435 protein-coding genes, 2 tRNA genes, 1 other RNA gene, 5 pseudogenes and 1 riboswitch (2 of these 444 running past the window's edge) are annotated in these 442,613 nt (G+C 67.9%); of the genes and pseudogenes, 235 read left to right on the top strand and 208 right to left on the bottom strand.

Annotated elements, in window-relative coordinates; translation table 11 throughout:
- From AC1RRR_RS22405 to dapF, 4 genes are all read right to left on the bottom strand, one after another.
- Nucleotides 1–50: the 5' portion of an endonuclease/exonuclease/phosphatase family protein gene (locus tag AC1RRR_RS22405; protein WP_492816229.1), read on the bottom strand. It extends 844 nt beyond the left edge of the window; 50 of the gene's 894 nt are visible here — the first part of the coding sequence; the start codon lies at nt 48–50; its stop codon lies off the left edge, out of view.
- Between the two features lie 89 nt (nt 51–139).
- The gene (gene mtaB, locus AC1RRR_RS22400) at nt 140–1,471 is read right to left on the bottom strand and encodes a tRNA (N(6)-L-threonylcarbamoyladenosine(37)-C(2))-methylthiotransferase MtaB (protein WP_492816227.1); all 1,332 of its coding nucleotides are present in this window, start codon (nt 1,469–1,471) and stop codon (nt 140–142) included.
- A complete protein-coding gene (locus AC1RRR_RS22395) occupies nt 1,468–2,292 on the bottom strand; it encodes an SDR family NAD(P)-dependent oxidoreductase (protein WP_492816225.1) in 825 nt (274 codons plus the stop codon). Before AC1RRR_RS22395 ends, mtaB begins: the two co-directional genes overlap by 4 nt.
- The gene (dapF, locus tag AC1RRR_RS22390) at nt 2,289–3,137 is read right to left on the bottom strand and encodes a diaminopimelate epimerase (RefSeq protein WP_492816223.1); all 849 of its coding nucleotides are present in this window, start codon (nt 3,135–3,137) and stop codon (nt 2,289–2,291) included. The genes AC1RRR_RS22395 and dapF overlap by 4 nt, the downstream gene beginning before the upstream one ends.
- A gap of 59 nt (nt 3,138–3,196) precedes the next feature.
- Here dapF and AC1RRR_RS22385 point away from each other — a divergent pair, with 59 nt between their 5' ends.
- The 5 genes from AC1RRR_RS22385 to AC1RRR_RS22365 all read left to right on the top strand — a co-directional run bounded on the left by AC1RRR_RS22385 (nt 3,197) and on the right by AC1RRR_RS22365 (nt 8,321).
- On the top strand, nt 3,197–3,778 hold the full coding sequence (locus AC1RRR_RS22385; protein ID WP_492816221.1) for a hypothetical protein: 582 nt from the start codon (nt 3,197–3,199) through the stop codon (nt 3,776–3,778).
- Nucleotides 3,771–4,547, top strand: a complete 777-nt coding sequence (locus AC1RRR_RS22380; RefSeq protein ID WP_492816219.1) for a potassium channel family protein — start codon at nt 3,771–3,773, stop codon at nt 4,545–4,547. The genes AC1RRR_RS22385 and AC1RRR_RS22380 overlap by 8 nt, the downstream gene beginning before the upstream one ends.
- Nucleotides 4,548–4,636: 89 nt before the next feature.
- Nucleotides 4,637–6,781 (top strand): prolyl oligopeptidase family serine peptidase, encoded by a 2,145-nt coding sequence (locus AC1RRR_RS22375; protein WP_492816217.1) that lies wholly within the window; start codon nt 4,637–4,639, stop codon nt 6,779–6,781.
- 92 nt (nt 6,782–6,873) lie between these two features.
- On the top strand, nt 6,874–7,959 hold the full coding sequence (locus AC1RRR_RS22370) for a GNAT family N-acetyltransferase (RefSeq protein ID WP_492816215.1): 1,086 nt from the start codon (nt 6,874–6,876) through the stop codon (nt 7,957–7,959).
- Nucleotides 7,960–7,985: 26 nt separating this feature from the next.
- Nucleotides 7,986–8,321 (top strand): hypothetical protein, encoded by a 336-nt coding sequence (locus tag AC1RRR_RS22365; protein ID WP_492816213.1) that lies wholly within the window; start codon nt 7,986–7,988, stop codon nt 8,319–8,321.
- 10 nt (nt 8,322–8,331) lie between these two features.
- Here AC1RRR_RS22365 and AC1RRR_RS22360 read toward each other — a convergent pair whose 3' ends face one another.
- Together AC1RRR_RS22360 and AC1RRR_RS22355 are read right to left on the bottom strand one after the other, a co-directional pair.
- A complete protein-coding gene (locus tag AC1RRR_RS22360) occupies nt 8,332–8,667 on the bottom strand; it encodes a DUF2218 domain-containing protein (protein WP_492816211.1) in 336 nt (111 codons plus the stop codon).
- A gap of 14 nt (nt 8,668–8,681) precedes the next feature.
- Nucleotides 8,682–9,260: a PadR family transcriptional regulator gene (locus AC1RRR_RS22355; RefSeq protein WP_492816209.1), complete on the bottom strand. Its 579-nt coding sequence runs from the start codon at nt 9,258–9,260 to the stop codon at nt 8,682–8,684.
- Nucleotides 9,261–9,521: 261 nt separating this feature from the next.
- On the opposite strand from AC1RRR_RS22355, the gene AC1RRR_RS22350 reads away from it, so the two are divergent.
- Genes AC1RRR_RS22350 through AC1RRR_RS22325 form a run of 6 tightly spaced genes read left to right on the top strand, consistent with a single transcriptional unit; the run spans nt 9,522 to nt 13,640 of the window.
- The gene (locus AC1RRR_RS22350) at nt 9,522–10,403 is read left to right on the top strand and encodes an MlaA family lipoprotein (RefSeq protein ID WP_492816207.1); all 882 of its coding nucleotides are present in this window, start codon (nt 9,522–9,524) and stop codon (nt 10,401–10,403) included.
- Nucleotides 10,400–11,074: an MlaC/ttg2D family ABC transporter substrate-binding protein gene (locus AC1RRR_RS22345; RefSeq protein WP_492816205.1), complete on the top strand. Its 675-nt coding sequence runs from the start codon at nt 10,400–10,402 to the stop codon at nt 11,072–11,074. The genes AC1RRR_RS22350 and AC1RRR_RS22345 overlap by 4 nt, the downstream gene beginning before the upstream one ends.
- A 29-nt stretch (nt 11,075–11,103) precedes the next feature.
- Nucleotides 11,104–11,613, top strand: coding sequence for an outer membrane lipid asymmetry maintenance protein MlaD (gene mlaD, locus AC1RRR_RS22340; protein ID WP_492816203.1), 510 nt, complete (start codon nt 11,104–11,106; stop codon nt 11,611–11,613).
- On the top strand, nt 11,613–12,425 hold the full coding sequence (locus AC1RRR_RS22335) for an MlaE family ABC transporter permease (protein ID WP_492816201.1): 813 nt from the start codon (nt 11,613–11,615) through the stop codon (nt 12,423–12,425). The genes mlaD and AC1RRR_RS22335 overlap by 1 nt, the downstream gene beginning before the upstream one ends.
- Nucleotides 12,422–13,192 (top strand): ABC transporter ATP-binding protein, encoded by a 771-nt coding sequence (locus AC1RRR_RS22330; RefSeq protein ID WP_492816199.1) that lies wholly within the window; start codon nt 12,422–12,424, stop codon nt 13,190–13,192. The genes AC1RRR_RS22335 and AC1RRR_RS22330 overlap by 4 nt, the downstream gene beginning before the upstream one ends.
- Before the next feature lie 22 nt (nt 13,193–13,214).
- Nucleotides 13,215–13,640: a hypothetical protein gene (locus AC1RRR_RS22325; protein ID WP_492816197.1), complete on the top strand. Its 426-nt coding sequence runs from the start codon at nt 13,215–13,217 to the stop codon at nt 13,638–13,640.
- Here AC1RRR_RS22325 and AC1RRR_RS22320 read toward each other — a convergent pair.
- On the bottom strand, nt 13,637–14,539 hold the full coding sequence (locus tag AC1RRR_RS22320) for a hydrogen peroxide-inducible genes activator (RefSeq protein WP_492816195.1): 903 nt from the start codon (nt 14,537–14,539) through the stop codon (nt 13,637–13,639). The two genes, AC1RRR_RS22325 and AC1RRR_RS22320, sit on opposite strands and share 4 nt — an antisense overlap.
- Nucleotides 14,540–14,771: 232 nt before the next feature.
- Between AC1RRR_RS22320 and ahpD the strand changes: the two genes are divergently transcribed.
- Both ahpD and creS read left to right on the top strand, forming a co-directional pair.
- On the top strand, nt 14,772–15,317 hold the full coding sequence (gene ahpD / locus AC1RRR_RS22315) for an alkylhydroperoxidase, AhpD family (protein WP_492816193.1): 546 nt from the start codon (nt 14,772–14,774) through the stop codon (nt 15,315–15,317).
- A gap of 151 nt (nt 15,318–15,468) precedes the next feature.
- A complete protein-coding gene (gene creS / locus AC1RRR_RS22310) occupies nt 15,469–16,842 on the top strand; it encodes a crescentin (protein ID WP_492816191.1) in 1,374 nt (457 codons plus the stop codon).
- 63 nt (nt 16,843–16,905) lie between these two features.
- On the opposite strand, the gene AC1RRR_RS22305 is transcribed toward creS, so the two are convergent.
- From AC1RRR_RS22305 to AC1RRR_RS22290, 4 genes are all read right to left on the bottom strand, one after another.
- Nucleotides 16,906–17,739: a class I SAM-dependent methyltransferase gene (locus AC1RRR_RS22305; RefSeq protein WP_492816189.1), complete on the bottom strand. Its 834-nt coding sequence runs from the start codon at nt 17,737–17,739 to the stop codon at nt 16,906–16,908.
- Nucleotides 17,740–17,837: 98 nt separating this feature from the next.
- The gene (locus AC1RRR_RS22300; RefSeq protein WP_492816187.1) at nt 17,838–18,359 is read right to left on the bottom strand and encodes an SRPBCC family protein; all 522 of its coding nucleotides are present in this window, start codon (nt 18,357–18,359) and stop codon (nt 17,838–17,840) included.
- A gap of 67 nt (nt 18,360–18,426) precedes the next feature.
- Nucleotides 18,427–19,401, bottom strand: coding sequence for a TraB/GumN family protein (locus AC1RRR_RS22295; RefSeq protein ID WP_492816185.1), 975 nt, complete (start codon nt 19,399–19,401; stop codon nt 18,427–18,429).
- A gap of 160 nt (nt 19,402–19,561) precedes the next feature.
- Nucleotides 19,562–21,688: a M3 family metallopeptidase gene (locus AC1RRR_RS22290; RefSeq protein ID WP_492816183.1), complete on the bottom strand. Its 2,127-nt coding sequence runs from the start codon at nt 21,686–21,688 to the stop codon at nt 19,562–19,564.
- Between the two features lie 122 nt (nt 21,689–21,810).
- On the opposite strand from AC1RRR_RS22290, the gene AC1RRR_RS22285 reads away from it, so the two are divergent.
- The 4 genes from AC1RRR_RS22285 to AC1RRR_RS22270 all read left to right on the top strand — a co-directional run bounded on the left by AC1RRR_RS22285 (nt 21,811) and on the right by AC1RRR_RS22270 (nt 27,147).
- Nucleotides 21,811–22,659, top strand: a complete 849-nt coding sequence (locus AC1RRR_RS22285) for a glutamate racemase (protein WP_492816181.1) — start codon at nt 21,811–21,813, stop codon at nt 22,657–22,659.
- Between the two features lie 107 nt (nt 22,660–22,766).
- The gene (locus tag AC1RRR_RS22280; RefSeq protein WP_492816179.1) at nt 22,767–25,247 is read left to right on the top strand and encodes an FtsK/SpoIIIE family DNA translocase; all 2,481 of its coding nucleotides are present in this window, start codon (nt 22,767–22,769) and stop codon (nt 25,245–25,247) included.
- Nucleotides 25,248–25,380: 133 nt separating this feature from the next.
- Nucleotides 25,381–26,022 (top strand): outer-membrane lipoprotein carrier protein LolA, encoded by a 642-nt coding sequence (locus tag AC1RRR_RS22275; protein ID WP_492816178.1) that lies wholly within the window; start codon nt 25,381–25,383, stop codon nt 26,020–26,022.
- Nucleotides 26,023–26,340: 318 nt separating this feature from the next.
- Nucleotides 26,341–27,147, top strand: a complete 807-nt coding sequence (locus tag AC1RRR_RS22270; protein ID WP_492816176.1) for an exodeoxyribonuclease III — start codon at nt 26,341–26,343, stop codon at nt 27,145–27,147.
- A gap of 6 nt (nt 27,148–27,153) precedes the next feature.
- Here the strand turns inward: AC1RRR_RS22270 and AC1RRR_RS22265 are convergent.
- Both AC1RRR_RS22265 and AC1RRR_RS22260 read right to left on the bottom strand, forming a co-directional pair.
- Nucleotides 27,154–27,243 (bottom strand): annotated as a pseudogene (locus AC1RRR_RS22265) (hypothetical protein); the annotation flags it as partial.
- Between the two features lie 15 nt (nt 27,244–27,258).
- On the bottom strand, nt 27,259–28,131 hold the full coding sequence (locus AC1RRR_RS22260) for an SDR family oxidoreductase (RefSeq protein ID WP_492816174.1): 873 nt from the start codon (nt 28,129–28,131) through the stop codon (nt 27,259–27,261).
- A gap of 94 nt (nt 28,132–28,225) precedes the next feature.
- Here AC1RRR_RS22260 and AC1RRR_RS22255 point away from each other — a divergent pair, with 94 nt between their 5' ends.
- Nucleotides 28,226–29,062 carry a helix-turn-helix transcriptional regulator gene (locus AC1RRR_RS22255; RefSeq protein WP_492816172.1) on the top strand — a complete coding sequence of 279 codons (837 nt, stop codon included), beginning with the start codon at nt 28,226–28,228 and terminating at the stop codon, nt 29,060–29,062.
- On the opposite strand, the gene AC1RRR_RS22250 is transcribed toward AC1RRR_RS22255, so the two are convergent.
- The 6 genes from AC1RRR_RS22250 to AC1RRR_RS22225 form a co-directional block, all read right to left on the bottom strand.
- Nucleotides 29,045–29,227 carry a hypothetical protein gene (locus AC1RRR_RS22250; RefSeq protein ID WP_492816170.1) on the bottom strand — a complete coding sequence of 61 codons (183 nt, stop codon included), beginning with the start codon at nt 29,225–29,227 and terminating at the stop codon, nt 29,045–29,047. The genes AC1RRR_RS22255 and AC1RRR_RS22250 overlap by 18 nt on opposite strands.
- Nucleotides 29,228–29,294: 67 nt before the next feature.
- Nucleotides 29,295–30,005, bottom strand: coding sequence for a DNA polymerase III subunit epsilon (dnaQ, locus tag AC1RRR_RS22245; protein ID WP_492816168.1), 711 nt, complete (start codon nt 30,003–30,005; stop codon nt 29,295–29,297).
- Nucleotides 30,006–30,036: 31 nt separating this feature from the next.
- Nucleotides 30,037–30,636, bottom strand: a complete 600-nt coding sequence (coaE, locus tag AC1RRR_RS22240; RefSeq protein ID WP_492816166.1) for a dephospho-CoA kinase — start codon at nt 30,634–30,636, stop codon at nt 30,037–30,039.
- A gap of 3 nt (nt 30,637–30,639) precedes the next feature.
- Complete coding sequence (aroE, locus tag AC1RRR_RS22235; protein WP_492816164.1) at nt 30,640–31,491, bottom strand: shikimate dehydrogenase; 852 nt, start codon at nt 31,489–31,491, stop codon at nt 30,640–30,642.
- A complete protein-coding gene (locus tag AC1RRR_RS22230; protein ID WP_492816162.1) occupies nt 31,488–32,081 on the bottom strand; it encodes a Maf family protein in 594 nt (197 codons plus the stop codon). The genes aroE and AC1RRR_RS22230 overlap by 4 nt, the downstream gene beginning before the upstream one ends.
- Nucleotides 32,078–32,983, bottom strand: coding sequence for a pyruvate, water dikinase regulatory protein (locus AC1RRR_RS22225; protein WP_492816160.1), 906 nt, complete (start codon nt 32,981–32,983; stop codon nt 32,078–32,080). The genes AC1RRR_RS22230 and AC1RRR_RS22225 overlap by 4 nt, the downstream gene beginning before the upstream one ends.
- Before the next feature lie 447 nt (nt 32,984–33,430).
- On the opposite strand from AC1RRR_RS22225, the gene hemE reads away from it, so the two are divergent.
- The 4 genes from hemE (at nt 33,431) to rho (ending at nt 37,760) form a co-directional block, all read left to right on the top strand.
- Nucleotides 33,431–34,474: a uroporphyrinogen decarboxylase gene (hemE, locus tag AC1RRR_RS22220; RefSeq protein WP_492816158.1), complete on the top strand. Its 1,044-nt coding sequence runs from the start codon at nt 33,431–33,433 to the stop codon at nt 34,472–34,474.
- Nucleotides 34,475–35,503, top strand: coding sequence for a ferrochelatase (gene hemH, locus AC1RRR_RS22215; RefSeq protein ID WP_492816156.1), 1,029 nt, complete (start codon nt 34,475–34,477; stop codon nt 35,501–35,503). It begins immediately after the preceding gene.
- Complete coding sequence (locus tag AC1RRR_RS22210; protein WP_492816154.1) at nt 35,500–35,967, top strand: CopD family protein; 468 nt, start codon at nt 35,500–35,502, stop codon at nt 35,965–35,967. Before hemH ends, AC1RRR_RS22210 begins: the two co-directional genes overlap by 4 nt.
- 359 nt (nt 35,968–36,326) lie before the next feature.
- Nucleotides 36,327–37,760 carry a transcription termination factor Rho gene (gene rho, locus AC1RRR_RS22205; RefSeq protein WP_492816152.1) on the top strand — a complete coding sequence of 478 codons (1,434 nt, stop codon included), beginning with the start codon at nt 36,327–36,329 and terminating at the stop codon, nt 37,758–37,760.
- 81 nt (nt 37,761–37,841) lie between these two features.
- Here the strand turns inward: rho and AC1RRR_RS22200 are convergent, their stop codons facing one another.
- Nucleotides 37,842–38,807, bottom strand: a complete 966-nt coding sequence (locus AC1RRR_RS22200) for a quinone oxidoreductase family protein (RefSeq protein WP_492816150.1) — start codon at nt 38,805–38,807, stop codon at nt 37,842–37,844.
- Nucleotides 38,807–39,502, bottom strand: a complete 696-nt coding sequence (locus AC1RRR_RS22195) for a dienelactone hydrolase family protein (protein WP_492816148.1) — start codon at nt 39,500–39,502, stop codon at nt 38,807–38,809. Before AC1RRR_RS22195 ends, AC1RRR_RS22200 begins: the two co-directional genes overlap by 1 nt.
- A 127-nt stretch (nt 39,503–39,629) precedes the next feature.
- On the opposite strand from AC1RRR_RS22195, the gene AC1RRR_RS22190 reads away from it, so the two are divergent.
- The 6 genes from AC1RRR_RS22190 (at nt 39,630) to AC1RRR_RS22165 (ending at nt 45,632) form a co-directional block, all read left to right on the top strand.
- Complete coding sequence (locus tag AC1RRR_RS22190; RefSeq protein WP_492816146.1) at nt 39,630–39,872, top strand: DUF6489 family protein; 243 nt, start codon at nt 39,630–39,632, stop codon at nt 39,870–39,872.
- A gap of 4 nt (nt 39,873–39,876) precedes the next feature.
- The gene (gene mnmE / locus AC1RRR_RS22185) at nt 39,877–41,217 is read left to right on the top strand and encodes a tRNA uridine-5-carboxymethylaminomethyl(34) synthesis GTPase MnmE (protein WP_492816144.1); all 1,341 of its coding nucleotides are present in this window, start codon (nt 39,877–39,879) and stop codon (nt 41,215–41,217) included.
- 168 nt (nt 41,218–41,385) lie between these two features.
- Nucleotides 41,386–43,242: a tRNA uridine-5-carboxymethylaminomethyl(34) synthesis enzyme MnmG gene (mnmG, locus tag AC1RRR_RS22180; protein WP_492816142.1), complete on the top strand. Its 1,857-nt coding sequence runs from the start codon at nt 41,386–41,388 to the stop codon at nt 43,240–43,242.
- Nucleotides 43,232–43,885 carry a 16S rRNA (guanine(527)-N(7))-methyltransferase RsmG gene (gene rsmG / locus AC1RRR_RS22175; protein ID WP_492816140.1) on the top strand — a complete coding sequence of 218 codons (654 nt, stop codon included), beginning with the start codon at nt 43,232–43,234 and terminating at the stop codon, nt 43,883–43,885. The genes mnmG and rsmG overlap by 11 nt, the downstream gene beginning before the upstream one ends.
- A complete protein-coding gene (locus AC1RRR_RS22170) occupies nt 43,875–44,678 on the top strand; it encodes a ParA family protein (RefSeq protein WP_492816138.1) in 804 nt (267 codons plus the stop codon). The genes rsmG and AC1RRR_RS22170 overlap by 11 nt, the downstream gene beginning before the upstream one ends.
- 42 nt (nt 44,679–44,720) lie before the next feature.
- A complete protein-coding gene (locus tag AC1RRR_RS22165) occupies nt 44,721–45,632 on the top strand; it encodes a ParB/RepB/Spo0J family partition protein (protein ID WP_454718560.1) in 912 nt (303 codons plus the stop codon).
- Between the two features lie 229 nt (nt 45,633–45,861).
- Here the strand turns inward: AC1RRR_RS22165 and holA are convergent, their stop codons facing one another.
- From holA to AC1RRR_RS22145, 4 genes are all read right to left on the bottom strand, one after another.
- On the bottom strand, nt 45,862–46,914 hold the full coding sequence (gene holA / locus AC1RRR_RS22160) for a DNA polymerase III subunit delta (RefSeq protein ID WP_492816136.1): 1,053 nt from the start codon (nt 46,912–46,914) through the stop codon (nt 45,862–45,864).
- Between the two features lie 11 nt (nt 46,915–46,925).
- Nucleotides 46,926–47,432 carry an LPS assembly lipoprotein LptE gene (gene lptE, locus AC1RRR_RS22155; RefSeq protein ID WP_492816134.1) on the bottom strand — a complete coding sequence of 169 codons (507 nt, stop codon included), beginning with the start codon at nt 47,430–47,432 and terminating at the stop codon, nt 46,926–46,928.
- 5 nt (nt 47,433–47,437) lie between these two features.
- Nucleotides 47,438–50,023 carry a leucine--tRNA ligase gene (leuS, locus tag AC1RRR_RS22150; protein WP_492816132.1) on the bottom strand — a complete coding sequence of 862 codons (2,586 nt, stop codon included), beginning with the start codon at nt 50,021–50,023 and terminating at the stop codon, nt 47,438–47,440.
- A gap of 136 nt (nt 50,024–50,159) precedes the next feature.
- Entirely contained in the window at nt 50,160–50,687 is a 528-nt protein-coding gene (locus AC1RRR_RS22145; protein WP_492816130.1) for a DUF3576 domain-containing protein, read from the bottom strand.
- 237 nt (nt 50,688–50,924) lie between these two features.
- Here AC1RRR_RS22145 and AC1RRR_RS22140 point away from each other — a divergent pair, with 237 nt between their 5' ends.
- Entirely contained in the window at nt 50,925–51,335 is a 411-nt protein-coding gene (locus AC1RRR_RS22140; protein ID WP_492816128.1) for an NtrZ family periplasmic regulatory protein, read from the top strand.
- 5 nt (nt 51,336–51,340) lie between these two features.
- Here AC1RRR_RS22140 and AC1RRR_RS22135 read toward each other — a convergent pair whose 3' ends face one another.
- On the bottom strand, nt 51,341–51,964 hold the full coding sequence (locus AC1RRR_RS22135; protein WP_492816126.1) for a thiamine phosphate synthase: 624 nt from the start codon (nt 51,962–51,964) through the stop codon (nt 51,341–51,343).
- A gap of 14 nt (nt 51,965–51,978) precedes the next feature.
- Between AC1RRR_RS22135 and AC1RRR_RS22130 the strand changes: the two genes are divergently transcribed.
- Nucleotides 51,979–52,632, top strand: coding sequence for a YggS family pyridoxal phosphate-dependent enzyme (locus tag AC1RRR_RS22130; protein WP_492816124.1), 654 nt, complete (start codon nt 51,979–51,981; stop codon nt 52,630–52,632).
- On the opposite strand, the gene AC1RRR_RS22125 is transcribed toward AC1RRR_RS22130, so the two are convergent.
- Entirely contained in the window at nt 52,629–53,135 is a 507-nt protein-coding gene (locus AC1RRR_RS22125) for a L,D-transpeptidase family protein (RefSeq protein ID WP_492816122.1), read from the bottom strand. The two genes, AC1RRR_RS22130 and AC1RRR_RS22125, sit on opposite strands and share 4 nt — an antisense overlap.
- A gap of 75 nt (nt 53,136–53,210) precedes the next feature.
- Between AC1RRR_RS22125 and AC1RRR_RS22120 the strand changes: the two genes are divergently transcribed.
- Nucleotides 53,211–53,897 carry a response regulator transcription factor gene (locus AC1RRR_RS22120; RefSeq protein ID WP_454718745.1) on the top strand — a complete coding sequence of 229 codons (687 nt, stop codon included), beginning with the start codon at nt 53,211–53,213 and terminating at the stop codon, nt 53,895–53,897.
- Nucleotides 53,898–53,957: 60 nt separating this feature from the next.
- On the opposite strand, the gene secB is transcribed toward AC1RRR_RS22120, so the two are convergent.
- The gene (gene secB / locus AC1RRR_RS22115) at nt 53,958–54,446 is read right to left on the bottom strand and encodes a protein-export chaperone SecB (protein ID WP_492816120.1); all 489 of its coding nucleotides are present in this window, start codon (nt 54,444–54,446) and stop codon (nt 53,958–53,960) included.
- A 126-nt stretch (nt 54,447–54,572) separates the two neighbouring features.
- On the opposite strand from secB, the gene timA reads away from it, so the two are divergent.
- From timA to AC1RRR_RS22095, 4 genes are read left to right on the top strand one after another with little or no spacing between them, the layout of a single operon-like run.
- Nucleotides 54,573–55,202 (top strand): TIM44-related membrane protein TimA, encoded by a 630-nt coding sequence (gene timA / locus AC1RRR_RS22110; RefSeq protein ID WP_492816592.1) that lies wholly within the window; start codon nt 54,573–54,575, stop codon nt 55,200–55,202.
- Entirely contained in the window at nt 55,202–56,368 is a 1,167-nt protein-coding gene (mltA, locus tag AC1RRR_RS22105) for a murein transglycosylase A (RefSeq protein ID WP_492816118.1), read from the top strand. Before timA ends, mltA begins: the two co-directional genes overlap by 1 nt.
- A 1-nt stretch (nt 56,369) precedes the next feature.
- Complete coding sequence (locus tag AC1RRR_RS22100; protein ID WP_492816116.1) at nt 56,370–56,945, top strand: Smr/MutS family protein; 576 nt, start codon at nt 56,370–56,372, stop codon at nt 56,943–56,945.
- Complete coding sequence (locus tag AC1RRR_RS22095) at nt 56,942–57,256, top strand: hypothetical protein (protein ID WP_492816114.1); 315 nt, start codon at nt 56,942–56,944, stop codon at nt 57,254–57,256. The genes AC1RRR_RS22100 and AC1RRR_RS22095 overlap by 4 nt, the downstream gene beginning before the upstream one ends.
- A 4-nt stretch (nt 57,257–57,260) precedes the next feature.
- Here the strand turns inward: AC1RRR_RS22095 and AC1RRR_RS22090 are convergent, their stop codons facing one another.
- Genes AC1RRR_RS22090 through AC1RRR_RS22065 form a run of 6 tightly spaced genes read right to left on the bottom strand, consistent with a single transcriptional unit; the run spans nt 57,261 to nt 61,347 of the window.
- Nucleotides 57,261–57,596, bottom strand: coding sequence for a phosphoribosyl-ATP diphosphatase (locus AC1RRR_RS22090; RefSeq protein WP_492816112.1), 336 nt, complete (start codon nt 57,594–57,596; stop codon nt 57,261–57,263).
- A complete protein-coding gene (gene hisF, locus AC1RRR_RS22085; protein ID WP_454718573.1) occupies nt 57,593–58,369 on the bottom strand; it encodes an imidazole glycerol phosphate synthase subunit HisF in 777 nt (258 codons plus the stop codon). Before hisF ends, AC1RRR_RS22090 begins: the two co-directional genes overlap by 4 nt.
- Nucleotides 58,369–59,103: a 1-(5-phosphoribosyl)-5-[(5-phosphoribosylamino)methylideneamino]imidazole-4-carboxamide isomerase gene (gene hisA / locus AC1RRR_RS22080; protein WP_492816110.1), complete on the bottom strand. Its 735-nt coding sequence runs from the start codon at nt 59,101–59,103 to the stop codon at nt 58,369–58,371. Before hisA ends, hisF begins: the two co-directional genes overlap by 1 nt.
- Nucleotides 59,091–59,732, bottom strand: a complete 642-nt coding sequence (gene hisH / locus AC1RRR_RS22075; protein ID WP_492816108.1) for an imidazole glycerol phosphate synthase subunit HisH — start codon at nt 59,730–59,732, stop codon at nt 59,091–59,093. The genes hisA and hisH overlap by 13 nt, the downstream gene beginning before the upstream one ends.
- A 9-nt stretch (nt 59,733–59,741) precedes the next feature.
- Complete coding sequence (gene hisB / locus AC1RRR_RS22070) at nt 59,742–60,332, bottom strand: imidazoleglycerol-phosphate dehydratase HisB (RefSeq protein WP_492816106.1); 591 nt, start codon at nt 60,330–60,332, stop codon at nt 59,742–59,744.
- Between the two features lie 25 nt (nt 60,333–60,357).
- Nucleotides 60,358–61,347 carry an adenosine kinase gene (locus AC1RRR_RS22065; RefSeq protein ID WP_454718576.1) on the bottom strand — a complete coding sequence of 330 codons (990 nt, stop codon included), beginning with the start codon at nt 61,345–61,347 and terminating at the stop codon, nt 60,358–60,360.
- 146 nt (nt 61,348–61,493) lie between these two features.
- Here AC1RRR_RS22065 and AC1RRR_RS22060 point away from each other — a divergent pair, with 146 nt between their 5' ends.
- Nucleotides 61,494–62,354 carry an ATP-grasp domain-containing protein gene (locus tag AC1RRR_RS22060; RefSeq protein ID WP_492816104.1) on the top strand — a complete coding sequence of 287 codons (861 nt, stop codon included), beginning with the start codon at nt 61,494–61,496 and terminating at the stop codon, nt 62,352–62,354.
- 132 nt (nt 62,355–62,486) lie between these two features.
- Here the strand turns inward: AC1RRR_RS22060 and nth are convergent, their stop codons facing one another.
- Nucleotides 62,487–63,194, bottom strand: coding sequence for an endonuclease III (gene nth / locus AC1RRR_RS22055; RefSeq protein WP_492816102.1), 708 nt, complete (start codon nt 63,192–63,194; stop codon nt 62,487–62,489).
- A gap of 116 nt (nt 63,195–63,310) precedes the next feature.
- On the opposite strand from nth, the gene AC1RRR_RS22050 reads away from it, so the two are divergent.
- Entirely contained in the window at nt 63,311–64,216 is a 906-nt protein-coding gene (locus AC1RRR_RS22050; RefSeq protein ID WP_492816100.1) for a methylated-DNA--[protein]-cysteine S-methyltransferase, read from the top strand.
- Between the two features lie 6 nt (nt 64,217–64,222).
- Here the strand turns inward: AC1RRR_RS22050 and hslU are convergent, their stop codons facing one another.
- The 3 genes from hslU to hslV all read right to left on the bottom strand — a co-directional run bounded on the left by hslU (nt 64,223) and on the right by hslV (nt 66,997).
- On the bottom strand, nt 64,223–65,518 hold the full coding sequence (hslU, locus tag AC1RRR_RS22045) for an ATP-dependent protease ATPase subunit HslU (RefSeq protein WP_492816098.1): 1,296 nt from the start codon (nt 65,516–65,518) through the stop codon (nt 64,223–64,225).
- Nucleotides 65,515–66,327: a DUF4440 domain-containing protein gene (locus AC1RRR_RS22040; protein ID WP_492816096.1), complete on the bottom strand. Its 813-nt coding sequence runs from the start codon at nt 66,325–66,327 to the stop codon at nt 65,515–65,517. Before AC1RRR_RS22040 ends, hslU begins: the two co-directional genes overlap by 4 nt.
- Nucleotides 66,328–66,397: 70 nt before the next feature.
- On the bottom strand, nt 66,398–66,997 hold the full coding sequence (hslV, locus tag AC1RRR_RS22035) for an ATP-dependent protease subunit HslV (RefSeq protein ID WP_492816094.1): 600 nt from the start codon (nt 66,995–66,997) through the stop codon (nt 66,398–66,400).
- Between the two features lie 5 nt (nt 66,998–67,002).
- Here hslV and AC1RRR_RS22030 point away from each other — a divergent pair, with 5 nt between their 5' ends.
- Together AC1RRR_RS22030 and AC1RRR_RS22025 are read left to right on the top strand one after the other, a co-directional pair.
- Nucleotides 67,003–67,740: a HesA/MoeB/ThiF family protein gene (locus AC1RRR_RS22030; RefSeq protein WP_492816092.1), complete on the top strand. Its 738-nt coding sequence runs from the start codon at nt 67,003–67,005 to the stop codon at nt 67,738–67,740.
- Nucleotides 67,741–67,799: 59 nt separating this feature from the next.
- Nucleotides 67,800–68,753: an alpha/beta fold hydrolase gene (locus AC1RRR_RS22025; protein WP_492816090.1), complete on the top strand. Its 954-nt coding sequence runs from the start codon at nt 67,800–67,802 to the stop codon at nt 68,751–68,753.
- Between the two features lie 3 nt (nt 68,754–68,756).
- On the opposite strand, the gene AC1RRR_RS22020 is transcribed toward AC1RRR_RS22025, so the two are convergent.
- Nucleotides 68,757–69,743, bottom strand: coding sequence for a 2-hydroxyacid dehydrogenase (locus tag AC1RRR_RS22020; RefSeq protein ID WP_492816088.1), 987 nt, complete (start codon nt 69,741–69,743; stop codon nt 68,757–68,759).
- Between the two features lie 72 nt (nt 69,744–69,815).
- Between AC1RRR_RS22020 and AC1RRR_RS22015 the strand changes: the two genes are divergently transcribed.
- From AC1RRR_RS22015 to AC1RRR_RS21990, 6 genes are all read left to right on the top strand, one after another.
- Nucleotides 69,816–70,340 (top strand): SH3 domain-containing protein, encoded by a 525-nt coding sequence (locus tag AC1RRR_RS22015; protein ID WP_492816086.1) that lies wholly within the window; start codon nt 69,816–69,818, stop codon nt 70,338–70,340.
- A gap of 60 nt (nt 70,341–70,400) precedes the next feature.
- Entirely contained in the window at nt 70,401–70,916 is a 516-nt protein-coding gene (gene fabA / locus AC1RRR_RS22010; RefSeq protein ID WP_291876404.1) for a 3-hydroxyacyl-[acyl-carrier-protein] dehydratase FabA, read from the top strand.
- A 72-nt stretch (nt 70,917–70,988) separates the two neighbouring features.
- The gene (gene fabB / locus AC1RRR_RS22005) at nt 70,989–72,200 is read left to right on the top strand and encodes a beta-ketoacyl-ACP synthase I (protein ID WP_492816084.1); all 1,212 of its coding nucleotides are present in this window, start codon (nt 70,989–70,991) and stop codon (nt 72,198–72,200) included.
- A gap of 14 nt (nt 72,201–72,214) precedes the next feature.
- Nucleotides 72,215–74,017 carry an O-linked N-acetylglucosamine transferase, SPINDLY family protein gene (locus tag AC1RRR_RS22000; protein ID WP_492816082.1) on the top strand — a complete coding sequence of 601 codons (1,803 nt, stop codon included), beginning with the start codon at nt 72,215–72,217 and terminating at the stop codon, nt 74,015–74,017.
- 57 nt (nt 74,018–74,074) lie between these two features.
- Nucleotides 74,075–74,977 carry a phytanoyl-CoA dioxygenase family protein gene (locus AC1RRR_RS21995; protein ID WP_492816080.1) on the top strand — a complete coding sequence of 301 codons (903 nt, stop codon included), beginning with the start codon at nt 74,075–74,077 and terminating at the stop codon, nt 74,975–74,977.
- Nucleotides 74,978–75,050: 73 nt separating this feature from the next.
- A complete protein-coding gene (locus AC1RRR_RS21990; protein WP_492816078.1) occupies nt 75,051–75,866 on the top strand; it encodes an enoyl-ACP reductase FabI in 816 nt (271 codons plus the stop codon).
- 113 nt (nt 75,867–75,979) lie between these two features.
- Here AC1RRR_RS21990 and AC1RRR_RS21985 read toward each other — a convergent pair whose 3' ends face one another.
- The 4 genes from AC1RRR_RS21985 to AC1RRR_RS21970 form a co-directional block, all read right to left on the bottom strand.
- Nucleotides 75,980–76,588, bottom strand: a complete 609-nt coding sequence (locus tag AC1RRR_RS21985; RefSeq protein ID WP_492816076.1) for a TetR/AcrR family transcriptional regulator — start codon at nt 76,586–76,588, stop codon at nt 75,980–75,982.
- On the bottom strand, nt 76,588–78,162 hold the full coding sequence (locus AC1RRR_RS21980) for a DHA2 family efflux MFS transporter permease subunit (RefSeq protein ID WP_492816074.1): 1,575 nt from the start codon (nt 78,160–78,162) through the stop codon (nt 76,588–76,590). The genes AC1RRR_RS21985 and AC1RRR_RS21980 overlap by 1 nt, the downstream gene beginning before the upstream one ends.
- Before the next feature lie 12 nt (nt 78,163–78,174).
- Nucleotides 78,175–79,278 carry an HlyD family secretion protein gene (locus tag AC1RRR_RS21975; protein ID WP_492816072.1) on the bottom strand — a complete coding sequence of 368 codons (1,104 nt, stop codon included), beginning with the start codon at nt 79,276–79,278 and terminating at the stop codon, nt 78,175–78,177.
- A 119-nt stretch (nt 79,279–79,397) separates the two neighbouring features.
- Entirely contained in the window at nt 79,398–81,188 is a 1,791-nt protein-coding gene (locus AC1RRR_RS21970) for a methyl-accepting chemotaxis protein (protein ID WP_492816070.1), read from the bottom strand.
- A gap of 394 nt (nt 81,189–81,582) precedes the next feature.
- Here AC1RRR_RS21970 and AC1RRR_RS21965 point away from each other — a divergent pair, with 394 nt between their 5' ends.
- Nucleotides 81,583–81,717, top strand: coding sequence for a hypothetical protein (locus tag AC1RRR_RS21965; protein WP_492816068.1), 135 nt, complete (start codon nt 81,583–81,585; stop codon nt 81,715–81,717).
- Here AC1RRR_RS21965 and dut read toward each other — a convergent pair whose 3' ends face one another.
- A complete protein-coding gene (dut, locus tag AC1RRR_RS21960) occupies nt 81,718–82,188 on the bottom strand; it encodes a dUTP diphosphatase (protein ID WP_492816066.1) in 471 nt (156 codons plus the stop codon).
- A gap of 48 nt (nt 82,189–82,236) precedes the next feature.
- Nucleotides 82,237–83,454 carry a bifunctional phosphopantothenoylcysteine decarboxylase/phosphopantothenate--cysteine ligase CoaBC gene (gene coaBC, locus AC1RRR_RS21955; RefSeq protein WP_492816064.1) on the bottom strand — a complete coding sequence of 406 codons (1,218 nt, stop codon included), beginning with the start codon at nt 83,452–83,454 and terminating at the stop codon, nt 82,237–82,239.
- 120 nt (nt 83,455–83,574) lie between these two features.
- On the opposite strand from coaBC, the gene AC1RRR_RS21950 reads away from it, so the two are divergent.
- Nucleotides 83,575–84,138, top strand: coding sequence for a hypothetical protein (locus tag AC1RRR_RS21950; protein WP_492816062.1), 564 nt, complete (start codon nt 83,575–83,577; stop codon nt 84,136–84,138).
- Here the strand turns inward: AC1RRR_RS21950 and ubiB are convergent.
- Nucleotides 84,135–85,652, bottom strand: coding sequence for a 2-polyprenylphenol 6-hydroxylase (gene ubiB, locus AC1RRR_RS21945; protein WP_492816060.1), 1,518 nt, complete (start codon nt 85,650–85,652; stop codon nt 84,135–84,137). The two genes, AC1RRR_RS21950 and ubiB, sit on opposite strands and share 4 nt — an antisense overlap.
- Before the next feature lie 4 nt (nt 85,653–85,656).
- Nucleotides 85,657–86,415: a class I SAM-dependent methyltransferase gene (locus tag AC1RRR_RS21940; protein WP_492816058.1), complete on the bottom strand. Its 759-nt coding sequence runs from the start codon at nt 86,413–86,415 to the stop codon at nt 85,657–85,659.
- A gap of 81 nt (nt 86,416–86,496) precedes the next feature.
- Here AC1RRR_RS21940 and mutM point away from each other — a divergent pair, with 81 nt between their 5' ends.
- Nucleotides 86,497–87,360, top strand: coding sequence for a bifunctional DNA-formamidopyrimidine glycosylase/DNA-(apurinic or apyrimidinic site) lyase (gene mutM / locus AC1RRR_RS21935; protein WP_492816056.1), 864 nt, complete (start codon nt 86,497–86,499; stop codon nt 87,358–87,360).
- Here the strand turns inward: mutM and AC1RRR_RS21930 are convergent.
- Nucleotides 87,357–87,893: a hypothetical protein gene (locus AC1RRR_RS21930; RefSeq protein ID WP_492816054.1), complete on the bottom strand. Its 537-nt coding sequence runs from the start codon at nt 87,891–87,893 to the stop codon at nt 87,357–87,359. The genes mutM and AC1RRR_RS21930 overlap by 4 nt on opposite strands.
- Nucleotides 87,890–89,059 carry a hypothetical protein gene (locus AC1RRR_RS21925; protein WP_492816052.1) on the bottom strand — a complete coding sequence of 390 codons (1,170 nt, stop codon included), beginning with the start codon at nt 89,057–89,059 and terminating at the stop codon, nt 87,890–87,892. The genes AC1RRR_RS21930 and AC1RRR_RS21925 overlap by 4 nt, the downstream gene beginning before the upstream one ends.
- A gap of 119 nt (nt 89,060–89,178) precedes the next feature.
- Here AC1RRR_RS21925 and AC1RRR_RS21920 point away from each other — a divergent pair, with 119 nt between their 5' ends.
- From AC1RRR_RS21920 to AC1RRR_RS21905, 4 genes are all read left to right on the top strand, one after another.
- Nucleotides 89,179–89,967 carry an enoyl-CoA hydratase gene (locus AC1RRR_RS21920; RefSeq protein WP_492816050.1) on the top strand — a complete coding sequence of 263 codons (789 nt, stop codon included), beginning with the start codon at nt 89,179–89,181 and terminating at the stop codon, nt 89,965–89,967.
- A gap of 146 nt (nt 89,968–90,113) precedes the next feature.
- The gene (gene rpsT / locus AC1RRR_RS21915; protein WP_454718605.1) at nt 90,114–90,389 is read left to right on the top strand and encodes a 30S ribosomal protein S20; all 276 of its coding nucleotides are present in this window, start codon (nt 90,114–90,116) and stop codon (nt 90,387–90,389) included.
- Between the two features lie 407 nt (nt 90,390–90,796).
- On the top strand, nt 90,797–92,269 hold the full coding sequence (dnaA, locus tag AC1RRR_RS21910; RefSeq protein WP_492816048.1) for a chromosomal replication initiator protein DnaA: 1,473 nt from the start codon (nt 90,797–90,799) through the stop codon (nt 92,267–92,269).
- Between the two features lie 117 nt (nt 92,270–92,386).
- The gene (locus tag AC1RRR_RS21905) at nt 92,387–93,568 is read left to right on the top strand and encodes a tetratricopeptide repeat protein (protein ID WP_492816046.1); all 1,182 of its coding nucleotides are present in this window, start codon (nt 92,387–92,389) and stop codon (nt 93,566–93,568) included.
- On the opposite strand, the gene AC1RRR_RS21900 is transcribed toward AC1RRR_RS21905, so the two are convergent.
- Nucleotides 93,565–94,182 (bottom strand): alpha-ketoglutarate-dependent dioxygenase AlkB, encoded by a 618-nt coding sequence (locus AC1RRR_RS21900; protein WP_492816044.1) that lies wholly within the window; start codon nt 94,180–94,182, stop codon nt 93,565–93,567. The two genes, AC1RRR_RS21905 and AC1RRR_RS21900, sit on opposite strands and share 4 nt — an antisense overlap.
- A 93-nt stretch (nt 94,183–94,275) precedes the next feature.
- Between AC1RRR_RS21900 and AC1RRR_RS21895 the strand changes: the two genes are divergently transcribed.
- The 3 genes from AC1RRR_RS21895 to dnaJ all read left to right on the top strand — a co-directional run bounded on the left by AC1RRR_RS21895 (nt 94,276) and on the right by dnaJ (nt 100,479).
- Nucleotides 94,276–96,930: a M1 family metallopeptidase gene (locus AC1RRR_RS21895; protein ID WP_492816042.1), complete on the top strand. Its 2,655-nt coding sequence runs from the start codon at nt 94,276–94,278 to the stop codon at nt 96,928–96,930.
- Between the two features lie 329 nt (nt 96,931–97,259).
- Nucleotides 97,260–99,161, top strand: a complete 1,902-nt coding sequence (gene dnaK, locus AC1RRR_RS21890; RefSeq protein ID WP_492816040.1) for a molecular chaperone DnaK — start codon at nt 97,260–97,262, stop codon at nt 99,159–99,161.
- 160 nt (nt 99,162–99,321) lie between these two features.
- Nucleotides 99,322–100,479, top strand: a complete 1,158-nt coding sequence (gene dnaJ / locus AC1RRR_RS21885; protein ID WP_454713480.1) for a molecular chaperone DnaJ — start codon at nt 99,322–99,324, stop codon at nt 100,477–100,479.
- On the opposite strand, the gene AC1RRR_RS21880 is transcribed toward dnaJ, so the two are convergent.
- Entirely contained in the window at nt 100,476–100,952 is a 477-nt protein-coding gene (locus AC1RRR_RS21880) for a TonB family protein (RefSeq protein WP_492816038.1), read from the bottom strand. The genes dnaJ and AC1RRR_RS21880 overlap by 4 nt on opposite strands.
- A 130-nt stretch (nt 100,953–101,082) precedes the next feature.
- Between AC1RRR_RS21880 and mutS the strand changes: the two genes are divergently transcribed.
- The 7 genes from mutS to AC1RRR_RS21845 all read left to right on the top strand — a co-directional run bounded on the left by mutS (nt 101,083) and on the right by AC1RRR_RS21845 (nt 112,336).
- Complete coding sequence (mutS, locus tag AC1RRR_RS21875; protein ID WP_492816036.1) at nt 101,083–103,794, top strand: DNA mismatch repair protein MutS; 2,712 nt, start codon at nt 101,083–101,085, stop codon at nt 103,792–103,794.
- Nucleotides 103,795–103,814: 20 nt separating this feature from the next.
- Nucleotides 103,815–106,637 carry a [protein-PII] uridylyltransferase gene (locus tag AC1RRR_RS21870; protein WP_492816034.1) on the top strand — a complete coding sequence of 941 codons (2,823 nt, stop codon included), beginning with the start codon at nt 103,815–103,817 and terminating at the stop codon, nt 106,635–106,637.
- A gap of 65 nt (nt 106,638–106,702) precedes the next feature.
- On the top strand, nt 106,703–106,873 hold the full coding sequence (locus AC1RRR_RS21865; RefSeq protein ID WP_454758188.1) for a hypothetical protein: 171 nt from the start codon (nt 106,703–106,705) through the stop codon (nt 106,871–106,873).
- Nucleotides 106,874–106,979: 106 nt separating this feature from the next.
- On the top strand, nt 106,980–108,929 hold the full coding sequence (locus AC1RRR_RS21860; RefSeq protein ID WP_492816032.1) for a DNA/RNA non-specific endonuclease: 1,950 nt from the start codon (nt 106,980–106,982) through the stop codon (nt 108,927–108,929).
- A 45-nt stretch (nt 108,930–108,974) separates the two neighbouring features.
- Entirely contained in the window at nt 108,975–110,609 is a 1,635-nt protein-coding gene (gene murJ / locus AC1RRR_RS21855; protein ID WP_492816030.1) for a murein biosynthesis integral membrane protein MurJ, read from the top strand.
- 160 nt (nt 110,610–110,769) lie between these two features.
- Nucleotides 110,770–111,816: a tryptophan--tRNA ligase gene (gene trpS / locus AC1RRR_RS21850; protein WP_492816028.1), complete on the top strand. Its 1,047-nt coding sequence runs from the start codon at nt 110,770–110,772 to the stop codon at nt 111,814–111,816.
- A gap of 31 nt (nt 111,817–111,847) precedes the next feature.
- Complete coding sequence (locus AC1RRR_RS21845) at nt 111,848–112,336, top strand: universal stress protein (protein ID WP_492816026.1); 489 nt, start codon at nt 111,848–111,850, stop codon at nt 112,334–112,336.
- Between the two features lie 164 nt (nt 112,337–112,500).
- Here AC1RRR_RS21845 and AC1RRR_RS21840 read toward each other — a convergent pair whose 3' ends face one another.
- Nucleotides 112,501–113,769: a cytochrome P450 gene (locus AC1RRR_RS21840; protein ID WP_492816024.1), complete on the bottom strand. Its 1,269-nt coding sequence runs from the start codon at nt 113,767–113,769 to the stop codon at nt 112,501–112,503.
- 144 nt (nt 113,770–113,913) lie between these two features.
- Between AC1RRR_RS21840 and AC1RRR_RS21835 the strand changes: the two genes are divergently transcribed.
- The 14 genes from AC1RRR_RS21835 (at nt 113,914) to trmB (ending at nt 125,292) form a co-directional block, all read left to right on the top strand.
- Nucleotides 113,914–114,492 (top strand): NifU family protein, encoded by a 579-nt coding sequence (locus tag AC1RRR_RS21835; protein WP_492816022.1) that lies wholly within the window; start codon nt 113,914–113,916, stop codon nt 114,490–114,492.
- 74 nt (nt 114,493–114,566) lie between these two features.
- Nucleotides 114,567–115,154: a malonic semialdehyde reductase gene (locus tag AC1RRR_RS21830; protein WP_492816020.1), complete on the top strand. Its 588-nt coding sequence runs from the start codon at nt 114,567–114,569 to the stop codon at nt 115,152–115,154.
- A gap of 39 nt (nt 115,155–115,193) precedes the next feature.
- The gene (locus AC1RRR_RS21825) at nt 115,194–115,829 is read left to right on the top strand and encodes a DUF1131 family protein (protein WP_492816018.1); all 636 of its coding nucleotides are present in this window, start codon (nt 115,194–115,196) and stop codon (nt 115,827–115,829) included.
- A gap of 3 nt (nt 115,830–115,832) precedes the next feature.
- The gene (tsaB, locus tag AC1RRR_RS21820) at nt 115,833–116,468 is read left to right on the top strand and encodes a tRNA (adenosine(37)-N6)-threonylcarbamoyltransferase complex dimerization subunit type 1 TsaB (RefSeq protein ID WP_492816016.1); all 636 of its coding nucleotides are present in this window, start codon (nt 115,833–115,835) and stop codon (nt 116,466–116,468) included.
- A complete protein-coding gene (gene rimI, locus AC1RRR_RS21815) occupies nt 116,465–116,917 on the top strand; it encodes a ribosomal protein S18-alanine N-acetyltransferase (protein WP_492816014.1) in 453 nt (150 codons plus the stop codon). Before tsaB ends, rimI begins: the two co-directional genes overlap by 4 nt.
- A gap of 45 nt (nt 116,918–116,962) precedes the next feature.
- Complete coding sequence (locus tag AC1RRR_RS21810; protein ID WP_492816012.1) at nt 116,963–117,370, top strand: Fur family transcriptional regulator; 408 nt, start codon at nt 116,963–116,965, stop codon at nt 117,368–117,370.
- A 63-nt stretch (nt 117,371–117,433) separates the two neighbouring features.
- Entirely contained in the window at nt 117,434–118,780 is a 1,347-nt protein-coding gene (miaB, locus tag AC1RRR_RS21805; RefSeq protein WP_492816010.1) for a tRNA (N6-isopentenyl adenosine(37)-C2)-methylthiotransferase MiaB, read from the top strand.
- On the top strand, nt 118,777–119,721 hold the full coding sequence (locus tag AC1RRR_RS21800) for a PhoH family protein (protein WP_492816008.1): 945 nt from the start codon (nt 118,777–118,779) through the stop codon (nt 119,719–119,721). The genes miaB and AC1RRR_RS21800 overlap by 4 nt, the downstream gene beginning before the upstream one ends.
- Nucleotides 119,722–119,741: 20 nt before the next feature.
- Entirely contained in the window at nt 119,742–120,197 is a 456-nt protein-coding gene (gene ybeY / locus AC1RRR_RS21795; RefSeq protein ID WP_291878961.1) for an rRNA maturation RNase YbeY, read from the top strand.
- 8 nt (nt 120,198–120,205) lie between these two features.
- Nucleotides 120,206–121,120, top strand: coding sequence for a hemolysin family protein (locus AC1RRR_RS21790; RefSeq protein ID WP_492816006.1), 915 nt, complete (start codon nt 120,206–120,208; stop codon nt 121,118–121,120).
- On the top strand, nt 121,117–122,709 hold the full coding sequence (gene lnt, locus AC1RRR_RS21785) for an apolipoprotein N-acyltransferase (protein ID WP_492816004.1): 1,593 nt from the start codon (nt 121,117–121,119) through the stop codon (nt 122,707–122,709). The genes AC1RRR_RS21790 and lnt overlap by 4 nt, the downstream gene beginning before the upstream one ends.
- Nucleotides 122,710–122,743: 34 nt before the next feature.
- Complete coding sequence (locus tag AC1RRR_RS21780) at nt 122,744–123,175, top strand: helix-turn-helix domain-containing protein (protein WP_492816002.1); 432 nt, start codon at nt 122,744–122,746, stop codon at nt 123,173–123,175.
- Between the two features lie 120 nt (nt 123,176–123,295).
- Complete coding sequence (gene metK, locus AC1RRR_RS21775) at nt 123,296–124,519, top strand: methionine adenosyltransferase (RefSeq protein ID WP_492816000.1); 1,224 nt, start codon at nt 123,296–123,298, stop codon at nt 124,517–124,519.
- Nucleotides 124,520–124,611: 92 nt separating this feature from the next.
- Nucleotides 124,612–125,292, top strand: a complete 681-nt coding sequence (gene trmB / locus AC1RRR_RS21770) for a tRNA (guanosine(46)-N7)-methyltransferase TrmB (protein WP_492815998.1) — start codon at nt 124,612–124,614, stop codon at nt 125,290–125,292.
- Here the strand turns inward: trmB and AC1RRR_RS21765 are convergent.
- A complete protein-coding gene (locus AC1RRR_RS21765) occupies nt 125,282–126,196 on the bottom strand; it encodes a LysR family transcriptional regulator (RefSeq protein ID WP_492815995.1) in 915 nt (304 codons plus the stop codon). The two genes, trmB and AC1RRR_RS21765, sit on opposite strands and share 11 nt — an antisense overlap.
- 383 nt (nt 126,197–126,579) lie before the next feature.
- Between AC1RRR_RS21765 and AC1RRR_RS21760 the strand changes: the two genes are divergently transcribed.
- On the top strand, nt 126,580–127,152 hold the full coding sequence (locus AC1RRR_RS21760) for a LytTR family DNA-binding domain-containing protein (RefSeq protein ID WP_492815993.1): 573 nt from the start codon (nt 126,580–126,582) through the stop codon (nt 127,150–127,152).
- On the opposite strand, the gene AC1RRR_RS21755 is transcribed toward AC1RRR_RS21760, so the two are convergent.
- A complete protein-coding gene (locus AC1RRR_RS21755; RefSeq protein WP_492815991.1) occupies nt 127,139–127,567 on the bottom strand; it encodes a DUF5990 family protein in 429 nt (142 codons plus the stop codon). The two genes, AC1RRR_RS21760 and AC1RRR_RS21755, sit on opposite strands and share 14 nt — an antisense overlap.
- Before the next feature lie 9 nt (nt 127,568–127,576).
- Nucleotides 127,577–128,110, bottom strand: coding sequence for an inorganic diphosphatase (ppa, locus tag AC1RRR_RS21750; RefSeq protein ID WP_295107376.1), 534 nt, complete (start codon nt 128,108–128,110; stop codon nt 127,577–127,579).
- A 367-nt stretch (nt 128,111–128,477) separates the two neighbouring features.
- Here ppa and rimP point away from each other — a divergent pair, with 367 nt between their 5' ends.
- The 16 genes from rimP to AC1RRR_RS21670 all read left to right on the top strand — a co-directional run bounded on the left by rimP (nt 128,478) and on the right by AC1RRR_RS21670 (nt 143,710).
- Entirely contained in the window at nt 128,478–129,068 is a 591-nt protein-coding gene (gene rimP, locus AC1RRR_RS21745) for a ribosome maturation factor RimP (protein WP_454713520.1), read from the top strand.
- Nucleotides 129,069–129,070: 2 nt separating this feature from the next.
- A complete protein-coding gene (gene nusA / locus AC1RRR_RS21740; RefSeq protein WP_492815988.1) occupies nt 129,071–130,774 on the top strand; it encodes a transcription termination factor NusA in 1,704 nt (567 codons plus the stop codon).
- A gap of 69 nt (nt 130,775–130,843) precedes the next feature.
- Nucleotides 130,844–131,494 (top strand): RNA-binding protein, encoded by a 651-nt coding sequence (locus AC1RRR_RS21735; RefSeq protein WP_492815986.1) that lies wholly within the window; start codon nt 130,844–130,846, stop codon nt 131,492–131,494.
- A 291-nt stretch (nt 131,495–131,785) separates the two neighbouring features.
- Nucleotides 131,786–134,899 carry a translation initiation factor IF-2 gene (gene infB, locus AC1RRR_RS21730; protein ID WP_492815984.1) on the top strand — a complete coding sequence of 1,038 codons (3,114 nt, stop codon included), beginning with the start codon at nt 131,786–131,788 and terminating at the stop codon, nt 134,897–134,899.
- 115 nt (nt 134,900–135,014) lie between these two features.
- Nucleotides 135,015–135,530: a DUF2939 domain-containing protein gene (locus AC1RRR_RS21725; RefSeq protein ID WP_492815982.1), complete on the top strand. Its 516-nt coding sequence runs from the start codon at nt 135,015–135,017 to the stop codon at nt 135,528–135,530.
- The gene (locus AC1RRR_RS21720; RefSeq protein WP_492815980.1) at nt 135,527–136,090 is read left to right on the top strand and encodes a hypothetical protein; all 564 of its coding nucleotides are present in this window, start codon (nt 135,527–135,529) and stop codon (nt 136,088–136,090) included. Before AC1RRR_RS21725 ends, AC1RRR_RS21720 begins: the two co-directional genes overlap by 4 nt.
- Nucleotides 136,091–136,161: 71 nt before the next feature.
- Nucleotides 136,162–136,518: a YciI family protein gene (locus AC1RRR_RS21715; protein WP_492815978.1), complete on the top strand. Its 357-nt coding sequence runs from the start codon at nt 136,162–136,164 to the stop codon at nt 136,516–136,518.
- A gap of 42 nt (nt 136,519–136,560) precedes the next feature.
- Nucleotides 136,561–137,346 (top strand): dienelactone hydrolase family protein, encoded by a 786-nt coding sequence (locus AC1RRR_RS21710; RefSeq protein WP_492815976.1) that lies wholly within the window; start codon nt 136,561–136,563, stop codon nt 137,344–137,346.
- A 238-nt stretch (nt 137,347–137,584) separates the two neighbouring features.
- Complete coding sequence (rbfA, locus tag AC1RRR_RS21705) at nt 137,585–138,052, top strand: 30S ribosome-binding factor RbfA (RefSeq protein WP_492815974.1); 468 nt, start codon at nt 137,585–137,587, stop codon at nt 138,050–138,052.
- A 3-nt stretch (nt 138,053–138,055) separates the two neighbouring features.
- Entirely contained in the window at nt 138,056–138,988 is a 933-nt protein-coding gene (gene truB / locus AC1RRR_RS21700) for a tRNA pseudouridine(55) synthase TruB (protein WP_492815972.1), read from the top strand.
- Nucleotides 138,989–139,001: 13 nt separating this feature from the next.
- A complete protein-coding gene (rpsO, locus tag AC1RRR_RS21695; protein ID WP_454713536.1) occupies nt 139,002–139,271 on the top strand; it encodes a 30S ribosomal protein S15 in 270 nt (89 codons plus the stop codon).
- Between the two features lie 243 nt (nt 139,272–139,514).
- Nucleotides 139,515–141,665: a polyribonucleotide nucleotidyltransferase gene (pnp, locus tag AC1RRR_RS21690; protein WP_492815970.1), complete on the top strand. Its 2,151-nt coding sequence runs from the start codon at nt 139,515–139,517 to the stop codon at nt 141,663–141,665.
- Nucleotides 141,666–141,793: 128 nt separating this feature from the next.
- Nucleotides 141,794–142,045, top strand: coding sequence for a hypothetical protein (locus tag AC1RRR_RS21685; RefSeq protein WP_492815968.1), 252 nt, complete (start codon nt 141,794–141,796; stop codon nt 142,043–142,045).
- Between the two features lie 76 nt (nt 142,046–142,121).
- Nucleotides 142,122–142,361 carry an antitoxin gene (locus AC1RRR_RS21680; RefSeq protein ID WP_492815966.1) on the top strand — a complete coding sequence of 80 codons (240 nt, stop codon included), beginning with the start codon at nt 142,122–142,124 and terminating at the stop codon, nt 142,359–142,361.
- Nucleotides 142,362–142,748 carry a type II toxin-antitoxin system VapC family toxin gene (locus AC1RRR_RS21675; protein ID WP_492815964.1) on the top strand — a complete coding sequence of 129 codons (387 nt, stop codon included), beginning with the start codon at nt 142,362–142,364 and terminating at the stop codon, nt 142,746–142,748. It abuts the gene before it with no gap.
- Nucleotides 142,749–142,873: 125 nt separating this feature from the next.
- The gene (locus AC1RRR_RS21670; protein ID WP_492815962.1) at nt 142,874–143,710 is read left to right on the top strand and encodes an alpha/beta fold hydrolase; all 837 of its coding nucleotides are present in this window, start codon (nt 142,874–142,876) and stop codon (nt 143,708–143,710) included.
- Nucleotides 143,711–143,820: 110 nt separating this feature from the next.
- On the opposite strand, the gene AC1RRR_RS21665 is transcribed toward AC1RRR_RS21670, so the two are convergent.
- Nucleotides 143,821–144,522: a ribonuclease T2 gene (locus AC1RRR_RS21665; RefSeq protein ID WP_492815960.1), complete on the bottom strand. Its 702-nt coding sequence runs from the start codon at nt 144,520–144,522 to the stop codon at nt 143,821–143,823.
- A gap of 60 nt (nt 144,523–144,582) precedes the next feature.
- Complete coding sequence (locus tag AC1RRR_RS21660; RefSeq protein WP_454713546.1) at nt 144,583–145,215, bottom strand: LysE family translocator; 633 nt, start codon at nt 145,213–145,215, stop codon at nt 144,583–144,585.
- Between the two features lie 69 nt (nt 145,216–145,284).
- Between AC1RRR_RS21660 and AC1RRR_RS21655 the strand changes: the two are divergent.
- The 5 genes and pseudogenes from AC1RRR_RS21655 to AC1RRR_RS21635 all read left to right on the top strand — a co-directional run bounded on the left by AC1RRR_RS21655 (nt 145,285) and on the right by AC1RRR_RS21635 (nt 153,722).
- A pseudogene (locus AC1RRR_RS21655) lies at nt 145,285–145,430 on the top strand (hypothetical protein).
- A 629-nt stretch (nt 145,431–146,059) separates the two neighbouring features.
- Nucleotides 146,060–148,411, top strand: coding sequence for a TonB-dependent receptor (locus AC1RRR_RS21650; protein WP_492815957.1), 2,352 nt, complete (start codon nt 146,060–146,062; stop codon nt 148,409–148,411).
- A gap of 139 nt (nt 148,412–148,550) precedes the next feature.
- The gene (locus AC1RRR_RS21645; protein ID WP_492815955.1) at nt 148,551–149,234 is read left to right on the top strand and encodes a Fe2+-dependent dioxygenase; all 684 of its coding nucleotides are present in this window, start codon (nt 148,551–148,553) and stop codon (nt 149,232–149,234) included.
- A gap of 92 nt (nt 149,235–149,326) precedes the next feature.
- Nucleotides 149,327–152,023 carry a PAS domain S-box protein gene (locus AC1RRR_RS21640; RefSeq protein WP_492815953.1) on the top strand — a complete coding sequence of 899 codons (2,697 nt, stop codon included), beginning with the start codon at nt 149,327–149,329 and terminating at the stop codon, nt 152,021–152,023.
- Between the two features lie 58 nt (nt 152,024–152,081).
- Nucleotides 152,082–153,722 (top strand): MFS transporter, encoded by a 1,641-nt coding sequence (locus AC1RRR_RS21635; RefSeq protein ID WP_492815951.1) that lies wholly within the window; start codon nt 152,082–152,084, stop codon nt 153,720–153,722.
- On the opposite strand, the gene AC1RRR_RS21630 is transcribed toward AC1RRR_RS21635, so the two are convergent.
- Nucleotides 153,715–154,605, bottom strand: a complete 891-nt coding sequence (locus tag AC1RRR_RS21630; protein WP_492815949.1) for an NAD(P)-dependent oxidoreductase — start codon at nt 154,603–154,605, stop codon at nt 153,715–153,717. The genes AC1RRR_RS21635 and AC1RRR_RS21630 overlap by 8 nt on opposite strands.
- A 14-nt stretch (nt 154,606–154,619) precedes the next feature.
- Nucleotides 154,620–154,934, bottom strand: a complete 315-nt coding sequence (locus tag AC1RRR_RS21625; protein ID WP_492815947.1) for an MliC family protein — start codon at nt 154,932–154,934, stop codon at nt 154,620–154,622.
- A gap of 189 nt (nt 154,935–155,123) precedes the next feature.
- On the opposite strand from AC1RRR_RS21625, the gene AC1RRR_RS21620 reads away from it, so the two are divergent.
- The 5 genes from AC1RRR_RS21620 (at nt 155,124) to AC1RRR_RS21600 (ending at nt 159,227) form a co-directional block, all read left to right on the top strand.
- The gene (locus AC1RRR_RS21620; protein ID WP_492815945.1) at nt 155,124–155,654 is read left to right on the top strand and encodes a (2Fe-2S)-binding protein; all 531 of its coding nucleotides are present in this window, start codon (nt 155,124–155,126) and stop codon (nt 155,652–155,654) included.
- Nucleotides 155,651–157,831 carry a xanthine dehydrogenase family protein molybdopterin-binding subunit gene (locus AC1RRR_RS21615; protein ID WP_492815943.1) on the top strand — a complete coding sequence of 727 codons (2,181 nt, stop codon included), beginning with the start codon at nt 155,651–155,653 and terminating at the stop codon, nt 157,829–157,831. Before AC1RRR_RS21620 ends, AC1RRR_RS21615 begins: the two co-directional genes overlap by 4 nt.
- 62 nt (nt 157,832–157,893) lie before the next feature.
- The gene (locus AC1RRR_RS21610; protein ID WP_492815941.1) at nt 157,894–158,388 is read left to right on the top strand and encodes a helix-turn-helix domain-containing protein; all 495 of its coding nucleotides are present in this window, start codon (nt 157,894–157,896) and stop codon (nt 158,386–158,388) included.
- 199 nt (nt 158,389–158,587) lie between these two features.
- On the top strand, nt 158,588–159,025 hold the full coding sequence (locus AC1RRR_RS21605) for a hypothetical protein (protein WP_492815939.1): 438 nt from the start codon (nt 158,588–158,590) through the stop codon (nt 159,023–159,025).
- On the top strand, nt 159,003–159,227 hold the full coding sequence (locus tag AC1RRR_RS21600; RefSeq protein ID WP_492815937.1) for a hypothetical protein: 225 nt from the start codon (nt 159,003–159,005) through the stop codon (nt 159,225–159,227). Before AC1RRR_RS21605 ends, AC1RRR_RS21600 begins: the two co-directional genes overlap by 23 nt.
- Nucleotides 159,228–159,251: 24 nt before the next feature.
- On the opposite strand, the gene AC1RRR_RS21595 is transcribed toward AC1RRR_RS21600, so the two are convergent.
- The gene (locus AC1RRR_RS21595; protein ID WP_492815935.1) at nt 159,252–159,872 is read right to left on the bottom strand and encodes a nucleotidyltransferase family protein; all 621 of its coding nucleotides are present in this window, start codon (nt 159,870–159,872) and stop codon (nt 159,252–159,254) included.
- A 29-nt stretch (nt 159,873–159,901) separates the two neighbouring features.
- Here AC1RRR_RS21595 and moaA point away from each other — a divergent pair, with 29 nt between their 5' ends.
- From moaA to moaC, 5 genes are read left to right on the top strand one after another with little or no spacing between them, the layout of a single operon-like run.
- On the top strand, nt 159,902–160,930 hold the full coding sequence (moaA, locus tag AC1RRR_RS21590) for a GTP 3',8-cyclase MoaA (protein WP_492815933.1): 1,029 nt from the start codon (nt 159,902–159,904) through the stop codon (nt 160,928–160,930).
- A 1-nt stretch (nt 160,931) separates the two neighbouring features.
- Nucleotides 160,932–161,162: a MoaD/ThiS family protein gene (locus AC1RRR_RS21585; RefSeq protein ID WP_492815931.1), complete on the top strand. Its 231-nt coding sequence runs from the start codon at nt 160,932–160,934 to the stop codon at nt 161,160–161,162.
- Entirely contained in the window at nt 161,159–161,602 is a 444-nt protein-coding gene (locus AC1RRR_RS21580; protein ID WP_492815929.1) for a molybdenum cofactor biosynthesis protein MoaE, read from the top strand. The genes AC1RRR_RS21585 and AC1RRR_RS21580 overlap by 4 nt, the downstream gene beginning before the upstream one ends.
- An 11-nt stretch (nt 161,603–161,613) precedes the next feature.
- Complete coding sequence (moaB, locus tag AC1RRR_RS21575) at nt 161,614–162,165, top strand: molybdenum cofactor biosynthesis protein B (protein ID WP_492815927.1); 552 nt, start codon at nt 161,614–161,616, stop codon at nt 162,163–162,165.
- A complete protein-coding gene (gene moaC, locus AC1RRR_RS21570) occupies nt 162,162–162,629 on the top strand; it encodes a cyclic pyranopterin monophosphate synthase MoaC (RefSeq protein ID WP_492815925.1) in 468 nt (155 codons plus the stop codon). Before moaB ends, moaC begins: the two co-directional genes overlap by 4 nt.
- Here the strand turns inward: moaC and AC1RRR_RS21565 are convergent.
- The 7 genes from AC1RRR_RS21565 to tsaD all read right to left on the bottom strand — a co-directional run bounded on the left by AC1RRR_RS21565 (nt 162,626) and on the right by tsaD (nt 168,412).
- Nucleotides 162,626–164,425 (bottom strand): methyl-accepting chemotaxis protein, encoded by a 1,800-nt coding sequence (locus AC1RRR_RS21565; RefSeq protein WP_492815923.1) that lies wholly within the window; start codon nt 164,423–164,425, stop codon nt 162,626–162,628. The genes moaC and AC1RRR_RS21565 overlap by 4 nt on opposite strands.
- Before the next feature lie 107 nt (nt 164,426–164,532).
- Complete coding sequence (locus tag AC1RRR_RS21560; protein ID WP_492815921.1) at nt 164,533–165,312, bottom strand: class I SAM-dependent methyltransferase; 780 nt, start codon at nt 165,310–165,312, stop codon at nt 164,533–164,535.
- A gap of 45 nt (nt 165,313–165,357) precedes the next feature.
- The gene (locus tag AC1RRR_RS21555; protein ID WP_492815919.1) at nt 165,358–165,723 is read right to left on the bottom strand and encodes a Rieske (2Fe-2S) protein; all 366 of its coding nucleotides are present in this window, start codon (nt 165,721–165,723) and stop codon (nt 165,358–165,360) included.
- On the bottom strand, nt 165,720–166,010 hold the full coding sequence (locus AC1RRR_RS21550; RefSeq protein WP_492815917.1) for a YciI family protein: 291 nt from the start codon (nt 166,008–166,010) through the stop codon (nt 165,720–165,722). Before AC1RRR_RS21550 ends, AC1RRR_RS21555 begins: the two co-directional genes overlap by 4 nt.
- Before the next feature lie 2 nt (nt 166,011–166,012).
- Nucleotides 166,013–166,297 carry a YciI family protein gene (locus AC1RRR_RS21545; protein WP_492815915.1) on the bottom strand — a complete coding sequence of 95 codons (285 nt, stop codon included), beginning with the start codon at nt 166,295–166,297 and terminating at the stop codon, nt 166,013–166,015.
- Nucleotides 166,298–166,316: 19 nt separating this feature from the next.
- Complete coding sequence (locus AC1RRR_RS21540) at nt 166,317–167,312, bottom strand: NAD(P)H-dependent glycerol-3-phosphate dehydrogenase (protein WP_492815913.1); 996 nt, start codon at nt 167,310–167,312, stop codon at nt 166,317–166,319.
- Complete coding sequence (tsaD, locus tag AC1RRR_RS21535; RefSeq protein WP_492815911.1) at nt 167,309–168,412, bottom strand: tRNA (adenosine(37)-N6)-threonylcarbamoyltransferase complex transferase subunit TsaD; 1,104 nt, start codon at nt 168,410–168,412, stop codon at nt 167,309–167,311. Before tsaD ends, AC1RRR_RS21540 begins: the two co-directional genes overlap by 4 nt.
- Nucleotides 168,413–168,483: 71 nt before the next feature.
- Here tsaD and hemC point away from each other — a divergent pair, with 71 nt between their 5' ends.
- From hemC to AC1RRR_RS21505, 6 genes are all read left to right on the top strand, one after another.
- Nucleotides 168,484–169,452: a hydroxymethylbilane synthase gene (gene hemC, locus AC1RRR_RS21530; protein WP_492815909.1), complete on the top strand. Its 969-nt coding sequence runs from the start codon at nt 168,484–168,486 to the stop codon at nt 169,450–169,452.
- A 4-nt stretch (nt 169,453–169,456) separates the two neighbouring features.
- On the top strand, nt 169,457–170,134 hold the full coding sequence (locus tag AC1RRR_RS21525; RefSeq protein ID WP_492815907.1) for a uroporphyrinogen-III synthase: 678 nt from the start codon (nt 169,457–169,459) through the stop codon (nt 170,132–170,134).
- Between the two features lie 45 nt (nt 170,135–170,179).
- Nucleotides 170,180–171,061, top strand: a complete 882-nt coding sequence (locus AC1RRR_RS21520; RefSeq protein WP_492816589.1) for a COG4223 family protein — start codon at nt 170,180–170,182, stop codon at nt 171,059–171,061.
- A complete protein-coding gene (locus AC1RRR_RS21515) occupies nt 171,058–172,602 on the top strand; it encodes a heme biosynthesis protein HemY (RefSeq protein ID WP_492815906.1) in 1,545 nt (514 codons plus the stop codon). Before AC1RRR_RS21520 ends, AC1RRR_RS21515 begins: the two co-directional genes overlap by 4 nt.
- Nucleotides 172,603–172,641: 39 nt before the next feature.
- Nucleotides 172,642–172,717, top strand: a tRNA-Thr gene (locus AC1RRR_RS21510).
- A 72-nt stretch (nt 172,718–172,789) separates the two neighbouring features.
- Entirely contained in the window at nt 172,790–173,086 is a 297-nt protein-coding gene (locus tag AC1RRR_RS21505) for a hypothetical protein (protein WP_492815905.1), read from the top strand.
- Here the strand turns inward: AC1RRR_RS21505 and AC1RRR_RS21500 are convergent.
- The 7 genes from AC1RRR_RS21500 to AC1RRR_RS21470 all read right to left on the bottom strand — a co-directional run bounded on the left by AC1RRR_RS21500 (nt 173,083) and on the right by AC1RRR_RS21470 (nt 181,235).
- On the bottom strand, nt 173,083–173,718 hold the full coding sequence (locus tag AC1RRR_RS21500) for a hypothetical protein (protein ID WP_492815904.1): 636 nt from the start codon (nt 173,716–173,718) through the stop codon (nt 173,083–173,085). The two genes, AC1RRR_RS21505 and AC1RRR_RS21500, sit on opposite strands and share 4 nt — an antisense overlap.
- 133 nt (nt 173,719–173,851) lie before the next feature.
- Entirely contained in the window at nt 173,852–176,050 is a 2,199-nt protein-coding gene (locus AC1RRR_RS21495; RefSeq protein ID WP_492815903.1) for a 3-hydroxyacyl-CoA dehydrogenase NAD-binding domain-containing protein, read from the bottom strand.
- Between the two features lie 18 nt (nt 176,051–176,068).
- Nucleotides 176,069–177,274: an acetyl-CoA C-acetyltransferase gene (locus AC1RRR_RS21490; protein WP_492815902.1), complete on the bottom strand. Its 1,206-nt coding sequence runs from the start codon at nt 177,272–177,274 to the stop codon at nt 176,069–176,071.
- Between the two features lie 60 nt (nt 177,275–177,334).
- Nucleotides 177,335–177,709 (bottom strand): hypothetical protein, encoded by a 375-nt coding sequence (locus tag AC1RRR_RS21485; RefSeq protein WP_492815901.1) that lies wholly within the window; start codon nt 177,707–177,709, stop codon nt 177,335–177,337.
- Nucleotides 177,706–178,869: an acyl-CoA dehydrogenase family protein gene (locus AC1RRR_RS21480; protein ID WP_492815900.1), complete on the bottom strand. Its 1,164-nt coding sequence runs from the start codon at nt 178,867–178,869 to the stop codon at nt 177,706–177,708. Before AC1RRR_RS21480 ends, AC1RRR_RS21485 begins: the two co-directional genes overlap by 4 nt.
- Before the next feature lie 2 nt (nt 178,870–178,871).
- A complete protein-coding gene (locus tag AC1RRR_RS21475; protein WP_492815899.1) occupies nt 178,872–180,665 on the bottom strand; it encodes an acyl-CoA dehydrogenase C-terminal domain-containing protein in 1,794 nt (597 codons plus the stop codon).
- 90 nt (nt 180,666–180,755) lie between these two features.
- Nucleotides 180,756–181,235 (bottom strand): MerR family transcriptional regulator, encoded by a 480-nt coding sequence (locus tag AC1RRR_RS21470; protein ID WP_291874532.1) that lies wholly within the window; start codon nt 181,233–181,235, stop codon nt 180,756–180,758.
- 194 nt (nt 181,236–181,429) lie between these two features.
- Between AC1RRR_RS21470 and AC1RRR_RS21465 the strand changes: the two genes are divergently transcribed.
- Nucleotides 181,430–182,086, top strand: coding sequence for a S24 family peptidase (locus tag AC1RRR_RS21465; RefSeq protein WP_492815898.1), 657 nt, complete (start codon nt 181,430–181,432; stop codon nt 182,084–182,086).
- A 21-nt stretch (nt 182,087–182,107) separates the two neighbouring features.
- Here the strand turns inward: AC1RRR_RS21465 and AC1RRR_RS21460 are convergent, their stop codons facing one another.
- The 4 genes from AC1RRR_RS21460 to pgm form a co-directional block, all read right to left on the bottom strand.
- Nucleotides 182,108–182,317 (bottom strand): hypothetical protein, encoded by a 210-nt coding sequence (locus AC1RRR_RS21460; protein ID WP_454713591.1) that lies wholly within the window; start codon nt 182,315–182,317, stop codon nt 182,108–182,110.
- A 137-nt stretch (nt 182,318–182,454) separates the two neighbouring features.
- A complete protein-coding gene (locus tag AC1RRR_RS21455; protein ID WP_492815897.1) occupies nt 182,455–183,273 on the bottom strand; it encodes a DUF6624 domain-containing protein in 819 nt (272 codons plus the stop codon).
- 70 nt (nt 183,274–183,343) lie between these two features.
- Nucleotides 183,344–185,002 carry a lysine--tRNA ligase gene (locus tag AC1RRR_RS21450; protein WP_492815896.1) on the bottom strand — a complete coding sequence of 553 codons (1,659 nt, stop codon included), beginning with the start codon at nt 185,000–185,002 and terminating at the stop codon, nt 183,344–183,346.
- A 32-nt stretch (nt 185,003–185,034) separates the two neighbouring features.
- A complete protein-coding gene (gene pgm / locus AC1RRR_RS21445; protein ID WP_492815895.1) occupies nt 185,035–186,675 on the bottom strand; it encodes a phosphoglucomutase (alpha-D-glucose-1,6-bisphosphate-dependent) in 1,641 nt (546 codons plus the stop codon).
- A gap of 246 nt (nt 186,676–186,921) precedes the next feature.
- On the opposite strand from pgm, the gene AC1RRR_RS21440 reads away from it, so the two are divergent.
- Nucleotides 186,922–187,347, top strand: coding sequence for a helix-turn-helix domain-containing protein (locus tag AC1RRR_RS21440; RefSeq protein WP_492815894.1), 426 nt, complete (start codon nt 186,922–186,924; stop codon nt 187,345–187,347).
- Here AC1RRR_RS21440 and AC1RRR_RS21435 read toward each other — a convergent pair whose 3' ends face one another.
- On the bottom strand, nt 187,348–188,226 hold the full coding sequence (locus AC1RRR_RS21435) for an isoaspartyl peptidase/L-asparaginase family protein (RefSeq protein ID WP_492815893.1): 879 nt from the start codon (nt 188,224–188,226) through the stop codon (nt 187,348–187,350).
- 71 nt (nt 188,227–188,297) lie between these two features.
- Between AC1RRR_RS21435 and AC1RRR_RS21430 the strand changes: the two genes are divergently transcribed.
- The 5 genes from AC1RRR_RS21430 (at nt 188,298) to AC1RRR_RS21410 (ending at nt 192,472) form a co-directional block, all read left to right on the top strand.
- Complete coding sequence (locus AC1RRR_RS21430) at nt 188,298–189,296, top strand: NADPH:quinone oxidoreductase family protein (protein ID WP_492815892.1); 999 nt, start codon at nt 188,298–188,300, stop codon at nt 189,294–189,296.
- 106 nt (nt 189,297–189,402) lie between these two features.
- Nucleotides 189,403–190,323: a WecB/TagA/CpsF family glycosyltransferase gene (locus tag AC1RRR_RS21425; RefSeq protein ID WP_492815891.1), complete on the top strand. Its 921-nt coding sequence runs from the start codon at nt 189,403–189,405 to the stop codon at nt 190,321–190,323.
- A 75-nt stretch (nt 190,324–190,398) separates the two neighbouring features.
- Nucleotides 190,399–190,590, top strand: a complete 192-nt coding sequence (locus AC1RRR_RS21420; RefSeq protein ID WP_492815890.1) for a hypothetical protein — start codon at nt 190,399–190,401, stop codon at nt 190,588–190,590.
- A 101-nt stretch (nt 190,591–190,691) separates the two neighbouring features.
- Nucleotides 190,692–191,582: an SDR family NAD(P)-dependent oxidoreductase gene (locus AC1RRR_RS21415; protein WP_492815889.1), complete on the top strand. Its 891-nt coding sequence runs from the start codon at nt 190,692–190,694 to the stop codon at nt 191,580–191,582.
- Nucleotides 191,579–192,472: a DMT family transporter gene (locus tag AC1RRR_RS21410; RefSeq protein WP_492815888.1), complete on the top strand. Its 894-nt coding sequence runs from the start codon at nt 191,579–191,581 to the stop codon at nt 192,470–192,472. Before AC1RRR_RS21415 ends, AC1RRR_RS21410 begins: the two co-directional genes overlap by 4 nt.
- Here the strand turns inward: AC1RRR_RS21410 and AC1RRR_RS21405 are convergent.
- Together AC1RRR_RS21405 and AC1RRR_RS21400 are read right to left on the bottom strand one after the other, a co-directional pair.
- Nucleotides 192,460–193,431: an NAD-dependent epimerase/dehydratase family protein gene (locus AC1RRR_RS21405; RefSeq protein ID WP_492815887.1), complete on the bottom strand. Its 972-nt coding sequence runs from the start codon at nt 193,429–193,431 to the stop codon at nt 192,460–192,462. The genes AC1RRR_RS21410 and AC1RRR_RS21405 overlap by 13 nt on opposite strands.
- A 3-nt stretch (nt 193,432–193,434) precedes the next feature.
- The gene (locus AC1RRR_RS21400) at nt 193,435–194,742 is read right to left on the bottom strand and encodes a UDP-glucose dehydrogenase family protein (protein WP_492815886.1); all 1,308 of its coding nucleotides are present in this window, start codon (nt 194,740–194,742) and stop codon (nt 193,435–193,437) included.
- A 158-nt stretch (nt 194,743–194,900) separates the two neighbouring features.
- Here AC1RRR_RS21400 and galE point away from each other — a divergent pair, with 158 nt between their 5' ends.
- The 3 genes from galE to AC1RRR_RS21385 all read left to right on the top strand — a co-directional run bounded on the left by galE (nt 194,901) and on the right by AC1RRR_RS21385 (nt 200,922).
- Complete coding sequence (gene galE / locus AC1RRR_RS21395; RefSeq protein ID WP_492815885.1) at nt 194,901–195,878, top strand: UDP-glucose 4-epimerase GalE; 978 nt, start codon at nt 194,901–194,903, stop codon at nt 195,876–195,878.
- Nucleotides 195,879–195,978: 100 nt separating this feature from the next.
- On the top strand, nt 195,979–198,441 hold the full coding sequence (locus tag AC1RRR_RS21390; RefSeq protein WP_492815884.1) for a bifunctional diguanylate cyclase/phosphodiesterase: 2,463 nt from the start codon (nt 195,979–195,981) through the stop codon (nt 198,439–198,441).
- Between the two features lie 99 nt (nt 198,442–198,540).
- Nucleotides 198,541–200,922: an ATP-binding protein gene (locus AC1RRR_RS21385; RefSeq protein ID WP_492815883.1), complete on the top strand. Its 2,382-nt coding sequence runs from the start codon at nt 198,541–198,543 to the stop codon at nt 200,920–200,922.
- Here the strand turns inward: AC1RRR_RS21385 and AC1RRR_RS21380 are convergent.
- Nucleotides 200,900–202,444: a helicase HerA-like C-terminal domain-containing protein gene (locus AC1RRR_RS21380; protein ID WP_492815882.1), complete on the bottom strand. Its 1,545-nt coding sequence runs from the start codon at nt 202,442–202,444 to the stop codon at nt 200,900–200,902. The genes AC1RRR_RS21385 and AC1RRR_RS21380 overlap by 23 nt on opposite strands.
- A 100-nt stretch (nt 202,445–202,544) precedes the next feature.
- On the opposite strand from AC1RRR_RS21380, the gene AC1RRR_RS21375 reads away from it, so the two are divergent.
- From AC1RRR_RS21375 to AC1RRR_RS21365, 3 genes are all read left to right on the top strand, one after another.
- Complete coding sequence (locus AC1RRR_RS21375; protein WP_492815881.1) at nt 202,545–203,708, top strand: AI-2E family transporter; 1,164 nt, start codon at nt 202,545–202,547, stop codon at nt 203,706–203,708.
- 297 nt (nt 203,709–204,005) lie between these two features.
- The gene (locus tag AC1RRR_RS21370; protein WP_492815880.1) at nt 204,006–208,832 is read left to right on the top strand and encodes an NAD-glutamate dehydrogenase; all 4,827 of its coding nucleotides are present in this window, start codon (nt 204,006–204,008) and stop codon (nt 208,830–208,832) included.
- A gap of 61 nt (nt 208,833–208,893) precedes the next feature.
- Nucleotides 208,894–210,216 (top strand): MFS transporter, encoded by a 1,323-nt coding sequence (locus tag AC1RRR_RS21365; RefSeq protein WP_492815879.1) that lies wholly within the window; start codon nt 208,894–208,896, stop codon nt 210,214–210,216.
- On the opposite strand, the gene AC1RRR_RS21360 is transcribed toward AC1RRR_RS21365, so the two are convergent.
- From AC1RRR_RS21360 to AC1RRR_RS21320, 9 genes are all read right to left on the bottom strand, one after another.
- Entirely contained in the window at nt 210,188–210,940 is a 753-nt protein-coding gene (locus AC1RRR_RS21360; protein ID WP_492815878.1) for a dienelactone hydrolase family protein, read from the bottom strand. The two genes, AC1RRR_RS21365 and AC1RRR_RS21360, sit on opposite strands and share 29 nt — an antisense overlap.
- 18 nt (nt 210,941–210,958) lie before the next feature.
- Complete coding sequence (purH, locus tag AC1RRR_RS21355) at nt 210,959–212,548, bottom strand: bifunctional phosphoribosylaminoimidazolecarboxamide formyltransferase/IMP cyclohydrolase (protein ID WP_492815877.1); 1,590 nt, start codon at nt 212,546–212,548, stop codon at nt 210,959–210,961.
- A gap of 28 nt (nt 212,549–212,576) precedes the next feature.
- Nucleotides 212,577–212,657: riboswitch (ZMP/ZTP riboswitch) on the bottom strand.
- A gap of 892 nt (nt 212,658–213,549) precedes the next feature.
- Complete coding sequence (locus AC1RRR_RS21350) at nt 213,550–214,113, bottom strand: hypothetical protein (RefSeq protein WP_492815876.1); 564 nt, start codon at nt 214,111–214,113, stop codon at nt 213,550–213,552.
- Nucleotides 214,114–214,146: 33 nt separating this feature from the next.
- Nucleotides 214,147–215,142 (bottom strand): hypothetical protein, encoded by a 996-nt coding sequence (locus AC1RRR_RS21345; RefSeq protein ID WP_492815875.1) that lies wholly within the window; start codon nt 215,140–215,142, stop codon nt 214,147–214,149.
- Nucleotides 215,143–215,263: 121 nt separating this feature from the next.
- Nucleotides 215,264–215,548, bottom strand: a complete 285-nt coding sequence (locus AC1RRR_RS21340) for a hypothetical protein (RefSeq protein ID WP_492815874.1) — start codon at nt 215,546–215,548, stop codon at nt 215,264–215,266.
- Between the two features lie 5 nt (nt 215,549–215,553).
- A complete protein-coding gene (locus tag AC1RRR_RS21335) occupies nt 215,554–217,284 on the bottom strand; it encodes a heparinase II/III family protein (protein ID WP_492815873.1) in 1,731 nt (576 codons plus the stop codon).
- A 9-nt stretch (nt 217,285–217,293) separates the two neighbouring features.
- The gene (rpe, locus tag AC1RRR_RS21330; protein WP_492815872.1) at nt 217,294–217,953 is read right to left on the bottom strand and encodes a ribulose-phosphate 3-epimerase; all 660 of its coding nucleotides are present in this window, start codon (nt 217,951–217,953) and stop codon (nt 217,294–217,296) included.
- Nucleotides 217,954–217,990: 37 nt separating this feature from the next.
- Nucleotides 217,991–219,271, bottom strand: coding sequence for an RsmB/NOP family class I SAM-dependent RNA methyltransferase (locus AC1RRR_RS21325; protein WP_492815871.1), 1,281 nt, complete (start codon nt 219,269–219,271; stop codon nt 217,991–217,993).
- A gap of 49 nt (nt 219,272–219,320) precedes the next feature.
- Complete coding sequence (locus AC1RRR_RS21320) at nt 219,321–219,728, bottom strand: hypothetical protein (RefSeq protein WP_492815870.1); 408 nt, start codon at nt 219,726–219,728, stop codon at nt 219,321–219,323.
- Nucleotides 219,729–219,819: 91 nt separating this feature from the next.
- Here AC1RRR_RS21320 and AC1RRR_RS21315 point away from each other — a divergent pair, with 91 nt between their 5' ends.
- Entirely contained in the window at nt 219,820–220,059 is a 240-nt protein-coding gene (locus tag AC1RRR_RS21315) for a DUF1674 domain-containing protein (RefSeq protein WP_492815869.1), read from the top strand.
- A 207-nt stretch (nt 220,060–220,266) separates the two neighbouring features.
- Here the strand turns inward: AC1RRR_RS21315 and AC1RRR_RS21310 are convergent, their stop codons facing one another.
- The gene (locus AC1RRR_RS21310; protein WP_492815868.1) at nt 220,267–222,360 is read right to left on the bottom strand and encodes an amidohydrolase family protein; all 2,094 of its coding nucleotides are present in this window, start codon (nt 222,358–222,360) and stop codon (nt 220,267–220,269) included.
- 96 nt (nt 222,361–222,456) lie between these two features.
- On the opposite strand from AC1RRR_RS21310, the gene ggt reads away from it, so the two are divergent.
- A complete protein-coding gene (gene ggt, locus AC1RRR_RS21305) occupies nt 222,457–224,217 on the top strand; it encodes a gamma-glutamyltransferase (protein ID WP_492815867.1) in 1,761 nt (586 codons plus the stop codon).
- A gap of 126 nt (nt 224,218–224,343) precedes the next feature.
- Here the strand turns inward: ggt and pyrF are convergent, their stop codons facing one another.
- On the bottom strand, nt 224,344–225,033 hold the full coding sequence (gene pyrF, locus AC1RRR_RS21300) for an orotidine-5'-phosphate decarboxylase (RefSeq protein ID WP_492815866.1): 690 nt from the start codon (nt 225,031–225,033) through the stop codon (nt 224,344–224,346).
- 84 nt (nt 225,034–225,117) lie between these two features.
- Between pyrF and AC1RRR_RS21295 the strand changes: the two genes are divergently transcribed.
- Together AC1RRR_RS21295 and AC1RRR_RS21290 are read left to right on the top strand one after the other, a co-directional pair.
- The gene (locus AC1RRR_RS21295) at nt 225,118–225,813 is read left to right on the top strand and encodes a MarC family protein (RefSeq protein ID WP_295111207.1); all 696 of its coding nucleotides are present in this window, start codon (nt 225,118–225,120) and stop codon (nt 225,811–225,813) included.
- A 2-nt stretch (nt 225,814–225,815) separates the two neighbouring features.
- Nucleotides 225,816–227,057, top strand: coding sequence for a UbiH/UbiF/VisC/COQ6 family ubiquinone biosynthesis hydroxylase (locus tag AC1RRR_RS21290; RefSeq protein WP_492815865.1), 1,242 nt, complete (start codon nt 225,816–225,818; stop codon nt 227,055–227,057).
- On the opposite strand, the gene AC1RRR_RS21285 is transcribed toward AC1RRR_RS21290, so the two are convergent.
- The 4 genes from AC1RRR_RS21285 to AC1RRR_RS21270 form a co-directional block, all read right to left on the bottom strand.
- Nucleotides 227,058–227,255 carry a Trm112 family protein gene (locus tag AC1RRR_RS21285; RefSeq protein WP_454713630.1) on the bottom strand — a complete coding sequence of 66 codons (198 nt, stop codon included), beginning with the start codon at nt 227,253–227,255 and terminating at the stop codon, nt 227,058–227,060. It abuts the gene before it with no gap.
- A 9-nt stretch (nt 227,256–227,264) separates the two neighbouring features.
- Entirely contained in the window at nt 227,265–227,936 is a 672-nt protein-coding gene (locus AC1RRR_RS21280; protein WP_492815864.1) for an LON peptidase substrate-binding domain-containing protein, read from the bottom strand.
- Between the two features lie 8 nt (nt 227,937–227,944).
- A complete protein-coding gene (trxA, locus tag AC1RRR_RS21275; protein ID WP_492815863.1) occupies nt 227,945–228,844 on the bottom strand; it encodes a thioredoxin in 900 nt (299 codons plus the stop codon).
- Nucleotides 228,845–228,930: 86 nt separating this feature from the next.
- Nucleotides 228,931–229,437 carry a prolyl-tRNA synthetase associated domain-containing protein gene (locus AC1RRR_RS21270; RefSeq protein ID WP_492815862.1) on the bottom strand — a complete coding sequence of 169 codons (507 nt, stop codon included), beginning with the start codon at nt 229,435–229,437 and terminating at the stop codon, nt 228,931–228,933.
- Nucleotides 229,438–229,516: 79 nt separating this feature from the next.
- Between AC1RRR_RS21270 and AC1RRR_RS21265 the strand changes: the two genes are divergently transcribed.
- From AC1RRR_RS21265 to AC1RRR_RS21255, 3 genes are all read left to right on the top strand, one after another.
- A complete protein-coding gene (locus AC1RRR_RS21265) occupies nt 229,517–230,263 on the top strand; it encodes a DUF6065 family protein (RefSeq protein ID WP_492815861.1) in 747 nt (248 codons plus the stop codon).
- A gap of 221 nt (nt 230,264–230,484) precedes the next feature.
- The gene (locus tag AC1RRR_RS21260; RefSeq protein ID WP_492815860.1) at nt 230,485–231,051 is read left to right on the top strand and encodes a hypothetical protein; all 567 of its coding nucleotides are present in this window, start codon (nt 230,485–230,487) and stop codon (nt 231,049–231,051) included.
- Between the two features lie 2 nt (nt 231,052–231,053).
- Entirely contained in the window at nt 231,054–231,353 is a 300-nt protein-coding gene (locus AC1RRR_RS21255) for a winged helix-turn-helix domain-containing protein (protein WP_492815859.1), read from the top strand.
- Between the two features lie 104 nt (nt 231,354–231,457).
- Here the strand turns inward: AC1RRR_RS21255 and rhaT are convergent, their stop codons facing one another.
- The 3 genes from rhaT to glmM all read right to left on the bottom strand — a co-directional run bounded on the left by rhaT (nt 231,458) and on the right by glmM (nt 234,386).
- Complete coding sequence (gene rhaT / locus AC1RRR_RS21250; protein ID WP_492815858.1) at nt 231,458–232,525, bottom strand: L-rhamnose/proton symporter RhaT; 1,068 nt, start codon at nt 232,523–232,525, stop codon at nt 231,458–231,460.
- 126 nt (nt 232,526–232,651) lie between these two features.
- Nucleotides 232,652–233,035 (bottom strand): hypothetical protein, encoded by a 384-nt coding sequence (locus AC1RRR_RS21245; RefSeq protein ID WP_492815857.1) that lies wholly within the window; start codon nt 233,033–233,035, stop codon nt 232,652–232,654.
- Nucleotides 233,036–233,039: 4 nt separating this feature from the next.
- Nucleotides 233,040–234,386: a phosphoglucosamine mutase gene (gene glmM, locus AC1RRR_RS21240; RefSeq protein WP_492815856.1), complete on the bottom strand. Its 1,347-nt coding sequence runs from the start codon at nt 234,384–234,386 to the stop codon at nt 233,040–233,042.
- Nucleotides 234,387–234,546: 160 nt separating this feature from the next.
- Here glmM and glmS point away from each other — a divergent pair, with 160 nt between their 5' ends.
- Nucleotides 234,547–236,367, top strand: coding sequence for a glutamine--fructose-6-phosphate transaminase (isomerizing) (glmS, locus tag AC1RRR_RS21235; protein WP_492815855.1), 1,821 nt, complete (start codon nt 234,547–234,549; stop codon nt 236,365–236,367).
- 3 nt (nt 236,368–236,370) lie between these two features.
- Here the strand turns inward: glmS and AC1RRR_RS21230 are convergent, their stop codons facing one another.
- Both AC1RRR_RS21230 and AC1RRR_RS21225 read right to left on the bottom strand, forming a co-directional pair.
- Nucleotides 236,371–237,759 (bottom strand): amino acid permease, encoded by a 1,389-nt coding sequence (locus tag AC1RRR_RS21230; protein ID WP_492815854.1) that lies wholly within the window; start codon nt 237,757–237,759, stop codon nt 236,371–236,373.
- Between the two features lie 70 nt (nt 237,760–237,829).
- Nucleotides 237,830–239,005 (bottom strand): class I SAM-dependent methyltransferase, encoded by a 1,176-nt coding sequence (locus AC1RRR_RS21225; protein ID WP_492815853.1) that lies wholly within the window; start codon nt 239,003–239,005, stop codon nt 237,830–237,832.
- A gap of 63 nt (nt 239,006–239,068) precedes the next feature.
- Here AC1RRR_RS21225 and AC1RRR_RS21220 point away from each other — a divergent pair, with 63 nt between their 5' ends.
- Nucleotides 239,069–239,584 carry a GNAT family N-acetyltransferase gene (locus tag AC1RRR_RS21220; RefSeq protein WP_492816587.1) on the top strand — a complete coding sequence of 172 codons (516 nt, stop codon included), beginning with the start codon at nt 239,069–239,071 and terminating at the stop codon, nt 239,582–239,584.
- Here AC1RRR_RS21220 and AC1RRR_RS21215 read toward each other — a convergent pair.
- From AC1RRR_RS21215 to AC1RRR_RS21205, 3 genes are read right to left on the bottom strand one after another with little or no spacing between them, the layout of a single operon-like run.
- Nucleotides 239,581–240,045, bottom strand: a complete 465-nt coding sequence (locus tag AC1RRR_RS21215; RefSeq protein WP_492815852.1) for a nuclear transport factor 2 family protein — start codon at nt 240,043–240,045, stop codon at nt 239,581–239,583. The two genes, AC1RRR_RS21220 and AC1RRR_RS21215, sit on opposite strands and share 4 nt — an antisense overlap.
- A 17-nt stretch (nt 240,046–240,062) precedes the next feature.
- Nucleotides 240,063–240,698, bottom strand: coding sequence for a lysoplasmalogenase family protein (locus AC1RRR_RS21210; RefSeq protein WP_492815851.1), 636 nt, complete (start codon nt 240,696–240,698; stop codon nt 240,063–240,065).
- Entirely contained in the window at nt 240,688–241,098 is a 411-nt protein-coding gene (locus AC1RRR_RS21205; RefSeq protein WP_492815850.1) for a YkvA family protein, read from the bottom strand. Before AC1RRR_RS21205 ends, AC1RRR_RS21210 begins: the two co-directional genes overlap by 11 nt.
- A gap of 55 nt (nt 241,099–241,153) precedes the next feature.
- Here AC1RRR_RS21205 and AC1RRR_RS21200 point away from each other — a divergent pair, with 55 nt between their 5' ends.
- Nucleotides 241,154–241,936, top strand: a complete 783-nt coding sequence (locus tag AC1RRR_RS21200; RefSeq protein ID WP_492815849.1) for an SDR family NAD(P)-dependent oxidoreductase — start codon at nt 241,154–241,156, stop codon at nt 241,934–241,936.
- Nucleotides 241,937–242,063: 127 nt separating this feature from the next.
- On the opposite strand, the gene AC1RRR_RS21195 is transcribed toward AC1RRR_RS21200, so the two are convergent.
- From AC1RRR_RS21195 to AC1RRR_RS21185, 3 genes are all read right to left on the bottom strand, one after another.
- On the bottom strand, nt 242,064–242,657 hold the full coding sequence (locus AC1RRR_RS21195; RefSeq protein ID WP_492815848.1) for a CC0125/CC1285 family lipoprotein: 594 nt from the start codon (nt 242,655–242,657) through the stop codon (nt 242,064–242,066).
- Between the two features lie 97 nt (nt 242,658–242,754).
- Nucleotides 242,755–243,387, bottom strand: coding sequence for a LysE family translocator (locus tag AC1RRR_RS21190; protein WP_492815847.1), 633 nt, complete (start codon nt 243,385–243,387; stop codon nt 242,755–242,757).
- A gap of 59 nt (nt 243,388–243,446) precedes the next feature.
- A complete protein-coding gene (locus AC1RRR_RS21185) occupies nt 243,447–243,854 on the bottom strand; it encodes an MAPEG family protein (RefSeq protein ID WP_492815846.1) in 408 nt (135 codons plus the stop codon).
- Between the two features lie 150 nt (nt 243,855–244,004).
- Here AC1RRR_RS21185 and AC1RRR_RS21180 point away from each other — a divergent pair, with 150 nt between their 5' ends.
- Nucleotides 244,005–244,205 (top strand): KTSC domain-containing protein, encoded by a 201-nt coding sequence (locus tag AC1RRR_RS21180; protein WP_492816585.1) that lies wholly within the window; start codon nt 244,005–244,007, stop codon nt 244,203–244,205.
- 58 nt (nt 244,206–244,263) lie between these two features.
- Here the strand turns inward: AC1RRR_RS21180 and AC1RRR_RS21175 are convergent, their stop codons facing one another.
- The 3 genes from AC1RRR_RS21175 to AC1RRR_RS21165 all read right to left on the bottom strand — a co-directional run bounded on the left by AC1RRR_RS21175 (nt 244,264) and on the right by AC1RRR_RS21165 (nt 247,927).
- Nucleotides 244,264–245,490 (bottom strand): argininosuccinate synthase, encoded by a 1,227-nt coding sequence (locus AC1RRR_RS21175; protein ID WP_492815845.1) that lies wholly within the window; start codon nt 245,488–245,490, stop codon nt 244,264–244,266.
- 70 nt (nt 245,491–245,560) lie between these two features.
- Nucleotides 245,561–245,923 carry a hypothetical protein gene (locus AC1RRR_RS21170; RefSeq protein WP_492815844.1) on the bottom strand — a complete coding sequence of 121 codons (363 nt, stop codon included), beginning with the start codon at nt 245,921–245,923 and terminating at the stop codon, nt 245,561–245,563.
- Nucleotides 245,924–245,941: 18 nt separating this feature from the next.
- Entirely contained in the window at nt 245,942–247,927 is a 1,986-nt protein-coding gene (locus tag AC1RRR_RS21165; RefSeq protein ID WP_492815843.1) for a potassium transporter Kup, read from the bottom strand.
- Nucleotides 247,928–248,128: 201 nt separating this feature from the next.
- Here AC1RRR_RS21165 and AC1RRR_RS21160 point away from each other — a divergent pair, with 201 nt between their 5' ends.
- Nucleotides 248,129–248,569: an Rrf2 family transcriptional regulator gene (locus AC1RRR_RS21160; RefSeq protein WP_492815842.1), complete on the top strand. Its 441-nt coding sequence runs from the start codon at nt 248,129–248,131 to the stop codon at nt 248,567–248,569.
- A 103-nt stretch (nt 248,570–248,672) separates the two neighbouring features.
- On the opposite strand, the gene AC1RRR_RS21155 is transcribed toward AC1RRR_RS21160, so the two are convergent.
- Nucleotides 248,673–249,863, bottom strand: coding sequence for an MFS transporter (locus AC1RRR_RS21155; RefSeq protein ID WP_492815841.1), 1,191 nt, complete (start codon nt 249,861–249,863; stop codon nt 248,673–248,675).
- A gap of 286 nt (nt 249,864–250,149) precedes the next feature.
- Between AC1RRR_RS21155 and AC1RRR_RS21150 the strand changes: the two genes are divergently transcribed.
- From AC1RRR_RS21150 to rlmN, 3 genes are all read left to right on the top strand, one after another.
- The gene (locus AC1RRR_RS21150; protein WP_492815840.1) at nt 250,150–250,761 is read left to right on the top strand and encodes a flavodoxin family protein; all 612 of its coding nucleotides are present in this window, start codon (nt 250,150–250,152) and stop codon (nt 250,759–250,761) included.
- A 171-nt stretch (nt 250,762–250,932) separates the two neighbouring features.
- Nucleotides 250,933–251,733 (top strand): SDR family NAD(P)-dependent oxidoreductase, encoded by an 801-nt coding sequence (locus AC1RRR_RS21145; protein WP_492815839.1) that lies wholly within the window; start codon nt 250,933–250,935, stop codon nt 251,731–251,733.
- 83 nt (nt 251,734–251,816) lie between these two features.
- Nucleotides 251,817–253,031 (top strand): dual-specificity RNA methyltransferase RlmN, encoded by a 1,215-nt coding sequence (rlmN, locus tag AC1RRR_RS21140; RefSeq protein WP_492816583.1) that lies wholly within the window; start codon nt 251,817–251,819, stop codon nt 253,029–253,031.
- Here the strand turns inward: rlmN and AC1RRR_RS21135 are convergent.
- Complete coding sequence (locus AC1RRR_RS21135) at nt 253,028–253,357, bottom strand: ArsR/SmtB family transcription factor (protein WP_492815838.1); 330 nt, start codon at nt 253,355–253,357, stop codon at nt 253,028–253,030. The two genes, rlmN and AC1RRR_RS21135, sit on opposite strands and share 4 nt — an antisense overlap.
- A 50-nt stretch (nt 253,358–253,407) precedes the next feature.
- Here AC1RRR_RS21135 and AC1RRR_RS21130 point away from each other — a divergent pair, with 50 nt between their 5' ends.
- The 3 genes from AC1RRR_RS21130 (at nt 253,408) to AC1RRR_RS21120 (ending at nt 255,238) form a co-directional block, all read left to right on the top strand.
- Complete coding sequence (locus tag AC1RRR_RS21130) at nt 253,408–253,857, top strand: SRPBCC domain-containing protein (RefSeq protein ID WP_492815837.1); 450 nt, start codon at nt 253,408–253,410, stop codon at nt 253,855–253,857.
- A gap of 93 nt (nt 253,858–253,950) precedes the next feature.
- Entirely contained in the window at nt 253,951–254,379 is a 429-nt protein-coding gene (locus tag AC1RRR_RS21125; protein ID WP_492815836.1) for a DUF350 domain-containing protein, read from the top strand.
- A gap of 25 nt (nt 254,380–254,404) precedes the next feature.
- Nucleotides 254,405–255,238 (top strand): S1 family peptidase, encoded by an 834-nt coding sequence (locus tag AC1RRR_RS21120; RefSeq protein ID WP_492815835.1) that lies wholly within the window; start codon nt 254,405–254,407, stop codon nt 255,236–255,238.
- Nucleotides 255,239–255,371: 133 nt separating this feature from the next.
- Here the strand turns inward: AC1RRR_RS21120 and AC1RRR_RS21115 are convergent, their stop codons facing one another.
- Nucleotides 255,372–257,057, bottom strand: coding sequence for an AmpG family muropeptide MFS transporter (locus tag AC1RRR_RS21115; RefSeq protein ID WP_492815834.1), 1,686 nt, complete (start codon nt 257,055–257,057; stop codon nt 255,372–255,374).
- Between the two features lie 33 nt (nt 257,058–257,090).
- Entirely contained in the window at nt 257,091–258,620 is a 1,530-nt protein-coding gene (locus tag AC1RRR_RS21110) for a response regulator (RefSeq protein ID WP_492815833.1), read from the bottom strand.
- A 213-nt stretch (nt 258,621–258,833) separates the two neighbouring features.
- Between AC1RRR_RS21110 and AC1RRR_RS21105 the strand changes: the two genes are divergently transcribed.
- Entirely contained in the window at nt 258,834–259,406 is a 573-nt protein-coding gene (locus AC1RRR_RS21105) for a hypothetical protein (RefSeq protein ID WP_492815832.1), read from the top strand.
- On the opposite strand, the gene AC1RRR_RS21100 is transcribed toward AC1RRR_RS21105, so the two are convergent.
- From AC1RRR_RS21100 to rdgB, 10 genes are all read right to left on the bottom strand, one after another.
- Complete coding sequence (locus AC1RRR_RS21100) at nt 259,403–260,932, bottom strand: YifB family Mg chelatase-like AAA ATPase (RefSeq protein WP_492815831.1); 1,530 nt, start codon at nt 260,930–260,932, stop codon at nt 259,403–259,405. The two genes, AC1RRR_RS21105 and AC1RRR_RS21100, sit on opposite strands and share 4 nt — an antisense overlap.
- Before the next feature lie 109 nt (nt 260,933–261,041).
- Nucleotides 261,042–261,995 carry a glutathione synthase gene (gene gshB, locus AC1RRR_RS21095; RefSeq protein WP_492815830.1) on the bottom strand — a complete coding sequence of 318 codons (954 nt, stop codon included), beginning with the start codon at nt 261,993–261,995 and terminating at the stop codon, nt 261,042–261,044.
- Between the two features lie 177 nt (nt 261,996–262,172).
- Nucleotides 262,173–263,642 (bottom strand): OprO/OprP family phosphate-selective porin, encoded by a 1,470-nt coding sequence (locus tag AC1RRR_RS21090; RefSeq protein ID WP_492815829.1) that lies wholly within the window; start codon nt 263,640–263,642, stop codon nt 262,173–262,175.
- A 108-nt stretch (nt 263,643–263,750) separates the two neighbouring features.
- Nucleotides 263,751–264,749, bottom strand: coding sequence for an alpha/beta hydrolase (locus AC1RRR_RS21085; RefSeq protein WP_492815828.1), 999 nt, complete (start codon nt 264,747–264,749; stop codon nt 263,751–263,753).
- 42 nt (nt 264,750–264,791) lie between these two features.
- On the bottom strand, nt 264,792–266,612 hold the full coding sequence (locus AC1RRR_RS21080) for a methyl-accepting chemotaxis protein (RefSeq protein WP_492815827.1): 1,821 nt from the start codon (nt 266,610–266,612) through the stop codon (nt 264,792–264,794).
- A gap of 485 nt (nt 266,613–267,097) precedes the next feature.
- On the bottom strand, nt 267,098–267,913 hold the full coding sequence (locus AC1RRR_RS21075) for a SirB1 family protein (protein ID WP_492815826.1): 816 nt from the start codon (nt 267,911–267,913) through the stop codon (nt 267,098–267,100).
- A 2-nt stretch (nt 267,914–267,915) separates the two neighbouring features.
- A complete protein-coding gene (locus AC1RRR_RS21070; RefSeq protein ID WP_492815825.1) occupies nt 267,916–268,293 on the bottom strand; it encodes a YraN family protein in 378 nt (125 codons plus the stop codon).
- A complete protein-coding gene (gene rsmI / locus AC1RRR_RS21065; RefSeq protein ID WP_492815824.1) occupies nt 268,293–269,165 on the bottom strand; it encodes a 16S rRNA (cytidine(1402)-2'-O)-methyltransferase in 873 nt (290 codons plus the stop codon). The genes AC1RRR_RS21070 and rsmI overlap by 1 nt, the downstream gene beginning before the upstream one ends.
- Before the next feature lie 36 nt (nt 269,166–269,201).
- Nucleotides 269,202–270,344 carry a radical SAM family heme chaperone HemW gene (gene hemW / locus AC1RRR_RS21060; RefSeq protein WP_492815823.1) on the bottom strand — a complete coding sequence of 381 codons (1,143 nt, stop codon included), beginning with the start codon at nt 270,342–270,344 and terminating at the stop codon, nt 269,202–269,204.
- On the bottom strand, nt 270,337–270,939 hold the full coding sequence (gene rdgB / locus AC1RRR_RS21055; RefSeq protein WP_492815822.1) for an RdgB/HAM1 family non-canonical purine NTP pyrophosphatase: 603 nt from the start codon (nt 270,937–270,939) through the stop codon (nt 270,337–270,339). Before rdgB ends, hemW begins: the two co-directional genes overlap by 8 nt.
- A gap of 27 nt (nt 270,940–270,966) precedes the next feature.
- Between rdgB and AC1RRR_RS21050 the strand changes: the two genes are divergently transcribed.
- From AC1RRR_RS21050 to AC1RRR_RS21030, 5 genes are all read left to right on the top strand, one after another.
- Entirely contained in the window at nt 270,967–271,572 is a 606-nt protein-coding gene (locus AC1RRR_RS21050; protein ID WP_492815821.1) for a glutathione S-transferase N-terminal domain-containing protein, read from the top strand.
- A gap of 156 nt (nt 271,573–271,728) precedes the next feature.
- A complete protein-coding gene (locus AC1RRR_RS21045) occupies nt 271,729–271,845 on the top strand; it encodes a hypothetical protein (RefSeq protein ID WP_295108901.1) in 117 nt (38 codons plus the stop codon).
- A 94-nt stretch (nt 271,846–271,939) separates the two neighbouring features.
- On the top strand, nt 271,940–272,473 hold the full coding sequence (locus AC1RRR_RS21040) for a DUF2975 domain-containing protein (protein ID WP_291874712.1): 534 nt from the start codon (nt 271,940–271,942) through the stop codon (nt 272,471–272,473).
- 17 nt (nt 272,474–272,490) lie between these two features.
- Complete coding sequence (locus tag AC1RRR_RS21035) at nt 272,491–272,727, top strand: helix-turn-helix domain-containing protein (protein ID WP_492815820.1); 237 nt, start codon at nt 272,491–272,493, stop codon at nt 272,725–272,727.
- 83 nt (nt 272,728–272,810) lie between these two features.
- A complete protein-coding gene (locus AC1RRR_RS21030; protein WP_492815819.1) occupies nt 272,811–273,131 on the top strand; it encodes a hypothetical protein in 321 nt (106 codons plus the stop codon).
- 20 nt (nt 273,132–273,151) lie between these two features.
- Here AC1RRR_RS21030 and AC1RRR_RS21025 read toward each other — a convergent pair whose 3' ends face one another.
- Together AC1RRR_RS21025 and rph are read right to left on the bottom strand one after the other, a co-directional pair.
- Nucleotides 273,152–274,129, bottom strand: coding sequence for a S1C family serine protease (locus AC1RRR_RS21025; RefSeq protein ID WP_492815818.1), 978 nt, complete (start codon nt 274,127–274,129; stop codon nt 273,152–273,154).
- A gap of 68 nt (nt 274,130–274,197) precedes the next feature.
- Nucleotides 274,198–274,914, bottom strand: a complete 717-nt coding sequence (gene rph / locus AC1RRR_RS21020) for a ribonuclease PH (protein ID WP_492815817.1) — start codon at nt 274,912–274,914, stop codon at nt 274,198–274,200.
- A 113-nt stretch (nt 274,915–275,027) separates the two neighbouring features.
- Here rph and hrcA point away from each other — a divergent pair, with 113 nt between their 5' ends.
- The 14 genes and pseudogenes from hrcA (at nt 275,028) to AC1RRR_RS20950 (ending at nt 292,562) form a co-directional block, all read left to right on the top strand.
- Nucleotides 275,028–276,104, top strand: coding sequence for a heat-inducible transcriptional repressor HrcA (gene hrcA / locus AC1RRR_RS21015; protein ID WP_492815816.1), 1,077 nt, complete (start codon nt 275,028–275,030; stop codon nt 276,102–276,104).
- Nucleotides 276,105–276,116: 12 nt separating this feature from the next.
- A complete protein-coding gene (gene grpE / locus AC1RRR_RS21010) occupies nt 276,117–276,743 on the top strand; it encodes a nucleotide exchange factor GrpE (RefSeq protein WP_492815815.1) in 627 nt (208 codons plus the stop codon).
- A gap of 210 nt (nt 276,744–276,953) precedes the next feature.
- A complete protein-coding gene (dnaN, locus tag AC1RRR_RS21005; protein ID WP_492815814.1) occupies nt 276,954–278,072 on the top strand; it encodes a DNA polymerase III subunit beta in 1,119 nt (372 codons plus the stop codon).
- A 65-nt stretch (nt 278,073–278,137) separates the two neighbouring features.
- Nucleotides 278,138–280,072 carry a S9 family peptidase gene (locus AC1RRR_RS21000; RefSeq protein ID WP_492815813.1) on the top strand — a complete coding sequence of 645 codons (1,935 nt, stop codon included), beginning with the start codon at nt 278,138–278,140 and terminating at the stop codon, nt 280,070–280,072.
- A 25-nt stretch (nt 280,073–280,097) separates the two neighbouring features.
- Nucleotides 280,098–280,385, top strand: coding sequence for an ArsR/SmtB family transcription factor (locus AC1RRR_RS20995; RefSeq protein ID WP_454713683.1), 288 nt, complete (start codon nt 280,098–280,100; stop codon nt 280,383–280,385).
- Nucleotides 280,386–280,461: 76 nt separating this feature from the next.
- Complete coding sequence (locus AC1RRR_RS20990; RefSeq protein ID WP_492815812.1) at nt 280,462–280,833, top strand: VOC family protein; 372 nt, start codon at nt 280,462–280,464, stop codon at nt 280,831–280,833.
- An 84-nt stretch (nt 280,834–280,917) separates the two neighbouring features.
- On the top strand, nt 280,918–281,073 hold the full coding sequence (locus tag AC1RRR_RS20985) for a hypothetical protein (protein ID WP_492815811.1): 156 nt from the start codon (nt 280,918–280,920) through the stop codon (nt 281,071–281,073).
- Nucleotides 281,074–281,116: 43 nt separating this feature from the next.
- Nucleotides 281,117–282,280: a DNA replication/repair protein RecF gene (gene recF, locus AC1RRR_RS20980; protein WP_492815810.1), complete on the top strand. Its 1,164-nt coding sequence runs from the start codon at nt 281,117–281,119 to the stop codon at nt 282,278–282,280.
- On the top strand, nt 282,277–284,739 hold the full coding sequence (gene gyrB, locus AC1RRR_RS20975; RefSeq protein ID WP_492815809.1) for a DNA topoisomerase (ATP-hydrolyzing) subunit B: 2,463 nt from the start codon (nt 282,277–282,279) through the stop codon (nt 284,737–284,739). The genes recF and gyrB overlap by 4 nt, the downstream gene beginning before the upstream one ends.
- A 121-nt stretch (nt 284,740–284,860) precedes the next feature.
- Nucleotides 284,861–286,022: pseudogene (locus tag AC1RRR_RS20970) on the top strand (PDC sensor domain-containing protein).
- Nucleotides 286,023–286,395: 373 nt separating this feature from the next.
- A complete protein-coding gene (locus tag AC1RRR_RS20965; protein ID WP_492815808.1) occupies nt 286,396–286,995 on the top strand; it encodes a hypothetical protein in 600 nt (199 codons plus the stop codon).
- Between the two features lie 72 nt (nt 286,996–287,067).
- Complete coding sequence (locus AC1RRR_RS20960) at nt 287,068–288,351, top strand: outer membrane beta-barrel protein (protein WP_492815807.1); 1,284 nt, start codon at nt 287,068–287,070, stop codon at nt 288,349–288,351.
- Nucleotides 288,352–288,409: 58 nt separating this feature from the next.
- The gene (locus AC1RRR_RS20955; protein ID WP_492815806.1) at nt 288,410–290,629 is read left to right on the top strand and encodes a GumC family protein; all 2,220 of its coding nucleotides are present in this window, start codon (nt 288,410–288,412) and stop codon (nt 290,627–290,629) included.
- Nucleotides 290,630–290,681: 52 nt separating this feature from the next.
- A complete protein-coding gene (locus AC1RRR_RS20950) occupies nt 290,682–292,562 on the top strand; it encodes an O-antigen ligase family protein (protein ID WP_492815805.1) in 1,881 nt (626 codons plus the stop codon).
- A 15-nt stretch (nt 292,563–292,577) separates the two neighbouring features.
- On the opposite strand, the gene AC1RRR_RS20945 is transcribed toward AC1RRR_RS20950, so the two are convergent.
- The gene (locus tag AC1RRR_RS20945) at nt 292,578–293,231 is read right to left on the bottom strand and encodes a sugar transferase (RefSeq protein WP_492815804.1); all 654 of its coding nucleotides are present in this window, start codon (nt 293,229–293,231) and stop codon (nt 292,578–292,580) included.
- A gap of 200 nt (nt 293,232–293,431) precedes the next feature.
- On the opposite strand from AC1RRR_RS20945, the gene AC1RRR_RS20940 reads away from it, so the two are divergent.
- Nucleotides 293,432–293,584 (top strand): hypothetical protein, encoded by a 153-nt coding sequence (locus tag AC1RRR_RS20940; RefSeq protein ID WP_492815803.1) that lies wholly within the window; start codon nt 293,432–293,434, stop codon nt 293,582–293,584.
- Nucleotides 293,585–293,785: 201 nt separating this feature from the next.
- Here AC1RRR_RS20940 and AC1RRR_RS20935 read toward each other — a convergent pair whose 3' ends face one another.
- Nucleotides 293,786–294,619 (bottom strand): transglutaminase-like cysteine peptidase, encoded by an 834-nt coding sequence (locus tag AC1RRR_RS20935; protein WP_492815802.1) that lies wholly within the window; start codon nt 294,617–294,619, stop codon nt 293,786–293,788.
- 261 nt (nt 294,620–294,880) lie between these two features.
- Between AC1RRR_RS20935 and AC1RRR_RS20930 the strand changes: the two genes are divergently transcribed.
- Entirely contained in the window at nt 294,881–295,669 is a 789-nt protein-coding gene (locus AC1RRR_RS20930) for a metallophosphoesterase family protein (RefSeq protein ID WP_492815801.1), read from the top strand.
- An 87-nt stretch (nt 295,670–295,756) separates the two neighbouring features.
- A complete protein-coding gene (locus AC1RRR_RS20925; protein ID WP_492815800.1) occupies nt 295,757–296,353 on the top strand; it encodes a polysaccharide biosynthesis/export family protein in 597 nt (198 codons plus the stop codon).
- A 208-nt stretch (nt 296,354–296,561) separates the two neighbouring features.
- Here the strand turns inward: AC1RRR_RS20925 and AC1RRR_RS20920 are convergent, their stop codons facing one another.
- The 5 genes from AC1RRR_RS20920 to AC1RRR_RS20900 form a co-directional block, all read right to left on the bottom strand.
- Entirely contained in the window at nt 296,562–297,218 is a 657-nt protein-coding gene (locus AC1RRR_RS20920; protein WP_492815799.1) for a hypothetical protein, read from the bottom strand.
- Between the two features lie 235 nt (nt 297,219–297,453).
- Nucleotides 297,454–297,530: transfer RNA gene (locus AC1RRR_RS20915), tRNA-Arg, on the bottom strand.
- 81 nt (nt 297,531–297,611) lie between these two features.
- On the bottom strand, nt 297,612–298,934 hold the full coding sequence (locus tag AC1RRR_RS20910) for an NCS2 family permease (protein WP_492815798.1): 1,323 nt from the start codon (nt 298,932–298,934) through the stop codon (nt 297,612–297,614).
- 101 nt (nt 298,935–299,035) lie between these two features.
- Nucleotides 299,036–299,467: a hypothetical protein gene (locus AC1RRR_RS20905; protein WP_492815797.1), complete on the bottom strand. Its 432-nt coding sequence runs from the start codon at nt 299,465–299,467 to the stop codon at nt 299,036–299,038.
- Between the two features lie 2 nt (nt 299,468–299,469).
- On the bottom strand, nt 299,470–300,432 hold the full coding sequence (locus AC1RRR_RS20900; RefSeq protein WP_492815796.1) for an ABC transporter ATP-binding protein: 963 nt from the start codon (nt 300,430–300,432) through the stop codon (nt 299,470–299,472).
- Nucleotides 300,433–300,574: 142 nt separating this feature from the next.
- On the opposite strand from AC1RRR_RS20900, the gene AC1RRR_RS20895 reads away from it, so the two are divergent.
- The 3 genes from AC1RRR_RS20895 (at nt 300,575) to AC1RRR_RS20885 (ending at nt 301,571) form a co-directional block, all read left to right on the top strand.
- Entirely contained in the window at nt 300,575–300,844 is a 270-nt protein-coding gene (locus AC1RRR_RS20895; protein WP_492815795.1) for a zinc-finger domain-containing protein, read from the top strand.
- A complete protein-coding gene (locus AC1RRR_RS20890; RefSeq protein ID WP_492815794.1) occupies nt 300,845–301,282 on the top strand; it encodes an acyl-CoA thioesterase in 438 nt (145 codons plus the stop codon). It abuts the gene before it with no gap.
- A 64-nt stretch (nt 301,283–301,346) separates the two neighbouring features.
- Nucleotides 301,347–301,571 (top strand): hypothetical protein, encoded by a 225-nt coding sequence (locus AC1RRR_RS20885; protein ID WP_492815793.1) that lies wholly within the window; start codon nt 301,347–301,349, stop codon nt 301,569–301,571.
- Nucleotides 301,572–301,583: 12 nt separating this feature from the next.
- Here the strand turns inward: AC1RRR_RS20885 and AC1RRR_RS20880 are convergent, their stop codons facing one another.
- Nucleotides 301,584–302,483 carry a LysR family transcriptional regulator gene (locus tag AC1RRR_RS20880; RefSeq protein WP_492815792.1) on the bottom strand — a complete coding sequence of 300 codons (900 nt, stop codon included), beginning with the start codon at nt 302,481–302,483 and terminating at the stop codon, nt 301,584–301,586.
- Nucleotides 302,484–302,576: 93 nt separating this feature from the next.
- Here AC1RRR_RS20880 and AC1RRR_RS20875 point away from each other — a divergent pair, with 93 nt between their 5' ends.
- The 3 genes from AC1RRR_RS20875 (at nt 302,577) to AC1RRR_RS20865 (ending at nt 304,512) form a co-directional block, all read left to right on the top strand.
- Nucleotides 302,577–303,575 carry an aldo/keto reductase gene (locus AC1RRR_RS20875; RefSeq protein ID WP_492815791.1) on the top strand — a complete coding sequence of 333 codons (999 nt, stop codon included), beginning with the start codon at nt 302,577–302,579 and terminating at the stop codon, nt 303,573–303,575.
- Nucleotides 303,576–303,640: 65 nt separating this feature from the next.
- A complete protein-coding gene (locus AC1RRR_RS20870) occupies nt 303,641–304,036 on the top strand; it encodes an SRPBCC family protein (RefSeq protein WP_492815790.1) in 396 nt (131 codons plus the stop codon).
- Nucleotides 304,033–304,512, top strand: coding sequence for a GNAT family N-acetyltransferase (locus tag AC1RRR_RS20865; RefSeq protein WP_492815789.1), 480 nt, complete (start codon nt 304,033–304,035; stop codon nt 304,510–304,512). Before AC1RRR_RS20870 ends, AC1RRR_RS20865 begins: the two co-directional genes overlap by 4 nt.
- Here the strand turns inward: AC1RRR_RS20865 and AC1RRR_RS20860 are convergent.
- The 7 genes from AC1RRR_RS20860 to AC1RRR_RS20830 all read right to left on the bottom strand — a co-directional run bounded on the left by AC1RRR_RS20860 (nt 304,509) and on the right by AC1RRR_RS20830 (nt 312,729).
- Nucleotides 304,509–306,095, bottom strand: a complete 1,587-nt coding sequence (locus tag AC1RRR_RS20860) for a long-chain fatty acid--CoA ligase (RefSeq protein ID WP_492815788.1) — start codon at nt 306,093–306,095, stop codon at nt 304,509–304,511. The genes AC1RRR_RS20865 and AC1RRR_RS20860 overlap by 4 nt on opposite strands.
- Nucleotides 306,096–306,160: 65 nt before the next feature.
- A complete protein-coding gene (locus tag AC1RRR_RS20855; protein WP_492815787.1) occupies nt 306,161–307,966 on the bottom strand; it encodes a methyl-accepting chemotaxis protein in 1,806 nt (601 codons plus the stop codon).
- A 94-nt stretch (nt 307,967–308,060) separates the two neighbouring features.
- The gene (gene leuB, locus AC1RRR_RS20850) at nt 308,061–309,119 is read right to left on the bottom strand and encodes a 3-isopropylmalate dehydrogenase (protein WP_492815786.1); all 1,059 of its coding nucleotides are present in this window, start codon (nt 309,117–309,119) and stop codon (nt 308,061–308,063) included.
- A 1-nt stretch (nt 309,120) separates the two neighbouring features.
- Nucleotides 309,121–309,423, bottom strand: a complete 303-nt coding sequence (locus tag AC1RRR_RS20845) for a putative quinol monooxygenase (RefSeq protein WP_492815785.1) — start codon at nt 309,421–309,423, stop codon at nt 309,121–309,123.
- A gap of 14 nt (nt 309,424–309,437) precedes the next feature.
- Nucleotides 309,438–310,046, bottom strand: coding sequence for a 3-isopropylmalate dehydratase small subunit (gene leuD, locus AC1RRR_RS20840; protein ID WP_492815784.1), 609 nt, complete (start codon nt 310,044–310,046; stop codon nt 309,438–309,440).
- Nucleotides 310,046–311,482 (bottom strand): 3-isopropylmalate dehydratase large subunit, encoded by a 1,437-nt coding sequence (gene leuC / locus AC1RRR_RS20835; protein WP_492815783.1) that lies wholly within the window; start codon nt 311,480–311,482, stop codon nt 310,046–310,048. The genes leuD and leuC overlap by 1 nt, the downstream gene beginning before the upstream one ends.
- A 284-nt stretch (nt 311,483–311,766) precedes the next feature.
- Complete coding sequence (locus AC1RRR_RS20830) at nt 311,767–312,729, bottom strand: LysR substrate-binding domain-containing protein (RefSeq protein ID WP_492815782.1); 963 nt, start codon at nt 312,727–312,729, stop codon at nt 311,767–311,769.
- Nucleotides 312,730–312,822: 93 nt separating this feature from the next.
- Here AC1RRR_RS20830 and AC1RRR_RS20825 point away from each other — a divergent pair, with 93 nt between their 5' ends.
- Nucleotides 312,823–312,954: a hypothetical protein gene (locus tag AC1RRR_RS20825; protein ID WP_492815781.1), complete on the top strand. Its 132-nt coding sequence runs from the start codon at nt 312,823–312,825 to the stop codon at nt 312,952–312,954.
- Between the two features lie 60 nt (nt 312,955–313,014).
- Entirely contained in the window at nt 313,015–313,968 is a 954-nt protein-coding gene (locus AC1RRR_RS20820; RefSeq protein WP_492815780.1) for a M23 family metallopeptidase, read from the top strand.
- Between the two features lie 64 nt (nt 313,969–314,032).
- Here the strand turns inward: AC1RRR_RS20820 and rplS are convergent, their stop codons facing one another.
- Nucleotides 314,033–314,440: a 50S ribosomal protein L19 gene (gene rplS, locus AC1RRR_RS20815; protein ID WP_492815779.1), complete on the bottom strand. Its 408-nt coding sequence runs from the start codon at nt 314,438–314,440 to the stop codon at nt 314,033–314,035.
- 3 nt (nt 314,441–314,443) lie between these two features.
- Entirely contained in the window at nt 314,444–315,181 is a 738-nt protein-coding gene (trmD, locus tag AC1RRR_RS20810; RefSeq protein ID WP_492815778.1) for a tRNA (guanosine(37)-N1)-methyltransferase TrmD, read from the bottom strand.
- 130 nt (nt 315,182–315,311) lie between these two features.
- Here trmD and AC1RRR_RS20805 point away from each other — a divergent pair, with 130 nt between their 5' ends.
- Nucleotides 315,312–316,943, top strand: coding sequence for a ubiquitin-activating E1 FCCH domain-containing protein (locus AC1RRR_RS20805; protein ID WP_492815777.1), 1,632 nt, complete (start codon nt 315,312–315,314; stop codon nt 316,941–316,943).
- A gap of 1 nt (nt 316,944) precedes the next feature.
- Here the strand turns inward: AC1RRR_RS20805 and AC1RRR_RS20800 are convergent, their stop codons facing one another.
- Both AC1RRR_RS20800 and AC1RRR_RS20795 read right to left on the bottom strand, forming a co-directional pair.
- Nucleotides 316,945–317,448, bottom strand: coding sequence for a DUF805 domain-containing protein (locus AC1RRR_RS20800; RefSeq protein WP_492815776.1), 504 nt, complete (start codon nt 317,446–317,448; stop codon nt 316,945–316,947).
- An 89-nt stretch (nt 317,449–317,537) separates the two neighbouring features.
- A complete protein-coding gene (locus tag AC1RRR_RS20795; RefSeq protein ID WP_492815775.1) occupies nt 317,538–318,473 on the bottom strand; it encodes an isopenicillin N synthase family dioxygenase in 936 nt (311 codons plus the stop codon).
- A 163-nt stretch (nt 318,474–318,636) separates the two neighbouring features.
- Between AC1RRR_RS20795 and AC1RRR_RS20790 the strand changes: the two genes are divergently transcribed.
- The 4 genes from AC1RRR_RS20790 (at nt 318,637) to AC1RRR_RS20775 (ending at nt 322,927) form a co-directional block, all read left to right on the top strand.
- Complete coding sequence (locus AC1RRR_RS20790) at nt 318,637–319,305, top strand: YiaD family glycine zipper/OmpA-like lipoprotein (RefSeq protein WP_492815774.1); 669 nt, start codon at nt 318,637–318,639, stop codon at nt 319,303–319,305.
- 160 nt (nt 319,306–319,465) lie between these two features.
- The gene (gene cerH, locus AC1RRR_RS20785) at nt 319,466–320,518 is read left to right on the top strand and encodes a ceramide hydroxylase CerH (protein WP_492815773.1); all 1,053 of its coding nucleotides are present in this window, start codon (nt 319,466–319,468) and stop codon (nt 320,516–320,518) included.
- A gap of 57 nt (nt 320,519–320,575) precedes the next feature.
- A complete protein-coding gene (locus tag AC1RRR_RS20780; RefSeq protein ID WP_492815772.1) occupies nt 320,576–321,574 on the top strand; it encodes a sterol desaturase family protein in 999 nt (332 codons plus the stop codon).
- Nucleotides 321,575–321,895: 321 nt separating this feature from the next.
- Nucleotides 321,896–322,927 (top strand): helix-turn-helix domain-containing protein, encoded by a 1,032-nt coding sequence (locus tag AC1RRR_RS20775; protein ID WP_492815771.1) that lies wholly within the window; start codon nt 321,896–321,898, stop codon nt 322,925–322,927.
- On the opposite strand, the gene AC1RRR_RS20770 is transcribed toward AC1RRR_RS20775, so the two are convergent.
- The 3 genes from AC1RRR_RS20770 to AC1RRR_RS20760 are packed head-to-tail and all read right to left on the bottom strand — an operon-like array spanning nt 322,924 to nt 325,619.
- The gene (locus tag AC1RRR_RS20770) at nt 322,924–324,828 is read right to left on the bottom strand and encodes a monovalent cation:proton antiporter-2 (CPA2) family protein (protein ID WP_492815770.1); all 1,905 of its coding nucleotides are present in this window, start codon (nt 324,826–324,828) and stop codon (nt 322,924–322,926) included. The two genes, AC1RRR_RS20775 and AC1RRR_RS20770, sit on opposite strands and share 4 nt — an antisense overlap.
- Before the next feature lie 6 nt (nt 324,829–324,834).
- Nucleotides 324,835–325,416: a glutathione-regulated potassium-efflux system oxidoreductase KefF gene (gene kefF, locus AC1RRR_RS20765; RefSeq protein WP_492815769.1), complete on the bottom strand. Its 582-nt coding sequence runs from the start codon at nt 325,414–325,416 to the stop codon at nt 324,835–324,837.
- The gene (locus AC1RRR_RS20760; RefSeq protein ID WP_492815768.1) at nt 325,416–325,619 is read right to left on the bottom strand and encodes a hypothetical protein; all 204 of its coding nucleotides are present in this window, start codon (nt 325,617–325,619) and stop codon (nt 325,416–325,418) included. Before AC1RRR_RS20760 ends, kefF begins: the two co-directional genes overlap by 1 nt.
- Between AC1RRR_RS20760 and AC1RRR_RS20755 the strand changes: the two genes are divergently transcribed.
- Nucleotides 325,522–326,232 carry a CoA transferase subunit A gene (locus AC1RRR_RS20755; RefSeq protein ID WP_492815767.1) on the top strand — a complete coding sequence of 237 codons (711 nt, stop codon included), beginning with the start codon at nt 325,522–325,524 and terminating at the stop codon, nt 326,230–326,232. The genes AC1RRR_RS20760 and AC1RRR_RS20755 overlap by 98 nt on opposite strands.
- The gene (locus AC1RRR_RS20750) at nt 326,232–326,873 is read left to right on the top strand and encodes a 3-oxoacid CoA-transferase subunit B (protein WP_492815766.1); all 642 of its coding nucleotides are present in this window, start codon (nt 326,232–326,234) and stop codon (nt 326,871–326,873) included. The genes AC1RRR_RS20755 and AC1RRR_RS20750 overlap by 1 nt, the downstream gene beginning before the upstream one ends.
- Nucleotides 326,874–326,991: 118 nt before the next feature.
- Here the strand turns inward: AC1RRR_RS20750 and AC1RRR_RS20745 are convergent, their stop codons facing one another.
- Together AC1RRR_RS20745 and AC1RRR_RS20740 are read right to left on the bottom strand one after the other, a co-directional pair.
- Nucleotides 326,992–327,978, bottom strand: coding sequence for a DJ-1/PfpI family protein (locus tag AC1RRR_RS20745; RefSeq protein WP_492815765.1), 987 nt, complete (start codon nt 327,976–327,978; stop codon nt 326,992–326,994).
- Nucleotides 327,979–328,059: 81 nt separating this feature from the next.
- Nucleotides 328,060–329,649, bottom strand: a complete 1,590-nt coding sequence (locus AC1RRR_RS20740) for an ArnT family glycosyltransferase (protein WP_492815764.1) — start codon at nt 329,647–329,649, stop codon at nt 328,060–328,062.
- A 181-nt stretch (nt 329,650–329,830) separates the two neighbouring features.
- On the opposite strand from AC1RRR_RS20740, the gene AC1RRR_RS20735 reads away from it, so the two are divergent.
- The 4 genes from AC1RRR_RS20735 (at nt 329,831) to AC1RRR_RS20720 (ending at nt 335,797) form a co-directional block, all read left to right on the top strand.
- Nucleotides 329,831–333,235 (top strand): TonB-dependent receptor, encoded by a 3,405-nt coding sequence (locus AC1RRR_RS20735; protein ID WP_492815763.1) that lies wholly within the window; start codon nt 329,831–329,833, stop codon nt 333,233–333,235.
- A gap of 152 nt (nt 333,236–333,387) precedes the next feature.
- Nucleotides 333,388–334,395, top strand: a complete 1,008-nt coding sequence (locus AC1RRR_RS20730) for an agmatine deiminase family protein (protein ID WP_492815762.1) — start codon at nt 333,388–333,390, stop codon at nt 334,393–334,395.
- Nucleotides 334,395–335,273 (top strand): N-carbamoylputrescine amidase, encoded by an 879-nt coding sequence (aguB, locus tag AC1RRR_RS20725; protein WP_492815761.1) that lies wholly within the window; start codon nt 334,395–334,397, stop codon nt 335,271–335,273. Before AC1RRR_RS20730 ends, aguB begins: the two co-directional genes overlap by 1 nt.
- Entirely contained in the window at nt 335,270–335,797 is a 528-nt protein-coding gene (locus tag AC1RRR_RS20720; protein ID WP_492815760.1) for a GNAT family N-acetyltransferase, read from the top strand. The genes aguB and AC1RRR_RS20720 overlap by 4 nt, the downstream gene beginning before the upstream one ends.
- On the opposite strand, the gene AC1RRR_RS20715 is transcribed toward AC1RRR_RS20720, so the two are convergent.
- A complete protein-coding gene (locus AC1RRR_RS20715) occupies nt 335,794–336,612 on the bottom strand; it encodes an acid phosphatase (RefSeq protein WP_492815759.1) in 819 nt (272 codons plus the stop codon). The genes AC1RRR_RS20720 and AC1RRR_RS20715 overlap by 4 nt on opposite strands.
- Before the next feature lie 146 nt (nt 336,613–336,758).
- Between AC1RRR_RS20715 and AC1RRR_RS20710 the strand changes: the two genes are divergently transcribed.
- Together AC1RRR_RS20710 and AC1RRR_RS20705 are read left to right on the top strand one after the other, a co-directional pair.
- On the top strand, nt 336,759–338,783 hold the full coding sequence (locus AC1RRR_RS20710) for a TonB-dependent receptor (protein WP_492815758.1): 2,025 nt from the start codon (nt 336,759–336,761) through the stop codon (nt 338,781–338,783).
- A gap of 271 nt (nt 338,784–339,054) precedes the next feature.
- Nucleotides 339,055–339,843: a SapC family protein gene (locus tag AC1RRR_RS20705; protein WP_492815757.1), complete on the top strand. Its 789-nt coding sequence runs from the start codon at nt 339,055–339,057 to the stop codon at nt 339,841–339,843.
- Nucleotides 339,844–339,903: 60 nt separating this feature from the next.
- Here AC1RRR_RS20705 and AC1RRR_RS20700 read toward each other — a convergent pair whose 3' ends face one another.
- A complete protein-coding gene (locus AC1RRR_RS20700; protein WP_492815756.1) occupies nt 339,904–340,296 on the bottom strand; it encodes a hotdog family protein in 393 nt (130 codons plus the stop codon).
- 193 nt (nt 340,297–340,489) lie between these two features.
- Here AC1RRR_RS20700 and AC1RRR_RS20695 point away from each other — a divergent pair, with 193 nt between their 5' ends.
- Nucleotides 340,490–342,634, top strand: coding sequence for a protein-disulfide reductase DsbD family protein (locus AC1RRR_RS20695; RefSeq protein ID WP_492815755.1), 2,145 nt, complete (start codon nt 340,490–340,492; stop codon nt 342,632–342,634).
- Nucleotides 342,635–342,638: 4 nt separating this feature from the next.
- Here AC1RRR_RS20695 and AC1RRR_RS20690 read toward each other — a convergent pair whose 3' ends face one another.
- Nucleotides 342,639–343,370, bottom strand: coding sequence for a DUF1353 domain-containing protein (locus AC1RRR_RS20690; protein ID WP_492815754.1), 732 nt, complete (start codon nt 343,368–343,370; stop codon nt 342,639–342,641).
- 173 nt (nt 343,371–343,543) lie between these two features.
- On the opposite strand from AC1RRR_RS20690, the gene AC1RRR_RS20685 reads away from it, so the two are divergent.
- Nucleotides 343,544–344,146 carry a thioredoxin family protein gene (locus AC1RRR_RS20685; protein ID WP_492815753.1) on the top strand — a complete coding sequence of 201 codons (603 nt, stop codon included), beginning with the start codon at nt 343,544–343,546 and terminating at the stop codon, nt 344,144–344,146.
- On the opposite strand, the gene AC1RRR_RS20680 is transcribed toward AC1RRR_RS20685, so the two are convergent.
- Nucleotides 344,143–344,637 carry a hypothetical protein gene (locus AC1RRR_RS20680; protein WP_492815752.1) on the bottom strand — a complete coding sequence of 165 codons (495 nt, stop codon included), beginning with the start codon at nt 344,635–344,637 and terminating at the stop codon, nt 344,143–344,145. The genes AC1RRR_RS20685 and AC1RRR_RS20680 overlap by 4 nt on opposite strands.
- A gap of 105 nt (nt 344,638–344,742) precedes the next feature.
- On the opposite strand from AC1RRR_RS20680, the gene pgi reads away from it, so the two are divergent.
- Complete coding sequence (pgi, locus tag AC1RRR_RS20675; protein WP_492815751.1) at nt 344,743–346,362, top strand: glucose-6-phosphate isomerase; 1,620 nt, start codon at nt 344,743–344,745, stop codon at nt 346,360–346,362.
- 3 nt (nt 346,363–346,365) lie between these two features.
- Here the strand turns inward: pgi and AC1RRR_RS20670 are convergent, their stop codons facing one another.
- The 4 genes from AC1RRR_RS20670 to darT all read right to left on the bottom strand — a co-directional run bounded on the left by AC1RRR_RS20670 (nt 346,366) and on the right by darT (nt 351,607).
- The gene (locus tag AC1RRR_RS20670; RefSeq protein ID WP_492815750.1) at nt 346,366–348,441 is read right to left on the bottom strand and encodes a TonB-dependent receptor plug domain-containing protein; all 2,076 of its coding nucleotides are present in this window, start codon (nt 348,439–348,441) and stop codon (nt 346,366–346,368) included.
- A gap of 193 nt (nt 348,442–348,634) precedes the next feature.
- Nucleotides 348,635–348,856 carry a hypothetical protein gene (locus AC1RRR_RS20665; protein ID WP_492815749.1) on the bottom strand — a complete coding sequence of 74 codons (222 nt, stop codon included), beginning with the start codon at nt 348,854–348,856 and terminating at the stop codon, nt 348,635–348,637.
- A 1,041-nt stretch (nt 348,857–349,897) separates the two neighbouring features.
- The gene (gene darG, locus AC1RRR_RS20660; protein ID WP_492815748.1) at nt 349,898–350,953 is read right to left on the bottom strand and encodes a type II toxin-antitoxin system antitoxin DNA ADP-ribosyl glycohydrolase DarG; all 1,056 of its coding nucleotides are present in this window, start codon (nt 350,951–350,953) and stop codon (nt 349,898–349,900) included.
- Nucleotides 350,954–350,962: 9 nt separating this feature from the next.
- On the bottom strand, nt 350,963–351,607 hold the full coding sequence (gene darT, locus AC1RRR_RS20655; RefSeq protein WP_492815747.1) for a type II toxin-antitoxin system toxin DNA ADP-ribosyl transferase DarT: 645 nt from the start codon (nt 351,605–351,607) through the stop codon (nt 350,963–350,965).
- A gap of 274 nt (nt 351,608–351,881) precedes the next feature.
- On the opposite strand from darT, the gene hisS reads away from it, so the two are divergent.
- Genes hisS through hisG form a run of 3 tightly spaced genes read left to right on the top strand, consistent with a single transcriptional unit; the run spans nt 351,882 to nt 355,472 of the window.
- On the top strand, nt 351,882–353,369 hold the full coding sequence (gene hisS / locus AC1RRR_RS20650; RefSeq protein WP_492815746.1) for a histidine--tRNA ligase: 1,488 nt from the start codon (nt 351,882–351,884) through the stop codon (nt 353,367–353,369).
- Nucleotides 353,370–353,373: 4 nt separating this feature from the next.
- Entirely contained in the window at nt 353,374–354,504 is a 1,131-nt protein-coding gene (locus AC1RRR_RS20645; protein WP_492815745.1) for an ATP phosphoribosyltransferase regulatory subunit, read from the top strand.
- Nucleotides 354,501–355,472: an ATP phosphoribosyltransferase gene (gene hisG / locus AC1RRR_RS20640; RefSeq protein ID WP_492815744.1), complete on the top strand. Its 972-nt coding sequence runs from the start codon at nt 354,501–354,503 to the stop codon at nt 355,470–355,472. The genes AC1RRR_RS20645 and hisG overlap by 4 nt, the downstream gene beginning before the upstream one ends.
- 382 nt (nt 355,473–355,854) lie before the next feature.
- On the opposite strand, the gene AC1RRR_RS20635 is transcribed toward hisG, so the two are convergent.
- Nucleotides 355,855–356,400, bottom strand: coding sequence for a GNAT family N-acetyltransferase (locus AC1RRR_RS20635; protein ID WP_492815743.1), 546 nt, complete (start codon nt 356,398–356,400; stop codon nt 355,855–355,857).
- Nucleotides 356,400–356,963: a hypothetical protein gene (locus tag AC1RRR_RS20630; RefSeq protein ID WP_492815742.1), complete on the bottom strand. Its 564-nt coding sequence runs from the start codon at nt 356,961–356,963 to the stop codon at nt 356,400–356,402. The genes AC1RRR_RS20635 and AC1RRR_RS20630 overlap by 1 nt, the downstream gene beginning before the upstream one ends.
- A 135-nt stretch (nt 356,964–357,098) precedes the next feature.
- On the opposite strand from AC1RRR_RS20630, the gene AC1RRR_RS20625 reads away from it, so the two are divergent.
- Nucleotides 357,099–357,842 carry a hypothetical protein gene (locus tag AC1RRR_RS20625; protein WP_492815741.1) on the top strand — a complete coding sequence of 248 codons (744 nt, stop codon included), beginning with the start codon at nt 357,099–357,101 and terminating at the stop codon, nt 357,840–357,842.
- Nucleotides 357,843–357,965: 123 nt separating this feature from the next.
- On the opposite strand, the gene AC1RRR_RS20620 is transcribed toward AC1RRR_RS20625, so the two are convergent.
- Nucleotides 357,966–358,163, bottom strand: a complete 198-nt coding sequence (locus AC1RRR_RS20620; RefSeq protein ID WP_492815740.1) for a hypothetical protein — start codon at nt 358,161–358,163, stop codon at nt 357,966–357,968.
- Between the two features lie 71 nt (nt 358,164–358,234).
- Entirely contained in the window at nt 358,235–358,699 is a 465-nt protein-coding gene (locus tag AC1RRR_RS20615) for an alpha/beta fold hydrolase (RefSeq protein ID WP_492815739.1), read from the bottom strand.
- A gap of 126 nt (nt 358,700–358,825) precedes the next feature.
- On the opposite strand from AC1RRR_RS20615, the gene AC1RRR_RS20610 reads away from it, so the two are divergent.
- The gene (locus AC1RRR_RS20610; RefSeq protein ID WP_492815738.1) at nt 358,826–360,280 is read left to right on the top strand and encodes a S41 family peptidase; all 1,455 of its coding nucleotides are present in this window, start codon (nt 358,826–358,828) and stop codon (nt 360,278–360,280) included.
- Between the two features lie 295 nt (nt 360,281–360,575).
- The gene (locus AC1RRR_RS20605) at nt 360,576–362,246 is read left to right on the top strand and encodes a hypothetical protein (protein ID WP_492815737.1); all 1,671 of its coding nucleotides are present in this window, start codon (nt 360,576–360,578) and stop codon (nt 362,244–362,246) included.
- Between the two features lie 127 nt (nt 362,247–362,373).
- Here AC1RRR_RS20605 and AC1RRR_RS20600 read toward each other — a convergent pair whose 3' ends face one another.
- From AC1RRR_RS20600 to AC1RRR_RS20580, 5 genes are all read right to left on the bottom strand, one after another.
- Nucleotides 362,374–364,491, bottom strand: a complete 2,118-nt coding sequence (locus tag AC1RRR_RS20600) for a M13 family metallopeptidase (protein ID WP_492815736.1) — start codon at nt 364,489–364,491, stop codon at nt 362,374–362,376.
- A 97-nt stretch (nt 364,492–364,588) separates the two neighbouring features.
- The gene (locus tag AC1RRR_RS20595) at nt 364,589–365,071 is read right to left on the bottom strand and encodes a copper chaperone PCu(A)C (protein WP_492815735.1); all 483 of its coding nucleotides are present in this window, start codon (nt 365,069–365,071) and stop codon (nt 364,589–364,591) included.
- A gap of 14 nt (nt 365,072–365,085) precedes the next feature.
- Complete coding sequence (locus AC1RRR_RS20590) at nt 365,086–365,577, bottom strand: YcnI family copper-binding membrane protein (protein ID WP_492815734.1); 492 nt, start codon at nt 365,575–365,577, stop codon at nt 365,086–365,088.
- A gap of 12 nt (nt 365,578–365,589) precedes the next feature.
- Entirely contained in the window at nt 365,590–367,638 is a 2,049-nt protein-coding gene (locus tag AC1RRR_RS20585; protein ID WP_492815733.1) for a TonB-dependent receptor family protein, read from the bottom strand.
- A 66-nt stretch (nt 367,639–367,704) separates the two neighbouring features.
- The gene (locus tag AC1RRR_RS20580) at nt 367,705–368,109 is read right to left on the bottom strand and encodes a DUF2946 family protein (RefSeq protein ID WP_492815732.1); all 405 of its coding nucleotides are present in this window, start codon (nt 368,107–368,109) and stop codon (nt 367,705–367,707) included.
- A 336-nt stretch (nt 368,110–368,445) separates the two neighbouring features.
- Between AC1RRR_RS20580 and AC1RRR_RS20575 the strand changes: the two genes are divergently transcribed.
- The 3 genes from AC1RRR_RS20575 (at nt 368,446) to AC1RRR_RS20565 (ending at nt 373,240) form a co-directional block, all read left to right on the top strand.
- Complete coding sequence (locus AC1RRR_RS20575) at nt 368,446–371,112, top strand: TonB-dependent receptor plug domain-containing protein (RefSeq protein WP_492815731.1); 2,667 nt, start codon at nt 368,446–368,448, stop codon at nt 371,110–371,112.
- 113 nt (nt 371,113–371,225) lie between these two features.
- The gene (locus AC1RRR_RS20570; RefSeq protein WP_454718244.1) at nt 371,226–371,900 is read left to right on the top strand and encodes a response regulator transcription factor; all 675 of its coding nucleotides are present in this window, start codon (nt 371,226–371,228) and stop codon (nt 371,898–371,900) included.
- Nucleotides 371,897–373,240, top strand: a complete 1,344-nt coding sequence (locus AC1RRR_RS20565; RefSeq protein WP_492815730.1) for a sensor histidine kinase — start codon at nt 371,897–371,899, stop codon at nt 373,238–373,240. Before AC1RRR_RS20570 ends, AC1RRR_RS20565 begins: the two co-directional genes overlap by 4 nt.
- Here the strand turns inward: AC1RRR_RS20565 and AC1RRR_RS20560 are convergent, their stop codons facing one another.
- The 4 genes from AC1RRR_RS20560 to ybaL all read right to left on the bottom strand — a co-directional run bounded on the left by AC1RRR_RS20560 (nt 373,241) and on the right by ybaL (nt 377,841).
- Nucleotides 373,241–373,465, bottom strand: coding sequence for a CsbD family protein (locus AC1RRR_RS20560; protein ID WP_492815729.1), 225 nt, complete (start codon nt 373,463–373,465; stop codon nt 373,241–373,243). It abuts the gene before it with no gap.
- Between the two features lie 179 nt (nt 373,466–373,644).
- On the bottom strand, nt 373,645–375,498 hold the full coding sequence (locus AC1RRR_RS20555; RefSeq protein ID WP_492815728.1) for a M61 family metallopeptidase: 1,854 nt from the start codon (nt 375,496–375,498) through the stop codon (nt 373,645–373,647).
- Between the two features lie 67 nt (nt 375,499–375,565).
- Nucleotides 375,566–376,021, bottom strand: a complete 456-nt coding sequence (locus AC1RRR_RS20550; RefSeq protein ID WP_492815727.1) for a MaoC family dehydratase — start codon at nt 376,019–376,021, stop codon at nt 375,566–375,568.
- A 155-nt stretch (nt 376,022–376,176) separates the two neighbouring features.
- Nucleotides 376,177–377,841, bottom strand: coding sequence for a YbaL family putative K(+) efflux transporter (ybaL, locus tag AC1RRR_RS20545; protein WP_492815726.1), 1,665 nt, complete (start codon nt 377,839–377,841; stop codon nt 376,177–376,179).
- Nucleotides 377,842–377,912: 71 nt separating this feature from the next.
- On the opposite strand from ybaL, the gene AC1RRR_RS20540 reads away from it, so the two are divergent.
- The 3 genes from AC1RRR_RS20540 to AC1RRR_RS20530 are packed head-to-tail and all read left to right on the top strand — an operon-like array spanning nt 377,913 to nt 380,349.
- A complete protein-coding gene (locus tag AC1RRR_RS20540) occupies nt 377,913–378,161 on the top strand; it encodes a helix-turn-helix domain-containing protein (protein WP_291872164.1) in 249 nt (82 codons plus the stop codon).
- 22 nt (nt 378,162–378,183) lie between these two features.
- Complete coding sequence (locus tag AC1RRR_RS20535) at nt 378,184–379,983, top strand: cation:proton antiporter domain-containing protein (RefSeq protein ID WP_492815725.1); 1,800 nt, start codon at nt 378,184–378,186, stop codon at nt 379,981–379,983.
- A gap of 18 nt (nt 379,984–380,001) precedes the next feature.
- Nucleotides 380,002–380,349 (top strand): RidA family protein, encoded by a 348-nt coding sequence (locus AC1RRR_RS20530; RefSeq protein WP_454761696.1) that lies wholly within the window; start codon nt 380,002–380,004, stop codon nt 380,347–380,349.
- Here the strand turns inward: AC1RRR_RS20530 and AC1RRR_RS20525 are convergent.
- Complete coding sequence (locus AC1RRR_RS20525) at nt 380,346–380,777, bottom strand: MarR family winged helix-turn-helix transcriptional regulator (RefSeq protein WP_492815724.1); 432 nt, start codon at nt 380,775–380,777, stop codon at nt 380,346–380,348. The genes AC1RRR_RS20530 and AC1RRR_RS20525 overlap by 4 nt on opposite strands.
- A gap of 72 nt (nt 380,778–380,849) precedes the next feature.
- Between AC1RRR_RS20525 and AC1RRR_RS20520 the strand changes: the two genes are divergently transcribed.
- The 3 genes from AC1RRR_RS20520 to AC1RRR_RS20510 are packed head-to-tail and all read left to right on the top strand — an operon-like array spanning nt 380,850 to nt 382,247.
- Nucleotides 380,850–381,224, top strand: coding sequence for a nuclear transport factor 2 family protein (locus AC1RRR_RS20520; protein ID WP_492815723.1), 375 nt, complete (start codon nt 380,850–380,852; stop codon nt 381,222–381,224).
- A 25-nt stretch (nt 381,225–381,249) separates the two neighbouring features.
- Nucleotides 381,250–381,900, top strand: a complete 651-nt coding sequence (locus tag AC1RRR_RS20515; RefSeq protein WP_492815722.1) for a glutathione S-transferase family protein — start codon at nt 381,250–381,252, stop codon at nt 381,898–381,900.
- A complete protein-coding gene (locus AC1RRR_RS20510; protein ID WP_492815721.1) occupies nt 381,897–382,247 on the top strand; it encodes a DUF2200 domain-containing protein in 351 nt (116 codons plus the stop codon). The genes AC1RRR_RS20515 and AC1RRR_RS20510 overlap by 4 nt, the downstream gene beginning before the upstream one ends.
- Here AC1RRR_RS20510 and AC1RRR_RS20505 read toward each other — a convergent pair.
- Nucleotides 382,244–383,626, bottom strand: coding sequence for an aminotransferase-like domain-containing protein (locus AC1RRR_RS20505; RefSeq protein WP_492815720.1), 1,383 nt, complete (start codon nt 383,624–383,626; stop codon nt 382,244–382,246). The two genes, AC1RRR_RS20510 and AC1RRR_RS20505, sit on opposite strands and share 4 nt — an antisense overlap.
- 102 nt (nt 383,627–383,728) lie before the next feature.
- Between AC1RRR_RS20505 and AC1RRR_RS20500 the strand changes: the two genes are divergently transcribed.
- Nucleotides 383,729–384,589 carry a DMT family transporter gene (locus tag AC1RRR_RS20500; protein ID WP_492815719.1) on the top strand — a complete coding sequence of 287 codons (861 nt, stop codon included), beginning with the start codon at nt 383,729–383,731 and terminating at the stop codon, nt 384,587–384,589.
- Between the two features lie 11 nt (nt 384,590–384,600).
- Here AC1RRR_RS20500 and AC1RRR_RS20495 read toward each other — a convergent pair whose 3' ends face one another.
- Complete coding sequence (locus tag AC1RRR_RS20495) at nt 384,601–385,008, bottom strand: helix-turn-helix domain-containing protein (protein WP_492815718.1); 408 nt, start codon at nt 385,006–385,008, stop codon at nt 384,601–384,603.
- Nucleotides 385,009–385,080: 72 nt separating this feature from the next.
- Between AC1RRR_RS20495 and AC1RRR_RS20490 the strand changes: the two genes are divergently transcribed.
- The 9 genes from AC1RRR_RS20490 to AC1RRR_RS20450 all read left to right on the top strand — a co-directional run bounded on the left by AC1RRR_RS20490 (nt 385,081) and on the right by AC1RRR_RS20450 (nt 395,192).
- Nucleotides 385,081–385,914 carry a class I SAM-dependent methyltransferase gene (locus AC1RRR_RS20490; RefSeq protein WP_492815717.1) on the top strand — a complete coding sequence of 278 codons (834 nt, stop codon included), beginning with the start codon at nt 385,081–385,083 and terminating at the stop codon, nt 385,912–385,914.
- 81 nt (nt 385,915–385,995) lie between these two features.
- Nucleotides 385,996–386,637, top strand: coding sequence for a TetR/AcrR family transcriptional regulator (locus tag AC1RRR_RS20485; RefSeq protein WP_492815716.1), 642 nt, complete (start codon nt 385,996–385,998; stop codon nt 386,635–386,637).
- Nucleotides 386,634–387,617: an HlyD family secretion protein gene (locus AC1RRR_RS20480; RefSeq protein ID WP_492815715.1), complete on the top strand. Its 984-nt coding sequence runs from the start codon at nt 386,634–386,636 to the stop codon at nt 387,615–387,617. Before AC1RRR_RS20485 ends, AC1RRR_RS20480 begins: the two co-directional genes overlap by 4 nt.
- Nucleotides 387,614–388,534, top strand: coding sequence for an ABC transporter ATP-binding protein (locus tag AC1RRR_RS20475; RefSeq protein WP_492815714.1), 921 nt, complete (start codon nt 387,614–387,616; stop codon nt 388,532–388,534). The genes AC1RRR_RS20480 and AC1RRR_RS20475 overlap by 4 nt, the downstream gene beginning before the upstream one ends.
- Nucleotides 388,531–389,658 (top strand): ABC transporter permease, encoded by a 1,128-nt coding sequence (locus AC1RRR_RS20470; RefSeq protein WP_492815713.1) that lies wholly within the window; start codon nt 388,531–388,533, stop codon nt 389,656–389,658. Before AC1RRR_RS20475 ends, AC1RRR_RS20470 begins: the two co-directional genes overlap by 4 nt.
- A 347-nt stretch (nt 389,659–390,005) precedes the next feature.
- Nucleotides 390,006–391,211, top strand: coding sequence for an OmpA family protein (locus AC1RRR_RS20465; protein WP_492815712.1), 1,206 nt, complete (start codon nt 390,006–390,008; stop codon nt 391,209–391,211).
- 498 nt (nt 391,212–391,709) lie between these two features.
- Entirely contained in the window at nt 391,710–393,593 is a 1,884-nt protein-coding gene (locus tag AC1RRR_RS20460; protein ID WP_492816580.1) for a ribonucleoside-diphosphate reductase subunit alpha, read from the top strand.
- Between the two features lie 182 nt (nt 393,594–393,775).
- A complete protein-coding gene (locus tag AC1RRR_RS20455; RefSeq protein WP_492815711.1) occupies nt 393,776–394,768 on the top strand; it encodes a lipid A-modifier LpxR family protein in 993 nt (330 codons plus the stop codon).
- Between the two features lie 82 nt (nt 394,769–394,850).
- Nucleotides 394,851–395,192 (top strand): hypothetical protein, encoded by a 342-nt coding sequence (locus AC1RRR_RS20450; protein WP_492815710.1) that lies wholly within the window; start codon nt 394,851–394,853, stop codon nt 395,190–395,192.
- 12 nt (nt 395,193–395,204) lie between these two features.
- Here AC1RRR_RS20450 and AC1RRR_RS20445 read toward each other — a convergent pair whose 3' ends face one another.
- From AC1RRR_RS20445 to AC1RRR_RS20425, 5 genes are all read right to left on the bottom strand, one after another.
- Complete coding sequence (locus tag AC1RRR_RS20445; RefSeq protein WP_492815709.1) at nt 395,205–395,399, bottom strand: hypothetical protein; 195 nt, start codon at nt 395,397–395,399, stop codon at nt 395,205–395,207.
- A gap of 112 nt (nt 395,400–395,511) precedes the next feature.
- On the bottom strand, nt 395,512–396,141 hold the full coding sequence (locus AC1RRR_RS20440; RefSeq protein WP_492815708.1) for a DUF2799 domain-containing protein: 630 nt from the start codon (nt 396,139–396,141) through the stop codon (nt 395,512–395,514).
- A gap of 83 nt (nt 396,142–396,224) precedes the next feature.
- Complete coding sequence (locus AC1RRR_RS20435; protein ID WP_492815707.1) at nt 396,225–397,493, bottom strand: patatin-like phospholipase family protein; 1,269 nt, start codon at nt 397,491–397,493, stop codon at nt 396,225–396,227.
- A gap of 10 nt (nt 397,494–397,503) precedes the next feature.
- A complete protein-coding gene (gene trhA / locus AC1RRR_RS20430) occupies nt 397,504–398,193 on the bottom strand; it encodes a PAQR family membrane homeostasis protein TrhA (protein ID WP_492815706.1) in 690 nt (229 codons plus the stop codon).
- Nucleotides 398,194–398,310: 117 nt separating this feature from the next.
- Entirely contained in the window at nt 398,311–399,081 is a 771-nt protein-coding gene (locus AC1RRR_RS20425) for a sulfite exporter TauE/SafE family protein (protein ID WP_492815705.1), read from the bottom strand.
- Nucleotides 399,082–399,222: 141 nt separating this feature from the next.
- Between AC1RRR_RS20425 and AC1RRR_RS20420 the strand changes: the two genes are divergently transcribed.
- Nucleotides 399,223–400,239 carry a cupin-like domain-containing protein gene (locus AC1RRR_RS20420; RefSeq protein WP_492815704.1) on the top strand — a complete coding sequence of 339 codons (1,017 nt, stop codon included), beginning with the start codon at nt 399,223–399,225 and terminating at the stop codon, nt 400,237–400,239.
- Nucleotides 400,235–400,340 (top strand): annotated as a pseudogene (locus tag AC1RRR_RS20415) (hypothetical protein); the annotation flags it as partial. The gene AC1RRR_RS20420 and the pseudogene AC1RRR_RS20415, both read left to right, overlap by 5 nt.
- A 10-nt stretch (nt 400,341–400,350) precedes the next feature.
- On the opposite strand, the gene AC1RRR_RS20410 reads toward AC1RRR_RS20415, so the two are convergent.
- Nucleotides 400,351–401,364, bottom strand: a complete 1,014-nt coding sequence (locus AC1RRR_RS20410; protein ID WP_492815703.1) for an aldo/keto reductase — start codon at nt 401,362–401,364, stop codon at nt 400,351–400,353.
- A gap of 11 nt (nt 401,365–401,375) precedes the next feature.
- Nucleotides 401,376–402,539 (bottom strand): MFS transporter, encoded by a 1,164-nt coding sequence (locus tag AC1RRR_RS20405; protein WP_492815702.1) that lies wholly within the window; start codon nt 402,537–402,539, stop codon nt 401,376–401,378.
- Nucleotides 402,540–402,637: 98 nt separating this feature from the next.
- Here AC1RRR_RS20405 and AC1RRR_RS20400 point away from each other — a divergent pair, with 98 nt between their 5' ends.
- Nucleotides 402,638–403,564, top strand: coding sequence for a LysR family transcriptional regulator (locus AC1RRR_RS20400; protein ID WP_492815701.1), 927 nt, complete (start codon nt 402,638–402,640; stop codon nt 403,562–403,564).
- A gap of 20 nt (nt 403,565–403,584) precedes the next feature.
- Here AC1RRR_RS20400 and AC1RRR_RS20395 read toward each other — a convergent pair whose 3' ends face one another.
- The 4 genes from AC1RRR_RS20395 to AC1RRR_RS20380 all read right to left on the bottom strand — a co-directional run bounded on the left by AC1RRR_RS20395 (nt 403,585) and on the right by AC1RRR_RS20380 (nt 406,632).
- Complete coding sequence (locus AC1RRR_RS20395) at nt 403,585–404,631, bottom strand: aspartate-semialdehyde dehydrogenase (RefSeq protein WP_492815700.1); 1,047 nt, start codon at nt 404,629–404,631, stop codon at nt 403,585–403,587.
- Nucleotides 404,632–404,730: 99 nt separating this feature from the next.
- Nucleotides 404,731–404,808 (bottom strand): hypothetical protein, encoded by a 78-nt coding sequence (locus AC1RRR_RS20390; protein ID WP_492816578.1) that lies wholly within the window; start codon nt 404,806–404,808, stop codon nt 404,731–404,733.
- A gap of 514 nt (nt 404,809–405,322) precedes the next feature.
- Nucleotides 405,323–405,844, bottom strand: a complete 522-nt coding sequence (locus AC1RRR_RS20385; protein ID WP_492815699.1) for a hypothetical protein — start codon at nt 405,842–405,844, stop codon at nt 405,323–405,325.
- A gap of 113 nt (nt 405,845–405,957) precedes the next feature.
- Nucleotides 405,958–406,632 (bottom strand): glutathione S-transferase family protein, encoded by a 675-nt coding sequence (locus tag AC1RRR_RS20380; protein ID WP_492815698.1) that lies wholly within the window; start codon nt 406,630–406,632, stop codon nt 405,958–405,960.
- 138 nt (nt 406,633–406,770) lie between these two features.
- On the opposite strand from AC1RRR_RS20380, the gene AC1RRR_RS20375 reads away from it, so the two are divergent.
- On the top strand, nt 406,771–407,811 hold the full coding sequence (locus tag AC1RRR_RS20375; protein WP_492815697.1) for a ribonucleotide-diphosphate reductase subunit beta: 1,041 nt from the start codon (nt 406,771–406,773) through the stop codon (nt 407,809–407,811).
- A 171-nt stretch (nt 407,812–407,982) separates the two neighbouring features.
- Here AC1RRR_RS20375 and AC1RRR_RS20370 read toward each other — a convergent pair whose 3' ends face one another.
- Nucleotides 407,983–408,309 carry a GIY-YIG nuclease family protein gene (locus AC1RRR_RS20370; RefSeq protein WP_492815696.1) on the bottom strand — a complete coding sequence of 109 codons (327 nt, stop codon included), beginning with the start codon at nt 408,307–408,309 and terminating at the stop codon, nt 407,983–407,985.
- A 271-nt stretch (nt 408,310–408,580) separates the two neighbouring features.
- On the opposite strand from AC1RRR_RS20370, the gene AC1RRR_RS20365 reads away from it, so the two are divergent.
- A complete protein-coding gene (locus AC1RRR_RS20365) occupies nt 408,581–409,453 on the top strand; it encodes a 2-dehydropantoate 2-reductase (RefSeq protein ID WP_492815695.1) in 873 nt (290 codons plus the stop codon).
- Nucleotides 409,454–409,473: 20 nt separating this feature from the next.
- On the opposite strand, the gene AC1RRR_RS20360 is transcribed toward AC1RRR_RS20365, so the two are convergent.
- Nucleotides 409,474–409,899, bottom strand: coding sequence for a DUF6491 family protein (locus AC1RRR_RS20360; RefSeq protein ID WP_492815694.1), 426 nt, complete (start codon nt 409,897–409,899; stop codon nt 409,474–409,476).
- A 151-nt stretch (nt 409,900–410,050) separates the two neighbouring features.
- Complete coding sequence (locus AC1RRR_RS20355; RefSeq protein WP_492815693.1) at nt 410,051–411,310, bottom strand: dicarboxylate/amino acid:cation symporter; 1,260 nt, start codon at nt 411,308–411,310, stop codon at nt 410,051–410,053.
- Nucleotides 411,311–411,619: 309 nt separating this feature from the next.
- Between AC1RRR_RS20355 and AC1RRR_RS20350 the strand changes: the two genes are divergently transcribed.
- Complete coding sequence (locus AC1RRR_RS20350; protein ID WP_492815692.1) at nt 411,620–413,074, top strand: AMP nucleosidase; 1,455 nt, start codon at nt 411,620–411,622, stop codon at nt 413,072–413,074.
- Between the two features lie 138 nt (nt 413,075–413,212).
- On the opposite strand, the gene nudC is transcribed toward AC1RRR_RS20350, so the two are convergent.
- Nucleotides 413,213–414,154: an NAD(+) diphosphatase gene (gene nudC / locus AC1RRR_RS20345; protein ID WP_492815691.1), complete on the bottom strand. Its 942-nt coding sequence runs from the start codon at nt 414,152–414,154 to the stop codon at nt 413,213–413,215.
- A 93-nt stretch (nt 414,155–414,247) separates the two neighbouring features.
- On the opposite strand from nudC, the gene ffs reads away from it, so the two are divergent.
- From ffs to recR, 4 genes are all read left to right on the top strand, one after another.
- Nucleotides 414,248–414,345, top strand: an RNA gene (gene ffs / locus AC1RRR_RS20340) — signal recognition particle sRNA small type.
- 82 nt (nt 414,346–414,427) lie between these two features.
- The gene (locus tag AC1RRR_RS20335) at nt 414,428–416,263 is read left to right on the top strand and encodes a DNA polymerase III subunit gamma/tau (RefSeq protein ID WP_492815690.1); all 1,836 of its coding nucleotides are present in this window, start codon (nt 414,428–414,430) and stop codon (nt 416,261–416,263) included.
- A 30-nt stretch (nt 416,264–416,293) separates the two neighbouring features.
- Nucleotides 416,294–416,623, top strand: a complete 330-nt coding sequence (locus AC1RRR_RS20330; protein ID WP_295114021.1) for a YbaB/EbfC family nucleoid-associated protein — start codon at nt 416,294–416,296, stop codon at nt 416,621–416,623.
- A gap of 4 nt (nt 416,624–416,627) precedes the next feature.
- Nucleotides 416,628–417,230 carry a recombination mediator RecR gene (recR, locus tag AC1RRR_RS20325; protein WP_492815689.1) on the top strand — a complete coding sequence of 201 codons (603 nt, stop codon included), beginning with the start codon at nt 416,628–416,630 and terminating at the stop codon, nt 417,228–417,230.
- 108 nt (nt 417,231–417,338) lie between these two features.
- On the opposite strand, the gene AC1RRR_RS20320 is transcribed toward recR, so the two are convergent.
- A complete protein-coding gene (locus tag AC1RRR_RS20320; protein WP_492815688.1) occupies nt 417,339–418,211 on the bottom strand; it encodes a Rossmann-like and DUF2520 domain-containing protein in 873 nt (290 codons plus the stop codon).
- Nucleotides 418,212–418,361: 150 nt separating this feature from the next.
- Here AC1RRR_RS20320 and AC1RRR_RS20315 point away from each other — a divergent pair, with 150 nt between their 5' ends.
- The 3 genes from AC1RRR_RS20315 to def are packed head-to-tail and all read left to right on the top strand — an operon-like array spanning nt 418,362 to nt 420,367.
- Nucleotides 418,362–418,514 (top strand): hypothetical protein, encoded by a 153-nt coding sequence (locus AC1RRR_RS20315; RefSeq protein ID WP_454718194.1) that lies wholly within the window; start codon nt 418,362–418,364, stop codon nt 418,512–418,514.
- Nucleotides 418,515–418,568: 54 nt separating this feature from the next.
- Nucleotides 418,569–419,837 (top strand): DNA recombination protein RmuC, encoded by a 1,269-nt coding sequence (locus AC1RRR_RS20310; RefSeq protein WP_492815687.1) that lies wholly within the window; start codon nt 418,569–418,571, stop codon nt 419,835–419,837.
- A gap of 8 nt (nt 419,838–419,845) precedes the next feature.
- The gene (gene def, locus AC1RRR_RS20305; protein ID WP_492815686.1) at nt 419,846–420,367 is read left to right on the top strand and encodes a peptide deformylase; all 522 of its coding nucleotides are present in this window, start codon (nt 419,846–419,848) and stop codon (nt 420,365–420,367) included.
- Here the strand turns inward: def and AC1RRR_RS20300 are convergent.
- Nucleotides 420,364–421,191: an APH(6)-I family aminoglycoside O-phosphotransferase gene (locus tag AC1RRR_RS20300; protein ID WP_492815685.1), complete on the bottom strand. Its 828-nt coding sequence runs from the start codon at nt 421,189–421,191 to the stop codon at nt 420,364–420,366. The genes def and AC1RRR_RS20300 overlap by 4 nt on opposite strands.
- Before the next feature lie 40 nt (nt 421,192–421,231).
- Nucleotides 421,232–421,924: an FMN-dependent NADH-azoreductase gene (locus AC1RRR_RS20295; protein ID WP_492815684.1), complete on the bottom strand. Its 693-nt coding sequence runs from the start codon at nt 421,922–421,924 to the stop codon at nt 421,232–421,234.
- An 86-nt stretch (nt 421,925–422,010) separates the two neighbouring features.
- Here AC1RRR_RS20295 and AC1RRR_RS20290 point away from each other — a divergent pair, with 86 nt between their 5' ends.
- Nucleotides 422,011–422,910: a LysR substrate-binding domain-containing protein gene (locus AC1RRR_RS20290; RefSeq protein ID WP_492815683.1), complete on the top strand. Its 900-nt coding sequence runs from the start codon at nt 422,011–422,013 to the stop codon at nt 422,908–422,910.
- On the opposite strand, the gene AC1RRR_RS20285 is transcribed toward AC1RRR_RS20290, so the two are convergent.
- The 3 genes from AC1RRR_RS20285 to AC1RRR_RS20275 are packed head-to-tail and all read right to left on the bottom strand — an operon-like array spanning nt 422,907 to nt 425,458.
- Nucleotides 422,907–423,293 (bottom strand): bleomycin resistance protein, encoded by a 387-nt coding sequence (locus AC1RRR_RS20285; RefSeq protein WP_492815682.1) that lies wholly within the window; start codon nt 423,291–423,293, stop codon nt 422,907–422,909. The two genes, AC1RRR_RS20290 and AC1RRR_RS20285, sit on opposite strands and share 4 nt — an antisense overlap.
- Entirely contained in the window at nt 423,290–423,769 is a 480-nt protein-coding gene (locus AC1RRR_RS20280; protein WP_492815681.1) for a cupin domain-containing protein, read from the bottom strand. Before AC1RRR_RS20280 ends, AC1RRR_RS20285 begins: the two co-directional genes overlap by 4 nt.
- A 45-nt stretch (nt 423,770–423,814) precedes the next feature.
- On the bottom strand, nt 423,815–425,458 hold the full coding sequence (locus tag AC1RRR_RS20275; RefSeq protein ID WP_492815680.1) for a peroxidase family protein: 1,644 nt from the start codon (nt 425,456–425,458) through the stop codon (nt 423,815–423,817).
- A 107-nt stretch (nt 425,459–425,565) separates the two neighbouring features.
- Between AC1RRR_RS20275 and dapE the strand changes: the two genes are divergently transcribed.
- Nucleotides 425,566–426,714, top strand: a complete 1,149-nt coding sequence (gene dapE / locus AC1RRR_RS20270) for a succinyl-diaminopimelate desuccinylase (protein WP_492815679.1) — start codon at nt 425,566–425,568, stop codon at nt 426,712–426,714.
- Between the two features lie 17 nt (nt 426,715–426,731).
- Complete coding sequence (locus tag AC1RRR_RS20265) at nt 426,732–427,652, top strand: glutaminase (RefSeq protein WP_492815678.1); 921 nt, start codon at nt 426,732–426,734, stop codon at nt 427,650–427,652.
- A gap of 131 nt (nt 427,653–427,783) precedes the next feature.
- Here AC1RRR_RS20265 and truA read toward each other — a convergent pair whose 3' ends face one another.
- Together truA and fmt are read right to left on the bottom strand one after the other, a co-directional pair.
- Nucleotides 427,784–428,527, bottom strand: coding sequence for a tRNA pseudouridine(38-40) synthase TruA (gene truA, locus AC1RRR_RS20260; RefSeq protein WP_492815677.1), 744 nt, complete (start codon nt 428,525–428,527; stop codon nt 427,784–427,786).
- Nucleotides 428,527–429,453, bottom strand: a complete 927-nt coding sequence (gene fmt / locus AC1RRR_RS20255) for a methionyl-tRNA formyltransferase (protein WP_492815676.1) — start codon at nt 429,451–429,453, stop codon at nt 428,527–428,529. Before fmt ends, truA begins: the two co-directional genes overlap by 1 nt.
- A gap of 97 nt (nt 429,454–429,550) precedes the next feature.
- On the opposite strand from fmt, the gene AC1RRR_RS20250 reads away from it, so the two are divergent.
- The gene (locus AC1RRR_RS20250) at nt 429,551–429,910 is read left to right on the top strand and encodes a cell surface protein (protein ID WP_492815675.1); all 360 of its coding nucleotides are present in this window, start codon (nt 429,551–429,553) and stop codon (nt 429,908–429,910) included.
- A gap of 37 nt (nt 429,911–429,947) precedes the next feature.
- Here the strand turns inward: AC1RRR_RS20250 and dapD are convergent, their stop codons facing one another.
- From dapD to AC1RRR_RS20200, 10 genes and pseudogenes are all read right to left on the bottom strand, one after another.
- Complete coding sequence (gene dapD, locus AC1RRR_RS20245) at nt 429,948–430,796, bottom strand: 2,3,4,5-tetrahydropyridine-2,6-dicarboxylate N-succinyltransferase (RefSeq protein ID WP_492815674.1); 849 nt, start codon at nt 430,794–430,796, stop codon at nt 429,948–429,950.
- A complete protein-coding gene (locus AC1RRR_RS20240) occupies nt 430,793–431,458 on the bottom strand; it encodes a pyrimidine 5'-nucleotidase (RefSeq protein ID WP_492815673.1) in 666 nt (221 codons plus the stop codon). Before AC1RRR_RS20240 ends, dapD begins: the two co-directional genes overlap by 4 nt.
- Nucleotides 431,455–432,372: an acetylglutamate kinase gene (gene argB, locus AC1RRR_RS20235; RefSeq protein WP_492815672.1), complete on the bottom strand. Its 918-nt coding sequence runs from the start codon at nt 432,370–432,372 to the stop codon at nt 431,455–431,457. The genes AC1RRR_RS20240 and argB overlap by 4 nt, the downstream gene beginning before the upstream one ends.
- A gap of 75 nt (nt 432,373–432,447) precedes the next feature.
- Nucleotides 432,448–432,720, bottom strand: coding sequence for a SemiSWEET family sugar transporter (locus AC1RRR_RS20230; protein ID WP_492815671.1), 273 nt, complete (start codon nt 432,718–432,720; stop codon nt 432,448–432,450).
- Nucleotides 432,720–433,187: a response regulator gene (locus tag AC1RRR_RS20225; protein WP_492815670.1), complete on the bottom strand. Its 468-nt coding sequence runs from the start codon at nt 433,185–433,187 to the stop codon at nt 432,720–432,722. The genes AC1RRR_RS20230 and AC1RRR_RS20225 overlap by 1 nt, the downstream gene beginning before the upstream one ends.
- An 18-nt stretch (nt 433,188–433,205) precedes the next feature.
- Nucleotides 433,206–433,841, bottom strand: a pseudogene (gene lovK / locus AC1RRR_RS20220) (photosensory histidine protein kinase LovK); the annotation flags it as partial.
- 250 nt (nt 433,842–434,091) lie between these two features.
- Nucleotides 434,092–435,141: a sulfate ABC transporter substrate-binding protein gene (locus AC1RRR_RS20215; RefSeq protein WP_492815669.1), complete on the bottom strand. Its 1,050-nt coding sequence runs from the start codon at nt 435,139–435,141 to the stop codon at nt 434,092–434,094.
- Between the two features lie 63 nt (nt 435,142–435,204).
- Nucleotides 435,205–436,254: a sulfate ABC transporter substrate-binding protein gene (locus tag AC1RRR_RS20210; protein ID WP_492815668.1), complete on the bottom strand. Its 1,050-nt coding sequence runs from the start codon at nt 436,252–436,254 to the stop codon at nt 435,205–435,207.
- Between the two features lie 11 nt (nt 436,255–436,265).
- Entirely contained in the window at nt 436,266–437,720 is a 1,455-nt protein-coding gene (locus AC1RRR_RS20205; protein WP_492815667.1) for an OprO/OprP family phosphate-selective porin, read from the bottom strand.
- Nucleotides 437,721–437,981: 261 nt separating this feature from the next.
- Nucleotides 437,982–441,275: an autotransporter outer membrane beta-barrel domain-containing protein gene (locus tag AC1RRR_RS20200; RefSeq protein ID WP_492815666.1), complete on the bottom strand. Its 3,294-nt coding sequence runs from the start codon at nt 441,273–441,275 to the stop codon at nt 437,982–437,984.
- A 163-nt stretch (nt 441,276–441,438) separates the two neighbouring features.
- On the opposite strand from AC1RRR_RS20200, the gene AC1RRR_RS20195 reads away from it, so the two are divergent.
- A protein-coding gene (locus AC1RRR_RS20195) for a sensor histidine kinase (RefSeq protein ID WP_492815665.1) crosses the window boundary here: on the top strand, nt 441,439–442,613 show its 5' portion. 244 nt of this gene lie beyond the right edge of the window; 1,175 of the gene's 1,419 nt are visible here — the first part of the coding sequence; it begins with the start codon at nt 441,439–441,441; the stop codon falls past the right edge of the window.

The following is a 442,613-nucleotide window of genomic DNA, read 5'->3' as shown; positions in this document are numbered from 1 at the left end:
ACCGGCCAGGGCAAGCCCTCGACATTGTAGGTCATGACGCTGAGGGACACGGGCTTTGACCCAACAGGTGCGGGTTCCGCCGCCCGCGCCGGAACGGCGGTCAGCAGGGCCAGGGCCAGCAGGGTCCAGACCGGTCGAATCAGGCGACGCGCTCCGCTAAGACGTGAGCGCCATCGTGGCCGGTAATTGTGAAGGCTACGATCTCGCCCAGCGGCGCGGCGCCCTCGAAGCGGATCTCGGTGAAGTCATCGGCGCGAGCGACGCCCTCGCGCTCGACCAGGCCCGGCAGGGTGCGGCCGACCTGGCGCTGCAGGTGGCGCTCCAGCCCGCGCTGGCCCGCTTCGCGCAGGCGGCGGGCGCGGTCCTTGATCACCGGACCCTTTACGGGCGGCATCCGCGCGGCCGGGGTGCCGGGGCGGGCGCTGTAGGGGAACACGTGCAGGAAGGCCAGACCCGCCTCCTCGACCAGCTTCAGCGTGTTTTCGAACGCCTCTTCGGTCTCGGTCGGGAAGCCGGCGATCAGGTCGGCGCCGAAGGCGGTGTCGGGGCGCACGCGGCGCACCTCGGCCACCAGCTTCAGCGCGTCCTCGCGGCTGTGACGGCGCTTCATGCGCTTGAGGATCATGTTGTCGCCGGCCTGCAGGGACAGATGCAGGTACGGCATCAGCCGGACTTCCGTCTCCAACAGCTTGAAGAGGTCCGGATCGATCTCGGCCGCGTCGATCGACGACAGGCGCAGGCGCGGCAGGTCCGGGACCATGCGCAGGATGCGGCCGACCAGCTGGCCCAACGTGGGCGTACCGGGCAGGTCCGTACCCCAAGAGGTGACGTCGACGCCGGTCAGCACGACCTCGCGATAGCCCTCGGCGGCTAGCTTGCGGACCTGTTCGACGACCTCGCCGGCCGGGGCCGAGCGCGAGTTCCCGCGACCGTAGGGAATGATGCAGAAGGTGCAGCGGTGATCGCAGCCGTTCTGGACCTCGACATAGGCCCGGGCGCGATCCTTGAGGCCATCGATCAGGTGACCCGCGGTCTCCTTGATCGACATGATGTCGTTGACCCGCACACGGGTGGAGGTGTCCATCAGCGCGCCCGGCGCGGCCTTCTCGGCGTTGCCCAGCACGAGGTCGACCTCGGGCATGGCGGCGAAGGCGGCCGGATCGACCTGGGCGGCGCAGCCCGTGACGATGATCCGCGCGCCCGGACGCTCACGACGAGCCTTGCGGATCGCTTGGCGGGCCTGGCGCACGGCCTCGTTGGTCACCGCGCAGGTGTTGAACACCACCGCGTCCGACAGGCCGTCGGCGGCGGCGCGGGCCCGCATGGCCTCGCTCTCATAGGCGTTGAGGCGGCAGCCGAAGGTGACGACGTCGACGCCGTCCGGGCCGGACATCGTCGTCGCCGGACCGCCCTCCTCGCCGACTTCGGGCTTGGGCTTCGGGGCCGCCTTGATGACGGTGTAGGTGGTCACTTGCCCACGAACGCCGCGAAGGCGTCCTTCCAGTCCTTGTGCCAGCGCGACAGGGCCGGGCGGTTCTCGATGATGTCGCCCAGGGCCCAGGCCATGCGCTTTTCATCCAGCGAACGCGGCACGTCGTTGTCGGGGCACAGGATGTAGAAGTCGCCGGCCTCGATGCGGGCCAGCATGAAGTGCACGACCTGCTCGGGCGTCCAGGCGGCGGCGGGCTTATCGCCCGGACCGCGCTTGGTCATGCCGGTGAAGGTGTAGCCGGGGATCAGCAGGTGCGCCGTGACCTGGCAGCCTTCGGTCTCGCGCAGGGTGTGGGCAAGACCCTCGGTCAGCGACTTCACCGCCGACTTGGAGACGTTGTAGGCCGTGTCGCCCGGCGGCTGGGTGATGCCCTGCTTGGAGCCGGTGTTGATGATCAGGCCCGGTTCGCCCGAGGCGGCCATCGCCTCGCCGAACACCTGGACGCCGTTGATCACGCCCCACAGATTGACGTCGAGGATGCGCTTCCAGGCGTCGTCGCCGGCAAAGGCGTCGCCGCCGCCGCCGACCCCGGCGTTGTTCATCAGGATGTCGACGCAGCCATAGGCCTCGAACGCGGCGGCCTTCAGCGCCTCGACGGCGGCGCGGTCGGCGACGTCGGTCGGGACGGCCAGGGCGCCGATGGCTTCAGCTTCTGCCTTAAGCTTGCGGCCGGTGATGTCGGCCATGACGACGTTGAGGCCCAGCTCCCGGAACGTCTTGGCCGCGGCCAGGCCGATGCCGTCGGCGGCGCCGGTGATGACGGCGGTGTTGCCGGCCGCGAGGGCGGGATGGAGGCTCATGCGGCCTCCGGAAGCTTACCGGCGAAGTCCATGCTGACCGGACCGGTCATGATCACGTGGCCGTCGCTCTCGCGCCATTCGATGACCAGCGAGCCGGTCTCGAACTCGACCCGGGCCTTGCGGTCGGTCAGGCCGCGACGCACGGCGGCGACCTGAGCCGCGCAAGCGCCGGTGCCGCAGGCGGCGGTCAGGCCCGCGCCGCGTTCCCAGACCTTCAGCTGGATGTGGTCGCGGCTGGCGATGTGGGCGAAGCCGACATTGACGCCTTCCGGGAACAGCGGGTGGTGCTCGACCAGGCTGCCGGTCTTGGTGGCGAAGTCGTCGGTCACCGGGGCGTCGACGAAGAACACCACGTGCGGATTGCCCATCGAGACGCAGACCGGCGTGTGGACCAGCGGCGCGTCGATCGGACCGACCTGCAGCTCGACCCGCTCGGTGTTCATCTCTTCGGAGAGGGGAATTTGCGTCCAGTCCAGGCCGGGCTGGCCCATATCGACTGTCACCAGCTTCTCGCCGGCCGCGACACCAGACAGACGACCCGCGACCGTGTCGAAGGCCACCGCCTCCTTGCCCGAGGACTGCATCAGCAGCCACGCCACGCAGCGGGTGCCGTTGCCGCAGGCGCCGGTCTCCTCGCCATCCGAATTCCAGAAGCGCACATAGGCCGACGCGCCTTCCGAGCGCGGCGGGTCGATGGCGATAACCTGGTCGCAGCCCACCCCGCCGTCTCCCCGTTTGGCAATCTTGCGGATCTCCTCGGGAGTCGGTTCGAAGCTCTGGGTCTGGGTCTCGATGACGACGAAGTCGTTGCCGAGCCCGTTCATCTTCAGGAAGGTGCGGCTCATGACGCGGCTATATAGTGGAAAGCGGCGCGAAATGCACCGCAGCGAGGCAACGCAGTAGGATGACGACCACGGATGTTCGCGAGCAGCTGGCGCAGGCGATGCGCGAGCGGCTGCTGATGCGTTTCCACCGGCGCTTCGAGGACGGCTGGGTGCGGGGCTACGTCGTCGGGATCGGGCCGGAGTTCCTGATGCTGTGCGAGGTCAGCGATCACCTGCGTTTCAACGGCTTCGGCTGCTACAGCCTGGCCGAGATCAAGAACCTGCAGCCCGCGCCCTATCCCGAGTTCGTGGAGGCGGCGCTGGAAAAGCTGGGCCAGGTCCAGCCCGAAACGCCGGCCGTGGCCCTGAACAGCATCGACGACATCGTCACCACCGCCGGCAACCTGTTCCCCGTCATCACGGCCTATAGCGAGGCGCAGGTCCATATCGGCGCGGTGGTCAGCCTGGACGGCGGGGTGGTCTGGATGCGCGACATCGGCCCCGACGCGGCCTGGGATCCGCAACCCTCGGCCCGGCGGTTGGACGACCTGACGCGGATCGACTTCGGCGGCGCCTACGAGACGGCCCTCGCTTTGGTCGGCGGGCCGCCGCCCGCGCCGGTCGAGGCTCCGGTGCTGCGCCTGGTCGCCGACAATGGCTGAAGAACTCCGTATCCGCGCTCGCCTGAGGGCGCTCTATCACGGGGCCTCGCCGACGGCGGTGGCGTTCCGCTACGCGATCATCCTGATCGATCTGGCGATCATCGCCTTCTTCATCGCCGCGCCGCTGATGCAGCATCACGGCCTGACCTTCTACCTGATCGACTATGGCGTGGCGGCGTTCCTGGGCGCGGACTTGGCCGCGCGAGCCGTGGCGCATGGCGACACCAAGTCGTGGCTGAAGAAGCCGATCGTCTGGCTGGACCTCTTCGTGCTGGCCACCCTGCTGTTCCCGGCCTGGCTGTTCAATTTCGGCTTCCTGCGCGTGCTGCGCCTGTGGACCCTGATCCACAGCGAGTTCTTCTGGCGCACGGTCGGGCGGCGTTATGACGACACGCGGGTCGAGGACATCACCCGCGCGGCCAGTTCGCTGCTGACCTTCATCTTCGTGGTGACGGGCTTCGTCTATACGAGCTTCGTGGGTCGCCACGACGGCATCGGCGGCTATGTCGACGCCCTCTATTTCACCGTCACCAGCCTGACGACAACGGGCTATGGCGACGTCACCCTGCCGGGCGTGTGGGGCAAGCTGCTGTCCATGGCGGTGATGCTAGGCGGGGTGTCGCTGTTCATCGGCCTGATCCAGTCGATCCTGCGACCGCACAAGGTGATCTATCAGTGCCACGACTGCGGCCTGCGCCGGCATGATCCGGACGCCGTGCACTGCAAGGCCTGCGGCGTTCTTCTGAACATTCCCGACGACGGGGTCTGATCGTTCCGGGGAAACTCTAGCGTGAGGGAAATTATCCGCTACCGTCACCGGCTTCGCCGCCCCTATCGCGGCGCCAGCCGGATGCCTAGATGCGTAAGCTCCTCCTCGCCCTCCTCGCCTCCACGAGTCTGATGACCCTGACCCCCGCGATCGCCGCCGACACGAAACCGGCCGAAGCCCGCACCCCGCTGAACGAACTGGGCAAGGACGATCCCTACATCTGGATGGAGGAGATCGAGGGGACCCGCGCCCTGGACTGGGCCAAGGCCCAGAACGCCAGGACCCTGCCGGTCCTGCAGGGCGACACGCGTTATGCGCAGCTGCACGACGACGCCCTGACGATCGTCAACGCCAAGGACCGCATCCCCGGCGTGACCTTCCTGGACGACAACAACCTGCGCAACTACTGGCAGGACGCCGACCACGTGCGCGGCGTCTGGCGCCGCACCACCCTCGACAGCTATCGCACGGCCCAGCCGGTTTGGGAGACCATCCTGGACATGGACGCCCTGGCCAAGGCCGAGGGCAAGAACTGGGTCTTCAAGGGCTCCGACTGCCTGGCGCCCGAGGCCCGCTACTGCCTGCTGTCGCTGTCGAACGGCGGCAAGGACGCCGTGGTTGTGCGCGAGTACGACACTCAGACCAAGACCTTCGTCGCCGGTGGTTTCGAGCTGCCCGAGGGCAAGCACCGCTTCGACTGGATCGACAAGGACACCCTGATCGTCGCCACCGACTGGACGCCGGGCGAGGTGACGACCTCGGGCTATCCCTATGTGGTCAAGCTGGTCAAACGCGGTCAGCCCTTGTCGGCCGCCAAGGAAATCTATCGCGGCGCCAAGGACGACGGCGGCTACGGCGTCAGCCCCGCCGTGCTGCGCGACCATGACGGCGTGGTGCAGGCGGTGTTCGTGCTGCGCCCGCTCGACACCTTCAACGCCGAGACCCACCTGGTCGTCGGCGACAAGACGGTGAAGCTGCCCTTCCCGCTGAAGTCGTCGATCCAGGCGCTGGTCCAAGGCCAACTGGTGTTCAGCGTCGAGCAGGACTGGGCCGCCCAGAACCTGAAGACCGGCGACCTGGCCGCCTTCGACCTGGCCGCCCTGAAGGCCGATGCCGACAAGGCCAAGGCGACGCTGATCCTGCGACCGACCGCTCGCGAGGCGGTGCAGAACGTCAACGCCACCCGCGACCGGCTGGTCGTGGCCGTGACCGAAAACGTCAAGGGCGCGGCCTATGCCTATGAGGTCAAGAACGGCGCCTGGACCCGCAAGAAGCTGGATCTGCCGGCCAACGCGACCGTCACCCTGGGCTCGGCCTCGGACAAGGACGACCGCTTCTTCGTCAGCGTCACCGGCTATCTGACCCCGACCACCTACTGGCTGGCCGACGCGGCCACCGGCAAGCTGGACCAGGTCAAGGCCGCTCCGGCCAAGTTCGACGCCTCGACCCACGTGGTCGAGCAGTTCGAGGCCACCTCGTCGGACGGGGTGAAGGTCCCCTACTTCGTCGTGCGGCCCAAGGGCCAGAAGCCCGACGGCTCGGCCCCCACCCTGCTCTACGCTTACGGTGGCTTCCAGGTGTCGATGACGCCCAGCTATTCGGGCGTGATGGGCAAGCTGTGGCTGGAGCGCGGCGGCACCTATGTGGTGGCCAACATCCGCGGCGGCGGCGAGTTCGGCCCGTCCTGGCACGAGGCGGCGCTGAAGGAGAACCGCCAGAAGGCCTATGACGACTTCTTCGCCGTCTCGCAGGACCTGATCACCCGCAAGATCACCTCGCCGCGTCGGCTGGGGATCATGGGCGGATCGAACGGCGGCCTGCTGATGGGCGTGGCCCTGACCCAGCGGCCGGAGCTCTACAACGCCATCGTGGTGCAGGTGCCGCTGTTCGACATGATCCGCTACAGCCAGATCGGGGCCGGTTCCTCGTGGATGGGCGAGTATGGCGATCCGCAGATCCCGTCCGAGCGGGCGGTGATCGCCAAGTACGACCCCTATTCCAACCTCAAGGCCGGGAAGAAATACCCCGAGGTGTTCATCGAAACCTCGACCAAGGACGACCGCGTCCACCCCGCCCACGCCCGCAAGGCGGCGGCGCGGCTGGAAGAGCTTGGTTACCCGGTGCTGTACTACGAGAACGTCGACGGCGGTCACGCGGCCAGCGCCAACCTGGCCGAAACCGCCCGCCGCCAGGCGCTGGAGTTCATCTACCTGACCCGCAAGCTGATGGACTGAACACTTTGAGATAACGGCGTCTCGTCAACCCTAAGGAAAGTTATCGGCGTCAGGATGCGCCGCGACTCATCCTCCCGTCGGGACGCCGTTCCTTGTCTATCGAAGTCGTCAAAGCCCTGGATCTCACGCCCGCCGACATCGCGCGGTGGGTCGATCTGCAGCGTGGCCAGACGCGACTGGACTCGCCATTCCTCTCGCCCCAGTGGGTCCTGGCCGTGGCCAAGGCCCAAGGTGACAAGGGTTCGGAAGTGAAGGTCGCCATCGAGCGCGGCCCCGACGGCCAGGCCCTGGCCTTCCTGCCGGCGCGCGTTCGGCAAGAGGTGGCCATGCCGGTCGGCGCGCCGATGTGCGACTATCAGGCCCTGGTCTCGGCGCCGGGCGCGGCCATGGATCCGCGCGACCTGCTGACCGCCCTGGGCGCGGTGCGCATCGACTTCTGCCACATGATGGCCGACGACGAGACCCTGGGCCGCCATGCGCGCGGCCGGGCCGACAGCTGGGTCGTCGAGATGCCCGACGGCTACGAGGCCTATGCCGCCGAGCGCAAAGCCGCCAACATCGGCGTGCTCAAGGACATCGACAAGAAACGCCGCAAGGCCGAGCGCGAGGTGGGCCCCTGCCGCTTCACCGCCATGTCCGACAGCCGCGCGGCCTTCGACCAGCTGATCGCCTGGAAGCGCGTGCAGCTCCTGCTGACCCACCAGACCGACCTCTTCAAGGCCCCGTGGGTCAACAAGCTGCTCGACGACCTGTTCGCCATGCGCGACGAAGCGTTCGGCGGCGGACTCTACACCCTGCATCTGGGCGAGCGCCTGGCCGCCGTGCACCTGCACCTGCGCGGCGAGCACACGATCCACGGCTGGCTGATCGCTCACAATCCAGACCTAGAACGTTATTCGCCGGGCCTGATGCTGTTCCAGGACATCCTGAAGAGCATGGACGGCACGGGCTATACGCGCCTGGACCTGGGCACCGGCGACTACCGCTTCAAGCGCGAGCTTTCCAACGCCCGCCAGACCGTGGTGTTCGGCTTCCTGGGCTCGCCCTCGGTCCCGACCCTGGTGCGCCACGCCGTCTATGGCGTGCGCAGCCTCGCCGAGTCCTTGCCGCTGGGCCGCATCTCCGAGATTCCCGGCAAGGCCATGCGCCGCATCGACCTGCTGCGCGGCTTGCACTAAGCGCCCGGCCGCAAGGTCACCTCGTGATGAACGAAAAGCTCGAGCCCACACCCACCCGGCTTGAACGGCTAGGCGCGACGGCAGCGCTTTGCCTGGCGCTCGCGACGGGTCTGGCCGCCCTGGCTCTATTCGTTTGGTGGCTCTACGAGGCCGCCATCCGTCACGCCGTCCGCGGACATCGCGGCGCGTGGGTGGAACTCGCCGACAGCCCCGGCCAGTTCTGGCTCCATGTTGGCTTGATCGCCTTCTGGGCCAGCCTTCTGCTAATCTGCATGACGTGGGTGATCCAGCGCCTGTCGGACAAGGACCGCCGAGCGGCGGCCGTGACACGGATCATTGGAACCTGGCGGCCGAAACGCTGAGAGGGCGTGCTCAATGCACCGCATTGATCCGCATCGCGCGCGGATCCACAGTGCCCGCCGCCCAGGCGCGGGTCCAGCCGTATTGCAGTTCGCCTTCCCGGAACGCGAAGCGGTCCAGGTGCTTGGCGACCACGTCTTCCAGGCGGGCCAGGCCCTCCAGGTCGGCGGCCTCGACGGTGATGTCCAGGCCGTCCGGATGGGCCGTCATCCGGCAGGTGCCGGCCGGCAGCGGGAAGAAGGCCGAGGTCTCGTCATACGTGACCTCGAACTTGTGGCCCCAGTGCTTGGCCAGCTGGATCATGTAGCGCGCCGCCTTTTCGGTGGCGACGCGGGCGTGGCTTTCCATGACCTGGCTTCCTTCTAGATGGCTTCGATCGCCTGGGCGGCGTCGTCCAGGACCTTGGCGACCGCGGCGATCTGCTCAGGCGTCAGTTGGCCGTGCAGTTTCAGCCGCAGCGCCGTCTTGACGTTCTCGCGGGCCCGCAGGATCTGCGGCGAGAAGGCGGCGCTGGCCTGGGCGGCCTCGGCCATGCGCTCGAACAGCGAGCGGACCGGGGCGTCGTTGCTGGTCAGGAAGGCCTCGCCCTCCGCGGTGATCGTGTAGAGCTTCTTGCCGCCGCCGGCGTCGCTGGCGGTGACGTAGCCCAGCTCTTCCAGCAGGGTCAGGGTCGGATAGACCACGCCGGGGCTCGGGCTGTAGGCGCCGCCGGCCGCCGTCTCGATGGCCTTGATCAGTTCGTAGCCGTGGCTGGGCTTCTCGGCGATCAATTTGAGCACCACGAAGCGCAGGTCGCCGTGGTCGAAGAACCGGCCCATGCGGCCGCCCCGGCCACGCGGACCGCCACGGTGATCGCCGTGAAAGCCGAACGGATGCCGGCCGTGATGCTCGTCGCCATGGCCCCAGCGGCCGCGATGATGATGATGGTGTCGTCCAAACATGTGTGTTTTAGATCCTATTCCGTTATATCGAAATGATAGATATATCGGATTGGTCGACCGTCAAGAGCTATTTTCGATATATCTGATTATGTCGCGTTGCTGCTGACGCGTTTCGACGTCACTAGCGTGCAAGACAAAAGCGCCTTAAGGCCGCCACCCCCTTGAGTTGGGTAGCCCGGAAGCGCGACTTCCGTGCAACACGACAGAAGCGTGACTGGAAATAGTCGGTTTCAATCTTGATACGGAAAGCGGCGTGAATACATGCCGCGTAACAGAAGCAGGAGCAGCAGGTTGCGCGAACTGGACCAAAGCCCGCGTTTGACGAACCACGGAGGGCGTTTCATCGCCGCCGGGGCGATCGCGGCCGCCGGTCTGCTGGCGCTCGCGCCGGCCGCCCGCGCCGAGGACCAGATCCCCACCGTGCCTGCTTCGGCCGCCAGTGCGGACTCGACCACCGCAGCCGCCGTCTACGATCCGATCGAAGGCTTCAACCGCGGCTCGTTCAAGCTCGGCATGGGCCTGGACAAGGCCATCTTCTCGCCGATCGCCCATGGCTACATCGCCGTCACGCCCAAGGTCGTACGCACCGGCGTCAGCAACGCGGTCTATAATCTGGGCGAGCCCAACACGATCATGAACCACGTGCTGCAGGGCAAGCCCAAGCGCGCCATGCGGTCGACCACCCGCTTCATCGTCAACTCGACAGTCGGCGTGCTGGGCCTGTTCGACGTGGCCGCCAAGATGCACCTGCCGCCGCGCGGCGCCGACTTCGGCCAGACGTTCGGCGTCTGGGGCGCGGGACCCGGCGCCTATCTCTACGTGCCCGGCATGGGCCCGCTGAACGTCCGCGACGGCGTCGGCCGCGCCCTGGATTTCGTCACCGACCCGGTCTCGCTGTATGTCGGCGGCCTCAGCACCGACTTTGGCAAGGCCCGCACGGGCGTCACCATCGTCGACCTGCGCGCCGACACCGATCCGGCCTTCCATGCGCTGGAAGACGCCGCCGATCCTTATGTCACCACCCGCTCGGCCTACAGCCAGTATCGCGACGCTATTGTCCGCGAAGCCACTGGCAAAGCCGAGGACCTGCCCGATTTCGATGCGCCGCCCCCCTCCCCCCAAACGGCGGCGCCCAAACCATGACCCTTCCCGGTAGTCACATGAAAAACACCCTCACCACCCGGCGCGGCGCCAACGCCGCGCTTTTGGCTTTCTTCGGGGCCGCCAGCTTCGCCGCAGCCAGTCCGGCCCTGGCTCAGAACGCCCGTGACCCGGGCGCCGAGGCCTTTGTCCAGACCAAGGCCCAGCGCGTCATCACCGTCCTGGCCAACAAGGGCATGAGCGACGCGCAGAAGAAGCAGGTCTTCCACCAGGCGGTCGACGAGCTGGCCGACGTGCCGCGCATCACCAACTTCGTGCTGGGCAAGTACGCCCGCACGATCTCGCCGGACCAGCGCGCCCGCTTCACGCCGGTGTTCCGCACCTACGCCGAGAACGTCTACCAGTCGCGCATCGACGACTATCGCGGCGAGCAGCTGAAGGTGACCGGCTCGGTCGTCCGCAAGCCCGGCGACGTGATCGTCAACACCACGATCTCGGGCGGCCAGATCAGCTCGCCGCTGCCGGTCTCGTGGCGCGTGCTGGGCTCGGGCCAGAACTGGAAGGTCGTCGACGTCCAGTTCAAGGGCATCTGGCTGGCCATCACCCAGCAGCAGGACTTCGTGTCGACCATCGACAATGCCGGCGGCAACATCGATGTTCTGATCAATCAACTCCAGAAGAGCGGCTCAGGCTCTTCCGGCGGCAAGCGCTAAAGCGCGGCCGGGGCTAGACGTAAGGGGATATGGCATTGCGCGAACAATGGGCCGAGACGGCCATGGGCGTCGTCGTCCTCGCCCTGGCGGCGGGTTTCTTGACCTATTCGCTGAGCGTGGGCGGCGTCCACATGAAGCGCGGCGACTATGAGATCAGCGCCAAGTTCGGCGAGGCCGGTTCGCTGGCGCCCGGCGCGGCGGTGGCCGTGGCCGGCGTCAAGGTCGGCACCGTGTCGGAGATCACGCTGGAGCCGAAGACCTATCTGGCCGTCGCCAAGCTGAGCATCGACCCGACCGTCAAGCTGCCGGCCGACTCGACCGCCAAGATCACCAGCGACGGCATCCTGGGCGGCGCCCACATCTCGATCGCCCCGGGCGCCTCACTGGAGGACCTGAAGCCGGGCGGCCAGATCGAGAACACCCAAGGCGCGGTCGACCTGTTCGGCCTGATCGGCTCGGTGATCCGCCCGCAAGGCGGTGGTGACGCGGCCGCTCCGGCGGCCCCTGCCCCGGCGACGCAACCGGCCGAGAGCTACTGATGACCGCGGCCGAGGCGGCCAAGAAGGTCGCCAGACACCCGATCCAGGCGCTGGGCCGGTCGGCCCTGTCCGCCGTCCGCATGGTCGGCGGTGTGGGCGTCTTCGCCGTGCGCGGAACCGCCGCCGCCCTCAGCCCGCCGTGGTTCCTGGGCCAGCTGTGGCGCCAGTTCGTGGCGATCGGCTTCTTCTCGCTGCCGGTCGTGGGCCTGACCGCCATCTTCACCGGCGCGGCCCTGGCCTTGAACATCTACACCGGCGGCGGGCGCTTCAACGCCGAGCAGGTGATGCCGCAGATCGTGGCCCTGGGCATTACGCGCGAGCTCGGCCCCGTGCTGGCCGCCCTGATGCTGGCCGGCCGAGTCTCGGCCGCCATCGCCGCCGAGATCGGGGCCATGCGCGCGACCGAGCAGATCGATGCCATGCGCACCCTGTCGACCGATCCGTTCCGCTACCTGGTCGGCCCGCGCCTGCTGGCCGGCGTGCTGATGCTGCCCCTGCTGACCGCCGTGGCCGACACCATCGGCGTCTCGGGCGGCTGGCTGGTCGCCACCCGCGTCCTGGACTTCAGCTCGGCGGTCTATATCCGCAACACCATCGACTTCCTGCAGGGCTGGGACATCCTGTCGGGCCTGATCAAGGCGGCGGTGTTTGGCTTCATCGTGGCGCTGATGGGCTGCTATCACGGCTACAACGCCAAGGGCGGGGCGCGCGGCGTCGGCCGGGCCACCACCCACGCGGTGGTCTCCTCGGCCATCCTGATCTTCGCCTCCGACTACCTCCTGACCACCTTCTTCACCCACGCGGCCAAATGACCGAAGTGATCCCCAAGCTCGCCTGGAAGGGCGTGACCAAGCGCTTCGAGGATCGCACGGTCCTGGACGGCCTGGACCTGTCGGTCGCGCCGGGCAAGTCGCTGGTGATCATCGGCGGCTCGGGCCAGGGCAAGTCGGTGACCATCAAGACCGCGCTGGGCCTGATGCGTCCCGACGCCGGCAAGATCGAGCTGGACGGCAAGAACACCGTCGGCCTGTCGGAAAGCGCCCGCCGCAAGCTGTTCTCGCGCGTCGGCGTGCTGTTCCAGGGCGCGGCCCTGTTCGACAGCCTGACCATCTGGGAAAACGTCGCCTTCCGCCTGATCAACGCCGACGGCGTGCCGCGCAAGGAAGCCAAGGACCGCGCGATCGAGGCCCTGGAGCAGGTGCGCCTGGCCCCGGCCGTCGCCGACCGCTTCCCGTCCGAGCTGTCGGGCGGCATGCAGAAGCGCGCCGGCCTGGCCCGCGCGGTCGTCGCCCAGCCCGAGATCCTGTTCTTCGACGAGCCGACGACGGGCCTGGATCCCATCACGGCGGCGGCGATCAACGAGCTGATCTCCAACCAGGTGCGCCGCCTGGGCTCGACCGCCGTGTCGATCACCCACGATCTGGCCTCGGCCCAGACGATCGGCGACGAGATCGCCATGCTGCACGACGGCAAGATCATCTGGCGCGGCCCGGCCGCCGAGCTGCGCAGAACCGACAATCCCTATGTCAGCCAGTTCGTCCGAGGCAGCGCCGAGGGTCCGATCTCGCATGCGGTCTAGGGCGGCCAGCGCTCTTTTCCTCATGGCGGGCCTGCTTTTCGGAGCGGGCGCACAGGCTCAATCGTTCGTGCGCGGCGACTGCCAGGGCCACCTGGCCCCGGTCGCGCCGCGCTACGACACCGCCAACCACGCGCTCTGGTACAAGCGGTTCTGGACGGGCGGCTGCGATCCGCAGATCCCGCGCTGCATCCCAGGCCAGCCCAACTGGAACAACATGGTCACTGCGCTGCTGAGCCGCGGCCCGGCGGCCCAGCGGCCAGCGGTCTTGGCCAAGGCCTGCCGCGTCGGCGAGTTGATCGGCGTGGAGTGGTCGCGCAGCAAGACGATCCGCAAGATCGACCTGGGTGATCTGCGCGCCTTCAACCACATGCTGGAACACGAAGACGACGTCCTGAAGGGCCTCGACAAGGTCGACCAGGCCGCCCGCGCCAAGCTGGCCGGGCGCTAAGCCGCCACCTGCAGGGTTTCGGCCAGAAGTTTACCCTCAACGCCCCGGCTCGACCCCGCACGCCAGGCCACGACGATCTCGCGGCTGGGATGGGCGGTGGCCAGCGGCCGGATGGTGAGGGCGGTCTTCTCCGTCAGGCCCGCCTGCACCGCCATGGCCGGCAGGAACGACACGCCCAGGCCCGAGCCGATCATCTGCACCAGGGTCGGCAGCGAGGTGGCCGCGAAGGTCTCCTCGTCGCCCACGCCCTTGGGCGGTTCCAGACCGCAGGCGGCCAGGGCGTGGTCGCGCAGGCAGTGGCCGTCTTCCAGCAGGATCAGGTCGTCACCGCGCAGGGTGTCGGGGTCGACCCGGGTCGAGGCCGCCATCGGATGGTTGGCCGGCGCCGCGGCCAGCAGTTCGTCATCCTCAACGTGAGCCCAGTCCAGGCCGGACATGTCGTAGGGCAGGGCGATCAGCGCCGCGTCCAGCGCGCCGGTCTTCAGCGCCGTGATCAGGCGGTTGGTGAGGTCTTCCCGCAGGAACAGCTTCAGCTTGGGGAAGCGGTCGCGCAGCACGGGCAGGGCGCGGGGCAGCAGGTAGGGGGCCACGGTCGGGATCACCCCCAGACGGAAACGGCCCGCCAGCGGCTGGCCGGCGCCGCGTGCAGCCTGCACCAGGTCCTCGGTCCTCGCCAGGATATCCTCGGCCCGGCGAACGGCCTCCTGGCCGGCGGCGGTCAGGATCACGCCCGAGCGGGCCCGATCGACCACCGGCGCGCCCAGGATCTTCTCCAGCTCCTGGATCCCGGCCGACAGGGTGGGCTGGGTGACATAGGCGCTCTCGGCGGCGCGACTGAACGAGCCGTGCTCCGACAGGAGCTTCAGATATTGCAGCTGGCGAAGGGTGGGGAGAAGCATGAAGGCTATATAGGCCGCTTCTATCGAACTTCCAAAAACTATCGATTGGATAAGTTCGGGGCCGAGGCGTATCCCCATCTCACGGTGATGTTCCGGCGTGTCTCCCCCACCCGACGTCGAAATGTCCCCGCCGATCCCGGTTCGCGCCACCCCTCCCCAGCCCAGCTGGCGCGGACCGGGACTAACCCCTTCAGCAGTGATAATCGACGGCTCCCAACCCGGAGCGTCCCCCATGTCGATCGCGTCGATCGAGGTCCTGCGCGCCCAGCTGCCCGCCTACGCCCACGCCATGGCCCGCAACCTGGAAGTCCTGGCCGACGAGACCGTCTTGGACGAGACGGCCAAGTGGAGCTGCTTCGTCGCCAGCGCCTGCGCGGTCGGCGAGCCCGAGACCCTGAAGGCCGTCACCGCCGCCGCGCGCGAGGCGGGCCTGACGCCGGAAGCCTTCGAGGAGGCCAGGACGGCGGCGGCGACCATGGCCATGACCAATGTCTATTTCCGCGCCGTCCACCTGATGACCGCACCGGAATACGAGCACCTGCCCTCGCGCCTGCGCTTCAGCCGTGATCATTCGACGGCCTACGAGCTCTGCTGCATGGCGGTGTCGGCGATCAACGGCTGCGGCGCATGCCTCGACAGCCACGAAGCGGAGCTGCGCCGACGGGGCGTGGGGCCCGTCCAGATCCAGGCCGCCTTGCGAATCGGCGCCGTGGTGAACGCCGCCGCTCGGGTCCTGGCGGCCGAAACTGTGGATCATCCCCCATTTTCGGGCGTTTGAAGGGGGTCCGCGACGCCCGGTCGCGGTGTCCGCCCCTCGACATTCATCTTGTCCGTAAACTAAGTTGTTAACCTCTGGGTAAGAGATTCGCGGTTTCCGCAAGCGTGACTTTCAGGTCGCGGCGGGCTCGCACGGGGCGAAGGTGGGCTAGATGAGACTGCTGTCGAAGAATTCGCGCGAGAACAAGAACGGCAAGCCGATCGTTCTGGGTGAGGACACCCGGACCGAGACCGTGCAGCACCAGATCGAATCCACCCAGGCCATCGGCCAACGCTACGAGACCATCCACGGTGGCCTCGACAGCATCGGCCGGGTCATGGAGCACCTGAAGGCCATCGAGCCGCTGATCGCCGAGATCCGCGGCCCCGTCGGCCAGGAGTTCGAAGCTCGCCGCGCCGAGCACGCCGAGTTGATCGCCCTGCGCGCCAACTACGACCAGGCCCAGCGCGTGGTCGCCCAGATCCAGGCCGAGGAGCGCGACGTCAGCGCCCGCCTGTCCGCCGCCGAGACCGCGCTTGGCGAATCCGACGCTCGCCGCCAGACCCAGGACGCGGCGCTGGAAGACAACGCTCTCGAGATCGACCGCCTGCGCAACGCCCTGCTGCAGTCGGACCTGAAGGTCTCCAGCCTCGACGCATCCTTGCGTGACGCCACCGCCCGCATCGAGCACCTGGTGCAGGACGTCGACGGCCTGCGCACCCAGGCCCAGGACATCGACACCCGTCGCGGCGACGCCGAGGCCGCCCTGGCCCGCGCCAACCAGGACAACGCCCTGCTGGGCGAAGAATCCGCGACCCTGAAGAAGCGCGTCGACCAGGCCGGCCTGGATGTGGCCCGCCTGTCGCGCATCGAGACCGACCTGGAGGCCCAGATCGCCGCCGAGCGCGCGCGCGTCCAGGCGATCGAGAACGCCCTGCACGCCCACCAGACCGACAGCGGCCGCACCATCCGTGGCCTGGAAAGCCAGGTCGAAGCCTCGCGCGCCGAGATCTCGGCGCTGCAGACCCGTCTGGAGACCGCGACCGGTCGCGCCGACAAGCTGGAAGAGATGAACGGCCAGATCTCGGCCCGTCTGGCCGAATCCTCGGCGCATCAGAAGGCCGTCGAGCGCCGCGCCGGCGACCTCAACGTCGCCCTGGAACGCGCCCTGGATCGCATCCGCACGCTGGAAGAAGACTCGGACGGCCTGCGTCAGCGCCACGCCGGCGTCGACACCGCCCGCGCCACCGCGATCGAGCGCGCCGACCAGCTGGCCAAGGGCGCCATCGCCCAGGACAAGGCCATGAAGCGCGCCGAGGAGCGGGCCCAGCAACTGCGGGCGCGCCTGGACAGCATGCAGGAAGCCCAAGACCAGATCCGTCGTGAACACGAGGAGAAGGTCGCCGAGCTGCAGGCCACGATCGAACGCCTCACCTCGGAGGCCGCTCTGGCCGAAGGCGCCCTGGAAGCGGCCCGCCGCGACCGCTCGCGCCTGCAGATGGCCCTGCTGGGCGCCTCGGACGAAGGCGTCGCCGAAAGCGCCTGATCCGTCTCACCGACCTGAACGTAAAGACGCCCGCGAGCTTTCGGTTCGCGGGCGTTCTTGCGTCTAGAGGCCCGGCTTGACCGCCACGAACAGATCCTGGCCGCCGGCATATTGCCGGGGCGGCAGCCAGCCGCCGTGGATGACGCCGGCGGGCAGGTCGAACCCAGCCGCGCGCACCGCCGCCTCGAGCGCTTCCTGCGGATGGGCGATAGCCCGCTCGGGCGAGCGCGGATCCACGACCATGGCTCCGGCCTGCCAGGACTTGAACGCCAGCGCCGACTGGCCCGCCTGGATCGCCGTCACGCGATCGGGCGTCAGGGCGAAGGCGGTGAACATGAACCGGCCGCCCGGCTTGAGGACCCGCCAGGTCTCTTCCAGATAGTGGCGGATCGACTCCAGCCGCATGTGGCTGAAGACCGACATGGCCATGGCGATGTCCGTCGTCCCCGTCGCCGCCGGAAACCGCAGCGCCGTCTCGGCGATGGCGCCGGACGCCCGGTACTCGCAGTTGCGGACATCCACGTGGACGAAGCCAAAGTCCGATCGGTGGAACCGCCGCCGGCAGGTCCGGATCGCCGCGCGCGACACGTCGAAGCCGATATAGCCCGCCTCTGGCTCCAGATAGCTCAGCAGGGGGGCGGCCACCCGACCCGTGCCGCAGCCGATGTCCAGAACCCGCATGGCGGGGGTCAGCCCCGCATGGTCGATCAGGAAGCCGAGGGTTTCCTGCCCCGCACGCTCGAAATCGCCGCCGCCGACATTGTGCAGAGCCTGCCACGGCTCTCGCCAACGGGACGGATCCCGGATCCGGCCGGGCAGGCCGACGACATCGAGATAGGCGCCCGACGCCGCGCGACGCACCGCGGGCGGCAACAGGCTGGCCACGCTCTTCAACATCGTACGCTTACCCAGGATTGAGCGACCACCAAGAGCGATCTATCTCAGCCTGAGCGCGGCCAGCAACCCACCTTTACATTGCGCGAAGAAAGGCCGGGCTAGCGGGTCTCCACTGCCCGTTTCAGGCCCTGGACCTGCTGCCCCAGCACCCCGTCCACCGGTCCGGCGATCTTGTCGATGCCGCCTCGGAAGTAGCCGCCAACGTCGTAGGTGACCGTCACGGTCGTTTGCCCATCCTTCTCGGCCAGCAGGAAGGTCAGCGCCCCGGTCGCGCCGGAGCTCTGCATCGGCCCCAGAGCGCCGGACAGCACGAGCTTCTGGCCTGGCGCGGCATAGATCGTGGTCGCATGGAGCACCGAGCCGCCATTGGGCAGGCGTTCGCAGAAACAGCCGCCCGAGGCCGCGCCCAACGACAGGTTGGCGGCCGAGCCCGACCAGGTGTGCGCCGAGGCCCACCATTTCGACGGCTGCACCAGGGTCGCCCAGACCGCGCTGGCCGGGGCGGCGACCACGACCTCGTGCTTGACCTGGAAGCCGGTCGGGCCGGCGTCGGTCACCTCGGCCCGCGCCGCGCCGGCGGCGGCCAGCAGCGCCAGGGCGGCGATCATCTTGGTCTTCATGGCGTTCTCCCCAGCCTTGTCCGAAGGTGAGGGCAGGGGAGGCGAAGCGTCAATCACGCCTATTGGACTACTCGACCGGCGAACTGACCGTCGCGCCGCCGGCCTTCAGCCGGTCCAGCACGCCGTTGGCCGGGAGCAGGAAGCCCAGGTCCACCACCGCCACGGTGACGCCGGGACGCTTGAGGGCCTCGGTCATGGCGTCGGCGGTCTGGGCCACGCCCTTGTCCAGCAAGGCCGCGCCGCCGGGCGCGCGCAGCAGGCAGCGCTGGGCGGCGCTTTCGCGATAGCGGGCGCGCACCGAGGCGAGGTCGCCCTCGGCCCAGTCGCGGCCGATGGTGGCGGAATGGGCGCCGTCATAGGCGATCTCGTCCAGGGCCACCTTCAGGCAATAGAGCTGGTCGTCGGGCGAGAGCTTGGAAGCGATCGTCGTCACCGCGCTCATCCGGTACTGGCCGACGGCCTTGACCTTCAGCTTGCGGGCCTTGGCCATGCGCTCGATCGTGCTGATCGGCTTGGCTTCCGACAGGCCGGCCGCCTGGCGGAAATCCGACAGCAGCAGGAACCCCGCCACGGCCGGCTTCCAGTTCTTGTAGTCGCCGGCGCTCTTGCGAGCCTGGTTGCGAGACTCGACGAAGCGGGCCTTCAGGTCCGGCGGCAGCTGGTCTTCCAGGTTCTTGCCCATCGGCTGGCGCAGGCCGCCGCCGAACTTGAGGATGAAGCCGGCGATCTGGGTGACGCCGACCGAGGCCTGGGGCGGGACCAGGACGAGGTCGGACTTGGCCAAGGCCTTCTCAAGACGCGGGCTTGACCATTTGAGAGAGTGGGGCAGGGGCTGGGCCGAGCCCAGCACGTACAGCTTGGCGCCGTCCTTCTCGACCAACCAGACAGCCGGGCCGGGCGGCTTGGCCACCACGGTCAGCTCGGCGACCACCGCGCTCTCATCCTGAGCCGGAGCGGCGCCAAGCTCGACGGTCGGCGGGGGTGGGGTGGTTTGACCGGCAAGCAGCAGGGACAGGGCCAAAGCGGCGGACGCGACCATCAAAACTCCTTCAGCCCCCTGAAGTCATCTAGTCCTTCTCCCCTTGTGGGAGAAGGTGTCAGCGGAGCTGACGGATGAGGGGTCGCGCCGGACGCGCCGAGAAACCCCTCACCCGACCACCTTCGGTGGCCACCCTCTCCCACAGGGGGAGAGGGGACATTCATCAAGCCCCCGGCGGAACCGGGAAGCCGCGCTTGCGCATCAGGGCGCCGATCTTGACGTCACGGCCGCGGAAGGCGCGGAACTGGTCGACGGGATCGACGGTGTTGCCCTTGGACATGATGTCGTCGTGCAGGCGCTTGGCGACGGCCTTGTCGTAGAAGCCGCCGGGGGCTTCGGCGAAGGCCTCGGCCGCGTCGGCGGTCAGGGTGTCGGACCACAGATAGCTGTAGTAGCCGGCCGAATAGCCGTCGCCCGAGAACACGTGACCGAACTGCGGCGTACGGTGCCGCATGACGATCTCCTTGGGCATGTTCAGCTTGGCGAGTTCCTCGCGTTCGAACTTGTCCGGATCGATATCGACGTCACCGGCCAGGTGCAGCTTCATGTCGATCAGCGCCGAGGCCAGGTACTCGGTGGTGCCAAAGCCTTCGCCGAACTTGCCGGCGGCCTCGATCTTGTCGACCAGGGCCTGCGGGATCGGCTTGCCGGTCTGATAGTGCAGGGCGAACTGGTTCAGCACTTCCTTGGTCGGCAGCCAGTGCTCGTTCAGCTGGCTGGGGAACTCGACATAGTCGCGCGCCACGTTGGTGCCCGACACCGACGGATAGGTGGCGTTGGCATTCAGGCCGTGGATGGCGTGGCCGAACTCGTGGAACAGGGTGGTGGCGTCGTCCCACGAGATCAGCAGGGGCTCGCCGGGCTTGCCCTTGATGAAGTTGGAGTTGTTCGAGACGATCGTGGTGATCTCGCCCTTGAACCGCTCTTGCGTGCGGTAGGCGTTCATCCAGGCGCCCGAGCGCTTGCCGGGACGGGCATAGGGGTCGAAGTACCACAGGCCGACATGCTTGCCGGCGCGGGTCACCTCATAGACGGTGATGTCCTCGTGATAGACGGGGATGCCTTCCAGCTTCTTGAATTGGAAGCCGTACAGCTGGCCCGAGGCCCAGAACATGCCCTCGCGCAGCTTGTCCAGCTGCAGGTAGGGCTTCACCTCGTTCATATCGAGGGCGTACTTCGCCAGGCGGACCTTCTCGGCATAGAAGCGGTAGTCCCAGGGCTCCAGCTTGAAGCCGCCACTTTCCTTGTCGATGATCGCCTGCATGTCAGCGACGTCGATGGCGACCTGGGCGATCGCCGGCTGCCAGACGGCTTCCATCAGCGCCATGGCGTTTTCGGGCGTCTTGGCCATGGCGTTTTCCAGGCGCCAGTGGGCGTGGGTCTTGTAGCCCAGCAGCTTGGCGCGCTCGACGCGCAGCTTCAGGATCTTGCTGATGATCAGGTTGTTGTCGGTCGCGCCGCCGTTGTCGCCGCGGTTGACGAACGCACGCCAGACCTTCTCGCGGGCGCCGCGCACCGGACTCTCGGTCAGGAACGGGTCGACGCTGGAGCGGGTGTTCACGATCACGAACTTGCCCGGCAGCTTGCGGGCCGTGGCGTTCGAGGCGGCGGCGGCCTTCAGGCCCTCGGGCAGACCGGCCAGGTCGGCGTCGCTGAGCTCAATCCAGGTGTTCTCGTCGGCCAGCAGGTTCTGGCTGAACTTGGTGTACAGGCTGGCCAGCTCGGTGTTGATCGCCCCGACCCGGGTCTTGGCGGCGGGCGAGAGCTTGGCGCCCGAGCGCACGAAGTTGGTGTAGTAGATCCACAGCACGCGCTGCTGCTCGGGCGTCAGCTTGGCCTTGGCCGGCGAGTTATAGACCGCCTCGATGCGGGCGAAGAGCGGGGCGTTCTGGTTGATCTTGTCGCTGTGGGCCGACAGGGCCGGATCCATGACCTCTTCCACGGCCTGGAACTCCGGGGTGCTCATGTTCGAGCCCCAGATGCCGTAGAACGTGCCGATATCGCCCAGCGACCGGCCGGAATCTTCCAGGGCGGCGATGGTGTTCTCGAAGGTCGGCGCGGCCTTGTTGGCGGTGATCGCGTCGATCTCGGCCAGGTTCTTGGCCATGGCCGCTTCCAGGGCCGGCTTGAAGTCGGCGACCTTGACCTTGTCGAAGGCCGGCACGCCGCCATAGGGGCCGGTCCATTTTTGCAGCAGGGGATTAGTGGCTTGGGCCAATGCGAAGCTCGGATTGAGGGCTGCGGCCGCGCCAGTTGCGGCGGCCGAAGCTAGAAACGTACGACGTTGCACGGAGTGTCTCCGGTGGAGGTTTGGACCGACCCTAGGGCAACCCCCTGATCACGTCACATGACAGGACCGTAACCTTTGTCATCACATGGACGACACCCATTTTGGCGGCTACAGCTTTGGTCATGATCGGCGTCTTCGACTCCGGCGTAGGCGGCCTCTCGGTCCACCGCGCCCTCGTGCAGCGTCTGCCGCAGGCGGACTTCACCTATCTGGCCGACCAGGCCAACGCGCCCTATGGCGTGCGGAGCGGCGAGGAGATCGTCGCGCTGACCAAGGCCGGCTGCATTCGCCTGTTCGATCGTGGCGCCAGCCTGGTCGTCCTGGCCTGCAACACCGCCTCGGCCATCGCCCTGCGCCGCCTGCAACAGACCTGGCTGCCCGGCTATCGGAAAGAGATCGGCCGGCCGGTCAACATCCTGGGCATCATCGTGCCGACCATCGAAAAGGCCACGGGCCTGCCGTGGGAGCACGAGGCCGAACGGCGCGGCGAGAAGGTCCAGGCGCTGGACATCCTGGGCGTCTTCGCCACCCAGGCCACGGTGCGCTCGCGCGTCTATGAGATCGAGATCGACAAGCGCAAGCAGGACCTGGCGGTATTCTCCGAGGCCTGCCCGGAGCTGGTGCCGCTGATCGAACATGACGCCAGCGTTGTCGAGCTGGCCAAGGCCGTCGAAGGCCACGTCCAGGCCTTGAAGACCCGCATCGGCCGCTTCCCCGACCGCGTGGTGCTGGGCTGCACCCACTACGAGATCATCGCCGACATCTTCCGCGCCGCCTTGCCGGCCGGGACCCCGCTGATCCAGCAGCCCGAAGCCACCGCCGACGCGCTGGAGCTCTATCTGGAGCGTCATCCGGAGTATGCGACGGGGACGAGCAGCGGGCGCGTGTTCCTCACCACCGGGGCTCCGGGACCGCAGAACGGCTTGGTGCAAGGCTTCTGGGGCGGTCCGGTCAGCTTCGATCCCGCCTGATCCGCGACATTCTGAATCATTTCCTGACGAACGCCGTAAACGCCTCTTAACGCTCTTCGGGCACAACATCGCGGTTCGCCCTGTTTCGGCGGGCCCGGGATACGAAGTTGAGTTCGGAGACTTTCATGGCGCGAGCCGCGCGGCGATCCACGACGGAGCTCCTGTGGGACGCGTTCCGTTACGGCTGGGTCCAGCCCTGGACCGCCCGGTTCCGGGGCGGGGTCGTCACCGTGATCGGGGCCGTCCTGCTGCTGGCCATCGCCACCTACAACGCCACCGATCCCAGCTTCAACGCCGCCACCGGCGAGCCGGCGCGCAATGCGCTGGGCGGCCTGGGCGCAATGATCTCCGACCTCTTGATGCAATCTCTCGGCCTGTCGGCCTGGGGGGTTGCATTGCTGATGCTGGTGTTCGGCGTCACCCGCGTGGCCCAGGCCGACCCGGACGCCGAGCGCAAGGACCTGCGCCAGCGCGCGGTCGTCGGCGCCCTGGGCCTGCTGGCCCTGTCGGCCGTACTGGCCGCTCCCCCGCCGCCGGCGATCTGGCAGCTGGAAAAGGGCCTGGGCGGTTTCTGGGGTGACGCGCTGCTGCACGGGGTGGCCGGCATCCTGGGCTTCGCCCACATTCCCGGCGCCACGGTCATCTCGGCCATCCTGTTCGCCATCGCCGCCATCGTCGCCCTGGGCTTCGCCATCGGCGTGCGCGAGGTCGATCCCGACGCCATCCACACCGCCGTCAGCAACGCCCTACAGCCGCGCGTCCGCGCCGAGCCGGAGCCCGCGCCGGCCCCGGTCGCCAAGCCGGCCCGCGTCCGAAAGGAAAAGGCAGAAGCCGCGCCCAAGCGTGAGCGTCCTGGCCGCCTGCCACCGATCGATGATGACGATGACGCGATCGTCGCCGCGCCGACCGCCATCAGCTCGCCCGAGCGCGCCTACACCCCGCCGCCGGCTCAGGACGACGAGGACGAGTTCGAGGACATGCTCGACGCCCGTCCGATGGCCATCGCCAAGCCCAAGACCGCGCCCAAGGAATCCGGCCGCGAAGCTCGCGAACAGCAGAAGGCCTTCGACTTCGACGAAGACGCCGGCTTCCAGCTGCCCGAGCTGGCCATGCTGGCCAAGGCCAAGCCGCGCTCGTCGGAAGTCGACGCCGGCTCGCTGCGCCAGAACGCCCGCCTGCTGGAAAGCGTGCTGGCCGAGTTCGGCGTCAAGGGCCAGATCGACCAGATCCGCCCCGGCCCCGTGGTCACCATGTACGAACTGGTGCCGGCCCCGGGCGTCAAGACCGCCCGCGTCGTGGCCCTGGCCGACGACATCGCCCGCTCGATGAGCGTGATCTCGTGCCGCGTGGCGGTGGCCCAGGGCCGCAACGCCATCGGCATCGAAATGCCGAACTCCAAGCGCGAGACGGTCTATCTGCGCGACCTGCTGAGCAGCGCCGACTATGAGAAGGCCAGCCAGATCCTGCCCATGGCGCTGGGCGAGACCATCGGCGGCGAGCCCTATATCGCCGACCTGGCCAAGATGCCTCACCTGCTGATCGCCGGTACGACCGGTTCGGGTAAGTCGGTCGGCGTGAACGCGATGATCCTGTCGATCCTGTACAAGCTGCCGCCCGAGAAGTGCCGCTTCATCATGGTCGATCCCAAGATGCTGGAACTGTCGGTCTATGACGGCATCCCGCACCTCCTGGCTCCCGTCGTGACCGATCCCAAGAAGGCCGTCGTGGCCCTGAAGTGGACCGTCCGCGAGATGGAGGACCGCTATCGCCGCATGTCCAAGATCGGCGTGCGCAATATCGGCGGCTATAACGAGAAGGCCAACGAGGCTGCCGCCAAGGGCGAGCACTTCGAGCGCACCGTGCAGACGGGCTTCGACGACGCCGGCCGTCCGATCTACGAGACCGAGCAGATCCGTCCCGAAGCCATGCCCTATCTGGTCGTGGTCATCGACGAGGTGGCCGACCTGATGATGGTGGCCGGCAAGGACATCGAAGGCGCCGTGCAGCGTCTGGCCCAGATGGCCCGCGCCGCCGGCATCCACCTGATCATGGCCACACAGCGCCCGTCGGTCGACGTCATCACCGGCACCATCAAGGCCAACTTCCCGACCCGGATCAGCTTCCAGGTCACCAGCAAGATCGACGCCCGCACCATCCTGGGCGAGCAGGGCGCCGAGCAGCTGCTGGGCCAGGGCGACATGCTCTACATGGCCGGCGGCGGTCGCATCACCCGCCTGCACGGTCCGTTCGTGTCGGACGGCGAAGTCGAGGCCGTGGCCAAGTTCCTGCGCGACCAGGGCATCCCGCAGTACCTGGAAGAAGTCACCGCCGGCGGCGACGAGGAGCAGGAAGAGGCCGTCGAAGGCGCCTTCGCCGGCGAGGGCGGGGCCAACGACCTCTACGACCACGCCGTGGCCGTGGTCACCCGCGACCGCAAGGCCTCGACCAGCTACATCCAGCGCCGCCTGCAGATCGGCTACAACCGCGCCGCCTCGCTGATGGAGCGGATGGAGAAGGAAGGCGTCGTCGGCGCCGCCAACCACGCCGGCAAGCGCGAGATCCTGGCCCCGCCGCCACCGCCGATGTAGGAAACCTTGGCTGTTTGGGCGCGTTCTGACGCTCTAGCAAATGGGCCCAACCTGAACGGCGCTTCATCGGAGCGCCGGAAAATGGCCTCGCGGCGGCCTTCGCGGCGGCCAAGGTTGGCGCTAAGGAGTCCGAATGACCAATCGCCGTTTCCTTCTCGCGGCCGGCCTGGCCGCCGCCATCGCTTCTCCAGCTTTCGCCCAGCAGGCCAAGCCTGTCCCGGCCAAGCTGACCGTCGAGCAGCAAGCCATGCTGGACAAGGCCACCGCCTATATCCAGGGCCTGTCGTCGGCCAAGGGCCGCTTCGTGCAGACCGACGCGCGCGGCACCCAGACCCAGGGCACGCTCTACATGCAGCGTCCGGGCAAGGCGCGGTTCGCCTATGACCCGCCGGCCGGCCTGCTGGTCGTCAGCAACGGCAACAACGTCAACATTTTCGACAGCCGGCTGAAGACCTTCCAGAGCTATCCGCTCAGCAAGACGCCGCTGAACCTGCTGCTGGCCCGCGAGGTCCGCCTGGATCGCGGCGTGATCATCACCGACATCCGCCCGCTGGCCGACGGCTTCACGATCGTAGCTCAGGACGCCCGCCGCCAGGCGCTGGGCCGGATCTCGATCGACTTCTCCAACGCGCCGGTGGCGCTGATGGGCTGGACGGTCACGGACATCAAGGGCGGCACGATCCGCGTGCGCTTGAGCGACTTCGCCGAGACCGGCGAGCTGGATCCCGCGCTGTTCGTGCTGACCGACCCGCGCCGCAAGGTCGGCAAGCCGTAGTTGGTCGGCTCTTTTGTTGTTCAGGCCGCTAAGGCGGCCTGAATGTGACATTACCACAACAGGCAAGAATCAACCCGCTTCGGGGTTGACTAAAAGTTTTGACGTGGCATATTTAACACGCATGGCGATGAGCGACCGACCCGCTCTTCGCGAACCGTGCCGGATCCTATCCCCTCCCGGCGGCGGCATGAGAGACTAGACTTTCGTCCCCGGGCGCTACGAGCGCCCGGGGCGTTTTTCTTTTGGGCGACCGGCCGTTGGCCGGGGGCTCGTCCTGACAGGCTGGCGTTTCCCGTTCCGGAGCTTTAGAGCGGGGCCATGCGCCTCCGTATCGCCACCTGGAACGTCAATTCCGTCCGCCTCCGCGCCGAGCAGGCCGCCCGTTTCGTCGACGAGCAGGCTCCCGACGTCCTGTGCATGCAGGAGATCAAGTGCCAGGAGGGCGAGTTTCCGCGCGAGGCCTTCGAGGCCATGGGCCTGAAGCATCTGAAGATCGCCGGCCAGAAGGGCTGGCACGGGGTGGCCATCGCCTCGCGCCTGCCGTTCGAGGACGTCCCCACCCTGATGAACTGCCGCGAGGGCCATGCCCGCTGCGTGGCGGTCAAGGTGGCCGGCGTCGACATCCAGAACTTCTACATCCCGGCCGGCGGCGACACGCCCGATCGGATCGGCAACCCGAAGTTCGACCACAAGCTCGATTTCTACGAGACCCTGACCGCCGCCCTCAAGAAGCGCGACCCCAAGGCGCCGCTGATCGTCACCGGCGATCTGAACATCGCGCCCGGCGAGAACGACGTCTGGAGCCACCGCCAGATGCTGAAGGTGGTCAGCCACACGCCAACCGAGCTTGAAGCCTTCGACGCCATGATGAAGTCGATGGATCTTCTGGACCTGCCGCGCCTGGCGACGCCCGAGCCGGAGAAGCTTTTCAGCTGGTGGAGCTATCGCGCCGCCGACTTCCGCAAGTCCAACCGCGGCCTGCGCCTGGACCACATCCTGGCCAGCCCCGGCTTGCGCGACGCGGCGATCGTGGACGGCAAGGTGTCCTCGCGCGTCCACGATACGGTCCGGGAATGGGAACGTCCCAGCGACCACGCGCCGGTGACGGCGGACCTGAAGGTCTAGGGACCGAAAACCTCGTCCTTCGACAAGCTCAGGATGAGGTTTTCTACTGAACCGCCGCCAACAATCGTCCTCATCCTGAGCCTGTCGAAGGACGAGGAACGACGCGGTGCGTCAGCCGAAGTACCCCGCTTCCGCGATATCCGCGAGCAGTCCGGCTTCCGTCGGCGCCCAGCCCAGCGTCTCTCGCGTCCAGACGCTGGAGGTTGCCGCGTCCATGCCGGCAAACATCGCGAACCACCCGAAGTCTTCGGCTGGGCGGCTTTCGACGGGTAGGCCAAGACCCTTGCCGATCGCTGCGGCGATCTCCTTGAAGGCCACGCCTTCCTCAGCCACCGCGTGGTAACGCTCGCCGCCGACGCCGCGCTCGATGGCCAGGCGATAGATCTTGGCGGCGTCCAGGCGGTGCACGCCTGACCAGCGGTTCTCGCCCTCGCCGAGATAGGCCGAGACGCCGGTGCGACGGGCGATGTCAATCAGCATCGGCACGAAGCCGTGGTCGCCGGGACCGTGGGTCGACGGCGCCAGGCGCACGGTCGAGGCCTTGACACCCTTGGCGATCAAGCCAGCGGCCGTGGCTTCCGACAGACGCGGATAACCGTCGACGCCCTCGGCCGGAATGTCGGTCTCCAAGGCCAGCCGTCCGGGCGCCAGACGCGCGGTGCCCGAGGTGACCAGAAGCGGCTTGCCAATGCAGCCTTCGCCCAGCGCCTCAATGGCTTGGCGGTCCAGTTGGCAGTTCTCAGCGAAGCGCGAGAAGTCGTGGTTGAAGGCGGTGTGGATCACACCGTCGGCGTCCGAAGCGGCGCGGGTCAGGGTCTCGTTGTCCTCAAGCACGCCGCGCACCACCTCGGCGCCGACTGCCTCGAGCGCCGCCGCGCCGGCGTCCGAGCGGACCAGACCGACGACCTGGTGACCATGAGTCAGCAGCTCGGGAACCACGGCCGAGCCGACGAAGCCGGTGGCGCCGGTAACAAAAATACGCATGGAAGAAGCCTTTCGGGATTTCACGTGGAACATCCTGCGGGCTAAGATCATCCTGTTAAAGTCGTGAGCTTATACGGGTATAAGATCTAACAGGATGAACGCGCCGATTTCGACCGAGAACCCGCTGGGTTCGTTCCTGCGCGATCGCCGGAGCAAGCTGGACGCCGCCGCGCTCGGCTTCTCGAATACGCGTCGCCGCACGCCCGGCCTGCGCCGCGAGGAGGTCGCCCAGCGCGCCCACATCAGCGCCACCTGGTACACCTGGCTGGAACAGGGCCGGGGCGGCGCGGCCTCGGCCGACGTGCTGGACCGCATCGCCCGCGCCCTGATGCTGACCGAGGTCGAGCGCGAGCACCTGTTCCTGCTGGGCCTGGGCCGCGCCCCGGACGTCCGTTACCGCGAGACCCAGGGCGTGACTCCGCGCCTGCAACGGGTGCTGGACGCCCTGTCGCCCAGCCCGGCCCTGATCAAGACCCCGACCTGGGACGTGGTCGCCTGGAACCGCGCCGCGACCCTGGTGCTGGCCAACTATGGCGAGCTGCCGGTCGAGGAGCGCAACATCCTGCGGCGGATTTTCTGCGATCCCCGCGCTCGGGCGATGAACGCAGACTGGGACAGCGTCGCCCGCTTCGTGGTCGCCGCCTTCCGCGCCGACGTCGCACGGGTCGGAGCGGGGAACGAGGCAGGCGTCCAGGCCCTGATCGCCGAACTGACCGCCCGCAGTCCTGAGTTCGCAACCATGTGGGCCGACAACGACGTCCGCCACTACGGCGAGGGCGTCAAACGCCTGCGCCACCCGGTGCTGGGCGCGGTGGCGTTCGAATATTCGGCCTTCAGCGTCGATGGCCGGCCGGACCTGGCGATGATCGTCTACAACCCGGCGACTGCCGAGGACCTGGAACGGGTCCGGTCGTTAGTGGAGAAAGGCTGACGCCGCCATGCAGGCGACCGAGACGATCACGATCGCCGCCAAACCCAGTCGCGCCTGGCGGTGAGCGATGTTCAGGGTCCAGCCCATCATCGGGTTCATCTTCGGAACGATGAGACGTGGATCATGGGGATCGTTGTAGAGGCCCCAGCTGTACTTGTTCCGCATGACGACAAGATCCTTGGATCAGGAAGTCTAGCGCCGTTTCTCAATCGGAAGAAGAGCTCGGGAAACCTCAGCCCTCGGCCGCGACCACGCCCTGGGTGATCCACAGGGCCTTGTCCTTGAGGTTCTTGCGGATCCAGGCGGCGTGGACTTCGCGTTCGGCGTCGGTCGAGCGGAAGGGCAGGGGGCGCGGGCGGGCGCCGTACGAGCCCTGAACCGCGGCCGAGACCGACAGGGCCTCGACATGGGTCAGTTCCAGGGCGCGTTCCTTGCCGCCCTGCAGTTCCAGATAGACCTCGGCGAGCAGGTGCGAGTCGATCAGCGCCCCGTGCTTGTCGCGGCTGTCGAGGCTGATCTTGAACCGCTTACACAGCGCGTCGAGCGAGTTGTACATGCCCGGAAAGCGCTTCTTGGCCATGGCCAGGGTGTCGATCCAGCGTTCCTCGGCGATCGGCGCGCGGCCGCACTTCTCCAGCTCGAAATTGATGAAGCTGCGGTCGAAGGCGGCGTTGTGGGCGACGACGACGCTGTCGCCGACGAACTCCAGGAACTTGTCGGCGACCTCGTGGAACTTTGGCTTGCCGGTCAGGAAGGCCGACGACAGGCCGTGGACCTTCTCGGCCTCGGCCGGCATGTCCCGCAGCGGGTCGCAATATTCGTGGAACGAGCGGCCGGTGGGCATGAACTCGACCACCTCGATGCAGCCGATTTCGACCAGGCGGTCGCCCGTCTTCGGATCGAAGCCGGTGGTTTCGGTGTCGAGGATGATTTCCCGGGCCATGGCCCTTCAATGGAGCCGTTCGACTCCGGCATCAAGCGTCGCCGGGAGTTCTCAACAGAGTCAGAAGGTCGCGGACCTGGGCGCGAGCGTGTTCCAGGCCTTGGCCGGTCTCGATGACGAAGTCGGCGCGGGCGCGCTTTTCGGCGTCGGGCGTCTGGCGGGCCAGGATCGCCTCGAACTTTTCGGGCGTCATCTCGGGGCGGGCCAGGACGCGGGCGCGCTGAACGTCAGCGGGGGCCGAGACCACCACGACCTTGTCGACCTTCTTCTCGCCGCCGGTCTCGAACAGCAGCGGGATGTCGAGGACGACGATCTCATGGCCCTCGGCCTGGGCGGTCTCGAAGAAGCCGATGCGGTGGGCGCCGACCAGCGGGTGGACGATCTGTTCGAGCTTGGCCAGGGCTTCGGAATTGCCGACCACCTGGGCGCTGAGCTTGGCGCGGTCGATCGCGCCGTTCACGACCACGCCGGGGAAGGCCGCCTCGACCGGCGCCACAGCCGCACCACCGGTGGCGTAGAGGGCATGCACGGCCGCATCGGAATCGTAGACCGGCACGCCCTCGGCCTGGAACATCGTCGACGTGGTCGACTTCCCCATGCCGATCGATCCGGTCAGGCCCAGCACCAGCATGACCTACGCCTCGCCCAGCAGCTTGAGGGCCAGGCCCCGCACATCGACCTCAGGGGAGGGCGTCACGCCATAGATCGCCTCGAAGGTCGGGATGGCCTGGCGCAGCAGCATCTCCAGGCCATCGACCGTGCGGCGGCCGGCGGCCTCGGCGCGGCGGAGAAACTCTGTGCGCAGCGGCTTGTAGACCATGTCCATGACCACGGTGTTCTCCGGGGTCAGGGTGAAGTCCGCCGCCGGACCCTCGCCGCCGTTCAGGCCCAGCGAGGTGGCGTTGATGATCAGACCAGCCTCGGAGAGCAGGGCGAGCAGGGCCGCTTCTTCGGCCGCGAACACCTTGGCGCCGAACGCGTCGACCAGTTCCTGGGCGCGGGCCAAAGTGCGGTTGACGATCGTGACCTTGGGCGCGCCGGCTAGCAGCAGAGCCGCCACGGCACCGCGGGCCGCGCCGCCAGCGCCCAGGATCACGACCGGCGCAGCCGTGACGTCGAAGCCGGGAGCCTGGGCGTCGATCGCGCCCAGCAAGCCGGGGCCGTCGGTGTTGTCGGCATGGACCGAGCCGTCTTCGTTGAAGATCAGCAGGTTCGCCGCGCCGGCCATCTTGGCCAGGTCGCTGGCGGTGTCGGCGCAGGCCAGGGCCCGCTCCTTGAAGGGGATGGTGACGTTGACGCCCTTGATCGCCCCGCCGCGCAGGCCGTCGACGAAGGCTTCGAACCGATCAGGCGCCGGCGCGAACGGCACATAGGCCGCGTCGATGGCCGCCGCCTGGATCCAGGCATTGTGCAGGACCGGGCTCATCGAATGCTTGATCGGCGCGCCGCAGACGCCGCCGACGATGGCGGCTCCAGAGATCGTCATGCGGCCAAGGCTCCGTGCAGGCGCAGGAAATCGAGCAGGCCGATCAGCGGCAGGCCCAGGATGGTGAAGTAGTCGCCGTCGACCGCATCGAACAGCTGAACGCCCTCGCTCTCCAGCTCGTAGCAGCCGACCGACCACAGCAGGGCCTCGCCGCGACGCTCTATATAGGCGTCGAGCCAGGCCTCGCTGAACGTGCGCACCGACAGCTTGGCGCTCTCGACGATCCGCCAGATCGGCTGGCCGTCGCGGGCCACAACCACGGCCGAGTGCAGCTTGTGGGTCGTGCCGCGCAGCTCGAGCAGGTGCTCGCGCGCCTGAGCCAGGGTTTCGGCCTTGTCGAACAGCTTGCCCTTGAGGTCGAGCGTCTGGTCGGCGCCGATCACCAGGCCGGGGCGCTTCTTCGAAACCTTGACCGCTTTCATCTCGGCCAGGGCGTCGGCGATGTCTCGAGGGGTGACCTCTTCGGCCAGCAGGCCGGCCTTGGCCGCCTCCTCATCAACGCCGGGGCTAACCGCCTCGAAGGCGACGCCGGCGTTCTTGAGGATCATCTGGCGCGCCGAACTCTTCGACGCGAGGGTAACAGGCGTCATCCCAGGACCTCGACCTTGCCGCGACCGCCCGACAACAGGTTGATGATCGCCGCCGCCGTCTCCTCAACCGAGCGGCGGGTGATGTCGATGGTCGGCCAGTTCATGCGCTCGAAGAGGCGGCGGGCGGCGATGATCTCCTGGCGCACGGCGTCGCTGTCGACATAGTCGCTCTCTCTGTTTTCCTTGAGGGAGAGCAGGCGATTACGGCGGATCTGGATCAGACGATCGGGCGAGGTGATCAGACCGACGATCAGGGTGTTCTTCAGTTCGAACAGCTCGGGCGGCGGCGGGCGGCCCGGCACCAGCGGCACATTGGCGGCGCGCACGCCCCGGTGCGCCAGATAGATGCAGGTCGGAGTTTTCGACGTCCGCGACACGCCGACCAGGATGACATCGGCCTGGGTCAGGTCCTGACCGCCTTGGCCGTCGTCATGAGCGATGGCGTAGTCCAGGGCCTCGATGCGATCGAAATAGTCGTTGGTCAGGGCGTGCTGGGCCCCGACGCGGGTCGAGATCCGCGCACCCAGATAACGCGACATGGCGCTGATCACCGGATCCAGGGCCGCGATGCAGGGCATTTCCAGCTTGCGGCAGCCTTCTTCCAGCGCCGCGCGCAGGTTCGGATCGACGATGGTGTGCATCACCACGCCCGGGGCGCCGCCGATCTCTTCCAACGCCCGGTCAAGTTGCCGTGTGGAACGAACAAGCGCGTAGATGTGTTCGATAGGCAGGATATCGGTGAAACGGGCGCACACCGCGCGCGCCATGGCGTTCAGAGTCTCGCCCGTGGAGTCCGACACCAGGTGGATATGGAAGTAGGTCGCGAAGCGCGGCGGCAGCCGTTCGCCGTCTCCCTGACCCAGACTCTCCTGTGGATCATCCGTTAACGGTTGCTTAACCACTTGCCTCGCCCCTGGGGACGCCTGGGCGCCAAATGGGCCTTTGGACGTCGTGACACGGCGCCGCTGTGATCAACGGTCGCATTGCTCGCGTATCATCCCCAGGCTCGCCCCGCATCCCCCATGAAGTGAATCCCGGCTGTCCAAAGCTGCGGACAGAGTCTCGTGAGGGGTCTTTGTCCCGCCGTCGCGAGTTAAGAATTCATTAAGGTCTTCAAAGCGCTGCCGGACCATCCACATGATTAACAGACCCTTAACCACATGTGGGAAGGCCTGGGGGTAAGGCGGGATGGGCTGTGCGAGTCACTCGCCTGTCAGGCGTTTTCCCCACTTTGCAGTTGCCCTCCAACACCCTCTTTCAAATCTTAAATTCTTATTAAGATATGAAGGGAGGGACTTAAGGGTCTTACGGGCTTGAGCCCAAGCGAGGACCGGGCTTTAACCCGAGCCATGACGTCTCCCACGCAAATCCCTAAATTTCTCTCAACGCTCGCCGGCGAGACGCATGCCCATCCGCCGATCTGGTTCATGCGCCAGGCGGGTCGGTATCTGCCGGAGTACCGCGCGGTGCGGGCCACGGCCCCAGACTTCATCTCGTTCTGCTTCGATCCGGAGAAGGCGGCGGAAGTCACGCTGCAGCCGATGCGGCGGTTTCCGTACGACGCCTCGATCGTGTTCGCCGACATCCTGCTGATCCCCGGCGCCTTGGGCCAGAAGGTCTGGTTCGAGGCCGGCGAAGGTCCCAAGCTGGGCGAGATGCCGTCGATCGAGTCCATGGCCGACAAGGCCGGGAATGCGGGTGAGGCCCTCAAGCTCGTCGGGGAGACGCTGACGAGGGTTCGCTCGGCGCTTGATCCGTCGAAGGCCCTGATCGGCTTCGCCGGCGCGCCGTGGACGGTGGCGACCTACATGATCGAAGGCGGTTCCAGCGATCGCAGCGGCGCGCGGACCTACGCCTACCAGAACGCCGAAAAGCTGGACGCCCTGATCCAGGTGCTGGTCGACTCGACGGTCGACTACCTGGCCATGCAGGTCGACGCCGGGGCCCAGGCCCTGAAGCTGTTCGAGAGCTGGGCCGAGGGCCTGTCCGAGCCGCTGTTCGATCGCCTGGTCACCCAGCCGCACATCAAGATCATCGAAGGCCTGCGGGCGCGGGGCGTGACGGTTCCGATCATCGGTTTCCCGCGTGGGGCCGGGACGCTGGTCGAGGACTATGCGGCCAAGGTCCCGGTGCAGGGCGTGGCGCTGGACACCTCGGCGTCGGCGAAACTGGGCCAATCGATCCAGAAGACCAAGACCATTCAGGGCGCGCTCGATCCGCTGCTGCTGCGGGCCGGCGGCGATGAACTGTTGCGTCGCGTCGACCAGCTGCTGGAACAGTGGAACCAGGGTCCCTACATCTTCAACCTGGGCCACGGCATCCTGCCCGACACGCCGATCGCCAATGTCGAGCTGGTGCTGGAACGGGTGACGGGCGTGAAGGTGGGCGGCTAGGTGGCCAAGAAGCTCGCCGTCGTCTTGTTCAATCTGGGCGGACCGGATGGTCCGTCGGCAGTGCGGCCGTTCCTGTTCAACCTGTTCCGCGATCCGGCGATCATCGGCTTGCCGGCGCTGTTTCGCTATCCGCTGGCGGCGCTGATCTCCACGACCCGCGAGAAGACCGCCAAGGCCAACTACGCGATCATGGGCGGTGGCTCGCCGCTGCTGCCGGAGACGGAAAAGCAGGCGCGGGCGCTGGAAGCGCAGCTTGCCGAGAGCCTGCCGGGCGTCGAGGCCAAGTGCTTCATCGCCATGCGCTACTGGAACCCGCTGACCGGCGAGACGGCCAAGCAGGTCAGTGCGTTCGCACCCGATGAAATCGTGCTGTTGCCGCTCTATCCGCAGTTCTCGGCGACCACGACGGCGTCGTCGCTGAAAGCCTGGCGCGAGACCTACAAGGGCTCGGGCCGCCAGACGACGGTGTGCTGCTACCCGGACGAAGCCGGCCTGGTCGAGGCCCATGCCCGACTGATCCGCGAGACCTGGGAGAAGGCCGGTTCGCCGACGAATGTCCGCCTGCTGTTCTCGGCTCATGGCCTGCCGGAGAAGGTCATCCTGGCCGGCGATCCCTACCAGAAGCAGGTGGAGGCCACGGCCGCCGCGGTCGCCGCCAAGCTGCCGGCCGGTCTGGACTGGACGGTCTGCTACCAGAGCCGGGTCGGGCCGATGAAGTGGATCGGTCCCTCGACCGACGACGAGATCCGCCGGGCCGGCGCGGACGGGAAGGGCGTGATCGTCACCCCGATCGCCTTCGTCTCCGAGCATGTCGAGACCCTGGTCGAGCTGGACCACGAATATGCCGAGCTGGCTCGGGAGGTCGGGGTCGCGCCCTACATCCGCGTGCCGGCCCTGGGTGTCGCGCCGGAGTTCATCTCTGGTCTTGCCGGCATGGTCGCCAAGGCGATGGCCACTGGCGGGGTCATCCCCGGCGGCGATTGGCGCGGACCTGAAAACTGTCCCTGCAATGAGGAAGCCTCGGCGTGATCGATTTCCTGGTGGCCCACTTCAACGTGTTCCGGGGCCTGCACATCCTGTCGGTCATCGCCTTCATGGCGGGGCTGCTCTACCTGCCGCGCCTGTTCGTCTATCACACCGGCGCCGCGCTCGGCTCGGAGATGGACGAGACCTTCAAGGTCATGGAGCGCCGGCTGCTGCGCGGGATCATCAACCCAGCCTCGATCGCGACCTTCGTATTCGGCCTGTGCTTGATCCTGGCCGACAGCGCCATCCGGGGCTGGGGCTTCTTGGCCCAGCCTTGGATGATCACCAAGCTGGTGGCCCTGGTCGGTCTCTATGCCTGGCACGGTTTCCTGTCGGCCTCGCGCAAGAAGTTCGAGCGCGGCGAGAACACCCGCTCGGAAAAGTTCTGGCGGGCCACGAACGAGATCCCGTTCGTGCTGGCGATCATCATCGTCATCTCGGTGACGACGAAGTTCCTGAACCACTGAGGGTCCGTCCTCGCCCTTCGACAGGCTCAGGGTAAGGTCTACTGGTAAGGCCGAGACACTAGAAACCCTCATCCTGAGCTTGTCGAAGGACGAGGGTTTCGGACCCGCCGCTTGACCGGCCGCGTCCCACGTGGTTTGCATCCAAAAGGTTCGTGTTTCGAACCCACCTCTCTACGGACCGGCGCCCGTCCTGGCGCGCCCCGCGAGCGATCCGCTCCAAGGTCCGTCCCCCGAACGATCCGCGTCATCGTCAACCGACGCGCTCGCCTGGTCCGTCCTGATGGGCAAACCAGCGTGACTATCGAAGTCTTACCGGCCGGACTCCGCCCTGGGGTCCGCGCCCACTCTTGAGTCTTGTCATGACCGAAGAAACCGAAAACGAAATCCCGGCCGCTGAAGACGCGACCACCGAAGACTCCTCCGTCGATATCGATACGACGGTCGAGGCCGCTTCCGCCGATGCGGAAGCCGAGGCCGAAGGCGAAGACGACGGCTCCGACATTGCCGCGGCCGTCGCGGCCCTGGGCCTGAAGTCCATGTCCCTGCAGGAGCTGAAGGAGAAATCCCCGGCCGACCTGCTGGCGTTCGCCGAGACCTTCGAGGTCGAGAACGCCAACTCCATGCGCAAGCAGGACATGATGTTCGCGATCCTGAAGACCCTCGCCGAAGAAGGCGTGGAGATCTCGGGCTCGGGCACCATGGAAGTGGTTCAGGACGGCTTCGGCTTCCTGCGCTCGCCGGAAGCCAACTACCTGCCGGGCCCGGACGACATCTACGTCTCGCCCTCGCAGATCCGGAAGTATGGCCTGCGCACCGGCGACAGCGTCGACGGCGCCATCCGCTCGCCGCGCGAAGGCGAGCGCTACTTCGCCCTGACCAATGTCTCGAAGATCAATTTCGAGAGCCCGGACAACGTCCGCCACAAGGTCCACTTCGACAACCTGACGCCGCTCTATCCCGACGAGCGCCTGCACATGGAACTGCCCGATCCGACCATCAAGGATCGTTCGGGCCGGGTCATCGACATCGTCGCCCCGCTCGGCAAGGGCCAGCGCTGCCTGATCGTCGCCCCGCCGCGCGTGGGTAAGACGGTCATGCTGCAGAACATCGCCAAGTCGATCGAGACCAACCACCCCGAGTGCTACCTGATCGTCCTGCTGATCGACGAGCGCCCGGAAGAAGTCACCGACATGCAGCGCACGGTGAAGGGCGAGGTGATCGCCTCAACCTTCGACGAGCCGGCGACCCGCCACGTCCAGGTGGCCGAGATGGTCATCGAAAAGGCCAAGCGCCTGGTCGAGCACAAGCGCGACGTCGTCATCCTGCTGGACTCGGTCACCCGTCTGGGCCGCGCCTACAACACCACCGTCCCGTCGTCGGGCAAGGTGCTGACCGGCGGTGTCGACGCCAACGCCCTGCAGCGCCCGAAGCGCTTCTTCGGCGCGGCGCGGAACGTGGAAGAGGGCGGTTCGCTCTCGATCATCGCCACGGCCCTGATCGACACCGGCAGCCGCATGGACGAAGTGATCTTCGAAGAGTTCAAGGGCACCGGTAACTCGGAAATCGTCCTGGACCGCAAGGTTGCCGACAAGCGCATCTTCCCGGCCATCGACGTGCTCAAGTCGGGCACCCGCAAGGAAGAGCTCATCACGCCGCGCGATCAGCTGACCAAGACCTACGTCCTGCGCCGGATTCTCAACCCGATGGGCGCGTCGGACGCGATCGAGTTCCTGCTCGACAAGCTGCGTCAGTCCAAGACCAACGGCGACTTCTTCCAGTCGATGAACACCTGAGTCCGACCAGACTCACTGCGGATACGAGAAAGGCCCCGGTTCTACCCGGGGCCTTTTTTGTTGGTCCTACCGCGTTCAGTCTTACGGAATGAGCAGGGTAGCCCCGGTCGTCTTCCGGCCTTCCAGCGCTTCATGCGCCGCACGGGCTTCGGCGAGTGGGAAGGTCTGGCCGATGTCGATCTTCACCGCGCCGGACGCCAGGACGGCGAACAGAGCTTCGGCGCTCTCGTCCAGTTCTTCGGTCGTGGCGATGTAGTCGAACAGGCGCGGGCGGGTGACGAAGGCCGACTTGGCCGACAGCTCCAACGGCGCGAACGGCGGGACCGGACCCGAGGCGTTGCCGAAGGTGACCAGCACGCCGCGCTTGGCCAGGCTCTTGAAGCTGGCGTCCCAGGTGTCCTTGCCGACGCCGTCATAGACGACGGCCACGCCCTTACCGCCGGTGATCTCACCGACGCGTGCGGCGACGTCCTCGTGGCCGTAGTCGATCAGATGATCGGCCCCGAGTTCTCGCGCCGTCTCCAGCTTGGCGGTCGAGCCGGCGGTGGCGATCACCGTTGCGCCCAGGGCCTTGCACCACTGCACGAGGATCTGGCCGACGCCGCCGGCGGCCGCGTGGATCAGGACCAGGTCGCCAGGTTTCACGTGGAAACACCGGCGGACCAGGAACTCGGCGGTCATGCCCTTGAGCAGGACGGCGGCGGCGGTCTCCAGGCTGACACCCTCGGGAACCTTCACCGCGCGCTCGGCCGGAACGACGGCCGCCTCGGCATAGGCGCCCATCGTCCCGTTGTAGGCGACGCGGTCGCCGACCTGGAACCGGCTGACGCCATCGCCAACGGCCTCGACGATCCCGGCCGCCTCCAGTCCGATCACCACCGGCATCTTCAGCGGGTAAAGACCCGAGCGATGATAGGTGTCGATATAGTTCAGACCGACGGCCTGATGTCGGATCAGGATCTGGCCGGCGGCGGGCGAAGGGACCTCGAGCTGGACGGCCTCGAGCACGTCGGGGCCGCCGGTGCGGACGGCTTGGATCGCCAGCATTACGCCAGGACCTTCTGGAAGAAGGTCAGGCTGCGACCGTTGGCCTTGGCCGCGTCGGCGGCGTCATAGTGCGCGCCGCCCTCGCGCGCGAAGGCGTGGTCACGGTCGGCATAGGTATGCAGTTCGATCTGCGGGTGATCCTTCAGCGCGGCTAGGATGACCTGTTGGGCTTCCGGCGGGACGAACTGATCCTTCTCGGCGATGTGCATCAGCAGCGGATGGGTCAGCTTCTCGGCCTCGCCCACGTGCTTCTCAATGCCAACGCCATAGTACGAGACCGAGGCGTCGACGTCGGTGCGGGTCGCGGTCAGGAAGGCCAGCAGTCCGCCCAGGCAATAGCCGACCGCGCCGACCTTGCCGTTGAGGCCGGCCAGCGCGCGGGCGGCGGTGATCGTCGCGCCGATATCGGCGACGCCGGTTTCCACGTCGAACGCATTGAACAGTTCGAAGGCCCGCTTCCACTCGGCCTCGGACTTGTCGGTGATGTCGATGCCGGGCTCGATGCGCCAGAACAGGTCGGGCACGATGGCGACATAGCCCTGGGCGGCCAGGCCGTCGGCGATGTCGCGCATCACCTTGTTGACGCCGAAGATCTCCTGGATCACGACGATGGCCGGAGCGTTCTCTGCCTGGGGTCGCGCCACATAGGCCGCGAAGTCGCCGTCGGGCGTGGTGATGGTGAGGGTCTCGCTCATCGGAGCTCTCCGTCCTTTAAGCGTCCCAGAAAAGCGGGACGATGTGACTTTCGACCAAAGCGCTCTAACCTGCGCCGACGGGCTTGCCCCATAACAATATCGTGCCCTGACCGAAGGGAACCACCCGATGAAAATGACCATCGAAATCGACTGCTCGCCCGTCGAGGCGCGGGCCTTTCTAGGCCTCCCCGATGTCAGCGGTTTGAACGAGCACCTCGTCAAGGAGATGCAGAACCGCATGGACGCCAACATAGCCATGCTGGCGCCCGAGGAGCTGATGAAGAACTGGATGGCGTTCGGCACCGGCGCTCAGGAGCAGTTCCGCAAGCTGATGACGGCGGCGGCTGGCGCGGCGGTCGGGAAGCCCTGACGACATGACCGATACGATCTTCGCCCTGGCCACCGCGGCCGGGCGAGCGGCGGTGGCCGTGGTGCGCGTCTCGGGTCCGGCGACCCTGTCGGTCGTCGAGGCGCTCACGGGAAAACCGCCCAAGCCGCGCCTGGCGGCTCTGCGCAAACTGCGCCACCAGGGCGTCGAACTGGACGAGGCCTTGGTCCTGCGATTCGAGGGACCGGCCAGTTATACCGGCGAGGACAGCGCCGAGTTTCACGTGCATGGCGGCCGGGCCGTCGTCGAGGCGCTGCTGTCGGCCCTGGTCGACCTGGGCCTGCGCCTGGCCGAGCCGGGCGAGTTCACCCGCCGGGCCTTCGAGAACGGCAAGCTGGACCTGGCCCAGGCCGAGGGTGTCGGCGATCTGATCGACGCCGAGACCGAAGCTCAGCGCAAGCAGGCGCTTGGACAGGTCGGTGGAGCGCTGAGCCAGCGTTACGACCGCTGGCGGGATCTGCTGGTCCAGTCGCTAGCCATGCTGGAAGCGGCCGTCGACTTCCCGGATGAGGATCTGCCGGAGGAGGTCGCCGAACGGGCGCGTCCAGGACTACGGACCCTGAGCGCCGAACTCGACGCGGCCCTGGCCGATGTTTCCCGTGGACGCCGAGTGCGGGACGGTTTCAGCATCGCCCTGGTAGGTGCGCCGAACGCCGGCAAGAGCACCTTGCTCAACGGACTGGTCGAGCGGGATGCGGCGATCGTCACCGACACGCCCGGCACTACCCGGGACGTGATCGAGGTTCCGCTGGTTCTGGGCGGCTACAAGGTGCTGGTCGCCGATACGGCTGGTATCCGCGAAACGGCCGATGCGATCGAAGCCGAGGGCGTCCGCCGGGCGCGAGCTTGGGCTGAAGATGCTGACCTAAGGCTTTGGGTCGTCGATGGGTTTCACGTGAAACATACAGTGAAGCTTGAGGAGGCGATCCGGCCCGGCGACTGGCTGGTGCTGAACAAAGCCGACATCGCCGATGCCTCGGCGCTGGACGCCGCTGCCGAAAAGTGGACCGGGGAGGGGCTCAGCGTTCTGCGTCTGTCGGCCCGTTCGAGTGACGCGGTGGACGAGGTTCGGGCCGCTCTGGCCGACCATGTCGCTGACGCTCTGTCCGGCGCGGAGTTCCCAGCCGCGACTCGATTGCGCCACGCTGAACGTCTCCGGGAAGCCCGGGACTATCTTGCGCGCGCCCTGTCTGAGGTCGGTCTCGAGGTCGAGCTAGCCGCCGAGGACGTCCGCCTAGCGGCGCGCGCTCTGGAGAAGATCACCGGTCGGGTAGATCCCGAAGACGTGCTTGGCCGCGTCTTTTCGACCTTCTGCATCGGCAAGTGATGTTCCACGTGAAACGTCCCCTATATTATCCACAGCACGCTCACAGCTGTGACGGGGGTGTTTCACGTGAAACGCCAGGGAGTCGCATCGACCCGTTCGCCTGATTGGCGTATAGATCGAGTCCAGCGCCCCCGCCCGTCCGGGGGCGTTCGCATTGAGGCGAAGCTTTTGTCCGATACCTGGGATGTCATTGTCATCGGCGGCGGTCACGCCGGCTGCGAGGCGGCCGCTGCGTCCGCGCGCGCCGGCGTTCGCACCCTGCTGCTGACCCACAAGCTCGAGACCATTGGCGAGATGTCGTGCAACCCGGCCATCGGCGGCTTGGGCAAGGGCCACCTGGTCCGCGAGATCGACGCCCTGGACGGCGTCATGGGCCGCCTGGCCGATAAGGCCGGCATCCAGTTCCGGATGCTGAACCGCTCCAAGGGCCCGGCGGTCCGGGGTCCGCGCTCGCAGATCGACCGCAAGCTCTATCGCGAGGCGATGCAGGCCGAGCTGGCCGCCACGCCGAACCTGGACATCATCGCCGCCGCCGCCGAAGACCTGATCGTCGAGGACGGCAAGGTGGCTGGCGCCGTCGACGGGGCAGGGCGCGTCTACCGCGCTTCACGTGTAATCCTCACGACCGGCACCTTCCTGAAGGGCGTCATCCATCGGGGCGACGATCGTATCCCGGCCGGCCGGGTCGGCGACCAGCCGTCGATCGGCCTGGCGGATCGTCTCTATGGTCTGGACTTCCAGATGGGTCGCCTGAAGACCGGCACGCCCGCGCGCCTGGACGGCAAGACCATCGCCTGGGACCAGCTGGAGAGCCAGGCGGCCGATGAACAGCCGGTCCCGTTCTCGTACTTGACCGACAAGATCGAGGTCCCGCAGATTGCCTGTGGCGTCACCTTCACCACCGAAGAGACCCACCGGATCATTGCTGAGCGCATCGGCGAGTCCCTGGTCTACAGCGGTCGCGCCACGGGGATCGGTCCGCGCTATTGCCCTTCGATCGAGGACAAGGTCGTCCGGTTCGCCGACAAGACCAGCCACCAGATCTTCCTGGAGCCGGAAGGCCTGGACGACGACACGGTCTATCCGAACGGCATTTCCACGTCGGTCTCCGAAGAGACCCAGCTGCTGTTCCTGCGCACGATCCCCGGCCTCGAGAAGGTCGAGGTGATCCGCTACGGCTATGCGATCGAATACGACTATGTCGATCCGCGCGAGCTCTTCGCCACGCTGGAGACCAAGCGTCTGCCGGGCCTGTACCTGGCCGGCCAGATCAACGGCACCACGGGTTATGAAGAGGCCGGAGCCCAAGGCCTGGTCGCTGGCCTGAACGCAGCCTTGGCCGTGCAGGGCAGGGAGCCCGCCGTCTTCGCCCGCGACGAGGCCTATATCGGCGTGATGATCGACGACCTGGTCACCCGGGGCGTCACCGAGCCGTATCGGATGTTCACCAGCCGGGCCGAATTCCGCCTGACCCTGCGCGCCGACAATGCCGACCAGCGCCTGACCGATCGTGGCATCGACTTGGGCGTGGTCAGTGAGACCCGCGCCAAGGCCTGGGCAGAGAAGAGGGATCGCCTGGAGGCGGCCCGCGCCTTCGCCCGTTCGGTCACCCTGACCCCGAACGAGGCGGTGAAGGCCGGCTTCAAGGTCAATAGCGACGGCGTCCGCCGAGACGTCTTCGCCATGCTGGCCTATCCGGATGTGACCCTGGACGACCTGGGCCGTATCTGGCCCGAGGTTTTCACGTGGAACACTGACGTCCGCGAGCAGATCGAGATCGAGGCGGCCTATGCCGGCTATCTGGATCGCCAGCGCGCCGACGCCGAGTCGCTGCGCAAGGACGAAGACCTGCGCCTGCCGGCCGACCTGGACTATGCCGACATCGGCAGTCTGTCGAATGAGGTTCGCGAGAAGCTCCAGCGTGTTCGCCCGCTGACCCTGGGCCAGGCGGCTCGGATCGAAGGTGTGACGCCCGGGGCGCTGACGGCTCTGCTCGCTCACGTGAGGCGCGGCCGTGCAGCCTGATCTCATCGTGACGGCTGAACCCCCGGTGCTGGACGCGGCTGGTTACCAAGCCCTTACCGGCGCGTCCGACGCCCAGATGGCCGAGCTGACCCGGTTCCAGGAACTGCTGGCCGAGTGGAATGCGGTGATGAACCTGGTCGGTCCGCTGACCATCGACACCTATTGGACCCGCCACGCCCTGGACAGCTCGCAGCTGCTGGCGCTGGCGCCCGATGCGGTGACCTGGGCCGACCTTGGCGCCGGCGCGGGTTTGCCCGGCGTGGTGCTGGCCATACTGCTGAAGGGTAGGGCCGAGGCCAAGGTTCACCTGGTCGAGTCGATGGCAAAGCGCTGCCGCTTCCTGGAAGTGGTCGCCAAGGACCTCGACTTGCCGGTCGAGATCCATAATGTCCGAGCCGAAGAGCTGAAGCTGAAGGTCGACGTCGTTACCGCGCGGGCCTGCGCGCCGATGACCAAGCTGCTCAGCTTCGCCGAACCCTATCTGTATCGCGGCGCGACGGGCCTGTTCCTCAAGGGGCAGGACGTCGCTGCGGAACTGACCGAGGCCTCCAAGGCCTGGGCGTTCGCCAGCGAGCTGAGCACCAGTCAGAGCGACCCCCGTGGCCGCATCGTTCAAGTGAAGAGGCTTTCCCGTGTCCGCTAATCCTCTCCGCGTCCTGGCCATCGCCAACCAGAAGGGCGGGGTCGGCAAGACCACGACCGCCATCAACCTGGGCACCGCCCTGGCCGCTTGCGGTGAGCGCGTGCTGCTGATCGACGCCGACCCGCAAGGCAACTGTTCCACGGGGTTGGGCATCACCCGCGTCCAGCGCCGGACCACGCTGTATGACGTGCTGATGGGCGAGTCGCCGGTGGTGGACGCCGCCGTGCGGACCGAACTGCCCGGCCTGGACGTCATCCCGGCCGACGCCGACCTGTCGGGCGTGGAGATCGAACTGGGCCAGACCGCCCGCCGGTCGTACCGCCTGCGCGACGCCCTGGAGTCCATCCGCGTCAACGGCCCCTACACCTATGTGCTGATCGACTGCCCGCCGTCGCTGAACGTGCTGACGGTCAACGCCATGACCGCCGCCGACGCGGTGTTCGTGCCGCTGCAGTGCGAGTTCTTCGCCCTGGAAGGCCTGACCCAGCTGATGCGAACCATCGAGCGCATCCGTGGCAGCCTGAACCCGCGCCTGGAGATCCAGGGCGTGGTGCTAACCATGTATGACCGCCGTAACAGCCTGTCCGAGCAGGTGGCCCGCGACGTGCGGGAGTACTTCGGCGACAAGGTCTATGACGCGGTCATCCCGCGGAATGTCCGCGTCTCGGAGGCCCCGTCCTTCGGTAAGCCCGTGCTGCTGTATGACCTGAAGTGCGCCGGCAGCCAGGCCTACCTGAAGCTGGCCCGCGAGGTGATCAGCCGCGAGCGTGATCGCCAGGCCCAGGCCGCTTAAGCCGATTTCTGAGTAACGACCCGAGTTTGTACGAGAAGAAGAATGGAGTCTGTGGTGGCTGAGGCTGGTGGTTCCGAGGGGCGTCGTGGTCTGGGGCGTGGTCTGTCGGCCCTGTTGGGCGAGGTCGAGAACGCGCCGGCCCAGGCGCCGAGCGACAACACGGCCGGTTCGCGCGAAGCGCCGATCGAGATCCTGAAGCGCAATCCCGACCAGCCGCGCCGCACCTTCCGCGAGGAAGACCTGGAGGACCTGTCCAACTCGATCCGCGAGAAGGGCGTCCTGCAGCCGATCCTGGTGCGTCCCGCGCCCGGTTCGCCCGGCGAATACCAGATCGTCGCCGGCGAACGCCGCTGGCGCGCCGCCCAGCGCGCGGGCCTGCGCACCGTGCCGATCATGGTGCGCGAGCTGGACGACCTGGCGGTGCTGGAAATCGGCATCATCGAGAACGTCCAGCGCGCCGACCTGAACATCCTGGAAGAAGCGCTCTCCTACAAAGTGCTGATGGAGAAGTTCGAGCGCACCCAGGAGAACATCGCCCAAACTATCGGCAAGAGCCGCAGCCACGTGGCAAACACCATGCGCCTGCTGGCCCTACCGGACGAGGTGCAGTCGTACCTGGTCAGCGGCGAGCTGTCGGCTGGTCATGCCCGCGCCATCGCCGCCGCGGCCGACCCGGTCGCCCTGGCCAAGCAGATCATCGAGGGCGGCCTGTCGGTCCGCGAGACCGAGGCCCTGGCCCGCAAGGCGCCGACCGCGACGCCGAACAAGAACAAGGGCGGCCGTCCGCCGCGCGTGAAGGACACCGACACTCAGGCGCTGGAAGCCGACCTGTCGTCGGTCCTGGGCCTGGATGTCTCGATCGACCATCGCGGCGCCGGCGGCGCCTTGACGATCAGCTACGCGACGCTCGAGCAGCTGGACGACTTGTGCAACCGGCTCAGCCGAGGGGTCTGATCAGACGCACGGAATCGCGTGCGTTTGAGCGGTTTTCGGGCTTGAAAACGGCGCTCTAAAATTGCCTCTGTCGCGCACCAAGCGGCGCCTTTCCGTACTCCGGGAGGCGCCGTTTTCGTGAGAGGAGGGCGGCTTGAGTCCGATCAGACTCCAAGCCCTTGTGCTGTAAGGCTTTCCTCGAAACCATCCACAGCGGCGCAAACCGCCTATTTTGGCGGATTCTAGACCCTCACAGCCCTAGCCGCCGCGCGCGACCCGCGATCATCAGCGCCAGGCGCTCTGAGATCAGTTGGTCGGGCGAGCCGGAGGTTTTGCAGGCGCGGTCGGCGGCCAGGACCTCGCCTTGGATCTCGAGGATGGCTTCCAGGTTCCAGGCGCGGGCCTGGCGCAGGAACTCGCGCTCCTGTTTCCAGAAGACGCCGGAGGCCTTGGCGGCCGCCTGTAGGTCGACGCCGTTCTTGTGCAGGGTCAGGACCCGGCGCAGGCGGTTCAGATAGTAGCTGATCGCCCGCACAGCGGCCGGACCGCCTTCGCCCTCGGCGGCGGCGCGGCGTAAGGCCTGCTGGGCGAGACCGGCCTTGCCCCCAAACGCATCGGCGGCGGCGTCGCTGAGCGAGGCCTCGGGTTCCACGCCCAGGAAGTCCGTCAGGTCGGCGGCGGTGGCCGTAATGCCGCTGCCCGGGCCGAGGTACAGCGCCAGGCGCTCGATCTCGGCGCGGGCCACGCCGCGCTCCTTGGGCAGGCGCGAGACGAAGAGGTCCAGGGCCTCGCTGTTGAGGCCCACCTTGTCGTTGGCCAGGGTGTCGCGGGCCAGACGGGCCAGGTCGCCGGCTTCGTCCTCGTAGCAGGGGATGACGGCGCAGCCATTGGCCTTCTCACCGACCTTGCGCAGCAGGGAGTTGCGATCCAGCGCGCCGGCCTCGACCAGGAAGAAGGCGTCGGGGTTCAGCTGGCCCTCGACATGGCGGGTCAGGGCCTCGGAGGCCTGCTTGTCGGGGCCGGCCTTGTCGCCGTTCAGGCGCAGACGCACCAGCCGGCGGCCGCCCATCAACGACATGGCCGACAGCTCGTCTTCCAGCTTGGCCGGATCGGCGTCCAGGTCGCCATCGGTCAGCATGGCGGTGTCGAAGGGGTCGTCCGGGCGCTCGACCACGCGCTTGGCCAGAGCGTTGGCGCGATCGCGCACCACGCCCCGGTCCTTGCCGTAGATGACCACGGCTCGGATGTCCGGGGTCGGCTCCCGCAGGAAGCGTTCGACGTCCGGACGCTTGGAGAGGATCATCGGACGGGCCCTTAAGCCCGCTTCTTCTTGCCGCCCGCCAGCCAGGTGGCCAGATCCAGCTGGATCTTGCGGGCGACCTCGGCCGCCGCGCGCTCCTGGCCGTCGTTCTGGGCCGCGATGGCCGCGTAGGGCTGGTCGGCCGAGTCGTAGGTCACCGAGACGTCGGTGACGCCCTTATAGGCCTCGCCGCCGGTCGCGACCTCGATCAGGCGCCAGGTGACGATCATCTTCAGTTCGTAGCGGTTGGCCGTGTTGTCCAGGCGCACGCCGCGGGCGAAGCGTTGCTCGTTGACCGACAGCAGCAGCTTGTAGGCGGTCGGATCGCCGGCGCGGTGGGCCAGGGCGTCGTCCAGCTGCTCGCGCAGCAGGTAGCCGCCACGGCCCTCGGACGCGACCGTCTCGATGCTGGAAAGTCCGCCCTCGACGCCCGGACGGCCATACAGCGGCGTGAAGCCGGCGCAAGCCGAGAGCGCGAGGGTCGAGAGGGCGAGAGCGGCCGCCGCCAGGGTGCGTTTCATCAGTCTCAGTTGGCCACGATGTTGATGATCCGGTCCTTCACCACGATCACCTTGCGGACCGTGAGGCCCTCAAGGTGGGCCATGACGTTGGGATCCGCCAGAGCGATTTTCTGGACCTCGTCCTCGGGGGCGCCGGCTTTCACCTTCACCTCGCCGCGACGCTTGCCGTTGATCTGGATCGGCAGGACACGCTCGTCGTCCGCGGCCAGGGCCGGGTCGGCCTTGGGCCAGGGCGCGTTCACGACCATGCCTTCGCCGCCGATCGACGCCCAGGCTTCCTCGGCCAGGTGGGGCGTGAAGGGGGCGACCAGGCGGGCCAGGATGTTCAGGGCTTCCTTGCGGGCCGCCAGCACGCCTTGGGAGGCGCCTTCAGCCGGAGCGGCCTTCAGGGCGTTCAGGAACTCGTACAGGCGCGCCACGCCGCTGTTGAAGCGGAAACCCTCGATGCTGTCGGTGACGAAGCCGATCAGCTTGTGGGCCGACTTGCGCAAGGCCACGGCCGCTTCGTCGCTGTCGTCGTGGGCGAAGTCACCGGCCGGCTGGCTGTCGAACTCGTTCCACAGGCGATGCGTGAAGCGCCAGCTGCCTTCGACGCCGGAGTTGGTCCACTGGACGTCGCGCTCGGGCGGGCTGTCGCTCATCACGAACAGGCGGGCCGAGTCGACGCCGTAGGCTTCGAAGATGTCCTCGGGGGCGACGACGTTCTTTTTGGACTTCGACATCTTCTCGACGTCGCCGATGATGATCGGCGCGCCGGTCGTGGCGTGGACCGCCGAGCGGTTGTTGCCCTCGACGGTGATGCGGATGTCCGACGGTTCGACCCACTCGCCGGCCTCGTTCTTGTAGGCCTCGTGGGTAACCATGCCTTGGGTGAACAGGCCCGCGAACGGCTCTTCGACCGACAGCAGATTCTCGTCCTTCAGGGCGCGGGTGATGAAGCGCGCGTACAGCAGGTGCAGGATCGCGTGCTCGACGCCGCCGATATACTGGTCGACGGCCATCCAGTAGTCGGCCGCGTCCTTGCCGACCGGCTCGTCGGCCGTCGGGTCGGCGAAGCGGGCGAAGTACCAGCTCGAGTCGATGAACGTATCCAGCGTGTCGGTCTCGCGCTCGGCGCGGCCGCCGCACGACGGGCAACTGGTGTGACGCCAGGTCGGGTGACGCAGCAGCGGGTTGCCCGGCTTGTCGAAGGTGACGTCGTCGGGCAGGGCGACGGGCAGCTGGTCTTCCGGCACCGGCACGACGCCGCAGTCGGCGCAGTGGATCACCGGGATCGGGCAACCCCAATAGCGCTGGCGCGAGACGCCCCAGTCGCGCAGGCGATAGACGGTCGCGCCCTGGCCCTGGCCGGCGGCTTCGATGCGGGCCACCGCTTCAGCCTTGGCGGCCTCGATATCCAGGCCGTCCAGGAATTCCGAATTGTAGATCTTGCCGGGGCCGACATAGGCCTCCTTACCGACCGTGAAGGTCGCGGCGTCCTCGCCGTTGGGCAGCACCACCGGCAGGACCGGCAGGTTGTACTTGCGGGCGAAGTCCAGGTCGCGCTGGTCGTGGGCCGGGCAGGCGAAGATCGCGCCGGTGCCGTAGTCCATCAGGATGAAGTTGGCGATCCAGACGGGCAGGGTGATCGACGGGTCCAGCGGATGTTGCACGCGCAGGCCGGTGTCGTAGCCCAGCTTCTCCGCGCTCTCGATCTCGGCTTCCGAGGTGCCGCCCTTGCGGCAGTCGGCGATGAACTGCTGGACCTCGGGATTCTCGATGCCCAGGCGCTCGGCCAGCGGATGCTCGGGCGCGATGCCGACGAAGCTGGCGCCGAACAGGGTGTCGGGACGGGTGGTGTAGACCTCCAGCCCGTCGGCCATGCCGTCGGGGGCCTCGCCGTCGAACTGGAACTTGAAGCGCAGGCCCTTGGAGCGGCCGATCCAGTTCTCCTGCATCAGGCGAACCTTGTCGGGCCAGCGGTCCAGGGTCTTCAGGCCCTCGATCAGGTCGTCGGCATATTGGGTGATGCGCAGGAACCACTGGGTCAGCTTACGCTTCTCGACCGTCGCGCCCGAGCGCCAGCCCTTGCCGTCGATGACCTGCTCGTTGGCCAGGACGGTCATGTCGACCGGGTCCCAGTTGACCGAGGCTTCCTTGCGATAGACCAGGCCGCTCTTCAGCAGGCGCAGGAACCAGGCCTGCTGCTTGCCGTAGTATTCCGGGTCGCAGGTGGCGAACTCGCGCGACCAGTCGACCGAAATGCCCAGCGACTTCAGCTGCTCGCGCATGGCGGCGATGTTGTCGTAGGTCCAGCCCTTGGGGTGGACGCCGCGCTCCATGGCCGCATTCTCGGCGGGCATGCCGAAGGCGTCCCAGCCCATCGGGTGCAGGACGTTGAAGCCTTGCGCGCGCTTGTAGCGGGCGACCACGTCGCCCATGGCGTAGTTGCGGACGTGGCCCATGTGGATGCGGCCCGACGGATACGGGAACATCTCGAGCACGTAGTATTTCGGACGGCCGTCGTTGATCTCGCCGGTCTTGAAGACGTCGGCCTTCGCCCAGGCTTCACGCCACTTGGGTTCGGTGTCTTTGGGATTGTAGCGGGCCATCGGAAACCAGGTGTCTAGATGCGGAAAAGCGCCCCGAAGGCGAGTCCGCAACGAACGTAAGCGGTTTCGCGGCCGGAGCGCGCAGAGAAATAGGAGGGCGGGGTCCCTTTCGCTCGGAAAGAGACCCCGAAGAGCCTTAGCCCTTGATGTTCGAAAGTCGGAGCTGACGCGCGCGGGTCAGGATCGCGTTCTCGATGTCGGTGGCGGTCTGGTCGGCGACCGGCGCGTCGACCCAGTTACCGGTGATGTCCTTGGACTGCTTGAACACCGTGACGTTCAGGCCGTCGGCGCGCAGGCGGGTGTCCAGGATGTAGACCGTCGCCTTGAAGCGCTCGGCCGGGGTTTCCGGGTTCACGTACCAGTCGGTGACGATCACGCCGCCGTACGGGTCGGCCGAGGCCAGCGGCATGAAGGCCAGGGTGTCCAGGCTCGCGCGCCACAGATAACCGTTGACGCCGATGCCCGCCTCGCTGGGGGCAGCCTTGTTGCCGCCGCCGAAGCGCTTGAACGGGTTGAGGCCCGGCTCGTCGCTCTGCGTGGAAAACGTCTTGGGGGGCTTGCTGCTGGCGCATGCGGTCATGCCCAGCATCGACAGAGCCAGGACGCCCGCGGCGACGCCGCGCATCACAGACCCACGCTCAAACGCCATAGTACCTCGCTCCAATGTATCGCCGTTCCTGGCGCGCCCCCGCGGCCGGGAGCCGGTCTATAGCATGGCTACGCCGCCTCAAAACAGGAATCGCGTGACCTCATCGACACAGGAGTCGATTGAATCGCTCAATTCAGCCCGAAGTGCGACCAAACCCCGGTTGACCGCGTTCCGGCCAAGCCTTTAATCGCAAATCAAGGGGCTCGATCCTATATGGAGCGAGTGGGGACATTGTATAGGCGGCGAGTAGCGATGGTCGCGAAGCGTTATTTCCTGGCGGGTGCAGCCGCGCTGATCCTTACCGGATCGGCGGCGACGGCGTTTGCCCAGGCCAAGCCGCATGCTGTCGCCCCCGATTTCTCGGTCAAGAACGACTTCACCAGCGCGCCGGTTGGTGTCCAGTACCCGACCGACGACAAGCGCACGCTGAAGTGGGACGCCAAGAAGGGCCGCTGGGGCCTGAAGCTCGACCTGGACCAGCCGTCCAGCCGCGAGATGGAACTGCAGGACGTTCAGGCCGGCGCCTATTTCAAGGTGAGCCCGTCGATCCGCGTCGGCGGCGCCGTCAGCTTGGGCGAGACCAACCCGGCGCTGGCCGCGCGTCGCGCCCAGCAGCCCGATCCGGCGCCCCGCGTGCGCCTGGAAACGGCCTTCAAGTTCTAGAACCGTCAGCCGGCGAGCGCTTCGACCGCCGCCATGCCGACGATTCCGCTGCCGATCAGCTGCGTGACGGTGCGCGCCCGTACGCCGCCCAGCGCGTAGACGGGCAGGGCCGTCGCCCCGACCAGGTCCTTCAGGCCCTCGATGCCCAGCGGCTCGCCCGCCGACGGGCTGTTGCTGGCGAAGACCGGCGAGACCACGACTGCATCGGCGCCCGCGCGCTCAGCCGCTTGAACGGCGAGCACATCATGGGCTGCGGCGGTGATCAGCCAGCGGGCGTGCTCGGCGCGCAGGCGCGGGATCGCGGCGACGCTGGCCTCGGGCAGGTGCAAGCCGTCCGCGCCGATGCCCTCGGCCAGGCTGGCGTGGGCGCCGGCCAGCAGGATCAGGCCGCGTGCGTCGGCGATGGCCCGCAGGCGGCGGCCCTGATCGACCGCGTCCTCGGCTCCAAAGGCCCGGAAGACGATCCCAGCCCCAGCCGGCAGCCGCTCGGCCACGGCTTCGGGGTTCGAAACCCGCGCGGGATCGGTAAAGAACAGCAGGGCCGGCAGCGTCTTGCCGCGCGCGGTCCTTGGCGGAAAGGCCGTCGCCGCACTAGACAGGACTTCCAGTTCGCTCACGTTTCCGTCCAAGGCCACACCCCCCGATGTCGCATGCTCTCGCTATCGTCCAGGCTAGCATTGGAGCCGCCGAAAACCGAGCCGGCCGGAAGGTCGGATCGGTCACTTTGGTGGCGGTGTCCAAGACCCAGCCTTGGGAGAACGTCGCACCGGTGCTCGAGGCGGGCCAACGGGTGTTCGGCGAGAACCGCGTCCAGGAGGCCATGGAACGCTGGGGCGATCGCCGCGAAGGCCTGGAACTGCGCCTGATCGGCCCGCTGCAGACCAACAAGACCCGCGAGGCGGTGAACTTCTTCGACGTCATCGAGACCCTGGACCGCGAAAAGTTGGCCCGCGTGCTGGCCGACGAGATCCAGCGGGCTGGCAAGGCCCCGCGCCTCTATGTCCAGGTCAATATCGGCGAGGAAGACCAGAAGGCGGGCGTCGCCCCCGCCGACGCCGACGCCTTCATCGCCGCCTGCCGGGGAACCTATGGCCTGACGGTGGAGGGTCTGATGTGCATCCCGCCCTTCGACGAAGACCCCGCGCCGCATTTCGCCGCTCTGCGGGCGATCGCCGCGCGCAACGGGGTCGAGAAGCTGTCGATGGGCATGAGCGACGACTTCGAGATCGCGATCGCGCAGGGCGCGACCTCGGTGCGGGTCGGGTCGGCGATCTTCGGCAGCCGGAACTACGGCTAGGCCACGATCTCCACGGCGTCGCCCGGCTTGGCGGCCGCCAGCACCGCCTCGATATCCGGCCGCTCTAGCGCAACACAACCCTCTGTGCCGGGATAACCCTCCCGCGCCAGGTGCATGAAGATCGCCGAGCCCATGCCCGGAACCGGCGGGTCGTCGTTATGGCCCAGGATGACCACCAGGTCGTAGACAGGGTCGTCGCGCCACATCCGCTCGGCGCTGGCCGGGTAGGGCAGTCTCACAGGTCTATTATAGTTCGGATCGCCCGGCGCATCGCACCAGCCGTCCTGCTCCTGCGTCGCTCGAATCGGCAGGGCGGTCGTCGGACCGTCCGGATAGACGTCGGGCCGGTACCAGACCTCGCGCATGATCCAGGTCCCCAGCGGGCTCTTGTTGTCGCCCTCGCGCTTGTCGGCGCCCGCGATCACGCCAGCCTTGCCGATCGCGCAACACAGGATCCGTCCGTCCAGCTCGAAACGACCGTCGGCATGGGCGCGAAACAGCATGGACGACCTACTCCTCAGACTAATGAACCTTCACGGGGTTGTCCCGAGGGGCCGCAGCGGTGCATGTTTCCCCTTATGGCGCAACGCAAGACCCTTCTGCTGATCGACGACGACGATGACCTGCGCGGCGCCTTGGCCGAGCAACTGGCCCTGCACGAGGAATTCGCGGTCAACGAAGCCTCGACTGCCGGCGAGGGCGTGCGGGTGTCTCGCGAGATCAAGCCCGACCTGATCCTGCTGGACGTCGACCTGCCCGACATGGACGGCCGCGAGGCCTGCCGCCTGATGCGCAAGAACGGGGTCACGGCCCCGGTGATCATGCTGACGGCCGCCGCCAGCGACAGCGACACGATCCTGGGCCTGGAGTCCGGGGCCAATGACTATGTCACCAAGCCCTTCCGCTTCGGCGTGCTGCTGGCCCGCATCCGCGCCCAGCTGCGCAGCTACGAGGCCTCGGAAGACGCGCTGTTCCGCATCGGCCCGTACGAATTCCGCCCGTCCGCCAAGCTCCTGGTCGACGAAAAGCAGAAGAAGGTGCGGCTGACCGAGAAGGAAACCAACATCCTCAAGTACCTCTACCGCGCCGGCTCCAAGCCCGTGTCGCGCGAGGAGCTGCTGACCGAGGTCTGGGGCTACAACGCCGGCGTCACCACCCACACGCTGGAAACCCACGTCTACCGTCTGCGCCAGAAGATCGAGCCCGATCCGGCCGTGGCGCGGATCCTGATCACCGAGATGGGCGGGTATCGCCTGCAGCCGTAAAGAAAAAGGCCCGGTCAGCGATGACCGGGCCTTCTTGTATTCGCAGGGAACGCCAGAAACTTAGGCGTTGCCGATCGGCTGGCCTTCGGCCTGGGCCTTGCGCGCGGCGTAGACGCCGGCGAAGTCGATCGGGTCGATCAGGAAGGGCGGGAAGCCACCTTCGGCCGTGACGTCCGAGATCAGGCGACGGGCGTACGGGAACAGGAAGCGCGGGCACTCGATCAGCAGCACCGGCTCGAGGTCGGCTTCAGCCACGCCCTCGATGTGGAACAGGCCGCCATAGACCACTTCGACGTGGAACACGGCTTGCTCGTCGCGCAGGGCGCGGGCCGAGAGCTTCAGGTCGACTTCGAACAGGCCATCGGGACGGCCGCGGGCGTTCATCTCGACACCCATGTCGATCGCGGGCTGGGCCGCGCCGGCGCGCAGGCTGTCGGGGGCCAGAGGATTTTCGAACGAGAAGTCACGGACGAACTGGGCCAGGATGCGGATGCCCGATTGCCCAGCGGCCTCTTCCGGGGTCCCCACGGGGGCAGTGGTGTCGGTCATTAGGATAAAATCCGTAATCAGCGTTCTAGAACGCCTGTAAGAAAGGTGCGCGCTGCTACCATGAGGGCCCGTCTGGCGCAACGCCAGGCGCCTGACGGGAGAACGCGTCTCGCCTATATAGACACCATTCGCTGGGCCAAAAGCCCGTCAACGGACGTTGAAGTGCTCCAGATCCTGTTCCTCGCCGCGGTCGCCGCTGTCGTCCTCTACCAGCTGTACGCCACGCTGGGCCGCCGCGTGGGCCGTCAGCCCGAGGATGTCGTCGACAAGACCATCAAGCCGGCCAACGGGACCGTGCTCGACGCCCTGCCCAATGTTCGCGCCGAGGACCTGGCGGCGATCAAGTCCAAGCAACCCGACTTCGACCCGACCAAGTTCCTGTCCGGCGCCCGCGCGGCCTACGAGCAGATCGTCACGGCCTATGCCGAGGGCGACCGCGAGACGCTCAAGCCCCTGTTGGCCACCGAGGTGATGGACAATTTCGAGCAGGCCATGGCCTCGCGCGAAGCCGCCGGCCGCAGCGAGAAGGTCGAGTTCCTGACCCCGCCGCGCCTGGACCTGGAAAAGGTCGACGTGGTGGGCGATCTCGCCAAGGCGGTGGTGCGGATCCTGGCCGAGGTGCGCACCCGCACCAAGGACGAGCGCGGTGAAGGCGTCGACGATCGTCGCACCGCCGAGCTCTGGACCTTCGAGCGCGAGGTCAAGAGCGCCAATCCGAACTGGCTCCTGACCTACGTCGCCGCCGCCGAGGCGTAATGACCCGCGTTTCGACCCCCTTTGCGCCGCTGATCCTGGCGGGTCTGCTGCTGAGCGCTTGCGCCAGCGCCGTCACGCCTCCGCCGCCGATCGCGACGGGGCCGACCCCGCCTCCGCCCAGCACGACGGTCCCGCCGCCGCCTTCGACGACCCTGCCGGCGACGGCGATGTCGTTCTCCAGCCTGGCTGGCTGGAGCGAAGACGACCACCTGGCGGCCCTGAACGCCTTCCGCGCCGGTTGCGGGGTCGCCAAGGATCCCGCCCTGGCCCGCGTCTGCGGCCTGGCCAAGGCGACCGTGATCCAGGACGAACAGGGCGCGCGGGCCTTCCTCGAAGCCAATTTCCGGCCCGAGCCCGTCGGTGACGAAGGCCTGCTGACCGCCTATTTCGCCCCGCAGTACGAGGCGCGGATGTCGCGCAACGCCGAGTTCACCGCCCCGGTGCGCGGCCTGCCGGCCGACCTGGTGGTGCTGGACCTGGGCGCCTTCGAGCCCGGCTTCGTGGGCAAGAAGATCACCGGCCATGTCGAAGGCCCGACCTTCGTGCCTTATCCGGCCCGCGCCGAGATCGAGGCCGTCCCGACCGACAAGCCCCTGGCCTGGATGCGGCCAGAAGAGCTGTTTTTCCTGCAGATCCAGGGCTCGGGCATTCTGGTCCTGCCCGACGGTCGCCGGGTGCGCGCGGCCTTCGCCGGCCATAACGGCAAGCCGTTCGTCGGCATCGCCAACGCCATGCGCGACCAGGGCCTCTTGCCCGACAACAACACCTCCGGGGATGCGATCCGCACCTGGCTGGCCGCGCATCGCGGACCGGAAGCCGACGCGATCATGCAGCTGAACCCGCGCTACGTGTTCTTCAAGATGGCCGCCGATGACGGCAAGGAAGCCGTCGGCGCCGCCGGCGTACCGCTGCCGGCCGGCCGGGCCATCGCCGTCGACCCCAGCAAGCACGGCTATGGCGGGCTCTACTGGCTGGACGCCGCCGCGCCCAAGCTGGCGGGGGCCTTCCCGGCCTATCGCCGCCTGGCCGTGGCGCTGGACACCGGCGGGGCCATCAAGGGCGAGGTCCGCGCCGATCTCTATATGGGCAGCGGGACCGCCGCCGGGGCCGAGGCCGGCCGCGTGCGCCACGCCCTGCGCCTGTATCGGCTGGTTCCCCGGTCGTAGCGTGGCCAAGAAGCCGCCGCCCGCACCTGAGGATGACAAGCGCCTCTGGAAGCTCGTCGCCTCGACCGTGACGCCCCGCGCGCCGGTCGCGCCTGAGAAGATGCGGTCCAAGGCCCGGATCCGGCCCTCGCTGAAGGCCGCCACGGCCATGCCGGCCGACCCGCCGACCCGACTGGTCTCGATCGCCCCCCTGCGCGTGGCGCCCGAGGAGCTGAAGCCGGTTCCGGCCAAGACCCTGAAATACGCGCCCGACCGCATCGAGCCCAACCGCAAGCGCCGCATCGTCAAGTCGCACGACCCGATCGGCGCGCGCCTGGACATGCACGGCCTGGATCAGGACCAGGCCCGGGCGACGCTGGAGGGGTTTATCCGCCGCGCCTATGACGACGGTCACCGCGCCGTGCTGGTGATCACCGGCAAGGGCAAGGTCGGCCACGGGGTGCTCAAGCAGCGCACGCCAGAATGGCTGGCGGGGCCTGCGGTGCGGGAGATGATCGCCGGGGTGTCGACCGCCGACCAGCGGCACGGCGGCGAAGGGGCGCTCTATGTGGCGCTGAAGCGGAAGGTTGGTCCGTGACGGCGCTGGGGCTCTACACCGTGTTCTGCGACTTTCGAGGCGGCACATACGCCAGCCAGGTTCGCGCTGCCGACGAGATCGAAGCCCTGCGAGCCTGGGCTGCGTACATGATCGAGCAGAAGCCGATCCGACGTGCTTCCCACGTCATCGCCAAGAGTGCGCTCGAGGATATCGACATCATTGATGAGGCGCTTGGCATGCGTAGTCCGCCAACGCCGCTCGCCACGCTTACGGATGTGTGGTGCGCGTCAGCGACCTGCGGCGGTGATCTCGCTCTCATCAATATCGTCAGGACGGCGGAGCCGGCCTAAGCGGCTAGTTTTTCCGCGATGCCTTCTCGGCGATGCCGGACCTGCCCTCACGGGCTTCCAGCTTCTCGGCCACGGCGTCCAGCGACACGCCCGAGGCGGCCATCAGGGCCAGCCAGTGGTACAGCAGGTCGGCGCTTTCGGCTGCCAGAGCCTCAGGCCCTTGGGCCACAGCAGCGATCACGGTCTCGACCGCTTCCTCGCCCAGCTTCTTGGCCGCCAAGGCGGGGTCGTTCAGCAGCTTGGCGGTATAGGACACCGACGGATCGCCGCCCTTGCGGGCCTCGATCGTGGCGGCCAGGCGGTCCAGGACCTCGGCCAAACGGCTAATGGGGCGACTCATGCGGCGCTCCGGTCCAGGCGCACGGGGATGCCGGCGTCGGCCATGGCCTGCTTGGCCTCGCCGATGCTGATCTCGCCGAAGTGGAAGATCGAGGCGGCCAGCACGGCGGCGGCGTGGCCCTCGCGGGCGGCTTCGACCAGGTGCTCGGTCTTGCCCGCGCCGCCCGAAGCGATCACCGGCACGTTCACCGCGCCCGTCACGGCCTTCAGCAGCGGGATGTCATAGCCGATCTTGGCGCCGTCGCGGTCCATCGAGGTCAGCAGGATCTCGCCCGCGCCGCGCTCGACCACCTTGGCGGCCCAGTCGACGACGTCGAGGCCGGTGTCCTTGCGGCCACCATAGGTCCAGACGTTCCAGCCCGAGCCGTCCTCGCGCAGCTTGGCGTCGATGGCCACGACCACGCACTGGCTGCCGAAGGCGTCGGCGCCGCCGGCGATCAGGTCGGGGTTCTCGACGGCGGCGGTGTTGGTCGAGACCTTGTCGGCCCCGGCCAGCAGCAGGCGGCGCATGTCCGACACCTGCCGAACGCCGCCGCCCACCGAGACGGGCATGAAGCAGACCTCGGCCGTGCGCGAAATGACGTCCAGGATCAGGCCGCGGCCTTCGCTGGAGGCGGTGATGTCCAGGAACATCAGCTCGTCGGCGCCGGCGGCGTCATAGGCCCGCGCCTGCTCCACCGGGTCACCGGCGTCGCGCAGGGAGACGAAATTGACCCCCTTGACCACCCGCCCGTCCTTCACGTCGAGGCAGGGAATGATCCGGGTCTTCAGCATCAGACGGCCGCCGCGATCAGGGCTTCGGACGGCTTGATCGTGCCGGCATAGAGCGAGCGGCCCAGGATGGCCCCGGCGATCTCGACGCCCTTGCGGGCCTTGAGACGCTCGATGTCGGCCACGGCCGCCACGCCGCCCGAGGCGATGACCGGGATCGAGACGGCGTCGGCCAGCTCGCCCACGCCTTCCACGTTGACGCCGGTCAGGGCGCCGTCGCGGCTGATGTCGGTGATGATCAGGGCGGCCACGCCGGCGTCCTCGAAGCGGCGCGACAGGTCGATGGCCGACAGGTCCGACAGGCCGGTCCAGCCGTCGATGGCGACCTTACCGTCACGGACGTCGACGGCCACGGCGATCTGTTCGGGCCACAGGCGGGCGGCCTTCTTGACCAGTTCGGGATCGTGCACGGCCACGGTGCCCAGGATGACGCGGGACACGCCCGCTTCGATCCAGGCCTCGACGCCTTCCAGGGTGCGGATGCCGCCGCCCAGCTGCACGGGGATGGAGATCGACTCCAGGATCTGCTCGACGGCGGCGGTGTTGACCGACTTGCCCTCGATGGCGCCGTTCAGGTCAACGACGTGCAGCCACGAGAAGCCGTCCTTGACGAAGCGCTGGGCCTGGTCGGCGGGCGAGGTGTTGAAGACCGTGGCCTTCTCCATGTCGCCGTGCAGCAGGCGCACGCACTGGCCGTCCTTCAGGTCGATGGCGGGATAGAGGATCATGGGCGCCATTCCAGGAAGTTGGCGAGCAGGGCGAGCCCGGCACTTTGTGATTTTTCGGGGTGGAACTGTACGCCCGCGACATTGCCCTTGGCCACCGCCGCCGTGAACGGACCACCGTGGTCGGTCGTGGCGACGATGTCGGCAGGGTCGGCCGCGTTCAGGGCGAACGAGTTGGCGTAGTACATGTGAGCGCCGTCCTCGATGCCCTGGAACAGGGCATGAGCGCGGGCAAAGGTGATGGCGTTCCAGCCCATGTGCGGGATGGTCAGCGAAGGATCCGAAGGCTCGAGCTTCTTCACCTGGCCGCCGATCCAGTCGAGGCCGAGGGTGACGCCGAACTCCAGCCCTTCGGTGGCCAGGAGCTGGTGGCCGACGCAGATGCCCATGAAGGGCACGCCGCGGCCGTGGACGGCCTGGTTCATCGCCTCGTAGACGCCGGTGGCGTCCAGGCCAGCGCGGCACGAGGCGAAGGCCCCGACGCCGGGCAGGAAGACGCGATCGGCCTTGGCGACAAGGTCGGGATCGGCGGTGACGACGATGTCGGCGTCGAGCGCGGAGCGGCGGGCCGCCTCACGCAGGGCCTTCTCGGCCGAACGCAGGTTGCCCGACCCGTAGTCGATCAGGGCGACGGTCTGCATGGAGTATCCTTACAGCACGCCCTTGGTGGACGGCGCCTGGCCGCCGGTCTTCGGGTCGATCTCGACCGCCTGACGCAGCGCCCGGGCCAGGGCCTTGAAGCCGCTTTCGGCCACATGGTGGGTGTTGTCGCCGTACAGCGTTTCCAGATGAATGCACGCCCCGCAGTTCATGGCGAACGCGTGGTGGAACTCCTTGAAGAGCTCGGTGTCCATCTCGCCGACCTTGGGGCGTTTGAACTCGACCTTCCAGATCAGGTACGGCCGGTTCGACAGATCGATGGCGCAGCGCGTCAGGGTCTCGTCCATCGGGATATAGGCCGCGCCAAAGCGCCGGATGCCCTTGAAGCCATCCAGCGCCTTGTTGATCGCCTGGCCCAGCACGATGCCGGTGTCCTCGACCGTGTGGTGCATGTCGATATGCAGGTCGCCCTTGGTCTCGACCTTGAGGTCGAAGCCGCCGTGGCGCGCGAAGCTCTCCAGCATATGGTCGTAGAAACCGATGCCGGTGGAGATCGTCGAGACGCCGGTCCCGTCGAGATCGATCCAGACCCGGATCTGGGTCTCCTTCGTCTCGCGGACCACTTCAGCGGTGCGGGCCATGAGTGTCCTTGAGTCCTTAGTTCGCTTACAGGCCGTTCTTGGCGGCCAGCTCACGCAGGTTGACCTGCGGGCGCGGACCGTAGTGGTCGATGACCTCGGCGGCGGCGAGAGAGCCCAGCTGGCCACAGACCGGCAGCGGGCGACCCTGCGACAGGCCGTAGAGGAAACCAGCGGCGTATTGGTCGCCCGCGCCGGTCGTGTCCACGACTTTTTCCACGGGGTAGGCCGAGATTTCGTGAAGCTGCCCATTGGCGGCAATCACCGAACCCTTTTCGCCCCGGGTGACGGCAGCGATCTCGCTGCGTTCGGCCAGGGCCTTCACAGCGGCGTCGAAGTCGGTGGTCTCGAACAGCGAGCAGACCTCGGCCTCATTGGCGAAGACGATGTCGCACTGGGTCTCGATGAAGCCCAGCAGGGCGCCGCGGTGGCGGTCGACCATGAAGCTGTCGCTCAGGGTCATGGAGATCTTGCGACCGGCGCCGTGGCTCAGCGCGGCGGCCTTGGCGAAGGCGCGGCGGGCTTCCGGCGGATCGAACAGATAGCCTTCCAGATAGGAATACTGGGCGGCTTCGATGATCTCGGGATCGACGTCGGCCGGGGTCAGCTCGACGCAGGCGCCCAGATAGGTCGACATGGTGCGTTGGGCGTCGGCGGTGACGTTGATCAGGCTTTGAGCGGTGGCGGGACCTTCGGCCAGCGACGGCGTGGTGAACACGCAGCCAATCGCCTTCATGTCGTGGCGGAACACGCGGCCCAGCTGGTCATCGGCGACCTTGCCGATGAAGGCGGCCTTGCCGCCGAAGCTGGCGACGCCGGCCAGGGTGTTGGCGGCGCTGCCGCCCGAGGCCTCGATGCCCGCGGCCATGGCGTCATACAGGGTCGCCGCGCGCGCCGGATCGATCAGGGCCATCGAGCCCTTGGTCAGGCCTTCCTTGGCGAGGAAGGCGTCGTCGCACTGGGCGATGACGTCGACGATGGCGTTGCCGATGCCGGCGACGTCGTAGAGCGCGGTCATGGAGCGGGACAAACCTTTGAAAGAACAGGGGCGGAGGCCCACAAACACTTGGCGATTAAAGGATGTGGCCGCTCAAGGCAACGCAAGGCTTGCCCGAAGGACTGCGACATCCTAGCTGCGAAGCCCTAAGCCACGTGAGTAAACCAATGGTCGACGTCCTGATCCTGGTCCCCGCCCGCGACGAAGCCCGCTTCGCCAACGCCTGGAGCCCGCTGTTCGAGCGCCTGGCCGCGCCGCTGCGGGCCAAGGGTTTGAGCGTCGCCTCGCAGCCGTGGACCGATCCGGTCGAGAAGGATCAGGCGAAGCTGGTCATGCCGTCGCTGGCGTGGGGGTATCACGGTCGCCAGGACGAATGGTTCGGCTTCCTCGACGGTCTGGAGCGTGACGGGATCCGGGCAGCCAATCCGGCGGATGTCATGCGCTGGAACTCGACCAAGACCTATCTGGTCGAACTGGCGGGGAAGGGCGCGCCGGTGGTGCCGACCCATGCGCACGATCTGCTGACCCGAGAACATGTCCGCGCCGCCTTCGACGCCTTCGGGGTCGATGAACTGGTAGTCAAACCGCAGGTCTCGGCCGGCTCGCATGAGACCATCCGGGTCAAGCGCCACGGCGGCTCGCTGGCGGGCGGTCCCAGCGGCCCGGCGCTGATCCAACCGTTCCTGCCGGCCGTGGGCGAGGAGGGCGAGCTGTCCTTGTTCTTCTTCGACGGCCAGTTCAGCCACGCGGTGACCAAGGTCGCGGTCGAGGGGGACTTCCGGGTGCAGCCGCAGTTCGGCGGCCAGGTCAGCGAGATCGCGCCCGAGCCGGAGGCCCTGCGGGCGGCGGAGATGGTGCTGCAGGCGGCGGGTGAGGTCCTGACCTATGCCCGCGTGGACCTGATCCGAGGCCTGGACCACACGCCGCAACTGATGGAGCTGGAGGTCATCGAGCCGGACCTGTTCCTGCAGCATGCGCATGACCGCGGCGAGGTGTTCGCCGAGGCGGTGGTGCGGGCGATCGGCTAGTTCAGCACAGGCCCCCACCTGACCTCGCTCCGCGAGGTCTGTCCGCCCCCAAGCGGGGCGGAGATCCCTGGGAGTTATCTCTCCTCCCCCTCTTGGGGGAGGGGGACCAGCGAAGCTGGTGGAGGGGGCTGGTCAGGCACCCAGAAACAACTCCCGCGACGGACACAGATCACTGATCCGGCACACCTCGCACTTCGGCTTCCGCGCTACGCACACATACCGCCCATGCAGGATCAGCCAGTGGTGCGCCCGCGTCTGGTAGGGCCCCGGTACGATCCGCATCAGATCCTGCTCGACCGCATCCGGCGTCTTGCCGGCCGACAGCTTCAGCCGGTGGGACACCCGGAACACGTGGGTGTCGACGGCGATGGCCGGTTCGATGTCCAGTTCATTGAGCACTACCGAAGCCGTCTTGCGACCCACGCCCGGCAGGGACTCGAGGTCGACGCGGTTCAGCGGCACCTGGCCGCCGTGCTTGTCCATCAGGATGTGCGCCGCGGCGATGACGTTCTTGGCCTTGGTGCGGAAGAGGCCGATCGAGGCGATGTACTTGATCAGCCCCTCTTCGCCGAGCTCCAGCATCTTTTCGGCGCTGTCGGCGACCTGGAAGAGCGGGCCGGTGGCCTTGTTGACCTGGACGTCGGTGGCTTGCGCCGAGAGCGCCACGGCGGTGACCAGCTCGTAGGCGTTTGAATAGTGCAGCTCGGTCTTGGGATGCAGGTCCAGGCTCTCGAAGCGCTCGAACAGGATTTCGACGCGTTCCCGCTCGGCGGGGCTGATCCGCTTCTGGGCGGGTTTTTTCTTCTTCGGGGCAGGAGCCTTGGCCATGGGCCGGACCATGCCGTGATGCGCCCAAAACGCCAAGAAGGGTGGGCTCGCCAAGCACGGGGCCGACCCCTAAATTCAGAGCCGACCGCAAGAACCGGGCGGACGCCGTTATGCGAGGGCCGTAATTTATGAGCATGGCATACGACGCATCCCCCCTTCCGGAGACCGTGAGCCCAGAGACCGCCAGCGAAGAGCTGGTTCGGCTGGCCGAGCGCTCCGTCGACTATCACCGCATGGCCAAGGCGCTCGACTGGCTGGCCGAGCGGTGGTCGGATCACCCGTCGCTGGACGAGGCGGCCCAGGCCGTGGGCCTGTCGCCGTTCCACTTCCAGCGCATCTTCACCCGCTGGGCGGGGGTCAGCCCCAAGAGCTTCGTCTCGGCCATCGCCCATGCCGAGGCCCGGCGATCGCTGGAGGCCGGCGGTACGGTGCTGGACGCGGCCTTCGACGCCGGGCTCTCCGGTCCGTCACGGCTGCACGACCTGTTCATCGCCCAGGAGGCCGTGACCCCCGGCGAGGTGCGCCGGCGCGGGGCGGGCATGCGGCTACGCTGGGGCTGGGCCCCGACGCCGTTTGGCCGAGGCCTGTTCGTGATGGCCGATCGCGGCCTGGCGGGCCTGGCCTTCTCGGACGGCGACGATGAGGCGACCTTCGCCGACATGCATCGCCGCTTTCCGGCCGCCGACTGGATCCGCGACGACATGGCCGCCCAGGCCACGGCCCTGCACGCCTTCACCGGCGGAGAGGGGCCGCTGCCGGTGGTGCTGATCGGCTCGCCCTATCACGTGCAGGTCTGGAAGGCGCTGTTGCAGATCCCGACCGGCGAGACGGCCACCTATGGCCAGGTCGCCTGCTGGGCGGGCAAGCCCAAGGCCTTCCAGGCCACCGGCGGCGCGATCGGGGCCAATCCGATCTCGCTGCTGATCCCGTGTCACCGGGCCATCGGCAAGAGCGGCAAGCTGACCGGCTACCACTGGGGCCTGGCCCGCAAGGCGGCGATCCTGGGCATGGAGGCGGTTCGCGCCGCCTCCTAATCGCCCTTAGAGGATGAAGCGGCTCAGATCGGCGTTGGCCGCCAAGGCCCCGATGCGCTCTTGCACGTACTTGGCGTCGATCGCCACGGTCTCGCCGCTGCGGTCGGCCGCCGAGAAGCTGATCTCCTCGACCACCTTTTCCATGATCGTCTGCAGGCGGCGGGCGCCGATGTTCTCGACCGAGCCGTTCACGGCCACGGCCGCGTCGGCCAGGGCGTCGATCGCCTCGTCCGAGAAGGTCAGGGTCACGCCCTCGGTCAGCATCAGGGCCTGGTGCTGGCGGATCAGGTTGGCTTCCGGCTCGGTCAGGATACGGCGCATGTCGTCGCGTGACAGGCCCTTCAGCTCGACGCGGATCGGCAGGCGGCCTTGCAGCTCGGGCAGCAGGTCGCTGGGCTTGGCCACATGGAAGGCGCCCGAGGCGATGAACAGGATGTGATCGGTCTTCACCGGACCATACTTGGTCGAGACGGTCGTGCCCTCGATCAGCGGCAGCAGATCGCGCTGCACGCCTTCGCGGCTGACATCCGCGCCCGAGCGCTGCGAGCTGCTGGCGACCTTGTCGATCTCGTCCAGGAAGACGATGCCGTGGTTCTCGGCCAGCTCCAGGGCTTCCTGGGTCAGGGCCTCCTGGTCCAGCAGCTTGTCGCTTTCCTCGGCGATCAGCGGGGCCCAGGCGCCGGAGACGGTGGTCTTGTGGGTCTTGGTGCGATTGCCGCCCAGCGACTTCATCATCTCCGACAGGTTCAGCACCTGGGCGCCCGGCTGGCCGGGGATCTCGAAACTACCGCCGCCGCCGGTGTCGGCCAGCTGCAGCTCGATTTCCTTGTCGTCCAGTTCGCCGGCGCGCAGCTTCTTGCGGAAGCTGTCGCGGGCGGCGGTCGAGCCGGGACCGGTCATGGCGTCCAGGATCCGCTCCTCGGCGGCCGCCTCGGCCTTGGCCTTCACGGCGGCGCGGCGTTTGTCGCGGACCATCGAGAGCGCGCTTTCGACCAGGTCGCGGACGATCTGGTCGACGTCGCGGCCGACGTAGCCGACCTCGGTGAACTTGGTGGCTTCCACCTTGAGGAACGGCGCCTGAGCCAGCTTGGCCAGGCGGCGGGCGATCTCGGTCTTGCCGACGCCGGTGGGGCCGATCAGCAGGATGTTCTTCGGCGTCACTTCATCGCGAAGATCGGCCGGTACGCGACGCCGCCGCCAGCGGTTGCGCAGGGCCACGGCGACGGCCTTCTTGGCCTCGGCGTGGCCGACGATGTAGCGGTCCAGCTCGGAAACGATCTCGCGGGGGGAAAACTCGGTCATCGGTCGTTGATCAGGGTCTCGAAGATCAGGCGCCACCCATCGGGTCGCCTCTGCCAGACATGCATATAGTGAGCTTGGGCGGATTTTTGACCCGGCTCGCTCCAATGAGCCTCGCCATGGGTCCAGACGAAGTCGCCGGCTTTCGATGCGCCGCCACCGCGGAGGGTCAGGCTCATGGTCGTGGGACGCAGCGCCAGACGCTCATCGACGGCTGTCGGAGCCAGGGCGCGGCTCCCGCGCGGACCCAGCAGATGGGCGTCGGACGCCAGGAAAGCCTTGTAAGCCTGGGTGGTGTCTTGCTGAGCTTTCTGGCTCAGCGTTGCCTCGACCTCGCGGACGGCGTCGAAAGCCTTGGCGGGGCTGGTTTCGCCAGCCTTGGCGACGGGACCGTGGACGACGGGAATCTCCGGCCCTTGGGCCGAGACGGCGTCGCCCGGACCGCCGCCGTCATAGATCCAGCGCCAGGTCCCGTCGGCGCCTTTGCGCCAGATGCTGGCGTACCAGCCGGCCCGCTTGCCGTTGAAGGCCGAGGGGCCGATCGACAAGCCCAGATCCCCGGACTTGGCCGCCACCACATAGGCCGGCCACCACTCCAGCTTGGGTTCGCCCTCGCCTGAGCGCCCGGCGTACAGGGCCTTGGCGCTGACCGGGGCGGGATCGAAGACCATGGCGTCATCGGCCATGTGCTTCAGGAACGAGCCCCTGATTCCCAGTTTCAGGCCGTCGGCCGCGAAGGCGCGCTCGGCAGCCTCAATCTGTGCGGCGGGGGTCGTGGCGACCGACAGGGCGAAAAAAGCGGCGACGAGCATGGCGAAGGATCCTCCCGGCCGCGATCAAGCGCCGCCGGGAGCAGGTCCGCATCCGTCTTGCGACGAAAGCCTACAGCACTTCGACGGTCAGGTTTCCGTTCGTGTAGACGCAGATCTCGGCGGCGATGCTCATCGCCTTGCGGGCGAGGTCCTCGGCCGAAAGATCCTGGTCGATCAGCGCCTTGCCGGCCGCCAGGGCATAGTTGCCGCCCGAGCCGATCGCCGCCACGGCGTTGCCGTCGGGGCTCTCGCCCGGCTCAAGCACGTCGCCGACGCCGGTGACGGTGTAGATGGCGGTCTTGTCGGCCACCAGCAGCATGGCTTCCAGCCTGCGCAGGTAACGATCGGTGCGCCAGTCCTTGGCCAGGTCGACGCAGGCGCGGGCCAGCTGGTCGGGATACTGTTCCAGCTTGGCCTCCAGACGCTCAATGAGCGTGAAGGCGTCGGCCGTGGCGCCGGCGAAACCCGCCACCACCTTGCCGCCGGCAAGCCTGCGCACCTTACGGGCGTTGCCCTTGACGACGGTTGGCCCCATGGAGACCTGTCCGTCGCCGGCGATCACGGTCTGTCCGTTCTTGCGCACCGCCAGAATGGTCGTGCCGTGCCAGTCGGGGAAGGAATTGCTGCTTTGCATGGCTTCGCATGTGGCGAGGCCAGGCCGGAGGGTCAAGCGCCATGAGTTTTTCAGAGGCTGAGGTCGAGCGTTACGCCCGCCATCTGGTCCTGCGCGAGATCGGCGGTCCGGGGCAGCAGAAGCTGAAGGCCGCGCGGGTCCTGGTGGTTGGAGCCGGCGGCCTGGGCGCGCCGGCGTCGCTGTATCTGGCCGCCGCCGGCATCGGGACCATCGGCCTCGTCGATCCTGACACCGTCTCGCTGTCGAACCTGCAGCGCCAGGTGCTTTATGCCGCCGCCGATGTCGGCCGGCCCAAGGTCGAGGCGGCCGTCGAGCGCCTGGGCGCGCTGAACCCGCACACGACCGTCGAAACCCACCCGGTATGGCTGGACGCCGCCAATGCCGGCGACGTCGTCTCGCGGTATGACCTCGTCCTGGACGGCACCGACGACTTCGCCACCCGCTTCGCCGTCAGCGACGCCTGCCTGGCCCACGGCAAGCCGCTGGTCAGCGGCGCTCTGGGCCGCTGGACGGGCCAGGTCGGGGTGTTTCACGGCAAGCCCTGCTATCGCTGCCTGGTGCCGGAGATCCCGCCGGACGCGGAGACCTGTTCGCTCGTCGGCGTGGTCGGCGCCCTGGCCGGGGTCATCGGCTCGATGATGGCCCTGGAGGCGGTCAAGCTGGTCGCCGGAGCCGGCGAGCCCTTGTCCGGCAAGCTGTTGATCTATGACGCCTTGGCGGCCGAGACTCGCACGGTGCGGATCGGGGCCGATCCCCATTGTCCGTCGTGCGGCGCTTGACGGCTTTCGTATAACGGCGTTCGGTTGGTTTTGATGGGGTCTCTCGGGGGAGGGCGGAAATGAAGATGCTTCTCCGCGGTCTGGCGACCGCTCTCTTGCTGATCGTCGGGCTGGCGGCGGTGGGCTGGCTGCTGCTGCAGCGGCCTGACATTTCGTACGCGGCGCTGGAAGCCAAGTATGGCTATGCCGACAGCCGTTACATGGACCTGCCGGGCGGGGTGCGCGCGCACTACCGCGACGTTGGCCCGCGCGACGCGCCGGTCATCGTGCTGGTGCACGGCTTCGCCGCCTCGACCCATGCCTGGGACGGCTGGGTGAAGGCGTTGTCGAGCGAATACCGTGTGGTGGTGCTGGACCTGCCCGGACACGGCCTGACCCGCACGAGCGATGCCTATGTCGTCCAGCCCGACAGCTTCGAGAACGTCGTCGACCAGGTGACCCGAGGCCTGGGCCTGACCCGCTTCACCCTGGGGGGCAATTCGATGGGCGGCGAGGTGGCCTGGACCTATGCCCTGGACCATTCCGATCGCGTCGCGCGCCTGATCCTGGTCGACGCTGCCGGCTGGCCGACCAAGGGGCGCGGCGGAGCGACGATCTTCAAGTTCCTAGGCAATCCGGTGGGCCGGCGGGTGCTGAAGGAGATCGAGATCCGCCCGCTGATGACCCAGGCGCTGAAGGCGGCCTATATCGATCCCAAGCTGGTCACCCCGGCCCTGATCGATCGTTATGTCGACCTGGCCCGCGCCCCCGGCCATCGCACCGTCTTGCTAGGCCAGCGGCCGCGCCGGGTGGCGACCGCGCCGGACCTGTCGGCCATCCATGTCCCCACCTTGATCATCTTTGGCCAGGACGACCGGCTGATTCCGCCCGCCGACGGCGAGAAGTTCCACAAGGCCATACCGGGCGCGACCCTGATCCTCTATCCGGGCGTGGGCCACGTGCCGATGGAGCAGATCCCCGACCGTTCCGCCGCCGACCTCAAGGCCTGGCTGGCGGCGCATCCGGCGAAGTAAGCCCTAGAGCATTGACGGAATAACCCGGTCCGGCGGCCGGTGGCCGTCCATGAAGGTCTTCACGTTGACGATGACCTTCTCGCCCATGTCGATGCGGCCCTCGACCGTGGCCGAGCCCATGTGGGGCAGCAGTACGACATTGGGCAGCTTCAGGAGCTTGGGATTGATGGCCGGCTCGTGCTCGTAGACGTCCAGGCCGGCGCCGGCGATCTCGCCCTTGGCCAGCATGTTGGCCAGCGCCCCTTCGTCGATCACCTCGCCCCGGGCGGTGTTGACGATCACCGAATGCGGCCGCAGCAGCTTCAAGCGCCTTGCCGACAGCAGGTGATAGGTGGCGGGCGTGTGCGGGCAGTTGACCGAGACGAAATCCATCCGGGCCAGCATCTGGTCCAGGCTTTCCCAGTAGGTGCAGCCCAGTTCCTCGGCGATGCGCGGGCTGACGGGCTTGCGGTTGTGATAGTGCACCTGCATGCCGAAGGCCTTGGCGCGGCGGGCGACGGCCTGGCCGATGCGGCCCATGCCGATGATGCCGATCCGCTTGCCCCACAGGCGTCGGCCCAGCATCCAGGTCGGCGACCAGCCGTGGAAACCGCCGGCCTTGACCACCTCGGCGCCTTCGACCACTCGGCGCGACGTGGCCATGATCAGGGTCATGGTCAGGTCGGCGGTGTCTTCAGTGAGAACCCCGGGCGTATTGGTGACGATGATGCCGCGGGCATTGGCCGTGGCGACGTCGATATTGTCGACGCCGGCCCCGAAATTCGCGATCAGCTTGAGCCGATCGCCGGATCGCGACAGAAGACGCGAGTCGATACGATCGGTGATCGTCGGCACCAGCACGTCGGCGCGGCCCATGGCGTCGACCAGTTCATCCGCCGTCAAGGGTTTGTCGGAGACGTTCAGTTCGGTGTCGAACAGTTCGCACATCCGCGTCTCCACCGGATCGGGGAGTTTGCGGGTGACGATGACTTTGAGCTTGCGAGCGGCCATGGGCGGTTTGAAAAGCTCTCACTGACGGGCGTTTGAAAGCTGTAGCAAAGGGGCCCGAGGGGGCCAAGCAACATGCCGTCGAAAACAGAACAACGTTCGCTTCTTGTCGTCTTTGGGGCGATCGCCGTCCTATTGGCGGGTCCGGCTATGGCCGAAGGTCCCCGGATCACACCGTCGGGCCTGGAAGTGCCGCGCTACGTCTCGCTAAAATACGCGGAAGTGAACGCCCGCAACGGCCCGGACGAAGCCCACCAGCTGCTGTGGATCTACCACGCCAAGGGCATGCCGGTGCAGATCGTGGCCGAAACCCGCGAGTGGCGGCGGATCTGTGATCCCGAAGGCGGCCTGGCCTGGGTGCACCGCCGGGTGATCGACGGCCGCCGCTCGGCCATGCGGGTGCAGCCGACCAACCTGGCCTTGCTTAGCGCCCCCAAAACGGGGGCCAAGGTCAGCGCCTATCTAAAGGGCCGCTCGACCGCCAGCCTGGACAAGTGCGAGGGCGGCTGGTGCCGTCTGCGGGCCGACGGCTCGTCGGGCTGGGCGCGCGAAACCGACATCTGGGGCGCGGATCCCGCCGTCCAGTGTCGCAAGGGATAGGAACACACTGCCTCAGGGAAACGTTGAGACCTGACCCGCCGCCGTGCTAGGGCGTCCCCTATGCAGAAGAACGCCTATACCTACGAAGAACTCCTGGCCTGCGGTCGCGGCGAGCTGTTCGGCCCCGGCAACGCTCAGCTTCCGGCCCCGCCGATGCTGATGTTCGACCGTATCGTTCGGATCGAATCCGACGGCGGCAAGTACGGCAAGGGCTATGTCGAGGCTGAATTCGACATCAATCCCGACCTCTGGTTCTTCGGTTGCCACTTCATCGGCGACCCTGTCATGCCCGGCTGCCTGGGCCTGGACGCCATGTGGCAGCTGGTCGGCTTCTTCCTGGGCTGGTCGGGCGCGCCCGGCCGGGGCCGCGCCCTGGGCGTCGGCGAGGTGAAATTCACCGGCCAGGTGACCCCGGACGTCAAGAAAGTCGTCTACAAGATCGACCTGAAGCGGGTGATCATGCGCAAACTCGTCATGGGAATCGGCGAAGGCGTTCTGGAAGCCGACGGCAAGGTGATCTACGAAACCAAGGACCTGAAGGTCGGCACGTTCACCGCCGAACAGATGGCGTCTTGATCCGTTAGACGAGACCGGCCCCCGAGAGTCGGTCCCTTAGCGGGTCGCCTGGGGGAGAAGAGGATTTACGATATGCGTCGCGTCGTCGTCACCGGACTGGGGATCGTCTCGTCCATCGGCAACAACGCCAATGAGGTGTTGGCGTCCCTGCGGGAAGCCAAGTCCGGCGTGATCTCCGCGCCGGAATATGCCGAGCGCGGGTTCCGCTGCCAGGTCCATGCCGCGCCCCAGATCGAGTGGGAGTCGCTGGTCGACCGCCGCGCCGCGCGCTTCCTGTCGCCTGGCCTGGCCTATGCCCACGTCGCCATGGAGCAGGCGATCGCCGATTCCGGGCTGGAAGAGGGCGAGATCTCCAACGAGCGCACCGGCCTGATCGTCGGTTCGGGCGGCCCTTCGACCAGCATCATCGTCGAGGCCGCGGCCACGACGATCGAGAAGGGTCCCAAGCGGATCGGTCCGTTCGCGGTGCCCAAGGCCATGAGCTCGGGTCCGTCGGCGGTGCTGTCGACCTGGTTCAAGATCCGCGGTATCAACTATTCGATCAGCTCGGCCTGCGCGACCAGCGCCCACTGCATCGGCGCGGGCGCCGAGCAGATCCAGCTGGGCAAGCAGGACATCATCTTCGCCGGCGGCTGCGAGGAGCTGGACTGGACCCTGTCGAACCTGTTCGACGCCATGGGCGCCATGTCGACGCATTTCAACGACACCCCGGCCGTGGCCAGCCGCGCCTATGACAAGAACCGCGACGGCTTCGTCATCGCGGGCGGTGCGGGCATCGTGGTGCTGGAAGAGTACGAGCACGCCAAGGCGCGCGGGGCCAAGATCTACGGCGAACTGGTCGGCTACGCCGCCAATTCGGACGGCTTCGACATGGTCGCCCCCTCGGGCGAGGGCGCGGCGCGCTGCATGAAGCTGGCCATGGCCGAAGCTGGCAATCGCACCATCGACTATCTGAACCCGCACGGCACCTCGACGCCGGTCGGCGACAGCAAGGAGATGGGCGCGGTGCGCGAGGTCTTCGGCGACAAGGCTCCGCTGATCTCGTCGACCAAGTCCCTGACCGGCCACAGCCTGGGCGCCGCCGGCGCGCAGGAGGCCATCTACTCGATCCTGATGCTCAACAACGGCTTCGCCGCCGAGAGCGCCCACATCGAGGAGCTGGACCCTGAGTTCGCCGACCTGCCGATCCTGCGCCAACGGTCGGACAAGCCGTTGGAAACGGTGATGTCCAACAGCTTCGGCTTCGGCGGCACCAACGGCACGCTGATCTTCAGCCGCGTCTAAGGCGAGCGAGCGTCATGAGCGCTCGCGAGGCCTTCGATCTCTACAAGGCCGGCCGATTGGCCGAGGCCGCTGCTCTGTGCGAGCGGCTGGTTCTGGCTGCGCCCAGCGTCGAGGCCTGGCACATCCTGGGCGTCTCCCGGCTGGGTCTGGGGCGGGCGGAGGGGGCGCTGGACGCCCTTGATCAGGGGCTGGCATTGGATAGTAAGCGGCCCGGCTTACTGTCGGCAAAGACCTTGGTTCTCAATAGCTTGGGGCGCGATGCCGAGGCGGTGGTCGTCGGTCGCGCGGCCCTGGCGGCTGATCCCGACAATCCGCCGGTCCTGGGCGCCCTGGCCGTGTCGCTGCAACGCCTGGGCGGTTTCGAGGAGGCGCTGGTGGTCCTCGACCACCTCGTCCAGGCCTTGCCGGGCGACGCTAAGACGCTGGCCAACCGCGCGGCGCTGCTGTCGCTGCTCAACCGGCCCGCCGACGCGGCGCGGGACCTGGAAGCGGTGATGGAGATCGACCCGCTGCATCCGCGCCTGGCCGGCGACCTGATGTGGGCGCGCCGCCAGACCTGCGACTGGCGCGAGGACGCGGCGCTGGACATGTTGGTCAAGGCCGAGCTGAAGCTGGGCCGCGCCGCGATCGCGCCGTTCGCGGCCCTGGCCATCTTCGACGAACCCGTGGTGCATCGCCGCTGCGCCGAACTCTCCGCGTCGCCGCCGGTTCAAGCGCCGGTATGGCCGACGAGGCCGCCGGGCGAACGGATCCGGGTGGCCTATCTGTCGGCCGATCTGCACGAGCACGCCACGGCTCGCCTGCTGGCCGGGGTGCTGGAGGCGCACGACCGCGAGCGCTTCGAGATCTTCGCCGTCTCGTACGGCCCTGAACTGTCCGGCCCGATGCGCGATCGCCTGAAGGCGGCCTGCGAGCACTGGGTCGAAGCTAGAAAATTCAGCGATTCCAACATCGCCGCCCTGTGCCGCGAGGCGGGGATCGACATCGCCGTCGACCTGAAGGGCTACACCCAGGACGGCCGGCCGGAGATCCTGGCCCATCGCGCCGCGCCGGTGCAGGTCAGCTGGCTGGGTTATCCGGGGACCCTGGGTCGGCATGCCGACATCGTGCTGGCCGACGCCGTGACGATCCCGCCGGGCGAGGAGGGCTACTGGTCCGAGGCGGTGGTCCGCCTGCCGCTCTACCAGCCCAACGACGCGCTTGGCGCGGTGACTCTACCGCCTAGTAGGGCCAAGGTTGGTCTGCCCGAAGATGCGGTCGTGCTGTGCTGCTTCAACAACCCGGCCAAGATCACGCCGGCGACCTTCGCGGCCTGGATGGCGATCCTGCAGGCCGCGCCGGACGCGGTGTTGTGGCTCTATGACGGCGCCCCCGGCGCAACCGAAAACCTGCGTCGCGAGGCGGAAGGGGCGGGGGTGGCGCCCGAGCGGCTGGTCTTCGCTCCACCCGTTCCGCACGAAACGCACCTGGCGCGCCACGCCCTGGCCGATCTGGTGCTCGACACCTGGCCCTATGGCGCCCACACCACGGCCAGCGACGCCCTGCGCATGGGGATTCCGATACTGAGCCTTCTAGGCAAGAGTTTTGCCAGTCGGGTTGGAGCCAGCCTGCTGACCGCCCTGGATCTTCCGGAACTAATCGCAACCGATTCAAAGGCTTATGTCGCCACGGCGACCCGCCTGGCCAACGATCGCGCGGCCCTGGCGGCGCTCAAGGCGCGGGTGGCGGAGCGTATCCGCACCGCCTCGGTGTTCGATCCCACCGCCTTCGCCCGAACGCTCGAGGCGGCTTTCGAGAAAATGATCACCCAAGGTTGATCGCGCTCAACGCTCGACGGTAAGCTTGGCCATTACCGTTCGAGCGAGCGTTTCCGCATGCCTCCCGTCGATCTGCCGCAAGTCCCGTGGATCGAGGGCGAGTCCGTGACCGCCTATCTCGACGCCTCGGGCGCCGACGCCGAGCAGCGCCGCTTCGTCACCGACTTGCATCGCGATGGCGTGGCCGTATTCGACCTGGGACCGGACGCCCTGGACCTGATCGACCGCGCCACCGCCGACGCCGAGGCCTTCTTCCGCCCCGGCAAGCGTCGCGCCCAGGATGTCTGGCGGCGTTCGCAGGCCGTACGCGCCCTGGCCAGCCATACCAAGCTGACCGCTATGCTGGCCCTGGCGTATGGCCGCGCGCCCTTCGCCTTCCAGACCCTGAATTTCCGCGAGGGCAGCGAGCAGCACGCCCATTCCGACATCGCTCACTTCCACAGCCAGCCGCCGCGCTTCATGTGCGGGGCCTGGATCGCGCTGGAGGACGTGGCGGCCGACGCCGGGCCGCTGTTCTACCATCCGGGCAGCCACCGCCAGCGGATCTTCGAGATGAGTGACGCGGGCGTGGAAGGGCGTCGGCCCAAGCGTGGCGACTACGCCGCCCACTATGTCGAGGCCTTCGCCCGCCAGGTGACCGGCGATCGCCGTCCGGCCTTGCTGCGCAAGGGCCAGGTCCTGGTCTGGGCTGCCAACACCACCCACGGCGGTCTGGCCATCCAGCGGCCGGGCGCGACGCGGCGTTCGCTGGTCAGCCACTTCTTCTTCGAGGACTGCGTCTACTACACGCCGCTGTATTCGCGGCCCGAGACCAACCAGCTTTATCTGCGGCTGCCGGCCGATGTGCGCACCGGTGGCGTGGTCTGGCCCAGGCGCGACGGCAAGCCCGTTCCGCTGGGTCCTCGACCCCTTGCCCAGGCCCTGCGCGACAGGCTGGGACGGATCGTCCGGGTCGACTGAACGCCGGTCGGGGTTTCGAAGCGTCGCGTCGCCTGCTAACCACGGGCAACGACTTCTAGAAGGGGCCCGACACATGGCCGACGATTACGCGTTCCCCAAGGGCGAGCTGATGCGGGGCAAGAAGGGCCTCGTCATGGGCGTGGCCAACCACAACTCCATCGCCTGGGGCATCGCCAGCCAGCTGGCCGCCCAAGGCGCCGAGATGATCTTTACCTACCAAGGTGAAGCCCTGGAGCGCCGCGTGCGGCCGCTGGCCGAGAGCATCGGCGTCACCACCCTGGTCCCGGCCGACGTCACCGACGACGCCTCGATGGACGCGGCCTTCGCCGCCATCGAGGAGAAGTTCGGGACGATCGACTTCGTCGTCCACTCGGTGGCGTTCGCCAACAAGGACGAGCTGAAGGGCTCGTTCGTCGACAACACCACCCGTGAGGGTTTCCTGACGGCCATGAACATCTCGGCCTTCAGCTTCGTGGACGTCGCCAAGCGCGCGTCCAAGCTGATGCCGAACGGCGGTTCGCTGATCACCATGACCTATCTGGGGTCGGAGCGGACCATCCCGAACTACAACACCATGGGCGTGGCCAAGGCCGCCCTGGAAGCGGCGACCCGCTACATCGCCCGCGACCTGGGTCCCAAGGGCATCCGCTGCAACGCCATCTCGGCCGGCGCCATGCGCACCCTGGCCCTGGCCGGCATCGCCGGCGGCCGCGGCATGATCGCCCAAGGCCGCGCGTTCAGCGCCATGAAGGAAGACACCTCGATGGAAGGCGTCGCGGGCGCGGCCCTGTGGCTGGTCTCCGACCTTGGCCTGTCGACCACGGGCGAAGTCGTCCACGTCGACGCCGGCTTCCACATGATGGGCATGCCGGATCAGGAAGAAGCCTAAAACTGCGGGACCGAAACCTCGTCCTTCGACAAGCTCAGGATGAGGTTTCTAGTGATACGCCGAGCCAAAAGTAGTCCTCATCCTGAGCTTGTCGAAGGACGAGGACGGCTCCGCTACGGCGCATAAGCCCGCATGAAACGAGCGGCCGCCTCCTTCGCGAGGCGGCCGTATTCGTCTGGGGTCTTGTCCGACGGCAGGCGCAGCAGCGACCGCAGCTGGCTGTGGCCCATGACCATGCCCGAGAAGAACTCCGCCGCCTGGTCGGGATCGTCGACCTTCATGCGGCCCAGTTCGGTCTCGGTCCGCAGGAACGCCGCTAGCTGCTTGCGGGCGCTCAAGGGGCCGGCCTCATAGACCTCGCGGGCCACGTCGGGCATCTCGCCCGAGCCCAGGATGATCACCCGCATCATCGAATAGCTTTTCGACGTGATCACCGTCTCCAGCACCGAGCGGGCATAGGCCTCCAGCGCCTCGGCCGGATTGTCGACCGCGCCCGGTTCCCGCAGCGAGGCGGTGATGGCCTCGACCCGGCGGTTCATCAGCGCCCGCATCAGGTCGGCCTTGGAGCCGTAGTGGTTATAGACCGTCTGCTTGGAGACCCCGGCGCGCTTGGCGATCGCCTCCATCGGGGCCGAGAGACCGCGCTCGCCGATCACCTCGACGGCGGCGTCGAGGATGGCTTCGGTCTTGGCGACGTCGATCTGTCCAGGTACGCGCGGCATCAGTGAGCGTCCGAAGGCGGCGGGGGAGCGTTCTTGACCGGCGCGGCCAGCAGCGAGACCACGGCGGCCACGAAGCAGCCGATGGCCAGCAGGGTGAAGCTGTCGCCGAAGGCCATGACGGTGGCCTGCTGCTGCATCATGCCGCCGATGGCCTTGCGGGCCGCGCCGGCGGGGTCGGCGACCCCAAGCTGCATCATGCGCTCGGTCAAGCCGGCCATCATGTTGGCTGTCGGCCCGCCCTGCATCACCTTGGAGGTCATGTCGTCGTAATAGAGCGCCGTCTGCTGGGTGATCGAGGTGGCGAGCAAAGCCAAGCCCACCGCGCCGCCGGTGTTGCGTGACAGGTTCACCAGGCCCGAGGCGTTTTTGACCATGTGCGGGGGCAGGGTGCTCATCGTGATCTGCTGGGTGGCGATCATGGCGATCATGACCCCGACGCCGCGGCAAGCCTGAACGCCGGCGAACTCCCAGAAACCCCAGTCCTTGCTCACGCTATGGGCCATGTACATGCCCCAGCCGGCCAGCATGAAGCCGATGAACATTGGGATGCGCGGGTCGCCCTTGCGCACCAGACGCCCCGCCAATGGCCCGGTCAGGAACATCGACAGGCCCGAGACGACCATGGTGGTGCCGACCTCCGACGCCGAATAGTGGCGCACGCGGCCCAGGAACTGCGGCAAGAGGAAGGTGCCGCCGAACAGGCTGGCGCCCGAGACGGCGGTCATCACCACGCCGATGGTGAAGTTACGATTGGCGAAGGCGCGCAGCTCGACGATGGGGTTGCGATAGGTCAGCTGCCGCCAGATGAAGGTCACGCCGCCCAGCACCGCCACGACGGTCAACCAAAGAATGCCGCTGTCGTCGAACCAGTCGTCCTTGGCGCCTTCCTCCAGCACGAACTGCATGCTCATCAGGAAGATCGCCATCACCGCCAGGCCGAACCAGTCGAAACCCTTGGCCAGGCTGGGGTCGCCCTTGTCGAAGTCGGCCCAGCGATAGACGCCGAACAGCACGATCAGGCCGGTCGGCACGTTGATGAAGAACAGCCAGCGCCAGGACAGCGCCTCGGTCAGGTGGCCGCCCAGCGTCGGGCCGACGGTCGGGGCCAGGGTGACGATCAGGCCCATGATCACGCTGGCCGTCACGCGCCGCTCGGGCGGGAAGGCGGTGAAGGCCACGGCGAACACCGTCGGGATCATCGCCCCGCCGATGAAGCCCTGCAGGGCGCGCGTCAGGATCATCATGTCGATGGACGAGCTAAGGCCCGTCAGCACGCTCATGATGATGAAGCCGGTGCACGAGATCAGGTACAGGCGCTGGGTGCCCCACAGGCGCGAGAGGTATCCCGACAGCGGGATCATCACGACCTCGGGGATCAGATAGGCGGTCTGGATCCAGCTGATCTGGTCGGTGCTGGCGCCCACCCCGGCCTGGATCTGCGGCAGTGAGGCGGCCACGATCTGGATGTCCAGGATGGCCATGAACTGGCCGATGACCATGGCCCCGAAGCCGAGGAACAGCTTGGTCCAGTTGACTTCGGGCTTTGGGGTGGCGGCTGCGACGGCGTCGGTCATGACCGTCCGCCCCTAGCGCGCCTCGCCCTGACGGGCGACCTGCGGCTCGGCCTGGCCGGCCTCGGCGAACGAGGGGCCCGAGCGGTCGCGGACGTCGACCTTGATCTCGACCGACAGGCCCGGACGCAGGGCCGCGCCCAGCTGGCTGCGGTCGACCACGATCTTGACCGGCAGGCGCTGGGTGATCTTGGTGAAGTTGCCGACGGCGTTCTCGACCGGGATCAAGGCGAACTCCTGGCCGGTGGCGGGGGCGAAGCTGTCGACCTTGCCGACGATCTTCTGCTTGCCGAAGGCGTCGGCCTTGATCTCTACCGGCTGGCCGACGCGGATGCGGGCGACCTGGGTTTCCTTGAAATTGGCGACGATGAAGGCCTGGCCCAGCGGCACGACCGACATCAGGGCGACACCCGGCTGGACCAGTTGGCCCGGACGCACCGAGCGGGCGCCGACCACGCCGGCGACCGGCGCGCGGATCACGGTGCGTTCCAGGTCGAGCTTGGCCTGCTCGACGGCGGCATGGGCGGCGGCGGCTTGGGCGATGGCTTGCGCCTTGGCCGAGCCCAGCGACTGGGCGGCGCGGCGTTCGGCCTCCAGGGCGGCCTGGGCGCTGGCGACGCCGGCGGCGGTCTGGGTGGCGGCAGCGCGCTCGGTCTGGACCTTCTGCTGCGAAACCCAGCCTTGCGTGGCCAGGCTGGCATAGCGGTCGAGGTCGGCCTTGGCGCGCCCGGCGTCGGCCTGGGCGCTGGTCACGCCAGCGGCCTTCTGGGCGATCATCGCCTGTTCCAGGCTGTTCTTGTCGTCCACGGCCTTGATCGCCGCATCGGCGGCGCCGGCATTGGCGATGGCCTGGTCAACACGGGCCTGGAAGGTCGACGGATCGATCTTGGCCAGCACCTGACCGGCCTCGACCCGCTGGTTGTCGGCCACCAGCACCTCGGCGACATAACCGCTGACCTGCGGGCTGACCTGCACGGTGTCGGCCTGGACGAAGGCGTTGTCGGTCGCTTCGTAGCGTTGCTTGTCGAGGAACCACAGGGTCCCGCCGACGACCACGCCCAGCAGGACCACCCCGCCGACGATCATCGGAACCAGCTTCTTGTTACCCGGCGTCGCCATGACCCTGACCCCTGTCGAAAGGCTTCAAGCGCGCCGGATAGTCTCGTCCGACGCGCTCAGCAAGGGATAAATGGACGCAGTCGTCCAATTTTCAATTAACGCCGGACGAGGATTTTCGATCAGGCGGCGCGGCGGGCTTTCGAGCTCTCGGCCAGGCGGAAGCGCTGCACCAGCCGGCCCAGTTCGCGGGCCTCGTTCGACAGCGCATGGCTGGCGGCCGTGCTCTGCTCGACCATGGCGGCGTTTTGCTGGGTGGCCTGATCCATCTGGTTCACGGCCGTATTGACCTGTTGCAGGCCGGTGGACTGCTCCTGGGCCGAAGCAGCGATCTCGGCGACGATGCGGTTGATGTCCTGCACGCCTGCGATGATCCGTCGCAGGGCCTCGCCGGTCTCGCCGACCAGGCCGACGCCTTCGTCGACCTGCTGGGTCGAGGCGCCGATCAGGGCCTTGATCTCCTTGGCGGCTTCGGCCGAGCGCTGGGCCAGGGCCCGCACTTCCTGGGCGACAACCGCGAAACCCTTGCCGCTCTCGCCGGCGCGAGCGGCTTCGACACCGGCGTTCAGGGCCAAGAGGTTGGTCTGGAAGGCGATCTCGTCGATCACGCCGACGATATTGCCGATCTTGGACGAGGATTCTTCGATCTGGGTCATGGCCGCGACCGCGCGGTCGACGACGTCGCCGCCGCGCTCGGCGTCCTTGCGGGCGCTGTCGACGGTGCGCTGGGCGCTGCCGGCGCCGTCGGCCGTCTTGCGAACCGTGGCGGTGATCTCATCGAGCGCCGCGGCGGTCTCTTCCAGGCTGGCGGCCTGCTGCTCGGTGCGGCGCGACAGGTCATCGGCGGCGTGGCTGATCTCGCCCGAGCCGGCCTGGATGCCGCCGACCGCGCCGTTGATCACGGTCATGGTCTGGGCCAGCTGGTCCATGGCGGCGTTGAAGTCGGCCTGCAGCTTGCGATAGGCGGGCGGGAAGGCCTCGTTCAGGCGGAAGGTCAGGTCGCCGCCGGCCAGGGCCTCCAGGCCTTCGCCGACGCGGCCGACCACGACCGACTGTTCCTTGGCGTTGGCGGCGCGTTCGGCCTCGCCGGCCTCGCGATGGCGCTCGGCTTCGGCGCGCTGTTCGACCGACAGGCCTTCCAGGCGGATCTTCTCGATGGCCGCTTCCTTGAAGGTCAGCACGGCTGAGGCCATGCCGCCGATCTCGTCCTTGCGGCCCACGGCGGGTACGTCGACGGTGTTGTCGCCGCCGGCCAGGCGGCGCATGGCGGCGGTCATGGCGGTGACCGGGACGGCGATGGCGTTCGACAGCAGCCAGCCCATCAGGATGGCCACGCCCACGGCGACAGCGCCGCCGATGGCCAGGGTGAAGAGGCCGGCGCGGAAGGCGCTGGCCTGCTCGGCGCGACGCTCGACCAGCTGCTGGTCTTCGATCTTGGTCATCGCCTCCAGCACCTTGCGGACATTGGTCAGGCGGCCGGTCGAGGCGATTTCCGAACGGGCCTGCTCGCGGGTGGCCAGGTTGTCGGCGTCGGCCAGCTGCTTGCCGGTCTCGGTCTCGAAGGTCTCGACGGCGGCGACCAGCGCGTCGGCGCGGGCCTTCTCGTCGGCGTCCTCGACCCCGGCGGCGATGCGCTTGAAGGCCGCCTCGTATTCTTCGTGATACTTGGCGCGCTTCTTCAGGAACGAGGCGTCCAGGCTGGCGACATAGCCGCGCACGGCGTTCTGCTCCTCGACCAGGGCCCCGGTCGTGTCGGCGATCGCGTCGATATAGGCGTAGCTGTGCTCGTTCAGCGCGGTGATCTTCTGGATCGAATTCAGGCTGGCGGCCACCAGGGCGCCGGCGATGACGACGCCGATCACCAGCGCGGCGAATGCAGCCAGAAGTTTGTGCGCAACTTTCAGATTAGACATGAGCAGTGTCCCCGGCCCGGTAGTTCGGCCAACAACTGCGCTTTCAGGGTTAACAAGCCCGTAAGGCTGTGAAGAAGACCAGTGTTCACTGGAATCTTACTGAAGGAAACCGGTTTCCAGCCCAGTAAAACTCAGGAATCCACGTGCCGGGCGGCGTTTTGACGCACCGCTCTATACCTGAGACTAGTCCTGCGTCGATACCTTCCGTGTTCGGACTATCTACGCTCTACTTTGAGGCGCAAAACCGCCTGCGGCGTCCGGTCGCAATTTCCGCTTGCGTCGGAATCACGACAGAGTAAAAGCCGCTCCCCAACGCAACCAACGTCCCGGGAGTGCGTATCTCCTCCAGCGCGAGTTCCCGCTGGCCCCCGCTCAAGGTCGCAGGAGTTACCCCATGAAGACGCAGACCCAGACGCCGCTCGACATGATCCGCCCGGTGCTGTGGATGGCCGCGGCCGCTTTCGCGGCCGGCTTCGGCGGCTACCTGATGATCGGTCTCAAGGCCGTCCACGCGGCCCCGACGTTCTAGCTACTTCGAGCCCGTCGAGCCGAAGCCGCCGGCGCCGCGATCCGTGGCGTCCAGATCCTCGACCTCGACCATCGGCCATTGCGGGGCCGCCGCGATCACGCCCTGGGCGATGCGATCGCCGCGACGGATCGTGAAGTCCTCTTCGCCCAGATTGATCAGCAGCACGCAGACCTGGCCGCGATAGTCGCTGTCGACCGTGCCCGGCGCATTGACCACCGTGACGCCGTTCTTGAAGGCCAGGCCCGAGCGCGGGCGCACCTGCATCTCATAGCCTTCCGGCACCGCCACCGAGAAACCGGTCGGGACCATGGCCCGCGCGCCCGGCTTGATCACCATCGCCGCGTCTTCCGGCACGTGGGCGCGCAGGTCGAAACCCGCCGCGCCGGCGCTGGCATAGGCCGGAACCGGCAGGTCGGCTTGGCCTTCCCAGCGCTTGAAGCGGATGGCGAGACCGGCGGGGATGGCGGACATAGGGGGCGCTCCTGAAAGACCGCCCGGCTGTAGCTGATTTGCCCGCGATCAGGCCAGGGCTTGAGCGATGCGCTGAGCGATCTGGCTGGCGACCTGGTCCTTGGCCGCGCGGTCCCAGCGCTCGGTTCCGTCCTGGGTGATCAGCAGCACGGCGTTCTCGCCCCCGCCCATCACGCCGGGTTGGGTGACGTCGTTGGCGATGATCCAGTCGCAGCCCTTGCGGGCCAGCTTGGCGCGGGCGTGCTCTTCGACATGGTCGGTCTCGGCCGCGAAGCCGACGACCAGCTTGGGTCGCTGTGGGCCGCTGGCAGACAGGGTCGCCAGGATGTCGGGGTTCTCGACGAAGGTCAGGGCCGGCGGGCCGCCCTTTTCCTTCTTCAACTTGGTCCCAAAGGCCTCGTCTACGCGCCAGTCGGCGACGGCGGCCACGAACACGCCGACGTCGGCGGGCAGGGCGGCCTTGCTGGCGGCCAGCATCTGGCGGGCGGTCTCGACGTCGACCCGCTTGACCCCGACCGGAGTGGGTTGGGCGACGGGGCCGGCGACCAGGGTCACCTCGGCGCCCAGCTTGGCCAGCGCCTCGGCGATCGCGAAGCCCTGCTTGCCGCTGGAGCGGTTGGTGATGCCGCGCACGGGGTCGATCGGCTCGAAGGTCGGACCGGCGGTGACCAGGGCGCGCTTACCGGCCAGCGGCCGGGCGGCGGGGCCTTCCAACTGCGCGACGATGGCCGCGAAGATCTCTTCCGGCTCGGCCAGGCGGCCATAGCCGAACTCGCCGCAGGCCATGGAGCCTTCCTCGGGACCGACGAAGCTGACGCCGTCGGCCTTTAGGGTGGCGATGTTGCGCTGGGTGGCCGGGTGCAGCCACATCCGCACGTTCATGGCCGGGGCCATCAGCACGGGCTTGTCGGTGGCCAGCAGGGTGGTGGAGGCGAGATCACCCGCCAGACCGTTGGCGGCCTTGGCGATCAGGTCGGCCGTCGCCGGCGCGACCACCACGAGGTCGGCCGAGCGCGAGAGCTCGATATGGCCCATCTCGTGCTCGTCGGTCAGCGAGAACAGCTCCTGATAGACCTTGTCCTCGGCCAGGGCCGCTAGGGACAGCGGCGTCACGAACTCGGCCCCGGCCTTGGTCAGGATCGGTCGCACGCCGATGCCGGCCTTGCGCAGCAGGCGGGTCAGCAGCAGTGCCTTGTAGGCCGCCACGCCGCCGCCGACGATCAGAAGAACCCGCTTACCGCTCAACGTCGCGCTCCGCTCTCGCATGCGTCTTGTCCCTGCACATGCCCACCCCGGGGCCAAAGCGCCAGAGTGAAAGAAGGGACTCGACTCGTGTTCCGCTTTCGTTCAATAAACGTAAAAGTAGATAAACGGGGCGATGCCATCATGAAGATTGTGCGAAACGTCTTGTCGGGCGCGGCGGCGCTCTTGTTGCTGGCGGGCCTCGCGGCTTGCGACAGCGGGGCCTCGGCGGTGAAGGCGCAGAAGGCCGGGGAGCGGGCGGTCGCCGATGTCGCGCCCCCGTTGACCGGCGGCGAAAGCAGCAGCGGCGGCCGGCGCGCCGATCCGCGCGACGCCCCGGTCAAGCTGGTCTCGGGCAAGCCCTACTGGGCCGCCAACCGTACGCGGTCGGCAGAAGAGAACGCCCAGCGCTCGTTCGAACGCAACGGCGCGACGTTCGAGGCCAAGACCGCCGACGACTATGTCGCCAAGGTCCACGCCTTTGTCAGCGATCCACCCAAGGGCTCGGAAACCCTGAAGCGCTCGAACGGCGACCTCTTGATCTACGACCCCAAGGGCAATGTCTTCGCGGTGGTCTCGCGCGAGGGCGCGCCGCGCACGATGTTCAAGCCGGACGAAGGCGCGGCCTATTGGGACGAGCAGAAGACCCGCGAGGCGCGCCGGGCCTCGGCGTTCAACCGACGCGAGCGGGAGCCGGCGGAAAGCTAGACTGGAGGCCGCGCCAGCAGAAGGCCGGTGACGAAAGCCGCGCCCGCCGTGGCCGCGCCGACCAGGAACCACAGCAGGGGCCAGGCGTGCTGGCGCTCAGGGACCACGGCGACGGGCGCCGGCGGGGCTTCGGCCAGGCGGGCCAGGGCCTTGATGGCGCGCAGGGCTTCCTCGGCGAAGTCGCGGGCCTTGGCGGCGGGCGACAGTTCGCGGCCGATCCAGCGGCGCACCACCGGGTCGGCGGCGGCCCACAGGTCGTGGGTCGGGTCGATGCGGCGGGCGACGCCCTCGACGGTGACCATGGTCTTCTGCAGGAGCACGAGCTCCGGCCGCAGGGCCATGTCGAACAGGGCGGTGATCTCGAACAGCTGCGCCAGAAGGCGGCCCATCGAGACGTCGCGGGCGTTGCGGCCGAAGACCGGTTCGCCGACGGCGCGCAGGGCCTGGGCGAAGGCGTCCATGTCCTGGTGGGCCGGAACGTAGCCGGCGTCGAAATGCACCTTGGCCACCCGAGCGTAGTCGCGGTTCAGGAAGCCGTACAGGATCTCGGCCAGGTACCGGCGCTCGCCGGGACCCAGGCGCCCGACGATGCCGTAGTCGACGGCGACCACCTCGGCCGGCGCGGCCACGAACAGGTTGCCCTCGTGCAGGTCGGCGTGGAACAGGCCGTGGTCCAGGGCTTGAGCCAGGAAACCTCGGGTGACGTTCTCGGCCAGGGCCTTGCGATCCAGGCCCGGCAGTTCGAGCGCGGCAGGGTCGGACAGCGCGACGCCCTCGGCCCAGGTCAGGGTCAGGACGCGTTTGCCCACGCCCTCCCAGCAGACCAGCGGGGCGCGCATATAGGGGTCGATGGCCATGGCCTCGCCCAGCTCGGCGCAGCCGGCGGCCTCGAAGCGCAGGTCCATCTCCAGGTCCAGCGCCCGGATCACGACCTCGACGAACTCGGTGGGGCGCAGGCGGCGCGAGGCCGGAGCCAGCTTTTCGGCCAGGCGGGCGGCCAGGCGCAGCACGGCGGTGTCCTGCGCGACCTGGCGCTCGACGCCGGGGCGCAGCACCTTCACGGCGACCTTGCGGCCATCGACCAGAGTGGCCGGATGGGCCTGGGCCAGCGAGGCGGCGGCGACCGGCTCGCCGATCTCGGCATAGATCTCGGCCAGCGGCTTGCCCAGGTTGCGGGCGATCTCGGCCTTGGCCACCGCCAGCGGGAAGGCTGGCAGCCGGTCCTTCAGGCGCGCCAGGTCGTCGGCGAAGGCGGTCCCGAAGATATCGGCGCGGGTCGACAGGAACTGGCCCATCTTGATCGCCGCTGGACCTTGATGCTCGAGCACATGCGCCAGGCGCTCGCCCGGCCGGCCGCGCCTGGACGCGCCGCCGGCGAACAGGCGCAGGACGCGTCCAGCCCACTTGGCCGAGGTCGGCAACAGCGGCTCGACCTCGCGCGGGATCAGGGCGTCGGCCCGGACCAGGGCCCAGCCCGCTCCGGTCAGGCGCCAGAAGGCGGAAAAGCTGGTCACCGTTCTAGAGCGCCCAGCCCTGGTGCAGGGCCGCGACGCCGCCGGTGAAGTTGGTGTAGGTCACCCGCTTGAAACCGGCATTCTCGATCATGCCGGCGAAGGTGCGCTGGTCGGGGAAGCGGCGGATGCTCTCGACCAGGTACTGATAGGCGTCGCGATCCTTGGCGACCCACTCGCCGACCTGCGGAATGACCTTGAAGCTGTAGGCGTCGTAAGCCTTGGCCAGCGCCTCGGTCACCGGCCGGGAGAATTCCAGGCACAGGAACCGGCCGCCGGGCTTCAGCACCCGGCGCGCCTCGCGCAGGGCCGCGTCGATGTCGGTGACGTTGCGGATGCCGAAGCTGATCACATAGGCGTTGGCGTAGTTGTCGGGCAGCGGCAGGCGCTGGGCGTCGCCGACGGTCCAGGTGATCTCGGGTTCGCCGCCGCGCTCGATGCCGGCCATGATCATCTCGGCGTTGTAGTCGACGATATTGATGGTCGCGTCCGGACCGCCTCGGCGCTCCTGGGCGTTGCGGGCCATCTTGGCGAAGCGGCGGGCCATGTCGCCGGTGCCGCCGGCGCAGTCGACGATGATCTCGCCCGGCTGCGGGTTGAGGCGCGCGGCCACGGCGTCCTTCCAGAGCCGGTGCACGCCGCCGCTCATCAGGTCGTTCATGATGTCGTAGTTCTTGGCGACGCGGTCGAAGACCCCGCGCACCAGGCCCGCCTTCAGCGAGGCGTCGACATCCGTGAAACCGAAGCTGGCGGAGGTGTTGCTCATGACGTCTTTGGGCCGAACTCTCTATATGACAGGACGCTCTTAGCCCGCGTCACGCGTCGCGTCATCCGCCGAAGGTTTGCCTTGCCCGAATTGCCCGAAGTCGAGACCGTCCGTCGAGGCCTGGAACCCGTTCTGTCCGGGGCGCGCCTGGCTCGAGTCCGCGCCAATCGGCCCGACCTGCGTTTCCCGCTGCCGGACGGTTTCGTCCAGCGGCTGACGGGGGCGAAGATCCTGCGGCTGGACCGCCGGGCCAAATATATCCTGGCCCCGCTGGATCGCGGCGACACCCTGGTGATGCATCTCGGCATGACCGGCCGGTTCGAGATCGCCGCGCCCGAAGGCAGCGTCAGGCCCGGCGACTTCGCCCGCGAGGTCACGCCCGACGACAAGCACGCTCACGTGGTCTTCGAGACCGAGGACGGCGCCACCGTCACCTATTACGACCCCCGCCGGTTCGGCTTCATGGACCTGATCCCCACCGACCGGGTCAGCCACCACCCGTGGTTCGCGACCATGGGTCCCGAGCCGCTGGGCGACGGCTTCGACGCCAAGACGCTGGAAAAGGCCTTCGCCAATCGCAAGCAGGGCCCCAAGACCCTGCTGCTGGATCAGAAGACCGTCGCGGGCCTCGGCAATATCTATGTGTGCGAGGCCCTGCACCGGTCGCACATCTCGCCGTTCAAGCCGTCGGGCGGCATCGCCAAGAAGCGCCTCGCGCCCCTGACCACGGCGATCAAGGAGGTCTTGGCCGAGGCTGTCGAGGTCGGCGGCTCGACCCTGAAGGACTTCGCCGCCGCCGACGGCGCCCTGGGCTACTTCCAGCACCGCTTCCGCGTCTACGACCGCGAGGATGAGCCGTGCCCGACCCCCGGCTGCAAGGGCGTCATCGCGCGCGAGGTCCAGGCCGGGCGGTCGACCTTCTTCTGCCCGGTGTGCCAGGTCTAGGGCGCGCGCAGGATCCGGGTCGAGGCGCGGACGATCCGGATCGGCTGGGCCGCGCCGTCCGCACCGGCCAGGTCGAAGTCCACCCGCAACTGGTAGCTCAGCACCCGTTGCGACCGGGGGACGACGAAGCGCACCGTCTCCTCGCCGCCGCCGGCCGGGCTCCAGGTTCCGACGGGCAGGGATCCGACCGGCGCATCGCCGGCCTTCACGTCCGCCGGCCGGGTTCGGGGCGCGGGCGAGGCCAGGACCAGGGTCAGCTCGACATCGCCCGCCGCGGTGGAGGTCGGCAGCAGCAGGGTCGGCCGCAGGATGGTCGACATCGCGCCCTGGTCGGGCGTGGGCGCGCTCCAGCCATAATAGAGAATGAGCGGTCCGACCGGATGGTCGAACAGCACGGTGACGGCGCGGATATCGCTGCGGACTGGCGTGGCCGCTTCGTAGGCCTGGTCGGCGCGGCTGCACATCTGGATCAACAGGATGATCGCGAGGCCCGCGAACGTCGCCAGGCCCAGGGCGCGAAGGACGCGGTTCATGCGGCGACCCTCAAGGCCAGGGTCCAGGTCACCATCAGGAAGCCGTTCAGCATGGCCAGGGCCGCGATGACGGCCGGCGCCAGCTTGGGCCGATCGGCCAGCAGCCTGGCCGCCACCAGCCACAGCGGCAGCACGACCAGGGCGTAGCGCGCGAACGAGTTGAGGCCGGCCGCCAGCGGAACCAAGGTCAGGAACAGGGCCAGGCTCAGCAGCCGCCAGCGGCGCATGGCGGCCAGCACGATCAGCAGGCCGATCGCCAGCCAGCTGGCCGCCAGGCTCAGCAGGTTGGCGTCGTGCACCGTCGACGGATGCAGCAGGCCGTTCACCAGGACCGAGAAGGGGTCGCCGAACGTGCGATGCCAGGCCTTTTGCACATGCATGAAGGCCAGGGCGTCGCCGGTGCGGGCCTTCAGATACAGCATGAAACCGAGCAGCGCCGCGACAGGGATCAAGCCGCCCAGGCCGATACGGGTCAGCTCCGCCGCGCGAGGGCGAGGGGCGGCCCGCAGCCGCTCCAACACCGTCCAGGCATAGGGCAAGAGCAGGCCGACGCCGAGATTGCGGGTCAGGACGGCCAGCGCCATGACCGCGCCGGCCGCCAGCCAGCGCCGGCTTCGGATCAGGACCAGTCCGCCGGTCACGCAGGCCAGGAACAGCGCCTCGGTATAGGCGGCCGAGAAGATGTAGCTGCCCGGCGCCGCGCACAGCAGCACGACGGAGAGATCGGCGGTCCTGGGGTCGAACTCGTCGCGCGCCAGGCGATGGATCAGGATCAGCGCCGCCAGGAACGCCAGGTTCGAGATGATCAGCATGGCCTGGAACGCGCTCAGGCCTGGCAGGTGGGCCAGCGCGCTGGCCAGGCCCGGATAGGCCGGAAAGAAGGCCCAGTTGGCCTGGCCATCCAGGCCCGGCGCGCGCTGATAGCCGTTCAGCGCCAGATCCATGTACCAGCCGCTGTCGGAAGCGCCCCACAGGTTCAGCGCCTGCTGGCCGCTGAGGCTCAGCACATTGCCGGCGGTGGTGAGCGGCCGGATATGGATCAGGGTCAGCAGGCCGATGACCAGCAGCGCCAGCCGGCTGGCCAGGAAGGCGTAGAGAATGACGGCATGGTCGCTCAGGGCGCGCCGGGCCAGGATCGTCAATTCGCGCGCTTGTTGTCCGGTCAACGGAAGCTCCGGCCAGGGTTGCGCCCCTTGTCGCCCGCTTCGCGCACGACGACAACGCGGGAGGGCTCCCCAAGCGCGCGCGCCTCTCTATAACTGCACCGTTCAAGCAGGAGACCGTGATGGCCGAGTACCAGACCCTGATCGTCGAGGCGCCGGAAAAGGCGCCAGGCGTGACCCTGATCCGTCTGAACCGGCCCGAGGCCCTGAACGCCCTCAACACCACCCTGCTGGCCGAGCTGGCCCAGGCCCTGGCGGCCGCCCAGGCCGATGACGCGGTGGGCTGCATCGTGCTGACCGGCTCGGCCAAGGCCTTCGCGGCCGGCGCCGACATCAAGGAGATGTCGGACAAGAGCTACGCCGACATGTTCAAGGCCGACTTCTTCACCGCCGGCGCGCGCGCGATCGAGCAGTGCCGCAAGCCGATCATCGCCGCCGTCGCCGGCTACGCCTTGGGCGGCGGCTGCGAGCTGGCGATGATGTGCGACTTCATCCTGGCCGCCGACACCGCCAAGTTCGGCCAGCCCGAGATCAATCTGGGCGTCGCGCCCGGCATCGGCGGCACCCAGCGCCTGACGCGCTTCGTCGGCAAGTCCAAGGCCATGGACATGATCCTGACCGGCCGGATGATGGGCGCGGAAGAAGCCGAGCGTTCGGGCCTGGCATCCCGGATCTTCCCCGCCGACACCCTGGTCGACGAGGTCCTGGCGGTCGCCGCCAAGATCGCCAGCCAGTCGCCGCTGGCCGTGGCCATGAACAAGGAACTGGTCGAGGCCGCTTATGAGACGACCCTGACGACCGGGGTCGCGCTGGAGCGGCGCCTGTTCCACTCGCTGTTCGCGTTCGAGGATCAGAAAGAAGGCATGGCGGCGTTCGTCGAGAAGCGTAAGCCGGCCTTCAAGGGTAAGTGATCCGGGAAGAAACGATTGCGTCACCGGCCTCGCAGGAATCTGGCCTGTGGACCGTTGACCCCGGCCAACGCTTCCCGTATATCCGCGCGCTCTATTTTCCCTGCTTCGCGGCCGCCCGCGGGCTGTCCGTTTGAAGGTCCTACCTTATGGCCAATAATCCCGGCGCTAAGAAAGCGATCCGCAAGATCGCCCGTCGCACCGAAGTCAACACCGCTCGTCGTTCGCGCGTGCGCACCTTCCTGCGCAAGTTCGAAGACGCCATCGCCAAGGGCGACGTCACCGTCGCCAAGGCCGCTTTCGTGGAAGCTCAATCGGAGCTGATGCGCGCGGTGTCGAAGGGCGTCGTTCACCCGAACACGGGTTCGCGCAAGGTGTCGCGTCTGGCGGCTCGCCTGAAGAAGCTGGATAAGGCCGCCGCCTAAGTCCAGAATTTGGACGAACGCTGTTCGTTCAATGATTACAAGTATTTACAAAAGCCGGTCAGGTCCGCCTGACCGGCTTTTGCTTTGAATCCAACGCTCTATTTTTGGCGTTGCAATCTGTGATCTGAGGGACTGGCTTCACTATTCCCTTGCCACGCGAGGGGCTCTCGCGAGTCAACAGAAATATCCGGACTCGGACGCAAGTTTTCCGTTTGACCGGCCCCCTCCGCTGGCTAGTTTAAGCGTCTCAGCGCTTCTCCAGTCTTGGAAAAAACAAGGCGGCGGCGGACCTCCTGCGTTCGCCGGGTAAGAACCTGTGTGCGCTGAGTAACCGGCTGTACGCCATGGGGGGCGAGCGGCTGAAGTGGGTTTGCGGCGGTTGTTTTTGTGCGAAGGCGGTGGATGTAATGACGATGAAGGGCGGGGTGGCCAGCCAGGACTTTTCGGCGGCGATCGCGACGGCTGTAGAGCCGGCTGCGACCGTGTGGTCGAAAGTGACCGTGGCTCTAAAACGCGAGCTGGGCGACGCGGCCTTCGGGTCATGGATCGCACCGGCGATGCTGCGTGAGGCCGCGACCGGTGACGTCGTGCTGGTCACGCCGACGGGCATTGCGCGGGACTGGATCCGTCGCAGCGCCTGGCGTCGCATCGGCGAGCTGTGGGCCGCCAATGATGCGACCGGTCGTCGCATCGACCTGAAGTCGCGCCTGGAATTCGAGGCCTCGGCGGGCGCCTATGTCGAGGCCGCCCCGAAGGCCGCCGCGGCTGAACCCATCGAGATCGTCCTGCCCGTGTCGACCGACGCGCCGGCGGTGGTCGCACCCAGCGCCAAGTCGCCCCGCACCCAGGGCCTGCAAGAGCGTTTCACCTTCGAGACCTTCGTCCCGGGTCCGGCCAACGAGTTCGCCCACGCCGTGGCGCGCCGCATCGCCAACTGGGCCGACGGCCACTTCAATCCCGTGCTGTTCCACGGCCCCTACGGCTTCGGCAAGACCCACCTGCTGAACGCCCTGGCCTGGGAAGCCATGCGCAACGCGCCCGAAAAGCGCGTCGTGTACCTGACCGCCGAGCGTTTCCTGTCGACCTTCGTGCGCGCCCTGATGGATCGCCAGACGGCGGCCTTCAAGGAAGAGTTGCGCGCGGCCGACCTGCTGATCATCGACGATGTGCATTTCATCGCCGGCAAGCAGTCGACCCAGGAAGAGCTGTTCCACACCCTGACCGCCCTGGTCGGCGAAGGCGGCCGCGTCGTGTTCTCGGCCGACCGTCCGCCGTCGGCCATGACCGAGATGGACCCGCACCTGCGCTCGCACCTGTCGGCGGGCTTGGTCTGCGGCCTTGAGCCGGCCGACCGCAACTTGCGCATGGGCATCCTGGAGCGCAAGATCCAGACCCTGGCCGCCGCGCACGGCTTCGACCCGACCATGCGTCCGGACGTGCTGCAGTTCCTGGCCGACCGCTTCACCGACAGCGTCCGCGAGCTGGAAGGCGCGCTGAACACCCTGTCGGCCCGCGCCGGCGAAGGCCTGTCGCGCATGACCCTGGACGAGGTGCAGGCCATCCTGCGCCCGCACCTGCGGTCGGGCGAGAAGCGCATCACCATCGACGACATCCAGAAGGCGACGTCCGAGCACTACGGCATGAAGCAGGCCGACCTGCTCAGCGAGCGCCGCAACCGCGCCGTGGCCCGTCCGCGCCAGGCCGCCATGTGGCTGGCCAAGCAGCTGACCACCCGTTCGCTGCCGGACATCGGCCGTCGTTTCGGTGGCCGCGACCACACCACCGTCCTGCACGCCGTGCGCCGCATCGAGGCGCTGCGCGCCGAGGACAGCGCCCTGAACCACGACCTGGAAGTCATCACCCGCAAACTGCGCGGCTGATCCGGGGCAAGCCGGGACACCGGTTTCCAAGACACGAGAAGGCCGCTCCGAAAGGGGCGGCCTTTTTCGTTATGGGCGGCTGGCTTTAGGATCGGGCGGTTCGCGTCAGGAGGGATCGTGTTCGAGTTTGTCGCCAAGGGTCTGCGGACCACGATCCTGACGGTCTACATGCTGGGGGCGTCGGCGGCGATCGCCCAGACCGCGCCGGCCAATCTGGACGCGGTCTCCAGCACGGCCTCGCGTTATTCCGTCCTGTCCGACGCGCTCTGGACCATGGGCTCGGACGCCGTGCCCGAGCGGCTCGACACCGCCCAGGCCGCCTTCGCCGCCAACCCCCGCAGCGCCGAGGCCAATCTGCGGCTGGGCCTGGCGATGCGGCTGGAGCATCCCGAAGCCGTGGCCCTGATCCAGCGCTTCTATGAAGAGGCCCTGCGCCTCGATCCCAAGTCGCCGCGCGCCTATGCCGTGATGGGCGAGTTCCTCAGCGACCAGGGCGACGCCGACGGCGTGGCGCGCAACTACCAGGCCTGGTTGGCCTTCGCGCCGAACGATCCCCGAGCGCACCTGTCCTACGCCCTGGCGCTGGGGCGGCTGGGCCAGATCCCGGAAGCCCATGCGGAGCTCGACAAGTCCCTGGCCCTGGGGCCGACCGCGGCGGCCTATCAGCTGAAGGCGGTGCTGGCCGAGGGCGGTCCGCCCGAGGAGGTTCTGGCCGCGCTGGAGGCGGCGCTGAAGGTCGGCGGCGGTGAGGATCGGATCTATTATTACCGCGCCCGGATGCGCTGGGCGTGGGGCGAGACGGACCTGGCCCTGGCCGATGTCGCCAAGGGGCTGGCGTACGCGCCGACCAGCTTCCGCTTTCGCCAGCTGCGCGGCGAGATCAACGCCGACGCGGGACGCTACGACGTGGCGATCGCCGAGTACGACGCTCTGATCGCTCAGCAGCCCGGCTGGCCCGACCTGCTCAACGACCGCTGCTGGGCGCGGGCGAGGGCGGGGGTGGAACTGCCAAAGGCGTTGGCCGACTGCGACAGCGCCCTGGGCCTGGATCCGGGCCGGGCCGAAGCGCTGGACAGCCGGGGGTTGGTGAAGCTGCGGTTAGGCGACTTGCCCGGCGCGCTCGCCGACTACGACGAAGTTTTGAAGACCGATCTTCCGGTGCCGACCGCTCTCTATGGTCGCGGCATCGCCAAGCGCCGAAATGGCGACAAGGCTGGCAGCGACGCCGACCTCGCCAAGGCCCGGGAGCTCGATCCCGGGCTCGACCAGCAGTTCGCCCGGTTCGGCGTGACCCCCTAGGCCGGCCGAGCCCGCCGCAGGGTCAGGTTGATCCGGCCGCCGCCGGGGACCAGGCTCGACGACCCGGCCAGGATCCGGTCCACCCCGTGGAAAGCCAGGCGCGCTGGACCGGACAGCCGACACACATCCCCGGAGCTCAGTTTCAGGCTCCGCGTCGGATCTTTGCGCGTGGTCCCGCCGATGCGGAACACCGCCGTGTCGCCCAGCGAGATCGACAGCACCGGAAAACGCGGATCGGCCTCGTCGCGGTCCTGGTGCAGGCCCATGCGGGCGCCGTCGCGATAGAGGTTGATCAGGCACGAGTCTGGCGGCGTGTCGGGGTCGCCCAACTGCTCCCAGAGGTCGAGCAGGGCAGGGGGCATGGCCGGCCAGGGCTGGTCCGTGTCCGGATGCCGTTCGGCGTAGCGGTATCCGCCAGTGTCGCTGGTCCAGCCCAGCGGCCCGAACGCCGTCATCGCTACGCTCATCGGCTTACCATAGGCCGTGCCGTAGTTCGCGAACGGAGCAGTTTCCGCCGCCGCCAAGACGGCGTCGACCAGCGCACGCTGGGCCGTGGCGTCCAGAAGGCCGGGCCAGAGGTCGAAACCCGGAATGACGGTCAGGGGCTGAAACATTACTGAAACTTAACGCGCGCCATAGGGGCGAAGGGTGTTGGTTTGCCCTGCCGGCTGAGGGGGCCGGATAATTTTTCCATACTAGGACCGAACATGCGTCGTCTTATGTCCTCAGCGGCCATGGCCGTGATTTTGTTGGCCGCTGGCAGCGCTTCCGCCGCTACCCCGGCCGCCAACCAGGCCGCCGGCACGAAGGGCGCGACTTTCGCGACCGTGACCACCCAGCTGCCGCGCAACGTCCGGCCGTCGCACTATGATCTGGCCTTTACGCCCGACGCCGACAAGCTGACCTTCACGGCTCAAGTGAAGATCGCCATCGAAGTCGTCGAGCCCACCAACACCATCACCCTGCAAGCCGCCGACCTGACGTTCGCCAAGGCGCAGATCGCCGGGATCGGCGCCGCCAAGATCAAGGTCGACGAAGAGGCCCAGACCGCCGCCTTCACGTTCGCCAAGACCCTGCCGAAGGGCAAGTACGTCCTGTCGATCGACTACGCCGGCAAGATCTACAAGCAGGCCGCCGGCCTGTTCGCCCTCGACTACGAGACCGACGCCGGCAAGAAGCGGGCGCTCTACACTCAGTTCGAGAACAGCGACGCCCGCCGCTTCATCCCGTCGTGGGACGAGCCGTTCTACAAAGCCACCTACGCCGTCGAGGCGACGATCCCGACCGGCCAGATGGCCCTGGGCAACATGCCGATCGCGTCCTCGAAGGACATCGGCGGCGGCAAGAGCGTCGTGAAGTTCGCGACCTCGCCCAAGATGTCGACCTACCTGCTGTTCTTCGGCCTGGGCGAGTTCGACCGCGCCTCGGTCAAGGCCGCCGGCGTCGATGTCGGGGTGGTGACCAAGAAGGGCGACACCCCCAAGGCCGACTTCGCGCTGAAGTCGGCCGCCGACATCCTGCCCTGGTACAACGACTATTTCGGCACGCCCTATCCGCTGCCGGTGCTGGACAACATCGCCGCGCCGGGCCGCAGCCAGTTCTTCAGCGCCATGGAGAACTGGGGGGCGATCTTCTACTTCGAATACGCCATGAACCTGGACCCGAAGATCTCGACGGAGTCCGACAAGCAGAACGTCTTCACCACGGTCGCCCACGAGATGGCCCACCAGTGGTTCGGCGACCTGGTCACCATGGCCTGGTGGGACGACCTGTGGCTGAACGAAGGCTTCGCCTCGTGGATGGAGGGCCGGGCCACCGAACACTTCCACCCCGAATGGAACGCGGCCGTCGGCGCGGTGAACGGCCGTGAATACGCCATGGGCCTGGACGCCCTGCAGACCACCCACCCGGTGGTGCAGCACGTCGAGACCGTCGAGCAGGCCAGCCAAGCCTTCGACGCCATCACCTATCAGAAGGGCGAGGCCGTCATCCGCATGCTGGAAAGCTATGTGGGCCACGACGCCTGGCGCGACGGCGTGCGCGCCTACATGAAGCAGCACAACCACGGCAACACGGTCAGCGACGACCTGTGGCAGGCCGTCGAGGTCGCGGCCAAGAAGCCGATCAAGGCCATCGCCCACGACTTCACCCTGCAGCCGGGCGTGCCGCTGATCACGGTCAGCAACACGACCTGCGCGGCGGGCAAGACCACGCTCACCCTGACCCAGGGCGAGTTCAGCAAGGACATCCCCGGCAAGAAGCCCCTGACCTGGCGCGTGCCGGTCACGGTCCAGGCGATCGGCGGCGGAACGGCAAAGACCCTGGTCACCGGCGGCCAGGGCACGGTCACCGTCGATGGCTGCGGCCCGGTGGTCGTCAATGCCGGCCAGGCTGGCTACTTCCGCACCCTCTACGGTTCGGAGCGCTTCACCGGCATCGTGCAGACCTTCGCCAAGCTGCCGGCGATCGACCAGCTGGGCGTGATGAGCGACGCCTGGTCGATGGGCCTGGCCGGCTATCAGCCCGCCACCGACTTCCTGGACCTGGCCAAGGTGACGCCGGTCGACGCCGATCCGCAGGTGCTGTCCAAGGTGGCCAAGACGCTCACGGCCATCGACGGCTATTACGAAGGCGCCCCCGCCGAGCGCGCCGCGTTCCGCAAGGTCGCCATCGGCCAGCTGCGGCCGCTGATGGCCAAGGTGGGCTGGACCGCCAAGACCGGCGAGCCGGACAATATCGCCATTCTCCGTGCTGACCTGATCGGGGCCTTGGGCGGCCTGGGCGACGCCGACGTGGTGGCCGAGGCGACCCGTCGCTTCAACGCCGACAAGACCGACCCGTCGGCTATCCCCGGCCCGCTGCGCAAGACCATCCTGGGCGTCGTGGCCGCTCACGCCGACCAGGCGACCTGGGACGCCATCCGCGCCCAGGGCCAGGCCGAAAAGACCCCGCTGGTCCGCGCCCAGCTCTACAGCCTGCTGGCCGCGGCCGAGGACGAGGGCCTGGCCAGGAAGGCGCTGGAACTGGCCTTGACCCCCGAGCCGGGCGAGACCCTGTCGTCGACCATGATCTCCAAGGTCGCCGCCAGCCATCCGGACATGACCTTCGACTGGGCGATCGCCAACAAGGACGCGGTCAACGACAAGGTCGACTCCACCTCGCGCACCCGGTTCATCCCGGGCCTGGGCGCGGCCTCGTCGAACCCGGCCACGGCCGAGAAGATCAAGGCCTGGACCGCCGCCAACCTGGCCGAAGGATCGCGCAAGGAAGGCGACAAGGCCGCCGCCGCCGTGATGAACCGCGCCCAGATCCGCCAGCAACGCCTGCCGGCGATCACCGCCTGGGTCGCCAAGGCCGGCTAATTCTCGAATAACTTAGAACTTTCAATGGTCGCGCTTCGAAAGGGGTGCGGCCATTTTTCTTGGTCGCGGTACCAGATTCCCCCTCGTTACGAGGGGTTATGGGCTTGCGCCCGGGCCCCTATCCCCCATATCCGGCTTCGAAGCGGGGTTGACGGGCTCGTCAACTTCGCACAACGCATTTTGCCCGCTCGACTTTCGTCGGCGGAACAGGATGTGGAACGTAAACCGTAGAGCGTACGAACCACGGGGACGGAACGAGAAAAACCGGGGCGCTTCCGAGAAGGCCCTTGTCACCGCCGTCCGCCTAGAAGGAGCGAACAGGTACCAATATGAGCAAGATTATCGGCATCGACCTTGGCACCACGAACTCGTGCGTGGCCATCATGGACGGTAAGAACCCGAAGGTGATCGAGAACGCCGAAGGCGCTCGCACGACACCGTCGGTCGTCGCCTTCATGGAAGATGGCGAACGCCTGGTGGGCCAGCCGGCCAAGCGCCAGGCCGTGACCAACCCGACCAACACGCTGTTCGCGATCAAGCGCCTGATCGGCCGCTCCGCCAGCGATCCGGTCGTGGAAAAAGACAAGGGCATGGTGCCCTATGACATCGTCAAGGGTCCGACCGGCGACGCCTGGGTCAAGGCCCACGGCAAGGACTACAGCCCGCAGGAAGTGTCGGCCTTCATCCTGCAGAAGATGAAGGAAGCCGCCGAAGCCCACCTGGGCGAGCCGGTGACCAAGGCGGTCATCACGGTTCCGGCCTACTTCAACGACGCCCAGCGTCAGGCGACCAAGGACGCCGGCAAGATCGCCGGCCTGGAAGTCCTGCGGATCATCAACGAGCCGACCGCCGCGGCCCTGGCCTACGGCCTGGACAAGGACAACAACAAGAAGATCGCCGTCTACGACCTGGGCGGCGGCACCTTCGACGTGTCGATCCTGGAAATCGGCGACGGCGTCTTCGAAGTGAAGTCGACCAACGGCGACACCTTCCTGGGCGGCGAGGACTTCGACCTTCGGATCGTCGACTACCTGGCCGACGAGTTCAAGAAGGAGCAGGGCGTCGACCTGCGCAAGGACAAGCTGGCCCTCCAGCGCCTGCGTGAAGAGGCTGAAAAGGCCAAGAAGGAACTGAGCTCGGTCGCCCAGTACGAAGTGAACCTGCCGTTCATCAGCATGAACGCCTCGGGTCCGCTTCACCTGAACATCAAGCTGTCGCGCGCCAAGCTGGAAGCCCTGGTGGACGACCTGATCTCGCGCACCATCGGTCCGTGCGAACAGGCCCTGAAGGACGCCGGCCTGAAGAAGAGCGACATCGACGAAGTGATCCTGGTCGGCGGCATGAGCCGTATGCCCAAGGTCCAGCAGGCGGTGCAGGACTTCTTCGGTCGCGAACCGCACAAGGGCGTGAACCCCGATGAAGTCGTGGCGCTGGGCGCGGCCGTCCAGGCCGGCGTGCTGCAAGGCGACGTCAAGGACGTGCTGCTGCTGGACGTGACCCCGCTGACCCTGGGCATCGAGACCCTGGGCGGTGTGTTCACCCCGCTGATCGAACGCAACACCACCATCCCGACCAAGCGCTCGCAGACCTTCTCGACCGCCGACGACAACCAGTCGGCCGTGACGATCCGCGTGTTCCAGGGCGAACGCCCGATGGCCGTGGACAACAAGATCCTGGGTCAGTTCGACCTGGTCGGCATCCCGCCGGCGCCGCGCGGCGTGCCGCAGATCGAGGTCACCTTCGACATCGACGCCAACGGCATCGTGCAGGTCCACGCCAAGGACAAGGCGACCAACAAGGAGCACTCGATCCGCATCCAGGCCAATGGCGGCCTCTCGGACAGCGACATCGAGCGCATGGTCAAGGAAGCCGAGGCCAACAAGGCCGCGGACGAGACCAAGAAGAAGCTGGTCGAGGCCAAGAACCAGGGCGAGGCGATCCTGCACTCGACCGAGAAGGCTCTGGCCGAGCACGGCGACAAGGTCGGCGCGGCTGAAAAGGGCGCGATCGAGACCGGGATCACCGAGCTGAAGACCGCCCTGGAAGGCGAGGACGTCGAGGCCATCCAGGCCAAGACCCAAGCCCTGATCCAGGCGTCGATGAAGCTGGGCGAGGCCATGTACGCTTCGCAGCAAGGCTCGGAAGACGGCGCTGACGGCGCCGAAGCCGCGGACGATGGCGTCGTCGACGCCGAGTTCGAAGAAGTCGACGACAACAAGCCGGCGAACTAATCGCCATGCGCGCGCCGCGGAACATGCTCGATAGGTCTGTTCCGCGGCCGCGACGTCTTGTCTCGCCGCCCGAGGACGCCTTGCGCCGGGCCGCGTGCTATCCCACCTCTTTCCCTATCAACGCCACTCTCGTGGGCCTTTTGGGCGCCAGACGCTGACGATGCGCGATTATTACGAAATCCTCGGCGTGACCCGGACCATCGATGATGCTGGTCTGAAGTCCGCGTTCCGCAAACTGGCGATGGAGCACCATCCCGACCGCAACGGCGGCTGCGAGAACGCCACCGGCCGGTTCAAGGAAATCAACGAGGCCTACAGCGTCCTCTCCGATCCGCAGAAGCGCGCGGCCTATGACCGCTTCGGCCATGCCGGCGTGAACGGCGGCCAAGGCGGCGGCGGCTTCAACGGCCAGCAGGGCTTCGACGCCAGCGACATCTTCAACGACGTGTTCGGTGACGTCTTCGGCGAGATGTTCGGCGGCGGTCGTCGCCAGTCGAACGGTCCCCAGCGCGGCCAGGACCTGCGCTACGACCTGGAGATCTCCCTCGAGCAGGCCTATGCCGGCGCCGAGGTCGAGATCAAGGTGCCCGCCGCCATGACCTGCGAGGTCTGCGAGGGCTCGGGCGCCAAGCCCGGCACCAACCCCACCGTCTGCGGCACCTGCGGCGGCGCCGGCCGGGTCCGCGCCACGCAAGGCTTCTTCGCGGTCGAGCGTGGCTGCCCGCGTTGCGGCGGCTCGGGCCGCATGATCCTGGATCCCTGCACCAACTGCCATGGCCATGGCCAAGTGCGCCGCGAGCGCATCCTGTCGGTCCGCATCCCGGCCGGCGTCGACGACGGCGCCCGCATCCGCCTGGCGGGTGAGGGCGACGCGGGCGCGCGCGGCGGTCCGCGCGGCGACCTCTACATCTTCCTGTCGGTGACCCCGCACGAGCTGTTCGAGCGCGATGGCCTGGACCTGCTCTGCACCGTGCCGGTGCCGATGACCACGGCCGCCCTGGGTGGCGAGATCGAGGCCCCCTGCCTGCTGGGCGGCGAGACCTGCGATGGCCAGTGCAAGATCAACGTCTCGGTGCCGGAAGGCGCCCAGACCGGCAAGACCGTCCGCCTCAAGGGCAAGGGCATGCCGTCCCTGCGCAGCCGCCAGCGCGGCGACCTGGTGGTCGAGCTGTTCGTCGAAACCCCGACCCACCTGTCCGCCCGTCAGAAGGAACTGATGCGCGAACTGGCCGGCCTGTGCGGCGAGAAGCAGAATCCCAAGTCGGCCAACTTCGTCGGCAAGGCCAAGCGCTTCTGGGAAGAAGTGACGGGGAACTAGGCCTTCGTCTTCTTGGCCGCCCGATTGTGATAGCGGCCAAGACCCCAGATCATCGCGATCAGCAGCAAGGCCGAAACGCCGGCCACGCCCAGGCCGGCTCCCATCAGGATCTGGGCGGCGTCGGGTTCGCCTGGCGCTCGTTCCGGGATCTCGAAGATCAGCGGCACGGTCACCTCGCCTGCCGGCGTATTGGGATCGTCGGGCGGGATCATCCGGAACTTGGGGGCCAGTTTCAGAGCCGCCTCGCCGAAATGCTCGCCGGGCGGGCTCTCCTCGACGACCTTGCAGTGCTCAAGCAGCCCGCCGGTCGACACCTGGCAACTGATCGTCGCCTTGCCCCGGATCTCGTGTCGCGCGGCGTGCTCGGGGTAGAAGTCCGCCATATCCTCGACGGTCGGCTTCTCGAGCCAGTCGGGGCGATAGCGTCCCATGACGGCGGGGCGCGGCGGCGGTGACTGGGCGGGTGTGCTCATGCCGCTAGCTCAACCGCACGTCGATATCTCGTCAAGGGCGTTCAAAAACCGCCGGACCTGCCTTCCATCCCCTGAAAACCTTAACGCCGCCCCTTAACGGGAGTCGCGACGCTCTGTAGTTTCGGGCGTCATGAACGCGCACACGACGCCCACGCCTGCAGCCCAGCTCGACCCCACCGGCGCGACGCCGGTGATGCAGCAGTTCTTCGAGATGAAGGCGCGGCAGCCCGATGCGTTGATCTTCTTCCGCATGGGCGACTTCTACGAGCTGTTCTTCGAGGACGCGTACAAGGCCGCCGCCGCGCTGGGCATCAGCCAGACGTTCCGGGGCACGCATGCGGGCCAGCCGATCCCGATGGCGGGCGTGCCGCAGCACGCGGCCGAGGCCTATCTCTCCAAGCTGATCCGCATGGGCTTCAAGGTCGCCGTCTGCGAACAGATGGAAGACCCCGCCGAGGCCAAGAAGCGCGGCTCCAAGTCCGTTGTCCGCCGCGACATCGTCCGCGTGGTGACGCCGGGCACCCTGACCGAGGACGGCCTGCTGGACGCCCGCGGCGCCAACCGTCTGGCTGCCGTCGCCGTGCGCGCCGGTCAGGCCGCCGTGGCCTCTGTCGAGCTGTCGACCGGCGAGGTCGAGGTGTTCGCCCTGGCCAAGGAGGCCGTCGCGCCGATCCTGGCGGCCCTGGCCCCGTCCGAGACCCTGGTCGCCGACCGGCTGCTGTCGGATGAGAGCCTCTCCCAGACCCTGAAGATCTGCGGCGGCCTGGTGCAGCCGATGCCCTCGGCTCTGTCGGAGCCGCAGGCCTCGGAAGCCCGCGTGAAGCGCCTGTACGGCGTCGACACCCTGGATGGCTTCGGCGGACTGACCCCGGCCGAGATCGGGGCCCTGGGCCTGATCGCCGCCCACCTGGAAATGACCCAGGCCGGCAAGCTGCCGGCCCTGCGTGCGCCGCGTCGCGCCGCCGATGCGGATGTGATGGCCATCGACCCGGCCACGCGCGGCAGCCTGGAGATCGACCGCACCCAGACCGGCGACCGCAACGGCTCGCTGCTGGCCTGTATCGACCGCACGGTCACCGCCGGTGGCGCGCGCATGCTGGCCTCGCGCCTGGCCCGGCCGCTGCTGGACGTCGCCGCCATCGACCAGCGCCTGGACGCGGTCGAGTGGTTCGTCGAGCACCGCCAGCTGCGCCAGCGCCTGCGGGAAGTGCTGAAAGGCGCCGGCGATATGGCTCGCGCCCTGTCGCGCCTGGCCCTGGGCCGAGGCGGTCCGCGCGACCTTGGCACGCTGCGCGACACCCTGAAGGTCGGCGAGCGCCTGGCCGGCATGGCGGGCGGTTCGCCCGACCCGCTGTCGCCGCCGCCGTTCGAGCTGGAGCACGCTTTCAAGGCCCTGACCCCGTCGCTGCACGAGGGTCTGTCGCAGTATCTGAACATCCTGGAGCAGGGCCTGGGCTCCGACCTGCCGGCCCTGGCCCGCGACGGCGGCTTCGTCGCCGCCGGCATCCGGCCCGAGCTGGACCAGGCGCGCGGCCTGCGCGACGACAGCCGCAAGGTCATCGTCGCCCTGGAAGCCCAGCTGACGGTCGAGAGCGGCGTGCCGCTGAAGATCCGCCACAACGGCGTGCTCGGCTATTTCGTCGAGGCCACGGCCGGCAAGGCCGACCCGCTGTTCCAGCCGCCGCTGAACGCCACCTTCATCCACCGCCAGACCCTGGCCAACCAGGTGCGCTTCACCACGGTGGAGCTGGCAGACCTGGACGCCCGCATCGCCCAGGCCGCTGAGCGCGCTTTGGCCATGGAGGTCGCCGCCTTCGAGGACTGGCGCGAGCAGGCCCGCCTGCTGGCCGACGCCATCCAGATCGCCGCCGAGGCCCTGGCCCGCCTGGACGTCGCCTCTGCCCTGGCCGAATGGGCCGAGGACGCCGACGCCGTGCGGCCGATCGTCGACAAGTCCTACGCCTTCGACGCCAAGGGCGCCCGCCACCCGGTGGTGGAAGCGGCGGTGAAGAAGGCCGGCGACCCCTACACGCCCAACGACTGTTGCCTGGACGCCTCGGGCGAGACCGGCGCGCGCCTGTCGATCGTCACCGGCCCGAACATGGCCGGTAAGTCGACCTTCCTGCGCCAGAACGCCCTGCTGGCCATCCTGGCCCAGTCGGGTTGCTATGTGCCCGCCGCCAGTTTCCGCCTGGGCGTCGTTGACCGCCTGTTCAGCCGTGTCGGCGCTGGCGATGACCTGGCCCGTGGCCGCTCGACCTTCATGATGGAGATGGTCGAGACCGCCGCCATCCTGACCCAGGCTGGCCCGCGCTCGCTGGTCATCCTGGACGAGATCGGCCGGGGCACGGCCACCTATGACGGTCTGGCCATCGCCTGGGCCTGCGCCGAGGCCCTGCACGACACCAACAAGAGCCGCGCCCTGTTCGCCACGCACTATCACGAGCTGGCGACCCTGGAAGAGCGGATGAGCTTCGTCTCCAACCTGTCGCTGCGGGCCAAGGAGTGGAACGGGGACCTGGTCTTCCTGCATGAGGCCGCGCCCGGTCCGGCCGACCGCTCGTACGGTGTGCAGGTGGCCAAGCTGGCCGGCGTGCCTGGTCCGGTGGTCGTCCGCGCTCGCGAGGTGCTGGATCGCCTGGAGAGCAAGGACCAGTCGCCGGCCAAGTTGGACGACCTGCCGCTGTTCGCCGTCAGCCAGGCCGCGGCCGTCGCTCAGGTGCCTGCCAAAGCGGCGCCGAGTGTCGTCGAGGACACCTTGTCGGATCTGGACGTTGACGGCATGAGCCCGCGCGAGGCCCTGGAGGCGCTCTATCGTCTTAAGGGTCTGCTGAAGACCTAGCTGGTACCCATATAATCAACATGCCCCGTCGCCTTCGCCCCACCCGCCTGGAACACGTCGTCGACGGACACGCCCTGCGGGCCCGACTGTCGGCCGCCGCCCTGGATTCCATCGGCAACGAGGCCGAGCAGCGCTCGCGGGCCATCGAGATCCTCAAGCAGGCGCTGTTTCGCGGTCGGATGATCGCCAAGGAGCGGCTGGAGAACGGGGCCGCCGGCGTCGAGACCGCCCGGCTGCTGTCGGGGGTCACCGACGAGGTGATCACCGCCCTCTACGACTTCACGACGGTGCACGTGTTCCGGGCCCGCAACCCGACCGAGGGCGAGCGCCTGTGTCTGCTGGCCGTCGGCGGCTATGGCCGGCGGACCCTGGCGCCGTTCAGCGACATCGATCTGCTGTTCCTGCGCCCCTACAAGCAGACGCCGCACGCCGAGAGCGTGATCGAGTACATGCTGTATGCGCTGTGGGATCTGGGCTTCAAGGTCGGCCACGCCTCGCGGACGATCGAGGAGTGCGTGCGTCTCTCGAAGGAAGACTTCACGATCCGCACCTCGATCCTGGAGGCCCGCCGCCTGACCGGCGACGAGCGCCTGGCCGAGGATCTGAAGAAGCGCTTCCGCGACGACGTCATGAAGGGCACCGGCGCCCAGTTCGTCGCCGCCAAGCTGAAGGAGCGCGACGACCGCCAGGCCCGCGCCGGCGCCAGCCGCTACATGGTCGAGCCCAACGTCAAGGAAGGGAAGGGCGGCCTGCGCGATCTCCACACCCTGATGTGGATCGCCGAATATCTGCACCCCGTCGACAAGCCCGAAGACGTCTTCAAGATGGATGTCTTCTCAGGCCGTGAGACCAAGGCCTTCATCCGCGCCTTCGACTTCCTGCATGCGGTGCGCGCCCACCTGCACTTCACGACGGGCCGGCCCGAAGAGCGCCTGACCTTCGACCTGCAGCCCGAGATCGCCCGCCGCATGGGCTACGGCGACCGGGGCGACGCGCCGGCGGTCGAGCGCTTCATGCGTCGCTACTTCCTGATCGCCAAGGAGGTCGGGGCCCTGACCCGCGCCTTCTCGGCCAAGCTGGAAGCCGAGCATTTCAAGAACGAGCCCAAGGGCATCTCGCGGTTCCTGCCGGGCGGCCGGCCCAAGCGCAAGGCGCTGGAGGTCGAGGGGTTCTTCGAGGACAACGGCCGCCTGAACATCGAAGGCCAGGAGGTCTTCGAGGCCGATCCGGTCAATCTGATCCGCCTGTTCAAGATCGCCGACGAGCGGGATCTGGACCTGCACCCGGACGCCTTCACGGCGGTGACCCGCAGCCTGTCGCTGATCACCTCGCGCGTGCGCCGCGATCCCGACGCCTGCCGGACGTTCATGGACCTGCTGGCGCGCGGCAAGCGCAGCTATCGCACCCTGACCTTAATGAACGACGCCGGGGTCCTGGGCCGCTTCGTGCCGGAGTTCGGCCGGGTCGTGGCCCAGATGCAGTTCAACATGTACCACTCGTACACGGTGGACGAGCACACCCTGCGAGCCGTGGGCGTCATCGGCGACATGGCGGCCGGGCGCCTGGTCGACGACCACCCGCTGGCGGTGTCGATCATGCCGCTGATCGAGGACCGCGAGGCCCTGTTCCTGGCCATGCTGCTGCACGACACCGGCAAGGGCGGGGTTGGCGGCCAGGAGAAGGCTGGGGCCCGCTCGGCCCGCAGCGCCTGCGAGCGGCTGGGCGTCGAGCGTGTGAAGGTCGAGCTGGTCGCCTGGCTGGTCGAGAACCATCTCGTCATGAGCGACTTCGCCCAGAAGCGCGACGTCTCCGATCCCGGCACCGTCGCGGCCTTCGCGCGCATCGTCGAGAACCCCGAGCGCCTACGCCTGCTGCTGGTCATCACCGTCGCCGACATCCGCGCCGTGGGGCCGGGCGTCTGGAACGGCTGGAAGGGCCAGCTGCTGCGCGAGCTCTACAACGCCACCGAGGCGGTGTTCCGGGGCGGGCGCGGCAGCGACGCCGCCGCCAACGTCCAGCGCCACCAGGAGATCGCCGCCGAGACCGCGCGCGCCGCCTTGCTTGAGACCGACCCGGCCGCCATGGGCTGGGCGACGGCGATGGAGAACGCCTACTTCTCGGCCTTCAGCCACGAGGACCTCTTCGAGCACGCCTCGCTGGCCCGCCGCGCGGCCATCCAGGGCGGGGCCGCCGCCGAGGGGCGGGTGCGCTCGGGCCAGAACGCCGCCGAGATCGTGGTGGCGGCCAAGGACCGTCGCGGCCTGTTCGCCGACCTGGCGCTGGCCATCTCGTCCCTGGGCGGCAACGTGGTCGGGGCGAGGGTGTTCACCTCCCGCCAGGGCCAGGCCCTGGACGTTTTCTATGTGCAGGACGTGACCGGCGCGCCATTCGGCTGCGAGAACCCGCGCGCCCTGCGCCGGCTGGCCGACGCTCTGGAAGCCGCCGGCCGGGGCGAGGCGCTGTCGGTGGAGCCGCGTCGCGGCGCCGAGCAGTCGCGGGCCGCGGCCTTCGCCATCGCGCCGGCCGTGGTGGTCGACAACGAGGCCTCCAACGACGCCACCGTGGTCGAGGCCTCGGGCCGCGACCGTCCGGGCCTGCTGCACGCCCTGGCCAAGACCCTGGCCGAGAGCGGCCTCTCGATCCAGTCGGCCCATATCGACGGCTACGGCGAGCGGGCGGTCGACGCCTTCTACGTCCAGACGGCCGAGGGCGGGAAGGTCACCGAGACCCGCAAGGTCAACGCCCTGAAGGCCGACCTGCTGGCCGCCCTGGAACAGAACGAAGCCACGGCCCCGGCCGCGCGTGCGGGCCTGCGCAAAGCCAGGGCAAGCGTGGCGCGCTAGGGCCTTCGCGAGATCGTCACGGGCGGGCGCTTAAGCTTGTCCGGTCACAAGCCTGAGGAAACGACATGAAGCCGCCGATCAAGCGCCTGGCCGACCTCAAGCCGGCGGCCGCGCCCGCAGGCGCCTATGCGCGGCCAACCCCGAAGGTGGCGCGACGCAAGACCGCCAAGGTGCTGACCGACGAGGAACGCGCGGCGTTCCTGGCGTCCCGGCCGGACCTCGCGCCGAAATCCTGACCGCGCCCTTAATGGTTGTGTTTTTGCCGGGTTAACGCCAGGATCGTCACAGGCGTGTCGTGCAGACCGTTCAAGGTCTGTCCGACCACAAGCTCGGGGGAGCGCCGTGACGGACACCGATCGCGATAAGGGACCTCGCCGCGACATCGTCGCCACCGAGTCCGCGGCCCTGTCAGAGGCGGTCGCCAAGGCCGTCGACAAGACCCCATTCTACGTTCCGGCGGCCCAGCGCGCGGAGCGGGCGTCGGCGGCCCGGTCCGATCGGCGGTTCCTGGCGCGCAAGACGCTGATCGAGTCGAGCGCGGCCGATCCCAACGGCTTCGAGCGGATCATCGGCGCCAGCGACCTGCTGTCGATCAACTTCCTGGATCGAGGCCGGCGCGCGGCTGGGGCCGTCTGCCGGATCAAGGTGCCCGCCGACGGCGGCGCCTGGTACGGCACCGGCTTTCTGGTCGGCCCGCGCCTGCTGCTGACCAACCACCACGTGCTGGGCAGCCCCGACGAGGCCAGCCAGGCCGACGCGCAATTCGCCTATGAGCACGACCTGGACGGGGCCTTGCAGGACCCGGTGCAGTTCAACCTGGCGCCGCATGAGGTGTTCTACACCAACGCCGAACTGGACTTCACCTTCGTCGCCGTGACGCCGCTGTCGGACAACAACGTGCCTTTGACGCGCTTTGGCCGGCTGCCGCTGCTGCCGATCTCGGGCAAGGCCGTCGAGGGCGAATGGGTGTCGATCATCCAGCATCCCGGCGGCGAGCCCAAGCAGATCGCGATCCATGCCAGTCAGATCCTGGACCTGGATCCAGCCGCTGCGGCCGGCATCGACCTGAACGCGTTCATCCACTACTCGACCGACACCGAACCGGGCGCGTCCGGCGCGCCGGTCATGAACGACCAGTGGCAGGTCCTGGCCTTGCACCACAAGGCGGTGCCCGATCCGGAAAGCCTGAGTGTTCCGGGCGCCGCGCCGGTCTTCATCGCCAACGAGGGCGTGCGCGTCAGCGCGATCTTCAACCACCTGGAAGCCAACCGTTTCCAGACGCCCCAGGCCGGGGTCGTGCTGAACCGCCTGGAAGGCACGCTGGGCCTGTCGCCGATGTCCAAGGGCGAGGGCGAAAGCGCCGCCCTGCTCGAGGCCGACCGGTCGCCTCTGCCGGTCACGCGCTGGGCCAATGCGGGCGGCTACGATCGCGACTTCCTCAGCGTGCGCGTCGACCTGGACCAGGTCATCGCGCCGATGCGGGCCCTGGGCCACGTGGCGCCGCTGTTGGATGGCGGCGAGATCCTGAAATACAGCCACTATTCGGCGGTGATCCATAAGGATCGGAAGTTCCCGCTGCTGACCGCCGTCAATGTCGACGGGGCGCGGCTGGTCCATCCGGGCGAGCGCAAGAACACCTGGCGGCGCGACGCGCGGATCGCCGACGAATATCAGCCGGCCGGCAATTTCTACGAGAAGAACAAGGGCACCGATCCGGTCCAGTTCAGCCGCGGCCACCAGGTCAGGCTGCTCGATCCCTGTTGGGGCGCCGACAAGGCCGAGGCGGCGGCCAATGCCGAGGAGACGTTCCACTACACCAACGCCGCGCCCCAGGTGCAGGGCTACAACGACGTCGACTGGGGCAATCTCGAGGATTACCTGCTCAACAAGGCCCAACTGACCGAGCAGCGGCTGACCATCTTCACCGGTCCGATCTATCGCGACGAAGACCCCTGGTACGGCCATGGGCGAGAGGGCGGACCCTGGCGCATCCCGCTGTCGTTCTGGAAGATCGCGGTGCTGCAGAAGACCCCCACCGTGGCCAAGGCGGCGGCCTTCATCGTCGGTCAGACCCAGTACGTGCAGGCCCTATACGAGGCCAAGGTGTTCTCGGGCCTCAAGCCCTACACCCTGGACGAGATGCGCAGCCGCCATATCCAGACCACGGTGGCGGCGATCCAGGCTGAGACCGGGCTGGACTTCTCGGTCCTGCGCGCCATCGACGCCCAGGGATCGCTGGAATCGACGCGGCAGACGCGCTGGATCCGCGACGTCGACGAGATCGCGATCTAACGGGCGGCTCTTGACGCCTCCTCGGCGCCGTCACAGAAGCCGTTGGTGACCGACACCGCGCCCCCCGCCGCCGCCCCTGAAGCTCCAGCGCCCAAAAAGGGCGGAGGTCTTCTCAAGTCGTCGGCGATCTATTCGGGTCTGACCCTGGTCAGCCGGTTCATGGGCTTCGCGCGGGATCTGGCGGTCTCGTACCGGATGGGGGCCAGCGCCACCCCGGCCGCCGACGCCTACAACGCCGCCTTGGCGTTCCCGAACCTGTTCCGCCGGTTCTTCGCCGAGGGCGCCTTCGCGGCGGCCTTCGTGCCGGCCTACGCCAAGTCGCTGCAGCGCGACGGCGAGGAGAAGGCCGACATCCTGGCGGCCGACGCCATGGCGACCCTGGCGGCCTCGACCATCATCATCACCGTGATCTGCCAGCTGGCCATGCCGTGGCTGATGATGCTGATCAGCCCGGGCTTTGGCTGGGGCACCGAGAAGTACAAGCTGGCGGTGCTGCTGACCCAGATCACCATGCCCTACCTGCCGTGCATGGCCATCGTCGCGCACCTGTCGGGCGTGCTGAACGCCCGCGACCGCTTCATCCTGTCGGCCGGCGCGCCGATCCTGCTGAACATCAGCACCTTGATCTTCATCCTGCCCCAGACCAGCGCCGTCGGCGCGGCGACCTGGGGTTCGATCGGCGTGGTGGTGGCTGGTGTCGCCCAGGCCGCTCTGCTGACCTGGGGCGTCAACAAGTCCGGGGCCAAGGTCCACTGGCGGCTGCCGCGCCTGACGCCGGAAGTGCGCGAGCTGATCGGCAAGGCCATCCCCGGCGCCCTGGCGGCCAGCGCCACCCAGGTCAACATCTTCATCTCCGGCAACCTGGCCAGCCACGTCCCCGGCGGCCGCACCTGGCTGGCCACGGCCGACCGTCTCTACCAGTTGCCGCTAGGTTTGGTTGGTGTCGCCATCGGCGTCGCCCTGCTGCCGCGCCTGTCGCGCGCCGTGCACTCGGGCGACCGTGACGACGCCCAGAGCGCCATGGACCAGGGCGTTACGCTGGCCATGGCCCTGACCCTGCCGGCCGCCGCGGCCTTGGTCGCCATGCCCGGCTTCCTGTCGGACGGCCTCTACACCCGCGGCCAGTTCACCGCCTTCGACGCCAGCCAGACGGCGGCGGCGCTGTTCTTCTACGGCCTGGGCACCCCGGCCTTCGTGCTGCAGCAGCTGTATTCGCGGGCCTTCTTCGCGCGCGGCGACACCAAGAGCCCGATGCGGTTCGCCTTGATCTCGGTGGCCGTGAACATCGCGTTCGGCGTGGTCCTGTTCCAGCTGGTCGGGGTCAAGGGCATCGCGGCCGCCACGGCGATCGCCTCATGGATCAATGTCGGCCAGATGGCCTTCGGCCTGTCGCAAAAGAAGGATTACAGCCCGACCGGCCAGACCTGGTCGCGCCTGGTCCGCATTCTGCTGGCCAGCTTAGGCATGGGCCTCCTGATGGCTGCCGCCTCGCATTATCGCGACCTGATCGAGGCGCCGCTGCGCGGCATCGGCCTGACCGGCCACGCGATCGGCGCCAAGGAGTTCGCCCTGGCCCTGACCTGCCTGGCCGGCGTTCTGGTCTATCCGCCGCTGCTGTTCCTGTTTGGCGGGGTCAAGCCCTCCGAGCTGAAGGCGGCCCTGCGACGGGGCAAGGCTTGATCCGTGGCGGCGGGGAGGCTAACCAGCGGGGCATGGCTCCGATCGGTCTCTTCTCGCCGCGATGGCGTGGTTCCAACTGACCCTGATCCCCGCGTCTCGACGCGGCCTGCGCACCCGCGCCTAGCCAATCCCTTCGAATACGACAGCCAAGGCTGAACCCATGACCGACCAAACCCCCGTCGCCTATACGGGCCCCGCCCGCGTGCTCTCGGGCGTCCAGCCCTCGGGCGCCCTGCACCTGGGCAACTATCTCGGCGCGCTGGTGAAGTTCACCCGCCTGCAGCACGAGATCGACACCTTCATCTTCGTGGCCGACCTGCACGCCATCACCGTGTGGCAGGATCCGGCGCTGCTGGCCCAGCAGACCCGCGAGATCGCCGCCGCCTACATCGCCTCGGGCCTGGACCCGGACAAGGCGACGATCTTCCCGCAATCGGCCGTGCGTGAGCACGCCGAACTGGCCTGGATCTTCCAGTGCGTCGCCCGCCTCGGCTGGCTGGACCGCATGACCCAGTTCAAGGAGAAGAGCGGCAAGCACAAGGAGCGCAGCTCGGTAGGTCTCTACACCTACCCGGTGCTGCAGGCGGCCGACATCCTGGTCTACAAGGCCACCCACGTGCCGGTCGGCGAGGACCAGAAGCAGCACCTGGAGCTGACCCGCGACATCGCCGGCAAGTTCAACCACGACTTCGGCATCCCCGGCGGCGTCCCGGCCTTCTTCCCGCAGCCCGATCCGCTGATCCAGGGTCCGGGCGCGCGCGTCATGTCCCTGCGTGACGGTTCGGCCAAGATGAGCAAGTCCGACCCGTCGGACTATTCGCGCATCAACCTGACCGACACGGCCGACGACATCGCCGCCAAGGTCAAGAAGGCCCGCACCGACCCGGAACCGCTGCCGGAAACCCTGGAAGAGTTGGCCACCCGCGCCGAGGCCGACAACCTAGTCGGCATCTTCGCGGCCCTGGCCGGCAAGACCAAGGCCGACGTGCTGGCCGAATATGCCGGCAAGGGCTTTGGGACCTTCAAGCCGGCCCTGGCCGAGCTGGCGGTCGAGAGCCTGGCTCCGGTCGGCGAGCGCATGCGCGGCCTGCTGGGCGATCCGGCGGTGCTGGACGCCATCCTGGCCAAGGGCGCGGAGAAGGCTCGCGAAGCCGCCGCCCCGACCCTGGCCGAGGTCAAGAAGCTGGTCGGCTTCTGGGGGGCTTGAGGTCCGTGCTGAAGCGGCGTCTTGTCACCGCATGACCGACGCCGCTTCTAGTCGCCGCAAGTTCCTGGTCGTCGCCGACGACACGCCGGAGTTCGCCGCGGCGCTGAAATACGCCTGCCGCCGCGCCCGCTCGACCGGCGGTCACGTCGCGCTGCTCAAGGTGATCTCGCCCGCCGAGTTCGAGCACTGGAGCGGGGTTCGAGAAGAGATCGAGCGTCAGGAACGCGAGGAGGCCGAGGTCCTGCTCCAGAGCCTGGCCGCCCAGGTCGTGGCCGAGACCGGCCTGCCGCCCGAATTCATCATCAAGCACGCCGACAGCGTCCGCACCGCCCTGAAGGCGGTGGTCGCCGCCGATCCCAGCATCAAGATCCTGATCCTGGCGACCTCGACGGCCGGCCGTGGGCCGGGGCCGCTGATCGCCGCCATCGCCAAGGACGGCGTCGGCTTCGGCGGCCGCAAGCTGCCCGTCACCGTGGTGCCGGGCGACCTGACGGACGAAGAGATCGATGCTTTGGCGTAAGTTTCCTTCTCCCCTTGCGGGAGAAGGTGGCGCGCAGCGCCGGATGAGGGGTCGCACAAACGAAAACCGCCGCGACGGCGGTCAGGCTGTCGCGGCGGTTTCTGTCTTCAACCCCTCACCCGACCGCCTGCGGCGGCCACCCTCTCCCGCAAGGGGAGAGGGGATCAGTTGCGTTCGGGAATTCTGACCATCATCCGCTCGTAGCCCTTCACGAAGGTCGAGTAGACGCGCTTGGGCTCTTCCAGGACCTCGATCTTGGGGAAGCGTTTCAGCACCTCTTCCCAGACGATCTTCAGCTGCATCTCGGCCAGGCGGTTGCCGACGCAGCGGTGGATGCCGAAGCCGAACGACAGGTGGCGGCGGGCTTGCGGGCGGTCGATGATGAAGGCGTCAGCGTTCTCGATCACCGTGTCGTCGCGGTTGCCCGAGACGTACCACATCACGACCTTGTCGCCCTTCTTGATGGTCTTGCCGGCCAGCTCGAAGTCCTCCAGCGCCGTGCGGCGCATGTGGGCCAGCGGGGTCTGCCAGCGGATGATCTCCGAGACCATGTTGGGGATCAGGCTGGGATCGGCGCGCAGCTTGGCTTCTTCAGCCGGGTTCTGGCTCAGGGCGTAGAGGCCGCCGGTGATCGAGTTGCGGGTGGTGTCGTTGCCGCCGACGATCAGCAGGATGACATTGCCCAGATATTCGAAGGGCGGCATGTCGCGGGTGGCCTCGCCATGCGCCAGCATCGAAATCAGATCGCTGCCGGGCTCGGTCTGGTTGACCCGCTCGTTCCACAGGTTGGTGAAGTAGCCCAGGCATTCCAGCAGCTCGGCGCGGCGGGCGTCCTCGCTCTCGACGATGCCGCTCTCGGGCGAGGCGGTGGCGACGTCCGACCAGCGGGTCAGCTTGCGGCGCTCTTCCCAGGGGAAGTCGAACAGGGTGGCCAGCATCTGGGTGGTCAGCTCGATCGAGACGCGGTCGACCCAGTCGAACGGCTCGTTGATCGGCAGGGCGTCCAGGATCTGGCCGGCCCGTTCGCGGATCACGCCTTCCAGCTTGGCCAGGTTCGGCGGCGAGACGATCGGGCTGACCGTCTTGCGCTGGATGTCGTGCTTGGGCTGATCCATGGCGATGAACATCGGCAGGACGAAGTCCTCGTCGAAGTCGCGGATGGTGATGCCGCCCAGGTGGGCGTCCGACGAAAAGACCTGGTGGGTCGTGTCGACGGTCATGATGTCGTTGTAGCGGGTGATCGACCAGTAGGGCCCGATCTCCTCGTCGCCCTTCGAATAGTGGACCGGGTCTTCTTTCCGCATCCGCTCGAAATAGGGCCACATGGCGTCGGCCTGGAACAGGGCCGGGTCGGCGATGTGATAGTCCTCGAGAGGGATCGAATAGGCCCGCGCGCGGGCGGCCTCTTTCAGGTCGATAGAACCGTCGCTCATCTTGGATCCTCCCGCGGATCGATGTTTTGCGAGCATACCGCCAGAAAATGACGCCTGTGTCACTTTCAAAATGCGCCAATCTGTCTTCTTGTGAAGGAGGCGGTCGCCCTTGCGTCACGAGGCCGCGAGGTCCATTTCAGGGCCATGTTCATTCAGACCGAAACCACCCCGAACCCCGAGGTCCTGAAGTTCCTGCCCGGCCGCGAAGTGCTGGGCGAGGGCGCACGGGAGTTCCGCACGCCGGAAGAGGGCGAGGCCTCGCCGTTGGCCAAGGCCCTGTTCGACCTGGGCGACGTGACGCGGGTATTCTTCGGTCCCGATTTCCTGACCGTGACCAAGGGCGAGGACGCCCAGTGGCCGCACCTGAAGGCGCCGATCCTGGCGGCCATCATGGACCACTTCACCAGTGGCCGACCGGTGTTGCTGGAGACTGCGGGCGCTGAAGGCGGCCACGACGACGACGGCGTCTATGACGAGGAAGCCTCGCAGATCGTCGCCGAGATCAAGGAACTGCTCGACACCCGCATCCGTCCGGCCGTGGCCCAGGACGGCGGCGACATCGTCTTCTCGCGGTTCGAGCCGCAGACGGGCGTCGTCTGGCTGCACATGCGCGGCGCCTGCTCGGGCTGCCCGTCCTCGTCGGCGACCCTGAAGTCGGGCGTCGAGAACATGCTCAAGCACTATGTGCCGGAAGTGACCCGCGTGGAGCAGACGCTGGGCTAGGCCTTCTTGCGCGATGCGACGGAAGTCCTTATTGTAACTATTGTAGTTGCAAATAGCTTCCTCAAGGATCGCTCATGGCCAAGCTCGAAGACGCCACGCTCGCCCAGCTGTTTACCGAAGCCCGGACCCGCAATGGCTGGGATCCGACCCCGCTGCCGGAAAGCGTCCTGCGCGAGCTCTATGAGCTGACCAAGTTCGGCCCCACCGCGGCCAACTCGACCCCGGCGCGGTTCTATTTCCTGGCCTCGCAAGAGGCCAAGGAACGCCTGGCCAAGCACGCGTCGGGCTCGAACGCGCCGAAGATCCTGCAGGCTCCGGTGACCGTGATCATCGGTTACGATCTCGACTTCCCCGAGACCCTGCCGAAGCTGTTCCCGCACGCCCCGGGCGCCAAGGACTGGTTCAATGACCTGACCGCCCGTGAGTGGGGCGCGCTGCGCAACAGCTCGCTTCAGGGCGGCTATTTCATCCTGGCCGCGCGGGCCCTGGGCCTGGACGTCGGCGCGATGTCGGGCTTCGACAACGCCGCCGTGGACGCCGAGTTCTTCGCGGGCACCAACATCAAGAGCAACTTCATCGCCTCGATCGGCCACGGCACGGACGAGGGCCTGTTCCCGCGCAACCCGCGCCTGGACTTCGACGAAGCCGCCAAGATCCTCTGACCCCGTGACGGCGGAAGGTGTGCGGGCTACAAAGCCCGCATGACCCTCCGCCACACCCTCCTCGCCCTGCCGCTCGTGCTGCTGGCCGCCTGCGGGCCGGCCAAGAAGGACGAGACCCAGGCCGCCGCGCCGCCGGCCGCCGACAAGCCTGTCCAAGTCGCTATCGCGCCCTATGCCGGCGGTCCGCTGAAGGTGACCAAGGACGGCGTTGGCCCGATCAACGGCACGGTCGCCTTCGACCTGGCCACCCTCAAGGTGCTGTTCCCGAAGGCCAAGGTCGAGCAGGCCTTCCTGCACTTCGCCGAAGGCCCGGCCCAGCCGATCATCAACATCGAGCAGGACAACGTCCCGCTGGCCGAGGTCGGTAAAAACGACGAGGGCGAGATCGCCTATGTCCGCGTCAATGCCGGCGACGCGCGCGGTCCCAAGGACGAGCAACTGCTGGCCAAGTGGGCCGATCTTGGCTTCACCGTCGACCAGTGCCGCGCCGGCGAGGGCCGCGAGGTCAACATGACCATCTGCGTGCGCCCCGAGGCCCCGACCGTCGCCTACGTGTTCGGCGTGCCGGGCTATGTCGGCAAGGCCGTGCCGCCCGAGGCGACCCTGAAGGCCAAGGGCCAGCTGAACGAATTCGTCTGGCGTCCGGCCGAAGGCGCCGTCGTCGGCGCCGGCTGATCCATGATCCTGTCGATCGACACCTGCCTCGGCGCCAGCTCGGTCGCCGTGCTCGATGGCGAGCGCGTGCTGGCGACCCGCAGCGAGCCCATGACCCGTGGCCACCAGGAGCGGATCGGGATTATCGCTCGCGAGGCCGCCGCCGAGGCCGGTGTCGCCTTCGCCGACCTGACCCGCATCGGCGTCACGGTCGGTCCGGGCTCGTTCACCGGCCTGCGCGTGGGCCTGGCCTTCGCCAAGGGGCTGGCCACGGCGCTGTCGATCCCCTGCGTGGGCGTCAACACGCTGGAGAGCCTGGCCTACGGGGCCAAGGGTTTCGTCGCCGCCGTGCTCGATGCCCGGATGGACCAGGTCTACATCCAGGTGTTCGCCGATGGCGTCTCGCTGATGGCTCCGGACGCCCTAGGCCTAGGCGAGGCCGCCGCGCGCCTGGCCGAGCTCTATTCGGGCGGCCCGGCGACCCTGGTCGGCTCCGGCGCGCCGTTGCTGGCCGATACGCTGAGCGTCGCGACCGTGTTGACCCCGGCCGCGCCCGATCCTGTCGCCGTCGCTCGCCTGGCCGCCAGGAAGCCCGCGCCTGCCCATTCGCCTCGGCCGCTCTATTTGCGCGCGCCCTACGCCACGCTGCCCGCCGCATGAACCTGCGTCCTGTCGGCTCGGAAGCCGCGTTCGATCTCGCCGACCTGCACGACAAGGCTTTTCCCCGGCCCTGGACGGCGCTGGAGTTCGACGAGCTGCTGAAATCCCCCGGCGCTTTCGCCGTGCTGGGCGAGGCGGGGGAGCCCGCCGAGAGCAAGGGCTTCATCCTCTGCCGTTCGATCGCCGGCGAGGCCGAGATCCTGACCATCGCCGTCGACCCCGCCGCTCGCCGGCGCGGCTGGGGTGCGGCGCTGGTGGAAATCGCCGCCGGGATCGCTTCCGAGACCAAGGCCGAGGCCATGTTCCTGGAGGTCGCGGCCGACAATCTGGCGGCCATCGCCCTCTATCAAGCGACCGGTTTCGCCAAGGTCGGCCTGCGGAAGGGATATTATCCCCATCCCGATGGCCCCAAGGACGCGCTTGTCATGCGCCGGGTGCTTAACACTTAGCGATCGACCGCCTATCTTGCCGGCGACTCAGACGGAGGTTCCGCCGTGGATCGACTCGAAAAAGCCTGTATCGAAAAAGGCATGCGCATGACGGACCAGCGCCGCGTGATCGCGCGCGTGCTGTCGTCTGCCGAGGACCATCCCGACGTCGAAGAGCTGCACCGCCGCGCCCACGCCATCGATCCGCACATCTCGATCGCCACGGTCTACCGCACCGTCCGTCTGTTCGAGGAAAGCGGCATCATTGAGCGCCACGACTTCCGTGACGGCCGCTCGCGCTACGAAGAGACGCCCGACCACCACCACGACCACCTGATCGACATGAAGACCGGCAAGGTGGTCGAGTTCGTGGACGAGGAGATCGAGGCCCTGCAGCACGCCATCGCCCGCAAGCTGGGTTACAAGCTGGTCGACCACCGGCTCGAACTCTACGGCCTGCCGATCGAGGACTAAGCGGGTAGGGGTGTGGCCCTGGCGAACTTGCGCCAAGGGCCGCGTGACCCCATAACCTCGCGCATGAGCGAGACCCCGCAAAAGCGCCTCTATATCAAGACCTACGGCTGTCAGATGAACGTCTATGACAGCGAGCGCATGGCCGATGTCCTGCGTCCGCTGGGCTATGGCGTCGTGGACGATCCCGAAGGCGCGGACCTGGTGGTGCTGAACACCTGCCACATCCGCGAGAAGGCGACCGAGAAGGTCTATTCCGAGCTCGGCTACATCAAGCAGATGAAGGACCGCAAAGCCCAGGACGGCGGTCGCATGACCATCGCCGTGGCTGGCTGCGTGGCCCAGGCTGAGGGCAAGGAGATCATGCATCGCCAGAAGGCGGTCGATCTGGTCGTCGGTCCCCAGGCCTATCACCAGCTGCCCGAGCTGATCGCCCGCGCCCACCGGGCGACCGGCGAACGCCTGGCCGCCGACTTCGCCGCCGACGAGAAGTTCGACGCCCTGCCGGCCGAGCGCCATGTGACCGGGGTCACCGCGTTCCTGACCGTGCAGGAAGGCTGCGACAAGTTCTGCACCTTCTGCGTGGTGCCCTATACGCGCGGCGGCGAGTGGTCGCGGCCGGTGAACGACATCGTCGAGGAAGCCAAGCAACTGGCCGGCAAGGGCGTGCGCGAAGTCACGCTCCTCGGCCAGAACGTCAACGCCTATGACGGCGACGGTTCGACCCTGGCCAAGCTGGTGCGCCAGCTGGCCAAGATCGATGGCCTGGACCGCATCCGCTACACGACCAGCCACCCGCGCGACATGGGCGACGACCTGATCGAGGCCCACGGCGAGCTGCCGGAGCTGATGCCCTACCTCCACCTGCCGGTGCAGGCGGGGTCGGACAAGATCCTCAAGGCCATGAACCGCGACCACACGGCCGAGAGCTATGTGAAGCTGATCGAGAAGATCCGCGCGGCGCGGCCCGACATCGCCATGAGCGGCGACTTCATTGTCGGCTTCCCCGGCGAACGCGACGGTGATTTCGACAAGACCCTGGAGCTGGTCCGCGAGGTTGGCTTCGCCAGCGCCTTCTCGTTCAAATATTCGCGTCGCCCCGGCACGCCGGCCTCGGCCATGCCCGGCCAGGTCGACGAGGCGGTCAAGGCCGAGCGCCTGGACCGTCTGAACCAGCTGCTGGACGACCAGCAGCGGGCCTTCAACGCCAGCCAGGTCGGCAAGGTCATGCCGGTGCTGTTCGAGAAAGCCGGCCGCCACCCTGGCCAGGTCGTGGGTCGCAGCCCATATCTGCAGGCCGTTCATGCCGAAGGCCCTGAAAGCCTGATCGGCACGATCGTGCCTGTCCGTATCGAGAGCGCCGCCAAGATGAGCCTGGGCGGGGTTCTGGAATCTCAACTGGAGACCGCTTGAGCCGTACGCCTGAGTTCCTGCCGCTGTCCGACGACGCCGTCGTCGCCGTTACCGGTCCGTCGGGCCGTCACGCCGCCCTGATCGAGGACGCCTTCAAGGTGTTGATCGAGACCCCCGGCGGCGGCGTCACCATCACCGGCGACGCCCGCGGCCGCACCGGCGCGAAACGGGTGCTGCAGACCCTGGCAGGCCGCGCCGACGCCGGCGAGGAAGTGGTCGAGGCCGATGTCCGCATCGCCATCGGCAACGCTCACGAGACCGGCGGCCAGGCCTCGCCCCGCGCCGTGCGCAAGGGCAATGTCTCGCCCAAGACCAAGAGCCAGGCCGTCTATCTGGAGCGGATGGCCACCCACCCGCTGGTCTTTGGTCTGGGGCCGGCCGGCACCGGCAAGACCTTCCTGGCCGTGGCCCATGGGGCCGGCATGCTGATGCGCGGCGAGGTCGATCGCCTGATCGTTACCCGTCCCGCCGTCGAGGCTGGCGAGAAGCTGGGCTTCCTGCCGGGCGACCTGAACGAGAAGGTCGACCCCTACATGGCCCCGGTCTGGGAAGCCCTGACCGACATCATGGGCGCCGACCAGCTGCGTCGCCGCCGCGAGAAGCTGGAGATCGAGGTCGCCCCGATCGCCTTCATGCGCGGCCGCACGCTGGCGCATGCCTTCGTCATCGTCGACGAGGCCCAGAACTGCTCGCGCCTGCAGATGAAGATGGTCCTGACCCGCATCGGCGAGGGCGCCCGCATGGTCGTCACCGGCGATCCGACCCAGGTCGACCTGATGAACCCGCGGGACTCAGGGCTGGCTCACGCCGTTTCGATCCTCGACGGCGTCGAGGGCGTGGCGGTGTCGCGCTTCACCGCGTCGGACGTGGTGCGCCATCCGCTCGTGGAGCGTATCGTAAAGGCCTATGACGCCGACGCGGCGCAGAGTACTCCCCGCTAGTTATGACCATTACCGTAGACATCGAGATCGAGGACGAGGCCTGGACGACGGCGGAAGCCGAGACCGAGGCCCTGGTCTGGCGCGCCGCCCAGGCCGTGCTGGACGCGCATGAAGACATCGAAGGCCAGGGGATCGTGATCCTGCTGACCGACGACGACAGCGTCCAGGCCCTCAATCGCGACTTCCGCCAGAAGGACAAGCCGACCAACGTCCTGTCCTTCCCTTCGCCGCCGAACCCCGAGGGCCAGATCGGCGATATCGCCCTGGCCTATGGCGTCTGCGCCCGGGAAGCGGCCGAGCAAGGCAAGCCTCTGGGCCACCACCTGCAACATCTGGTGGCGCATGGCGTGCTTCATCTCCTAGGATACGACCACGAGGGCGACGACGAGGCGGAAGCCATGGAGGCGCTCGAACGCGAAATCCTGGCGGGTCTGGACGTTCCAGATCCCTATGCCGGCGATGAAGAGGGGCGCTGACACGGGCCATGCCCAGCGACGAGCCTAGTCAACAGCCCGCCGTTCCGGTTCGACGAAGCCGGGGCGTGCGGGCGTTTTTCCGGCGTATGCGCCGGCAGCTGACCGGCGGCGGCGAGTCCGTTCGGCCGTCCGAGGCGCCGCCCGCGACCGGCGCGGTCGACATGGTCGATCAGGCCGAGGCCTTCCAGACCCTACGGGTCGCCGACGTGATGACCCCCCGCGCCGACATCGTGTCCGTCGAGCTTTCCGCGCCATTCGAGGCGGTAGTGGCCCAGTTCACCGAGGCCGAACACTCGCGGATGCCGATCTATCGCGAGACGCTGGACGACCCGGTGGGGGTGGTCCACGTCAAGGACATCTTCCGCCTGTTGTCGGACGAGGCCAAGCGCCCCGCGCCCGGCGACATCGTGCTGCACAAGCTGCGCCGCGACGCCCTGTACGTGCCGGCGTCGATGAAGGCCGCCGACCTGCTGCTGCGCATGCGCACCAGCCGGATCCACATGGCCCTGGTCATCGACGAGTTCGGCGGCACCGACGGCCTGGTTTCGATGGAAGACCTGATCGAGGCGGTGGTCGGCGAGATCGACGACGAGCACGATGACGCCGCCGCCGTGGCCATCGTCGCCCGTCCCGGCGGGATCTTCGAGGCCGAGGCCCGCGCGCCGCTGGAAGAGCTGGAGGCGGCCGTCGGCCGCAGCCTGGCCCCTTCCGACATGGAAGAGGACATCGACACCGTCGCCGGCCTGGTCGTGGCCCTGGCCGGCCGCGTGCCGCAGCGGGGCGAGGTGATCACCCACCCCGACGGCTACGAGTTCGAGGTGGTCGAGGCCGATCCGCGCCGGGTGCGCCGGGTGCGCATGCGTGGCGGTCCGTCGCGGGACGCCGCGCGCGAGCCCGCGACCGAGGACGTCGCGGCTTCGTGACCACCTGGGCCAGCTTCCGTGCGAAGGCCTGGAGCGGGCCGCTGCTGGCGTTGCTGGCCGGCCTGGCCGCCGCCTTGGCCCATCCGCCGTTCGGCGTATTGCCGGGCCTGCTGGGATATGCGGGCCTGCTTTACCTGCTCGACGACGCCCATGCCGAGAAGCCTCTGCGCTCGGCCTTCTGGCGCGGCTGGCTGGCGGGTGTCGGCTATTTCACCTTAAGCACCTGGTGGATCGCCGAGGCCTTCATGGTCGACGCGGCCAACCAGGGCTGGATGGCCCCGTTCGCGGTGGCGGCCATGGCCTCGGGCCTGGCGTTGTTCTGGGGTCTGGCGGGTCTCGTCTATCGCCTGATCCGTCCGGCCAATGCCTGGCGGGTCCTGACCTTCGCCGCCGCCTTTGGCGCGCTGGAGTGGTTGCGCGGTCATGTGCTGACCGGCTTTCCGTGGAATTTGCCGGGTGAGACCTGGCGGGCGGGCTCGTGGCCGTCGCAATTCGCGGCGGTGGTCGGCGCTTACGGCCTGACCTGGATCACCCTGGCCATCGCCGCCGCGCCGGCAGTCTGGCGCGAGGGGCGGGCGGGGAGGATCGCCCTGGGTTCGGCGGTCGCTGGGCTTGTGGCCCTCTATGGCTACGGCGCCGTTGCGGTCTCTCGGCCGCTGGTCCCGGAAGCGCCGGTCACGGTGCGCATCGTCCAGGCCGACATTCAGCAGGACGCCAAGTGGGACGCCGCCCGTTTCGCCCAGATCGTCCAGGCTTACGTGTCTCTGACCGCCAAGCCTTATGCCGGCAAGCCCGCCGACCTGGTGGTCTGGCCCGAGGGCGCCCTGCCGGCGGCGATCAACGACTACATGGCCCCCGGGACCTGGGTGCGGCAGGCGATCCTGGACAGCCTCCAGCCGGGCCAGACCCTGCTGATCGGCGGCTATCGCTACGAGGGTTCGGTCCAGAGCCCGGTCTATTACAACAGCCTGATCGCCCTGAAGCGCACGGCGACCGATCTCGAGGTCGTGGGCGTCTATGACAAGCACCGCTTGGTGCCGTTCGGCGAGTACCTGCCGGCCGAAAAGTTCCTGACCGCCATCGGCTTCAAGAGCCTGGCCCATCTTGGGGACGGTTTCGCCACCGGCCCGCGCCCCGTCCCGCTGAAGGTCGGCGACGGCCTGCTGACCCAGCCGCTGATCTGCTACGAGAGCCTGTTTCCGGGCCTGGCCAAGGCCGATCCGAACGTCCGAGTTCTGATCAATGTCTCGAACGACGCCTGGTTCGGCGTCACCTCCGGCCCCTTGCAGCACCTGAACTTGGCGAGCTACCGGGCCATCGAAAGCGCCAAGCCGATCCTGCGGGCGACGCCCACGGGAGTCAGCGCTGTCATCGACGCCCACGGTCGAATCATCTCGGGAACGCGCTTGGATCTAGGCAAAAGTGGAGTGATCGACTCCGCTATACCAGGTAAGGGTGGCGTTACACCCTTCGACAACTTCGGTGATTCCGCGTTTTTCGCACTTCTACTGATATCTGCGGTTGCGTCAGCTCGCCGACCGAGGGGTAAGTCCTTTTCTTCTATTGCACGCGTGCAAGACTTAGGCTGAATTAAAACCGCAATTTCAGCTATCAAGCGTAGGCATGAGCGAGTCGTCCGACGCCGAGCGTCACCCCAATCCCGTTGACCTGCATGTGGGCGCCCGTATCCGCATGCGCCGCAAGATTCTGGGCGTCAGCCAGGAACGCCTGGCCGAAGACCTGGGGCTGACCTTCCAGCAGATCCAGAAATACGAGCGCGGGGCTAACCGGGTCAGCGCCAGCAAGCTGTACGAGATCGCCAAGAGCCTGCAGTCGTCGGTCGGCTACTTCTTCGAAGGCCTGGCCGATCCGACCGCCGACGGCGTGGCCGAGACCGGCGAGCCGTTCGTGCACGACTTCCTGATGACCTCGGAAGGCCTGGAACTGGCCGCCCTGTTCCCGAAGATCAGCCGCGCCAAGGTGCGTCGCCGCATCTTGGAGCTGGTCCGCTCGATGGCCGAGGAAGAGGCCAACGCCGGCGCCGACGAGGACTAAAGGCGGTCACAGGTTCTCTCGCCTTGCTCGCATAAACATATCTTTATATGGTTCCCGTCTAACTGGACGCCGAAGCGGGCGTAAGCTCGCACGCGCGCATCCTCAAGGCGGAGCCGTCTCTTGAACCGTTCGTCCTACATCTTCACCAGCGAGAGCGTCTCCGAGGGCCATCCCGACAAGGTCGCCGATCGTATCAGCGACACCGTCGTCGACGCCTTCCTGACTGCCGATCCCGAGGCGCGCGTCGCCTGCGAGACCCTGGTCACCACCAACCGCATCGTGCTGGCCGGTGAAGTCCGCGCCGGCAAGCCGGATGGCGACAAGAAAGCCAACAAGCAGCTGACCAAGGACATCCTGGCCTCGCTCGAACCCAAGGTTCGCGCGGCGATCAAGGACATCGGCTACGAGCAGAAGGGCTTCCACTGGCAGAAGGCGAAGTTCGCCAACTACCTGCACGGCCAGTCGGCGCACATCGCCCAGGGCGTGGACGCCACCGAGAAGAAGGACGAAGGCGCCGGCGACCAGGGCATCATGTTCGGCTACGCCAGCACCGAGACCCCGGAGCTGATGCCGGCCACCCTGCAGTACAGCCACAACGTGCTGAAGCGCCTGGCCGAGCTGCGTCACAGCGGCGAGCTGTCGGAGCTGGAGCCGGACGCCAAGAGCCAGGTGACCCTGGAATATGACGGCAACGGCCGCCCGACGCGCGTCGTGTCGATCGTCGTGAGCCACCAGCACGCCAAGAAGATCGACGGCAAGGCCGCGACCTCCAAGCGCGTGCTGGACCTGATCAAGCCGCACATTCTGCCGATCTTCCCGGACGGCCTGATCACCAAGAAGACCCAGTGGCTGGTCAACCCGACCGGTCGCTTCGAGATCGGTGGTCCGGACGGCGACGCCGGCGTGACCGGCCGCAAGATCATCGTCGACACCTACGGCGGCGCGGCCCCGCACGGCGGCGGCGCGTTCTCGGGCAAGGATCCGACCAAGGTCGACCGCTCGGCCGCCTATGCCTGCCGCTACCTGGCCAAGAACGTCGTGGCCTCGGGCCTGGCCGATCGTTGCACCATCCAGATCGCCTATGCGATCGGCGTGGCCCAGCCGGTCTCGTTCCACGTCGACCTGCACGGCACCGGCAAGGTCGATCCGGCTGTGCTGGAAAAGATCCTGCCGCAGCTGATCGGCGGCGCCACCCCGCGCGCGATCCGCGAGCACCTGCAGCTGAACCGCCCGATCTACGCCCGCACCGCCGCCTACGGCCACTTCGGCCGCACGCCGGACAACGAAGGCGGCTTCTCGTGGGAGAAGACCGACCTGGTCGGCGAACTGAAGGGCCTGGCGTAAGCCTTAACCTTCGATCTTTTGGAAGCGGGCTCCGATCCTCACGGGTCGGAGCCCGTTTTCATTTCGTCCTCAACGCTCTAAGACGCCCGCCCATGACCAATCCGACCCAACCCCATGGCCCGCTGCGCTCGTTCGGCCGCATCAAGGCGCGCCCGGTGAAGCCGCGCCAGCAGGCCCTGCTCGACACCCTGCTGCCCGAGATCGCCGTGCCGCAGGGCCCGTTCCAGCCGCTGGACCTGATGCCGGACGCCAAGGCCGTGTGGCTGGAGATCGGCTTCGGCGGCGGCGAGCACATGGCCACGCAAGCCAGCCGCCACCCCGAGACCCTGGTGATCGGCGCCGAGCCGTTCGTGAACGGTGTGGCCAGCGCCGTGCGTCACGTCGAGGAGCAGGCCCTCAAGAACGTCCGCGTCCATGAGGGTGACGCCCGCGATGTCGTCGACTGGTTGCCCGACGCCTGCCTGGACCGGGTGTTCATCATGTTCCCCGACCCCTGGCACAAGGCCCGCCACAACAAGCGCCGCCTGATCCAGCCGGAGTTCGTCGCCCGCCTGGCCCGCGTGATGAAGCCGGGCGCGGCCCTGCGCTTCGCCACCGACTGGGCCGACTACGGCGAGTGGACGACCGAGCGGGTCCTGGCCGATCCGAACTTCCGCTTTGCGCAGGCTGACGCGGACCGCAACGCCATCCCGGCCGACCACGTCACCACCCGCTACGAGGAAAAGAAGCTGGGCGACTGCGCGCCGGTGTTCCTGGACTTCGTCAGGCGCTAGGCGCCGAATAGTCCGGAGATTGGCGCGCCGCGGCCGCCACCTGCGGGATGATGAAATCCATGAACGCCCGGATGCGCGGCGTGTGGCGTAGTTCGGCCGTGGTCATCAGCCAGACGGCCGGTTCGCCGGGCAGGGGGATGTGCTGGCAGCGCCGCAACTCGGGGTGCCGGCTTCCCAGGCCGTCGGGCAAGGCCGCGAGGCCCAGGCCCGCGAGCACCGCGTTCAGCACGTTGTGCAGTGAGCTGCAACGGATGGCGACGGTCCCGGACGGTCCGGCCTTTTCGCGCAGCCAGATCATGGGCGGCAGGGTCGCCATCGGGCCTTCGCTGTCGATGAACGGATGCGCCGGCAGTTGATCCTGGCGGGTCGGGACGCCGTGGGTCTCCGCGTAGTCGAGGGTGCAGTAGACGCCCCAGGTCTCGTCGCGGATCTTGCGGGCGATCAGGTTCGAGGGCTCCAGATTGAATGACGCCCGGATGGCGATGTCGGCCTCGCCCTTCTCCAGATCGAGGAAGGCGTCGGTCAGGACCAGTTCGACCTGGATCTCTGGATAAAGCCGGCGGAACTCGCCCATGGCCGGGATCACGCCGATCGTGGCCATCAGCTCCGAACAGGTCAGTCGGACCGCGCCAGAGAGGCCGCGACGATGCGCGCTCAAGCGATGCTCGCAAGCCGCCATCGCCTTCTCCGCCGCCTCGGCGTGGGCCAGGAGGTCGGCGCCGGCTTCGGTCAAGGCCGCGCCGTTGCGATCACGATCGAACAGCCGCACGCCGCAGGCGGCCTCCAGGGCGTCCAGCCGTCGGGCCACGGTCGACTGGTTCACGCGCAGGCGCTTGGACGCGCCAAGGGTGCTGCCGGCCCTTGCGGTCGCCAGGAAGTGCCGAAGGTCGTTCCAGTCGAACATCCGGTGACTATGCGTTTGTGCATAGCCGTGTTGCAAGAACGCTGATTGCTGGAATGGGGGCGAAGGCGCTAGTCAGGCTGCAACTCAAGCATCCTAAAAAAGCGAATTCGATCAATGCCTTTCTAGCGCGCCCCGGCCGTCGACCGAGCGCGCATTAAAAACAAGACATATTATGTGCCAGATTTAATTTGACACATTTTGTGCCAAACAGCATTCAACGAACCATCGGGGGATCGAGAAGGATGACGCCGGACGCGCCATGATCGGCGTTTCATCAGGCAATCATCGGCTCGACATCCTGTCCATCAGCGGGAGCTGCGGCGATGTCTGCGGCTCCAACAACCACCGTCGGCGCCCTGAGGCGGACGCCGTGAGGAGAGCCCATGTCTGCCGCGCCTTTGATCAACCGGGCCATCGCCCACGACCCGTGGGATCCCGCCTACCGGGACCTGCGCCAGGCGCTGTCGCGCCTGATGACGGGGCTGGGCCTGACGGGTCTGGCCGAGCAGGGCGGCGTGGCCATCCTGCTGGCCGATCCGCGCGCGCCGATGATCCTGACCATGAGCGCTCAGGCCCCGGCGCTCGAGCCCGAGCCCAGCGAGGAGCTTGAAGGCCTTTGGGTGCCCGGCCGTCATGGCCAGGTGCGGGTGGCGATCAGCGAGATCGACTGGATCGAGGCGGCCAAGGACTATGTCCTGCTGCACACGGCCACGCGCCGGCACATCCACCGCATCACCATGAACACACTGGAGCAGCAGCTGAACCCGCGCCGGATGATGCGGGTGCACCGCTCGGCCTTCGTCAATCCAGAGCGGGTCAAGGCGGTCAATCGCGCCGGACGGGGGCTGATCTCGCTGGTGCTGCGCGACGGCGTCGCGGTGCCGGTGGGGCCCAGCTATGTCGGGGCGGTGCAGGAGCGTTTGAGCCTGCGTGGCCCGGCGCTTATGGCGGCGTGACGCGGGTCCATCCGCTCAGCAGCGGCACGGTCGCGCAGGCCGGCCCGCCGTCCTTGGCGCGGCCGGCGATGGTCGCCGTCAGCACCTCGCCGCCGGCCAGATCAGCCGGCAGGTCGTGCAGATAGATCTTGATGCGCCGCGACCACACGGTGTGGCCGTCGCCCGCCTGCCCGCCCGAGGCGATGTAGACGAACCGTCCCCGGCTGTCGTTGCGCACGAAGCCGCCGCCGGGACGCAGGCCCTGCGGTGTCGGGGTCAGGGTGATCGGAATGTCAAAGGAGAGGTCGCCGCCTTCCTTTTCCGGAGGGGAACGCACCGGATCGACCGGATGGTTCTTGGCGTCCTGCTTGGAAAAGACCACGCCGGGCGGCGGGTCGGCCAGGATGATCCGCAAGGTGAGATCGATCCTGGCCATGAGCTCTACCTAGTAGGTCTCGTTGTAGCGCTTGATCGCCGCGCGGATGACGTCGGCGGTCTCTTCGATGTCGGCCCAGCCGGTGATCTTGGTCGACTTGCCCTTTTCCAGATCCTTGTAGTGCTGGAAGAAGTGGGCGATCTGCTCGGTCAGGATGGTCGGCAGGTCACGCCAGCTGGACACGCCGGTGTAGAACGGGTGCAGCTTGTCGACCGGCACGGCCAGGATCTTTTCGTCCGAGCCGGCTTCGTCGACCATCATCAGGGTGCCGATCGGGCGGCAGCGGATGATCGCGCCCGGCACCACCGGGGTCGGACCCACGACCATGATGTCGGCCGGGTCGCCGTCGTCGGCCAGCGTGTGCGGGATGAAGCCGTAGTTGGCCGGATAGAACATGGCCGTATGCAGGAAGCGGTCGACCATCAGGGCGCCGCTTTCCTTGTCGATCTCGTACTTCACCGGCTCGCCGCCCTGCGGGATCTCGATGATGGCGTTGAGGTCGTAAGGCGGGTTGGCCCCGGTCGGAATCTTGGAGAGGTCCATTGTGACTCTTCGTCTTATGAGGACCGCGGGGAGGCGGCCTGCGCGGGCTGGCTTATAGAGCGTGATAGCCAAAAGTGTGAGCGGTTTTGGCGGCCATCACGCTCTAATTCTTAGCTAAGAGCCTGCTTGTCCGCTTTGGATGCCTACGCATCCAAAGCGGGCAGGCTCTTCCGATTAGTGCTGCGGTGCGAAAGCCGAGTCTGAGATTTCCCGCCTGAGAGTCGACAGCCTTTATCAATTCGCCTATAAAGCGTTCCACATCGTCCGTTAGCGCTAGATGGCGCTTTCGAGCGGCGGCCGAAAGGCTGCCGCTTTTTGTTTGGCTGATCGGCAGCGAAGCTGGCCAGCCCTGAGAGTTGAGAGAACCGTGCGCGGCAAGACGCAGGAAGACCGTGATCTGATCGAGTTGCTCGATCCCGTCGCCGAGAGCCTTGGCTACGAGATCGTTCGCCTGCGCCTGATGGGCGGGGCCGAGCAGCGCCGCCTGCAGATCATGGCCGAACATCCGCTGCAGGAAGACGGCAGCGGCGGCGACATGAACGTCGAGGACTGCGCCCGCCTGTCGCGCGGCCTGTCCGAGGTTCTGGACCCCGCCGACCCGATCTCCGGCGAATACACGCTGGAAGTCTCGAGCCCCGGCATCGACCGCCCCCTGACCCGCCTGAAGGACTTCGACGACTACGCCGGTCTGGACGCTCGCATCGAGCTGGACCGCGTGGCCGAGGGCCGCAAGCGCTTCAAGGGCGAGCTGGCCGGCGTCGAGGACGACCAGGTGGGTTTGAACATCGAGGGCGAGGACGACGTTACCGTCTACTTCCCCTTCGCGTGGATCATCGACGCCAAGCTCGTCCTGACCGACGCTTTGATGGATCGGGGGGCCAAGCAACGGGCCGCCCGCCTGAAATCCGAAACCGACCAATCCGACAACGACGACCTGTCCGAAAGTGAAGAGGACTGACCATGGCCATCGGCATCGCCGCCAACCGGCTCGAACTCCTGCAGATCGCCGACGCGGTCGCCCGTGAAAAGGGCATCGAGAAGGAAGTCGTCATCGAGGCCATCGAGGACGCGCTGCAAAAGGCCGCCCGCGCCCGCTACGGCGCCGAGCACGACATCCGCGTCAAGATCGACCCGCGCACGGGCGAGACGACGCAGAAGCGCGTGATCGAGGTCGTCGCCGACGACACCGAACTCGAAGGCGAGATCGGCAAGATGCAGCTGTCGATCGCCAAGCGCGCCTGGCGCGACGCCGAGATCGGCAAGGTCTACGAAGAAGTCCTGCCGCCGTTCGAGATCGGCCGCGTCCAGACCCAGATGGCCCGCCAGGTCGTCATGCACAAAGTGCGTGAAGCCGAGCGCGAGCGTCAGTTCGACGAGTACAAGGATCGCGTCGGCGAGATCGTCAACGGCAGCGTCAAGCGCGTCGAATACGGCAACGTCATCGTCGACCTGGGCCGTGGCGAAGGCATCATGCGCCGCGACCAGTCGATCCCGCGCGAGAACTTCAACGTCGGCGACCGCATCCGCGCCTACATCTATGACGTCCGTCGCGAGACCAAGGGCCCGCAGATCATGCTGAGCCGCGCGCACGGCGGCTTCATGGCCAAGCTGTTCGCCCAGGAAGTGCCGGAAGTCTACGACGCCGTCATCGAGATCCGCGCCGTGGCCCGCGACCCGGGTTCGCGCGCCAAGATGGCCGTCATCTCGAACGACAGCTCGATCGATCCGGTCGGCGCCTGCGTCGGTATGCGTGGTTCGCGCGTGCAGGCCGTCGTGGCCGAGCTGCAGGGCGAGAAGATCGACATCATCCAGTGGTCGGAAGATGAAGCCACCTTCATCGTCAACGCCCTGGCCCCGGCCGAAGTCTCCAAGGTCGTCATGGACGAGGAAGACGAGCGCGTCGAAGTCGTGGTGCCGGACGAGCAGCTGTCGCTGGCCATCGGCCGCCGCGGCCAGAACGTCCGCCTGGCCTCGCAGCTGACCGGCTGGCAGATCGACATCATGACCGAAAGCCAGGAGAGCGAGCGCCGTCAGCGCGAGTTCACCGAGCGCACGGCCCTGTTCCAAGAGGCTCTGGACGTTGACGAAGTCATCGCCCAGCTGCTGGTCACCGAAGGCTTCGCCGCGGTGGAAGACGTGGCATTCGTCGAAGCGCACGAAGTCGCCTCGATCGAAGGCTTCGACGAAGAGACCGCCGAGGAACTGCAGGCCCGCGCCCGCGAGTTCCTGGAAAAGGAAGCGGCCGCTCTGGACGCCAAGCGCGTCGAGCTGGGCGTGCAGGACGAGGTCCTGGCCATCGAGGGCGTGACCCTGGCCATGGCCGTGGCCCTGGGCGAAGGCGACGTGAAGACCGTCGAGGACTTCGCCGGTCTGGTCCCCGACGACATGCGCGGCTGGTTCGAGAACAAGGGCGGCGAGCGCGTGCGCGAGCCGGGCATCCTGGAAAGCTTCAACCTGTCGCCGGAAGACGCCGAGGCCCTGATCATGCGCGCCCGCATTATCATGGGCTGGGTCGAGGCCCCGCCGGAGCCGGAATACGAGCCGGAAGCCGAGTACGAGGCTGAAGCCGAAGGTGAAGCTGAAGGCGAATTCGAAGGCGAGGCCGAAGAGGTCGTCGCTGAAGAGCCGGCTTTGGAAGAACCCGCGTCGGAAGAAGAGGCCTAAGGCCCTTCGGAGCGTTAAATGACGGCCTCGCGGAGCAATCCGCGGGGCCGTTCGTCTTTCAGAAAGATCATGACCGAAGCCCCCGCCCCCAAGACCCACGCCGAAGCCAATCGTCTGCGCAAGGACATCGTCCTGGGCGAGGCGACGGACGAGGCGCGCCTGGTCCGCTTCGTGGCGGGGCCGGACGGGGTGGTCGTTCCGGACGTGGCCCGCAAGCTGCCCGGTCGCGGGATCTGGGTCGGCGCCGACCGGGAGTCGATCGCGACGGCGGCCAAGAAGGGCCTGTTCTCGCGGGCGGCCAAGACCAAGCTGACCGCGCCGGCCGACTTGGCCGACCAGGTCGAGGCCCTGCTGGCCCGGCGCGTCCTGGACAGCCTGGGTCTTGCGCGGAAGGCCGGGACCATTATCTCAGGCTACGAAAAGGTGGTCGCGGCCCTGGGGACGGGCAACGTCGCCTGGCTGATTGAGGCCTCGGACAGCGCCGAGGACGGTCGCCGCAAGATCCTGAACGCCGCCCGAAAGGCCCCCAGAGCCCCCCGTTTGCTGGGCGCATTCAATTCGGATGAATTGGGTTTGGCCTTGGGCGGGGAGAATGTGATACACACCGCTCTCCTTGCCGGGCGCGGCATCGATAGCTGGACACAGGATGTCGAGCGTTTGTCAGGTTTCCGCCCGCTTTTGCCTCCCGAATGGTCGGCGAACGGACGCGAGGACGGCTAGAGGCCTCCCCGCTCTGCGCGGAGGGGGTCTTTATGAAAAAGGGCGAGCCTGTTCGCCCGGGTTGGCCAGCCGATCGTGACAGGCCTAGGGTTTTTGCATCCCACCGGGGAACCGCCGGTGCGATGGAAAAGCTCTAGAATCTTTGATGTTGGACGCGGCTATTCGGGTCGGGTTCGTGAGTGAAGGGTCGGGAAACGCGCTTCCTTTTTGGAGGTACGTCCAGGCCCCTTTCTCACATGGAAAGAACGGTTTTTTAGCCGGGTACCGCCCGGCGGAAGTACAAGCGAGCGCATGAGCGACGAAAACGAAAACGGCCGTAACGGCAATCGACCCCCGATGACGCTGAAGCCCCGCCAGGGCTCGGTGAGCGCAGGGGTCGTGAAGCAAAGCTTCAGCCACGGCCGGACCAAGACGGTGGTTGTGGAAACCAAGCGGACGCGTCCTCACGCCGCCGCGACCGGCAATCTTGCCGCGCCGTCTTCGGCTGAACGTCGCCATGGTGACGCCCCGGCTCCCCGTCCGCAGCATCAGCCGCAATCGAGCGGCGGTGGCGGCGGCGGTTCGGCCGGCGGCCTGTCGCAGGAAGAACTGCGCGCCCGTCAACGCGTCGTCGACGCGGCTCGCGAGAACCAAGCCCGTCAGGCGGCCGACCAGGCCGCCGCTGAAGCGCGCGCGCGCGCCGCTCAAGAAGCCGCTCAGCGCGAAGCCGCCGCCAAGGCCGCGGCCGAACGCGCGGCCGCGGCTCCGGCCCCCGTCGCTCAGGCTCCGGCCGCGCCCGCCGCGCCGGTGACCCCGCCGCCGGCGGCTGCTCCGGCTCCGCGTCCCGTCGCCCAGGCTCCGGCCCCGGCCGCGCCGCGCGCCGAGGCTCCGCGCCAGGATGCGCCCCGTCACGAAGGTCCTCGCCATGAGGGTCCCCGTAACGATGGTCCCCGTCATGATGGCCCGCGTGGCCAGGCCGCTCCGGGCCAGACCCGCACCTACGAGCCCAGCCGCGAACGCCGCGACGATCGTCCCAGCACGACGACCTATCGCCCGGCTCCGCAAGGCGACCGCCCGTTCAACCAACGCGCCCCGCGTCCCGACGCCGGCGCCAATTTCGGCCAGCGCGCCCCGCGTCCCGAGGGCGACCGTCCTCGTGGTCCGCGTCCCGACGGTGATCGTCCGCAAGGCGATCGCGGCGGCTACCGTGGCGACCGCCCGCAAGGCGGCGACCGTGGTGGTGATCGTCCGCAAGGCGACCGTCCGCAACAGACCGTCCGTTACTCGGCCCTGGCCCCGCGCCCGGCGCCCGGCGGCCCCCGTGGTCCCGGCGGTCCGCCGCGCGGTCCGCGTCCGGGCGTCCCGGCCTCGGCTCCGGCCACCCCCGAAATCCAGCGCGCCATGCGTTCGGCCCCGCGTCCCGGCGGCGAAGTCCGCCGTCCCGACGAGGATGACGATCGCCGCAAGGCCGCCAACGCCCCCAACAAGGCCGTGTCGCGCGTCAAGGGCGCGCCGCAACGCCGCGAAGGGCGCCTGACCATCCAGGCCGTCGCCGGTGATGGGGATTCCGCCGATCGTATGCGTTCGCTGGCCTCGGTTCGCCGGGCCCGTGAACGTGAAAAGGAAAAGCGCCGCGGCGGCGTGGCCGAACAGGCCCGTGTCGCGCGTGAAGTCGTCATTCCCGACGTCATCACCGTGCAGGAGCTGTCCAACCGGATGGCCGTGCGTGGCGTGGACATCATCAAGTTCCTGATGCGTCAGGGCGTGATGCTGAAGATCAACGACGTCATCGACAACGACACCGCCGAGCTGGTGGCGACCGAGTTCGGTCACACCGTCAAGCGCGTGTCGGAAGCCGACGTCGAAGAAGGCTTCATCGGCGCCGAGGACATCGACGATCACATGGAGCCGCGACCCCCGGTCGTGACGATCATGGGTCACGTCGACCACGGCAAGACCAGCCTGCTCGACGCCCTGCGCTCCACGGACGTGGCGGCCGGCGAACACGGCGGCATCACCCAGCACATCGGCGCCTATCAGGTTCGCCTGAAGGACGGCCAGCGCGTGACGTTCCTCGACACGCCCGGCCACGCCGCGTTCTCGTCGATGCGCGCCCGCGGCGCCAACATCACCGACATCGTCGTGCTGGTGGTGGCGGGTGACGACGGCGTCATGCCCCAGACGGTCGAGGCGATCAAACACGCCAAGGCCGCCGACGTGCCGATCATCGTCGCCGTCAACAAGATGGACAAGCCGGGCTCGGATCCGACCCGCGTGGTCAACGAGTTGCTGCAGCACGAGATCGTCGTCGAAAGCCTGGGTGGCGACACCCAGATCATCGAGGTCTCGGCCAAGGCCCGCACCGGCCTGGACGAGCTGCTCGAAGGCATCCTGCTGCAAGCCGAAGTGCTGGACCTGAAGGCCAACCCCGACCGCAGCGCCGACGGCGTCGTGATCGAGGCCAAGCTGGACAAGGGTCGTGGCGCGGTCTCGACCGTCCTGGTCAACCGCGGCACGCTGAAGCGCGGCGACATCGTCGTCGCCGGCAGCCAGTGGGGCCGCGTCCGCGCGCTTCTCAACGAGCGCAACGAGCAGCTGACCGAAGCGGGTCCCGCCACCCCGGTCGAGATCCTCGGCCTGGACGGCGTGCCCTCGCCGGGCGACGCCATCGCCGTGGTCGAGAACGAAGCCCGCGCTCGCGAGCTGACCGAGTACCGCATCCGCCTGAAGCGCGAGAAGTCGCTGGCCCCGGTGGGCGCCGGCGCTTCGATGGCCGACATGATGGCCAAGCTGCAGGACAAGAAGCTGAAAGAGCTTCCGCTGATCATCAAGGCCGACGTGCAAGGTTCGGCCGAGGCGATCATCGGTTCGCTGGACAAGATGGCCACCGACGAGGTCCGCGCGCGGATCATCCTGTCGGGCGCCGGCGCGATCAGCGAAAGCGACGTCATGCTGGCCAAGGGCGCCGGCGCGCCGGTCATCGGCTTCAACGTCCGCGCCTCGGCGCAGGCGCGGGCCCTGGCCGAACGCGAAGGGGTCGAGATCCGCTACTACGCGATCATCTACGACCTGCTGGACGACATCAAAGGCGTGCTCTCGGGCATGCTGGCCCCGATCCAGCGCGAAACCTTCCTCGGCAACGCCGAGGTCCTGCAGGCCTTCGACATCTCGAAGATCGGCAAGGTTGCCGGCTGTAAGGTCACCGAAGGCGTGGTCCGCAAGGGCGCCAAGGTCCGGATCATCCGTCAGGACATCGTCGTCCTGGAACTGGGCACCCTGCAGACGCTCAAGCGCTTCAAGGACGAGGTCAACGAAGTCCCCGTCGGTCAGGAGTGCGGCATGCTGTTCGCGGGCTTCCAGGACATCAAGGTCGGCGACACCATCGAGTGCTTCACCGTCGAAGAGATCAAGCGCCAGCTCGACTAGGAGCCGGTCGCATAGATCGAAAGTTAGAGGGCGCGGATCGCAAGGTCCGCGCCCTTTGTCTTTGGGCGTTGAACCCAGACTGGAAATCGCCCCATTCCGGGGGTACCCATTCCGCATGCGCATCAAGGTTCTTCTTGCCCTGACCGCCGTCGCCGCCTCGCTCGGGGCTTGCGCGACCGCGACCCGTTACGACGCCGCCGGCGACGTGCACGCCCTGCTGATCGCCATCCGCGACAACGACCGGGCGACCTTCGACGCCCATGTCGACCGCCGGGCGCTGAAGTACCAGATCGAGACGCGGCTGATGGACGAGGCCCGCCAGCGCGGCGGGCAGAGCAACGGCGTCATGGCCCTGGCCGCCCTGGCGGCGGGGCCGCTGGCCGACGTGGCCGGCGAGGCGCTGATCCGGCCCGAGACCTTCCACGCGGCCGCCAACTACTACGGCTACACGCCCGACCGTCCGATCCCGGGCCGCATCGCCATCGCCAGCACCCTGCGCCCGGTCGGCGACGGCCGGGTCTGCGCGGCCAAGAAGGACGGCCCTTGCCTGCTGACCTTCAGCCTGGAGGGCGACCGCTGGCGCCTGTCGGGCTTTGACCCTCAAGCCGCGAACCTGCACGCCAGACGATGAAGCACGCGATCTGGGGGGGCGCGGCCCTGGCCCTGCTGGCGGCGAACGTCGCTGGGGCCGAGACGCGGATGTTTTCGTACGACCCGATCTCGCCGGACGCCAAGCGGCTGACCGGCGCGGGGGTGACGATCCTGTTCAACCAGGGCCTGCTGGGCTCGGGCCGGCCGATCAAGGTGCTGGCCACCGGCGTGCCGGCCGAGGCGCGGCTGAACAACGGCAGCCAGAAGGACCTTGGCCCCGGCGGCCTTTCGGCCATGAGCGGCGTCGACGCCGACGCCATGCTGTTCGAGGTCGACAGCAAGGCCGCCCAGGGCAAGGTCTATGTCCGGGCCTTCTGTCCGGGCTCGACGCGGCTGTGGCTGTCGTTCAGCACCATCGTCATCCGCCGCGACCTGCGGATCCAGGCGTTCGGCGACGATCCGAAAGCAGAAGGCAAGGCTCGCCTGTGCGGCACGCTGGACTTCTCGTATCGCGGCGAGTGGCGCCTGCCCAAGAACCGCGCGCCCGATCCGATGCAGGATTGGACCGACAGTCCGCAACATCCGGACACGACGAACTAAGAATTTTTCGCCGGTCGTGTCGCATCCGACCGGGCTCCCGCGTCTTTGAAGAGAGGAACGGGAGATGCGCGATGCGCTTCATGGTGCTGCTGAAGGTCGAGGCCGAGCCAGGTCCGGAACTGAACCGGGCCATGCAGGCCTATGACGCCGAGCTCGAGAGGGCCGGGGTGGCCGACCACACCAAGCTGGCGGCCCGAGGCGCGCGCACCACGCCGGACATCGGTGGCGAAGGCCGCACGGTCGCCGGCTTCTGGGTGTTCAACGTCGACAGCCGCGAGGACGCCGCCGCCTGGGTGCGCCGTTGCCCCGCGCCGGCCGACGGTTCGGCGGAGATCGAGATCCGCCTGCTGCTCGAGCCCGGCGACCTCTCAGAGCGCCCTGTGCAGGGCAGGCCCAAGCCCGTCTGGGAGCGGGCGATGGCGTTCTGAAGACCGCCGGTCTAGCCTTCTCGAAACAAAGAGGGGGCGGGCATGGCTGACGACGCGCTGGCGGGGTTCGAGCGGTTCGACTTCGACGACGGGCGGTGGAGCCGCGAGGTCTACAAGATCGGTTCGGGCCCGGCGGTGATCGTCATCCACGAGGTGCCCGGCCTGCATCCGGGCGTGCTGGCCTTCGCCCGCGACCTCGCCGCCTCGGGTCTGACGGCCTGGTGCCCTAGCCTGTTTGGCCAGCCGGCCAAGCCGGTGACGCGCGGTTATGCGATCGGGGTGATCCTCAAGAACATCTGCGTGCGGCGCGAGTTCAGCGTCTGGAAGGACGGCCGCTCCAGCCCGATCGTCGACTGGCTACGGGCCCTGGCCCGCAAGGCTCATGAAGACTGCGGCGGCAAGGGCGTCGGCGCGGTGGGCATGTGTTTCACCGGCGGCTTCGCCCTGGCGATGATGACCGAGCCGGCCGTGGTGGCCCCGGTGCTGTCCCAGCCCTCCCTGCCGCTGAAGGACAAGGGCGGCCTGGACTGCTCGGCTTCGGAACTGGCCTGCGCCAAGCGGCGGTTCAAGGACGAGGACCTGTCGCTGCTGGCCCTGCGCTTTTCCTCCGACAAGCTGGTGCCCGACGCCCGCATCGCCCGCCTCAAGGCCGAGTTCGGCGACAAGGTCGAGGTAATCGAGCTGGCCGACGAGGACGCCGCGCCCGGCGTGCCGATGGAGCCACACTCGGTCCTGACCCTGCACCTGCACCGCTCGGTCCCGGGCAGCGGGAGCATGAAGGCGCGCGACAAGGTGATCGCGTTCTTTCGGGAAAGGACGGGGGCTTAGTATCCCTCTCCCCTTGTGGGAGAGGGTGGCCCGCGAAGCGGGTCGGGTGAGGGGTTGAAAGCCCTGTCCGACAAGTCGGCGCCACCCCTCATCCGTCAGCTCCGCTGACACCTTCTCCCGCAAGGGGAGAAGGGGGAGCTCTGGACTTTCCGCCTTCAGGAGCCTAGACACCCCGCCTTCCGATTTTCCCCGCGCACCGGCGTTCGATCCGCCGGCCGGGCCGCAAGGATACCGCGCCATGAAGCGCCAATCTGACACCAAGAAGGGCCCCACGGGGCCCTCGCAACGCCAGCTCCGCGCCGGCGAGCTCATCCGCCACGCCTTGGTCGATGTCTTCCGCGAGGAAGGCTTGGCCGATCCGGCGCTGGTCGGCGTCTCGATCACGGTGTCCGAAGTGCGGATGAGCCCCGACCTGCGCCACGCCGTCTGTTTCGTCGAGCCGCTGGGCGCCGGCCTGAAGGGCGAGCCGGGCCGCAAGGAAGAGGACATCAAAGAGGTCATCAAGGCCCTGAACCGCGGCGCGAGTTTCCTGCGCGGGCGCCTGGGCAAGGTGATCGACATGAAGTTCACGCCCGACCTGAAGTTCATTCACGACGAGAGCTTCGGCGCCGCGGCCCACATGGATCGTCTGTTCGACGATCCGCGCGTGCAGCAGGATACCCGCACGCTGGCCGACGTCCTCGGTGATGATGAGGACGAGAACTAGTCCATGGCCCGCCGCAAGAAGGGCGATCCCGTCTCGGGCTGGCTGTGCCTGGACAAGCCCTACGACCTGACCTCGACCACGGCCGTTTCCCGTGTGCGCCGTGCGTTCAACGCCCAGAAGGGCGGCCACGCCGGCACCCTGGACCCGCTGGCGACCGGCATCTTGCCGATCGCGCTGGGCGAGGCCACCAAGACCGTCCCGTTCCTGATGGACGCCGACAAGGCCTATCGGTTCACCATCGCCTGGGGCCGCGACACCACGACCCTGGACCGTGAAGGCGAGACCACCGGGACCTCGGACGTGCGTCCGACCTGCGAGCAGGTGGAAGCCGCCCTACCGGCCTTCATCGGCGAGGTCGACCAGATCCCGCCGAACTTCTCGGCCATCAAGGTCGACGGCGAGCGCGCCTATGACCTGGCCCGCGACGGCGTCGAGTTCGAGTTGGCGACCCGCAAGGTGAACATCTTCGACCTGAAGGTCGTCGAGGCCGCCGACGCCGACCACGTCACCCTGGAGATGGAATGCGGCAAGGGCACCTATGTCCGCGCCGTGGTCCGGGATCTCGCCAAGGCGCTGGGAACCTGCGGTCACGTCGCCGAGCTGCGCCGGACGCGGGTGGGCGGGTTTACCGAGAGTGGCTCGATATCGCTGGAAACTCTCGAGAATTTGAGCTATGAGGCCCGGCTGTCGGAGGCATTGCTTCCGGTCGAGACCGCGCTGGACGACATCCCGGCGTTGGCCGTGACCGATGAAGACGCCTTCCGGCTTGCACAGGGACGCGCCATCGTCCTGCTCCCAAGGCAGGTGGAAACGCTGAAAGCCGAGCTCACGCCCGGCGATCGCACCGTTTCCGCCATGTCGGGGGATCGGCTGGTGGCCCTGTGCGAGATGCGCGCTGGGAAGCTCAATCCCGTGCGGGTCTTCCAACTCACCTGAGCGGAGACATCCGATGTCGATCACCATCGAGCGCAAGAGCGCTCTTATCGCCGAACACGCCCGCACCACTGGCGACACCGGCAGCGCTGAAGTCCAGGTCGCGATCCTCTCGGAGCGCATCTCGAACCTGACCGAGCACTTCAAGACGCACAAGAAGGACAACCACAGCCGTCGTGGCCTGCTGAAGCTGGTTTCCCAGCGTCGCCGGCTTCTCGACCACCTGAAGAAGTCCGACGTCGCCCGTTACCAGTCCCTGATCGAAAAGCTGGGTCTGCGTCGCTAAGGCACAATTCGGCCGCCCTGCTCCGGTAGGGCGGCCGAACGTTTTTCCAACCTTCGTTTCGAGACAGGCCGAAACGCGAGGTTGTCGCGGATCCGCTCTAAGCGTGATCCGGACACGTAAGCCGGAGATCACGGTCTTCGGGAGCCTGTCGAACTGGATGAGGAAATCTCGGGACCGCCCTTCGGCCGCCCGCCCCTGTCCGTCCTGAAGGAAATGGGTCCTTCGGAACCGAAAGAAGCAAAAATGTTCGATATCAAGCGCAAGACGATCGAGTGGGGCGGCAAGACGCTGGTCCTCGAAACCGGTCGTATCGCCCGTCAAGCCGACGGCGCCGTTCTGGCCACCATGGGCGAAACCGTCGTCCTGGCCACCGCCGTGTTCGCCAAGAAGGCGAAGCCCGGCCAAGATTTCTTCCCGCTGACGGTCAACTACCAAGAAAAGACCTTCGCGGCCGGCAAGATCCCCGGTGGTTTCTTCAAGCGTGAAGGCCGTCCGTCGGAAAAGGAAACCCTGGTTTCCCGCCTGATCGACCGTCCGATCCGCCCGCTGTTCGTCAAGGGCTTCAAGAACGAAGTCCAGGTTGTCGTCACCGTGCTGCAGCACGACCTCGAGAACGATCCCGACATCCTGGGCATGGTGGCCGCCTCGGCCGCCCTGGTCCTGTCGGGCGCCCCGTTCATGGGCCCGATCGGCGCCGCGCGCGTCGGCTACATTGACGGCGGCTACGTGCTGAACCCGACGCTCGAAGAGCTGAAGGAAAGCAAGATGGACCTGGTCGTGGCCGGCACCGCCGACGCCGTGATGATGGTCGAAAGCGAAATCCAAGAGCTCTCGGAAGAGGTCGTGCTGGGCGGCGTCAACTTCGCCCACAAGGAAATGCAGACGGTGATCGACGCGATCATCGAGCTGGCCGAGCACGCCGCCAAGGAGCCCTTCGACTTCCAACCGGAAGACACCGACGCCCTGAAGGCCGAAGTGAAGAAGGCCGTCGGCCAAGACCTGGCCGACGCCTACAAGATCCAGACCAAGGGCGACCGCGTCGCCGCGCTGGGCGCCGCCAAGACCAAGGCGATCGACACCTTCGCCAAGAGCGACACCAACCCGGCCGGCATCGACCCGCTGAAGCTGGTTTCGGTCTTCAAGGAACTGGAAGCGGACATCGTCCGTCGCTCGATCCTGGACACCGGCATCCGCATCGACGGCCGCACCGTCGACAAGGTCCGCCCGATCCTGGGTGAAGTCGGCATCCTGCCGCGCACCCACGGCTCGGCCCTGTTCACCCGCGGCGAGACCCAGGCGATCGTGGTCGCCACCCTGGGCACCGGCGACGACGAGCAATTCATCGACGCCCTGGAAGGCACCTACAAGGAATCCTTCCTGCTGCACTACAACTTCCCTCCCTACAGCGTCGGTGAAACCGGCCGTATGGGCAGCCCGGGCCGCCGCGAAATCGGCCACGGCAAGCTGGCCTGGCGCGCCCTGCGCCCGATGCTGCCGACCAAGGAAGACTTCCCCTACACGATCCGTCTGGTCTCGGAGATCACCGAGTCGAACGGTTCGTCCTCGATGGCCACGGTCTGCGGTTCGTCGCTGGCCATGATGGACGCCGGCGTGCCGCTGGTCCGTCCGGTCTCGGGCATCGCCATGGGCCTGATCCTGGAAAAGGACGGCTTCGCGGTTCTGTCGGACATCCTGGGTGACGAAGATCACCTGGGCGACATGGACTTCAAGGTCGCCGGCACCAGCGAAGGCCTGACCTCGCTGCAGATGGACATCAAGATCGCCGGCATCACGCCCGCGATCATGGAGCAGGCCCTGGCTCAAGCTAAGGGTGGCCGCGAGCACATCCTCGGCGAAATGAACAAGGCCATGGACGCTCCGCGTGAAGAGGTCGGCGACTTCGCTCCGAAGATCGAGACCATCACCATCCCGACCGACAAGATCCGTGAAGTGATCGGTTCGGGCGGCAAGGTGATCCGCGAGATCGTCGCCACCACCGGCGCCAAGGTCGACATCAACGACGAAGGCACCGTGAAGGTCTCGGCCTCGGACGGCGCCAAGATCAAGGCCGCGATCGACTGGATCAAGTCGATCACCGACGAAGCCGAAGTGGGCAAGATCTACGATGGCAAGGTCGTGAAGGTCGTCGATTTCGGCGCCTTCGTGAACTTCTTCGGCGCCAAGGACGGCCTCGTCCACGTCAGCCAGATCAGCAACGAACGCGTCGCCAAGCCGTCGGACGTGCTGAAGGAAGGCCAGATCGTCAAGGTGAAGCTCCTGGGCTTCGACGATCGCGGCAAGACCAAGCTGTCGATGAAGGTCGTCGATCAAGAGACCGGCGAAGACCTGTCGAAGAAGACCGAACTGGCCCCGGAAGACGCCGTCAACACCTAAGGGTGAACGGCTCTCCCAGGTGAGAGGTTAGCGAGCGGGCGGTTCCGAAAGGGACCGCCCGTTTTGCGTTTTTGGGTTGCTGTTGTTCTCTATTTGTTCCATTCTGGGTTGCGTAATGGAGAGGGCCCATGGCTGACCAGGTCGTGCAGTGCGGCGCCTGCCGGGTCGATGTCCGCGTGGCGCACGTGGACGGCGGGGATGTCGTGAGATGTCCCGCCTGTTCGCGGACCGCGCCGAAGGCCGAGGCGATCCAGATGGCCCGCAGCGCCCTGATCGACGTCGTCATGCGTGATCTGCCCGAGGATCTTCGCCAGGTCGTCCGGAGCAATGCCGCGCTCGGGTACAGGGCGTCGGATCGCTACGACTGGGTGCTGCGATAGGTCTTGAGCTTCAAAGGGAGGTCGAGGAATGGTATATACGCGTCATCACTTCTCGCCCTTTGATCGAGGCACGACGATGGCGACCACGACCAGTCGAACCTTCAAGAGCGGAAACAGCGAGGCCGTACGCCTGCCGCGCGACATGGCCTTCGGCCCGGGCGTGGAGCTGACTCTGGTGCGGTCGGGCGACGTTCTGACGATCTATCCGACCCGGACGTCCGTCGCGGACATGGTCGCGGCGTTGAACGCCCTGCCGCGCCCCGCCAGCATCGAGGTGCGCGACGAAAACCTGTTTCCTGAGCGCCCCGGCCTCTGAGTGGCCTACGTTCTCGACACGAGCGTCGCGATCCACCTGCGTGATGGTGATCCCGCGATCATCGAACGTGTCACAAGCCTGGATGGCGCGATCTTCCTGTCGATCATCAGCCGGGTAGAACTGGAGGGCGGCGTTTATCGCGAACCGTCCGAAGCCGGTGTTCGGCGCGCCCGTTTGGACGCCATTCTGAGAGCCGTGCCCGTCCTCGATTTCGACGGGGAAGCGGCCGACGCCTATCGTACGATTGTCGAAGCTGCGGGCTATTCTCGACGCAAGGTCGCGGACCGGATGATCGCCGCCCAGGCGCTGGCTCACCGTGCGACCCTGGTCACGCTCAACGCGGCGGACTTCAAGGATGTGCCAGGGCTGTCGCTGCTGGCCTGGTAGTGCAATTTCGGAAACAATGAGTTTCGATCATTTCCATATCCGCGCCAATCTGTCGCGGGCACAGTCTCGTCATCAAACGGCGGTAACGGCCTGATGGGGGCCTAGCCAAGCGAGGGATGACGGACATGAGCAGCGGCTTCTTCACCACCAACGACGGCGTGAACATCTTCTTCAAGGACTGGGGCCCCAAGGACGCCCAACCGATCGTTTTCCACCATGGCTGGCCCCTGTCGTCGGACGACTGGGACGCCCAGATGATGTTCTTCCTCTCGAAGGGCTACCGGGTCATCGCCCATGACCGCCGTGGCCACGGCCGGTCGGACCAGACCGACACCGGCAACGAGATGGACACCTACGCCGCCGACGTGATCGCGCTGGCCAAGCATCTGGACCTCAAGAACGCCGTCCACATCGGCCACTCGACCGGCGGCGGCGAAGTCGCTCACTATGTGGCGCGGGCCGAGCCCGGCCGCGTCGCCAAGGCCGTGCTGGTCGGCGCCGTGACGCCGATCATGCTGAAGACCGAGGCCAATCCGGGCGGCCTGCCGCGCGAGGTGTTCGACGGCTTCCGTAATGGCACGGCCTTCGACCGCGCCCAGTTCTTCCGCGACGTGGCCGCCGGCCCGTTCTACGGCTTCAACCGCGACGGCGCGAAGGTCAGCCAGGGCGTGATCGACAACTGGTGGCGCCAGGGCATGATGGCCGGCGTCAAGGCGCTGTACGACTGTGTGGCCGCCTTCTCGGAAACCGACTTCACCCAGGACCTGAAGACCATCGAGGTCCCCGTCCTGGTGCTGCACGGCGAGGACGACCAGGTCGTGCCGATCGACGCCTCGGCCCGCCAGGCGATCAAGCTGCTGAAGAATGGCACGCTGATCACCTATCCGGGCTTCCCGCACGGCATGGCGACCACCCAGGCCGAGACGATCAACAAGGACCTGCTGGCCTTTATCAAAGGCTAAGTCAGTGCGGTAGTCCTCGCCCTTCGACAGGCTCAGGGTGAGGACTACTTTTGAAGGCCTATCACTAGAAACCTCATCCTGAGCTTGTCGAAGGACGAGGTTTCGGCCCCTCAGCCTTTCGGCGTGACCTTCACGATCGCCTGGTCGGGCGCGCCATTGCCGCCCCGGCAGGCGGCCCACTTGTACTTGATGTCCATGCAGACCCAGACCTCGGTCAGACGGCCGTCCTTGACGCGGACGTTCAGGCCCTCGGGCCGGACGCCGCGATTGCGCGAGACGAACGCCTGGCGGATCTCGCCGGCGGTCATCACTTGGTCCGATCCGGCATCCAGGTCCGGCACGTTCAGCTTTTCGCGGATCTTGCGGGCCTTCTTGAAATAGGCCTCCGGCGTCGCCCAGTTGCAGGTGCCATGCGCCTGCCACTCGTGCTGCAGCAGCCAGGGCGAGGGGGTCATGCAGAGGTTGGCCTTCACCGTCGCCGGGCTCATCGGCGGGCTTGCCTTGCAGTAGCGCGGATGCACCTTGTCGGGGCCGTTGGGCCACAGGCCGTGCACCGTGAAGCCGAAGCTGTTGGCCTGGCACTGGATCTTCTTGTCCGACTCCGGGATGCCGGCGCGGCAGGCCTCGGGCGACCAGAAGAGGGCCAGCAGATAGGCCGCGATCGGCACGTCGGGATGGATTTCGTCGGCCGGCGGGATCTCGGACTGAGCCGGGGTGACGACCGGCGGCACCGCGCACGCCTTCAGGCTGGAGGCCTGGGCGCCGGTCGCGAGGGCGACGACGGCGAGAGAAGCGGCGAGGGCGGTCTTCATGTCTAACTCCGGACTACGAGCCGGATAGACCCCCGCACCAACGCCCCGTCAAGACAAGGTCTAGCGACGCGCCTCGGTGGCCATCCGCACGGCCAGGCCGCCCAGCACCGTGGCCATTAGCCAGCGCTGGATCAGGGCGAAGCTGGGGCGCGTGGCCAGGAAGGTCGCGATCGAGCCGGCCATGATGCAGATGATCCCGTTGACGCTCAGCGAGACGGCGATCTGCGACAGGCCCAGCACCAGCGACTGGGTGAACACCCCGCCGTGCTCGGGCTTGATAAACTGCGGCAGCAGCGACAGGTACAGCATGGCCGCCTTGGGGTTCAGGATGTTGGTCACGAAGCCCATGGTGATCAGCTTGGCGGGGCTGTCCTTGGGCAGTTCGCGCACCTGGAACGGCGAGGCGCCGCCCGGCTTGATCGCCTGCCAGGCCAGCCACGCCAGATACAGCGCGCCGCCGAAGCGCAGCACGTCATAGGCGATCGGCGCGGCCATCAAGAGGGCGGTGATGCCCAGCGCCGCGCACAGCAGATAGACGACGAACCCGGCCGCGGTGCCGATCAGCGACACGATCCCGGCCCAACGGCCCTGACAGATCGAGCGGCTGACCAGGTAGAGCATGTTCGGACCCGGAGTCAGGGCCATGCCCAGGCAGACGAGGGTGAAGGCGATCCAGGTCTTGGCGTCGGGCATGGGCGGGCTCCGTGGGTATGGCAGCGCTTTAGCATGTAGGGGCGGGGAGGCGCGAACGCATCGACGGGGATGGGTGTTGAAACCCTCCCGCTGCCCCAATCGTGTCATCCCGGCCGCAGCGCAGCGGAGAGCCGGGACCCAGGGGCAGCCGCACTGCGCTTGGCCCCTGGGTCCCGGATCGGCCTGCGGCCGTCCGGGATGACACGGTGTTTTAGAGCGTCACGCTGATGGGTGAGGCACGAGCGTTCACCGCTCTCCATCCCCACGCTCAAAACCTGCCGTATTCTCTACCCACCTCGTCGCGAGGAAAGGGCGCATGGCCAGCGACCGTTGCGGCGGCGGGGTGTGATCGAGCGGTGAAGGTCCGAGGGGGATACTCGGACGGTCCGGAGACCTGGTTCGCTGACCAGGCCCGCCCGCCGTCGGCGTGGTCGGAGGTGAAGGGGTGTGTCTTAGCCATTTTTGGCTCGCCTTCTTCGACCGTCGGGCTCAGCGGAAACGCAGGAGCCTGGCTCCCGGTAAGGCCTGAACAGGGCCACCCGACGGGACGCTGATGGAAAACGGTCGCGCGGAGCGTCCTGGCTTCGTCGAAACGGTATTCATTTTTCAAACTCCGGACGTCGTCCGGCGCTCCGCATCCCTTTCCACCCGTCCTTCGCAGCCCTCCGGCGCGAGGTCGTCGCCCCGTGCGCGGGCGCCTTCCGCAATAAAGCGTCGCTTTTCAGACACAGGTTGCGCAATTGCGAACTATTATCATTGCGACAGCTTCGCAACATGTCTAAGAACGCCTCGCAATTTCAGGAGGGGCCTGCTCAACACCGCGCCCCCGGGGATAGGACCAACCATGCGTAAGCTGAACTCTGCCGGCGTCGTGAGCCGGCCCCGTCGCGCTCTGGGCGCTGTCGCCGTCGCCGGCCTGGCCGGCCTGGGCCTGGCTCAAACCGCCGCTGCTGCTGACATCGACGCGCCCGTCGCGACCGCCGCCGCTGCGGCCACGGCTCCGGCCGCCGACAGCACCGAGGTCGCCGGCGTCAAGATCGATGCCAAGCGCACCGCGGACCCCTCGTCGAGCAAGTTCACCGCGCCGCTGCTGGACACGCCGCGTTCGATCACGGTGATCTCGTCGCGGATCATCGAGCAGACCGCCGCCACCTCGCTGACGGACATCCTGCGCACCTCGCCGGGTATCACCTTCGGCGCCGGCGAAGGCGGCCAGCCGCTGGCCGACCGGCCGTTCATCCGCGGTCAGAGCTCGGGCAACAACATCTTCGTCGACGGCGTTCGCGACACCGGCGGCCAGACCCGCGAAGTCTTCAACCTGGAACAGGTCGAGGTCATCAAGGGTCCGGACTCGGTCTATAGCGGCCGCGGCTCGGGCGGCGGCAGCATCAACCTGTCGTCCAAGAGCCCGAAGACCACCAGCTTCCTGGCCGGTTCGGCCGCCGCCGGCACCGACAGCTACTATCGCCTCACCGCCGACGGCAACTACGCCTTCGCCAAGAACGCCGCGTTCCGCCTGAACCTGATGGCCACCGGCGGCGACACGCCCGGCCGCAACACCGTCGACTTCAAGCGCTGGGGCTTTGCCCCGTCGGTCGCCGTCGGCATCGACACCGACACGCAAGCGACCTTGGGCTTCTATCACCTGGATACCGATCAGGTTCCGGACTACGGCATCCCGCTGGCCAGCAAGCGCACCTGGGGCGTGGCCGGCACCGACAGCCGCACCCGTCCGGCCAACGGCATCCTGGACGTCGATCGTTCGGCCTATTACGGCCTGGACCGCGACTGGATGAAGACCAAGGCCGACATCACCACCTTCGCCATCCGCCACGAGATCAATGAAGACTTCGCGGTCCGCCAGGTGGTGCGCTACGGCAAGACCCTGAACGACTACTTCGTCACCAACCCCGGCGACGGCGGCGCGGCCCAGTTCGTGGCCGGCGAATGGTGGATGCTGCGCGGCACCAAGTCGCGCTGGAACGAGACGACCAGCACGGCCTTCACCACCGACCTGACCGGCAAGTTCAACCTGGGCAGCATCGAAAACCGCTTCAACGCGGGCTTCGAGCTGTCGCGCGAAGTCAATGACAACGCCAGCTACACATTCTTCACCAACGGCGGCTCGGCCTGTCCGACCGGCTTCACTGGGGCGACGGTCGGCTGCACCCGTCTCTATGCGCCGAACCCGAGCGACGCCTGGAGCGGCGTGATCAATCTGGGTCCGGTCTCGCAATCCAAGACCCGCAGCGGCGCGATCTACGCCTTCGACACGGTCAAGCTCTCGGAGAAGCTGCTGCTGAACCTGGGCGTCCGCTACGATGACTATTCGACGCGCGGCACGACCGCCGCCTCGACCAACGCCAATGGCGTCATCACCAGCGTGACCTACACCAGCGTGCCGAAGGCCAGCTGGGACTTCTTCAATTATCAGGTCGGCCTGAACTACAAGCCGACGCCGTCGAGCAGCCTGTACGTCTCGTACGCCACGTCCTCGACCCCGCCGACGACGCAAGGCGGCGACCAGAACACCGCGGCGACCCCGGCCCAGGCGATCCTGGATCCGGAGGACACCACGAGCTTCGAAGCCGGCGCCAAGTGGAACGTCTTCAACGACAAGCTGGCCCTGTCCGGCGCGGTGTTCAAAACCCAGCGCAAGAACGCCCTGATCCTGGTCGACAACGGCATTTCCCAGCAGGTGGGCGAGACGCAGGTCAAGGGCGTCGAACTGGGCGCCTCGGGTTATCTGACCCGCGCCTGGCAGGTGTTCGGCGGCTACACCTACATGGACAGCGAGCTGGTGCGCGGGGCGGTGACGATCCCGACCGGCGGCGGCGCGCCGATCCAGAACATCAACCAGGGCGACCCCCTGGCCAATACGCCCAAGCACAGCTTCAGCCTGTTCACGACCTATCGCGTGATCCCGGCCCTGTCGGTGGGCGGCGGCGTCTACTACGTGTCCAAGAGCTTCGGCGGCAACCAGGGCGGCGCCGGCGGCGGGACCAATAAGGTGTTCGCGCCCTCGTACACCCGCCTGGACGCTTTCGCCTCGTACAAGATTAACGACAAGATGAACCTGCAGCTGAACGTCCAGAACCTGACGGACAAGCAGTACATCCTGCGCACCAACGGCGTGCACCACGCCGACCCGGCGCCGGGCCGCCAGGCGATGCTGACCCTTGCCGTGAAGTACTAGCCCTCCCCTTATTAGGACTTCGCGACCGCGCCCCGCTCGAACGGACCTCGAGCGGGGCGCTTTATTTTTCGGCCTGATCCGGGTCAAAGAAGGCCGAGCCCGCTCGGTCTAAGCCGGCTCAGGAAAAGGAGCCGCCCGCATGATGCTGCAGATCCCGCAGGTGCTGACCAAGGACCAGGTGGCCGAGCACCGGGCGATCCTGGACGCAGGGCCCTGGGTCGACGGCAACCTGACCTCGGGCCACCAGGCCGCGCGGGCCAAGACCAATGAGCAGCTGCCCCAGGACAGCGACGCGGCCCGCACCGTCGGCGCGGCCATCCTGCAGGCGCTGGAAGCCAATCCGCTGTTCGTCTCGGCGGCCCTGCCGCAGGTCATCCTGCCGCCGATGTTCAACCGCTACGGCGAAGGCATGGGCTTCAAGGACCATGTCGACAACGCCATCCGCCGCGATCCGGTGACCGGCCAGCGCCTGCGCACCGACCTGTCGGCGACGCTCTTCCTGGCCGAGCCGGAGGACTATGACGGCGGCGAGCTGGTCGTGAACGACCTCTATGGCGACCACGTCGTCAAGCTGGAGGCCGGCGACATGATCCTCTATCCCAGTTCCAGCCTGCACCATGTGACCCCGGTGACCCGAGGCCGCCGGACGGCCAGCTTCTTCTGGATCCAGAGCCTGATCCGCGACGACGCCAAGCGCACGATGCTTCTGGAGATGGATGTCGCCATCCAGCGCCTGGCCCGCCAGGTGGCGGCCGACGACCAGGGGATCCTGTCGCTGACCGGCGTCTACCATAATCTGCTCAGGCAATGGGCCGAGGTCTGACGCCAGATACCCGTTCACGGAACATCGCTCTGCGTTTGGAACTATAAGTTTACGGTTGCGCTCCACGATCCGCCCAACCTCGCGGAGACCGGATGTCCACGGCGTCGAGCACAGATGCGAATTCCAGCGCCCCCACGCCGTTCGGCGAGGAAGAGGCGGCGCGCTGGTTCTTCGACAACGCCAGCGATCTTTTCACGATCGTCTCGGCCGAGGGGCGCTTCGTCACCGTCAACGCCGCCTGGACCGCCCTGACCGGCTGGAGCGCCGAAGAGACGATCGGCCAGCCGACGATCAAGTTCGTGCACCCCGACAGCCAGCCCGAGCTGCTCGACATCGGCGAGCGCATGCGCCGGACGGGGGCGACCACCACCGACCTGCAGGTGCGCCGCAAGGACGGCCTGTGGATTTGGCTGCGCGGCCGAGGGCGCCTCGGGCCTAACGGCGAACTGGTCGGCATGCTGCACGACGTCTCGGCCGAGATCGAAAACCGCGCCGAGCTGGAGGCGGCTCGCCACACCCAGCAGCTGCTGGCCGAGGCCGCCGGCATTGGCGTCTGGCGCTACGACCCCGACGGCGAATGCATCGACTGGTCGCCGGACACCCTGGCCTTGCTGGGCCTGAAGCCGTCCGACGTCGACACCGCCGAAAAGTTCGTGGCCCGCCTGGCCGAGGATCAACGCGAGGCGGTGCATGACGTCTTCCGCCGCGCCGTCGCGACCGGCGAGGGCGGGGCGATCGAGTTCCGCCTGTGCGGCAATGACGGCCGTTGGCAGACCTTCCGCAGCACCTATCGCGCCGAGACAGGGTCGGGGCCGCCGTTCGCCTTGAATGGCATCACCCAGAACATCACCGACGTGGCCCGCAGCCGCGACAAGGCCATCTGGAGCGAGCGCCGGGCCCGCCGCCTGGTCGAGGACGCGCCGTTCGCGGTGGCCGTCTACGACCTGGACATGCGCCTGCGGCTGGTCAGCCCGCGCTTCCTGGAGATCTTCCGCTCGACCGAGGCCCAGGTCATCGGCAAGACCCTGACCGAGCTGACGCACGGCAGCCGCCGCCGCTTCGTGGCCGGGGTGACCCGGGCGTTGTCGGGCGAGGTCGTGACCCGCCGCGAAGACCGCCTCGACGACGCCGACGGGGTCGAGCGCACCTTCCGCTGGGAGGCTCGCCCTTGGCGCAACGAAGCCGGCGAAGTCGTCGGCGTCATCACCTATATGGACGACGTCACCGCCCTGACGACGGCGCGGCGCGAGGCGCGGATCAACGCCCGTCGGCTGAAGGTCGCCCTGGGCGCGGCCCGCGCCGGCGTCTACGAGATCGACCACGAGTCCCAGGGCTTCTGGGGCTCGCCCGAGCTGCACCGCATGATGGGCCGCCGGGTCGGCTACGAGGACGTCCGCGAGGCCGTCTGGCCCATGATCCACCCCGAGGACCGCGCCCAGCTCTACGAGGCCGCGGCCGAATGGCGGCGGACCGGCGCCTGGGGTTCGCAGGAATATGACGTGCGCATCGTCGCGCCCGACGGCCGGTCGCGCTGGGTGCGGGTCTTCCACGACGTGCGCCGGGACGCCTCGGGCCGGGCTCGCAAGGCGTTCGGCCTCGTCCTGGATGTCGACGAGAAGAAGAAGGCCGAGCTCGCCTTGGTCGCCGCCGAACGCGCGGCGCAGGCGGCCAACGAGGCCAAGGCCCAGTTCCTGGCCAACATGTCCCACGAGATCCGCACGCCGATGAACGGGGTGCTGGGCGTCATGCATGTGCTCAAGCGTGAGCTGCCGGCCGGCGACAGCGCAGATCTTTTGGGAGAAGCTTTGGCCGCTGGCCAAATGCTGTCGACCCTGCTGGACGACGTCATCGATATCTCGCGCATCGAGGCCGGGCGCCTGGACCTGCACCACGAGGCGGTCGATCCCGGCGAACTCGTCAGGGGCGTCGCCCGCCTGCTGGCCGGCCAGGCCTCGCACAAGGGCCTGCGGCTGGAGCTGGACATCGCGCCGGACCTGGGCTGGATCCAGACGGACCCGACCCGGGTGCGGCAGGCGCTGTTCAACCTGATCGGCAACGCCGTGAAGTTCACCCTGCGTGGCTCGGTGACCGTGCGAGCTCGCAAGGCTGACGGGCAACTGGTCTTCGACGTCATCGACACGGGCGTCGGCGTGCCGCTGGAGGCCCAGGGGCATCTGTTCGAACGCTTCCAGCAGGCCGACGCCAGCACCACCCGCCGCTTCGGCGGCTCGGGCCTGGGCTTGGCCATCACCCGCAAGGTGGCCCAGATGCTGGGCGGCGAGGTCTCGTTCACCTCGGTCCCGGGCGAGGGCTCGACCTTCACCCTGACGATCGCCGCCAAGGCCGTCGCCGCGCCGGAAGCGGTCGGGGCCCATGCCGACGACCTGCTGGCTGGATTGAAGGTGCTGGTCGTCGAGGACAATCCGACCAACCAGCTGGTCGCCCGCCGCATCCTGCAGCAGCTGGGCGCGGACGTCAGCGTCGCCGACGACGGCGCCTCGGGCGTCGAGGCGGCCCGCGACGGGGCCTTTGACCTCATCCTGATGGACGTGCAGATGCCGGGCATGGACGGGCTGGAGGCGACCCGCCGGATCCGCGCCCTGCCGGGTCCCGCCGCCCGCGTGCCAATCATCGCCCTGACCGCCAATGTCATGGCCCACCAGCGGGCCTCGTACCGCGCCGCTGGCATGAACGGCGTGGCCGCCAAGCCGATCGCCCCGGCCGCCCTAGTCACCGAGATCGTCCGCCTGTCGCAGGCCGGTCCCGATGAACAAGGCGCCGTCGCCTAACCCCGTTCCCCCAATCCCTGAACCACGCTAAGCAGGGGCCAACGAACGGGGGAAATACATGGCCGGCGAAGGTCAACAAGGCGCGTCGATGCGCACGGTGGTCGCGGCCTCGTCGGCCGGCACGGCCTTCGAGTGGTACGACTTCTTCATCTTCGGCAGCCTGGCCCAGGTCATTTCCAAGACCTTCTTCACCGGCCTGCCCGACGCCGCCGGCTATATCGCGGCCCTGGCCCTGTTCGGCGTCGGCTTTGCGTTCCGGCCGCTGGGCGCGCTGGTCTTCGGCAAGATCGGCGACCAGGCCGGCCGCAAGGGCGCGTTCCTGGCCACCGTGCTGCTGATGGGCGGCGCGACCTTCGCCATCGCCTTCCTGCCGACCTATCAGCAGGCGGGGATCATCTCGCCGATCCTGCTGATCGTCCTGCGCTGCGTGCAGGGCTTCGCCCTGGGCGGCGAGTATGGCGGGGCGGCGATCTATGTCGCCGAGCACTCGCCGCCCGACCAGCGCGGCCGGTCGACCTCGTGGGTGCAGACCTCGGCCGCCTTTGGTCTGTTCGGCGCGCTGATGGTCATCATGATCACCCGCTCCATCGTCGGCCTCGAGGCCTTCGACGCCTGGGGCTGGCGCATCCCGTTCGCCGTGTCGATCGGCCTCCTGGGCGTCTCGGTCTGGATGCGCATGAAGCTGACCGAAAGCCCGGCCTTCGCCGCCATGAAGGAAGAGGGCAACGCCTCCAAGGCGCCCTATGCCGAGGCCTTTGGCCAATGGAAGAACCTGAAGCTGGTGATCCTGGCCTTCCTCTCGATGATGTGCGCCCAGGGCGCCGTCTGGTACACCAGCTTCTTCTACGTTCAGACCTTCATGGAGAAGTTCCTGAAGGTCGATCCGGTCACCATCAACGAACTGATGATGATCGCCACGGCGGTCAGCGCGATCTTCTACGTCGTCTTCGGCTGGCTGTCGGACAAGGTCGGCCGCAAGCCGGTGATGCTGGGCGGCATGACCCTGGCGCTGCTGTTCTACTTCCCCGGTTTCCACGTGCTCGAGAAGGCCGCCAACCCGGCCCTGGCCGAGGCCTCGGCGAAGGCGCCAGTCGTCGTCGTGGCCGATCCGGCCGACTGCTCGCTGCAGTTCGACCCCGTCGGCAAGGCCGCCTTCGTCACCTCGTGCGACATCGTCAAGGGCGCACTGGCCAATGCCGGCGTCTCCTACACGAACGAAAAGGCGCCGGCCGGCGCGACGGCGGTGATGAAGGTCGGCGGCGCCGAAGTCGTCTCCCAGAGCGCGAAGGGTCTGCCCAAGGCCGAGACCAAGGCGGCCAAGACCGGCGTCGAGAAGCAGATCAAGGCCGCCCTGGCCAAGGCCGGCTATCCCGCCAAGGCCGACCCGGCCCGGATGAACAAGCCGCTGATCCTCGGCGTGCTGTTCGTCTTCGTGATCGCCGCCACGGCCCTGTTCGGCCCGCTGGCCGCCTGCCTGGTCGAGCTGTTCCCGACCCGGGTGCGCTACACGGCCCTGTCGCTGCCCTATCACATCGGCACCGGCTGGGTCGGCGGCTTCGTGCCGTTCTTCGCCTTCGCCATCGTCACCGCGGTCGGCGATATCTATGCCGGCCTCTGGTACCCGGTCGTCTTCACCCTGATCAGCGTGCTGGTCACGGCGTTCCTGTTGCCCGAGACGAAGGGCAGGCCGCTCAACTAGCGGCCGGCACGACCTCGACGGCGATCTCGGCCTGGGTCAGGGCGTGGATCAGGGCCGGGTCGACGGCATGGGTGATCAGCCGGACGATCTGGCGGCCTTCGCGGGCCAGCTGGATCAGGTGATCGGCATTGGCCTCCGCTGCGTCCATCCGCTCGACATCGCGGCGGGCCATCTTCACGACCTCCGGATCGGCGTCGGCTTCCAGCACCAGCACGTCGGCCGCGCCCAGGGCTCGTGAAGCGCGCAGGGTCAGCAGGTCCACCGGACCCTTGCCGGCGATGAAACGGACGGTTCCCTTGCGGGCCGTGCCCTTGGCCAGGGCTTCGCGGAACAGCTGGCCGGCCTTGTCCATGTCGCCGGCGCGAGCGGCGGCGGCGGCTTCTCCCAGTACGGCGTCGCGCAGGAAGGCCCGGCGTTCGTGCAGGGCCGGCAGGGTCCCGCGCACCTCGCCCTGGAACTTCTGCAGCAGGGCGGCGACGCGGCCCATGCCCTCGGGCACCTGGGCCTCGATGTCGTTGCGCAGCATGGTCGCCAGCACTGGGGCCGAGCCGCCGGTGCCGACGGCCGCCACCACCTCGCCGCGGTCGATCACGGCCGGGGTGTTGAAGTCGCACAGCGCCGGCCGGTCGACGACATTGACCAGCACCCGCGCCGCCCGCGCCGCGCTGGCGGCGGCCTGGACGAAGACCTCGTCGGGGCTGGCAACGAAGGCCAGGATCGCGCCGGTATAGGATCCGGGCAGATAGGCGTCATGGCCCTCTAGCCGCACCAGGGTCGCGGGCGAGCCGTCGAACAGCCGGGCCTTGGCGTCAGCCGCGTCGCCGACGCCGGCGATCACCACCTTGCGGCCGGCCAGGGGGAAGTAGGCGGGGAAGGAATCCAACGCGGGACCTCGACTTACTGCGAACGGCAATCGGCGTACGGGCCGCCGGGGAAACCCTTGAGCATGGCGTCGGCGCCCTTGCTCCAGATCTCGGCGTCGCCGGCCGTGTAGCGGGCGCCGGACGCCGAGCGCGCCAGCTTCAGGGTCTTGGTGACCCCGCCGGCGGTGACCACGACCTTCTTGCCGTGCAGGGCGTAGGCGCTGGTGAACCGCTTGCCGCCCTTGCAGCTGTAGCGGATCGGCGCGTCCGTCGAATCCATCGGGGCGACGGTGGCGCAGCCCGCCAAGGTCACGGCCAGGACGGCAAGGGGAACGAGGACGCGGCGCAAGACGGAAGCCTCCGGGCGGTTACGACGCCGAGCATAGCGGGCCTTCGCAGGTGCGGCAGCGATTTTCAGCCGCTAGGCGTTCCCTGCTCAAAGGCGCCGCTAAAATTCCCGCTGGCCAAGCCCAGTGTGAACGGTGTTAGGTTTCGATCAGGGCGCGGGGCGTCCTTCTTTCGTTGGAGGCGAAGACGCATGGCCGTGACGCTCGACATCAACGGTAAGCCCACATCGGTACAGGCCTCGCCCGACACGCCCCTGCTGTGGGTGCTGCGCGACGAGCTGGGCATGACGGGCACCAAGTTCGGTTGCGGCATGGCCCAATGCGGGGCCTGCACCGTGCACCTGGACGGCCAGGCGATCCGCTCGTGCGTGACGCCGATCGAGGCGGTCGGCACGGCCAAGATCACCACCATCGAGGGGCTGGGCGGCCAGCATCCGGTGCAGCAGGCCTGGGTGCGTCACGATGTGCCCCAGTGCGGCTACTGCCAGTCGGGCCAGATCATGTCGGCCTGCGCCCTGCTGGCCCAGAAGGCCAAGCCCTCGGACGAGGACATCGACAACGCCATGGCGGGCAACATCTGTCGCTGCGGCGCCTATCAGCGCATCCGCGCGGCGATCAAGGACGCGGCCGAGACCGGTCCGCCGTTGGGCCAGCCGCACGCCGACATCGACGAGGCCATCGTCGCCGGTTCGGGCGCCACCCATCGCGGAGCTGGCCGATGAACGCCCCCTTCAAGCCCATCGAGGGTCCTAGCCGCCGCGATGTCGTCGTCGCCTCGGCCCTGGTCGGCGGTTCGCTGCTGGTCGGCTGCTCGCCGGCCGACATCATGAGCGCCGGCTCCAAGGTCGAGGTCGGGGCCTTCGGACCCTTCATAAAGATCGCGCCGGACGGCGTGGTGACGGTGATTTCCAAGCACGTCGAGTTCGGCCAGGGCAACCATGCGGGTCTAGCGGCCATCGTCGCCGAGGAGCTGGACGCCGACTGGACCAAGGTCCAGGTCGAGCAGGCGCCTGCCAATGCCAAGCTCTATGCCAACGGCGCCTTGGGCGCGCAGCTGACCGGCGGTTCGTCGGCGATCTCCAATTCGTGGGACCAGCTGCGCAAAGCCGGCGCCGGCGCGCGGGCCATGTTCGTCCAAGCCGCCGCCAACAAATGGAACGTTCCGGTCGGCGAGATCTCGGTCAAGGATAGCGTCGTCACCCACACCTCGGGCAAGACGGCGACCTTCGGCGACCTGTTGGCCGACGCCGCCAAGGTGCCGGCGCCGACCGACGTCAAGCTGAAGGACCCCAAGACCTTCACCCTGATCGGCACCGACCGGGTGCGCCGCAAGGACGCCCAGGCCAAGAGCGACGGCACCGCCCGCTACACCCAGGACGTCCGCCTGCCCGACATGCTGACGGCGGTGGTCGCTCACGCCCCGCGCTTCGGGGCCAAGGTGAAGAGCTTCGACGCCGCCGAAGCCAAGAAGGTCGCCGGCGTGGTGGATGTCTTCGAGATTCCGACCGGCGTCGCCGTCGTCGCCCAGACCACCTTCGCTGCCCGTATGGGCCGCGAGGCGCTGAAGCTGGAGTGGGACGAGGACAAGGCCGAGAAGCGCGGCTCGGCGGCGATCGCCCAGCTGTTCAATGACGTCGCGGCCGGCAAGAACACCGAGACCAAGTGGGAGCCCTTCGACCAGCGCGGCGACGCGACGGCGTTGAACTCCGCCAAGGGCGCGAACGTCTTTGAGACGACCTACGAATTCCCCTATCTGGCCCATGCCACCATGGAACCGATGAACTGCGTGGCGTCGGTGGACGGCAACAAGGTCAAGATGGTGTTCGGCTCGCAAGGCCAGACCCTGGACCAGCTGGCCGCCGCCAAGATCGTCGGCTGCCTGCCGGGCTCGGTCGAGATCGAGACCCTGTTCGCCGGCGGCTCGTTCGGCCGGCGCGCCAACTTCCAGTCCGACTATGTCGCCGAATGCGTCCACATCGCCAAGAAGGTCGGCAAGGGCCGGCCGGTGAAGCTGGTCTGGACCCGCGAGGACGACATGCAGGCCGGATATTTCCGGCCGCTGACCGTGCATGCCGTGAAGGTCCAGCTGGACAAGGACGGCTATCCGGCCGCCTGGCGCCACCGGATCGTCAGCCAGTCGATCATGAAGGGCTCGCCCATGCCGGCCGGCAAGGGTCCTGACCAGACGGCGATCGAGGGCACGGCGGGCTCGCCCTATCTGAAGGCCACGCCGATCGTCGACGCCCAGGTGGCGCTGCCCGACGTCGGCGTGCCGGTGCTGTGGTGGCGCTCGGTGGGCGCGACCCACACCGCCTTCGTCATGGAGCACACCATCGACCAGCTGGCCGCCAAGGCCGGCAAGGATCCGATCGAGTACCGCCGGGCGCTCTACACAAAGGCTGGCGCTGACCGGCATCTGGCCGCCCTGAACCTGGCCGTCGAGAAGGCCGGCCCCAAGGCCGCCGCCGGCTGGACGCGCGGCGTGGCGGTGCACGAAAGCTTCGGCTCGGTCGTGGCCCAGGTGGCCGAGGTCAAGGTCGAGAACGGGACCCCGCGCGTCGGCCGCGTGGTCACCGCCATCGACTGCGGCGTCGCCGTCTCGCCCGACCAGATCGCGGCGCAGATGGAAGGCGGGACCTGCTATGGCCTGTCGGGCTTCCTGTTCGGCGAGGTGACCCTGACCGACGGCAAGGTCGATCAGACCAACTTCGACCGTTACCGCGTGCTGCGGATCAACGAGGCGCCGACGGTGGAGACCAACATCGTGCCCTCCGGCAATCCCCCCAGCGGGGTCGGCGAGCCGGGGACGCCGGTGATCGGTCCGGCCGTGGCCAACGCCCTGCTGGCCCTGAACAAGACGCCGACCACGCGGCTGCCGTTCGTGCGCTCGGAAAACTGATTGTTTCAGAATACCCGTTCTGCTCGCTAGACGAGAGCCGGGCGGCCTAGCATCTTGGCCGCATGGTGGATCGCGTCAGTATCGCTTTCGAGAAGCTTACCCCCCGGGAGCGGGAGATCCTCCGACTCATCGCGGCCCATCTCCAGTCCAAGGAGATCGCGCGAGCGCTGGGCCTGTCGCCCAAGACCGTCGAGATGCACGTGCTCAGCGCCCGCCGCCGGCTGTCGGGCATGAGCCGCCGCGACGCGGCCCTGGCCTTCGTGGCCTGGGAAGGCGGCGACCCCGGTAAAGACTACCGTAAGCAGCCAGACGGGATGGCAGCGCTTCCGAGCGCGCGCCCTTCTGATCACGAGATCAAAAGCGACCGCAAAGGCGCATCACGGCCCAGTCTCGATGTTCGGTCCACGGGCCGGCGGGACTGGCGTTATGAGCTGAGCGGTCTTCAATGGCTCGGCCTCGTGCTGGGCGTCACGGCCGCCGTCGCCGTGGCCCTGGCTGTGATCGCGATCAGCATTGACGCCCTCATCATGGCGATCCAGCGGATCACGCACTACTAGCCTGGCCGGTCACGAAGCCTGCGATCTCCAGTGTGAAACGGCCGCGCGGACGTCGCCGCGCGACAGGATTTGCTTTGGATGTTGCCGCGCGTTGAATATCGGAGGGCGGTCTCGGCGTTCGAAGACGCCGCGCCGCTGGCGTTCTGGCGAACGCCGACCTATTGGCTTGAACAGCCCTCACGCGCTTCGGGACCCGAGTTTGTCGATTTCCCTGAACACCTACATCCACTATCTGATCGCCGTGATCGTCTGCGGATTGGGACTGTGGAAGGGCGATCGGCCGCTGCGGCTCGTGTCGGGCGTGACGATCATTTCCTGGAGCGTCACGCCGCTTCTCAGCCAATGGGACCATCCCGGCCTGAACGTGCCCCAGACGGTGACGGACGTGATCACGACGGGGGCCTATGTCTGGCTCTCTCTGCGATGGCGTCGGCTGTGGATCGTGGTGCTTGCCGCCCTGGCGACGCTGGTGATCCTGTGTCCGTTCGTCTACCTCCTGGACCCGCGGGTTCACCGCAACAGCTGGATAGCGGCCAACAATATCCTGGCCGTGTTCCACTTGCTGGTCATCCTGGTCGGCTTCTGGCTGACCCGTCGCGCCCCGGAGCGGGCCGATGAAGGAACTGTTCGATCCTGACCTCGATGCGATCGCTGACGAGGAAGACATCGACGAATTCCGGCGCGGCCTCGTCACGCTGAACGAGGATCATCGCCGCATCCTCATGATCCTGGTCCCCAAGCTGGTGGCGCTGCAGGAGCGCGGCGACTCCAGCGCCGCCCTGCGGCTGATCGCCGAGATCCGGCGCCTGGTGACCGGCGCCGAGGGACCGCTGCACTAGGGTTTGGGGGAAGGCCGCTGGATCTCAGCGGTCTTCGACGGCGCGGGCGAGGTCTTCGGGTCGATCCACATCGAGATGGATCCCCGGGTCCTCGACGGGAACCCGCGCCAAACGGGCGCCCGCGGTCTCCAACAGAACGCGGGCGCCTTCGTCTCCGGACAGGGCGCGCAGGGCGGGGAACCAAGAGGCGCCAAACAGCACCGGATGGCCGCGCCGGCCCAGATAGGTCGGGGCGACGATGTCGTGAGGACTGGTCAGGGTGCGGGCCAGCGTCGTGACGGTGGCCGGGTCGATCCGGGGCATGTCGCCCAGCAGCACGAACACGCCGGCCGCGTCGTCGGGTAGGGCGCGGGCGGCGGCGCGTAGCGAGGCGCCCATGCCCTCGGCGGCGTCCTCGACGGTGACGATCGTCAGCCGGTCGCTAGCCGCCAGGCGCTCGGCGGTGGCCTTGACCACCTTGCGCACGGCGTCGCTGGCCACGGCCACATGGACGCGCCGGACGGGCGACAGGAAGGCGGTCAGCAGGGCCCCGGCGACCAGTGGCGCGCCATCCAGCCGCGCCAGCAGCTTGGCGCCGCCGAAACGGGCGCTGGCTCCCGCCGCCAGCACGATCGCCTCCAGCGACGTCGTATCCCTTTCCGTCATGGGTCTCAGCGCCTATTCTAGAAGCGGATATGACGCCTTATGACGATAGTCCCGCGCAAGCGGTCTTCGCGGCCCCCCGTCTGATCGACGGTTTTGGGCGCGCCGTCACCTATCTGCGCGTCTCCGTCACCGACCGCTGCGACCTGCGCTGCCTCTACTGCATGTCCGAGCACATGACCTTCCTGCCGAAGGCGCAGGTGCTGACGCTGGAGGAGCTGGACCGCCTGGCCTCGACCTTCGTCGGCCTGGGCGTGCGCAAGTTGCGCCTGACCGGCGGTGAGCCGCTGGTGCGCAAGGGCTTCATGGAGCTGGTCGCCAGCCTGTCGCGCCACCTGCGCTCAGGCGCGCTGGACGAGTTGACCCTGACCACCAATGGCACCCAGCTCGAGCGATTCGCCGCCGACCTGGCCCGCCACGGCGTGCGGCGGATCAATGTCTCGCTGGATACGCTGAAGCCCGATCTCTTCCGCAAGCTGACGCGCGGCGGCGACCTGGAGCGCGTGATCGCCGGCGTCGATGCGGCCCTGGCGGCGGGCATCGCGGTGAAGATCAACGCCGTGGCCCTGAAAGCCGACAACGCCGCCGAACTGCCGGAGCTGATCCAGTGGGCCCATGCTCGCGGCTGCGACATGACCCTGATCGAGACCATGCCGATGGGCGAGGTCGACCAGGATCGCACCGACCAATATCTGTCGCTGCAGGACGTCCGCCGCGACCTGTCGTCGTTCTGGACGCTGGAGGACATCCACCACGCCACCGGCGGCCCCGCGCGTTATATCCGGGTGGCCGAGACCGGCGGGCGGCTGGGGCTGATCACCCCGCTCAGCAACCACTTCTGCGACACCTGCAACCGGGTGCGGCTGACCTGCACCGGCACGCTGCACACGTGCCTGGGCCGCGACGACGCCAGCGACCTGCGGGCGGTGATCCGGGGCGGGGCGACCGAGGCGCAGCTGCGCGAGGCGATCTTCGCGGCGATCGGGTCCAAGCCCAAGGGCCACGACTTCCAGATCGCCCGCCCGGCTGTCGCTCGGCACATGTCGACGACCGGCGGCTGAGATGGCCCGCGTGCTTCTTTTTGGACGCCTGGCCGATCAGGCCGGCTGGCGCGATCGCGTGGTCGAGGCGGCTGATCTTTCGGCTCTGCGCGAAGTCCTCTCGGGCGAACTGGGTGACGCCCTGACCGCACCCGGCGTCCAGGTCGCGGTCGATAAGGCCATCGTCCGGGGCGAGGCCACGCTCTCCGCTACGACCGAGGTCGCCTTCCTGCCGCCGATGAGCGGCGGATGATCGTCACCCTCACCGATCAGCCGTTCGAACCCGGCGCGCTCGTTACGGCCTTCTGCGCCGATCGCCAGGAGACCGGCGCGGTGGCCACCTTTGTCGGCCTGGCGCGGGCCGAGCAGGGGCAGGCGGCGGCGCTGGAGCTGGAGGCCTATCCGGGCTTCACCGACGCGGCGATCGGCGAGATCGCTCAAGCCGCGATCGAGCGCTTCAAGCTGCACGACGTCCACATCGTCCACCGCACCGGCCGTATCGCGCCGGGCGAGGCGATCGTCTTCGTGGCGACCGCCGCCGGCCACCGCCGCGACGCCTTCGAGGCCTGCGACTTCCTGATGGACTATCTGAAGAGCCGCGCGCCCTTCTGGAAGAAGGAACATGGCCCAGACGGCGCGCGCTGGATCGAGCCGACGGACCGCGATAGGACCGACGCCGAGCGCTGGGACTAAAGGAGAGACGGATGTCGGAAGGCCTGAAGCCGGGCGGCGGGATCAAGCCGGAACTGCCGTTCAAGCCGGTGCGCATCGCCGTCCTGACCGTGTCGGACACCCGCGACGAAAGCACCGACACCTCGGGTCAGATCCTGATCGACCGGGTCCGTGACGCGGGTCATGAGTTCGCCGGCCGCGCCGTGATCCGCGACGATGTCGAGCAGATCCGCGCCCAGGTCCGCGACTGGATCGACAGCAAGGCGGTGGACGCCATCCTCACCACCGGCGGCACCGGCCTGACGGGCCGCGACGTCACGGTCCAGGCGCTGGAGCCTCTGTTCGACAAGAAGATCGACGGCTTTTCGGTGATCTTCCACCTGGTCAGCTACGCCACGGTGGGCCTCTCGACCCTGCAGTCGCGGGCCACGGCCGGCCTGATCGACGGCGTCTTCGTCTTCTGCCTGCCGGGCAGCAACGGCGCGGTGAAGGACGGCTGGGACAAGGTCATCGCCGCCCAGCTCGACAGCCGCCACAAGCCCTGCAACATGGTCGAGCTGATGCCGAGACTGCTCGAGCAATGAGCAAGCTGACCCACATCGACGACCAGGGCCGCGCCCGCATGGTCGACGTCTCCGACAAGCCGGCGACGGCGCGCGAGGCGGTGGCGACGGGTTTCGTGCGGATGAGCCCTGAAACCCTGGCGCTGGCCGTGTCCGGCTCGGGCCGCAAGGGCGACGTCCGCGCCGTGGCCGAGTTGGCCGGCGTCATGGCCGCCAAGAAGACCTCTGACCTGATCCCGCTGTGCCACCCGCTGGCGCTGTCGAAGGTCGTCGTCGAGGTTGAGCCGGGCGAAGGCGGCCTGGCCGTCACGGCGCGGGTCAAGACCACCGGCCCGACCGGCGTCGAGATGGAGGCCCTGACGGCCGCCTCGATCGCCTGCCTGACGATCTACGACATGCTGAAAGCCGCCGAGAAGGGCATGGTCATCGAAGCCGTGCGCCTGCTCGAGAAGACGGGTGGCAAGTCCGGCGACTGGAAGGCTTAAGCCGCCCGACGCTGGCCGTTGTCGCTGGCGATCCGCAGTTCGCCCATCCGCTGGGCTAGGCGCGTGGCTTCTTGAGCGAGCGCATGGCTGGCGGCCGTCGTCTCCTCGACCATGGCGGCGTTGCGCTGGGTGACCTGGTCCATCTGGTTCATGGTCGTGTTGACCTCGGCCAGGCCGCGGGCCTGCTCCTGGGTCGAGGCGGCCATCTCGCCGACCAGGCCGTCGATCTGGTCGACCTCGTCGGCGATGGCGCGCAAAGCTTCGCCCGCTTTACCGACATATTCCACGCCCTGGCCGACCTCGGCCGTGCTGGCGCTGATCAGGGTCTTGATCTCCTTGGCGGCGTCGGCGGAACGCTGGGCCAGGGCCCGGACTTCCTGGGCGACGACCGCGAAACCACGACCGGCTTCACCAGCGCGGGCGGCTTCGACGCCGGCGTTGAGGGCCAGCAGATTGGTCTGGAAGGCGATCTCGTCGATGACGCCGATGATCTGGCCGATCTGTTCCGAGGACTTCTCGATGGCGCCCATGGCCTCGACGGCCTGGCTGACGATCGAGCCCGAGGCGTCGGCGGCGGTGCGGGCGCGCTCGACCACCTTGCGGGCGCGGCTGGCGCCCTCGGCGGTCAGGCGCACGGTGCTGGTGATCTCGTCCAGGGCGGCGACGGCTTCTTCCAGGCTGGCGGCCTGGCGCTCGGTGCGGCCCGACAGGTCGTCGGCGGCGGCGGTGATCTCGGCGGTGCCGCCGTGGATCGCGGTCACCGCGCCCAGCGAGGCGGCGATGACGCCCGACAGCTTCTCGACGGCGACGTTGAAGTCGACGCGCAGCTTCTCGTAGCCGGCGGGGAAGGGGCGCTCCAGGCGGTGGCTGAGGTCGCCCCGCGACATGTGCTGAAGCGCCTCGGCCAAGCTCTCGACGACGGCCTTTTGGGTGGCCTCGGCCTCGTTGCGGCGTTGCTCGGCCTGCTGGCGCTCGATCTCCAGCGCGTCACGGACGTCGGCGGCTTCCAGTTCCTTGCGGCGGGCCTCGACGGTGTCGTGGAAGGTCTGCAGGGCGTCGGTCATCTGGCCGATCTCGTCCTGGCTGGTCTTCTTGGGCAGCACGACCGACAGGTCGCCGGCCGACAGGCGGCGCAGGGCGTGGGTGATGGCGACCAGCGGGGCGACCAGGCCGCGCTTGGCCGCGACCATCAGGGTGACGGCAAACAGGCCGGCGGCGACCAGCAGGGCGCCCATCACGACCTGGCCCAGCAGGCTCATCGACTTGGCGGCCTTGGAGTCACGGACGGCGGCGGCTTCGATCTTGGTCGAGGCCTCCTCCATCTTGCCTTCCAGGGCCGAGAACTGCTGGGCGAAACCCGGCAGCTTGGCGCGGGCGCCGGCGATGTCGCTGTCGGCGCTGCCGACGATCTCGCCGGCCGAGGCGATATAGGTCGCCAGCGGCGCTTCGACCTCTGCGAGGGCGGCCTTGACCGACGGGTCCTGGGCCAGTTGGCCGCTGGAGGCGATGTCGTCCTTGAACGCCTGGGTATGTTCGGCCAGGTCGGCGCGCACCGCCTTCAGGTCGACGCCCAGGGCCGGGTCGGAGGACATGATGCCGCCCATGACGTCGGCGCGCAGGGCGTCGTGCATCATGTCGGCGTGCATGTGCAGGCGCAGGATCTTGGCGGAGGCTTCCGAGCGGGTGAGCGCGCCGTCGAGGCTCATGGCCACCCACAGGCCCGTGCCGGCCGTGGCCGCGCACAGCAGCGCCGCGCCGGCGGCCGCTCCCATGACCTTCTGACCCAAGGACGCCATGTCGATCTTCTCCGCGCGGGGTTGCCGCAAATCTCGGGAGAAGGATGCCGGTCGAGGTCTCTAACGGGTCTTAACCGTAACCGTGTCGACCCGGCGACATAACGTCGCTATCGGGGAATCTCGGCCGTCTTCACGAGCGCGACCTGGCGGTAGACGGCGGCGATCTCGAAATAACGGCCGAAGGCGGCGTGGAACTGGTCCACGGCCTGCTTCACGCCCGGGCCGCCGATCTCGCTGATATCGTGCCAGTAGTCGTCCAGCACCATCATGCCGCCCACGCTGAGCAGGCTGGCGCAGAAGCACAGGTCGATCAGCACGGCCAGGGCCGTGTGGCTGCCGTCGACATAGATCAGGTCGAACTGTTCGTTCCGCTCCAGCATCTGGGGCAGGACGTAGGTCGAGAAACCCTTGTGGGTGTCCAGGCTGCGGAAGCCGCACTTGGCCATGTTGCGGCGGAAGCGCGGCTCGACGGCGTGGTACTTCTCTTCCGGATTCAGGGCCTCGTCGAACCAGGGGTCGATGACGGTGACCGCCAGGCGGTTGGGCAGCAGCCAGTCCATGAAGGCGAGATTCCGGCCCTCATAGGCGCCGATCTCCATGTAGCGGATCGTCTCGCCCTCGGGACGCTTGCCGGCGAAGTCGCGCAGCAGCGGGGCCACGAACGGGATGTTGTTGCTGGCCCAGGTCGAGGTGAACTCGAAGCCGGCGGCTTCCGCATGGGCGTTGAAGGCGTCGACCACGGCATGGTCGCGCTGGCCGCCCAGCATGGTCTTGGCCAGGTTCGTGGCCAGGCGCGGATTGATCTTGGTCAGCGAGCGCAGCTTGGCCAGACCGGCGCGGTGCGTCACCGCCTCGGCGTCGAAGTGCATGTCCGTGCCGTCGGCCATGGTGATCTCTCCGCAATCGTTGGCGGTGAGCCTAGGCCAAAGGTCTTAAGCGACGATGATCTGGCCGTCGCGGACCTCGACGGGCCAGGGGAACAGCTTCTCGTTCGGACAAGGACCGGCGACGCAGGCCCCGTCCTCGATCTTGAACAGGGCCGCGTGGCCGGCGCACAGGATCAGGTCGTTCTCGCGGGTCAGGTAACGACCGGCGAAGCCCGCTAGCGGCCAGCCGGCGTGTGGGCAGCTGTCGACATAGCCGACCACCACGTGGTCCTTGCGCACCACGAACCCGGCGAACATCGCGTCGCCCTCCCGCCAGCGGAAACCCTTCGAGCCGGGCGAGGCGATCTCGTCCAGCGCGCAGAGCACCGTGCCGGCGGCAGGCCGGGCGGGGTTGTCGCGGTCGAGGTTCATGGCGCCGGGACCGAGTCGATCCCGACCGGCCACTCATGGATCTCGACACGCCCGAACAGGCCGGCCTGGACATAAGGGTCAGCCGCCGAAAAGGCTCGCGCCGCGGCGAAGTCTTCGACCTCGACCGCCATCAGCGAGCCGCGCATCACGCCGGCCTCGTCCTTCAGATAGGCCCCGAAGCGATAGTCCGGCCGCGAACGCACGAAGGCCAGGTGCGCCGGCCGGGTGGCCTGGCGCAGATCCTCGGTCCCGGGCCGATCCAGGCAGTGCAGAGCGAACAGCGGCAAGATCAGCCGATCGAGCCGACGCCCACGCGCCAACCGTCGATCGCGACGCTCTCGAAGATGCCGGCCAGGGTGTAGGGATCGTTGTCGACGAAGGTCTGCACGGCGGCGCGGTCCTCGGCCTCGACGATCAGCATCGAGCCGATCGGCGAGCCGGCGTCGTCCAGCAGCGGGCCGGCGGCCTTCACGACGCCCGCGCCGTTCAGATAGTCCAGGTGGGTCGGACGGGTGGCCATGCGCGTCTCGAGGGCGCCGGGCTTGTCCTTGCAGTAGACGACGAAGAGGGCCATGCGGTGGTCCTTACCTAACTTAAGCTTCTGATTTCAGGGGACGCGAGAGCAGGCCCGCGATGGCGGCGTCGACCGCGACCTCGCCGGCCAGGATGGCGGCGACGGCCTCGCAGATCGGAACTTCCACGCCGACCTTGCGGGCGAGGGCGCGGACCGCCGGCGCCGAGGCGACGCCTTCGGCCACCGAGACCTTGCCGGCCAGCGCCTGTTCCAGGGTCAGGCCTTGGCCCAGGGCCAGGCCGACGCTCATGTTGCGCGACTGCGGGCTGGAGCAGGTCAGCACCAGGTCGCCCAGGCCGCACAGGCCGGCGACGGTCTCGGGCTTGGCGCCCAGGGTGACGGCCAGGCGGGTCAGTTCGGCGAAGCCGCGGGTGATCACCGTGGCGTGGGCGTTGCGGCCCAGGCCCTTGCCCTCGACGATGCCGCAGGCGATGGCCAGGACGTTCTTCACCGCCCCGCCGGCCTCGGCCCCGATCAGGTCGTTGGCCGTGTAGGGCCGGAAGGTCGGGATGGCGATAGCCTCGGCGATGGCGCGGCCCAGGGCTTCGTCCTCGCAGGCCAGGGTGACGGCGGCGGGCAGGTTCCGGGCCACCTCGCCGGCGAAGCTGGGGCCCGACAGCACCGCGATCGGCGCGCCCGGCAGGGCCTCGGCGGCGACGTCAGTCATCAGCTTCAGCGAGCCTTGCTCGACGCCCTTGGAGCACAGCACGATCGGCGCGCCGGCCTGGTGATGCGGCGCGAAGGCGGTGAGGGCCGCGCGCAGGTGCTGGGCCGGCGCGACGGCCAGGATCAGGTCGCACGTGGCAAGACCAGCCAAGTCGGTGACCGCCTTGATCCCAGGCTCCAGCGCGATGCCAGGCAGGAATACCGCGTTCTCGTGGGCCTCATTGATGGCCGCGACGACCTCGGTCTCGCGGGCCTGGAGGGTGACTTGAAGGCCCGCGCGCGCCGCGACCTGGGCGAGGGCGGTGCCCCAGGCGCCCGCGCCGATGACGCCTACATGCTTGAAGGTCATGCCTTGGCTCCCTTGCGTCCGTAGGCGTTGGCGGGATTGGCCAGCGCTGCCGCCTCGTCCAGCGGCCAGCGCGGACGGGCGACGGCGTCGAGGTCGTCGCTGATCCCCAAGGCCAGCCGCTCGGCCCCGGCCAGGGCGATCATGGCGGCGTTGTCGGTGCAATAGGCCAGCGGCGGGGCGGCGAACGAGAAGCCGTTCTTCTCGCAGTCGGCCAGCAGGGCCGCGCGCACCGCGCCATTGGCGGCCACGCCGCCAGCGACGACGAAGCGCAGCTCGCTCGTGTCGTGGCTGTCTTTGTAGAGCTTCATCGCCCGATCGACCCGCTCGGACAGCTGGCGGGCGATGGCGAACTGGACGGCGGCAGCCAGGTCACGGCGCTCGTCGTCGGCCGTCAGGGTCTCGGCGATCCGGGCAGCGGCGGTCTTGAGGCCCGAGAACGAGAAGTCGCAGTCCTTGCGGCCCAGCAGGGCGCGCGGCAGGGCGTAGCGGGTCGCGTCGCCGCCCACGGCCAGTTTCTCCAGGGCCGGACCACCCGGATAGGGCAGGCCCAGGCTCTTGGCGATCTTGTCGAAGGCCTCGCCGGCCGCGTCGTCGATCGTGGTGCCCAGGCGTTTGCAGGCCCCGACGCCTGAAACTTCCAGCAGCTGACAATGCCCGCCGGAGACCAGCAGCAGCAAAAACGGATAGGCGATGTCGGCGCCCAGGCGGGCCGAGACCGCGTGGCCTTCCAGGTGATTGACGGCCACCAGCGGCACGCCGCGCGCCAGCGATACGGCCTTGCCGAACGCCAGGCCGACCATCACCCCGCCGACCAGGCCGGGACCCGCCGTGGCGGCCACGCCGTTCAGCTGATCAAAGGACAGGCCCGAAGCGCGCATGGCCTCTGCGGCGATGGCGTCGACGGATTCCACGTGAGCGCGGGCGGCGATCTCGGGGACCACGCCGCCGAACGGCGCGTGCATCTCGAACTGGGTGCCGATGATCGAGGACAGCACCGTGACCGTCCCGTCCGCCTCACGGCGCACGACCGAGGCCGCGGTCTCGTCGCAGCTGGTCTCAAGGCCGAGGATGGTGAGACTGGAATCCTTAGGGGTGGTCATTTCTTGCGGGCTTCCCGCCGCTCCTGTAGCAGCGAAGATGAAATCTCGTCTCCGCAGGTAACGTTCCGACCGTGTCCCGGCAACCTCCCATCCGCATCGGCGCGCGCGGCTCCAAGCTCTCCCTGGCCCAGTCGGGCCTGATGCAGGCGCGGATCGCGCATGCGCTGGGCGTCCCGGTGGGCGCTTCGCAGGAAGAGATCGAGGCCGCCGCCCCGCTGATCCCGATCGTCACCAGCGGCGACCGCATCCAGGATCGCCGCCTGATGGAGATCGGCGGCAAGGGCCTCTTCACCAAGGAGATCGAGGAAGCCCTGCTGGACGGCCGCATCGACTGCGCCGTCCACTCGCTGAAGGACATGCCGGCCGAGCTGCCGCCGGGTCTGATCCTGGCCGCGACGCCCGAGCGCGAGGATCCGCGCGACGCCTTCATCAGCAATATCTGCGAGCGGCTGGAAGACCTGCCCAAGGGCGCGCGCCTGGGCACAGCCTCGCTGCGTCGCCAGGCCCAGGCCCTGCACGTGCGGCCCGACCTCGAGATCGTCATGCTGCGCGGCAATGTCGACACGCGCCTCGCCAAGCTGGAGCGCGGCGAGGCCGACGCCATCCTGCTGGCCCAGTCGGGCCTGAACCGCCTGGGCCTGGGCCACGTCACCAAGAGCTGGCTCGACCCCGACGCCGCCCCACCGGCCCCGGGCCAGGGCGCGCTGGTCATCGAGACCCGTCTCGAAGACGCCCACGCCCCATGGCTGCAGGCCGTCAGCTGCCGCGAGACCACCATCGCCGTCGCCGCCGAGCGTGGCGCCCTCTATGCGCTGGAAGGCTCGTGCCGCACGGCCATCGGCGCGCGCGCGGTGCTGGACGGGACGCGGCTGACGATGATCGTCGAGGCCCTGACCCCGGACGGGGCTCAGCGCTTCCGCCGCCACGGCGAGACGACCCTGTCGGGCGCCAACGACATCGCCGAGGCCCGCGAACTGGGCCTCAAGCTCGGCGCCGAGGTCCGCGCCGAGGGCGGCGACGCCATCCTGCTGCCGGAGTAACGGCATGAACGCGGGCGCGCCGGTCTGGATCACCCGCGCCCGTCCCGGCGCCCTGGCCACGGCCGAGCGCGTGCGGGCCCTGGGCTTTGACGCCATCGTCGACCCGCTGCTGGCGGTCGAGACCCTGGACGCCGAAATCGACCTCTCCCACATCGCCGCCCTGGCCTTCACCAGCGCCAACGGCGTCGAGGCCTTCGCGCGGCTGTCGGACGCGCGCGGTCTGCCGGTGTTCGCCGTCGGGCGGGCCACCGCGCGGGCGGCGGAGGGACAGGGGTTCGCCTCGGTCTCCAGCGCCGACGGCGATGTCGAGGACCTGTGCGACCTGATCGCTGCCGGCGCCGCCGGGATCGTGCTGTGGGCCGGGGCCAAGGAACCGGCCGGCGACCTCGTCGGCATGCTGCGCGGCTGCGGGGTGATGGCCAAGGGCGTCAGCGTCTATGAGACGCTGGAGCGCGCGCCGTCCGAAGAGACCCTTGTCCGGCTGGAGGCTCCGCTGACGACGCTGGTCCACTCGCCCCGCGCGGCGCGTGTGCTGGCGGCGCATCTGCGAGAGCGACCGGCTCCAAACCTGCGGGTCTTGTGTCTCTCTGAAGCGGTCGCCGCGCCGCTGAGCGGCCTCGCCAGCGTGACCTTCGCGCCGCGTCCGGACGAATCCGCGCTGCTGGACCTGCTCTCAGCTTAAGCCTGACGTTGCGCGGCGCGGCGGCGTGGGGCACGAATGGACGCCATGAACGCCGCTCCCGATCCCGCTGAAATCGTCGCGCCCAGCGATCCGGCGCTGTATGCCCGCCGACGAGTCATGGGGCCGGGCGTCTGGCTGTGGCTGGTGCTGTGCGTGCTGTGCATCGCCCTGGGGGCCGGCGTCGCCCACTACGGCCCGACCCTGTTCAAGTCCAAGGACAGACCGGCCGATGGCGCGGTCTCGGCCGCGCCCAGCGCCCGCCCGGTCGCCGATCGTGTCGCCACGGGCTCGGCCCTACCGGTCGAGAACGGCGACACCGCCGTCGCCCCGCCCGCCGCCGACGTCGAGCGCCTGGACGGCCGAATCACTGCCCTGGAGAGCGGCCAGAAGAACGTCACCGACGCCGCCGTGGCCGCCCTGGCCGTCTCGGCCCTGGCCGAAGCCGCCGAGACCTCGCGCCCGTTCGGCCAGGAGCTGGCCGGCCTGCAGCGCGTGCTGGCCCCGTCGCCGGACCTGCGCGCCCTGGAGAGCCTGTCCGAGCGCGGCGCCCCGACCCGCGCGGGCCTGGCCATCCAGTTCGGCAACCTGGCCGGCCGCGCCGCCAGCGCCGCCCGCAATCCCGGCGCCGACGCCGACCTGTTCTCGCGGATCCGCTACGCCCTGGCCAGCATCGTCTCGATCCGCCATGTCGGCTCGACCAAGGGCGCGACGCCGGACGCCATGCTGGCCCGCGCCCAAGCCCTGCTGGACGACGGCGACATCGAGGGCGCGGTCCAGGCGCTGGACGCCCTGCCGGATCCGGCCCGCGAGGTGCTGGCCCCGTGGTTCAACGCCGCCGGCCGTCGCATCGAGATCGACCGCCACGTGGCCGCCATCCGCGCGGACGCCCTAGCCGGGCTGTCGCGCGTCTCGCGGACGGCGCCATGACGCGCGTCGCCTTCGCCCTCTTCCTGGTCGCCGCCGTCGCGGTCGGGGTCCTGGCCCTGACCGGCGAGCCCGGTCGCGCGGCGCTGGAGTGGATGGGCTGGCGCATCGAGATGACCGCCGCCACGGCGGCCCTGCTGACCCTGTTCTCAGCCCTGCTGTTCACCCTGCTGTGGCGCGGGATCATCTGGATCGTCGAGGCTCCCCGCCGCGCCGCCCGCGCCCGCGCCGAGGCCAAGCGCAAGCAGGCCATCGAGGCCCTGTCGCGCGGCTTTCTCGCTGTCGCCGCCGGTGACGGCTCCGAGGCCCGCCGCCTGGCCCAGAAATCCGCCGAGCTGGCCGAGGACGCCCCGGCGCTGGTCCGCGTGCTGGCCGCCCAGGCCGCCGAGGCCGCCGGCGATCGCGGCGCGGCCAAGAGCGCCTACAACGCCATGCTGGGTTTCCCGGAGATGCGCCTGGCGGGCCTGCGCGGCCTGATGCAGGCGGCCCAGGCCGAGGGCGACAAGGCCGCCGCCGTCCGTCATGCCGAGACCGCCTATGGCTTGGCCCGCACCGCCCGTTGGGCTTGGCGCGCCCTGCTGGAGGCCCGCCTGGAAGCCGGCGACTGGGCCGCGGCGCTGGACCTCGTCCAAGGCGCCCTGGAACGCAAAATCGTCTCGCCCGCCGTGGCCGACCGCAGCCGCGCGGCTCTGCTCGCGGCCTCGGCGGCGAGCCTCGAAGAATCCCTCGACCCCAAGGCCCGCGCCCAGGCGCTGGACTTCGCGACCCAGTCGGTGAAGCTGAAACCCGACTTCGCGCCTGGCGTGGTCATGGCCGCCCGCCTGCTGGCCGATGACGGCAAGGTCGCCAAGGCCGGCCAGCTGATCGAAGCCGCCTGGAAGGCTGAGCCGCATCCGGCCCTGTGGCTGGCCTATCGTGATCTGAAGACCAACGAGCTCCCCAAGGCCCGCGCCCAGCGTCTGGCCGCCCTGGCCGCCATGAAGCCCGAGGCCCGCGAGAGCCGCATGCTGCGTGTCGAGAGCGCCCTGATCGGCGGCGACCCCATCGCCGCCCGCGCCGCCGCCCGTCTGCTGGACGAGGAAGCTCCGACCGCTCGCTTCGCCGGCCTGATGGCTCGCGTCGCCGCCGCCAACGGCGAGGCCGACGAGGCCCGCGCCTGGATCGCCCGCGGCGTCGAGGCCCCGCAGGAGCCGGACTGGTCCGATCTCGACCCGGAAGGTCGCGCCTTCGCCTATCAGCGCGAGGACTGGGCTCGCCTGGCGTCCAGCTACGCCGAGACCGGCCAGCTGATCCATCCGCGCCATGAGCGGCGCGAGCGGACGATGAACGACCTGCCCGAGATCCCCTCGGCCTATTCGGACTATGCCGAATCGACGCCGTTCATCCGCGCGGCCGAGACCGGCGGGCCCATGATCCCCATTCCGGACGACCCTGGAATCTTCGACGCGCCGCCGATTTCCGACCCTCCGGAAGGTGGTCCGGCGCCAAGACGCAATTCTGGTGCAAGACGACGCTTGGCAAGTGGCTCGCGTCCCGCTAAGTAGGCGCTCCTCGCGGTCGGACCCTGGTTCGAAGCGACGTGGGCCGCTTTAGCTCAGCTGGTAGAGCACATCATTCGTAATGATGGGGTCAGGTGTTCGAGTCACCTAAGCGGCACCACCACTTCTCCTTCTTCTGAAATTCGGAACTCGCTTCCCGACGGCTCCGTTCGTGTCTCGAAGGAGTTTCGCCATGTCCCAATCCGTCGATAACGACACCGCCCTCGAGGAGGTCATGACCTTCCTCGACTCGCCGCCCGAGCCGGGTTCGGCCGACGATGAGCGGTTCGGGGAGCGCCTGCGGCAGGTGATCGCGGCGTCGATCCCGCTGGACGAGGGCGAGGATCCGGAGGATGCGCCGACCTTGCAGTTGGATGACGCGTTCCGGAGCAAGCTGGAGAAGGTGGCTCGGGAGCGCGGCGGGTCTTACTTCGGCGACCACCCGGACGGCATCGGCCCGACGCTGGGCATGGACGTGAGTAAGTCCTAGTCGTCCCAGCCTTTGCGTTTCTTCTTCTTGCCCAGGGCGAAGATGCCTGGATAGGGGCCTTTGCCGATGCGGTAGAGGCACCAGTCGTCGTCCTTGGCGCAGTCGCCGTCGAAGGCGGCCTTCTTGTCCGGATCGATGGCGGCGTACATCGGGGCGGTGCGGGAGCGCACGCCGTCGGCTTCGGCGCAGGCGGCTTTCTGGTCGCGGTTCAGGCCGGCCGTCTTCTCGTGTCGGCAGCCGAGGCTTTCACGCAGGCTGTCGCGGGTCTGGTCGCTCTGTTCGACCAGCTTGCGGGCGGTGAAGCCGGGCGGAGCGACGATGGCCGGCGGGCCGGAGGGCTTGGCGACCACGGGCGGGGCCGGGATAGCGGCAAGCGGCGGTGGGGTAGCGCTGGGGCGAATAGGCGCCGGCGTCGCGGGAGCGGCCTTCGGCGTTTCCGCGCGTGGCGAGGGCGCGTCCAGCAGTTCGGCTTCGATGACCGGCGGCTCGACCAGCTGGGGCATCCAGTGCGCGCCGGAGACCAGGGCCAGCAGCACCAAGGCGTGGGCGGCCAGGATCAGCGCCAGGATCGCCAGATCCCGCCCAAAGGATTGGCTTTTGGGCCGTCGCCACGTCTCGTTGGCGATCGCCATGCCCAAAGTCGCTACTCCGCTACGCTGGAGAGGTCGGTACGCGCGGGGTGCGTTACAAGCACGGCCGTTTCGGACAAGAAAAAGGCCCGGTGTTTCCACCGGGCCTTCTCTTTTATCAGCGATGGGGTGGAGCTTACGCCGCCGCCTTCGCCTTGACGCCGAAGCGGCCGTAGAAGGTTTCGCCCTTTTCGGCCATCTCGCGCAGCAGAGCCGGCGGGGCGAAGCGCTTGCCGTACTGCTGGGCCAGACGATCACAGGTCTCGACGAAGGCCTTGGCGCCCACGCCGTCGATTAGGCTGATCGGGCCGCCGGTCCAGGGTGCGAAGCCCCAGCCCAGGATGGCGCCGACATCGGCCTCGCGCGGGTCGACGATGACGCCTTCCTCGAAGCAGCGGGCGGCTTCGACGGCCTGGCGGTACAGCAGGCGCGTGCGGATCTCCTGGATCAGCGTCGCGTCGGCGTCCGTGGTCGTCACCGGGGCGAGGTCAGAAAGGCCCTTCCACAGGGTCTTCTGGCCGTTCTCCGGATAGTCGTAGAAGCCCTTGCCGTTCTTGCGGCCCAGGCGACCCAGCTCGACGACCATCTTCTCCAGGACGGGCGCGAACGGACGTTCCTCGTACTTGTCGCCGAGGTCCTTCTTGGTCTGCTCGCCGATCTTGTAGGAGAGGTCCAGAGCGACGTCGTCGTTCATCTCCAGCGGACCACGCGGCATGCCCGTGGCGCGGCCGACATTGTCGATGATGGCGGGCGCGATGCCCTCGGCCATCATCTCCAGGCCTTCCTGCACGAAGGTGCCGAAGCAGCGCGACGTGTAGAAGCCGCGGCTGTCGTTGACGACGATCGGGGTCTTCTTGATCTTCAGGACGTAGTCGATCGACTTGGCCAGGGCTTCCTGGCTGGTCTGCTCGCCCATGATGATCTCGACCAGGCCCATCTTGTCGACCGGCGAGAAGAAGTGGATGCCGATGAACGAGGCCGGACGGACACTGGCCTTGGCCAGGCCGGTGATCGGCAGGGTCGAGGTGTTGGAGCCGAAGATGGCGGTCTCGGCCAGTTCGGCCTCGGCCTTCTTGGTGACGTCGGCCTTCACTTCGCGGTTCTCGAACACGGCCTCGACGACCAGGTCCGAACCCTTGACCAAGCTGTAGTCGGTAGTCGGGGTGATCAGGGCCAGGATGGCGTCGCCCTTTTCCTGGGTCAGCTTGCCGCGCGAGACGGCCTTCTTCACCAGGCCCTCGGCATAGGCCTTTCCCTTGTCGGCGGCTTCCTGCGTCTGGTCGATCAGCACGCTCTCGATGCCGGCCATGGCTTGGACATAGGCGATACCCGCGCCCATCATGCCGGCGCCCAGGACGGCGACCTTCTTGACGTCGTAGTGCGGGACATTGGCCGGGCGGCCCGAGCCCTTGCCCAGCTCTTGCAGGCTGAGGAACAGGGTGCGGATCATGCCCTTGGCCTGGGGCGTCATCATCGTCTTCAGGAAGTAGCGGGTCTCGATCCGCAGGGCGGCGTCGAACGGCACCTGCGTGCCTTCATAGACCGCCTTCATGATGTTCAGCTGGGCCGGGTAGTTGCCATAGGTCTGCTTGCGCAGCATGGCGTTGCCCATGATGAAGACCTGGCTGCCGGTCGGGGTGTAGGGACCGCCGCCCGGGAGCTTGAACTCCTTCTTGTCCCACAGCGCGACCGGGTCGCCCTTGGTCTTGACCCAGGTCTTGGCGGCTTCCACCACCTGATCGGCCGGGACGACCTCGTGCACGACCTTGTTGGCCAGGGCCTCGGCCGGCTTCATCGACTTGCCTTCCAGCAGGTACGGCGCGGCGGCCATCACGCCCATCAGGCGCGGCAGGCGCTGGGTGCCGCCGGCGCCCGGCAGCAGGCCGACCTTGGCTTCCGGCAGGGCCAGCTGGATCTTCGGATTGTCGGCGACCACGCGGTAATGGCAGGCCAGCGTGATCTCGAGACCGCCGCCCATGGCCAGGCCGTTGATGGCCGCGGCCACCGGCTTGCCGCAGGTTTCCAGGGCGCGGAACGCCTTGTTCAGGGCGAAGCCGGCCTCGAAGGCGGCCTTCAGGCCCTCTTCGCCCGGCTTGCCGCCGCCCAGGCCACCCGAACCGCCGAGTTCACCGAGGTCGGCGCCGGCGCAGAAGCCGCTGGCCTTGCCCGAGGTGATGACGGCGCCCTTGATGGCGGCGTCCGACTTGATGGTCTCGACCACCTCGCCGATTTCCTTGATGACCGAAGCGGTCAGGGTGTTCATCGAGCGGCCGGGCACGTCGAAGGTGACCAGGGCCACGCCGTCGGAATCGACCTCGATCTTGAAGTTTTCCATGGTGTTAGCTCCTAGGCCTTAGACGCGTTCGATGACGGTGGCGGTGCCCATGCCGGCGCCGACGCACAGGGTGATCAGGGCGGTTTCCTTGTCCGAGCGTTCCAGCTCGTCGACCATGGTGCCCAGGATCATGGCGCCGGTGGCGCCCAGGGGGTGGCCCATGGCGATGGCGCCGCCGTTCACGTTCATCTTGTCATGCGGGATGTTCAGGGCCTGCATCATGCGCAGGACGACGGCGGCGAAGGCTTCGTTCAGCTCGTAGAGGTCGATGTCGGAGACCTCCATCTTCAGCTTCTTCAGCAGCTTCTCGGTGACCAGCGACGGGCCCGTCAGCATGATCGAGGGCTCCGAGCCGATCGAGGCGGCGCCCTTGATACGGGCGCGGGCTTTCAGACCCAGGGCCTCGCCCATTTCCTTGGTGCCGATCAGGACGCCGGCGGCGCCGTCGACGATGCCCGAGCTGTTGCCGGCGTGGTGGACGTGATTGACCTTTTCCACCTGCGGATAGCGCTGGGTGACGACGGCGTCGAAGGCCATGTCGCCCATGCCCTGGAACGAGGGGTTCAGCGAGGCCAGGGTCTGCATGGTGGTCGAGCCGCGAACGGTCTCGTCATGGTCCAGGATGGTGATGCCCAGCTGGTCCTTCACGCCCACGACCGACTTCTTGAAGCGGCCATCGGCCCACGAGGCGGCGGCGCGCTTCTGGCTCTCGACGGCATAGGCGTCGACGTCGTCGCGGCTGAAGCCGTACAGCGAGGCGATCAGGTCGGCCGAGACGCCCTGCGGGGCGAAATAGGTCTTGAAGGCCGAGGACGGGTCGGTCGGCCAGGCGCCGCCGTCGCTGCCCATCGGCACGCGGCTCATGCTCTCGACGCCGCCGCCGATGGCCAGGTTGGCTTCGCCCGAGGCGACCTTGGCGGCGGCCATGTTCACGGCTTCCAGGCCCGAGGCGCAGAAGCGGTTGATCTGCACGCCGGCGACGCTCTCGGCGTAGTCGGCGGTCAGGACGGCGGTGCGGGCGATGTCCGAACCTTGCTCACCAACCGGGGCGACGCAGCCCAGCACGACGTCGTCGACGTACGAGGTGTCGAGGTTGTTGCGGTCGCGGATGGCTTCCAGGACCTGGGTGGCCAGCGACAGGGCGGTGATCTCGTGCAGAGACCCGTCCTTCTTACCCTTGCCGCGCGGGGTGCGCACGGCGTCGAAGATGTAAGCGTCAGCCATGGAATGGCTCCTTCCTGCGAAGCGATGTTCGTGTCGTTGAAAGCGGGCTGTGGACCCGGCTTATTGTTTCCAGTTGCCGATCGGGTAGGTGCCGATCGGTTCGCATTTGAGGCCGCTGGCGGCGGCCTTGGCGCGGTAATAAACGCGCTTGCCGAACGTCGGCGGCGGCAGCGAACAGGCGGTGAAGCCCGAGGTCGTGACCTCCAGCTTCCACTCGGCGATCTTGGAGCGCAGCAGGGTCTGGCAGATGTCCTTGCCAGCCGGCGTCAGCGGCAGCTTGAAGGCGCCGGGTTGGGCGCGCTTGCCGACCAGCTCGCCGGAATAGGTCAGCGGGCGCGGGCCCTGGACGGCGCGCACGCAGACCACGGCCGAACGGTCTTCGGTCGGCGCGGCGGCGGGGCCGGCCAACAGGGCGATGAGGGTCAGTACGATCACAGCGTCCTCGCGATCAGGAGTTTCATGATCTCGTTCGTGCCGCCGTAGATGCGCTGGATGCGGCTGTCCTTGTACATGCGCGCGATCGGGTACTCGTTCATGAAGCCGTAGCCGCCGAACAGCTGCAGGCAGCGGTCGACGATCTTGTTCTCCAGGTCGCTGACCCAGTACTTAGCCATCGAGGCGGTGGCGGCGTCGAGCTTGCCCTCGAGATGCTGGCCGATGCAGTGATTGACGAAGACCTTGGCGACGGTCGCCTCGGTCTTGCACTTGGCCAGGACGAACTGGGTGTTCTGGAAGTCGATGATCGCCTTGCCGAAGGCCTGGCGCTGCTTGACGTAGTCGATGGTCAGCTCAAGGGCGCGCTCGATGGTCGCCATGCCCTGAACGGCGATGTTCAGGCGCTCCTGAGGCAGCTGGCCCATCAGCTGGAAGAAGCCTTGGCCTTCGTCGGCGCCCAGCAGGTTCTCGGTCGGCACCTTCACGTCGTTGAAGAAGAGCTCCGAGGTGTCCTGGGCCTCGTGACCCAGCTTGTCGAGGTTGCGGCCGCGTTCGAAGCCTTCGGCGCCGTCGGTCTCGACGATCATCAGCGAGGTGCCGCGCGCGCCGCCCGTCACGTCGGTCTTGGCGACGACGATGATCAGGTTGGCGGTCTGGCCGTTGGTGATGAAGGTCTTGGAGCCGTTGATGACGTACTGGTTGCCGGACTTCTTGGCGGTGGTCTTGATGCCTTGCAGGTCCGAACCAGCGCCAGGCTCGGTCATGGCGATGGCGCCGACCAGCTCGCCGGTGGCCAGGCGCGGCAGCCAGCGCTGCTTTTGCTCCTCGGTGCCGTAGTGGAAGATGTACGGCATGACGATGGCGTTGTGCAGGCTGATGCCGAAGCCGTCGACGCCCTTCAGGCCCAGCTGCTCCATCAGCACGACCTCGTGGCGATAGTCGCCGCCGGCCCCGCCATATTGGTCGGACGTGGAGAGGCCGAGCAGGCCGGCCTCTCCAGACTTGGTCCACATGTCGCGATCGACGCAGTGGTTCTTGCGCCACTTCGCGACCGTCGCCTCAGGCGCGTGCTCATCGAAGAACTTGCCCACCGCGTCCTCGAAGATCGCGATGTCCTCTTCGGCCATGAAGGCGGGTTTTTCGACGTTGAGCACGCTCATGATCAGAAGGCCTCCGCGGGCAGCGCCATCAGGGTCGCCGAGCCGGTCTTCAGCTTGGCCAGGTGTGCCCCGGCGTCAGGCAAGACGCGTTCGATGAAATAGCGACCGGTGACCAGCTTGGTCGTGAAGAACGGGTCGGACGAGCCGGTCGCGATCTTGGCGTTGGCCGCCTTGGCCATCAGCGCCCACATGTACGCCAGGCCCGTGAGGCCGAAGAGGTGCATGTAGTCGGTCGAGGCCGCGCCGGCGTTGTCAGGGTTCTGCAGGCCGTTCTGCATCAGCCACATGGTGCCGTCCTGCAGCTGGGCCTTCACGCCCGACAGGGCTTCGATGAAGGGTTTCAGCTCGGCGTCGGCGTCGTTCTCGCCGATGAACTGGTCGACTTCCTGGAAGAAGGTCATGACCGCGCGACCGCCCTTGGCGGCCAGCTTGCGGCCGACCAGGTCCAGAGCCTGGACGCCATTGGTGCCTTCGTAGATCAGGGCGATACGGCAATCGCGCATGAACTGGCTGACCGGGAAGTGTTCGGTGAAGCCGCTGCCGCCGTGCACCTGCACCGCGTTCGAGCAGACCTCGAAGCCCTTGTCCGTCAGGTAGCCTTTCAGCACCGGCGTCATCAGGCCCATGTAATCCGAGGACTTTTCACGCACCGCCGCGTCCGGGTGGACGTGCGACAGGTCGCCGTGCAGGGCGGTCCAGAACAGGAAGGCGCGACCGCCTTCGATCAGGGCCTTGCTCTCCAGCAGCATGCGGCGGACGTCCGGGTGGACGATGATCGGGTCGGCCGGGCCGTCGGCGTTCTTCGGGCCGGTCAGCGAGCGGCCTTGCAGGCGGTCCTTGGCGAAGGCGACGGCGGCTTGATACGCCGCTTCGCCCTGGGCCACGCCCTGCATGCCGACGCCCAGACGCGCCTCGTTCATCATGACGAACATGATCTTGAGGCCCGAATTCTCCTCGCCGATCAGATAGCCCTCGGCGTCGTCGTACTGCATGACGCAGGTGGCGTTGCCGTGGATGCCCATCTTCTCTTCCAGGCCGACGCACTTGACGCCCTGGTTGCGCTCGCCGACCGAGCCGTCCTCCTTGGGGAAGAACTTCGGCACGATGAAGAGCGAGATGCCCTTCACGCCGGCCGGAGCGCCCTCGATGCGGGCCAGCACCAGGTGGACGATGTTGTCCGACATGTCGTGCTCGCCGGCGCTGATCCAGATCTTCTGGCCGGTGATCTTGTAGCTGCCGTTCGCCTGCGGGACCGCCTTGGTGCGCAGCAGGCCCAGGTCCGTGCCGCAGTGCGGCTCGGTCAGGTTCATGGTGCCGGTCCATTCGCCGGTGACCATCTTGGGCAGGTAGGTCTGCTTCTGGTCGTCCGAACCGCCCGTGTGGATGGCCGAATAGGCGCCGTGGGCCAGGCCCGGATACATCGAGAACGCCATGTTGGCCGAGCTCGACATCTCGCTGAAGGCCAGGTTGACGACGTGCGGCAGGCCCTGGCCGCCATAGGCCGGGTCCGAGCCCAGGCCCGTCCAGCCGCCCTCGCACAGCTGCTTGTAGGCGTCCTTGAAGCCCGGCGGGGTGGTGACGACGTTGGTGGCCGGGTCCAGCTTGCAGCCGTTCTTGTCGCCGACCGTGTTCAGCGGAGCCAGCACCTCGCCGGTGAACTGGGCGGCGGCGTCCAGGATCTGCTCGACGACGTCGAACGGTGCGTCCGAGAAGCCGGGCAGGTCGCCGTGCTGATCGATGTTGAGCACGTCGCGCAGGATGAACGCGTGATCGCGAACGGGCGGCTGGTAGGTCATGAAACGGTCCTGGCTAGGATCGGGAGGAGGAACAGGTGTGCGTCCGCCCTCTGCCGCGCGTCTTGCACGTAAGAGGGCGTCGCGAAGGTCTTACTTGCCCAGCATCGCTTCGGCGTGACCGTCCAGGCGGGCGCGCAGCACCTGCTCGTAGTCGGCCGCGCGGGGCAGCAGGTCGGGGCGGATCTCGGCGAGGCGCTTTTCGAGGCGGTTGCAGGCCTCGCGCAGCTCGATCAGGGCGTTGTCGATGTCTTCGCGCTGTTGCTCCAGCGCATTGGCGCGTTCGCGGAACTTCTTCAGCGAGCGGGCCATCTGCGCGGCTCCCTCGTCGTTCTCGTCATAGAGATCGAGAAGTTCGCGGATCTCGGTCAGCGACAGGCCCACGCGCTTGCCGCGCAGGATCAGCTGCAGGCGGACGCGGTCCTTGTGGGAATAGACGCGGTTCAGGCCCTCGCGGGCCGGATTCAGCAGGCCCTTGTCTTCGTAGAAGCGCAGGGCGCGCGGGGTAGCCTTAAATTCGTTGCAGAGCTGGCGGATCGTAAAGGTCCGCTCTGGGCGTCGCAGGTCGGCCATGGGTTGAAACCTCCCGGAAAGTGGGCCCGGCTACTGCGGCCGGGCCGCTTGGTTATCGACGATCACCCTAAACCCGATATCGGGCGACCGTCAACGCTTACGTAAACGTCAACTTGTCGATAGCCGATAGGTTTACTTTCCTAGGGTTGCAGGCGTACTTTCCTAGGGAAGGCCGAGCGCAAGGAGACGCCGCGATGGCGACCCTCTCTCACGGCGAAATCTGGCGCGCCATCGACGCGCTGGCCGAGCGGTTCGACATGACGCCGTCGGCCATGGCCCGGATGGCGGGCCTGGACCCGACCAGCTTCAACCGCTCCAAGCGGGGTTCGAGCGAACCCGACAGCCGGCCGCGCTGGCCCTCGACCGAGAGCCTGGCCAAGCTGCTGGAGGCGACGGGGGTCAATTTTTCGGAATTCGCGGCCCTGACCGAACAGGCGCCGGTGCGCACGCCGGGACGGCGCGGGGCGCCGCTGATCGGGTTGGATCAGGCGGGACGGGACGGCTTCTTCGACGAGGCGGGCCTGCCGGTCGGCGCCGGATGGGACGAGGTCTCCGCGCCGGATCTCGGCGAGGGCCTCTTCGCGCTGGAGGTCTCGGGGAGCGCGCTGGCCCCGGTCTATCGCGACGGCGATCGGCTCTTGGTCTCGCCCACCGTCGAGCCGCGCAAAGGCGACCGCGTGGTGGCGCGGACGAGCGCGGGCGAGGTGCTGGTGCGGGAGCTGGGCCGGGTGACGGCCAGGACGATCGAGCTCTTGCCGCTAGGCTTTCTTGGTGGCGGGTCCGGCGACGATCGCCTGCTGTCGCGGGACGAGGTCGCCTGGATCGCTCGGATCGTCTGGGTCAGCCAGTAAGGCCGACCCTGAATAGCCGAATTAGGTGCGCGGGCAGCTGGCGTGGGTGTCGAGCAGCCAGGCGATCAGCGGACCGGCCGACGGATCCTCGCACGACACGTCCAGGCGGTACGACGCCCAGGTATCGTTATGCGCGGCCTCGACGTGAGCGTCGGGGAACTGTTGGACAATGCCGCCCAGCAAGGAATCGAATTCGGTGCGGTCGGCAGGGCGAAGCGTGAACGAAGCCATTGGAATAACCTTGATGACTAAATCTTGGTTCTGATGGTCGCAGCCTAGACTCCGAAAGGTGGGCGGACCCTTAATAGCGAATTCAGACTTCGTTCATTTGCGGAGACACGGTGTCGCAGGTCGCGAGGATTCATCCGCTAGGGGCAACGAGCGCTGTTCAGATTCTTCTCTTCGGCGAAGCTTCGCGTCACGCCATAGCGGCGGCGACGCTCGTCGAGTTGTTCTGGATCCTCGATCGGCAGCGGTTCCCACACGCCCTTTGACTTGCACGCGCCCTGGAAACCGAAGCGCAGCGGCTTGCCGGCCTGGGCCGCCCAGCGGTCGTACATGTAGGGGAAGAAGCCGCGATCGCTCTCGCCGGCTTCGACCAGCGGTTCGAGCAGGGCGATCATCTCGCCCTTGAAGGCGACGTCCGCGTCGGCATGCTGGACGATCAGCTGGGCGGCCTTGTCGGCCTCGGCGCCGTCACGGCTGATCGTGAACCAGCCGCGCCGCGCGATGACGGGTTTCAGCCAGGTGCGGCTCTGTATATCGGCATTGGTCGCATCGACGGCGACCATGGCTCGGTAGAGGCGCATCGCCAGGGGCGAGATGCCGGCGTTGACCAGTCCGGGGCGCAGGCCGTCCCGCGCCGCCTGTTCGACGGCGACGATGCGGAAAAGCTCCGCGACCGTCGGGTCCGTGGCCTTTCGCGCATTGGCCAGTTGAGTGGTCGCCGCCGGAAAGCCGCCGACGGGCAAGACGCCCGTGGCCATCAGGGCCTTTATCGCCGAGACGCGACGCGCATTGGCGTCCCGCGCCTGCCGGCAGGCGGACCGCCAGGCTTCGTCCGAGATCGCAGCCTTCTCACGCGCGATGGCGGCCCAGTCCGCATAGGCCTTGTCGACGCCGAGGCAGGCGGTGATCTCGGCCGGCGACACGGTCAGGGCGGCGGCGGCCGCGATGATGGCGAGCAAAGAAAAAACCCCCGAAACGCCGAGCGCTCCGGGGGATCATTCTAGATCATCTGACGATTGTAAATCGTGCTTAGCCCAGCTTCTCTTCGATCAGCGCGATCGTCCGGTCGATGCCGAAGATCGCCGCGAACGAGCCGAAGCGGGGGCCTTGGCTCTGGCCGAGGAGAACCTCGTACAGGGCCTGGAACCAGGCGCGCAGCGGGTCGAAGCCGTGGGTCTTGCCGACCTCGAACACCTCGTTCTGGATCAGCTCGGCGTCCGGGGCGTCGGCCGGCATGGCCTTCAGCTTGGCCAGCAGGTCCAGCATCGCGGCGCGCTCCTGGTCGGTCGGGGCGCGAAAGGTCTTCGTGGGTTTGACGAAGTCCTCGTAGTAATTGATCGCGTAGCCGGCCAGGCGGTCCAGCAGCGGCTGGGTCTCCGGCGAGGCGCCGGGGATGTAGCGCGACAGGAAGCCCCAGAGGATTTCCTTGGTCGAGGCGTCGGCGGCCGACACCAGGTTCAGCATCAGGCTGAACGACACCGGCGAACCCTGCTCGGGCGGCTTGCCCGAGTGGATGTGCCAGACGGGGTTGTCCAGCTGCTTGGCCGGTTCCTGGCGGCCGAACGCATCCAGCTGCTGCAGATATTCGTCCGTCGCCTTGGGGATGACGTCGAAATAGAGCTTCTTGGCCGACTTGGGGCTCTGGAACATGTAGTACGACAGGCTCTCCGGCGCGCCGTAGCGCAGCCAGTCCTCCATCGACAGGCCATTGCCCTTGGACTTGGAGATCTTCTGGTTGTTCTCGTCCAGGAAGAGCTCGTAGTTGAAGCCTTCGGGCGGTACGCCACCCAGGGCCTTGCAGATCGCGCCCGAGGCCTTGACCGAGTCGATCAGATCCTTGCCCGACATCTCGTAGTCGACGCCCAGAGCCGTCCAGCGCATGGCCCAGTCGGGCTTCCACTGCATCTTCACGTGGCCGCCGGTGACCGGGACCTCGACCTTGGAGCCGTCTTCATCCTCGAAGACGATCGTGCCCTTCTCGACATTGCGCTCCAGGGTCGGGACCTGCAGCACCTTGCCGGTGGTGGGGCTGACCGGGAGGAACGGCGAATAGGTGGCGCGGCGCTCTTCGCCCAGGGTCGGCAGCATGACCTTCTGGATGGCGTCGAAGCGCTCCAGGGCGGTCAGCAGGGTCGCGTCGAACAGGCCGCTCTTGTAGCACTCGGTGGACGAGACGAACTCGTACTCGAAGCCGAAGCCGTCCAGGAACGCGCGCAGGCGGGCGTTGTTGTGGGCGCCAAAGCTGTCGTGGGTGCCGAACGGGTCGCGGACGACCGTCAGCGGCTTGCCCAGGTCCTCGATCAGCGGCTGCTTGTTCTCGATGTTGTCGGGAACCTTGCGCAGGCCGTCCATGTCGTCGCTGAAGGCGATCAGGCGGGTCGGGATGTGGTCGTCGACCAGCGCGCGGAAGGCCTGGCGCACCATGGTCGTGCGCGCCACTTCGCCGAACGTGCCCAGGTGCGGCAGGCCCGACGGACCATAGCCGGTCTCGAAGATCACGGCTTTCGCCAGCGCCGGATAGGCTTTCACCGCCTCGTCCGCCTTGCCGGCGTCGATCAGGGCTTTCGCCGCGTCTTGATCGGCGCGGTCGGGGAGGCGCACGCGCAGGACGCGGGCGATGGTGGCGCGCGCCTGCTCGAACGGCCAGGAGCGGGCTTCGCGGGCGAGGGGGGAGAGGCCTTCAAACATGCGGGGCGTATAAACGCTGGAGCGTCAGAGGGCTACCCCGCGAGAGCCCCCGCCACGACCTCGCGCGCCTCGGCTTGCACCTGTTTCAGATGATCCGGGCCCAAGAACGACTCCGCATAGACCTTGTAGACGTCCTCGGTGCCGGACGGCCGGGCGGCGAACCAAGCGTTCTGCGTGCAGACCTTCAGGCCGCCGATCGCCTCGCCGTTGCCGGGGGCGTTGGTGAGGATGGCGGTGATCTCTTCGTCGGCCAGGGTCTTGGCGCTGACGTCGCTGGGGCTGAGCTTGCCCAGGCGGGCCTTCTCTTCACGGCTCGCGGGCGCATCGACGCGGGCATAGGCCGGGGCGTCGTACTTGGCGGTCAGGTCGGCGTAGAGCTGGCTGGCGCTCTGGCCGGTCTTGGCCTGGATCTCGGCGGCCAGCAAAGCCAGCTGCAGGCCGTCCTTGTCGGTGGTCCAGACGCTGCCGTCGTGGCGCAGGAAGGCGGCGCCGGCCGACTCCTCGCCGCCGAAGCCGACCGTGCCGTCCAGCAGGCCGGGCACGAAATACTTGAAGCCGACCGGCACCTCGAGCAGGCGACGGCCCAGGCCCGCGACCACGCGATCGATCATCGACGACGAGACCAGGGTCTTGCCGACCGCGACGTCCGCGCCCCAGCCGGGACGGTGGGTGAACAGGTACGAGATCGCAGCGGCCAGGTAGTGGTTGGGGTTTATCAGCCCGCCGTCGGGCGTGACGATGCCGTGGCGGTCGGCGTCGGCGTCGTTGCCGGTGGCCACATCGTAGGCCGCGCCGCCCTTCATGATCTCAATCAGATTGGCCATGGCCGAGCTCGACGAGCAGTCCATGCGGATCTTGCCGTCGGTGTCGAGCGGCATGAACGCCCAGCGCGGATCGACCGCCTGGTTGACCACGGTCAGGTTCAGCTTGTGGCGCTCGGCGATCGCGCCCCAGTAGGCGACGGCCGCGCCGCCCAGCGGGTCGGCGCCGATGCGCACGCCGGCCGCGCGGATGGTCTCCATGTCGATGACGCTGGGCAGGTCGTCGACATAACGGCCCAGGAAGTCGTAGCGGCTCGCGGCCTTCAGCGCCTCGTCGAAGCTCACGCGCTTCACGCCAACCAGGTTCTGGGCGAGCAGGTCGTTGGCGCGGGCGGCGATGGCCGAGGTCGCGCCGCTATCAGCCGGGCCGCCGCTGGGCGGATTGTACTTGATGCCGCCGTCGCGGGGCGGGTTGTGCGAGGGGGTCAGCAGCAGGCCGTCGGCTTGCGCGGTGTTCTCGCGATTGAAGGTCAGAATGGCGCGCGACACCGCCGGGGTCGGGGTGTAGCCGTCTTGGGCGTCGATCAGCGCCGTGACGCCGTTGCCGGCCAGCACTTCCAGCACCGAGCGGAAAGACGGCTCTGACAGGCCGTGGGTGTCGCGGCCGACGAAGATGGGGCCGGTGACGCCTTGGGCGGCGCGCTGCTCGACCACGGCCTGGGTCACGGCCAGGATGTGGTTCTCGTTGAAGCCGCCGTCCAGGCTGGAGCCGCGATGGCCGGAGGTGCCGAACACAACCTTCTGGGCGGGGTTCGAAACGTCCGGCTTGGTCTCGTAATAGGCGCCGATCAGCGCATCCAGGTCGATCAGATCCTCGGGGAGAGCCCGAAGGCCGGCGCGGCTGTGCATCAAGACACCTGGGTAATGTTCGTCGTCGGAGCGCAACGGGTAAATCCCCTAGTCGGGTTCCGTGTCGATTTCATCAAGTATCTCAGCGATCGGGCGACAGCGTTCGCCGGAGAACTTTTTTCGCGCGCGGGCTGCGGCTGAAGCGCGCGGGCGGCGTCTACTCGACAGTACAACGTGGAATATTCGCCAGAAAATTGTAACTTGGAGGCGAATTCCAGCGGCCAACACGACGCATAAGGGCGACGCGAAGTGACCTACGAGACCACCGAAGGACGCCGCACCAGCGCGGTCGACACCCACGTCGGCGAGCGGGTTCGCATGCGGCGCAAGCTGCTCGGCGTCAGCCAGGACCAACTGGCCGACAATCTGGGCCTGACGTTCCAGCAGGTGCAGAAATACGAGCGCGGCGCCAACCGGATCAGCGCCAGCAAGCTGTTCCGCATCGCCGAAATCCTCAATGTCGACGTCGCCTATTTCTTCGACGGTCTGCCGGACCCGATCGAGGGCAGCGGGCCCGACGGAACCACCCTGCGCGTCCAGGAGGTCATGCAGACCTTCCTGCAGACCTCGGAAGGCGTCGAGCTGGCCGAGATCTTCCCGCGCATCGCCAGCGGCCGCGTCCGACGCCAGATCCTGGACCTGGTCCGGACCATGGCCGCCGAAGAGGACAAGTAGCTAGAAGGCCTCGCTGACGATCGCGCCGTCCGGCAGCAGGGCGGCGCGCTTCAGTCCGCTGGAGGCGAAGGGCATGGCGATATTGCCCTCGCGGTCCACCGCGATCAGGCCGCCGTGCCCGCCCAGGTCCGCGACACTCTGAATGGCCGCGCGGGCGGCGTCTTCCAGGCTTTCGCCGCCGAACCGCACCCGGTGGGCGATCTGGGCCGCGACGGCGGTGCGGATGAAATACTCGCCCTGACCTGTGCACGAGACGGCCGCGTGGCCGTCGGCCCAGGCGCCGGCTCCGATGATCGGACTGTCGCCCACGCGGCCCGGCCGCTTGCCGAACACGCCGGCCGTCGAGGTGGCGGCGGCCAGCCGGCCCTCCGCGTCACGAACCACGCAGCCGACCGTACCGACGGGCAGAGCATCTGGTGGATGGTTGTCCTCGAAGGCCCCGGCATGGGTGAACCAGCTGGCGGGATCCTCGACGGTCTCCAGGCCCTGGTCGCGGGCGAAGTCGATCGCGCCCTGGCCGGCCAGCATGACGTGCGGAGTCTCCTCCATCACCGCGCGGGCGGCCAGGATCGGGCTCTTGAAACCTTGCAGGGCGGCCACCGAGCCGGCGCGTAGGGTCGAACCGCACATCAGACTGGCGTCCAGTTCGTATTCGCCCTCGGCGTTGGGCGAGGCGCCCTTGCCGGCGATGTAGAGGCCGCTGGCCTCCAGCCCGACCACGGTCTCGACGGCGACGTCCAGGGCGTCGGCCCCGGCGGCCAGCCGATCGCGGGCGGCTTCGACCAGGCCGCGCATGTGGGCGATCTCGACACTGTAGTCGTGGCCGCGCTTGGCGCCGGCGCCGCCGTGCAGGGCAAGACTAAAACGTTTGTTTGACATTCTGCTTCCTTGGTCGAACGCCCTGCGCTAGCGTCCGCGCGTCATAACCAAGAACCGCGGGAGAGGCGATCATGAAGGCAGTGCTCAGCAAGGACGTCGGCGGTCCCGAGACCCTGGTGCTGGAGGAGCTGCCCGATCCCGTCGCCGGTCCCGGCCAGGTGCTGATCGATGTGAAGGCCTGCGGGGTGAACTATCCCGACGTCCTGATCATCGAGGACAAGTACCAGTTCAAGCCGCCGCGTCCGTTCGCGCCGGGCGGCGAGGTGTCGGGCGTGATCTCGGCCGTCGGCGAGGGCGTCACCCGCTTCAAGGTCGGCGACCGGGTCCTGGCCTCGACCGGCTGGGGCGGCTACGCCGAGAAGCTGGCGCTGGAAGAGCAGCGCTGCACCCACATTCCCGACAACATGCCGTTCGACGAGGCGGCCGCCTTCGTCCTGACCTACGGCACCTCGTATTATGCGCTGAAGGACCGGGGTCACGTTAAGCCCGGCGAGACTCTACTCATTTTGGGCGCGGCCGGTGGCGTCGGCCTGGCGGCGGTCGAGCTGGGCAAGGCGATGGGGGTGCGCGTTATCGCCGCAGCCTCCAGCCAGGAGAAGGTCGATCTGGCCCTCAAGCACGGCGCCGACAGCGGCGTCGTCTATCCGCAGGGCCCGTTCGACAAGGACGGTCAGAAGGCCCTGGCCAACCTGATCAAGGACGCCTGCGGCCCCAATGGTTGGGACATCGCCTATGACGCGGTGGGCGGCGATTACTCCGAAGCCACCATCCGCGCGGCGGGCTGGAACGGTCGCTTCCTGGTCATCGGCTTCCCGTCGGGGATTCCGAAAATCCCGTTGAATCTCACGCTGTTGAAGTCGTGCGACATCGTCGGCGTGTTCTGGGGCGCGGCCGTGGCGCGCGATCCCAAAGGGCACGCCCAGAACCTCCGCGAGCTGATGGATCTGTACGCCGCCGGCAAGATCAAGCCGTACGTCTCCGAACGCTTCCCCCTGGCCCGCGCCGGCGAGGCGATCGCCCACCTCTCCAGCCGCAAGGCGATGGGCAAGGTGGTGATCACGGTTGACTAGAATGGTTACCGGCGATCGTGGTTAAATCCCGCTAAGTATCCTTTTTAGCAAAGGAAAAACGACAACTCCGCAATGTGTCTCCTCGAGACTAGGAGACTCTGCGGAGATGTACGTCCCACAAGAGCAGAGCGTCGCCAACGAAGCGGCGCCCGCCGCATCGCGGCGCCCCTACCGGCTGACGCGGCGCCCGGAAGAGCGCGTCCGCGTGCTGGGCGGGACCATGGATCTGGTGCGCCCGGAGGAAGTGTTCCACTTCGTCACGGGCAAGCTGGAAGCGCGTCAAAGCGCCATCGTCGCCAACCACAATCTCCATAGCCTGTACCTGATCGGCAAGGACCACCAGATCGGTGAGTTCTACAAGGAAGCCGACCTGATCGAGGTCGACAGCGTGCCGCTGATCTTCTGGGCGCGCCTGGTGGGCCGCGCCAGCCGGCGCTTCCACCGCTGCACCTATCTGGACTGGCGCGACGACTTCTGGTCGCTGGCCGTCGAGAAGAACTGGAAGGTCTTTTTCGTGGGCGGGGCGCCGGGCGTGGCCGACCAGGCCATCACGCGCATCCACGAGGATTACCCGACCGCCCAGATCGCCAGCCATCACGGCTATTTCGACGTGACCCAGGGCTCGGCGGAGAACACCGCGGTGGTCGACGCCATCAAGGCTTATCAGCCGGACATCGTCCTGGTCGGCATGGGCATGCCGCGCCAGGAGGTCTGGACCCTGGAAAACCACAAGGCCTATGGCCCGGCGGTGACCTTCACCGTGGGCGGGGCTTTCGACTATGAGGCCGGCGTCCAGCTGGCGGCTCCGCGATGGATGGGGCCGATGGGCATGGAATGGCTGTTCCGGCTGATGAACGATCCCCAGCGACTGTTCTCGCGCTACTGCGTCGAGCCCTGGTCGCTGGTCGGACCGGCCTGTCGCGACGTGACAAGGGCGCTGTCACGACGTCTGACGGAAGGCGACCCGCGAGCGGCTGAGGCCGCCCGCTGGGAGCAAATGCGCGCACGTAACGAGGCGGCGCGCTAAGATGACTATTCTGGTGGGGGCCGCATGCGGCGAGGTCGTGGAAATCACGGCCTGGAATAGGGGGCACGGGTTCTAATGGGCCTGGATATTAGGGTAATGACGCTGGAGGCCAAGGAGCGCTCCGGCTTTACGCACCGCGCCGTGGCCGGCGCGGGTTTGGTGGGGCTGGGCCTGGCCTGGGCGGTGCTTCTGGCGCCATGCCTGCTGTGGCTGGCCGTCAGCCATCTGGGACGTTGTCTGGAACCGTTGACGCGCCGACCGGCCTGACCCCGGTCGGCGAGATACTTCTAGCCAACGACTGTTTGCTCCGCGAATATGATCATTGATCACTGACCCACGAAGAGGTCAGGGACGCGGAGGGAATTTCCATGGTCGGACGTCTGGACGGCAAGGTCGCCGTCGTCACCGGAGGCTGCTCCGGCATCGGGCTCGGCGCGGTCGAGCTGTACGTGGCCGAGGGAGCGTGCGTGATCGCCGCCGACCTGCAGGCCGAGAAGGGCGAGATGCTGGAAAAGCGTTTCCCCGACAAGGTTCGCTTCTCGCGCTGCGACGTCACGTCGGAAGACGACCTGGCCAAGACCATGGCGCTCGCGGAGAGCAGCTTCGGCGGCCTCGACATCCTGTTCAACAACGCCGGCCACGGCGGCACGCCCGCCTCGGTGCCGGAGCTGACCGTCGAGGGCTGGGACAAGACCTTCGCCCTGCTGGTGCGCGGTCCGGCCATCGGCATGAAGCACGCCCTGCCGTTGATGCTGAAGCGCGGCGGCGGCTCTATCATCAACACGGCCTCGATCGCCGGCCTGCAGGCGGGCTTCGGACCGCTGGCCTATTCGGCGGCCAAGGCGGCGGTGATCCATATGAGCCGGTGCGCGGCGGCCGAGCTGTCGCCGCTGAAGATCCGGGTCAACGCCATCTGCCCGGGCCTGATCGCCACCTCGATCTTCGGGGCCTCGATGGGCCTGCCGCGCGAGGTCGCCGACCAGATGGCCGCCCAGATCGCCTCGATCGGTCCCAAGATCCAGCCGATCCCCAAGTCGGGCCTGCCCGAGGACATCGCCGCCGCCGCCCTCTACCTGGCTAGCGACGATTCCAAGTTCGTCACCGGCACGCACATCGTCGTCGATGGCGGCATCACGGTCGGTCCGCGCTCGGCCTGGGACAAGAACACGCCCTCGCCGATCCTGGCGGCCATGGGCATCACGCCCGAACAGGCCGAGGCGATGCGCGCCCAGCTGGTCGCCGCCGGCGCGGCCGGGTGACCCTCACGCCCAACCTGCGCGGCGCGCTGTGGATGCTGGCCTCGGCGGTCGGCTTCACGGCGATGACCACCCTGATCAAGTTCCTGGGGCCCGGCTATCCGGCCGCGCTGCAGACCTTCTACCGGCAGCTGGCGGGCGTGATCGTGCTCCTGCCGCTGATGGCCCGTGATTGGAAGGCGGCGTTCCGCACGACGCGGCCGGGGATCCTGGTCTTCCGGTCCAGCGCCGGGGTTCTGGCCCTGATCATGGGCTTTTACGCCTATCAGAAGCTGCCCCTGGCCGACGCCAACGCCCTGTCATTCACCCGGACGCTGTGGCTGGTGCCGCTGGCCGCCTTCGTGCTGCGTGAGCCGATCGGGCCTTTGCGGATCGGCGCGGCGCTGGTCGGGTTTCTGGGCGTGATGATCATGCTGCGGCCGGGCTCGGGAGGCATGGGCGCCTGGATCGGCTGGCCTCAGGCCTGCGCCCTGGCCTCGGCCTTCCTGTTCGCCCTGACCATCACCGGCATGAAGGTCATGACCCGCGATCACAGCCCGTTCGTGCTGCTGGTCTATGCCGCCGTGCTAGGCCTGGTCTTCGCCATCCCGCCGGCCTTGTTCGTCTGGAAGTGGCCGACCTGGCCGGATCTGGGCCTGCTGGCCGCCATGGGCGTGATCGGCACCTTCACCCAAGGGGCCTACATCAAGGGCATGGAGGCGGGCGAAGCGGCGGTCATGGCCCCGATCGACTATACGCGGCTGGTCTTCGCGGTCGGGGCGGGCTTCCTGCTGTTCCACGAGGTTCCCAAGCCGGCGGTGCTCCTGGGCGCGGTGGTCGTGGTGGCCTCGACCCTGTTCATCTCCTGGCGCGAGCACCAGGCGGCCAAACAGGCGATGGCTCAGCCCGCGTAAGCGCGCCGCCATGCCACGAAGCGCGCGAGGCCCTCGGCCAGCTTGACCTTGGGCTTGTAGCCGCACAGGGCGTGGATCTTGTCGATATTGGCGAAGGTGGCCGGCACGTCGCCCGGCTGCATCGGCAGGAAGATCTTCTGGGCCTCGATCCCCAGCGCGCTCTCCAGCGTGGTGATCATCTCCATCAGACCGACCGGGTCGTTGTCGCCGATGTTATAGACCTCATGCCCGCCTTCGCTCGGCGGATGGTCCAGCACCCCCAGGATGCCGTCGACGATGTCGTCGATGAAGGTGAAGTCGCGGGCCATCTGGCCCTCGCCATAGACGTCGATCGGCTGACCGCTCAGCATCTTCTCGGTGAAGCCGTAATAGGCCATGTCCGGCCGGCCCCAGGGACCGTAGACGGTGAAGAACCGCAGGCCCGACTGCGGGAAGCCGTACAGCGCCGCATAGCTCTGGCTCAGCATCTCGCACGAGCGCTTGGTGGCGGCGTACAGCGAGACGGGCTCGTTGGCGGGATCGGTCTCGCGGAAGCCGTCACCGTTCAGCGGCCGGTCGCCATAGACGCTGGACGAGCTGGCATAGACCAGGTGCTCGACGCCAGCGTGGCGGCAGGCCTCCAGCACCGAGAGGTGGCCGGCCAGGTTCGACCGCTCGTAGGCGAAGGGGTTCTCGATCGAGTAGCGGACCCCGGCCTGGGCAGCCAGATGGATGATCTGCTTGGCGCCCGAGGACTTCACCAGCTCAGCGAAGGCCTCGTGCTCGGCGATGTCCAGGCGGACCATCGTGAAGCCGTCGCGGCCTTCCAGCCGGGCGGCGCGGGCGGCCTTCAGGGCCGGGTCGTAATAGGCGTTGAAGACGTCGACCCCGATCACCGTCGCGCCGCGATCCAGCAGGCGTTCGGCCACGTGCATGCCGATGAAGCCCGCCGCACCCGTGACGATGATCGGAGTCGCCATGGCTTAGCCTCGTCCAATCGAAGCGTAGGTGAAGCCGTGGCGGACCATTTCGGCCGGCTTGTAGACATTGCGCAGGTCGACGACGGTCGGCGAGGTCATCAGGAGCTTCAGGCGGTCCAGATCCAGGGCGCGGAACTGGTCCCACTCGGTGATGATCACCAGGGCGTCGGCGCCCTCGGCGGCCTCATAGGCGCCCGACTTGAACTCGACGCCCTTGAGCATGTGCGCGGCTTCCTTGGCGCCTTCGGGATCGAAGGCCTGGACCTTGGCGCCCAGGGCCTGCAGGGCCGGGACGATGTCCAGGCTGGGGGCGTCGCGCATGTCATCGGTGTTGGGCTTGAAGGTCAGGCCCAACACGCCGATCGTCTTGCCGGTCAGGTCGGTCGAACCGATGGCCTTGGCGACCTTGCCGGCCATGGCCTTCTTGCGCGCGTCGTTGACCTCGACCGTGGTCTCGATCAGCCGGGTCGGCGCGCCGTAGTCCTGGGCGGTCTTGACCAGGGCAATGGTGTCCTTCGGGAAGCACGAACCGCCGTAGCCGGGGCCGGCGTTCAGGAACTTGCCGCCGATGCGCTTGTCCAGGCCGATGCCCTTGGCGACCTGCTGCACGTCGGCGCCGACGACTTCACAGAGGTCCGCCATCTCGTTGATGAAGGTGATCTTCATGGCGAGGAAGGCGTTGGCGGCGTACTTGATCAGCTCGCTGGTGCGACGGCCGGTGAAGACCAGCGGGGTCTCGTTCAGGCTCAGCGGGCGGTAGAGGTCACGCATCACCGCCTGGCCACGCTCGTCGTCCGTGCCGACGACCACGCGGTCGGGACGCTTGAAGTCCTCGATCGCCGCGCCTTCGCGCAGGAATTCGGGGTTTGAGACGACAGCGAACTGGGCGTTCGGATTGGCCTTCTTGATGATCGCCTCGACCTCGTCGCCGGTGCCGACCGGCACAGTCGACTTGGTGACGATGACGGTGAAGCCTTCGATCAGGCCGGCGATTTCCTCGGCGGCGGCGTAGACGTATGACAGGTCAGCATGACCATCGCCGCGACGGGTGGGCGTGCCGACGGCGATGAACACCGCGTCGGCGTCCTTGATGGCCTGCGCGCCTTCCAGGGTGAAGGACAGGCGGCCTTCACGCACGTTGCGCGCCACCAGGTCATCCAGGCCCGGCTCGAAGATCGGAATCTCGCCGCGCTCCAGGCGCTCGATCTTGCTCGGGTCCTTGTCGATGCACGTCACCACGTGCCCGAAGTCGGCGAAACACGCCCCCGACACCAGGCCCACATAACCCGTGCCAATCATCGCTACGCGCATCGAAGCATCCCGATCCGAAATGAGCGTCGCGATCCGCAACGCTTCCGCCTAATCCGTCAATCACGGCGCCGAGGCAAGCCGTGCGGTCAAAACGCTGACAGTGGTGACATCTTGATGACCTCCCGCTAGCACGGACAGTCTTGGCGCAAGGATCTTGGATGCAGACCGTTCTGGTGACCGGCGGAGCCGGCTATGTCGGTTCGCACGCCTGCTTGGCTCTCGCTCAGGCGGGTTTCCGGCCCGTCGTGTTCGACGATCTCTCGAACGGCCATCGCGAGCACGTCCAGTGGGGGCCGCTCGAGATCGGCGACATCCGCGACGCCGCCCGTCTGGACGCGGTGTTCGCCGCCCACCAGCCTGTCGCCGTCCTGCATTTCGCCGCTCGCATCGAGGTTGGCGAGTCGGTGAAGAACCCCGGGACCTTCTTCGACGTCAATGTCGGAGGGACCATCACCCTGATCGAGGCCGCGCGCCGGGCCGGCGTCAACGCCCTGGTCTTTTCCTCGACCTGCGCCACCTTCGGTGAGCCGGTGCGGATGCCGATGGACGAGACCCATCCGCAGGCTCCGCTGAACCCCTATGGCCGCAGCAAGCTGATGGTCGAGCAGGCCCTGGCCGACTACGACCGCTATGTCGGCTTCCGCAACACGGTGCTGCGTTACTTCAACGCCGCCGGCGCCGACCCCGAAGGCCGCATTGGCGAGTGGCATGAGCCCGAGACCCACGCCATTCCGCTGGCCCTGCAGGTCGCCCTGGGCCAGCGCTCGCACTTCACGATCTTCGGCGAGGACTATGACACCCCCGACGGCACGGCGGTGCGCGACTATGTCCACGTGCTGGACCTGGCCGACGCCCACGTCTCGGCTTTGAAGCGGCTGCTGGCCGGTGGGAGCTCGACGTCGTTCAACCTGGGCAGCGGCGAGGGGACCTCGGTGCGCCAGCTGGTCGATGGCGTCGGCCGGGCCGTGGGCGCGCCGCTGAAGGTCGAGCTTGCGCCGCGCCGGACGGGTGACGCGCCGATGCTGGTCGCCGACAACGGCCGCGCCCGCGCTGAACTGGGCTGGACCCCCTCGCGCGACCTGGACGCCATCCTGTCCAGCGCCTGGCGCTGGCATCGGGCTCAGGCGGTTCTCTGAGAAGAAAATTGCCGCGATAACCCGCCGCACTGGGCGTTATGTCGCGATCCTCCCTGGGGAAACGCTTTATTTGCAACTCTCGCTGTAGCTCTGAGGGGATGTGACCCTCGGGGGGCCGTGCGTGCTCAAGTTTCTGACCTGCCTGACGACGGAGCATGACCTGCGCCTGGTGGTTGTCGCCGGCCTGGTCTGTATCGCCGGCTGCTTCACGACCTTCCGTCTGTATTCGCGGATGCGCGGCGCCCGGGGCGTCGTGCGCGCCGCCTGGCTGCTGCTGACCGGCCTGGTCGCCGGCTCCAGCGTCTGGGCCACCCACTTCATCGCCATGGTCGCCTACACGCCCGGTCTGAAGACCGGCTACAGCCCGACCGGCACCCTTCTCTCGCTGATGATCGCGGCCCTGTTCATGGCCAGCGGCTTCGCCGTCGCCTCGGCCCAGCGTTCGACCACCAACGACTTCGCCGGCGGCGTCCTGCTGGGCCTGGGCGTCGCGGCCATGCACTACACTGGCATGTCGGCCTTCGTGACCCAGGGCCACCTGGTCTGGGAACACGCCACGGTCGGCTTCTCGGCGATCCTCGGGGTCGCCGGCGCGACCGGCGCCCTGGTCATCGGCGGCAACGCCCGCACCGTGAAGCAACAGGCGCTGGGCGGCGGCCTGCTGTGCCTGGGCATCGTGGCCCTGCACTTCACCGGCATGTCGGCCATCACCATCCTGCCGGACGCCAGCGTCGTGGTGCCCGAGCAACTGCTGTCGGGCTTCGTCCTGACCCTGGCCGTCGGCTCGATCACCAGCATGATCATCCTGGGCGGCCTGGGCGCCGTCGCCATCGAATCCCAGACCTCGCGCTCGGCTCTCGAGCGCATCCGCCGCCTGGCCAACGCCGCCTATGAAGGCCTGGTCGTGGTCCAGTCGGGCAAGATCAATGACGCCAACGCCGCCTTCTGCGAACTGGTCGGCGTCGAGCTGCCGGAGCTGGTCGGCCGTCCGCTGACCGGCGTCCTGACCTTCGACGACAAGACCACCGACCGCGAAGGCGTCCGCCGCGAGGGCAAGATCCAGCCGTTCGCCGGCCGCGAGATCCCGGTCGAGGTGTTCTCGCGCCTGATGGACGACGGCGCGCGCATCGAGACCTCGGGCCTGACCGTCCTGGCCGTCCGCGACCTGCGCGAGCGGCGCGCGGCCGAGGAGAAGATCCGTTACCTGGCCGAGCACGACGGCCTGACCGGCCTGCCGAACCGCAACTCGCTGCAAGCCCGCCTGGCCGCCGCCGTCGAGCGTGTCGAGGCCTCGGGCGAGAGCCTGTCGGTGATCTGCATCGACCTGGACCACTTCAAGGAAGCCAACGACCAGCACGGCCACGTGGCCGGCGACCTGATCCTGGTCGAGACCGCCCGCCGCCTGCAGTCGGCGGTGCAGGCCCCGTCCTTCGCCGCGCGCCTGGGCGGCGACGAGTTCATCGTCGTGCAGGTGGCTGGCGGCGATCAGCCGACCGCGGCCGCCGAGCTGTCAGGCCGCCTGATCGAGATGCTGTCGGTTCCGGTGGCGTTCGAAGGCCAGGAGCTGGCCCTCGGTTCGAGCCTGGGCGTCAGCCTGTTCCCGGACGATGGCCGTACGGCCGAGGCCTTGATGGCCAATGCCGACATGGCCCTGTACCGCGCCAAGGAAAGCGGCCGCGGCGTCTATCGGTTCTTCAAGCGCGAGATGGACGACAGCATCCGCGAGCGCCGCAGCCTGGCTCGCGACCTGCGTCAGGGCATCGCCGATGAAGAGCTGGTGGTCCACTACCAGCCGCTGGCCCGGGCCACCGACGGTGAGGTCTGCGGCTTCGAAGCCCTGGTCCGCTGGCAGCACCCGACGCGCGGCATGATCCCGCCACTGGAATTCATCCCGGTCGCCGAGGAAAACGGCCTGATCGGCCCGCTGGGCGACTGGGTCCTGCGCCGCGCCTGCGCCGACGCCGCCACCTGGGAAAAGCCGCTGCGCATCGCGGTGAACCTGTCGCCGATCCAACTGCACAATCCTGCCCTGCCCAGCCTGGTGCACGAGGTGCTGATCACCTCCGGCCTGTCGCCCGCGCGCCTGGAGCTGGAGATCACGGAAAGCGCTCTCTTCAAGGACTATCAGCGCGCGCTGGACAACCTGCGCCGCCTGAAGGCCCTGGGCGTGCGGATCGCCATGGACGACTTCGGCACCGGCTTCTCGTCGCTGTCGACCCTGCAGTCGTTCCCGTTCGACAAGATCAAGATCGACAAGAGCTTCGTCGAGAACATCCATCGCCACGACCGCGCCACCGTCATCGTGCGCGCCGTGCTGGGCCTGGGCCGCAGCCTGGAGATCCCCGTGGTGGCCGAGGGCGTCGAGACCGCTGAACAGATCCAGTTCCTGCGCGGTGAGAACTGCACCGAGCTGCAAGGCTACGCCATCGGTCGCCCGACCCCGGTCGACTCGCTGATGGCCTGGACCATGGCCAGCGCCGAACCGTCGGCCGCTGTGCTGGGCATCGACTCGGAACAGCAAGCCGCAGATCAAGCCCAAGACCAGGCCAAGCGTTCGGCCTGATCGGTTGCGCCGGTCCGCAACTCCGTATTCCATGACGCGTTAGGCGAAAGCCAAGCGGGGCCGTAAGACCCTGCGTAGTCATGGACGGGGACGTATCGCGTGCTGGGACGAACGGTCATCAAGTTCGTGACGGCGGCCGACCGGCGCGAGTTGCGCTACGGCTTGGCGATCCTGGCGGTGCTGTTGGCCCTGGCCGCGCGGTTCGCCGCGGTGGTGCTCACCGGCGTTCCGCTGTTTTTCCCGACCTTTTTTGTCGCCGTCATGGTCGCGGCCATGGTTGGAGGCTTGGGTCCCGGGTTCCTGGCCGTGGGTCTTGGCGCCGGCATCGCCTGGCGGTTCTGGATGGCGCCCGACGGCGGATGGGCGCTGGAGACGCGCGAGAGCGTCCAACTGGTCATGTTCGTGTTGTGCGGCGGCCTGATGGTCCTCCTGGTCGAGGCCATGCGCGTGGCCGTGCGCTCGGGTCTTTCCGCCGAGGAGCGTTTCCGCTCGGCTCAGGAGGTGTCGCTGGACGCCTTCGTGATCCTGGAGCCGGTGCGCGAGGCGGGCAAGGTCGTCGATTTCCGCTGGATCTACGCCAATCCGATGGCCGACTCGATGCGGCCGACGGGGGTCTCCACTCTGCTGGGCCGCCGCGCCCTTGATGTGTTTCCTGACGAGACCGGCCGCGACATGGTTGCGCGCTTCAGACGCTTGCTGGCCAGCGGTGGTCCCGACGACATCGACGTGCGCCGGGTGATCGACGGCGAGGAGCGCTGGATCCGCTCCAGCGGCGTGCGGCTTGGCGGCGACCTGGCGGTGACCTTCCGGGACGTGACCCAGGAGCGACGGGCCTCGGCGGCCTTACGCAGCAGTGAAGAGCTGTTCCGGGGCGTGGCCAATTCCGCGCCGGTGCTGATCTGGGCGACCTCGGCGCGGGGCCAGGCCGACTGGTTCAACCAGGCTTGGCTGAACTTCCGAGGGCGGACCCTGGAAGAAGAGCTGGGCACGGGCTGGTTCAGCGGCGTGCATCCCGAAGATCAGCAGGCCGGTCTCGAGGCGGCCGATGCGGCCGCGGCCCTGCGCGAGCCGTTCAATGTCGCCTTCCGGCTCCAACGCGCCGACGGGGCCTGGCGCTGGATCAACAGCGTCGGCGCGCCGCGCTTCGACGAGGCCGGCGACTATCGCGGCTATATCGGCAGCTGCTTCGACTTCACCGAGACGGTCGAGGCCCGCAAGGACCTGGAGGATCGCGTCGCCCGGCGCACCGCCGCTCTGCAGGCCAGCATGGCCGAGACCGCCCACGCCCAGGCCGCCCTGGCCCAGGCTCAGCGCCTGGAGACGGTGGGCCGGCTGACCGGCGGGGTGGCGCACGACTTCAACAATCTACTGACCGTGATCGTCGGCGGCCTGGATATGATCCTGCGTCGGCCCGAGGACACGGCCCGCGTGAAGCGTCTGGCCGAGGCGGCTCTGGCGGCGGGCCAACGGGGTGAGCGCCTGACCCGGCAGCTCTTGGCCTTCTCGCGGAACCAGGAGCTGAAGCTGGAGGTCGTCGACATCGGCGCCCTGCTGGACCAAGCCGAGCCGCTGCTGCGCCGGGCGGTGGGCGAGGCCATGGCCCTGACCATCCGCCATGAGGCGGGCATGGCCAGTTCTCGCGTCGACGCCGCCCAGTTCGAGGCGGCGCTGCTGAACCTGGTGGTCAACGCCGCCGACGCCACCTCGGACGGCGGCGCGATCAGCATCGTCGTCGAGCCCGCAGCCTTGGCCGAGGGCCAGGTCGCCGACACGGCGCCGGGCGACTATGTCCGCGTCGCGGTCAGCGACACCGGCGCGGGTATGCCGCCCGACGTGTTGGCCCGAGTGTTCGAGCCGTTCTTCACGACCAAGGAGGTCGGCAAGGGCACCGGCCTGGGCCTGGCCCAGGTCTACGGCTTCCTACGCCAGTGCGGCGGCGGGGTGGCCATCGACAGCGCCCTTGGCCGCGGCACGACGGTCTCGCTGTACCTGCCCGCCACCGACGAGGCGGTGACGCCGCTGCCCGTGGCGCGGTCGCCGTCGCGCGACAGCCTGAAGGGCGTGCGGGTGCTGCTGGTCGAGGACGACGCGGCGGTGCGCGAGATCGCCGGCGGCCTGTTGCGCGACCTGGGCTGCGCGGTGACCACCGCCGAGAACGGGGCCTCGGCCCTGGAGGCGTTGGAGGAGGGCGTGGTCTTCGACCTGTTGATGTCCGACATCGTCATGCCGGGCGGGATCAGCGGCGTCGATCTAGCCCGCTCGGCCTCGGCCCATCGGCCGGACATGGCGGTGCTGCTGACCACCGGTTATGCCGGCGACCGCATGGACGTGGCGCCCGCCGACCTGCCGTGGCCGGTGCTGCGCAAGCCGTTCCAGGTGGAGCAGCTGGCCGACATCGCCTCGGCTCTGCTGGCCGCCCGCGAGGTTCCTCCGAAGAAGAAACCCCGCAAGCGCCGGACTAGCGCCGCCGCCGGCTCGTAGAGCCGCCGAGCAGTCCTCCCAGCAGGCCGCGCATCAGCTCGCGTCCGGCCGTCGAGGCGACGGTGCGCACCAGGGTGGTGGCGAAGGCCTCGGTCATGGTCTGGCGGTTGGAGGCGCGGGGGCGGCTGGCGCGCTCGCGCTGGGCTTCCTCGCGTTCGCGGATCTTGGCCTCGGCGGCTTCGCGCTTGTCGTCCTCGGCCTGTTCGCGGGCTTCGTCGGCCTGGCGCTGGGCCTGCTGGGCGCGGCCCTGCAGGATCTCGTAGGCGGAGTCGCGATCCTGGAGGGTGTCGTAGACCCCGGCGACCGGGCTCTTGGCCTTCAGCGCCGTGCGCTCCTCGGGCGTCAACGGACCCAGGCGCGAGGCCGGCGGACGGATCAGGGTCTTCTGCACGACCTTGGGCGCGCCCTTCTCGTCCAGGGTCGAGACCAGGGCCTCGCCGACGCCCAGGGCCTGGATGGTCTCGGCGGTGTCGAAAGCCGGGTTGGTCCGGAACGACTGGGCGGCGGCCTTCAGGCCCTTCTGGTCGGCGGGGGTGTAGGCGCGCAGGGCGTGCTGCACGCGGGCGCCCAGCTGACCCAGCACCGCATCGGGAATGTCGGCCGGGTTCTGGGTGACGAAATAGATGCCCACGCCCTTGGAGCGGATCAGGCGCACGACCTGCTCGATCTTCTCCAGCAGGGGCTTGGGCGCATCGTTGAACAGCAGGTGGGCCTCGTCGAAGAAGAAGACCAGCTTGGGCTTTTCCGGATCGCCCACCTCGGGCAGCACCTCGAACAGCTCCGACAGCAGCCACAGCAGGAAGGTCGAATAGAGCTTGGGCGACTGGATCAGGCGGTCGGCGGCCAGCAGGCTGACATAGCCCCGGCCCGCCGCGTCGGTGCGCATGATGTCCGACAGGTCCAGCGCCGGCTCGCCGAAGAAGTGCTCGGCGCCTTGCGTCTGAAGCGTCAGCAGCTTGCGCTGGATCGCGCCGACCGTGGCGGGGGCGACATTGCCGTATTGCGTGCCGATCTCGTCGGCGTGGTCGGCCACGTATTTCAGCGCCGCCTGAAGGTCCTTCAGGTCCAGCAGCAAGAGGCCGTCCTGGTCGGCGACGTGGAAGACGATGGTCAGCACGCCCTCCTGCACGTCGTTGAGCTCGAGCAGGCGCGACAGCAGCAACGGGCCCATCTCGGAGATGGTCGTGCGGATCGGGTGACCCTTCTGACCGAACAGGTCCCAGAACATCACCGGCGGCGCGGCCGGCGACAAAGCCAGGTCCATGGAGGCCGCACGGGCCATCATCTTCTCGTTCGGGGTCCCGGCCATGGCCACGCCCGACAGGTCGCCCTTCACGTCGGCGGCGAAGACCGGCACGCCGGCGTCTGAGAACGCCTGGGCCAGCACTTGCAGCGTGACCGTCTTGCCGGTGCCCGTCGCGCCGGCCACCACGCCGTGGCGGTTGGAGCGGTCGAGCCTTTGCGTCACGGGACCTTCGCCCAATCCGACCAAGATCTCGTTTTCGCCAATCGACAGCGGCATGACCAAACTCCGTGGAACGCGTTGATGACCCTAACCGGGGCCTTGCGCGTCGCCAATCGGCGCGGGCAATGTCGGGCTCGCTTCTGGAGATATTTTACAAATGACGGCCACCGACCCGCCCCGCGCTCCGCCGCCGGTTACGACGCGCAACGCGGTGGTCTTCCTGGCCGTGATCGCCGCCGGGGCGACGCTGAAGTGGATGCAGGACATCCTGACGCCCCTGGCCCTGGCCCTGTTCCTGGCGGTGATGATCGACAGCTTTGCTCGGGTGCTAACCCTGCGCGCGCCCGGCTTCCCGAAGAGGCTGGCTCTGCCGACGGCGGTGGTGCTGTCGCTGCTGTTGTTCGGGGTCTCGATCTGGATCGTGGTCGACAACGGCAAAGCGTTCTTCGATCACTCCTCGGAATATGTCGCCAGCCTCAACGCCATCATCGCCAAGTTCGCGCCGGTGGTGGCCCACTGGGCCCCGGGCCTGGAGCTGAAGGTCGCGCCGACCATCGGCGACGTGGTCAAGCAGCTGAACCCGCAGCGCTATTTCGGCGACGTGGCCCAGTCGTTCAACAGCTTCGCCACCAGCGCGGTGCTGGTGCTGATCTATCTCGGCTTCATCCTGGCCTCGCGCAAAGGCTTCGGCCGAAAGATCGTCGCACTCTTCCCGCACCATGCCGAGCGCGAGCAGAACATGACCATGTTCCAGCGCATCCGCGACGGGGTGGAGCAGTACCTGTGGATCCAGACGGTCACCGGCCTGATGATCGCCGTCGCCGCCTGGGTGGTGATGATGCTGGTCCGGTTGGACAATGCCTTCTTCTGGGCGTTCCTGATCTTCCTGGCCGCCTATATCCCGATCCTGGGCGGAGCGATCGGCTGCTTCCTGCCGCCGCTGTTCGCCCTGGTCCAGTTCCCCGACAGCCTGTGGCCGGCGATCATCCTGTTCGCGGCCCTGCAGGGCATATTCTTCGTGGTCGGCAACGTCATCTATCCGCGCATGCAGGGCGACAGCCTGAACATGGACCCGACGGTGGTGCTGCTGTCTCTTGCGGTCTGGGGCGCGCTGTGGGGCGTGCCGGGCATGTTCCTGTCCACGCCGCTGACCGTGGCGGCCATGGTCATCCTGGCCCAGTTCGAGGGCTCGCGCTGGATCGCGATCCTGCTGTCCGAGGACGGCGATCCCCAGGGCGACCGGACGCTGTCGGGCAAGGGTCACGGACCCGCGTCGGACAAGCCGGCCAAGAGGCCTTCTGCCGGCAAGAAGCATCCTTAAGGGTCGAAGAAATGCAGGCGCCCCTTACACTGCGAATTGCGGCTCCTATCTATGCCTTGTCCGGCTCCCCCCACCCGGACAAACCGCAGATCGCGGCAGGCAAGGCCGCCGCCATCTTAGCGGAAAACGCCCGCTTTCCCCCAAGCGGGCCCGCGCCCCCGGCGTTCCCCCCAGCCGGCGGCGCTTCCGTTTCCGGCCCGGTGTGGTGCGGCACGGATTCTTTCCTATTTCGGACTTACGGGTTGAAGCCGCGCCTGAAAGGGCTAGGTTGCGACCAAAAATTCGCGAGGAAATCCTATGATCGGTGAAAAAAATGACCTCAAGTCCGCTGAGGCCCCGATCGGTCCGCTGGTAAGCGCCTTCGCCCAGGCCCTGGGCGTCGCGGTCGAGGCCCTGTCGCCCGCCGCGCGCGGCTTCGCCGCCCAGGCCCAGGACGACTGGTCGGCCGAAGAGCTGCCGGGCTTGGACGTCGCCGACGTCGCCCGCGCCCTGGCCGATTTCTGGCGTTTCGGCGAGAGCGCCAAGGACCTGTCCGAGCCGGCCATCCGCCTAGTCCGCGCGCAAGGCGGCGAGACCCCTTCCGACCTGCTCGAGATCGTCCAGCCCGACCGGCCCTTCCTGGTCGACAGCATCATGGGTGAAGTGGCCGAGGCCGGCTTCTCGGTGCGGGCCATGTTCCACCCCGTGTCGGACTGCGGCGGCGTGCGCCGCTCGATGATCCAGATCTGGCTGGCCCCGGTCGGCGAGGACCGCGAGGACGCCCTGGTCGCCAGCGTCCGCGAGGCCCTGTCCGACGTCGGCCTGGCCGTGCAGGATTTCCAGCCCATGCGCGCCCTGATGCGCCGCACGATCGGTGAGCTGCGGGACGCCAAGACCCCGGTCTCGACCGAGGAGAAGTCCGAGGACCTCGACTTCCTGGACTGGCTCGAGAGCGACCACTTCGTGTTCCTGGGCGCCCGCGTCTACGAATATCCCCGCACCGCCGACGGCGGCTACGCGGCCGAGGAGCCGCTGTACCAGCCGGAAGGCAGCCTGGGCGTCCTGCGCGACCAGGCCCGCACCGTGCTGCGCCGAGGCAGCGAGCCGGCCATCCTGTCGGCCCAGGTTCGCAGCCACATCGACATCGGCGACCCGATCGTGGTGGCCAAGTCGAACCTGCGCTCGCGCGTCCACCGTCGCGGCTACATGGACTATATCGGCGTCCGCCGGTACGGCGCGGACGGCAAGGCCTCGGGCGAGGTCCGCTTCGTCGGCCTGTTCACCGCCGAGGCCTACGAGACCCCGGCCCACGAGGTGCCGCTGGTCCGTCGCAAGGTCCAGCACGTGCTGACCCAGGCCGGCAAGGATCCCGACAGCCACAACGGCAAGCGCCTACGCAACATCCTCGAGACCTGGCCGCGCGACGAGCTGTTCCAGAGCAACGAGGACGAGCTGCTGGCCACGGCCCTGGGCGTGCTGCACCTCTACGACCGGCCGCGCGTGAAGCTGTTCGCCCGCCGCGACCCGTTCGACCGTTTCATCTCGGTTCTGATGTTCGTGCCGCGCGATCGTTATGACTCTGGCGTCCGCGCCCGGGCCGGCCAGATCCTAGCCGATGCGTTCCGGGGCCGGGTGTCGGCCTATTATCCCAGCTTCTCGGACGCGCCGTTGGCGCGGGTTCACTACATCCTGGGCGTGACGCCCGGCGACCACGCCGAGCCCGACATCGCCGCCGTCGAGGCCGCCATCGCCGAGACCGCGCGCACCTGGGACGACCGCTTCGAGGCCGCCGTCCGCGAAGGCTCCACGGGCCGCGTCGCCCATCTGCTGGCGCGCTATGCCGGCGCTTTCCCGCCCGGCTACCGCGACCAGTACGACGCCGATGAGGCCCTGGCCGACATTCAGGTCATCGATGACCTGGCCGACGGTGAGGCCGTCCGCGTGCGCGCCTTCCGCCGCGACGGCGATGACGCGGTGACCCTGCGCTTCAAGCTTTATCGTCCCGGCGCCGCCGCGCCGCTGGCCGACGTGCTGCCGATCCTGGAGCACATGGGTCTGAAGGCCCTGATCGAGGACGGCTTCAAGGTCTCGCCGGACGGCAAGCCCGTCTGGGTCCACGAGTTCGTCCTGCGTGACGAGGCCGGCGAGCACCTGGTGTTCAATGACGTGAAGCAGGCCTTCGAGGCCGCCTTCGTCGCCATCTGGACCGGCCGCGCCGAGAGCGACGGCTTCAATCGCCTGGTGCTGGAGCTGGGCATCGGCTGGCGCGAGGCCGCCCTGATCCGCGGCCTGGCCCGCTATCGCCAGCAGTCGGGCCTGGATCCCAGCCAGGGCGTGCAGGAGCAGGCGCTGTCGGATCACCCCGGCGTCGCTCGCCTGATCCTGGATCTCTTCCAGACCAAGTTCGACCCGGCCGTCCGCGCCGACCTGAAGCTGCGTCAGGAGCAGGCCAAGGCCGTCGAGGGCAAGATCACCGAAGCGCTGCAGGCCGTCGAAAGCCTAGACGCCGACCGTGTCCTTCGCCGCCTGGCCGCCCTGGTCGGCGCGATCCAGCGGACCAACTTCTACCAGCCGGCCGCCGATGGCGGTCCCAAGCCCTATATCAGCTTCAAGATCGCCTCGCGCGAGCTGGAAGACCTGCCGGCCCCCAAGCCCTATCGCGAGATCTACGTCTCGGCCCCGCACGTCGAAGGCGTGCACCTGCGCTTTGGCCCGGTCGCCCGCGGCGGCCTGCGCTGGTCGGATCGCCGCGATGACTTCCGCACCGAGGTGCTGGGTCTGGTAAAGGCCCAGCAGGTCAAGAACGCGGTCATCGTGCCGGTCGGCTCGAAGGGCGGCTTCTATCCCAAGCAACTGCCGCGCGGCGGTGATCGTGACGCGATCCAGGCCGAGGCGATCCGCGCCTATAAGACCTTCCTGTCGGGCCTGCTGGACCTGACCGACAATATCGACGCCGACAACCAGGTCGTCCCACCGCCGTCGGTGGTGGCGCATGACGCCCAGGATCCGTACCTGGTCGTCGCCGCCGACAAGGGCACGGCGACCTTCTCCGACATCGCCAACGGCGTGGCCGAGAGCTACGGCTTCTGGCTGGGTGACGCCTTCGCGTCCGGTGGTTCGGTCGGTTATGACCACAAGGTCATGGGCATCACCGCCCGCGGCGCCTGGGAAGCGGTCAAGCGCCACTTCCGCGAGCTGGGCAAGGACATTCAGACTCAGCCCTTCACCGTCGTCGGTGTGGGCGACATGTCGGGTGACGTGTTCGGCAACGGCATGCTGCTGTCCAAGCAGGCCAAGCTGCTGGCCGCCTTCGATCACCGCCACATCTTCCTCGACCCGAACCCGGACGTGGCGGTGTCGTGGGAAGAGCGCGACCGGATGTTCAAGCTGCCGCGCTCTTCGTGGGACGACTACGACAAGTCGAAGATCTCGGCCGGCGGCGGCGTCTTCGCCCGCAGCCTGAAGAGCATCCCGCTGTCGAAGGAAGTGCGCGAGCTGTTCGAGATCAAGGCCGAGGCCGTCTCGCCCGCCGAGCTGATGACCGCGATCCTGAAGTCCAAGGCCGAGCTGCTCTATCTGGGCGGCATCGGCACCTATGTGAAGGCCAAGGGCGAGAGCAACGCCGACGCCGGCGACAAGGCCAATGACGCCATCCGCATCAACGGCTCGGACCTGCGAGTCAAGGTCGTGGGCGAGGGCGCCAATCTCGGCCTGACCCAGGCTGGCCGGATCGAGTTCGCCCAGGCTGGCGGCCACATCAACACCGACGCCATCGACAACTCGGCCGGCGTCGACAGCTCCGACCACGAGGTCAATATCAAGATCCTGACCGGGATCCTGGAGCGCGGCGGCGAGCTCACCCGCGAGAGCCGCAACACGCTGCTGGCCTCGATGACCGAGGACGTCGGTCACCACGTGCTGGAGCACAATTTCGACCAGACCCTGGCCCTGACGCTTCTGGAAAGCGACGCGGTCAGCGAGGTCGACGCCCAGATCCGCTACATGGTCGACCTCGAGCAGCGCGGCCGTCTGGATCGCAAGGTCGAGGGCTTGCCGACCAATACGACGCTGCTGGAACGCAAGGCCGCGGGCAAGGGCCTGGCCCGGCCCGAGCTGGCCGTGCTGCTGGCCTACGGCAAGCTGGACCTCTTCGACGAGATCGTCGCCAGCCAGGCGCCGGACGATCCGTGGTTCGAGGCCACCCTGCGCGGCTACTTCCCCAAGGCGCTCGATAAGTACGCCGACGCCATGCAGAAGCACCGTCTGAAGCGCGAGATCATCGCCACGGTGGTCGGCAACCAGATGGTCAACATGTGCGGCCCGACCTTCCCGAGCCGCCTGAAGGCCGCCGCCGGCGCCGACATCGGCGCGGTGGTCACCGGCTTCACGGCCGCTCGTGAGATCCTCGGGATCGACGCCCTGTGGGACCAGGTCAACGCGCTGAACAATAAGGCTTCGGCCGATGGTCAGACCGCGCTGTACAAGGCTCTGGCCTACGCCCTGCGCAGCCTGGCCTTCTGGCTGGCCCGCCGGGCGCACCGCGACAAGTCCAGCGTCCAGCAGCTGGTCGAGGCCTATGGCCCGTCGGTGAAGACCCTGACCGGCATGGCCCCGGCCATCCTGTCGCCGTTCGAGCAAAAGACCGTCGCCAAGCGGGTGAAGGCCTATGTCGCCGACGGCGCGCCTGAAGCCCTGGCCCAGGCCGTCGCGGCCCTGCAGCCGCTGACCACGGCCGCCGACCTCGTCGACCTGGCCAATGCGTCCAGCTGGAGCGTCGAGAACGTCGCCCGCCTGTATCATCAGGTCGGCGCGGCCTTCGGCTTTGACCGTCTGCGCGGCGCGGCCGGCTCGTTCGTCGGCGGCGACGCCTTCGAGCGCCTGGCGGTCCGCCGCCTGATCGAGGACATGCTGACCGAGCAGACCGCGATCACCGAGGCGGTCTTGAAGTTCGCCGCCAACGCCCAGGCCGGCGACGACGAGCTCTCGGCCAAGGCCGCGATCGCGTCGTGGGCCGCCCTGCGCGGCGATCGCCCCAAGGCGGTCAAGCGCACGATCGAGGACATCGAGCAGGCCGGCGGCGGCTGGACCTTCGCCAAGCTGACCATCGCCAACGCCGCGTTGCGCGAGCTCTCGACCGCCGCCTAAAGACGCTGGCCCCTCCGCCTTCTCTCGCTTACGAGGGAAGGCGGAGAGGGAGCAGTTGCGTATGGACCAGGGCGATCGTCGGCGAGCAGCCTGGATCCTGTACGAGTGGGCGCAGCAGCCGTACTGGGCGCTGATCGCCACCTTCATCTTCACGCCCTATTTCGCCGCCGGCTTCGTCGGCGACCCGGTGCGGGGGCAGAGCCTGCTGGGCTATGCCGGGGTGGTGTCGGGCCTGGCCATTGCGATCCTGAGTCCGCTGCTGGGCGCGACGCTGGATGCTCGGCGCAACCCGCGAGCCTGGCTGATTGGCCTCGCCTTTCCGTTTGTCATCGCCAGCGCCCTGCTGTGGCTGGCCGTTCCCGGCGAGACGAGCCGCATCCCGCTGATCCTGGGCTGCCTGGTCGTGGCCGGGGTGGCCGCCGAGCTGGGGGTCACGGTGATGAACGCCCTGCTGCCGGTGATCGCCAAGCCGGGGCAGCTGGGACGCCTGTCGGGCACCGCTTGGGCGTTAGCGTACGTCGGGGCGCTGGTGACGCTGTTCATCGTCCTCTTCTGTTTCTCGCTGCCCAAGGTCCCGATGCTGGGCCTGTCGAAGGCGCTGCACGAGCCGGACCGGATCGTCGGGCCGCTGGTGGCCGTGTGGTTCCTGGCCTTCGCCTGGCCGCTGATGTTGACCGCGCCCAAGCCCTCGGCCGGAGCCGGCGACAAGCCGCTGGCCGAGCTGTGGGCGACCCTCAAGAGCCTGCCGAGCCGTCCGCACATGGCGACCTTCCTGCTCGGCCGGATGCTGCTGGGCGATGGCATTTCCAGCTTCATCGCGTTCGGCGGCGTGCTGGCGGCGGGCCTGTTCGGCTGGACGACGACGCAGCTGGGCCTCTATGCGATCCTCCTGTCGGTCGCCGCCGGCATCGGCACCTTCATCGGCGGCCGGGTCGACCAGAAGATGGGCTCGAAGGCCACCGTGCTGGTCGCCACGGGCGTCATCCTGTTCGGCGCCATCGGCGTCGGCATGGTCGGCAAGGATACGATCTTCTTCGTTATCCCCGTCGCCCCCGCCCAGGCCGACCAGGCGCTGTTCGCGAGCATTCCCGAGCGGATGTTCCTGTTCTTCTCGATGTTCGTCGGCCTGACCTTCGGTACGGCCCAGTCCTCCTTGCGCGCCTGGATGGCCGAGCTGGCCCCGCCCGGCGAGACCGGCCGGTGGTTCGGCCTCTACGCCCTGTCGGGCAAGGCCACCGCCTTCCTGGCCCCGCTGGTCATCGCCATCGGCACCAAGCTGGCGGGCGACCAGCGCATCGCCGTCGTCGTCTCGGCCCTGTTCATGGCCCTGGGCGCCAGCGTCCTGGCCAGAGCGCCTAGCCGCAGGCCTGAAGCGCTCCCGTAAAGTAGGTCCGCACCTGCTCGAACAGGTCGGGCCGGTAGCGGGCCCGAGGGTCGTTGGCCTTGTTGTCGTCGAAGGCGTGGGTGGCGTCGGCCAGGAACAGCTGGTCGACGGTCAATCCGTCGCGCGCCAGCCGGTCAAGGGCCAGTTTCGGCGCCTTCCAGCCGACCACCTGGTCCTTGCCGGCCACCACCGACCAGACCGGCGCGGCCGCCCCCGTCCAGCCATGGCGGGTGGTCAGGGCCGGATAGCCGGCGAACGGATAGACCAGCATCGAGCCCTTCACCGCCCGGCGCAGGCGGTCGGGCGCGGCGTCGGCCAGACCGGTGATCTGCGGCGCGCGCTGGCCCATGGCGTAGGCGTCCATGATCGTCCAGCCGCCATGGCTCCAGCCGGCCAGGAAGACCTGCTGGGCGTCGGCCCAGGCCTGCCCCTCCAGCCAGGCCAGCATGGCGAAGACGTCGGCCGCTCGCTTGCCGCCGCGTAGCCGCAGGCCCGTGCAGACGGTCAGCTTGGCGTCCGTCAGGGAGAGGCCGCGCGGCTTCAAACTGTCGACCACCACGGCCGCCCAGCCGGCCGCGACGGCCGTCCGGGCGTAGTCCTCGAGGAACGGCGTCTTGCCGCCGCAGCCGTGGAAGATCAGCGCCACCGGAAACGGCCCCAGGCCCGCGGGCTTGAAGACCCGCGAATGCTTGGCGACCTGTTCTCCCCAGACGGCGCTGTCCATGTTCACCTCAGAGACGTGCTAGTGACGGAACACTCGCACACCGGTGAAGGCCATAGTGAGGCCAAGCTTGTCGGCCGCCTCGATCACTTCCGGATCGCGCATCGAGCCGCCCGGCTGGATGATCGCCGTGGCGCCCGCTTCCGCCGCCTGGATCAGGCCGTCGGCGAACGGGAAGAAGGCTTCCGAGGCGCAGGCGCAGCCCTTCAGGTCCAGGCCGAAATCGGCCGCGCGCAGGGCCGCGATACGAGCGGAGTCCTTGCGGTTCATCTGGCCGGCTCCGACGCCCAGGGTCTGGCCGGCGCGGGCATAGACGATGGCGTTGGACTTGACGTGCTTGCCGACGGTGAAGGCGAACAGCATGTCGCGGATCTCGTCTTCCGTCGGCTGGCGCTGGGTGACGATCTTCAGGTCGCTGGCCTTGATCCGCGCGTCGTCCCGCGATTGCACCAAGAAGCCGCCGGCCACGCTCTTGAAGGTGTCGCCGGTCGACAGCGGGTCGGGCAGGCCGCCGGTCACCAGCAGCCGCAGGTTCTTCTTGGCCGCGAACACGGCGATGGCGTCGTCGTCGGCCTCGGGGGCGATGACCACCTCGGTGAAGATCTCGACCATGGCCTCGGCCGCCTCGCGGGTCAGGCGCGAATTGACCGCCACGATGCCGCCGAAGGCCGAGGTCGGGTCGCAGGCCAGGGCCCGCTCATAGGCCTCGCGCTGGCTGCCGCCGACCGCCACGCCGCACGGATTGGCGTGCTTGATGATCGCCACGGCCGGACCGGCCGCCGGATCGAACTCGGCGATTAGCTCGAAGGCCGCGTCGGTGTCGTTGATGTTGTTGTAGCTGAGCTCCTTGCCCTGCAGTTGGGTCGCCGTGGCCACTCCGGTGCGCGGGTTCGGGAACGTGTAGAAAGCCGCCTTCTGGTGCGGGTTCTCGCCGTAACGCATGGTCTGGCGCAGCTCGCCGGCGATCGCCTTGCGGGCCGGGAAGTCCTGCTCCAGCGCCTGGGCGAACCAGGCCGAGATCGCCGCGTCATAGGCCGCCGTGCGGGCATAGGCGCGGGCCGCCAGGGTCTGGCGCAGGGCCAGGGTGGTGCCGCCGGCCTTCAGGGCTTCCAGCACTTCGGCGACGTCCGACGGGTCGGTGCAGACGGCGACATAGCCGTGGTTCTTGGCCGCCGAGCGGATCATGGCCGGGCCGCCGATGTCGATGTTCTCGACGCACTCGGCGTAGCTGCCGCCCTTCGCGACGGTCGCCTCGAACGGATAGAGGTTCACGTACAGGATATCGATGCCGCCGATGCCGTGGTCGGCCATGGCTTGCGCATGTTCGGGGGCGTCGCGGACGCCCAGCAGGCCGCCGTGCACCACCGGGTGCAGGGTCTTGACGCGGCCGTCCATCATCTCGGGGAAGCCGGTCAGGTCCGAGACGTCCTTCACGGGGATCCCGGCCGCGGCGATCGCGGCCTTGGTGCCGCCGGTCGAGACCAGCTCGACGCCGGCGGCGTGCAGGACCTGGGCGGCCTCGACCAGGCCGGTCTTGTCGGAGACCGACAGCAGGGCGCGCTTGGGGGTGACCAGATCGGGGGCGGACGGATAGTCGGGGGCGGCGGGCACGGCGGACTCCTCGGGTTTCGTGATCGGAAATGGGAGCCCAGGCGCGCGGCTTATGAGGTCCGCGCTCCCCGGTGGTTTCCCACCTTCAACGCCAGTCACGCGAACGCGGCGGAAAATACGGGGGCGGGCGGGGGAGTCAATCAACTCCTCCCTTCCGTTGGCGGATGGGGAAGGGGCGGGGATGGGGTGACTGCTGAGCCGGCGGCTGCGCGCTGCATCAACCGCCGTATTCACCCCCACCCCTGCCCCTCCCCCATCGAGGGGGAGGGAACGTGTTTCATCGACCTCGCACCGTGCGGCTGCGGGGGTGAGAAAGGGACTGCGGAGCGCCGGGCCGCGCCCGGAGTGTTGAGTGTTGTTACCGTTTCGACGAAGCCCGAACGCTCCGCGCAGCCGTTATCCGATGAGCCCTCGACGCGCGGGGTCTTAACCCGCTTCCGAAAGAGGCCCCCGACGGGCGGGCCAGGGCGACGACCCCGGTTCCGGAATGCAGAGGCGGTTTCAGCCCCTGCCTGCCGCGCTCGCCGAACCCTCGCCGCCAGGCTTCGTCCCGATGTTTCAGGGAGCCTGCCGCTGGAGCCGTCGCGAAGGGACTTCCCGAAAGAAGCCCGACGAGCACTACCCGCTCGACCACCCCCGACAGCCGTCACGATCGCCGGCCGGACGTCCCTTCCGCGCCATCGGGTGAGGAAGAGTATGGGGGTGGTTCTGAACGCGGATCATTCAGCGGCGTGTAAAATCTACAAGCGATTGATTTCGCTGGGTTCGATCTCGCGAACGCCGAGAATAGAACCCCGCCAATCCCCATAGTCACCCTCTCCCATAGGGAGAGGGAGGGACCCGCGCAAAGCGCGGGAGGGTGAGGGGTTACACCCTCGACCGTACGAAGCGCCGCCAAAGCCGCCGGGGATTTTCCAGCTGCCGCCGAAACCCCTCACCCTCCCACCGCTACGCGGCGGGCCCCGCCCTCTCCCCATGGGAGCATCGAATAGTTCAAGAACCTATCCGTTGGGCGGGGACTGTTCGCTGGATCGCTTAAGGGCCTCGTATTCTGCGGGTGATCTTACCTGTGCTGCCTTACGCTCCAGAGCGTCCGCGCGACTGCGATCATTTGCTAAGGCCTGTGCTTCAGCCATGGAAACGTTCAACTTTAGCAAAGATTTTAGACCCACAAATGCGGGGTATAGGCGCGCTAGAACTACGCCGAAGCCGAAGCCACCGATTGCTATCGAAATTCGATAGAAGATCTCGTTGTCGAGGTGGATTCTGCGCCACTCAAAGACAAATTTAGCGCTATCCTCTCCAAAAACTTTCGCCCCTACGATCCCCGCTGTGGACAGGCCAGCGAAGAGAAACAATACCCCCCAGAAAGTCATTTGGGCTGAAAGGGCCGCTCCGTAGTCCTTCACGCGTTTGGCGGAAAAGCCATCGCCACGCAAAATGGTCGCAGTCAGCGTCATGGCAGGCAATAAGCCGCCCATCAGCAACGCGAGAAGGGCTATCAGCTCCTGCGTTGCTGCTCGAATTCCGGCTCGCGGAAGCAACAGCCAAAGAGCCGCGCTCAAGCACCCGGCAATCAGGAGTCTTAGTAGTCCCATTTAGGTTAGATCGATGGAGCTCTTCGCCGCCCACGCATTTAGCGCCGAAACAAGCGCATAGGTGGCTGCCTGCCAGTCGATCAAGCCTCCTGTTTCTGTGACCTCAGCTGTGTGGACCAACTGTATCAATTTCCCGTCGGTTTTCCCATCGCTGGAGACCAAGCGTACGTCCCCATCTGTCGCCATCTCAGCGAACGCCTTCTCGATAAGGCCTGCTTGAAGTTCGGCCTCTGTTTTTCGTCTCGTCGAAGCGACCGTAACTTCTAGACGTGCCCTTAGTGCGAGGTCGCTGCTCAAGTTGGCGCGTAACTTCTCGATTTCCGCCTCGTCAGCGCCTGCAGCCTTCATCATGTCGAGGACGCGCCAGCCCTGCGCAAAGAAGTCGCTCATTCTCTTGTTCACGGCGCGACTGGTCTTGGCTGGTAGGTCAGTAGAGTCGCTTTCTCCCTGAAGTGCAGCTTTAGGTTTGACGATGATCTTTTTTACGCCGCCAGTCAGGCTTCCCATGCCTTGGAGTTCGATCTTGGGATCCAGCGACCATAAAGCGCCGTTGGGAAGGAGCCCTGCGGCTTTGACAAGAGAATTGAGGTATCTCTCCATGCTGGAGTTGCGAAATCCAAGCCTCTCTATAGCCGCTATGTGGTTGTCTTTAATTAGAATATAAGCTGGTTCGTCTAAAGATGCCTCATCTGCGCCCAGCTCTTTAGGTATTACGGTAGCAACTGGCTGCGGTGCCTTGGGATGAATCCAGGTAGGCAGTGTGCTTCGACCATCAAGATGCATGATGTCTGCAACGAATGCATCGCCGACGGTATCGGAGAAATTCAGGCAACCCTTATGGTTGCCGTCCTCAGTTATCGGAAATATTCGCTTGCGAGCATCTTGGCCGTGAGCGCCGACCATTACCGCATTTAGCGTCTTCTGTAGGTTTTCAGTACCGTCGCCACCCTCAAGTTTGGCTTTGCGGTAGTGAATGCGAACAGTGCGCGATCCCATATTTGCTCCCCCCAAGCTTTTCTGCTTCCGGAGGATGAGGGCATGTGCCTCAACCTGTCCAGCGTGTGGTCGCGGTTGTGAAGGCAGCAAAACCTTAATCGGGTTGATCTTTATGCGGGTTCTACCCCCCAACCCGCTCCCGCACTGCCTTAAACACCATCGCCATCTCGATATGCGTGTGCACGTACCCGTGCTCGAACAAGTACGTCAGCATCCGGTCGTAGGCGTCGTCATAGTCCGCCATCGGCACGCTGCCGGGCGTCCTGGCCTCGCGCTCCAGCACCGCCAGAACCTCCGGGGCGCCCGTCGTCAGGGCGGCGATCACCTCGGATACCTCGTCGTCGGTATAGTCCGGCACGTGCCGCGCGCGGCCGGGGTCCAGGAGCGGTCTGCGGTCGAAGCCCATGGCGCCTAGCCCTCCGCCCGGGTGAGTTTCCAGCGGATCTTGGCGCCGACTTCCGGGCGCACCTGGCTCTTGAGCACGATCTGGCCGGCCTTGCGGGCCAGGCCGTGGTCGAAGTGGGCCGAGGGGGCGATCTCGACGTCGACGGCGTCGTTGCGCAGCCACCAGCCGATGTTGTTGGGGCCTCGGATCAGGACGCTCTTGCCGTCGCGGGCGATCGAGGCGCGGGCCTCGGGGTGCAGGTGGAAGCGCACCGCGAAGGGCAGGTAGCGGCGGGGGCCATCGGCGGCGCCGGGGTCGGCGGCCAGGGGGGTGAGGCTGTCCTCGCCGCGCAGCTCGTCGGCGACGGCGTCGAGGAACAGGCGGCGGGCGTGGCTGAGGCCGACATGGCGCCAGCCGTCGTGGACGATGTCCAGCCAGACGCCGCCGACGTCGTCGTGGCGCTTGGCCTCGACCTTGGTGGCGCCATCGACCAGCCAGGGTCCCAGGGCCTTGGCGCGGAAACCCGACAGCGGCCGGCCGGCCGAGCCGTCGCCGGCGCTGACGGTGGAGGCCGCGTCGGAGAGGCGGAAGGCGTTGGCGCCGGTGGCCTCGGGGCTCCAGCCGCAGCTGGTGATCAGGCGGTCCTTGGCGCAGACGATCTCGACGGCGGCCGGCTGGGCGCAGGCGGCGACACTGAGGGGGCCCAGCGGCGGGCGGCCGCAGTCGGCGATGACCTCCAGGCTGCCGCCGACCATCTTGTGATAGCCGCTATGCGGGGCGGCGTTCAGCGGGCGCGGGCCGGCGTCGTCATGGGCCAGGGCGGCGGCGATGCGCTGCGGGGCGATGGCCTCGCCGCCGTGGAAGGCCGCCAGGTGCCCGTCGCCGAGGGTGAAGAACCGCGCGGCCGTGGAGAGGCGGTCGATGGCGCGCGAGAGGCTCTCAGGGGAAGGGCGGCCGCGCTGGCCCAGGGCGTCGTCCAGGGTCAGGAGGTCGAACAGCAGCTCGACGCCGGCCTCGGGGCTGCGGGTGGCGTGGCCGCCGTCGGGCAGGACCATCGTGTCGATGTGGCGGGTGATCGCCTTCAGGCCCTTGTCGATCAGGGCCTCGCTGGACTTGCCGGCCAGGGCGCAGCCGGCGACCGTGGCGGCGACGGCGCGCTCCAGGGCGCGTTCGGGGCTGGCCTTGATCTCCAAGAGGTGGCGGCCCTGGCGGGCCAGGTCCTGGGTCAGGTCGGCGATCTCGGCGTCGCTGCCCTCGGCGGCCAGGATCTTGGCGGCGCAGGCCAGGTGGAAGACGCGGCGTTCCAGGCAGTCGGCGCTCCACGAGAAGGCGTTCCACTTGCCGAACACCCGGCGCCAGTCGTCGAGCAGGCGTAAGGCGCGGCGGGCGCCGTCCGAGCCGGCGGCGGTCAGGTCGGGCAGCCAGTCGAAGCGGTGCAGGCTGACGGCGAAGCGGCGTGAGGGGCTGGCGGTGTCGAACGGGTCGCCATCGGGGCCCAGGCGCAGGGTCCCGCCGTCTAGGGTCAGGGTCCCGGCCAGCATCTTCTTGCCGTGATCGGCATTGGCCGGGCGCGGGTCGCGGGGACGGGCCGAGAGGCCCTCGGGCCGGGGCAGGGCGATGGCCAGGCGGTGGGGGCCCGAGCCGAACCACTCACGCTGGACGTGGCCGGAAAGCTCGGCCGTGACGGCCTTCCATAGGACGCCGCCACGCCGGGGCGTGTTCGAGGATAAGCCGTTGGCGGAACGCTTGACGGCCATCGTTTGGGGTCAGCCGCCCTTCAGCGCGCGAATGTTGTCGGCATAGGCGGCGGGGCCGCCCTTGAACACCGCCGAGCCGGCCACGAGGGCCGTGGCCCCGGCGGCCACGCATTGTGGGGCGGTGGCGGGGGTCACGCCGCCGTCGACCTCGATGATGATGTCGAGGCCCGCCTTGTCGACCATCTTGCGCAGGGCCTCGACCTTGCGCAGCTGGCCGGGGATGAAGCTCTGGCCGCCGAAGCCGGGATTGACCGACATCACCAGCAGCAGGTCGACGTCCTCGAGGATCCACTCGACATGGTCGATGCTGGTCGAGGGGTTGAACACCACACCGGCCTTGGCGCCCAGCTCGCGGATGCGCTTCAGGGAGCGGTGCAGGTGCGGGCCGGCTTCCGGATGGATGCTGATCAGGTCCGCCCCGGCGGCGCGAAACGCCTCAAGGTAAGGGTCCGCCGGGCTGATCATCAGGTGCACGTCGAACGGGATCTTGGCGTGCGGCCGGATGGCTTTGACGATGTCGGGACCCAGGGTGATGTTGGGCACGAAGTGGCCGTCCATCACGTCGACATGCACCCAGTCGGCGCCGGCCGCCTCGATGGCGGCGACTTCCTGCCCGAGCTTGGCGAAGTCGGAGGCGAGGATGGAGGGGGCGATGATCGGCGCGGTCATGATCCTGGGATAGCCGCCCCGCGCCGATCTGTCAGCCCTAGAGCTTCTTGAACCTTGCGGCGAAGAAGCCGTCCTGGCCGCCGTCCCGGTGGTGGGGCAGGAGGCGCAGAGTCCCTCGGGCGGTCAGGCTGGCCTCGGGAGAGCCGCCTTCGCCGGGCTGGATGGGCTCCAGCGCCATGTCCTTGCGGCGGGCCAGGAAGGCCTCGACCTGGGCCTCGCCCTCTTCGGGCTCCAGCGAGCAGACGGTGTAGACCAGCTGGCCGCCGGGCTTGAGGCGGTCGGCGGCGCTGTCCAGGATCTTGGACTGCACGCCCGCCAGGCTGGCGACGTCGCTCGGCCGCGCGGCCCACAAGACGTCCGGATGCCGGCGGAAGGTGCCGGTGGCCGAGCAGGGGGCGTCCAGCAGGATGGCGTCGAAGGTGCGCGTATCCTCCCAGACGGCGGCGTCGGCGGTGACGATCTCGGCGGTCAGGCTCATCCGCTCGAGATTCTCGTCCACGCGCTTGAGGCGGGCGGCCGAGCGGTCCAGGGCGACGACGTCGGCGCCGGCCGCGGCCAGCTGCAGCGTCTTGCCGCCGGGCGCGGCGCACAGGTCCAGCACCTTGTCGCCGGGCTTGAGGGTCAGCAGGCGGGCCGGAACGGCGGCGGCGGCGTCCTGCACCCACCAGGTCCCGTCCTCGAAGCCCGGCCAGCCGGCCACGTCGCCCTTGCGGCGTACGCGCAGGGAGCCGCCAGGCAGCGCTTCGGCTTCGAGCGCTTCGGCCAGGGCCGCGACATCGGCCGAAGGCTTCAGCGACAGGTCGGTGGCGGGCTCGATGGCGATCTGGGCGGCGATCTCGCGGGCGGTGGCCTCGCCGAACGCGGCGACCCAGCGGGCATAAAGCCACGGCGGGGCCAGCAGGGCCGGATCGTCGTTGGGCGAGCCATCACGCAGCAGGCCGCGCAGCACCGCATTGACCAGGCCCTTGAACGGACGGCTGGTCTTGTTGGCGCCGGCCAGCTCGACCGAGGTGGCCACGGCGGCGAAGGCCGGGACCTCCAGGTGGAAGGCCTGCGCGGCGCCCAGGCGCAGCAGGTTCATCACCCGGTCGGGCGGTGCCTTCTGCAGCTTGGCGGCCAGGGCGCGGTCGATGGGCCCCAAGTGGCGCAGGACGGCCATGGCCAGGGCGCGGGCGAACGCGCGCTCACGCGGTTCCAGGAAGCGGAAACCGTTGGCGGAGGCGGCTTCGTCGATGCCGCCGCGACGCGACAGGGCCGCATCGATAAGGTTCAGGGCGGCTTCCCGGGCGGGGAGGCCGTCGTTCAATTCTTGAGTCACCGCCTCGCCGTGCCCAAAGGCGACGGCGAGCGCAAGCGATTTGACGAAATCAGGCGGCCAAAGAGGGCTTCCGAATGGCCGTCGTGACCGCCGTCAGGCCGAACACGAAGAAGCCGGAGACCACCGACAGCCCGCCCACGGCCAGCAGCGGACCAAACACCGACGGCGGTCCCTTCTGGCCCAGATACATGAAGAGGCCGCTGATCATGCAGATCACCCCGACGTTCGACAGGGTGAAGTTCGTGATCTTGACCCAGTTGGGAACCCGCTGCCCCAGCAGGGCGTAGAAGGTCCCCATCAAGGCCATGCTGATCCAGCCCAGCAGATTGAGGTGCGCGTGCGCCGAATAGGTGCTGTGGTCCTTGCTGATGCTCATGGCCAGGCCCCACGAGACGCCGACCATGGCGTAGAAAGCGGCCGCGCCGAAGAAGGCGTGCGGCCAACGACTGGCAGTCATGTTCAGATCTCCCCGAACGTCGATATTCAAGGTCGGGCGTTGAACACTGCCAAACTGGCGCCCGCAACCGCGTTGGTGCTAAACTTTCGCCATGTCGCAGGATCAGCCGTCTTCGTCGCAAGCTTCGTCGCAAACCCCGGCGGACGCCTCTTTGGGCGCCGCTCCGGGCAAGGATCTGACCCCCGCCGCCCGCCGCGCGCTGGAGGAGGCCGCTGCTCGCCGCGCCGCTGAAGCCGCTGCCGCCCTGCCGACGGAAAAGGGCGGCCGCGACGGCCCCGAACCTACCCGCTTCGGCGACTGGGAGAAGAAGGGCGTGGCGGTCGACTTCTGAGGCTGGCAGGCTCCTCCGAAACATAAGGGAGGAGCGGCTTTGCGCGAGAAGCCTATCCCCATCACCGACTATCCCCGCGAAAGCGGGGACCCAAGCTGGATTTCAGGATGGGTAAGGCCGAGCGATGGTCCTCTGACTCGGCTTGGGTCCCCGCTTTCGCGGGGATGATCGGGTTGGGGGGAACTTGAGGCTGAGCTCAGGCCCGCACTAGAACTCATCCAGATGCTCGTCCGGATAGCCAAACCCGGCATCGCCATTGGCGGCCGGTTTCGCGGCAGTGGCCGGCCGCACGGCCGGCGGCGCGGCGAACGGCTCCACCCCGATCGCCGCGTAGATCTCGGACGGGAAATAGACCGCGCCGCCCTTCATCACCATGCGCGGCCGGCGGATGGCCGAGATGTCCTTCGTCGGGTCGCCGGCGACCAGGACCAGGTCGGCCAGCTTGCCGCGCTCGATCACGCCCAGGCGGTCGGTGCGCTTGAGGAACTCCTCGCTGCCCAGGGTCGCCGAACGCAGCGCCTCGGCCGGGGTCAGGCCGGCCTGGACGTAGAGCTCCAGCTCGCGCAGCATCGAAAAACCCGTGGCTTCGTCGGTGCCGGGCAGCAGGCGGATCCCCGCCTTGTGCAGCATGCCGATGGTCTCGATGACCTTGGCGAAGCCGGCCTGGTAGGCGGCGTCGTCGGCCGGGCTCTTGATCGTCACGAACGAGCGCTTGCGGTAGCGCTGGAAGCCGATCGGCATGTGCGAGAGGAAGTCCTGCTGGCCGACCTGGGTCTGGCCGGCCCGGCTCAGCATCAACTGCTCGACGATGCTGGCGGTGGTGTCCAGCGCCACGCCGTGGGTCTTCATCAGGCCGACGGTCTTCTGGACCCGCGCCGAGTTGAGGTCGAGGCTGCCGGCCCGCGCCATGGCCGTCAGGCGCAGGGGTGTGCGGGTGTCTTCGGTGGGATCCAGGATCCAGCCCAGCATCAGCTGGTTGATGTGGGCGATGGCGTCGTAGCCGTCCTCGATGACGCGGTCGGGCGTGTCGAAGGCCGGCACGTGGCCCGAGACGCCCAGGCCCAGGCGATGGGCCTCGGCCGCCAGGGGTTTGACCCAGTCGGGGTTCATCGAGTTGTAGATCTTGATCTCGCCATAGCCGCGATCGGCGTACCAGCGCACGTCGGCCAGGCCTTCCTCCAGGGTTGCGGGGATGAAGCCGTTGCGGGCCGAATAGGGGCTGCGGCCTTCCAGGAAGCCGGCGGGGGCGATGCGCGGCCAGGCGATCTCGCCGCTTTCGATGCGCGGCATCAGGTCCAGCAGGAAGGCGCTGACGTTGCCCATGTCGCGCGTGCTGGTAACGCCGGCGGCCAGGTAATAGAGGCCCGAGTCCAGCGAGGCGTGCGAGTGCATGTCGTGCAGGCCGGGATAGACCACGCCGCCTTCGCCCTCGACGATAGTCTGGTCGGCCGGCGGCGGCCCGCCATCGCCCGGCAGCACCTGGGTGACGACATCGCGCATGACCACCACGGTCGATAGCGGGCCCAGGGCCCCGGTCCGGGGATCGAAGACGCGGACGTTGCGGATGCGCACCGGCGTGTCGAACCGGTGGGCCACGGCTTTCGCGATCTCGCGCATCCGCTGGCCTTCCAGGTCGGTCGCGAGATCCCGCAGCTGGGCGGCCGAGGCCTCGTAGCCGGCGCGGACGGCCATGTCGCCGTCGCCGAACTTGGCCAGCAGGCGGTCGGCCTTGTCGAGGATCACATAGGTCGGTTTGACCTGGACGCCGGTCAGCCGGATCACCCGCCCGGAGACGGCCGTCTTGCCCGCGCCCAGGGTGACCTGGCGCACCGGTGTGGCGGTCAGCTTGCCGGCCGGCAGCACGGCGATCTGGCCGCCGGGCTTGGACAGGGCGGCGCGGGCATAGATGTACGAGGCCCAGGGGCTGTCGTCGTTGACGATGTACAGCGGCGCGGCCGGAGCGGGCGTCTCGCCGGCGTCGGCCTGGCTCTTCCAGTGGGCCTTGCCGTCGGCCCAGGCGAAACTCTCCTCGACCGGCCCGCCCATCAGCGAGCTGCCCTTGATGGTCCACGACACCGGCAGGCCGCCCTTGCCCAGCACGATGTCCTCGTGGTGCTTGGGGCCCCGGCCGTTGTTGTCGACCTTGTACTCGACGGAGGTCCTGGCGCCGTCGGTCACGGCCTCGACCGAGCCGACGATCTCGCCGTTGGCGACGACCGACAGGCGTTCGGTCGAGGCAGCCTGCGCCAAGCCGGCGCTGGCTAGCATCAAGGCGGCAACGCTCAGGGCCGGAAGCTTCATCGGGTCTTCTCCAAGCTTGAGCCCGGATATTGGTCCCGAGGCGCTGGCGCCTTCTATGCGAACTTCAGCGCGCGCGCTCGGGGGTGAGCATAGTCCATGCACGGAGCATGGCTTCCCGAACCGCCGCGGTCGTGCCTAGCTGGGCTTTCCATCGCCTGGAGGCCTGCCTTGCGTCTGCTTGCTGCTCTCGTCTCTGTCGCCCTGCTGGTCGCGCCGCCGAGCCTGGCCGCGCCCGCCAAATCGAAAGCGGTCGCCGCCCGCGCGCTGGACGCCGGGGCGGTGGCCTCGCCCGACCGCTACGGGGCGCTGGCGGCGCAGGAGATCCTCAAGGCCGGCGGCAACGCCGTCGACGCGGCGGTGGCGACCGGGTTCGCCCTGGCCGTGACCTATCCCGAGGCCGGCAATCTGGGCGGCGGCGGGTTCATGACCCTGTACGTCAACGGCAAGCCCTACTTCCTGGACTATCGCGAGACCGCGCCGGCGGCGGCCTCGGCCGACATGTATCTGGGCAAGGATGGCGAGCCGATCGCGGACCTGTCGTTGTTCGGCAATCTGGCGGCCGGCACGCCGGGCACGGTGCGGGGCCTGGCCATGGCCCATAAGCGGTTCGGCAAGCTGCCTTGGGCGCGGGTGCTGGCTCCGGCCATCCGCTATACCCGCGAGGGTTTCCGGGTGAACGACCAGTTCGCCGGCGTGCTGGTCAAGGAGGTTCCGCCGCAGTTCTCCAAGACCAATTTCCGCGACTATTTCGCGCCGGTGAAGGCCGGGACGATGTTCAAGCAGCCCGAGCTGGCCGCGACGCTGGAGCGGATCGCCAAGGACGGCGACAAGGCCTTCTACGAGGGCAAGACCGCCGACCAGATCGTCGCCCAGATGCAGCGCGGGCCGGTGAAGGGGTTGATCACCAAGGCCGACCTGGCCGGCTACAAGGCCGTCTGGCGCACGCCGGTCACCGCCAAGTGGCGCGGCTACGACGTCATCACCGCCCCGCCGCCCAGCTCGGGCGGCGTCGCCCTGATGCAGATGCTGCTGATGAAGCAGGACCTGTCGCCGAGGTTCAAAGGCGTGGCGCTGAACAGCCCGCAGTATGTCCACCTGCTGGCCGAGATCGAAAAGCGCGTCTATGCCGACCGCGCCGAATATCTGGGCGATCCGGATTTCGTGAAGGTCCCGGTCTCCAACCTGATCGACCCGGCCTATGTGGCGCGGCGGGCGCGGGAGGTGGATCCCGACAGGCCTTCGCCGACCAAGGCGGTAGTTCCGGGCCTGGAGAAGCCGCAGACGACGCACTATTCGATCGTCGACCGGTGGGGCAACGCGGTGTCGAACACCTACACCCTGAACGGCTGGTTCGGCTCGGGCGTGGTGGTCGAGGGGGCGGGGTTCATCCTCAACGACGAGATGGACGACTTCTCGGCCAAGCCGGGCGCGCCGAATGTCTATGGCGTGGTCGGCGGGGCGGCCAACGCCATTGCGCCGTTCAAGCGGCCGTTGTCGTCGATGACGCCGACGATCCTGGTCAAGGACGGGCGGCCGGCCATGGTCATCGGCACGCCGGGCGGCTCGCGGATCTTCACCTGGGTGTTCCAGGTGCTGGCCAATGTCTACCATTTCAAGCTCAGCCTGAAGGCGGCCCAGAACGCGCCGCGCTACCATCATCAGCTGCTGCCCGAGAACGTGATCTTCTACGAGCCGGGGTATCCGCCGTCGGCGGCGCTGAAGGGCGCGCTGGAGGGGCGGGGCTACAAGTGGGTCGAGGACTTCAGCGGCGACATGGAGGCGATCCAGGTCGTGGGCCGGACGCCGGTGCCGGAGGCGGATCCGAGGGCGCGGGGCGTGGGGATGGTGGTGAAATAGATCCTCCCCCGCGATGCGGGGGAGGTGGCCCAGAGGGCCGGAGGGGGCTAACTCGGCCTAGGCAGCACTGGCCCCCTCAGTCGCTCCGCGACAGCTCCCCCGCATCGCGGGGGAGCATCTAGTGGCTCAGAGCCCTTTGATTTCTTCGACCACTTTCAGCGCCGCTTCGCGCGGGTCGTTCGCCGCCGTGATCGGGCGGCCGCAGACCAGGTGGCTGGCGCCGGCGCGGATGGCGTCGGCCGGGGTCGCGGCGCGGGCCTGGTCGTTCTTGGCCGACCAGTCGGGGCGTACGCCGGGGGTGACGATCAGGAAATCAGGGCCGGCAATCTCGCGAGCCAGCGCCGCCTCGTGCGGGCTCGAGACGATGCCGTCGACGCCGCATTCGATGGCCTGGCGCACACGGCGCTCGACCAGGTCGCGGGCGTTGAAGCTGTAGCCCATCTCGACCAGGTCGGCGTCGGTCAGGCTGGTCAGCACGGTGACGGCCAGGATCTTCAGGCTCGAGTCGCCGCGCGCCTTCACTGCCGCCTTCATCACCTGCGGCTCGGCGTGGACCGTCAGCAGGTCGCAGCCGCTCTGGGCCAGGACGCGGGCCGAACGCTCCACGGTCGCGCCGATGTCGTGCAGCTTCCAGTCCAGGAAGATCGACTTGCCGCTGGCCTTGAGCTCGTGGGCCAGGGTCATGCCGTCGCTGGCCAGCAGCTCCAGGCCGATCTTGTAGAAGCTGACCGCGTCGCCCAGCTGCTCGACCATGCGGCGCGCATCGTCGGTGGTCGGCAGGTCCAGCGGGACGATCAGGCGGGCGTCGGCGGTCATATTCGGTCCCCGGGGTTGGCGCGCACGATCGTCCGCCCTAGGAAGGGCGAAGCTCTGGCGCGATCTGAAAGGTAAGGACGTCGAATGACCGAGGCCAAACTCGCCGTCAACTTCTTCGTCGCGCTGTTCGCCCTGATCGACCCGATCGGCAACGTGCCGTTGTTCGCCGCCGCCACCCTGGGCGCGGCCGCCGCGGGGCGGCGAATGGTGGCCGTCTATATCGGCCTGTTCGTCGCGGCGTTCCTGATCTTCTTCTTCTTCACGGGCGTGGGTTTGCTGGCCTTCTTCGGCATCTCAATGCCGGCCTTCCGCATCGCCGGCGGCGTGATCCTGTTCATTCTGGGCCTGGACATGCTGCGCGACGACTTCACCACCATGTTCGCCGACGCGGCCGAGGGCATCGAGGGCCAGTCGGCGCGGGTCTACGCCCAGAAGCGCTTCGAGCGCCTGATCGTGCCGTTCGCCATGCCGCTGCTGATCGGGCCGGGCGCGATCTCGACGGTGATCATCTACGCCGCCGAGGCCAAGCCGTTCGGCTGGGCGGGCGTGGGCCTGGGCGTGGCGGTGATCTCGGTGGTGTCGCTGGTGATGGTGGCGGTGTTCTGGGCCGCGCCGCTGATCAGCAAGGTGCTGGGCCGGATCGGCATGAGCATCGTGGTGCGGGTGCTGGGCCTGATCCTCTGCGCCCTGGCGGTGCAGTTCGTGCTGATCGGCGTGGGCGACGCGACGCGCGGCCTGGTCCGCCAGGACGCCAAGGCCCCCTATGCGGAGACGAAGTAGCCATGGACGCGGATGTCATCATCGCGGGCGCCGGCATGGCCGGCTCCACCCTCGCTTTGGCTTTGGCGTCGGGTGGCCTGAAACCGCTCCTGGTCGACCCCCAGCCTTTCGAGGCCCAGCTGGCCCCGACGTTCGATGGCCGCAGCTCGGCGATCGCCTATTCCAGCTTCCGCCAGTGGCGCACGATCGGGGCGGGCGAGGCTCTGGCGCCCCACGCCCAGCGGATCGAGCAGATCCTGGTCACCGACGGCCGCACGCCGGGCGCGGCCTCGCGCAAGCCGCTGCCGGCCTTCCTGCGCTTTGACTCCAGCGAGATCTCGGGCCGCATCGAAGGTGAGCCGCTGGGTTACCTGGTCGAGAACCGCCGCATCCGCCAGGCCCTGGCCCAGGCGGTCACTGAAAAGCAGATCCCGGTCATCGCCCCGATGGCGGCCAAGGCGCTCGCGGTCGACGCGGCCGGCGCCCGCCTGACCCTGGCCGACGGCCGAGTGCTGTCGGCGCCGCTGGCGGTCAGCGCCGAGGGCCGGGGCTCGGTCCTGCGCAAGGCCGCCGGCATTGGCGAGATCGGCTGGAGCTATGGCCAGTCCGGCGTGGTGGCGACCGTGCGGATGGAGAAGCCGCACAAGGGCGTGGCCCACGAATATTTCCTGCCCAGCGGCCCGTTCGCCATCCTGCCGCTGACCGACAACCGCGCCAGCCTGGTCTGGACCGAGAGCACCGCGCGCGGCGAGGCCCTGCGCAATGCGTCGCCGGAGGCCTTCCACGCCCACCTGATGCGCCGGTTCGGCGACTTCCTGGGGCAGGTGACGATCGAAGGCCCGACCTTCGTCTATCCGCTGTCGCTGTCGCTGGCTGAGCGCATGGTCGCCCCGCGCCTGGCCCTGATCGGCGACGCCGCCCACGGCGTGCACCCGATCGCCGGGCAGGGCCTGAACCTGGGCCTGAAGGACGCCGCCGCCCTGGCCGAGGTGCTGGTCGAGGCCATTCGCAATGGCGAGGACATCGGGGCCGAGGCCGTGCTGGAACGTTACGCCCGCTGGCGCCGGTTCGACACGGTCAGCAACGCGGTGGCCTTCGACGCCTTCGTGCGGATCTTCTCGAACGACAATCCGCTGATGCGCCTGGCGCGCGGCGCGGGCCTGGCGGTGGTCAACCAGATTGCCCCGGCCCGCCGGTTCTTCATGCACGAGGCCGGCGGCGGGGTGGGCGACCTGCCCAAGCTGCTGCGGGGCGTGGCGCTCTAGCTAGGCGTCCAACTCGCGGGCTTCTTCCGGCAGCATGATCGGCACGCCGTCGCGGATCGGATAGGCCAGCTTGGCCGAGCGGCTGATCAGCTCGCCCTTGGCGCGGTCATATTCCAGCGCGCCCCGGGTCACGGGGCACACCAGCACTTCCAGCAGGCGCGGATCGACGTCGACGGGAGGGGGAGCGGCTTGCGTCATGGGCCCTCTCTACTGGATCGAATGCGGTTCGTCATCGTCCCCGGCGGCCGCGTCGATCTCCAGGAGCGCCGTCAGGGTCGCCTTGCGTTCGAAGATCGTCTCGGCTTCCAGCAGGGCCTGCTTTTCCAGCGGGTCGAACGGCAGGGCCATGGCCAGGCTGTTGATCAGGGCGTCCGACGGCGCGCTCTCGGCGTCGCCCCAGTCGATGGCCAGGCCCCGGTGATCGAGATAACGCCGCAGGGCCAGCAGCAGGCGGTCGATATCGGCCGCCGTGCGCACGCCGGCGGCGTCCTCGCGCAGGTCGGGCTCGAACGGCGTGAAGTCGGCGCGGACCTGGCGATAGGGCGTGCGCACCGGCAGCTCGTCGCCGGTCCGGAAGCGGCAGACCCCGGTCAGGGTGATCAGATACCGGCCGTCGCTGGTCTCGGCGAAGCTGGTCACGCGGCCCGCGCACCCCACCGGGGCCAGGGCCGGACGCTCGTTGTCGGCGGCCTGGTGCGGCTTGGTCTGGATCATGCCGATGATCCGCTCGCCCGACATGGCGTCGTCCAGCATGTTCAGGTAGCGCGGCTCGAAGATGTTCAGCGGCAGCTGGCCGCCGGGTAGCAGCAGGACCCCGTCCAGCGGGAACACTGGGATCACCAGCGGCAAGTCGGCGAGCTTGCGATAGTTCCCCTGCATGGACGCTCCTAGCTGAAGAGGATGGCCGACAGCTTGCGCCGGCCCTGCTTGGCGGTCTCGGACGTCGGGCCGGCGGCCTCGAACACCGTCAGCAGCTGCTTGCGCGCCGCGTCGTCGTTCCACGTACGGTCGCGGGCGATGATGGTCAGAAGATGGTCGGCGGCATCGTCCAGGCGACCGACGCCGGCCAGGGCCTTGGCCAGCTCGAAGCGGGCCTCGTGGTCGTCGGCGTTGGCGGCCAGGCGCTTCTCGAACTCGGCGGTCTCGGACGGCGCGTCTTCCGCCAGGGCCAGGGCGGCGCGGGCGGCGTCGAGGTCGGGGTCCTTGGCGTCGGCCGGGGCCATGGCCACGACTTCAGCCGCGCCCTCAAGGTCGCCGCCCAGCAGATAGGCGCGGGCCATGCCGCCCAGGGCCTTGATGTTGGTCGGGTCGGTGTTCAGGGCCTGGGCGAAGGCCTGGGCCGCGCCGCCGATGTCGCCGATCTCCAGCGATTCCTTGCCCAGGGCGATCAGGTCGTCGATGGCGCTGGGGCCGGCCGGACCGGTCAGCTTCTCGACGAAGGCCTTGACCTGGCTCTCGGGCAGGGCGCCCTGGAAGGCGTCCACCGGGCGGCCGTCGACGAAGGCGTAGACGGTCGGGATCGACTGCACGCGCAGCTGGCCGGCGAAGCCCGGATTGGCGTCGACGTCGATCTTCACCAGTTTCACCGCGCCCTTGGCGGCGTTGACGACCTTCTCGATCGTCGGGGTCAGGGTGCGGCACGGGCCGCACCAGGTGGCCCAGAAGTCGACGATGACGGGCTGGGTCTTCGAGGCTTCGATGACGTCCGCCATGAAGCTGGCGTCCGTGCCGTCCTTGATGTGCTCGCTTTTAGCAGGGGTCGCGGGCTTTTCGCCGATCAGGGACATCGGGTCTCTCGTGTACTCAAGGCAGGGAACGCGTTAGCCGCCAAGATGGTCCCTGGCGCGCATCTTCGCAACGGCGTGTTCGCCTCTTAGGCGACGACTTCCATGGCTTCGAAGTCGACGATCATCGGCTCGACGCCCAGGGCGCTGAGGAACTTGCGGAAGTCGGCCTGGCTGACCGCCGTGGTGGCGTCGTTGCCCAGCGGGTGGAAGTTGACCGGGTCACTCTCCGCCAACGCCTTGTCGAGCACGAAGCGCAGGCGCTTTTCGCCGTCATTGATCAGGCCGAACGCCGTCACCGAGCCCGGCGTCACGCCCAGGGTCTCGACCATCATCTCCTGCGGACCGAACGACAGCCGGCCCGAGCCGATCACATGGTGCAGCTTCTTCAAATCGATGACCGTCTCGCCCAAGGCCGAGATCAGCCACAGCTGGCCCTTGGCGTCCTTGAGGAACAGGTTCTTGGTGTGGCCGCCGGGCAGGGCCTTCTTGATCTCCAGACCCTCCTCGACGCGGAACACCGGCGGGTGGTCAAGGGTCGAGGCGGCAATGCCGTGGGCCTCGAAAAAGGCGAACAGGTCGGCTCTGGTCTTCATGAGGTCTCTCTAGACGGCCCAACACCCGCAGGGCTAGACCAGAGAACACCTAGGGCAGGAAGAAGAGCAAAGGACCGGCATGGAACTGGAGTGCTATCCCACCGAGAACCGTCCGCCGGAAATCGTGCCCGGCCGCCCGCAGCGGGCCTGGATGGATCATTTCGCCGACCGCCATCCCTATCGCTGCCTGCCGCTGACCATGGCCAACACCACCGGCTGGGACGTTCTGTGTCCGGTCGGCTTCTCGATGAGCTGGGACGGCGGGGCGCACCAGGAGTGCATCAAGTTCCAGCCCGACCATCCGTATCCGGGCTTCACCGACTTCGTGAAGTCGCACTTCACGCGCGGTGTCGTGACCTTCCACACCGGCTATCTGTTCCGCACGCCGCCGGGCTGGTCGCTGATGGCCATGGGTCCGCCCAACCACGTCAAGGACGGCATCCAGCCGTTGGCCGGCGTGATCGAGACCGACTGGCTGCCGTTCCCGTTCACGATGAACTGGATCTTCACCCGCCCCGGCACGGTGCGGTTCGAGAAGGGCGAGACCTTCTGCTTCATCATGCCGATCCAGGACAAGCCGATGGAGGCCTTCCAGCCAGTGATCCGCTCGATGAACTCCAACCCCGACCTGCGCCGCCAGTACGACGTCTGGGCCGAGAAGCGGTCGGAGTTCAACAAGCTGATCTTCAAGCGCGACCCGGAGGCGACCAAGGAGGCCTGGCAGCGGTTCTACTTCAAGGGTGAGTACCCGGAAGAGATCCAGGCCGAGGCGCCGAGCCACCACGTGAACAAGCGGCGGATGAAGTCGCCGAAGGTGGGGGTGTAGTTCGCCGTAGATCCTCCCCCTGTGGGGGAGGCGGCCGAAGGCCGGAGGGGGAAGTAACCGGATAGCCCGCTACTTCCCCCTCCGTCGGCTGCGCCGACACCTCCCCGCGAGGGGGAGGATCTTCCCGTCCAATCCGGTTTGTTCAGAGCACTCTGCTTGACAGAGCATTTCCACTATGACCAACTCTGCGTCACAGAGTTCTCTGACCATGGAGGCTGGTGATGACGAGCGTATCCAAACACGAAGCCGAGGCGGCCCTGTCGCAGATCGACAGCGTGACCCGTCGGGGCATGGCGCTGCGCAGCTACCGCCACGCCGGGCCGATCCTGATGGTGTGGGGCCTGATCTGGGGCCTGGGCTATCTGGGCATGGCCAGGCTAGCGCCGGAATATTGGGGCTGGATGTGGGGCGGGCTGGACGCCGTCGGGGTCATCGGCACGCTGGTGCTGTCGTCCCGGTTCAAGCCGGCCGACGGCGGGGCGCCGAGCCAGGCCTGGCGGACCAGCCTGGGCATGGCTGCGTGCGTGGCTTTCATCCTGGCGATCGTGGCGGTGTTCCCCAAGACCGAGCTCCTGCCCTACATCGCCCTGCCGGGGCTGTTCGTGGGCTTCCTTTATACGGTGATGGGCGTGACGATGGCCGCCTGGCGTTACGCCGTGATCGGGGCGGTGGTGTTCCTGGCCACCCTGCTGGGCTACTACGCCTGGCCCCAATACCTGGCCGAGTGGTTGGCCTTGGTCGGGGGTGGCGGCCTCTTCCTCAGCGGCCTGTGGCTGAGGAGCGCATGACGATGGCCGGGCTCGATGATGTGATCCACCAGCCGCTGCGGCTGAAGATCATGGCCGCCCTGGCGGCCGAGAAGGGCCAGCCGCTGGACTTCCCGCGCCTGAAAACGATCACGGAAGCCACCGACGGTAACCTGGGCAGCCACCTGACGACCCTGGAGAAGGCCGGCTATGTGGCGATCGAGAAGGACTTCGTCGGCAAGCGCCCCCGCACCCAGGCCCGGCTGACCCCGGAAGGCCGCAAAGCCTTCCGGGCGCATGTGGAATATCTGCGGGGGGTGGTGGAGGCGGCGGAAGAGCTCTGAGGAGCCGAAACCTCGCCCTTCGACAGGCTCAGGGTGAGGTTTCTAGTGAACCGCCGCGAAAAGTAGTCCTCATCCTGAGCTTGTCGAAGGACGAGGACGGGCCCTCAGCCCCCGATCATGTTCCCGTAGCCGATGACGATGGTCGCGCCGACCAGCAGGGCCACGCCGGCCCAGACCATGTTGCGCACGGCGGGGCGGGCGTCCTTCCACTCCTTGAAGGCAAAGCCCCACAGGGTGCCGAAAATGATGATCGAGGCCATGTGCAGGGTCCAGCTGGAGAAGCCGAACTTGCCCATCTGGCTTTCGCCCATCGTGTAGAAGAAGAACTGGAAGTACCAGGCGGTGCCGGCCAGGGCGCACAGCAGGTAGTTGACCAGCAGCGGGGCCTTGGCTTCGCCAGTTTCCGCCTCGACCGTCTTGCCCAGCCATTGGCCGGCCGACTTGTTGCGGATGATCAGGCCGGCGCACCAGATACCGTTGGTGATCAGGCCGCCGAACATCACCAGGCACAGGGTCGGCAGGCCGGTCCACAGCGGACCGGCGCCGGCCGCGGCGGCCAGGGCCTTGACCGGTTCGCCGGCGGCCAGGCCGAAGGCGAAGCAGGCCGACATGATCCCCGAGAAGATCGCGACCGCGATGCCCTTCTTGAAGTCGAACTCGGCGACGGCGGCGGCCTTCTGGTCGGGCGACAGGTCGGCGTCCTTCTTGGCGCCGGCCATGGCCACCACGATGATGCCGGCCAGGGTCATCAAGAGGCCCAGCAGGATGATCTTGCCCGAGGTCGAGCCCAGCAGGGTGGCGGCGAAGGTGCCGCGCACCAGCGGCGGGATCAGGGTGCCGAACACGGTGCACAGGCCCAGCACGACGGCCATGCCCAGCGAGAGGCCCAGATAGCGCATGGTCAGGCCGTAGGTCAGGCCGCCGAAACCCCAGAGCACGCCGAACAGCACGCACAGGCCCACGACATCGTGCGGCACCTGGCTCATCACGCCCATCAGGTTGGGGGTCTGCAGCGAAGCGAACAGCCACGGAGCCAGCAGCCAGGAGAAGATGCCCCCGGTCAGCCAGTAGATTTCCCACGACCAGCGCTTCACGCCGCGATACGGAACATAGAAGCTGGCCGAGGCCAGACCGCCCAGCCAGTGGAAGACGACGCCGAGCAGCGGGTTCATGCGCGCGCCTCGTAAGGCGCGGTTTCGGTACGCTGCATGTCTTCCTCCATCACGTGGATCCCGAAATATGGGATGCTTTTCTACATGATGGAGGTTTTTGCGCGGGACGCCAACCCTTGCTGACGTTTAGCCGTCCAGGCCGTTCTCGTCCTCGGCGTCCGGAGGCCAGTACGGCTCGGGTTCAGGCGCTGGGCCACCCAGGGTGACCGAGAAGTCTTCGGCATGGAACGTGATCGCGCCAAAGGCCAGGTTCACGGTATTGACGCCCTTGGTCGGGATCCAGTGAGCGATGTTACCGAAACTGGCGTGGATCGCCAGTTGTTCCGGGTCAGTCGTGGTCGAGAAGGCCCGAACCTTCTCGAAGCGCACGGCGACCAGGATTCGATGATCCCGGACGCCGGGGGGATAGGCGGCCAGCCGGATGGTCAGCGCCCAGGCCGGGAGGTCCAGCTCGATGGCGAGCAGATTGCCGTCGTGGAATGCGGCATAGCCGGTCTCGCCCATGTCCATGGGATCAGACCGCCTTCACCGCGCTGACGATCGACTTCACCACCTTGGTCACCAAGGCCGGATCATCGCCTTCGGCCATGATGCGGATCAAGGGTTCGGTGCCCGAGGCGCGGACGACGATGCGGCCCGAGCCGTTCAGCTGGCTTTCGCCGTCGGCGATGGCTTCCTTGACCGCCTTGGCTTCCAGCGGCTTGCCGCCGGCGAAGCGGACGTTTTCCAGCAGCTGCGGCACGGCTTCGAACTGGCGACCCAGGGCGCTCATCGGCAGGTCGGTCTGGATCATCACCGCCAGCACCTGCAGGGCGGCGATCAGGCCGTCGCCCGTGGTCGAGAAGTCCGACAGGATCAGGTGGCCCGACTGCTCGCCGCCGACATTGAAGCCGCCTTCGCGCATGCGCTGCATGACGTAGCGGTCGCCGACCGAGGTGCGCTCAAGCGACAGGCCCAGGGTGGACAGCTGGCGCTCCAGGCCTAGGTTCGACATGACGGTGGCGACCACGCCGCCGCCCTTCAGGGTCCCGGCCTTGTGCGAGGCTGCGGCGATGATGGCCATGATCTGGTCGCCGTCGACGACCACGCCCTTCTCGTCGCAGATCACCAGGCGGTCGGCGTCGCCGTCGAGAGCGATGCCGATGTCAGCGCGATATTCGCGGACCATCTTGGCCATGGCCTCGGGATGGGTCGAGCCGCACTCGGCGTTGATGTTCGTGCCGTTCGGGGCCACCCCGACCGTGAACACCTCGGCGCCCAGTTCGTAGAGCGCGTCGGGCGCGACCTTGTAGGCCGCGCCATGGGCGCAATCGATGACGATGCGCAGGCCCGACAGGTTCAGGTGGCGCGGGAAGGTCGCCTTGACGATCTCGATGTAGCGGGCCTGCGCGTCGTCGACGCGCTTGACGCGGCCAAGGTCACGCGGGGCGGCGAGGCCTTCCTGCAGGCCCTCGTCCATCAGGGCCTCGATCTTCAGCTCCTGCTCGTCCGACAGCTTGTAGCCGTCGGGGCCGAACAGCTTGATGCCGTTGTCGGCGAAATTGTTGTGCGAGGCCGAGATCATGATGCCGAGGTCGGCGCGCATCGAGCGGGTCATCATCGCCACGGCCGGGGTGGGCAGGGGGCCAAACAGCCGCACATCCATGCCGACGCTGGTCAGGCCGGCCACCAGGGCGGGCTCGATCATGTAGCCCGACAGGCGGGTGTCCTTGCCGATCACCACCAGGTGGCGGCGCTCGTCCTGCGAGCGGAACAGCTTGCCGGCGGCCAGGCCGACGCGCAGGGCGACCTCGGCCGTCATCGGATGCTTGTTGGCCTGGCCCCGGATGCCGTCGGTGCCGAAATAGGCGCGCTTGCTCATGGTCGTCTTCTGGTCTCTTTGAAGCCTTCGTCGGACCGCGAAACGATCCGAAATGCAGATTTACGAGTGAGCGTCTTTAGCCAGTGCTAAAGGCGCCTCAAGCAAGTCTCGCGTCGACAGGCATAATCCTGTCCGTGCGTTCTACAAGGGATCATGGCCCATGTGCGGCATTATCGGCATCGTCGGAAAAGAGCCCGTCGCTGAGCGCCTGATCGAGAGCCTCAAGCGGCTCGAGTATCGGGGCTACGACTCCGCCGGCATCGCCGGTGTGGTCGGCAGCAAGGTCGAGCGCCGTCGCGCCAAGGGCAAGATCAAGGCGCTGGAAGCCGTCGTGACCGAGGAGCCGCTGGTCGCGACGACCGGCATCGGCCACACCCGCTGGGCCACGCACGGCGCGCCCAATGTCCAGAACGCCCACCCGCACACCGCCGGCCGCGTCACCCTGGTCCACAACGGCATCATCGAGAACTTCGCCGAGCTGAAGGCCGAGCTGGCCGCCGCCGGCCGGACGTTCTCGAGCGACACCGATACCGAGGTCATCGCCCACCTGATCGACGCCGAGCTGGCCACGGGCCTGCCGCCGCTGGAGGCCTTCAAGGCCACGCTGGACCGCCTGACCGGCGCCTACGCCCTGGCCGTGCTGATCGAGGGCGAGAATGACCTGATCCTGGGCGCCCGTCGCGGCAGCCCGCTGGTCGTGGGTGAAGGCCAGGGCGAGATGTTCCTGGGCTCGGACGCCCTGGCCGTCGGTCCCTTCACCAACCGCGTCGTCTATCTGGACGAGGGCGACTACGTGGCCCTGGACCACGACAGCTACCGGATCTTCGACGCCACGGGCGCGGCGGTGACCCACCCCGTTCGCGTGGTCCCGACCTCGGCGGTGATGCTGGAGAAGGGCAACTACCGGCACTTCATGGAGAAGGAGATCCATGATCAGCCGGAAGGCTGCCAGCGCACCATCGCGGCCTATGTCGACACCCTGACCTCGCGCGCCTCGGTGCCGGGCGACATCGACTTCGCCAAGCTGGAACGCATCCAGATCGTCGCCTGCGGCACCTCGTTCATCGCCGGCATGGTCGGCAAGTACCTGATCGAGCAGCTGGCCGACCTGCCGGTCGATGTCGAGATCGCCTCGGAGTTCCGCTATCGCCAGCCGGCCCTGCGGCCGGGCTCGCTGGTCGTGGCCATGTCGCAGTCGGGCGAGACCGCCGACACCCTGGCGGCCCTGCGCTACTGCAAGGCCAAGGGCATGAAGAGCGCGGTGGTGGTCAACGCCCAGGAATCGACCATGGCCCGCGAGGTCGACGTGGTCTGGCCGATCCATTGCGGTCCCGAGATCGGCGTCGCCTCGACCAAGGCCTTCACCGCCCAGGTCAGCGTGATGATCGCCCTGGCCATCGCCGCCGCCAAGGCGCGTGGCACGATCGACGCGGCCGAGGAGCAGCGCCTCGTGAAGGTGCTGCTGGAAGCCCCGCGCCTGATCGCCGAGGCCATCGGCCTGGAAGACGCCATCAAGGATATCGCCGCCGACGTCGCCAAGGCGCGGGACGTCCTCTATCTCGGCCGTGGCCCGATGTCGGCCCTGGCCCTGGAAGGCGCGCTGAAGCTGAAGGAGATCAGCTACATCCACGCCGAGGGCTATGCCGCCGGCGAGCTGAAGCACGGTCCGATCGCGCTCGTGGACGACCAGACCCCGATCGTCATCCTGGCCCCGCACGACAGCTATTTCGAGAAGTCGGCCTCGAACATGAGCGAGGTCATGGCCCGCGGCGGCCAGGTGATCTTCATCACCGACACCGAAGGCGTGAAGCACGCGCCCGCCGGCGCCAAGGTGGTCGTCACGGCGCCGGCGTCGGACCCCCTGGTCTCGACCCTGGTGATGTCGGCCCCGATTCAGCTCCTGGCCTACCACGTCGCCGTGGTGAAGGGCGCGGACGTGGATCAGCCGCGCAACCTCGCCAAGTCGGTGACGGTGGAATAGCGCCTAGGCGTTCAGCCGCGAGTGCTTGCGCGAATACCCGAAGTAGATCGCGCAAGCCGCCGCCACCCACACCGCGAACAGCAGCCAGGTGTCCAGCGGCAGGCCGATGATCAGGTAGCCGCAGAAGGCCACGCTGAGCGCCGGCAGGACCGGGTATAGCGGGACCTTGTAGCCGCGCGGCAGGTCCGGCTGGGTGCGGCGCAGGATGATGACGCCCAGCGAGACGATGGCGAAGGCGATCAAGGTGCCCATGCTGGTCAGGTTGACCAGCACGTCCAGCGGCACGAACGCCGCCAGCACCGCGATGAAGGCGGCCACGATATAGGTGTTCAGGTCCGGGCTGTGGGTCTTGGGATCCAGGCGCTGGAACACCTTGGGCAGCAGCCCGTCGCGGCTCATGGCGTAGAGGATCCGCGTCTGGCCGTACATGACCACCAGGGTGATCGAGAAGATCGACACGATCGCCCCGACGCACAGGATCAGCGAGGTCCAGGCCTGGCCCGTCAGGTTGCGCAGGATCACCGCCAGCCCCGCTTCCTGGCCCTTGAACGCGGTCCAGGGCTGGGCGCCGACGGCGGCCAGGGCGACCAGGATATAGACCGCCGTGACGATCAGCAGGCTCAGCACGATGCCCAGCGGCAGGGTCTTACGCGGATCCTTTACCTCCTCGCCGGCCGTCGAGACCGCGTCGATGCCGATATACGAGAAGAAGATCGACGAGGCCGCCGCGCCCACGCCCGCCACGCCCATCGGCATGAACGGCGTCAGGTTGCCGGCGTGGAAGCCGCTGAAGGCCACCATCACGAAGAACAGCAGGACGAGCAGCTTCAGCACCACCAGCACGGCGTTGATCGCCGCCGACTCCTTCACGCCCCGCAGCAGCAGGATCATGCAGGCCCCGACCAGCACCACGGCCGGCACGTTGACGATGCCGCCGGCCCCGGGGGCTTTCGCGATCGCGTCGGGCATCTTCCAGCCGACCAGGTCGACCAGCATCTCGTTCAGATACTGCCCCCAGCCCACGGCGATGGCGCTGGCCGAGACGGCGTATTCCAGCAGCAGGCACGCCCCGACCAGGAACGCGACGAACTCGCCCAGGGTCGCGTAGGCGTAGGAGTACGAAGACCCCGACACCGGGATGGTCGAGGCCAGCTCGGCGTAGCACAGCGCCGTCAGGGCGGCCGTGATGCCGGCCAGCACGAAGGACAGGATCACCGCCGGCCCCGCCGCCGGCACGGCCGTGGTCAGGGCCACGAAGATGCCGGTGCCGATCGTCGCGCCCACGCCCAGCATGGTCAGCTGGAACAGGCCGATCGAGCGGTGCAGGTTCTCGGGCGGATGTTCGCCCTCGACATTGGCGACGGGCTTGCGGCGCAGGAGGTCGGCCAGCATGGCGCTTCCTTCAGGAGATCAGGCGGCGCCTATGAACGGCCCCGCCGTCTCCGTCAATCTTTGGAGCGTTTTAGGCGCGCAGCAGATAATCCCGCGTCAGCGGCACGGCGTCCCGCTTCTTGGCCAGCTGGATCTGGAAGACCATGTGGCCGCCGTGGCGGAAGCCCAGCTCGGCGCCGGCCAGGTAGAACTCCCACATCCGCCGGAACCGCGCGTCGAACATCGTCGGGATGTCCGGATCGGCCATGAACCGCTCGCGCCAGATGCGGCAGGTCTCGGCATAGTGCAGGCGCAGGATCTCGACGTCGGTGATCCACAGGCCCGCCTGCTCGATGGCGGTGACGATCTCCGACAGGCCGGGGATGTAGCCGCCCGGGAAGATGTATTTCTGGGTGAAGGCGTTGGTCGCGCCCGGTCCGTGCATCTTGCCGATCGAGTGGACCAGGGCCACGCCGTCCTCGTCCAAGAGCTTGGCGATAGTCTCGAAATAGGTCCGGAAGTTCGGCGCGCCGACGTGTTCCAGCATGCCGACCGAGACGATGCGGTCGAACTTTTCATCGAGGTCGCGATAGTCGGTCAGGCGGAAGTCGGTCTTGTCGGCCAGGCCCGCCTTGGCAGCGCGCTCCTTGGCCAGGGCCAGCTGCTCGGTCGACAGGGTCACGCCCGTCATCTGGGCCCCGAAATCCTTGGCCAGGGTCATGGACAGCCCGCCCCAGCCCGAGCCGATGTCCAGGGTCTTCATGCCCGGCTCAATGAGCAGCTTGCGGCCGATCAGGGCCTTCTTGGCTTCCTGGGCCTCTTCCAGCGTCATGTCCGCACGCTCGAAATAGGCGCAGGAGTACTGCATGTCGGTGTCGAGGAACCGGCGGTACAGGTCGTTGGACAGGTCGTAATGGTGCGAGACGTTCCGGCGCGAGGCCACCCGGTCGTTGACCTGCTGGATCCGCCGCTTCAGCGCCTTGCGAAACCGCGTGAAGGCCGAGCCGCGCTTGGGCTTTCGCCCGCCACTCTCGCCGACGATGGTCAACAGCTGGTCGATCGTGCCCTGTTCGAAGACGATGTCGCCTTCCATATAGCCTTCGCCGAGGCCCAGGCTGGGATTGGCCAGGCGGCGCAGGCCCCGGCCGTTGATCCGGATCGCCACGGGCGGCCCCGTGCCGTCTCCCGCCTTGATGACCCGGCCTCCCGGCAGATGCGCCGTGAAGTCGCCGGTCTTGATCATTTTGCTGAGCAGGGCTTCGATCATCCGACCAACTTAAGCACTGGTTCGTCCGCGACAACCTGTCGCACACGGAGGAAATTCATGTCGATGCTGGATCTGGTCGTCAGCCGCGCCGGCGCCGACGAGGCGCACATCGTCGGCAACCTCATGCAGCTCTACATCCACGACTTCTCGGAGCTGTGGTTCGACCGCGAAGTCGAGGGCGAGCTGGGGCCGGACGGGCTCTATTCCGGTTATCCCGGGCTGGAGACCTACTGGAGCGACCCGGTCCGCGAAGCCTGGCTGTTCCGGATCAAGGGCCTGCCGGTCGGTTTCGCCCTGGTCAATGACGTCGCCCATTCCCGCAGCCCCATCGACCGGGCGGTGGCCGAGTTCTTTGTCGTTCGCAAGCACCGCCGGCGCGGGGTGGGGATCGCGGCCGCCCACGCCCTGTTCGGCACGGCCTGGGGTGTGTGGGAGGCGGCGGTGGTCCGCCGCAACGCCGGCGCCCTGGCCTTCTGGCGCCAGGCGGCGGCCAGTTATCCGGGCGTGCGCGACATCGTCGAGGAGGACCACGACGACGCGCTGTGGAACGGAGCGGTGCTGCGGTTCCGGGTGGGCTAGAGCTTGCGCAGCTCGGGGCAGGCGTCGGGTTCGGCCGTCCAGCTGATGCTGGCGATCTTCCAGGCGCCGTCCTGCTTGGCGAAGGTGAAAACGTCGATGCCGCAGTGCAGGGTCTTGCCGTCGCGCGAGACCTCATAGGGCGCGGTCAGGGTGGCCAGGCCGCCGCGGCGGATGATCACCGGCGACCAGATCCATTCCTTGACGCCCGGATCCAGGCGCTTGCCGTAGCTGTCCTCGAAGGCGACGCGGCCCAGCTTGAACTGACCGCCGGGCAGGCTTCGCACGCCCATGAACGGCGCGCCGGGCAGGAACAGGGGCTTGAGGGCCTCGGGATCGGCGGCGGACAGACCGTCGAGGAAGGCCTGGGTCACGGCCATGACGGCCTTGTCCTCGGGATCGGCTTGCGGCGGCGGAGCGGCAGCGGCGGCCTGGACAAGCGCGGCGATCACGAGGGCGAGCATGGCGGTCTCCGAAAGGTCTAGCTGAGCATGCCCCAGCAGATGGCCGCCTGTCCGCCCCAATAGAAGAACCAGACGGCCCAGGCGGTCAGGCGCGCGGAATTGAGCAGCTTGGCGCCCTTGAAGAGATCAAAGGACAGGATGGCGTCCGAGGCCATGAAGGCGAAGGCGCCGATCGTGGTCGCGATCGCGCGTTCCGGCAGCAGCAGGCTCGAGACGACCATGCCGACGATGGCCAGCACATAGGCGATCACCGGGATCTTCAGCTTGCCCAGGCTGCTCCACAGCAGGCGCAGCATCAGGCCGGCGGCGGCGCCGACCCCGATCGCGCCGACCCAGAACAGGGCGGGCGGTGTGCTCTCATGCTCCAGGAAAAGCGGGATGTAGACGAGGTGTCCGACAAGGAAGGCGCCCAGGCCGAACGGCAGCCAGCGCTTGGGATCCCCGGCCAGGAAGGCGTCGCCCAGGGCGCAGAAGGCCAGGGCGACGGCCAGCAGCACTGAGCCGCCGTCCAGATAGGCCAGCACCGCCAAGGCCGCGACGGCGCTGGTCTTGACGGTCGTTCGTAGAAAAGACGGGGGCTGATGAACAAAGATCAGGCCATAGGCGAGGGCGCTGCCGGCGGCGATCGCCCACAGCAGGGCCTCAGGCGTCATGGGACAGTTTCTGCAGGAAGGCCTGGGCGGCCTCCTTGTGGCGCGGCTTGATGGTCTTGCCCAGGATCGCCACCAGGGCCGCGAACACCGCGGCATCGTCGGTGAAGCCGATGGCCGGCAGGATGTCGGGGATCGCGTCGGTGGGCAGGACGAAATAGGCCAGGGCCGCGAAGATCATGCCCTTGGCCGCCGTCGGGGTCTCGGGATCGCGGGCGGCCCACCAGACCGACAGGGCGTCGGCGGCGAACGGCACCTTGGCGGCGACCTTGCGGATCTTGGGCATGAAGCCCTCGCGCACCTTCTCCTCGTTGACGCGCACGGTCACGGGCGAGAGGGCCTTCTTGGGATCCAGCACCTCGTTGACGTTTACGTCGGGGGACGGTTTGGCGTCGCGGCTCATCGGTTTAAACCCTCACTCAACAGCGATCCTAAACGCAAAGCCTAGGGAAACGTCCATGAAACTCGACAACACCGTCGCCGCCGTCGTCACCGGGGGCGCTTCGGGCCTCGGCGAAGCCACCGCCCGCGCCCTGGCCGCCCAAGGCGTCAAGGTCGCCATCTTCGACTTCAACGAAGAGAAGGGCGAAGCGGTCGCCAAGGAGATCGGCGGCGTGTTCTGCAAGGTCAACGTCACCAGCGACGCCGATGTCGACGCCGGCTTCGAGAAGGCCCGCGCCGCCCACGGCCAGGAGCGGATCCTGGTCAACTGCGCCGGCACCGGCAACGCCGCCAAGACCGCCAGCCGCGACAAGGCCACCGGCGAGACCAAGCACTTCCCGCTCGACGCCTTCGACCGCATCATCCAGATCAACCTGGTCGGCACGTTCCGCTGCATCGCCAAGTCGGCCAAGGGCATGCTGGACCTGGAGCCGCTGGAAGACGGCGAGCGCGGCGCGATCGTCAACACCGCCAGCGTCGCGGCCGAGGACGGCCAGATGGGCCAGGCGGCCTATTCGGCCTCGAAGGGCGGCGTCGTGGGCATGACCCTGCCGATCGCTCGCGACCTGATGAGCGAGGGCATCCGCGTCAACACCATCCTGCCGGGCATCTTCAACACCCCGCTGATGAACAATGCGCCCGAAGCGGTGAAGGCGGGCCTGGCGGCCTCGGTGCCGTTCCCCAAGCGCCTGGGCAATCCGGAAGAGTACGCCCAGCTGGCGATCACCATGATCACCTGCGGCTACTTCAACGGCGAGGATGTGCGCCTGGATGGCGGCATCCGCATGGCGCCGCGGTAGGCAAAGAAAAGCCCTCCCCCTTGATGGGGGAGGGTTGGGTGGAGGTGAGATAGGGCGATGCAGGCGGAACCGCCGCATCACCCCCATCCCCGACCCTTCCCCCATCGAGGGGGAAGGGCGCTTTTCGTTACTTGCCCGGAACTGGCCGCTGGATGGTGCTGGCCAGGTTGCTCATGATCTCGCGGGCGTCGTAGGCGCGCGGGTCGCCTTCCGGCTTCTTGCCCTTGTGCAGCAGGATCTCGGCGCCGGCCTCGAAACGCTCCACCGTGCGGATCTGGGCGCGGTCGGCGAAGAAGGGGTCACCCCAGAACGGGTCCCAGGTGCGCCAGCCATAGCCGCCGCCGAAATAGCGCCAGGACGGGCGCCAGTAGCCGTACGGATAGCCATAGCCGAAGCCCGGACGCGCGAACGGATCGGGCTCGACGTACGAGCGGGCCGTGCGGTCGGTGCGGTGGTCGGCCGTCTCGAACCAGTCGTAGCCTTGCTGCACGGTCAGCTCGGCCGATCGATAGAGCAGGTAACGCTCGACGGTCTCGCGCGAGGTCAGGCTGTTGCCGGCGAAGCTGATCCGATAGCGGTCGCTTTCCAGCCGCTGTTCGGAGAAGCCGCCGGTGGTCGAGCCGGACGTGACGCGCGGTTGATAGGGCGTAGGCGTCGCGCAAGCCGCTAAGGTCGCGGCGAGAGCCAACGACGCGGCGATGGCGACCTTCTTCATGGACATGACTTGCTCCTTCAAGCGGAGTCCTCGGTGTTTAGGACAACTCTGGCTGGGCTTTGTGGTTTCGCCAAGGCGCCGTTTGATACAGCGCCGCAACCAATCATCCTCGGGACATAATAAGTACGGCGGCCGTGATCAGAAGGACGCCTACCAGGATTGAAAAAATTCGACGAAAACCTGGCTCGTTCATCCGGGTCGACAGCGCCGCCCCGCCCAGGCCGTAGGACGACATGCTGATCAGGTCCATGCCGATGGTGGCGCAGGCGAACATGATCAGCTGCGGGACCAGCGGCCGCTTGATGTCCAGGAACGGCGGCAGCACGCCCGAGAAGAACAGCAGGATCTTCGGATTGGCGATCTGGACCATGAAGCCGTCGAAGAAGGCCGACCGTCCGGCCCGCACGGTGGCCGAGGCGTGGCTCTCGACGTTCTTGTAGCCCGCCCATAGCGACTTCAGGCCGAGCCACACCAGATAGGCCGCGCCCGCCAGGGCCAGGATGTGGAACGCCTTCGGAAAGGCCAGGATCAGCGCGCCCAGGCCCAGCGCCGAGCAGCCGAACCACACCAGGGTGGCGGTGTTCATGCCCACCACGCTGATCAAGGCCGCGCCCTTGCCGCGCTCCATGCCGGTGGCGATGGCGAACAGGTTGGCCGGGCCCGGCGTGATGGCCATGACGAACATGGCGACCAGGAAGGCGCCATAGCGGGCGGGATCGACGGGCAGGTGGTCCATGGCGCGGATATAGGCCTCCGCGCCCCTCTCGGCAAAGCTTGGGTCCGTCCAAGGTCAAGCTAGTTGCCGATGACCATCAGGATCCAGATCGCCCGTCCCAGGGCGCCGAAGAACAGCACCGCCGTGGCCAGGGCCTGGATGATGAAGCCCAGCTCGCGCTTCTTCGGGTCGGCGGCGTAGCCCACGGCGTAGATGATCCGGCCCAGCATCCAGACCACCCCCAAGGCGGCGGCGACCAGGTCGTTCCAGTAGATGGCGAACAGCCACAGCGAGGGCAGATAGATGACCAGCCACTCGACGGTGTTGGCCTGGACCCGCAGGTGGCGCTCCAGCTCCGGATGGCCGCTCATGGCCGGGGCCTCGATGCCCGACCGCCGGCGCGCCCCGGGGATCCGCAGGATCATCCAGAGATAGACCAGCAGCGACAGCAGGGTGACGATCGCCACGAGCGCGTGGGACTGATGCATTTTCGGTGTTCCTCCCGGCGGCTCTGATGGCCGCCCCCGAAGGGGAGCCTAGACGGCTGGCGCGGCCGCGCAACCTTCGCCTTGGGAACTCCCTGCCCGCTGAATCGCTCCTAGGACTGAACGATCCCCCGCGCGAAAGGCTCGATGGCCATGCATGTGGAATCCACGGCGATCCGAGAGATCGACTACGCCCCCGAACACGGCAAGCTGTTCGTCACCTTCCAGGACGGTGACGAGTACGTTTATGTCGGCGTCCCCGAACGCGTGAGCAGGGCGTTTTTCCGCGCCCCGTCCAAGGGCCGGTTTTTCCAGCGAATGATCCGCGACCGGTATCCGTACAACAGGGTCTGAAACGAAAAACGCCCCGACCGACGGCCGGGGCGTTCTCGTAGTCCAAGGCTTTTGAGGCCTAGCCGCGCTTGTCGCGCTTGGCCAGGACGCGCAGGCGCAGGGCGTTCAGCTTGATGAAGCCGCCGGCGTCGCGGTGGTCGTAGGCGACCTTGCCTTCTTCGAAGGTCACCAGGTCCTGGTCGTACAGGCTGTAGGGGCTCTCGCGGCCGATGACCGTGACATTGCCCTTGTACAGCTTCACGCGGACGCGGCCGGTGACCTTCTGCTGGCTGTAGTCGATGGCCGCCTGCAGCATCTCGCGTTCCGGCGTGAACCAGAAGCCGTTGTACACCAGCGTGGCGTACTTCGGCATCAGCTCGTCCTTCAGGTGCATGGCGCCGCGGTCCAGCGTGATGCTCTCGATGCCGCGGTGGGCGGCCAGCAGGATGGTGCCGCCCGGGGTCTCGTAGACGCCGCGCGACTTCATGCCGACGAAGCGGTTCTCGACCAGGTCCAGGCGACCGACGCCGTTGTCGCGGCCCAGCTCGTTGAGCTTGGTCAGCAGGGTCGCGGGGCTCATCGCCACGCCGTCGATGGCGACCGGGTCGCCCTTTTCGAAGTCGATGGTGATGATCGTCGGGGCGTCCGGCGCGTTTTCCGGCGCGATGGTGCGCATGTGGACGAACTCGGGGGCCTCGACCGCCGGGTCTTCCAGGACCTTACCTTCCGACGAGGAGTGCAGCAGGTTGGCGTCGACGCTGAACGGGGCTTCGCCGCGCTTGTCCTTGGTGATCTGGATCTGGTGCTTCTCGGCGAAGTCCAGCAGAGCCTCGCGGGACTTGAAGTCCCACTCGCGCCACGGGGCGATCACGGTGATGTCGGGCTCCAGGCCATAGTAGCCGAGCTCGAAACGCACCTGGTCGTTGCCCTTGCCGGTCGCGCCGTGGCTGACGGCGTCGGCGCCCATCTTGCGGGCGATCTCGATCTGCTTCTTGGCGATCAGCGGACGCGCGATCGAGGTGCCCAGCAGGTACTGGCCTTCGTACACCGTGTTGGCGCGGAACATCGGGAACACGAAGTCGCGGACGAACTCTTCGCGCACGTCCTCGATGAAGATGTTCTCGGGCTTGACGCCGGCGGCCAGCGCCTTGGCGCGCGCCGGTTCGATCTCTTCGCCCTGGCCCAGGTCGGCCGTGAAGGTGATGACTTCAGCGCCGTACTCGGTCTGCAGCCACTTCAGGATGATCGAGGTGTCGAGACCGCCCGAATAGGCGAGCACGACCTTCTTCACGGACTTGTCGGCCATGAGGGGTCCTTCCGGAGAGAAACACAAAGTCGCGCGCCTTCAACGGCGAAAGACGGCGCGGGTCAAGAGCTTAAAGCTGACCTTCGTCCTGCAACGTCTTGATGACGAAGCGCAGGTGGAACAGCTGGCTCAGACCCAGGCTGGCGGCGAGGGTGGCGCGGACCAGGAAGATGATCAGCGCCTGGGTCGGATCGTCGGTGAAGGTGGCCTGGGTGGCCGTGAACGACAGCAGCACGATGATCGACAGGATCGGAATGCTGAGCAGGCCCACGGCCTTGGGCGCGCGCACGGTCGGCGTGCCGTCGCGGCCCCACAGCATGGGGACCAGGGCGTCCTTGGGGATCCGCTTCCAGGCGCCTTGGGCGGTGGCGGCGATGATGGCCAGGGCGGCGATCGACAGACCGTCGCCCAGCACGCGCAGGGTCGTTTCCATAAGCGGGGAGTGTACTCGCTAAACCGTGACTTGGGCGCCCAGCTCGACCACACGGCCGGGTGGAATCTTGAAGAAGTCCGTCGGATTGGCCGCGTTCTTCATCAGGTAGATGAACAGGCGGTCCTGCCACAGCGGCATGCCCGAATTGGCCGACGGCACGATCGAACGGCGGCCCAGGAAGAAGCTGGTGGCCATGATGTCGAACTTCAGCCCTTGCTTGCGGCAGACCGCCAGCGCCTTGGGGATGTTGGGGCTTTCCATGAAGCCGTAGTTGACGATGACCTTCTTGAAGTCGTCGTTGACCTTCTCGATCTTGACCCGGTCTTCCTCGTTGACGCGTGGCGTCTCGGTGGTGCGGACCGTCAGGATGACGTTGCGCTCGTGCAGCACCTTGTTGTGCTTGAGATTGTGCATGAGGGCGACCGGGGTCATCTCGGGATCCGAGGTCAGGAAGATCGCCGTGCCGGGCGCGCGGTGCGGGGCGCGGGCGCGAAGGATCTCCATCAGGTCGACCAGGGGCACGCTGTCGCGGCGGGTCTTGGCGGTCAGGATCCCGGCCCCGCGGGTCCAGGTCCACATGATCAGCACCAGCACCGCGCCGAACACCAGCGGCAGCCAGGCGCCGTCCGGGATCTTCAGCATGTTCGAGGCGATGAACACCAGGTCCAGCGCCACCAGCGGGATCAGCAGCAGGCCCGTCTGCCACAGGGTCCACTTCCACACGCGGCGGATGACGACATAGGCCAGCAGGGTGTCGACGAACATCGCGCCGGTGACGGCGATGCCATAGGCCGAAGCCAGCTTGTGCGAGCTCTGGAACATGAACAGCAGCACCAGCACGCCGATCAGCAGGAACTGATTGACGGCCGGCACGAAGATCTGGCCGGCTTGCGTCTCGGACGTGCGCTTGATCTCGATGCGGGGCAGCAGGCCCAGCTGCACGGCCTGCTGGGTCATCGAGAAGGCGCCGGTGATCACCGCCTGGCTGGCGATGACGGTGGCGACGGTGGCCATCAGCAGCACGGGCCAATAGGCGAAGCCCGGGACCATCTCCCAGAACGGGTTGCGGCCGGCGGCCGGGTTATCCAGCACCATCGCGCCCTGGCCCAGATAGTTCAGGGCCAGGCACGGGAAGACCAGGCACAGCCACGAGGCCTGGATCGGACGCTTCCCGAAGTGGCCCATGTCGGCATACAGCGCCTCGGCCCCGGTCACGACCAGGAACACGCTGCCCAGGATGACGAAGCCGATGAAGCCGTTCTCGAACAGGAAGCGGATGCCGTACCAGGGATTGAACGCGCGGAAGATTGACGGGTCGTCGGTCAGGTGGAACGCGCCCAGGGCGCCCAGGATCAGAAACCAGACCGCCGTGAACGGCCCGAACAGCGCCGCCATCTTGTGGGTGCCGCGCGACTGGACCGCGAACAGCAGGATCAGGATGCCGGCCGAGATCGGCACGATATAGGGCGTCAGGCTATGGCCCAGGCCGGGCGCGTCCTTCAGGCCCTCCACCGCCGACAGCACCGAAATGGCCGGGGTGATGATGCCGTCGCCATAGAACAGCGCCGCACCGACCACGCCGAGGAAAAAGATCGCCATCGAGCGCTTGCGACCGGTCTTGCCCAGCGCCTTCTGGGCCAGGGCCATCAGGGCCAGGGTGCCGCCCTCGCCCTTGTTGTCGGCGCGCATGAAGAAGATGACGTACTTGATCGTCACGAACAGCGTCATGGTCCACAGGACCAGCGACACCACGCCCAGCACCGCGTGCTCGGTCGAGGCCGACGAGCGGGCGTGGCTCAGCGCTTCGCGCAGGGCGTACAGCGGGCTGGTGCCGATATCGCCGAACACGACGCCGATCGACCCAAGGGCCAGGGCAAAGAAGCCGTGTCCCTTGGGTCCATGACCATTGCCATGCCCATTTTGGGAGCCGTTTTCCTGTTGCGGAATGTCGGTAGAGGCGGGCGCGCAATCGGTGCCGGTCGCGCTTGAGGCTTCGGAAGCCATTCAATCCCTCCGGGCCGCCCTCGCAAAATGCTGTCGGCCGACCCATATCGATCAAGCGCGGCGCGATACACCCAATCCGCGACGGGTTCAATCATCACGCAGCGTCGCTTCCCATTCTTGAAGTAAGGAAGGGGGCGCGTTGCGAAGATGAAACAGTTTTCAGTTGAACGCGCGGGCGACAACCTTACGTTCCCAGGCGAGATGTCGGACAGTCAGAAATTTCCCGTAGCGGCGCACGCCCTGGCCTATCTGGCGCACAAGGAGGCCTTTTCGGCCGACCGCGCCGTGGCCAGCGCCGAGCTCGCCGCCTCGGTCCCGACCAATCCGGTCGTGGTCCGCCGCGTCACCGCCATGCTGGGCAAGGCGGGACTGATCGGCGCGCGCGCCGGCGCCAACGGTGGGGCATGGCTGCTGAAGCCCGCCGACACCATCACGCTGGATATCGTGCTGAAGGCCGTCAACGGCTGCGCGCATCTGGGTGTCGCGCCCAAAGGCGTGAAGGGTTGCCCGGTGGGGGAGAAGATCCCCGACGCGGTGCGCTCGGCGATCCAGGCCGCCGACCGGGCTGCTCATGAGCGCTTGGGGCAGATCACGGTGGCGGACCTGCTGAACGGCGCTCACGCGGCCGTCGAGGGCTGCTGAGAAACGAAAACATCGTCCTTCGACAGGCTCAGGATGAGGTTTTCGACTGAACGGCCTTAGCAGTAGTCCTCATCCTGAGCTTGTCGAAGGACGAGGGCGGCCCCTATTCCGCTGCCGCTAGCGCCAAGCGCTGCTGCTGGCGCGCATCGATCGCCGCGACGATCCAGATCACGAAGCCGCCCATCGCCAGGGCCACGCCGACCCAGCCGGTCGACGCCCAGCCGTAGCCGGCGGCGATGGCCAGGCCGCCCAGCCAGGGGCCCAGCGCATTGGCGGTGTTGAAGGCCGAGTGGTTCAGCGCCGCGGCCAGGGTCTGGGCGTCGCCGGCCACGTCCATCAGTCTCGTCTGCAGGACCGCGCCCAGCCCGCCGCCGCAGCCGATCAGGAACACCACCGGCATCAGGGTCCACAAGCTTCCAACCGCCAGCGGATACAGCGCCAGGGCGGCGGCGCTCCACAGCAGCACCGCGCCGATGGCCGGGATCAGGGCGCGATCGGCCGCCCAGGCGCAGACCAGGGTCCCGATCGTCATGCCGGCTCCGAACACCATCAGCACCACCGGCAGGGCGGCGGGCGAGGCGTGGGTCACGGCCAGCATGGTGTCGGCCAGGTAGGTGTAGACGCAGAACATGCCGCCAAAACCGATCGCGCCGATGCCCAGGGTCAGCCAGACCCGGCCATTGGCCAGGGCCGACAGCTCGCGCAGCGGGCTGGCGTCGGCGTCGGCCGGCACGCGCGGGGCGTACAGCCACACCGACAGGGCGGTCAGCGCGGCCAGCACGGCGACGATCACGAAGCCCCAGCGCCAGCCGATCCATTGGCCGACCACATTGGCCAGCGGCACGCCGACGATGGTCGCCACGGTCAGGCCGATCATCACCATGGCCACCGACTGGGCCCGCTTGTCCGGCGGGGAGACGCTGGCGGCGACCAGGGCCGCGACCCCGAAATAGGCCCCGTGCGGCAGGCCGCAGAAGAACCGCGAGATCAGCATGGTCTGAAAGTTCGGCGCGAGGGCCGACAGCAGGTGACCGACCGCGAACACCGCCATCAGCACCGTCAGGATCACCCGGCGCGGCAGCCGCGCGGCCCCCACGGCGATCACCGGCGCCCCGACCACCACGCCCAGGGCGTAGGCGCTGATCGCATGGCCGGCTGTCGGGGCGTCGACCCCCAGGTCCTTGGCGAAATAGGGCAGCAGGCTCATCGACGCGAACTCGGTCGTGCCGATCGCGAAGCCGCCCAGGGCCAGGGCGGCCAGGACTAAGCCGGGGTGGACGGTCTTGGTGGTCATGTCGGCGCCTCACACACGTGGCGCAACACGGACGCGACGCGGCCAATGGGGGAGGGCGGCGCGCCGGAGATCATGCTGCTGGCAGAAGTCCCTTCTGCATAAAGAAATGACAACGTTGTCGCAAGCGCCGTAGGCATTTCGTCGTTCGGTCAGAAGCGCCTTCAGCGCCGCTGAAACCGACCCACAGAAAAATTGCACCCGACCTTGTTGCTGATCCTCTAGCGGCGCTGTTCAGCGATCTTACGTAATCGCTACCGTTTCAGTTCCTAAAACGAGGGAAACCAAAATGACCACCGTCGCCATCGCCTACCACTCCGGCTACGGCCACACCGAAGTCCTGGCCCAGAAGGTCGCCGAGGGCGTCCGTGACGCCGGCCAGACCGCCGTGCTGCTGAAGATCGACAATGCCGCCCAGGACTTCGCGCCGCTGATCGAGCAGATCACCGCCGCCGACGCCGTCGTGTTCGGCGCCCCGACCTACATGGGCGACGTCTCGGGCGTGTTCAAAGTGTTCGCCGACGCCACCGCCAGCGCCTTCTTCACCGGCGCCTGGAAGGACAAGCTGGCCGCCGGCTTCACCAACTCGCACAGCTTCGCCGGCGACAAGGGTCACGCCCTGGAGAGCCTGACGATCCTGGCCGCCCAGCACGGCATGAACTGGATCAACCTGGGCATCGCCCCGCCGAACGTGACCGCCGCCGAGCGGGGCCCCGACACCCTGAACCGTGTCGGTTCGTTCCTGGGCGTCGCGGCCCAGTCGGACAACGCCTCGACCGAGATCACCCCGCCGGCCGGCGACCGCGAGACGGCCCGTCTGCTGGGCGAGCGCGTGGCTAAGGCCGCTGTCCGCTGGGCCGTCGGCGCCAACGCCGCCGCCGAGCTTGGCAAGGCCGCCTAAAACGAACTGCCCTGGGCCGCGCGGTTTTCCCTCCCCGCAGCGGCCTCGGAAGGGGCGCGCCCGACCCCATCGCGCGCCCCTTCCGCCCCCTTTCTTGAGGGCTTCTTGTACCGAAGCGCGGACCGTGCTCGTCTCCGGCGAAGTTTCGTCTTCTTCCGGATCGACTACGACATGGCCCGCCGTCTCGCCCTGATCACCGGCGCCTCCGCCGGCATCGGGGCCGCTTCCGCCCGCATCTACGCCAGCCACGGTTATGACGTGGCCCTGACCGCGCGCCGGGCCGACCGCCTCGAAGGCCTGGCCGCCGAGATCAAGCTGCGCTCGGGCGTCGAGGCTTATGCCATCCCCGCCGACCTGGCCGAGCCGACGGGCGTGGACACCGTGCTGGCCGCCATCGCCGAGCAGGGTCGGGTGGTCGACGCCCTGGTCAACAACGCCGGCTATGGCCTGCCGGGGACCTACGATTCCACGAGCTGGGCCGACCAGGCCAAGTTCCTGCAGCTGATGCTGACCAGCGTCTGCGAGATGACCCACAAGGTCCTGCCGGGCATGGTCGAGCGCAAGTTCGGCCGCATCGTCAACGTCGCCTCGCTGGCGGGCCTGGTCCCCGGCGCGGCCGGTCACACGCTGTACGCGGCGACTAAGGGCTTCCTCGTGAAGTTCTCCCAGAGCCTGCATCTGGAGAACTTGCAGAACGGCGTGCATGTCTCCGCCCTGTGTCCCGGCTTCACCTATTCGGAATTTCACGACGTCAACGGCACCCGCGCCCAGGTTACTCAGGGCGTGCCCGAATGGCTGTGGCTGGGCGCCGATGAGGTGGCCGCCGCCGGCTACGAGGCCGCCGAGGCCAACCGCTCGATCTGCGTCCCCGGCGCCCCCAACAAGACCATCGCGGCCATCGCCAAGATCGTGCCCGACGACTGGACCCTGGCCCTGATCGCCAACCAGGGCGGCAAGTTCCGCAAGGTGTGACAACGCGCCGAGGCGGTGTTTTTGGAAAACCGCCTCGGACCTGCTATATGTCCGCCTCGACCCCCGAGCATCCGGACACCCCCTTGAGCGTCACCCTCGACCTGTCGCGCGTCTCCACCGACGCCGCGCCCGCCACTCCCGTCACCAAACCCATGGTCAACCTCTCGGGCCTCACGCGCCCCCAGCTGGTCGCGGCCCTGGTCGAGAGCGGCGTGGTCGAGCACGGCAAGGCCAAGATGCGCGCCACCCAGATCTTCCGCTGGATGCACCATCGCGGCGTCACCGACTTCGCCCATATGAGCGACGTCGCCAAGGAGACCCGCGCCCGCCTGGCCGAGACCTTCACCATCGCCCGTCCCGAAATCGTCGAGCGCCAGGTGTCCAAGGACGGCACCCGCAAGTGGCTGATCCGCATGGCCCCGGGCATCGAGGTCGAGAGCGTCTACATCCCCGGCGTCGGTCGCGCCGGCGCCCTGTGCGTGTCCAGCCAGGTCGGCTGCACGCTGAACTGCAGCTTCTGCCACACCGGCACCCAGCCGCTGGTCCGCAACCTGACCGCGGCCGAGATCGTCGCCCAGGTCCAGGTGGCCAAGGACGACCTGGCCGAATGGCCGTCGGACAAGGAAGACCGCGTCCTGTCGAACATCGTGTTCATGGGCATGGGCGAGCCGCTGTACAATCTGGGTCAGGTGGCCGACGCCATCGAGATCATCAGCGACAACGAGGGCATCGGCATCTCGCGTCGCCGCATCACGGTCTCGACCTCGGGCGTGGTGCCGATGCTGGAGAAGCTGGGCAATACGACCCAGGCCATGCTGGCGATCAGCCTGCACGCCACCAACGACGCCCTGCGCGACGAGCTGGTGCCGCTGAACAAGAAGTACCCGATCGCCGAGCTGATGGCCGGCATCCGCGCCTATCCGGGCCTGTCCAACGCCCGCCGCGTGACCTTCGAGTACGTGATGCTGAAGGGCGTCAACGACAGCCCCGACGAGGCCCGCGCCCTGGTCAAGCTGATCAAGGGCATCCCGGCCAAGATCAACCTGATCCCGTTCAATCCGTGGCCCGGCAGCGACTACCTGTGCTCGGACTGGTCGACGATCGAGGCCTTCGCCGCGATCCTCAACAAGGCCGGCTACTCCTCGCCGATCCGCACCCCGCGCGGGCGGGATATCCTGGCCGCTTGCGGCCAGCTGAAGAGCGAGAGCGAGAAGGTCCGCGCCTCGGCGCTGCGCAAGCTGTCGCTGGCGGCGATGGCCGGCGTGCTGTCGGATGATGACGAGGACGAGGCGGCTTAAGCCTCTTCCTCCACCACCTTCTTCAGCCGGCTCAGCATTCCTGCCGCATAGGCCGCGTACGGGCCGATCCAACGTTCGTGGATGGCGTGCACCGGCAGGGCGTCCAGGTGGTTCCAGCGCTCGCGGCCGCGGCGTTCGGCGACGACCAGGCCGGCCTCTTCCAGCACGCCCAGATGCTGCATCACGGTGCAGCGATCCAGCTCGGCGAACCGCGCGCACAGCATGCCGGTCGTCAGCGGCTCGGCCTTCAGCAGATCCAGGATATGCCGCCGCACCCGGTGACCCAGGGCCTTGAAAATCAGGTCGGCTTCGCCCTCGCTTGACATGTTATAAGATTATAACACATGGTCGTCGCCAGCAAGGATGGAGATGTCCCATGGCGCACGAATTCACCGTCAGCGGCCGGATCGGTAAGCCCGTATCCGAGGTTTTCGAGGCCGTCGCCGACCCCAAGAAGCTGTCCGGCTATTTCACCACCGGCGGGGCGCAAGGGCGGCTTGAGACCGGCGCAACCGTCACCTGGGACTTCCATGACTTTCCGGGCGCCTTCCCGGTCGAGGTGGTCGAGGTCGTGCAGAACGAGAAGATCGTCCTGCGCTGGGGCTCGGCCGAGCCGAACGCGACCTACAACACCGAGGTGACCATGACCTTCGCCGACACCGGCGACGGCCGCACCCTGGTGAAGATCCATGAGGCCGGCTGGAGCGACTCGGCGGCGGGCGAGAAGGCCGCCTTCGGCAATTGCGAGGGCTGGACCGGCATGCTGTGCGCCATGAAGGTCTTCGTCGAGCACGGCCTGAACCTGCGGGAAGGCTTCTACAAGTAGGCCTCGGCTCCCCTGACGCGGGCGCCCCCTACGCAAGACTCGGTGACCCGTGTTAGTCAGGTCGCCGAACAATTCCCAGGGTAGTCCGCGTCCATGCCGTCCCAACTTCAGTCGCCCGAGGTCCAGGCCTTCGCCACCGGCTTCCCGGTCACCCTGCTGCACGCCAGCGTGACCCTGGTCATGCTGATCCTGGGCACGACGCTGTACGCCCTGCTGACCCCGCACAAGGAAATCGCCCTGATCCGCGAGGGCAATTCGGCCGCCGCCCTGTCGCTGGGTGGGGTGATGGTCGGCCTGTCCATCCCGCTGGCCATCTCGCTGACCGCCTCGACCTCGGTGATCGAGATCGGCATCTGGGGCGCGGCGACCATCGCCGTGCAGCTGCTGGTCTTCCGCGTCACCGACATGGTGCTGAAGGGCCTGCCCGAGCGCATCCAGGATGGCGAGATCTCGGCCGCGGTCCTGCTGGTCGGCGCCAAGCTGGCTACCGCCCTGGTCCTCGCCGCCGCCGTGGCCGGCTGAGCCGACACGGTCGGGGGCTCAAGCAGTGCATTTCCCCAAGCTTCCCGATTGGCTGGTCTACGCCGCGGCGGTCAGCGCCCTGGTGATCGTCGCCGTCGGCCGCCAGGAGCGTTCCGACGCCCCGCCGCCGCCGCCGCCGGTGCCGGGCGAGGAGGGGCTGCCGCTGGGGCCGTCCTCGCCGTTCGACCCGTCGATCGTCGTCCAGGTGCCCGATCGCCCCGAGCCCGGCTCGGGCACCGCCTTCTCGGTCGGTGACGACGGGACCTGGCTGACCGCGCGCCACGTGGTCGATGGCTGCAAGTCCGCCGCGATCGTCGTCGCGGATGGCCGTGGCGTGGCGGCCAAGATCCATGTCGACCCCAAGGCCGACGCCGCGATCCTGACCACCGAAGGCGGGGCGCCGTCGGTGCCGCTGGGCCTGGACATCCCGCTTCGCCGGGGCGCGCGCGCCTATCATCCGGGTTTCCCGCAAGGCCATCCGGGAGAGGCCGCCTCGCGCCTCTTGGGCCGCGAGAACCTGGTCGTCCATGGCCGCGGGGCCCGCACCGAGCCGGTGCTGGTCTGGGCCGAGGTCGGCCGCACCGACACCCTGAAGGGCACGCTGTCGGGCCTGTCGGGCGCGCCGGCCCTGGACGCCGCCGGCCGGGTGATCGGCGTCACGGTCGCCGAGGCTCCGCGCCGCGGCCGCATCTACACGACCGCCCCCGAGACCCTGAAGACCCTGCTGGGCCCACACCGCCGGCCCTCGCCGTCGGAGTTCGCGCCCAGCGAGCCGATCACCACCGAGAACTACGGCCGTGTGGCGGATGGGTTGCGGCGGGATCTGCGGGTGGCGCAGGTGGTTTGCTTGGCGGTTTAGGCGGAGCCAAGAAGATCCTCCCCCTAGCGGGGGAGGTGGCGCGAAGCGCCGGAGGGGGAACTTGTCCTGGCTCCGGCCTCTTCCCTCTCCGTCGTCGCTGCGCGCCGACACCTCTCCCTTGGGGAGAGGGTCTTTAAGCGTTCGCCGCCGCCTCGACCTTCCCCTGCCGCGCCGCCACCGCGAACGACAGCACGATCGCCACCACGCCGATCAGGGCGGTGTAGATGAAGAAGGTCGTGTAGCCCGCCGCCATGGCCTGGGCGCTGACGCCCAGCTTGGCGCCGGCGGCGGTGAAGCTTTCGGGCGGCAGGCGGGTGAAGAGACCTTTCAGCAGGCCGATCGGCCCGCCGTGTTCGGCGGCCTGCGCGGACGCCTCGACAATGCGGCCCGATTGCGAGGCGATCAGCTTGCCGGGCAGGGCGTACAGCGACGAAAACAGTGCGTACTGCGTGGCCGTGAAGCCCGCCGAGGTCAGGCTGGACATGTAGGCGATCAGGGCGGTGCCGGCGATGCCGCCGGCGATGTTGTCCAGGCAGATCGAGGTGAACAGCATCGGGATGCTGTGGCCGCTCATGGCCAGCAGGGCGAACATCAGGTTGCTGATCGGCTGGGCGAAGGCGCCGATCACCAGCGCCTTCATCAGGCCCAGACGCGAGACCACGACGCCGCCTAGGAACACCCCGATCATCGAGGCGATGATGCCGAACACCTTGCGGATCTCGGCGATCTCGGTGAGCGAGAAGCCCATGTCCCGGTAGAACGGGTTCATGATGTTCAGCACGAAGTCCGAGACGCGGTAGACGCAGATCGCCGCCAGGATCAGGCCGGCCACGCCGTGGAAGCGGGTCAGGAATTCGCCCAGCGGCTCGCCGAACGCCTTGGACATGTAGACGCCCGGCTTGGTGCGGACCTTGGGGATCGGCCAGGCGGCGACGACCACGATGGCCAGGCCGGCGATCACGCCCAGCAGCTGCAGCCAGACGCCGTTGGGCTTGGCGGTCCAGGCGTCGGCCAGGGCTTCGCCGCCGACCAGCTTGGAGAGCAACGACGCGTCGCCCGACAGGCCCGAGCCCAGCACCAGGGCGCCCAGCACCAGCACGGCCAGACGGGTCAGCCATTCGAGGATCTCCAGCGCCTTGGGCTGGTTGACGTCGTCGGTCGGGATCGGGCGGATCGTGTGCTCGGCCTCGCGCGGGGCCCACAGGGTGGCCAGCACGCCGATGCCGACGACCGCGCCCATCACGGCGTACGAGAAGTTCCAGCCGAAGCGCTCGGCCAGCAGCAGCGGGCCGGCGCCGGCCGCGATCATGGCGACGCGATAGCCCCACTGATAGGCCACGACCATCGGGCCTTGGTCTTCCTTGTCGGCCACCTCGATGCGCCAGGCGTCCAGGACGATATCGTGCGAGGCGGTGGCGAAGCCGACGGCGACGGCGGCGGCGGCCAAGACGCCGAGCTGGTTCACCGGGTTCATGGTCGAGATCGCCCACAGGCCCAGGATCATGGCGATCTGGAACACCAGCAGCCAGGCGCGGCGATGGCCCAACAGGTTGTGCAGCACCGGCACGCGGGTGCGGTCGATCAGCGGCGCCCACAGGAACTTGAACGAGAACGACAGGGTGGCCAGGCTGAAGAAGCCGATCACCGCCAGCGACAGGCCGGCATCCCGCAGCCACAGCGACAGGGTGTCGAAGATCAGCATGAACGGCAGGCCGGACGCGAAACCCAGGCCCAGCATCACCAGGCTGCGGCGCTCCAGGAAGAAGGCCAGGGTCTGGAGAAGGGTCTTCTTCTCCTGCGGCTTGGCAGTGTCGGTCATCTGGCGATCCCCCTGCGGGGATCGCCCCGCCCTTTAGCCGGCGACCTTGGCTCGCGTCGCGGTTTTCGTCCAGCCGCTGGACGCGCCCCCGGTGGTCCAGCGCTTGAGGGCGTCGCGTAGGGCCTCTTGCGTGAGGGGCTTTACGAGGAAGTCGTCCATGCCGGCGGCCAGGCAGGCGCGCTTGTCCTCGTCGAAGGCGTCGGCGGTCAGGGCGGCGATCGGGGCGGCGACGCCTTTGGCGCGCAGCGCCTTGGCGGCCTGGACGCCCGACAGGCCGGGCATGCGCAGGTCCATCAGGATCAGGTCATAGGCCCCCGCGACGGCGGCGGCCACGGCCTGCTCGCCGTCGGCGACACGGTCGACCTTGCAGCCTTCGCGTTCCAGCAGGGTGCGGGCCAGGAGGGCGTTGATCGGATTGTCCTCGGCCAGCAGCACCCGCACGCCCTGGGCCACGGCTCCTGCGATGCGGTCGTCGTGGATCGGGGCTTCGGTCTGGGCGGTCTCGGTCTCGCCGGCCCGCAACACCTGCTCGACCAGCGAGGCGGCGCGCAGCGGCTTGATCAGATAGCCCGAGAAGCCGGCGTCCTTCAGGCGATCGATGCGATCGCGCTGCTCAGGCGTGAGCAGCACCACGGCCTTGCGGCCGGCCGGCGGCTTGAACGCGCCGCGCGGGGCGGCCAGGGCGGCGTCGATCAACAGCACGGCGTCGGCCGGCGCGCCCGACAGGGCCGAGGCCACGTCGACGGCGGCGAAGGCGCGGCCGCCGGCGGCCTCGATCTGGCGCACGGTGGCGGCGCGGACGATGGCGTTGGGCGAGGCGATGGCGACGCTGCGGCCTTCCAAGGGCGTGGCGCGGGTCGCGGGCGCGGCGATCTCGAACGGCGCCTCGAACCAGAACTCGGCGCCTTGGCCCAGTTCGCCGCCGACCCCGACCTCGCCGTCCATGGCGTTGGCCAGGCGGGCGACGATGGCCAACCCTAAGCCCGCGCCGCCCAGCTGGGTGGCGTGGGTGATGTCGGTCTGGACGAAGGCTTCGAAGATCCGTTGGCGGGCCTCCGGCGCGACGCCCGGTCCGGTGTCGGCCACCGAGAAGCGGATGCGGCCATCCGTCGTGGCGGTGGCGGTCAGCAGCACGCCGCCGGCCTCGGTGAACTTCACGGCGTTGCCGGCGAAGTTCAGCAGGATCTGGCGCAGACGGCCTTCGTCGGCCTGGATGGTCGGCAGGGCGGTCGGCACGGCCCAGGCGATCTCGACGCCCTTCTCGTGGGCGCGCGGGCTCATCAGCTCGGCGACCTGGCGCAGCAGACCCTCGATATCGACCGGGGCCAGCGAGAGCTCGATCGAGGCCGCGCCCAGGCGGGCGAAGTGCAGCACGTCATTGACCAGCGACAGCAGGTGGTCGCCGCTCTCGCGCAGGGCGGTGACATAGGACCGCTGCTCGGCCGTCAGCTTGGTGTTTTCCAGCAGGCGCGCCATGCCCAGCACGCCGTTCAGCGGGGTGCGGAACTCGTGGCTCAGGGTGGCCAGCTGCTCGGGCGTGACGCCGGGTTTCTTGTCGCTCATGGCCGACGATCTTACCCGCCGCGGCTTAACACCCGGTCAAACTCACGAGGGGCGCCGGAACCCGTATCGAGCGGCGCCGTTGTGCGTGGACAAGCTCGAACAGGGAAGCTCACGCCATGCGATCGATCCTTCTGATGCTCCTCGGAGTGCCGCTGCCGATCATCCTGCTGCTCGCCTTCTGCACCCACCATTTCTGAGAAAAGGGGACGTCCTATGGCTCTCTCCCCTGATCTCGTCGCCATCGACATCGGCGAAGAAAACCAGTCGGCCGTCAGCTGGGACGCGGTCCTGGCCGGCGCCGTCGCCACGATCGCCTTGCTGTTCGTGCTGCTGTCGCTGGGCGCGGGCTTTGGCCTGAAGCTGTCGCCCCGCTGGCCGGCGGGCCTGACGGCCAGCGACTTCACCCCGACCTTGGGCGCGGCCTTCATCGCCTGCCAGGTCGTGGCCAGCATGCTGGGCGGCTATGTCGCCGGGCGGATGCGCACCAAGTGGCTGAACGTCCACGACCACGAAGTCCATTTCCGCGACACCGCCCACGGCCTGCTGGCCTGGGCCGCCAGCGTGGTGGGCCTGCTGGTGCTGGGCGCTCTGGCCGCGCCGGCTGCGCCAACCCCCGTGGGTGAGCTCTCGCCCGCCGAAGTCGTGCGTGCGGGCCAGATCGGCGCGCAGCTGTCGCTGTTCCTGGGCATCGGCGCCCTGACCAGCGCCTTCGCCGCCAGCGTCGCCGCCGCCATCGGCGGGATGCGTCGCGACGACATGCACAAGCTGCACCGCACGCGGGCCTAGGCCGGCACGCCTTCGCCGGGCGTATGGGTTCGCCGATACGCCAGGGCCTCGGCGACGTGGACGCGCTGGACACGTTCGGCGCCCTCCAGGTCGGCGATGGTGCGGGCCAGGCGCAGGGTGCGGGTCCAGCCCCGCGCGCTGATCCGGCCGGCTTCCGCAGCCTGGGCCAGAAGCGCGCGGGCGCGATCGTCCAGGGCGGTGATCTTCTCCAGGAAGGCGCCTTCGGCCCGGCCGTTCAGGCTGTCATCCACGCCCAACTCTTCCGCCCGCGCCTGCTGCAGCGTCCTCGCTCGCGCCACCCGCGCGGCGACCTCGGCCGAGCCCTCCTGCGGCGGCGGCAAGGAGAGATCGGCGGCGGTGACGGCGGGCATGTCGACGGCCAGGTCAATGCGGTCCAGCATCGGACCCGACACCCGGCCCTGATAGTCCAGCTGGCACCTCGGCGCCTTGCCGCACGCCCCGCGCCCGGCCCCGCCATGACCGCAGCGGCAGGGGTTCATGGCGGCGACCAGCTGCACCCGAGCCGGATAACGGATGTGGAAGTTGGCGCGAGCCACCATCACCTCGCCGGTTTCCAGCGGCGCGCGCAGGCTGTCCAAGGCCTGGCGGCCGAACTCGGGCAGTTCATCGAGGAACAGCACGCCATTGTGGGCCAACGACACCTCGCCGGGCTTGGCCTTCAGCCCGCCGCCGGTGAGCGCAGCCATCGAGGCGCTGTGGTGCGGGGCGCGGTAGGGCCGGGCGCGGGTCAGGGCGCCTCGCGCAATGAGCCCCGCCACCGAATGGACCATCGAGGTCTCCAGCAGCTCGGCCGACGTCAACGGCGGCAACAGACCCGGCAGGCGCTGGGCCAACATCGACTTGCCCGAGCCCGGCGGGCCGACGAACAGCAGGTTGTGGCCGCCGGCCGCGGCGATCTCCAGGGCGCGCTTGGCGTGCTCCTGGCCCTTGACGTCGCGCAGGTCTTTGGCCGCCTCGCCCTCGACGATAGGCCCGGGCGCCGGGGCCGACAGGATCTGGGCGCCCCGGAAGTGGTTGATCAGCGAGACCAGCGAGCGCGGCGCCAGGATCCGCGTGTCGCCGGCCCAGGCCGCCTCGGGACCGGAGGCCTCCGGACAGATCAAGCCCAGGCCCATGGCTCCAGCGGCCATCGCCGCCGGCAGCGCGCCAGCGACCGGCATGATGCGGCCGTCCAGAGAGAGCTCGCCGATCGCCGCCCAGCCGTCCAGCGCATCCATCGGAATGACGCCCAGCGCCGCCATCACCGCCAGGGCGATCGGCAGGTCGAAATGGGCGCCTTCCTTGGGCAGATCCGCCGGCGCCAGATTGGCGACGATGCGCTTGCCGGGGAGCGAGAGGCCGAGCCCGGCGAAGGCGCCGCGAACGCGTTCACGACTCTCGGCCACCGCCTTGTCCGCGAGGCCGACAATGACGAACACCTGGGCGCCCGTGGTCAGCTGAACCTCGACGTCGACACGCCGAGCCTCGACACCCTCGAACGCAACGGTGACCACGCTGGCGGCCATCGCAAACCCTCATGGACAATGAACTTTATCCACAAGTCACAGCATAGCTTGCGAAATGGAGCAAGAACGAAAAACGAACGTTTCGCGAAACGTCCGTCTTTCCGCAGAGTTACCCACCGTTGCGGCGAATGTCCTCGATACGATCCCAGAGTACGGCCGCGGCGTTGATACCGGTAAAACGCTTCAGCTGTTGTGCGCCGGTGGGCGACGTAACGTTGATCTCGGTCAAGTACTCGCCAATGACGTCGATGCCGACAAAGATCAGTCCACGGCGCTTGAGCTCGGGGCCGATGATCTTGCACAGCTCCATGTCGCGGGCGGTCAGGGACACGGCCTCGGCGCGGCCGCCGACCCGTAGGTTCGAGCGCACCTGGCCGGCGGCCGGCACCCGGTTGATGGCGCCCACGGGCTCGCCGTCGACCAGCAGGACGCGCTTGTCGCCCTTGCTGACGGCCGGCACGAACTTCTGGGCGATGACCTGCTCGCGGCCGATCATGGCGTGCAGCTCTAGCAGGGCGTCCAGGTTGGGATCGTCCGCCAGCAGACGGGCCACGCCCGAGCCGCCGCCGCCATAGAGGGGCTTCAGGACAATATCGCCGTGGCGGGCGCGGAAGTCGTAGATCGCCTCGTGATCGCTGGTGATCAGGGTCGGAGGCTGCACGCCCGGGAAGTCGGTGACGAACAGCTTTTCCGGCGCGTTGCGCACCTCGGTCGGGTTGTTCACGACCAGGGTGTGGGGGTGGATCTTGTCCAGGAAGTGGGTGGCCGTGATGTAGGCCATGTCGAACGGCGGATCCTGGCGCATCAGGACGACGTCGATGTCGTCCTTCATGTCGATGACCTGGACCTCGCCCAGCTTGGCGTGAGCGCCCTTCTCGGCGAACACCTCCAGCGACTGGGCGCGGGCGAACACCCGGCCGTCTTCCTGCGACAGCTTGTCGGGCGTGTAGAACCACAGCTTGTGGCCGCGCTGCTGCGCCTCCAGCATCATCAGGAAGGTCGTGTCGGTGTCGATGTTGATCCCCAGCACGGGGTCCATCTGGACGGCGACTCTCAGCGACATGGGGGCGATCCTTCGGCGTGTCTGTGCGCCGTCTAGTTAAGGCGATTTCCGGCGATTGCGAGGGCAGATAAGGCGGCGCCCGCCCCGAGGGATGGGGCGGGCGCCTGTACGCGACGAAAAGAGAGGGCGGCGGGTGGGGTGACCGCCCCCTCCTTCGGGGAGGAAACGCGTGTCCGGTTAGAACGCGATTTCGCCGCGAACGCTGAGGCTGTCGCCCGTGTCCAGGCCCTTGAACGAGCCGACCTTGTTCTGGGTCTTCCAGTGCACGAAGTTGGTCATCACCCGCGCCCAGTCGTTCAGGTACCAGTTCAGGCCGACCGTATAGGCGTCGCCCTCGCCGCCGTTGGCGACGTTGGTGAAGTCGATCTTGTCGTAGCGCGTGGCGATCTCGAACGCGCCCGTGCCGCCGCTGGTGACGGGGTGGTTGACCTTCACGCCGCTCCAGATGCCCGAGCGGGTCGAGAAGCCGGGGCGCTCGCCGGTCAGCAGGTAGCCGGCGTAAACCGAGCGGGCCTTCTGCTTCACGTTCGGGCCGACCTGCAGGCTGATGTCGCGCGTGCCTTGCTCGCCGAACACCCAGAACGAGCGATAGGTCCCGCCCAGCTCGAAGCCGTAGCCGTTGTCATGCTCGGGATTGGCCAGCGAGCTGGCCGAGACCTTCAGATTGTCGTTGAAGCCCGGGCCGATATAGCTGGTCTTGTTGATCGTCGCCGTGGCCGGCGCCAGGTCTTCCGAGAAGCCCCAGACGCCCAGGTGGACGAAGCCGTCCTTGGTCTTGACCGGGTTCCAGTGGGCGCGGCCGGCCAGGGTCAGCGGGCTGCGGTTGTCGCCGACCTGGCCGATCGGGCCGCCGGTCAGCGAGACGCTGGCGTGCCAGTTGCCGCCATAGATCTTGGCCATGGCGCCCAGGCCGAAGAAGCCCTTCTGCGGGGCGGCCACGTTGGCCACCACGTTGCGCTCCATGAACGGCAGCGACACGCCCGAGGTCGAGCCGTCGATCGTGCGGTCGTTCAGCTTGTTGCCCAGGTAGTACTCGACCACGTGGCCGGCGATGCTGCTGTCGTAGGAGATGTAGACCTCCTTCAGCGACACCACCTCGTCGGCGAAGTCGGCTTCGATCTTGTAGCCCAGCTTGCCCATCATGCCCTCGGCGCCCAGGCGGACCGCCGGCGCTTCGGTGCCGCTGATGTTGCGGGCGTCGAAGTTGGAGCCGCGGGTCGTCGAGGCGTCGATCTGGACGCGGCCGCGCGGGTGGAAGGTGAAGAAGCCGTTCGAGCTGACGAACTCGGGACCGCCGTCGGCCCACTTCACCTTCAGCGTATCCTGCTGGGCGTCCTGCAGCTGGACGATCTGGGCCTGGGCGGCCTGCAGCTCGGCGGCCGTGGTCTCCAGGGCCTGGGTGTTGGCCTGGACGGCGGCTTGGGTTTCAGCCGGGACGGCCGGCGCGCTGGCCTTGGCCTCGACGGCCGACAGGCGCTGTTCCAGGGCCTCGATCTTGGCCTGCTGGTCCTTGACCAGCTGGATCAGGGCGGCGTTGGCGTCGGCCTTCTTGGCCGGAGCGGCCGAGGCGACGCCGCCGACGCCGATGCTGAGCGCCAGGGCGCTGATGGTCACGGCCAGGCCGGTCTTGAAGCTACGCTTAGGCATGAGTTTTCCCTTCGCGCCGGGCAGCCCCCCTGGGCCCGCCGGTGCGCGTTCTTCTGGATTGATGATTTCGGGTTTGGAGGCGGGGGCTGTTGGACCAGCCCGCTCGGTTTAGTCCGTGGAGGCGGCGCGGGCCGCGATGGCCTTGCCGCCGAAGAAGCCGTGCGACTTGGCCCAGTTGGCGAACAGGGCGGGCCAGCCGGAGGTCGGACCGCCGGGGACGCCCATGTTGAAGCTGTGGCCGCCCTGCTCGAAGACGTGCAGCTCGGCCGGGGCCTTGGCCGCCCGCAGCGCGCCGAACATGATTAGGCTGTTGTCGATGGCCGAGATGTTGTCGTCGACGCACTGGGCCAGGAAGGTCGGCGGGGTCTTGTTGCTGACGTGGGTCTCGACCGACATGGCCGCGCTCTCTTCGGGCGTCGGCTTCTCGCCGGCCATCATGCGGCGGGTCTGGGTGTTGTCGAACGGCGGCTTGACCGTGATGACCGGGTAGATCAGGCCGGCGAAGTCCGGACGGGCCGAGACCTTATCGGCGGCGTCGATCGGGGCGTAGAAGGCCTCGTCCGAACGGCTGGAGATCATGCCGACCAAGTGGCCGCCGGCCGAGGCGCCGACCGCGCCGATCTTGGCCGGATCCACCGCGAACTCGGCGGCGCGGGCGCGCACCACACGGACGGCGCGCTGCATGTCCTGCAGCGGAGCCTGCGGAGCCCAGCCGTCGACCGGCATGCGGTAATAGAGGACGAAGGCCGTGACCCCCATCATGTTCAGCCAGCGGGCCATGGCCTCGCTGGTGGCGCGGATGTTGATGCGGCGATAGCCGCCGCCGGCCACGACGATCACGGCGGTGCCGTTCGGCTTGGCGGCGCGGAAGACGCGCAGGCGGGGCTGGCTGACATTGGTCACCGAGCCGTCGTGCGAGCCGTCCTGCAGGACGATCTCGGCGCCGCCCTTGCCCTTGCCGGCGGCCGGCATGGCGCCGTTCCACAGGTCGATGACTTCGGGTTCGGTTGGCGGGGTAGCCGGTGCGGGGGTCTGGGCGGCGGCGACGCCGGCGGTCGAGGCGACAAGCGCCGCGCCGCCGAGCAGGGCTCTGCGATCGAGTTGCATGGGAGGTCTCTGAGCAGTGGGGAGGAGGAGGGGAGAGCGCCGCTAGGCGGCGCGTTGACCGGGCCGTGACACGCTCGTCCGCGATGCTGCGGGTGGCGCGTCGCCGACCTGGAACTGGTTCATCAGGCGGGAAAGGTCCTCTGCCTCGCGGGCCAGGGCGTGGCTGGCGGCCGTGCTTTCCTCGACCATGGCGGCGTTCTGCTGGGTCACCTGGTCCATCTGGTTCACGGCGACATTGACCTGCTGCAGGCTGGACGCCTGTTCCTGGGCCGAGGCGGCGATCTCGGCGACCAGGGTGTTGACCTCCAGCACCTGCTTGACGATCCGCTGGAGCGCCTCGCCGGTCCGGCCGACCAGGGCGACGCCCGCGCCGACCTGCTGCGAGGACTCGCCGATCAGGGCCTTGATCTCCTTGGCCGCTTCGGCGGAACGCTGAGCGAGGGCGCGGACTTCCTGGGCCACGACCGCGAAGCCCTTGCCGGCCTCGCCCGCGCGGGCGGCCTCGACGCCGGCGTTAAGCGCCAAGAGGTTGGTCTGGAAGGCGATCTCGTCGATCACCCCGATGATCTGGGCGATCTGGGTCGAGGAGCCTTCGATCTGGGTCATGGCGGCCACCGCCTGCGCGGCGATCGTGCCGCCCTGTTCGGCGTCAGTCTTGGCGGCCGAGACGATCTGGCGGGCGTGCAGGGCGCCCTCGGCGGTGCGCTTGACCGTGGCGGTGATCTCTTCCAGCGCGGCGGCGGTCTCCTCCAGGCTGGCGGCCTGCTGCTCGGTGCGCTTGGACAGGTCGTCGGAGGCCTGGCTGATCTCGTGGCTGCCCGACTTGATGCCGCTGGTATTGCCCGAGATCACCGACATGGCCTGGCGCAGGCGGGCGATGGCGGCGTTGAAGTCGTCCTTCAGTTGGCGATAGTCGTCCGCGAACGGGGCCTCGATCCGGTGGGTCAGGTCGCCCTCGGCCAGGCGCGACAGGCCGCCGGCCAGCTGCTCGACCACCATCGCCTGTTCGCGGGCGGCTTCGGCGCGGGCCGCTTCATTGCGGGCGCGTTCTGCCTCCACGTGGCGGCGGGTCTCCGCCGCTTCGGCTTCCATCCGCACCTTCTCGATGGCGGCGTCCTTGAAGGTCAGGACGGCATTGGCCATCAAGCCGACCTCGTCGCGGCGCGCGGTGTCCGGGACCTCGACGGCGTGGTCGCCCTGGGCCAGGCGGGTCATGGCGGCGGTCATGCCCAGGATCGGGCGGGCGATGACGCGCGACAGCATCCAGGCCATGCCGATGGCGATCAGGATCGCCGCCGCGCCGCCGATCGCCAGGGCCCAGGTCGCGCTGGCCAGGGCTTCGTCGCGTTCGGCCAGGCGGATGGCCGAGCGCTTGTCGGCGGCCTCGTTGATTTCGCGTTGCAGGGCGCGGATGCGGTCCAGGCCGCCGCGGCCGATCATGGCCAGGGCCTGCGGCCGGGTGGCCGGGTCGCGGGCCAGGGCGATCTGGCGGTCGGCGCGCGTGGTGCGCCATTCGTGGGCCAGTTCCGCCAGACGCTTTCCACGAGCGATCTGGTCGGCGCGGGTGCTGCGGCTGATGAAGGTGTCGACGTCGCGGTCGAAGGCCTTGGCGCTGTCGCGATAGGCGCGGACGAACCGCTCGTCGCCGGTCACCAGGAAGCCGCGCACGGCCGACTGCTGCTCCAGGATCAGGGTCTCGGTGTGGGCCGCGTACTTGGCCAGCTTGAAGCTGCGCTCCACGGCGACGGCGTTGTCGCGGATCACGCCCAGGCTGACGAACACGATCGTGCTGGCGACGGCGAACGCCCCGATCAAGGCGACGAACGCCAGGACGATCTTCCCGGTGATTTTCAAGCGCAGCATGACGCCCCCATAGCGTTGAACGACCGAGGTCGAGCAAGTGCAGTCGAGGTTTCGTTTAAGCTGTACCTTATTACCTATTGGTTACTCGAAAAGTCATCAAAAGTAATGTCTAAGATGGATGAAAATATAGTCGCGACAATAGGTATCGCATCCGCAAGATAAATCATGCGGATGTTCATAATTTTCTCTGTGTGGATGCTGCGCCAATTCTGTTCGTGGATCGCTGGGCGACCCGTGTCGGCGTTGGGCGAAATCCAACACGGACGCGGCGGATCGCAAACGTTTCGCGTGGAAATCGGTCAGTGCATTGATATTGCTAGATTAAACGAAATTTCGACGCGTCCGGCGCGCGAATTTCGCGCGGCGAGCCGCCTGCCGAAAGGGCGTTTTGTGCGGAAAGCCGCTCAGGTGCGGCTCAATCTGCGTCGAAATGATTCGATCTGCGGTTCTTCGTGCCTCGTTCGGCGTTGAAGAGCAGCTTTTTGTCAGTTGAGGCGTAGGCGCATTCGCTCACGCGCGGCGCGGGCCGCGATCGCGGCGCCGCCATCGAGCGTTTGGGCGCGCGAGAGCGCCTGCAAGGCGCCGGCAAGCGCGCCCTGGCCCTCGCGTGCGGCGGCGACGTCCAGCCAGGGGCGGTGGTCGTTGGGGTTCAGCAGGGCGCGACGCAGGGCCGAGCGCTCGGCGCGGACCCAGTCCTTGGCCTGCTGGGCGCGGGCGAAGATGTTGTTCTGCAGGCGGATCAGCACGGCGCGGTCCGAGATCGGCGCCATCAGCAGTTCCAGCCGCGAGGCGACATCGGGCATCAGGCCGGTGCGCAGGGCCCGGCGCGACAGCTCCGACGGCAGCACCACCCGGCCCTCGCTGAACGGGTCCAGGGCCAGCGGCCCTTCCTCGGTCTCGATGCGCAGCAGGAAGTGGCCGGGGAAGTCGACGCCGTGCAGCTCCAGCCCCACCTGGCGGGCGGCGTGCAGGTAGAAGACGCCCAGCGCCACCGGCAGGCCCTTGCGGCGCTCGGCGATGGCGATGACGTCGGCATTGTCGGGGTGGTCGTAGGTCAGGACGTCGCCGGTCAGGCGCAGGTCGCCGGCCAGGGTCTCGGCCACGGCCTCCTCGGGCGACTCGGCCTCAGCCCGGCGGCGCAGGCGGTCGACGGCGTCCTTGGCCAGGTTGATGGCCGGGGTGGTGTCGCGACTGGGATCGTCATGGACGGCGCAGGCCAGGGCCGCCTCGAACAGCGGGAAGTCCTGGTCGGTCCCTTCGCCGGCCTTGGTCAGGATCTCTTCGGCGTCCTCGCGCGTCATGCTCAGACTCCTTGCCAGGCGTCGGGCAGGTGGCGCGGCGCGCGGCCGGGGGCCAGGGCGATCAGGTCCAGGCGCACGAGAAGGTCGCGCAGGCTGGCGCGGTGCGCGCTGACATGGGCGGCGGCGCGGCGCAGGCGCTCGCGCTGGGTGGGCGTCACGGCGTCCAGGGCGTCCTCGATCGTCGTCCTTTGCTTGACCTCCACAACGGCCAGCACCTTGCCGCGTTGCGCCAGGAGGTCGATTTCGCCCAGCGGGGTGGCCAGGCGGAAACCCAGGATGCGATAGCCCTTCAGCATGAGCCAGAGCGCCGCCCAGACCTCGGCCCGGCGACCGAGCTTGCGCGCCGCCGCGCCCCGAGCCTGGCGGACGCCGGCCGCCATCAGGCCTGTTCCTTCAAGGCCAGGGCCTGACGGTAGAGGTCCTTGCGCGACAGGCCCAGGGCCTTGGCGACCTCCGAGGCGGCCTCGCCAAGGGGCAGGCGGGCCATGGCTTCGCGCAGGGCGGCCTCGGCGTCGTCGACGGTGGCGACCTTCTCCGAGCCCGGACCGACCAGGATGACGATCTCGCCCTTGGGGGCCTCGAAGCGCGGGTCGACGGCCAGCTCGGCCAAGGGGCCGCGAATGCAGGTCTCGTAGAGCTTGGTCAGTTCACGGCACACCGCCGCCTGGCGGGTTCCGCCGAACACGGCGGCCATGTCGGCCAGGCAGTCATCCACCCGCGAGGCGCCTTCGTAGAAGATCAGGGTGGCGCGGGTGTTGGCGAATTCCTCGAAGAAGGTCCGGCGCGCGGCGCTCTTGGGCGGCGGGAAGCCGGCGAACAGGAAACGATCGGTCGGCAGGCCGGCCAAGGTGAGCGCCGCGAGCGCGGCGGAAGCGCCGGGGATCGGGATCACCGGATGGCCGGCGGCGATGGCTTCCTTGGCCAGGCGGTAGCCGGGGTCGGAGACCATCGGCGTGCCGGCGTCCGACACCAGGGCCACGCGCTCGCCAGCCTCCAGCCGCTCCAGGATGCCGGGGATGGCCCGCTCGGCCACGTGTTCGTCGTGGCGCTCCAGCTTGGTCTTGATGCCATAGGCCGACAGCAGCTTGCCGGTGACGCGGGTGTCCTCGGCCAGCAGCACGTCGCAGGCGGCCAGCACGTCCAGCGCCCGCAGGGTGATGTCGCGCAGATTGCCGATCGGCGTCGCCACCAGATAGAGGCCGGGCGCCAGGGGCGCATCGGACAGGGCTGGCGGGGGAAGCTGGCGGCTCAACGTATGGATGTCCTTCGTGCTCGGAAAGAAGGCATATCAGGTCGCGAGCGTTCCTGTCAGCCGGTCCAGGACCAGGCGGCCCGCGCGAGTGGCGCGCAAACGATTGGCGTCGTCAACTAGGAGCCCCGCCTCCACCAGATCGCGCACCTTGAGCAGATCCGGGGTCAGGCCAAGCGGCGCCATCTCGTCGAATCGCACCCCGTCGTCGATGCGCAGGCCCAGGACCAGGCGCTCCTCGGCGGCTTCTTCGGGGTTCAGGATCTCGCGTTCGAAGCCGACGCCGGTCTCGGTCACGGCGGCGATGTAGTCCTTGATGGCGCGATGGGCGACGGTCGCCGCGCGGCCTTCGGGCAGGGCGAGACGACCGTGGGCGCCGGGGCCGACGCCGACATAGTCGACGCCCCGCCAGTAGACGAGATTGTGCCGCGAGCGGGCGGCGTCGCCCTTGGCATGGTTGGAGACCTCGTAGGCGTCGAAGCCGGCGGCCTCGAGCAGTTCCTGGGTGGTCTCGAACAGGGTCGCGGCCAGGTCCTCGTCGGGCACGACCAGGGTCCCTCGTCCGACCGCGCGGTCGAAGGCGGTGCCGTGCTCGATGGTCAGCTGGTAGGGCGAGACGTGCTCGGGGCCCAGGGCGATGGCTTCGGTCAGCTCGGCGCGCCAGGCCATGTCGGTCTGGCCGGGGCGGGCATAGATCAGGTCGATCGACAGGCGCGGGAAGGCCTTGGTGGCCGCCGTGATCGCCCGCCGGGCCGCGCCGGCGTCGTGGTTGCGACCCAGAGCCTTCAGGGACTCGTCGTCCAGCGCCTGGACGCCTAGTGACAGCCGCTGGATCCCCGCGTCGGCCAGGGCCTCGAAGCGGCCGGCCTCGGCGTCGGTGGGATTGGCTTCGAGGCTGATCTCCAGATCGGCGACGGGCGACCACAGGCGCTTGGCCGTCTCGATCACCCGCGCCACCTGGGCCGGATCCATCAGCGAAGGCGTGCCGCCGCCGAAGAAGATCGACAGCAACTTCCGCTCGCCCGTCAGTTCACGTTGAGCGATCAGGTCCGCGACGATGGCGTCGGCCAGCGCCGCCTGCTCGTCGGTCTTGCCCCGATCGCGCACGACGTTGAAGTCGCAATAGGGGCAGATGCGCGAGCAGTACGGCCAGTGGACGTAGACGCCGACAGGATCAGTCAAACAGCGCCGCCTTCAGCTTGGCGAAGGCGCGGGCGCGGTGGCTCATGGCGTCCTTGGCGGCCGGCTCCATCTCACCGAAGGTGGTGTCATGGCCCTCGGGCACGAAGATCGGATCGTAGCCGAAGCCTCGCGTGCCGCGACCGGGGAACACCAGGGTCCCGTCGACGCGGCCCTCGACCACCACGGCCGGACCGTTCGGCCAAGCGACGGCCAGGGCCGAGGTGAACCAGGCCGAATAGTCCTCGGTCCCGGTCGCCTCGATGCGCTCGGCGACCTTGTCCATGGCCATGGCGAAGTCCTTGCCCGGACCGGCCCAGCGGGCGGAATAGATGCCCGGCGCGCCGTCCAGCGCCTTGACCGACAGGCCGCTGTCGTCGGCGATGGCGGGCAGGCCGGCAAGATCGGCGGCGTGGCGGGCCTTCAACAGGGCGTTGCCGACGAAGGTGCTTTCGGTCTCGTCCGGCTCGGGCAGGCCCAGCTGGCCGGCGGTGACGATCTCGAAGCGACCGTCCAGCAGGGCGGTGATCTCAGGCACCTTGCCGGGATTATGGGTGGCGGCCACGAGCTTCGACCCCATTTCAAGCTTCAGCGCCATGTCACTACTCCCGGGGGAAATCACCTGATGCGGCTTCTTTACGCTCCAATTTCGCCGTTTGCCCGCAAGGTTCGTGTGCTGGCGCTCGAAAAAGGTCTGTTCGACCTGTTTTCCCTGGAGATCGCCATGCCGTTCCAGGACGAGACCCTTCGAGCTCAGAACCCGCTGTGCAAGGTGCCGGCCCTGATCCTGGAGGATGGCGAGGTCATCTTCGATTCCAGCGTCGTCGCCGACTATGTCGACGGCCTGGCCGAGCCCCGCCTGATCCCGATCGAGCAACCGGCCCGCCGCCGCGCCCTGACCTTGGAGGCCGCCGCCGACGGCATGGGCGACGCCTCGGTGCTGGTCGTGCGCGAGCGCATGCGGCCTGAGGAGGAGCACCGGCAGGACCTGTTCGAGCGCCAGCTGCGGGCGGTCAACGCGGCGCTGGATCTATTCGAGGCGGCGGTCGTGGACGGCGGGCTCTCGTCCGAGCGGTTCGAGATCGGCGAGATCGCCGTGGCGGTGCAGCTGGCCTATCAGGACGTGCGGCAAGTCAGTGACTGGCGCGCCGGCCGACCAGCGCTTTCGGCCTGGTTCGAGCGGGTCTCCAAACGGACCTCGATGGTGTCTACGCACGCCACTGTGACCTAAGGGCAACTGTTCCCAACCCGCGTGCATCATTACGGTAGTTTAATATCGTTTCTCGATAAACGAGATTGGCGGAACTCAAATCGCCGCCTATCTGTTGATTGTGGCGAGGGACCGAATGGCTCGGCCCCAACCACGTCGCTCAAACTGGAAAACAAGATGTCCGCCGCCCGCCTGTTCCGCATCGCCGACAAGGTCGTCATGACCGCCATTACCGCCGCTCTGATCGTGGCTGTTCCGGTGTCGGCCGTGGCGTTCGTGGTGCAGACGCTTTAAGGCGAGCCAAGAGTTTCCTGGGTTTTCAAGCCCGAGCTTTTGACGTCTCCTCGCGACGCGAGGCATGTTTGAGCGTCGCTGTTGGGGAGCAGCCATGCGCGCGTTGGGGCCAGGCTCCGTATCGAGTTTCCTGAAGATCATCCTCGACGTCATCTACGTCGGGCTGTGGATCTTCGTGAGCCTTCTGTCGCTGTTCACGCTGGTCGCCCTGCTGTTCAGCTTCAATCCAGAACTTCTCGCCTCGATGTTGCCGATCAGCGACGCCGTCGAGGCCATCAGCCGCAATGGCGCGCTGTTCGCCGGGGCCCTGGCGGCCTACGCCCTGCTGCTGGGCGGCTGGATGATCATCGTTGAGCGGCTGCGCAAGATCTTCGCCACCCTGACGGCCGGCGACCCCTTCCATCCTGACAATGTGGTGCGCCTGCGCCTGATCGGCCTGGTCCTGGCCGGCCTGGAAGTCGGGCGCTACGTCTTTTCGGGCATGGCCCGCTGGCTGGCCCCCAAGGCCAAGGTCATCGACGACAGCTTCACCCTGACCGCCTGGTTCTCGGTGCTGGTCGTCTTCGTCCTGGCCGAGGTCTTCCGCGAGGGCGCCCGCCTTCGTCGCGAAGCCGAACTCACGATCTGAACCGGAGCGCTTCCCGCATGCCTGTCCGCGTGAACCTCGACCGCGTGCTGCTGGAACGGCGCATGTCGCTGACCGAGCTGTCCGACCGCGTCGGCGTGACGATCGCCAACCTCTCGATCCTGAAGACCGGCAAGGCCCGCGCCGTCCGCTTCTCGACCCTGGACGCCTTGTGCCGCGAGCTGGAATGCCAGCCCGGCGATCTGCTGACCTTCGAATACGGCCCGGCGGACGCGGGCGACGAGCTCGACGGCTAAGTTCGGCTCACGATGAAACCGGCGAGACGTCGGGGCGTTTCAGCGGGGAGGCGGGGGCGCCTCGACATCCCAAGGAACACACATTGTCCGCCACTCGCATTGTCTTCGCTTCGATCGTCACCGTCGGCGCCCTGGCGGCGGCCGCCGCCTCCCAAGCCTCCAGCCCCGGCGCCTGGGCCGAGTTCGATCAGCGCGTCACCCGCAGCTGCGTCGCCGCCGCCGGCTACCGCAACGCCCGGCCCTCGCCGATCATCGGCTTCGACGATCGTGTCGGTAAGGTCGCGGTGCTGGTGTCCGACAAGTCGCGCGGCTCCAACAACGCCAAGCTCTGCCTGTACGACAAGGTCAAGCGGAAGGCCTATATCGACAACGCCGACGGCTGGGTCGCCCCGCCGCAGCGCTAAGCCGAGCCAGGAGCGGCGGCTTAGTTCAGCCGCCGCTTCTTCAGCAGGCTCGCGCGGTCCATCGAGCGGACCTCCAGCTCGAAGGCGTCGCCTTCACGCAGGATCTTCAGCGGCACGCTGACGCCGGCGTCGCCCAGGCTCCACAGGTGGTCATAGAACTCGGCGAGGTCGGAGACCGGCATGCCGTCGACCGCCAGGATCAGGTCGCCGGCCCGCAGCTCGGCGCGGGCGGCCGGGCCCTTGGGCGAGATGCCGACGATGACGACGTGGTTTTCCATCTCCTGGGCGAAGACGCCCAGCCAGGGACGCGGCGGATGCGGAGCCTTGCCGCGCGCCAGTTCGTCCAGGATCGGCGGCAACAGTTCGGCGGGCACGAACATGTTGATCGGCCGGGCCTGGCCCTCGTTGTCGCGGCCTTCCAGGGTCAGGGAGCCCAGGCCGACCAGGTCGCCCTTGGGGCCGATCAGGGCCGCGCCGCTCCAGTGCGGGTGGGCGGGGCCGGTGATGATGGCGTCGTCCAGCAGGTATTCCCAGTAGCCGGCGAAGGGCATGCGGGCCAGGACCTTGCCGGCCACGGCGTGGGCCCGGCCGCCAGCGCCAGCGGCGATGATCGGCGCGCCGACGTCCAGGTCCTTGGCACTGCCAATGGTCATGACCGGCAGGTCCAGCGGCTCGAGCGCCTGGACCAGGCCTAGGCCCGACCGGACGTCCAGGCCCAGCACGTGCGCGGGCACGCGGCGGCCGTCGTTGCGGGTGAGGGTGACTGCCTCGGCCTCGGTGATCAGATAGGCCATGGTCAAAACCAGGCCGCCGGGGCCGACGACCACGCCGTTGCCGACGCGCTCGGTGCCCAAGATGCCGGCGGTGTAGGCGTCGGCCGGGACCTGTGCCTCCAGCGCCACCATCGAGGCCAGCGCCTGGTCCAGGTCGAAGCGATACGCCTCGGCCGACGGGCGCAGGCGGGCTTCGACTTCATAGCCATCGAACGGGGTGGTCACGCGAAACTCCTATCTCAGAGTAGGAATCTGGGACCGTTACCCCGTTCGGACAAGTGCGGTCGGGTGGCTTAAGCGCCGATCGCCGCGCGTTGCAGCGCGAACAGCTCGCCGATGCCCTTTTCAGCCAGCGCATAGAGCGACTCGAACTCGGCGCGGGTGAAGCCGCGCTTTTCGCCGGTGGCCTGGATCTCGACGATGTCGCCGTCGCCGGTCAGGACAAAGTTGCTGTCGGCCTCGGCATTGCTGTCTTCCTCGTAGTCGAGGTCGAGCACCGGGACGTTGTTGAACACGCCGCACGAGACGGCCGCCACCTGGCCCAGGATCGGGTCGGTCTTCAGCACGCCTTCGTCCAGCAGGTACTTGGTAGCCAGGCGCAGGGCGACCCAGGCGCCGGTGATGGCGGCGGTGCGGGTGCCGCCGTCGGCCTGGACGACGTCGCAGTCCAGGGTGATCTGGCGCTCGCCCAGGGCCTTCAGGTCGACGACGGCGCGAAGGCTGCGGCCGATCAGGCGCTGGATCTCTTGCGTGCGGCCGGTCTGCTTGCCGGCGGCGGCCTCGCGGCGGCCGCGGCTGTGGGTGGCGCGGGGCAGCATGCCGTACTCGGCCGTGACCCAGCCGGCGCCCTTGTTGCGCATCCAGCCGGGGACGTTTTCCTCGACCGTGGCCGTGACCAGCACCTTGGTGTGGCCGAAGCTGATCAGGCACGAGCCTTCGGCGTAGCGGTTCACGCCGGTTTCCAGCGTGACGGCGCGCAGCTGGTCGGGGGCGCGTTCGGACGGACGCATGGGGAAACTCCGGCTATTTGAATGTCTGTGATGGCCGCTTATCCTATTGGGAGGCGAAGTCTAAGAGGCCGACGCCTTTTGTTCGCCGACCGGGTCCCAAACGACACGCCCATATGACGCATCTTTTTCCCGGTCCGATCGTCCGCACGCCAGGCCTCACCGAGCTGGACAGCCGCGCCCGCGACATTTTCCGGCGCGTGGTGGAGTCGTATCTCGAGACCGGCGATCCCGTCGGCTCGCGCACCCTGTCAAAGGCCGGCCTGGCTTTGTCGCCGGCCTCGATCCGCAACACCATGCAGGACCTGGCGCAGCTGGGCCTGCTGGACGCGCCGCACACCAGCGCCGGGCGCATGCCCACCCATGCCGGCCTGCGGATGTTCGTCGACGGCCTGCTGGAGGTCGGCGATGTCGCCGAGGACGACAAGCGGGCCATCGAGGCGCGGCTGGCCGTGAAGGGTCGCTCGTTCGAGGAGGCGCTGTCGGAAGCCTCGTCCGTGCTGTCGGGCCTGGCCGGCGGGGCCGGCATCGTCGTCACGCCGGTCCGCGAGGGCGGGGTCAAGCACGTGGAGTTCGTGCCCCTGGGCGGCGGCCAGGTGCTGGCGGTCATGGTGTTCGAGGACGGCCAGGTCGAGAATCGCCTGATGCGCCAGGCGCCGGGCGTCACGCCCTCGGCCCTGCAGGAGGCGTCGAACTTCCTCAACGCCCGCCTGCGCGGTCGCACGCTGTCCGAGACGCGGACCGAGATGGGCGGCGAGTTGGACATCGCCCGCCGGCAGCTGGACGAGACCGCCGCCCGCCTGGTCGAGGACGGCCTGGCCGCCTGGAGCGGCGGGGAGGGCGACGCCCGCTCGCTGATCGTGCGCGGACAGGCCAACCTGCTGGCCGACGCCAGGGCTCGCGAGGACATCGACCGCGTGCGCCAGCTGTTCGACGACCTGGAGCAGAAGGGTCAGCTGATCGGCCTGCTCGACGACGTTCGTGACGCCGAGGGCGTGCGCATCTATATCGGGGCCGAAACGCGCCTGTTTTCGCTTTCGGGTTCCTCGGTGATCGCGGCGCCCTATATGACGGGCCGACAGAAGGTGCTGGGGGCGATCGGCGTGATCGGTCCGGCGCGATTGAACTACGCCCGAGTCATTCCGTTGGTGGACTATACCGCCCGGGTGCTGGGGCGGATGATGGATGGATAAGGACTGTACGAGATGACCGACGAGCAAACGCCGGCCGAAGACGTCGCCTTCGAGGCTGATGACGCGTCGCAAGAGATCGAGGCGCTGAAGCTGGAAGTGGCCGCTCTGAAGGAGCAGGCCCTGCGCTACGCCGCCGAGGCCGAGAACACCAAGCGCCGCGCCGAGCGCGAGATGAACGACGCGCGCGCCTATGCGATCCAGAAGTTCGGCCGCGACCTCTTGGGCGTCGCCGACAACCTGTCGCGCGCCACCGCCCACAGCCCGCGTGAGTCAGCCGACCCGGCGGTGAAGAACTTCATCATCGGCGTCGAGATGACCGAGAAGGAGCTCACCAGCGCCTTCGAACGCAACGGCCTGAAGAAGATCGACCCGGCCAAGGGCGAAAAGTTCGACCCGCACCTGCACCAGGCCGTGACCGAACAGCCCTCGACCGAAGTCGCCGCCGGCGGCGTGGTCGCCGTGCTGCAGGCCGGTTACGAGCTGATGGGCCGCCTGGTGCGCCCGGCCATGGTCGCCGTGGCGGCCAAGGGTTCGACCGGTCCGGGCGGGCCCGAACAGGCCGGCGCCAGCGCCAATCCCTATGCCGGGGCAGGCTCGGACAATGACAGTTCGGGCGGGTCTTTCGACCAGAAGGCCTAGGCTCTGCGTGACCCTCGTCCTTCGACAAGCTCAGGATGAGGGTCATGGTTAGGGGCGTGCAGTCGAAAACCTCACCCTGAGCTTGTCGAAGGGCGGGGTTTTCGCTCCCCAGCCCCTTCCCCCGTTCGCGCATTGCGATAATGTCGGCGGTCCATTCTCAACGGGGGTAGCGGTCGATTCCATCGACCGACCGCGCGATCTGGACCGACTATGAAGCTTACCATCGAACGGGCGGCGCTCCTGAAGGCGCTGGGTCACGTGCAGAGCGTCGTCGAGCGCCGCAACACCATCCCGATTCTGTCGAACATCCTGCTGTCCGCCGAAGGCGACCGCCTGGCGTTCTCGGCGACCGATCTGGATATGGAGATCATCGACGAGGGCTTCGCCCAGATCGACGTCCCAGGCCAGATCACGGCCCCGGCCCACACCCTGTATGAGATCGTCCGCAAGCTGCCCGACGGCGCCGACGTCTCGCTGACCTTCAGCGGCGATGACCCCCGCCTGGTGATCCAGGCCGGCCGCTCGCGCTTCAACCTGCCGGTGCTGCCGGCTGGCGACTTCCCGGTGATGAGCAGCGACGGCCTGTCGGGCCGCATCGCGGTCGACACCAACGAGCTGATCCGCCTGATCGACAAGACCCGCTTCGCCATCTCGACCGAAGAGACCCGCTACTATCTGAACGGTCTCTATATCCACACGGTCAACGAGGGCGGCGAAGCCAAGCTGCGCGCCGTGGCCACCGACGGCCACCGTCTGGCCCTGGCCGAGATGCCGGCGCCGGAAGGCGCGGCCGGCCTGCCGGGCGTGATCGTGCCGCGCAAGACCATCGCCGAGGCCCGCCGCCTGATGGAATCGGCCGGTGAGACGGTCGACGTCCAGCTGTCGCCGCAGAAGGTGCGTTTCGAGTTCGGCGCGGCCGCCTTGACCTCCAAGGTCATCGACGGCGCTTTCCCGGACTATCTGCGGGTCATTCCGCGCGACAACGCCAAGATCCTGACCCTGGACAACGACCTGTTCGCCAAGGCCGTCGACCGCGTGGCCACCATTTCGGCCGAGAAGAGCCGTTCGGTGAAGCTGGCCGTCGAACCGGGCCGCATCACCCTGACCGTCCGCAACATGGAAGCCGGCCAGGCCGTCGAAGAGGTCGAGGTCGACTACGACGGCGAGCCCTTCGAAATCGGCTTCAACGCCCGCTACCTGCTGGACGTCTGCGGCCAGATCGCCGGTCCGCAGGCCGAGTTCCGCTTCGCCGACCCGGCCTCGCCCACCCTGGTGGTCGATCCGGTCGATCCGGGCGTGAAGTACGTGCTGATGCCGCTGCGGGTCTGATCCCGCGCGTTCGACAACGAGAAGCGGGCGCCTTGGGCGCCCGTTTTGCTTTCGGGGGTTCATCGATGAAGAAGCTGCTCGCCGCCTCGGCCGCCGTCCTGGCCCTCGCCGCCGCCGTTCCCGCGCTCGCCCAACAGGCCGTGGATCGCCGGGAGATGGGCAACCAGATCCTGGAAAACGTGCCGGTCGCGCCGCCCGCGATCCGTGAGAGCCTGTCGCGTTATCAGAACGCGCGCTCGGCGACGTTCGGCGACTGGGCGCCCGATGGCGGGGTGATCATCACCACGCGCTTTGGCAACACCAACCAGCTGCACACGGTGGCCGCGCCCGGCGCCGACCGCAGCCAAATCACCTTCTATGACGAGCCGGTCGGCGGCGCCCACACCCTGCCGGGCGGCCAGATTCTGTTCTCCAAGGACACCGGCGGCGACGAGTGGTTTCAGCTGTTCCTGCGCGGCCCCGACGGCAAGACCGTCCAGCTGACCGAAACCGGCACCCGCAACGGCTCGCCGGCCTGGTCCAAGGACGGCTCGGTCCTGGTCTGGTCGCGGTCGACCAAGGGCTCGGGCGATTCCGACGTCCTGATGCGCGATGCGTCTGGCCAGGCGAAGGTGATCTACAAGGGCCAGGGCCAGGTCTCGCCGCTGGCGGTGTCGGCCGACGGCAAGACGGTGCTCTTGGGCCGCTATTTCTCGATCTCGGAGTCCAAGCGCTGGCTGCTGGACGTCGCGACTGGCAAGCTGACCGAACTGAACCCGAGCAAGACCAAGATCGCCTACGCCGGCGGCAAGTTCACGCCGGACGGCCGCAGCGTGCTGCTGCTGTCGGACGAAGGCTCTGACTTCCAGCGCCTGACCCAGATCGACCTGGCCACCGGCGCGAAGGTTATCCTTTCGGGTGAGCGTCCCTGGGATGTCGAGGACTTCGCCCTGTCCGACGACGGCCGGATCCTGGCCTATGTCGTCAACGAGGACGGCTATTCGAAGCTGGTGGTGCAGGACTTCCGCACCCGCCGCGCCCTGCCGCAGCCGGAGCTGCCGCCCGGCGTGGTCAGCGACATCGCCTTCTCGCCGGACGGTTCGAAGCTGGGCTTCAGCCTGGCCACCCCGACCGCCGCCAGCGACGCCTGGAGCTGGGGCGTCACCGACGCCAAGCTGGAACGCTGGACGGCCTCGGAGCTGGGCGGCCTGGACGCCAAGGCCTTGGTCAGCCCGACGCTGGTCCGCTACCCCTCGTTCGACAAGCGCTCGATCCCGGCCTTCGTCTACAAGCCCAAGCTGGCCGCTGGCCAAAAGGCCCCCGTGATCATCGACATCCACGGCGGCCCGGAAGGCCAGTCGCGCCCGACCTTCAGCGCCCTGCACCAGCACACGGTGGCCGAGCTGGGCGCGGCGGTGATCGTCACCAACGTCCGCGGCTCGACCGGCTACGGCAAGACCTACCTCAATCTCGACAACGCCGAGAAGCGCGAGGACTCGGTCAAGGACATCGGCGCCCTGCTGGACTGGATCAAGACGCAGCCGGACCTCGATCCGTCGCGGGTCGTGGTCTACGGCCAGTCGTACGGCGGCTACATGTCGCTGGCGGTGATGACCCACTATTCCGACCGCCTGGCCGGCGGGATCGAGCGCTACGGCATCAGCAATTTCGTCTCGTTCCTGCAGAACACCGAGGCCTATCGCCGCGACCTGCGTCGCGTCGAATATGGCGACGAGCGTGACCCGAAGATGCTGAAGGCCTTCGAGACGATCTCGCCGATGAACAATGTGGGCAAGATCACCAAGCCGATGCTGGTCATGCAGGGCTGGAACGATCCCCGCGTGCCCAAGTCGGAGTCCGACCAGGTCGTCGCCAAGCTGCGTGGGCAAGGTATCGAGACCTGGTACGTTCAGTTCAAGGACGAAGGCCACGGCTTTCTGAAAAAGGCCAACAACGACCGCCGCCGCGAGGTCGAAACCCAGTTCCTGCAGAAGGTGCTGGGAATTTCCCTGGCGAAATAGAAGCTTAGCAGGCATGCTTAGCCGTATGGATAAGCATGCCGCCGCCCTCGACGACACCTTCCTGGCGCTGGCCGACCCCACGCGGCGGGCCATTCTGAGCCGGCTGGGCCAGGGTCCCGCCAGTGTCGGCGAACTGGCCGCGCCGCATGGCATGGCCCTGACCTCGTTCATGAAGCACCTGAAGATCCTGGAACGCTCCGGCTGGATCACCAGCGCCAAGGCCGGCCGCGTGCGGACCTGCGCGATCGTCACCGACCGCTTCGCCGATGTCGGCGCGTGGGTGTACGGCCACCGGTCGCTCTGGGAGCGATGACGCTTACGCAAGGGTCATATTGCGGAGGCTCATAAGGGCGCTAAGGTCCGTTTCATTAAGAAACGGGAGGCGGCTCATGGCCAAGGTGAACTATGTGACGGTCGGCTCGAACGACCTGGAGAAGGCCAAGGCCTTCTACGACGGCCTGCTGGGCTCGATCGGCTACAAGCCGCTGTTCGAGCACCCGTCGGGCGGCCGGCTCTATCGCGGCGAGGGCTGCATGTTCGGGGTGCTGGGTCCGTATGACGGCAATCCGGCCTGTATCGGCAACGGCATGATGGGCGGCTTCGCCTTCGACACGGTGGAAGAGGTCGACGCCTTCCACGCCAAGGCGATCGAGCTGGGCGGCAAGGATGAAGGCCAGCCGGGCGCGCGCATGCCCAAGGCCTATTTCGCCTATTTCCGTGATCTGGATGGCAACAAGCTCTGCGGCTACAAGATCGGCTGAGCCAGCGCGCTTTTCGCCCCGATCCGGGCCCTTTCCGGCCAAGATCGGGGCGCATCCCCGACGCTTCTGGACATGGAGGCGCGCATGCGCATCGCCTGGGAACGCGTCGCGACGGTGATGGTCAGTGTCGGACTCTGGACCGTGCTGCTGTTAGGCGGGCGGCACGCCCTGCACTTAGCTCGCGGTGAGTTCCACACCTTGGCGCATCTGGCGCTGAAGCGACGTAGCGGGTTCGCCTGAAGTCCGGGGGCTGCGCATCGCCGACGAAGTGCTATTAGGCGGCATGGCGTCGGCCGCTTTGCTTTCCCTGACCCTGACGGACTTCCGCTCGTACGAGCGCGCTCGCCTCGAGACCGAGGGGCGCAGCGTCTACCTGTTCGGGGCCAACGGGGCCGGCAAGACCAACCTCCTGGAAGCAATCAGCCTGCTGACTCCCGGCAAGGGCCTGCGCGGGGCCAGCATGGCCGAGGTCGGCCGCCGGATGCCCGGCGAGGCCGTGGGCCGGGCCTGGGCCGTCGCCGCCGAGGTCGAGAGTGGGGATGACGCCCCGATCCGCATCGGCACCGGCGTGGAGCAGGGCGGGGCCGCCCGTCGCACCGTCCGCATCGAGGGCGAGACTGTTTCTCCCGGACGTTTGGCCGACCATGTGCGACCGATCTGGCTGACCCCGGCCCAGGATCGGCTGTTCCTGGAGGCCGCCTCTGAGCGCCGGCGGTTCTTCGACCGCCTGGTGTTCGCCGGCGAACCGTCCCACGCCGCCAACGCCAACGCCTATGACAAGGCCCAGCGCGAGCGCATGCGCCTGCTGACCGACGCGGCCGAGGCCGGCGTCGCGCCCGACGCGACCTGGCTGAACGCCCTGGAGGCCCGCCTGGCCGAAAGCGGGGCCCTGATGTCCCAAGCCCGCGCCCGCACCCTTTCGGCCCTGCAGAGCGAGATCGACGGCCGCGGCGACCGGCCCTTCCCGCAGGCCCGCCTGACCCTGACCGGCGAATGGGAGAAAATGGCCCTGGACGGGGCGCCTTTCGCCGAAATCGAGGAACGGTTAGCCGCTGCGCTCAGTGTTGCGCGAGCCCGCGACGGGGCCGCCGGACGGGCTCTGACCGGCCCTCATCGCGGCGATCTGGCCATCTTCCATGTCGAGAAAGACCGTCCGGCGGCGGAATGCTCGACCGGAGAGCAAAAAGCGCTGATTTTGAACCTGGTTTTGGCCCAGGCGGCGCGACTTTCGCGTGCCGAATCCGCGCCGAATCCTGTAATATTGCTCGACGAAGTCGCCGCGCATCTCGACCTTACCCGTCGGGCCGCCTTGGCCGATGAACTCACGGCGCTCAAGCTCCAGGCCTTCCTCACCGGCACGGACGAGTCGCTGTTCGACCATCTCAAGGGTCGGGCATTAGGTGTTCGCGTGGGCGACGCCGGCCTGACCACCCTGGAAGACGAATGACCGAGAACACCGAAGACCAAGTTCCCGAAGTGTCGGCCGAGATGACCACCGAGGAAGCCGCCGCCCAGTACGGCGCGGACTCGATCAAGGTGCTGAAGGGCCTGGACGCCGTCCGCAAGCGCCCCGGCATGTACATCGGCGACACCGACGACGGTTCGGGCCTGCACCACATGGTCTACGAGGTGGTCGACAACGCTATCGACGAGGCCCTGGCCGGTCACGCCACCAAGGTCCAGGTGATCCTGAACGCCGACGGCTCGGTGACGGTCACCGACGACGGTCGCGGCATCCCCGTCGACATGCACGAGGGCGAAGGCGTCTCGGCGGCCGAGGTCATCATGACCCAGCTGCACGCCGGCGGTAAGTTCGACCAGAACAGCTACAAGGTCTCGGGCGGCCTGCACGGCGTGGGCGTCTCAGTCGTCAACGCCTTGTCGGACTGGCTGGAACTGCTGATCCACCGCAATGGCAAGGTCCACCAGATGCGCTTCGAGCGCGGCGACGCGGTGACCTCGCTGAAGGTCACGGGCGACTCGCCGGTGCGCGAGGAAGGCCCCAAGGCCGGCGAGACCCTGACCGGCACGGAAGTGACCTTCTATCCGTCGACGGACACCTTCGCGTTCATCGAATTCGACCGGAAGACCCTGGAGCACCGCCTGCGCGAGCTGGCGTTCCTGAACTCGGGCGTGACGATCTGGTTCAAGGATCACCGCGACGCCGAGCCGTGGGAAGAAAAGCTGTTCTATGAGGGCGGCATCGAGGCCTTCGTCCGCCACCTGGACAAGGCCAAGACCCCGCTGCTGAAGGCCCCGATCGCGGTGCGCGGCGTCAAGGACAAGGTCGAGATCGACCTGGCGATGTGGTGGAACGACAGCTACCACGAGCAGATGCTGTGCTTCACCAACAACATCCCGCAGCGGGATGGCGGCACGCACCTTTCGGCCTTCCGCGCGGCCCTGACCCGGATCATCACCGGCTATGCCGAGAGCTCGGGCATCATGAAGAAGGAAAAGGTCAATCTCGGCGGCGAAGACGCCCGGGAAGGCCTGACCTGCGTGCTGTCGGTCAAGGTGCCGGACCCCAAGTTCAGCTCGCAGACCAAGGACAAGCTGGTTTCGTCGGAAGTGCGTCCGGCCGTGGAAAACCTGGTCTCGGAAGGCCTGGCGACCTGGTTCGAGGAACATCCGAACGAAGCCAAGCAGATCGTCAGCAAGATCGCCGAGGCCGCCGCGGCCCGCGAAGCGGCCCGCAAGGCCCGCGAACTGACCCGTCGCAAGAGCGCCTTGGACATCACCAGCCTGCCCGGCAAGCTGGCCGACTGCTCGGAGCGCGATCCGGCGAAGTCCGAAATCTTCATCGTCGAGGGTGACTCGGCCGGCGGCTCGGCCAAGCAGGCCCGCAATCGCGACAACCAGGCCGTCCTGCCCCTGCGCGGCAAGATCCTGAACGTCGAGCGCGCCCGCTTCGACAAGATGCTGTCGTCGGACCAGATCGGCACGCTGATCACGGCCCTGGGGGCCGGCATCGGTCGCGACGACTTCAACCCGGACAAGGTGCGCTACCACAAGATCGTGCTGATGACCGACGCCGACGTCGACGGCGCCCACATCCGCACGCTGCTGCTGACCTTCTTCTACCGGCAGATGCCGCAACTGATCGAGCGCGGCTACATCTACATCGCCCAGCCGCCGCTCTACAAAGCCGCCAAGGGCAAGTCCTCGCGCTATCTGAAGGACGACACCGAGATGGACGCCTTCCTGGTGGACGAGGGCGTTGACGGGGCCGAGCTGGACCTGGTGTCGGGCGAGCGCATGACCGGTCAGGACCTGCTGGCCCTGGTGCAGCTGTGCCGTTCGGCCAAGGGCAATATCGACCGCCTGGCGGCCCGCGCGCCGGCCTCGGCCATCGAGCAGGCGGCCCTGGCCGGCCTGCTGGGCGAGACGCCGGACGCGACCGCCGCCGCCACGCGCCTGAACCTCTATAACGAGGAGGGCGACGGTCCCTGGTCGGGCGAGCGGGGCGACACCGGCTTCGTGTTCAGCCGTGTGCGTCGCGGCGTGTCCGAGCGCGTGGTGCTGGACGACGTGCTGCTGCACGCCGCCGACGCCCGCCGCCTGGCCGAGCGCGCCGTCAAGCTGGCCGAGATCTTCTCGGGCCGCGCCGTGTTCCGTCGCAAGGACAAGTCGACCACGGTCCGTGGCCCGCTCGACCTGGTCAACGCGGTGCTGGACGCCGGCCGGAAAGGCCTGACCATCCAGCGCTACAAGGGCCTGGGCGAGATGAACCCCGACCAGCTGTGGGAGACCACGCTGGACGTGGAGGCTCGCACCCTGCTGCAGGTGCGGGTGAATCATGCCGACGACGCCGACGATATGTTCAGCCGCCTGATGGGCGATCTGGTCGAGCCGCGCCGCGAGTTCATCCAGGAAAACGCCCTCGATGCCGAGGTCGACGTCTAGAACAGCGTTCTCTTCGCCGAAATCTTGAGCGCCGGGCGCCCGTTTTGCGGGCGTTCCGGCGCTTTTTCGTGTTTGAAGGGCCTTGCGGCTTGGGTGTGACCTGCGGCGTCATCGCGCGGCGATGACGAGGGCGTCATCTTGCGTGGATCGGGTCGATTCGCCCGAAAGTTTGCTTCGATCAGTTTTCGATCAGTTAGCGTGGGGGCGCGACAGGGATGGACCACGACGCCAGTCTCCGTCCGGAACGGATTCTCGACCTGTCGGAGCGGCTCTCCAGTGTCGCCGGCGAGAAGATCGGCGAGATCGCCCGGGTCAATCGCGCGGCCAAGATGTTGTCGATCAACGCCCTGATCGTCGCGGCCCGCGCGGGCGAGGCTGGCAAGGGCTTCGCCATCGTCGCCGAAGAGTTCAAGAAGATCTCGACCGAGATCGACGCGGTGGCCGCCGCCCTGGACAGCCAGGTGCGCGCCGACCTCGACGAGCTGTCGGCCATCGGCGGGGCCATTCTGGGCCACATGCGCGGCCAGCGCCTGGCCGATCTCGCTTTGAACGCCATCGAGATCGTCGACCGCAATCTCTATGAGCGCACCTGCGACGTGCGGTGGTGGGCTACGGACTCGGCGGTGGTCGCTTGCCTGGCCGACGACGATGCGGGCGCGACCCGCTACGCCAGCGAGCGCCTGGGCGTGATCCTGGACGCCTATACGGTCTATCTCGACCTGTGGATCTGCGACGCCAAGGGGCGGGTCGTCGCCAATGGACGGCCCGGCAAGTATCCGGGCGTGGTCGGCCAGTCGGTCGCCGACGCCAAGTGGTTCCGGGATGGCATGCGAACGTCTACCGGCGATGACTTCGTGGCCTGCGACATCGAGAAGAGCCGCGCGCTGGGTGACGCCCCGGTCGCCACCTACGCCACCGCCATTCGCGAGGGTGGCCAGGCCAAGGGCAAGGTGCTGGGCGTGCTAGGTGTTCACTTCGACTGGCGCCCTCAGGCCCAGGCTGTGGTCGACGGCGTGCGCCTGACGCCCGAGGAGCGCGAGCGCTCGCGCGTCATGCTGCTGGACCAGAAGGGCCGAGTATTGGCCTCGTCCGACAATCAAGGGGTGCTCAGCGAAGTCTTTCCGCTGGATGTATCGGGGGGATCGATGGGCAGCTATGCGGATGGCGACGTCACGGTCGGCTACGCCCTGACTCCGGGCTACGAAACCTATGCGGGCCTAGGCTGGTACGGGTGTTTGGTGCAGCGCCAGCAAGTCTCCGCAGCGACTTCCGTGGCCGCCTAATCCTATTTCCGTTGAGTCTTAACCAAGCCGACTGCGAATTAATCGAACTATTTGGTCGCCTATAGCGCGAAATCGACCAGATTCGCAGCATTAACCACGGATTCTACGTGAGCGGCGTTGCCATACGCTGCCGTACATGGTTTTTTAGGCCTAACCAAACCGCCGATAAAACTCTGCGTATGGCCCACGGCGGGGCAGGCTCGTCATATTTCAAGTCTATAAGTCCGGTTGCGTTGTCTTATTCGCGCGAAGATTGCGGCGATGTGTGATCTTCAAGAGACGCTCTCGCCGAGAAATCGACGAAAAAGCGTAATCCGGGCTAGAGCATTCGTTTACGTTGTCCTAAAGGGACCCCGTTCAATTGGAGGGAGCAATGGCTTCTAACCGCGTTCGCGCTATCGCCATTAGCCTGGCCGTTGCGCTCGCCCCGATCGGCGCTGGCGCCGTCTGGGCTCAAAACACTCAAACCGCGCCGACGGCTCAAACGCTGCAGGCGACCATCCAGCAAGCCGCTGCTTCGGCCGCTGCTCAGCCGGGCTTCGCCCGTCTGTCGGCTTCGGCCAAGCTGGCCGCCATCCAGGCCGCCGTCTCGAACGCTCTGGCCGCGTCCGGCGCTTCGCCGGCCGTGATCAGCGCCGCCCTGGTGCAAGCCGTCGCCAGCGGCACGGTCAGCGCCGGTGTGGCCATCCAGGTCGCCGCGGGCGTGTCGCCGGAAGCCGCTCAGGCTGTCGCCTCGGCTCCGGCCGTGACGCAGCAGCTGGCCCAGACCGGTCAATCGGCCACCGTCACGACGGCGGCGACCGATGGTGGTGGCGCGCCGAGCGTGCTGGTCAGCCTGCAAGGCGTGTCCTCGACGGCTCCGGTCGACGGTGGCGCGGCTGCTGGCGCTGGCGCTGGTGGCAACACCCAGACGAACCAACCCGCGCCGTACGATCCGTGCGCTGGCGTTGTCGCTGCCTACTGCGGCGGCTAAGTGAACTAAACCTCGGGGTGGACCGGCGCGTCACGACGCGCGTCGGCCACCGCTTACTGGTGGGGATAAACCATGAGAATGCTGACGTGCTCGGCCGTTGCGGCCTGTATTGCACTGACCGCGCCGCAAATCGCTCAGGCGCAAGATCTCGGCTCCAACTTCAAGCGCGACAAGAACGTCTCCGTTCGTCAGCGCCCACGCCCGGATTACGAGGCGACCGGCCAAAAGGCCGGCGGCTTCACGCTGTATCCGCGCGTCACGGTCGACTTCGAGCATAACGACAACATCTATGCTTCGGCGACGAGCAAGACCGACGACAATATTTGGCGCGTAAAGCCGGAACTGGCTGTGCGTTCAGACTGGTCGCGTCACGCCCTTGGCTTCTTCGCCGGCGGCAACGTCATCCGTTATTCGGACAAGGGCACCGAAGACGCCGAAGAGTACACGCTGTCGGCCAACGGTCGTATCGACATCGAGCGTGGTTCGAACATCAGTGGCTCGATCCAGACTCAGCACCTTGTCGAACCACGCACAAACCCGACCTCTCCTTCGGCCGCCGCCGAGCCGGTTGAATACGATCTGAACCAAGGCTCGATCGTTCTGACCAAGGAGTTCAACCGCCTGCGTCTGGTCGGTCGTGTCGATGACAAGGACTACAACTATGACGATGTTCGCCGGACGGCGCCGCTCGCCGGCTCGAACATCATTGATCAGGACTTCCGTGACCGAAACGAACTGACCTACGGCGGCAAGGCCGAATACGCAGTCAGCCCTGATACGGCCCTCTACGTCTCGGCTACCGGCAATAAGCGTGACTACGACAACAAAGTCGCCGCCACGGACCGCACCTCGGACGGCTACGTGCTCGGCGTCGGCGCTAACTTCGACGTTTCCGAACTGGTGCGTGGTGACGTCCAGGTCGGTTACATGAAGCAATCGTATGACAACGCCGCTTTCGCCGATATCGATGGCTTCAGCGCCCAAGGCCGCCTTGAGTGGTTCCCGACCCAGCTGACGACGGTCGGCCTGAATGGCTCGCGCTCGATCGAGGAATCGACGGCGCCGGGCTCGCAGGGCTACATCTCGAACAACATCGGCGCCTCGATCGATCACGAGCTGCTGCGTAACGTCCTGCTGTCGGCCGCCTATACGCACGGCAAGGACAACTACAAGGGAATCGATCGTAGCGATAAGCGCGACAATTTCTCGGCTACTGCCACCTATCTGCTGAACCGTCGCGTGGGTCTGTTCCTGACCTACAACTACCTGAAGCAGGACTCGACCGGCGCGCCCGGCCAGACCGGTGCCTCGTTCAAGGACAACAAGCTGATCGCTTCAGTCGCTCTGCAGTTCTAAGAACGACACCTACTTACGTCCACGAAACGGCAAGGTTTGCCGGATACTGAGAGTAACTATGGACGGCTCCGGTTTTGAAACTTCGAACGCTCCGGTGAATGACACCGGAGCGTTGTCTTTTGACCTGAACATCGCGATCGCGACCTTCAGGCGACGCTTTCGGCTGTTTGCGGCCGTGGCTGTGGTGGTGTTTGCGGCCGTCGTGCTGTTCACACTGCAGCAGACGCCTCAATACACCGCCGTGGCGCAAGTCATGCTCGATGTGCGCAAAGAGCAGGTCACCGACATGAATGCGGTGCTCTCGGGCTTGCCGGCGGATTCGTCCGTCGTCGACACCGAGGTCGAGGTGCTCAAGTCGCGCTCGCTGGCGAGCCGGGTCGTCAAAGACCTGAAGCTTGAGCAGGACCCATACTTCAATCCCTATTTGGCCAATGCCAAGGGGGCGAGGGCTTGGCTGTCGTCGCTCAAAAAAGCGGCTGCGCCGACCGCGACGACGGATCCTGTCGAACTGCAGCGTCAGCGCGAGCGGATCGTTGACAATGTGCTGGGCGGCCTGAAGGTCCGCCGCGCGGGTCTGACGTATCTGATTTCGGTCGAATATACCCACACCGACGCCAAGCGCGCATCGGAGTTGGCGAACGCTTTCGCTAATCTTTACCTGACCGAACAGCTGGAAGCGAAGTTCGACGCAACCGCCAAGGCAAATGAGTGGCTGGACACCCGCGTCGCGGAGCTGCGTGGCCAGGTGCAGGAAGCCGACGCCGCGGTTCAGCAGTACAAGATCGCCAACAACCTGCTCAGCGCTGAAGGCGCGACCCTGACCGAGCAGGAGATCTCGGGCCTGAACCAGCAGCTGGCGCTTAGCCGCGCCTCGCAGGCCGAGACCGACGCCCGCCTGAACATCGCCCGCCAGCAACTGGCGCGCGGCAGCACGGGCGAAGACGTCGGCGAGTCGCTGAACTCGCCTGTGGTCCAGCAGCTGCGTCAGCAGCGTGCGACCAAGAGCGCGCAGGTCGCCGACCTGGCCGGTCGTTACGGAGACCGCCACCCTGACCTCCTGAAGGCCCGCCGGGAGCTTGCCGACATCGATGGTCAGATCCAGGCCGAAATCCGCCGGATCATCTCGAACCTGGAAGCTCAGGCTCAGGTGGCCCGCCAGCGCACTGGTTCGGTGGCGTCGAGTGTCTCGCAATCGAGGGGCACTCTGGCTGGCAACAACCGGGCCGCCATCGGCCTGGCCGAGCTGGAACGCAAGTCGCAATCGGTCAAGACGCTGTACGAAAGCCTTCTGGCCCGCTTCAAGCAGACCACGGCCCAGGACGGCATCGAGCAGGCCGACGCCCGCGTGGTGTCGCCGGCCAAGATCCCGACCGGCCCCAGCTATCCCAAGCCCTCGCTGAACCTGACCCTGGGCCTGGTGCTGGCCCTGGGCGCGGGCGTCGCGGCGGTCGTGTTGGCCGAGATCCTGATGGCTGGCCTCTTCACCGAAGACGAAGTCGAACGCCGTCTGGGCCTGCCCTATCTGGGCGCGGTCCCGAGCCTCGGCACCACGGTCGACGACTCCAAGACCCTGAAGGGCCTGACGCCGCCGGACTACCTGCTGGCCAAACCGCTCTCCAGCTTCGCCGAAAGCCTGCGCAAGCTGCGTGCGTCGATCCTGTTCTCCAAGGTCGGCGAGCCGGTGAAGGTCATCGCGGTCACCTCGTCCCTTCCGGGCGAAGGCAAGACCACGACGACGTTCTCGTTGGCCCGCACCTTGGCGACCTCGGGCGCTAAGGTCATAGTGGTCGACTGCGACCTGCGCCAGAGCGCGATCAGCCAGTTCCTGAAGGAACCGGCCCCGGTCGGCCTGCTGGAGGTGCTGAATGGCGTCGCCACTCTGGACCAGGCGTTGATCACCGACGAAAGCGGCGCTCACATCCTGCCGCTGGCCAAGTCGTCCTACACGCCGCGTGACGTGCTGGGCTCTTCGGCTATGCATCGCCTGCTGCAGGACCTGCGTAACCGCTACGAGATCGTGCTGTTGGACACCGCGCCGCTGCTGGCCATCGCCGACACCCGCATCCTGGCGCCGCATGCCGACGCCGTGGTCATGCTGGTCCGTTGGAAGAAGACGCCAGTCAAAGCCGTGCAGTCGGCCCTGGGCCTGCTGCAAGGCACGCGGGCGTTCATCGCCGGCGTCGCCTTGACGCAGATGGACCTCAAGGCCCAGTCTCGCTACGGCTACGGCGACTCCTATTATTACTACGCCAACTATCGAAAGTACTATGCGGACTAGGACGCGGACGGGCGGGGGCGCGCCGTCGCCCGACGCTTCCAAGACACGCAAGTTGAAAGTTTCAGAGGGCGTCGCGATCGGCGCCCTCGTTACTTTGGTGCTGGCCGAAGTCGTCGCCTTCGGGGCCAGCGACGTGGCGGTGGCCGCCGTGTTCGGCGCCCTGCAGGCGGCCCTGCTGCTGGGCCTGATGGCCTTCTGCGGTTGGGCGCGCAAGCTGCCCGGCAACCTCATCTCCATCTGGCCCAGCCTGATGTTCCTGGCCGTGCTGGTCGCTACGGCCTGGAGCCTGACCCCGTTCGGTCCCGGCGGCGCCCATCCGGTCTGGGCCTATGTCGGTCCGCACGGCGGTTCGATCACGGTCGACCGCTCGTCCCTGTTGCTGAATCTCCTGCGCCTGGTGGGCCTGGCCTGTCTGTTCCTGGCCGCCCAGATCATCGGCGTGTCGGAAAGCCGCCGCCGGGTCATGGTTTGGTGGCTGCTGCTGGGCCTGGGCGCCTATGCCGCGCTCGCCATCATCGACCATGTCAGCCTGCGCGCAGGGCGTCGCCTGGCCGGCACCCTGCTGAGCCCCAACAGCGCCGCGACCCTGATGGGAATCGGCGTCGTGTTCGGCGCGACCTTCTTTTCGCAAGCCCTGCAACGGGCCGGCGGCTCACTGCGGCTGGAGCGCCTGGGCCTGGACGCCAGCCTGAGCCTTGGCCTGACCGCCGTGTTCGGCGTCGCCCTGGCCATGACCGCGTCGCGCGGGGGGATCTTCGCCACGGTCGTAGGTCTAGCCATCCTGTTGACCTGGCAGGTGATCGCCCAGGGGCGCAAGGCGCGGACCATCGCCATTATCGGCGGAGCGGCCGCCCTGCTGGTCGTGGTCGGGGTGGCCATGCGGAGCGCCGAGTTGACGGCCGCGCGCCTGGAGAACCTGGAAAGCGACGTCGCGGTCCGCCAAACCATCTTCATGACCCACTGGGAGGCCTTCAAGACCTCGCCGTGGTTCGGTTTTGGCCTAGGCTCGTTCCCGGTCGTGAACCAGCTTTTCACCAACACCGAGAACCTGAGAATCCTGTACGACGTCCGCGCCACCCACAACCTCTATCTCCAGTGGCTGGAGGAGGGCGGCATTGTCGGCAGCGTGTTCATGTTGGCCTGGCTACTGGTCACGCTGTGGCGTGTCGGCGCCGAGGCGGTGAAGCCGGGGACGATCGGCGCCCTGGCCCGCGCGACGATCGCCGCGACGGTCGTGGTGCTGCTGCACGGCTTGTCGGATTTCGCCGTCCAGGTTCCGGCCCTACAGGCCGTGTTCGCCGTCGGCCTGGGCGCAATGACGGCGGCCGCGCCGGTGCGCCGTCGCGGCGCCAAGCCCTCGACGCCCTGGAGCACGATCGCCTTCGCAAGCTGCGCCCTGTTGGTCTCGATCCTGGCCGCCACGCCGCTGGTCGCGGCGCGGTTCGGCGGTGACCTGTCGGCTATGCCGACGGCCTCGGCCGAGGTGCTGGCGACCAGTATCGAGGCGGGTCTGGCCCGCAACGGCGCCGATCCCGCCGCCAAGGCACATCTGGAGGCCCTGAGCCGCCGCGAGGTCGCCATGCGTCCGGGCTCGGGCGCGGCGTGGCTGCGCAAGGCGGCCGTGGACTTTCAGCGCAATGACGTCACCGCCGCCAACGAGGCGCTCGCGCACTCGTTGTCGGTCGCGCCCCTGCAGACCAGCCTGTTCATGAGCCGCGCGCGCCTGGCCTACGAGAACTGGCCGGCCCTGACCCCCGACGTGCGCCAACAGGTCATGTACCAGGTGCGCGCCGAGTACGGACGACGCGGCGAACGTCCCCTCACGATACTGGCCAACAGCCTGCAAAATCCGTCGGGTCGGATGGGCCTGGCCTTCCTGATCGTGGCCGAGCGCAACACCCGCGCCCTGGCCAAGCTCCAGCCGATCCAGTAGGCCGCCCAGAGCGGCCTAGTAGGCGTTGTCGGTGATCAGCAGGCTGGGAATGGTCAGCAGGACGATCTTGGCGTCCTTCAGGATCGACCAGGTCTGGATGTAGTCGATATCGGCCTCGACCCGCCGGCGCATGGCGTCGACCGTTTCGGTGCCGCCGCGCAGGCCCTTGACCTGGGCCCAGCCGGTCAGGCCCGGACGCGCCTGGTAACGGGCGTAATATTCCGGGATCCGCATGGCGTAATAGTCGTCATGGGCGGCGGCGTGAGGGCGGGGGCCGACCAGCGACATGTCCCCCCGCAGCACGTTCAGGAGCTGCGGCAGCTCGTCGATGCTGGTGGCGCGCAAGATACGGCCGATGCGGGTGACGCGGTTGTCGCCACGCTGGGCCTGGACCAGGTCGGGCCCGTCCTCGCGGCAATGCATGGTGCGAAGTTTCAGGATCTGGAACCGCCCGCCGGCCAGGCCGCCACGGGTCTGACGGAAGAGGGCGGGGCCGGGCGACTCCAGCTTGATCAATAGGGCCGCCAGCAGCAGCAGCGGGGCGAACAGGGCCAGCAGCAGTGCCGAGGCGACGATGTCGAGCGTGCGCTTGCGCAAGTCCACGGCAACCGGGGGGAGCGGTCCGCTCGATCCTGGCGCGAGAAGTTCGGTATACGATCCCCCGTCCACCAGATGACCCTCGTATTTCCCCACCACGTCGCGGACTGGTTTCCAGTTCCGACCCCATCACGCTAGCGCAAATGACTCACAGCGTCGCGGGGAAAAATCCACAACCGGCGGGCTGTATGCTTAACGTGTAATAGACTCTGTTTATTCAGGCGTCCTTATTTGTAGTGACGTTACATCGACGGCATCAGGAGTGCTGCTCGATGATCGACGCCAAGATGTCCTTCGCCCAGATTGAAGTCGAGCCGGCTACGCGCGGCAAGCGCTTGCCGCCCCTCGTGGGGCTGGGCCTGGGGGCCATGGTCTCGATCGGCCTGTGGGCCGGTCTGGCCCTGACGGTCTCGCACCTCTTCTAAGCTTTGCGCTGGGCGGTTTCGCCGCCTGACAACATCGACTTCCGCGCCCGCTTCGGTTCCCCGAGGCGGGCGCGAACGCATTCAGAGATCCATGTCCTGGCGACCCGTCGGGCAACGAAAAAGCCCCGGACCGCAGGTCCGGGGCGCTCGTCGTCGATCGGGGGAGCGATCGGCCAACGGTTTTGTTAGGCGGCGGTCTGATCAGACGGTGGTCCAGAGGGCGGTGCCCGGGACCTGACGCTGGACCCAGCGATAGTTGAGGTCTTCCCACGGCGTGGCCCAGGGGGTCAGGTTGTCCAGCACCATATCGCCGCCCTTCAGCGAGATCATCAGCACCGCGTGGCTTTCGCCGCGGGCGGTGACGGCGACGGCCAGCGACATGGCGGCTTCCGGAACGCCGGCCGCGATCAGGCGGCGGCGCTTTTCCAGGGCGTAGTCCTCGCAGTCGCCATACAGCTTGCCGTCGATCAGGCGCGGCAGCGACCAGTATTCGGGCATGCCGTACAGATCCAGGTCGCTGGCCTTCTTGACCTCGCGGTTGACCGTTTGGTTGACCAGGTTCAGCAGCTTCATCTGGTCGCGCTGGTCGCGGCCGCTCCAGGCCGACGGAGCCGGCTCGGCCATCATGACGGGAGCAGGTTGAGCGTCCGAAGCCGTCAGGCTGGGCGCGCCGGCGGCGACGAAGTCCTCGACCTCGGCGACCACAACGGCCTGCAGGCTGTTAACGGAAACCAGATTCAGGCCGTCGTCCTCGGCCGCGTCGGCCTTGGCGGCTTCGAAGCGGTGCGGTGCGGCGACGCCGATCGACGAGGTCGGAGCGAAGGTGGCGCGCGGACCCAGGCCCATCAGGGCCAGCTGGCTGTTCGGCAGGCCGCAGGTCTCGGTGTCGCGACGGCACAGATCGGCAAAGCCCATCGGAGCCTGGACGCCCTCGCCGCGCGGCTGGAACGGCATCGAGCCGGCCTGGGCGCTGACGCTGGTCATCATCGCGGCGGCGCTGATGAGTCCGATAACAATGTTGCGCGTGTTGAACATGCTGACCCCGCTGTGTTCGTGGGGTCACTATTCATTCGCGGGCCGAATTTGAGCTGAATTTAGATGGTTTAATTCAAATATTGAACCGTGGTTATTTCGGAATTAACTCAAATGACGACTAAATATACTTGGTAAATTGCAAGAAAAGGATCGTCCTAAATTGCAGGTTAACGCTCGAGGCCATCATTGAACCGCGCCGCTACCTGGGGCAAAATCAAAGGGTTCAAGTCCTGGCGCCCTGTCGCCGACCCGGCGAGTGCAATGTTCAAATCCCTGTTCCGTCCCAAGCAGCAACCCCGCCGCGCCTCGTCCACCGAGGGCCGTGTGGTTTACGCCGTGGGTGACGTTCACGGGCGGCTCGACCTGCTGGACGGCCTGATCGAGCGGATGACCGAGGACTACCGCGCCATGGGTCGTCAGGACCCGCCGGTGCTGGTGATGCTGGGCGACTATGTCGATCGCGGCGCCCAGTCGTCGCAGGTGATCGAACGCCTGATCTTGCTGAAGGCGCAAGGCGCCGAGGGCCGCTTCGAGTTCCGCGCCCTGATGGGCAATCACGAAGAGACGCTGCTGCACTTCCTGGACGACCCGATGGCCGGGCCGTCCTGGGTGGAATACGGCGGCGGCGAGACCATGGCCTCGTACGGCGTCCAGCGTCCGGTCGGCCGCGCCGAGGCCGAGGTGTGGGAGCAGACCCGCCAGGCCTTCCGAGCCGCCTTCCCGCCGGCCCATGAGATGTTCCTCAAGCAGCTGGAGCTGCTGGTCGTCTATGGCGACTACGTCTTCGTCCACGCCGGCGTTAAGCCCGGCCTGCCGCTGGATCGGCAGGTGGCCGCCGACCTGCTGTGGATCCGCAATGAATTCCTCGACAACCCGCATGGCTTGAAGGCCACGGTGGTCCACGGCCATACGCCCACCGAAGAGGTGTTCGTCGGCCGTCAACGGATCAATGTCGACACGGGCGCCTATGCGACTGGCGTCCTGACCGCCGTTAGACTTGATGGCGGTGAGCCGAAGATCATTCAGTTCAGTAAAGCACGCGGGACCTGAGACTTCGTCTTGTTCATCTCGCGGTCACGTGCGATGTGGCATTTCAGATCCCAGGATCGACAAGTCTTTAAGGTGAGAAGCTTCGCCATGATCGGTGTTTCGAAATTCTCGCGCGCCCTCGCGATGCTGGCGCTCGGCGTCTGCATGATGGTCGGTGGGCTAGGCGTCGCGCATGCCCAGCAGGCGGCGATCGGCAATACGCCGGTCAGCGCCGCCGCGCAGCCGGCGGACTACGTGCTCGGCTCGGCCGACAAGGTGCGGGTAACGGTGTACGGCGAGCCCTCTTTGTCGGGCGAGTTCTTCATCTCGGGCAGCGGCGTGATGTCCCTGCCCCTGATCGGCGAGATCAAGGCCGGCGGCATGACCCTGGGCCAGTTCCAGATGGCTGTGCAGAAGTCGCTCAGCGACGGCTACCTGAAGGATCCGCGCGTCAGCGCCGAGGTCCTGACCTTCCGCCCGTTCTACATCCTGGGCGAGGTCGAGAAGCCGGGCACCTATCCCTACACCGCCGGCCTGACCGTGCTGAACGCCGTGGCCACCGCCGGCGGCTTCACCTACCGCGCCGACAAGAAGAACGTCTGGATCAAGCACAACGGTGAGACCACCGAGCAGAAGTCCGAACTGACCCCCTCGATCGTGGTCGCCCCGGGCGACACCATCCGCCTGGGCGAGCGCTTCTTCTAGGCGCGAGCGACAGGCTGAAAAGACCGAGGCCCGGCGGAGCGATCCGCCGGGCCTTCTTCATTCCAGCGCGGACGAGGCGGTCTAAGCCCGTCGCCGAGATCAGCTGATTTCAAGAGAAATGGCGGACCCGCACGATTCGAACGCGTGACCCTTGCCTTCGAGGGCTGTGCTATGTCGAGCTAAGGGTTTGGTTTTAGAGGGAAAGTCGTCACTTGGATTTCGGCTTCGAGACTACTAAAGGGCTTGGGCGCACCGGAAAAGTCGCCGTGGTTTTCTTTTCGGCGATTGGACGACTGCTCTCCTCTCGCTTTTCCAGGTGAAGGTTACCCTTCCACAACGGCAGAAGCAGGGAGGTCATCCCATAGAAAAACGTCACATACGACATGGCCTTGAGAGTGCCGGTAACGGCGGCATGAAGTTTTCCTCTTTTCATCCATGATTCTATTAAAGACATGTCCCGGTCGAGGGACTTGTTGAGTGATTGAACGATATTGGCCTGAGCCTCCAACGCTTCAATGCGTGCTTTGGCTACGGCCTGCTCAGAGATCGTTGCGTTGCTGCTGTACAGGGTTTGCTTTAGATCAGCGATGGACGTCAGTACTGCCGCCCGGCGATCTTCGATCTCGTGAGTTCGCAGGCGGAAGCTCGGCACTTGGTTCGCTTTCGCAAGGAACTCACCCTCCACCGAAGCAGAGACTGCGCTGACCAAAAGACCGATCGCGAAGCAGCTTATGGCCGGTCCAAGAGCATAAAGGGCAGTGTCGGGGCTTGGGACATTTCCAACGATACCGCCCAGCGTAACGAGCCCGATGCCATGGCCGATCATCGGAGCCCAAATCCAACGATTTTCGTTTTCGTCGTTCATCACCCGAGCCTCACCTAAAGCGTAAGCCAGTTCAGCTCACCGCTTGCGGCGCGTCTAGCGGGGCCGCGTGGAGCCCTTCGTCGAGAACCAATGTGGACTTGATGTCCCGGTGCCCTAGGGCTCTAGGTGAGCTTGAGATTGCCTGTCTTGGCTAGCAAGCTGTTGCAGACATGGTGTCGCGGCCCGTGGACCAAACCACTGAAGGTGCGGCAGAGTTTGTTGATTTCAGGAGAAATGGCGCACCCGACACGATTCGAACGTGTGACCTTTGCCTTCGGAGGGCAACGCTCTATCCAGCTGAGCTACGGGTGCGTATCGCCCTGGTTGCCCAGGGCGGAAGCGGGTCTTAGCCGAAAGGCCGCGTTGGCGCAAACCCGATCACGCGGCGTCCCCTCAAGCAGCCCCCATGTAGATGAAGCGGACCACGAAGAGGGCGGCCAGGACGAAGAGCAGCCAGTCGCCGGGCTTGGCCTGGCCGCGCGCCAGCTTCAGGACCGCGAAGGCGGTGATGCCGAACGCCAGGCCGTTGGCGATCGAGAAGGTCAGCGGGATGGCGATGACCGTCAGGAAGGCGGGGATGGCCACGCCGGGATCTTCCCAGTCGATGTCGGTCAGGGCGCCGATCATCAGCGAGCCCACGATGATCAGGGCCGGCGCAGTGGCCGCGGCCGGGATGGCCTGGACCCAGGGGGCGAAGAAAAGGGTCAGCAGGAAGAGCACGCCCACGACGATCGCCGTCAGGCCGGTGCGGCCGCCGGCCGCGACGCCCGAGGCGCTCTCGATATAGCTGGTCACGGTCGAGGTGCCGGCCAGCGAGCCGCCGATGGTGGCGATGCTGTCGGCGGTCAGGATGCGGTTCAGGCGCGGGATCGTGCCGTCGGGCTGGACGAGGCCCGCCTTCTTGGTCACCGCGACCAGTGTGCCGACGTTGTCGAACAGGTCGACGAACAGGAAGACGAAGATCACCTCCGCCAGCGCCATGCCCATGCCGCCGTTCAGGTGCAGGGCGGCCGGGACGTCCAGCTTGAAGGCGGTGGCGGTCAGGGCGGCCAGGCCGGACTCGCCGGGGACGATCTTGGCCAACCCTAAGGCCCAGCCGGCGGCGGCGGCCACGAGAATGCCGATCAGGATCGCGCCCTTCACCCGCCAGGCCATCAGCGCGCCTATGATCGCCAGGCCCAGGATGGCCAGGATCGCGGTCGGTTTGGTTAGGTCGCCCAGCGCCACCGTCGTGGCCGGATTGGCGACGATGATGCCGGCTTCCTTCAGGCCGATGAAGGCGATGAAGAGGCCGATGCCCGCGGCGATGGCCGAGAACAGCGGACGCGGGATCGCCCCGACGATCAGCTGGCGGATGCCCGCCACGGTCAGCACCAGGAAGGCGATGCCCGACAGGAAGACGCAGCCCAGGGCGGTCTCCCACGGCAGGCCCATGCCCTTGACGACGGTGAAGGTGAAATAGGCGTTCAGCCCCATGCCGGGGGCCAGGGCGATCGGATAGTTGGCGATCAGCCCCATCAGGATCGAGCCCAGGCCTGCGGCCAGGCAGGTGGCGGCGGCGACGGCGGCGATCGGCATGCCGGTCTGGCCCAGGATCGCCGGATTGACGATCACGATATAGGCCATGGTCAGGAAGGTGGTGAAGCCGGCCAGCACCTCGGTGCGGACGCTGGTCCCCTGGGCTTTCAGCCCGAACTGCTTCTCCAGGAAACTCATCTTACGCCCCAATCCCCGTTTCGAAGCGGGAGTGTTGGCGGGCGAGTCCCGGGAAGGCAAGCCTTAGGTGCGCGCGGCTTTCTCGAAGCTTCCTACTGCGCCTAGCGCTTGCGAAAGCGCTTGGCCTCGGCCTCGAGCTTGGACATCCAGGCTTCCGGCTCCGTGCTTTCGGGCTGGAAGGGCAGGGTTCCGGCCACGCCGCGCACCGCCAGCCACAGCGGCGCGGAAAAGTGCCCCAGGACGCGCAGCGGTCGGCGCTTGTCGTCGGTGACGTCCCAGCCCTCGGCCTCGAACGCGGCGACCTGCGCGGCCGGCGATTGGGTCTCGATATCGTCCCAGTCGGCCGGCCGTTCCACCGCCTCGGCCGCGTCGGTGGTCAAGCCGAACAGGGCGAGCATGCAGGCGTCGATCTCCGGATATTCGGCCCGGGCCTCGGGTTCGGCGAAGTCGCGCTTGAGCAACGCCCGGTATTCCAGGTCGTTGACGCCCGGGAGGTCGATCAGGCGCCGCAGCGCGTCAGGCTTGCTGGTCATGCTCAGTCCCTGGTCGGATCGGCGGCGTTCGGGTCGCCATAGGTCAGGGCCAGGAACACGTCCTCCAGGTCCGGATCCTCGGTGGCGATGTCCTTGATCTGGATGCCGCCGGCGCGGACGGCCGCCAGCACCTGCTCGACGCTGGACTGGCCTGTGCGGTAGCTGACCTGGAAGGCGCCGCCCGCCCGCAGCTTGGTGTCGAAGCCGGCCAGGGCCGGGGCGGCCGTCACCGGCGTCTCGGGCGTGACCACGACGTTGCGGCTGTCCATGCGGCTCAAGAGCTTGGGCGTCGGCTCGCAGGCGACCACCTCGCCGCGATTGACGATGGCGATCTCGTCGCACAGCTCCTGCGCCTCTTCCAGGTAGTGGGTGGTCAGCACGATGGTGACGCCCAGCTCATTCAGGCCCTTCACATAGTGCCAGAGCTGGCGGCGCAGCTCGACATCGACCCCTGCGGTGGGCTCGTCCAGGATCAGCACCGGCGGCTGGTGGACCATGGCCTTGGCGACCATCAGGCGGCGCTTCATGCCGCCCGACAGTTGGCGGACATAGGCCCCGGCCTTGTCACCCAGGCCCAGGGCGTTGAGCAGCTCGTCGGTGCGGCGCTCGTTCTTGGGCACCCCGTAGAAGCCGGCCTGCACCTCCAGCGACTCGCGCGGGGTGAAGAAGACGTCGGCGGCCAGTTCCTGCGGCACCACGCCGATGGCGGCGCGGGCGTCGCGCGGCCGCACATCGATGTCGCGATCCCAGATCTTCACCGTGCCCGAGCTCTTGCGCACCAGGCCGGCCAGGATGTTGATGAAGGTCGACTTGCCCGCGCCGTTGGGACCCAGCAGGCCGAAGATCGAGCCGCGCGGGATCTTCAGGTCGACGCCGTTCAGCGCCTTCTTTTCCGGCGAGGTCTTGGTGGCGGCGTAGGTCTTGTACAGGCCTTCGGCTTCGATGGCGTAGGCGGGCAGGTCCATTGAGCGTCCAGATCGGTAAGCGGGAAGGTCAGAAACGTCGTTTGAGGCGCCCGTCGATTGACGGCGCCTTTGAGCGTCGCATAGGTATGCCTCGTTCGCCGCCGCGCCAAGGCCGCGTTCAGAAATCTCAAGGACTCGCCGAATGGCCAAGACCCCCGCCACCGCTCCGACCGCCATGGACATCGACGCGATCGCCGGCTCCGCGCCGGAGACGATCGCCGTCCGCTCGCACCGCATCGCCTGCGACGGCGTCGGCGGGGCCCTGGGCCATCCGCGCGTCTGGCTGGAGATGGGCGCGGCCGGTTTCGTCGACTGCTCCTATTGTGACCGTCGTTTCGTCGCCGCGACCGGCGAAGGCGACGAGGATGAGCGCCTGGCGCCGGGCGTCTACGAAGGCGCCGGCGGCCACTAAGTGACCGATAGCGTCCTGGAGGCCCAGCGGGCCGAGACCCTCGCCAAGGCTTGGGAAAAGGCCGAGTGGCCGCACGAGGCGCCGGTGCTGCGCGCCATCGCCATGCCGTCCGACACCAATCCCGAAGGCGACATCTTCGGCGGCTGGCTGCTGTCGCAGATGGACTTGGCGGCGGCCTCGATCGCCTTCCACCGCGCGGCCGGCCGCTGCGCCACCATCGCCGTCGACAGCATGACCTTCATCAGCCCCGTCCTGGTCGGCGACGAGGTCAGCCTGTTCGCCAAGATCGTCCATACCGGCCGCACCTCGCTGAAGGTCCAGGTCGAGGCCTGGCGCCGCCGCCGCGACGCCGAGCAGGCCCACAAGGTCACTGAAGGCGTCTTCACCTTCGTCGCCATCGGCGAAGACCGCAAACCGCGTCCGCTGCCGGTGTTCTAAGGCTGTGAACAGGAACTGGCGGACACCCTGCTATCAGTTCCTCGTGCATGGCCGGGACGCCCAGGTGGCGAACCGAGGCTTCTTTACGACGCGCCTCGCTTTCGCCGACAGTGAGCAAGAAGCGGCGGAGGTCGTCCTGCGTGGCCTGACGGCTGAATTCACCGTCGGCGTTTCGGCGGAAATCTGGGCCAGTTCGCCTCCGATCCTGGAGATCGAGAGCGCCGAGCGCATCGGATGGTTTCGAGCGCTGACAGCCCCCAACAAGGGCAGCACGTTCTATCGCGAATAGCGCGGGCGGACTTCAGGGGCCCATCCTCTCGGCCTTCACGAAGTCGATGAAGGCCCGCAGCGGCGCGGGCATGTGCCGCCGGCTGGGATAGTACAGATACGGCCCCGAGAACGGCGGCAGCCAGTCTTCCAGCACCGCCTCCAGCCGTCCCGCCGCGATCGCCGGGGCCACGAAGTCCTCGAAGGTGGCCAAGAGGCCCACGCCCGCCTCGCAGGCCGCCAGCTCCAGGTCCAGGCTGGTCGAGGTCAGGCGGGCCGGCGGATCCAGGCGGAGGGTCTGGCCGTCCTTCTCGAACTCCCAGGCATAGGTCGCGCCGCTGGGGAAGCGGTGGCGGATGCTGGCGTGGTCCAGCACGTCGCGCGGATGCTTGGGGCGGCCATGGGCGGCGAAATAGGCTGGCGCGCCGACCAGCATGAACCGCTGCGGCCCCGACAGCGGCACGGCGATCATGTCCTTCTCCAGCCGCTCGTCGTAACGCACGCCCGCGTCGAAGCCGGCGGCCAGCACGTCGATGAAGCTGTCCTCGGCGATGATCTCGACCGCCACGCCCGGATGCTGCGCCAGGAACTTCGGGATCAGGCGCGGGAACACCACCTTGGCCGCCACCAGCGGCACGTTCAGGCGCAGGGTGCCGGTCGGGCTGTCGCGAAAGGCGTTGACCTCGTCCAGGGCCAGGGCGACGTCGGAGAGCGCGGGGGTCAGGCGCTCTAGCAGCTTCTGGCCGGCCTCGGTGGGGGTGACGCTACGGGTGGTGCGGTTCAGCAGGCGCACGCCGAGGCGGGTCTCCAGACGGCGGACGGCTTCGCTCAGCGACGAGGCCGAGACGTTGCGCAGGGCGGCGGCGGCGCGGAAACCACGGGCTTGCGCCACGGCGGTAAAGGCGTCGAGATCGGCGAAGTCGGCGTGCTGCATTGTGCGAAATCCCGAACGACCTGTGCGGACCTTCTTGGATTATCGCACGGAGTGCTCAGGCGCATAACCCTCCTCACTCAAAGGAGAGATCCCATGAAGACCCGTCAACTCGGCAAGACCGGCCCCGTCGTTTCCGCCTTCGGCCTCGGCGCCATGGGCATGTCCGACATGTACGGCCCCAGCGACCGGGCCGAGAGCCTGGCCACCTTCGACGCCGCCGTCGAGGCCGGCATGACCCTGATCGACACCGGCGACTTCTACGGCATGGGCCACAACGAGATGCTGATCGGCGAGGCGCTGAAGACCCACAAGCGCGACAAGCTGGTAATCAGCGTCAAGACCGGCGCCCTGCGCGATCCGGCCGGCGGTTTCGTGGGCTTCGACGGCCGCCCGGCCGCGATCAAGAACTTCCTGGCCTATAGCCTCAAGCGCCTGGGCGTCGACCACATCGACATCTACCGTCCCGCGCGCCTGGATCCGAGCGTGCCGATCGAGGACACGGTCGGGGCCATCGCCGAGATGATCCAGGCCGGCTATGTCCGTCACGTCGGCCTGTCCGAGGTCGGGTCCGAGACCATCCGCCGCGCCGCCAAGGTCGCGCCGATCGCCGACCTGCAGATCGAGTATTCGCTGGTCTCGCGCGGCGTCGAGAAGGACATCCTGCCCACCCTGCGCGAGCTGGGCATCGGCATGACGGCCTATGGCGTGCTGTCGCGCGGCCTGATCAGCGGCCACTGGACCAAGCAGCGCTCCGAGAACGTCGGCCGCGACTTCCGCGCCCATAGCCCGCGCTTCCAGGGCGACAACCTGGACGCCAACCTGAAGCTGGCCCAGGCGCTGGGCGCGGTGGCCGAGCAGAAGGGCGTGACCACGGCCCAGGCCGCCATCGCCTGGGTCGCCTCGCGCGGCGACGACATCGTGCCGCTGATCGGCGCCCGTCGCCGCGATCGCCTGAGCGAGGCGCTGGGCGCGCTGGAGGTGAACTTCACGCCCGAGGACCTGGCCGCCATCGAGGCCGCCGTGCCCAGCGACGCCGTGGCGGGCACGCGCTATGCCGAGGCGATGATGACGCACCTCGATAGCGAACGCTGAGGTCTTGCATGAGGCGCTGCGACCGTCGTCAGATGGGCTTCCCAGATGACGGCGGAGCAGCGCGCATGTTCGAGTCCCGGCATATCAGCATCCGGATCCACAGGTCGGCCGACGAGGTCTATGCCTTCACCCGCGAGCCCGAGAGCTTCACCCAGTGGGCGGCGGGCCTGGCCTCTGGGCTGACCCAGGACGGCGACCAGTGGATCGCCCACGGCCCCGGCGGCGACGTGCATGTGAAGTTCTCTGAGCCGAACGCCTACGGCATCCTCGACCACTGGGTGACCCTGCCGGACGGGACGCAGCTCTACATGCCGCTGCGGGTGGTGGCGAACGGCGAGGGGAGCGAGGTGGTGATGACCCTCTACCGTCCGCCCGGCATGTTCGACGACGCGGCCTTCGCCCGTGACGCGGCGGCGGTGGCGCGGGACCTGGCCAAGCTGAAGGCGCTGGTCGAGGCATGAGCGTCACGCTGAGACCCACCGGACCGGGAGACCTGGGCTGGATCATCCAGCGGCACGGCGAGCTCTATGCCGCCGAGGAGGGCTGGGACCATCGGTTCGAGGGCGTGGTGGCCGGCGTCGTGGCCGACTACGTCAAGACCTACGACCCGGCTCGTGAAGCCTGCTGGATCGCCGAGCACGAGGGCCGCAAGGTCGGCTCGATCATGCTGGTGCGCGAGGACGACACAACGGGCCGCCTGCGCCTGTTGCTGGTCGATCCGAGCGCGCGCGGCCTGGGCGTCGGCGAGGCCCTGGTCGGGGCCTGCATCGCGCGGGCGCGGGAGGCCGGCTACGCCGAGATGGTGCTGTGGACCCAGGCCAATCTGCTGCCCGCCCGCCGGCTCTATGCGCGGTTCGGGTTCGAGTTGGAGAAGAGCTGGGACTATGACGGCTTCGCCGAGGGGCTGGTGTCGGAGAGCTGGCGGTTGAAGCTCTAGCCGACCAGGTGCCCCTTCCACGCCTCCCGCAGCACCTTCTTGTCGATCTTGCCGGTGGCCGTCAGCGGCACCGACGCGAACACCACGTCGTCCGGCGTCCACCACTTCACGATCCTGGGCGCGAGGTACTCGAGCACGTCGGCCTTGCAGACCGCTGACCCCTCGTGGGCCTCGATGACCAGCAGTGGCCGTTCCTCCCACTTGGGATGCGGCACCCCCACGACGGCGGCGATCTTCACGCCGGGGCAGCCGACGGCGACGTTTTCCAGGTCGATGGAGCTGATCCATTCGCCGCCCGACTTGATGACGTCCTTCTGGCGGTCGGTGATGCGCATGAAGCCGTGGGCGTCGAGGGTGGCGATGTCGCCGGTGTCGAACCAGCCGTCTTCCCGCGCCGCGTCGGCGTCCTTCTTGAAGTAGCGCCGCACCGTCCACGGACCGCGCACCAACAGAGCGCCGGAGGTCTCACCGTCCCAGGGGGCTTCGCTTCCGTCATCCAGCTCAACGCGCAGCTCGATGCCGAACTGCAGCCGGCCCTGGCGGGTCCAGATGGCCTCGTCCATGGCCTCTTCGCCCAGGGCGGCGAGGGCGGGCGTGGGGGTGGCGACGACGCCGATCGGGCAGGTCTCGGTCATGCCCCAGATCTGCAGGGTCTGGACGCCGTAGAGCCGCTTGAAGGCCTCGGCCATGGCGCGCGGCACGGCGCTGCCGCCGATGACGACCCGCTTCAGCGTGGTCGGCGAGGCGTCGTTCTTTTCCAGCCAGGCCAGATACATCGTCCAGATCGTTGGCACGCCGCCGGTGAAGGTGACGCCTTCGCCCTCGATCAGCTCGTGCAGGCTAGCGCCGTCCATCTTGTCAGCGGGCAGGACCAGCTTGGCCCCGCAGATCGGGGCGCTGAACGGCAGGCCCCAGGCGGTGGCGTGGTACAGGCTGGAGCAGGGCATCACCACGTCGAAGGCGGTGAAGCCGAACGCGCTGTTCAGGCCGCCGGCCATGGCGTGCAGCACCACGGCGCGGTGCGAATAGAGCACCCCCTTGGGATCGCCCGTCGTGCCCGAGGTGTAGCAGAGGAAGGCCCCGGCGTTCTCGTCGAAGACCGGCCAGTCGATCGTCTCCGGCTCGCCGGCGATCAAGGCGTCGTAGTCGTCGTCCGACAGCATGACGAAGGTCTTCACCGTGGTCAGCTGCGGGCGGATCCGCTCGACTAAGCCTGCGAAGTTTCGGTCGTAGAACAGGACGCCGCTTTCCGCGTGATTGACCGTGTAGACGATCTGCTCGTCGAACAGGCGCGGGTTGGCCGTGTGCAGCACGGCCCCAATGCCAGGCACGGCGTAGAACAGCTCCAGATGCCGGTGGGTGTTCCAGGCCAGGGACGTGACGCGGTCGCCGGCCTTCACGCCCAGCCGCCGCAGCGCGTGGGCCGCCTGGGCGGCGCGCCGGACCAGGCCCGCATAGTCGTAGCGATGGATCGGTTCGTCGATCAGGCGCGAGACGATCTCGCGCGCGCCGTGGGCCTGGGCCGCATAGGTCAGGATGCCGCTGATCATCAGCGGCGTCGTCTGCATCAAGCCCGGCGTCATAAGCCCCTCCCAACCTTTATCGTTGGGAGGAGCCTAGTACGTGAACGCTGTTCAGCGAAAGGCGCCTAGGCGGCCCGGCGGCGGCTCTGGACCTCGGCCGGGCCGACCTGGAAGCGGCCGACCAGCACCGCCAGCTCGCCAGCCTCGCCCTTCAGCGAGTGGCTGGCGGCGGTGGCTTCCTCGACCATGGCGGCGTTCTGCTGGACGACCTGGTCCATCTGGTTCACGGCCACATTGACCTGGTGCAGGCCGGTGGACTGCTCCTGGGCCGAGGCGGCGATCTCTTTCACCAGGGCGTCGATCGAGGCGACCTGGCCGACGATGGCGCGCAGGGCCTCGCCGGTCTGGGCGACCAGGTCGACGCCGGCCCCGACCTGCTGGGTCGAGGTCGAGATCAGGGTCTTGATCTCCTTGGCTGCGTCGGCCGAGCGTTGGGCCAAAGCGCGGACTTCCTGGGCGACGACCGCGAAACCACGGCCAGCTTCACCGGCGCGGGCGGCTTCGACGCCGGCGTTCAGCGCCAAGAGGTTGGTCTGGAAGGCGATCTCGTCGATGACCCCGATGATCTGATTGACCTGGCTGGACGAGCTTTCGATCTCGCTCATGGCGCTGACCGCCTGGTCGACGATCTGGCCCGAGCGTTCGGCGCCGGTGCGGGCCTGGGCGACCAGGGCGGAGGCCTCGCGCGCGCCGTCGGCGGTCTTGCGGACCGTGGCGGTGATTTCGTCCAGAGCGGCAGCCGTCTCTTCCAGGCTGGCGGCCTGCTGCTCGGTGCGGCGCGAGAGATTGTCCGAGGCCTCGGCGATCTCGTCGGCGCCGCTGCTGACGCCGCCGGTCGCGGCGTTGATGGCGCGCACGGCCTGCTGCATGCGGTCGGCGGCGGCGTTGAAGTTGCTCTTCAGGCTCTCGGCCTTGGGCGAGAAGGCGATGGTGATGCGGTGGGTCAGGTCGCCGCCGGCCATACGGTCGAGGGCCTCGGTGAGGGCGGCGATATTGACCGCGTCGCTGCGGGCGATCTCGGCCTTCTCGGCCTCGTTGGCGCCGCGTTCGGTCTCGACGGCGGCGCGGTGGGCGGCGGCCTCGGCCTCGACGCGCAGCTTGGCGATCGCGGCGTCCTTGAAGACGGCGACGGCGCTGGCCATCTGGCCGACCTCGTCCTGGCGACCCGTGGCGGGCACCTCGACGGCGTTGTCGCCGGCGGAAAGGCGACGCATGGCGGCGGTCATGGCCGCGACGGGCGCGCCGATCGTGCTCGACAGCAGCCAGCCCATCAGGCCGGCGATGATCACCGCGGCGGCCCCGCCGATCAGCAGCGACCAATGCGCCATGCTCTGGGCGGCCTTGGCCTCCTGGGCGCGGACGGCGACCCGCTCCTGGGCGGCGGCCAGCAATTCTTTCTGGATGGCGCGGATCTCGGTCAGGCTCTTCTTGCCGGTCAGCTGGCCGGCTTGCTCGCGGCCCGTGGCCGGATCGGCCATCAAGGTCATCGACGGATCGCCGATGGTCTTGCGCCAGGTCGTCATCGCGTCGCGCAGGCGCTGGATGCGGGCCTTCTGTTCCGGAACGGTGGTCTTGGCCTCGAAGGCGTCGAGGCGATCGTCGAACTTGTCCTTCGACTCCTTGTAGGTGTCGGCGAACTTGGCGTCGCCCATGATCACGTAGCCGCGCAGGGCGTTCTGCTGTTCCAGCACCAGCGCCATGATCTCTTCGGCCTGAGCGGCCAGGCCCAGGCTGCGCTGGGTCGAGATCATCGACTCGTCGATGCGCTTGAGGCTGCTGAAGACCAAGGCCGACGAAATCGTCGAGGCCAGAATGACGGCGCAGAATGCAACGCCAAGTTTTGCGGGTATTTTCAGGTCTTTAAAAGACATGTCGCCGAGTCCCTGACACACACAAGAGATGTGTCAGGAAATCGACGATTATCCTTAAGAACCCATTGCAAATTTTGCAAAGAACAAGGTTCTGTTAATTGTGAATATTTGCGATAACGGCGTCACCCATTTGAACAGTGTTCAGTGAGCCGCCCAGGTCTCGAGTTTTCGCGCCCTGGTCGAGTGTTTTCTTCACAGCCGCGAGAAGAATATCGGCGGCCTCGACCTGCTTCAGCGACCAGCGCAGGGCCATTTCGAACGACAGGATGGCGGCCAGCGGATTGGCCAGGCCCTTGCCGGCGATGTCGGGAGCCGAGCCGTGGATCGGCTCGTACAGGCCCGGCTTGTTGGGATCGCCGATGGCGGCCGAGGGCAGCATGCCCAGCGAACCGGTCAGCATGGCGGCGGCGTCCGACAGGATGTCGCCGAACAGGTTGTCGGTGACGATGACGTCGAACTGCTTGGGCGCGCGGACCAGCTGCATGGCGCAGTTGTCGGCCAGGATGTGCTCCAGCTGGACGTCCGAGTATTCGCGGGCGTGCAGGTCGGTGATGACCTGCTTCCACAGCAGGCCCGACTCCATGACGTTCGACTTCTCGGCCGAGTGGACCTTGTTGGTCCGGCCGCGAGCCAGTTCGAAGGCCACGCGGCCGACGCGCTCGATCTCGCTGGTGGTATAGACGGCGGTGTCGAAGCCCTTCTTCTGGCCGTCGGCCAGGGTCTCGATGCCGCGCGGCTCGCCGAAATAGACGCCGCCGACCAGCTCGCGCACGAACATGATGTCCAGGCCCGAGACCAGCTCGGTCTTCAGGCTGGAGGCGCCGGCCAGGGCCTCGAAGCAATAGGCCGGGCGCAGGTTGGCATAGACGTTCATCGCCTTGCGCAGGCCCAGCAGGCCCGCTTCCGGGCGCAGGTGGCGCGGAGCGTTGGCCCACTGCGGACCGCCGACGGCGCCCATTAGCACCGCGTCGCTGGCGATGGCCTGGTCGCGAACCTCATCCAGCAGCGGCGTGCCGTGGGCGTCGTAGCTGGAGCCGCCATACGGGGCTTCCGACACCTGGAGGTTCGGGGTGATGGCGGCGGCCACGCGGCGCACTTGCGCGCAGACTTCGGGACCGATGCCGTCGCCGGGCAGGAGGAGAAGAGTCGCCATCTTAGATCTCGCGATAGTCGGAAACGTCGAAGGAGGACATGCGGCGCTCATGGACGCCAAGGTCGGCGCAAGCCGCGCGCCACGCCGCCATATGCGGGCTGGCGCGATGGAATTCCAACGCCGCCGCGTCGGTGAAGTGTTCGAAGACCCGGATCAGGCCAGGATCCAGCGGATCTTCGGAGAGGGCGTAGGCCAGACAGCCCGGCTCGCCCCGCGATCCCGCGACCTGGGCGGCCAGGTGCGGGCGCAGTTCGGCCAGGCGCTCGGGCGCGATGCGGATCGAACCGGCGAGGATGACCGTCATGGATCGGCCGGCGCTTAGGCTTCCAGCCAGGGCTGGCTGATCGCGCGCTTGCTTTCGAAGACGTCGATGTCGCCGCCGTGCTGCAGGGTCTCGCCGATGGCGTCCAGGCCCTTGAGCATCTTTTCTTTGCGCACGGGATCGATGTCGAAGGTGATCGTCTTGCCCGACGGCGAGACCACGGTCTGGGTCTCGAGATCGACGCTGACCATGTGGTTGCCGCCCTTGGCCTCGTCCATCAGGAGCGAGAGGTCGTCGGGGCTAACCACCACCGGCAGCAGGCCGTTGTTGTAGCAGTTGTTGTTGAAGATATCGGCGAAGCTGGTCGAGATCACGCACATGATCCCGAAGTCCATCAGGGCCCATGGGGCGTGCTCGCGCGAGCTGCCGCAGCCGAAATTGTCGCCGGCGATCAGCACCGAGGCGTTCTTGTACTCCGGCCGGTTCAGCACGAAGTCGCTGATCTCGTTCCCATCGCCGTCGAAGCGGAAATCGTAGAACAGGCCCTTGGCCAGGCCCTCGCGTTCCACGGTCTTGAGGAACTGCTTGGGGATGATCTGGTCGGTGTCGATATTGGCCAGCTCCAGCGGAGCCGCACGGCCGTCGAGGCGGGTGAAGGCGCGCATCAGGCGGTCTCCTCCAGGAAGGTGCGCACATCGGTCAGGTGACCCGCGATCGCCGCCGCCGCCGCCATGGCGGGAGAGACGAGGTGGGTGCGGCCGGCGCGGCCCTGGCGGCCTTCGAAGTTGCGGTTGCTGGTCGAGGCGCAGCGCTCCTGCGGGGCCAGCTTGTCGGGGTTCATGGCCAGGCACATCGAGCAGCCGGGCTCGCGCCAGTCGAAGCCGGAGGCCTTGAAGATGGCGTCCAGGCCCTCGGCTTCAGCCTGTTCCTTCACCAGGCCCGAGCCCGGCACGACCATCGCCTTGACGTGCGGGGCCACCATGCGACCGTGCAGGAACGCGTCCTGCACCACGGTGGCGGCGGCGCGCATGTCCTCGATGCGGCTGTTGGTGCACGAGCCGATGAAGACGCGGTCGATGCGGGCTTCCGAGATCGGCTGGCCGGCGGTCAGGCCCATATAGTCCAGCGCCCGGTGAGCGGCCGCGCGCTTGTCGGGCGTGGCGAAGCTTTCCGGGTCGGGGACGTTGCCGGTGACCGGGATGACGTCCTCGGGGCTGGTGCCCCAGGTGACCATCGGGACCAGAGCCGCGCCGTCGATGACCACGGTGCGATCGAAGACGGCGTCCTCGTCGGTGAACCAGGTCTTCCAGCTGGAGACGGCCATGTCCCAGGCCGCGCCCTTGGGCGCGGCGGGCTTGCCCTGGATATAGGCGAAGGTCTTGTCGTCCGGGGCCACCAGGCCGGCCTTGGCGCCGCCCTCGATGGTCAGGTTGCAGAGGGTCATGCGGCCTTCCATCGACAGGCCGCGCACGGCCTCGCCGGCGAACTCGATGACATAGCCGGTGCCGCCGGCGGTGCCGATCTCGCCGATCACGGCGAGAGCGATGTCCTTGCCGGTCACGCCCGGGGCCAGCTGGCCATCGACGCGGACCAACATGTTCTTGGCCTTCTTCTGGCGCAGGGTCTGGGTGGCCAGGACGTGCTCGACCTCGGACGTGCCGATGCCGTGGGCCAGGGCCCCGAAGGCGCCGTGGGTCGAGGTGTGGCTGTCGCCGCAGACGATGGTCATGCCCGGCTGGGTGCGGCCCTGCTCGGGACCGACCACGTGGACGATGCCGTTGCGGATGTCGCCCATCGGGAAGAATTCGATGCCGTTGTCGGCGACGTTGCGGGCAAGCGTCTTGAGCTGCAGGCGCGCTTCCTCGTCCTGCACGGCGTCCACGCCCAGGGCCTGGCCCTCGGTCGGGATGTTGTGGTCGGCGACGGCGAGCGTGCGATCGGGCCGGCGCACCTTGCGTCCGGCCGCGCGAAGGCCGGCGAAGGCCTGCGGGGTGGTGACCTCATGGATGAGGTGCAGGTCGATATAGAGGATGGCCTCGCCGTCGGTTTCGTTGACGACGTGGGCGTCCCAGATCTTGTCGTAAAGGGTTTTGCCGGACATGGCGGGGATATAGGGCGGATCGTGCGCCAAAATCCAGTGGTGGCGGGCTCTGGGGCCAAATTCTTGCGTTCTGTGTGGCGCTCACGCCAGAACGACATAGGGCGCGCCAGTGGTTTCGGCGCGCCCTAGCATCATTCTTTGCTTCCGGGGGCCGATGGCTCCGCCCGGAAAGGGCCGTCCACTAGAAAGGAGACGGTCTGGAAGCCCGGCCTGAACCGGGGGTGAGATCACCATCTCACGTACCGAAGTTTTGTCAACAAGCGTGCGATCGCACTTAAGCTTGACTATAGAGGCCGAGCCAGCGGCGAGACGGCGGGCGACTCTAAAGGCGCGATGGCGGCGTAGCGGGCGATCAGCGGATCGGCGGCGGCCTGGGCCAGCACCCAGTCGCGGAAGGCGGCGATCTTGCGCACCCGCGCGCGGTCGCTGGGATAGGCCAGCCAGTAGCCGCCCATGTAGCGGGCCACCACGTCGAACGGCATGACCAGGCGCCCTTCGGCCAGCTCGCGAGCGAAGAAGATCGGCGAGCCCAGGGCCGCGCCGTGGCTGGCCAGGGCGCTGGCCACTTCCAGGGCCTGGGCGTCGGACGCCAGGCGCGGGGTCAGGCGATCTTCGGCCACCGCGACTCCGGCGGCCTGGAACCACTCCTCCCATTCGCGGGCGATGCCGATCCTGGGGATGTCCAGCAGGTCCTCAGGGCGCGAGAGGCCGCCGATGCGGGCCAGGAACTCGGGCGAGACCAGCGGGGTCTGGACGGCGGGGATGAGGAAGTGAGCGGTCATGCCTGGCCATTTCCCCTGGCCGCCGCGCAGGGCCATGTCGACGCCCTCGCGGGACAGCTCGACGACCCGGCTGGAGGCCTCCAGCCGCACGGCGATGCGCGGGTGGGCGATCTGGAAGCCGCCCAGGCGCGGGGCCAGCCACTGGCCGCCCAGGCTCTGGACCGTGGTGATCGACAGCACGCCTTCCTCGGTCTCGACCAGGTCGGACACCGCCGAGCGCAGCAGGGACATGGCCTCCGTCGCCGCCCGCGACAGCCGCTCGCCGGACGAGGTCAGGGTCACTTCGCGGGGCAGGCGGTTGAACAGCAGCTGGTCCAGCTGCTGCTCCAGGGCTTTGACCTGCCAGCTGACGGCCGCCTGGGTCACGCCCAGCTCGTCGGCGGCGCGGGTGAAGCTCTTGAGGCGAGCGGCCGCCTCGAACACGCGGATGGCGGCGAGCGGCAGGCGGGCGAGGATGTCTGGCATAAGCTTACCTTATGCATAGCCAAGGAGGCCGCGTTTGTCATCAGGCCAGTGAACGCCGATCTTCCACGTCATCGGCAGCCAAGGAGGGCCGCGATGATGGACCAGGCGCTCAAGATTCATAAGGAAACTTCGTTCGGCTGGGTGCTGGCGCTGCAACAGCTGTGGGCCTTGCTGCGCGCCCCGAGCCCGCCCCCGAAATACCCGCGCCTGATCCAGCCGCGATAAGGCGCCTTGATCCGGTGCGCGCGCTTCCCACGTCCTAGAGCAAAGGCGAGGGAACGCGACATGACCCACAGTTTGACCCGGCGCGGGGCCATGGCCCCTCTAGCGATTGTTCTCGCCCCTGGTCTCGCGCGCGCCGCTTCCTCGGCTCCCCGGCAGCCCCTCGCCGTGGTCCGGGTCGAGGGGCGGCGGCGCGCGCTCTTCGAAATCGCCAGCGGGCCGGTGACGGTGCGTGATGGCGATGTCGTGCTGGGCCGCTTCGAAGACTTCGTTGAGCTGGACCTGCCGGACCAGGCCCGTCGCCTGACGATCGAGGCGGACGGCAAGATCTCCACCCTTGACCTGCCGGCCGACGATGGCCCGATGCTGGGACCGCCGCTGCGCGGCGGACCGTGGGCGGCGATCTACAAGGCCGACTGGCCGCGCGGGCATCGACGGGTGTTCTATGATGGCCGCCTGCCGGGGCGCACCGCGATCGACTGGGTGAAACTGGACGACCAGGGCCGCATCGCCAGCGGCGATCCCGACCTTGCCCGCGACGCTTTGGGTTATGGCGCGCCGGTGCTGGCCGTGGCCGACGCGGTGGTCGCCGCCGCGCGGGACGGCGTGCCCGAGGCCGAGCGGGTCTCCAAGAACGGCAAGCATCCCCGGGACCTGGCGGCCGGCAACTATGTCTCGCTGGACCTGGGGAACGGCCGGTTCGCGATCTACGAGCACCTGGTCCCGGGCAGCCTGCGGGTGAAGCCCGGCGACCGCGTACGCAACGGCCAGGTCATCGGTCGCCTGGGGTTCTCCGGCGACTCCACCGGCCCGCACCTGCATCTGCACGTGGCCGACGCGGCCGCGCCCTTGCTGGGCGAGGGTGTCGGCTACGGCTTCGAGCGCTTCACGCTGCTGGGCCGCTACGAGGATCTGGGCCGCCTGGGTTCTGCTCCATGGACACCGCTGGCGGGCCTGGCGCCCGAGCGCCGCAACGAGCTGCCCGGCTGCAACGTCGTGGTCCGCTTCCCGGACTGACGCGCAAAGAAAAAAGGCCCCGGCGTTTCCGCCAGGGCCTCGTTCCATTCGCAGTATCGGAGACTTAGTCTTCCGACGAAGCCGCGGCGGCGGCGGCCTTGGTGTTGCCACCGGCGCGCTCGGCGATACGGGCCGACTTACCGCGACGGTCGCGCAGGTAGTACAGCTTGGCGCGACGGACGACGCCGCGACGCTTGACTTCGATGCTTTCGATGCTCGGCGAGAGCAGCGGGAACAGACGTTCCACGCCTTCGCCGAACGAGATCTTGCGGACCGTGAAGCTCTCGTGGACGCCCGTGCCGGCGCGGGCGATGCAGACGCCCTCATAGGCCTGAACGCGCTCGCGCTCGCCTTCCTTGATCTTCACGTTGACGCGCAGGGTGTCGCCGGGACGGAATTCCGGGATCGCGCGGACGGCCAGCAGACGGGCCGCTTCTTCTTGCTCGAGCTGAGCGACGATGTTGATCGCCATGGTCTAGTCTCCTTTGGGCTTTCCCCTTTTGGGGTCGCCTTTTGCCTGTTGATTGGCGAGATGCGCTTCCCAGAGATCTGGACGCCGCTCGCGGGTCGTTTCTTCACGCATACTTTGCCGCCACTGACCGATCCGCTTGTGATCGCCCGACAGCAGCACCTCGGGGATATCCAGTCCTTCGAACGTCCGCGGTCGCGTGTACTGCGGATGCTCCAGGAGGCCGTCCTCGAAGCTTTCTTCCAGCGTGCTCTCGATATTCCCCAGCACACCCGGGGCCAATCGAACGCACGCCTCGATCACGACCATCGCCGCCGCCTCGCCACCGGCAAGGACCGCGTCTCCGACCGAGACCTCCTCGAACCCGCGGGCGTCGAGCACCCGTTGATCCACCCCCTCGAAGCGGCCGCACAGCACCACGATGCCGGGCGCCTTGGACCACTCTCTTACGCGCGCCTGGGTCAGGGGCCTGCCCCGGGCGCTCATGTACAAAAGCGGCCGACCATCCAGCTCCACGCTGTCGAGCGCAGAGGCGATGACGTCCGCTTTGAGCACGGCTCCCGCGCCGCCACCCGCGGGGGTGTCGTCGAGGAAGCCGCGCTTATCCTTGGAAAAGGCCCGAATGTCCAGCGTTTCCAAACGCCACAGGTCCTGCTCGGTCCAGGCGGTCCCGATCATCGAGACGCCGAGCGGGCCGGGGAAGGCCTCGGGGAACATGGTCAGGACGGTGGCGGTGAACGGCATGGGCGCTCTTTAGCCGCAGGCGGGCCGAGAGTCGAAGGGGTGTCGACCAGCAGCGTTCACCAACAGCATTTCCGGCTTGTTCACCCTCCTGAGCGAAGTTCAGGCCGAAAAACTTCGTCCGGATCCGCCCATGTCGACCCTGAGCCGCCTCATCCGACGCCTGAGCCAGGGCGCCAGCGCCTTTGGCGGCCGTCTGCGGCGCGACCAGCGCGGCGCGATCGCCGTGCAGTTCGCCCTGCTGGCCATCCCGCTGTCGGTGCTGGTCTTCGCTCTGGTGGACCTGGGTCGCATCGGCCTGCAGCGCCGCCAGATGCAGGACGCCCTGGACGCCGCCACCCTGATGGCCGCCCGCTCGACCGCCACGACCGACGCCGAGCTGGAAGCGATCGGCGACCCGGCCTTCGTGGCCGAGATCGCGGGCCTGAACCTGGGCCTGACCGCCTCGAACTCGACCTTCAAGAATGGCGCGACCAACCACGTGATCGGCACGGCTTCGGGGACCCTGAAGCCGATCATCGCCAACCTGTGGACCGGGTCCAATTTCGATGTCGTGGCGACGTCGGACGTGGTGCGCTCGTCCAAGGACCTGGAAGTCGCCGTGGTGCTCGACATCACCGGCTCGATGGAAGGCTCGCGGATCACCGACCTGAAGACGGCGGCGAGCGACCTCGTGAACATCATCGTCAAGGATCCGGCGCAACAGACACCGTTCTACTCAAAGGTGGCGCTGATCCCGTACGCGGCGGGGGTCAATCTGGGCACGTATGCCGATGGCGCGCGAGGCGCGATCACGAACCGCGCGATCACCAAGATCACCAAGGCCAACCAGGCCGTGGTCACATCGAACGGCCACGGCTTCATCGTCGACGACCAGATCTCGTTCTCGGGCGTCGGGGGCATGACCACGCTCAACGGCAAGACCTACACCATCAAGTCCGTGACCGCGAACACCTTCACGGTCGACGCCAACACGTCCAGCGCCTCGACCTATACGTCGGGCGGCGTGGCGACCTGCGAGAAGAGCACCAATCCTGGCTGCCGCAAGTACGTCTACGACAACCCCTATGGCACGGCGACGACGCGGACGATCAGCACCTGCGTCAGCGAGCGCACGGGGGGGGACGCCTATACCGACGTCGCGCCCAGCACCTCGCCGGTGGGCCGCAACTATCCGACCACCGCGGCCGACAACTACAGCGGCGCCAATCCCTGCCCCAGCGCGACGATCACACCGCTGACCAGCAACAAGACGACGCTGACGAACCAGATCAACGCCCTGGACACCGACGGCTCGACCGCGGGTCAGATCGGCTTCGCCTGGGGCTGGTACATGATCTCGCCGAACTTCGGCTATCTGTGGCCCGACGTCACGCAACGCCCGGCCGCCTACAAGACCAAGGACCTGATGAAGGTCGTGGTGCTGATGACCGACGGCGCGTTCAACACGCCCTACTGCAACGGCGTCATCGCCCGCAACGCCGGCTCGGGCAGCGGCACCTATTCGGACCACATCGGTTGTGACGCGACCAACGGCGACCCGTTCACCCAAACCAAGGCGCTCTGCAAGGAGATGCAGGACGCCAAGTACGACATCACGATCTACACGGTCGGGTTCGACGTGGACGACAACACGGCCAAGGGCGTGCTGAAGGGCTGCGCCAGCAAGCCCGAATACGCCTTCTTCCCGGCGACGGGTTCGGAGCTGAAGACGACCTTCAAGTCGATCGCCCAGGAGATCTCGCAGCTGCGGATCGCCAAATAGCCTAGACGGCTGGGGGCTCGCCGTAGCGGTTGGCCCCCGCCTGGCTGGGCTGGGCCAGCAGCACGACCAGTAGCACCAGGACGAGCAGATAGAGCAGGTTGTTGAAGAAGATCGCGAAGAACAGCCTCTCGATGCCCGGAGGCGGCGCCTCGAAGCTGCTGACCACGACGTAGAAGCCGCCGATGCCGAAAGCCAGGAAGGGCAGCGGCGCCAGGCCCCAGTAAGCTCGTCGTCCCGTGTCATGCAGCCGGCGCGACACCGCGGCCGCCAGCAGGGCGACGACGGCGACGATCTCGACGCCCATCAGCACGACAAGGCCGCCGAGGTCGGGAAAATCCTGAGAAGGCGTGGCGGGGATCAGCAGGCTGACGGCGATCATGTTGCCCGCGCCCATGATGATCATCATCAGCAGGACGACGACGCCGACATAGGGCCAGAAAACGCGCCGCGGATCGCGGCCCGAAAAGTCCGTAAGCCTGGCCAGGCTCTGCCCCAGGAATTCCAACCGCCCCTCCCCAGAAGCAGAACGCGCACGCCGGGACCATGACGTCGAGGCGAGCGCGCGCAACCCTCTTTCGGAGGTTGTAGGTCCTTTTAGGCCAGTTTGATCTCTCGCAGGCGCTGCTGGAGGAATTCGTCGGCAGTAATCGACTCCGGATAGCGGTCCGGGTTCTCGGGCGTGACGCAGTTGGGCAGGGTCTTGATCTCGTAGTCCGACGCGAAGTGCAGGAAGAACGGCGTCGAGTAGCGCGGCAGGTGGCGGCGCTCGGGCGGAGGGTTCTGCACGCGGTGGATGGTGGAGGGCAGGACGTGGTTGGTCAGGCGCTCCAGCATGTCGCCGATGTTGATGACGATGCAGCCCGGGGGCGGGTTGATCGGCAGCCAGTCGCCGTTGCGGTCCTGCAGTTCCAGCCCGCCTTCTTCTGCGCCCATCAGCAGGGTGATGGTGTTGATGTCGCCATGGGCCCCGGCGCGCACGCCGGTGGCGTCCAGCGGGATCGGCGGATAGTGCAGCAGGCGCAGCACCGAGTTGCCGTCCTGGACGGTCGGCTTGAAGAAGTCGCGGTCCAGCTTCAGGTAGGTGGCGATCGCCTCCAGCACCTTGCCGCCCATGTTGTCCAGCGCGTTGTAGAACCAGCTGACGTCGTGCTTGAAGGCCGGGATCTCGGCCGGCCAGACATTGTCGGCCATGGTGGCGCGGAAGCGGTGGCCGGGCGGCAGCTCGCGGCCCATGTGCCAGAATTCCTTCAGGTCGTGGTGCGTGGCGCCCTTGGCGGTCTCGACGCCGAACGGGATGTAGCCGCGCGCGCCGCCCTTGACGCCCGCGTACTGGGTCTTGGTCTCGACCGGCAGGGCGAAGAAGGCCTTGGTGTCGGCGATGGCCGCGTCGATGCGGTCCTGCGGGATGTCGTATTCCGACAGCACGGCGAAACCGTAGCGCTCGAACGACGCGCCCAGCTCCTGGGCGAAGCGCGGGAAGTCCTTGCTGTAAAGCGTGAACGAGATCGGATCGATGGCGGAGGTGGACACTTCTTCGAGCCTTGAGGTTAGTAAGTTCCTTCTTACTACACCGGGCCGGGAACGAAACGAAGGCCGTTCATCCTGGCTTCAGGCGCGGTATTGGAACTTGACCATAAGATGGGCGTTTGCCCGTTTGACCTTGATCTACAACAAAGACGTGGGAGTTGCGACAATGCGCAAGACTGCTCTGGCCGCCCTGCTCATGGGCGCCGCCGCCCTGACCGCCTGCTCCACCACCGATCCCTATACGGGCATGCCGGTGCGCAACAACACTGGCACCGGTGTGCTGGCCGGGGCCGCGGGCGGCGCCCTGCTGGGCTACCTGACCAACACCAACAAAGGCGAGCAGGGCCGCAAGAACGCGCTGATCGGCGCGGGCATTGGCGCGCTGGCCGGCGGCGCGGTCGGCAACTACATGGACCGCCAGCAGGCCGACCTGCGTCGCAGCCTCGAGACCTCGGGCGTGATGATCCGCCGCAACGGCGACCAGATCGTGCTGGTCATGCCCAGCGACGTGACCTTCGCCGTCGACAAGTCGGACGTGCAGCCGCAGTTCACCCGCGTGCTGGACGACGTGGCCCGCACGCTGAATGCTTATCCGCAGACCACGATCGACGTGGTGGGCCACGCCGACTCGAGCGGCGGCGCCGAGTACAACCAGGGTCTGTCGGAGCGCCGCGCCAGCGCGGTGGCCGACTATCTGACTCGCCAGGGCCGGGTGATCACTGACCGCGTGTTCGTGGCCGGCATGGGCTCGCGCCAGCCGATCGCGGACAACGCCACGGCCGCTGGCCGGGCTCAGAACCGCCGGGTCGAGATCATCCTGCGGCCGCTGACGTAAGCGCGCCAGGGTTAAGTGTATGCGGTTAACCCGCCCGGGCGCGCGCTCACTTTGAGTGACGCTTAAGGGCGCGGAATCGTCGCGCCTTTGATCCAAACGGTTGCTTTTCCCTCGCGCCGTCGCCAATTCGTTCTCCTTATCGAGGCGGCGCGAGGTCGAAGTGAACAAGTTGGCAAGCGAAGGCGTCAGTCTGACCAAGCAGGCCTATGGCCTGACCGAAGACCTGATGACGCCCAACGCGGCCGTCTACTGGATCGATCTCGTCGTGTCGGTCGCCCTGATGTGGGCCGGCCTGTATGTCGCCGCGACGACCGCCAGCCTGGCCATCGGCTTGATCGCGGGCCTGGTCAGCGTGCTGGCCCTCTATCGCGCTCTGTCCTTCATCCACGAACTGACCCACCTGCGGGCCGACGAGACGCCGGGCTTCCTGGCCGGCTGGAACATCCTGGTCGGCATGCCGCTGATGACGCCCTCCCTGATGTACGAGGGGGTGCACAACATCCACCACATCAAGGATCGTTTCGGCACCGCGCTGGATCCGGAATACCTGCCGCTGTCGCGCTTCACGCCGCTGAAGCTGGCGGTGTTCCTGTTCGTGGCCCTGCTGGCCCCGCTGGGCGTGATCCTGCGCTCGGCCATCCTGATCCCGCTGTCGTTCGTGATCCCGCCGCTGCGCGTCTATGTGCGCACCAAGCTGTCGGCCCTGATGATCAATCCCGACTTCGTGCGCGAGGACCTGCACCGCTGGCGCGCCGGCTGGGTCGCCCAGGACGTGGCTTGCTGGCTGTGGTCGTGGGCCGTGATCGCCGCCACCGTCGCCGGCTGGCTGCCGCTGCGCTTTACGCTGACGGGACTGGCGATCTTCGCCGTCGCCACCTTCGTCAACCAGGCCCGCACCTTGGTCGCCCACCACTGGGACAATGACGGGGGCAAGATGACCCTGGACGAGCAGTTCCTGGACTCGGTCAACGTGCCGCCGCCGAACCTGGCGTCGGAGCTCTGGGCCCCGGTGGGCCTGCGCTACCACGCCCTGCATCATCTGCTGCCGCGCCTGCCGTACCACAATCTGGGCAAGGCCCATGCGCGCCTGACCGCGGCCTTCGCGGCGGACTCGATCTATCATCGCGCGTCCGAGAAGGGGCTGTTCGAGGCCCTGGCGGATCTGTTCCGCCGCGTGGGTCGCAAGACCCCGGTCGACCAGCCCGCCCATTAAGCGGCAATTGAGGGCCGGCGTGTAAGGAAGGTCTCCTGAAGCGGAGGCCTTTCGGACGTGACGACGGCCGCACCAGTGATCGATCTCGCCGGCGCCGCCCATCGGCTGGCCGCGCCGCTGCTCGACGTGCTGTTGCCGCTGGGTTCGGTCTTTTCCTTGATCTCTCTGGCCAGCGCCCTGGTCATCGGCGCCCTGCACATCGTGCTGAGCCGCCGGGCGCGGGGCCGCAAGACCTCGCCGCGCCTGCTGTGGCGAGCGCTGTTTCCCCGCAAGGTCTGGCTGACAGCGTCCAGCCGCGCCGACCTCGTGTTCTTCGTCTTCAACGTCTGGGTCGCGGGCCTACTGCTGGGCGCCGCGCTGCTGTCGGGCCAAGCGATCTCGCGGGGCCTGGCCGCCTGGCTAACCGGTGCGATCGGGCCGGGGGCGCTGGGCGCGACGCCCTGGCCGGTCGTGGCGGTGGTCGGGACGGTGCTGGGCTTCCTGACCTACGAGCTGGGCTACTATGTCGACCATTGGCTCAGCCACAAGGTCCCGTTCCTGTGGGCCTTCCACAAGCCGCACCACACGGCCGAGGTGCTGACGCCGCTGACCGTCTACCGCGTCCATCCGATCGAGAGCCTGAAGTTCGCCAACATCGCGGCCCTGGCCAGCGGAGCGACGGGCGGGGTCCTGGCCTGGGCGTTCGGGCCGGCCTGGCATGAACCTTTGGCGTTCGGCCAGAACGCCATCTTCCTGGTCTTCATCATGACCGTGGTGCACCTGCAGCACTCGCACGCCTGGATGACCTTCGCGCCGCTGGGCAAGTGGCTGCTGAGCCCGGCCCACCACCAGATCCACCACTCGGCCGATCCGGCGCATTTCGGCAAGAACCTGGGCAGCTGCCTGGCCGTCTGGGATCGGATGTTCGGCACGCTGCATGTGCCCGGCGCGCGGCCCAAGGACCTGACGTTCGGGGCCATCGCCGCCGACCCGCACAGCCTGACCGGCGGTTTCGCCACGCCATTCGTCGAGGCCTTCCGCCCGCCGCCCTCACCCGAGTTGCAAGCGGCCGAATAAAGAAGCGACGCGGGACCGGCGGGACCACGCGTCGCAAAGGTTTGGGCTGTTTCACGCGGTGGTCCGGCCTAGCCATGTCCCCCACGACGGGGTCGGCCGGACCGGCCGCTCGACGCGAGAACGCTGCCAAGGGAATGGATGCGTCGGCCTCACGCCACGCCGATCCCGTAGAGCCCGGCCCGGCGCGGAGCAACGGCGGCTCCGGTGTTTGAGACGGCCGGTCATGAATCTGAGACTCCGCGCACGCGGGTATCTCAAGACATTGACGGCCTGCGGCTTTCGAGGCTCGTTGGTCGGGTATCGTCATTCCGAGTTCGTCGCATGCCGTCTTCGTTGCCCCAGTTCCAGGCCGGCACCCGGATCACCCCGGGCCGCGAGGGCGCGCAAGCCTATGCCGAAGCCATCGCCCCGGTGTTCGACACCCGCCTGCGCGACGTCGACGCGCGCGGCCCGGACCTGGGCATCAATAGCTTCAACATCGGCCCGATGGTGCTGGGCCAGGCCCATATGAGCGGCGGCGTGTTCGGCTATGGCCGCGACGGGCGCAAGATCGCGTCCACGGGGCTGGAGCTGGTCCTGGTGCAGATCATCGTCGACGGCGAGGACCGTCGCTCCACCGGCGGCGACGAGACCATCGCGCGGACGGGCGATGTCTGCCTGCTGGACCTGACCCGCACCTTCGTGTCGGAGACTGCCCACTGCACCAACATCAACCTGGCTTTGCCGCGCGACGCCTTCGACGCCCGCGACATCGACCTGGACCCGCTGCACGGCCTCGTTCTGCGTCGCGAGAGCGCCGGCGCGCAGCTGCTGCGCTCGCACGCCGAAAGCCTGATGCGCGTGGCCCCCGACCTCGCGCCCGAGGAGGCCTATGGCGTCGGCCGGGCGACCACCGACCTGCTGGCGGGCCTTACCCTGGGCCAGCGCGGCGAGGAGACCCGGCGGGCGGCGGCCGAGACCCAGCGCGCACGCCTGCGCCGCTTCATCGACGCCAACCTGCACGACCCGGACCTGGGCGCCGAGCTCCTGTGCCGCCGCTTCGGCGTCTCGCGCGCCTCGCTCTATCGCCTGTTCGCGCCGCTGGGCGGGGTCAGCGAGCACATCCGCAACCGCCGCCTGCGCCGGGTGTTCGAGGCCCTGTCGGATCCCGCCCAGTCGCAAGGCATGGCCCAGGTGGCCGAGCGCTACGGCTTTACCGTGTGGTCCAGCTTCAGCCGGGCGTTCAAGAGCCGCTTCGGCATGACGCCGGGCGAGGCGCGCGGGCAGGGCGCGACGGCGGCGGCCCGCGCCAGCGTCCAACAGGCCGCCAGCGGAGACCTGTCGGACTGGCTGCGGGCGCTGGACGCGGCTTAGGTCGTCCCTTCCTGCTGCGCCCGTTCGCGCAGTTCCTCGTCCAGGCTGGCCGTGTCCCAGGCGCCGCCGGCGTCGCCGGGGCGCATGCGGTGCAGGTCGGCGTCCAGCAGGCTGTCCATGGTCTTGGCCGCATCGCGCGAGGCCAGGATATAGGCCTCCTCCTGGCCCCACATCGGCCGCAGCTCCTCGAACATCCGCCGGTCGTGGCGGCGGAAGAAGGCCGAGGCGCGGTGAGCGCGGTGGGCGCGGAACCCCAGCTTTTGCAAGGCGGTGGTCCCCAGGGCCAGGGCCGACTCGAAGGTCTCGCGCTCGACCGCGTCGGCGCCGTTGGACAGCAGGTCGTAGGCGTGGCGACGGTCCCAGGCGCGGGCCAGGATGATCAGGTCCGGGAAGGCCTTGCGGGCGGTCTCGACCAGCTCGACGGTCTTCTCGCGGTCGTCCAGGGCGACGATCAGCATGCGGGCCCGCTCGGCCCCGGCGGCGCGCAGCAAATCGAGGCGCGTGGCGTCGCCATAGTGCACCCGGCGGCCAAAGCGGCGCAGCAGCTCGATCTGCTCGATGTCGCTGTCCAGGATGGTCGACTTGAAGCCGTTGGCGGTCAGCAGGCGGCCGGTGATCTGACCAAAACGGCCAAAGCCCGCGATGATGATGTCCGGCTCGCCCTCGTCGAAGTCGCCGGTGTCGGGGACCACGTCGGGAATGGCCGCGTCCATCAGGTCGGCGACACGCTCGTACAGGATCATGGCCACCGGCGTCAGGGCCATGGAGACGGCGACGGCGGCGGTCAGCAGGGCGGCCAGCTGGACGCCAATGACGCCCGCGCCGACCGTGAAGCTGAGCAGCACGAATGCGAACTCGCCGCCTTGCGCCAGCGCCGTGGCCACCGCCAGCGCGCCACGCTTCGGCGCGCCGAACAGCCGGGCGATGCCGTACATGACCAACAGCTTCAGGGTCATCAGTCCCAGGACGATGCCCAGCAGCTGCAAGGGCTGGCTGGCGACCAGCGGCAGGTTCACGCCCGCGCCGACGGTGATGAAGAAGAGGCCCAGCAAGAGGCCCCGGAAAGGCTCGATGTCGCTTTCCAGCTCGCGGCGGAACTCGCTTTCGGCCAGCACCACCCCGGCCAGGAAGGCGCCGAGGGCGGGCGACAGGCCCACTACCTGCATCAGGCTGGCCACGGCGACCACGATCAGCAGGGCGGCGGCGACGAAGATCTCGCGCAGGCGGGCCTTGGCGATGAAGCGAAACAGCGGCTGGACCAGGTAACGGCCGCCGCCGATCACCCCGGCCACGGCCGCGAACACCGACAGGGTCTGGGCCCAGATCGGCAGCTCCGCCACCAGACTGCCGCCGCCATGGCCGCCGCCGGCGTCGGCATGGTGCGCCGCGCCGGTGGCCAGCAGGGGCAGCAGGGCGAACATTGGGATCACCGCCAGGTCCTGCAGCAACAGCACCCCGAACGCGGCGCGGCCGACCGGGCCTTGCCTGAGTCCCTTCTCATCCAGGGTCTGGAGCACGATGGCGGTCGAGGACATGGCCAGGACGAGGCCCACGGCCAGCGCGGTCTGCCACGGCAGCCCCAGCGCCAACGAGGCGCCGGCGATGGCCAGGGCGGTGCCCAGCACCTGCGCGCCACCCAAGCCGAAGATCGCCTTGCGCATGTCCCACAGCATCGAGGGCTGCACCTCGAGGCCGATCAGGAACAGCAGGATGACGACGCCGAACTCGGCGAACTTCATGACGTCGGCCTGGTCGCCGACCAAAGCGAGGGCGAACGGACCGATGACCACGCCGGCGATCAGATAGCCCAGCACCGAGCCGAGCCCCAGCCGCTTGGCGATCGGCACCGAGACGACGGCCGCGCCCAGATAGACCAGGGTCTGGGTGAGGAAGTTCTCCATGCGTCCTTACGCCTCCACGCTCTTGGGCAACAACGAGGCCACGCGCGCCTTGTAGCGCTCAGCCTCGGCCTTCAGGGCCGCGTCGTCTTTTACCGAAGCGCCGTGAACCACGAACGGCGTCTCCCATTCCATGCCGCACAGGTGCGCGGTCTGCTCCAGCGGCCGCAGGAACTCGTCCATCGAGAACCGGTTGTAGCCGTGCATATGGTAGGCCTTGGCGCTGGCGCCCGTGGTGCAGGCCACGAACAGGCGCTTGCCCTTCAGAGCCTCGCCGTCCTCGCCATAGGCGAAGCCGTGCAGCCAGACGAGATCCAGCCACTCCTTCATCAGGGCCGGGGTCGAGTACCAGTACAGCGGAAACTGCAAGGCGATGACGTCGTGCTTCACCAAGGCGGCCTGCTCGGTTTCGATGTCGACCACGAAGTCCGGATAGGTCTCGTACAGGTCCTTGAAGGTGACGCCGGAAAGGCCCTTGGCCGCCTTGGCCAGGGCGCGATTGGCGCGCGAGCGTTCAAGGGCCGGGTGAGCCAGCACAAGAAGCACCCCGGGGGTGGAAGGCGTCACGGAGCCGGTGCTAGCGTTGGTCATCAAGCGACCCTTCCGGAAATAATTTCATCAAGGGTTGAATTTCTGCGCGGCTCGGGCGACACGGTTCGCCAACACGACCTAGCAAAGTCGGACAAGGGAGACACCATGGTCGACAAGGTGAAGACAGACGCCGTCGAGGCCCTGGCCGGGCTGTTGTTCGACGGCATGACCATCATGGCCGGCGGGTTTGGCCTGTGCGGCATTCCCGAGAACCTGATCGCGGCGATCCGCGAGGCGGGGACGAAGGACCTCACGGTCATCTCCAACAATTGCGGCGTCGACGGGTTCGGCCTGGGGATTCTCCTCGAAAACCGCCAGATCAAGAAGATGGTCTCGTCCTATGTGGGCGAGAACAAGCTGTTCGAACAGCTCTACCTCAGCGGCGAGCTGGAGCTCGAGTTCAATCCGCAAGGCACGCTGGCCGAACGCATTCGTGCGGGCGGGGCGGGCATCCCGGCCTTCTTCACGCGCACCGGCTACGGCACCCTGGTGGCCGAGGGTAAGGAAACCCGCGAGTTCGACGGCGAGATGTACGTGATGGAGCGCGGCCTGGTCGCCGACCTCGCGATCGTCAAGGCCTGGAAGGCCGACGCCGAGGGCAACCTGATCTACCGAAAGACCGCCCGGAACTTCAATCCGATGATGGCCACGGCCGGCAAGAAGACCGTGGTTGAGGTCGAGGAACTGGTCGCGATCGGCGACCTCGACAAGGACGCCATCCACACGCCCGGCATCTATGTCGACCATCTGGTCAAGGGCGCGAAGTTCGAGAAGCGCATCGAGCGCGTGACCACCCGTGCGAAGGAAACCGCGTAATGGCCTGGACCCGCGATGAGATGGCGGCCCGCGCCGCCAAGGAGCTGCAGGACGGCTTCTACGTGAACCTCGGCATCGGCATCCCGACCCTGGTGGCCAACTACATCCCCGAGGGCATGTCGGTGACGCTGCAGAGCGAGAACGGCATGCTGGGCATGGGCCCCTTCCCCTATGAGGGCGAAGAGGACGCCGACCTGATCAACGCCGGCAAGCAGACGATCACCGAGCTGGATTCGAGCTCTTACTTCTCGTCGGCCGACAGTTTCGCGATGATCCGTGGCGGCCACATCGCCCTGTCGATCCTGGGCGGCATGCAGGTGTCCGAGACCGGCGACCTGGCCAACTGGATGGTGCCCGGCAAGATGGTCAAGGGCATGGGCGGGGCCATGGACCTGGTGGCCGGCGTCAAGCGCGTGGTGGTGGTCATGGACCACTGCGAGAAGTCCGGTGCGCCGAAACTGCTGAAGCAATGCTCGCTGCCGCTGACCGGCGCCGGCGTCGTGGACCTGCTGATCACCGAGCTGGGCGTCTTCGAGATCAATCGCGGCAAGTCGCCGGTGAAGCTGATCGAACTGGCCCCGGGCGTGACCGTCGACGAGGTCAAGGCCAAGACCGAGGCGGCGTTCGAGACGTCGCTCTAGAGATCGGTGGTGCAGCAACCTCGTCCTTCGACAAGCTCAGGATGAGGTTGCTGGTTGTCGCCGAGCTTGAACTAGGACCTCACCCTGAGCTTGTCGAAGGGCGAGGTCCGCCGCACGGTCATTTGGCCAGCCAATACGGATGCTCCAGCGTCAGCGCGACGTAGCGGGCGGTTGGCTTCCCGTAAGCGCCGGCGATCTCCTCCAAGACTGAAGCCGGATCCCCCGCCTTCGCCTCCACCGTCCGCGAGGCACGCGGAAGCTTCACCGGCGCGATCACCGTCAGTCCGTGTCGCGACACCGCGCTCTGGCTCGGAAAGGCCTCCGAGCGGTTGGTCCGTGACCAGGCGTCCAGCGCCGTCGCGAAGGCCAGGTCGTCGAAGCCGTCGCTGATCCGCACCGCGATCTTCTCGCTCCGCCAGGCGTTGGCCCAGCCCGATAGGCCGGTCATCGCCGCGTCCGTCCCGACCCGGAACGCCGCGCCGTCGTGGGCCTGGACGGGCAGGGGGACGTTCAGCCGCGCGGCGGTCTCCCGCATCACCGCCTCGCCGGCCAGGTCGCGCAGCAAGGCCAGGCTGGCCGGGATCGAGGCCGTCACCCCGGCGGTGGTGGTGACGCCGCCATCGACGATCCAGCGCCGGTCGCGCCGCCAGCGGACGTTCGGATAGGCCTTGGCCAGGCGCTTGAGCTCATACCAGTGGGTGGTGGCCTCGCGGCCGTCCAGCAGCCCGGCGCGGGCCAGGGTCTCGGCCCCGGCGCAGATCGAGACGATCCGGGTCCCGCGTTTGGCTCGCTCGCGCAGCCAGGCGTCGCGGGCCGGGTCATAGGCCGGCATCATGAACGGCACGATGACGACGTCCGGCTCGCGCTTGAGGGCGCCATAGGTCGTCTGCGGACGGATCCAGGCCTGGCCGGGCATCAGCCGCGCCGGGGCGAGCGTGGGCGAGATGATCGTCACCTCGACCGCGCCCGACTCCGCCAGCACGGCATAGGGCGCGATCAGGTCGGTGGTCTCGGTTCCCCGAGGCTCGGCCAGGATCACGACCAGCGGCCTGGCGAGCGCCGGAGAGCCGACCAGGACCAGCAAGAACACAAGCAGACGCAGCATCGAGACCTCCCGTGAGACGCGGGAAGCATCGCCGTCGCAGGCCGTCTCGAAAGGACGGTTATCCCTCGAAAGCCGCCAGCCCTATTTCGGCGTGTGTTGCGGCTGCGGCGGCAGGCCGGTGATCGGATCGCGGGGCAGGGGCGCGAAACCCTCGGCGATGAACAGGTCGACCCGGCGCGAGCGTTTTTTGTCCAGGCGCACGCGGGCGATCTGCAGGCCCGAGTGAGCCTTGAAGTCCTGCTCGATCTCGGGGCGATAGCCGCCCTCCAGGCTGACGATCAGGGCGCGGCGGCCATAGTGGGCGTCCAGCGGCGTCTCGGCTTCGGCCTGGTTCTGGGCGTAGGCCTCGTGCACCCACATCCGCAGCGGCGGCGCGCCCGGCTGGCCAAAATAGTCGCGGCCGTAATAGGCGGCGGCATTGTAGACGAAGCGATCGTCCATCGCGACGGCGCTCAGGGGGGCGCGCAGAGCCTGCTCTTCCTTTGAGCGCTCGATGATCGCCTGGACGGTCTGGTCCCAGCCGCGCACGCGCTTGAAGCCGTTCGACAGGCCGGTGGCGTCGACCACCTTGGGGCTGATCATGCAGGCGATGAAGAAGGCCGCGAACACAGCCTGGACGGCGAGGCCGCCGATCATCCAGCGGCGAGCGTTCCAGCGCAGCAGCCAGCCGGCCGTCAGCACCGAGCCCGCGACGAAGGCCGCGCCGGCCCAGTTGGCGTTGGCGCGCGAGACGAAGGCCTCGCCGGCCACGATGATCAGCGGCGGGGCCGAGAAGCACAGCAGCAAGAGATCCGGCGAGGTCAGGCGCTTCTTGACGCCCAGCCAGATCGCCCCACCCAGCAGCACCGCGAACGGCAGCGGGCCGAAGACCCCGAATTGCGAGCCGACGAATTCGATCAGCTCCCGGAAATTGAACAGGCTGTGCGACCCCCAATTGGCGTTCGCCGCCGTGTGCTTGACCGTCGAGAAGTGGTGGCTGGCGTTCCAGGCGAAGTTCGGGGCCAGGGTCAGGACGAAGGCCGTGACGAACAGCACGGCGGCCGCCGGGCACCAGCGCTTGCGGGCCTCCTTGGAGATGGCGAAGTGGATGACGATGCTGCCCAGCACGTAGATCGCCGCGTATTTCGATAGGAAGGCGCAGCCCAGGGCCGCGCCCATGCCGGCGGCGATGAAGTAGCGACGCGGCGCGGTTTCCACCGCCAGGGCGACATAGGCCCAGATCGTCAGGGCCAGGAAAAACAGCAGCGGCGCGTCGGTGGCGATCAGGCCCGAGGACAACACCACGCCCGGCATCAGGCTGTAGATCGCCGCCGCGAGCAGGCCGCTCCAGCCGCCATAGAGGTTCTTGGCGATGCGGTGGATGACCAGCGCCGTGGCCCCGTGCAGCAGTGCGGCGGACAGTCGCACCCAGGGCTCGGCGTCGCCGCCGATATGGGTGGTCAGCCAGATCAGCCAGGCGATCATCGGCGGCTTGGAGAAGTAGCCGAACGCCAGCTCGCGCGACCACAGCCAGTACTGCGCCTCGTCGGGGTAGAGCTCGAGCGGCGTTGTGAACAAGGCGATCAGACGCAGAACCGTCAGCCCACAGACCATCATCAGGGTCAGCCGCCAGGCGCGCGATTCTACGCCGGGCGCGGGGGAAATCTCGGAGGTTGGGGTCGCTGAGCGCATGACACCTAATTAGCCAAGTAAGAAAAATTTGACCAATTGTTCCGCGTTGTCCGCCATTTATGACAGTTTGGGGGCAGACGTGGCCTTTCCGTCACCAAACCTTTGAATAAGCCGGGTAAAGAGCGGCCAGGTTGCGTCACGTCGCTACGGCGTGGCGTACGGAAATAATGAGGGGATTAAGATGACTTCGATCCAGCGGCTCGCCAGTGGCGCGGCGTTGGGCGTACTTGCGCTCGCTGCGGCCAGCGCCGTCTACGCTCAAGAAACCACTTCGGCCGTCCGCGGCGCCGTCACGGCTGACGGTGCGCCGGTGGCTGGGGCCACCGTGACGATCCTTCACACGCCGTCGGGCACGCGCTCGACCACCGTGACGGACGTCAACGGTTCGTACGACGCCCGCGGCCTGCGCGTCGGCGGCCCGTATGAAATCACCGTCTCGGCGGCCAACTATGACGCCAAGAAGGTCACTGACGCCTACCTGACCCTCGCCGACACGGCGCGCATCGACGTCGACCTGAGCGCGGCTCAAGTCGACGCGGTCGTGATCACGGCCTCGTCGGGCAACGACGGTGAAACCGGTCCGAAGACGGTCCTGAACCGCGACGCCATCGAAGGCGTCGTCTCGGTCGCCCGCGACGTGCGCGACCTGGCCCGCCGCGACCTGCTGGTCTCGCAAAACATCCGTAACGACGGCGGCATCTCGATCGCCGGCTCGAACCCCCGGATGAACCGCATCACGATCGACGGCGTCTCGGCCCAGGACCCCTACGGCCTGGAAACCGGCGGCCTGCCGACGGCGCGCGGTCCGATCTCGCTGGACGCCATCGAGCAGTTCAGCGTCGCCGCGGTTCCGACCGACGTCGAGAACGGCTCGTTCACGGGCGGCGCCCTGAACATCGTCCTGCGTTCGGGCGGCAACAAGTTCCACGGTTCGGCCTTCTACAACTACCTGAACGAAGGTCTGGTCGGTAAGTACATTGGCACCAGCCGCGTTCAGCAGCAGATCAGCCAGAAGAACTTCGGTGGCTTCCTGTCGGGTCCGATCTGGCGCGACAAGCTGTTCTTCGCCGTCTCGTACGAAAAGTACCAGACCGCGGACACGACCAACACGGGTCCGGCCGGCGCCGGCTTCGCCAACAGCTTCTCCAACGGCCTGACGCAAGCCACGATCGACCAGATCGTCGGCATCTATAACAACAACTACGCCAGCGATTACGCGGCCGGCGGCATCACCCGCACCACGCCGGTGACCGACAAGAAGTACTCGGCCAAGATCGACTGGAACATCAACGACAACCACCGCGCCAGCCTGACCTATCGTCGCGCCGACTCGGTGTTCACCTCGCGCACCGACCTGGGTACGACGACGGCGGCTCTGGACTCGCACTGGTACGACGCCAGCTATCGCGACGAAGGCACCACGCTGGAAATCAACTCGGATTGGACCAAGCGTCTGTCGACGACCCTGCGCGCGACCTATCGCGACTGGGTGAAGGGTCAGAACCCGAAGAGCGGCCAGAACTTCTCGGACATCACGATCTGCGCGGCTCCGAACGCTGACACCGGCGCGACGAACTCGTCGATCCAGACCTGCGCCACCGGCTTCTCGAGCGTCCGTTTTGGTCCTGACCTGAACCGTCACGCCAACCGCCTGGACATCCAGGAAGCGGTGTTCCAGGGCACGGCGACCTACTCGCTGAACGACCACGTCTTCAAGCTCGGCTATCAGGGCTCGAAGAAGGAAGTGTTCAACGTGTTCGTGCCGAACTCGCGCGGCACCTACTACTTCGACTCGATCGCCGACTTCGCCGCCGGCCGCGCCAGCTCGCTGGTCTACAGCAACTCGGTCACCGGCAACGCCGACGACGCCGCCGCCAACTTCAAGTACTGGCAGCACTCGATCTACGCTCAGGACGCGATCGACGTCACCGACGACATCAAGGTCACGGCGGGCTTCCGCTTCGACTGGATCAAGATGGACGACGTTCCGGGCACCAACCCGAACTTCGTCGCCCGCACCGGCTTCACCAACGCCAAGACCCTCGATGGTCTGAGCGTCCTGCAGCCGCGCGTCTCGGCCAACTGGCGCGTCAGCGACCGCATCAAGGTGAGCGCGGGCTTCGGTCTGTTCTCGGGCGGTCAGCCGGAAGTGCTGTTCGCCACGCCGTTCTACAACAACGGCTACCAGATCGCGGGCACCACGATCCGTCGCTGCGTGGCCACGGCCGCGAACTGCACCAGCGCCACGGGCTACCTGGAAGCGTCGACCTCGTCGGGTGTCACCCCTGGCTTCACCACCGCGGTGGGCTCCGCCGCCCTGGACAACCTGAACACCTTCGCGAAGTTCGGTTATGAGATCCCGGACATCGTGCGTCAGTTCCAGCAAGGCACCCTGGCTGGCACCCCGGGCATCAACCCGACCAACGAAACCATCGCTCTGTCGCCGGCCTTCCGCCTGCCGTCCGAGTGGAAGCTGTACTTCAACGGTTCGTGGGACATCTGGGCTGGCTGGCGTCTGGACGCGCAATACGTCGCGACCCAGGCTCAGAACGCCATCACCTTCGTCGACGTCCGCGCTCAGCCGCTGATGGTCAACGGCCAGCGCGCCGTGACCCCGGACGGTCGTCCGCGTTATGACGGTCTGACCCTGACGGCCGCCCAGCGCGCCGCTCAAGGCGTGACCTCGACCAACCCGGGCGACAACCGCGACCTGATCGCGACGAACATCGACAAGGGCGAGGCCTTCACGGCCGCCGTCGGCCTGTCGAAGTCGTTCGACTTCGGCGTCGACTTCGCCGTCGGCTACGCCCGTCAGAACATCGACGAGTCGAACGCCGGTCTGCGCTTCGGTACGACTGCCGGCTCGCTGTACAACAGCGTTCCGGCCGGCCTCGACCCGGCTCGCGACGCCTACGGCACGGGCCTGGAAGAGATCCAGAACCGCTACAAGCTGGAACTGGGCTATCGTAAGAAGTTCTTCGGCGACAACGAGACCCGCATCAGCCTGTTCGGCGAGCGCACCTCGGGTCGTCCGTACGGCTTCACGATGCAGGACGCCGCTTCGGGCCGTAGCCCGGTGTTCGGTGTGAACCGCGCCGCTCAGCTGCTGTACGTGCCGGACATGGCGACCGCCTCCAGCACCAACCCGCTGCAGTACGGCAACGTGTTCTTCAGCGACGCGGCCAACCGCGACCGCTTCCTGGCCTACGTGAACCAGTTCAACCTGAAGCCGGGCATCCTCGAGAAGTACTCGAACCGGAACAAGGACCTGAGCCGCCTCGACCTGCAGCTGAGCCAGGAACTGCCGACCCTGATCGACGGCCACAAGCTGAAGGTCCAGGTCGACATCCGTAACCTGCTGAACCTGATCGATCGCGACTGGGGCAAGGTCGAAGAATACTTCGACGGCAACACCCTGGCCCGCGTCTCGTGCGTCACCTCGACGGGCGCGGCTCTGGCTGCCGGCACCAACGGCGCCAGCTGCCCGGCCTACCAGTACTCGAACGTTCCGACCTCGGTCACCAAGAGCCGGAACATTGCTCAGTCGCTCTGGTACGCCCAGATCTCGCTGCGCTACGAGTTCTAAGAACTCGATCATGACTAGGGAGAAGGGCGGTCCTCCGGGGCCGCCCTTTTTCTTTGTCATCTGCGTTTGCTACTTAGGGGTCTTGACCCCGCCAGCCGTAGGGGCCATCTGCGCCCCCTTTCGCGTTTCACCCCTTCAATGGGCTTTTTCGAATGACCGTCACCGTCCCCGCCGAATGGGCTCCGCACCGCGCCATGTGGGTGGGTTTCCCCAGCCACGCCGAGCTGTGGCAGGAAGACCTGGAACAGGCCCAGCAGGAGGTCGCCGACCTAGCCCGCGCCCTGGCCGGTCCGGGCGGCGAGCGCGTGCGCCTGATGGTCGTCGGCGATGAGGCCGAAGCCGCCGCCCGCGCGCTGCTTTCCGACACTTCGGTCGAGATCGTTCGCGGCCAGTTCGGCGACATCTGGCTGCGCGACACCGGCCCGATCTTCTTCGACCGCGCCGGCGCGGCGGTCGCGGCCGGCTTCCAGTTCAACGGCTGGGGCGGCAAGTACGAGATGGAGGGCGACGACACCGTCGCCGAGCAGATCGCCGCCGCCTCGGGCGCGCCGCTGGCCCGCAACGGCTTCATCCTCGAGGGCGGTTCGCTGGACCATGACGGCCTGGGCACCATCCTGACCACCCGCCAGTGCCTGCTGAACGAAAACCGCAACACCGGTTGGGACGAGGCCGCGGCCACGTCGGCGCTCGCTGACGCCCTGGGCGCCAAGAAGATCCTGTGGCTGGGCGATGGTTTGCTGAACGACCACACCGACGGTCACGTCGACAACCTGGCCCGCTTCGTCGCGCCGGGCGTGGTGGCCTGTCCGATGGCTTTCGGTACGGATGATCCGAACGCGGACATGTACGCCGAGACCGCCCGCCTGCTGGCCGGCATGACCGACAGCCGCGGCTCGCCTATCCAGGTCGCCCGCATCCCCTCGCCGGGCCGGATCCTGGACGAGGACGGCGAGCCGATCCCGGCCTCGCACATGAACTTCCTGATCGCCAACGAGGCGGTCATCGTGCCGATCTACGCCGAGGAGTCGGGCGCCTTCGCCGTCGAGGTGATCAAGGGCCTGTTCCCCGAGCGCCAGGTCATCGGTCTGCCGTCCACCGCCATCCTGACCGGCGGCGGGTCGTTCCACTGCATCAGCCAGCAAGAGCCGGAGACCGTCTGATGGCCCGTACGCTCAACGTCGCCGCGATCCAGACCTCGTACGGCATGGATCTGCAGGCCAACATCAAGAAGACCGAAGCCTTCATCCGTGAAGCGGCCGCCAAGGGCGCGCAGGTCATCCTGCCGTCGGAGCTGTTCCAGGGTCCGTACTTCTGCGTCACCCAGGAAGAGCGCTGGTTCGCCGAGGCCCATCCGTGGCGCGAGCATCCGGTGGTCAAGGCCATCGCGCCGCTGGCCGGCGAGCTGGGCGTGGTGATCCCGATCTCGATCTTCGAGCGCGAGGGCCCGCACTACTTCAACAGCCTGGTCATGGCCGACGCCGACGGCGCGATGCTGGGCCTCTATCGCAAGAGCCACATCCCTGACGGCCCGGGCTATCAGGAGAAGTATTATTTCCGGCCCGGCGACACCGGCTTCAAGGTCTGGGACACGCGTTTCGGCCGCATCGGCGTCGGCATCTGCTGGGACCAGTGGTACCCGGAAGCCGCCCGCGCCATGGCCCTGATGGGCGCCGAGGCCCTGTTCTATCCGACCGCGATCGGCACCGAGCCGCACGACCCGACCCTGAACACGACCCTGCCCTGGCAGCGGGCGATGCAGGGCCACGCGGTCAGCAACGTGATCCCGGTGATCGGCGCCAACCGCATCGGCTTCGAGCCGTGGGATGGCTATCCGAACGGCGGCCAGACCTTCTACGGCTCCAGCTTCGTCGCCGACCATCGCGGCGACCTGATCAGCGAGCTGGGTCACACGGACGAGGGCCTGGTCAGCGGGACCTTTGATCTCGACTTCCTGCGCACGCACCGCGCCGCCTGGGGCTTCTTCCGCGATCGCCGGCCGGAACTCTACACGGCCCTGGCCACCGGCCGCCCTGCATGATCACGACCGACCGCCTGGTATTGCGCCCGGCGGTCGACGCCGACCGGGACGCCATCGCCGCCATGAACGGCGACTCGCGGGTCGGCGCCTGGCTGGGCGGCGTGCGTGATCGCGTCGCCAGCGACGCGTTCGTCGATCAGGTCCAGGCTCACCAGTTCGAGCATGGATTCAGCTTCTGGGTCGTCGAGCGCCGGGCCGACGCGCGGATGGTCGGCATGACCGGAGTCTGGTGGGTTCCGCCGGAGGTAGGGCTTGGCCGGGTGGTCGAGATCGGTTGGCGCTTCCATCCCGACGCCTGGGGCCAAGGCTACGCCACCGAGGCGGCTCGGGCGGCGCTGGACTACGGCCTGAACCAGCTGGGGCAGCCCGAGATCATCGCCTTCACGGCGCGCACGAACCTGGCCTCGCAGAGCGTCATGCGTCGGATCGGGATGATCCACGACCCGGCGCGGGACTTCGACCATCCCTGGCTGGCGGAGGACCATCCGCTCCGCGCGCACGTGATGTTCGTGGCGCGGGCTTAGGCCCCGCACCCCTCCGGCGCGCCCTTGGCCTTCGAGGCCTTCACCTCTTCGCGCGCCTTGGCCAGGTCGGCCATGAAGCCCGGATCGTCATGCAGCCGCGTGACCATCGCCGAGCCCAGATAGCGGCCGGCCTCGACATCGCTCTGGAAGTGGACGCCGCAGATGATCCGGCTGTCGCCGAACGCCTTGCCGCGCGCCAGGATGGGAGAAGCCTTGTCCGGAACCAGTTCGGCGATCACCGAAGCCCAGGCCCAGCCGATCAGGCCGTGGCCGGACGGATACGAGCCGTCGGTGTTGATCCAGTCCTCGCGCGGCACGCAGATCGGCGCGGTGTTGCCGACAGGCGGGCGCGGGCGCTGGAAGACCGCCTTGGCCGGCTGGTAGATCTTGGCCGCGTCGTCGGTGAGGCGCAGCAGCAGGTTGGCCAGGGTCGGGGTCGCCTCGGCGCTGAGCGTGACGCCCGCGGCGCACGAGAAGGCCTTCATGCCGTTCTTGCCCGACAGGTCGGCGTCGGCGATGGCGCGGCTCCAGGTCTCGGTGTTGACCAGCTTGCGGGTCTCTTCGAACTGGACACGCTCGGCCTTGCCGCGCGGGCTGTCGGGCTCGGGCGGCGGGCCGATGATGGTCGCCGCGTCGATGGCGCCGGCGGGCAGGTAGCCGGGTGGCGGCTTCACCCAGCCGGCCGAGGGCGCGGTCATGGCGGCGGCGGCCGGCTTGGCGGCGTGAGTCTTGAAAGGATTGGGCAGGCCGTCGCTCGAACAGCCGGCCAGCGCCAGGCCGCTCAACGCGGCGGCGATCAGCACAAAACGGGTCATGGAGTGCGTCCCTGAGGTCATGCGCCCACAGAGCGGCGCGAAATTCTCGCGTCAAGCGAAAGCGGATTGACGTGCGCGTATGTTATTTCATAACACTCTTCTCGACCGCTCCCCCGGTCAAGTTTTCAGTCGCCCAGAGACCCCTCATGCTTCGTCGCGTCGCCTTCTCAGCCGCGAGCCTCATCGCGCTCGCCGCCGCCGTTTCCGCCCATGCCGAGGACGCCCCCGAGACGCCCGACAATGCCGTCGACAAGGTGGTCATCACCGCCGCGCCATACGCCGTGTCGCTGGACACCGTGACCAGCAGCGTCAACGTCATCACCCGCGACAAGCTGGATGTCCTGCCGCCCGCCGGCCTGGGCGACACCCTGAACGGCCAGCCGGGCCTGCGCTCGACCTTCTACGGCCCCGGCGCCAGCCGCCCGGTCATCCGCGGCCTGTCGGGTCCGCGCGTCATGGTGCTGGAGAACGGCGTCGGCCAGGTCGACGCCTCGTCGCTGTCGCCCGACCACGCCGTGGCGTCCGATCCGGGCGAGGCCTCGCGCATCGAGGTGCTGCGTGGCCCCTCGACCCTGGCCTATGGCGGCTCGGGCATCGGCGGGGTGGTCAACATCATCGACGAGCGCGTCCCGTCCAGCCCGGCCGAGAACGGCTTCGAGGGCCGCATCGCCGGCTCGGCCTCGTCGGTCGACGACGGCAAGTCGATCAACGGCTCGGCCAAGTTCGGCAAGGGCCCGCTGGTCTTCGCCGTCGACGCCGATCACCGCGTGAGCAGCGACTACGACGTCCCGACCGCTCCGGTCTCGTCGCGCCTGGCCCGCCGGGACGGCTTGACCCCGGACCCGGACAAGACCGTCAAGAACACCGACGTCGAGGTCGACGCCTATGGCGCGGGCGTCTCTTACGTGCACGACAGCGGTTTCCTGGGCGTGGCCATCAAGAAGACCGACACGACCTACGGCGTGCCGTACCTGCAGGTGCTGGCCCCGATCGATCCGGACGCGGAAGGCCCCGTCTCGATCCACCTGCAGCAGACCCGCTATGACCTGCGCGGCGAACAGAACGTCGACCTGGGTCTCTTCGACAAGGTCCGCCTGTCGGTCGGCCACGCCAAGTACGAGCACGCCGAGGTCTCGGTCGACAGCGGCGAGGTCGGCACCCGCTTCCTGTCGGATGGCACCGAGGGCCGCCTGGAACTGGTCCAGAAGGAGCGTGACGGCTGGCAGGGCGCGGTGGGCTTCCAGGCCCTGGAGCGCCACTTCTCGGCCATCGGCGACGAGGCCTTCGTGCCCTCGACCGACATCAAGGAATACGGCGTCTTCACCCTGCAACGCCTGGATCGCGGTGTCTGGGGCGTCGATGCGGGCCTGCGCTTCGACAGTCGTGAACTGAAGACCGACTTCACCAGCAAGACGTTCGACAACGTCTCGGCCTCGCTGGGCGTGTTCTACAAGCCGGCCGACAAGCAGTTCGTCGCCCTGGCCCTGTCGCGCAACGGCCGCGCCCCGACCGAGTTCGAGCTGTTCGCCGACGGCCCGCACCCGGGCACCGGCGGCTATGAAGTCGGCGACGCCGACCTGAAGTCCGAGAAGGTGACCTCGCTGGAGGCGACCTATCGCTACACCGGCGACCGCCTGCGCCTGGAAGGCCACCTGTGGGGCGCCTGGTACGACGGCTTCATCGAGGAAGCCCCGACCGGCGCGGTCCAGGATGACCTGCCGGTGTTCCAGTACTTCCAGACCAAGGCCAACTTCCATGGCGCCGAGGCCGAGGCTTCTTACGTCGCGTGGCGCGGCGGCGAGCAGTCGCTGAAGCTGGAAGGCGTCTATGACTGGGTGCGCGGTTCGACCGACTTCGGCGCGCCGGCCCGCGTGCCGCCGTGGGCCGTGACCGGCCGGGTGGTGTGGAGCGCCCCGCGCCTGGACGTCCAGGCCGAGGTCCGCCGCGTGGCCAGCCAGAACCGGACGGCGACCTTCGAGCTGCCGACCGACGGCTACACCCAGGTCAACGCCATGGTCACCTTCAAGCCGATCGCCGACTCGGGCCTTCGCCTGTTCGTCGACGGTCGCAACCTGACCGACGAGACGATCCGCGAGCACGCCTCGTTCCTGAAGGACTTCGCGCCGTCGCCGGGTCGCTCGGTCCGCGCGGGCTTCGCCTGGCGGTTCTGATCATGAACACGCGATCCCCGGCAGCCCCTGGGGATCGCGTCGGTCCGGGGCTTGGGCCATCCTCCCCCTTGTCCAGGCCCCGGACTTCTTCGCCTGGAGCGGCGGATATCAAGCTTAACGGCTCGCGCCAGGGATGAATTCCAGGTGCAGGGTCCGGCTATGACAGCAGCCCAGATTGCCGGGCTCGTCGGGATCGGCTAGAACGCCGAGCCTTTGCGGGCGTCTTGAAGCGTTCGAGCGTCCGTTTTCTAATTCTGTCGTAGAGCTCTTCATGACCACGTCCCAGTCCGCCGGTGAGATCTCCGGCAACGTCCTGTTCTACAACTCGCCGGAACCGCTGAACCGCGAGCAGCACGCCAAGCTGGCCCTGGTCCACAAGGACAAGCCGTATGGCTTCGCCGCCGCTGGCACCGCCGTGCCGCTGACGGTCTCGGAATTCGCGCCGGCCGCCCTGACCTTCCCGGTGATCTTCGCCGGCGACGACAAGGTGCCGCTGGCCGTGATGGGCCTGAACCAGGCCGAGAACCTGTTCATCACCGCCGATGGCGCTGTTGAAGCCAACGTCTACATCCCGGCCTATATCCGCCGTTATCCGTTCGTCCTGGCCAATGACGACACGCAAGACCGCCTGATCGTCTGCATCGACGTCGGTTCGGACCTGCTGTCGACCAAGGGCGACACCCCGCTGTTCGACGCCAAGGGCGAGCCGACCGAGTACACCCAGAACTGCATCAAGTTCTGCGACGACTTCGAAGTCGAGCGCCGCCGCACGGACTCGTTCGTCCAGATCCTGAAGGACAACGACCTGTTCGAGCTGAAGAAGGCGATCTTCCAGCCGCAGGACGAAACCGGCGCCGCGGCTGGCGAGCCGGTCACCGTCGCCGAATATTTCGGCGTCTCGGAAGAGAAGCTGAACGGTCTGTCGGCCGAGAAGCTGAAGGAACTGCAGGAAAACGGCGCCCTGGCCCAGATCTACGCGCACCTGGTGTCGCTGCTGGGTTGGGATCGCCTGATCAACAAGACTATGCTGCTGCAAGCGCAGACCGGCGCCGCGAACTAAGGTTCGGCGTCAGCTGAGAATGAGAGGGCGGCGGGGCTTCTGGCTCCGCCGCCTTTTTCTTTAGCGCGCGAAGATGCTGCGGGTCAGGCACGAGAAGACCAGGCGGCCGGCCTCGTCGAGCAGGTCGTGCTGGGCGATGACGATGCCCTTGCCTTCGCCGACCGGGTCCTTGCCCATCACGGTCATGCGGCCGCGCAGCAGTTCGCCGACGGGCGGGTTGCGCATCCAGCGCAGGGCGTCCACGCCCAGGCGCTTGGTCTGCGGCCAGGCGGCGCTGGCCTCGCCGTCCAGGCGGGTCCAGATGGCGAAGACCATGCCGTCCGGCGCGCCGTTCTCGACCGGCCAGCCGGGGGTGAAGGCGGCGATGAAGGCGTCCAGCGCCTTGGCGTCCACGGCCCGCGAGCCCAGGTTGACGACCTGACCGATCTCGATGTCGTCAAAGGCGGCGGGCATGGGCAGCTCCGTTTGATTCCACCAGAGAATGGCGGGCGCCATTCTCTGCAATAAAGGACGAGCCTGTCCGTTTCGGGTGAATCACCCGAAACGGACAGGCTCTTCGACTGTCTGTTGCGTCTTCACCATTGTCGAGCCGGCGTTAGCGGGCCATGTGTTCGTCCGCAGTCGTTTTCCTCCCCCGGACCCGCTCATGTTCCTCAAGAGAGCCGTTCTCGCCCTGCAAGCCTTGCTGGCGGCGACCCTGCTGGCCGGAGCGGCCGTGGCGGGACCCGTGGTCAACTCCGGGCACATCGAGTCTGAGCTGGTCGCCCAGGAGAGCGGCATCGCGCCGGGCGGCACGATCTATGTGGCCCTGCGCCAGAAGATCATTCCCGGCTGGCACACCTATTGGCGCAATCCGGGCGACGCTGGCGAGCCGACCAAGATCACCTGGACCCTGCCGCAGGGCTGGAGCGCCGGCGACATGGTCTGGCCGACGCCGCAGAAGGCCAAGCTGGGTCCGCTGCTCGACTACGCCTATGAGGGCGAGGTCTTCATCCCGGTCCCGATCAGCGCGCCGGCCGACGCCCAGGTGGGCGCGACGATCAGCCTGAGCGCCGCCGTCCAATACCTGGTCTGCGAGCAGGTCTGCGTGCCCGAGGACGCCAAGCTGACCCTGCTGCTGCCGGTCGTGGCCGGCGCGGCGGGCGCCGATCCCAAGTGGGGTCCGGTGATCACCGACGTCCTTGCCAAGGCGCCCAAGCCCACCGGCCTGAAGGCGGTGTTCAAGCTGGACGGCGCGAGCCTGAAACTAGCTGTCACCGGCGGCCCGCTGAAGGGCGCCGACATGGCCGGCGCCTATTTCTTCCCCTATTCGCCCAAGGTCATCGAGCACGCCGCCGAGCAGGTCGTCGATCGAGGGCCCGAAGGCCTGACCCTGACCCTGAAGCCGGGCTATGATTTCGTCGGCGGCGGCACGCCCCCGGCCGAGCTGCAGGGCGTGATCGCCACCAAGGCCGGGGCCTGGGAGGTCACCGCCACGGCGGGGGATCCGCCCGCGACCGCCGCCGGCCTGGGCGCGCCGCCGGCCGAGACCGCGCCGGCGTCGACGTCCGGCGGTCTGCTCGGCGCGCTGGCTTTCGCCTTCCTGGGCGGGCTGATCCTGAACCTGATGCCGTGCGTCTTCCCGGTGCTGTCGATGAAGGCCGCCAGCCTGGCCGGTCACGCTCACGACGCCGGCAAGACCCGCCTGCAGGGCCTGGTGTTTCTGCTGGGCGTCGTCGCCACCTTCCTGGCCCTGGCCGGCCTGCTGCTGGCTGTGCGGGCCGGCGGCGCGGCGGTGGGCTGGGGCTTCCAGCTGCAGTCGCCGCTGGTCATCGCGGGCCTGGCCTTGCTGATGCTGCTGGTCGCCCTGAACATGTCGGGCGTCTTCGAGATCGGGACCTCGGTGCAGAACGTCGGCTCGGGCGCCTCGGCCCAGGGCGGCGCGACCGGCGCCTTCTTCACCGGCGCCCTGGCCGTGGTCGTGGCCGCCCCGTGCACCGCGCCGTTCATGGCCGGCGCCCTGGGCTACGCCCTGACCCAGCCGGCGGTCATTTCGCTGGCGGTGTTCCTGGCCCTGGCCCTGGGCTTCGCCGCCCCGTTCGTGGCCGTGGCCTTCATCCCGGGCCTGCTGAAGCTGCTGCCGCGTCCCGGCGCCTGGATGGACGTGCTGAAGAAGGGTCTGGCTTTCCCGATGTATGGTGCGGCCCTGTGGCTGGTCTGGGTGTTCGCTCAGCAGTCGGGCCCGCTGTCGCTGGCGCACCTGCTGGCGGCTGGGGTCCTGGCCGCCTTCGGGGCCTGGCTCTACGGCCTGGGCCAAGACCGCCGCGCCGCGGGCAAGCCGGCGCTGGTGTCGATCCTGGTCGCCCTGGTGTCGCTGGGTCTGGCCTTCACGATCGCGACCTTCGGCGCCCTGCACGCCGCGCCGCCGACCGCCGCTTCGGCCGAGGCGCCTTCGGGTCCCGGCCTGGCCGCCGAGGTCTGGTCGCCCGAGAAGGTCGCCGAGCTGCAAGCCGCCGGCCGTCCGGTGCTGGTCGACTTCACCGCCGCCTGGTGCGTGACCTGCCAGGTCAACGAGAAGGTGGCGCTGTCGGGCTCCAAGGTCGCCGACGCCTTCAAGGCCCAGAACGCCGTCTATCTGAAGGCCGACTGGACCAATCGTGATCCGCTCATCGCCAAGGCCCTGGCCGACTTCAACCGCGTCGGCGTGCCGCTGTATGTGGTCTATCCCAAGAACGGCGGCGCGCCGGTCATTCTGCCCCAGCTGCTGACCGAGGGCCTGGTGATCGAGGCGATTGAGAAGGCGGGGGCTTAAAGCCCTATTTCTTCTTCTCGCCGCCGAACGGCAGCTTGTCCTTGACCTTGTCCAGCGGGGTCTTGGTCACGACGAGCGGCGGCGGGATCACCGGGGTCTCGACCTTGATCGGATAGGCGCGCCAGCCGGTCTGGATCAGGGCGTTGAAGCCCTGGCACTTGGGCAGGTAGCGGACCATGCCGGTGCGCGGTTTGGCGAACGGCGCGAACTGCATGAGGTTCTGGCGCTTGGGATCGACGAACCGCCAGTCGGTCGGCAGGCCATAGCCCTTCTCGCCGCCCAGCCGCACGGCCTGATAGGCCAGGTTGGCCTGGAACGGTGTCACGCCGTAGCGGATCATCGCCCGCAGGAAGATGGCGTCGGCCTCTTCGCGCTTGCCCGGCTCGCCGATGGTGTAGAGCCAGTCGTGGACGATGGCGGCGCGGGCGGTCGGGCCCTGCGGGTCGACGAAGCCTTGGCCGTACCAGGGCACGCTGGCGAAGTCGGTGACGTACCAGCGCGGCACCACGATCACCTTGCCCGTCTCGACGTCGCAATAGGGGAACTCGGCGTCCAGGGTGAACAGCTTGCGGCCGTCCTTGGTCTGGTTGAACAGCATGATCGGCTGCGGCGTCAGCGAGCTGGGCGGCACGGGCGTGACGACCGGCACATAGACGGTGGTGTTCGTCTCGGTGGCGCAGGCCGCCAGGAGCAGGCCGGAGCCGATGACGGCGGCGAGGGTCTTGGTGCGGGACATCGATCGAGGAGAGCAGGGGAGGAGGATGCAGACGTTCTGGGCGTCGGGCTCCCTTGGATCAAGCAAGAATGGCGAAGTTTCGACGCATACGCGTATTGTCCTGCGACCGTTTCGCAAACCATCGATCCGTGAGATGGTGCCGGCGGGGGAACCCTCGAAGCTGGAGAACCGACATGTCGATCACTCGCCGCCTCGTCGCCGCTGGTCTGCCTTTGGCCGCGCTTGTTCCGACTCTGGCGCACGCCAAGCCCGCGCCTGACTTCACCGCCGTCGACGCCGACGGCAAGAGCCGCTCGCTGTCGGAGTTTCGCGGCAAGACCGTGGTGCTGGAGTGGGTCAACGAAGGCTGCCCCTATGTGAAGAAGCACTATTCGGGGAACATGCAGGGCCTGCAGCAGGCCGCCCGCGCCGACGGCGTGGTGTGGCTGACCATCGCCTCTTCGGCCCCCGGCAAGCAGGGCTATTTCGACGCCCCCGCCGCCAAGATCTGGATGGAGGCCAAGGGCGCCAAGCCGACGGCCCTGTTGCTGGACGGCGACAACAAGGTGGCCACGCTCTACAAGGCCAAGACCACGCCGCACATGTTCGTCATCGATAAGACCGGCGCGGTCGTCTACGAGGGCGCGATCGACAATATCCCGACCAGCAAGGTCGAGGACTTGCCCAAGGCCAAGAACCTGGTCGCCGCCGCGTTGGCCGACGTGAAGGCCGGCCGCAAGGTCGCGACGCCGTTCGAGACGCCCTACGGCTGCTCGGTGAAGTACAAGGACGCTTAAGCGGCCGGCTGCGGCGGCGCGGTGATCACTTCGACATTGTCGTTCAGCAGATAGACCATGTCGCGCAGGGCCAGGTCCTGGGCCTTGATCGTCGTCGCCGCGCCGACGGCGGTCAGCTTCTCGGGCAGGTCCTGGCTGATGCCGCGCAGGATGCATTTGAGGTCGTCGACCGCGCCGCGCTCCTTCAGCGTCACGTGGCCCTTCATGTCGAGGGCCGACAGCTCGCCGATCTTGGCCGAGAAACCGTCGAAGCCCTTCAGTGGCTTGGCGGCGGCGGTGGGATCCGCGCCGGCCAGGACCTTGCGATAAGCCTCGGTCTGGGCTTTCAGCTGGTTGGCGCGCTTGACGATGTCCTGGAACAACGGCTCGCCGGCCACCGATTGCGGGACGGCGGGCTGTTGCAGCACCGCCGGCGCGGGGCCTGCCGCTTGCCCTGGATTGAACGAAGCCATCCAGAGCATGGCGGAAAAGGCGACGGCGTCACAGGACATGGGGGACTCCCGCAAAAAACGTCATTGGTCTGCCATGACGTGGCGGCAGGCGTTTGATAAGCCCCGTTCCGTAAACAGCGATTTACCAAACTTGAGGATGCCCGCATGGCCGATCTCGACACCGCCTGGACTCGCCTGGAAGACGCCGCCAAGGCCGCCGGGGAGAAGCGCATCGTCGAGTTCTTCGACAGCGAGCCGGGACGCCTCGACGCGCTGACCCTGGATGTCGCCGGCTTGCATCTCGACCTGTCCAAGCAGAGCTGGGACGAAGCCGGCCTGGAAGCCGCGCTCGACCTGGCCCATGCTGCCGACGTCGAAGGCGCCCGGGCCCGCATGTTCGGCGGCGAGGCGATCAATTCGTCCGAAGGCCGCGCCGTGCTGCACACCGCGCTGCGCGCGCCCGCCGACGCCGATTTCAAGGCCCTGGGCCAGCCGGTGATGGCCGATGTCGACGCTGTCCGCCAGCGGATGAAGGCCTTCGCCGACGCCGTCCGTTCGGGCCAGATCAAGGGCGCGACCGGCAAGCCGTTCAAGGCCATCCTGCACATCGGCATCGGCGGCAGCGACCTTGGCCCCCGCCTGCTGTGGGACGCCCTGCGGCCGGTGAAGACCCAGATCGACCTGCGTTTCATCGCAAACGTGGACGGCGCCGAGTTCGCCCTGACCACGGCCGACATGGACCCGGAAGAGACCCTGGTCATCGTCGTGTCCAAGACCTTCACGACGCAAGAGACCCTGGCCAATGCCGGCGCCGCCCGCGCCTGGCTGGTCGAGGCCTTGGGCGAGACCGGCGCGAACCAGCACCTGGCCGCCATCTCGACGGCGCTCGACAAGACCGCTGCCTTCGGCGTGCCGGACGACCGGGTGTTCGGCTTCTGGGACTGGGTCGGTGGTCGTTATTCCCTGTGGTCCTCCGTCAGTCTCTCCGTGGCCGTCGCTGCGGGCTGGGACGCCTTCCAGGGCTTCCTGGACGGCGGCGCGGCCATGGACGAGCACTTCCGCACCGCGTCGCTGGAGAAGAACGCGCCGGTGCTGGTCGCCCTGGCCCAGATCTTCAACCGCAATGGCCTGGACCGTCGCGCCCGCTCGGTCGTTCCGTACTCGCACCGCCTGCGCCGCCTGGCCTCGTTCCTCCAGCAGCTGGAGATGGAGAGCAACGGCAAGTCGGTCGGTCCGAATGGTCAGCCGGCCCAACGCGGCACCGCCACCGTCGTGTTCGGCGACGAGGGCACCAACGTCCAGCACGCCTACTTCCAATGCATGCACCAGGGCACCGACATCACGCCGATGGAGCTGATCGGCGTCGCCCAGTCGGACGAAGGCCCGGCCGGGATGCACGAGAAACTGCTCTCCAACCTCCTCGCCCAGGCCGAGGCCTTCATGGTCGGCCGCACGACCGAAGATGTGGTCGCCGAGCTGAAAGCCAAGGGCGTCTCGGACGCCGAGATCGCGACCCTGGCGCCCCAGCGCACCTTCACCGGCAACCGCCCCTCGACCCTGGTGGTCCTGGAGCGCCTGACGCCCCGGACCTTCGGCGCCCTGATCGCCCTCTATGAGCACAAGACCTTCGTCGAAGGCGTGATCTGGGGGATCAACAGCTTCGACCAGTGGGGCGTCGAGCTGGGCAAGGTGATGGCCAACCGCATCCTGCCCGAACTGGAAAGCGGCGCGACGGGCCAGCATGACCCGTCGACCACGGCGCTCATTCAGCGGCTGAAGAAGTAGCCGCTAGAAGGTCTTCCGCACCCGCAGGCTCAGGAACGTCCGCGGGTTGATGTCGCGATCCTCGACGAAGGCCACGGCCCGGTTCGGGGCGCGATCGGCGAAGACCGTGCGGCGGATGGTGAAGTCGTCCCACAGGTTCAGCTGGGCGCGGATCGCCAGGGTCGGGGTCGGCTTGTACTCGGCGAAGGCCTCGTAATAGGCCGAGCCGCGCCAGACATTGGTCTGGTCGACGTCATAGGTGCCCTGGCCCAGCAGCGGCAGCCAGTTGATGCCCCACTGGGTCTTGTACTTCACCAGGTCCTGGGTGAAGCCGATATTGGCCTGGGTCGGACGAATGCCCGAGATCGGCCGGTCCTTGCCGGTCGTCGGGTCCTTCACGTGGGTCTCGTTCCAGTCGTTCTTGAACGTGAAGCGACCGCCCTTGATGCCGATCTTGTCGACCGGGATCACGATATTGACCGACAGCTTATCCAGGGTGGCGTCGCCGATATTGCCCGTCGCCGACAGGCCGCCCGGCAGCGGCAGGCGGTCGATCACGCCGATGATCTCGTCGTGGCGATAGCCGATCGAGACGATGCCCTCGCCCCAGAAGCGGCGCTCATAGCTGACTTCCGAGATCCAGCGCTGCTCGGGCTTCAGGTCGACATTGCCGCCATAGACATTGTTGTCCTCCAGGTCGGACGAGGCGGCGAAGTCGCCGAAGTCCAGCTGGCCCAGCTCGCGCTCGAAGCGGAAGCGGAACTGATTGTTGGCCTTGGGCGTCCAGGTCGCCTGGAAGCGCGGCTTGGCGTAGAAGAAGCTCTCCTTGTTGGACGCGTCGCCCGACTGCTTGATCGTCGAGGTTTCCAGGCGCAGGCCGCCCTCCAGGGTCAGCTTGGGATTGACCCGCCAGGTCGCCTTCGCAAACGCCTCGCCGCGCAGTTCCTCGACCTTCACCGACGCGCTCGGCAGGGGCACGGCCGCGCCGCCGACGCTGTAGGCCTGCTTCACATCGAGCATGTTGTAGGCGCCCTCGGCGCCCGCCTCGAGCGTCAGGGCCTTGGAGAACTCGTGGCGCACCAGGCCGCGCACGATCGACTCGGACGAGTCGCCGTCGGCCACGAAGCGCTGTTGGGCGTCCTTGACCCCCGCCAGCGTCTGGTCGCTGGTCGAGACGTTGTCGAAGTTCTCGAAGCTGTGGATGGCGCGGGTTTCCAGGTTCCATTTCGGGGCCAGCGGCCGGGTGTAGGTCAGACCCAGCTCGCCCGAATGGCTTTCCTCGGCATAGGCGCTGCGGCGGAAGGCGACGGGGGAGGAGAGCTCCTGCCATTCCTGCCAGTCGTTGACGCCGTAGCGGGCCGTGGCCTCCAGCTTGCCGCCGGCGACCGGGCCGGAGAAGTTGCCGCGGATCGAGCGTCCGCCGCCCCAGCCGTCATTGATGAAGGCCTCGTCGCGGATCAGCTTGCCGCTGCCGTCGTGGCGCACGTTGCGGCCCACGCCGTTGCTGTCGCTGGTCGAGGTGCCGTCGCTGAGCGTCACGCCCCAGCTCTTGTCGCCGTTGGTGGCGGTGAACTGGTAGCTGCCGCCATAGACGTCGTGGCCGCCGTCGAAATGCATCGAGTTCAGCGTCAGGATCTGCTGATGGCTGACGCCCTTCTTCAGCACCACGTTCACGACGACCGCGTAGCCCTGCATGTCGACGCCCGGGACGCCGCCACGGATCAGCTCGATATGGTCGACGCGGTCGGCCGGGGTGCGCCCCAGCACGTTGGAGCCGGTGTCGTTCTTGGAGGCCGGGCGGCTGCCGTTGATCAGGATGTTGCCCACCGCGCCCTCGAAGCCGCGCGCGCCCGAACCGTCGTCCACGTCGAAGCCCGGCACCCGGTCGACCATGTCCAGCGCCGTGTTCGGACGCTGGGCGGCGAAGAACTCCGGCTGGAACACCAGCAGGCCGGTCGCGGCCGGCGCGGCCACCGGCGGCGCGGCGATCTGTTCGGCGGTCTGGGCGGTCTCGCCAGCCAAAGTCTCACCGGCATGAGCCGTACCTGCGAGCAGCAGCATCGTGGCCGACGTGGCCAGCAGAATGGACTTGGTCATCACTGTTTCCCCTCAGTGACGAAAGGTCTGGACGCCGGGCCCGTTCATCTCAAGTTACAAGCCGGAAATGTAGGTTACTTCGATGTCAGATTACATCGGGTTCATCTGTTGACGCTGTCGCGACTGCTGGGCTTTGTGGATAAGTCTGGGCTCAAAGCGGGTTTGACTTAACAATTGGTGTATAGGCGCGGCGGGCTCAGTCTTCGTTCGCTGGCGGTTCGTGCTCTGGCGGGACGGGTGGCAGTTCGGCCAGACGCGCGCGCAGTTCCAGCACCTGTTGGTGTTCCAATCGCCGAACGATCTCCAGTCGCAGCTTGACCTTCTCGGCGAGCATGGCCGTGAGGGTGCTGTCGGGCTTGGCGGCGCCGGCGATGGCCGAGGCGGTGGAGGGCTGGCGCGGCGGTTTGTGCTTGGACATGGTGGATCTCCTGTCGGGGTGGTGAAGGCGCAAGGCGACGGTCTTCCGCCGGGAAAGCCGGCGGGCTGGGGAGGCGGCGAAGCGACCGGGTGACGCCCGGTGAAGGATAGGGAGTGGACCGTTTCGACGTGACCCGGGCGCTCCGCGCGGTCGTCGATGCGAAAGCCTTCGAGGCGCGGGGTCTTAACCCGCTCCCGATGAGAGGCCTTCGGCGGGCGGGAAGGGGGCGACCCCTCCCGGACCGCGCGGGCGATTTCAGCCCGCGCCTGGCGCGCCGACCGGAACCTTCACCGCCAGGGCTTCGTCCCGATGTTTCAGGGAACCTGCCACTGGATCCGTCGCGAAGGCGTCTCCGAGGAGACCCCGGCCAGCGCTACCCGCTCGACCGCCCCACACCGCCCGTCAGGTCGCCAGCTGGACGGCCTCCCCTGCGGTGGGGCGAGGAGAAGTATGGGGGCGGTGGTGAGCGCGGATCATTCAGGGGCGTGTAAAAGTGAGAAGGCGTTGATTTCGCTGGGTTCGGCGCCGCGAATTCCGAGGATAGAGGCGGCCGTATCCCCGTCAAAGACCCTCCCCCTAGCGGGGGAGGCGGCGCGAAGCGCCGGAGGGGGAAGTCCCGCCGAGCCTGCCTCTTCCCCCCCTCCGTCGTCGCTACGCGCCGACACCTCCCCCGCTAGGGGGGGGTCTGGGTGCGCATCCACGCCGCGACCCCACTCACCGTCATTCCCGCCCTTGTGGCGGGAACCCCTGGTTCAGCTGACACGTGAGACGCAAGCGGCCCTCCGCACCTGCGACGGCCAGAGGGGTTCCCGCCACAAGGGCGGGAATGACGGAAGAAAAGGGAAAAGCCCGCGCCATCCCCACCGCCGCCCGACCGCCCAACGGTCGGCGCGCGCCTTAAATCTCTTGGAGGCTGCAGCGTGCAGGGCTGATCAGGTCAGTCAAGGACGACGCTCCGCGTCGCCGCGCGGCGGCCGCCCGGAGGGCGGTCCTTGAGTGACCTGATCAGCCCTGCGATCCTCTCGCTGTGAGATTTAAGGGCTAGTGCTGCGTTGCGCTTCGTTCAGTCCAGCCGAGGCGATCTAAGGTTGAGAACGCTAACTCGATCTGCTCTCGCGAGAACGACTTTTTACGGTCATTCCAGCGATGCGTAAGCTCAAGAGCTTCCGTCGCAGTCGAAGCATTTTCCTGAGTAACGACCCAATGGACCGTGGCCAATAGTTCCAGTCCGAAGGGGGTCTCGAAGCCATTGACCAATCGTGCAACGTCGTCAAAGCGGTTTTTCGCCTCGGCGTCGCTAGTAAGGAATACCTCTGCGTCGCCAACAGCTCCTGGCACAAGTTCGAGGCGCTTGTTGGGTTGATCGCCGCCGTCGGCATAGCCAGTGACCAAGTGACCTTCCACTTGTCGCAACACATGCCGAAGGTTTTCGGCGTATGGGCCAAACTGAGCTTTAGCGAAACGCAGCTGCAGTGGCTGTCCAGCTGCCTGCATGAAGTACATGAGCTTATGTACCTCAATCAGAGTTACGAACGGGTCCAGAAGGCCGCTGAGATAGCGATGCATCAGGACTACCAGCGCTGCTCTACCGGCAGACATTTTAGGAACGTCTTGAGTCCGGGCCATGACCTTAGGGTCTGGCGTGCCGCCAGGGTTGAATATGATCACCCTAACGTTCTCTAGATCGCCTAGCGCGGCAACAATTCGAGGCTTTACGTCTGCCCAATCCAGACCACCGAGGCCTGCGCCCAGCGGCGGTATCGCAATGGAGCGGATGCCTTCATCGACAACGATACGACGAAGATCACTAAGCCCGGCCTCAATATCGGAAAGGCGACTTTTGCCCTTCCAGTGGCGCTTGGTCGGGAAGTTGATGATGTAGCGGGGGTTGGTGAGGTAGCCCGTCTTGAACACAAACATGCGCCCAGGCTCTACCTGGCCCAGCGTGCACGCTTCGGCATAGGCATCAAAATTAGCAGGGTAGGCATTTTTGAACTGCAACGCGATGCCGCGTCCCATTATGCCCACGCAATTTACTGTGTTGACGATCGCTTCTGCATCGATGCGCAGAACGTCGCCGTGGCCTTCCTCGATCATACCGATCCCTCAGTAGTACCAGTCTGGCCTGATTTCCACCGCTGGTCGATGGTCGGCGTTATGCAAGATATCGGCCACTTGCTGTGCAACTCGTTGGCTGTGGACGCCGATTTTGGAAATCCGCGTCCAGGGAAAGGCGCGTTGAACGAGAAACTCGGCTTGCTTCCGCTCTTTGATATCCGGGTCCCAAAACTGTCTCGATTGCACGGCGTCCCAGCTGATTTCGTCAAAGGCGTTCGAGCCGGTACGAAATTCTGCGTAAGCGGTACCTGCATTGGACAGGGAAACAGCCCAGCGTCGACCACGAGCGTCTGCCGCAGTGACAATCTCGGCAAGATCTACCTCCAGATGCACAATTGGCTCCTGTCCTCCTCGGTAGGTGAGGCCAGGGTTATTCGCGCAGTGAATCACATAGAGCATTACGGATCTAGAACAAAAGTAGAACGGAACGTATCCGCCGACCATATCTCCCGGCCAACATTTGACCGGAAAGTTCAACCTGTTGCGCTTGATATGATCCATGCCAATGGTGGTGCCAGGCAATTGCCGAGCTATCGCCTCCGAGTGGCTCCACAGGGCACCGTCCGCCACGATCGAAGCCAATCGGTCGACGTGAACAATGTGGTAGATTTTCTGACCAACAGGGTGGGGCATGGCCTCAGTCTAGCTTACGTGCAAACAACTATATGTCTTGTCGTGTAGCCGCATCCAAGCCTCCCCCTTCCCCTCTTCCACCCTATCCGCTACACCCCGCCCCGATGACCCGCCTGCCGCACCACCACGGCTGCCACCACCATCCGACCTCGCCTCGCGGGATCGGCCGGGTCCGTTCGCTCTAAAGCCAGCGACCCTGCCAGAGCCCCGCCTAGCGGATGGGGCTTAAGCGCAAGCGCCATCCGTCGAAGCCTTGAAGATTCAGGACCGACGAATGACCGACGATACTTCTCCCGACACGACCCAGGACTTCCGCCCCGAAGCCCGCGCCCCGCGCGGCTTCGCCGACAAGCGCGCCCGCGACCTGCGGGCCGAGCGGGCGATCCTGGAGGCGGTGTCGGCGGTCTATGAGCGCTACGGCTTCGAGGCCCTGGACACCGGGGCGTTCGAATATGCCGACGCCCTGGGCAAGTTCCTGCCCGACAGCGACCGGCCCAACGAGGGCGTGTTCGCGCTGCAGGACGACGACGACCAGTGGATGGCGCTGCGCTACGACCTGACCGCGCCGCTGGCCCGGTTCGCGGCGCAGAACTGGGAGACCCTGCCCAAGCCGTTCCGCCGCTACGCCTTCGGGCCGGTGTGGCGCAACGAGAAGCCGGGGCCGGGGCGCTTCCGTCAGTTCATCCAGTGCGACGCCGACACGGTGGGCTCGGCCCGTCCGGAGGCCGACGCCGAGATCATCGCCATGGCGGTCGAGGGGCTGGAGGCGGCCGGCCTGCCGCGCGGCGCGGCGGTGCTGAAGATCAACAATCGCAAGCTGCTGAACGGCCTCTTGACCTCCGCCGGGGCCGAGAACGCCGGCCAGAAGCTGGCCGTGCTGCGCGCGGTCGACAAGCTGGATCGCCTGGGCGTCGAGGGCGTCCGGCTGCTGCTGGGCGAAGGCCGCCTGGACGAGAGCGGCGACTTCACCAAGGGCGCGGGTCTCAAGGGCAAGGCGATCGACTCGGTGCTGGACTTCGTGTCGGCCGGGGCCGGTGGCCGCGCCGCGACGCTGGACAACATCGCCAAGGTGATCGGCGGCTCGGCCGAGGGCGACGAGGGCTTGTTGGAGCTGTCGCGGATCGACGCGGCGCTGACCAGCCTGGGCATCGCCGACGACCAGGCCTTCATCGATCCGTCGATCGTCCGGGGGCTGGAATACTACACCGGCGCGGTGTTCGAGGCCGAGTTGCTGCTGTCGACCACGGACGAGAAGGGGAACAAGGTCTCGTTCGGCTCGATCGGCGGCGGCGGTCGTTATGACGACCTGGTGGCGCGGTTCACCGGCACCGCGACGCCGGCCACGGGCTTCTCGTTCGGCGTCACCCGCCTGGCGGCGGCGCTGCGGGCGGCCGGACGTGAGCCCGGCGGCGTGGCGCGCGGGCCGGTGGTGGTGATCACCTTCGACCAGGCGCACATGCCGGAATACTTCTCCGTGGTCGGACAGCTGCGGGCGGCGGGCATTCCGGCCGAGGTCTATTTGGGCACGTCGGGCATGAAGCCGCAGATGAAATATGCCGATCGCCGGGGCGCGCCGGCCGTCGTCATGCTGGGCGGGGACGAGATCGCCGCCGGCACGGTGACGATCAAGGACCTGGACGCGGGCCGCATGGCCGCCGAAGGGGTGACCGACAACGCCGCCTGGAAGGCCGAGCGGCCCGGCCAGCAGACCATCCCGCGCGACCAGCTGGTCGCGGCGGTTCGCAAGATCATCGGGGGCTAATCACTTGAGGCTCGAGCGTTCCATTCCGGCGGAGGCGCTCGACGCCATCCGCGCTCCCTTGCTGGCGGCCGGCGCCTTGGCGACCGATGCGCCGGTGCTGCAGCCCCTGGGCCTGCTGCTCGACCTGACCGGCGAGGCCATGCGCTCGCGGCTGTTCGTCGTCTCCGGCGACGGCGGCGAGGAAGCAGCCCTGCGGCCCGACTTCACCGTGGCCGTGGCGCGGCAGCACTTTTCGAATGGCGGCGGGGCGGGGCGCTACCGCTACGAAGGCAAGGCCTTCCGCGTCGCGCCGCGTGGTTCTGACCGCGCCGAGGAGTTCCTGCAGCTGGGCGTCGAGGCCTTCGAGGCCGGCGACCCCGTGGCCGCCGACGCCGAGATCGCCGCCCTGGCCTGGGCCGCCTCGGCCGCTGGCGGGCGTGAGGACCTCTCCCTGATCCTGGGCGACGTCTCGCTGTTCGCGGCCTTCGTCGACAGCCTGGAGCTGGCGCCGCCCCTGGCCGCCCGCCTGAAGCGCGCCTTCGCCAAGCCGCGCCAGCTGAAGGCCGAGCTGGACGGCGACGTCGCCGCGCCCACGGCGGAACAGTCGCGGATCGCCTCGCTGCTGGCCGGCCTTCCGGAGTCGGAAGCCTCCGCCGTGCTGCAGGAGCTGTGGTCCCTGGCCGGCATCGAGCCCGTCGGCGGCCGCCGTCCGGCCGAGATCGCCCACCGCCTGGTCGAACGGGCCGAAGCCGCCAAGGCCGGTCGTCTGGATCCGGAGCAAGCCGCCAAGGTCCGCGCCTTCCTGGCCGTATCGGATCGTCCGGACGCGGCGCTGGACGCCATCGCGTCCCTGGCGGGACCCAACAACACCGCCCTGAAAGCCGCCGTTGCCGGCTGGCGCGCGCGCCTGTCGGGCATGGCCGAGCGCGGCGTGCCGCTGGAGAAGGCGACCCTGGCCGCGGCCTTCGGCCGGGCCTTCGGCTATTACGACGGCTACCTGTTCGAGGTCCGCTCGGCCGCCCTGGGCGACGAGCGGCCCGTCGCCGCCGGCGGTCGCTACGACGGCCTGCCCTCCAAGCTGGGGGCTGCCACCAACACCGGCGCCGTGGGCTTCATGATCCGCCCGGCGCGCGCCTATGCGGGAGGCGGCGAATGAGCGCCCAACCGATGATCTTCGCCATCCCCTCCAAGGGCCGCCTGAAGGAGCAGGTCGAGGCCTGGCTGGCCGAGTGCGGCTTCAAGCTGGAAATGACCGGCGGCGCGCGCGGCTACTCGGCCGAGCTGGCCGGCCTGCCGGGCGTCTCGGTGCGGCTGCTGTCGGCGGGCGACATCGCCGCCGGCCTCGACAGCGGCGACCTGCACCTTGGTGTCACGGGCGAGGACCTGCTGCGCGAGCGCGGCGACGACATGGACAGCCGGGTCATGCTGCTACGGGCCCTGGGCTTTGGCCGCGCGGATCTCGTCGTGACCGCGCCCAAGAACTGGCTGGACGTGGATACGATGGCCGATGTCGACGAGGTCGGGCACCTGCATCTGGCCAAGACTGGCCGCCGTCTGCGGGTGGCCACCAAGTACGTCACCCAGACCCGCGCCTTCTTCGCCCGCCACGGCGTCGCCGACTACCGCATCGTCGAGAGCAGCGGCGCCACCGAAGGCGCGCCCGCGGCGGGCGCAGCGGAGCTGGTGGTCGACATCACCACGACCGGCGCGACCCTGGCCGCCAACGGCCTGAAGATCCTGTCGGACGGCGTGATCCTGAAGAGCCAGGCCCAGCTGACCGCCTCGCTGATCGCGACCTGGTCGGCCGAGCAGCGCGGCGCCCTGCAGCGCATGCTGTCGGTGGTCGAGGCCAAGGGGCGGGCCGGCAAGCTGGCGACCCTGGTCTGGCCGGCCGAACAGGACGCGGCGGGGCAGTCGGCCGTGGCGGCCTTCGTCGCCAAGGGCGGCTCGCGCCGGGCCAATGGCGCCCTGCTGGCGACCGGCGACCTGTTCGACGCCGCCGCCGCCCTGGCCGCCGCCGGAGTCGAGCCGGTCACCGTCTCGCGCCCGGACTATGTGTTCGAGTCGCGCTCGGCCGTGCTGGATCGTTTCGTCCGGACCCTGGAGGGCGCCGCTCAAAAGTAAGTTTTGACATATCTGTCAAATATGGATGCGGAATCGGGGCGTATCTTCGACTTTCGCGTCCAAACTACGCCTCACGCGTCAAAAATTCGTCCAAACCTTTGCGAAAAAGGGATTTGCCGCGTTGACACCGTCATGAATTTGACGTTTCTAGACACTGCAAGAGCGAAACGAGCCCAAAGAGAGCTCCCGTTCTTCGGCGTTTCGGGGAGGAAACGCCCGCCTAGATCGAATGATCGAGAAAATAGCCAGCCCGTCGCGATTATCCCCCGCGGCGGGTTTGGTGTATCTGGGCTACAGCACAGTTTTTTGACGATTGAGTCAAAATAAGCCGCGCGGGCTGGAAGCGCTTCCAGAACGTCCGGTGTTCGACCCGGCTGAGGGCCTATCGTTCGGCCGGCCTGATCAGCGCATAACAATCGCTCGGCCCCGCGACCTCGCCCAACTGCGGCCGCGTCTCCCAATTGGCCAGCCGAGCCTCAAGGCTTAGGCCCGCCTTGCGCAGCACGCCGGCCGAGGCGGCATTGTCCGGGTGGCAGGTCGCCCAGACCCGGAAGATCCCCGGCTGGGCGATCGCCCAGTCGACCACGGCGCGGGCGGCCTCGCCGGCGAAACCCCGGCCCCAGAACGCTTCCCCGAAGATGTAGCCGAAGTCGGCCTTGGGCGGCGCCAGGCGCAGCTCGATCACGCCCATCAGCGTCCCGGACGCCTGGTCCGTGACCGCCCACGGAAACGCCGCGCCCGACGTCCAGCAGGCCTCGCACCGTTGGGCGAAGGCCAGGCTGTCGGCGACGTCGCGGTGGGTGTCGAAGGTCATGAACCGCGTTGGCGCGGGCAGGCCGGCATAGGTCTGGAAGATCGCCTCGGCGTCCGTCCGCCGGACCGGCCGCAGGCGCAGCCGTTCGGTGAGGATGTCTTCCGGCGGCCGCATCAGCGCTTCTCCAGCCGGCCGTGGCCCGTCCGGGCGTCGATCACGACATCATAGGGCTGCCGGACGCCCTCCTTCTGGGCGATCAGCCGCCACTGCCGGTTGGCGAGCTTGGGCTCGAAGGCCCAGGCCTCGCTGCCGGCGTTCTGGAGCGTCTGGCTGGCGATAAAGGCGACCTCGTCCTCGGTGACATCGCGGACCCGCACCTGCCAGGCGAAGGCGGGCGCGGGCAGGGCGGCCCAGCCGATGACGTTGCAAAGCGGCATGTAATCGCAGCGGCTGGCTTCGAGCACGGTCGCCGGGATGGCGGGCAGGGTCAGCCACAGCACCATGGCCATCAGTTTCCGGCGCCGCAGGCACAGTCCGGCCATGATCAGCGCCACGATCGCGCAGGCCACGGTGATCGCCGACAGGACGGCCCACATGTCCACGATCGTGCCGTCGACCAGCATATAGCGGAGGTATTCGGCGCACCCCAGGGCGCCCAGGATCCCTTTCAAGGCAAAGAAGGCCGCTACGAGATAGAAGACGCCGAGGCCCAGCGCCTTTGCCGCCTTTCCTATCATCGTGTCGCCTCCCGACCCCGGCGTCCATGTTCTCCACGCCCACTCAACCGTCAAGCGGGCGACTCGCCCTCAGGTGGCATGAAGTCTGCAGGGTTAATTCCGGAACGCCTTCCGGCGCACCGCGAGGACAACCGAATGATCCGTTTGGCGAACTCCAGCATGCTGCTGTCATCCCTGCTGGGCCTTGGCCGGCAAGGCGGGGCCGGGGACGATGCCGCCAATCTGGTGAGAATGGCGGCCACGCGAGCGGACCAGGCGCTCAAGGCGGCGCCGGCCAAAACAGCCGAGCTCCCGGCAAAAACCGCCACGCAGCGGCCGGCGGTGACCGTGTCGCTGAGCCGGATGGCCCAGGCCGCGCAGGCGGCCCAGATCGCTAGTGCCGCCCAAGCCGCCCCAGCCCCTCAAGCGCAGCCGGCCGCCGCGCCGGAGCCGAGGGCCGAAGCCGCGCCCAAGGCCGAGCCCGATCGTCCCGCGCCGCCGCCGGAGACCAAGGGCGGACCGCCGCGCACGGCGAACGGCAGCTACTTCACCGATGACGAGCAGAGGAAGCTGGAAGCGGTCGTCGATTTCGCCGACGCCCAGCATCAGGACCTCGTCCGCTTCTATCGCGAGGGAGCCGCGCCCAGCGAGAACGTGTCGGCCATGACCCCGGCCCAGGCGCGGCGCCGCCTGGATGATCTCTCGGTCCTCAAGCGGTTCGAAGAGGTGCGCGTTCAAATCGGCGACCCCAGCCTGGCGCCGCCGCACATCTTCTCCATCGCGGCCAACAACGGCGAGATCACCGAGTCGATGGACACCTATATGGGCTGGCTCAAGGATCGCGCCGCTCAGAGCCAGACGCCGGCGACGGCGACCTCGGGCCTGAACATCCGGGTGTAGGGGCGGATCGACATCCAGCCTTGAGTGACCCGAAGTCCACCGACTACCCCGCTTTCGCGGGGATAGTCGGTGAGAAAGAAGCTTGTTGATCCGGCCCAAAAGGCCGTCCGAGGCGGCTTTGCCTCAGGCCGAGATGTTGACCAGCGTGCCGGTCAGCTCGCCCGTGGTCTGGGCCAGGGCCGCGCCGGCCGAGGCGGTCGCCTTGGCGTTGGTCTGGGCGACGGCCAGCTGGGTCAGGTCGACGATGGGAGCCGGGGCCGGCGCCGCGCCCGTGGACTGGGGCGGGGTGTAGGGGACGGCGTTGGACGCGGAGACCTGCACTGGGCGTTCCTCGAAAGGGAATTCGCCCGCAATCTGAGTCCAAAGCCTTAAGCGGGTCTGAGCAAACGTGGTTAAGGCGCGGCCCGGTCCAGCAGCGCGTCGATCTCACGCAGGACGATATTGGGGTGCGAGTTGAAGACGTCGTGGTCGGCGCGGTCGATCTCCACGATCCGGGCGGCCGGATGGGCGGCGCGGTAACGACCAATCTGCTCGCGCCGCCATGTCAGCATCAGCGCTTCGTCGGCGCGCTGGGCGGGCGTCAGGTCCGGCGCGGGCGTGGGGATGGCGAAGACGGCCAGGGTCGCTTTTTCCAGCTTCAGGGCGTCCAGCACCTCGACGTCGTCCCGGGTCAGGCGGGCCAGGGTGTGGGCCTCGGGATTGAGGGGCGGCTTGTCCGATTGGCCAAGGCCTCGGCGCGTGACGGCGAAGACCCGATGGCGGGCGGCCAGGCGCGGGGCGAAGGCGTCGAAGTCGTGGGCGGCGGCGGGGAGCGCGCTCGTCAGAAACGCGACGGCCAATACGATCCAGCGCAACACGACCTCCCCCAAACCGGCGAGCTCGGATCAAACATGGGTCCGCGTGAAAGCCAAGGAGCGTGAGGCGCGCCACAATCTCACCTTAAGGTAGCGCTTGATTGCAAGCGTCACCGGGGAGGGAGCGACATGAAGAAGGCTGACATCCTGGTCTTGATCGGGGCGATGACGCTGGCTGCGCCGGCGGTCGCCCAATCGCTTTCGACCCCGGCTGTTTCAAACGCCGACTTCGAGGCCGGCGCGGCAGGCCAGCCGCCGCCGGGCTGGGGGTTTCCGTCCTCGGCGGGCGCGGCGGGGTATCACGCCGAGATCAGCAACGCTGGGCCGCATGCCGGCAAGCAGGCCGCGCGGCTCTGGCGCGACAAGGCGGTGGCCAAGCCTCCCGGCGCCTTTGGCGCGCTGTCCCAGAAGCTCGACGCCACCGCGTTGCGTGGCCACCGGATCCGCTACAGCGCCGCCGTGCGGGTCGACGATCGCGGCAGTCAGGTCGGGCTGTGGCTGCGGGTGGACGGGACGGACGGCAAGCCGGCCTTCTTCGACAACATGGGCGATCGGCCGATCACCGCGTCCGGCTGGGCGGTCTACACGATCGAGGCCTATGTCCCGCAGGAGGCGTCGAGCCTGTTGCTGGGCTTGCTGGCGGGCGGCGACGCGGACGCCTGGATCGACGACGTCCGGCTGGAGGATCTAGGCCCCGCCGACGGCGCGCCGACGGGCGAGGCCAAGGCCTATCTGGATCGCGCCCTGGACCTGCTCGAGAAGGGCCACATCAACAGCGCCACGGCCGACTGGCCCGCTCTGCGCGCCGAGGCCTACAAGCAAGCCGCCGGGGCGTCGACGCCGGGCCAGACTCACAAGGCCATCCGCGCGGTGATCGCTCGCCTGGGCGAACGCCACACCTTTCTGCGGCCGCCGACCGGGGCGGGGACGTCGGCGAGACCTTCCGAAGCGCCGGCTGCGCCGGTCGCGCCGCTGCCCGTCGGGCGGATGGAAGGGCAGGTCGCGGTCGTGGCCCTGCCGCGTCTGTCGCGCGACATCACCAACCCCAAGGACGACGGCGCGCCCTACCAGGCGGCGATCACGAACTTCCTGAAGACGGCGAACGACGCCAAGGCCTGCGGCTGGATCGTCGACCTGCGGGGTCATGGCGGCGGCGACATGTGGCCGGGCATGCGCGGCCTGGCGCCGCTGCTGGGCGAGGGGCCGTCCGGCGCCTTCGTGAGTAAGTCGGGGCGCAAGGCCTGGCCGGCGACTAGCGTCGAGGTCCGCCAGAGCCTCAGCCGCCCCGACGCGCCGGTCGCCGTCCTGCTGGGGCCACGCACCGCCAGCGCCGGCGAAATGATCGCCATCGGTTTCGTGGGCCGCCCCCTGGCGCGCTCGTTCGGGCAGCCGACGGCGGGCCTGACCACGGCCAATAGCGCGATCCCGCTGTCGGACGGCGCGGTGCTGGCTCTGACCAACGCCTATGTCGAGGACCGCCTGGGCCACCGCTACGAAGGCCCGATGCAGCCCGACGAGATCGTGGCGCCCGACGGGGCCGAGGCGGCGGCGACGGCCTGGCTGGCGACGCAGGGCTGCCGCTAGGCGTCCGGAGCGGCCAGGCTCAGCGTCTCGATGATCTGGAAGGCGTAGGTCGAGCCGACCGGCGGCTTGATGTCGTCGGTCCACGGCGGTGATGGCGCGGCTGCGGCCCTTGACCTCCCGCACCCGGCTGGCGCCGTTCGCCCCGTTCGTCGTCCGAGGGCGACCTCTGGTCGAAATCGCGATCACGCTCGTCGCAGTGGAATTTCGCCGTTGCCGATCTCGTGGCTTTGCGGAGGACAGGCGGCCCCAACCGCCATCCCACACTCCCAGACACACGAGAGACAGAGAGGCGAACGTGGCCAACATTACTGGCGCCGACGGCAACGACATCCTGACCGGCACGGCCGCCGGCGACACCATCAACGGCGGCAAGGGCAATGACACCCTGACCGGCCTGGAGGGCAATGACGCCCTCTATGGCGACGACGGCGCGGACGTCCTGGATGGCGGCGACGGCGACGACTATGTCTACGGCGGCGGCACGAACGACTCCGACACCTTCAGCGACACGCTCAAGGGCGGCGCGGGCTTCGACCGTCTGTACGGCGGCGTGGGCGACCATTTCGACGGCGGCGCGAACGGCGCCCAGGGCGACTACGCCTATCTGAACCTGACCAGCCTGACCTCGTCGGTGATCGTCGATCTGGGCGCGGCCGGCGTGCAGGCCCTGACCGGCGGCGGCAGCATCGTCAATGTCGAGCAGTTCGAGGTCTGGTCGGGCTCGGCCAGCGACCGCATCAAGGGCGGCGCGGGCGATGACAAGATCCACGCCGGGAACGGGCACGACACCATCAACGGCGGCGACGGCGCCGACTACATCTACGGCATGGCCGACAACGACACGATCCGCGGCGGCGCCGGCATCGACAATCTGCGCGGCGACGGCGGCCATGACCGCCTGATCGGCGGCGACGGCAATGACACCCTGGCCGGCGACCAGGACGCGGCCCTGGCGGCCGACGGCCAGGACCAGCTGGATGGCGGCGACGGCGCCGACTACCTCTACGGCCAGGGCGGCAACGACATTCTCATTGGCGGGGCCGGCAATGACGAGCTGTGGGGCGGCGCGGGCGCCGACCGCTTCGCCTTCTCCGGGGCCAACCAGGGCAATGACCTGATCCGCGACTTCGCCAAGGCCGAGGACCGTTTCGACCTGGACGGCAAGTCGTTCACCGCCGCCGCCAGCGACGGCAATGGCGGCACGAAGCTGACCTGGGACGGCGGGACGATCACGGTCGAGAAGGTCGCCCTGACCCTGGCCGAGGCCAATGGCCTGCTGACCAGCGGCGCCAACACCCTGGTGCGCCTGACCAACGCCTTCGACAACCTGCTGCGCTACGCCCCGGCCAATGACACCGACCGCGCCTATGTGCAGGGCCTGACCGACAAGGTCGTCGCCGGCCAGCTGACCGAGGCGGCCGCGCTGAAGACCCTGATCAACCTGGCCGACGCCACGGCCGCGGTGGCGACCACGTCCTACGCCTTCTTCACCGGCGGCACGCCGGGCGAAGGCGGCATGGATTATCTGCTGTCGCCGATCGGTCCCAACCCGAACAACCTCAACAGCGCCTACTACCAGACCTTCAACACCGAGAACCGCTACATCAATTTCGCGGTCAATCTGGGTCGCGACGGCGCGGGCAAGGCGGCGTTCCAGACCGAGTACGGCGCCAAGAGCCTGTTCGAGGCCACCCGCGCGGCCTATGCCGAGATCTTCGGGTCCACGCCCGACGACGCCAAGGTCCACGCCCTGATCGACACCCGCGTCGCCTACTTCACCAGCTATGGCCAGACCGAGATCGGGACCAAGGCGGCCATGGTCGGCTGGCTGCTGGCCGAGGCGATGAAGGCCGATGTCGGCCAGTACGCCGGCGCCAGCAACGCCTACTTCGCCGACCTGGCGGATGGCGCGTCGTTCGCCGTCGACCTGGTCGGCCAGTACGGCAAGCCTGAATACAACCTCTAACCCTCTCTGGCGGGAGTTCCTCCCCGACAGGGTTCTCTGGCCGTCCCCCGAAAACCGTGGGCCAGAGAAAAGGGCCGCCGGATCTCTCCGGCGGCCCTTCCTTTTGTCCGTGATCAGGTAGCGAAAACTACCAGATCTTCACGCGGTCGGCGGGCGCCACGTACAGCTTGTCGGTCGGCTTGACGTCGAAGGCCGAGTACCAGCCGTCCTGGTTCCGGATGGTGCCGTTGACGCGGTAGTACGACGGCGAGTGCGGATCGCTGGCGATCTGCTGCTTCAGCGCGTCGTCGCGCGACTTCTGGCGCCACACCTGGGCCCAGCCCAGATAGACGCGCTGGTCGCCGGTGAAGCCGTCCAGGACCGGCGAGGGCTTGCCCTGCAGCGAGACGTGATAGGCGTCCAGCGCGAAGGCCAGGCCCGACAGGTCGCCGATGTTCTCGCCCATGGTCAGGTCGCCGTTGACGTGCACGCCCGGGAAGGGCTCGAACGCCGAGTACTGGGCGCCCAGCTTGGCCTTCTGGACGTCGAACTTGGCGGCGTCTTCCGCCGTCCACCAGTCGCGCAGCACGCCGTCGCCGTCGGACTTGCGGCCCTGGTCGTCGAAGCCGTGGCCGATCTCGTGGCCGATCACGCCGCCGATGCCGCCGTAGTTGACGGCCGGATCCGCGTCCGGATGGAAGAACGGCGCCTGCAGGATGGCGGCCGGGAACACGATCTCGTTGTTGACCGAGTTGTAGTAGGCGTTGACCGTCTGCGGGGTCATGCCCCACTCGGACTTGTCGACCGGCTGGTTCAGGCGCTCGACGTCGTGGCGATAGTCCCAGGCGCCGGTGCGCATCAGGTTGCCGTAGGCGTCGGCTTCCTTGATCTCCAGCTTGGAGTAGTCACGCCACTTGTCGGGATAGCCGATCTTGACGGTGAACTTGGCCAGCTTGTCCTGCGCCTTGGCCTTGGTCTCCGGACCCATCCAGCCCGAGGCGTCGATGCGGGTCTTCAGGGTGGTGCGGATGTCGCCGACCAGCGAGACCATCTTGGCCTTGGAGTCCGGCGGGAAGTAGGCCGCGACATATTCCTTGCCGACCGCTTCGCCCAGCATGGTGTTGACCTGGGCGACGCCGCGCTTCCAGCGCGGGCGCTGCTCGGGCTGGCCCGACAGGGTCTTGTTGCGGAACTCGAAGCTGGCGTCGACGAAGCGCTTGGACAGCAGCGGGGCGGCGCTGTCGATGACCTTGAATGCCTGCCAGGCCTTCAGCGTCTCGACCGGGGTGTCGGCATAGATCTTCGCGTACTTGGGGAAGCTGGTGTTGGTCGTGACGATGAAACGGTCGACCTTCGGCAGCTCGGTGCCGACCAGATAGCGGTTCCAGTCGTAACCCGGGGTCAGGGCCTGCAGCTCGGCGAGGGTGGCCGGGTTGTAGGTCTTGTCGCGGTCGCGGCGTTCGACGCGGGTCCACGAGGCGTCGGCCAGCTTGGTCTCGAACTCGACGATGGCCTTGGCGTTCTCGGCCGGCTTTTCCCAGCCGCCCAGGGTCAGCATCTTCTCGACATAGGCCAGGTAGGCCGTCTTCTTGTCGGCGAACTTGGCGCTCAGATAGTAGTCGCGGTCGGGCAGCGAGAGGCCGCCGGTGCCGGCATAGACGGCGTAGGCCTGCGGGTTCTTGGCGTCGGTCTGAATGCCCAGGCTGATCAGGCTGGCATACGGCGTGACCGAGCTCTTGCCCATCAGGGCGGTGAACTCGTCCTTGGTCTTGACCTTCTTGACGCCGTCCAGCCACGGCTTGATCGGCGCGGCGTCCAGCTTCTCGATGGCGGCTTCGTTCATGAAGGCGCGGTAGGCGGCGCCGATCTTGGCCTTTTCGCCGGTCGCGGCCTTGTCGGCGGCGGCGCCTTCGATGATCGCCTTGGTGCGGGCTTCCGACAGCTCAGCCAGCTTGTCGAAGTTGCCGTAGCGGGTGCGGTCGGCCGGGATCACCGTCTTGGCGTCCCAGGTCCCGTTGGCGAACTTGTAGAAGTCGTCGCCCGGCTTGGCCGACGTATCCATGCCCGAGATGTCGAAACCCCAGGTCCCGTAGCGCGGGGACTCCAGCGAGGTGGCAGCGTCGGCGGCGGCCGCCACGCCTTGCGGCAGCAGCGATTGCACCGTGCACGCATCGTCGATGCATTGGTGTTGTTCGTGGGCCAGAGCCCCGAAGGCCGACATCGACAACGCGGCAGCAGCCGCGGCGCCGAACAAAACTCGTTTCATGGAAGTCGCATCCGTTGGTGTGAGCTGGCGGCAATCTGCACGGACGCGGAATTTTTGCTCCCTTAAAAAAAGTTCATGTAACCCATTTTTTGAAGGATCAGTGATGGTGCTCGCCGACGGGGGCGGCCTGTCCGTTGGGCGGGGCCAGCTGTACGGCCAGTTCGACCTGCACCTTGCGGCCGTTGTCGAAGACCAGCGTTACCGGAACTTTTTGCCCCTGGGCCTGGGCGGCCTTCAGGCTGATGAGCATCAGGTGATAGCCGCCGGGCGCGAAGGCGACCTGGCCGCCGGCGGGGATCACCACGCCGTTGTCCTGGCGGCGCATGCTCATCACGCCATTGGCGGTCGAGGACTGGTGGATCTCGACCTTGCCGGCGGCGGGGGTCTCGACGCTTTTCAGGGTCACCGGGGTCTTGCCGGCGTTGACGACGGTAAAGAAGCCGACGCCGTTCATGCCGGCCTGGGCCGGACGGCTCCACGGCTGGCGGATGGTCAGGGCGCCGAGCTTGTAGTCGCCAGCTTGAGCGGCGGTGGAAGCGGCGAGGATGGCCGTCAGGGCGATGGCGAACAGGCGCGACATGGGGCGCTCCTTTCTCAGTGGTGATGCGCGGGCGCGGCCGCGTCGGGAACGAGGGTGACGGTCGGGGCCGGGCGGTTCAGCTTGGCGTCCGGGGCTTCCGGGCGGGGGACTTCCGTCCACTGGCTCTCGCCCTTCTCGCAGGTCTGGACGATCGGGAAGACGAGTTTGTCGCCGGTGGCCGGCAGCTTCATGAGCACGGCGAAGTCGTCGAAGGCCTCGTCGGGCAGGCGGCCCTCGAAGGTGATGGCGGTCGGCGCGGCCTTCGGGTCGGCAGGCCGCTCGAGGCTGTAGGTCCAGCCGGGCTTCACCTGCGGCCGGGCCGAGGCGACGCCGTCGGGGATCTCGATGCGGACCTTCAGGGTCACATCGCCGGCCGCGCAGGCATGGCCGACGCGGAAGGCGATGGCCGAGTACGACCCGGCCTTGGCCGTGTCCGGAACGGCGACCACGTGGGCGGCGGCCGGGGTCGCAACGAGCGCCAGGAGGGCGATCAATGGGGCTTTCATCTTGTCCTCCCTCTAGAAGCTGACGGTCACGCCGCCGAACACCGACCGGCCGTCGCCGGGCCAGAGCGTCGCGGTGGTCGCGGTCCAGGCCACGGCGGCCTGGGTGTTGGACACATAGGCCTTGTCGGCCAGGTTCCGCGCATCGACGAACACCGACACGGCCGGGGTGACCTTCCAGCCGGCGTTCAGGTTGACGATGGCATAACCCGGCGCGGTCTTGGTGTTCTTGTAGTCGATCCACTGGTCGCTCGCCGACCATTCCAGCGACGGGGCCACGAACCAGCCGCGCGGATCGTCGTAACGGACCTCCGAGCGGTAGAAGTTCTTCGGGACAATCGGCAGGCGGTTGTCGCCGAACTGCGCGTCGCCCCGGAAGCGGAAGTCCGACAGGGTCCAGGTCTGGCGGATGCGCCAATGCGGGGCCGGCGCCCAGTCCAGCGCCGCCTCGATCCCCTGATGCAGGGTCTTGTCGGCATTGAAGGTCGCCGCCGGGATCGACGAGGTCACCGCATATTGCAGCATCTCGTCGCGTAGCTCGGCCCGGTACAGGGTCAGGTCGTAGGTGAACGGCCCGCGATGGCCCCGCGCCCCAATCTCGCCGGTCCAGGCCTTCTGGGCCTTCACGGGGGCGAAGCCGGTGTTGGTCGGGCTCATCGAGCTGAAGTTCGGCGGCTCGACCGAGCGGGTCAGGTTGGCGAACACCTGGTTGCCCGCCTCGTCCTGCCACAGCAGGCCGACGCGCGGCGACACCCAGTTATAGGTCTTGCCGGCCTTGAGGTTGAAGGTCGCCGCCTGGCCCGGGATCGCGAAGCTGGTGTAGTCGCGCTCGGCCTGGCCCCAGGTCGCGCCGGCCACCACGGCCACGCGGTCGGTGACGAACAGCCGCCCCTCGCCGAAGACGTCCACGGCCTTGGCGTTCTGCAGCGTCCGCGAGGTCGGCGCGCCGCGGGCGCCGCGATTGTTGACGTAGAAATTGCTGTCCATGTCGCCGGTCCGGTACCAGGCGCCGAAGAAGGCGTCGGCCCGCTTGCCGCCCAGCTCGCCGTCCCAGTCGAACCGGCCGAAAGCGCCGTAGTTGCGGCTCTGCTGGTCGATGACCTGGAAGATCGGATGGTCCAGGTCCTTCCACACCGCATAGACCGCGCCCTCGAACACCAGCTGGTCGGACAGCCGCCAGGTGGTGCGCAGCGAGCCGCGCAGGCCGCGCTGGTTGCGGCTTTGGTCGCCCGACAGATTGCCGGCCGCCGACTGGCGCGGATCAGCCTGGAACTGGGCGACGGTCAGGGAGCCGGGGATCTCCTGGTTGATGTTCGAGCCGTTGACGATGAAGCGGACCTCGCGGTCCTGGCCGAAGCTACGGCCGATGTTCAAGGACCCGAACTGGATGTTCTGCTGGCTCTGAGAGCGCCAGCCCTGGCTGGTCTGGTTGGTGGCGGCGGCGAAGACGTCCCAATCACCGGCTTGGCGGGCGATGGCAAGGTGCTCCCGCGCCAGACCGAACGAGCCGCCGTCCAGCCGGATCTGGTTTTCGAACCCCGCGTCCTTGCCCGTCGGCGTCACCAGGTTCACCGCCCCGCCCAGCAGCGCCCCGCCGAAGCGCAGGGCGTTGCCGCCGCGATAGACCTCGGCGTAGCGGGTGTTCAGCGGGTCGGCCACCTGGCTGTCGCCATAGCCGTCAGCCTCGTTCAGCGGCACGCCGTCCTGGGCCAGCAGGAGGCCCCGGTTGTGGTTGGCGTTGCCGATGCCCGAGCCTCGGATCGAGATGCGGATATCGCCGCCCCACTTGCGCTGGGCGTACACGCCGGGCGCGTCGCGCAGCATGTCGTCCAGGGCCAGCGCCTGGCGGCTGGCGTAGCTCTCCTGCGAGATCACCGACACGGCGCCGGGCGTCTCCGACAGCCGCCGGCGGGCGTCGGCGACGACGGGCGGATCCTCGGGGTTGGGACGGGCGGTGACGATGACCGACGAGACCTGGTCGTCGGCCTCAGCGGCGTGGGCGGCAGGCGTGATGCAGGCGAGCGCGGCGGCGCCCAGGAGGGCGCGGCGGAAGGTATGCGACATGGAAGCGGAAGATCCCGGAACGTGGCAGGGCGCACGGCGTCAGAAACGCAGCGCGACGGAAAATGCTCAGGCGTTCAGGAGGGGAGGCGGACCTTGGCTAGGCGGACGCGGCGGGGCGCGGGCATGACCCCGCACGCCCAGCACGCGCTCGACCGGCGTCTCGATATATTCGGCGTATTGAACGGGAACGATCGTGGGGACTGGCGCATCCACCGTCGCGGCCAGGGTCGGCCCCACGCAGTTGGTGCACTTCAGTCCCATGAAGCCCTTGGCGGGCGCCGTGCGGACCGAACCGTCCTCGTCGACGATCACGACCTTCGAGCCGTCCGCCGTACAGATCACCATCGCCGACCCGCTCTCGCGCAGGTCATGGGCCATGGCGGCGGCGGGGAGCAGCACCTGCACAAGCACCGCCAGCACCGCCGCGAACGCGGCGAGCAGAGTGCGGAAATGGCCGGTGCGGGCGGTCATGGTGAAGACGGAGTAGGGCGCGGGGCCGGCAGGGTCAATGCGGCGGAGTGCGGCGGTGGGCACTTAAGGGCGGGGTGCGGCGCCGCAATTGCGATCACGACCCTGCCCAAAAGCATGGCGGGCGCCGCGCAATGGAGCAGCCGAGGCCTCCAAGTCCGCCCTTAGCCTCCCGCGAGGGTTGAGGCTGTTGCGGATGTTTCAAGCCTGACGAACTGTCGCAATCGCGCAAACATCGCGATCTGTGTCTGTATTCGATCGTCGAAATAAGAAAATCGCGCCGTCGGGAAGCATCACCGAGAACAAAAACAAACGCGTATAGCGCCAAGAGGGGTGACTATGACTAAGTTCTCGCGAACCATTCTACTTTCGGGCATCTCTGCTCTTTCGATCAGCTTAGGTTTCGTCGGCCAAGCCAACGCCGCCGGCCTGCAGGCCCAGGCGGCCGAGCCGGCCTCGACCGAGCTCGATACGCTGGTCGTCATCGGCACGCGCCGAACCGACCGGTCAGTGGTGGACTCGCCGTCGCCGATCGACGTCTTCGGCGGCGAGGAGCTCAGCCGCCAGCCGGCCGCCGACATGCTGGACGTGGTCAAGAACCTGGTCCCGTCGTTCTACGTCCCGCAGAACACCATCTCGGACGCCTCGACCTTCGTGCGCGCGCCGTCCTTGCGCGGTCTCGGCGCCGACCAGGTGCTCGTGATGATCAACGGCAAGCGCTACAACCGCTCGGCCCTGGTCCAGGTGGTCACCGGCGGCGACACAGCCCTGTCGCTGGGCGCGCAGGCCGTCGACCTGTCTTTGATCCCGTCGATCGCCGTCAAGAACCTGCAGATCCTGCGCGACGGCGCGACCGCCCAGTACGGCTCCGACGCCATCGGCGGCGTCATCAACTACGGTCTGCGTGACAGCGACAGCGGCTTCGAGGCCCAGGCGCGCTACGGCCAGACCTATAGCGGCGACGGCGAGAGCTATCAGTTCGCCGTCAATGCCGGCTTCAAGCTGTTCGACGCCGGTTTCGTCAATGTGTCGGGCGAGTATTTCGACGACGGCGAGACCAGCCGCGGCGCCACCCGGCCGATCGCGGCCGTGTTCGCGGGGCTCAATCCCAGCCTGGCGGGGCAACTGCCCAACTATCCCGGCCCGGCGCAGATCTGGGGTTCGTCGCCGACCGACGGCTACAAGATCTTCGTCAACGCCGGCTACGACATCAGCGACAACGCCCACCTCTACATGACGGCCAATGTCGGGCATCGCGAGGCCGACCAGAGCTTCAACTATCGCTCGCCGATCTCGGCGCCGACGCCGCTGGTGGTCAACAACGGCACGGGTACGCCCGCCACGGGCTCGCCGGGCCGTAACGGCGCCTTCGCCCCGATCTACCTGACGCCCTGTCCGACCGGCAACGCCACCTGCCCGGCGGGCGGCTTCGTCAAGAACAGCAACACCTTCAGCTTCACGTCCGTCTATCCGGCGGGCTTCACCCCGCGCTTCCAGGGCGTGGTCGAGCAATTCTACGGGACGATGGGCGTGCGGGGGCGGGCCGACAGCGGTTTCACCTACGACCTCTCGGGCACCGTGGCGAAGAACTCGCTCGACCTGGCCATGACCAAGTCGCTGAACGCCTCGTTCGGTCCGACCAGCCAGAAAGAGTTCAAGTTCGGCAAGCTGATCCAGCGTGAAACCAACCTGAACCTCGACCTGACCTATCCGATCGAGGTCGGCTTCGCGAGCCCGATCACCCTGTCGGGCGGCGGCGAGTACCGGCACGAGGAGTACGAGGCGACCGCGGGCGACACGCAGTCCTACGCCGCCGGCCCCTACGCCGTGCAGCCGCTGTACGTGCAGGTCTCGCCCGGCGTCTACACCCGCTCGATCGTGGGCGGCTCGCCCGAGACGGCGTCGCAGTCGCCTGGCGCCAGCGGCTATGGCGGCACCAGCCCGGCGTCGGCCAAGACCTCCACGCAGAGCAACTACGGCGTCTATCTGGGCGCCGAGGCCGATGTCACCGAGGCCTTCACGCTGGGCGTCGCCGGCCGTTACGAGGACTACGACACCTTCGGCGACACCTTCGTGGGCAAGGTGAACAGCCTCTATCGCGTGTCCGAGATGTTCTCGGTGCGCGGCACCGTCGGCACCGGCTTCCACGCCCCGTCGCCAGGCCAAAGCAATACCGAGATCCTGACGACCGCCTTCGCTCCCGGCGGCGAGCAGGTCCAGACCGGCACCTATCCGGTGACCAGCGCCATCGCCAAGTATTTCGGCGCCAAGACCCTGACCCCCGAAAAGTCCACCAACTACGGCGTCGGGTTCATCTTCAACCCGATCGACAACTTCACCCTCACCGTCGATGGCTATCTGATCAAGGTGAAGGACCGCATCAGCATCACCAGCACCTTCGATGTCGTCGCGGCCGACATCGTCGCCCAGCCCGCGCTGGCGGCGGTCGGCGTCGGCGGCGCGGTGGCCTATTTCACCAATGGCTTCGACACCAAGACCAAGGGCATCGACGCCGTCGCCACCTATCGCCTGCAGCTGATGGACAATCCGCTGAGCCTCACCCTGGCCTACAGCTACAACAAGAGCACGGTCACCAAGTCCGACCCGGTGGCCATCGGCGCCGACCGGATCTACGACATCGAGAACATCACGCCCAAGCACCGGGCCAATGTCTCGGCCAGCTACGAGATCGGCGGCTTCACGCTCAACGCCCGCGGCAACTACTACAGCAGCTGGAGCACCAACCAGGACTATCCGGGCCAGACGTTCGGCTCGAAGGTCACGGCCGACCTCGACCTGAGCTACACGGTCGCTGAGAAGTACACCCTGACCGTCGGGGCCAATAACCTGTTCGACGAATATCCGGACAAGCTGGCCCCGACCACGGCCAACCCGATCTACGCCATCACGGGCAGCACGGCCGACGGTCAGATCTATCCGCGCTCGGGCGGTCCGTTCGGCATGAACGGCGGCTTCTGGTACGCGCGTCTGAAGGTGAAGTACTAGAGCGCTCCGAGCGAACGCCGTCCGGCCCGTCCGGACGGCGTTTTCGCTTCCCAACCCGGCGCCCCCGCGTAACCTCCCGCCGTTACCAAACGCCCCAGGGCGACGGGCTGGACATGACGCGTATTCTACTGATCGAGGACGAACCGGAGATGGCCCGGCTGGTGGCCAGCAATCTGGCGCGCGCCGGCCTGCTCGTGGATGTGGCGGGGTCGATCGATCTGGCGCGGGAGATCCTGAAGACGGCGCGGTTCTCGCTGGTGCTGCTGGATCGCGGCCTGCCCGACGGCGAGGGGCTGTCGCTAATCCCGGCCATCCGCGCCGCCCAGCCGGGCGCGGCGGTGATCCTGCTGACGGCCCAGGACCGGTTGGACGACAAGGTGCGGGGCCTGGACGCCGGGGCCGACGACTACCTGACCAAGCCCTTCTTCACCGATGAGCTGATGGCCCGCATCCGCGCGGCGCTGCGGCGGCCGGGCGGTGAGGCCGCCGCGCCGGTGGTGTGCGGACGATTGTCCTTCGACCTGCAGACCCGCGAGGCCAGCATCGACGAGACGCCCCTGACTTTGGGCCGACGCGAGCTTCTGGTGCTGGAGGCCCTGGCCCGGCGGGTCGGGCGGGTGATCCAGCGCGACGCCCTGCTGGACGCCGTCTATGGCCTGGACGACGAGGTGCAGCCCAAGGCGCTGGACGCCCACGTCTCACGCCTGCGTCGCCGGCTGAACGAGGGCGGGGCCGGGGTGATGATCCATCCGGTGCGCAATGTCGGCTACATGCTGAAGGCCCTATGAGGCGCCTCTCCTCGTCCCTGGCCGCGCGGCTGATCGTCTGGTTCGTGCTGGTTCAGTCGCTGGTCTCGGTGCTGGCCATGGCCGTCACGCTGTTCCTCTGGCGCCAGCCCGGCGACGAGTACGCCTTCGCCCAGATGCACTTGGAAGAGGTGGTCATGGCGGCGATCCGGCGCGGCCCCGACGGCCAGCTGGCGCTGGGCGAGACGCCGGCGCTGAAGGCGTTCCGGGCCGAGCGTCCGGGCGTCGAGATCGCGGCCCTGCAAGGAACGCGGATCCTGCCCGGCTCGTCGCCGGTGCTGGCCCAGGCGCTGCGGGACCAGGGCGCGCCGGCCTTCATCAGCGCCACCTTCGTCTTCAGCCAGGGGCCGCTGGCCGGCGAGACGGCGACGGCGACGACGCGCGGCGGAGCGTTCGGGGACATCGTGGTGGTCGGGGTCGGCAACCGGCTGCGGCTGGCCGACCTGCCGGCGCTGGGCCTCTATATGGGCGCCTATCTGGTGCGGGTGATGATCCTGGTCATGCTAGGCGCGGCGGCGGTGACGCCGTTCGTCATCGGCCGGGCGCTGCGGCCCTTGCAGCAGGCCGGGCGCGAGGCCGCCCGCATCGACATCCGCCGCCGCGACCTGCGCCTGCCGGTCGGCGAAGGCGTGCCCAGCGAGCTGGCAGGACTGATCGGGGCCATCAACGCGGCGCTGGACCGGCTGGACCAGGGCGTGCGTCGCCAGCAGCGCATCGCCGCCGAGGCCGCCCACGAGCTGCGCACGCCCCTGGCCGTGCTGGCCGCCCGCATCGACAGCCAGCCGGCCTCCGACGACCAGTTGGCCATGCGCCGCGACCTGGAGCGCATGCGGACCCTGGTCGATCAGCTGCTGCTGGTCGCGCGGCTGGAGATCGCCGACGCGCCGCGCGACGAGACCTTCGACCTGGTGGCCCTGGCCCGCGACGTGGTCGCCGACTGCACGCCGCTGGCCTTGGCGCAGGGCCGCGACCTGGCGCTCGTCCCCGATGTCGAGCGGCGCATGGTGCGTGGCAGTCGGCGCGTGATCGAGGGGGCGCTGACCAACCTCGTGAACAACGCCATCCGCGCCGAGCCGGTCGGCGGGGCGGTCGAGGTGCGCGTGCCGGACGCCGACGAACTGCGGGTCATCGACCACGGCCCGGGCGTGCCGTTGCACGAACGCGAGCTGGTGTTCGACCCGTTCTGGCGGCGCAACGACGACCATCCCGGCGCGGGCCTGGGCCTGGCCATCGTCAAGCAGGCGGCCCTGCTGCACGGCGGCCAGGCGTTCGTGGAAGAGACGCCGGGCGGCGGCGCGACGTTCCGCCTGCGCCTGTCGTAGCTACTTCTTGGCGTCCTTGACCGCGTCCTTCAGATCGCCCTGCTTCACGTTGCCGGCGACCTTGTCCTTCTTGCCCTCGGCCTTGAGGTCTTTGTCGCCGACCAACGTGCCGACGCCGGACTCGACCTTGCCGACGGTCTCCTGCTTGCGGCCGGCTTCCTTGTCGCAGGCGGCCAGGCCGGTGAGGGCGGCGATCAGGGTGAAGGTCAGAAGAGTGCGGGTCATGTGTTGGCTCCGGTTGAACCTTCACAACGCAAGCGGGGCCTTTCGCGATCCCCAGGGACTAGGGGACCGAAAACCTCGTCCTTCGACAAGCTCAGGATGAGGTTTTCTACTGAACGGTCCTACCCATAGTCCTCACCCTGAGCTTGTCGAAGGGCGAGGACGGGCCCGAGGCGGCGGGGCTACTTCGCCGCGTCGGGCTCCGCGCCCAGCCAGGCCTTGCGGAAGGCCAGCTGCGCGTCGGTGGGTTTCAGGTCGGCCTTTTCGAAGCGCACGACTTCCAGCGTCGGGTCGGCGGCGACCTTCAGCGGGGCCTCGCGCACCTGGCCGCGCTGGACGAACTTGATGGTCGTGGCGTCGTCCGGCTTGAGGCGGTCGAGAGCGTCGGTCCAGTCGGCCTCGTTGGCGAACTCGAAACGCCCGATGCTGACGATACGGTCGCCGACTTCCAGGCCGGCGGCGTAGAGCGGGCTGTTCGGGACCGGCGGGGCGTCGAGGATCAGCTCGGCGCCGTTGGCCCTGACGCGCGACGCGCCCAGCCAGGCCTTCTTCGGCGCTTTCGGGCGCAGCTTCAGGCCGGCCTGTTCCAGCAGCGGGGCGAAGTCGGGCAGGGCCGAGCCTTCGATGCTGGCCTTGAAGAAGGCGTCGGCGAACTTCGCATCACCCGTGGTCTGGGCCAGGGCGGCGCGGATGTCGGCGGGCTTGTAGGGCTTTTCCGGCGCGCCGTGGGTCTTCCACATGCGCTTCATGAAGTCGTCGAGGCTGAGCGGCTTTTCGCGGCCGCGCAACTGCAGGTCCAGCGCCAGGCCGATCACCGCGCCGTACGGATAGTACGAGGTGAAGATGTTTGGATTGGTCGGGTCCAGCGCGGCGGCGGCGTCGACGAACGGCGCGCGCAGGCTCATCTCCTGCGGCGAGCCGTACAGGCGCCCCGGACCGGTGATGACGCCGTTCAGCGTGCCGGAGAGGGCGGTCAGGTACTCGTCGGTGGTCGACTGGCCGGCGCGGCGGATCAGCAGCGGGCCGTAATACTGCGTGAAGCCCTCGGCCAGCCACAGCGACGGGGTTGGGTTGGCCTTGGTGAAGTCGAACGGCTCCAGCTCGGCGGGGCGGATGCGTTCGACGTTCCAGGCGTGGAAGAACTCGTGGCTGGCCGTGCCCAGCTGGCTGAAATTGCCCCGGAACAGCGAGCGGGGCTGGCTGATGAAGGTCGAGTTGCGGTGCTCCATGCCGTCGCCGGTGATCTGCGGCATGTAGTCGGCGATGAAGGTGTAGGTCCCGTGGTCGAACTTCGGCAGCTCGCCGAACACCTTGATGTGCTCGGGGACGATGGCCTTCAGTTTCGCCACGAACTTGTCGGCGTCCTCGTCCGTGCCCGGGTTATGCAGCGCCAGGCGGAAGGTGTAGTCGCGGCCCTGGTCGGTGACCTTCCATTCGCGCAGGGTGAAGGCGCTGATCTCGGTCGGGCTGTCCATGAAGTACTGCAGGTTCGGGGCCCAGTACGTGTCGGCCGCGCCCGCCGCTTGGGGCAGCTGGGTGGCGACCCGCCAGCTGGGATCGGCGCGCTTGAAGGCCACGCGGATCGGCTTGTCGTCATAACCGTCGGCCCACAGGAAGGTGGCCGGCATGTTCAGGTGGGCGTGGGTGGCGTCGACCTGGGAATAGGTGCCGTCGCCGCGGTCGGCGTACAGGGTGTAGGTCACCTTCACGGTGCCGTCGTGGCCGGTGACGGTCCAGCCGTAGGGATCGGTGCGCTCGACGGTCAGCGGCTTGCCGGCGCCGTCGACGGCGCTGACCTTGTAGACGTTCTTGGCGAACTCGTGGATCGCGTAGCGGCCCGGCGACGAGCGCGACATCCGCAGGTGCAGCGGCCCCTTGGGCGCGCCGCGATAGGTGGCGACGATCTGCGCCTCGTGGTGGGCGGCGTTCTCGAACGAGACCTCGTACTGGACGGGGGCGTTGGCGCCGGGATCGGCCGCGAGCGCGGCGGTGGCGGACAAGGCCAGGCCCGTGAGGCCGATCAGAACGTGACGCATGCAGCTCCCCCGAAAAAACGAAGGGGCACCATGGCCAAGCCCGTGCGTCGCCGCAAGGCGGGGAAGGTTAGCCTCGGCTGGCCGGCTTGCGTCTGCGCGGGACGCGGACAACCGCCTCGCCGTCCATGATCGGTTCGTCGCCGACCAGGCCTTCGCAGCGCAGGGTGACGCGGGCGCTCTCGGGATCGATGGCGGCCACGGTCACACGCGCCGTGACGATGTCGCCGATCCGCACCGGCTTGTGGAAGGCCAGGGTCTGCGACAGGTAGATCGAGCCGGCGCCGGGCAGGATGGTGCCGACCACGGCCGAGCCGAACGAGGCCGACAACAGGCCGTGGGCGATGCGCCCGCGATAGGCCGTCTTGCTGGCGAAGGCCTCGTCCATGTGGACGGGGTTGAAGTCGTCCGAGGCCTCGGCGAACAGGCCGATGCGCGCTTCGGTGACAGGGACCTGTTTCTCGGCGACCATCCCGACGGACAGTTCTTCCAGGATGTAGCCGCCGGAGGGGTGACGTTCGATCATGTCCGGCGGTTACCGCTCACGGGGGGTTATGACCAGCGAAAAACGGCTGTGGGGCCGAAACCTCGCCCTTCGACAGGCTCAGGGTGAGGTTTCTATTTAGGCGCCGAGCTCGCAGTAGTCCTCATCCTGAGCCTGTCGAAGGACGAGGGCGGGCCTCAATGATGCCCCGAACTGGCCGGCGGCTTCTTCTTCGGCGCCCGCGCCAGCATGCCCTTGGCGATCTCCTCCTCGCCGATCAGGGCGTGGGTGGCGCCCATCTCCTTGAGCAGGGTCACGTCGGCGTCGGTATAGGCGCGGGCGATGATCTCGCACTTGGGGTTGGCCGCGCGGGCCTGTTCGATGATCCGGGCCGCCTCGAACGGATTGGGCACGGCGACGAACAGGTGGGTGGCCTTGTCCAGGCCGGCCTTCAGCAGCACCTCGGGCTTGACCGCATTGCCGCCGATGGTCTCGAAGCCGGCCTTGCGCAGGTCCTCGGCGCGCTCGACGTCGTCCTCGATCACCACCAGCGGGGTCTTGCCCTTAAGGCCCTCGGCCACGGCCTTGCCGACGCGGCCATAGCCGATCAGCAGGGCGTGCGGCTTGGCGGCGGCCGGGATCGGCGGCTCGCCCGAGGCCTCGCGCTCCTTGGCGATCATCTTGGGCAGTAGGCGGTCCAGCCAGGCGAACAGCAGCGGATTGACCAGGATCGACAGGATGGCGCCGGCCAAAACAAGGTCGCGGCCGTTCTCGGGCAGCAGCTTCAGCGACACGCCCAGGCCGGCCAGGATGAACGAGAACTCGCCGATCTGGGCCAGGCTGACCGAGATGGTCAGGGCCGTGCTCATCGGGCGGCGGAAGGCCAGGACGATGACCAGGGCGGCGATCGACTTGCCCACCACGATGATGGCCAGGGTCGCCAGCACCGCCAGGGGCTCGCGCAGCAGGACGCTGGGGTCGAACAGCATGCCGATCGAGACGAAGAACAGCACCGCGAAGGCGTCGCGCAGCGGCAGGGTCTCGTTGGCGGCCTGCTGCGACAGCTCGCTCTCGGCCATGATCATGCCGGCGAAGAAGGCCCCCAGGGCGAACGAGACGCCAAACAGCGCGGCCGAGCCGAACGCGACTCCAAGAGCAATGGCCAGCACCGCCAGGCGAAACAGCTCACGCGAGCCGGTGTGGGCGATGCGGTGCAGGATCCAGGGGATCACCCGGCGGCCGACGATCAGCATGAAGGCCACGAACGCCACGACCTTGCCGATGGTGATGGCGAAGGCCAGGCCGACGCCGCCCGTCTGGTTGGCCGGGGCCTCGCCGCCCAGCACGCCCGACAGCGCGGGCAGCAGCACGAGGGCCAGCACCATGGCCAGGTCTTCGACGATCAGCCAGCCGACCGCGATCTTGCCGCGCCCGGTCTCGATCAGCCGTCGCTCCTGCAGGGCGCGCAGCAGCACCACGGTCGAGGCGACCGACAGGGCCAGGCCAAACACCACGCCCGCGCCGACGCTCCAGCCCAAGGCGACCGCAAGCCCGAGACCCATCACCGTCGCCGCCCCGATCTGTACGACCGCGCCGGGAATGGCGATGTTCTTCACCGCCATCAGGTCCTTCAGCGAGAAGTGCAGGCCCACGCCGAACATCAGCAGGATGACGCCGATCTCGGCCAGCTGCGGGGCCAGCTCCTGGTCGGCGACATAGCCGGGCGTGAACGGCCCGACCAGCACGCCCGCGAGCAGGTAACCCACGAGAACCGGCAGCTTCAGCCGGTTGGCGATGGCGCCGAAGACAAAGGCCAGTCCCAGGCCCGCGACGATGGTGGCGATCAGCGAGGTGTGGTGCAAAGGCTCTCCTTGACGATCAGCTTTTTCGGGCGTACTCAACCAATATGGGTGATTAAACCCAGGTACGCCAGATGCCGCACGCAAAAATTCTCCTTCCAGCCCAGTGCCGGGCCGCCCGGGGACTGATCAATTGGTCCCAGGGAGAGCTCGCCGACAAGGCGGGCGTGTCGCGCAGCACGGTCAAGGACTTCGAGACCGAGCGCCACGCCTTGCACCATAGCACCGAACGCCTCCTGATCGACGCGATCGAGGCGGGCGGGGTGTCCTTGATCGTGGCGGACGAGGCAGGACCGGGCGTGCGGCTGAAGCGACCGGTCTGAGCTAGGACATCAAGGAGGGGCAGTGGCGCACGAGGTTTCACCAGAGAGCTACAAGGACCTGGTCCTGTTCCTGGCGACCGCCGGCATTGTCGCGCCGATCTTCAAGCGCCTGAAGATCAACACCATCCTGGGCTACCTGCTGGCCGGGGTGATCCTGGGGCCGTACGGCCTGGGCCGGTTCATCCACGTCGCGCCGTGGCTCGACTATTTCACCGTCGACAACCCCGACGAAATCGCCCAGCTGGCCGAGTTCGGGGTGGTGTTCCTGCTGTTCATGATCGGGCTGGAGCTCTCCTGGGAGCGCCTGCGCCTGATGCGCAAGTGGGTGTTCGGCCTGGGCGCGATCCAGGTGATCGGCTGCTCGCTGGCCCTGGGCGCCGGCGCCATGCTGCTGGGCCAGGATCCCGTGGCGGCCCTGACCATCGGCGCGGCCCTGACCCTGTCCTCGACCGCCATCGCCGTGCCGGTGCTGGCCGAGCGCCGCCGCCTGCACTCGGAAGCCGGCCGCGCCACCTTCTCGGTGCTGCTGTTCCAGGACCTGGCCGTCGCGCCGATCCTGATCACCCTGGCGATCCTGGGCCGCGGCAACGGCACGTTCCAGCTGAAGGACCTACTGGCCCTGGCCCCCGCCGCCATCGGCCTGGGCGTCATCGTGCTGGTCGGGCGCCTGGCCCTGCGGCCGATGCTGAAGTCCGTCGCCAAGGCCAAGAGCGAAGAGATGTTCATGGCCGCCTGCCTGCTGGTGATCATCGGCGCGGGCATGGTCGCGGCCCTGTCGGGCCTGTCCATGGCGCTGGGCGCCTTCGTGGCCGGCGTCCTCCTGGCCGAGACCGAGTACCGCCACGAGGTCGAGGTCAAGATCGAGCCGTTCAAGGGTCTGCTGCTCAGCCTGTTCTTCGTGTCGCTGGGCATCCGCCTGGACCTGTCGCTGCTGGCCGCCCAGCCGGGCGCGATCCTGGCCACGGCCGTCGGCCTGCTGGTTTTGAAGACCGCGATGGTGTTCGGCAGCGGCCTGGTCATGGGCCTGAACAAGCGCGCGGCCATCGAGGCGGCCCTGATCCTGGCGGCCGGCGGCGAGTTCGCCTTCGTGCTGCTGGACAACGCCATGAGCGCCCGGGTCGTCTCGCCGGCCATCGGCCAGGCGGTCCTGGTCTCGGCGACCCTGACCATGTTCCTGATCCCGGGCCTGGCGGCGCTGGGCGGCTATCTGGGCCGCAAGAGCGCGCCGCTGCCGGTCAGCGAGGCCCCGCCCTCGACCGAGCGCGAGCCCGACCGCGTGGGGCCCGAGCCGGCCGGCCAGGTGCTGGTCATCGGCTATGGCCGGGTCGGCAAGCTGGTCGGCGACATGCTGGGACGCCACGACCTGTCGTGGATCGCCGTCGAGCGCGACGCCCGCCTGGTCGAGCAGGGCCGCCGCGACGGCGCCCGCATCTATTACGGCGACGCCTCGCGCATCGAGCTCCTGGAGCGCTGCGGCCTTGCTACGGCCAAAGCGGTAGTGGTCACCATGGACGCCTTCGAGGTCGCCGAGGCCGTGGTTGCCGCCGCCCGTGGCGAGCGCCCCGACGTGCCGATCGTGGTCCGCGCCCGCGACGCCCGCCACGCCGCCCGCCTGTACGAACTGGGCGCCACCGACGCTGTGCCCGAGACCATCGAGGCCAGCTTGCAGCTCTCTGAAGCCGTGCTGGTCGATATCGGCGTCCCGATGGGCCTGGTCATCGCCTCGATCCACGAGCGCCGCGACGAATACCGCAAGGTGCTGAACCGCCCGGACGCCCTGGGTGGAAGGCGCCGGCGCTTGCGCGACGCGACGTTGCGGTAGTTTTCCAGGAGTTCCCCCATGATTGAACGTATCGGCAAGGCCCAACGCTGGAGCGACGCGGTGGCCGCCCATGGCCTGGTGTTCCTGGCGGGCCACGTGGCCGAGGAGACGCGCGGGCAGTCGGTCTTTGTCCAGACGCAAGAGGTGCTGGCCCAGATCGACGACACCTTGGCCCAGGCCGGGGTGACCAAGGCCGCGCTGGTCAGCGTCACCATCTATCTGGCCGATATCGCCGGTTTCGACGAGATGAACCGGGCCTGGGACGCGTGGGTCGATACCGAGAACCCGCCGGCGCGGGCAACGGTCGAGTCCCGCCTGGCGCGGCCGGACTATGCGGTCGAGATCGTCGGGGTCGCGGCGCGCTAGCTGGTGATCCGGTCGAGGTTGGTCAGCAGGCGCTGCAGCAGGCCGACCAACTGCTGCGTCTCGGCGTCCGAGAAGCCGTCCAGCACCTCCTGATTGCCCGCGAGCAGGGTGGCGACCGCATCCGGCAGGCGCGCCTCGGCGGCCTCCGTCAGGGTGACCCGGCTGCTGCGGCCATCGGCGGGATCGGGCGTGCGGCGGATCAGGCCGTCGCGTTCCATGCGGGCCAGCATCTGGGCCATCGGCGGCTGCTCGACCTTGGCGAAGCGGGCCAGATCCCGCTGGGTGCTGGCCTGGCCGTCGCGCAGCGCGACCAGCACCGGCACGTGGCCCAGGCCAAAGCCCAGCGGCTTCAGCCGCGCCTCGCTGAGCCGGGCGAAGCCGCGGGCGGCCAGGCTGATCAGGTGGCCCGGCGTCGACAGCACATCCATCGCGGCTCTTCCCTTGCGTTCCGTCACGCCTAGATACATATGTGCATATGTAATTGGCAAGGAGTGATCCCCATGGACGCCGAAATCGCGGTTCTTAACGGCCTGTACGACCGCTTCAACGCCCGTGACATCGACGGCGTCATGGCCTGGCTGACCGACGACGTCGCCTGGGCCAATGGCATGGACGGCGGCCACGAGCAGGGTCAGGCGGCGGTCCGCGACTACTGGACCCGCCAGTGGTCGGTGATCAGCCCCCATGTCGAGCCGGTCGGCTTCCATCGCGCCGCCGACGGGGCGGTGGTCGCCGAGGTCATCCAGACCATTCGTGACCTCGACGGCAATCCTCTGGAGGGCCAGACGCACGGTCTCAAGGACAAGACGGTCGGCCACGCCTTCACGTTTCGCGACGGCAAGGTGGCGCGTTTCGATATCCGCGACATAGAGTAGGCCAACCATAAGGGAGCCTGCGGTCATGATCACCCTCTACGGCGAAGGTCGGGGCTTCCGCGTCGCATGGCTGCTGGAGGAGATGGGGCTGCCCTATCGGCTGCGGCCGGTGGACATGCTGGCCGGGGTCGAGAACGACACCGAGTTCATGGCCATCAATCCGGCCGGCTTCATCCCGGCGATCCGCGACGGCGACGTCACCATGGTCGAGTCCATCGCCATCATGGAATATCTGATGGCCCGCCACGGGCCGACGCCGCTGGCCCCCGGGCCGCTGGATCCGGCCTTCCCCGCCTATCAGCAGTTCCTGCACCTGGGCGAGGCGGGGCTGGCGATGCCGATGTTCATGCGCGTGGTCAGCCAGATCCTCGCGCCCGACGACGAGAAGGACAATTGGGGCGCCCGCAAGGGCGTGCGGATGTTCGAGGGCCGCCTGCGGCTGGTGAACCGGCAGCTGGAGCGCGCGCCCTTCATGGCCGGCGAGGCGTTCACGGCGGCCGACATCTCGGTGACCTACGCCCTGCAGTTCGCCAAGCGGGCGGGCGGCTACGACCTCAGCGAGGTTCAGCAGGCCTATGTCGCCCGCACCACGGCGCGGCCGGCCTATGGCCGGGCGATGGACGTCTGCGCGGCGACCAAGGGCTGGGCGCAGTCGCAGGGCGAGGCCGTCGGATGAGCCACCGCATCTACGCCATGAGCTTTGCCAGCGTTTATCCGGCCTATGTCGCCAAGGCGCAGAAGAAGGGGCGGACCAAGGAGGAGGTCGACGAGATCATCCTGTGGCTGACCGGCTTTTCCCAGGACGAGCTGGAGGCGCGGATCGCCGACAAGACCGACTTTGAAAACTTCTTCGCCCAAGCCCGGCTGAACCCGGCGCGGGCGCTGATCACCGGCACGGTCTGCGGCGTGCGGGTCGAAAACGTCGAAGAGCCGCTGATGCGTGAGATCCGCTATCTGGACAAGCTGATCGACGAGCTGGCCAAGGGCAAGGCGATGGCCAAGATCCTGCGGACGCCGGCCTAGGCCAGGGCCGCCTTCAACACTGAAAAGACGCGCGGGTCCTGCATCTGGGCGACGTTGAAGCGCATGAAGTCCGAGGCGGTCTGGGCGGCGCTGAACACGTTGCCGGGGGCCAGGATGACGTCCTGCTCCAGGGCTGTGCGAGCCAGGTTCGAGGCGTCTTTTCCGTCCGGCAACCGGCCCCACAGATAGAAGCCGCCGCGCGGGGTGACCCACGGCTTCACGCCCAGATTGGCCAGCCGGGTCGTGGCGTCGCGGCGCGCGCCTGAGAGCCGCCGGCGCAGGGCCTCGACGTGGCGGCGATAGCCGGTGTCCATCAGGCTGTCGAAGACCAGCCGGGCCGCCATCGGGCTGGCGCCGCCGAAATTGGTGGCCACCTGCAGGTCGACCAGAGCCTCGATCCAGTCGGGCCTCGCGGCGATGTAGCCGCAGCGCACCGAGGCCGAGAGGGTCTTGGAGAAGCTGCCGATGCGGATGACGTTGGTGAGGCCGTCGAAGGCGGCCAGGCGCGGGGAGGGCTCGGGCTCGAACTCGGCGAAGATGTCGTCCTCGACGATGACCAGGCCGTGCGCCGAGGCGATGGTCAGCAGCTTGTGGGCGGTCTGGGCCGACAGGCTGGCGCCGGTCGGATTGTGGATCGCCGAATTGGTGATGTAGAGGCGCGGCCGCTCCGTGGTCAGCACCTCGGCGAACCGCGCCAGGTCCGGGCCGGTGGGCGTGAAGGGGGCGCTGACGATCCGCACCTGGTGGGCGCGCAGCAGGGCCTGGAAGTTGAAGTAGCAGGGATCGTCGACCAGCACCGCGTCGCCGGGCTTGAGCAGGAAACGGCAGATCAGGTCGATGGCCTGGGTGCCCGAGGCGGTCAGCAGGATCTGCTCGGGGGAGGCGTCCAGCCCGTCGGCGGCGGCGCGGCGGGCCAGCAGCTGGCGCAGGTCCAGCAGGCCGCGCGAATGGCCGTACTCGACCAGCGCCTCGTCGTCGGCGTGCGACAGGCCCCGCATCGCCTTGCGCAGGATGGCGCCCGGCATCCAGTCGGGCGGCAGCCAGCCGCAGCCGGGCTTCAGCGCCTGGGCCGCGGCGTCCAGCGACTGGCGCGAGACCCACAGCGGATCGATGGCGCGGTCGGCGCGGGGTTGGAGCTCATTGACGGCCGGCGTCGCCATGCCTTCCGAGACGTAGAAGCCCGAACCTGGCCGCGAGCGCACCACGCCCTCGGCCGCCAGGCGGTCATAGGCCTCGACCACGGTGGAGGGCGAGACCTTCAGGGTCGCGGCCAGGGTCCGGATCGACGGCAGGCGCTCGCCATGCGCCAGGGCGCGGCTGGCGATGCGGGCGCGGATCGCGCGCATAACCTCGTCGGTGCGGCTGGCGGGCTTGGCCATCGGGGCGTTCCTCAACTGTATGGCTATGGATAGCATACAGTTCGATTGAAATCGTATTGACCGTTTCTGTGCCCGGCGTGGTGGCGCGCCTAAAGCCTGGACATGGAACAGACATCCAAAGGCTGGGGCAGCGGGCTCCTGGGCGTGATCATCTTCAGCGGCTCGCTGCCGGCCACGCGTGTGGCGATCGGCGGCTTCGGGCCGGTGTTCCTGACCTGCGCCCGCGCGGTGATCGCCGCCCTGCTGGGCGCGGCGTTGCTGCTGATGTTCCGGCAGAAGCGGCCCGCCGAGGCCGACTTGAAGCCGCTGCTGGTGGTGGCCTTAGGGGTGGTGGTTGGGTTTCCGCTGCTGACCGGCCTAGCGCTACAGCACATCGACGCCGCCCACTCGGTCGTCTTCGTCGGTCTGCTGCCGTTGGCCACCGCGATCTTCGGCGTGCTGCGCGGCGGCGAGCGGCCCAAGCCCGCCTTCTGGGTCTTCTCGATCATCGGCAGCCTGTCGGTGGCCGGTTTCGCCGTCTCGCGCGGTGGCTCGGGGTCGGTGGTCGGCGACCTGCTGATGGTCGCGGCGATCGTCGCCTGCGGGTTGGGTTATGCCGAGGGGGCGGTGCTGTCGCGCCGGCTGGGCGGCTGGCAGGTGATCTGCTGGGCGCTCGTTTTGGCCCTGCCGGTGATGGCGATCCTGGCGGTGGTCACCTTGCCCATGGCCTGGAGCGGGATCGGGACCAGCGCCTGGCTGGGCCTGGCCTATGTCTCGGTGTTTTCCATGCTGATCGGCTTCGTGTTCTGGTACCGGGGCCTGGCGCTGGGCGGCATCGCCAAGGTCGGGCAGCTGCAGCTGCTGCAGCCGTTCTTCGGCCTGGCCCTGGCCGGCCTGCTGCTGCACGAGCCGATCGCGCCGGCGATGCTGGCCGTCACCGCCGTGATCGTGCTGTGCGTGGCTGGGGCCAAGCGGTTCGCCTAGAGCGCCCCCTCCTAGACGACCTCGGCTCGATAGCGTCGCCGGGCGCCGGCGACCTTCACGATGCGCAGGAAGTGCGGGCAGTCCATCAGCTGCGGGACCTTGCAGTCGGCGGCGTGGCGCAGGCCGTCGCGCATGCGGGTCAGCTGGTCGATGCGGCGGTCGAGGTCGGCGGCCTTGGCCCGCAGGCGGTCGCGGTCGATGTCGGGACCATCCAGCATCCCGGCGATCTCGTCCAGCGAGAAGCCCGAGGCGCGGCCCAGGGCGATCAGCGCCAGCCGCTCGGCGGTCTCGGGCGCGAACAATCGCTTGAGGCCCCGCCGCCCGATGGAGGCGATCAGCCCCTTCTCCTCGTAGAATCGTAAGGCCGAGGCCTGCACGCCCGAGCGTTTCGAGAGTTCTGAAATATCGATGCCGAACATCGCTTGACCTCAAGTGCGCTTGAACTTGCAGGATGCGCGGACAGGCCGATGCTGGCAACGACGGAGAAGACGATGACCACTACCCCCGAACGCGACATGGCCGCCTACTGGGACCGCGCCGGCCGGGTGTGGGTCGAGCATCAGGCGCTGCTGGACCGGATCATGGCCCCGATCGCGCAGGCGGTGGTCGACGCCGCCGGCCTCGTGAATGGCGAGGCCGTGCTGGACGTCGGCTGCGGCTCGGGCGCGACGACCTTCGCGGCGGCCTGGCGGACCGGACCCACGGGCCGCGCGGTTGGGGTCGACATCTCGCCGGCCCTGGTCGAGCTGGCCCGCCGCCGCGCGGGCGAGGACGGGCTGGAGGGTGTTGAGTTCCTGCTGGCCGACGCCCAGACCCACAGCTTCAAGGCCGAGTACGACGCCATCGTCTCGCGCTTCGGGGTGATGTTCTTCCCCGACCCGGTCGCGGCCTTCGCCAACCTGCGCACGGCGCTGAAGTCCGGCGGCCGGCTGGCCTTCGCCGCCTGGCGAGCGCCTGAGGAGAACCCGCTGGCGCTGGTCCCGCTGCACGCCGCCGCGCCGTTGCTGCCGGAGATGCCGAAGTTCGAGAAGGACGCGCCGGGCCGCTTCGCCTTCGCCGACGCCGAGCGCGTGCGCGGCATCCTGGAGGCCAGCGGCTGGCGGGGGATCGAGATCGCGCCGCTGGACGTGACGACCCCGCTCTCCTTCGACGAACTGATGACCATGAGCCTGCGGGTCGGGCCGCTGAACCCGATCCTCAAGGACGCCGACGAGGACCTGCGCGACACGGTCTGGGACGCTGTGGCGATCGCGCTGGAGCCCTACGTCAAGGACGGCGTCGCCCAGATGACCTCGGCCTGCTGGCTGGTCACGGCGGAAGGGTAGGGGCCTCCGAACTCCGGGAGCTTGAGTTTTCCACAGACCCAATATATAACCGACCGGTCAGTTATATATTGGGTCAGGAAAATGCAGGCCGGTTCCCCCAAATGGCGGCGGCGCAGCGAGGCGCGGCCTGGCGAGATCGTCCAGGCGGCGCTCGAGGTGTTCGCGGAAAAAGGCTTCGCCGCCGCGAAGCTGGATGAGATCGCCGCGCGGGCCGGGATCTCGAAGGGCGCGCTGTATCTCTATTTCGAGACCAAGGAGGACATCTTCCGCGCGGTGGTCCGCGAGGCGGTGGTGCCCAACATCGGCATGGTCGAGATCATGCTGGCCCAGGCCACGTTGCCGTTCCCGGACCTGCTGCGTCTGGCGGTCGGCCGCATCGTCACGGTGATCGGGACATCGCGCCTGGGCGCCGTGGCCAAGCTGGTCGTCGGCGAGTCGCGCAACTTCCCGGAGCTGGCTCGCGTCTGGCACGACGAGGTGGTCAGCCGCGCGCTCGGCGCGATGACCGGCGCTTTGGCCAAGGCCCAGGAGCGCGGTGAGGTCCGCCCGGGCGATCCGCGCCTCCAGGCCTTCAGCATCGTCGGGCCGGTCCTGATGGGCGTGATCTGGCAGGAGACCTTCTCGCCCGTGGGCGCGCCGCCGGTCGACCTGGAAGCCCTGGCGCTGCAGCACTGCGAGACCGTGCTGACCGGCCTGGCCTCGCGCGTGGTCATGCTGCCATGAAGCCGCCCGTCCGCATCATCGCCATCGTCGCGGCCGTTGGCGTCGCCGGCTTCCTGGGCTGGAAGCTCCTCGGCCCGGACGCCCATCGTCCGCACCGCCTGTCGGGCTATGTCGAGGGCGAGACGCTCTACGTGGGGGCCTCGAACGCCGGCCTGGTCAGCACGGTGGCCGTGCAGCGCGGCGACCGGGTCAAGGCCGGCCAGCCTTTGTTCGCCCTGGACGCCGCCCAGCTGACCGCCGCCCGCGACCAGGCCGCCGCCCAGGTCGCCATCGCCACCGCCCAGCTGCGCGACGCCGAGAAGGGCCAGCGTCCGCAGGAGCTGGCGGTGTTCGACGCCGAGCGCGCCGCCGCCGACGCCCAGGTGCGTCAGGCCCAGGCCGACTACAATCGCATCGCGCCGCTGGTGAAGAAGGGCATCTACGCCCCCGCGCGCCTGGATCAGGTCAAGGCAGCCCTGGACACCGCCCGCGCCAACGCCGCGGCCGTCGCGCGGCGCAAGGATGTCGGGACCCTGGGGCAGCGGCCGGACGCGGTCAGCGCCGCGCAAGGCTCCGTCGCCTCGGCCCGCGAGGCCCTGGCCGGCGCCCAGGATCGCCTGGACCAGATCAGCCCGCGCGCGCCCAAGGCCGCCCGGGTGCAGGACGTCTTCTACCAGCCCGGCGAATGGGCCGCCGCCAACCAGCCGGTCGTGGCCCTGCTGGCCGACGACCGGGTACGCCTGCGGTTCTTCGTGCCCGAGGCCGAGGTGGCGCGGTACCGGGCCGGCATGGCCGTGCGTTTCTCGTGCGATGGCTGCGGTCCCGAGCGGACGGCGCGGATCAACTATGTCTCGCCGCGCTCGGAGTTCACCCCGCCGGTGATCTACAGCCGCGAGGCCCGCCAGCGCCTGGTGTTCCTAGTCGAGGCGCGGCCGGATCCCGGCGCGCCGCTGGCGCCGGGGCAGCCGGTCGACGTCGTTCCCTTGGAGGGAGAACGGTGAGCGACCTGGCCGTCGATGTCCGGGGGCTGAACAAGAGCTTCGGCCCGCGCCACGTCGTGCAGGACGTCTCGATCCAGGTCGAGCGGGGGCGGATCACCGGCTTCCTGGGCCCCAACGGCTCGGGCAAGACCACCACCCTGCGCATGCTGTGCGGCCTGCTCACCCCCGACAGCGGCGAGGGGCGGGTGCTGGGCCTGGACTTCCGCCAGGACGCCGAGGCCGTCAAACGCCAGACCGGCTACATGACCCAGAAGTTCTCGCTCTACGAGGACCTGTCGATCGAGGAGAACCTCGACTTCGTCGCCCGCGTCCACGAGCTGGATCGCCGCCGCGAGCGGGTGAAGGACAGCCTGGATCGCCTGGGCCTGACCGCCCGCAAGAAGCAACTGGCCGGCTCGCTGTCGGGCGGCTGGAAGCAGCGCCTGGCCCTGGCCGCCAGCGTCATGCACGAGCCCAAGCTGCTGCTGCTCGACGAACCCACCGCCGGCGTCGATCCCAAGGCCCGCCGCGAGTTCTGGGACGAGATCCACGCCCTGTCGGCCGAAGGCCTGACCGTTATGGTCTCGACCCATTACATGGACGAGGCCGAACGCTGCCACGACATCGCCTATATCGCCTACGGCAAGCTGATGGCGCGGGGCACGGCCGATGCGGTGATCGCCGACAGCGGCCTAGTCACCTTCCGGGCCGAGGGGCAGGGGGCTGACCGTCTGGCCCGTGAACTGGCCGGCAAGCCCGGCGTGATCATGGCCGCCCCGTTCGGCGCGGCGCTGCACGTCAGCGGGACCGACCGCGCGGCCCTGGAGGCCGCCATCGCGCCGTACAAGAAGCCGCCGCTGGTCTGGACCGAGGTCCAGCCGACCCTGGAGGACGTCTTCATCCGCCTGATGGGGCAGTCGTCGGACAACTTCCAATGAGCCAGCTATCGGGCGCCCGCATCCTGGCGGTGCTGATCAAGGAGTTCATCCAGCTCACCCGCGACCGGCTGACCTACGCCATGATCCTGGTCATGCCGATCGTGCAGCTCTTGCTGTTCGGCTACGCCATCAACAACGACCCGCGCGACCTGCCGACGGCGGTGCTGGTGCAGGACCAGGGGCCGATGGCGCGCTCCACGCTGTCGGCCCTGGTCAACAGCGGCTATTTCGAGATCGTCCGCACCGCGACCTCGCCCAAGGAGCTCGACGACGCGGTGGCGCGGGGCGAGGTGCAGTTCGCCCTGACCATCCCCGCCGACTTCACCCGCCGCGTGGTGCGGGGCGATGCGCCCCAGATCCTGGTCGAGGCCGACGCTTCGGATCCCGCCGCCACCGGCGGGGCGATCGCGGCCCTGGCCAACCTGCCGCGCACGGCGCTGACGCGGGACCTCGTGGGCGCGGTGAGCAAGCCCGGCGGCGACCCGTTCGAGGTGGTGATCCACCGCCGCTACAATCCTGAAGCCATCACCTCGTACAACATCGTGCCGGGTCTGCTGGGCGTGATCCTGTCGATGACCCTGGTGATGATGACGTCGCTGGGCGTCACCCGCGAATATGAGCGCGGCACCATGGAGAGCCTGCTGGCCACGCCCGCCCGGCCCATCGAGGTGATGATCGGCAAGCTGGCGCCCTATGTGGCCGTCGGGATCATCCAGACGGCGGTGATCCTGATGCTGGCGCGGGCGCTGTTTTCGATCCCGATGGCCGGCGGCTGGACGGCGCTGTCGCTGGGCGTCGTGCTGTTTATCATCGGCTCGCTGGCCCTGGGGTTCCTGATCTCGACCGTGGCCCGGACCCAGCTGCAGGCGATGCAGATGTCGTTCTTCTACATCTTCCCGTCGATCCTGCTGTCGGGCTTCATGTTCCCATTCCGTGGGATGCCGCAATGGGCGCAGGGTCTGGGGAGCGTGATCCCGGTGACACACTTCCTTCGGGTGGTGCGCGGCGCCCTGCTGAAGGGCCTGGACGTCGCCCAGCTATGGCCAAGTCTTTCCGCCCTCGGGGTGTTCGTATTGGCCGTCTCGGCCCTGGCCATGGCCCGCTATCGCACCACTCTGGATTAGGCCCGAGTCTGGCCAAGGTTGGTCGACGACCTGACCAACCCCGTCAAAAGGTGAGGTTTTTTGGCGACGATCTGCGAATGCTTGACCATTTCCTGGCCGCAAGCCCTTGCGTGCAAACGGTTCACGTGCGAACCCAGCGGAGCAGACGCTTATCTTCCGTGGATGACGGCGGGCACGCTCGGAAGTTGATTCTGAGGGGCGGTCTTGTTTAGCTTTCCTGAGCAATGGGCAGGGGGGCGAAACCTGACGAGTGTGTCTTTGCTGACACTTTCCCGTGGCGTTCGCCTTGGTATAACAGTGCTCGGTCGGTCTCCGGCCTGGGCAGGGCAATAGAGGGCTCTTCAATTATGAAACTCAACCTCCTGGCAGGAGCTGCTCTGGCCGCGGTGTTCGCCGCGTCGGGCGTTTCGGCCCAAGAGACCGGCTGGTACGGCGCGGTCGACCTTGGCTACCACTGGCCGCAGAGCATCAAGACCGAGTCGGACCAAAACGCTCCGGACGGCGCTCACTATCACTGGGCCTGGAAGTCCGAGAAGGACTGGACCGGCTTCGTTCGCCTCGGTTACCAGTTCAACCCGAACTGGCGCGCTGAAGTCGAAGGCGGCTATCGCCCCGGCGACCTGAAGAGCGTCCACGGCCCGGCTCAACGCGTGCCGGTCGGCCTCTGCACCCCGGGCGTCACCCGCACCGCCGCCGCCCCGACCTGCGGCTCGCCGGACGGTTCGATCGAAGCCTGGACCCTGATGGCGAACGTCATTTATGACTTCGCTCCGGGCTCGTGGCTGAACCCCTTCCTGGGCGCTGGCGTCGGCATCAACCGCCTGGACGTCAAGACCCTGGGTCAGTTCAGCAGCGTTCCGGGCGCCATCACGGCGACCAACCCGGCCATCCAGAACCTGACCGTTGACGACGACGATCTCGCCATCGCTTGGCAAGCCATCGCCGGCGCCTCGATCAAGGCCACGGACAAGCTGAAGATCGACTTCACCTACCGCTACATCACCGGCGGCGAGCACACCTGGCAGTCGCTGGGTTCGAACTCGCTGCAGCCGGGCGCCTTCGAAGGCCAGTACAAGGACCAGTCGGTGACCGTGGGTCTCCGCTACTCGTTCGCGTCGCCGCCGCCTCCCCCGCCGCCCCCGCCGCCGCCGCCTCCCCCGCCGCCTCCGCCTCCGCCGCCTCCCCCGCCGCCGCCGCCTCCGCCGCCGCCGCAGTATGAGGCCCGCGAGTTCATCGTGTACTTCCCGTTCGACCAATCGGTCCTGACGACGGAAGCGCAATCGGTGGTCACGGAAGCCGCGAAGTACTCGAACGATGGTCACGCGACGAAGATCGTCGTCGTCGGCCACACCGACACGTCGGGTTCGCCGAAGTACAACGCCAAGCTCTCGGAACGCCGCGCCAAGGCCGTCGCTGACGCCCTGGTCTCGCAAGGCGTCCCGGCTGCCGTGCTCGGCGTCGACTGGAAGGGTGAAAGCGCTCCGGCCGTCGCTACCGGCGACGGTGTGAAGGAACCGCTGAACCGCCGTTCCACGATCTCGATCAACTTCTAAGATCGAATCGACTGAAGACTTGGGAGGGCCCGGCGGCGACGCCGGGCCCTTTCTCTATGTCTGGACCTCGGCTGGTCCGAATCCTCGAGTCGGAGCCCATGGCGACGCTTGGTGATAGGGTCCATCGACCCCACATCTGATCCGAAGGCCCGGTTTCCGGGGCTTTGCGCGGAAGGTCGCCCGCGGGCGTCATCCACCCCCGACCACTATCCCTTGTGGCCATCCTGTTAACGAACGGCGTTGTCCGGGGGCGGATGTCTGGAGGCGCCTTGCGGCGTCCTGTCGCGGCTGAAAAAAGTTCGCCCAGGCAACCCCTTGTCCCACCTACGCAAGTTCGCGCCGTTCACAGGTTGTTAACGAAAAACTCGCCTCCGGGGCGTTGACGAGTCGTTAGCCACTATGGCCCCATATGTGGGTTGAGGGGGCTCCTCAGCCACAAGATATAGCGGCTGACCGGGGCATGTCCCTTCTCCGGAACACGCTGATTGAGCAATGGATTTGGTCATGAACGGCAGTGAAGCGGCGAAGACGAGCGTCCGAAACGAGGCCCGATTGGCGGCCATCAAGCCCGCCAAGCGCCCGCAGCTGGCGCTGGTGCAGAAGGTCCAGGTCGATCGCTCGCGCGACGCCCTGCTGACCGACTTCGGCAAGACCACCCTGGAAGATCGTTACCTGCTGCCGGGCGAGTCCTATCAGGACATGTTCGCCCGCGTGTCGACGGCCTTCGCCGACGACGCCGAGCACGCCCAGCGCGTCTACGACTATATGAGCCGCCTGTGGTTCATGCCGGCCACGCCGGTGCTGTCGAACGGCGGCGCCGACCGCGGCCTGCCGATCAGCTGCTTCCTCAATGCCGTCAACGACAGCCTGGACGGCATCCTGGGCGTCTGGAACGAGAACGTCTGGCTGGCGGCCAATGGCGGCGGCATCGGCACCTACTGGGGCGGCGTCCGCTCCATCGGTGAGCGGGTGAAGGGCCAGGGCCAGACCTCGGGCATCATCCCCTTCATCCGCGTGATGGACTCGCTGACCCTGGCGATTTCGCAGGGTTCGCTGCGTCGCGGCTCGGCCGCCGTCTATCTCGACATCCACCACCCGGAAATCGAAGAGTTCCTCGAGATCCGCAAGCCGTCGGGCGACTTCAACCGCAAGTCCCTGAACCTGCACCACGGCCTGTCGATCACCGACGAGTTCATGCACGCCGTGCGTGACGGGACCAAGTTCGGCCTGCGCTCGCCCAAGACCAACGAGGTCCTGCGCGAAGTCGACGCCCGCGCCCTGTGGCAGAAGGTCCTGGAGCTGCGCCTGCAGACCGGCGAGCCCTACCTGATCTTCTCCGACACCGTGAACAAGGCCATGCCCTCGTTCCAGCGCGAGCTGGGCCTGAAGGTTCGCCAGTCGAACCTGTGCAGCGAGATCATGCTGCACACCGGCACCGACCACCTGGGCAACGAGCGCACCGCCGTCTGCTGCCTGTCGTCGGTCAATGCCGAGACCTTCATGGAATGGCGCGACCACCCGACGTTCATCGAGGACGTCATGCGCTTCCTGGACAACGTCCTGCAGGACTTCATCGACCGCGCCCCGGACGCGGCCGCCACGGCCGCCTACGCCGCCATGCGCGAGCGTTCGGTGGGCCTGGGCCTGATGGGCTTCCACAGCTTCCTGCAGAGCCAGAACGTGCCCTTCGAGAGCGCCCTGGCCAAGAGCTGGAACATGCGGATGTTCAAGCACCTGCGCCGCGAAGCCGACAAGGCCTCGATCGCGCTGGGCGAAGAGAAGGGCCCGTGCCCGGACGCCGCCGATCGCGGCTCGGTCGAGCGCTTCTCGCACAAGCTGGCCATCGCCCCGACCGCCTCGATCTCGATCATCTGCGGCGGCACGTCGGCCGGCATCGAGCCGATCCCGGCCAACATCTACACCCACAAGACCCTGTCGGGCTCGTTCGCGGTGAAGAACCCCTATCTGGAGAACCTCCTCGAGGAGAAGGGCCAGAACACCGACGCGGTGTGGGGTTCGATCCTGGAGAACGAAGGCTCGGTCCAGCACCTGGACTTCCTGAGCCAGGACGAGAAGGACGTCTACAAGACCGCCTTCGAACTGGATCAGCGCTGGGTGGTCGAGCTGGCCGCCGACCGCACGCCGGAAATCTGCCAGAGCCAGTCGGTCAACGTCTTCCTGCCGGGCGACGTCGACAAGTGGGACCTGCACATGCTGCACTGGATGGCCTGGGAGCGCGGCGTGAAGTCGCTGTACTACCTGCGCTCCAAGTCGGTGCAGCGCGCGGCCTATGCCGGCGCCGACGAGAAGGCCGAAGTCGCCAACAGCGGCTTCGACGTTCCGGAAAAGACCGACTACGACGAGTGCCTGGCCTGCCAATAAAGGCCTCGTAGGCGATGAATATTCAGACGGCGGTGTGAGTGATCACACCGCCGTTTTCGTTTGTGTTCGAAATCGGGCGGAACTGCGGACGTTTACGACGGTTCACCATGTGCGCATTCGTCACGATGGACACATCAAACGAAGCGCGTAGGCTGGACCTGAGTTGGATTGGGGAATCCGTGATGCGTAGCGCTGGGGAGCGTCGTATCTTGTGCCTCGTGGCCGTTCTGGCCATGGCGGGCGCCCATGCGTCGACGGCCTGTGCGGCTGCCAAGGCCGCCAAGGTCAAGGCGTCAGATAAGGCCGCCTCGGCTGCCCACAACCCTGCCACACCGATTTCTTTCCAAGTGAAACCCGAGACCCTGCGGCCGCTGGATCCCAATGGCGCGACCGGCTTCATGGCCAGCGCCGTCGACGCGCCGGAAGCCCAGGTCGAAGGCGGTTTCGCCCTCTCGCCCGCCGCCGCCATCGCCGGCGACGCCCGCATCCTGGACGCCGACCGCTTCTATGACGGCATGGGGCCGGTGACCTGGCGCTCGAACGCCTTCACCCGCCAGGCCGCGGTCGGCGGCCCGATCGACAGCGTGCGTGTCTCGATGGCCGGGGTGGCCCGCACCGCCGGCGTCGCGCCCCTGACCCTGGTCCGTCCCGACAGCGACGCCTACGACGTCCAGGACGTCGACGTGACCGTGACCCGCGGCTGGCCGGCCGCCGTCACCCTGAAGGGCCGCAGGTTCGCCCTCGACGTGACGCCGCATGCCGGCGTGGGCTTCGGCGCGGCCGGCGGCTCGGCCGAGGCCGGCGCCACGGTGCGCCTGGGCCGGAAGAAGAACATGGGCGACCGGGTGAACGACGCCCTGGGCGTGCGCGAGGGTGACGACGCCTTCGGGATGCGCGGGCGCTGGTACATCTTCGCGGCCGCCAGCGGCCGGGCCGTTGGCTTCAACATGCTGCGCGGCCAGAACGGCGACTGGAGCCGCGCGGGCCTCACCCAGGACACCACCAGCCGCCTGATCGGCGACAGCCAGGCCGGCGTCGCCTGGCGGCGTGGTCCGATGCAGGCCTCGCTGGGCTATATCCACCGCGAGATCCGCGCCAAGGAAGGCATCATGGGCCTGGCCACGCAAAAGGATGACGTGGTGGCGCTGTCGTTCAGCCTGAAACCGCACTGGTAAAAGGCTTTCAGCCCTATAAAGCTTGTGTTTCCGGCCGCTTTCATGCAGCAAGCGCCGGTCCTTTCACTGCGCTAGCGAGACCATGAGCGAGAGCGAGCCCCCGCGCCGCAAGACCCTGAGCCTGAAGAGCGCGGTCGCCGCTCCTGGCGGTCCGCCGCCGCTCGAACGCATGGTCAAGCCGTCGGCCCGCACGACCGTGTTCACGCCGCAGGCTCCGCCGCCGGTCGAGCCGCCGCCGCCTCCGGCGACGGGGGACTGGAAGTGCAAGCCGTGCGGCACGCGCTTCGACCCGCCGACCGAGCTGGCCGACGAGGACTCGGTGCGCTGCCCGTCGTGCAACGCCCGCCTGGGCCTGGCTTCGGATTTCCGCAGCGACCCGCCGAACGTGGCCAAGCTGCGCGCGCGCTGGCTGAAGAAGGCCTAGACGCCGACCGCCCTAGCTCGCAGCAGTTTGGTGCGGGCGGAAGTTCAGCGGATCAAAACCCTCGATCCAGCCTTTCAGGAACAGGCCCTCGGGGTGCTGGGCCTCATACGCCTCGACCTCGTAGACCTGACCGGCGAAGACGCCCAGGTGCGGCAGGTCCATGCCGGTGCGGATCAGCAGATCGCCTTGGCGAAAACTCGTGTGCATGTGTGTGAAGCTCCCTCTCCGGGCGCGATACTGGCGCGCGGAACGGACAGGACAACACACGAAGATTTCAGGAGCGCGACGGGAACCTTTCGGCCGCTAGGACGTGCGCTGACTAAAGCCACCGTCCGTAATGCGGCGAGAAGCGCGCCTTCAGGTCGTCGACCTCCTGCTCGGCGTCGCGGATGGCGGCCTCGGCCCGGCGGCCATCCTCGACGGCCTCCCGCCGTTCGCGGCGCAGGCGCTGAAGGCGGTCGCGCAGCTCGCGGGTCTGCTCGTCGGTCAGCTTGGGATTGCGCAGCTCGTCCTCGACCCCGTCGGCCTGCCGCGCCCGCTTGTCGGCGCGGGAGTCGGCCGAGCTGAGATCGGACTTGGCCGATTCCAGCCGCTGGGTGGCGGCGTACACCCGCTCGCCATCGGCATAGCCGCCCAGGAAGGCCGGTTCGGCGGGTTGCGGGCAGACATTGTAGTAGACGCTGCCGGCGCGTCCGACGGCGAAACCGTTCATCTCCGTGCAGTAGCGGACCAGGCCCTCGTCGCGGCCCTGGGCGTAGAGCAGGGGGGCAGGCGTGACGCCGGTCTTGGCGCAGGCCTTGGCATGGTTGTCGATGCGGCTCATCGGATAGCCGCTGGCGCCGTCGCCATAGCCGACCCCGTGCCAATTTCCTTGCAGGCACTGTTCCGGGGTCATGGTGGCGCAGCTGGCGAGGGCCAGGGCCGCGCCGGCGATCAGCAGCTTCCGCATCCGCTCGTTTCTCCCCAGGCTGGACATGGGGCGAGCTTAGAGCTTGGCCGTGTGAACCGTGGCTGAACGGTGTTCGGGCGGCCCTAAGGTTCCAACGGCGCCTCGACGCCGACCGGGCCGGGTTCGTCGCGGACGATGACGCCCGTGCCGGCCGAGATCGACGGGACCTGCTTCTTGAAGAGGCCGCGCCACAGGCTCTGTTCCTCGACCGCGCTGGTCCAGGCGCCGCCTTCCAGGGCCAGCTGGTGGCCGGCGTCGTAGATGCCGCGCATCAGGTCGGTCTCGAACTTCAGGAGGTTGATGCCCTCGAAGCTGTTGGGGATCGAGGCCACGCTGAGTGGCAGGTTGTGGCGCGAGCAGAAGCCGGCGGCCAGGCTCAGCGCCTGGCGGTACGAGAACCGCAGCATGGTGTCGAAGCTGCGGGCCATGATCGAGGCCACGCCCGGCGGGGTCGACTGGGTCGAGGGATCCAGCACCGTGTTGACGATCACGTGCACTCGGCCCCGGCGGAAGCGCGGACCCAGGTTGCGCCAGTGCAGCAGGGCGTCGGGCATCAAGAAGAGCGGCGCGGCCACCCCGCCGTCGACATGCATTTCCTGGTAGCGGTGGCCGTCGACCTCGACCTCGATCAGCTTGGGCGGGAAGATGCCCGGCACCGAGGACGAGGCGACCAGCAGGTTGCGGAACAGCTTCAGGGCCTCGTCGCCGCCGTGGGTGGCGATCTCGCCCATGTCCCAGACCACGGCGCGCTGGCTGTCCAGGTTGGTGGTGGCGATCAGCAGGCGCCGGCCCTTGCGGTGCTCGACGGCGATGGCCTCGACCATCTCCTGGTCGACGAAGGTCTCGACCAGGGCGTCCAGGCTCTCGCCCTTGAAGATACTGGGGCCCAGCGCGGGGGCCAGGCGGCGCAGGCTGAGCAGCTCGGTGGCGTGGCCGCCGACATAGGCGTCGGTCAGGCGCTCGTCCCAGGCCGCGCCCAGGAAGGCCAGCGGGGCGATCAGGGCCCCGGTGCTGACGCCGGTGACGATGGCGAAGTCGGGACGGCGGCCGGCCTTCGAGAGGCCCGTCAGCACGCCCGCGCCATAGGCGCCGCCGGCCGCGCCGCCGGACAGGGCCAGAATGTTGAACTCATCGCGGCCGATCAGCGAGCGCAGCGGCGCCAGGCGGTCGGCGGCGCTCTTGAGGGCGTCGTCGGCCTGGTCGACCGACAGGCGCACGCCGGGAAAACCGGCGGCCTCGACATGGCGGTCGGACGGCGGCGACGGCAGGCGCTTGCCGCGCAGCGGATCGGCGGTCTTCCAGTCCTTGAAGAAGCCCTGGAGGCTGATCTTGCCGTTCGGGTCCCGATCCAAGGCGGTCCTCTTAGTGCGAGCTGGCCAGCACCACGCCCACCAGGACGGCCGCATAGTGCAGGCCGGCGCCGCCAATGACGTGGCCGTGCCAGATGGCGCGGCGGAACTTCAGGCGACGCATCAGGTAGAAGATGGTTCCGGTGGAATAGACGACGCCGCCGATGGCCAGCAGCAGCAGGGCCACCCACGACAGGCCGTCGATCATCGGCTTGATGGCGACCAGAACGAGCCAACCCAGGGCCAGGTACAGGCCGACCCAGAAACGCTTGTCCAGGCCGGGCAGGAACAGCTTGGCCGCCACGCCGATGGCGGCCACGGTCCACACCGCCGAGGTCATGCCGATGGCCCACCAGCCGGTCAGGTTCTGGGTGGTGAAGGGCGTGTACGAGGCGGCGATCATCACGAAGATGCCGGCATGGTCGAAGCGGCGCAGCAGCGGCCGCCAGCGGGCCTTGGCGAAGTTGTAGGCGGTCGACAGCGACAGCATCAGGATCAGGCCCACGGAATAGACGCTGACCGCCGCCACCTGCTTCAGGTCGCCCAGGCCCATGGCCAGGCCCAGCAGGATGCCGCCGCCCAGCAGGGCGCAGGCCAGGCCGGCCAGGTGCACCACCAGGTCGGCGCACTTGGCGGCCGGCGTGGGATAGTGCGTCGCCGGCTTCTCAACGACGATGTCGGTCGTGTTGGTGGTCGCAGTCATGGCCCCGCCCAGTCCGGTGGAAGTACGTGCGAACGCTAGGTTCGTTCCGTGACATATAAGCGTCGATCATCGTGGCCGCGAAAGGGCGTTGGCGACACGATGGCGGGATAAAGCGACTCAGAAGAGGAGGCCGCGCGCCCCGTCGAAGACCAGCTTGCCGCCGACCGCCACCAGAAGAACATAGATCACCTTGTAGAAGCCCTCGGCGGGCACCCGGCGCACCACCCACACGCCGCCCCAGGTCGACGCGATGGCCAGCGGCAGCAGCACGCCGGCGGTCATCAGCACCTTGGGGGTGAACTGGCCGAGCGCGATATAGGCCGGCACCTTCATCCAGTTCACGACCGCGAAGAAGATGGCGCTGGTGCCGATGAACGTATCGCGCGCCAGCCGGCGGGGCAGGACGTAGATCTGGAAGGGCGGGCCGCCGGCGTGGGCGATCTGGCTGGTGAAGCCGGCCGCCGCGCCGCACAGGGCGCCCAGCCACGGGCGGGCCGGACCCGCCTCGACCTGGGCGGCGGCCTTGACCGCGCGCTCGGCCCACAGCCGTTGCAGGGCGAAGACCACCGAGATCGCGCCGACGGCCAGCTCGACGGCGGCCTCCTTGACGAAGGCCGCCAACGCCCAACCCAGGAAGATGCCGACCGCCGCGGCCGGCAGCATCAGGATCAGCAGGCCCCTGTCCCAGCTCTTCCGGAACGCCCAGACGCTGACCACGTCCTGGACCAGCAGGATCGGCAGGGTGATCGAGGCGGCCATGACTGGCGACACGGCCAGGGCCATCAGCGGCACGGCCACCACGCCGATCCCCGCGAAGCCGCCCTTGGCCAGGCCCAGCAGGATCACGGCGGGGATCGCCACCGCGTAGAAGAACGGATCGGTCAGCATGAAGCGCTGCTTATCAGCATTCCGGGGTTTGGCGAGGCCGATCAGCCGTTCTTTGCGGTCCCGCAACGTTCGGTAACGCGACCGCCGATTTGCCCGCCTAGCCTGACAGCGCTCACCTTTTCCGAAAAGTTCGCGTCCTCCATGACCTCGCCCGGTCGGCTGTCCGAGATCCTCGAGATCGACGCCGAGACCTTTGCCCGCGACCTGACGCCCCTCTATCAGCCCACTGTGCTGCGCGGCGTCGCGCGCGACTGGCCGGCGGTGAAGGCCGCGCGCACCTCACCCCGCGCCCTGGCCGACTATCTGAAGCGCTTCGACAAGGGCGTGATGGTCGAGGCCATGCTGGGCGCGCCGGCGATCGGCGGGCGGTTCTTCTATGACGAGGGCGGCCGGGGCATGAACTTCGACCGGCGCTCGGCCCCGCTGAGCCCGGTGCTGGACGAGCTGTTGCGGCTGGCCGACCATCCCGAGCCGCCGGCCATCTATGTGGGCTCGACCCCGATCGCGCCGGTGCTGCCGGGGTTCGAGCGGGACAACGCCCTGGACCTGCTGGACGACAAGATCGCGCCGCGCCTGTGGCTGGGCAACGCCTCGATCATCCAGACCCATCACGACATGTCCGACAACATCGCCGTGGTGGTCAGCGGCCAGCGTCGCTTCACGCTGTTTCCGCCCGACCAGGTCGGCAACCTCTATATCGGCCCGCTGGACTTCACCCCGGCGGGGCGGCCGGTCAGCCTGGTGTCACTGGACGATCCCGATCTGGAGCGCTTTCCGAAGTTCGCCGAGGCCCTCGAGAACGCCCTTGTCGCGGACCTGGAGCCGGGCGATGCGATCTACATTCCCACCTTGTGGTGGCACCACGTCCAGGCGACGGGGCCGCTGAACCTCTTGGTCAACTACTGGTGGGAGCCGGCGGACATGCCGGGCGGCCAACCGTTCGACGCCTTCGTGCATGCGCTGCGCAACGTGCGCCGACTGCCCGCCAAGCGGCGCAACGCCTGGCGGGCCTTCTTCGAGCACTACATCTTCCACGCCAATGGCGACCCGGCCGAGCACATCCCCGAGGGGCGTCGCGGCGTGCTGGAGGACAAGCCCGACGCGACGCGGGAAGCCGAGATGACCGCCTTCCTGCGCCGGGTTCTGGGTAGGGATTAAAGCGCCCTGCGTGATCCTCGTCCTTCGACAGGCTCAGGATGAGGATCATGGCTGAGGCGTTTCAGTAGAAACCTCATCCTGAGCTTGTCGAAGGACGAGGTTTCGGGCCCGCTAGACTAGCGGCGGATTGAGCTCCCTAAACCCGCCCTCGCGCCAATACGGATAGTAGGGATAGGCCGGGGTCACGGCGCTGGCCGCATCCAGCCTTGCAACCTGATCTGCCGTCAGGGTCCAGCCGACCGCACCCAGGTTCTGGCGCAGCTGCTCCTCGGTCCGGGCGCCGATGATGACGCTGGACACCGTGGGGCGCTGCAGCAGCCAGTTGATGGCCACCTGCGGGATGGTCTTCTCGGTCTCGGCGGCAATGGCGTCCAGGGCGTCGACCACGCGGTAGAGGCGCTCGTCGTCCACCGGCGGGCCGGCGTCGGCGGTGTCGTGCAGGCGGCTGGTTTCCGGCAGCGGCTGGCCGCGGCGGATCTTGCCGGTCAGGCGGCCCCAGCCCAGCGGGCTCCAGACCATGGCCCCGACGCCCTGGTCGGCCCCCAGCGGCATCAGCTCCCACTCATAGTCGCGGCCGACCAGCGAGTAGTAGGCCTGGTGGGCGACATAGCGCGGCCAGCCGTGACGGTCGGCGGCGGCCAGGGACTTCATCAGCTCCCAGCCGGCGAAGTTCGAGGCGCCGACATAGAGGACCTTGCCGCTGCGGACGAGGTCGTCCAGCGCCGAGAGCGTCTCCTCGACCGGCGTCGTCCCATCGAAGGCGTGCAGTTGCAAGAGGTCGATGCGGTCAGTCTTCAGGCGCTTCAGCGCGGCTTCGACGCCGGGGATCAGGACCTTGCGCGAGGTTCCGCCGTTCAAGCCCAGCTTGGTCGAGATCAGCGCCTGGTCGCGGCGGCCCTCCAGCGCGGCCCCCAGGATCTCCTCGGACTCGCCGTTCGAATAGACGTCGGCGCTGTCGAACAGGGTCATGCCGGCCTCGAGCGCGATGTCGACGATGCGGCGGGCCCCGGCGACATCGGTATCGCCCCAGGCCGAGAACAGCGGGCCCTGACCGCCGAACGTGCCGGCCCCGAACGACAGGGCGGGGACCTTCAGGCCGGAACGGCCCAGCGTGCGGTATTCCATGGGAGTTTCTCCTAAGCGAGAGCCGGAGTGCGGCGTTCGAGCGAGAGGCTGAAGACGGCCAGAGCCAGGGCCGACAGCGGCACGGCGGCGGCGATCAGGGGCACGGCCGACAGGCCGGGGCCGTGGGCGATCACCGCCCCGCCCAGCCAGGCGCCGAAGGCGTTGCCGAGGTTGAAGGCGGCGATGTTCAGGCTGGAGGCCAGGCCCTGGCCCGCGCCGCCGGCCTGGCTCAGCACCCGCATCTGCAGCGGGGCTACGGTGGCGAAGGCGGCCGCGCCCAGCAGGAAGGCGGCGATCACCGCGCCCACCTGGCTGTGGAAGGCCAGGGCCGATCCGCCCATGACCACGGTCAGCGCGATCAGGGTCCCGACCAGGGCGGCGTTCAGCCCCTTGTCGGCCCAGCGACCGCCGACCAGGTTGCCGGCCACCAGGCCCGCGCCGAACACTAGCAGGATCGGCGAAACGGCCTCTTTCGAGAAGCCGGCCAACTCCATCAGGATCGGCTGGATGTAGGTGAAGACGGCGAACACCCCGCCGAAACCGAGCACGGTCATGGCCAGGCCCAGCTGCACCTGCGGACGGGCCAGGACGGCGAACTCCTCGCGCAGCGGGGCGGGCTCGACCTTCTCCTGGGCGGCCGGCACCAGAGCGGCGAGGACGATCAGCGCCAGGGCGCCGACGCCGGCCACGGCCCAGAAGGCCATCCGCCAGCCGAAGGCCAGGCCCAGCCAGGCGCCGAACGGCACGCCCAGCAGGGTGGCGATGGTCAGGCCGGTGAACATGATGGCGATGGCCGAGGCCTTGCGTTCGGGCGGCACCAGCGAGACGGCGACCAGCGAGCCGACGCCGAAGAAGGTGCCGTGGGCCAAGGCGGTCACTAGGCGCGCGCCCATCAGGATCCCGTAGGTCGGGGCGATGGCGGCCAGGATGTTGCCCAGGGTGAAGATCGCCATCAGCACCAGCAGGGTGGTCTTGCGGGGCAGGCGGCGGGTGGCCAGGGTCAGGATCGGCGCGCCGACGAAGACGCCCAGGGCGTAGCCGGTCATCAGCAGGCCAGCGGCCGGGATCGAGACGCCGAGATCGGCGGAGACCTGCATCAGCAGGCCCATGATGATGAATTCGGTGACGCCGATGCCGAAGGCGCCGACGGTCAGGGCATAGAGGGCGAGAGGCATGACAGCCGGCTCCGTGAGTGTTCGGAGCGGGAGATAGCGTCTCGGTGTTCGATGAATTAGATTGCGGTCAGGAACTTCACTTGTGACTTGGGGGCACGATGGCGCGCCAGGAGATCAACCGCTCCGGAGAGATGGAGGTCTTCGCCCGCGTTGTCGAGGAGGGCGGCTTCACGGCCGCCGCCAAGGCCATGTCGATGACCCCGTCGGCGGTCAGCAAGCTGGTGGCCCGGCTGGAGGCGCGGCTCGGTTCGCGGCTGGTGATGCGCTCGACCCGCAAGCTGCAACTGACCGCCGAGGGCCTGACCTTCCACGAGCGCTCCCTGCGGGTGCTGGCCGACCTGGACGAGGCCGAGCGCTCGGTGGCCGCCTGCGCCGTGCCGCGCGGCTGGCTGCGGATCAACGCCAATGTGCCGTTCGGCCTGCACCACCTGTTTCCGCTGATCCCGAAGTTCTCGGCGCTCTATCCGCAGGTCCAGGTCGACGTGACCCTGACCGACCAGGTGATCGACCTCTTGGACGAACGCGCCGAGGTCGCCATCCGCGTGGGGCCGATGCGGCCTTCGCAGCTGGTCGCCAGGAAGCTGGGCGACAGCCGCACCGTCCTGGTCGCCTCGCCCGAATACCTGGCGCGCCGGGGGGCGCCCAAGCATCCCGACGATCTGGCCAAGCACGACCTGATCACCTTCAACTTCTCACGCCAGTCCGATGAATGGCCGTTCCTGATCGGTGGCGAGCGGGTCAGCTACCCCGCCCAAGGCGGCGCCCTGGTCGGCGACGGCGAAAGCGCCACGCACCTGGCCCTGGCCGGGCAGGGGATCACCAAGCTGGGCATCTTCCACATCATCGACCACATCCGGGCGGGGCGGCTGGTCCCGGTGCTGGATGAGTTCAATTCCGGCGAGCTGGAGACGGTCAGCGCCGTCTATGTCGGCCATGCCGGACCGCTGCCCGCGCGGGTGCGGGCGTTCATCGACTTCCTGGCGGCGGAGGTGGACGTGCATTGGCCGATGGGACGAGCGGTCTAGCCGCCCGCCCCGTAGCGAACCTACGCGTCCAGCATCACCTCGGCGATCTGCACCGCGTTCAGGGCCGCGCCCTTGCGCAGGTTGTCGCCGACCACGAACAGGGCCAGGCCGTGCTCCACGGTCGGGTCCGGACGGATGCGGCCCACGAACACCGGGTCCTGGCCGGTGGCGGCCAGCGGGTTGGGCACGGCCTCGACCACCACGCCCGGCGCGGCGCCCAGCAGCTCAGTCGCCTCGGCCACCGACAGCGGGCGCTCGAACTCGGCGTTGATCGACAGCGAGTGGCCGGTGAAGACCGGCACACGCACGCAGGTGCCCGAGACCGGCAGGCCCGGCAGCTCGAGGATCTTGCGGCTCTCGTCGCGCAGCTTCAGCTCTTCCTCGGTATAGCCGTCCTCGCCCAGCACGTAATTCAGCGGCACGACGTTATAGGCAAGCGGCACGGCCCACTTGCGGGCTTCCGGCAGCGGCGCAGCGTCCGGCGACATCGCCAGGCCGTCCAGGTCGCCCGCCGCGCCGGCGCGCAGCTGCTCGGACAGCACCTGGATGCCCTCGACCCCGCCGCCCGACGCGGCCTGGTAGGTGCTGACGGTCAGGCGCTTCAGGCCGGCCTTCTCGTGCAGGGGCTTGAGCACCGGCATGGCGGCCATGGTGGTGCAGTTGGGGTTGGCGACGATGCCCTTAGGGATGTTGTTCAAGGCGTGCGGATTGACCTCGGCCACCACCAGCGGGACGTCCGGATCCGAGCGCCAGGCCGAGCTGTTGTCGATCACCACGGCCCCGGCGGCAGCGGCCTTGGGCGCCAGCTGGCGCGAGGTGTCGCCGCCGGCCGAGAAGAACACGATGTCCAGGCCGGCGAAGTCGGCGGTCGAGGCGTCCTCGACCACGACTTCCTGGCCCTTGAAGTCGATCTTGCTCCCGGCCGACCGCGCGGAGGCGAACAGGCGCAGCTGCGCCAGCGGGAAGTCCCGCTCGGCCAGCAACTCACGCATCATGCCGCCGACCAGGCCGGTGGCGCCGACGACGCCGACGCGCGGCGGATTGGATCGGGAAAACTTGAAGCTCATGGAAGGCGTCTCCTGGTGTCTAGGAGCGCGGGGAGCTGTCAGATCTCGTCGAGAGAGAGCCGCCCCGCGCCATCGGCGGGGCTGGTTCGAGGATGCCGCTTAGATCGCGCGCATACCCGCCGCCCCACCGAAGCGGGTCGTTTTGCGGGTAATAATTTTAGTCGCGGCGAATTGCATCGGGGGTGCTTCTAGCGGCGAAGCTGGGCCGGGTAAAGGGTGTTGGGGCAAGAATGATGCGTCGGCGACGTCGCAGGCGCCGTTGTGAGCAAGGTCATACCCCACTCCGTCATCCCGCGCTTCATGCGCGGGACCCATGGTTCAGCTTCCACGTGAGAGCCTAGGTCCGCACTTCACCTGCGGCGGACAAATGGGTCCCGCGAACAAGTCGCGGGATGACGGGGAGGGGGTGTCGGAATTCCTTCTCGCCCGAGAAGGAGCCCTCCTTACATCTCACGGCGAGACGGTCGCAGGGCTGATCAGGTCACTCAAGGACGACGCTCCGCGTCGCCGCCGCGCGGCCGCCGGAGGCGGTCCTTGACTGACCTGATCAGCCCTGCACGCTGCAGCCTCCAAGAGATTTAAGGATCGCACCGACCTTGGGAGTCGATGACTACTTTCACATGGTAATTAGCAAATTGAACCACGATCTTGGCCGCCGCCCGCCGACACCTTAGCAATCAATAGTGGCGCCTTATTGTGATGCAGGCCCAAATGTTTCCTGCCGAATACGCGCTATCTCGGCGTCGGAAAGCGCCTTCATTCTAAAATGCCCGGCCAAGCGATCGTAGGCGCGACGGCAAGCTCTGTGGTGCCCTGCGACGCTCTTTTCGGTCCATTTTTTCAGTTTGGCGCTCTCTATGATGACCGCCAAGGTCATCGCAATGCTGTGCAGTTCATTCAAAGCTTTGGCGCATCCGATCGCACCAACCATTGAGCGGTCCACGAAGCTCATCTGGGTCTGCACAATCGACACGAAAGGCGCTGGATCGAGTTCACCGTTGGAAGCGAGGCTCTCTTGGATGGCGCGCAAGAGGCCTACGGTTTCCTCCGCAGCGTTCATCGCTGCCAGCCTGGCGTCTAGTTTTACTCCGCGGCGTTGCAGCACCTGCACCAGAATTGCCAAACCAACTGATGCGACGATCGCGATTGCGGAAAGGATGGCCTGCGCCCATGCAGCAGCTTCCGAGCTATGGCTGGTTATCCAGTGCATCATGTCGGCGACGCTCTCATGGTTAAGCTATGCTTGTCGAGTTCGCCGCTTTCCTTTGGTCGGCAACAGCTGAGTGGGTCTGCTACTCGACAACGGTCCGTGATGATCGTTGCGCCTTACTCCCCCGCCTGCTGCCCCAGCCGCTCCCAGCCCTCGAAGAACGGGAACCGCTTTGGCCAGAACTCCGCCAACCTCGGGTCCGCGTCCACCCGCTTCACCACCTCCGCCATCCTCGGCGCGACCTCGTAGAACCGCACCCGCCTCGGCCCCCAGCGGCTCACCACCGTGACGTACAGGTCCAGCACCGTCAGCTCGTCGCCCAGCAGGTAGCGCCCCGGCGTCAGCTGGCTCTCCATCATCGCCCAGCAGTCGAGGATGCGCTCGGCCGTCGCGGCCTTGATCCGCGCGCCGACCTCCGCGTCCGAGCCGCCCAGGCGTGAAGGGTCGTCCCGCACCCAGAACAGCGAATAGATCGAGGCCGGGATGAAGGTCATCCAGCGCAGGAACTGGGCGCGGCGCGGATCGTCGATGGCCGGGCCAAGCCGCGCTTCCGGGTAGCGGTCCGCTAGCCAGATCAGGATCGCCGCGCTCTCGGTGATGGTCTCGCCGTCGGGCGTGACCAAGGCTGGGATCTGTTTCAGCGGGTTGACCGTGGCGACCTTGGCCTGCTCGGCTTCGCCCTCCCAGGTGGGAGCCTCGACCACCTCATAGGGCAGGCCGATCAAGGACATAGCGGCTTCGACGGGTACGCCGCCCGAGCCCAGGGCGCTGAACAGGCGGTAGGCGGTCATCGTCGACTCCCGAATTATCCACACCCTACTCACAACATCTTGTGTGGGTGCGACGTCACGACCACTAGATGGCAGCCGTCGCTTTGATAGGGTGAGTCAACTTAGCGTCTGTTCGACGATTCTGCTCCGAGGCTCCGCATGTCCGCTCCGTCGTCGCTCATCCTGCCCGGCCTGATGACCCCCTCGGGCGGCTACAAGCCGTTCCGTTATCCGTGGGCCTATGACTTCTGGAAGAAGCAGCAGCAGGTCCACTGGATGCCGGAAGAGGTGCCGCTGGGCGAGGACCTCAAGGACTGGGCCGTCAAGCTGAACGACAAGGAACGGAACCTGCTGACGCAGATCTTCCGCTTCTTCACGCAGTCCGACGTCGAGGTGCAGGACAACTACATGGAGCGCTACGGTCGGGTGTTCAAACCGACCGAAGTGAAGATGATGCTGGCTTCGTTCGCGAACATGGAGACGATCCATATCGCGGCCTACGCCCTGCTGCTCGAGACGATCGGCATGCCCGAGACCGAGTTCTCGGCCTTCATGGAATACGAGGCCATGAAGAACAAGCATGACTACATGCAGACCTTCGGCGTCGACTCCAACGCCGACATCTGCCGCACGCTGGCGATGTTCGGCGGCTTCACCGAAGGGCTGCAGCTGTTCGCCTCGTTCGCGATGCTGATGAACTTTCCGCGCTTCAACAAGATGAAGGGCATGGGCCAGATCGTCTCGTGGTCGATCCGCGACGAGAGCCTGCACTGCGACGGCATCATCAAGCTGTACCATGCGTTCAACAAGGAAACGAACGCGGTCACCAAGTCGGTGGCCGACGACATCGTCGACTGCTGCAAGACCGTGGTGAAGATGGAGGACGCCTTCATCGACCTGGCCTTCGAGGCCGGCGACATCCAGGGCATGACCCCCGACGACATCAAGCAGTACATCCGCTTCATCGCCGACTGGCGCCTGCGCCAGCTGCAGCTGCCGGAAGTGTACGGCGTGAAGGAAAACCCGCTGCCGTGGCTGCAGTCGCTGCTGTCGGGCGTCGAGCACGCCAACTTCTTCGAGGCCCGCGCGACCGAGTATTCCAAGGCCGCGACCAAGGGTCAGTGGCACGGTTCGGAAGGCGTGTGGACCAGCTTCGACGAGATGATGAAGAAGCGCACGGACCTGACGCCGGCGGAATAAACCCTTTTACGAGGGGCGTACGGGAAGGGCGGGACCAGGCGGGAGCCGGGTCTCGCCCTTCGTCGTTTGGGCGGGGGGCGGAGTCAGTGCCGACGTCCTCGTCCTTCGACGGGCTCAGGATGAGGACGTGTGGCGACGGCGCTAGGCATCATCCCGAGCTTCAACAACACCTCATCCTGAGCTTGTCGAAGGACGAGGTGTTCGGCACTGCGCCAGACCGGGAAGCGCTTTCCAATCGCCACGGATCACCGCCTCTTTCTTTGCGCGGCTCCAGCCCTTCAGCTGCCGCTCAAACGCGATGGCGTCGGTGATGAACTGGAATTCGCCCGTCCAAGCGAGCTCGACGGGGCGGCGCTTGTAGGTGAAGGCCTTCGGGTCGAGGCCGGCATTGTGCTCGGCGACGCGGGTGTTGGGATCTGGGCCGCGATGCGAGCCGACGTAGTACATGCCGTCGGCGCAGCGCAGGATGTAGACCCAGGCTGATTGGACGTCATGCATCGCGGATGCTCCTGCTTCGCGATGATGCGCCTATAGATTGAGGTGGCGCAATCCGTGCCGAAACACCTCGTCCTTCGACAAGCTCAGGATGAGGTGTTTGGGATTCCGAGGGGGCTCACATCCTCACCTAAGCCTCACGGCCTCACTCTACATCTCACATCCTCATCCTGAGCTTGTCGAAGGACGAGGATGTCGGCAGTGCGCGGAAGTTCGTGACCCAGTCACGTCGGCGCTCTAGTTACCGCGCTAGAGCAAGGTACGGAGCTTCAGCATGACCAGCATCGCGGTGATCGGCCCGGGGGCCGTCGGCGGCACGGTGGCCGCCTGGCTGGCGCAGAACCCGGCGCATGACGTGACCGTCTGCGTGCGCACGCCGTTCCAGACCCTGGCGGTCGAGACGCCCGAGGGGCCGATCACGGCCAGCCCGCGCGTGGCGACCTCGCCGGAAGGCCTGACGCCGGTCGACTGGGTGCTCGTGGCGACCAAGACCTACGACACTGACGCGACCATGGCCTGGCTGGCGGCGCTAGCCGGGCCGCAAACCCGCGTGGCCATCCTGCGCAACGGAGTCGAGCACACCGTACCGTTCGCCGGCAAGGTCGCGGCGGAGAACCTGGTCCCGGCGGTGGTCGACATCCCAGCAGAGCGCTCGGCGCCCGGCCGGGTGCTGCAGCGGCGCAATGGCTGGATCAAGGTTCCGGCGGGCGCGGCCGGCGAGGGTTTTGCGGTCCTGTTCGCCTACACGCCGATCGAGATCGAGGTCGTCGAGGACTTCACCACCGAGGCCTGGAAAAAGCTTGCTTTGAACTGCGCCGGGGCGGTCAACGCCCTGGTCCTCAAGACCGCCATCGTCGCCCATGACGAGGGGGCCGCCGAGGTCATGCGGGCCCTGGTGCGAGAGTGCGTGGCGGTGGGCCGGGCCGAGGGGGCGGATCTCTCCGACGATCTGTCGGACGCGGTGATCGCCGGCTATCGCGGCCAGGCGCCGGAGTCGATGAATTCGCTGCACGCCGACCGCGCCGCCGGCCGGCCGATGGAGCTGGACGCCCGCAACGGCGTCATCGTCCGCAAGGGTGCGGCGCACGGGATCGAGACGCCCGCCAACGCCATGATCGTGGCGCTGCTGAACGCGGCCGCCTCCTAGAGGGAGGCGGCCGGGCTCGCTTACGGGCGGTCCTTCTTGGGGATCGCCTGGATCTGTTCCGGCGTCAGCTTGGTGATGGTCTTGGCGCGGATGGGCATGGCGAAGCCCATGCCGTCCGAGACCCGAAGGTCCAGGTCCATCGGGCTGCAGACGCTGTCGGTGCCGCGCACGATCGAGACCAGGTGATTGCCCGGCCAGGTCAGCTGGTTGGAGCCGTACGACAGGTCGACGCGATAGACCTCGCGGTTGCGGACCTTGAGATACAGGGTGTTCTTGTCCGGGGCGCTCCAACCGCGCCAGTCGGACAGGTAGAAGCACTGGCGAGGCGGCTTGGTCGCCTTGGCCGGGGCATCGCCTTGAGCCGCCGAAGCAGCCGTCGCGCCCAGGCCAGCGGCGATGGCGAGCCCGATCAGCGCGGTGCGCGTGACGTGGGTGAGCTTGCTCATGGCGTGGTCGTCCTAAAAGGTCCCTCGGCTCAAGAGATTGGGCTTCGGCGGGGCGAAGTCAAGTTTTTACTGTACATTTGAAACTGTACACGAAAAAGCCCGCTTCCGATGAGGGAAGCGGGCCGTCTCTGAGAGCGTTCCGGAGAGTGCTTTAGGCTTTCGCGGGCTCGGCCTCGTCGGGGACGATATCGTCCAGCTCGCCCTCCCACTTGGCGACCACGGCGGCGGCGACGCTGTTGCCGACGACGTTGGTGGCGCTGCGGCCCATGTCCAGCAGGTGGTCGACGCCCAGGACCAGGGCGATCCAGGCGTCGGGCATGCCGAAGTGGGTCAGGGTGGCCATGATCACCACCAGCGAGGCGCGCGGGATGCCGGCGATGCCCTTGGAGGTCACCATCAGCAGGGCCAGCATGAAGATCTGCTGCTGGATCGACAGGTGCACGCCGTGCGCCTGCAGGATGAACATGGTGGCGAACGTGCAGTACAGCATCGAGCCGTCGAGATTGAACGAGTAGCCCAGCGGCAGCACGAACGAGACGATGCGGCGGCGCACGCCGATCTTGGGCAGGCCGTCCAGGATGCGCGGATAGGCGGCTTCCGACGAGGCGGTCGAGAAGGCCAGTAGGGCCGGGTCGCGGATCACGCCGAACAGCGGGATCACCCGCTTGCCGATCACCAGGAAGGCGGCGACGAACAGCAGCGCCCACAGCACGCCCATGGTGGCGTAGAAGCCCAGCACGAACTTGCCATAGACCACCAGCATCGAGATGCCTTGGGTGGCGATGGACGAGGCCAGGGCGCAGAAGATGGCCAGCGGGGCCAGCTTCATCACGAAGCTGGTGACCTTCAGCATGATCTGGGCGCCTTGCTCGGCCAGCTCCATGATCTGCGGCGCCTTGTTGTCCAGCGAGGCGACGGCCGTGCCGACGAACAGGCTGAACACCACGATCTGCAGGATCTCGTTCTTGGCCAGGGCGTCGAAGATCGACGTCGGCACCAGGTGGACGATGAAGGTCTGCAGGGTGAAGCCTTCAGTCGAGGCCGCCGGCGGGGCCGCCGTCGAGGCGGCGTCGGTCAGGACGAGGCCCGCGCCCGGCTGCAGGATGTGGACCATCAGCAGGCCCAGCAGCAGCGACACGGCCGAGGCGGTGATGAACCAGCCCATGGTCTTGACGCCGATGCGGCCGACCGAGGCGGCATCCTCCATGTGGGCGATGCCGGCGATCAGGGTGGTCAGCACCAGCGGCGCGATGATCATCTTGATCAGGCGCAGGAACAGGTCGGTGCCCAGCTTGAACCACTTGGAGGCCTCGGCGGCCTGCGCGGGGTCCAGAAACTGGTTGCAGGCCCAGCCCGTGGCGACGCCCAGGACCATGGCCCCGACGATCATGAACGCGAAGCGTTTATTCATTCAGTCCCCCTGGCGCCTCTATTGGGCGTCGACGGCATGTTCTGGTTTCCGAAAGGAACGACGCACGAGAACGCCCGCGCCGCCATCCGCTCCTTCCTTGAGCATTTCCGCCCTTGTGGCCGACGAACGCGGGTTCGTCCATGCCCTAGAGGCGGTCAGGCCCTGTCTCCGGCGCGCCAAGCCGAAGAAATGGGCTCATCCTGAAGACGGAAGCGCGCGCGGCTTCCTCATCGTCGGTAAGTAATAAATCATTCCCATTTGGCCGGGCCGGCGTCTCGCCAACGTCGCAAAACGTCGCTATAAGGACCCATGTCAAACCAAGAAAAAGCAATCGCCGTCGTTGAACGGCTCAATGACGAATACGAACGCGCCGTCGACGCTCTCCGGACCGCCCTGCGCGCCTATCTCGAAAACGGAACCCGGCCCGACCCGCAAGCGCGGTTCGACGGTACGTTCGCCTATCCCGAGCTGCGCCTGACCTACGACCCCGAGGCCCTGCCGCCCAAGCTGGCCCGTTCGTACGCCCGCGTTAGCCGCCCCGGCGTCTATTCCACGACCGTGACCAAGCCGGCCCAGTTCAAGGACTATCTGGTCGAGCAACTGACCCTCCTGATGGACGACTTCGAGGTCGAGATCGAGGTCGAGCGCTCGCGTCAGGAGATCCCGTATCCCTACGTTCTGGACGCCACCATCGACCTGAACCAGGCCGACGTGCGCAGCGAAGACATCGCCCGCTTCTTCCCGACCACGGACCTGGCCTTCATCGGCGACGAGATCGCCGACGGGGTGTGGGACCCGACCCTGGAGGAGACGCGTCCGCTGTCGCTGTTCGACGGCCTGCGCACCGACTTCTCGCTGGCCCGTCTCAAGCACTACACCGGCACGCCGGCCGAGGACGTGCAGCAGTTCATCCTGTTCACGAACTACAACCGCTATGTCGACGAGTTCGTGCGCTGGAGCATCGAGCAGCTGCAGCAGCCCGACAGCCCCTACACGGCCCTGTCGTGCGCGGGCGGCCTGACCATCACCGCCAACACGGTCAATCCGGAACTGGCGGTGGCGGAGTCGACCTGGCGCAAGCACCAGATGCCGGCCTACCACCTGATGGCCCCGGGCGGCGCGGGTGTGACGCTGCTGAACATCGGCGTCGGCCCGTCCAACGCCAAGACCATCTGCGACCACCTGGCGGTGCTGCGCCCGCAGGCCTGGCTGATGATCGGCCACTGCGGCGGCCTGCGCGACACCCAGACCATCGGCGACTACGTCCTGGCCCATGCCTATCTGCGCGACGACCACGTGCTGGACGCCGTGCTGCCGCCGGAAATCCCGGTGCCCTCGATCGCCGAGGTCCAGCGGGCGCTCTACGACGCCTCCAAGGCGATCAGCGGCGACAGCGGCGACCAGCTGAAGAAGCGCCTGCGCACCGGCACCGTCGTCACCACCGACGACCGCAACTGGGAACTGCGCCACAGCCTCTCGGCCCTGCGCTTCAACCAGAGCCGCGCCGTGGCCATCGACATGGAGTCGGCGACCATCTCGGCCCAGGGCTATCGTTTCCGGGTGCCGTACGGGACGCTGCTGTGCGTGTCGGACAAGCCGCTGCACGGCGAGATCAAGCTGCCGGGGCAGGCGAATGCGTTCTATGAGCGGGCGATCAGCCAGCACCTGCAGATTGGGATCATGGCCTGCAAGCTGTTGCACGCCGAGGGGCCGAACCTGCACTCGCGGAAGCTTAGGGCGTTCGACGAGCCGCCGTTCCGGTAGGCTCGGCGATAGATGCTCCCCCGCGATGCGGGGGAGCTGTCGCGGAGCGACTGAGGGGGCTAACTGGATCGAGGCCGTGCTGGCCCCCTCCGGCCCTCTGGGCCACCTCCCCCGCATCGCGGGGGAGGATCTATTGGCCTACGCCTCCTCCGCCCAAGCCTTGATCAGCTGATGCGCGATCGCCAGCGGCGGCGGCGCGAACACCCCCTCCAGCTCGCCCTTGATCAGCTGCTGGGCCTCTTCCTTGGTAAACCAGCGCACCTCTTCCAGCTCGGTCTGGTCCGGCGCGGCGTCGGCGTTTTCGACATCCGCCATCAAGCCCATCATCAGCGAGCCCGGCCACGGCCAGGGCTGGCTGGAATGGTAGCGCACGGCCGTCGCCTTCAGCCCCGCCTCTTCCTGCAGCTCGCGGGCGCAGGCTTCCTCGATGGTCTCGCCGGGCTCGATGAAGCCGGCCAGGGCCGAGAACATGCCGGCTGGCCAAGCTGCCTGACGGCCCAGCAGGCACTTGCCCTCGTGCAGAGCCAGCATGATCGCTACCGGGTCGGTGCGCGGGAAGTGTTCGGTCTCGCAGGCCGTGCAGATCCGCTTCCAGCCGCCGTCGCTGACCTCGGTCTTCTGGCCGCAGGCGCTGCACCAGCGGTGGCGACGGCGCCATTCGAACATCGACTTGGCGGTGGCCAGGATGCCGGCGTCGGCCGGCGGCATGGTCGAGGCCGCGCCGCGCAGCTCCTCAAAGCGCCCCAGGCCCTTCAGCGGACCCTCGGCGGGATCGGCCGCGCCCTCGACGTCGACGGCGAAGACCGCGATGTCCTTCCACAGGCCCATATACAGCAGGCGCTCATTGCCGCCCGCCAGGTCTTGGGCCAGGTCCGCGCGCAGATAGGCGATCTGGACGCCGGTCGGCTGACCGTCTTCGCCCAGGACGTCCTCGACCAGCGGCTTGCCGTTCCACAGCGCCACGGCCAGGGATTCGGCGTCGGTCAGCTTTTCAGCCAGCCAAGCCTCGTCGCCGCGACGCTCGCTGTCGCGGTTCAACGGGTTGCCGGCGAAGGTGTTGGTGATGATCGAAAGAGGCATTTGTCGTCTCTAGCGCGAGTATGAACGCTCGTCACGACGTCGCAGATGCGTCATGCGTCTTGCATCCGCCGCAATGACCCGCGATATAGGCCTCGGAGATCGGCGCGGACGGAAGCCTCGCCAACCTGGTCAGGGCCGAGAGGCAGCAGCCACAACGAGATCACCTCTGGGTCGCTGTCCGGTCTCCACCTTCCCCTAAATTCTGTCAGTAGATGCACGCTCAAGCGGGCGTGAGGCTTTTGCTGCGCCCTTCGCGCCACTACACTCGGACTCATGGCCGACCACGACGACCTCACGAACGATTCCGCGCCGCCGTGGGACGAAGCGCCCGCTGAACGCGACGAGAACACCGCCGACATCTTCGGTGAGACGCCCGCGCCGGCGGCCCGTGAAGAGTCGCGCCCCGTCGTCGAGTCTCCGCCCGAGGGCAAGGAAGGCGACGCCTATACGGTGCTGGCGCGGAAATACCGCCCGCGCACCTTCGAGGACCTGATCGGCCAGGAGGCCATGGTCCGCACCCTGGCCAACGCCTTCTCGACGGGGCGTATCGCCCACGCCTTCATGCTCACCGGCGTGCGGGGCGTCGGCAAGACCACGACCGCGCGCCTGCTGGCCCGCGCCCTGAACTACGAGACCGACACCGTCAAAGGCCCGTCCGTCGACCTGACCACCGAAGGCTACCACTGCCGCGCCATCATCGAGGGCCGGCACATGGACGTGCTGGAACTGGACGCCGCGTCGCGCACCAAGGTCGACGAGATGCGCGAGCTGCTGGACGGGGTGCGCTACGCCCCGGTCGAGGCGCGCTACAAGGTCTACATCATCGACGAAGTGCACATGCTGTCGACGGCGGCGTTCAACGCCCTGCTGAAGACGCTGGAAGAGCCGCCGCCGCACGCCAAGTTCATCTTCGCCACCACCGAGATCCGCAAGGTCCCGGTGACGATCCTGTCGCGCACCCAGCGCTTCGACCTGCGCCGGGTCGAGCCGGACGTGCTGGTCAAGCACTTCGACAAGATCTCGGCCAAGGAAGGCGCGCGGATCGAGACCGACGCCCTGGCCCTGATCGCCCGCGCGGCCGAGGGTTCGGTGCGCGACGGCCTGTCGCTGCTGGACCAGGCGATCGTCCAGACCGATCGTGGGGCCACGGTCACCTCGGCCGTCGTGCGCGACATGCTGGGCCTGGCCGATCGCGGCCAGACCATCGCCCTGTTCGAAAACGTCATGGGCGGCAAGACCAAGGACGCGCTGGAAGGCTTCCGCGCCCTGTGGGGCTTCGGGGCCGACCCGTCGGTGGTCATGCTCGATGTCCTCGACCACTGCCACAGCTCGGCGGTGTCCAAGGCCCTGGGGCCGGACGCCCTGTCGATGCCCAAGGAGCAGGCCGCCCGCCTGGCCGCCATCGGGGCGCACACCTCGGCCGGCACGCTGTCGCGCCTGTGGCAGATGCTGCTGAAGGCCCATGAGGAGGTGCGCCGCGCGCCCGACGCCATGGCCGCGGCCGAGATGGCCCTGATCCGCCTGTGCTACGCCGCCGATCTGCCAGGGCCTGAAGAGGCGCTGAAGGCCCTGCGCGACGGTTCGCCGATCGGCGGCGGCGGTCCGGGCGGTGGTGTCTCGGTCGGCGGCGGCGGCGGCGGTGGTGGCGGTGCGGTCTCGGCCCATGCGCCGATGACCATGGCCGCGCCGGGCGCCCAGGCCATGCCGGTGGTCGCCTCGTTCGACGACGTCATGGCCCTGATCGCCGCCAAGCGCGACATCGGCCTGCGTCTGGACGCCGAGCAATATATCCGTCCGATCAGCTTCCGGCCCGGCGCCATCACCTTCGAGGCCGCCCCCGGCGCGCCCGGCAACCTGGCCGGCCGTCTGGTCCGCTTCCTGAAGGAAGCCACCGGCCAGCCCTGGCTGGTCGCGGCCGAAGGCGGCGGCGGGGCCGAGAGCCTGATGGAGCGCCAGAAGCGCGAAGAGCGCGAGCAGATGGAGGAGATCAAGAAGGATCCCTTCGTCGCCTCGGTGCTGTCGGCCTTCCCCGGCGCCGAGATCATCGAGATCCGCAAGCTGCTCACGCCGGAAACCCCGCCGCTCGAGCCGGACGAGGAAGAGGGCTGAGGCCCGCGATTTTGAAGTTGGAGTTCTAGGATGAAAGACCTCGGCGGCCTGATGAAGCAGGCCCAGGCCATGCAGCAGAAACTGGCCGACGCGCAGGCGCAGCTGGCCGTCAGCACGGTTGACGGCACCTCGGGCGGCGGCATGGTCACCGTCACCCTGATGGGCACGGGCGAGCTGGTGCGCGTGCTGATGGACGAAAGCCTGGTCCAGCCGGGTGAGGGCGAGGTCATCGCCGACCTGATCATCGCCGCCCACGCCGACGCCAAGAAGAAGCTGGACGCCAAGCAGGCCCAGATGATGCAGGACGCCGCCGGCCCGATGGCGGGCCTAATGGGCGGCATGCCCGGGATGAAGTTCTAAAAACTTGGGAGCCTCCGCCGGACCCGAGATCGAACGCCTGATCGCCCTGCTGTCAAAGCTGCCGGGGCTGGGACCGCGTTCGGGCCGGCGGGCGGCTCTGGCCCTGCTGAAGAAGCGCGACACGCTGCTGGCGCCCTTGGCGCTGGCCATGGCCGAGGCTCAGGCCAAGGTGCGCACCTGCGGGACCTGCGGTTCGCTGGACGTCACCGATCCCTGCTCGATCTGCGCCGACGGTTCGCGCGACCGGCGCCTGCTGTGCGTGGTCGAGGAGGTCGGGTCGGTCTGGGCCATGGAGCGCGGCGGCTCGTTCCGGGGGCGCTACCACGTGCTGGGCGGCTTGTTGTCGGCGCTCGATGGTGTCGGTCCCGAAGCCCTGCGCATCGGCGAGTTGGCGGCCCGCGTGGCTGACGGCGAGGTGGCCGAGGTGATCCTGGCCCTGCCGGCCACGGTCGACGGGCAGACGACCGCCCACTACATCGCCGACCGCCTGGCGCGGACCAATGTGCCGGTGACCATGCTGGCGCGCGGGGTGCCGGTCGGCGGCGACCTCGACTGGCTGGACGACGGCACCATCGCCCAGGCCCTACGCGCCCGGCGGCCGGCCTAGGCGGGGCCGTCCCCGCCCTTCGACAGGCTCAGGGTGAGGACTACTTTTGAAGCCGTATCAGTAGAAAACCTCATCCTGAGCTTGTCGAAGGACGAGGTTTTCGGCTCCTCAGTCGGAGACCGGTTTGGCCAACACCTTCGCCAAGGCCTCAAGGTCCAGCTCTGGGCTTTTGCGCCGCGACAGGTCCAGCGTCCGGCGGCCCAGTTTCAGATAAAGATCGAACAGCGCTGGATCACGGGCGGCGATCGCCTCGGCCTGCGCCTTCACCGTCGTGGCGTCGCCGCGCGCGATCGGGCCGGTCAGGGCCTGGACGGGGCCGCGCTCCAGGATCGCGCCCAGGGCGTCGCGCAGGATGGGCGCGAGGATCCGCAGGCTGTCGGCCTGGCCGATCCCTGCCGCCGCGTGAGCGTCCAGCGCCGCCTGCACCAGCGTCGTCAGGTAGTTCGACGCGAACACCGCGCCTGCATGATAGAGCCGCCGGTCGACGCTGGGCTCGAGGACCACCGGCTCGCCGCCGATCGCCCGCACGGCCGGGGCCAGGACGTCCAGCGCCGCCGGATCACCCTGCAGGGTGCAGACCACGCCCTCGAAGGTGGCGACCTCGCGGGCCGGGTCGGCGAAGGCCTTGACCGGATGCAGCGCCGCGAGGGCCGCGCCGCGCAACGGCGCCAGAGGCCCGAGGTCGCGAGCGCCGCTGCAATGGAAGACGACCAGCCCCGTCGGATCGACCTTCTCCGCCAGCCGTGTCGCGACAGCCTCGATGGCCTCGTCGCGGACCGACAACATCACCGCGTCGCCGGGGCTAGGGGAGAAGGCCTCGAGATCCATAACCTCGCCGCCGCCGATGAAGGCCCGGCCCGCCTGCGCGCTCTCCGGCGTGCGCGCCGCGATCCCGGCGATCTCGAACGCGCCGTGGTCATGGAACAGCCGGCCCAGGGTCTTGCCGACCGCGCCCGGTCCGATGATCCAAAGTCGGGCCATGCTGGCGCTCCTTGCGACGAGGCCGAGCATCTAGACCCTCGTCGCGTCCAGATCGAGAGCCGCCCGCTGACAGCGCCGCTTGGTCATGCCAAGCTTGGCGTACTCGCGTTCGGCGAACCGCCGCCGCGCCAGGAATGAGGGACTGATTTCATGAGCACGCCCGAAGACAAGGCTCCGGAAGCCGAAACCGAAGCGCCGCACCCGGCCAAGGTCGGCGTGGTGGACAAGGGCCACAACGTCACCGGTTTCGCCGGCGAGCCGATCAACGGCATGATCGCCGATCTCGCCGACGGCGACGACTGACAAGATACGGGCGGCGGCCTTTAAGCCGCCGCCGACTCCCGGTAAGAACGGAGCATGAACTTCTCCGATCCGTTCCTGATCCTGGCCATCGTCTTTGCTCTGGCCGCTGCCGCCTGCGCCCTGTGGGCGCTCACCGCGCAGAAGCGGGCTGCCAAGGCCGAGGCCGATGTCTGGAGACTGCAGGAGCGCGAACGCCTGCTGGAAGACCAGACCGCCACCCAGATCGAACTGATCAAGGCCCAGGCCGCCCAGAGCGCCAACGCCATCGCCGAGCAGCTGATCCGGCGCGCCGACGAGAACGCCAAGAGCCGTGACAACCTGGCCCAGGCCCGCCTCGAGGCCCAGCTGAAGCCCGTGGCCGAGACCCTGGCCAAGTTCGAGGCCCAGGTCACCGCCGTCGAGAAGTCGCGCGCCGAAGAGACCGGCGGCCTGAAAGCCCAGATCGCCGCCCTGCTGGAGGCCTCGACCGCCACCCAGGCCGAAGCGCGCAAGCTGTCGGCGGCCCTGCGTCGCGGGGCTGGCGTGCAGGGGCGCTGGGGCGAGCAGACTCTGAGGAACGTGCTCGAGGCCGCCGGCCTCAACAGCCGCTTCGACTTCCAGGAGCAATTCAGCGTCGACAGCGAGGAAGGCCGCCGCCGGCCCGACGTCAAGGTCACCCTGCCGGGCGGCGGGGTGTTCGTGATCGACGCCAAGTGCTCGCTGAACGCCTTCCTTGAGTCGCAGGAAGCGACCGACGATGTGCTGCGCGAGGCGGCCATGGTCCGCCACGCCCAGAGCGTGCGCAGCCACATGCAGGGCCTGTCGTCCAAGGCCTATTGGGATCAGTTCGCGGGCGAGGGCTCGCCCGACTTCGTGGCGATGTTCGTGCCGGGCGACGGCTTCCTGGCCGCCGCGCTTGACCGCTTGCCCGAGCTGATGGCCGAGGCCATGGACCGCCGCGTGGTGCTGGTGACGCCGACGACCCTGTTCGCGCTCTGCAAGGCCGTCGCCTATGGCTGGCGCGCCGAGGACCAGGCCAAGAACGCCGCCCGTATCGTCGAGGTTGGCCGCGAGCTCTACAAGCGCGTCTCGGTCATGGGCGCCCACGCCGGGGCCATGGGCAAGGCGCTGGAGAGCGCGGTGGGCAAGTACAACCAGTTCGTCGGCTCGCTGGAGAGCCAGGTCCTGACCCAGGCCCGCCGCTTCGAGGACCTGTCGGTCGACCACGAAGGCAAGAAGATCGACGAGCCGGCAGCCATCGAACAGGGGGTGCGGCCTCTCACGAAGTTGAGCGGGGCGGGACAATCTCCCACCTTGACGCTCGGAAATGAGACGCCTACCTGATCAGCGTTATGGCCATCCGTCGCATCCTCACCGTCGATAACGCCGCCGATCTGGCGACGCTGAAGAAGATCTCCACGCCCGTGGAGGCCGTCACCGATGAGCTGCGAGCGTTGATGGATGACATGCTGGAGACCATGTACGACGCCCCCGGCATCGGCCTGGCCGCCGTGCAGATCGGCGAGCCCGTGCGCGTCATCACCATGGACCTGGCCCGCGAGGGCGAGGAGCCGGCGCCGCGCTACTTCGTCAATCCCGAGATCCTGTCCAGCTCGGAAGACACCCTCGGCTACGAGGAAGGCTGCCTGTCGGTGCCGGAATATTTCGACGAGGTCGAGCGTCCGTCGAAGGTCACCATCCGCTACCTGAACTATCAGGGCGAGACGGTCGTCGAGGAAGCCGAGGGCCTGTTCGCCGTCTGCATCCAGCACGAGATGGACCACCTGGAAGGCGTGCTGTTCATCGACCACCTGTCGCGCCTGCGCCGCGACCGCGCCATCACCAAGGTCAAGAAGGCCCGCCGCGCGGCCTAAGCCGCCAGGGCCTGCCTCGCCAGCGCATTGATCTGAAGGTCGATCTCGGCTCCGCGCTGATCGTCGTCGCCGATGAACCAGGCCGCTGACAGGCCTGTCCAAGCCACGATCCATGCAAGGATGCGGGTCGCTTCGACGCCCGTTTCTTCGGTCACGATCTTCAGTCGCGCTTCAAACCGTCCGGGCAGCGTGGCCACGGGCTGGGTCGGGTCGCCCAGGTCCGGATTGGTGAAGATGTTGGCGAAGTCGAAGGCGCGCTCGCCGACCAGGCCGTGCGGATCGATGGCCAGCCAGCCGCGCTCCCCGAAGTCCAGCACGTTGTCGTGGTGCAGGTCGCCGTGTAGCGAGCGGATGTCGCGCTGGTCGGCTAGCAGGACGCGAGCCTGTTCGGCGGCGGGCGCGAGCGCCGGATGGCTCGGCGCCAGGTCGAAGAGCGGCTGGAACCAGCGGTCTAGAGGGTTCAGCTCGGGCAGAGATCCCGATCTCGGCGCATGCAGTCGCGCGGCGGTCCGGCAGAGGATGCGGCAGGCCTCGTCGTCCTGACCCGACCGCGCCATTTCCGCCAAGCTGCGCTGGCCGAGGGCGCGCTCCAGGAGCAACGCGCCCTCCGAGGCGGCGATGACCTTCGCCGCGCCTTGGCCGCCCCACCAGGCCATCAGCCGATAACCGGCCTGCTCGTCAGGGATCCGCGCGACCTTGAGCATCGCCGCTTCGGATCCTCGGCGGACAGGCAGCACCCAGCTGGAATGGGTCGTGATGAGTGCGCCGTCGGGGAGCAGGGTCCAGTCACGGAGATAGGGCGTGACCTCGGGTGGAATTGTCATGCCCCGTACTTGAGAAGGGCGGGCCGAAGGCGCAAGCGCCTCAAGCCGCCCGCGCCTGACCACGCTCCGCCGCCAACGTCTCGACCAGCGCGTCAACCGCCGTCTCCGCCTGCGCCAGTGAGGCCGCCAGGCGATCGTCCTGGAACTCGTCATACTCCACGGCGACCGTGCGCAGGTCGGTGATCCCCAGATAGGCCAGGGGCTTGGCCAGGCTGGGCGTGACCAGCTCCAGGTCGGCGACCCGTCCGCCGGCGTCGTAGCCGTAGTCGCCGCGCGCGGTCAGGACGACCAGGGTCTTGCCGTGGTCGGCCAGCATCGGCCAGTAGGGCTCGCCCTCGCGCGACCGGTCGAAGCCGAAGGTCAGGCCCACGCGGACGATGTTGTCGATCCAGGCCTTGAGCGGGGCCGGCGGGCCGAAATTGTACATCGGCGCGCCGATGACGATGACGTCGGCGGCCTTCAGCTCGGCGACCAGGGTGTCGCTTTCGGAGAGGACTTCACGCATCCAGGGTTCGCGGGCGGCCTCCGGCGTGAAGGCGGCGTGGATCCAGTCGCCGCTGACCGGGCGCGGCGGACGCAACCCGACGTCGCGGTGGCGGATCTCGTCGTCCGGCCGCAGTTGGCTCCAGCGCTGGACGAAGCGATGGGTCAGGCGGCGGGTGTGCGAGCCGTGGCGGCTCTCGCCCGAGCGGCCCGAACGGGCGCTGGCGTCGATCTGCAGGACGGTGGTCATGAGCGTCTCCGAGGTGATGAAGGGTCATCCGTGGAGAGCGTTCTGCGCGCGTGACGGCGCGCTGACGAACGCGTAATCATCAGGCCATGGATGAGATCAATTCATCTTTCTCGCGCCGCCGCCTGCCGCTGGGCGCCCTGCGCGCCTTCGAAGCGGCCGCCCGGCTGGAGAGTTTCCGCCTGGCCGCCGACGAGCTGGCCGTGACCCCAACGGCGATCAGCCACCGCATCCGCGAGCTGGAGGAGACGCTGGGCCTGAAGCTGTTCGACCGCCAGGTGCGGCGGGTCAGCCTGACCGTCGCCGGCCAGCGTCTGTTCCCGGTGCTGCGCGACGGCTTCGACGCCTTCGCCGAGGCGCTGCGGACCCTGTGCCCGGAGGAGGGCGAGACCGTCGTCACTCTGTCGGCCCTGGTTGGCTTCACCGCCCGTCTGCTGCTGCCGCGCATGGCCGCGTTCCGCACCGCCCACCCCAACGTCCAGCTGCGGCTGCACGCCTCCGACGATACGGTGGATCTGCGCTCGGGCGCGGCGGACATCGCCATCCGCTACGGCTATGGCCCGTTCCCAGGCCTCAAGGCCGAGCCTTTGTTCGTCGAGACCTTCGCGCCGGTGTTCAGCCCCAACCTGGCCCTGGGCTCGCCCGAGGACCTGCGCGGCCAGCCGCTGCTGCATTGCGAGTGGCGACACCCGGCGGCGGACACCCCGACCTGGGCGCGCTGGGCGCAGGTGGCGGGGCTGGCGGACCTGGATGCGACCCCGCGCCTGGTGTTCACCGACGACAGCCACGCCTACCAGGCGGCGGTCGGCGGCCTGGGCGTGGCCATGGGCAGCCTCAGCCTGGTGCGCGACGAGCTGGAGACGGGCCTGCTGGTCCAGCCGTTCGGCCCGGTGATCGAAGGGCGTCCCTACCATCTGCTGCGGCTGCCAACGGCCTCGCGGGCGGTGATGGCGGTGCATGACTGGCTGCTGGCGGTGCTGAGGCCCTAGGCCCCGACGAACTGCACGAACGAGATGCGGTTGCCGTCCGGATCGCGGATCTGGAAGTCCAGGCCGCCCCACGGCTGCTGCACCAGTGGCTGGACGAGGTCCGCGCCGGCCGTTTCGAACTCAGCGAACAGCGCCCGCACGTCCTCGACCTGGATGGTCGCCAGGATCAGCGACTCCTCGTGCGCCGCCAGCGCGGCGAAATTGGGCTCATCGACATGGCGCAGGTGCAGGCAGACGCCGTCGCGGCTGACCGCTCCGTAGAACACCGGCTGGCCGTGCAGGAAGTCGACCGTGAAGCCCAGGCGCTTGGCGTAGAACCCCGCCGCCGCCTCGACGTCGCGGGCGAACAAGATCGGCGTGATGCTGGTCAGGCGCGGGCTCATCGCTTGCGGCCCTGGTCGGTCTCGTACGGTGTCCCGTCGCGGTGGCGATAGATATCCTCACCGTCGCGCAGGACGAGGTCGATATCGGGATAGTCACAGCCGTCGATGTCCGGCCGCCGTGAGCCGATCTCCAGCAGCAGTACGTCCCTGTCGGAGCGGTTCTGGAAGTGGTGGCCGTTGGCGACGCCGGCCTTGAAGCCCGCGCAGTCGCCGGCGCGCAGCACCGTCTCGCCGTCGTTTTCAACCAGCACCACCTCGCCCTGGACCACCCAGGTGAACTCGTCCTCGGCCGTGTGCCAGTGGCGCTGGCTGGACCAGACGCCGGGCTCCAGCCGCAGCAGGTTCACCCCGAATTGGTCCAGGCCCACCGCGTCGCCCAGCTTGGTGCGATGGCGGCGCAGGCAGGGTTTATCGAACGGCGCCGGATAGGCCGTGCCGACGCGGGTCGGGGCCGTGGTCAGGTCGATCTTGGGCAAGGGCGTGTCCTCCGCCCGCGCAGTTAAGCACGGCTTCCGCCCGCCTCAACCGACCCGCTGCACCTTGGCGTTCCGTTTCCACTCGGGACGGGTCATGCCGACGAAGGCCTTGCCCGGATCGGCGCCGTTGCGGACCAGCAGGTCGTAAAGACTGTTGGCGGAGGTTATGGCCGCCAGACCCTCGCGCGTGAAGGTCTTGGTCTTGTTGCCCGGCTTGCCGTCCTTGTCCTCGTCGCCCCAGATGTTCTGCGACAGCAGCGGGTTGGTCAGGGCCTGGGAGAAGGCGTCGATGGCCACCATGCGCAGGATCAGCGGCGGCAGCGGCGAGTTGGCCGCCGTGTCCTCGGCGAACAGGCCGACATAGAGCTCGACCTTGTCGACATGGCCGTACTGCGCGCGCAGCTGGTCGGCGACGCCGGGGCGGGTGCTGATCTCCTCGAAGGTCGTCACGGCCTTCATGCCGTTGGCCACCCGATAGGCGTTGTAGGAGTCGATCTGGTTCGAGCGCGCCTGCCGGATCGCCCGCACCTCGACGTCGTGCAGATAGTCGGCGGTGTTGTGCGCGCCCAGCAGCGCCGCGGGCTGGGCGCTCATCCAGACATAGGCGTTGGCCAGGCCGTGGGCGGTCAGCTGGTCGCCGCCGAACTGCAGATCCCGGGTCTTGAACGGCTGCCCTGCCCAGGTGATGTCTTCGGAGACCAGCGAGTGCCAGCGATACAGCAGGCTGAACTCGGCGGTGATCCAGTTGGGCTTGTTCCACGGCCGCTTCCAGCCGTCGTTGGGATAGGCCAGCAGGCGGATGCGCGAGGGCGAGATGTGGTTGATGTACTCCTCGACCACCAGCTTGATGTAGAGGACGATCACCACGTTGCGGGCGGTCTCGAACACCCGGTCGTCGTTCCAGTCGGGATTGGCCGCCGAGATCACCCTGGCCAGCCGGTTGTGCTCGCGCAGGAAGAGGGTCCCCATCATCATCGTGCCGACCGTCGAGTTGGCGCGATCGCCGCCCAGGGCGAAGAGTTGACGCTTGATGTCGAGCGGCGTCGCCTTGCGCTCGGGCGTGCCTTTCTCGAGGTCGGCCGGAATGTCCTTGTCCAGGACGCCCAGCGGCGGATCCAGGTCGACGAAATCCTTCAGCACCACGCCATTCGCGTCATAGAGCGACGGCGGATATTCCTCGCCCTTGATCGTCTGCGACCTCAGTCGGCCGCGCTGGTCAGGCGACTTCAGGCGCAGGGCGTTGGTCTGGGTCTCGGTGCGGCCATACAGCGTGCAGAGGTCGATCTCGTGGTTGGAGGTGTTGCGGGCGCGATCCTCCTTGGTGGCCGACACCATGGTGCGGATGAAGCCGTCCGTCAGGTACTGGGCGAAGGCCGGGAACAGCATGGTCGACTTGGCGCAGTAGACCTGGGGCTTGCCCGCCGCCCGCGCGAACAGGCCGGCGGTGACGTCCTCGGCGGGAAACGGGCCCAGGTCCTTCGCCGGCAGCTGGCGGGCGCTGTAGGTGCGGTCGGTGAGGCCCGCCCAGCTGATGTAGGGGGTCTTGGTGCTCCAAGGATGCGGGCGGGGCCGGGTCTCGGCGACGATGCCGTTGATCAGCAGGCCGCTGATCCAGCGGTGAAAGGCGGGCCAGACCGTGGTCAGCCAGGCTACGACCGGCTCCAACGCCGCGATCAACCACGCCAGCATGTTGAACTCCCCCAAGGTCGATTGAATTTCCGAACGGTACAGCTTTTGCGGGAATTGTCGAAGGATCAAGTTTGCGTCGCCTCGGCGCCGGGCCTAAAGGCATGGCCATGACCGAAGCCGCCCTCATTGACCCCGTCGCGCTTGCCCAGGCCCTGATCCGCCGTCCGTCGGTGACCCCGGCCGATGCCGGCGCGATGGACACGTTGCAGCGCCAGCTGGAAGCCCTGGGCTTTGCCTGCCGCCGCATGAAGTTCGGTGAGATCGAGAACCTCTACGCCCGGCGCGGCACGGCGCGGCCGAACCTGTGCTTCGCGGGCCATACCGACGTTGTGCCGGTGGGCGATGACGCCGCCTGGACCGCCGGGCCGTTCGAGGCCGAGATCAAGGACGGGGTGCTGTACGGCCGGGGCGCGGTCGACATGAAGTCGGCCATCGCCGCCTTCGTCGCCGCCGTCGCCAAGATCCCCGAGCATGCCGGCTCGATCAGCTTCCTGATCACCGGCGACGAGGAGGGCGTGGCCGAGGACGGCACCGTCAAGGTCGTCGAGGCCCTGGCCGCCGAGGGCGAGATCATCGACCACTGCATCGTCGGCGAGCCGACCAGCGCCAACCTGCTGGGCGACATGGTCAAGATCGGCCGGCGCGGCAGCATCAACGCCTGGATCGCGGTCGACGGCAAGCAGGGCCACGTGGCCTATCCGCACCGCGCGGCCAATCCGATCCCGGTGCTGGTCGACATCCTCTCGCGCCTGCAGAGCCGGATCCTGGACGACGGCTATACCGGCTTCCAGCCGTCGAACCTGGAGGTGACGACGGTCGATGTCGGCAACACCGCCACCAACGTCATTCCCGCTTCGGCCAAGGCCCGGGTGAACATCCGCTTCAACCCGGCCCACAAGGGCCACGAGCTGGCCAGCTGGATCGAGCAGGAGTGCCGCGAGGCCGCCGAAGGCTTCTCGGGCCGTGTCGAGGCGCTGTGCAAGATCAGCGGCGAGGCCTTCCTGACGGAGCCCGGCGCCTTCACCGACGTGATCGTGGCCGCCGTGGGCGACGCCACCGGCCGCGTGCCGGAGCTATCGACCACCGGCGGCACCAGCGACGCTCGTTTCATCCGCGCCCTGTGCCCGGTGGTCGAGTTCGGCCTGGTCGGCTCGACCATGCACCAGGTCGACGAGCGTGTGCCGGTCGAGGAGATCCGTTATCTGGCCGACGCCTATGAGGCGCTGATCAACCGCTACTTCGCGGCGTTCGCGTAAAGGGCGGGGCGTCGGGCATGAAGGCGCTCTCGATCCCCGACGTGCTGGCCGAGGTGGCGGTGCTGGTGAAACCGCACTTCGGCAAGGGGCGTACGGCTGACTACATTCCGGAGCTGGCCGACGTGCCGGGGACCAAGTTCGGCATGGCCGTGCGCACGGTCGATGGCGGCGAGCACGTGATCGGCGACGCCGACGAAGGTTTTTCGGTTCAGAGCATCACCAAGGTCTTCGCCCTGGGCCTGGCGCTGAACCGCCTGGGCGACGAGACCTGGACGCGGGTGGGCAAGGAGCCCTCGGGCACGCCGTTCAACCATCTGTCGCTGCTGGAAGCCGAGCAGGGCGTGCCGCGCAATCCGTTCATCAACGCCGGGGCGCTGGCCGTCACCGACATCCTGATGGACGTCACCAAGGACCCGGCCGCCCTGGTTCGCGACTTCGCCGGTTTCCTGTGCGACGAGCGGCTGGAGATCGACCCGACGGTGGCGGCGTCCGAGCTGGCCAACGCCTGGCAGAACCGCGCCATCGCCAGCCTGATGCGCGGCAAGGGCACGCTGACCCACGACCCCGAAAGCGTCGTGGCCGCCTATTGCCGCCAGTGCGCCCTGACCATGAGCTGCCGCCAGCTGGCCCGCGCCTTCCTGCCGCTGGCGGCGGGCGGCTTCTCGCCGATCGCGCAGGAGACGGTGTTCCCCGAGCGCCTGACCCGGCGGCTGAACGCGCTGCTGCTGACCTGCGGGATCTATGACAGCGTCGGCAACTTCGCCTACCGCGTGGGCCTGCCCAGCAAGAGCGGCGTCGGTGGGGGCATCGTGGCGGTAGTCCCCGGCAAGGCGACGATCGCGGTGTGGTCGCCGGAGCTGGATCGGTACGGCACCTCGGTGGTGGGGACGGCGGCGCTGGAAGCGTTCAGCCAGATCACCAACTGCTCGGTGCTGTAAGGACGACAAGATCCTCCCCTAGCGGGGGAGGTGGCGCGAAGCGCCGGAGGGGGTAGTTGTCCTGGCCCGGCCTCTTCCCCCTCCGTCGCCGCTCCGCGTCGACACCTCCCCCGCTAGGGGGAGGATCTGAACTAGTCGCCGTAGCCCACGCCCACCAGGTACAGGCCATCGGCCGGCGCCACCGGTCCGCACTCGCGGCGATCCTTGGCCTCCAGCGCGGCCTTCACGTCGTCCGGCGTCCAACGCCCAGCGCCGACCTCCACCAGGGTGCCGGTCATCGAGCGCACCTGCCGATGCAGGAAGCTCCGCGCCTCGAAGTCCAGGTGGATCTCTTCCCCCACACGTCGCACGCGAGCCACGTCCAGCGTCTTCACCGGGCTCTTGGCCTGGCAGTGCATGTCGCGGAAGGTCGTGAAGTCGTGCAGGCCGATCAGAGCTTGCGCGGCTGCATGCATGGCGTCCGCGTCCAGGTCCTTCTTCACGTGCCAGACCTTGCCCTTGTCCAGCGCCGGCGGGGCGCGGCGGTTGAGGATCCGGTAGAGGTAGCGGCGCTCATTGGCCGAGAACCGCGCGTGCCAGTCGCCCTCGGCGACCTCGGCCGACAGGATCGACACCGCCTCGCGCGTCAGGTGGGCGTTGAGGGCGTTGAACACCGTCTGGGCGGGCCAGTCTTTCTCAAGGTCGACATGCACCACCTGGCCGGTGGCGTGGACGCCGGTGTCGGTGCGGCCGGCGGCGGCGATGCGCACGGTCTCGCCGCTGAAGGCCGTCACCGCCGCCTCGATCGCGCCCTGCACGCTGGGCAGCACAGCCTGGGCTTGGAAGCCGCTGTACGGACGGCCGTCATACTCGACGAGGAGGCGGTAGCGCGGCATCAGGCCAGCGTCGTCCCGGCGGCGATCGGGAAGCCGCGCGTGAAGGTCTCGGCGTCCTGGACGCCCTTGCCCTCGCGCTGGGCCTTCAGGAGGCGCACGGAGCCTTCTCCGCAGGCGATCAGCAGGCTGTCATCCAGAGCGGTCCCGGCGGCGCCCGAGGCCGCCTCCACGCGCGACAGCAGGGCCTTCACGCGGACGGGCCCCTTCTCCGATGGCGCTTCGAACCAGGCGCCGGGGAAGGGCGACAGGCCGCGGATGTGGCAGTCGACCTCGGCGGCGGGGCGGGTCCAGTCGATGCGGGCCTCGGCCGACTTGATCTTCTTGGCGTAGGTGACGCCTTCTTCGCTCTGCGGCGTTTCGCGGGCGCCGCCGCGTTCGATGGCGGCCAGGGCGACGGGCAGCAGCTGCGCGCCGGTGGCGGCCAACTTGTCGTGCAGGGTGGCGACAGTGTCGTCGGCCGCGATCACCACCTGCTGCGACATCAGGATCGGACCCTCGTCCAGGCCCTCGCTCATCCGCATGACCTGGACGCCGGTGACCGGGTCGCCGGCCATGATCGCCCGCTGGATCGGGGCCGCGCCGCGCCAGCGGGGCAGCAGCGAGGCGTGCAGGTTGAAGCAGCCGTAGGTCGGGGCGTCGAGCACGGCCTTGACCAGGATCTGGCCGAAGGCGACCACGACGGCGGCGTCCAGCTCCAGCGCCTGGAAGGCCTCGATCTCTTCGGCGGTCTTCATCGAGACCGGCGTGCGGACCGGCAGGCTCAGGCCTTCCGCGAAGGCGTGGACCGGCGAGGGCTTCAGTTCCTGGCCGCGCCCGCGCGGGGCCGGCGGCTGGGAGTAGACGGCGACGATCTCATGGCCCGAGGCGACCAGTTCGGCCAGGCAGGTCACGGCGAAGTCGGGCGTGCCGAGGAAAGCGATGCGCATGGCGGGGGTTTAGCGGTCTCGGCGGCTTCACGCAAAGCCGAGTCGGAACCTCAGCCGTGGCGCTCCGTTATCCAGCCGACTCAAAAGGAGCCCGACCATGCGTTCCAAGCTGATGCTGATCGCCGCCGCCGGTGCGGCCCTGACTCTCGCCGCCTGCTCGCAGGAACACGCCACCGAAGTGAAGGAAGGCGCGCAAGCGGCCGCCTCCGACATCAAGGACGCCGCCAAGAACATCGCCAATGACCCGGACGTCAAAGAAGCCGGCACGGCGATCAAGGAAAGCACCAAGGAGACGGCCGGTGAGCTGAAGCAAGCCGCCGGCGAGGCCGCCGACAAGGCTGGCGAACTGGGCGCCAAGGCGGGCCAGGAAGCCAAGGAGGCCGGCACCGAGCTCAAGCACGACGTCAAGAAGGGCGCGGACGACAGCAAGCGCCAGCTGGACAAGGCCACCAATTAACAAAGACCCTCCCCCCGTGGGGGAGGGTCTTGACCTCTTAGTCCCGCAGCAGGTCGTTGATGCTCGTCTTCGACCGCGTCTGCGCGTCCACCGTCTTGACGATCACGGCGCAGTAGAGGCCCAGGCCGCTCTTCGGATCGGGGCGGTTACCCGGAACCACGACGCTGTAGGGCGGGACCTTACCGACGTGGACCTGGCCGGTCGCGCGGTCGATGATCTGGGTCGAGGCGCTGATGAACACGCCCATCGACAGGACCGAGCCTTCGCCGACGACCACGCCCTCGACGACTTCCGAGCGGGCGCCGATGAAGCAGTTGTCTTCGATGATGGTCGGGTTGGCCTGCAGGGGTTCCAGCACGCCGCCGATGCCGACGCCGCCCGACAGGTGGACGTTCTTGCCGATCTGGGCGCACGAGCCGACGGTCACCCAGGTGTCGACCATCGTGCCTTCGTCGACATAGCCGCCGATGTTCACGAACGACGGCATCAGGATGACGTTCTTGCCGATGTGGGCGCCGCGACGGACGATCGCGCCCGGCACCGCGCGGAAGCCGCCGGCCTCGAACTGCGGGGCGTCCCAGCCGTCGAACTTGTTCGGCACCTTGTCCCACCACGGACCGACGCCGCCGCCCAGCGTGCCGGCGCGCATGACGGTGTTGGGGTTCAGGCGGAACGACAGCAGCACGGCCTTCTTCAGCCACTGGTGGGTGATCCACTCGCCGTTGACCTTTTCCGAGACGCGGGCCTTGCCGCTGTCGAGCAGCAGCAGCGACTCTTCCACGGCGGTGCGGACCGGGCCGGTGGTGGCGGCCGAGACGTCGGCGCGGGCTTCCCAGGCGGCTTCGACTTCGGTCTGGAGGTCCGAGAGGCTCACGGTCGCGGTCATTGCGGGCTTCCTTGCAGGCGGGCCGAGTTCAGGAACTCAGGCAGATCGTTGGTCCGGAAATGGACGTGTTCGGAGGTCGAGTCCTTGGCGTGGGCTCCGACCAGGATGGTGGTCATGCCCAGCCGCGCGGCCGGGACCAGGTTCTTTTCGCTGTCCTCGAAGAAGGCGGTCTTCGGCGGATCGATGGCGTGCAGCTTGCTGATCTTGTCGAAGGTGCTCAGCGAGGGCTTGGGGATGTAGTCCGCCGTCTCGATCGCGAAGACCTCGGAGAACAGGTCGCGCAGATTCAGGTGTTTCAGCACCCGTTCGGCATGGCCGACCGAGCCGTTGGTGAAGATGATCCGCCGGCCGGGCAGGCGGGCGATGGCCTCGCGCAGTTCCGGGCTGGGGATCAGCCTGTCCATCGAGACGTCGTGAACCTCGTCCAGGAACGCCTTGGGCTCCATGCCGTGGTTGAGCATCAGCCCCGACAGGGTGGTGCCGTGCTCGGTGAAGTACTGCTTCTGCAGCGCCTTGGCTTCCTCGCGGGGGAGGCCGGTCATCCGCTCGACGAAGTCGGTCATCTTGACCTCGATCAGGCCCATGAACTCGCTTTCCAGCGGGTACAGGGTGTTGTCGAGGTCGAACAGCCAGGTGTCGACGTGAGAGAGGTCCGCGCTCATTGCGAGATGAGCGTGCCCGCGCCGTGTTCGCTGAACAGCTCGACCAGCATGGCGTGCGGACGGCGGCCATCCAGGATGACCACGGCCTCGACGCCCGCCTCGATGGCGTGGATCGCGTTTTCCAGCTTGGGGATCATGCCGCCGGTGGCCACGCCCGAGGCGATCAGCTCACGGGCCGCGTCGACCGTCATCTCGCGGATCAGCTCGCCATTGCCGTCGAGCACGCCCTTGATGTCGGTCAGCATCAGCATCCGCTTGGCCTTCAGCGCACCCGCGAGCGCGCCGGCCACGGTGTCGGCGTTGATGTTGAAGGTCTCGCCGGCGGCCGAGACGCCGATCGGGGCGATCACCGGGATGTAGTCGGTTTCCGAGGCCAGCAGCGTCTGGATGATGTGCGGATCGACCTTGGTCGGCTCGCCCACGAAGCCCAGGTCGACGGCCTGCTCGATATTGCTGTCCGGATCCTTCTTGGTCCGGGTCACCTTCTCGGCGGTGATCAGGCGGGCGTCCTTGCCCGACAGGCCCACGCCGCGCACGTCGGCCTCGGCGCCGGCCTGGGTGATCCAGCTGGCGATTTCCTTGTTGATGGCGCCCGACAGGACCATCTCGGCCACTTCCATCGTCGCTTCGTCGGTGACGCGCAGGCCGTCGATGAAGGTCGACTTGACGCCGGCCTTGTCCAGCATGCGGCTGATCTGCGGACCGCCGCCGTGCACGACCACCGGATGGACACCCAGGAGCTTGAGCAGCACCGCGTCGGCGGCGAACACCTTGGCCACGTCTTCCTGGCCCATGGCGTGGCCGCCGTATTTGATCACCACCGTCTCGCGGTCGTAGATCTGGATATAGGGCAGGGCCTCGGCCAGGGTCTTGGCTGTGGCCCAGCCGGCTTCCTCGGCGGCGACGTCGGTCAAGGCGGCGGTCCCTCGATACGTAAAATCGGCGCCTCGATAGCGGACCCCGCCCCCCCTGTCATCAAAGAAGGACCCTCAGCGGGGTCGATCGAACCGCCATTTCATGGCCAGCACGCCGCCGGACATCAGCAGGCAGGCGATGTTGGAGACGATGACCGGCCAGGCCTGGATCAGGAAGCCGTAGGTCACCCAGCAGGCAAAGCCCGTGACGGTGACGATGTAGGTGCGCAGCGAGACGGACGAGGCGTCCTTCTCCTTCCAGATCTTGACGATCTGCGGCGCGAAACTGGTGATCGAAAGCAAGGCCGCGGCCGTGCCGACGACAGCGGCGACCGGCGGTACGGCCACTAGGCGGTCTTCGAGAGGACGTCGTCCAGACCCCACAGCGCGGCATAGGCCGGCGCCAGGGTCAGACCCACCGGCACGGGACCGGGCACGTGGCCTTCGGTCAGGCAGAAGGTCAGGTAGTTGAGGGCGGTCTTCACGCCATGCTCGGAATAGGGCTTGCCGATCACCCCGCAGGCGCCGGCGAAATCCTCGGGCAGGCGCTTGACGTTGGCGGTCATGAATAGCGCCACGCCGCCGCAGTCCTGCGAGATCTTGCGGGCCACGTCGACGCCGGTCGGGCCGTCGCTGAGGTGGACATCCACCAGAGCCAGGTCAGGGTGAAGCTTTTCGGCGAGATCCACGGCCTCGTCCGAACTCATCGCGCAGCCGAGCGAGTGGCACCCCACTTCCTCGACGAGGTGTTCCAGCTCGATCGCCAGAAGCATCTCGTCCTCGACTATCAGCACATCGAGCGCACGACCGCTCATCAAGCTAACTCAACCTTCCTAGTTCGCCCCGTTCACGGGCAGCAGAACGACAACACGGACACCTGGTTCCGCATCGGTCGTCTCACTTTTGGCCTTCAACTGCTGACACAGCAGCTGAACGATGGTCAGACCGAACCCCGATGGTTTGGTGTCCTTGTCGAAACCAACGCCGTCATCGGTTATTTCGATCCTGAAATTCCCCTCTTCGCGGCGAACGCCGACGAAGATCTTGCCGCCGCGGCCCTCCGGGAAACCGTGCCGTAGCGCGTTGGTCAGCAGCTCGTTGACCACCAGGGCGAAGGGCGCGGCCTTGGAGGCGGGGATCTCGACCCGCTCCAGATCCAGTTCGATGCGGATGTCGTCGCGGGCGGCCGAGCCCATCAGGTCGGCGACCATGTCGCGGATGAAGGCCGAAACGTCGAAACGCTCCACATCCTCGCTCTGGAACAGGCGGCGGTGGACGGTGGCGATGGCGTTGACCCGGCCCAGCATGCCCTTCAGCGAGGCTTTCAGAGCGGGATCCTGAACGCGACGGTTCTGCAGCAGCAACAGGCTGGAGATGAGCTGCAGGTTGTTCTTCACCCGGTGGTCGACTTCGTGGAGCAGGGCGGTCTTCTGCTCCAGGGCTTCCTTCAGCTCGTGCGTCCGCGCCTCGATGATCGCTTCAAGATCCGCGGGGCTACGGCCCGTGGCCTGGCTGACATCGCGTACAGATTCCGAATAGTCGTCCATGCCTATGGTCAAGCTCCCACCACCCCGTTGACGCTCAACGTACCCGATCCTGTCGGGTTCCCAACATAGGTGGACGGCGAAATGAAAACGGCGGGAATCCTTCAAGGATTCCCGCCGCGCATCCGATGGTCTTACCCGTGCTTCCCGGAACGGGCAGGCCGTCAGGAAGCCGTTATTTCGGTTGGTAGATGCGGTCGAACACGCCGCCGTCGTTGAAGTGCGTGGCCTGGGCCTTCTTCCAGCCGCCGAAGGTGTCGTCGATGGTCACCAGCGGGATCTTCTTGAAGCGGGCCGCATACTTGTTGGCCACGTCGGCGTTGCGCGGACGGTAGTAGTTCTTGGCGATCAGCTCCTGGGCCAGCGGGCTGTACAGGAAGTTGAGGTAGCCCTCGGCGATGGTGCGGGTCTTGTGGCGGTCGACGTTCTTGTCGACCACGGCGACCGGCGGCTCGGCCAGGATCGACAGCGACGGATAGACGATGTCGAACTTGCCCGGCAGTTCGTCCTGGGCGAGGTAGGCCTCGTTCTCCCAGGCCAGCAGCACGTCGCCCAGGCCCCGCTGGGTGAAGCTGGTGGTGGCGCCGCGGGCGCCGGTGTCCAGCACGGGCACGTGCTCGAACAGGCTCTTCACATAGGCCTCGGCCTTGGCGGGGTTGCCGCCCGGCTGTTTCAGGGCCCAGGCCCAGGCGGCCAGGTAGTTCCAGCGGGCGCCGCCCGAGGTCTTGGGGTTGGGCGTGATCACGTCGATGCCCGGCTTCACCAGGTCGCCCCAGTCCTTGATCTTCCAGGGGTTACCCTTGCGGACCAGGAACACGATGGTCGAGGTGTAGGGGGTCGAGTTCTGCGGCAGGCGCGACTGCCAGTTGGCCGGCAGCAGCTTGGCCTTGGCGGCGATCTCGTCGATGTCATAAGCCAGGGCGAGGGTGACGACATCGGCCTGCAGGCCGTCGATCACCGAGCGGGCCTGCTTGCCCGAACCGCCGTGGCTCTGGTTGATCACCAGGGTCTGGCCGACGCGCTTCTTCCAGTAGTCGGCATAGGCGGCGTTGATGTCCTTGTAGAGCTCGCGCGTCGGGTCGTAGCTGACGTTGAGCAGGGTGATGGTCTTGCCGGCCTGGGCGTTGGCCAGGCTGGGCAGGCCGCTTGCGGCCAGGGCCGCGGCGCCCGCGCCGGCGCCGGCCAGCAGGCCGCGACGGGTGGTCTTGTTCAGGTCTTGGGTCATCACTGAAGCCTCTGTTTTTTCGGGCTGCCCGCCTGCCGCGAGCTTGCAATACGCCGTCCGCCGCTAGGCGGGTTTGTAGATTTGATCGAACACGCCGCCGTCATCGAAGTGCCGGGCCTGGGCTTTCGCCCAGCCGCCGAACTGCTTGTCGATCGTCACCAGCGGGATCTTGGGGAACTTGGATGCGTACTTGGCCGCCGCCGCCGGGTTGCGAGGGCGGTAGTGGTTCTTGCCGATCAGATCCTGGGCCAGCGGGCTGTACAGGAAATTCAGGTAACCCTCGGCGATGGTGCGTGTTCCACGGCGGTCGACCACCTTGTCGACCACGGCGACCGAGGGCTCGGCCAGGATCGAGATCGACGGATAGACGATCTCGAACTTGTCGGCCCCGAATTCCTCGCGGGCCAGGTGGGCCTCGTTCTCCCAGGTCAGCAGGACGTCGCCAATCTCGCGCTGGGCGAAGGTGGTCATCGATCCACGAGCGCCGCTATCCAGGATCGGGACCTGCGAATACAGCTGCTTGACGAAGGCCTGGGCCGAGGCGTCCGAGCCGCCGGGGCGCTTGAGGGCATAGGCCCAGGCCGCCAGATAGGCCCAGCGCGGCGCGCCGCCGGTCTTGGGATTGGGCGTGATGATGCTGACGCCCGGTTTCACCAGATCGCCCCAGTCGGCGATCTTCTTCGGGTTGCCCTTGCGGACCAGGAAGATGATCGTCGAGGTGTAGGGCGCGGAATTGGCCGGGCGGCGAGACTTCCAGTTCTTGTCGATCAGGCCGCGCTTGGCGATCTGGTCGATATCGTCGGCCAGGGCCAGGGTGACGACGTCGGCCTGCAGGCCGTCGATCACCGAGCGGGCCTGCTTGCCCGAGCCGCCGTGGCTCTGGCTGATCGTCAGGTCCTGACCGACCCGGCTCTTCCAGTACTTGGCGAAGGCCGGGTTGATCTCCTTGTAGAGTTCCCGCGTCGGGTCGTAGCTGACATTGAGCAGGGTGGCGGGCTTGGGAGCCCGGGCCTGCGCGGCGCCAGCCATGACCAGGGCCGCCGTTCCGGCTCCCGCCGCGATCAGGTCGCGGCGGGAAGGAACGAAGGACCGGGCGTCGCGGGACTTCGACATGAAGAGGTTCCTTAGAAGGCGAATTGGCTGCGGAAGTTGACCGCCTGGTAGCTCTGGCTGAGGGCGGTGAGGCCGCCGGCCGGATCCTTGCGATCGATGTCGACATCCAGATAGTCGACCGAGAACTTGGTCACCGAGTTGGGGAACCAGTTCAGGCCGGCGGTCCAGATGGTCTGTTCGCCGCCGCGCACGCGGTCGCCGGCCAGGGTCGCATCCTCGTGGTGGTTCAGGTCCAGCACCGAGTAGCGAGCGGCCAGTTCCCACGCGCCCCACTTGCCGGCCTTCGGGTCGAAGGGGTTGGCGATGGCGGGGGCGTCGAAGGCGAAGGTGTTGGGGTTGTACTTGCGGGCCTCGCCCGTCAGCACCCAGCCGCCTTCCACGTACCAGCCCGTGAACTTCGGATTGGTGACGCCGGCTGCCGCGTTGCGACGGTCGATCTTGTAGTCGAAGTACTCGCCCTGGATCAGCAGGCCCTTCTTCTGGGCCGCGGCTTCCAGGCCGAAGTGGCGGGCGCTCTTGGCGTCGATGCCGCCGGTGGTGACCAGCTGGGTCCCGTCGACACGCAGCTCAGGACGGTCCTGGATGGTGACGGCATAGGCGCCGGTCAGGGCCGCGGTCTGGGCCGGGGTGGCCACGACGCTGGCGTTGGCGCCGACATGGATCAGATAGTCCAGGCCCTTCACCGGGATGAAGGCGAAACGGCCCAGATAGCCCAGCTGCTCGTCAAAGGTCTGGCCGTCGCCGGCCTTGGCGCCCGAGACCGCGCCCGACAGCAGCCAGCGCTCCTGGACGATCTGGCCTTGCAGCGCGATGCGGCGGTCGGCGCCGGCCAGGCCGCGAGCGGCTTCGGCGGCCGACGGACGTTCCGGGAACAGCGAGCCGTTGGTCGAGGCCGCGTCCTCCAGGCCCAGGTTCGGGGCGTAGGCGCCGACCCGGATCTTGAAGGGGGCGTAGTTGTACTGGACGAACAGTTCCTGCAGCTGGCCGGCGCCGTCGGCGCCCGCGCCGCCGAAGTCCAGCAGGATCGAGTAGTCGAAATACTTGGCGAACTTGCCGTCGACGCCCAGGCGGGCGCGGCGGAAGTTGGTGCCGTTGTTCAGGTCGCGGGCGTTGCCGATCACGGCCGGCAGGCCCTTGTCCTGGAAGTACTGGGCGGCGTCCAGCTGCATCACCCCGTGCAGGGTGGCGCTGTAGGCGCCGTCGCCGGAAGCAATGGTCGGGCGGCCGGCCGCGATGCTGACGTTCGTGACGCTCTGAGCAGCGCGCACGTCCTTCAGGCTGGCGGCGGTGGCGGCCTTCAGGTCGGCGACCTGCTTTTGCAGGGTCTCCAGCTGGGCTTCCAGGGCGGCGATGCGGGCGGCGGCGTCGTCGGGCGTAGCGGTCTGAGCGTTCGCTACGCCGGCGGTCGCCAGCAGGGATACGCCGGCTATCAGCGCGGCGCGGAATGCAGTTCTGCCTAAGGTCATGTTTATTCCCCTTTCGGCGCCGCCGAGGCGGAACCGAACCTGCTAGGCCAGGGAAAACGATTATCCCTAGCCACGAAATCGAGATTAGGAAAACCGGCCTTGAGTTTTTCTGGAGGCGCGGCGAAATGTCGCGAAATACGCTGCGAAACTTCCGTCAAATCAGACACTTGAACGGTTAAAGATCCGTGGACGGAAAAAGCCGCCCCGGTTTCCCGAGGCGGCTTTCGTATTTCCAAAACTCAATTGAGGGGCGCTGGGGCCTTAGAACATGGCCCGGCCGGCGAGGCGCAGGTTGTAGAGCTTCCGCTTCTTGGCGGCTTCGATACCGCCTTCCAGGGACAGGTAGGACATCGGCGTGCCGGCGCGCAGGGCGAAGCCCGCGGTCAGAGCGCCGTTCCGATCGTCCAGGGCGGCCAGGGTGAACGGGTTGCCGTTCGTGAAACGGGACACCGTGTCACCGATCGAGCCAGCCAGGGTCTGGCGATAGCCGACCCGCACTTCCGGACGCCACCAGACGGTCTTGCCGAAGTCGGCGCCGAACACCACCCCCAGCTCGCCCGAGAGACTGCTGGAAGTGCGCTTGTCGATGGTCTGGTTGAAGCCGTCGCCCGGGGTGGTCGAGATGACGCCATCCTTGATGTAGACGGCGTTGCGTTCCTCGCGCTTGCCTTCACGCAGCCAGACATAGTCCAGGCGGCCTTCGGGGCGGGCGAAGAAGCGACCAAACTTCTGCTCATAGGCTGCGCCGGCGAAGGCGTTGGCCGTGAAGCCGTTCCAGTCGGCGTTGTTGCCGACGTTCAGGTCGGCCGTGCCGTCGCCGTTGGTGTCGGGCGAGATGAAGCGACGATCGGCCTTGAAGAAGCCATAGCCCACGCCGCCGCCGGTGTTGAAGCGCCAGCCGCCGACCGAACGACGCCAGTAGGCGCCGGTCTGGACGAACGAGGCGGTGGTCTGCTCGCCGACCTTGGCGACGGTGTCGTGTTCTTCGATGCTGACATAGGCCAGGGTCAGGCCCAGCGCGCCGCCGGCGTCGCCCATGGCCTCGTAGCCGCCGACGAAGCCGAAGGCCTGCGTATCCGAGCCCAGCGACTGGTCGGTGTCGCGACGGGTCAGGTTGTTGATTTCCTGCATCCAGATGCTGTCGGGACCGTAGCGATCGCCTGGATCGGGCCGATACATGGTGGCGGCCGAGATCTGCTGGTTGACCGACTGCAAAGCCGTGAACAGGCCGATCCCCTGGTCGGGCAGCATCTGGTCGTACAGGTCGCGGAAGCCGTCGCGGGTGTTCTGGCCCAGGAACTGGGTGGCCAGGGCCGAGTCATTGCCCAGGGCGGCGAACACGGCGTCATAGGCCGAGGTCTCGGCCCGGTTGAAGCCGATCTCGGCGGCCGTGCGGCGGCGCACGTCGATATAGACGTTGTTGGTGTCGGCGCGGCTGGTGGCCACGTACAGGTACGGCGACTCGGCCAGCAGGCCGTTGCCGATGGTCCCGACATTGATGTTGCTGCCCTGGATCACCAGGAAGCTGGTCGGGGCCTTGACGATATTGGCCAGGCGGATGCCCAGCTCGGCGCCGGTGGCGATGTTGGTCGCGCCCGAGACCACCAGCTTGGTGTTCTGGCCCGCGGCCGGATCGGCCGAGAATAAGAGCTTGGACTTGGCGCCCATCGTCAGGCTGGAGACGTTGATGGTGTCGGTGTTGACGATGCCCAGGCTGCCGTTGGCGATGGCGATGTCCAGCTTGCCGTCGCTGTCGTTCAGCTTGCCCAGGGCCACGCCGCCGCCGTCGATCGACAGGCGGTCCTGACCGGCGCCGAACGACATGTTGCCGACCAGGGTGCCGCTCCACAGGTTCAGCGTGTCGTTACCGCCGCCGAACAGCACGTCGCCCACCATGCTCGGGGCGATCGTGGTCGTGGTGGTGTCGGTGCTGGCCACGGTGTCGGTGGTCGGCCAGGTGGTGGTCGAGGCGTAGTCGGTCGGACCCGACTGGGTGAAGGTCACGCCCGAATTGTTGGCGCGCAGGTCCAGGGCGATGCCCTGGCCGACGGCCGTGACCGTCGCGGCCGTGCCGTCGGCCTTGAAGGCGGGCGCGGTGACGGCGGCGCGGATCGACCCGGTGTTGGTGATGGTCTTCAGCGTGCCGGCCTGGTCGAGGATGGCCACCGCGTCGCCGGTCTCGCCGACGCGGCCGACGGTGATCGAGCCGGTGTTGCGGATGCTGGTGGTGGCCGAGCCCGCGCCCAGCACGACGCCGCGCGCCGAGGCGGTGACGCCCGAGCCGGCATAGGACGACGAGCTGGCGGCGATGGCGCCGCGGTTCAGCAGCTCGTTGACCACCGAGCCGGTGTTCAGGGCGATGCCGGTGGCGTCGGCCTCGAAGGTGGTGGCCTGGATCTGGCCGTCGTTGCGCAGGCCGTTCGTCAGGGTCGTCGTGCGACCGCCGCCCGCGCCGATCGACACGCCCGTGGCGGTGACGCCGTTATAGACGCCCGCGGCGCTGATCGCGCCCTTGGCCACCAGGCCGTAGGCGAGGTCGCCCGCGCCGACCGCGCCCAGGGTGACGTTCTTGTCAGCCGAACCGATCTGCAGGGCCGGCGCGCTGCCGTACACGCTGATGCTGGACGAGCCCGAGGTGCTGGAGGTGATCGCGGTGGTGACGGTGTTGCCGTCCGTACCGACCTTGGTCGAGTAGTTGGCGCCCTGCAGCAGCACGCCGCCGGTCACGTCGCCCGCGACACGGACGGCCGGGCCGCCCTGCAGCAGGTCGTCGGCGTCCAGCTTGTTCAGCGCGTCCAGCGTGGTCGGGCGCGAAGTGTAGCGATAGCCGGTGGCGGTGGCGGTGCCTTGCAGCACCAGCGCGCCGTTGACGGTCGAATCGATGGCCTGGGCGACCGCGTCCTTGCCCTGGGCGGTGATCGAGCCGCCCATGGTCACCTTGCCGGTGACCGGGGCCGCGATGCGCACGCCATAGGCATTGTCGCCGACGACGCTGATCGTGCCCATATTGGTGACGTTGCCGACCACCGGGCCTTCCAGCAGCATGCCGGCCGAGTTGTTGCCCTCGATGGTGATCGTGCCGCCGACGCCGTTCTCGATATTGCCGGTGTGGGTCCCGGCGTTGGTCAGGCGGATACCGTAGCGGTTGGCCCCCTGGGCGAACGCACCGTCGATGTCGCCGTCCGAGTCGGTGTCGGTGGCCGTGTAGTCCTCGACCAGCGAGATCGTGCCGGTGTTGCTGAGGTTGCCGGTCTTGCCGCCGATGATCAGCACGCCGACGCCGTCGTTCACGCCGGTCGTCGAGAGGGTCCCCTTGTTGGTGACCGAGTTGTTGCTGTCGATCGTGACGATCGCGCCCGTCGAGGTCGGCTTGATGGAGCCGTCCGCGGTGATGGCGATGTCATCCGCCGCAGATCCCGTCGCCGTGCTGGTGGCGATGGGCGTCGTACGCGCGGTGGAGACCGAGGTTTCCGCCATCGCGGCGAACCCCATAGCCAAGAGAGGAGCGGCCGCGACTGTCGCGACCAGGACCTTGCGCTGCATTACGTATGACACCCCAACGGAAACCGGCGCACCTAATTCGGGTCACGTTGCGGCGAAAATGCGGTGCATCTCGCTCGTGACACGTACTGAAACGTCATCCGTCTATCGCATGGCTTGGCGGGGCGCCATATCTGGATCGACGAATCGCCTCTCGCTTGAATCGGTGAGCCTCCACATGCCGCTGGCGAACACGCCCCCGGACAGCTCCGAAAGCCGCCGTGCGGGCGCATTCTGGCCTTCCATGATTGGGCCAGGCGTCATTCTGGGCCTGGCCGTGGTCGGCGTGGCCCAGCCCGTTCCGGCCGTGATCGCGGCCGTGGCGACCGGCGGCGCGGGCTGGTGGCTGTCGCGCCGGGCCGATGCGCCGGCGGTGATTCCCATTCCCGGCGGCCTGGTTCCGGCCGCGGTCGTCGAGGAGGTGCCGCCCTTCGCGGCGATTCTCGACCGCCTGCCCGATCCTTTGATGGTCATCGCCGCCGAGGAGGCCGATGACCTGACCGGCCGCCGCTTCCTGTTCGCCAACGCCGCCGCCCGGGATCTGTTCAAGATTCAGCACCAGGGCGCCTTGCTGGTCACCGCCGTGCGCAATCCGCGCGTGCTGGAGGCCGTGGACGAGGCCTTGTTCGGCAATGTCGAGGGCGTGGTCGAGTTCGAGACCGGCGGCGCCCAGGGCCGCGCCTGGCTGGCCCATGCCCGGCCGCTGAAGGAAAGCGCCGGCCGCTCGCGCTTGGCCCTGCTGGCCCTGCGCGACGAGACCGACGCCCGCCGCAGCGAGCGCACCCGCGCCGATTTCCTGGCCAACGCCAGCCACGAGCTGCGCACGCCGCTGGCCTCGCTGTCGGGCTTCATCGAGACCCTGCGCGGCCACGCCAAGGACGATCCGGGCGCGCGCGACAAGTTCCTGGCCATCATGCTGGCCCAGGCCGAGCGGATGTCGCGCCTGATCGACGACCTGATGAGCTTGTCGCGAATCGAGCTGAACGAGCACATCGCGCCGCTGGGCCGGGTGGACCTGGCCATGGCCGCCGTCGACGTGATCGACGCCCTGGCGCCGCAAGCCCGCGACAAGGGCGTGATCTTCGATCCCGTCCTGCCGCCGCGCGGCGGGGCGGTGATCGAGGGCGACCGCGACCAGATCATCCAGGTGATCCAGAACCTGGTCGACAACGCCATCAAATATACGCCCGAGGGCGAGACCGTGCGGGTCGAGATCTTCCCCGGTCTGTCTGCCGAGGCCGCCGCCGCCGCCCGCGACACCGCCGCCGCCCGCATGTCGCTGCTGACGCCCGACCACGACCCGGCCGAGCGCTACGCCGTGCTGCGCGTCACCGACAAGGGGCCGGGCCTGGC

The sequence above is a fragment of the Caulobacter sp. GW821-FHT12D05 genome (genome assembly GCF_058807295.1).
Note: the sequence above shows the minus strand (reverse complement) of the source record. Positions and strands in the feature narration are given on the sequence as shown.

Coding starts and splice junctions, on each gene's coding strand:
- AC1RRR_RS22395 (WP_492816225.1), bottom strand. CDS start 2,292: ATGAGCCTCCATCCCGCCCTCGCGGCCGGCAACACCGCCGTCATCACC.
- dapF (WP_492816223.1), bottom strand. CDS start 3,137: ATGAGCCGCACCTTCCTGAAGATGAACGGGCTCGGCAACGACTTCGTC.
- AC1RRR_RS22385 (WP_492816221.1), top strand. CDS start 3,197: ATGACGACCACGGATGTTCGCGAGCAGCTGGCGCAGGCGATGCGCGAG.
- AC1RRR_RS22380 (WP_492816219.1), top strand. CDS start 3,771: ATGGCTGAAGAACTCCGTATCCGCGCTCGCCTGAGGGCGCTCTATCAC.
- AC1RRR_RS22375 (WP_492816217.1), top strand. CDS start 4,637: ATGCGTAAGCTCCTCCTCGCCCTCCTCGCCTCCACGAGTCTGATGACC.
- AC1RRR_RS22365 (WP_492816213.1), top strand. CDS start 7,986: ATGAACGAAAAGCTCGAGCCCACACCCACCCGGCTTGAACGGCTAGGC.
- AC1RRR_RS22360 (WP_492816211.1), bottom strand. CDS start 8,667: ATGGAAAGCCACGCCCGCGTCGCCACCGAAAAGGCGGCGCGCTACATG.
- AC1RRR_RS22355 (WP_492816209.1), bottom strand. CDS start 9,260: ATGTTTGGACGACACCATCATCATCATCGCGGCCGCTGGGGCCATGGC.
- AC1RRR_RS22350 (WP_492816207.1), top strand. CDS start 9,522: ATGCCGCGTAACAGAAGCAGGAGCAGCAGGTTGCGCGAACTGGACCAA.
- AC1RRR_RS22345 (WP_492816205.1), top strand. CDS start 10,400: ATGACCCTTCCCGGTAGTCACATGAAAAACACCCTCACCACCCGGCGC.
- mlaD (WP_492816203.1), top strand. CDS start 11,104: ATGGCATTGCGCGAACAATGGGCCGAGACGGCCATGGGCGTCGTCGTC.
- AC1RRR_RS22335 (WP_492816201.1), top strand. CDS start 11,613: ATGACCGCGGCCGAGGCGGCCAAGAAGGTCGCCAGACACCCGATCCAG.
- AC1RRR_RS22330 (WP_492816199.1), top strand. CDS start 12,422: ATGACCGAAGTGATCCCCAAGCTCGCCTGGAAGGGCGTGACCAAGCGC.
- AC1RRR_RS22325 (WP_492816197.1), top strand. CDS start 13,215: ATGGCGGGCCTGCTTTTCGGAGCGGGCGCACAGGCTCAATCGTTCGTG.
- AC1RRR_RS22320 (WP_492816195.1), bottom strand. CDS start 14,539: ATGCTTCTCCCCACCCTTCGCCAGCTGCAATATCTGAAGCTCCTGTCG.
- ahpD (WP_492816193.1), top strand. CDS start 14,772: ATGTCGATCGCGTCGATCGAGGTCCTGCGCGCCCAGCTGCCCGCCTAC.
- creS (WP_492816191.1), top strand. CDS start 15,469: ATGAGACTGCTGTCGAAGAATTCGCGCGAGAACAAGAACGGCAAGCCG.
- AC1RRR_RS22305 (WP_492816189.1), bottom strand. CDS start 17,739: ATGTTGAAGAGCGTGGCCAGCCTGTTGCCGCCCGCGGTGCGTCGCGCG.
- AC1RRR_RS22300 (WP_492816187.1), bottom strand. CDS start 18,359: ATGAAGACCAAGATGATCGCCGCCCTGGCGCTGCTGGCCGCCGCCGGC.
- AC1RRR_RS22285 (WP_492816181.1), top strand. CDS start 21,811: ATGATCGGCGTCTTCGACTCCGGCGTAGGCGGCCTCTCGGTCCACCGC.
- AC1RRR_RS22275 (WP_492816178.1), top strand. CDS start 25,381: ATGACCAATCGCCGTTTCCTTCTCGCGGCCGGCCTGGCCGCCGCCATC.
- AC1RRR_RS22270 (WP_492816176.1), top strand. CDS start 26,341: ATGCGCCTCCGTATCGCCACCTGGAACGTCAATTCCGTCCGCCTCCGC.
- AC1RRR_RS22260 (WP_492816174.1), bottom strand. CDS start 28,131: ATGCGTATTTTTGTTACCGGCGCCACCGGCTTCGTCGGCTCGGCCGTG.
- AC1RRR_RS22255 (WP_492816172.1), top strand. CDS start 28,226: ATGAACGCGCCGATTTCGACCGAGAACCCGCTGGGTTCGTTCCTGCGC.
- AC1RRR_RS22250 (WP_492816170.1), bottom strand. CDS start 29,227: ATGCGGAACAAGTACAGCTGGGGCCTCTACAACGATCCCCATGATCCA.
- dnaQ (WP_492816168.1), bottom strand. CDS start 30,005: ATGGCCCGGGAAATCATCCTCGACACCGAAACCACCGGCTTCGATCCG.
- coaE (WP_492816166.1), bottom strand. CDS start 30,636: ATGCTGGTGCTGGGCCTGACCGGATCGATCGGCATGGGGAAGTCGACC.
- aroE (WP_492816164.1), bottom strand. CDS start 31,491: ATGACGATCTCTGGAGCCGCCATCGTCGGCGGCGTCTGCGGCGCGCCG.
- AC1RRR_RS22230 (WP_492816162.1), bottom strand. CDS start 32,081: ATGACGCCTGTTACCCTCGCGTCGAAGAGTTCGGCGCGCCAGATGATC.
- hemE (WP_492816158.1), top strand. CDS start 33,431: ATGACGTCTCCCACGCAAATCCCTAAATTTCTCTCAACGCTCGCCGGC.
- rho (WP_492816152.1), top strand. CDS start 36,327: ATGACCGAAGAAACCGAAAACGAAATCCCGGCCGCTGAAGACGCGACC.
- AC1RRR_RS22200 (WP_492816150.1), bottom strand. CDS start 38,807: ATGCTGGCGATCCAAGCCGTCCGCACCGGCGGCCCCGACGTGCTCGAG.
- AC1RRR_RS22195 (WP_492816148.1), bottom strand. CDS start 39,502: ATGAGCGAGACCCTCACCATCACCACGCCCGACGGCGACTTCGCGGCC.
- AC1RRR_RS22190 (WP_492816146.1), top strand. CDS start 39,630: ATGAAAATGACCATCGAAATCGACTGCTCGCCCGTCGAGGCGCGGGCC.
- mnmE (WP_492816144.1), top strand. CDS start 39,877: ATGACCGATACGATCTTCGCCCTGGCCACCGCGGCCGGGCGAGCGGCG.
- AC1RRR_RS22165 (WP_454718560.1), top strand. CDS start 44,721: ATGGAGTCTGTGGTGGCTGAGGCTGGTGGTTCCGAGGGGCGTCGTGGT.
- holA (WP_492816136.1), bottom strand. CDS start 46,914: ATGATCCTCTCCAAGCGTCCGGACGTCGAACGCTTCCTGCGGGAGCCG.
- lptE (WP_492816134.1), bottom strand. CDS start 47,432: ATGAAACGCACCCTGGCGGCGGCCGCTCTCGCCCTCTCGACCCTCGCG.
- leuS (WP_492816132.1), bottom strand. CDS start 50,023: ATGGCCCGCTACAATCCCAAAGACACCGAACCCAAGTGGCGTGAAGCC.
- AC1RRR_RS22140 (WP_492816128.1), top strand. CDS start 50,925: ATGGTCGCGAAGCGTTATTTCCTGGCGGGTGCAGCCGCGCTGATCCTT.
- AC1RRR_RS22130 (WP_492816124.1), top strand. CDS start 51,979: ATGTCGCATGCTCTCGCTATCGTCCAGGCTAGCATTGGAGCCGCCGAA.
- AC1RRR_RS22125 (WP_492816122.1), bottom strand. CDS start 53,135: ATGCTGTTTCGCGCCCATGCCGACGGTCGTTTCGAGCTGGACGGACGG.
- AC1RRR_RS22120 (WP_454718745.1), top strand. CDS start 53,211: ATGGCGCAACGCAAGACCCTTCTGCTGATCGACGACGACGATGACCTG.
- secB (WP_492816120.1), bottom strand. CDS start 54,446: ATGACCGACACCACTGCCCCCGTGGGGACCCCGGAAGAGGCCGCTGGG.
- mltA (WP_492816118.1), top strand. CDS start 55,202: ATGACCCGCGTTTCGACCCCCTTTGCGCCGCTGATCCTGGCGGGTCTG.
- AC1RRR_RS22090 (WP_492816112.1), bottom strand. CDS start 57,596: ATGAGTCGCCCCATTAGCCGTTTGGCCGAGGTCCTGGACCGCCTGGCC.
- hisF (WP_454718573.1), bottom strand. CDS start 58,369: ATGCTGAAGACCCGGATCATTCCCTGCCTCGACGTGAAGGACGGGCGG.
- hisA (WP_492816110.1), bottom strand. CDS start 59,103: ATGGCGCCCATGATCCTCTATCCCGCCATCGACCTGAAGGACGGCCAG.
- hisH (WP_492816108.1), bottom strand. CDS start 59,732: ATGCAGACCGTCGCCCTGATCGACTACGGGTCGGGCAACCTGCGTTCG.
- hisB (WP_492816106.1), bottom strand. CDS start 60,332: ATGGCCCGCACCGCTGAAGTGGTCCGCGAGACGAAGGAGACCCAGATC.
- AC1RRR_RS22065 (WP_454718576.1), bottom strand. CDS start 61,347: ATGACCGCGCTCTACGACGTCGCCGGCATCGGCAACGCCATCGTCGAC.
- AC1RRR_RS22060 (WP_492816104.1), top strand. CDS start 61,494: ATGGTCGACGTCCTGATCCTGGTCCCCGCCCGCGACGAAGCCCGCTTC.
- nth (WP_492816102.1), bottom strand. CDS start 63,194: ATGGTCCGGCCCATGGCCAAGGCTCCTGCCCCGAAGAAGAAAAAACCC.
- AC1RRR_RS22050 (WP_492816100.1), top strand. CDS start 63,311: ATGAGCATGGCATACGACGCATCCCCCCTTCCGGAGACCGTGAGCCCA.
- hslU (WP_492816098.1), bottom strand. CDS start 65,518: ATGACCGAGTTTTCCCCCCGCGAGATCGTTTCCGAGCTGGACCGCTAC.
- AC1RRR_RS22040 (WP_492816096.1), bottom strand. CDS start 66,327: ATGCTCGTCGCCGCTTTTTTCGCCCTGTCGGTCGCCACGACCCCCGCC.
- AC1RRR_RS22030 (WP_492816092.1), top strand. CDS start 67,003: ATGAGTTTTTCAGAGGCTGAGGTCGAGCGTTACGCCCGCCATCTGGTC.
- AC1RRR_RS22025 (WP_492816090.1), top strand. CDS start 67,800: ATGAAGATGCTTCTCCGCGGTCTGGCGACCGCTCTCTTGCTGATCGTC.
- AC1RRR_RS22020 (WP_492816088.1), bottom strand. CDS start 69,743: ATGGCCGCTCGCAAGCTCAAAGTCATCGTCACCCGCAAACTCCCCGAT.
- AC1RRR_RS22015 (WP_492816086.1), top strand. CDS start 69,816: ATGCCGTCGAAAACAGAACAACGTTCGCTTCTTGTCGTCTTTGGGGCG.
- fabA (WP_291876404.1), top strand. CDS start 70,401: ATGCAGAAGAACGCCTATACCTACGAAGAACTCCTGGCCTGCGGTCGC.
- fabB (WP_492816084.1), top strand. CDS start 70,989: ATGCGTCGCGTCGTCGTCACCGGACTGGGGATCGTCTCGTCCATCGGC.
- AC1RRR_RS22000 (WP_492816082.1), top strand. CDS start 72,215: ATGAGCGCTCGCGAGGCCTTCGATCTCTACAAGGCCGGCCGATTGGCC.
- AC1RRR_RS21995 (WP_492816080.1), top strand. CDS start 74,075: ATGCCTCCCGTCGATCTGCCGCAAGTCCCGTGGATCGAGGGCGAGTCC.
- AC1RRR_RS21990 (WP_492816078.1), top strand. CDS start 75,051: ATGGCCGACGATTACGCGTTCCCCAAGGGCGAGCTGATGCGGGGCAAG.
- AC1RRR_RS21985 (WP_492816076.1), bottom strand. CDS start 76,588: ATGCCGCGCGTACCTGGACAGATCGACGTCGCCAAGACCGAAGCCATC.
- AC1RRR_RS21980 (WP_492816074.1), bottom strand. CDS start 78,162: ATGACCGACGCCGTCGCAGCCGCCACCCCAAAGCCCGAAGTCAACTGG.
- AC1RRR_RS21975 (WP_492816072.1), bottom strand. CDS start 79,278: ATGGCGACGCCGGGTAACAAGAAGCTGGTTCCGATGATCGTCGGCGGG.
- AC1RRR_RS21970 (WP_492816070.1), bottom strand. CDS start 81,188: ATGTCTAATCTGAAAGTTGCGCACAAACTTCTGGCTGCATTCGCCGCG.
- AC1RRR_RS21965 (WP_492816068.1), top strand. CDS start 81,583: ATGAAGACGCAGACCCAGACGCCGCTCGACATGATCCGCCCGGTGCTG.
- dut (WP_492816066.1), bottom strand. CDS start 82,188: ATGTCCGCCATCCCCGCCGGTCTCGCCATCCGCTTCAAGCGCTGGGAA.
- coaBC (WP_492816064.1), bottom strand. CDS start 83,454: ATGCGAGAGCGGAGCGCGACGTTGAGCGGTAAGCGGGTTCTTCTGATC.
- AC1RRR_RS21950 (WP_492816062.1), top strand. CDS start 83,575: ATGAAGATTGTGCGAAACGTCTTGTCGGGCGCGGCGGCGCTCTTGTTG.
- AC1RRR_RS21940 (WP_492816058.1), bottom strand. CDS start 86,415: ATGAGCAACACCTCCGCCAGCTTCGGTTTCACGGATGTCGACGCCTCG.
- AC1RRR_RS21930 (WP_492816054.1), bottom strand. CDS start 87,893: ATGAACCGCGTCCTTCGCGCCCTGGGCCTGGCGACGTTCGCGGGCCTC.
- AC1RRR_RS21920 (WP_492816050.1), top strand. CDS start 89,179: ATGGCCGAGTACCAGACCCTGATCGTCGAGGCGCCGGAAAAGGCGCCA.
- rpsT (WP_454718605.1), top strand. CDS start 90,114: ATGGCCAATAATCCCGGCGCTAAGAAAGCGATCCGCAAGATCGCCCGT.
- dnaA (WP_492816048.1), top strand. CDS start 90,797: ATGACGATGAAGGGCGGGGTGGCCAGCCAGGACTTTTCGGCGGCGATC.
- AC1RRR_RS21900 (WP_492816044.1), bottom strand. CDS start 94,182: ATGTTTCAGCCCCTGACCGTCATTCCGGGTTTCGACCTCTGGCCCGGC.
- AC1RRR_RS21895 (WP_492816042.1), top strand. CDS start 94,276: ATGCGTCGTCTTATGTCCTCAGCGGCCATGGCCGTGATTTTGTTGGCC.
- dnaK (WP_492816040.1), top strand. CDS start 97,260: ATGAGCAAGATTATCGGCATCGACCTTGGCACCACGAACTCGTGCGTG.
- dnaJ (WP_454713480.1), top strand. CDS start 99,322: ATGCGCGATTATTACGAAATCCTCGGCGTGACCCGGACCATCGATGAT.
- AC1RRR_RS21880 (WP_492816038.1), bottom strand. CDS start 100,952: ATGAGCACACCCGCCCAGTCACCGCCGCCGCGCCCCGCCGTCATGGGA.
- mutS (WP_492816036.1), top strand. CDS start 101,083: ATGAACGCGCACACGACGCCCACGCCTGCAGCCCAGCTCGACCCCACC.
- AC1RRR_RS21870 (WP_492816034.1), top strand. CDS start 103,815: ATGCCCCGTCGCCTTCGCCCCACCCGCCTGGAACACGTCGTCGACGGA.
- AC1RRR_RS21865 (WP_454758188.1), top strand. CDS start 106,703: ATGAAGCCGCCGATCAAGCGCCTGGCCGACCTCAAGCCGGCGGCCGCG.
- trpS (WP_492816028.1), top strand. CDS start 110,770: ATGACCGACCAAACCCCCGTCGCCTATACGGGCCCCGCCCGCGTGCTC.
- AC1RRR_RS21845 (WP_492816026.1), top strand. CDS start 111,848: ATGACCGACGCCGCTTCTAGTCGCCGCAAGTTCCTGGTCGTCGCCGAC.
- AC1RRR_RS21840 (WP_492816024.1), bottom strand. CDS start 113,769: ATGAGCGACGGTTCTATCGACCTGAAAGAGGCCGCCCGCGCGCGGGCC.
- AC1RRR_RS21835 (WP_492816022.1), top strand. CDS start 113,914: ATGTTCATTCAGACCGAAACCACCCCGAACCCCGAGGTCCTGAAGTTC.
- AC1RRR_RS21830 (WP_492816020.1), top strand. CDS start 114,567: ATGGCCAAGCTCGAAGACGCCACGCTCGCCCAGCTGTTTACCGAAGCC.
- AC1RRR_RS21825 (WP_492816018.1), top strand. CDS start 115,194: ATGACCCTCCGCCACACCCTCCTCGCCCTGCCGCTCGTGCTGCTGGCC.
- tsaB (WP_492816016.1), top strand. CDS start 115,833: ATGATCCTGTCGATCGACACCTGCCTCGGCGCCAGCTCGGTCGCCGTG.
- rimI (WP_492816014.1), top strand. CDS start 116,465: ATGAACCTGCGTCCTGTCGGCTCGGAAGCCGCGTTCGATCTCGCCGAC.
- miaB (WP_492816010.1), top strand. CDS start 117,434: ATGAGCGAGACCCCGCAAAAGCGCCTCTATATCAAGACCTACGGCTGT.
- AC1RRR_RS21790 (WP_492816006.1), top strand. CDS start 120,206: ATGCCCAGCGACGAGCCTAGTCAACAGCCCGCCGTTCCGGTTCGACGA.
- AC1RRR_RS21780 (WP_492816002.1), top strand. CDS start 122,744: ATGAGCGAGTCGTCCGACGCCGAGCGTCACCCCAATCCCGTTGACCTG.
- trmB (WP_492815998.1), top strand. CDS start 124,612: ATGACCAATCCGACCCAACCCCATGGCCCGCTGCGCTCGTTCGGCCGC.
- AC1RRR_RS21765 (WP_492815995.1), bottom strand. CDS start 126,196: ATGTTCGACTGGAACGACCTTCGGCACTTCCTGGCGACCGCAAGGGCC.
- AC1RRR_RS21760 (WP_492815993.1), top strand. CDS start 126,580: ATGTCTGCCGCGCCTTTGATCAACCGGGCCATCGCCCACGACCCGTGG.
- AC1RRR_RS21755 (WP_492815991.1), bottom strand. CDS start 127,567: ATGGCCAGGATCGATCTCACCTTGCGGATCATCCTGGCCGACCCGCCG.
- ppa (WP_295107376.1), bottom strand. CDS start 128,110: ATGGACCTCTCCAAGATTCCGACCGGGGCCAACCCGCCTTACGACCTC.
- nusA (WP_492815988.1), top strand. CDS start 129,071: ATGGCCATCGGCATCGCCGCCAACCGGCTCGAACTCCTGCAGATCGCC.
- AC1RRR_RS21735 (WP_492815986.1), top strand. CDS start 130,844: ATGACCGAAGCCCCCGCCCCCAAGACCCACGCCGAAGCCAATCGTCTG.
- infB (WP_492815984.1), top strand. CDS start 131,786: ATGAGCGACGAAAACGAAAACGGCCGTAACGGCAATCGACCCCCGATG.
- AC1RRR_RS21725 (WP_492815982.1), top strand. CDS start 135,015: ATGCGCATCAAGGTTCTTCTTGCCCTGACCGCCGTCGCCGCCTCGCTC.
- AC1RRR_RS21720 (WP_492815980.1), top strand. CDS start 135,527: ATGAAGCACGCGATCTGGGGGGGCGCGGCCCTGGCCCTGCTGGCGGCG.
- AC1RRR_RS21715 (WP_492815978.1), top strand. CDS start 136,162: ATGCGCTTCATGGTGCTGCTGAAGGTCGAGGCCGAGCCAGGTCCGGAA.
- AC1RRR_RS21710 (WP_492815976.1), top strand. CDS start 136,561: ATGGCTGACGACGCGCTGGCGGGGTTCGAGCGGTTCGACTTCGACGAC.
- rbfA (WP_492815974.1), top strand. CDS start 137,585: ATGAAGCGCCAATCTGACACCAAGAAGGGCCCCACGGGGCCCTCGCAA.
- truB (WP_492815972.1), top strand. CDS start 138,056: ATGGCCCGCCGCAAGAAGGGCGATCCCGTCTCGGGCTGGCTGTGCCTG.
- rpsO (WP_454713536.1), top strand. CDS start 139,002: ATGTCGATCACCATCGAGCGCAAGAGCGCTCTTATCGCCGAACACGCC.
- pnp (WP_492815970.1), top strand. CDS start 139,515: ATGTTCGATATCAAGCGCAAGACGATCGAGTGGGGCGGCAAGACGCTG.
- AC1RRR_RS21685 (WP_492815968.1), top strand. CDS start 141,794: ATGGCTGACCAGGTCGTGCAGTGCGGCGCCTGCCGGGTCGATGTCCGC.
- AC1RRR_RS21680 (WP_492815966.1), top strand. CDS start 142,122: ATGGCGACCACGACCAGTCGAACCTTCAAGAGCGGAAACAGCGAGGCC.
- AC1RRR_RS21670 (WP_492815962.1), top strand. CDS start 142,874: ATGAGCAGCGGCTTCTTCACCACCAACGACGGCGTGAACATCTTCTTC.
- AC1RRR_RS21665 (WP_492815960.1), bottom strand. CDS start 144,522: ATGAAGACCGCCCTCGCCGCTTCTCTCGCCGTCGTCGCCCTCGCGACC.
- AC1RRR_RS21660 (WP_454713546.1), bottom strand. CDS start 145,215: ATGCCCGACGCCAAGACCTGGATCGCCTTCACCCTCGTCTGCCTGGGC.
- AC1RRR_RS21650 (WP_492815957.1), top strand. CDS start 146,060: ATGCGTAAGCTGAACTCTGCCGGCGTCGTGAGCCGGCCCCGTCGCGCT.
- AC1RRR_RS21645 (WP_492815955.1), top strand. CDS start 148,551: ATGATGCTGCAGATCCCGCAGGTGCTGACCAAGGACCAGGTGGCCGAG.
- AC1RRR_RS21640 (WP_492815953.1), top strand. CDS start 149,327: ATGTCCACGGCGTCGAGCACAGATGCGAATTCCAGCGCCCCCACGCCG.
- AC1RRR_RS21635 (WP_492815951.1), top strand. CDS start 152,082: ATGGCCGGCGAAGGTCAACAAGGCGCGTCGATGCGCACGGTGGTCGCG.
- AC1RRR_RS21620 (WP_492815945.1), top strand. CDS start 155,124: ATGGCCGTGACGCTCGACATCAACGGTAAGCCCACATCGGTACAGGCC.
- AC1RRR_RS21615 (WP_492815943.1), top strand. CDS start 155,651: ATGAACGCCCCCTTCAAGCCCATCGAGGGTCCTAGCCGCCGCGATGTC.
- AC1RRR_RS21610 (WP_492815941.1), top strand. CDS start 157,894: ATGGTGGATCGCGTCAGTATCGCTTTCGAGAAGCTTACCCCCCGGGAG.
- AC1RRR_RS21600 (WP_492815937.1), top strand. CDS start 159,003: ATGAAGGAACTGTTCGATCCTGACCTCGATGCGATCGCTGACGAGGAA.
- AC1RRR_RS21595 (WP_492815935.1), bottom strand. CDS start 159,872: ATGACGGAAAGGGATACGACGTCGCTGGAGGCGATCGTGCTGGCGGCG.
- moaA (WP_492815933.1), top strand. CDS start 159,902: ATGACGCCTTATGACGATAGTCCCGCGCAAGCGGTCTTCGCGGCCCCC.
- AC1RRR_RS21585 (WP_492815931.1), top strand. CDS start 160,932: ATGGCCCGCGTGCTTCTTTTTGGACGCCTGGCCGATCAGGCCGGCTGG.
- AC1RRR_RS21580 (WP_492815929.1), top strand. CDS start 161,159: ATGATCGTCACCCTCACCGATCAGCCGTTCGAACCCGGCGCGCTCGTT.
- moaB (WP_492815927.1), top strand. CDS start 161,614: ATGTCGGAAGGCCTGAAGCCGGGCGGCGGGATCAAGCCGGAACTGCCG.
- moaC (WP_492815925.1), top strand. CDS start 162,162: ATGAGCAAGCTGACCCACATCGACGACCAGGGCCGCGCCCGCATGGTC.
- AC1RRR_RS21565 (WP_492815923.1), bottom strand. CDS start 164,425: ATGGCGTCCTTGGGTCAGAAGGTCATGGGAGCGGCCGCCGGCGCGGCG.
- AC1RRR_RS21560 (WP_492815921.1), bottom strand. CDS start 165,312: ATGGCCGACGGCACGGACATGCACTTCGACGCCGAGGCGGTGACGCAC.
- AC1RRR_RS21555 (WP_492815919.1), bottom strand. CDS start 165,723: ATGAACCTCGACCGCGACAACCCCGCCCGGCCTGCCGCCGGCACGGTG.
- AC1RRR_RS21545 (WP_492815915.1), bottom strand. CDS start 166,297: ATGGCCCTCTTCGTCGTCTACTGCAAGGACAAGCCCGGCGCCCTCGAG.
- AC1RRR_RS21540 (WP_492815913.1), bottom strand. CDS start 167,312: ATGACCTTCAAGCATGTAGGCGTCATCGGCGCGGGCGCCTGGGGCACC.
- tsaD (WP_492815911.1), bottom strand. CDS start 168,412: ATGACCACCCCTAAGGATTCCAGTCTCACCATCCTCGGCCTTGAGACC.
- AC1RRR_RS21525 (WP_492815907.1), top strand. CDS start 169,457: ATGAACGCGGGCGCGCCGGTCTGGATCACCCGCGCCCGTCCCGGCGCC.
- AC1RRR_RS21520 (WP_492816589.1), top strand. CDS start 170,180: ATGAACGCCGCTCCCGATCCCGCTGAAATCGTCGCGCCCAGCGATCCG.
- AC1RRR_RS21515 (WP_492815906.1), top strand. CDS start 171,058: ATGACGCGCGTCGCCTTCGCCCTCTTCCTGGTCGCCGCCGTCGCGGTC.
- AC1RRR_RS21505 (WP_492815905.1), top strand. CDS start 172,790: ATGTCCCAATCCGTCGATAACGACACCGCCCTCGAGGAGGTCATGACC.
- AC1RRR_RS21500 (WP_492815904.1), bottom strand. CDS start 173,718: ATGGCGATCGCCAACGAGACGTGGCGACGGCCCAAAAGCCAATCCTTT.
- AC1RRR_RS21495 (WP_492815903.1), bottom strand. CDS start 176,050: ATGGAAAACTTCAAGATCGAGGTCGATTCCGACGGCGTGGCCCTGGTC.
- AC1RRR_RS21490 (WP_492815902.1), bottom strand. CDS start 177,274: ATGGCTGACGCTTACATCTTCGACGCCGTGCGCACCCCGCGCGGCAAG.
- AC1RRR_RS21480 (WP_492815900.1), bottom strand. CDS start 178,869: ATGAGCGTGCTCAACGTCGAAAAACCCGCCTTCATGGCCGAAGAGGAC.
- AC1RRR_RS21475 (WP_492815899.1), bottom strand. CDS start 180,665: ATGACCTACCAGCCGCCCGTTCGCGATCACGCGTTCATCCTGCGCGAC.
- AC1RRR_RS21470 (WP_291874532.1), bottom strand. CDS start 181,235: ATGGCCGACCTGCGACGCCCAGAGCGGACCTTTACGATCCGCCAGCTC.
- AC1RRR_RS21465 (WP_492815898.1), top strand. CDS start 181,430: ATGGCGACCCTCTCTCACGGCGAAATCTGGCGCGCCATCGACGCGCTG.
- AC1RRR_RS21460 (WP_454713591.1), bottom strand. CDS start 182,317: ATGGCTTCGTTCACGCTTCGCCCTGCCGACCGCACCGAATTCGATTCC.
- AC1RRR_RS21450 (WP_492815896.1), bottom strand. CDS start 185,002: ATGTTTGAAGGCCTCTCCCCCCTCGCCCGCGAAGCCCGCTCCTGGCCG.
- AC1RRR_RS21435 (WP_492815893.1), bottom strand. CDS start 188,226: ATGTCAAACAAACGTTTTAGTCTTGCCCTGCACGGCGGCGCCGGCGCC.
- AC1RRR_RS21430 (WP_492815892.1), top strand. CDS start 188,298: ATGAAGGCAGTGCTCAGCAAGGACGTCGGCGGTCCCGAGACCCTGGTG.
- AC1RRR_RS21425 (WP_492815891.1), top strand. CDS start 189,403: ATGTACGTCCCACAAGAGCAGAGCGTCGCCAACGAAGCGGCGCCCGCC.
- AC1RRR_RS21420 (WP_492815890.1), top strand. CDS start 190,399: ATGGGCCTGGATATTAGGGTAATGACGCTGGAGGCCAAGGAGCGCTCC.
- AC1RRR_RS21415 (WP_492815889.1), top strand. CDS start 190,692: ATGGTCGGACGTCTGGACGGCAAGGTCGCCGTCGTCACCGGAGGCTGC.
- AC1RRR_RS21405 (WP_492815887.1), bottom strand. CDS start 193,431: ATGGCGACTCCGATCATCGTCACGGGTGCGGCGGGCTTCATCGGCATG.
- AC1RRR_RS21400 (WP_492815886.1), bottom strand. CDS start 194,742: ATGCGCGTAGCGATGATTGGCACGGGTTATGTGGGCCTGGTGTCGGGG.
- galE (WP_492815885.1), top strand. CDS start 194,901: ATGCAGACCGTTCTGGTGACCGGCGGAGCCGGCTATGTCGGTTCGCAC.
- AC1RRR_RS21380 (WP_492815882.1), bottom strand. CDS start 202,444: ATGCCGCTGTCGATTGGCGAAAACGAGATCTTGGTCGGATTGGGCGAA.
- AC1RRR_RS21375 (WP_492815881.1), top strand. CDS start 202,545: ATGACGGCCACCGACCCGCCCCGCGCTCCGCCGCCGGTTACGACGCGC.
- AC1RRR_RS21370 (WP_492815880.1), top strand. CDS start 204,006: ATGATCGGTGAAAAAAATGACCTCAAGTCCGCTGAGGCCCCGATCGGT.
- AC1RRR_RS21365 (WP_492815879.1), top strand. CDS start 208,894: ATGGACCAGGGCGATCGTCGGCGAGCAGCCTGGATCCTGTACGAGTGG.
- AC1RRR_RS21360 (WP_492815878.1), bottom strand. CDS start 210,940: ATGGACAGCGCCGTCTGGGGAGAACAGGTCGCCAAGCATTCGCGGGTC.
- AC1RRR_RS21345 (WP_492815875.1), bottom strand. CDS start 215,142: ATGGGATCGCGCACTGTTCGCATTCACTACCGCAAAGCCAAACTTGAG.
- AC1RRR_RS21340 (WP_492815874.1), bottom strand. CDS start 215,548: ATGGGCTTCGACCGCAGACCGCTCCTGGACCCCGGCCGCGCGCGGCAC.
- AC1RRR_RS21335 (WP_492815873.1), bottom strand. CDS start 217,284: ATGGCCGTCAAGCGTTCCGCCAACGGCTTATCCTCGAACACGCCCCGG.
- rpe (WP_492815872.1), bottom strand. CDS start 217,953: ATGACCGCGCCGATCATCGCCCCCTCCATCCTCGCCTCCGACTTCGCC.
- AC1RRR_RS21320 (WP_492815870.1), bottom strand. CDS start 219,728: ATGACTGCCAGTCGTTGGCCGCACGCCTTCTTCGGCGCGGCCGCTTTC.
- AC1RRR_RS21315 (WP_492815869.1), top strand. CDS start 219,820: ATGTCGCAGGATCAGCCGTCTTCGTCGCAAGCTTCGTCGCAAACCCCG.
- AC1RRR_RS21310 (WP_492815868.1), bottom strand. CDS start 222,360: ATGAAGCTTCCGGCCCTGAGCGTTGCCGCCTTGATGCTAGCCAGCGCC.
- ggt (WP_492815867.1), top strand. CDS start 222,457: ATGCACGGAGCATGGCTTCCCGAACCGCCGCGGTCGTGCCTAGCTGGG.
- pyrF (WP_492815866.1), bottom strand. CDS start 225,033: ATGACCGCCGACGCCCGCCTGATCGTCCCGCTGGACCTGCCGACCACC.
- AC1RRR_RS21295 (WP_295111207.1), top strand. CDS start 225,118: ATGACCGAGGCCAAACTCGCCGTCAACTTCTTCGTCGCGCTGTTCGCC.
- AC1RRR_RS21290 (WP_492815865.1), top strand. CDS start 225,816: ATGGACGCGGATGTCATCATCGCGGGCGCCGGCATGGCCGGCTCCACC.
- AC1RRR_RS21285 (WP_454713630.1), bottom strand. CDS start 227,255: ATGACGCAAGCCGCTCCCCCTCCCGTCGACGTCGATCCGCGCCTGCTG.
- AC1RRR_RS21280 (WP_492815864.1), bottom strand. CDS start 227,936: ATGCAGGGGAACTATCGCAAGCTCGCCGACTTGCCGCTGGTGATCCCA.
- trxA (WP_492815863.1), bottom strand. CDS start 228,844: ATGTCCCTGATCGGCGAAAAGCCCGCGACCCCTGCTAAAAGCGAGCAC.
- AC1RRR_RS21270 (WP_492815862.1), bottom strand. CDS start 229,437: ATGAAGACCAGAGCCGACCTGTTCGCCTTTTTCGAGGCCCACGGCATT.
- AC1RRR_RS21265 (WP_492815861.1), top strand. CDS start 229,517: ATGGAACTGGAGTGCTATCCCACCGAGAACCGTCCGCCGGAAATCGTG.
- AC1RRR_RS21260 (WP_492815860.1), top strand. CDS start 230,485: ATGACGAGCGTATCCAAACACGAAGCCGAGGCGGCCCTGTCGCAGATC.
- AC1RRR_RS21255 (WP_492815859.1), top strand. CDS start 231,054: ATGGCCGGGCTCGATGATGTGATCCACCAGCCGCTGCGGCTGAAGATC.
- rhaT (WP_492815858.1), bottom strand. CDS start 232,525: ATGAACCCGCTGCTCGGCGTCGTCTTCCACTGGCTGGGCGGTCTGGCC.
- AC1RRR_RS21245 (WP_492815857.1), bottom strand. CDS start 233,035: ATGGACATGGGCGAGACCGGCTATGCCGCATTCCACGACGGCAATCTG.
- glmM (WP_492815856.1), bottom strand. CDS start 234,386: ATGAGCAAGCGCGCCTATTTCGGCACCGACGGCATCCGGGGCCAGGCC.
- glmS (WP_492815855.1), top strand. CDS start 234,547: ATGTGCGGCATTATCGGCATCGTCGGAAAAGAGCCCGTCGCTGAGCGC.
- AC1RRR_RS21230 (WP_492815854.1), bottom strand. CDS start 237,759: ATGCTGGCCGACCTCCTGCGCCGCAAGCCCGTCGCCAATGTCGAGGGC.
- AC1RRR_RS21225 (WP_492815853.1), bottom strand. CDS start 239,005: ATGATCGAAGCCCTGCTCAGCAAAATGATCAAGACCGGCGACTTCACG.
- AC1RRR_RS21220 (WP_492816587.1), top strand. CDS start 239,069: ATGCTGGATCTGGTCGTCAGCCGCGCCGGCGCCGACGAGGCGCACATC.
- AC1RRR_RS21215 (WP_492815852.1), bottom strand. CDS start 240,045: ATGCTCGCCCTCGTGATCGCCGCGCTTGTCCAGGCCGCCGCTGCCGCT.
- AC1RRR_RS21210 (WP_492815851.1), bottom strand. CDS start 240,698: ATGACGCCTGAGGCCCTGCTGTGGGCGATCGCCGCCGGCAGCGCCCTC.
- AC1RRR_RS21205 (WP_492815850.1), bottom strand. CDS start 241,098: ATGAGCCGCGACGCCAAACCGTCCCCCGACGTAAACGTCAACGAGGTG.
- AC1RRR_RS21200 (WP_492815849.1), top strand. CDS start 241,154: ATGAAACTCGACAACACCGTCGCCGCCGTCGTCACCGGGGGCGCTTCG.
- AC1RRR_RS21195 (WP_492815848.1), bottom strand. CDS start 242,657: ATGTCCATGAAGAAGGTCGCCATCGCCGCGTCGTTGGCTCTCGCCGCG.
- AC1RRR_RS21190 (WP_492815847.1), bottom strand. CDS start 243,387: ATGGACCACCTGCCCGTCGATCCCGCCCGCTATGGCGCCTTCCTGGTC.
- AC1RRR_RS21185 (WP_492815846.1), bottom strand. CDS start 243,854: ATGCATCAGTCCCACGCGCTCGTGGCGATCGTCACCCTGCTGTCGCTG.
- AC1RRR_RS21180 (WP_492816585.1), top strand. CDS start 244,005: ATGCATGTGGAATCCACGGCGATCCGAGAGATCGACTACGCCCCCGAA.
- AC1RRR_RS21175 (WP_492815845.1), bottom strand. CDS start 245,490: ATGGCCGACAAGTCCGTGAAGAAGGTCGTGCTCGCCTATTCGGGCGGT.
- AC1RRR_RS21170 (WP_492815844.1), bottom strand. CDS start 245,923: ATGGAAACGACCCTGCGCGTGCTGGGCGACGGTCTGTCGATCGCCGCC.
- AC1RRR_RS21165 (WP_492815843.1), bottom strand. CDS start 247,927: ATGGCTTCCGAAGCCTCAAGCGCGACCGGCACCGATTGCGCGCCCGCC.
- AC1RRR_RS21160 (WP_492815842.1), top strand. CDS start 248,129: ATGTCGGACAGTCAGAAATTTCCCGTAGCGGCGCACGCCCTGGCCTAT.
- AC1RRR_RS21155 (WP_492815841.1), bottom strand. CDS start 249,863: ATGACCACCAAGACCGTCCACCCCGGCTTAGTCCTGGCCGCCCTGGCC.
- AC1RRR_RS21150 (WP_492815840.1), top strand. CDS start 250,150: ATGACCACCGTCGCCATCGCCTACCACTCCGGCTACGGCCACACCGAA.
- AC1RRR_RS21145 (WP_492815839.1), top strand. CDS start 250,933: ATGGCCCGCCGTCTCGCCCTGATCACCGGCGCCTCCGCCGGCATCGGG.
- AC1RRR_RS21135 (WP_492815838.1), bottom strand. CDS start 253,357: ATGTCAAGCGAGGGCGAAGCCGACCTGATTTTCAAGGCCCTGGGTCAC.
- AC1RRR_RS21130 (WP_492815837.1), top strand. CDS start 253,408: ATGGCGCACGAATTCACCGTCAGCGGCCGGATCGGTAAGCCCGTATCC.
- AC1RRR_RS21125 (WP_492815836.1), top strand. CDS start 253,951: ATGCCGTCCCAACTTCAGTCGCCCGAGGTCCAGGCCTTCGCCACCGGC.
- AC1RRR_RS21115 (WP_492815834.1), bottom strand. CDS start 257,057: ATGACCGACACTGCCAAGCCGCAGGAGAAGAAGACCCTTCTCCAGACC.
- AC1RRR_RS21110 (WP_492815833.1), bottom strand. CDS start 258,620: ATGAGCGACAAGAAACCCGGCGTCACGCCCGAGCAGCTGGCCACCCTG.
- AC1RRR_RS21105 (WP_492815832.1), top strand. CDS start 258,834: ATGGCTCTCTCCCCTGATCTCGTCGCCATCGACATCGGCGAAGAAAAC.
- AC1RRR_RS21100 (WP_492815831.1), bottom strand. CDS start 260,932: ATGGCCGCCAGCGTGGTCACCGTTGCGTTCGAGGGTGTCGAGGCTCGG.
- gshB (WP_492815830.1), bottom strand. CDS start 261,995: ATGTCGCTGAGAGTCGCCGTCCAGATGGACCCCGTGCTGGGGATCAAC.
- AC1RRR_RS21090 (WP_492815829.1), bottom strand. CDS start 263,642: ATGCCTAAGCGTAGCTTCAAGACCGGCCTGGCCGTGACCATCAGCGCC.
- AC1RRR_RS21085 (WP_492815828.1), bottom strand. CDS start 264,749: ATGCAACTCGATCGCAGAGCCCTGCTCGGCGGCGCGGCGCTTGTCGCC.
- AC1RRR_RS21080 (WP_492815827.1), bottom strand. CDS start 266,612: ATGCTGCGCTTGAAAATCACCGGGAAGATCGTCCTGGCGTTCGTCGCC.
- AC1RRR_RS21075 (WP_492815826.1), bottom strand. CDS start 267,913: ATGACGCGCGAGGACGCCGAAGAGATCCTGACCAAGGCCGGCGAAGGG.
- AC1RRR_RS21070 (WP_492815825.1), bottom strand. CDS start 268,293: ATGGCGGCCGGCGTCCGCCAGGCTCGGGGCGCGGCGGCGCGCAAGCTC.
- rdgB (WP_492815822.1), bottom strand. CDS start 270,939: ATGGCGCTGAAGCTTGAAATGGGGTCGAAGCTCGTGGCCGCCACCCAT.
- AC1RRR_RS21050 (WP_492815821.1), top strand. CDS start 270,967: ATGCGGCTTCTTTACGCTCCAATTTCGCCGTTTGCCCGCAAGGTTCGT.
- AC1RRR_RS21045 (WP_295108901.1), top strand. CDS start 271,729: ATGTCCGCCGCCCGCCTGTTCCGCATCGCCGACAAGGTCGTCATGACC.
- AC1RRR_RS21040 (WP_291874712.1), top strand. CDS start 271,940: ATGCGCGCGTTGGGGCCAGGCTCCGTATCGAGTTTCCTGAAGATCATC.
- AC1RRR_RS21035 (WP_492815820.1), top strand. CDS start 272,491: ATGCCTGTCCGCGTGAACCTCGACCGCGTGCTGCTGGAACGGCGCATG.
- rph (WP_492815817.1), bottom strand. CDS start 274,914: ATGCGTCCGTCCGAACGCGCCCCCGACCAGCTGCGCGCCGTCACGCTG.
- hrcA (WP_492815816.1), top strand. CDS start 275,028: ATGACGCATCTTTTTCCCGGTCCGATCGTCCGCACGCCAGGCCTCACC.
- grpE (WP_492815815.1), top strand. CDS start 276,117: ATGACCGACGAGCAAACGCCGGCCGAAGACGTCGCCTTCGAGGCTGAT.
- dnaN (WP_492815814.1), top strand. CDS start 276,954: ATGAAGCTTACCATCGAACGGGCGGCGCTCCTGAAGGCGCTGGGTCAC.
- AC1RRR_RS21000 (WP_492815813.1), top strand. CDS start 278,138: ATGAAGAAGCTGCTCGCCGCCTCGGCCGCCGTCCTGGCCCTCGCCGCC.
- AC1RRR_RS20995 (WP_454713683.1), top strand. CDS start 280,098: ATGGATAAGCATGCCGCCGCCCTCGACGACACCTTCCTGGCGCTGGCC.
- AC1RRR_RS20990 (WP_492815812.1), top strand. CDS start 280,462: ATGGCCAAGGTGAACTATGTGACGGTCGGCTCGAACGACCTGGAGAAG.
- AC1RRR_RS20985 (WP_492815811.1), top strand. CDS start 280,918: ATGCGCATCGCCTGGGAACGCGTCGCGACGGTGATGGTCAGTGTCGGA.
- recF (WP_492815810.1), top strand. CDS start 281,117: ATGGCGTCGGCCGCTTTGCTTTCCCTGACCCTGACGGACTTCCGCTCG.
- gyrB (WP_492815809.1), top strand. CDS start 282,277: ATGACCGAGAACACCGAAGACCAAGTTCCCGAAGTGTCGGCCGAGATG.
- AC1RRR_RS20965 (WP_492815808.1), top strand. CDS start 286,396: ATGGCTTCTAACCGCGTTCGCGCTATCGCCATTAGCCTGGCCGTTGCG.
- AC1RRR_RS20960 (WP_492815807.1), top strand. CDS start 287,068: ATGAGAATGCTGACGTGCTCGGCCGTTGCGGCCTGTATTGCACTGACC.
- AC1RRR_RS20955 (WP_492815806.1), top strand. CDS start 288,410: ATGGACGGCTCCGGTTTTGAAACTTCGAACGCTCCGGTGAATGACACC.
- AC1RRR_RS20940 (WP_492815803.1), top strand. CDS start 293,432: ATGATCGACGCCAAGATGTCCTTCGCCCAGATTGAAGTCGAGCCGGCT.
- AC1RRR_RS20935 (WP_492815802.1), bottom strand. CDS start 294,619: ATGTTCAACACGCGCAACATTGTTATCGGACTCATCAGCGCCGCCGCG.
- AC1RRR_RS20930 (WP_492815801.1), top strand. CDS start 294,881: ATGTTCAAATCCCTGTTCCGTCCCAAGCAGCAACCCCGCCGCGCCTCG.
- AC1RRR_RS20925 (WP_492815800.1), top strand. CDS start 295,757: ATGATCGGTGTTTCGAAATTCTCGCGCGCCCTCGCGATGCTGGCGCTC.
- AC1RRR_RS20920 (WP_492815799.1), bottom strand. CDS start 297,218: ATGAACGACGAAAACGAAAATCGTTGGATTTGGGCTCCGATGATCGGC.
- AC1RRR_RS20910 (WP_492815798.1), bottom strand. CDS start 298,934: ATGAGTTTCCTGGAGAAGCAGTTCGGGCTGAAAGCCCAGGGGACCAGC.
- AC1RRR_RS20905 (WP_492815797.1), bottom strand. CDS start 299,467: ATGACCAGCAAGCCTGACGCGCTGCGGCGCCTGATCGACCTCCCGGGC.
- AC1RRR_RS20900 (WP_492815796.1), bottom strand. CDS start 300,432: ATGGACCTGCCCGCCTACGCCATCGAAGCCGAAGGCCTGTACAAGACC.
- AC1RRR_RS20895 (WP_492815795.1), top strand. CDS start 300,575: ATGGCCAAGACCCCCGCCACCGCTCCGACCGCCATGGACATCGACGCG.
- AC1RRR_RS20880 (WP_492815792.1), bottom strand. CDS start 302,483: ATGCAGCACGCCGACTTCGCCGATCTCGACGCCTTTACCGCCGTGGCG.
- AC1RRR_RS20875 (WP_492815791.1), top strand. CDS start 302,577: ATGAAGACCCGTCAACTCGGCAAGACCGGCCCCGTCGTTTCCGCCTTC.
- AC1RRR_RS20870 (WP_492815790.1), top strand. CDS start 303,641: ATGTTCGAGTCCCGGCATATCAGCATCCGGATCCACAGGTCGGCCGAC.
- AC1RRR_RS20865 (WP_492815789.1), top strand. CDS start 304,033: ATGAGCGTCACGCTGAGACCCACCGGACCGGGAGACCTGGGCTGGATC.
- AC1RRR_RS20860 (WP_492815788.1), bottom strand. CDS start 306,095: ATGACGCCGGGCTTGATGCAGACGACGCCGCTGATGATCAGCGGCATC.
- AC1RRR_RS20855 (WP_492815787.1), bottom strand. CDS start 307,966: ATGTCTTTTAAAGACCTGAAAATACCCGCAAAACTTGGCGTTGCATTC.
- leuB (WP_492815786.1), bottom strand. CDS start 309,119: ATGGCGACTCTTCTCCTCCTGCCCGGCGACGGCATCGGTCCCGAAGTC.
- AC1RRR_RS20845 (WP_492815785.1), bottom strand. CDS start 309,423: ATGACGGTCATCCTCGCCGGTTCGATCCGCATCGCGCCCGAGCGCCTG.
- leuD (WP_492815784.1), bottom strand. CDS start 310,046: ATGCGCGCCTTCACCCGCCTCGACGGCCGTGCGGCTCCGCTGGAGCTG.
- leuC (WP_492815783.1), bottom strand. CDS start 311,482: ATGTCCGGCAAAACCCTTTACGACAAGATCTGGGACGCCCACGTCGTC.
- AC1RRR_RS20830 (WP_492815782.1), bottom strand. CDS start 312,729: ATGCCAGACATCCTCGCCCGCCTGCCGCTCGCCGCCATCCGCGTGTTC.
- AC1RRR_RS20825 (WP_492815781.1), top strand. CDS start 312,823: ATGATGGACCAGGCGCTCAAGATTCATAAGGAAACTTCGTTCGGCTGG.
- AC1RRR_RS20820 (WP_492815780.1), top strand. CDS start 313,015: ATGACCCACAGTTTGACCCGGCGCGGGGCCATGGCCCCTCTAGCGATT.
- rplS (WP_492815779.1), bottom strand. CDS start 314,440: ATGGCGATCAACATCGTCGCTCAGCTCGAGCAAGAAGAAGCGGCCCGT.
- trmD (WP_492815778.1), bottom strand. CDS start 315,181: ATGCCGTTCACCGCCACCGTCCTGACCATGTTCCCCGAGGCCTTCCCC.
- AC1RRR_RS20805 (WP_492815777.1), top strand. CDS start 315,312: ATGTCGACCCTGAGCCGCCTCATCCGACGCCTGAGCCAGGGCGCCAGC.
- AC1RRR_RS20790 (WP_492815774.1), top strand. CDS start 318,637: ATGCGCAAGACTGCTCTGGCCGCCCTGCTCATGGGCGCCGCCGCCCTG.
- AC1RRR_RS20775 (WP_492815771.1), top strand. CDS start 321,896: ATGCCGTCTTCGTTGCCCCAGTTCCAGGCCGGCACCCGGATCACCCCG.
- AC1RRR_RS20770 (WP_492815770.1), bottom strand. CDS start 324,828: ATGGAGAACTTCCTCACCCAGACCCTGGTCTATCTGGGCGCGGCCGTC.
- kefF (WP_492815769.1), bottom strand. CDS start 325,416: ATGACCAACGCTAGCACCGGCTCCGTGACGCCTTCCACCCCCGGGGTG.
- AC1RRR_RS20755 (WP_492815767.1), top strand. CDS start 325,522: ATGGTCGACAAGGTGAAGACAGACGCCGTCGAGGCCCTGGCCGGGCTG.
- AC1RRR_RS20760 (WP_492815768.1), bottom strand. CDS start 325,619: ATGCCGCACAGGCCAAACCCGCCGGCCATGATGGTCATGCCGTCGAAC.
- AC1RRR_RS20750 (WP_492815766.1), top strand. CDS start 326,232: ATGGCCTGGACCCGCGATGAGATGGCGGCCCGCGCCGCCAAGGAGCTG.
- AC1RRR_RS20745 (WP_492815765.1), bottom strand. CDS start 327,978: ATGCTGCGTCTGCTTGTGTTCTTGCTGGTCCTGGTCGGCTCTCCGGCG.
- AC1RRR_RS20740 (WP_492815764.1), bottom strand. CDS start 329,649: ATGCGCTCAGCGACCCCAACCTCCGAGATTTCCCCCGCGCCCGGCGTA.
- AC1RRR_RS20735 (WP_492815763.1), top strand. CDS start 329,831: ATGACTTCGATCCAGCGGCTCGCCAGTGGCGCGGCGTTGGGCGTACTT.
- AC1RRR_RS20730 (WP_492815762.1), top strand. CDS start 333,388: ATGACCGTCACCGTCCCCGCCGAATGGGCTCCGCACCGCGCCATGTGG.
- aguB (WP_492815761.1), top strand. CDS start 334,395: ATGGCCCGTACGCTCAACGTCGCCGCGATCCAGACCTCGTACGGCATG.
- AC1RRR_RS20720 (WP_492815760.1), top strand. CDS start 335,270: ATGATCACGACCGACCGCCTGGTATTGCGCCCGGCGGTCGACGCCGAC.
- AC1RRR_RS20715 (WP_492815759.1), bottom strand. CDS start 336,612: ATGACCCGTTTTGTGCTGATCGCCGCCGCGTTGAGCGGCCTGGCGCTG.
- AC1RRR_RS20710 (WP_492815758.1), top strand. CDS start 336,759: ATGCTTCGTCGCGTCGCCTTCTCAGCCGCGAGCCTCATCGCGCTCGCC.
- AC1RRR_RS20705 (WP_492815757.1), top strand. CDS start 339,055: ATGACCACGTCCCAGTCCGCCGGTGAGATCTCCGGCAACGTCCTGTTC.
- AC1RRR_RS20700 (WP_492815756.1), bottom strand. CDS start 340,296: ATGCCCGCCGCCTTTGACGACATCGAGATCGGTCAGGTCGTCAACCTG.
- AC1RRR_RS20695 (WP_492815755.1), top strand. CDS start 340,490: ATGTTCCTCAAGAGAGCCGTTCTCGCCCTGCAAGCCTTGCTGGCGGCG.
- AC1RRR_RS20690 (WP_492815754.1), bottom strand. CDS start 343,370: ATGTCCCGCACCAAGACCCTCGCCGCCGTCATCGGCTCCGGCCTGCTC.
- AC1RRR_RS20685 (WP_492815753.1), top strand. CDS start 343,544: ATGTCGATCACTCGCCGCCTCGTCGCCGCTGGTCTGCCTTTGGCCGCG.
- AC1RRR_RS20680 (WP_492815752.1), bottom strand. CDS start 344,637: ATGTCCTGTGACGCCGTCGCCTTTTCCGCCATGCTCTGGATGGCTTCG.
- pgi (WP_492815751.1), top strand. CDS start 344,743: ATGGCCGATCTCGACACCGCCTGGACTCGCCTGGAAGACGCCGCCAAG.
- AC1RRR_RS20665 (WP_492815749.1), bottom strand. CDS start 348,856: ATGTCCAAGCACAAACCGCCGCGCCAGCCCTCCACCGCCTCGGCCATC.
- darG (WP_492815748.1), bottom strand. CDS start 350,953: ATGATCGAGGAAGGCCACGGCGACGTTCTGCGCATCGATGCAGAAGCG.
- darT (WP_492815747.1), bottom strand. CDS start 351,607: ATGCCCCACCCTGTTGGTCAGAAAATCTACCACATTGTTCACGTCGAC.
- hisS (WP_492815746.1), top strand. CDS start 351,882: ATGACCGACGATACTTCTCCCGACACGACCCAGGACTTCCGCCCCGAA.
- hisG (WP_492815744.1), top strand. CDS start 354,501: ATGAGCGCCCAACCGATGATCTTCGCCATCCCCTCCAAGGGCCGCCTG.
- AC1RRR_RS20635 (WP_492815743.1), bottom strand. CDS start 356,400: ATGCGGCCGCCGGAAGACATCCTCACCGAACGGCTGCGCCTGCGGCCG.
- AC1RRR_RS20630 (WP_492815742.1), bottom strand. CDS start 356,963: ATGATAGGAAAGGCGGCAAAGGCGCTGGGCCTCGGCGTCTTCTATCTC.
- AC1RRR_RS20625 (WP_492815741.1), top strand. CDS start 357,099: ATGATCCGTTTGGCGAACTCCAGCATGCTGCTGTCATCCCTGCTGGGC.
- AC1RRR_RS20610 (WP_492815738.1), top strand. CDS start 358,826: ATGAAGAAGGCTGACATCCTGGTCTTGATCGGGGCGATGACGCTGGCT.
- AC1RRR_RS20600 (WP_492815736.1), bottom strand. CDS start 364,491: ATGAAACGAGTTTTGTTCGGCGCCGCGGCTGCTGCCGCGTTGTCGATG.
- AC1RRR_RS20595 (WP_492815735.1), bottom strand. CDS start 365,071: ATGTCGCGCCTGTTCGCCATCGCCCTGACGGCCATCCTCGCCGCTTCC.
- AC1RRR_RS20590 (WP_492815734.1), bottom strand. CDS start 365,577: ATGAAAGCCCCATTGATCGCCCTCCTGGCGCTCGTTGCGACCCCGGCC.
- AC1RRR_RS20585 (WP_492815733.1), bottom strand. CDS start 367,638: ATGTCGCATACCTTCCGCCGCGCCCTCCTGGGCGCCGCCGCGCTCGCC.
- AC1RRR_RS20580 (WP_492815732.1), bottom strand. CDS start 368,109: ATGACCGCCCGCACCGGCCATTTCCGCACTCTGCTCGCCGCGTTCGCG.
- AC1RRR_RS20575 (WP_492815731.1), top strand. CDS start 368,446: ATGACTAAGTTCTCGCGAACCATTCTACTTTCGGGCATCTCTGCTCTT.
- AC1RRR_RS20570 (WP_454718244.1), top strand. CDS start 371,226: ATGACGCGTATTCTACTGATCGAGGACGAACCGGAGATGGCCCGGCTG.
- AC1RRR_RS20565 (WP_492815730.1), top strand. CDS start 371,897: ATGAGGCGCCTCTCCTCGTCCCTGGCCGCGCGGCTGATCGTCTGGTTC.
- AC1RRR_RS20560 (WP_492815729.1), bottom strand. CDS start 373,465: ATGACCCGCACTCTTCTGACCTTCACCCTGATCGCCGCCCTCACCGGC.
- AC1RRR_RS20555 (WP_492815728.1), bottom strand. CDS start 375,498: ATGCGTCACGTTCTGATCGGCCTCACGGGCCTGGCCTTGTCCGCCACC.
- AC1RRR_RS20550 (WP_492815727.1), bottom strand. CDS start 376,021: ATGATCGAACGTCACCCCTCCGGCGGCTACATCCTGGAAGAACTGTCC.
- AC1RRR_RS20540 (WP_291872164.1), top strand. CDS start 377,913: ATGCCGCACGCAAAAATTCTCCTTCCAGCCCAGTGCCGGGCCGCCCGG.
- AC1RRR_RS20530 (WP_454761696.1), top strand. CDS start 380,002: ATGATTGAACGTATCGGCAAGGCCCAACGCTGGAGCGACGCGGTGGCC.
- AC1RRR_RS20525 (WP_492815724.1), bottom strand. CDS start 380,777: ATGGATGTGCTGTCGACGCCGGGCCACCTGATCAGCCTGGCCGCCCGC.
- AC1RRR_RS20520 (WP_492815723.1), top strand. CDS start 380,850: ATGGACGCCGAAATCGCGGTTCTTAACGGCCTGTACGACCGCTTCAAC.
- AC1RRR_RS20515 (WP_492815722.1), top strand. CDS start 381,250: ATGATCACCCTCTACGGCGAAGGTCGGGGCTTCCGCGTCGCATGGCTG.
- AC1RRR_RS20510 (WP_492815721.1), top strand. CDS start 381,897: ATGAGCCACCGCATCTACGCCATGAGCTTTGCCAGCGTTTATCCGGCC.
- AC1RRR_RS20505 (WP_492815720.1), bottom strand. CDS start 383,626: ATGGCCAAGCCCGCCAGCCGCACCGACGAGGTTATGCGCGCGATCCGC.
- AC1RRR_RS20500 (WP_492815719.1), top strand. CDS start 383,729: ATGGAACAGACATCCAAAGGCTGGGGCAGCGGGCTCCTGGGCGTGATC.
- AC1RRR_RS20495 (WP_492815718.1), bottom strand. CDS start 385,008: ATGTTCGGCATCGATATTTCAGAACTCTCGAAACGCTCGGGCGTGCAG.
- AC1RRR_RS20490 (WP_492815717.1), top strand. CDS start 385,081: ATGACCACTACCCCCGAACGCGACATGGCCGCCTACTGGGACCGCGCC.
- AC1RRR_RS20485 (WP_492815716.1), top strand. CDS start 385,996: ATGCAGGCCGGTTCCCCCAAATGGCGGCGGCGCAGCGAGGCGCGGCCT.
- AC1RRR_RS20480 (WP_492815715.1), top strand. CDS start 386,634: ATGAAGCCGCCCGTCCGCATCATCGCCATCGTCGCGGCCGTTGGCGTC.
- AC1RRR_RS20470 (WP_492815713.1), top strand. CDS start 388,531: ATGAGCCAGCTATCGGGCGCCCGCATCCTGGCGGTGCTGATCAAGGAG.
- AC1RRR_RS20465 (WP_492815712.1), top strand. CDS start 390,006: ATGAAACTCAACCTCCTGGCAGGAGCTGCTCTGGCCGCGGTGTTCGCC.
- AC1RRR_RS20455 (WP_492815711.1), top strand. CDS start 393,776: ATGCGTAGCGCTGGGGAGCGTCGTATCTTGTGCCTCGTGGCCGTTCTG.
- AC1RRR_RS20450 (WP_492815710.1), top strand. CDS start 394,851: ATGAGCGAGAGCGAGCCCCCGCGCCGCAAGACCCTGAGCCTGAAGAGC.
- AC1RRR_RS20445 (WP_492815709.1), bottom strand. CDS start 395,399: ATGCACACGAGTTTTCGCCAAGGCGATCTGCTGATCCGCACCGGCATG.
- AC1RRR_RS20440 (WP_492815708.1), bottom strand. CDS start 396,141: ATGCGGAAGCTGCTGATCGCCGGCGCGGCCCTGGCCCTCGCCAGCTGC.
- trhA (WP_492815706.1), bottom strand. CDS start 398,193: ATGACTGCGACCACCAACACGACCGACATCGTCGTTGAGAAGCCGGCG.
- AC1RRR_RS20425 (WP_492815705.1), bottom strand. CDS start 399,081: ATGCTGACCGATCCGTTCTTCTACGCGGTGGCGATCCCCGCCGTGATC.
- AC1RRR_RS20420 (WP_492815704.1), top strand. CDS start 399,223: ATGACCTCGCCCGGTCGGCTGTCCGAGATCCTCGAGATCGACGCCGAG.
- AC1RRR_RS20410 (WP_492815703.1), bottom strand. CDS start 401,364: ATGGAATACCGCACGCTGGGCCGTTCCGGCCTGAAGGTCCCCGCCCTG.
- AC1RRR_RS20405 (WP_492815702.1), bottom strand. CDS start 402,539: ATGCCTCTCGCCCTCTATGCCCTGACCGTCGGCGCCTTCGGCATCGGC.
- AC1RRR_RS20400 (WP_492815701.1), top strand. CDS start 402,638: ATGGCGCGCCAGGAGATCAACCGCTCCGGAGAGATGGAGGTCTTCGCC.
- AC1RRR_RS20395 (WP_492815700.1), bottom strand. CDS start 404,631: ATGAGCTTCAAGTTTTCCCGATCCAATCCGCCGCGCGTCGGCGTCGTC.
- AC1RRR_RS20390 (WP_492816578.1), bottom strand. CDS start 404,808: ATGCAATTCGCCGCGACTAAAATTATTACCCGCAAAACGACCCGCTTC.
- AC1RRR_RS20385 (WP_492815699.1), bottom strand. CDS start 405,844: ATGATGCACTGGATAACCAGCCATAGCTCGGAAGCTGCTGCATGGGCG.
- AC1RRR_RS20380 (WP_492815698.1), bottom strand. CDS start 406,632: ATGACCGCCTACCGCCTGTTCAGCGCCCTGGGCTCGGGCGGCGTACCC.
- AC1RRR_RS20375 (WP_492815697.1), top strand. CDS start 406,771: ATGTCCGCTCCGTCGTCGCTCATCCTGCCCGGCCTGATGACCCCCTCG.
- AC1RRR_RS20370 (WP_492815696.1), bottom strand. CDS start 408,309: ATGCATGACGTCCAATCAGCCTGGGTCTACATCCTGCGCTGCGCCGAC.
- AC1RRR_RS20365 (WP_492815695.1), top strand. CDS start 408,581: ATGACCAGCATCGCGGTGATCGGCCCGGGGGCCGTCGGCGGCACGGTG.
- AC1RRR_RS20360 (WP_492815694.1), bottom strand. CDS start 409,899: ATGAGCAAGCTCACCCACGTCACGCGCACCGCGCTGATCGGGCTCGCC.
- AC1RRR_RS20355 (WP_492815693.1), bottom strand. CDS start 411,310: ATGAATAAACGCTTCGCGTTCATGATCGTCGGGGCCATGGTCCTGGGC.
- AC1RRR_RS20350 (WP_492815692.1), top strand. CDS start 411,620: ATGTCAAACCAAGAAAAAGCAATCGCCGTCGTTGAACGGCTCAATGAC.
- nudC (WP_492815691.1), bottom strand. CDS start 414,154: ATGCCTCTTTCGATCATCACCAACACCTTCGCCGGCAACCCGTTGAAC.
- AC1RRR_RS20335 (WP_492815690.1), top strand. CDS start 414,428: ATGGCCGACCACGACGACCTCACGAACGATTCCGCGCCGCCGTGGGAC.
- AC1RRR_RS20330 (WP_295114021.1), top strand. CDS start 416,294: ATGAAAGACCTCGGCGGCCTGATGAAGCAGGCCCAGGCCATGCAGCAG.
- AC1RRR_RS20320 (WP_492815688.1), bottom strand. CDS start 418,211: ATGGCCCGACTTTGGATCATCGGACCGGGCGCGGTCGGCAAGACCCTG.
- AC1RRR_RS20315 (WP_454718194.1), top strand. CDS start 418,362: ATGAGCACGCCCGAAGACAAGGCTCCGGAAGCCGAAACCGAAGCGCCG.
- AC1RRR_RS20310 (WP_492815687.1), top strand. CDS start 418,569: ATGAACTTCTCCGATCCGTTCCTGATCCTGGCCATCGTCTTTGCTCTG.
- def (WP_492815686.1), top strand. CDS start 419,846: ATGGCCATCCGTCGCATCCTCACCGTCGATAACGCCGCCGATCTGGCG.
- AC1RRR_RS20300 (WP_492815685.1), bottom strand. CDS start 421,191: ATGACAATTCCACCCGAGGTCACGCCCTATCTCCGTGACTGGACCCTG.
- AC1RRR_RS20295 (WP_492815684.1), bottom strand. CDS start 421,924: ATGACCACCGTCCTGCAGATCGACGCCAGCGCCCGTTCGGGCCGCTCG.
- AC1RRR_RS20290 (WP_492815683.1), top strand. CDS start 422,011: ATGGATGAGATCAATTCATCTTTCTCGCGCCGCCGCCTGCCGCTGGGC.
- AC1RRR_RS20285 (WP_492815682.1), bottom strand. CDS start 423,293: ATGAGCCCGCGCCTGACCAGCATCACGCCGATCTTGTTCGCCCGCGAC.
- AC1RRR_RS20275 (WP_492815680.1), bottom strand. CDS start 425,458: ATGCTGGCGTGGTTGATCGCGGCGTTGGAGCCGGTCGTAGCCTGGCTG.
- dapE (WP_492815679.1), top strand. CDS start 425,566: ATGACCGAAGCCGCCCTCATTGACCCCGTCGCGCTTGCCCAGGCCCTG.
- AC1RRR_RS20265 (WP_492815678.1), top strand. CDS start 426,732: ATGAAGGCGCTCTCGATCCCCGACGTGCTGGCCGAGGTGGCGGTGCTG.
- truA (WP_492815677.1), bottom strand. CDS start 428,527: ATGCCGCGCTACCGCCTCCTCGTCGAGTATGACGGCCGTCCGTACAGC.
- fmt (WP_492815676.1), bottom strand. CDS start 429,453: ATGCGCATCGCTTTCCTCGGCACGCCCGACTTCGCCGTGACCTGCCTG.
- AC1RRR_RS20250 (WP_492815675.1), top strand. CDS start 429,551: ATGCGTTCCAAGCTGATGCTGATCGCCGCCGCCGGTGCGGCCCTGACT.
- dapD (WP_492815674.1), bottom strand. CDS start 430,796: ATGACCGCGACCGTGAGCCTCTCGGACCTCCAGACCGAAGTCGAAGCC.
- AC1RRR_RS20240 (WP_492815673.1), bottom strand. CDS start 431,458: ATGAGCGCGGACCTCTCTCACGTCGACACCTGGCTGTTCGACCTCGAC.
- AC1RRR_RS20225 (WP_492815670.1), bottom strand. CDS start 433,187: ATGAGCGGTCGTGCGCTCGATGTGCTGATAGTCGAGGACGAGATGCTT.
- AC1RRR_RS20215 (WP_492815669.1), bottom strand. CDS start 435,141: ATGACCCAAGACCTGAACAAGACCACCCGTCGCGGCCTGCTGGCCGGC.
- AC1RRR_RS20210 (WP_492815668.1), bottom strand. CDS start 436,254: ATGTCGAAGTCCCGCGACGCCCGGTCCTTCGTTCCTTCCCGCCGCGAC.
- AC1RRR_RS20205 (WP_492815667.1), bottom strand. CDS start 437,720: ATGACCTTAGGCAGAACTGCATTCCGCGCCGCGCTGATAGCCGGCGTA.